A 461373-nucleotide genomic window follows, 5' to 3' on the forward strand; every position below is an offset into this window, starting at 1 on the left:
GATTAGGCGCGGCAAAAGGAGTGGCTCATGAAATTCTGGCGTCCGGGTATTACCGGCAAGCTCTTTGTAGCGATCTTCGCCACCTGTATCGTCCTGCTGATCACCATGCACTGGGCGGTGCGGGTAAGCTTTGAGCGCGGCTTTATTGATTACATCAAGCATGGCAATGAACAGCGTTTACAGGGCTTAAGCGATGCGCTGAGTGAACAGTACGCCCAACACGGCAACTGGCGTTTTCTGCGCAATAACGACCGCTTTATTTTCCAGATCCTGCGCTCGCTGGAGCACGATACCGGTGACGATCGCCCGGGGCCGGGCATGCCGCCGCACGGCTGGCGCACCCAGTTCTGGGTGATCGACCAGGATATGCGCCCCTTGGTTGGCCCGCGCGCGCCGATACCGCCGGACGGCACCCGGCGGGCGATTAAAGTCAATAACGCCACCGTTGGCTGGGTCATCGCCTCCCCGGTGGAGCGCCTGACGCGCAACACCGACATCAACTTTGACCGCCAGCAGCGCCGCACAAGCTGGCTGATTGTAGCCCTCTCCACGCTGCTCGCCGCGCTCGCCACCTTCCCTCTGGCACGCGGTCTGCTCGCCCCGGTAAAACGGCTGGTGGAGGGTACGCACAAGCTCGCCGCCGGGGATTTCACCACCCGCGTCGATACCCGCAGCCAGGACGAACTGGGCAAGCTGGCGCAGGACTTTAACCAGCTTGCCAGCACGCTGGAGAAAAACCAGCAGATGCGCCGCGACTTTATGGCCGATATCTCGCACGAGCTGCGCACCCCGCTGGCGGTGCTGCGCGGCGAGCTCGAGGCCATTCAGGACGGCGTGCGCCAGTTTACGGCCGAATCGGTGGCATCACTGCAGGCGGAGGTGGGTACGCTCACCAAGCTGGTGGACGATCTCCATCAGCTCTCCATGTCTGACGAAGGCGCGCTGGCCTACCAGAAAGCGCCGGTGGACGTGATTAATATTCTGGAAGTGATCAGCGGCGCGTTCCGAGAGCGGTTTGCCAGCCGCAACCTGAAAATCGACCTCTCCCTGCCGGACAGCGCGGTGGTGTTTGGCGACAAAGACCGACTGATGCAGCTGTTCAATAACCTGCTGGAAAATAGCCTACGCTACACCGACAGCGGCGGAGGGCTGCACATCTCCGGCAGGCAGGAAAACGGGCGCTTTGCCCTCACCTTCGCGGATTCCGCCCCCGGCGTGCAGGACGCGCAGCTGGAAAAACTGTTTGAACGTTTCTACCGTACCGAAGGCTCCCGCAACCGCGCCAGCGGCGGCTCCGGCCTGGGGCTGGCGATTTGCGTTAACATCGTCGAGGCGCATAATGGCACGATCCGCGCAGCCCATTCGCCTTTTGGCGGGGTTAGCATTACAGTAGAGTTACCTCTGGAACGGGATTTATCGAGAGAAGTATGACCGAGTTACCGATTGACGAAAACACGCCGCGCATTTTGATCGTTGAAGACGAACCCAAGCTGGGACAGCTGCTAATCGACTACTTACGCGCGGCCAGCTATGCCCCGTCCCTGATAAGCCACGGCGACCAGGTGCTGCCGTACGTGCGCCAGACTCCGCCGGATCTGATCCTGCTGGATTTAATGCTGCCGGGCGTTGACGGACTGACCCTGTGCCGGGAAATTCGCCGCTTCTCCGACGTGCCGATCGTCATGGTCACCGCTAAAATTGAAGAGATTGACCGCCTGCTGGGGCTCGAAATCGGCGCGGACGACTACATCTGCAAGCCCTACAGCCCGCGCGAGGTGGTAGCCCGCGTGAAGACCATTCTGCGCCGCTGCAGGCCGCAGCGCGAGCTTCAGGTGCTGGACGCTGAAAGCCCGCTGATTGTGGATGAAAGCCGCTTCCAGGCAAGCTGGCGCGGCAAGCTGCTGGACCTGACCCCTGCGGAGTTCCGCCTGCTCAAAACCCTCTCCCACGAGCCGGGCAAAGTCTTCTCCCGCGAACAGCTGCTGAACCACCTGTACGACGATTACCGCGTAGTGACCGACCGCACCATCGACAGCCATATCAAAAACCTGCGCCGCAAGCTGGAAGCGCTGGACGCCGAACAGTCGTTTATTCGCGCGGTGTATGGCGTGGGGTATCGCTGGGAAGCGGATGCGTGCAGGATTGCCTAGTCATCCGCGGGTCAATCCTGGCCGGGTAAGGCGAAGCCGCCACCCGGCACAATAACTTTACCTCCCTGCCCCGCAGCGCTACAATGCCCGCCCTTAAAGTGGGGGATCTCCCCTTACCGCTGCACCAGGTGTACGCGGATCTGACCTGTCATCAGAACGAGAACAAACATGTTTAAACCGGAACTCCTTTCCCCGGCGGGAACGCTGCAAAATATGCGTTACGCTTTCGCCTATGGCGCCGACGCCGTGTATGCGGGCCAGCCGCGCTACTCGCTGCGCGTGCGTAACAACGAATTCAACCACGAGAACCTGCAGCTCGGCATCAACGAAGCGCATGCCCTAGGCAAAAAATTCTACGTGGTGGTCAACATCGCGCCGCACAACGCCAAGCTGAAAACGTTCATCCGTGACCTGAAGCCGGTGGTCGATATGGGGCCGGACGCGCTGATCATGTCGGACCCGGGTTTAATCATGCTGGTTCGGGAGAACTTCCCGGAGATGGATATTCACCTCTCCGTGCAGGCAAACGCCGTCAACTGGGCAACGGTGAAGTTCTGGAAGCAGATGGGGCTGACCCGCGTCATCCTGTCCCGCGAACTGTCTCTGGAAGAGATCGAAGAGATCCGCACTCAGGTGCCGGATATGGAAATCGAAATCTTCGTCCACGGCGCGCTGTGCATGGCCTACTCCGGCCGCTGCCTGCTTTCTGGCTACATCAACAAGCGCGACCCGAACCAGGGCACCTGCACCAACGCCTGCCGCTGGGAATATAACGTCCAGGAAGGCAAAGAGGATGACGTCGGCAACATCGTCCACAAGCACGAGCCTATTCCGGTGACCAACGTTGAGCCGACGCTGGGCATCGGCGCGCCAACCGACAGCGTGTTTATGATTGAAGAAGCCAAACGTCCGGGCGAGTATATGACCGCCTTTGAAGACGAGCACGGCACCTACATCATGAACTCGAAAGATCTGCGCGCCATCGCCCACGTCGAGCGTCTGACGCAGATGGGCGTGCACTCCCTGAAGATTGAAGGCCGCACCAAATCCTATTACTACTGCGCGCGTACCGCGCAGGTGTACCGTAAAGCCATCGACGATGCGGCCGCCGGTAAACCGTTCGATACCAGCCTGCTGGAAACCCTGGAGGGTCTTGCGCACCGCGGCTATACCGAAGGCTTCCTGCGCCGTCATACCCATGACGACTACCAGAACTACGAGCACGGCTACTCCGTTTCCGAGCGCCAGCAGTTTGTCGGTGACTTCACCGGCGAGCGTAAAGGCGCGCTGGCGGCCGTCGCGGTGAAAAACAAGTTCACCAAAGGCGACAGCCTGGAGCTGATGACCCCGCAGGGCAACATGAACTTCACGCTGGAGCATCTGGAAAACGGCAAAGGCGAAGCGATTGAGGTCGCGCCGGGCGACGGGCATACCGTCTGGCTGCCGGTTCCGGAAGAGGTGGAGCTGAAGTTCGCGCTGCTGATGCGTAACTTCAACGGTGAAAGCACCCGAAACCCACACGGCAAATAGTCAATCAGGGAAATTTTTTCGCGCTGGGATAATTCTTAGAATCGGATCACATACCGCTTCGTTCAATACGGCTATTATCCCCCCGCTGAAAAACATAACCCATAAATGCTAGCTGTACCAGGAACCACCTCCTTAGCCTGCGTAATCTCCCTTACGCGGGCTTATTTTTTGCCTTCTCTCCCCTCAATCCAGGCAATGAATTCGTCGATTTGCTTCTCTGAGAACACGGCGATCCCATGCTCTGCGAGCAACGATGCCGCAACTCCCCTCCCCGCTTTATGTATGCCGCGAAACGATCCGTCATAAATAAACTCGCTGCCGCACGTTGGGCTGCCATCGGTTAACAATGCAGCGCTACACCCCGACTCCTGAGCAGCGCGTAGCGCAAGCCAGGCTGCAAGCTGATAATGTGCGGTCACATCCTGCCCGGTATTTTCAATAATTCTGGCTTGCCCGCGCATTACGTCTTTCCCATCAGCAGACATAATCTCTGCCGGAGGACGCGGTACAGGCAGCCCGGCAGCCAATTCAGGACAGTGGATAACCAGACGTTGTTCCTGTTGCCAGCGAGCGAGTTGCGCGTTCATTCTCGCTTTTTCACTTGCGTTATAACGAACCCTGAAGCCCATCAGGCACGCGCTTACCAAAATTTTATTCATCATCACTTTCCTGTGATTAGTCCATATCATCGCTGGAGTGTAACGCGCTTTCGGGCATATTTTGTTCCTTTCATCCTGTTCTTACCCGCTTTTTTCCTCTCTGCTATACACTCTTACTAACGCTAAAAAAGGGAGCAGCGCGGATGGCAACCTATCCAGACAGTTTATTGATTCTCAATGGCAAAAGTGCAGGCAACGATCTGTTGCGTCAGGCAATTCGCGGCTTGCGCGACGACGGCGCGCGCATTCACGTCAGGGTGACGTGGGAAAAAGGCGACGCGGCACGCTATATCAATGAAGCCCTCGGGCTTGGCGTTGAGACCATCATTTCCGGCGGCGGCGATGGCACTATCAATGAGATTGCCTCAGCGCTAATAGACCTGCCCCCGGCAAACCGTCCGGTGATGGGCATTTTACCGCTCGGCACCGCCAATGACTTTGCCACCAGCGCCGGGATCCCGGAGGAGTTAGAGAAGGCGCTCCAGCTGGCGATCCTCGGTAAAGCCACCGCCGTGGATATTGCGCAGGTGAATGATAAAACCTGCTTTATCAATATGGCGACCGGCGGGTTTGGCACGCGCATCACCAGCGAAACGCCGGAAAAACTGAAGGCGGCGCTGGGCGGCGTGTCGTATCTGATCCACGGTCTGATGCGCATGGATACCCTCAAGCCTGACCGCTGCGAAATTCGCGGCGAGGATTTTCAGTGGCAGGGTGACGCGCTGGTCATTGGCATTGGCAACGGGCGTCAGGCGGGCGGCGGTCAGCAGCTGTGCCCGGAGGCGCTGATCAATGACGGTCAGCTACAGCTGAGGATTTTCACGGGCGACGGCCTGCTGCCCGCGCTGTTTACCACGCTGACGCAGCCGGAAGAGAGTCCAAATATCATTGACGGGAAATCGGCGTGGTTTGAGGTAAATGCCCCGCACGGGATGACGTTTAACCTCGACGGAGAGCCGTTAAGCGGAACACAGTTCCGCATTGAGGTGTTGCCCGGCGCGCTGCAGTGTCGGTTGCCGCCGGACTGTGTGCTTTTGCGCTAATGGTATTGCCGGGTGGCGGCTACGCCTTACCCGGCCTACACTTCGCCCTCAGGTCAGGCAATCGTGACTTTGCTGTCCAGATAGACGTCCTGCACCGCATTGATCAGCTTCACGCCGTCGGCCATCGATTTCTTAAACGCCTTACGACCCAGGATCAGCCCCATGCCGCCCGCGCGTTTGTTAATAACCGCCGTACGCACCGCGTCTGACAGGTCAGTATCGCCGCCCGCCGCGCCGCCGGAGTTGATCAGCCCCGCGCGGCCCATATAGCAGTTCGCCAGCTGGTAGCGCACCAGGTCGATCGGGTTATCGCTGGTCAGCTTGCTGTAAACGCGGTCATCGGTGTAGCCAAAGTTTACCGCTTTATAGCCGCCGTTATTCTCGGCCATTTTTTGCTTCACGATGTCAGCGCCAATGGTCGCCGCCAGATGGTTCGCCTGGCCGGTCAGGTCGGCCGACACGTGGTAATCTACGCCGTCTTTTTTGAACGCCGAGTTACGCAGGTACGCCCACAGCACGGTCACCATGCCGAGCTCATGAGCGCGCTCAAACGCCGCAGAGATCTCTTCAATCTGACGACGGGACTGTTCAGAGCCAAAGTAAATCGTCGCCCCAACTGCAACCGCCCCCATATTGAACGCCTGCTCGACGCTGGCGTAGAGCGTCTGGTCATATTCGGTAGGGTAACTCAGGGTTTCGTTGTGGTTCAGCTTCACGAGGAACGGAATGCGGTGGGCATAGCGACGCGAAACCGAAGCCAGCACGCCGTAGGTGGAGGCTACACAGTTACAGCCCGCTTCAATCGCCAGTTCAACAATGTTCTTCGGATCGAAGTAGAGCGGATTCGCCGCAAAGGAGGCGCCCGCCGAGTGCTCAACGCCCTGGTCTACCGGCAGAATCGAGAGATATCCGGTGCCGCCGAGCCGCCCGGTGTTATAGAGCGTCTGCATATTTCGCAGCACGGCAGGGGGACGGTTGTTATCGACCATCACGCGGTCAACGTAATCATGACCAGGCAGGTAAAGCTGGTCGGCTGGAATGGTCATACAACGATGCTGTAAAAGGCTGTCGGCGTCTTTGCCAAGCAACTGCGCAATATCAGTCATGTGATACTCCCGTAAGTCCGACGTCGTGTCGGTGTGTGTTTATCCAGTCCCATTATTTATGGGCAGACTAAGCCTGGTACCGACTTAACAGATTTTCCACCCATTGCATTTTTTTTCAGCACAATCTGCTGGCTCGATTCGTGTACAACAAAACTGTTACATTGATCAAACAATCGCCACAAAGGTATTTAAAAGGTATTATTGAATGGTATGTTAAAGGCGTACCCTCTCTGACATGCAGGATTAAAAAATGAAAACGAAAGTCCAACTGTCATTCATGATGTTTGTTGAATGGTTTATCTGGGGCGCGTGGTTTGTGCCGCTGTGGCTGTGGCTGAGCAAAAGCGGTTTTACCGCCGGGGAAATCGGCTGGTCTTACGCCTGTACCGCCATTGCCGCTATCCTCTCCCCGATTCTTGTCGGATCGCTGACGGACCGCTTCTTCGCCGCGCAGAAAGTACTGGCGGTGCTGATGTTTGCCGGCGCGATTCTGATGTACTTCGCCGCACAGCAAACCCAGTTCAGCACCTTCTTCCCGCTGCTGCTGGTTTACTCCCTGACCTATATGCCCACCATCGCGCTGACCAACAGTATTGCCTTCGCGAACGTGGATGACGTCGAGGCCGATTTCCCGCGCATCCGCGTGATGGGCACTATAGGCTGGATCGCCTCCGGGCTGGCGTGCGGCTTCCTGCCGCAGATGCTGGGCTACAGCGATATTTCCGATACCAATATTCCGCTGCTGATGACGGCCGCCAGCTCCGCCCTGCTCGGCGTCTTTGCCCTCTTCCTGCCGAACACACCGCCGAAAAGTACCGGCAAGCTGGACTTCAAAGTGATGCTGGGGCTGGACGCGCTGATCCTGCTGCGCGACAGAAACTTCCTCGTATTCTTCTTCTGCTCGTTCCTGTTCGCCATGCCGCTGGCCTTCTACTACATCTTCGCCAACGGCTATCTCACCGAAGTGGGAATGAAAAACGCCACCGGCTGGATGACGCTCGGCCAGTTTTCTGAAATCTTCTTTATGCTCGCCCTGCCGTTCTTTACCAAACGCTTTGGTATTAAGAAGGTCTTACTGCTGGGTCTGATCACGGCCGCCATCCGCTACGGATTCTTCGTATACGGCGGTGCGGAACAGTACTTCACCTACGCCCTGCTGTTCCTCGGGATTCTGCTGCACGGCGTGAGCTACGACTTCTACTATGTCACCGCGTATATCTACGTGGATAAAAAAGCGCCGGTGCACATGCGGACCGCCGCGCAGGGCCTGATTACGCTGTGCTGCCAGGGCTTTGGTAGCCTGCTGGGTTACCGCCTGGGCGGCGTGATGATGGAAAAAATGTTCGCATACAAAGAGCCGGTGAATGGGCTGACCTTCAACTGGGCCGGAATGTGGACGTTTGGTGCAATCATGATTGCCGTGATTGCCGTGCTGTTTATGCTGTTTTTCCGCGAATCGGACAAAGAGATCGCCGCAATTGCGGTGGTTGATGGCGATACCGCGCTGACACAAGGGGAAGTTAAATGAAACAAGACCGTGTTCTCGGGGCCCTTTACGGGCAGGCGTTAGGGGATGCGATGGGCATGCCGTCGGAGCTGTGGCCGAGAAAGCGCATCAAGGCGCACTTCGGCTGGATCGACCGCTTTTTACCCGGCCCGGCAGAGAATAATGCGGCCTGCTATTTCAAACAGGCAGAGTTTACCGACGATACCTCAATGGCGCTGTGCCTGGCCGATGCGATCGTTGAGTGCGACGGGGAGATTAACGCGGATGTTATCGGCAAGCATATCCTGAACTGGGCGCTCGATTTCGATGCGTTTAATAAGAACGTGCTCGGCCCAACCTCCAAAATCGCGCTTAACGCAATTCGTGACGGCAAGCCGGTGAGCGAACTGGAAAACAACGGCGTGACCAACGGGGCGGCGATGCGCGCCTCCCCGCTGGGCTGCCTGCTTCCGGCCACGCGTCTGGAACACTTTGTTGAGCAGGTGGCGCTGGCCTCCAGCCCGACCCATAAATCCGACCTCGCCATTGCCGGCGCGGTGGTGATTGCGTGGGCGGTTTCCCGTGCCGTCGACGGCGAAAGCTGGCAGAACATCGTCGATGCCCTGCCGGGTATCGCCCGCTATGCGCAGGAGGCGAAAACCACCACCTTCAGCGCGTCGCTGGCGGCGCGTATTGAGCTGGCGCTTAAGACTGTACGGGAAGCCAACGGCATCGACTCCGCCAGCGAGCAGATTTATCAGCTTGTCGGCGCAGGAACCAGCACCATTGAGTCCGTCCCGGCGGCCATTGCGATGGTCGAACTGGCGGAAACCGAACCGAACCGCTGCGCCATTTTATGCGCCAACCTGGGCGGCGATACCGACACCATTGGTGCCATGGCGACAGCCATCTGCGGCGCGCTCCACGGCGTCCAGGCAATTGACCCGGCGCTGAAGGCCGAGCTCGACGCCGTTAACCGGCTCGATTTCGGCCACTATTGCGAGAAACTGCTGCACTACCGGGAGCAAAGGGAGGGCGTATGAATGCATTTGCCCAACGTCTCGACACCCTGCACGCCACGCGCCCGGTGACGGTGCTGGGCGCAGCGGTGATAGACGTCATCGCCGACGCCTACGCCCTGCCCTGGCGCGGGTGCGATATCGAACTTAAGCAGCAGGGCGTGAATATCGGCGGCTGCGCGCTAAACATTGCCATCGCCCTGAAGCGGCTCGGCATTACGGCGCAAAACGCTCTGCCCGTCGGTCACGGCGTCTGGGCGGATATTATCCGCAACGCCATGGCGAAGCAGGATCTGCACAGCGCCGTGGAGGCCGATACGGGCGACAACGGCTGGTGCCTGGCGCTGGTTGAGCCTGACGGCGAACGTACCTTTATGTCCTTTAGCGGCGTGGAGAACCAGTGGCAGCAGCGCTGGCTGGATGCGCTTTACGTTCCGCAAAACAGCCTGATTTATTTGTCCGGCTACCAGCTGGCATCGCCGTGCGGCGAGCTGCTGACACGCTGGCTGGAGGGATTACAGGACGTGACGGCATTGATCGATTTCGGCCCCCGCATCGCGGATATTCCCGACGCGCTGATGGAGCGGATTATGGCCTGCAGGCCAATCGTGTCGCTCAATCGTCAGGAAGCGGAACTTGCAGCTGAAAGATTCGGTGTGGAGTCTGAAAACCTGGGTGAAGTGTGGCAGCAACGCTTCGGCGCCGCGCTAATTGTGCGCCATGATAAAGACGGTGCTATGTGGTATGACGGTGACGCCTCGGGCGTTGTTCCGGCGTTCCCGGCGACGGTTGTGGACACCATTGGTGCTGGCGACAGCCACGCGGGCGGCACGCTGGCAGGGCTGGCAGCGGGATGGTCGCTGGCAGACGCCGTTCTGCTGGGGAATGCCGTGGCGTCCTGGGTGGTCAGCCACCGCGGCGGCGATTGCGCCCCGACTCGTGAGGAATTACTCCTCGCATACAAAGACGTATAGATCGCTGCGACAGTAGCTGATGCTGTACTCAATCGGACGGTGCTGCTGGTCAAGCGCAACCTGCTTGATCACCAGCACCGGTATTTTTTCATCCATCTTTATGTGCGCCTGAAACTCGCTGTCCGGCATGCGGGCGCTCACCCTTGAGCGGGTGCGCTGCGGGAAGATGTTCTGACTGCGGAAGTAGTCGTACAGCGAAATGCCAATTGCATCCGGATCGGGAATTAACCCGACCGGGACCCAGGACTCTTCAATCGACACCGCATCGTCATCCACATAGCGAATGCGCTTAAGTAAAAAAACCTCGCTGTCCGGGGAGATCGATAGGTGGTTAGCCACCTCTTCCGGGCATTTCACCACACGCTTGTTGACCCACAGCGTATTGGGCTTTTGGCCGCGCAGCACCACCTGCTGCGAGAACCCGCGCGCCTCTTTCAGCGAATATTCAAAGATGTTGTTGATTTGCGTGCCATATCCACGGGAACGCGTCACCACGCCCTCTTCCTCCAGCGCCTGCATTGCCTTTCGCACGGTAATGCGCGACACGCCGGTTAACTGGCTCAGATCGCGCTCGCCGGGCAAAATATTCCCGTGCTCCAGCATGCCGCTTCGCACCGCATTTTTTACCGTTTCGGCAAATTTCAGGTACAGCGGCGTGTTGTCCGGCGCGGCGATCCGTTCATTCAGTTGAGCGATTAACCGGGTATGCGCTTGTTCCATCTCTGTTTTCTCAGGCGTGGTGTTTCCTGCCAGTATACTGGGTTACCACCATGCATGAAAATGATGAACCGGCCCAATACCGTGACCGACTTCCAGAGTATCGGCTTTTGCCAGCGCCGCCGAGAGCCAGGCTTTCGCTTCGCTAACCGTATCGGCCCAGCCTTCATGCCGGGGACGCAGCGCCGCCAGCGCGGCGGAGAGCGTGCAGCCCGTGCCGTGGGTGTTTTTGGTCTGCACGCGCGGCGCGGTAAAACGTACTTCGCCATCGCGGGTAAAGAGCCAGTCCGGGCTTTCAGCGTCGTCAAGATGACCGCCCTTCATCAGCACCGCGCCGCAGCCCATCGCCAGCAGCGCGTTTCCCTGCGCTTTCATCTCGCGTTCAGTTTGCGCATGCGATGTGCCTAACAACGCGGCGGCTTCCGGCAGATTGGGCGTGATAAGCGCCACCTGCGGCAGCAGTTTTGTACGCAGCGTCTCCACGGCGGAGGCCGAAAGCAGCGGGTCGCCGCTTTTTGCCAGCATGACGGTATCCAGCACCACGTTTTGCACCTGATAGCGTTTAAGCCGCTCGGCCACCGCTTCCACAATATCCGTCTCGGCCAGCATGCCGATCTTGGTGGTATCGATGCGCACGTCGCTGAACACAGAATCCAGCTGTGCGGCAACAAAATCTGGCTCGATACGGTAGACCGACTGCACGCCGCGCGTGTTTTGCGCCACCAGCGCGGTAATGACCGAGCAGCCGTACGCGCCAAGGGCCGAGAATGTTTTGAGGTCAGCCTGGATACCCGCGCCGCCGCTGGGATCGGTGCCGGCAATGGTCAGGGCGTTAATCCGCTTCATGCCTGCTCCTCCAGCGTATAGAGCGCGTCGAGGAACGCGCTGGCAAAACTGCCCGGGCCACGCGACTGCGCAACCGCGACCGTTCCGGCTCGCTTCATCCATCCGCAGACGGCAGCAATGTTATCCAGCCGGTCACCCGGCAGCGAACAGCTCGCCGCCACAACGGCAGAAAGCGCGCATCCGGTGCCTACCACGCGCGTCATCAGCGGATCGCCGCCGGTAACCGTTCGAGTACGTTGCCCGTCCGTGATGTAATCCACCTCGCCGGTGACGACCACAACGGCATTGGTCTGGCGGGCCAGCGCCTGTGCAGCGGGCACCGCGCTGGCGGCGGTATCGGTCGTATCAACGCCGCGCCCACCCGGGCTCATCCCGGCAAGAGCAAGGATTTCAGAGGCATTGCCGCGAATGGCAGCCGGTTTCAGAGCAAGAATTTGATGGCAAAACCGGGTGCGGAACGTCAGGGCGCCCACGGCAACCGGGTCCAGCGTCCAGGGCTTTCCTGCCGCCACCGCGCTCTCAATCGCCCGCCGCATCGACTGGGCCCGCGGCGAGGTCAGCGTGCCAACGTTGACCAGCAGCGCATCGGCGATCGCAGCAAACTGCTCGGCCTCTTCGGCCTCAATCACCATCGCGGGTGATGCGCCAAGCGCCAGCAGAACGTTGGCCGTAAAGGTCTGTACGACATCATTGGTCATACAATGGGTCAGCGGAGAACGGGTGCGGAAGTGATGTAAAACGTGTAAATCGAGCAGGTCAGGCTGCATGGGTTCGCTCCTGCCTTGCGTGAAGAAGCGATGACCGGGAAGGCATCTGACTTCCCTACGCTGGCATTATCCAGATCAGGTAATACGGGTATTTCTCAGCCTTCACAAGGAAGGGCACCCCGAGTCAAAATACTTTTAAAACAATGATTTATTGAAATCAATGTTCTCAATCAGTGTAACCGTGGCCACAGGTCAGGCGCAAGGGGTTTTGATTTATCACGGCAGCGATCGCGTTATGAATCTCCCTAAACACTTTTTCGCTAGCATCTTCAACATAAATATTTTTTCCTGGTATATCCCGTAACAAAAATGAGCTGATTTCATTTCATTCGAAGCTAGCGAAAGATTCGATAATAAATAATCGGCAAAAACCCATAAATTTACATAAACTGTTATGTGTATTATTAACCAATTTTAATCAAAACACTTAAATACATTTAATGTATTGGTGTTTTATATCTAATTTGGCTCTCATCCATCATGAATCGCTATCTTATTGTATTATAAGATTATTAAGCCGAGCTTTTCTGGAATGACTCGTTTAGCTATTCCTGCTATTTATGATTTAGATCAATAATCAAAATTACACATTCATAGATAGTTACTGCACGTTACGAAATAAGTTATCAAACCAAAATTTTCAACGTTAATTGTGAATTATTTCAGATATAACAAGACGTTGTATCTTCCCGCCAGGATAGCGCCCTTACTTTATTTTTTCTTGTAGTGATGATGAGAGCTTTAAAATGAACTATTTAAATACAACAGCTATCGCTGTTTTTGGTTTTGTGTTTGCTGGTTCAATGAATACTGCAAATGCTGCGGAAGTAAACATAAACCTTGACGATAACGTCAACAATCCAGGTGCTCACATTCAAATTCAGGGTACCGATAAAACCGCCTATAACCTTGATAACATCGAGGGGAGTAACATTAAGCAAGACGGGCAAATCTATAACCTTCAGGGCGATATTGACAGAGCAAATACAGCTATTAATAAAGCACAAGATACAGCTAACACCGCTCAAGATGGCGTAAATGCTAACACTCAAGCTAACGCTATCCTTAATCAGAAAATCGACGATTACAAAGCAGATCAGACAATCACTGATAACAAACAGAATATATTGATTGATAACACTAATAATAAAGCAGATGCGGCTTTACAAGGCGTTATTACTAACGGTCAAGCAATCATTGATACAAACACGAGAGTAGATAAAACTGACATCACCGCGACCAATGCGAACAACAAAGCAGACGCCAACACTCAAGCGCTAGCAAGTAAGGTCGATAAAAGCATTTTCAACGCCGATCAGGATAGACAAGATCAAGCACTTCAGGATGCCTCTGGCAAAGCGACTCAGGCATTTAATACGGGCGCTTATGCGCAATCTTTAGCTGTCGATGCACAAACGGTAGCCGCAGCGAATAAAGCTGCTGTTGCTACCGTTCAGTCACGCCAGCAAACACAGGAAGCGACGATTCAGAATCACAGCGCACAATTAGCGAATCATGAATCACGTATTACTGCGTTAGAGAGTCAAAATAACGCTAAGTTCTCTTCTCTGGAGAATCAGCAGAATGAGGATCGCAAGGAATATCGTGCTGGTATCGCTGGCGCTGCTTCTCTTGCTGGTTTGCATTACGTTGATACAGATAACGCGGTTGCCGTCGGTGCTGCCAACTTCAAAGATGCGCAAGGTTATGCAATCGGCTACCGTCATAAGTTCGCTGAGAATGTAGCTGCTACCCTCTCTACATCAGGTACATCCAACGGTGATGAAATTGTTGCGGCGTCCGCATCTTACGGATGGTGATGTTACAGTATTAAAATAAAATGCCAGTGTTCTAAAAAAAATCGCCCATGAGTTTTAATCAGCTGGCTATAACTCAATACATTGCTGCTCGCAAAGAAAATGACAAAGTACATTTTTATCTCCGCTGTTTTGTATCTCACTTTTATTTTATTAGGGATATGGATCGGCTTGATGTTAGGCACCTATATTTATAATTGCAATTACTGAGGCAATAATGAAAAAGTTAATGATGATAGCGGCTGTATTATCTCTTACTGCGTGTTCCTCACCAGCGCAACGGATGGCGGATTGTCAAAGCAAGGGGGTGAGTAAAGACGCTTGTTATATTGCAGAGCAAAACCGCACATCAGCCATTAACGCTGCTGCAGAAAAACAGGCTTTGGAGAATGCTGCTCAACTTGCACAATCAGCACATAAGCATTTTCCTGAAGGCTGCACTCAGGTTATGGATGCTGCGGGTCGTTGTGACAGCAAGCCTGCCAAAGCAAGCGGCGATGTTAAACAGTTTTCAGGTGAAGCGGATCGCGTTATGAATAAGCCAATATCTGATGCTGCTGAATATCTGCTTTCGAAAGGCTGGAAGCCAAATAAGGGTTTATGGCACAAGGATAGCTATATTATGCAGCTGGTTGTCGAAAAAGAGAGAGTCGTAAACGCACAATTATCAAAAATGTGATCTTAGGACTACGCTCCCTCCTGATAAGATTTACATAGCCCCATTTGTATGGGGCTTTATTTTAGCTCATGACTAAATACAGATTTACTCTAACTGCCACGCCCCGCCATGAATAAGCGATGCTCCTCCCGTCCAGGCAAATAACGCCAGCTCGCGGCAGTCGGCATCAGGATAAATACGGCTGCTGAGGCACGCCTCACCTTCGTTAACAAACACTTCCACCGAAGAGCAGTCAAAGAACAGGCGCAGGCTGAGCGCGTCGTTCAGGTTAAGCGCGACGCTTCGGGTACCGCACAGGCCATACTGTGGATAGTGTCGCTCCAGCACCAGGCGCTGCATCTGGGCATCAACATAGAGGCGTAGGCCGTCGCCGAGACGAATGCCGTATTGCTCCGCGCTGCTATTCGTGCAATCCCATTGCAGAATGACCTCCATCGCATCGCAGTGTTCCACCAGCGTCATCTGCTGGTTATTAAGTGTACTTATCGGCCAGGGGAACCACGCCCCGCGCAGGGCTTCAACTTCTCTGGCCGGTCGCATTTGCAGATGGTTATCCGCACTCAGCGTCAGCTCGCGCGGTAAAGAAAGCATACCCGCCCAGCCATCCTGCTGTTCCGGCAGGGGCGATTCCCACATGTCCAGCCAGCCGATAACAATACGGCGGCCGTCAGGAGTCAGGAAACTTTGCGGCGCATAGAAATCATGCCCGCGATCCATCTCCACAAACTCACCTTCAGGCACAAAGGGCTGATCAGGCTGCCATTCACCTACCAGGTAGCCGCTCTGGAAAAGATTGCGATGATTAAATCCGTCTGCGGTGAGTCCCTGAGGTGAGAACATCAGCACGCGTTTACCGTTGAGGGTAAAAAAGTCCGGGCATTCCCACATATAACCCATCTCTTTTTCAGCCACCGCGAGCACGCCCCTGTCCTGCCACTCGCGCAGATCGGCAGACCGGTACACACGCACCTGGCCCGTATCTCCTTCGCGCGCACCCACGACCATGTACCACCACGTCCCTTCACGCCATACCTTCGGATCGCGGAAGTGATGCAGCCCGGGCGGTGTATTAATGACTGTCCCGTGCCGCACAAACTGGATGCCGTCACGGCTGGTTGCCAGGCACTGAACCTGGTAGAGATTAGCCTCATCGCCAGGATCGCCGTGGAATTTGTGGCCGGTGTAGATCAGCGCCAGCATGTCGCCATCCACCACCGCCGAGCCAGAAAAACAGCCGTCCTTGTCGTCTGGCCCTTCCGGGGCGAGAGCAACCGGGAGGTGTTCCCAGTGAACTAAATCCTTGCTGCGCGCATGGCCCCAGTGCATCGGCCCCCACTGGGTCGAATACGGATGATGCTGGTAAAACGCGTGATACCAGCCGTCAAACCACACCAGGCCATTAGGGTCGTTCATCCAGCCAGCTCGCGCAGCGAGGTGGTAACGGGGATACCAGCGCAGGTTAAGCCCTTCGCGTCTGGACTGAAGTTCCTGTTCTGCTTTCGTAATGGAATACGTCATTTCTCTACTCTTTGATCAGATGGTGGAAGGTTGCGGCATGAGCGGGTCAGAAGAGGACTTACCCGAGCGCAACAGGAAGATGGAGATAAACGTGGTGCTGAAGACCAGTAGCCCCATGATGAGATAGGACTGGGCAAAGCCGTATTTCTCATAGCTGTAACCTGCCAGCGGCGACAGCACCGAGGCAATCACCGAGCTTGTACAGGCAAAGCCCACCAGATAGAGGGTGGAAGAGAGTCGCTTATCAAAATGCAGGCTGTTGTATTTAAAGATGGAGACCAGCAAAACGGGCAGCTCAACCGCGTGCAATAGCTTGGTAATGGAGATCAACACCGGTCCCTCAACCAGACCCGATGCCACCATACGCATCGCCATCACCATTCCGGCGAAAATCAGGCCGTTTTTCGCACCGAGACGATTCACCAGCCACGGGGCGCAAAACATGCCCGCCGCCTCAAGGAAAACCTGGAAGGAGTTGAGATAGCCGTACATGGCGTTTCCTTCCTGCAGCGTCGGGAACTGTGAGGAGAAATAGACCGGGAACTGCTGGTCGTAGACGCCATAAATACAGGTGCCGATAACAAAAAACACCAGCGCCCAGAACCGCGGTAGCGTCAGCAGGCGCAAGGCATCTTCCAGCGTGACCTTACCGCCGGATACCGCCTCCTGCATGGCGTGCGGGGCCGAAGAGACTCTTAGGCGCGCCAGCAAAACAAAAAACACCAGCCCGGCGCAGCTCGCGACAGCAAAGTTCAGCTTCGGGTTAATGTTAAACAGGAGCCCGGCAAAAAAGGTTGCCGCCGCCCAGCCCAGCGATCCCCACATCCTCGCCTTGCCGAACTCAAACTGGCTCTGGCGGGCCACGCGCTCGGTATAGGACTCCAGTACCCCTATTCCGCCGTTAAACGTCAGCCCGATATAAATCCCACCGAAAATACTGCCGAGTAACACGTTAATTTGCAGCAGATAACCAAACATCAGGAAGGCCGGGCCAGAAAGAATGAGCAGGCTGGTCAGAAACCAGAGCAGGTTTTTGCGCAGGCCGAGCTTGTCCTGAATGAAGCCGTAGCAGATTTGCGCGCACAGCGCGGAGACGGACAGCACAGCATAGATGACTCCCGTATCCCCTGCCTTTAACCCCACCTCCTGATGGAGCCAGATAGAGAGCAACGAGCCGGAAGATGACCATGTGACAAAAAAGAAAAACAGTAATGCGCTTAATAAAGGGTAGCTGTGAGAGTGATGCGTTTTCATCATGACATTCTCATATTGGAGTAATGACATTATGGTAACGTTAACATTTATGCTTTCTCATACGGTTTGGCGGAAATTTAAGATGTTAATCACGAAAGTTAACGTTAACATTGATAGAATGAGATCGCGATCAAATATTCATCACTGGATTAAATATGGCCTGGCCTGTGCATCAGCCTTCCTTTTACATCAGCCACTTAGTTGTATACCCTTTCCCGCAGAGCATTAACGGAGTAAGAAAATGGCTTCCCTGAAGGACGTCGCAAAGCTGGCTAACGTATCGCTGATGACGGTCTCCCGCGCGCTGAATAGCCCGGAGCGCCTTAAACCTGAAACGCTGGCGCGCGTTCAGCTGGCTATCGAGCAGACCAGCTACGTTCCTGACCTGTCCGCCAAGAAAATTCGCGGCGCGCATGCCTCGCCTAAAACCATAGGCGTACTGGCGCTCGATACGGTGACGACACCTTTTTCGGTGGAGATCACGCTGTCAATTGAAGAGACGGCCAGAATGCACGGCTGGAACAGCTTCGTGATGAATATGTTTACCGATGACAACCCGGACGCCATTGTCGACCTTCTTCTCTCTCATCGGCCTGACGGAATTATCTACACCACCATGGGGCTACGTCAGGTTCCTCTCCCGGCTAAACTCCTCACCCTTCCCTGCGTGCTGGCCAACTGCGAAAGTGACGGCGAAAAGGTTGCCAGCTATATTCCCGATGATGAACAGGGGCAATATACCGCCGTGCGGGCGTTACTCGCGCAGGGTTATCGACGCCCTCTCTGCCTGCATTTGCCTGCGGGGCATCTGGCCACAACCCGTCGTCGTCAGGGGCTGGAGCGTGCATGCCGTGAAGCGGGGCTCGATCCGGACGGCCTGGCGCACAGCTATATGGCACCCGGCGATGAGCACTATCGCGACATTCCGTCAGTATTGCTGGCTCACATCCTGAATGGCATTCCCCGATTCGACGCGGTTATCTGCGGCAACGATCGTATCGCGTTTATGGTGTATCAGACGCTGCTGGGGCAAGGGCTTCGCATACCGGAAGATGTCGCCGTTATCGGCTATGACAATATGGTGGGCATTGGAGAGTTGTTCCTGCCGCCACTCACGACGGTTCAACTGCCGCACTATGAAATTGGTCGCCTGAGCGCCCTGCATATTATTAACGGTGAAGAGCATCTGGAAACCACGCGCGTAGAAAGCCCATTTTTACTGCGTGATTCCGTTGCGCATGTAACGTAAGCCTGCTTTTTTGCCCATGACGCAAAAACAGGGAGCGTCCCCCCTCTTTTTTGCCGTTCGATGGCACGTTTTGTCACACTCTTTTCTGTGTCTTTACACACCGGGTAAACGGGCCGTAACGCGCTGTTTTTATTTGGCATAAAATGCAATTTTCTTTTTAAAAATGGGGATATTTTCTCCCCACAGCCGCCTGTCACAAAACAGTAAACAAATTAACCATTGAGCCCCGTGGCAAAAGGCTCTATATTGGCGGCGTTTTTTTCAGGCCCCCATCTGTTTTTTAACTTTTTATTCAATCGTGGCTCATAACGAAGCGGCGGTTGTAGGAGTGATATGATGACGGATAAAGTCCGTATTGACACCGTAGATGCCCACAAAAGCAACGAAACCTATCTGGCCCGTCAGGCCGAGTTTGAATCTAACGTCAGGAGTTATCCGCGCAAACTGCCTTTAGCCATCACTAAAGCAGAAGGCGTGTGGATCACCGATGCAGATAATAAAGAATACCTTGACTGTTTAGCAGGCGCGGGGACCCTTGCGCTTGGCCATAACCATCCTGATGTGCTGAAAAGCATCCAAAATGTCATTACCAGCGGCTTGCCGTTACATACCCTGGATCTGACTACGCCTCTGAAAGACGCGTTTTCTGAATACCTGCTCTCTCTGCTGCCTGGTCAGGGCAAAGAGTACTGCCTGCAGTTCACCGGTCCATCCGGTGCTGACGCCGTTGAAGCGGCGCTGAAGCTGGCGAAAAAAGTGACCGGTCGTAGCGGTATCATCAGCTTCTCTGGTGGTTACCACGGCATGACTCACGGCGCACTGTCCGTGACCGGCAACCTGTCTCCGAAAGAAGCGGTTGACGGTATGATGCCAGAAGTCCAGTTCATGCCTTACCCGCACGAATACCGTTGCCCGCTGGGTATCGGTGGTGAAGCGGGCGTGAAAGCGCTGACTTACTACTTCGATAACCTGATCAACGACGTTGAAAGCGGCGTGCGTAAACCTGCTGCGGTGATTCTGGAAGCCGTTCAGGGCGAAGGCGGCGTGAACCCGGCTCCGGCTAAGTGGCTGCAGCGCATCCGTAAAGTGACTCAGGAACACGGCATTCTGCTGATCCTCGACGAAGTTCAGGCTGGCTTTGCCCGTACCGGTAAATTCTTCGCCTTCGAACACGCGGGCATTGAGCCAGACATTATCGTGATGTCTAAAGCCGTAGGTGGCGGTCTGCCGCTGGCCGTGCTCGGTATCAAAAAGCAGTTCGACGCATGGGCGCCAGGTCACCACACCGGTACCTTCCGCGGCAACCAGCTGGCGATGGCAACCGGTCTGACGACGCTGAAAATCCTGAAAGACCAGAACATCGCAGGCAAAGTGGCTGCACAGGGCGAATGGCTGAAAGGCCAGCTGAAAGAGATGGCGAAACGCTATCCTGTTATCGGCCACGTGCGCGGCCTGGGCATGATGATCGGTATTGAGATCGTTAAGCCACACGAAGCCGCTGACCACATGGGCTGCTTCCCGGGCGACGGCGAGCTGTCTGCACTGATTCAGAAGAAGTGCTTCGAAGCCGGTCTGATTCTGGAGCGCGGTGGCCGTAACGGTATCGTTCTGCGTCTGCTGCCGTCTCTGCTGATCAGCGACGAAGAGCTGAAAATCTTCCTGGATAAATTTGAGCAGGCACTGCTTGCTGCGGGCGTTCGCCCGGCGTAACCGGAGTTATTGATTACGATGTCTGATTCAAACCCAATTTTGTTCTCCTCTGCGCAGAGCATTGAAGCTTATCAGCAGGCGATCGAACAAAGCACTCAGGCTGTGATGCAGTGGCTGAAACAGCCTGAGATGTACCAGGGCAAAACGGTCGCAGAACTGCGCGACCGTATTAAGCTGGATTTCAACCCGAAAGGGCTGGGCAACGAAGCGGCGATTGAACGCGCCGTGGAGTTCTTCCTGAAAGACAGCCTGTCCGTTCATCACCCGCAGTGTGTGGCGCACCTGCACTGCCCAAGCCTGGTCGTAAGCCAGGCGGCGGAAGTGCTGATCAACGCCACTAACCAGAGTATGGACTCCTGGGATCAAAGCCCGTCCGCAACCATCATTGAGATCAAACTGATCGAGTGGCTGCGTACCCGCGTGGGTTATCAGGCTGGCGACGCGGGTGTCTTCACCAGCGGCGGTACCCAGAGCAACCTGATGGGCCTGATGCTGGCGCGCGATGCGTTCTTTGCGCGTCAGGGTCATTCCGTTCAGCAGGACGGCCTGGTAGGCGATCTGCGTAAGATCCGCGTACTGTGCTCCGAGAACGCGCACTTCTCCGTGCAGAAAAACATGGCGCTGATGGGCCTGGGCTACCAGTCCGTGGTGCAGGTGAAAACGGACGAATTCTCCCGCATGGATCTGACCGATCTGGCGGCGAAAATTGAGCAGTGCAACGCGAACGGCGAGCAGATTCTGGCGATCGTCGCAACGGCAGGTACAACCGATGCCGGTGCTATTGACCCGCTGCGTGCAATTGCAGAGCTGGCCGCTAAGCAGAACATCTGGGTACACGTTGATGCGGCCTGGGGCGGCGCGCTGCTGATGTCTGAGCAGTATCGTCACTACCTTGACGGCATTGAGCTGGTGGATTCAGTGACCCTGGACTTCCATAAACAGTTCTTCCAGACCATCAGCTGCGGCGCGTTCCTGCTGAAAGAAGCGCGTCACTATGAGCTGATGCGCTATCAGGCGGCTTACCTGAACTCTGAGTTCGACGAAGAAGCAGGCGTGCCTAACCTGGTCTCCAAATCGCTGCAGACCACCCGTCGTTTCGACGCGCTGAAGCTGTGGATGAGCCTGGAAGCGCTGGGTCAGGAGCAATACGCGGCGATCATCGATCACGGCGTGACCCTGGCACAGCAGGTTGCGGCCTACGTGAAAGCTCAGCCTGCGCTGGAACTGGTTATGCAGCCGCAGCTGGCAAGCGTTCTGTTCCGCTTCCGCGGTCAGGTGCAGATGGATGACGCTGGCATCGCCCTGCTGAACCAGAAAATTGGTGACGCGCTGCTGGAATCCGGCCGTGCGAACGTCGGTGTGACCGAGCATAACGGCGTGACCTGCCTGAAGCTGACGCTGCTGAACCCAACCGTGACGCTGGAAGATATCAAAATCCTGCTGTCTCTGGTTGAGCGCACCGCGCAGGAAGTTCTGGCTAAGTAACACAAAACCCCTCTTCCGCCGGAAGAGGGGTTATCTTTACAGCCCTGCCCACCACATTCTGATTTTCAATCCCCAGTAGCTCGTCCAGCCCGTTGTGGTACTAACAACGTTCCCCTTCGACACAACCACCAGCGTTGGCGTGACGCTCACATGCCACTGCTGCGACAAAGCACCGTTTGCATCGTTAATCACCGGCATTTTCAGCTGTTTCTTATCAACCCAGCGCGCAAGCTTTGCATTGTCACCAGAGCGCATGGCGATACTCACCACGTTCCCGCCCTCGTCTGCCAGCTGATTAACCGCAGGCGTCGTGTAGCGGCAAATGCTGCACCAGGTGGCCCAGACATAAATCAGCAGCGGGCGCTCCTGGCTGAGCGCCGCGATATCGTGAATGTTGCCGTCGATGCTCTGCATCGGTGTTGCGCTAAAACTGGCGGGGAGCATCGGTTTTCGATATTGATCCACACCCCACACTACGGCCAGCGTCAGCAGAACGAGTATTATCCCTTCCCGCGCCCAGCGGCGCAGTCGATTGATTTTGCGGTTATCCATTGTGACCTCGTGTTTTAACGAAGGTCATCTTAGCGGGCATTACACCACTATGCTGTAAAGAAGTGTCGCGTCTGTTTGCTGGTAAAGATCTTTTCATCGATGAGGCTTACCAAACGGAAAACGGTTATCAGGTAGGTTCATTTTTGTTACATTTTTTTTCGAACAAGCCATAGTCTGATATTTAAAATAGGCAGGTTGCCGTATTGTTGACAGGCAAAATCAAACTTAAAAACCGTTCAACTGGAGAAAAAATGGCTAAGTGTAAATGGCTGCTTCTGGGTGTCGTGATGTCTCTGGCAAGCGCGGCGAATGCAGCACCACAAGCGGCATCCGGCATCAAGGCCTATGAAGAACAAGAGTTCATCGCTGACTTCACGAAATTCAAAATTGGCGACACGGCGCCGGCGCAGTATCAAACGCCGGAGTACACCATCAAACAGTACCAGCTGCGTAACCTGCCGGCTCCGGATGCCGGAACCCACTGGACCTACATGGGCGAGAACTATGTGCTGATCGGCGATGCGGATGGCAAAATCTACAAAGCCTACAATGGAGATATTTTCTATCACCGCTAATACCATCCTGATTCGCCCCTGGCAGGAAAGCGATCGCCCTTTCCTGCGCACGCTTTTCCTCCACGCCCGGCGTGAAGCCTGGCCATGGCTGGACGGTTCAGACTGGCAGCTTGAAGACTTTGACGCGGTAACGCGTGACGAAATGATTTGGGTTGCCACGCAGAACGGCCATCGCCTGGGTTTTGCTTCCGTCTGGACGAACGATAATTTCCTGCACAACCTGTTTGTAGATCCGCAGTATCAGAGCATGGGCGTCGGGCATGAGTTGCTTGAACACGTGCAGAAAACGTTTACCAGTACGGGTTCACTTAAGTGTCTGGTGAAGAATGCGCGGGCTATTGCGTTTTACCAGCGGCACGGCTGGCACATTGAGGCGACGGGTGATTCTCCGGACGGAGAGTACTATCTGATGCATTATCGGCTAGAGTAAGTCAGGTGGCGCTTCGCTTACCTGACCTACAAAACCGTATTTCGTAGGCCGGGTAAGGCGAAGCCGCCACCCGGCACTAAGCGAAGAGGTATTACACCGCGCGGAACGCGATTTCGCCCGGGATCACTTCGCCCTGCCAGTAAAGCTGCGCCGCAACGCGTCCCGCCAGCTGGCGATACATATCTGCAAATTCGCTGTCCGGACGGCTGACGACCGTCGGTTTTCCGCTGTCCAAATCTTCACGCAGGGTAATGTGCAGCGGCATCTGCCCAAGCAGTTGGGTGTGATACTTCGCGGCCAGTTTTTCTGCGCCACCGGTACCGAAGATAGGTTCGTGGTGACCGCAGTTGCTGCAGATGTGCATGCTCATGTTCTCAACGATACCGAGCACCGGCACTTCCACCTTCTCGAACATTACGATGCCTTTTTTGGCGTCGATCAGCGCGATATCCTGCGGCGTCGTCACCACAACGGCCCCCGTGACCGGAATGTTTTGCGCCAGCGTCAGCTGAATGTCACCGGTGCCCGGCGGCATATCCAGTACCAGATAATCCAGATCCGGCCACATCGTCTCCTGCAGCATCTGCAGCAGCGCTTTGCTGGCCATCGGGCCGCGCCAGACCATGGCGTTATCGTCAGTCACCAGATAACCGATGGAGTTGGTCGCCAGACCGTGAGCCATGATTGGCGCCATGTGGGTGCCGTCCGGCGAGGTTGGACGCTGGTTTTCCGCACCCAGCATGTTCGGAATAGACGGACCGTAGATATCCGCATCCAGAATGCCGACCTTTGCCCCTTCCGCCGCCAGCGCGAGCGCCAGGTTAACGGCGGTAGAGGATTTCCCTACCCCACCCTTACCCGAGCTGACGGCAATGATATTTTTCACGCCGTTCACGCCAGGCTGGTTTTTCACACGCTTCAGCGTGGCAATGCTGTGGCTCAGCTTCCAGTCAATCGCCTTCGCGCCGGTAATGCGCAGCAGCTCAGAGCTGGTCTGCTCTTTCAGTGCGTCAAAGGCGCTGGTCCAGACGAACGGCATCTGCAGCTCAATGTGCAGGGTATCGTCCAGCCAGGCAACGTGGTGTAACGCTTTCAGCGTAGTGAGATTGTGCTTCAGGGTTGGATGCTGAAAGTTAGCCAGCGTCCCGGCGACCATTGCTCGTAAGGCTTCCGGTGATTTGGCCTGGGATTGAGAACTCATCCCGACTCCTTTGTTCTTGTGAATAAGACCTTAGATGAACAAGTTTACCTGAAAGGCCGTGGTTTGTGCTTACTTAATAATGCCCCTTTTGGTAATATCGAAAACCCTTTTCACAGTTAAAAGAAGTAATGCCTACTATGACTCAAGTCGCGAAGAAAATTCTGGTAACGTGCGCACTGCCGTACGCCAACGGCTCAATCCACCTCGGCCACATGCTGGAGCATATCCAGGCTGATGTCTGGGTCCGTTACCAGCGAATGCGCGGCCACGAGGTTAATTTCATCTGTGCGGACGATGCCCACGGCACGCCTATCATGCTGAAAGCGCAGCAGCTGGGGATCTCCCCGGAGCAGATGATTGCCGAAATGAGTCAGGAGCATCAGACTGATTTTGCTGGCTTTGACATCAGCTATGACAACTATCACTCCACGCACAGCGACGAAAACCGCGAGCTGTCGGAGCTGATCTACACCCGTCTGAAAGAGAATGGTTTTATCAAAAACCGCACCATCTCTCAGCTGTACGATCCGGAAAAAGGCATGTTCCTGCCGGACCGTTTCGTCAAAGGCACCTGTCCGAAATGTAAATCCCCGGACCAGTACGGCGATAACTGCGAAGTGTGCGGCGCAACCTACAGCCCGACCGAGCTTATCGAGCCGAAATCCGTGGTTTCTGGCGCCACGCCTGTCATGCGTGACTCCGAACATTTCTTCTTCGACCTGCCGTCCTTCAGCGAAATGCTGCAGGCGTGGACCCGCAGCGGCGCGCTGCAGGAGCAGGTGGCGAACAAAATGCAGGAGTGGTTCGAATCTGGCCTGCAGCAGTGGGATATCTCCCGCGATGCGCCGTACTTCGGCTTTGAAATCCCGAACGCGCCGGGCAAATACTTCTACGTCTGGCTGGACGCGCCAATCGGCTACATGGGCTCCTTCAAGAACCTGTGCGACAAGCGTGGCGACACCGTCAGCTTCGACGAATACTGGAAGAAAGATTCCACGGCCGAGCTGTATCACTTCATCGGTAAAGACATCGTTTACTTCCACAGCCTGTTCTGGCCGGCCATGCTGGAAGGCAGCAACTTCCGCAAGCCTACCAACCTGTTCGTGCACGGTTACGTGACGGTCAACGGCGCGAAGATGTCCAAGTCCCGCGGTACGTTCATCAAAGCCAGCACCTGGCTGAACCACTTCGATGCGGACAGCCTGCGCTACTACTACACCGCGAAGCTCTCTTCCCGCATCGACGATATCGACCTGAACCTGGAAGATTTCGTGCAGCGCGTGAACGCGGACATCGTCAACAAGGTGGTGAACCTGGCCTCCCGTAACGCGGGCTTTATCGCCAAACGCTTTGACGGCGTGATGGCGGCTGAACTGGCTGACCCTGCCCTGTACAAAACCTTTACCGACGCGGCAGCTACCATTGGCGACGCGTGGGAAACTCGTGAGTTCGGTAAAGCCGTGCGCGAAATCATGGCGCTGGCCGACCTGGCAAACCGCTATGTGGACGAGCAGGCACCGTGGGTTGTCGCTAAACAGGAAGGTCGCGATGCCGATCTGCAGGCGATCTGCTCTATGGGCATCAACCTGTTCCGCGTGCTGATGACGTACCTGAAGCCGGTTCTGCCACAGCTGGCGGCCCGTGCCGAAGCATTCCTGAACACCGAACTGACCTGGGATGCCATCCAGCAGCCGCTGCTCGGCCACAAGGTGAACACCTTTAAAGCGCTGTACAACCGCATCGAGATGAAGCAGGTTGAAGCCCTGGTGGAAGCGTCTAAAGAAGAGGTTAAAGCGGCTGCGGCACCGGTCACCGGCCCGCTGGCAGACGATCCGATTCAGGAAACCATTACCTTCGACGATTTCGCTAAAGTCGACCTGCGCGTGGCGCTGATTGAGAACGCGGAGTTCGTGGAAGGCTCTGACAAGCTGCTGCGCCTGACGCTGGATCTGGGCGGCGAGAAGCGTAACGTCTTCTCCGGCATCCGTTCAGCCTACCCGGACCCGCAGGTGCTGATCGGTCGTCAGACCGTGATGGTGGCGAACCTGGCGCCGCGCAAAATGCGCTTCGGCATCTCTGAGGGGATGGTGATGGCTGCAGGCCCTGGCGGGAAAGATATCTTCCTGTTAAGCCCTGACGAAGGCGCGAAGCCTGGCCAGCAGGTGAAATAACAAAAAAGCCGGAGATAATCTCCGGCTTTTTTTATGGTTTAGGATGATGCACCCGGTGGGTCAGCCCGCGCAGGAAATTACGCAGGAACTGGTCGCCGCACTCGCGGTAGTTTTTATGATCCGGCGCGCGCATCATGGCGGTGACTTCCGGCACGGATACGCGGAATTTTTGCTCGGTCATGATCGCCACGATATCGTCCGTTTTCAGCGAGAACGCGATACGCAGCTTTTTCAGCACCGTGTTATTGTTCACGCGACGCTCCAGCGCCAGCTCTGGCGCGGCAGGATCTTTGCCACGCTTATCGTAAATCAGGCCGTTCAGGAAACCGGACAGAATGATATCAGGGCAGCGGACAAAGCCCTCTTCGTCTTCTTTAGTCATCCACGTGTCAAAACTCGCAGACGTGGATTCCATGTCGGACAGCGCAAGAATGCGCACCATGTCGTTATTGTTCGCTTTCAGGGTGTAGCGCAGGCTACGAAGAATATCGTTACTTAGCATAGAGCCTTCGAATGTCGATGATGCAATGGCGCGCAGTGTACCAGCTTTACAGCCCAATCGCCTCTTTCAAACTCTTCAGGTAGCGGCGGCTGACGGGTACCGTTTGCCCGGCACGCAGCACCAGTTCGGCCTGGCCGTTATCTTCCAGGCGGATCTCCTTCAGGTGCGCCATGTTCACCAGATACTGGCGGTGGCAGCGGATCAGCGGCGTGCGGCTCTCGAGCGTGCGCAGGGTCAGCTCGGTAAATCCTTCGTTCCCTTCCGCGCTGGTGACAAACACCCCGCTCAGGCGGCTGCTGACGAACGCCACATCATCCATCTGCAGAAGATAGATCCGGCTGTGCCCGGTGCAGGGGATAAACTTCAGCGGCTGCTGGTTCTCCGGCAGCAGCGTGACGTCCTGTACGGTTCTTTCCTGGCGTAAACGGGTGAGCGTTTTTTCAAGGCGCTTCTCTTCGATCGGCTTGAGCAGATAGTCAAACGCGTGCTCCTCAAAGGCCTTAACGGCATATTCGTCGAACGCCGTCAGAAACACGATGTAGGGACGATGTTCCGGGTCGAGCATGCCGACCATCTCCAGGCCGCTGATGCGGGGCATCTGAATATCAAGGAACAGCACGTCCGGGCGCAGCTTGTGCACCGCGCCGATGGCCTCAATGGCGTTGGCGCACTCACCCACAATCTCAATATCCGGCTGCTCCTGCAGCAGAACGCGCAGGTTTTCCCGTGCCAGCGGCTCATCATCCACAATCAGCACTCTTAACATGCGTTTTCCTCCAGCGGCAGTCGTACGGTAATACGTGTAAATCGGTCGGGCTCGCAGGCGACGGTAATGCCACAGTCATCGCCAAAATGGGCGCGCAGGCGTTTATCCACCAGGCTCATCCCTAAACCGCCGGAGGCGGAAGGCTGGTAAAGCCCGGCATTATCTTCAATATCCAGCACCAGATGGTGGTTAAAACGGCTGGCGGCAATGGTTATCTCCCCTGTACCCAGAAGCTGTGACGTGCCGTGCTTAATGGCGTTTTCGACAATAGGCTGCAGGGTAAAAGCCGGGAGGTGTTGATACGCCAGCTCGTCCGGCACGGAGAGCGTCACCTGCAGGCGCGACTGGAAACGCGCCTGCTCAATCTGCAGATAGGCGTTCACGTGCTCAATCTCGTCGGCGAGGGTCACGATCTCAGACGGCCGCTTCAGGTTCTTGCGGAAAAAGGTCGACAGAAACTGCACCAGCTGCGCGGCCTGATCGCTGTCGCGGCGGATCACCGCTTTGAGCGTGTTGAGGGCATTAAACAGGAAATGCGGGTTGACCTGGGCATGCAGCAGCTTAATTTCAGACTGCGTCAGCAGGGCTTTCTGCCGCTCATACTGTCCGGCGAGGATTTGTGCGGACAGCAGCTGAGCGATCCCCTCCCCCAGCGTGCGGTTGATCGAGCTGAAAAGACGGTTTTTTGCCTCATACAGCTTGATAGTCCCCATCACCCGCTGATTTTCCCCGCGCAGCGGAATCACCAGCGTGGAGCCCAGCTTGCACTGCGGATGCAGCGAACAGCGATAAGGCACTTCGTTACCGTCGGCATACACCACTTCGCCGGTTTCGATGGCGCGCAGCGTATAGGCTGAGGAGATCGGTTTACCCGGCAGATGGTGATCGTCCCCTGTGCCGGTAAAGGCCAGCAGCCGCTCGCGGTCGGTTATGGCCACCGCGCCGATATCCAGCTCCTTGTAGAGCACCTGCGCGACCTTCATGCTGTTTTCTTCGTTAAACCCCTGGCGCAGTATCCCTTCGGTCGAGGCGGCGACCTTCAGCGCCGTGGCGGAAAACGCCGAGGTGTACTTCTCAAACATAGCGCGCTTGTCGAGCAGAATGCGCATAAACAGCGCCGCGCCCACGGTGTTGGTCACCATCATCGGAGCGGCAATGCTGCTTACCAGGTGCAGCGCATCCTCAAACGGACGGGCAATCAGCAGAATGATCGCCATCTGCGCCATTTCGGCCACAAAGGTAATGGCTCCGGCGGTGAGCGGGCTGAAGACTTTATCCGGACGGCCGCGCTTAATCATATAGCTGTGCACCAGGCCGCCGAGCAGCCCTTCCACGATCGTGGAGATCATGCAGCTCAGGGCCGTCATCCCGCCCATGGAATAGCGATGCAGCCCCCCGGTTAAACCGACAAGGCCACCGACGACGGGACCGCCCAGCAGCCCGCCCATCACCGCGCCAATCGCGCGCGTATTGGCAATAGAATCTTCGATATGAAGACCAAACCAGGTCCCCATAATGCAGAATATGGAAAATACGACGTAACAGAGGAACTTGTGCGGCAGACGAACGGTGACCTGCATCAGCGGGATAAACAGGCGCGTTTTACTCATCAGCCAGGCAATGACAAGAAACACGCACATCTGCTGAAGCAACAGCAGCACCAGATTAAACTCGTACATACTCAAAACCGCACACGCTAAAAACGCGTAACATACACTGATGCGGGGTTACTTTCTTTGAAGCATTCCAAAAAAGCACAAAATCGTGTCCGTTATCACACCTTTTTCTGAATATCGTGCATGCTTCGCATTGTTTGTTCAAAAATCAATCAATCCTTCCTGGTTCGCAAAAGTGGGTCTACAGTTAAGCTGGGAACGCGTAAGCCAGGGGGCGAATATGGCGTTTTACACGATAGGTGAAGTGGCACTCCTTTGTGATATCAATCCCGTTACCCTACGGGCGTGGCAGCGACGGTATGGATTGCTCAAACCGCAAAGGACCGACGGCGGGCATCGCCTTTTTAATGAGGCCGATATTGACCGCATCCGCGAGATTAAGAGCTGGATCGACAACGGGGTGCAGGTCGGCAAAGTGAAGTCTCTGCTGAGCCACGACGACCCGGACACGCAGCACCTCTGGCGCGAACAGCAGGAAACCCTGCTGCGGCTCCTGCAGGCGGGCAATCTTCAGCGCCTGCGCGCATGGATAAAAGAGCAGGGCCGCGACTATCCGGCACAGACGCTGATCTCCCATCTTTTCATCCCGCTCCGTCGACGCCTGCAGTGCCAGCAGTCTACCCTGCAGGCGCTGCTCAGCATGCTCGACGGGGTGCTGATCAACTATATTGCCGTCTGCCTTGCCTCAGCGAAGAACAAAGCCGGAAAAGATGCGCTGGTAGTCGGCTGGAACGTGCACGATACCACCCGCCTGTGGCTGGAAGCGTGGATTGCTACCCAGAAGGGCTGGCGCGTGGATGTTCTGGCACACTCGCTGGCTCAGCTTAAGCCTGAGTTTTTCGACGGCCAGACCCTGCTGGTCTGGTGTGGCGAAGTGCCGTCCGCCACGCAGCAGCAGCTTCTGATGGAATGGCGAGAAAATGGTTACCCGGTTTATTCCCTTGGGCCGGATGAGCCATAACGGCATTTAATGGTTCATTAACAGCTGCGCTTCACCGTATAATTGTTCCGTTAACAACAGGAGCACATGATGAAGGCAACCAAACTGGCCATTATTACCCTTTTTGTCCTGATGGCCGTGAGCGGTATCGGCGGCGTGATGCTGGCAGGGTACTCGTTTATTGTTCGCGGCGGTGTCGGCTGAGGTACAGCGCCAGCCGCTCAAAAAGGCGATCGACGACGATTGCCGCCAGCGCGACCAGCACCGCCCCCTGCACAATATAAGCCGTATTAAACCCGCTTAAGCCGATAATGATCGGCGTCCCCAGCGTATTGGCACCGACCGTCGACGCAATAGTCGCCGTCCCGATGTTAATGATGACCGACGTGCGGATCCCGGCAATAATAACCGGCGCCGCAAGCGGCAGTTCAACCTTGCGCAGCCGCTGGCCGCAACTCATCCCCATCCCTTCTGCCACGCTCAGCACTGACGCCGGTACCGCCGCGAGGCCCGCCAGCGTGCCCTGCAGCACCGGCAATACGCCGTATAGAATCAGCGCAATGATCGCCGGCTGCTGACCAAAGCCCATAACCGGAACCGCTATCGCCAGCACCGCCACGGGGGGAAACGTCTGTCCAATGGCCGCAATCGCCTCCACCAGCGGGCGAAACTCCCGACCCGCAGGCCGCGTGACCGCGATGCCCGCCCCCACGCCCAGCACGATCGCGACAGCGCTTGAGAGCGCAACCAGCCAGAGATGCGCCAGGGCGAGATTAATAAAGCTCTCCTGCTGATACACCGGCCGCGGCAGCCCGGGAAAAAGGCTGTTAAACAGCGCCGCGCTGTGGGGCATCAGAAACAGCAAGGCGATAAAGAGCGCTACCAGCCAGAGGAGCGGATCACGCAGAGCCTTCACGCGTCACCTCCCCGGCCAGCAGATCGCGAAAATGTAAGGTTCCGCACGGCGCCCCCCGGTCATCCGAGACGGGCAATACCTCGCACTGTCGCGCGACAAACGCGGAGAGGGCATCCCGCAGGCTCATCTGCGCCTGTAGCGGTTCGCCGCTCACCGGCACCTCTTCCCGTCGCATATAGTCGCTGACCGTCCGCAGGGAGAGCAGCCTGACGCCCAGCTCGCTGCGGCCAAAAAACTCGCGCACAAAGTCGTTCTTCGGCCAGGTTAACAGCTCAAGCGGCGAGCCCTGCTGCACCACTTCGCCATGATCCATCAGCACCAGATGGTCGGCCAGGCGCAGGGCTTCATCAATATCGTGCGTCACGAGAACGATCGTGCGTCCGAGAATGCGGTGAATGCGGGTCATCTCCGCCTGCAGCGCCCCGCGCGTGACCGGGTCCAGCGCGCCGAAGGGTTCATCCATTAGCAGTACCTGCGGGTTGGCCGCCAGCGCGCGCGCCACGCCCACGCGCTGCTGCTGCCCGCCGGAAAGCTGGTGCGGATAGCGATCGCGCAGCGCGGGCTCTAACCCCAGCAGGGACATCAGTTCATCCACCCGGTCAGCGATTTTTGCCCGCGACCATTTTTCCAGCTGCAGCACGGTGGCGATGTTCTGCGCCACCGTCCAGTGCGGAAACAGGCCGATAGACTGAATGGCATAGCCCATCCGACGGCGCAGCTCCAGCACCGGCAGGCTGCGGATCTCTTCTCCGGCAAAGCGAATCAGCCCGCTGTCATGCTCAACCAGACGGTTGATCATCTTCAGCGTGGTGGATTTTCCCGAGCCCGAGGTGCCAATCAGCACGGAGAACGCCCCCTCGGCAAAGTTCAGGTTCAGATGGCTCGCCGCCGGGCGACCGGCAAAGGTTTTACTGACATCATGAAATTCAATCATTGGCTCTTCTCCCGAGCAGCGCGAGCCATAAGGCAAACAATGCGTCGACGACCACCGCCAGCGCAATCGTGGGCACCACGCCCAATAGCACCAGATCCAGAGCGCTGCTCAGCAGCCCCTGGAACACCAGTGCGCCAAAGCCACCCGCGCCAATCAGCGCCGCAATCACCGCCATGCCGACGGTTTGAACCGCCACCACACGCAGGCTGCGCAGCAGCAGGGGCAGCGCCAGCGGGAGCTGAATCTTCCAGAAACACTGCCGCGCGCTCATTCCCATCGCATGGGCGCTTTCCAGCACGTCAGGTGCGACCTGACCTAAGCCCGCCACCACGCCGCGCACCAGCGGAAGCAGCGCATACAGCACCAGCGCGATAAGCGCGGGCGTTAACCCCGTCCCGGCGACACCGAGCGTTCCGAGCACCGGGAATGACTTCACCAGCCCCGCCAGCGGGGCAATCAGCAGGCCAAACAGCGCAACGGATGGAATGGTCTGGATAACGTTGAGCACGGCAAAAACCCCACCCTGGCGTGAAGGATGGCGATAGCACCACATGCCAAGGGGGATCCCAACCAGAAGCGCCGGAACGAGCGTACCGAAGAGGATCGTCAGGTGCTGCGCGAGGGCATCATCAAACACCTCCTGACGGTTGGCGTACTCTTTTAACAGCGAGAGGTTGTTCAGTTCCCCGCTGAACAGCAGGAGTAAAGGAATACACCATATCTGCGCATTGAGCACCCAGCGCCAGACCGCGCTGGCGATGAGTCGACGAATGGCATCGCTGCAGGCCAGCAGACACAGCGCCAGCCACAGCCACAGGCCGCTGCCGATAGTGGTTCTCGCGAGCGGACTTTCCGCCGATGCCATATGCGTCGCCGCCAGTCCTGCGCTCCAGAACAGCACGATGAAGAGTCCTTCAGAGAGGAGCAGCGTCAGCCACTGCGCCGGGCGTCCCTGCCAGAGCGACAGGATCACCCACGCGCCCAGCGCCGCCGCCAGCCACCCCGGCGTAAACGACCAGACCTGCCAGAGCGCTTTGCCCTCCCCCGACATCAGGCGGTTTGGGGCAACGTTGACAAACGGTAACGCTACCGCCGTGATGGCCACGCAGGCCAGCAGCAGCAGGACGCGGTTATGACATTTTATTGGCACAGCCCTTTCCCGTTACTTCACAAGCCCTTGTTGTTTCAGGAAGTCGGCGGCCACTTTTTTGGCATCCAGCCCCTCGACGGCAATGCTGGCATTCAGCTGCTGCAGCGTTTTTTCATCAAGCTTTTCGAAAACCGGTTTGAGCCATTCGGCAATCTCCGGATAGGCTTTCAGCACCGCCTCACGCACGACCGGGGTCGGAGCGTAAATCGGCTGTACGCCTTTAGGATCGGTCAGGGTTTGCAGGCCGAGCGCCGCCACCGGGCCGTCGGTGCCGTAGGCCATTGCCGCGTTAACGCCGGAGGTTTGCTGCGCCGCCGCTTTGATGGTTACCGCCGTATCCCCGCCCGCCAGCGAGAGCAGCTGAGCCTGGTCGAGCTTGAAGTCGTAGGCTTTTTCGAACGCCGGAAGCGCGTCAGGACGCTCGATAAACTCCGCGGACGCAGCCAGCTTAAAGTCGCCCTTCTCTTTCAGGTAGCGGCTGAGATCCGCCAGAGAAGTCAGCTTCCCTTTCTCCGCCACGTCCTTGCGCACGGCGATAGTCCAAGTGTTGTTGGCCGGTGCCGGGGTCAGCCAGACCAGCTTGTTCTGTTCCGCGTCGAGTTTTTTGACTTTCTCATACCCGGCTTTGGCGTTTTTCCATGCCGGATCGTTTTCATCTTTGAAGAAGAATGCGCCGTTGCCGGTGTATTCCGGGTAGATATCCAGCTCGCCGGATGTAATCGCGCCGCGCACGACGGGCGTGGTGCCGAGCTGGACTTTATTGACCGTTTTCACGCCGTGACTTTCCAGCACCTGCAAAATAATATTGCCGAGCAGCGCGCCTTCGGTATCGATCTTTGAGCCCACTTTTACCGGCTCCGCCGCCTGTAACGGCAGGCTCAGCGCCGCCAGTAACACCGCAGATCCCAACATCCCCTTTGCAATCGTCATTCCGCTATCCTCATTTTTTTGCTGCCTTTTTCAGAGGCTTGAGAGAAAAGCGTAGCTTAAAACGGCGGAATTAACCGTCAAAATGCCTTTTTAGCATAAGGTAAGACGCCTCCCCCGCAGGACGGGGGGAGGCAAAGGAGGGAAAGGTTACAGCAGCTCGAACTCGCCTTTATTCACGCGGGCGGAGTCCACGCCGATAAAGACGTTAAATTTGCCTGGTTCCGCATCATATTTCATCTGCTGGTTCCAGAACTTCAGCGCATCCACGTCGATCGGGAAGCTGATGGTTTTGGTTTCCCCTGGCTTGAGGTTGACCTTCTCGAAGCCGCGCAGCTGCTTCACCGGACGGCTCATCGACGCGGTAACATCCTGCACGTACATCTGAATCACCGTAGCCCCTTCGCGCTTGCCGGTGTTGGTTACCTCGACGCTGGCGGTAACGTTGCCGTCACGCTTCAGGGTCGGCGCCGACATTTTCACGTCAGAGACCTTGAAGGTGGTGTAGCTCAGGCCGTAACCAAACGGATACAGCGGGCCGTTAGCTTCGTCGAAGTAACGAGACGTGTACTTGTTCGGCTTGTCGGCATTGTACGGACGACCGGTGTTCAGGTGGCTGTAGTAAACCGGGATCTGCCCGACGGAGCGCGGGAAGGACATCGGCAGCTTGCCCGACGGGTTGTAATCACCAAACAGCACGTCGGCGATGGCGTTACCGCCTTCGGTACCGGCGAACCACGTTTCCAGAATGGCGTCAGCCTGCTGGTCTTCTTTCACCAGCGCCAGCGGGCGACCGTTCATCAGCACCAGCACCAGCGGCTTGCCGGTCGCTTTCAGAGCAGCGATCAGATCGCGCTGGCTCTGTGGAATCGTGATATCGGTACGGCTGGAGGCTTCGTGCGCCATACCCTGCGCTTCCCCCACGACCGCGACCACGACGTCAGACTGCTTCGCGGCGTTCACCGCCTCGTCAATCATCTCCTTCGGCGTGCGCGGATCGACCTTCACCGCTTCCTCGTACTGGTTGAGGAAGGTCACGATATCTTTATCGTTGGTGACGTTCGCCCCTTTGGCGTAAACCACTTTGGCGTTTTCACCGACGGCACTCTTGATACCGGTCAGCACGGTCACGGACTGGTCAGCCACGCCCGCGGCAGACCAGCTGCCCATCACGTCGCGCTTGCTGTCGGCCAGCGGGCCCACCACGGCAATGGTGCCGGATTTTTTCAGCGGCAGCGTGTCGAGGCGGTTCTTCAGCAGCACCAGGCTTTCGCGCGCGACGTCACGCGCCTCTTTGCGGTGCAGGCGGCTTTCAGCGTTGGTATCTGCCGGGTCAGAGTCTTTCGGGCCCAGATGGCTGTACGGATCGTTAAACAGCCCCATGTCGTATTTCACGTTAAGCACGTGGCGCGTGGCATCGTCCAGCTCCGCCATCGTCACCTTCCCGCTCTTCACCAGCCCCGGCAGGTATTTGCTGTAGTACTCGTCGCTCATGCTCATGTTGATGCCGGACTTGAGCGCGACGCGCACCGCGTCTTCCGGATCGGAGGCGGTGCCGTGTTTGATCAGCTCTTTAATCGCGCCGTGGTCGGATACGGTGATGCCCTTAAAGCCCCACTGGTCGCGCAGCACGTCTTTCAGCAGCCAGGAATCGGACGTCGCAGGCGTGCCGTTCAGCGAGTTCAACGCTACCATCACCGCGCCGCTGCCCGCATCAAGCCCTGCCTTGTACGGCGGCATGTAGTCGTTGAACAGGCGCTGCGGGCTCATGTCGACGGTGTTGTACTCTTTCCCACCTTCAACCGCGCCATAGGCCGCAAAGTGTTTGACACTGGTCATCACCGAGTAGCGGTCCGCCGGGCTTTTACCCTGCATCGCTTCCACCATGGTTTTACCCATCGTGGAGGTTAAGTACGTATCTTCACCAAAGCCTTCCGAGCCGCGGCCCCAGCGCGGATCGCGCGAGACGTCCACCATGGGCGCCCAAGTCATGTTCAGGCCGTCGTCCGCCGCTTCATAAGCAGACACGCGCCCGACGGTTTTCACCGCATCGAGGTTAAAGGAAGACGCTAAGCCGAGGCTAATCGGGAAGACGGTACGCTGGCCGTGCACCACGTCATAGGCGAAGAACAGCGGAATCTTCAGGCGGCTGAGATCCATCACCTGATCCTGCATCTTGCGGATATCCTGGCGGGTGACGGTATTAAAGATGGCCCCTACCTGCCCGTCTTTGATCATCTCGCGGATGGCCTCTTTCGGGTTATCCGGGCCGACGCTGATCAGACGCAGCTGGCCGATTTTCTCATCGACCGTCATTTTCTTGAGCAATTCCGTGACAAACGCATCCCGCGCTTCAGGCGTGAGCGGGTGATTGCCAAACAAATCCTCTGCCAGCGCAGGTTGCAGCGCCAGGCTGACGGCGACACCTACAGAACATAGCCATTTCATGTCGTTTTACTCTCTCATCAATAACCGCCGGACGATCTCGGCCATACCGTGCGAAAAGCGCAGTGTGCCACAAACCCTCTGAACGTTGCAGGGTTATTCTCTGATTTTTCTCGTGAATACTCGACCGCTTAACAGTTAATCGCGCTATGCTTTACAGCGAGAAATTTGCCCCACCACAAGGAGTGGAAGATGTCTTCTGTTCGAACTGACGATAACAAAGCATTTATTAACGAACTGTCGCGCCTGGTTGGCTCCTCTCACCTGCTTACCGACCCGGCTAAAACCGCCCGCTACCGCAAGGGCTTCCGCTCCGGTCAGGGCGAGGCGCTGGCGGTGGTTTTCCCCGGCACGCTGCTGGAACTGTGGCGCGTGCTGAGCGCCTGCGTCGCGGCCGACAAGATTATTTTAATGCAGGCGGCCAACACCGGCCTGACCGAAGGCTCCACGCCGAACGGCAACGATTACGATCGTGACATCGTGATTATCAGTACCCTGCGTCTCGACAAGCTCCACCTGCTGGATAAGGGCGAGCAGGTGCTCGCGTTCCCCGGCACCACGCTTTACTCCCTCGAAAAAGCGCTTAAGCCGCTGGGCCGCGAACCGCACTCGGTGATTGGCTCCTCCTGCATTGGCGCCTCGGTGGTCGGCGGGATCTGCAATAACTCCGGCGGCTCGCTGGTGCAGCGCGGCCCGGCGTATACCGAGATGTCGCTGTTTGCCCGTATTGACGAAAACGGCAAGCTGACGCTGGTGAACCATCTGGGAATCGATCTCGGCGTGACGCCAGAACAGATCCTCAGCAAGCTTGACGACGATCGCGTGAAGGACGAAGACGTGCAGCACGACGGTCGTCATGCGCACGATCACGACTACGTGACCCGCGTACGGGATATCGACGCCGATACGCCGGCGCGCTACAACGCCGACCCGGACCGCCTGTTTGAATCCTCCGGGTGCGCCGGGAAGCTTGCCGTTTTTGCTGTGCGTCTGGATACCTTCCCGGCAGAGAAAAAGCAGCAGGTATTTTACATCGGTACCAATCAGCCTGAGGTTCTGACGGAAATCCGCCGTCATATTCTGGGCGAATTCAGCAATCTTCCGGTGGCGGGCGAGTACATGCACCGGGACATTTACGACATCGCCGAACGTTACGGCAAAGATACCTTCCTGATGATCGACAAGCTCGGCACCGACAAAATGCCGTTCTTCTTCACCATGAAGGGCCGCACCGATGCGATGCTGGAGAAAGTGTCGCTGTTTAAACCCCACTTCACCGACCGCTTTATGCAGAAGCTGGGCAACGTTTTCCCGGCGCATTTACCGGAGAGAATGAAAACCTGGCGCGACAAGTATGAACATCACCTGCTGCTGAAAATGGCCGGGGACGGGATTGCCGAAGCGCAGTCCTGGCTGACCGAATACTTCAAAACCGCCGAAGGGGATTTCTTTGCCTGTACGCCTGAAGAGGGCAGCAAAGCCTTCCTGCACCGTTTTGCCGCCGCAGGCGCAGCCATCCGTTACCAGGCGGTGCATTCCGAAGAAGTGGAAGATATTCTGGCGCTGGATATCGCCCTGCGACGTAACGACAGCGACTGGTTCGAGCATCTCCCGCCGGAAATCGACAGCAAGCTGGTGCACAAGCTCTATTACGGCCACTTTATGTGTTATGTCTTCCATCAGGATTACATTGTCAAAAAAGGGGTCGACGCACACGAACTGAAGGAGCAGATGCTCGCCCTTCTGCGTGAACGCGGCGCACAATATCCTGCGGAACATAACGTCGGACATCTTTATGAAGCCCCTGACGCACTTAAGCAGTTTTATCGCGAGAATGACCCTACAAACAGCATGAATCCCGGCATTGGTAAAACAACGCGGAAGAAATACTGGAAAGAGAGCGCAGACGCGGAGCAGCGCATAACGCAAACGTCTGATTAATTCCTACAGCCAAATTTGAGAGATTGTTAAGCGCTCCTTAATCGTAATAGAGTAACTGCTTATCGCCGGAGAAACGTTTCTCCGGCTTTCTATAACGAGGAGCAGGCACATCATGTCGGCTGTTGATGTTTTATCCGAGACCGAACTGGAAGTGCGCGACGCCCTTCCCGATGATGTGCATGCTATTGCCGCCATCTATGCCTGGCATGTGCTTCACGGGCGCGCGTCGTTTGAAGAAGTCCCCCCCACCATCGACGAAATGCGACATCGTATGAAAAGCGTGGCTGAGCACGGTTTACCGTGGCTTATCGCGCTGTATCGCGGCATCGTGGTGGGCTACTGCTACGCCACGCCTTACCGTCCGCGGCACGCCTACCGTTATACCCTGGAAGAGTCGATATACGTTGATGCCAGCATTACCGGGCGCGGTTTTGGCTCGGCACTGATGGATGCGTTGATTGAACGCTGCGAGCAAGGGCCGTGGCGGCAGATGATTGCCGTGGTGGGAGATGGCAATAATAATGCCGGCTCGTTGCGGCTGCATAAAAAGCACGGCTTCGAGATTGTCGGTCAGCTGCGCAGCGTGGGGTATAAGAAAGGCGACTGGCGGGATACGGTGATTATGCAGCGCCCGCTCAACGATGGTGACTGGACGCTGCCGGAATAAACGCAAAACGGTAACCTGGGTTACCGTTTTTAGTGTTTTCTCCCTCTCCGACAGGGAGAGGGTCGGGGTGAGGGCATCTGCGGGCAGAGGGAAATTAATCGTTCTGCGCCGTCGCCATCTGCTCGGCTTTCTGCTTTTTATACGTCAATGCCGCGGCCGGTACAGGCTGCACTTTTCCGGTTTCAATCCAGGTGCGCAGGCGGCTCGCGTCCGCGAAGTGGGTATATTTGCCGAAGGCATCCATCACCACCAGCGCCACCGGCTTACCGTTAAACACGGTGCGCATCACCAGACAGTGTCCTGCCGCGTTGGTAAAGCCGGTTTTCGTTAGCTGAATATTCCAGTTATCCCGGTAAACCAGATGGTTAGTGTTGCGGAACGGCAGCGTATAGGCCGGGTTCGCAAAGGTCGCCATCTCTTCACGGGTGGTGCTGAGCTGACCAATCAGCGGATACTGTTTGCTGGCAATCAGCAGTTTCGTCAGATCGCGCGCCGTGGAGACGTTGTTGATCGACAGCCCCGTCGGTTCAACGTAGTGCGTATTGTTCATCCCCAGCGCTTTGGCTTTCGCGTTCATCGCTTGGATAAAGGCGTCGTAGCCGCCCGGATAGTGGTGCGCCAGGCTCGCCGCCGCGCGGTTTTCAGACGACATCAGCGCCAGCAGCAGCATATTTTTACGGCTGATTTCACTGTTCAGACGCACGCGAGAGTAGATCCCCTTCATCTCCGGCGTGTGGCTGATATCTACTTTTAGCTTTTCGTCCAGCGGCAGATGTGCATCAAGCACCACCATCGCGGTCATTAATTTGGTAATTGAGGCGATCGGGCGCACCAGGTCCGGATGGCTGGCATAGATCACCTTATTGGTGTTGAGATCGACAATCATCGCGCTGCCGGACGCAATTTGCGGTTGAGCAGCGGCGGCGCTCACCGCGGGCGTTTTGGCGACGGCCGGCACGGCAGCGGACGCGCCCAGCAGCAGCGCCAGGCTAAGTAAAGAGACTCGGAATTTCTGCATGGTGAGACTTCTGATAATTATTCACGCACGTCATGACGTACACCGCCTGTATCAACGGATAAACACAGGCTGGCTTCGGCATCATAGCGGTCACCGGGCGTTGTCGCCAGCGGATAATCGTGAACAGATGCTGCATTGCTGGCATTTACGCCAGCAATGCAGTGAACTCAGAAGAGACGGTATCCGTAACCCCAAAGAATAACCGTCAGCGCCAGTAGCGCCTCCAGCACCAGCACCCCAATGGCGAGTGTTGAACTGGAAAAACTCAGGCCTTCTTCTTTATTGATATTCAGGAAGGTTGGAACCCCAAGATACAGCAGATACCCGGTGTAAAAGAGGGCAATGGTACCGATCAGCGCGCACAGCCAGACCAGTGGATAGAGCGCAACAATACCGCTTAAGAACAGCGGGGTCGCGACATATCCGGCAAAGACCATACAGTGCGCCAGCGATGGACGCTGCGGATAGTTACGCGCCATCCAGTGTATGACGCGCCCCATAACCGCCACACCCGCCAGCATCAGGCCATAAAAAACGATGGCCAGATAGAGCCCGGTAAACCAGGAAAGCTGAACTACGGTGCCGTCACCGAAGTTCCAGCCGATTTGTGTTGTTCCGATAAAGGCGCATATTACCGGCACCGCAGCCATCAGCAGCACATGGTGCGTGTAATGATGCGAGACCGTTTCGTTCTCACTTTTAATGACATGCATTTCACGATCGGGATGGGAGAAAAGTCCCCAGACATGGTTCATAGCGCCCCCTTGTTGTCGGCCCGTCAGCGATACCTTAAGTATAATGCAGGCTTTAGATTATTTTATGTACAGTGGGAAATTTCCGTTGATTTCCCCGCTGTTGATTCACGGGGTATATGATTAAACGAGGTACGCTGAGGGAGATAACATTTACGTAATGGATATTAACGCACTCATTGAACAATATGGCTATGCCGCGCTGGTCATCGGCAGCGTAGCAGAAGGTGAAACCATCACGCTGTTAGGGGGCGTCGCCGCACATCAGGGATTACTGAAGTTCCCGCTGGTCGTTGCCGCGGTCGCGCTGGGTGGAATGATTGGCGATCAGCTGCTCTACTTTCTGGGGCTGCGCTTTGGGCCAACGCTGCTTAAACGCTTCGCAAAGCATCAAAAGAAAATCCGCCGCGCTCAGCGGCTGATTCAACGTCATCCCTATCTGTTCGTCATTGGCACGCGCTTTATGTATGGCTTTCGCATTATCGGGCCGATACTGATTGGTGCCAGTCATCTGCCGCCAAAAATTTTTCTGCCGCTCAATATTGTGGGCGCGGTTGCCTGGGCGCTGATCTTTACGACGCTCGGTTACGCAGGGGGCGAAGTGATTGCGCCATGGCTGCATAATCTCGACCAGCACCTGAAGCACTGGGCGTGGTTGATTCTGGTGGTTGTGGCGGTGATTGGGGTTCGACTGTGGCTGAAGCACCGGGAAAAGACGCGGGATGAGGAGTGAGTGCGGTCTCCTCCCCTCACCCCAGCCCTCTCCCTCAAGGGAGAGGGAGAGGGAGAGGGAGAAAGGTTACTACCCCTCCGGCTTAAACTGCGGGTTCGCCAGCATAAAGCCCCCGTCGACGATAAACGATTGCCCTGTGGTATAGCTGGCGTCGCTGTCGCAAAGCCACGCCACCAGGCTGGCAATCTCTTTGGTGTGGCCCGGTCTTGCCAGCGGGATTTCCGGCATTGAGTCTGCCTTCACTTCGCTGTCGTCCATGTCATTCATCGGCGTGGCAATGGCACCCGGCGCGACGGCATTCACCAGAATATTGTGCTTAACCAGTTCCATCGCCATGGATTTGGTTAACCCGCCGAGCGCGTGTTTTGCCGCCGTGTAGGCGCTCGCCTCCGGCAGCGGCGTGTGCTCATGCACCGAGGTAATGTTCACAATTCGCCCCCCTTCCCCCTGCTTCACCATCTGCCGGGCGGCAATTTGTGAACAGAGAAACGCGCCGTCCACGTCGACGGTGAAAATATTCCGCCAGTCGTCAAACGGCATTTCAAGGAACGGCGCTTTGGTCATCGCACCCGCATTATTGACCAGCACGTCCAGCCGGCCAAAACGCGCAATCAGCGTTTCAATAGCCTCTGCGCCTTCCGGCAGTGTGCTTAAGTCAAGATGGATAGCCTCTGCGCGCTGCCCCTGCGCTTCAACTTCGCGGCAGGTTTCCAGCGCCCCTTTTTCATCCGAATGCCAGGTGACGCCAATATCAAACCCGCGCTCTGCAAGCATCAGCGCCGTGGTTTTACCGATCCCGGAATCCGATGCGGTCACAATAGCTACTCTGGTCATACTCACCTCCTGAAAAACTGCAAAGAGGTAAGTATAGATAATGACCTTTTTTAGCCATGATGATAGCCACCGCCCAGCGCCGAGGTCAGCTGCAGCGTGGCGTCGACATACTGCCCCTTTAACAGTAATCCTTCGAGGTGTTCTTTGAGGGCCGGTATTCTGGCTTCACTGACCCGAGAGCCCGCAACGATCCCCGCGCTGAAACGCGCCTGGGCAAGTGCCACAACACGTGCCGCATCTTTTTCAACCTGCTGCTGGTGGCTGTTCTTCGCCGTCAGCGTTTCGACTTCACTGGCCGTACGTGCCACCTGATTGACGGCTTCGACCACCGCTTTGTTGTAGTTCGCCACCGAGAGATTATTCTGCGCCTGAGCGATATCCAGGCTGGCGTTCAGCCTGCCGCTGTCGAAAATCGGCAGCGTCAGCCCGGCGGTCATGCCCATCTGCTGCGCGGAAGAGCGGAACAGATCGCTCAGGTGCAGGGCATCCTGCTGTAAGAATGCCATCAGGTTCACGTCAGGGTAGAAAGCCGCTCGGGCAGCCTCCACTTCGCTCATAGAGGCTTCGATATACCAGTGCGCCTCCTGAAGATCCGGACGACGTGCCAGCAGTTCATAGCCGAGCGTCGACGGTAACGAGGCTTCCACCGTCGGCAAGGCGTGCCGCGTCAGCGTCACGGAAGAGGCGTTCGTCAGCGCGACCAGGCGCGCCTCAACGGCTTTCATCTTCCCGTTGACTTCTGCCAGCTGCGCTTCGGTTTTGTTGGCGTTGATATCCGTTTCAACGCCCTCCACGGAGGAGGTGATGCCGTGTTGATACAGCTCGCGATCGGCCCCGATAATATTGTCCTGCTCATGTTTGATCTGGGCGAGAACCTCCCCCACGGCGGCCTGCGTTTGCCACTCCCAGTAGAGCCGCGCCACCCTGCTGGCCAGCAGCTGACGCGTCTGCTCCAGCTCCGCTTTTTGCGCATTCACTTTGCCAATCCGGGCCTCGACCCGGGCGCGATTTTTTCCCCAAAGATCGAGATCCCAGCCTGCGGTCAGGCCAAAGGTGCCGTTGGTATACCACGGCCCGGTGGTGCCTGCAGCCGGGTCGGTAAAGGCAAACGGTCCCATCAGCCCTTCGGAGGACATTTTCTGACGTTCCGCATCGGCGGAAAAATTAATCTGCGGACCGTCGGCTGCCATTACGGCTTTGGCCTGGGCTTCGGCAAGCGTAATGCGCTGACGGGCAATCTGCATATCCGGCGCATCGCTTAATGCTTTCGCAATAAGGCCGTTAAGTTCGGGATTGTTATACTCTTTCCACCACTCATTTTTCGGCCAGTCGGTATGACGAAGCTGCGCATTCACCGACGCCGCAGCGGTTTGCGTTTTAATGGGAGATACCGTGGCATGTTCAGGCGCACAGGCTGCCAGAATAAAAACGAAGGGAGCACTCAGAGAAAAAATAAGAGAACGTTTCATGACGCCATAAACTCAAAAAATAAAGGCGCACGTTACGCTCAGTGTCGTTCATTTTTTTAGTAACGCGTGGCAATCCGCAAATTGTCATACATCTTAATACACGGAAATTTATTCCTAAAAATAATGATTAAATTTAATACATTCATGCCAACCATAAATACGCTGCTACACTTATTCAGGACATACATGAGCGGGAGAAGGGAATGAAAATATTACTGTGGGTTATTTTGATTATATTTCTGATAGGTCTCTTAGTGGTTACCGGTGTATTCAAGATGATTTTCTGATTCCTTTGCCCGGCGCATCGCCGGGCAACGTCCTCGATATCAGGCTTTCAGCGAAGCACCTTTCGTAGCAATAACCTCTTTATACCAGTAGAAGCTCTTTTTGCGGCTGCGCGCCAGCGTGCCTTTTCCGCTGTCATCGCGATCGACGTAAATAAAGCCGTAGCGCTTAGAGAGTTCAGCTTTAGACGCGCTCACCAGATCGATTGGCCCCCAGCTGGTATATCCCATCACCTCAACGCCGTCATCAATTGCCTCACGCACCTGTACCAGATGGTCGTTAAGGTAGCTGATGCGATAGTCATCCTGCACCACGCCGTCCGCATCCGGTTTATCCTTCGCCCCGAGGCCATTTTCCACGATAAACAACGGCTTCTGATAGCGATCCCAGAGCACGTTTAACAGGGTACGCAGGCCGATGGGGTCAATCTGCCAGCCCCATTCGGAACTTGCCAGATGCGGGTTTGGCACCATGCTCAGGATGTTGCCGCGCGCCTGCTGGTTGAGAGCTTCATCCGCGGTAACGCAGCCCGTCATGTAGTAGCTGAAGGAGATAAAATCGACGGTCGATTTCAGCGCCTCGCGGTCGGCGTCCGTGACCTCAAGCTGAATACCGCTGTCGCGGAAGAAGCGCTGCATATACCTGGGGTAGGCGCCGCGGCACTGCACGTCGCCAAAGAACTGCCAGGTGCGGTTTTCCTGCAGCGTCTTCAGAACATCTTCCGGCTTGCAGGTCAGCGGATACATCAGGCCGCCCAGCAGCATGTTGCCAATTCTGGCATCAGGAACGATCTCGTGGCAGGCCTTCACCGCCAGCGCGCTGGCAACCAGCTGGTGGTGGATTGCCTGATACACTTCACCTTTGCTGCTGGTTTCCGGCAGGCCCACGCCGGTCATCGGCGCGTGCAGAGACATATTGATCTCGTTAAAGGTAAGCCAGATCTTCACCTTCTCTTTGTAGCGCACGAACACGGTACGGGCATAGCGTTCAAAGAAGTCGATAGTCTGGCGGCTGCCCCACCCGCCGTACTGCTTCACCAGCCCCCACGGCATTTCGTAATGCGACAGCGTCACCAGCGGGGTAATGTTGTGCACAGCAAGCTCGTCAAACAGCCGGTCGTAAAACGCCAGCCCCGCCTCGTTAGGCTGCTGCTCATCGCCGTTCGGAAAAATGCGGGTCCAGGCAATGGAGACGCGCAGGCAGCTAAAGCCCATCTCAGCGAACAGTTTGATGTCTTCGGGATAGCGATGATAGAAGTCGATGGCAACATCCTTGATGCCGCTGTCACCCGCCACGCGCTCAACCACCGGGCCAAAGACACCGCGCGGCTGAACGTCTGAGGTGGACAGCCCTTTTCCCTCTTCCAGATACGCGCCCTCTACCTGATTCGCGGCAACCGCGCCGCCCCATAAAAAATCGTCCGGGAAAGTTTTCATCACGTTCTCCTGTTATTGATGGCTTACGCTGAGTAACGGCGCACCGGCACTGACGGACGTTGCCGCCACGGTCACCACGTCGCGATACTCATCGCTGTTACTGATAATAATCGGGGTCGCCAGGTCGAATCCGGCATCGATAATCGCCTGTCGGTCAAACTCCAGCAGCAGATCGCCGGGCTGTACCTTGTCGCCCACCTTCACGTGGGCGGTAAACGGCCTGCCGTCGAGCTTCACGGTGTCGATACCCACGTGGATTAACACTTCAATCCCGCTGTCGCTAAGCAGGCCGATGGCGTGTTTGGTCTGGAAAAGAGAGGCCACCACGCCGGCAAACGGGGCAACCACTTTGTTATCGGAGGGAATAATCGCGGCACCGCTGCCCAGCAGGCCGCTGGCAAAGGTGGTATCCGGCACCTGGTCGAGCGCCAGAACGGTGCCGGTCATCGGTGCCAGCACATCGTTTTCACCCATGGAGACCGCCCCTTCTGTCGCGGTGTTTCCTGGCATACCGGCGACCAGCGTCAGGCCGCAGCTCAGTACCAGCGCCACCACCGTACCGATAATGCCGCCCCACAGCGTGGCGTCCACGCCGCCCGGCGGGATCATCTGGGCAACAGTAAAGATATTGGCGAAGCCGAAAGAGTAAACGTGGGTGTCACTAAAGCCGACAATCGCCCCGCCGATAGCCCCCGTCACGCAGCCGAAAATAAACGGACGGCGCAGCGGCAGGTTTACGCCATACACTGCGGGTTCGGTGATACCGAAAATACCTGCCGTCACGGATGAACCGGCCAGCATTTTCTGACGCGCATCGCGGGTGCGCAGGAAAATGCCCAGCGCCGCCCCCACCTGACCAAACACCGCGGGCAAGAGCATGGGCAGCATGGAGTCATGCCCCAGCACCGCCAGGTTGTTAATCATCAGCGGCACCAGCCCCCAGTGCAGGCCAAAAATAACGCAGACCTGCCATAGCGCGCCCATCGCCGCACCCGCCAGCCACGGCGCCAGAACGTAAATACTCTGATAGCCGTTCGCCAGCAGCTGGCTCAGCCAGGTCGCCAGCGGCCCGATAACGAGGAAAGTCAGCGGCACGGTTACGCCCAGACAGATCAGCGGCGCGAAGAAGTTTTTCATCGAGGAAGGCAGCAGCCTGGTGCTCTGTTTTTCAAGCCAGCAGCTCACCCACGCGGCGAGAATAATCGGGATCACCGACGAGCTATAGTTGAACCAGGTGACAGGGATGCCCAAAAAGGCGTCCGACACCGCGCCCGGCTGCTGGCTGGCGTTAAACGCCGCAATCATTACCGGATGGGTGAGCGCCCCACCGATCACCATGGTAATAAACGGGTTGCCGCCGAACTTTTTCCCGGCGGTATAGCCCAGCACCATCGGGAAGAAGAAGAACAGCGCGTCGCTGGCGGCAAACCAGATTTTATACGTGCCGCTCCCGGTCGTGAGCCAGCCGCATACCACGGCCAGCGCCAGCAGCCCTTTCAGAATACCGGACGCGGCCAGAATGCCGATAAACGGGGTGAAGATCCCGGAGACGATGTCGATCAGGCGGCCCAGCAGGTTCCCCTTTTCACCCTTCTCTTCCACAACAGGGGCGTCATCCGTAAGGCCTGCTTCATTACGGACAGCCTGCCAGACGTCGTGAACGTGGTTGCCAATCACCACCTGAAACTGGCCGCCGCTTTCGACCACCATGATTACGCCCGGATTTTTCTTGAGCCCTTCCGCATCCGCCCGTTGATTCTCTTTCAGTTTGAAGCGAAGCCGGGTCGCGCAGTGCACAAGACTGACGATGTTCTCTTTTCCGCCAACGTGGCCGAGAATATCCTTCGCTAAAGCCTGGTATTCCATCTCGATTTCCTTACATCCGATGCCCGCAGGCACCTGTTGACTGAGTACAAAAATAAAAAAACCCGAGAACGGCCTTCTGACGAAGGCCGCGCTCAGGTTTTGCCTGCGTGATGCAGTAACAATCCTGTTTTGAGGCTTAACGCCCCTCTTTTCTCACCCGCTCGATATGAATGGCGAGGAACATAATTTCTTCTGTTGTCAGCTCACGCTGATAGCTTTTGTTCAGGTGCTGGGCGATTTTCTCGGCGCATTTCCACGCTTTCGCGTAGTTGTCTTTTACTGCAGTATGCAGCGAGACATCGTCATCTTCCACCACGGTGCGGGTGAGCATCCGCTGGGCAAAAAACTTCAGGTGGGTGACAAAACGCTGATAGCTGAGCGACTCTTCGTCATACTCAAGCTGCAGCTGATACTTCACCAGCTGGAGGATCTCCTGCATCACCCGCGTCACGTGCATCACCTCCGGCATTTCGCTGTTCAGCTGCGCGGTGACCAGATGCAGCGCGATAAAACCGGCCTCATCCTCCTCCAGTTCGACGTTCAGGCGTCTGGCGATAATGGCCCGCGCCTCCTGCCCTAACTCGAACTCCTTCGGATACAGCCGTTTGATATCCCACAGCAGCACGTTTTTGATGGCCAGCCCGTTCTTCTGCCGCTCAATAGCAAAGTAGCAGTGATCGGTGAGGGTGATATACAAGCTCTCCTGAAGCTTGCCCAGCCGCTGCGTCGCCAGCCCGATGATGCGATCGCAGGTGGTCATCACCTCCAGCGGAATTTGACTCAGCAGCTCCCCAAGCCGACGCACCAGTTCATCGCTTTGTAATGCAAACACCTTTTCAACCAACGCGGTATCCAGCGCTTCACCGACGCGCTTCTGAAAGGCCAGCCCACGGCCCATCACCACCTGTTCGCGCCCGCGCTCATCCTGAACAACCACCACGTTATTATTGAGTATCTTGGCGATTTTCATCGGAACCCCAGAAACAAAAAAACCTGACCTCCGGCAGATGCCAGAAAATCAGGTTTTGCCTGCATAAGCAGTAACAATCCAGTTCTGGCACTCTATCAGTTTCATTCGTAGCCTCAATGCGTCACGCGTCAGAAACGTGACGCGGATCGAACTTGCTACGGTGATATCAGAAGGTCACCACCGTTTTCAGCTCGGTGACCCAGGCATCCTGGGTGCGGCTGACCCCGCCGGGATGATGCCAGTACTGAATGCCCGGCTGCAGCTCGAGCCATGACGCCGGACGAAAACGGTAGTAAAACTCACCGTTCAGGGAATGGCCCGGCACCGGGTGATACGCCGGATTGTCATAATCGCTTACGCCGCTCAGGCTGTTCAGGTAACGCTGGTTGCGGGCGTACTGGCTGCTCATATCAATCCAGGTTAAGCCAAAGCCAATCCAGTCTTCCGGTCGCGCATCAAACAGCCCGCGGTAGCGCAGCGAGGCGGCGTAAACCTGGTGCATGTAGTTACTGCTCTGATCCGCAAGGCTCATGCTGAACGAGGTACTCAACCCACGATTCGGATCGTCCTGATGCTGCGTTAGCTGCTGGTTCAGTCCGGCGTACATAAACCAGGTCCGGCTGTGCGTATCGAATCCGTCCGGGTCCGTCGCCCCCGCCCCACCCGATTTGCCGCGATAGAGATCGGTTTGCGGCGCGTTGGTAAACACCACGCCCAGGTTGTACGCGCCCGGCAGGCCGTTAATCAGCGGACGCGCTTCGATTTCAACCGGCAGTAAGATCCCTTTGCTGCCCTTCGTCGACCAGCTCCACGCATGGCTGCGGCTGGCGGCCTGCGGATTCTGCTCCATCACGCCGCCTTTTAAGGTCAGCGTCGGCGTGAGTTTATAGGCAAGCGTGGTGCCCCAGGTGTGCACGTTCCAGTTGTTCCAGGTCAGCGAGTTGGCGGACTTTCCGCCGCACTGGGACAGCAGCTGGAAATCACAGGGGATAATTTGATCGAAGGTTTGCACCTTGTTCATCATCCCTATGCGCCAGGTCAGACGCCGGTTGTCAAAGCTGCGGGCAAAGGTCAGCCAGCCCAGACGGGTAATCGACTGCCCGCCCCAGCTCTCCTGGGTCAGATCGTTGAAGTTGACGCGCGGGTCCTGCACGCGTTTGGTGGTGAGATCGTCATTGTGGTTGCGGTTAACGATGTTTCCCTCGATACGCGCGTCCGGGATACCGGTCCAGCGCTCCAGGTCCTGGTTGAAGGTCAGCGCGAACTGGTCAATATAGGCCACGTGGGAGTCGTGGTTATAGCCACCGCCGCCGTTCCAGCCGATCTCATTCAAATAGCCGAGATTGTACGTAAAGCCGTTATCATTGAGAATTTTACGCACACCGAGCATATTGCCGAGAAGCGGCGCCGGTGGAGCCTCAAAACCTAGTACCGTACCGTTCCAGTCTTGCGCCATCGACAGCGGGGATATCGCCAATAAGGCGAGCGCATAGAGTTTATTTTTATATGCCATGATAACAACCTGTGATTGAGTATTGAGTGCGTAACCGGCCGCAGGAAATTTTTCTATTTCCTGTCGATAATTCATTTTTTAAAATCATTAAAAAGCGCTAAGCCAAATGTCTCTCCTGCGTAAACGACAGGCAAAAAAAAACCTAAGCGCTCCACAGCGAAAATGCTGTGAAACGCTTAGGTTTTGCCTGTTAACCAGTAACAATCCTGCGTTGAAAACAGTGGCACCTTAACACCGTCGCGCCACGTTGAAAACCTGAACTGTTTTCTGTTTTAAAAAAGTGTGAGCAATTTAACGCTTATTATTTCGACTGAATTACCCGGGCAATATCAGCCGACGTCTGTAATGTCCGAATCTCCTGAAATAACCCCAGCGCTTCATCGTACTCTTTGCGTAAATAACTCAGCCACTGCTTAATTCGCGCGACGTGATACAAACCGGTATCGCCCTGCTTTTCCAGACGGCTGTATTTTTGCAGCAGCGTGACGACGTCTGCCCACGGCATTCGCGGTTCGTTATATTTCACCACCCGGCTGAGGTTAGGGACGTTCAGGGCGCCGCGACCGATCATTACCGCATCGCAGCCGGTGGCCTGCAGACAGGCCTGCGCGCTCTCGTAGTCCCAGATTTCGCCGTTAGCGATCACCGGAATAGAGAGGCGTTTGCGGATCTCGCCGATCGCATGCCAGTTTATGCGCTCGGCTTTGTAGCCGTCTTCTTTGGTGCGGCCATGCACCACCAGCTCGGTGGCTCCGGCCTGCTGCACCGCATCGGCGATTTCAAACTGCCGCGCGTCGCTGTCCCATCCCAGGCGCACCTTAACCGTCACCGGCAAATGCGCGGGCACGGCCTCGCGCATGGCTTTCGCGCCGCGATAAATCAGCTCAGGATCTTTCAGCAAGGTCGCTCCGCCGCCGCTGCCGTTCACCAGCTTCGACGGACAGCCGCAGTTGAGATCCACCCCGTAAGAGCCCAGCTCAACCGCGCGGGCGGCGTTTTCCGCCAGCCATTCGGGATACTGGCCGAGCAGCTGAATACGCACCAGCGTGCCGGAAGAGGTCCGGCTCTGGTTGTGCAGCTCGGGGCACAGACGGTAGAAGGATTTTACCGGCAACAGCATATCGACTACGCGCAGAAATTCCGTCACGCAGAGATCGTAGTCGTTCACCTCGGTCAGAAGCTCGCGCACGAGGGAGTCGAGCACGCCTTCCATTGGGGCCAGTAAAACACGCATAGCAGTACCTGTGAAAAAAGACGCGCTATAGTAGCCGCTCTCTATATCGCTGGGAAGCGCTTCTGTTCAGGGAGAAAGTCAGCCGGCGTTGCCCCGACAACGGCGCGAAACGCCGCCGCAAATGCCGCCTGCCCTGAAAACCCCAGCATCCAGGCCACCTGCTTAACCGGGTATCCGTTGGCGAGCAGGTCCAGCGAGGCACAAATCCTTGCGCGCTGTCGCCAGGCCCGGAAGCTAAAGCCAGTATCTTTGATAAACGCGCGTGAAAATGTGCGCTCAGACATCGCGGCCCGTTCCGCCAGCCTTTCCAGAGAAAGATCCCAGAGATTGTTGGCAATGATGTCACAGGCAACGCGATGTAAGCGCTCATCCACGGGCATCGGTAATTCGGCCGAGATTTGCTGAGCTTCACTGAGAATATCGAGCAGCAAAACGGCCATGCTGCGCTGAGTGGCTGGCCGGTATTCCGCACTGAACAGCCCGGCAATCAGCTCTTTGAACAACGCTGTCGCCATAATGACGTAAACCTCTTCTTTCCGTTTAAAAGATCCGCATTGCGATATCAGAGCAGGGCTAAACCAGACCGCCCGGAGCTCCGTTGCGGATAACACGCTGTAGGTATGCTCCTGAAAGGGAGGGATCCACAGCGCGCGCTGCGGCGGTATGACCCAACGCTTATTGCCGGTTTCGACCAGCATCACCCCTTTGATGGCAAACAAAAGCTGTCCCTGTGAATGCTGGTGAGGCGGATCCACTTCGCCGCGCGTATAGCTAATAGCCCCTCTGGACCATCCGATGTCATCGTCATGAATTGGCGTTTTATCGATAACGGTTGGCATTTCACATTCCTCCCTTCCACTTATGATGCTGCTTGTACATGTAACCGAAGAGAGACGCAATGCACATTCAATTTATCATTCATGAACATTTCGAAGCGCCGGGCGCCTATGAAATCTGGGGGAAAAGCCGCGGCCATACTCTGAGCTACACCAGAGTTTATCAGGGCGATCCTTTACCCGAGGAGCTGGGGACCACGGACCTGCTTATCATCATGGGAGGCCCGCAGTCCCCCGCTACCACGCCTGAGGAATGTCCCTGGTTCGATGCACAGGCGGAAAAGACACTCATCAGCCGCGCGATAGAGGCAGGTAAAACGGTGATAGGCGTTTGTCTTGGCTCGCAGCTTATCGGCGAAGCGCTGGGGGCAGCGTTTTGCCATAGCCCGGAAAAAGAGATCGGCAAATTTCCCGTCAGGCTCACCGATGCAGGCAAGGCGAACCCGCTGTTTGCGGATTTTGGCCACGAATTGAACGTCGGTCACTGGCATAACGACATGCCAGGGTTGACGCCGCAGGCTAAAGTGCTGGCTTACAGCGAGGGCTGCCCCCGTCAGATCGTGGAATATGGCGAACGGGTTTACGGTTTTCAGTGCCATATGGAGCTGACGCCGGAGGTTGTAGAGTTGCTGATTGAGCATTCGCAGAATGACCTCCGCCGCGCGGGTGAATTCCGTTTTGTCGAAACGGCGGAAAAACTCCGCTCGCATGATTATCGCGAAATGAACCAGGTGCTGTTTTCTTTTCTCGATAAACTGACCGCCTGACGCTGATGCCTTCTCTGGCGCGTTACTTCGCCAGTGCAATTCCTTTCCTCTAAACTATTGCCTGCACCAGTAAGATGATACCGGACGTTCCATTCCGGAATGTCTGGTATGCTCAAAATTCATGATGTGATCCGTGGCACATTTTTAGGTTTAATTGTATGATGAATGCGTTTCAGCAAGGACTATAACCATGAGCAAAACATTGAACATTATCTGGCAATATCTGCGCGCATTCGTCCTGATTTACGCCTGCCTGTATGCCGGGATTTTCATCGCGTCACTGCTGCCCATCACCATTCCCGGCAGCATTATCGGCATGCTGATCCTCTTCGTGTTGCTGGCGCTGCAAATCCTGCCTGCAAAGTGGGTCAATCCCGGCTGCTTCGTCCTCATTCGCTATATGGCGCTGCTTTTCGTGCCTATCGGCGTCGGGGTCATGCAGTATTTTGATTTGCTCAAGGCCCAGTTCGGCCCGATTGTTGTCTCCTGCGCGGTGAGTACGCTGGTGGTTTTCCTGGTCGTGAGCTGGAGTTCGCATCTGGTGCATGGCGAACGTAACGTGATTGGGGAGAAAACAAAAAAATGATGGCCAATATCTGGTGGTCGCTGCCGCTCACCCTCGCAGTATTCTTCGCCGCACGTAAGCTTGCCGCGCGTTTCAAAATGCCGTTGCTGAACCCGCTGCTGGTGGCAATGGTGGTGATTATTCCGTTCCTGCTGCTCACCGGCATCCCTTACGAACGCTACTTTGCCGGCAGCAAAATTTTAAACGACCTGCTGCAGCCCGCCGTTGTGGCGCTGGCCTTTCCTTTATACGAGCAGCTGCACCAGATCCGCGCCCGCTGGAAATCCATCATTACCATCTGCTTTGTCGGCAGCCTGGTGGCGATGATCACCGGTACGTCGGTGGCGCTGTTGATGGGGGCCTCCCCGCAGATTGCCGCCTCTATTCTGCCTAAATCTGTGACCACGCCTATCGCGATGGCGGTTGGCGGTAGCCTCGGCGGTATTCCGGCAATTAGCGCAATGTGCGTTATTTTCGTCGGTATTCTCGGCGCGGTGTTTGGCCACAGCCTGCTGAACGGTATGCGCATTCATACTAAAGCGGCACGAGGTCTGTCGATGGGGACAGCTTCCCACGCCCTGGGCACTGCCCGCTGCGCGGAGCTGGATTATCAGGAAGGGGCGTTTAGCTCGCTGGCGCTGGTGATCTGCGGAATTATCACCTCCCTGCTGGCCCCGTTCATTTTCCCGCTGATTCTGGCGGTGATGGGCTAAAATTTGCGATGCGTCGCGCAAATTTCATTTTGCTTTCATAAGTTGCATACATAATGAGAAGTGGATCACATATAAAGCCCTGGCGGCTCCGTAAACTACCGATCCATTAACCTTTATGAGGCAAACGCCATGCACCCACGTTTTCAAGCTGCTTTCGCCCAGCTTGCAGAGAATTTGCAGTCAGCCCTGGCTCCCGTTCTGGCAGATGCACACTTCCCCGCCCTGCTGACCGCGGAGCAGGTCACGATGCTGAAACAGGCAACGGGACTGGACGAAGACGCGCTGGCTTTCGCACTGCTACCCCTGGCTGCCGCCTGCGCGCGGGCCGATCTCTCCCACTTCAACGTCGGGGCCATTGCGCGCGGCGTCAGCGGTACCTGGTACTTCGGCGGCAACATGGAGTTCCTGGGCGCGACCATGCAGCAAACGGTTCACGCCGAGCAGAGCGCCATCAGCCACGCCTGGCTGCGCGGTGAAAAAGCGCTGAGCGCCATTACCGTTAACTACACTCCGTGCGGCCACTGCCGTCAGTTTATGAACGAGCTGAACAGCGGGCTGCAGCTGCGCATCAATCTGCCGGGCCGCGCGCCGCACACGCTGGGCGATTATCTGCCTGACGCATTTGGTCCGAAAGATCTGGAGATCAAAACGCTGCTGATGGACGATCAGGACCACGGTTACGCCCTGTCCGGCGATGACCTGAGTCAGGCAGCGATTCGCGCGGCGAATAAAAGTCACACGCCATACAGCAAGTCCCCGAGCGGCGTAGCGTTGCAGTGCCGTGATGGCCGAATCTTCACCGGCAGCTATGCGGAAAACGCCGCGTTTAACCCAACGCTGCCGCCGCTTCAGGGCGCGCTTAACCTGCTGAGCCTGAACGGCTATGATTATCCTGACATTCAGCGCGCCATTCTGGCTGAAATTGCCGATGCACCGCTGATCCAGTGGGATGCCACCGCCGCAACGCTAAAAGCGCTGGGCTGTACGACGATTGACCGCGTACTGCTGGCGTAATCCTTCCGGCGGGCAAAAATGCCCGCCCGTTTGCTGAAAAACCCCTCAGTTGAGTCGCTGTTTCTTGCGCTAACCAGGCGGGTAAAGTAGCCTGAGTTAAATTTCTTCCACGAACGAGCCATCTGCATGTTAAAGCGCGTTTTTTACAGCCTGTCTGTCCTGGTCGGCATACTGCTGTTGATCGTGCTGGGTCTTGACCGCTGGATGAGCTGGAAAACCGCCCCTTACATCTTTGATGACCTGCAGGACCTGCCGTATCGTCAGGTTGGCGTGGTGCTTGGCACCGCCAAGTATTACCGCACCGGCGTAATCAATCAGTATTACCGTTACCGCATTCAGGGCGCGCTGAACGCCTACAACAGCGGCAAGGTGAACTACCTGCTGCTGAGCGGCGATAACGCCCTGCAAAGCTACAATGAACCGGTGACGATGCGTAAGGACCTGATTGCGGCGGGCGTGGACCCTGCCGATATCGTGCTCGACTACGCCGGGTTCCGCACCCTGGACTCCATCGTGCGCACGCGCAAAGTCTTCGACACCAACGACTTCATCATCATCACCCAGCGCTTCCACTGCGAGCGCGCGCTGTTTATCGCCCTGCATATGGGCATTCAGGCGCAGTGCTACGCGGTGCCTTCGCCAAAAGATATGCTGAGCGTGCGCGTGCGCGAGTTCGGCGCCCGCTTTGGTGCCCTGGCCGATCTGTATATCTTCAAACGCGAACCGCGCTTTTTAGGCCCTCTGGTGCCGATTCCGGCGATGCACGAAGTGCCGGAAGACGCGCAGGGTTACCCGGCCGTCACGCCTGAGCAGCTGCTGGATATGCAGAAAAAAGAGAAATAGCAGGGCCGCCTTTATACTTTCTTTACGGCCGGCCTGACGCTTTTTATCTCCCCTTTACGTCTGCTCTTTTAAGCTGAGTTCATTGCCGCTACGGCTTCATTGAAGAATGACTATGAACTCGATAATGAATGCGTTTTTCCTCAAAAGTCTCCGCCCCTACTTTAACTTTCCCGGTTTATCACTCCCTGGCGCACTTACTTCTGGTCTCTGGCTGGATGAAAAAATAGACGCCCTGCAGCACAACGTTGCCGTGGAAGTGGCCGATTATCTGGAACGTTACCCGCAAACGAAACATGTTGACGTTTATCTGAACGATATCAACGGCACGATGCGCGGCAAGCGCCTCTCGGTAGAGAGCATGCTGAATCTGGAAAAAGGCTGTTATTTTCCCCTTTCCGTTTACTCGATGGATCAGAAAGGAAAAATTGCCGCGCCGCTTCATGATGAACCCGACCGGCTGTGCGTCCCGGTCGCCGGCTCCCTGCGCCCCTGTCCGCAGGATCCGGAGCACACCGCGCAGATCATGCTGACGATGAAGGACAGCGACGATAACCCCTGCCCGCTTGAGCCGCGCGCGATACTGCAGAACGTCGTGGCCCGCTTCCACCAGCACGGCCTTTTCCCGGTCATTGCCCCGGAAATCGAGTTCTATCTGACGGGACAGAGCGAACGCGATCCGCAAAATCAGGGCTGTTTTCACATGGATACCTCGTCGGCGCATGCGGCGCTGTTTGACGAGCTGGAACAGCTGGCCCACCTGCAGCGCATCCCGCTGTCAGGGGTCGTGGCGGAAGCCGAGTCCGGACAGTACGAATTAAACCTGAAGCACAGCCATCGCGTCGTTGAGGTCTGCGATAACGTGCTGGCGCTTCGTCGCCTGACCCGTTACGTTGCTGAAAAGCACGGTCTGCAGGCCAACTTTATGGCTAAGCCTTTCAGCCAGCTGGCCGGCAGCGGTTTGCACTTCCATTTCAGCCTGAACAATCGTCACGGCGAAAACGTCTTTGCTTCCCCGGTGAACGCGCTTAACAGCATGATACGTTTGTGCGTCGCGGGCCAGCTGGCGCTGATGCCCGCCTCCGTCGCCATTCTTGCGCCAGGCGTCAACGCGTTTCGTCGCCTGCGTAAAAGCCTGACGGAACCCGTCTTTAACTCCTGGGGCTATAACACCCGCTCCGCCGCCCTGCGTATTCCCTGCTCGGATGAGAGTAACCGTCGTATCGAGTACCGGCTGGCCGGGGCCGATGCGAATCCGTATCTGGTGGCGGCCACTATCCTGACCGGCATGCTGTACGGGCTGGAACATATCGACGAGGGGGATCTCCCTGAACCGCAGCACGACCAACCGGAACTGCCGCTGTTCCAGCAGGAGGCGATTGAGGCCTTTGCCCGCTGTCAGTATCTCACCGACAGCCTGGGCGATGCCTTTTCCGAACAGTGGGTCGCCTGCAAGCTCTCTGAACTCGACTGGTTTGAGCGCATTGTGACCAGAGAGGAGTCCCATCTGGCATAGAGCATAAAAAAAGCCCGCTCGGTGAGCGGGCCGGATATGGAGAGAGACGATTACTTCTTACGGGCGTACTTCAGTGAATCCAGCGCAACCGCGAAGATAATGATGGCGCCCTTGATGATGTACTGCCAGTACGGGTTCACGCCGATATAGGTCAACCCGTAGTTGATGACGGTGAAAATGATCACACCGGTCACCACGCCCAGTACCGTACCCACACCGCCGCTGAAGGAGACGCCGCCCACCACGCAGGCTGCGATCGCATCCAGCTCATACATGAAGCCGAGGTTGTTGGTTGCAGAGCCGATACGGCCCGCTTCCAGCATCCCACCGAAGGCGTAGAACACGCCGGAAAGGGCATAGATGATGAGCAGGTTCAGAGCTACGTTAACGCCGGAGACTTTCGCCGCTTCCGGGTTACCGCCGATGGCGAAGATGTTTTTGCCGAAGCGCGTTTTGTTCCACAGGATCCAGACGAAGGCCACCGCAATCAGCGCATAGAAGGTGATGTACGACAGGCGGAAGCTGCCAAGCGCAATAAACCCTTGCGTAAAGGTCGAGAAGCCGCTGTCAAAGCCTGAGATTGGCGAAGCGCCGACGAAGTCGTAGTACAGGGAGTTGATACCGTAAACGATGATCATCGTACCCAGGGTGGTGATAAACGGCGTCACGTTCAGGTAGGCGATGATAATTCCGTTGATCAGACCAATCACCGCACCGATGGCGCAGACAATCAGGATCACCACGAAAATCGGCATGGTGGCCATTTCCGGGAAGACCTTGTTAGCGTTTTCCATCGACTGCAGCAGAGTTGCCGCGATAACCGCCGCCAGACCCACCTGGCGACCGGCAGAAAGGTCCGTCCCCTGGGTCACGATCAGGCCCGCCACGCCCAGCGCAATGATAATACGCACGGAGGACTGGGTCAGAATGTTACTCAGGTTCAGCAGGCTTAAGAACGTAGGGTCCTGGAAAATGATGATTGCCAGCAAGACTAAAAGAACAACGTAAATACCGCCTTCTTTCAGGTAAGTGAGAAAACTTTTTTTATTTAACGCACTCATGAGGAGCCCCTGATCTTAAAGGTGCAAAGACGCAAGACGCAAAATTTCGTTTTGCGTTGTCGTTTTGGTGTCAACAATACCGGCGACGAGACCATTGCTCATAACCAGAATACGGTCCGTGATCCCTAACAATTCCGGCATTTCGGAAGAAATAATAATGATCCCTTTATTCTTTTTCGCCAGCTCGGCAATCAGCTGATAAATTTCAAACTTCGCGCCGACGTCAATACCGCGGGTAGGTTCATCCAGCATCAGAATTTCTGGCTGGGTTAATAACCAACGGCCGATAATCACTTTCTGCTGGTTACCGCCTGACAGCGAACCAATTTGGGTGCGATGGCCTGGCGTTTTCACGCGCATGGAGTCAATCACCCATTGGGTATCGCTCTTCATGCGGGAGTTATCCAGCAGCCCGACTTTGTTTTTGTAATTGCGAATGTTAGAAATTAACGAGTTAAAGTTAATATCCAGATAAGCATAAATACCGGTCGAACGACGCTCTTCCGTCACCAGCGCGAAACCATTATTAATAGCTTCGTTGGCGTTGTGGTTGTTAATTTTCTTACCGTGCAGCGTAATGGTGCCTTGAGCTTTCTCACGGATACCAAACAGGGTTTCGACGATATCGGTACGTTTTGCCCCGACCAGGCCGGCAATCCCCAGGATTTCACCTTTATGCAGGTCGAAGGAGACATCGCGTATAGACGGCTGACGTAACGAGGTCAGGTTGCGCACTTCCAGAATCACTTCACCCGGCTTGTTTTCTTTGTCAGGGAAGCGCTGGTTCAGGGAACGGCCGACCATCATGGCGATGATCTTGTCCATGTCCAGCCCTTCCAGCGGCTGCGTGGCAATCCACTGACCGTCGCGCAGGATGGTGATCTCATCGCACAGCTGGAAGATCTCTTCCATTTTGTGGGAGATGTACACAATGCCGCAGCCGCGATCTTTTAGCTTACGAATAATGGTAAAAAGGTGGTTAACCTCTTTTTCCGTTAATGACGATGTTGGTTCGTCCATGATGACGATTTTCGCATCATAGGAGAACGCTTTGGCGATTTCGATCATCTGCATCTGGGAGACGGATAATGTTCCCACGCGGGCGCGCGGATCGATATCAATATCCAGCTCGTCGAAAATCGCTTTGGTGTCGCGATACATTTTGTCCTGATCGACAAAGACACCTTTGGTTGGATAACGTCCCAACCACATGTTATCCATAACTGAACGCTGCAGCACCAGGTTTAATTCCTGGTGAACCATCGAGATACCGTTTTCCAGTGCTTCTTTCGCTGAATGGAAATCGATCTCTTTCCCCTGAAAAAGAATGCTGCCAGAATCTTTTTGATAGATCCCAAAAAGACATTTTAATAATGTTGATTTACCCGCACCGTTCTCTCCCATTAAGGCATGAATAGAGTGAGGACGAACTTTTAAATTAACATTATCGAGTGCCTTAACGCCGGGAAATGACTTGTTGATACCGCTCATTTCCAACAGGTATTCACCGGATGACTGAGTTGTTGTGCTGACCATAATTATACCTTGTTGGCCTCGCATATCGCGTTATAAAAGGGCGCAACGAATTGCGCCCAGTGGAGACAGTACCGCTAACTTATTTACCGATAAACTCAGCCAGGTTGGACTGGTCTACGCCCACGTAAGGTACGCGAACGATTTTGTTGTCAATTTTCCAGTTGGTGCCATCTGCCGCGCCTTTGCCATCGGCGAGGTTTTTCGCCAGATCGAAGGTGGCTTTCGCCTGGTTGTTGGCATCGTTCAGCACGGTACCGGCCATCGCACCGGATTTAACCAGCGCCAGCGCTTCTGGCAGTGCATCCACGCCGAATACCGGGATTGAGGATTTGTTGTGTGCTTTCAGCGCTTCTACCGCACCCATTGCCATCGCATCGTTGTTGGCGATAACGACTTCGATTTTGTTGGCATTAGGGCCAGACAGCCATGCGTCCATCTTATCTTTCGCCTGAGCGGTATCCCACATCGCGGTATCTAACGCCAGCTGCTGGGTTTTCAGGCCCTTGTCGTTCAGCTCTTTGATAACGTAGGTAGTACGCGCTTCAGCATCCGGGTGGCCTGGCTCGCCTTTCAGCAGCACGAACTGAATCTGACCGTCTTTATTCAGGTCCCAGTTCGGGTTCGCCGCCCAGTGTTTCGCGATCAAATCGCCCTGAATAATACCGGACTCTTTAGAGTCAGTACCGACGTAATACGCTTTGTCGTAGCTATCCAGCGCCTTACGGGAAGGTTCTTTGTTGAAGAAGACGATCGGCACGTTCTGACCGCGCGCTTTTTCAATGACCGTGCCTGCTGCAGCCGGGTCAACCAGGTTGATGGCCAGGGCTTTCACGCCTTTCGCCAGCAGAACGTCGATCTGGTCGTTCTGTTTGGACTGGTCATTCTGGGAGTCGTTCATCAGCAGCTGAACGTCTGGCGCTGCTTTCGCATCTTTCTCAATCGCTTTACGCACAACAGACATGAAGTTGTCGTCGTATTTATAGATGGTCACACCAATACGGGTATCCGCAGCGTGCGCTGCTGCACCAAAAAGCATGCTTGCCATTACAGCAGACAGGGTCAACACCTTCTTATTCATGGTATCTCCGGTTTTTTTATGCAGGGTAGTTCTTGTGAATAACGATCGGCGGGCAGGTGTTAATAAAACGTTACTGACAGCCGAAGTTCACTTATAAAATTTCTCTCTTCCGTGTTCGGTAACGCTCCAGAAATGCGTTTTATTCGTTGTTTGCGGCACATTGGCTATAGTGAAAGTGAATAATCACTGTTACATAGCGTTTCAGCCCCTAAAACGCTGACATCATAGTCAGCGCCTTGTTAAGATACTGTGAATTTACTCACAGATTGAAAACGGTTACATCACCTGATCTAATCAGTTAGTGATCGGAACCACAATTTGCCGGGCCGCGACGGAGTGGCGACGTACTAAAGTCGGCATGAAACAGTGCGTTGCGCCCGGATCCAGCAGCCCTGCCGCTCCCTGTAATGCCAGCTCAGTCGCCAGTTTCGCCATAGAGGCAATGGGGTAGCGCACCGTTGTCAGCTGCGGGTCGGTGTAACGGGCAATCGGGATATCATCAAAACCAATGAGTGATAAATGCTGTGGCACCGCAATGCCGTTATCCTTCAGCGCCGTCAGGGCGCCAGCCGCCATGCTGTCGTTATAGGCAAACACCGCAGACAGCTGCAGATTGCGGCCCAGCAGCTCCACCATTGCCGCCTCACCGCCCTGCATGTCCGGCGTGCCGGTCCCCACCCAGCTCTCGGATGGCGTAATGCCGTGCTCTTTCAGGGCATTTTGCCACCCCTCGCGCCGCAGTTCGTCATCTTCAATTTGATGGCTGGAGGCCAGATAACCGATCCGCTGATGCCCGTTGTTGATGAGCATTTTCGTGGCCATCATGGCGCCGCTGACGTTATCCAGCCCGACGCAGCGGTGGGCATAGCCGGGGACAATGCGGTTGATCAGCACCATGCCCGGGATCTGCTCCATCAATCCGGTTAGCTCTTCATCGCTCAAGGCTTTTGAATGGACAATCAGGGCGTTACAGCGCTGGCGGATCAGCACTTCGATGGCATGGCGCTCTTTTTCCGCCTCATGATAGCTATTACCGATCAGGACATATTTCTGATGCTGCTGTGCCACCATGTCGACCGCTTTCACCAGCGCGCCGAAAAAGGCATCCGAGACATCCATCACCACCACGCCGATGGTGTCGCTGACCTGCGTCGCAAGCGCCTGGGCATTGGCATTTGGCCGGTACCCGAGCTGGGTCACGGCTTTCATTACGGTTTCTCGGGTTTCAGGGCTGACCAGCGCGCTATTGTTGAGCACGCGTGAGACGGTAGCCACAGAAACGCCCGCCTGACGGGCGACGTCACGAATGGTGATCATATTCACCATCCTTCAAAGGATTGCAGCAACTCACAGACACCCCCTGTGTTTAGCAAGGTGGCTATTTTGGCAGCGAGAGAAAGGGGACTACGTGAAGAAGCTCACAGTCATGAAAACGCTTACATCCGTTTTGTTAATGATTGTGATCCAGATCGTTATCTGGATGTGTTTTTCAATGATACCCCTGAAGCACATGCGGTTAACTGACGCCACACCCACTCCAGCGGTCCCTGGCGGAAATAGCGTAGCCAGAGAACAGAAAACGCCAGGTTTACCACCCAGACCGGAATAACAAACGCCAGCAGCGTAAGGCGGTCGAATTTCATAAACAGGCCAAAACGATAGAAAAGCGTGGTACATATGAGCGTTTGCAGGAGGTAATTGCTCAACGCCATTCGGCCCACGCAGGCGATAGCGCTGACAATCCACAGGCGGGAAAGCGTTGGCCAGAAGCCATAGATCAGCGCCGCGTAGCCGATGGTCTGGAACGGCGCGCTCAGTTCACGCGGCACCTGGAGCAGAAACGCGCACCAGCGGTAATCCCAGTGAATATGCCACTGCACAATCACCGCCGGGAGGTTAATCAGCACGCCGAGCAGCACCAGACCGGCGCCGGTACGACGATAGTGACGCAGGCTGAATTCTCCTTTCAGCCAGCCGGTGCGCATCAATGACGCGCCCATCAGCATCATGCCCGCCAGCTGCCAGCCGTATTGCGCGCCCAGCGCAAGGAGGTTGTCCCCCAGCATATCCGCACGGTTGCTTATCGCTTCCGTACCACCTTTCAGCTTCCAGAACTGTTCGTACTGCAGGTTAGCGGCATCCGGGATCCATGAACGGTTTGTCGCCTCGCCGGAGATCATCCCCAGCAATAGCAGGACGCCAAGCCCCATCACATACAGCATCACGCCGGTGTTAAACAGGCTTTTTACGCTGTGCGCATCGCGAATGAGACGCCAGCAGATGAGCCCGACTAACCCATACGCGAGAAGAATATCGCCGTCCCAGAAGAACAGGCCGTGGATAAAGCCGAGGAGAACCAGCAGCGTCAGGCGCGACTGGATCCAGCGCGTACCGCGCTTGAGGAGAAGCTGCAGGCCTGCGCCAAACAGCAGGGCAAAGAGCGTGAGGAATTTGACCTGCGCAAAGAGATCGAGGATCGCCCACGTCCAGGCATCGCTGCGCGTGATGTCGCCATACCACGCAGGATTGAGATAAGCCGCCTTCGGCAAACCGAAGGCGGCGATATTAAGCAGCAGGATACCGAGAATGGCGACGCCGCGAACAAAATCGAGCGTGACGTTTCGCTCCATGGTCCCTGCCCTGTAAGACTTAGTTGTGATGACGTACGGCGCGCAGGAACTCCTGGCGGGTATTCTGGCTTGACTTAAACAGGCCGCCCAGCGAGGTGGTGGTCGTTGCACTGGTCGCATCACGCACGCCGCGCGCCTTCACGCAGTAGTGAACCGCGTCGATAGAGACGGCCACGTTATTGGTGCCCAGCAGCGTTTGCAGCGCGGTCAGGATCTGCTGCGTCAGACGCTCCTGCACCTGCGGACGCTGGGCAAAGAACTGCACGATGCGGTTGATCTTCGACAGGCCAATCACCGTATCTTTGGGGATATACGCCACGGTCGCTTTACCGTCGATGGTCACAAAATGGTGTTCGCAGGTGCTGGTCAGCGTGATATCGCGCACCGTCACCATCTCATCCACTTTCATCTTGTTTTCAATGACGGTGATTTTCGGGAAGTTGGCGTAATCCAGGCCGGAGAAAATTTCGTCGACGTACATTTTCGCGATGCGGTGCGGCGTCTCCATCAGACTGTCGTCACTCAGATCGAGATTCAGCAGCTCCATGATTTCGGTCATATGACCGGCAATCAGACGCTTGCGGGTTTCATTGTCCAAATCCTGTACGGGCGGACGCAGTGGCGTTTCAAGACCGCGCGCAACCAGGGCTTCGTGGACCAGGGCAGCTTCTTTACTGAGTGATGACATTTTGTTCTCCTGCAGGTGTGGCGTCTTTTGCCCTCGTTGTGGCAAAAGTATGCGCTCATTGTGCGTGAGGCGACGCACATAATCCAGTATTCACGACGATAATTATTGCAATTGCTGTTGCCTTTCAGCGTGACGATTCCAGACCAGGGCTCCTCCAACGAACAGCGCCATGCCCGCCAGCCCCAGCGCCGGCTCCAGCCGGTGGGTAAGCCAGGTTGATAACGCCGAGGTGACCGGCCCAATCAACTGACCAATTGCATACCCGGTGGTGAGCAGGCCTGCCATATAGCGCGTGTGGTTTGGTGCCAGCTCGCGGCCGTATAAAAGAGAGAGCTGCACGGCACACAAAAAGCCGCCGCCCACCAGCAGCCCGCCCGTCAGCAGCCCGCCAATCCCCGGCAGCAGCCAGGCCGCCAGCACGCCCGCCCCCTGTAACCACAGTACGATAGCCAGCCTGCGGTTAGCCGTTGAGGTATGGCGTAAAAGAATACTGAGCGCTATCCCCACCACGGCGGCGATACCAAAAATCGGCCAGACGAACTGCGCAAACAGGCTGCCGGGAAAACGCACCGCCGCCATTTGCGACAGGAATGTCGCCGGGAGGATATAGCCAAACCCGGCCAGGCTGTAGCTCCAGACCAGGCGCTTTAAATCCGCCGTCAGCACCAGCGGCTCTGGTGCGGTGCCCGGTCGATGGAGCTGCCCGGATCGCGGCAGGTAGCGCGCCACCAGCGCAATCAGCACCAGCGCCAGCACGCCGTAGATTTGCCATGCCGCCCCGGCCGAAAGGGATTTCGCCTGGATGTAGACGGCGAGCAGCCCGCTCAGGGCAATGCCCGCCCCCGGTCCGGCAAATACGGCAGCGCTCAGGCCCGGTTTACCCAACTGCCCAAGCCGTTCGTTAGTCCAGGCGGCAATCAGTACCATCGACCAGCCGCTCATGCAGCCAATCACAAAACGCAGCAGGCCGTGTACGACGGCGTTATCCGCCGCCGCGGAGAGCAGCGTCAGCGCCACCGCTCCGGTGATGCCAAGCCAGAGGCGCGTTTCCACAAAGCGGTGCGCGCGCATGGCATCCCATGCGCCCACCAGATAGCCCAGATAGTTCATCGCCGCGACCAGACCCGCGCTGGTCAGCGTAAGCTGCCCGGCAGCAATCATCAGCGGCACCTGAGGCGTAAAGGCAAAGCGCCCTATCCCCATCGCCACCACCAGAACGACAAACCCACTGAGCGCAATACGCAGCGCCATGACCGCTCCAATTGTTAAAGAAAAGTAAATTTATGATGCAGCATCTGGCCGTCAGGCGAAAGTGAAAGTTGCTCACAGGTCAATGAAAAGGCTGTATTATGGTTTTTATGAATACGCATTCTCATTAAGGAGCCCTGCATGGAACTGCTCGAAGAGCACCGTTGTTTTGAAGGTCGACAGCAGCGCTGGCGGCATGACTCCACCGTCCTGAACTGTGCGATGACGTTCAGCATTTTCCTGCCGCTGACGGAAAATCCGCCGGTTCTGTTCTGGCTTTCAGGCTTGACCTGCAATGACGAAAACTTCACCACCAAAGCGGGGGCGCAGCGTATTGCTGCCGAGCTGGGTATTGCGCTGGTGATGCCTGACACCAGCCCGCGCGGCGATGATGTGGCCGACGATGCGGGATACGATCTGGGCAAAGGCGCCGGGTTTTATGTCAATGCGACCGAGCAGCCCTGGGCGCGCCATTACCGCATGTATGATTACATTCGCGATGAACTTCCTGCGCTGGTGCAGTCGCAGTTTGCGGTTGGCGAGCGCTGCGCGATCAGCGGCCACTCCATGGGCGGACACGGGGCGCTCATCATGGCGCTGAAAAATCCGGGAAAATACGTCAGCGCGTCGGCATTTGCGCCAATTGTGAACCCAACGCAGGTGCCGTGGGGGCAGAAAGCCTTCACGAACTATCTGGGTGAAGATGAAGCGAAATGGCTGGAATGGGATAGCAGTGCGCTGATGCTGGCCAGTAACTCAGTAAATGCGATTCCGATGCTTATCGATCAGGGCGATGCGGATCAGTTCCTCGCCGGACAGCTGCAGCCTGCGGTGCTGGCAGAAGCGGCACGTCAGAAGGACTGGCCGCTGACGCTGCGCATCCAGCCGGGATACGACCACAGCTATTATTTTATCGCGTCCTTTATTGAGGATCATCTCCGCTTCCATGCGGAGCATTTATTCGGCTAAGTGCAGCCGATTGCCGGGTGGCGGCCTCGCCTTACCCGGCCTACATTCGTGGATTTTGTAGGCCCGGTAAGCGAGGCGCCACCGGGCATCCAGGCTACATCAGAACTTATAATCCACGCCGACAAAGTAGCGACGGCCATCTTCCGTGTAGCTGTAATCGTCACGGCTCAGATCTTTGTCCAGCAGGTTCTGCACGCTCGCGCGTAGCTTAACGGCTTTCGTTACCTGCCACGCGGCGCCGGTATTCCAGATGACATAGCCACCCGGCGTTGGAGCACTGCTGGTCAGCGCGCGTTTCTCACCGGTGTAGTTACCCTGAACATAGAACGACCAGTCCTGCGTTGCCTTCCAGTCAACGGTCCCGTTGGCGGTGTGGAACGGCAGATCGGACAGCGGCTTGTTGCCGCCGTTGCTGATATCACGACCGTCGTTGTAGGTGTAGTTCAGCGTCACCTTCCAGTCTTCAGCAACCGGGAACTTTACCTCTGTTTCCACCCCGCGGATGCGCGCCTTGTTTACGTTGTAATACCGGAAAATCGGTTCACCGTCAGCATTCAGTCCAACATAGTTAGTGTAGCCCTGGGCCTGTTTCGCATTGGCCGTACGGCTGATGCTGATACGGTCATCCACATTATTCTGGAAGGTGGTGACGCTGGCCTGCACGCCCTCTAACCAGCCCTCTTCCCCACTGTAGTACAGACCGAATTCAAAGCTCTCGCTGGTTTCCGGCTTCAGGTCCGGGTTACCAACAATCTCACAGGCACCGCGGCACGAGCCGGTGACCCAGTCCGGGCTCAGCTGCAGCAGAGACGGCGCTTTAAACGCGGTAGCCCAGCCCCCTTTCACCGTTACGGTATCGGTCGCGTTGTAGACCAGATAGGCGCGCGGGCTCCAGTGGTCGCCGTAGGTATCATGGTCGTCCATACGGATGCCGGTGGTCAGCGCCAGAGGTTCAAAAATACGCCACTCGTCCTCCAGGAACAGGGCATACTGGCTTGTCGACGTACTGCTGCTGGAACCGCCCGTCAGGTTGACAGGATCCTTCAGCTTATCGTGACGCCATTCGCCGCCGAAGGTCAGTAGCTGGTTGATTTCGCCCAGCGGCAGCACGTATTTCCCGTCCACCGCGTTGCTCTCGGAGGTGATCGGATTGCTGTTGCCCGGGTTCTTGTTATCTACCTTTTCGCCGTAAACCTTCAGCTCGCTGTTGCCGACGCCCCAGCGGCCGTTGTGGCTGAGCGAGTAGTTCTGCCGCTCAAGGCGGTTTTTGTCGAGGGAATCAGAGTCACGATCCTGACGGTCGAAACCGTAGCCCGCCGTAAAGTCATGATTTTCAGACGGCGTCCAGGCGAACTCCACATTCGCATCGCGGCTGGTAAAGCCTTCAATGCGCGGCGTTTCACCGCTCGCCGTGGTAGAGGACTTCTGTTGACCGTCTTTCTCACGCTTCGCGAGGCTACCGTAGGCTTTCAGCCCCAGCAGACCGTCCACCAGCGGACCGCTGGTATAGAACTGACCGTTATACGTGTCGCCACGGTCGCGATGTTCCTGAATTGTGGAATCGGCGCTCAGAGTGCCCGTCCATTTCTGGCCGATTTTTTTGGTGATAATGTTTACCACGCCGCCCAGCGCATCGGAGCCGTAAAGAGAAGACATCGGTCCGCGCACCACTTCGATTCGTTCGATGGCGTCAACCGGCACCCAGTTGAGGTCGAAATCATTATGGCGGAACACCGCGTTACGGGAATTGACGCGCTTGCCGTCGATCAGGATCAGCGTGTAGCTGCTGTCCAGTCCACGGATACTTACCCCTTTACGGTTGTCCCCTTCGCTCGTGAGCTGAACGCCCGGCACATCCCGTAACACATCTTTCAGGTTCTGAACGGGTTTGCGCTGCAAATCTTCCTGGGTAATCACGCTGATGCTTGCCGGTGCGTCTTTCAGGTTTTGCTCGGTCGCGGAGGCCGTGACAACCATTGTGTCGCCGGATTCCGCGGCGATAACAGGCAGGGCCAGGGACATTGCGGACGCACAAAGTCCTCCCCTGACGAAGGGATTCAACCTAAACATTCCATATCTCCATGAGGTAAATACAACTAAATCAAATCATCATTGCTCACAGCGTCTTCCCTGCCGCCCACATCTGCGGTGGGTCGGTGACACGCTTATTTGTGATAACGATAAAGCAAACGATAATTATTATCAATTAAATTGTTAAGAAATATATCTTTGTTTCAGGATACGGGAATAAAAAAACCCGCTCGAATGAGCGGGTTAAAAGAGAGGAAGTGCGGTTATTGTTTAAATCGTTCCGGGAATTCCATTTCACTGTAGCGAACGAATTTTGTTCCTTTCGTCAGCTTGTAGCCAAACCAGATAACGAGGAACAGCGGAATACCAATGTAGGTCGCCGTGACGGCGCCCCAGTCAATGGTGTCCGCCAGGAACGCTTCATAGTTCTGTCCCAGCGTAATGATCAGGCACAGAATGAAGGCGAAAATGGGACCCAGCGGGAAGAACCCTGAGCGATACGGCAGCGAGTTAATATCGTGACCCTGTTTGACGAAGCCACGGCGGAAACGGTAGTGGCTAATGGCAATCCCCAGCCAGGCAATAAAGCCCGTCATCCCGGAGGTGTTAAGCAGCCACAGGTAAACCGTCTGGTTGCCAAACATAGAGGTCAGGAAGCACAGACCGGCGATCACCGTAGTGGCGTACAGCGCGTTACGCGGTACGCCGCCGCGGGACAGCTTCGCGAAAATACGCGGTGCTTTACCGTCGCATGCCAGCGTGTAGAGCATACGGGTGGACGCGTACATCCCGGAGTTACCGGCTGAAAGCACAGCGGTCAGGATAACGGCGTTCATCACTGCCGCGGCAGAAAGCAGACCGGCGTGCTGGAAGACCAGCGTGAACGGACTGACGCTAATGTCTTTAACGTCATTACGCAGCAGGCTTGGATCGGTGTACGGAATGATTAGGCTGATAATCAGGATAGCGAACACATAGAACAGCAGGATACGCCAGAAGACCTGACGAACCGCGCGCGGAATATTCTTCTCCGGGTTCTCTGACTCACCGGCAGCGATACCAATCAGCTCGGTCCCCTGGAAGGAGAAGCCGACAATCATCGCCACGCCAATCATTGCCGACAGTCCACCGGCAAACGGCGCATCGCCTGTTGTCCAGTTACTCCAGCCCGCAGGTTCTGCGCCTTTGAAAATACCAACGATCATCGCCACACCGACGACGATAAAGATGATGACGGTTGCCACTTTGATCAAAGAGAACCAGTATTCCGCTTCGCCGAAACCGCGCACGGAGATGTAGTTCAGCAGGAAAATAACGGCCAGGAACAGGGCGCTCCAGATCCAGCCCGGCGTATCCGGGAACCACCAGTTCATCACCAGCTGTGCGGCAACGAGGTCAACGGCGATAGTGACCGCCCAGTTGTACCAGTAGTTCCAGCCCAGCGCGAAGCCAAAGCCTTCTTCAACGTATTTTTGACCGTAGGTCGAGAACGAACCGGATACCGGCATGTACGCGGCCAGTTCGCCAAGACTGGTCATCAGGAAGTACACCATCAGGCCAATCAGGATATAAGAGAAAAGTGCCCCACCCGGGCCTGCTGCCGAAATCGTTGCGCCAGAGGCAACGAAAAGACCTGTACCGATGGAGCCGCCAATGGCGATCATCGTCAGGTGACGCGCCTTGAGTTCACGACGTAGCGTGGGCGCTTCTGTGGTTTTAATTTCTGAAACCATATGAAAATGCTGTCCATTTAATAAATGAGGCGCGATTGTAGCAGACGATCCGCGTTCCTTCCGGCAGAAATACTTAGTTATAAGAGAGCTTCATGACTCGGCCAGGATTATAAGTAAAGCATAATTTTTCCCTCTCCCCTTTGGGGTGAGGGAAAGATTACATCTCGCAATAGCGCAGAAAACGCTGCAAAGAACTGGAAAGGTGTTTCTGACGATGATGAATGCACCACAGCGTGCGCACCAGTTTCGGGAGCGGGATGGGGATTTCAACCAGCGATCCGGTCTCCAGCTGTTCGGCAATAACGCGCCGTGAAAGACAGCTGATGCCGAGCCCGTGGCGCACCGCGTGCTTGATGGCCTCTGAGTTCCCCAGCTCCATACCTAACTGGAAATGCGGCAGATGAGAAAGCAGCAGATAATCGACAATTTCACGCGTGCCGGAGCCCTGCTCGCGCAGGATCCACTGCGCCTGCGCCAGGCGCTCCAGCGTCACCTCGCCCTGCAATAACGACGAGGCCGGGGAGGCAAACACCACCAGCTCATCTTCCAGCCAGGGCTCGGCAATAATATCGACGTTATGGCAGGGTCCTTCGATGAGGCCGATATCCACGCGGAAGTCGATCACCGCGTTGATGACGTCCTGGCTGTTCCCTACGCTCATCTCCAGCGGCAGGGTCGGGAAATCCCGGCGGTAGCGGGCAATCACTTCCGGCAGGATGTAGTTCCCGATGGTGCTGCTGGCGTAGACGCGGATCGCACCGTTATCTTCGCGGAACAGCTGCTCGATTTCGATAGCCTGCTCCAGCAGCGCCAGCGCGCGCGGATAAAGAAGACGACCGTGCTCGTTGACCACCAGACGCTTCCCTACCCTGTCAAAAAGCTGAACGCCCAGCTGTCCTTCAAGATCGGTCAACGCCGCGCTGACCGCAGACTGGGAGAGCGCCAGCATTTGTGACGCCTGGGTCGTCGAGCCGCTTTTCAGCACCTCGGCAAATACTTCCAGCTGACGCAGAGTAATGTGCATGCTTGCTTACCACTTATATAGATTGATTATAAGTATATAATCAATTTTATTTTTAAGCCAGGGCGCCGTAACCTTTAGCCAGACAAAGGAGAAGGTTATGTCAGAAATCACCTTACAACATCATCGTACAGTGTGGCACTTCGTGCCGGGTCTAGCGCTCAGCGCCGCAGTAACCGCCGTCGCGCTATGGGGCGGCAGCATCCCGGCCATCGCAGGCGCAGGTTTCAGCGCGCTGACGCTGGCCATTCTGCTGGGCATGGTCGTGGGTAATACCGTTTACCCGCATATCTGGAAATCCTGCGACGGCGGCGTGATCTTTGCCAAGCAGCATCTGCTGCGTCTTGGGATCATTCTTTACGGCTTCCGTCTCACCTTTTCGCAGATTGCGGATGTGGGCGTGAGCGGGATCGCCATCGACGTCCTGACCCTGACCAGCACCTTTTTACTGGCCTGCTTTATCGGCCAGAAAGTGTTTGGCCTGGACAGGCAAACCAGCTGGCTGATCGGTGCCGGGAGCAGTATCTGTGGCGCAGCGGCGGTGCTGGCAACGGAACCCGTCGTTAAAGCCGAAGCCAGCAAGGTGACGGTGGCGGTAGCGACGGTGGTGATCTTCGGTACGCTGGCGATTTTCCTCTACCCGGCCATGTATCCGCTGGTTGCCCACTGGTTTAGCCCGGAAACCTACGGCATCTATATCGGTTCGACCATGCACGAAGTGGCCCAGGTGGTGGCGGCAGGACATGCTATTAACCCTGAAGCCGAAAACGCGGCGGTGATTGCCAAAATGCTGCGCGTGATGATGCTGGCGCCGTTCCTGATTTTCCTTGCTGCACGGGTTAAACAGCTGGCACCGGCGGACAGTAATCAGAAAAGTAAAATCACCATTCCATGGTTTGCGATCCTGTTTATCGTGGTCGCTATCTTTAACTCCTTCCACCTGCTGCCCAAATCGGTAGTGGATATGCTGGTGACGCTGGATACCGTACTGCTGGCGATGGCCATGGCGGCCCTGGGGGTGACCACACACGTCAGCGCGCTGAAAAAAGCCGGTGCGAAACCGCTGCTGATGGCGCTGGTACTCTTCATCTGGCTGATTGTCGGCGGCGGCGCGATTAACCTCGCGGTCCATAGCCTGATGGCATAAACCACTACATCCTTCTCCTGTTAACCCGCTATCATAGGCATTTCGGGTTAACAGGAGTCCCTTTATGAAATATGTTGGAGCGCACGTCAGCGCTGCAGGTGGCCTTGCGAATGCCGCCATTCGTGCCGCCGAAATTGAGGCGACCGCTTTCGCCCTGTTCACCAAAAATCAGCGCCAGTGGCGCGCCGCCCCGCTCACCGCCGAGGTGATTGACGATTTCAAAGCTGCCTGTGAGAAGTACCACTACGGGCCAGGCCAGATCCTTCCCCACGACAGCTATCTCATTAACCTCGGGCACCCGGTTGAAGAGGCGCTGGAAAAATCCCGCGAGGCGTTTCTTGATGAAGTTCAGCGCTGTGAGCAGCTTGGGCTGACGCTGCTGAACTTCCATCCTGGCAGCCATCTTATGCAGATCGATGAAGATGCCTGCCTGGCGCGCATTGCCGAATCCATCAACATCACCTTGGACAAGACCAAAGGCGTCACCGCGGTGATTGAGAATACCGCCGGTCAGGGCAGCAACCTCGGCTTTAAGTTCGAACATCTGGCGGCGATTATCGACGGCGTGGAGGATAAATCCCGCGTTGGCGTGTGCATTGATACCTGCCACGCGTTTGCCGCCGGCTATGACCTGCGCACCACCGAGGCAACGAAAAACACGTTTGATGAGTTCGAGCGCATTGTTGGCTTTAAGTACCTGCGCGGAATGCACCTCAACGATGCGAAAAGCGCCTTTGGCAGCCGCGTTGACCGCCACCACAGCCTGGGCGAAGGCAACATTGGCCACGATGCGTTTCGCTTTATCATGCAGGACGCCCGCTTCGACGGTATTCCGATGGTGCTTGAAACCATTAATCCGGATATCTGGGCAGAAGAGATTGCCTGGCTGAAGGCTCAGCAAACTGCTGAACAGGCGGCATAAAAAAAGCCGGGTGCGTAATGCGACCCGGCTTTTTTATTATTTATCGCTTACGCTGCTTTTGCCACAACTTCCGCTTCCGGACGTTTCAGCACCGCGTAAGAGAGACCCGCCACCAGCGTACCGGCGACGATGGCCAGCAGGTAGCCCAGTACCGGCGTGATGGCGCCAGGGATCAGCAGAACAAACAGACCGCCGTGTGGTGCCATCAGCTTCGCGCCAATCGCCATGGAGATCGCCCCGGTCACTGCACCACCCGCGATACAGCACGGCAGTACACGCATTGGGTCACGGGCCGCGAACGGAATCGCGCCTTCGGTGATGAAGCACAGACCCAGCACCAGCGCAGCTTTACCGCCTTCCTGCTGCGCTTTATCGAACTTACGACGGGCAATAATCGTCGCCAGGCCGAGCGCCAGAGGTGGCACCATACCTGCCGCCATGATCGCTGCCATTGGCGCGTAGGTCTGGGTACTCAGCAGGCCAACACCAAAGGCGTACGCCGCTTTGTTTACCGGACCACCCATGTCGGTACACATCATGCCGCCGAGAATTGCCCCCAGCAGAACCGCGTTCGCGGTACCCATGGTTTGCAGCCAGTGGGTCAGACCCGCCAGGATGCCTGCAACCGGCTTACCAATCAGGTAAATCATCGCCAGACCGACCACCAGGCTGGAAATCAGCGGGATGATCAGAATCGGCTTCAGCGCTTCCATACTCTGCGGCAGCTTGAGCTTCGAGCTGATGAGCTTCGCGACGTAACCGGCCAGGAAGCCCGCGATAATACCGCCGATAAAGCCGGAACCGGTGCTTACGGCCAGCATACCGCCGATAAGACCCGGCGTGAGGCCAGGACGATCGGCGATGGAGAAAGCAATAAAGCCTGCCAGGACGGGTACCATCAGTGCGAAGGCGGAACCGCCACCAATCTGCATTAACGCAGCGGCCAGCGTGCCTTGCTCTTTAAACGCGGTAATACCAAATGCGAACGAGAGCGCGATACACAGACCACCCGCAACCACCATCGGCAGCATGTAAGACACGCCGGTCAGCAGGTGACGATAGGCGCCTGCGGACTCTTTCTTACCTTCCGTCGCGGTCTGGCGCGCGCCGGTTGCCTGATACGGCTTCGCTTCCACCAGCGCTTTATCAAACTCCTGCGCAGTCTTTTTCAGCGCCAGGCCGGTAGACGTGCGGTACATTGGCTTACCGGCAAATTTCGCCAGGTCCACTTCGATATCCGCCGCCACAATCACCAGATCGGCCTCAGCCACTTCTTCAGGGGTGATAGCGTTGCCGGCACCGACGGAGCCGCGCGTTTCAACTTTAACCCACCAGCCGCGTTTTTTCGCTTCGGTTTCAATGGCTTCAGCTGCCATAAAGGTGTGAGCCACGCCCGTCGGACAGGCCGTCACCGCAACAATGCGTTTCGGGCCCGTGACCGCAGCCGGTGCCGTCGCGACGGGCGCGCTGTAAACAGACGCGTGACCTTTCGCTTCGCTCAGGAACAGTTCCGGATGAGCCACCGCGCGATTTATATCGCCCAGCCACACTTTTTTGCCGTTCAGCGCACTGTCAGCCGGGATTTTGTCGCCCAGGACAATGGCCAGTTCGGCATCGCCAGGGTTATCAGTCATCTCGAGATGTGCTTTGTTCGCCGCCGCTCCCAGCAAGGTCTTCGCCATATAGGCGCGAGCCTGTCCGAGACCGGAGTCAATGATCAGCAGCGTTTTCATTATTCCTCTCCTGCTGTTAGTTAAAAGGTTTTAAGTCAACGCGCGCCATCATCGCGGCTAACTGGGTACGATCGGTAATACCGACATTGCTCTGGCTGACGGCCAGGGCAGCAACGGCAGTGGCAAGACGTAAAGTATGTTCACTGGATTCACGCATCAGCAGGCCGTAAATCAGGCCGCCAACCATTGAATCCCCTGCGCCAACGGTACTCACAACTTCCATTGACGGCGGTTTGGCGATCCATTCGCCAGACGCGTTAACCCACAACGCGCCTTCTGCACCAAGCGAGATAACCACGTGAGCGATACCTTGCTCGCGCAGCGCATGGGCAGCGTCAATCACATCTTTTAGTTCTGGCAGCTTACGACCCGCCCAGATTTCCAGCTCGCGGCGATTCGGCTTCACCAGCCACGGCGAGGCTTTGAGACCCGCGACCAGCGCGTCGCGGCTGCTGTCAAAAATAATGCACGGGCACTGGCTGCGAAGGCGCGTCATCCAGTCGGTAAACGCTTCAGGGCTCACGCCGGACGGCAGGCTACCGCTGACGCAGACCATGTCAAACTGACCCAGCCAGGTCAGAGAATCGTTAACAAAACGCTCCCAGTCTGACGGCGTCACTTCGAAGCCAGAGAAGTTCAGATCGGTCACTTCACCGTCTTTCTCAGTCAGCTTAACGTTGATACGGGTACGGCCCTGAACAACCTGAAAACGGTTGGCAATGCCCAGCTCGCTGAACAGCTGCTGGAAACCGTCCTGGTTATCTTTACCGAGGAATCCCCCCACGGTGACGTCGATACCGAGATCCTTGAGCACTTTCGCGACGTTAATCCCTTTGCCCGCAGCATGCAGGCCAGTGGTACGCACGAGGTTGACTTCGCCGCGCTCAATTTCCGGGCAAAATCCTACCAGGTCATAAGCCGGGTTCAGCGTAATAGTCGCAACACGTCTGCTCATTATGCGCCCTCCCCCAGACCCGCCGCGATGGCGTCGCCAATCGCTTTCAGCGCCTGTTCAGCATCAGCACCCTGCGCGGTGAAACGCAGACGGTGACCTTTCTTCACGCCCAGCGCGACAACTTTCATCAGACTACGGCCGTTGGCCGGTTTGCCCGTGCCGTCAAGATTCGCCACGGTGATCTCACTCTCGAATTGTTTAATGGTATTCACCAGCATGGTACCCGGACGGGCATGCAGGCCGTGTTCGTTACGCACCACGAACTCCGCAGTTTGCACGTCATCCGTCAGCACATCATCACTGGTCAGCAGTGCCAGCACGGTGGAGGCATCAGCGTTCAGCAGTTTTTCAGCTTTGTTGTTCAGCAACAGGTCGCCCAGACGCTTCAGCACGGAAACCGGCTGTTCATCAGCCATCGCCACGGTCACCAGCATGGCCGCGCGCTCGCCTTCTACGTCAAACGCGTTGGCCGCGCGGCTCACGGCGATAGCGCTGCGCAGGTTGCCTTCAGCACTGTCGTTCAGCCAGATACCCTGACCCAGATTCAACGGCTTATCGTTAATCACGCGCGTCACAAAGGTGGCATCCGCCGCGCCGGCTTCTTTCAGACGACCGGCGTTCAGCGCCTGCAGCGTCACCAGATCGGAAGCAACCACGTCCAGCGTCAGCGTTTCATTATCCAGTTTCAGCGCTTCGCTCTGTTTTTCGCCCATCAGCAAGGCGCGCAGCTCTTCCGCTGTGGTGGCGGACTTAAGCTGTTCAGCCACCGCGTCATCACTCAGGACATGCGTCAGCTGACGCAGCAGACCTAAGTGTTCATCGCTGCTGGCCGCGATACCGATAGCCACATAGGCCACCTGACCGTCGCCCCAAAGCACGCCCTGCGGGAACTGATAAACCTTAACGCCGGTTTTCAACACCTGATCGCGGGTGTCGGTTGTGCCGTGCGGAATGGCAATGCCATTGCCGAGGAAGGTTGATGTCTGCTGCTCGCGGGCCAGCATGCCGTTGACATAGCCGTCCGCGACGTTACCCGCCTGCTCAAGCGCAGCGGCAACCTGGCGAATAGCCTCTTCTTTATCCCCGGCCTGAGCGCCCGGGTGGATATCCTGAACAGATAACTGGAACATGGTTCTCCACTCCTGCTGAAATTGAATCGTTTCAGCTTTAATGAGAAAAAATGCGCTAGCCTGCTCCGTTTGTTTAAACAAGATAGCGCTGAAACGTTTCAAAAAGTCTTGCGCTTTCTGCAATACCTTGCAAGTAAACTCGTCTTTCTGATGTCAGAATTTAGAGATACAGCACATTTCTTCTTCGTTCAGCTGAATTTTGCTGAAGTTCAGCAAGTCAGTTTCAGCTAAGGTCAGCCGATGTGGTTGTAAGATGAAATGCCATTTTGATTTTTCGTGGCATCATTGACCGCACCCACTGTTTATTTTTTAGCTGACGGCGTACACTCCGCCCCTCTCTGCTACTCGCTAATTATAAAACATGCATAACACCCCTGCGGCTGCCTCGCCGAAGCCCTTTGATTTAACCTCAGCGGCCTTCCTGATTGTTGCCTTCTTCACGGGCATTGCCGGTGCGTTACAGACGCCGACGCTGAGCCTATTTCTGACAAATGAGGTTCATGTTCGTCCGGCGCTGGTTGGCTTCTTTTTTACCGGAAGCGCCATCATCGGCATCCTGGTCAGCCAGTTTCTGGCGGGACGCTCCGACAGAAAAGGCGATCGTAAAAGCCTGATCGTTTTCTGCTGCCTGCTGGGGGTCATGGCCTGCGTTCTGTTTGCCTGGAACCGCAACTATTTCATTCTGCTCTTCGTCGGGGTATTCCTGAGCAGCTTTGGCTCAACGGCTAACCCCCAGCTGTTCGCCCTTGCCCGCGAACACGCGGACCATACCGGACGTGAAGCGGTGATGTTCAGCTCCGTCCTGCGTGCTCAGGTGTCTCTGGCATGGGTGATTGGCCCGCCGCTGGCCTACGCGCTGGCGATGGGTTTTGGCTTTACGGTGATGTACCTGAGTGCCGCCGTCGCGTTTGTGGTATGCGGCGCGCTGGTGTGGTTCTTCCTGCCGTCCATGCGCAAAGAGCCGAAAGTGACAACGGGCGTGCTGGAAGCACCGCGCCGCAACCGCCGCGATGCCCTGCTCCTGTTTGTTGTCTGCACGCTGATGTGGGGCACCAATAGCCTGTATATCATCAATATGCCGCTGTTTATTATTGATGAACTGCACCTGTCGGAAAAGCTGGCGGGAATCATGATGGGCACCGCGGCCGGGCTTGAGATCCCGACCATGCTCATTGCGGGCTATTACGCAAAGCGCTTCGGAAAGCGTTTTTTAATGCGCATTGCCGCCATCGCCGGTCTGCTGTTCTATCTCGGCATGCTGACGGTACATACGCCGGGGCTGTTGCTGGCTTTACAGCTGCTGAACGCCATCTATATTGGCATTCTCGCGGGGATAGGCATGCTCTATTTCCAGGATTTGATGCCTGGCCAGGCAGGCTCTGCCACCACCCTTTATACTAATACCACCCGTGTGGGCTGGATTATTGCCGGCTCAATGGCCGGTGTTGTGGCCGAAATCTGGGACTATCACACGGTGTTCTGGATTGCGCTGGTGATGTGTACGCTGACGATGGGCTGTCTGGCGAAGATTAAAGACGTTTAAGGTGCGGTGAGCGATTCAAGCTCAAGAAGGTACGTCATCGCCTGCTCGCGCGTGCTGCCGCACATTTCGGCCGTGGGCTGAAGCCCGGAGCAGACCTTCGGACGCAGCGGTGAGCCAAAGATCTTGCAAAGATTATTTTCAGAGAGCTGAACGCAGCGAGTATTGGCAGGCTTGCCTAATGAACCATTATTCATAGTTTATGATTAACATTGCTGCAGTTCATATCTGGTTTAATTAATCTATTCTATGCCACGCTAAGTTGATCGTATTATATGTTTCCCAGCCTTTATTCGGCTGTAACTTACTAATTTATCGAAATATATAAAGTCAACCTAATCGAACATCAACACCGTTTGAATCTTAAATTCCAAAACAACATAAACTTCATACAACCATGTACCACATTCTTAGTATTTTCAGCATACACAGGAAAAACAGTTTGATTGGAAGCAACAATTTAAGAACTAAAAAAAAAAAATAACAAAAACAACAAGAATCATCTAATCATTTGACAAACGAATAGAAAGCACAAATAAAATACAAACATTCACACAATGCCGCACGCCACGAAAAAAAATATAAAATTGGAATTGGTTAATTCATTTTTTAAGACTATCAATGAAGGTGGCAAAAACAATCGCCACCTTCTAAGGCATCACTTGTAGATGTCAGCGTTAATAGTCTTATGCTCTTCTTTTCCTTCCTTCGAAGTAATAACGTAGTACTTTCCTCCCTTTTCATCAACCTTTTGCGAAAGATCATCGTCAGACATTGTAAAACCATCTTCAGTCACTGATAACGTTCCAATTTTGGTATATTTACTTGCATTTTCCGCATCAATTTCCTCAGCAGCAAATACAGTAGTATTAAACATTACCATAAAACAGCAGAAATATTTTGCGAGTTTCATTCGATTACTCCAAGTATTGTAGTAGTAGGTAATAATTTCATAGAAGAAAAATCGGTACTTTAAACTTTACGCGTAACGGGTTAGAGCAAACTATTTTTTAATCGACAGAAAATAACACTTGCACAGTATTAGATTCAGTAATATTAAATATTAGTTATTAGTACTATTATGTCAAGACGCACCTAAAAAATTACATTGTATAATCGAAAAATCAGATCGAGATCACACATACTTTGTTTTTTGAATTTCTCTTGAAAAAAATTAGATGTCTGCTACTTTGAATATTTGTATAGGATAAGAATATTGAAAAAGGACGCGATATATCATGCATAATACATGGTACAAATTTCACGTTTTTTCTGAATCTTTATAGGCCGTTAACATGCAAATACACCCAGTAGCGATAAAAGTAAACATCCTAGCCATTTTTTGTGTAATTCTTCCGTTTGGAATAGCTTCTTATGCTGCAGTATCTGATGCAGAAATAAGTAAGCCGATTTTTTCAGAAAACAATGATTCAGTATATTTAAAATTTATAAACAACGACAATTTAAGTGGTGATGAGACTGCGCCGAAGTTGTTTGTCTCATTTCCTGACGGTGCTGAACGAGAGGTAGTAGTTGATACTGGCTCTACAGGTTTAGTGATTTCATCTTCAGCAATACCAAATGCAAATAATTTATCAGCTAGACCAGGTAAAATCACGTACAATAGTTCCGGACGTATTATGATAGGTTCTTGGCTCAATACTACTCTCACAATTGGTGATGGGGAAAAATTCGTATCTACGAATATTATCCCAGTATTGGCTGTTAACGAAATCCAGTGCCTTGCTAAGGCAAGAAATTGTAAACCTGAACTAAACCCTGAGCATGTATCAATGATGGGCATCGGTTTTGATCGAGAAAGTAGCTTGCAGAGCGAAAGCACTCCAAATACAAACCCCCTTTTAAATACAAAATCAGGAAGCAACAATGGATATACACTAACGCGCAATGGCATATATGTTGGAATTAATAAGGATACAGCCAAAGGATTTTCCTTTATTAAATTACAACCTTCAAATGAAAATAAACACGAATGGATCGCACCGCCAGCTTGTATCAAAATAACTGGTTGGCAAGGGTATCAATGTGGTACTGTCCTTATTGATACAGGAGTAAAAAGTATGTTTTTAACAATACCTAACTATAGTGTTAATGGTGGGCAATTACCTAACGGAACAACATTAAATATTAAACTAGCAGAAGGAATAGAATATGAAATTATTACCGGGGGACACAAAACAAACACTTCTCCCAAAGAGATATTTTTAAACACGACAAGGCAACAAATATTCGTTAATACAGGATTCAATTTTTTAAATAGATATGACATTTTGTATGATTATGAAAATGGTTATTTTGGATATAAAGATAATATATCCCTCCCGTAATTTATCATTTATAAAATAACGACACAGAAATAGGAATAGAAATGATAGTTAATTAATTCCGTGTTCAAAACATAAGAAAACAGCTATCATAACTAACGATAAAAAAGAATTCGAGAATAGCAATCGTATTCAATGAGTTATTATCTCTATTTACCAATGTTATATTGTTAATTTACCGTTTAAAAAAAACACATTAAAAGGTACTAAGCAATTGTTTATGTTTCTTTTCAACAAACGCTTTTTAATCATAGTCTAAGAGCTCATTTAAGATAGCTTGAGGATTATTTACAAACCGACGAGTCACAATGTAATGATCTGTATTCTCTAATTTAATAGATTCAATCCCGTTTTCACTAAAATGCAATATTTTCGAATCTGGATATGACATTAGTATAGGAGAATGGGTTGCTATTATAAATTGTGAATTGCTCTGAGCCAAGCGATGGATATGAGCGAGCGCAGCCATTTGTCTGGTAGGTGATAAAGCTGCCTCAGGTTCATCTAAAATATACAGGCCATTCGGTGCAAAGCGGTTCAATAATAATGACATAAAAGATTCCCCGTGCGATTGTTCGTGAAGGGAACGTCCACCATAGGCTCCTTGCACACCTAAACTATCAATCTCTGTTGCAACATTATAAAAACTTTCAGCTCTGAAAAAGAATCCATCTTTTGGTCGCCTTACTCCTCTTACTAGTCGAATTGCATGATGAAGTGAAGAATGACTTTCATTTGAATGAAAGTTAAAATTACGTGACCCTCCTTCTGCATTATATCCTGCGGCTATTGCAATAGCTTCAACCAAAGTTGATTTTCCACTACCATTTTCTCCCATGAGAAAAGTTACCCGCGGATGCAGATCCATACAATGAAAATTTTTCAAAGCTGGAATGTTATAGGGGTATTGTTCCCTTTCATAATCTGTGATTCTATCTTCCTGCAATAACACTGTTCGGAGATATTGTTCTAGAATATGCATTATGTAATACCAAACCTTTAGTTTATAATTAGCGTATAAAAAAAATAAAGCATATCTTAAGTTAGTCAACAACAGCTAATAATTAACATCTAAAAACCAATAAAAATACTAATCAGACCGATATTCTTAGAACTAAGTCGAGATGAATGTCTAACTAAATTGGCTTTGATATTAGATGTACCTCTATGCATTGGAAGTTCTCAATAAAACATTTCAATCTCTTAGCTAATGTACGCACATAATGATTAAAGTAGTACATAAAAAACTATTCATGAGTGTCCGAATACTCTTTAAGTAAATGTGAAATAATAAATGATAATAAAATTAACAAAATCGCTGCAACAAGCATTACATTACCGTGAGAATTTAGAAAGGCAATTTTTGAAGCATGAATCAATTCTTGTCCTTGCCAGTTAGGTAATAGATCTGCAATACTGATCGCCTCACTTAATGATAATGGAGGAGCTTGTTTGATATCAGCAAGAAAATCAACAGACAGATTGGCTGTGAATGAAGCCGACATAATCATTCCGAATAATATGATACCAGTTCCTGCTCCAAGTTCATACGCCATTCCCTCAATTGCTCCAGCTTCCCCCGCTTTCTCTTTTTTTGCGGCATTCATAATTACATATGTAGAGGAGATTAGAGCTGCTTCTATGCAAAACCCCAATATAATCATTGTAAGCCAAACCTCCCATCCATTAGAACTAAAGTCCATAAACGCCATGAAAAAGAAACATAACGAGCTTAATAAAACACCATAAAATCCAATTTTTTTAACTCCTAACCATGTAAGTGTGAAACCAACGAAAGGACCAGATATAGAGCTCGCTATAATAAATGGAAATAGAAATAATCCAGCTTGAAAAGGTGATAACCCAAATGCTAATTGTAATTCCTGAGAAACAAAAAATTCGAATCCAACCAGCGTGGCCATAGCGATAAACGCAAGTATTAGCCCCGCTAATATAGGCTTATGTTTGAAGAGCTCAATATCAATCATTGGATGAACATGCTTTATCTGCCTTTTCCAAAATATCAATAGCAAAACTAGTCCCAAAATAATGAATGAAAAATATTTAATAAACTCTTCAGAAGCCCCTAAGTTTTTAACACCTAACACAATCATTAATATAGAAAACATCAAAAGCAAAGGATCTAGTAAATTAATAATTTTAGAAGTGTTTAATACTTTATATTCTCTAAGACTCACTAACATAAAAAAAACAATGAAGCAAATAGGAATATTGATAAAAAAGACTGAGTTCCACGAATAATTTTCTATTAAAAGCCCACCTACAAATGGACCGAATGCAGCTCCACCAGTGCCTATAGCGGACCATACGCCGAGTGCAACAGCACGCTCTTTTGGCTTAACGAAAGATAGTCTTAATGCCAAGAGGGTTGCTGGAATGATCATTGCAGCCCCAATGGCCAATAAAGTTCTTGCGCAAATTAACATGATGGTATTAGAAGATATATATGCTAAACATGATGCAACACAAAATAATAACACGCCAATCAGAGATATCTTTTTGAAACCAATTTTATCTGCTAGTACCCCCATAGGCAGCAAAAGACATGCCATAACCAACGAATAGATATCTATAATCCATAAAACTTCCTTGGAAGAAGCTTTAAGATCTAAAGCTAATGATGGCGTTGCAACATGTAGAATAGTAGCATCTAAAGATACGGGTAGATACATTAAAATAACTGTAATAAGAATTAAATTCTTATGATTAAAAAAAACGTTCTTCTTTTCTAACATAGCATTATCTTTAAAAAGTTTATGATATACACATTTTATTAAAAACAATTTTCCCTTGAAGCATCATAAACAAAAAGTTAAAAACTACAATTAATTGTTATGCAATAATGCATTCGTTTAGCAAGCGTTTAACATTTAATAGTTTTGAATAATAAATTTAATGATAGCATCATAAAACAAAAATTATAAAATTCATAAGGAGCATTTCTCTAGCAAAAATTTTACTTGTAATTTACATAAACTGAAAAAATTTACACAACCTATAAATAATCTTACAAGCTTACAAATTTACATGAACAATAAACAAAACTTAATTTTAATCTTTAGTGATAACAGCTATTTATCATTGGGTATATACGATGGAATATCGCGTAGCGATGCATTAGTTTATACAAAAGAGGAGTTTATTGACTTTATAGATATTTTATCTATTTCAAAACACTATAAACTAATTGTAATTTATGATAAAAAATATCGTGACTTGATTTCATTAATGTTTAATGAAACCTCTACTTTTCACTTTCAAAGTGAAACCTTGTCTATAGATAACGTTTTAAGAAGTTTATATGTTGAATCATTTATGAGATTTAAAAAACATCACTTCTTAGGATTAAAAGTTCTTTATTACTATTTTTATTTACAGCTTGATTATTATCAAGTTAGTGAAATCTTAAACATTGATTCAAAAAAAATTAGCCGGCATATCATCAGATGTCTTACAACAGTCAATTATAAAGGTAAGAGAAGTTTTTGGTACGATTACTTAAATAATAAGCATTAATATATCTTTAGCAGAGATTAGGATTTAAGTACAAACTCTCTGCTATGCTCGATAATCCATTCCTTAAAAACATTAAGTGCTTCACTATTATGATTAACCCGAGATTTCTGTAAAGTCAGCCAATAACCGCCAAGCGTGGCATAAATTTCAAAAGGTTTTGCTACGGAGCGCTCATTTAATTCTTTTTGAAACATATGATAAGGAACTAATGCTGCATAATCACCTAATTTTACAGCATCTATCATATGTCTGGTAGAATCAAAGATAGGCCCGTTAACAGTCCAAGAGTCGATCCCAGCAGCTTTAAACCAATTATTCCATTCATCCTTTCGATAGGAGCGCAGTAAGCAAACTTTTTTTAAGTCTGATGGAATGCACAGTTTCTTGGATGTTTCCGGGGAACATAATACTGTATGCGGCGCCTGAAAGAGTAAAATATTTTCCGTATTAATCCAGCCGCCTGATCCAAATCTAATAGATGCATCAATACCTTCTGCAGCTAGATTGACAACGTTATTATGCGTTAAAATTCTAATATCAATCCATGGATTTTCATTAAGGAACTCAGTAATCCGAGGAAGAAGCCAACCTATTGCAAAAGTCCCAACGACAGCAATAGTAAGCACTTCTTTAATCTTACCTTCATGGAATTTATCCATGGCAGAACTCATCATCTGCAAAGCTTCTGTAATCGAAGGCAAAAGATGCAGCCCTTCGTCTGTCAACTGTAACCCACGCGGTACTCTTGTAAAAAGAGCCACACCAAGCATCTGTTCAAGTGTTCTTACCTGCTGGCTTACGGCGGCCTGGCTTACATGAAGCTCTAGTCCGGCTTTAGTAAAATTTAGATATCTTGCAGAAGCTTCAAAAGCTCGTAATGCATTTAAAGGTAATCTGGCACGCATAGTAACCCAAAGAAAAAGTTATGGCTGTATAAAAATTATATTGCTTCAAAGAAAAAATAACAACTGTATAATCGCCCTCTGTTGAAAGTTAATACCCGCCATGTCCTAGTTAATATAGAAAATTGTATATAAGGTAAAACCATGTCACTTAATGTAAAACCAAGTAGAATAGCCATCTTGTTTAGCTCTTGTTTAGTTTCAATATCATTTTTCTCACAGGCCAATACAAAGGGCATCGATGAGATTAAAGACCTTGAAACAGATTTCAATGGTAGAATTGGTGTCTACGCTTTAGACACTGGCTCAGGCAAATCATTTTCATACAAAGCAAATGAACGATTCCCATTATGTAGTTCTTTCAAAGGTTTTTTAGCTGCTGCTGTATTAAAAGGCTCTCAAGATAATCAACTAAATCTTAATCAGATCGTGAATTATAATACAAGAAGTTTAGAGTTCCATTCACCCATCACAACTAAATATAAAGATAATGGAATGTCATTAGGTGATATGGCTGCTGCAGCTTTACAATATAGCGACAATGGTGCTACTAATATTATCCTTGAACGATATATCGGTGGTCCTGAGGGTATGACTAAATTCATGCGGTCGATTGGAGATAAAGATTTTAGACTCGATCGTTGGGAGTTAGATCTAAACACAGCTATTCCTGGCGATGAACGTGACACATCTACACCTGCAGCAGTAGCTAAGAGCCTGAAAACCCTTGCACTGGGTAACATACTCAATGAGCGTGAAAAGGAAACCTATCAGACATGGTTAAAGGGTAACACAACCGGTGCAGCGCGTATTCGTGCTAGCGTACCAAGCGATTGGGTAGTTGGCGATAAAACTGGTAGTTGCGGTGCATACGGTACGGCAAATGATTATGCGGTAGTCTGGCCAAAGAACCGAGCTCCTCTTATAATTTCTGTATACACTACAAAAAACGAAAAAGAAGCCAAGCATGAGGATAAAGTAATCGCAGAAGCTTCAAGAATCGCAATTGATAACCTTAAATAAACTTAACTGTAGCCATCACTTCATTGTGATGGCTTAAATTTCATCATGAAAACAATGAAAATCTTCATCTATTTATCATTAGCTATGAGTAGTTTGTCTACATATGCTCAGTGTGATTTCATCACCGAGAATTCGACAGTGATAGATATTAAAAACAACCTAGAATGGCAGGCTTGCACTTTCGGCATGCAATGGAATAAAGAGAATGGATGTACTGGAGAACCAACTCCCCTTACTTTGAGTACAGCTTTTGGAGAAGCAACAAAACAAGGGAATGGGTGGAGACTGCCAAATATCGAGGAATTATCTTTACTATCTTCAAATAGCTGTCTTAAAAATGACCTTTTCAAATCATATTTTGACATACCCCAAGATAATGGTGAAGGAGCATCGCCTTATTGGAGTTCAACGCAAATTCAAAGCATACCTTACTTGTATTATACATTTGACATGATCAATCATTATATTGATGGCCATACTATTGAAATGACTTATCCTGTTCGATTTGTCAGAGATGTAATGGTCGACGATGATTTAATATTATAAAAAAGTCAAATACAAGTTATTGGTTTAAAAAAGGATATGCAGTGTATTTTCGCTACCTAAGTAACTGCATATCCAAATATTATCTACAACCCATTATAAATCGTCCCATTCAGGCAATTGATTTACCACTCTGCGCCATAAATGGTAAATACTCATTGATATACCAAAAAGAATACCTGCCGAGAAAGAATACATTAGAAATATTTTAACCTCGAAGATATCAAGTAATAATAGCAAGGCTAACAAAAGTCCACCCCATACAATCGAAAAATACATCCCAAATATTAATGTATTTAGCCATACGGATGCAAATGGAGGTGGCGGGATTTGATAACCTTTTTTCCATAACCTTTTATATAATGGTGGTGCATAATTTAACTCCCACATGTTCCTTTCCTTCATAAGTGACAATGATTTCTCAAGCTTTTCTTCAAAATGGATTTTATTCATTTGTATACCTTTTTATTACACAGTAATTTTATAAACCAATTATAATTATAGCACTTAATCTCAAAAAATCATTATCGACATTATAACAAAATAGTTTACTAAATAGACCACACAAAGTAAATTTTATCGTGGCACTAAAATCTCATTGTTAAAATACATGTGAGCAACACAATATTCCCTTCAACATGACTTTTAAAGCAGTGTCCTTTTTCTTCATTCAATCTATCTATCACCGCTCAATTACGAAAATCTAAATATGCAAATCCTTCAGATTTTTCTCGTGATTATTTTTTGCAAGAAGAATTATATTTAACTTTAGTTTAACTATGATCTTGTACTATAAAAAATAACAAGAACAGTACATAACCCACTATCACTATATGCTTAAATAAAATGATGAAATTATATGCATTCCTATTTATAAATATGTTATCCATGGTCAGCTTGCCTATTCAAGCCAATAACTTAGACTCTGTTGCTATTCATGCAACTGAAAAGTCCCGATGGGCTATAACAGTAGGAGATAAACATTTATTTATAAAAAGTTTTGAATTGATAGTTACACAGCTCAGTAAGGACTCTATAGATTTATCTGAACACTGCTTTAAAGCTTATACAACGGATCAAAACGAATATGACCTTGATTCAGTTGACGAAGTGTTAAGCACTGGTGTTCTTATTTTTGGAAAATCAATTAGAGGAGTAGTTTCATTTTCATCGGATGAAGAACATATTCATAAAGCATCGCTTGTAAGAATTACAAAAAACTGCTGAGTGTTTACGTACTAATTCTATTAGCTTATTAAGACTATCAATAATTTTACCTTTAACTAATGATGTTATTTTATTCAATATTATCATTTTGTTTAAAAATATAGAGAAGTGATGAAACGATTATATTTATTCTCTTGGGTTAGCCTATATGCTATTTTTTGGACAATTGCTACTACTTGGCTTGATCCAACTGTTCCTTATGACGCGATTGAGGCTCTCAATTGGGCACAAAATGCTCATTGGGGTTCGCCTAAGAATCCATGGTTAGTTGGTATGATATGGAGACCGACTTTATGGCTCACTGAGTTTCCTATGAGCCTATATTGGTATAGTACGCATTTTGCTGCAATTGCTATAGGCATGCTTGGTTGTTGGTATTTAGCAAAATACCTAAGTGGTAACGAAAAATTGGCATGGCTAGCATTATTAACTTTAAACCTATCTGGTATTATAAATTTCGACATAATAAGTTACAATGATAATTATTTACTTATTATGCTGTGGCCATGGATGTTTTTATTTTTTTATTTTTCAATCACTCGGCATCCGGCGTGGTGGTTATTATTCTCGCTTGTAGCTGGATTGGGAATGATGGCTAAATATTCTACATTTGCATTTGTCTTTGCCGTTTTCATCGCCACACTTGTTGTGCCAAAAATTCGTTCTTGCTATCGTTCTACTTTTTTCTACCTCGCGATAGTTCTCTGTGTATGCATTGTGATTCCTAATATTTTATGGCTTTGGGATCATAACTTTGCTGCTGTAGATTGGGTTGACTCACAGATCATGAGACAATTCAATCCTAAAATTATTGTAAAACTAATTAGCATATTTTACCCACTTTTGTTTTTGCTATTAATTCTACATCATTATAAACTCTATTTAAAATGGCCCACAGAAATTTCTATACTCGTCATTATATACGTCGCTTTCTTACCACAATTCTTCATTTGGCTATGGTTCCTTTTTCATCACGGAGGGCGTTTAACAGAGTGGCTACAGCCTTTTTTCATTATAGCACCTCCTATTATTGTCGCTTGCGTAAGAAATTATAATGGACAATCTTTTCGCAAAGCATTTTTAGCTTTATTTGCAACAGCTTTACTTTTTCTAATAGGATATATATCAGTATTAACACTGAACATCAGCAATTCCGGTCATAAAATGCAAGGTGTAATAACTTTTAGCCAAAAAGTTGAAGCAATTTGGCAGAAACATTATAATTCTCCTTTCAAGTATGTTGGAGGCGATTATCTTTCTGAATGGGTCACTTTTTATGCTTCTTCACGACCACAAGTCATAACTCGCTGGGATGAAAATACCCAACCTAATATTTACAACAAAGACATCGAGTTTAGTGACATTCAGAAATTTGGTGCTTTGATTATCGGTCATGCAGAAGGACAATGTGAAAACTCAAGCTTTACTAAAGCAATAACTCAATGGCCACAACTAAAGATCGATCATATTATAGCTTTAGACTTTCAGAAAGATAAGCAAAGCAGTATTTACACGGTTTGTGTTGGACTAGTAAATCCTGTATAGTTTTTTATAAAATACCAGCAGATAAACTGCTGGTATTTATTATCTTTATTGATATAACTATAAACTTACTTCAGATAAGAATAATTAACCCTTGATTCGAGTACAATTTTTGTAACAGAATGCAATTTCTCTCTATATAGTTTATATCACCGACATGAATAATCTATGCTTAATATCATGGATATAAGCCATCATGTTAGTTTATACTTAAAAATTTGCCACCTGATATATCATCGACATTCGCGAGATACACTATCAATTCCTCTTGGACAAACATTAGACTCATCAAGAAGCTCAACAATAAGTGATTGAACACCCTCTGTAGAACAACCAACTGATAGTGTACTTAATATAATTAAGCATACTCGAATGATCATAAAACCTTTACTTGTTAGCAACATGTTTGTTATAAATCATTATCCAAATATACTTTCTATTAATGATATGTCCTTTAAGCGACCTAACATTTCATTAATATGTTAGTACATTTTACACGCGAAGAAATGCAAAGACAATTGCTTAACATCAACAATTAGTATACATTTCTTAATAGGATAATGTATTTACATTTCTATACCTTTTAACATGATTGTCAGTAACGTTGCGGAATTTTCTTTTAAAATTTGTTAATAGATCCTTTTTGTCCCATGCATTTTTGAGATCCCGACCAGATAATTTTTTTTGCAGTATTCCTACGTTATCATATCATTCAACAATTAATGCGGGCGTTCACGGCTATATTCTGACAACAATTTTTTCCGTCATTTCTCGTGCTTCATTCAGTGCTCTGTACAGATAATAATCGGGTTCTCCTGTATGGTATCTCCGGCTAATATGCTCATAAAAGCAATCTACATCGATTTACCCGCCTGGTTAATACTCCAGTTTCAGTATGTTTCATACACATTCGTCACTACCAGCAAAATACACTCCGGACCATTATCCATGCGCAACATAGACGGATAGCCGGACTTTACCGTAATCCTATCGGATCCCTAGACCACTCATGGAGCGGGTAAATAAGGCCAATTCAAATCGGCAACTCCTCCCGGTTACAATCTTGAACTACTTTAAACGTGCGACAACGGACTAAGGAATCATGCATAAAATCGATCGACCATCTTTGGTTTAGTGTTTCCGCAAGGACCAGTGGTGAGGGATTACACACCGATAACAGTGTTTTCCCTGTCGGTGATAATTCAGCTTCATCAGAGTATAAATAGGGCGGATTTTATTGAGATGCCACGGGTATCCCTGTCGTCGCAGAATCAAGTACAGCTAGCAAAAATCGTATTGTGGATATCATTCTACTACCGCCTGCAATGCAGCAATAACGGGTTCGTCACGTAAGATATCCGGACGGTAATCGTAAATCCCCTCAGCTTATTTTCATACAACTACTGGGCTGACGGATACTGAGTCCGGATGTCTTGGCTAGATGAATGACCAGCTCAGGCTTAAAGACTGGTAATCATCTGTTTAAGATGTCAGTTCTCGTCCTTAAGATCCCGTATCTTTAGTATCAGAAACGTCTATATCGCAGTAATGAGGCTTCCAGTTGTAGCAGGTGTCTTCTGAAAGGTCTGCCTTCAGCCCTACACCTTTGGCATTTAGTCCAGCTTAAACCGACTTAATCATGGCGATGATCTGCTATTCAGTAAAACGGACTATACGCATGGCGATCTCCTTTGTTAGCTGATTGATTATGCCGGAGGCTCTCTAAATGTGAATGAAACTATTATGTGAGATGCTTACAGTTACAGGGCAAGTATCATTCTCAAGTTTGATTAGGTAGGTCATTGCATCTGTTCGATTCGTTGAACACATTCCCAGAGACGGTTGTAGACTACTGCAAACTTTGGGACGAAGGTTGGATCCAAAAATCTTACATAAATTATCTTTAGATAACTGAAAACACCTTACATTTGCAGGCTTGCCTAACATATAATTATTCACTGTTTAAAATTCACATTCCTGCTGTTAGCATCAGGTCTATCTGATCAATCAATACCATCCGAAGGGAATCACACTCAATGAAACCCAAGCTGTATTCGTACGTGCGTTTTTCATCTGTGAAACAACGGGAAGGTAACTCCCTGGAGCGTCAGCAAGATACCGCTCTAAAAATTGCGGCCCGTTATAATCTCGAACTTGATACAACGGCTTTCCACGATCTCGGCATGTCTGCGTTCAAAGGAAAAAATGCTCATGAAGGGAAGCTATCGGAGTTCATCAAGCAGATTGGGGCTAAGGTTCCCGTTGGCTCGTGGCTAGTCGTCGAAAATCTTGACCGCATTAGTCGTGATGATGCCTGGAGCGCTTTGGATATATTCAAGAACATACTTAGCAGGGGGATAGTCGTTGTTACTGGCATGGATGAAAAGGTCTATAAGTACGCGGACGTAAAGAATAATCCAACCGATTTAATCATTTCATTGTTGATGTTCACACGCGCCCACGACGAGTCGTTGACAAAAAAGAATCGAGTTGAAGCCCAGGCCCGTTCGTTGATACGACACAACCTGACAAGAGAATCGGGAACACCAGCAAAAGCAATAGAATCCGTCGGTCAGAATGTTTGGTGGGTAGATACAAAATCAGGATATGTTACTCCACATCCTCTATATTTTACCGCAGCTCAGAAGATTATCGAACTTAAACAAAACGGTGAAACTCTTCTTGGAATCCAACGATATCTTAACGAACATTACCCTGCCCCTAAAAAGAGGGTTTATAAAGACCAGACAGGTCAAGCGCTGACACCCAAAACTGAACAATGGGGTAAACATTTGATCAGGACATTTTTGAACCCCACTGTTCACGGACAAAAAACCTTTAAGCTGGATAAACGCGATGAATCAGGTGTCATCATATACGATTCCGAATCAGATGAACCGTTAAAAGAAACATTCATTATCCCTGATTACTACCCTGCTCTTATGTCGGAGGTGGACTACTTGACACTTTCGAAATTAGATCGACACCGCGCCATCACTCGTAATTCATCAAAATATCCAGCAGGTAACCCTGAACCAGAAATCCCGCTACTCTCAGGTATCGGTATTCTTTTTTGCGGAAAATGTGGTTCTTTCATGTTCAAATCTGGTTCAAGTGAAAACAAGTACCGTTATATATGTGGTTCAAAAATCGTTCAGGGTAAACCTTGCGGTAAAAAAGGTTTTACGTCATACCAGCTTGAGCACACTGTTTTGCAACTAATCGCTGATCACGTCTGGAACAACCACCAAGAAGATAAAACGGCTTGGTACGAATCTGAGATTGAAAAGGCATCTGAAGCTGTTAAAAAGCTGCTAAAGCTGGCAACTTTGACAGATGACCTCGAAGAATTGGCAGATCAGATTAATGCCAATAAACAGAAAAAAATAACGCTTGAGCGAGAATATCAACAGTACAAAATCAGCCGCTCAGAAATTCAAACAACTGGCTGGGATCAATTCCGAAATTTCGATGTTCATGACACTAAAAACCCTGATCGTAAGCGAATTAGGTTGAAGATAAAGCAAGCTATCAAACGTATTGATTGCTATGACATTGATGGGCGGTATGGTCATTTTGAAGTAACCTTCGCCGACGAGACAAAACAGAGAATCGTGATTAAGTTCAATCGAAACCGATCACCTGGTGTTTCGTATGTAGAAGCACAGACAGTTAATGATCATGACTTACTAAAAATGCAAGGGCTTGTGTTGCACTCCTTCATTGATGAACTGATTTCACCTGAAAAATTTGCACAGCATATTAAGGACAAGCATGAAGTCAGCATTCTAAACCCGACGTTTATAACCAAGCTGGAGGATGGTGTAAACCAAAGCGAAGGTAATGGATTGGCTATCAAGGTAGCTAGCACTACAAATAAATCGTATGCAACTGTCAACGGTAATAAATACGAGATTAACTCGCTGGAAGACTTAGAAAAACTTTTACAGTAAATCACTCTCCCCTTGCATACCTATCAAGGGGAAGCCTACCAACGCCCCCAATAGCCATGTCTCCGTTTCCGTTACATCAAAGCAATCTCGGAATTATACACACCCCAATCGATCGTTTTTATAGATCAATTTTACGTTATTGATAGATTTTATAGATCAATGTAAGATCATGATTCTTCGAGTAGTGTTTCTCACAAGCAAGACTCACGGGATGGTGATCTGCCCCAGATGGAGTGCAATAGAAAGAAGGTATCCAGAATGACTACCCTTATAAAAACGTTAAAAATCATGGCATCAGGCGTTGTTCTCATTTCAGCTATAACCGCCGCCTCCAGTACCGTCTATTTCTTGCCAGAAGCGAAATCAGCAGGTGTCGCCAGCAACGACAAAAACGCCCTGATGTTTCTCGGAATGGACAGGGATGTAAATCTGAAGGGAATATGCTTCGCGATAACAAAGCAATCATCCTCGATCGTGCCGCTGGTAGATATCACTGCTACAACTGATAACGGCAGATTCACGATGCACGGACTACGCCCAAAGAATAACGACGATACGAAGGAATTAGTCTGTTCACTTGGTTCAGAAGCTGGGGATTTCTTGACTGGCATTGCGAAGTCTACCATCGTCAACGTGAAACTAGATTTCAATGGCGAGATCCGCAATTACAGTTTCAACACTACAGAATTCAGAAAGATACTGACTGCCAATGGTCAAGGTGTGTGGGACAAAGCAGCTAAAGACTACGCTCAGGGAGTTCGCGCACCCATTTTCTATAATAACAACCGCGAAGCCACCAAAAACAATGCAGTAACCTCAAATGTCGATACACACAGTTATAAAGCAAGCGATGAGAAACTAAATTCGGTCTGGAAAAACCTTAGCCCTGAAACACGAAAACGCTTACTCCCTTCTCAAAGAGAATGGATAAAGAAAAAATCCGACTGCAATAACGAACAGAAATGCCTTGTTGACATGACAAACAATCGCATTCATGAACTGGAGTCTGAAAATGAGAAATAATGCACAGACTCTAGTTTTAAAAAATGATTGGGTACCTTCGTCTTCTGGTAATGCGTATATCGGAAAATACACGATCGGGCGATTTCACATGACAGAGTCGTTCATCATTGAGTATATGAAACTGATACATGGAATTGAAATACCTGATTCATGGGTCAGTAGCTGTTTCACTAACATATCAGATATTGATACTCGCAAGGTTATGTATATGGAAGGCTGCGATATTTTAACGATAGATACAATGAATAAAATCCGTAACGCAGTGAAGTCCCCGCCTGAAGATTTGAAAATATACTGCAATGGCACTCATGTAACAAAAATAGAACTCATGGAAGAATGAAACAAAATCACCTTACGAAGGTTGTATTAAAATTTCAGTCATCATTTTTGATATACCTTCTTGCATCCATCTCAAGTAGGCAGTTCAGAATCATTCAAAAAATTCAAAGCAATATAGATATTTTAACTTCCTAATAGTAGGAATGATAATTCAAAGAAGGATAATATAATGAAGAAGCTATTAGTAACTACCATTCTTTCAGTAGCATCATTATCAGCTAGTTCCTGGGCGATGTCACCAGGTCTCATGCTAACTGCAAAAGACCTGTCCAAAGTACCGGATGACTCTCTTTGCCAAAACGGTGGACCAAGCAGAGACCTTCTTCTAACTGTTGCATCAGCAGACGCCCGTCAGCATGATGGTACATATGACCAGTTATTCAAATTAGAACAAAATATTCTTGAAAAAATGGAGCATGTTATTGAGCGACGCTGCAAGAAATATACGAACGGTCGTTGGGAACGTGGCTACAAGCCTTACAATCAATACAAATTGAGGGAAGAAATAAACAAACCAAGCAAGAAACTCCCAATTGGCTATTAATTCCCTCTTGGCCTAATTGCACGCCAGAAGAGTAATATTGCGGATGCTCTTGATCCACCATTCCCGGACAATTTTTGTATTTTAAGTTAACAACGCCCGCTGCCGCCGGAGTTCCCTCGGAGAGTGATATCTCAGCGCGTTGTGCGGGTGGTTTACTGCGTTAAGGCTAATCGGGTATCCCCTTCCTTTCAAAATTGTCGATGTTTTTCTCCATCTTGTAGGTCTCTTTAGGGTATACCTGATAAAGACCATGATACAAAGTCTCAATAGGGTTGAATTTGACTCTATTGACAACAAAAACACGCACTGTATCATATAGGTATCCATTTAACACTCAAAAGAGAATGCATGATGAATGTCCGTATTTACTGCCGTGCATCTACCGAAGGCCAACATGCTGATCGTGCATTAGTTAGCCTGCGCGAATTTGCGCAAAGCAAAAACTGGCAAGTAGCCGGAGAATACATTGAAAATGCCAGTGGTGCGAAGCTGGAGCGTGTGGAACTGATGCATCTCCTTGAGGAAGCACAACCAGGCGATCTGCTTCTCATCGAATCGATTGACCGTCTCAGTCGTCTTCAACATGAAGAATGGGCTGAACTCAAAGCTACGCTGAACAGTAAAGGACTGGTTATTGTTTCGATGGATTTGCCAACAAGCTGGCAGATGGTTGAAATGTCCGGCAACGACCTTACCAGCGGCATTCTTCGGGCAGTCAATGCTATGCTGATCGATATCCTTGCGACAATGGCACGACAAGATTATGAAACCCGCCGTAAACGCCAGGCACAGGGGATCGAGAGAGCAAAACAGGCAGGTTTGTATACGGGAAAAGAGAAAGATATGGAAGCCCGTGAAGTGGTACGTGAAATGTTGGCACAGAACGTTAAACCAGCTCACATAATGAAAGCTGCTGATATCAGTCGTGCAACGTTCTACCGGATCAAAAAGGAATTGGTAATCTAGTTCAAAATAAGTGTATTAGCTCGAAGTGACAGTTACAGTAGACAAAGTACAATCAAATCTGACTGTCCGCTCTGAGCAAATAGCAGACTGTTACCATGTGCAATTGAATATTTTGCCACTAACATTACATCCCTATTGCGAACCCTGGATCTGATATCTTTAAAACAACAATATACTCCACTTTATAAATCGTAACTCAAGAGATTACTTTGCAGCCAGAACACTCAAGACTTTATCATCGTCCTGTAAGCGCATTAGATACCTCGCCCATTAACCATTAGAGTTTGTGCGTAACGCCCGCTTCTGGCCATATAGGAAGTACTAGGAAAGGGTGATTAGTGGCGGAAATTACACTGGTATCAACAGCGGCAGTTTTTTTATGCCCTGCTTCAAGGTAGCGCTGCATGGCGTATCTCAATTTGCGTCTCTCAGGTATTCACCCCAGCGAGCAGCCAGTTTGTCTTTGTTCAGGCGGTAATGCATTGGGGTGATCACACGGCCTTCATATTCCTCAAACTCAATGCCTGGTTTGAAATGAACAGTCATTGTCTCAGGATTAATTCCCATCTTGTTCGCGTCAAACAGGCGGTGCAGAGTAGGTGACAGCAGAATGCCGTTGCTCGCGCTGTAATCCCCTTTGGCCGCGCTTTCAATGTGAGCGGCATCCAGTACACCGCCCAGATGTTTACCGGACACGGCACAACGGTAACCGAAGTTGTAGCAAAGCTCTGCTTTAAACTCAGTCTGGATTGCCGCATCGCGCTGACGCACCAGACGTTCGGAGGAGCCGCCTTTCAGCTCGCGGCCATCGCGCAGCGGGTTGACCGTAGTGATATCCTGCTCTCCCAGCTCGTCCATACCTTTCGGCGTTTCGATGCTGATATCCAGCGTCTGGCGGAGGTTTGGTAAGCGCGCTTCTTTAAATGGATCGTGAGATACCGGTAATGGTGCGGTCAACTCTACGGCGGCCGTTTCGTTAATAATCTCCGGCACGACAACAACTGAATCATTTGCTCCAGGTGCAGTAATTGCAGCAGCCAAGTACTGTGCGAGCAGTTGTTCTGCTGTGTAACCACTTTCATGGTGTTTATGTACGAACATCGCAAACTCGTGACGGCTTGCAACGGGAACCATCTTCATGGCCTTCTCAATACCCGTCAGTTTGCGCCTCATGGTGGCCTCTCTAGGCTTAGGCAGCGGAAGATCGTATCTTTTAATGGTAGCCGCTGGCGTGTCAGCCCCCTCTAACCACTTCTCGTTTCCGCTAAAGCTGATAACTTCAGGCTTAGCTACTGGGTTCTGATGTAATACCGCTCCAAAGGTCAATTTCTTTTGAGGTGCGGATGACCGTGACACGTCGCGTGCAATCGTCCACGCATCCACTTTGCTGCTAGCGGGCTTTTTTTTCAGCAGATGAAGGGTTTTGGCTCTGAGTTTGCCCGGTTTCTGGCGGTTATCCACGGTAGCCGGTGTGGCTAGCGGCGGGACGCGCGATGCTACAATCTTTTCCGCACTGGCTCTGCTTTGCTGTTGATGTTCTTTGGCTCGAAGGCGTTTAACCTCTATAGTACGGCACTGGCCGACCAACGTATCTCGTTCCATATCGTACGTGATTTCAGCGACGTTTTTTCCGCGTGCCAGCTGGATGGTGATATTCTTCCAAATAGAAACGCCCAAGTACTGACTTTTCCCGATCTTGAGGTTGGCCATAACCTCATCGGCTTGCTTATGACGCTGTTCTTCCTGCTTGCGTGCTGCAATCTTCTCAGGTGTTATGTAGTTTTTCGCCTTGCGTTTCTTCGCCATTGTTGCCTCTTGCCCGATAGCCACCGGGGTGATTAGTTAAGGTATGTACTTTCACCTGAACTTATAGAAAACACAGGCCTCATTTTGCAGTTGATATGTTCCCCGTTACTCAACACAAACTGATATCAACAACATCTGCTCCTGGCACGGAGCGGACTGTCAGATTAAGTCCAGCCCTGGGCCACACCTATGTCAGGTCAAACCTGAGCTAATACAAATAAAGTTATCGTTTGACGGTCGCTGAAAGGATCTCATCCTGTGCCAGTAAAGTAATCACATCTCCGGCGATATCCGGCCTTATGCCAGGCGTTTTGGAAGTCGCATACACCGCAACCGATAATGGACTCCAATTGTGCTTCTCAGCAATACGTTTTACCTCCTCGATAACCTTAAAAGTATCGTTTTCCAAAGCCAGTCCTAAACGAGCTGTATCCAGATACACGCGCTGAACTGCGGAGATATACGCGAGCTTTTTAAGTTCTGCGGTAATAATACGCTGCGCTTCCACACCGATAGAGGAGCCCCCCTCAACGACCCCTGTCAATCCCACAAGCTTACCACCATCACTACGAGTAATGTCATCTTTGTCTATGTTGAGCGGAACTAAGGCATTCAACTCCACATCCTGCTGAAGTAACTCCAGCAGTTCGGGCAAAAGCCCAGTTTTGATGACACCTTTTAACGCGGCTGCTCTTTTAGCCAGGCTAACAGGGGACTGCCCCAACCGAGCCGACATTGAAATAAGGCAACTAGCGATTATGAAAATATCGTTTTCCCCGATTAGTGGGGCACACTCAGCACGAAAGGATTGTTCTTCACGAAGGAGAGGATTTGCTTTTTCAGGCCTCCTAATTTTTGATTTTGGCTGCTTCTTGCTATAGCCACGCAAAGCATCCTGTGCGCTTCGGGTTAGAATGCTGATACTTTTAATGAGCCCCTCATTATCCTTGAGGTTGGCAATCATTTGCTGCATATTCTCGAGCCTGCCAAGCATCTCGGGAACAGCTTTGCCCGCAGCGATCTTCTCGCTGATATCATTAAGACTTCTAAGAACACCAGTAACAAGCTGCGAGGATGCAGGAACCGAGGCATTCAGTTGATGGCTTTTTTTGATTTCTTTTTCCATCAACTGGATTACCTGCTTCCAGTCGGTTTGTACACCAGCTTTAAGGGTCCCAAGATTAAGAATAGCAGTTCGAAGACTTTCGCATTTATCTAACGGAATAGGTTCACCATTCTGTTTACCTGTTTTCAGCCAGTTAACTAAGGATACGAAGTCAGCTTTAGCCGTCGCAACAAGTCCATTGATAACACGCTGCCTCGCTTCAAGCGTAAAGTGATTCGTTTTCGGCACTGGCAGACGATCATTTTTGTGCGCTATTGGTCTCTTCATAACGGATATCTCAGCTTGGCTCCATCAACGATAAATCCCATCTGGGTTCCTCACAGCCCCCTATCTTCTTACATATCATGTTTTAAGATAGTGATACCCGCTGCACCTTCAAAATATTGTTATATTTTGATCGCACAGATGGTTGTTCAACTTCCGCTTCTGTCACAGGGCGGAAGTGTCAAAATGGGAGAGGATCTGTGCCAAAGCTGTGTCAGGCCAAATCAAATATTTTATCTTCGATTCTGACCGGACAATGAACATTGAACAAAACGTTCTAAGGGTTGCGAAAATCGTTTCAAACGCTGAAGTTATATCCTGAATGGCGAGCGAAGCGAGTTCCGTCAAGCGAAGCGAAGACGGATAGTTAATGCTGGTTAAAAAACATACGGAAATGTACTGTTTTCTCTATATATAAAATATAAATATTATAAACAGTACATCGTACACAGACACTCACTTCGTTCGTGTCCCTCGCTTCGCGAGGAATTTTGAAGTGATGTATGAATCTATCAGCATAGCAACTATAGTTGAACTATCATGCATCTGACCGAAGCATAAAGTTAACCAGTTACAAATCATGCCTTAAAACGCTCTGAGCGAGGCTGTAAGCGATTTTTATGATATGGCTGATACGATTTGATACCTTGCAAAGAAAAACGCTCTACGGGCTTCCTATGCGATATTTACGAATCCAGTGCTTTACGACTCAACTTTGATGTTGAGTATAAGCGCGTTCCCTTCCCTGTTTGCAACTTCCTGCGTTCTTTTGCTAGGTAAGAAAGCCAGAATATCGGACCTGCGAGTGTTGTAGGATTAGCACGATGTACGACGTAATGATCGGGATAGTACTGCGTAGCTTTGGGCACGTTTACCATCATTGCTCTGTCTGTCCATTACTATAGTAAGCATTGACAATGCTGCTTGGGCGATGAGCAAAGTCTAAGACTATCAGATCGATTCCTATTTAGTATTCTATCTATCTTTCATTCGATAACCCATTGAAAAACATAAAATAACCTATAGCATATCTTGATTGATTTTTTATGGATTTTAGACTTAGTTAATGGTAAATTGTCAATACTTTCAATGTGCTAACTATAGTATAGGGAAATTTATGAGCGATTTTTGGAGTAAATCAATAAAAAAAGTTGGTCTTCCCGGGCTCGTACTTTACGTTTTTTATTTTGTTATTGATAAAATCTTCGACGAAAAAATAACAGATTTTTTAGGAATTAATAGGTTCTTCATTTTAATCCTAATCATTCTTGTTCTCTTGGCTATATTCTTCATTTATTCTACATTAAAAACAGCAAAAACCAATCCTACAGTTGAAAATGATGACACCCGTCCTCTAGATGCTACTAATAATGAGACCAAGGCAGAGCTGCCGTCATCAACACCTCCCCATGTGAAAATCCAGACCGTTGAATATAAAGATAATGCAAGACATGAGGGAGATAACAATTTCTCATGACTATATCTCAAGTTAAATATCAAGACGGCGCATCGCATGACGGCGACAACAATTTTTATACACTGTCGAGTTTAGAATCGACCATTGATCAGGTTAAAAAGTCCTGTTTAGGCCATGACGAATTAATATCCATAATGGAAGATTTAGCAGAGTATCTAGATGATTATCCAGGAAGAGAGATCATTGGACTGGAAGGTAAACTTTTACGCGGTGACAGATCTGACTTAGTGGAAAGAGCAACTAGGCTAAAAAATAAATTTGCTCGGAGAGTTGCTAAAGATCAAATGTCTCTGGTTGAACAAACAGTATACATTCAGATTCTTTCCGCCATTTGTTCGAGCTGGCATCAGTGTATTTATCCAGCAATAATGAGTGGTCAAAGTAAAGTAGAAATCGATAGACTAGTTAATATTGAAATAATTCAACCAGTGCATAAAGCTATTGTTCGTTACGATAGCTTGATTACTACTGAGTTGGTATCAGGAATGCTTTATTTTTTGACTGGCTTATGTCATGTATCGTGGGGGATTAAATGTTAATATATCACCCAATATTCGATACCAGCCATTGCGTCTATAGATCGTTGCTTTTATTAGAAGAGCAAAATGACTGTGAAATTGATATTGAACTATTCAGGCTAATGGACTTTTATGTACTTTTCCCTAGTCTTTTAAAACTCATAAAACCATTTCCGAATGAATTAAGACGTTATAAAAAAGCAATACAAAAGATAAGTGAACCTTACGAGAACATTCAGAATCCTAATCGGATTTTCATTGAACTAAGACGAATTCAATCTATCGCGTTCCATCATCTTTTGTCCAAGAATTTAATTGATATGGAAAGTTATACAAATGGAAAGATAAAAAGGACTAAAACTGTTTTACCTGAAGATTTAAAACATTCTTTGAGCGAAGTTTCTTACAGGAAGAGTGAATGGTTTGCCCTAATATCCAAAGGGTTCCAGCAAATTGAATTTTACGGCTCCAACGGACTAAAAAAAAGAACAGGTCTTATGGAATATAGATATGACGAGGTAGATACAAATGATTAAGCCTCATTTGATTGTTGAAAGATTCGCTGTATCCAGGAACGGCATTTTTGTGTATGACCAAGAATTCCACAAAGGCGTTAATATAATAAGAGGTTGGAATGGGACGGGCAAATCAACGATTGTAGATTTATTGTCTTATGCTTTAGGTTCAGTTATAACTGACTGGACTCAACATCAATCATATTGTGATAAAGTATTTGCTCAAGTTTCACTCAACGGAATTAGGGTCACATTAAAAAGAGATATTGTTGAAAACGGACTGTCAAAGATGTACTTGCATGAAGGTACTATTGACTCATCCATCAAACTCAATGCTCACTGGACAGGTTATCCTTATCGCAGAAGTGATACATTACATAGCTTTTCTCAGCAGCTTTTTGAGCTTTTGAGTCTTCCAAGACATAAAACTGATGATGACCGAAATTTAACTCTCCATCAGATAATGCGATTGATGTACGTTGACCAATTATCAGCAACAACCAAGCTTTTAAAAGAAGAGAAGAACTTTGATAATCCTAACTTAAGAAGAGCTATTGGTGAATACCTTCTTGGCATTGATGACTTAGAAGCTCACAACTTAAGACAAGAACTGTTATCAGAAACAAAACGTTTCGAAAAATTCAATTCAGAAGCAAATTCAATATTTAAGATAATTGGCGGAAATGATGTAAAAGTAAGTGAACATTCATTAAATCAGCGCATTGAAAAATACTCACTTGAACTTGATAAACTTAATGAAGAGATGCAAACGTTGCTTTCTGGTGGAAACACGGATGATAGCAGCGAAGACAAATCCGTTTTAGCAAAATTACAAAATGAAAATCTTGAGTTGATATCTTTCCGATTCAAAATACAGGAAGAAATTATTTCTTTATCAAAAGAAATGAGCGACACGAAACTTTTCTTAATTTCACTAGAATCAAGGAAAGATGCACTATTACATTCTAAGTCCGTTAATAATTCACTTGGTAGTATTGAATTCAAATATTGCCCCTCATGTTTAAATCATATTGAGATAAGCACCGATTTAGAAAGCTGTGGATTATGCAAAAGTAAAAATAGCAAAAACTCGTCTGATGATGCTTATGTCAAACAACTCAACAACCTGAACTTTCAAATAAAAGAAAGCAGTCAAGTTATTGCAAGTCTTGAAAGTGAGATCAGAGACCTTAATGTTAATCTAGAAAAGACAAGCTTAAAAATAAATGAGCTATCTCGTAGCCTTAAGACTTTCTCATTGATTCCATCCGAAAAAGAAAGCTTGATTATTGAAATTGGGAAAAGCATCGGATTTATTGAGGGAGCCATTCTTTCTCTTGAAGAAAACAGAGGTGGCATTTCTAAAATAAATGCTCTCTTACTGGAGAAGCAACAAGCCCAAAAAAGAATTTTGGAAATTAAAGATAAACTTGCTTCATTAGACAAACTTCAAGCAGAAAGACAAGTGGCTGTATACTCCGATATAGAGCAAATAACCAAAAGACTGTTAATATCAGATGGTGGCAACGAGCCTGCATTCGATAACCCTGGCGATGTTATTATTGACTTTGCTCGAGACAGAATGTATTTGGACGGCATGAGTAAATTTTCCGCCAGTTCAATGGTTATTTTCAAAAACAGTATTCGGCTTGCTATCTTCCTCCACTGCGTTGACGATCCAGAGTCACGCCTACCTAATTTCATTATTATGGATAATATTGAAGATAAAGGAATGGTTGATGCACGAAGCCATAATTTCCAACACGTTATAATTAATGAATGCCAAAATTTACATGATGAGTATCAGTTAATATTTACAACATCCATGATATCTCCAGAGTTAAACGACACTTCATATTGTGTTGGCCCTTATTATCCTAAAGGCACTCACACACTTAATCTATAAATACATGTAAACCCGGAAATATTTCTCTCATAAAGCAATTTTCCGGGTTTCATCTATCTTTGTAGCAGATTCTAGAGCGCGTAATTAGTTTGTTACCGAATCTATACCAAGAGAGCTCCATACCCCCTCAAAAAAGCCTTGAATACCACTACGGAGAACTTTTAGGTGAAAACCAATAAAATGTATTCACATCCCATAAAAACGGCTCTTAAAGCGATACAGGAAAGATTTGACTGTCTTTGTTAATTTCCCGCTTTCATTCTGAGCTTGGATGTTGAAAAGATCCTGTGCCCTTCTCCAGATGAAAATTTACCGCTGTTTTTCGCAAGGTACGAAATACGCTCAACAAAATCAGCAAGGGAATCATGATGACCCCTTACGATAGAGTATCGGCCATTCTCAGCTAAATGCACACGGCTGGTATCGTCTGTCAATTCATTCCAAAGCTCACTTATCAACCCAATCATGCCTGTGTTACCAAAGCCAGCGGTTTGAACTTGGAAATGAGGTAATGCTATCCAGCAGTGGTAATGAACCTGCATAGCCCTTTCCTTTTCTCGAACCCAACCGTAAGCAAATTTTTTTATTGGTTGTCCATTCCACGCCTTCTTTTTAAAGCGCCCTCTCAATCGTTCAAAAAGATCACTCACTAATCCATTACTTTCCGAAACAGGCATTCCCTCCGGTACTGACAAATCGAACCGGAAAGCAAAAACCTTGCTGTAGTGCGATTGCATTGCATGGATCTGCTTAATGAACGCATCAATGATTTCTTTTCTGATCGGATGATAACCCTTCTTCATCGAATCATAGTTCAAACGGTATACAAGCCCATCAAGTACATATTCAGAGCTATGGATAAGTGAGTAACGACCATCATCACGATGATTGGTTATTTTTTGAACAGCAGGGAAAGGCAGATCTATGGACATACAACTAACACCACATAGCAGATATTAATAATAACCAGTATGAGGGAGAGACTCTTGGGGAGGACCAAGCCCAACAGCTACTGGCATAAATGCGGTGTTAGTAGATAAATAGAAACTCTGAAAAGTTTCCACAGTAAATTTCTTTCACTATACACCACAAAATTATTTATGGCAACGATTTTATGGTGAGGTTAGTTTTTCAAGATGGATCAAGTAAGCCATAGCCTCTTCGCGATTTTTATGGCACATATCGAGTGAAGGGCGCAGACTGCTACACACCGTGGGGCGGTGGATTGACCCAAAGATGTTGCATAGATTATCTTCCGATAACTGTACACATCTTACATTTGCTGGCTTTCCCTGTGGCATCCCTGGGATTGGAGATGAGATGGAAGGAGCAATACAACAAGCCCCACAATCGCTACGACAGTCCATTTAGCCTTCTGTTCAAAATTTAGCTCAATCGTCAACAATAACAGAAAGACACTTCCACAGACAGGTCACTGTTTAGAGGCAACTAAATCAAAATGGGAAATGCTTACTAACCAATTGAAAAATATAAAAATACGCAGTGCTGTCTTTAAGGCATCTAGCCTCATCATTTTCTGATGTAGAATTTGTTAGGATTTTCGTTGACTCACATTCTCATGCTACCTATTACATGGAGTTACTATGGGCATTTACGTTAGGAAAAGCATTCGCGTTGGACCGATAAGATTCAACCTATCCAAATCTGGAGTCGGCGCATCTATTGGCATAAAAGGGCTGAGATTCGGTACTGGTCCAAGAGGAAATTACATCCATGTTGGTGCTGGCGGAGTCTATTATCGTGCTTCGCTTTCACCAAGCATGATCCCAGAGAACGGTAAAAAGGTCCAACGTGTACCTAATGAATCCCCAATAGAACATGACACTACACATGCACCTCTCGAGGAAATCGAGTCATCCCATATCTCGGAAATCGTTGATTCAAGTTCCCGAGAACTGCTTGAAGAGTTGAACAACAAACATAAGAAGTCACAAATATGGCCCTTGGTCATGTGCCTTTCGATTGCGCTGTTACTTTACGGTTTTTCACAGACATGGCCTGAGTGGTGCCTCGCTATAGGCTTTATCGTAGGGGTAGCAATCTCTGTTTTTGCTTACATGTACGATCAGCTAAGAAAGACTACTGTTCTTTTTTATGACTTTGATGATCAAATGATGGCATGTTACCAGCAACTTCATGATAGTGGAGCCAAGCTCGCAAGCTGCTCAAAAGTATGGCATATAGAAGCTTCTGGAGCCGTTTATGACCCCAAGTATCATGCCGGAGCTGGTAACTTACTACGCAGAAAAGTCACCTCAATCAGCAAATCAAAGCCTCCCTTTGTTAAAACAAATATTGAGACGATTGCTATCAATGTCGGTCGCCAAACATTGCATTTTTTTCCAGATAGAGTACTGGTTTATGACCGTGAAGGTGTAGGCGCTGTTGGTTATAACCAGCTATTCGTTAATGTAGGTGATAGTCGATTCATTGAGAGCGAAGGTGTACCTGGAGATGCCATAGTCGTTGGCAGGACATGGAAGTATGTGAACAAGTCTGGAGGCCCAGACAGAAGATTTAAAGACAATTCAGAACTTCCTATATGTCTTTATGAAAACCTTTCGTTTACAAGTCATTCTGGACTAAATGAGTTATTACAACTGTCTAAAACTGGCTATGGAGAAAGCTTTTCACATTCAATTGAAACACTTAGCAAAAAAGTCATTTCTGCTTAGCTATGTCATTTTTTATACTGAGAATAATTGACTGTTAGGCTTGCCCTCGGGCATTCCAGGAATGGGGCTTGAAATGGACGGTGCAGTACAGCACGCGCCACAATCGGGACGGCAATCCATAAATGCTCTCTTTCGCTGACGATGGCCCGCGTAGTCGGGCATCGCGCGCACAGTAACACCTTTTGCGTATTGATAGCAAAAGCCACGAATTCCACTTGCCTGAAAGGCCGCGCGCGAGTAATTTGGCGCGATATTTTTTACCTCCCGTAAACAGGATTACTGCAATGCCAAGAGCGAACGAAATTAAGAAAGGTATGGTGCTGAATTACAACGGCAAACTGCTGATTGTGAAAGATATCGACATTCAGGCACCAAGCGCCCGTGGTGCAGCAACGCTGTATAAAATGCGTTTCGCCGATGTGCGTACCGGCCTCAAAGTGGAAGAACGCTTCAAAGGTGACGATATTGTCGATACCGTGACCCTGACCCGTCGCTATGTTGATTTCTCCTACATCGACGGCAACGAATACGTGTTCATGGACAAAGAAGATTACACCCCGTACATCTTCACCAAAGATCAGATTGAAGAAGAGCTGCTGTTCATTCCTGAAGGCGGTATGCCTGACATGCAGGTTCTGACCTGGGATGGCGTGCTGCTGGCGCTGGAACTGCCTCAGACCGTCGATCTGGAAATCGTTGAAACGGCACCCGGCATCAAAGGCGCATCCGCCAGTGCCCGCAACAAACCGGCTACCCTGACGACCGGCCTGGTGGTGCAGGTGCCGGAATACCTCTCCGCTGGCGAGAAGATCCGCATCCATATCGAAGAAAAACGCTATATGGGTCGCGCTGACTGATTGCGGCGTTTGTCGGATGGCGGCTTCGCCTTACCCGACCTACAAAACAAAAAAACCGGCTCTCAGGCCGGTTTTTTTGTAGGCCCGGTAAGCGTAGCGCCACCGGGCAACAGAGCTTACAGAAGCTCCGGATACTTCGTCATCTTCAGCGCCAGCTCAACGCCACGCACTTCCGCCATCCCTTTAAGACGGCCAATCGCAGAATAGCCTGGGTTGGTTTTCTTACGCAGATCGTCCAGCATCTGGTGGCCGTGGTCTGGACGGAACGGAATAGGACGCACATCGCCAATCTGCTTGCGACGCGCCTCTTCGGCCAGAACGGCGTCTACCACCGCCACCATATTCACATCGCCGCCCAGGTGAGCCGCCTCGTGGAAGGTTTTTGGGTTCTCTTCACGGCAGGTCGCGCGCAGATGCGTAAAATGAATGCGGTCGCCGAAGGTTTCAATCATCCGCACCAGATCGTTATCTGCCCGCACGCCGTAGGAGCCGGTACACATGGTGAAGCCGTTATAGATGCTGTCGACCGTCTCTTTCAGCCACTGCATATCTTCAATTGTGGAAACAATGCGCGGCAGGCCGAGAATGGGACGCGGTGGATCGTCCGGGTGCACGGCCAGGCGAACCCCGACCTCTTCCGCAACCGGCACGATAGCGCGCAGGAAATACGCCATGTTTTCACGCAGCTGGTGCTTATCAATATTGCCGTATTCCGCCAGGCGGGCGCGGAACTGATCCAGCGTATACCCCTCTTCGGCACCCGGCAGGCCCGCAATAATATTACGGGTCAGCTTTTCGATGTCCGCGTCGCTGGCTGCATTGATCCATTCGAGTGCCTGCTGCTGCTCTTCCACGCTGTAATCCGCTTCAGCGCCAGGCCGTTTCAGGATGTGCAACTCGAACGCTGCAAAGGCAATCTGATCGAAACGCAGCGCTTTTGAGCCGTCCGGCATCTGATATTCGAGGTCGGTTCGCGTCCAGTCGAGGATGGGCATGAAGTTATAGCAAACCGTATCAATACCGCAGGCCGCGAGGTTACGAATGCTCTGCTGATAGTTAGCAATCCAGGTCTGATACTCCCCGGAATGGGTTTTGATATCTTCATGAACAGGAATGCTTTCCACCACAGACCAGGTTAATCCCTTCTCCGCCAGCAGCGCCTGACGCGTCTGTATTTCCTCTACCGGCCAGACCTGACCGTTAGGAATATGATGCAGCGCCGTGACGACACCCGTTGCGCCAGCCTGACGCACATCATCAAGAGAAACCGGATCGTTCGGCCCGTACCAACGCCAGGTTTGTTCCATTGCCTCACCCTCTTAAGTTGTTATACCAATATGCGTTACTGCAATGACGACTACCATACATGTTTGCCGTAAAGGGTCAATACACCGCCACACATTGATTGATCAAACTCACATAACGGGGATATTTACGGCTCACCAATTTTATTTGCTGTCATATAACTTTACACTGGCATTGTTAATTAATGGTTAATCAGGTGTGTATCTCATGAAGACAATTGCCTCTACCGTCCTTCCTGCCGGGGTTCAGCAACCTCGCTACGATCGCCAGTCATTACGCTCCCGCATCGTTCACTTTGGCTTTGGCGCGTTTCACCGTGCGCACCAGGCCTTGTTAACAAATAGGGTGCTGAATGAAAAAGGCGGCGACTGGGGGATTTGTGAGATTAGCCTGTTCAGCGGCGACGCGCTGATGAGCCAGCTGCGCGCGCAGGAGCATCTGTTCACCGTGCTGGAGAAAGGGGCTGAAGGAAATGAGGCGATTATCGTCGGCGCCGTCCATGAGTGCCTGAACGCAAAGCTGGACTCCCTGCCCGCCATTATTGAGAAATTTTGCGAGCCTCAGGTCGCGATTGTATCGCTCACCATCACGGAAAAAGGCTATTGCATCGATCCCGCGACCGGAAAACTCGATCTGAATAACCCCCGGATCGTCCACGACCTTGAAAACCCCTCAGAGCCACATTCTGCCCCAGGGATCCTGGTCGAAGCGCTCCACCGCCGCCGCGAGCGCGGTTTGCCTGCGTTTACCGTGCTCTCCTGCGACAACATCCCGGATAACGGGCACGTGGTCAAAAACGCGGTGCTGGGCATGGCGCAAAAGCGTTCCGCGGCGCTGTCTGAATGGATTGATAGCCACGTGAGCTTCCCGGGAACGATGGTTGACAGAATTGTTCCCGCCGCGACGGAAGCATCGCTTGCGGAAATCACCGACGCGCTCGGCGTTGAAGATCCGTGCGCCATCAGCTGCGAACCGTTTATTCAGTGGGTGGTGGAAGATAATTTTGTCGCAGGCCGTCCCGAGTGGGAAGTGGCGGGTGTCCAGATGGTGCAGGATGTTCTGCCGTGGGAGCAGATGAAATTACGCATGCTCAACGGCAGCCACTCTTTCCTGGCGTATCTGGGGTACCTCGCGGGCTACGCGCATATTAATGAATGCATGGAGGACGCGGCGTTCCGTGAAGCCGCCCGTCGGCTGATGCTGAACGAGCAGGCCCCCACGTTACGGATTAAGGATGTCGATTTCACCGCCTACGCCGATAGCCTAATTGAACGCTTTGCCAACCCGGCCCTCCAGCATCGGACCTGGCAAATCGCGATGGACGGTAGCCAGAAGCTGCCCCAGAGAATGCTTGACGGGACCCGCGTTCATCTTGAGCGAAATACGCCGTGGCCGCTGCTGGCTCTGGGCGTGGCCGGCTGGATACGCTACGTCAGCGGTATCGACGACCGTGGCAATGCGATTGACGTTCGCGATCCCCTCAGCGATAAAATCCGCGCCATCGTCAACGCCAGCAGCGACGCCGACCGCGTTAACGCGCTGCTGGGGCTGAGTGAGGTCTTTGGTCACGATCTCGCACAAAACAGCGTCTTTGTGGAGACTGTCCGCCAGGCATACCAGCGCATTATCCGCAACGGCGCACGTCAGGCTGTTATCGAAACGTTAAATATTTAACGATTACTGCGCTTAACGCGAACGGATGAGGCCTCCGTTCGCCCTTCCCCTTCTCACAGGTCACGTTTTTCGCCAGGATAGAGAGAATAGTGTTATAGCATCACAATTCTGATCTGGAGCGCACGTGACCAAAACCAACCTCATCACCGGTTTTCTCGGCAGCGGTAAAACCACCTCAATTCTCCACCTGCTGGCGAATAAAGATCCGGCCGAGAAGTGGGCCGTGCTGGTCAATGAATTTGGCGAGGTGGGCATTGACGGCGCGTTGCTGTCATCCAGCGGCGCGATGATTAAAGAGATCCCCGGCGGATGCATGTGCTGCGTCAATGGCCTGCCTATGCAGGTCGGCCTCAATACCCTGCTGCGTCAGGGCAAACCTGACCGCCTGCTGATTGAACCTACCGGGCTGGGTCACCCTAAGCAAATCCTCGATTTACTGACCGCCCCGGTTTACGAGCCGTGGATCGATTTGCGCGCCACCCTGTGCCTGCTCGATCCGCGTCAGCTTCTGGATGACAAGGCGGTGGCTAATGAGAACTTCCGCGATCAGCTCGCCTCCGCTGACGTTATTGTCGCGAATAAAGCAGATCGCGCCACGGCTGAAAGCCAGGCTGCGCTGGATGCGTGGTGGCAACATTTTGGCGGCAATCGCACACGGGTGCAGACCACCCAGGGGAATATTGATAGCGCCCTGCTTAACCTGCCTCGTCTGAACCGCACCGAGCTGCCCGCCAGCGCGGAGCATTCGCACAGTCATCCGGTTAAACAGGGTCTGGCAGCCCTGAGTCTGCCGGAACACCAGCGCTGGCGTCGTAATCTGAATAGCGGCCAGGGATATCAGGCCTGCGGATGGATTTTTGATGCTGAAACCGTTTTTGACACCATCGGGATCCTGGAGTGGGCCCGTCTTGCGCCCGTCGATCGCGTGAAAGGGATCATGCGCACCCCGGACGGACTGGTGCGGATCAACCGCCAGGGCGACGATTTCTTTATTGAAACGCAAAACGTGGCGCCGCCTGACAGCCGTATAGAGTTAATTAGTGCGGTTAACGCCGACTGGAATGCCCTCCAGTCCAGTCTGTTGAGGATTCGTTTAAGTTCGGGCGGCTAACGTTGCCCCAGTTTTCACTCTATGCAGAACGTTATGACAACTCGATTTCCCCTGATATTACTGCTTAATGTCGCCGGTCTGGCGCTTTTCTTCTCCTGGTATATCCCGGCAGATCATGGTTTCTGGTTCCCGCTGGATTCTGCCATTTTTCACTTCTTCAATCAGGAGCTGGTGAAGAGCAACGCGTTCCTGTGGCTGGTGGCAATTACCAACAACCGCGCCTTTGACGGCTTCTCGCTGCTGGCGATGGGCTGCCTGATGCTCTCTTTCTGGCTGAAAGAGGACAAAGCCGTGCGTCGGCGTATTCTGATTATCGGTCTGGTGATGCTGCTGTTTGCTGTCGTCATTAACCAGCTGGCCACCGCGATTATTCCGGTTAAGCGTTCCAGCCCAACGCTCTTTTTCACCGATATCTATCGCGTCAGCGAGCTGCTGCATATTCCAACAAAAGATGCGTCGAAGGACAGTTTCCCTGGCGATCACGGCATGATGCTGCTTATTTTTTCCTCAATTATGCTTCGCTATTTCGGCAGAAAAGCGTTTGCCATAGCCCTGATTATTTTTGTGGTTTTTGCCTTCCCGCGCGTAATGATTGGCGCTCACTGGTTCACCGATATTGCCGTCGGTTCGCTCTCCGTTGCGCTGATTGCGCTGCCGTGGTGTTTGATGACCCCACTGAGCGACAGGATAATAGCGCTGTTCGATCGCTATCTTCCCGGCAGAGCGCAACAACAATTAAACAAATAACTAACCTAAATTAACGTGAGCTATCAGGGATCGACATGATCCCCGATAGCCTTTCCGCCACGATCTTTTCCCAGCGTCATATTCTTGTCATCACATTCATGATAAAAATGAAGCAATTGCGCGATAAAGCCTCGGATCTGTCCGCATTTTAAGCAATTACGGATTTTTACTTTCTGTATCACATTTTCTTATAAAAAAAAGGCTTTTTTTTCTCGCAATACCCCAGGCAATCGGTTAATCTCGAACTCGTTTTGCCCCATAGAGATAATTATTTCGCTGGCGAATAATTTTGTGCGCTGTACCACAAATGTGACCAGAAAGAATTGTCTCAATGTGAACAGATAATTAGTCTCGTCACGTTTGGCATTTTTATAACGATATTTGTCGTTAAGGACTTCAAGGGAAAATAAACAAAATGGTCAAATCTCAACCGTTTCTGAGATATATCTTACGGGGAATCCCGGCGATAGCAGTCGCGGTACTGTTGTCTGCATGTAGTACATCGAACACCGCAAAGAATATGCATCCTGAGACGCGTGTTGTGGGAATGGAAGATTCCTCGTCACTGCAAGCCTCTCAGGATGAATTTGAAAATATGGTACGTAATCTGGACGTGAAGTCCCGCATTATGGACCAGTATGCTGACTGGAAAGGCGTGCGTTATCGTCTTGGCGGCAGCACAAAAACAGGTATTGATTGTTCCGGTTTTGTACAGCGTACATTCCGCGAGCAATTTGGGTTAGATCTTCCGCGTTCAACCTATGAACAGCAGGAGATGGGCAAGTCGATTTCACGTACCAAACTGCGCACCGGTGATCTAGTCCTGTTCCGTGCCGGTTCTACAGGTCGCCATGTTGGCATCTACATTGGTAATGACCAGTTCGTACATGCCTCCACCAGCAGCGGTGTCACCATTTCCAGCATGAATGAACCGTACTGGAAGAAGCGCTACAACGAAGCACGCCGCGTACTGACCCGCAGTTAATATGACTATCGTATCGTTGGTTATCCCTTGGCTGGCGATATGATGAAAAAAAGCACTGCTTCGGCAGTGTTTTTTTTTGCCCGTTACACTGAATACATCCAGCGGCATTTCAGGAATTACGACGTCTATGTTCACCCGCTATTTCTCCAGCAATCGCAAGATACTGATCCTCAGCATCATCACAGGCCTGATCGCCGCCCTGCTCCTGGGTTCGTTGCAATTTTTCTGGAGCTACCACAAGCGGGAAGTCAAATTCGACACCCTGATCCACGATGTGAGCATCTATATGGAGAGCTATTTCGATGAGTTAAAAAATTCTATCGATGTGCTCCAGCCGCTCACGTTAAACAATTGCCACGACGTAAATCAGGAACTCACCTCGCGCGCTGCCTTTAGCGTTAACGTTCGCGCATTCCTGCTGGTCAGAGACAAAATGGCGTTCTGCTCTTCTGCTACGGGTCCGATGAATTCCCCGATGGAGGAGCTGATACCTGAGCTGCACATCGACAAACAGATTGATATGGCGTTGCTTCCCGGCACTCCGATGTTGCCCAACAAGCCCGCCATTGCCATCTGGTACCGTAACCCGCTAGTGAAGGACGGCGGCGTATTTACCTCAGTGAATCTCAACCTGACGCCTTACCTGCTCTACACGGCTCGCCAGGACGAATTTGCCGGCATCGCCATCATCATTGGCGATCATGCGCTGTCAACGCGGTCCAGCATGCTGGTCAACGCGCACGATCTTCATGAAACGCCGGCCCGTACCGCAACGCTGAAAGACGTTCCCCTGACCATAAATCTGTATGCGGACGCCTGGACCAGCGATGAAATTCTTTACGCCCTGTTCTTCGGGCTGGTATGCGGCATTTGTGCCGGCTCGCTCAACTACTATATCCTCAGCATTCGCCTCAACCCGGGTAAAGAGATTTTAAGCGCGATTAAGCGCGGCCAGTTTTATGTAGTCTATCAGCCCGTCGTCGATGCTAAATCGCTCCAGATGACCGGGCTGGAAGTACTGATGCGCTGGAAACACCCGACAATGGGGGAAATTCCGCCCGACGCGTTTATCAATTTTGCCGAAGCGCAGAAGCTCATTGTCCCGCTGACGCTGCATCTTTTTGACCTTATCATTCACGATGCTCCCGTGTTACAAACGCTGTTACCTCCGGGCGCAAAGGTGGGCATCAACATCGCGCCGGGGCATCTGCATGCGGAAAGCTTCAAGGACGATATGCGCACCTTCAAAGCGTTACTGCCGCCAGATTACTTCCAGATCGTGCTGGAAATTACCGAGCGCGATATGCTTAACCATCGGGAAGCCAACAGCCTCTTCGAATGGCTGCATAACGAAGGGTTTGAAATCGCCATTGATGATTTTGGTACCGGCCACAGCGCGCTGATTTACCTTGAGCATTTCACCATGGACTACCTCAAGATAGACCGCGGATTTGTTAATGCGATAGGGACTGAGACGGTAACGTCGCCGGTGCTGGATGCCGTTCTGACGCTGGCAAGACGACTGAATATGTCGACCGTCGCCGAAGGGGTAGAGACACCGGAACAGGCCGCCTGGCTGCGCGAACACGGCGTTAATTTCCTGCAGGGATACTGGATTAGCCGCCCGATGCCGCTGGCGCAGTTCCGCGAATGGCGGCCTGATATTTCGGCCGAGGGTGATTAATTTCACATTGCCCGTGACGTCACTTATTATTCAGCTTAACCGAGCCGGTCTGTAAAGAGGGAGCTGCCGCGAGATGCTTATGCGCTTTATGTTGCTGATGTTGGCATTCACGAGCCTGTCCAGCCAGGCGCAAGCCATCAAAGAAAATATCGCCTTCGCGGTGATTGGCGAGCCGAAATACGCGGTCAATTTTACGCACTTCGATTACGTCAACCCTGCCGCGCCGAAGGGCGGAAAGGTCACGCTTTCCGCCACGGGAACCTTCGACAACTTCAACCGCTTCGCCCTGCGCGGCGTGGCGGCCGCGCGGACGGAATCGCTTTACGATACGCTCTTTGTCACCTCTGATGACGAGCCCGGCAGCTACTATCCGCTTATTGCCGAGAACGTGCGTTACGCCGATAACTTCGCCTGGGCGGAGATCTCCCTTAACCCTCGAGCTCGTTTTCATGACGGTACGCCGGTTAAGGCCAGCGACGTTGCGTTCACCTTTCATAAATTTATGACCGAAGGCGTTCCCCAGTTCCGCATCGTGTATAAAGGCGCGTCGGTCAGAGCCATTGCGCCGCTTACCGTGCGCATCGAGCTGAGCGAACCAAATAAAGAGAACATGCTCAGCCTGTTCTCGCTGCCGGTGATGCCGGAATCGTTCTGGAAAAACCACAAGCTGAGCGACCCGCTTTCCACGCCTCCTCTGGCTGGCGGCCCCTACCGCATCACCGACTGGCGCATGGGGCAATATGTCGTCTATTCCCGCGTCAAAGACTACTGGGCAGCCAATCTGCCGGTAAACCGCGGACGCTGGAACTTCGACACCCTTCGCTATGATTACTACCTTGACGATAACGTGGCGTTTGAAGCGTTCAAAGCGGGGGCCTTCGATTTGCGGGTCGAGAGCAGCGCCAAAAACTGGGCGACCCGCTATATCGGCAAAAATTTCGCCAAAGGCTATATCGTCAAAGACGAGCATAAAAATGAGTCTGCGCAAGACACGCGATGGCTGGCGTTTAATATTCAGCGTCCGGTATTTAATGACCGCCGGGTGCGGGAAGCCATCTCCCTGGCCTTTGATTTTGAGTGGATGAACAAAGCGCTGTTTTACGGGGCTTACAGCCGCGCCAACAGCTATTTCCAGAACACGGAATATGCCGCGCGCGATTACCCGAAAGCCGACGAGTTGATTCTGCTGGCCCCCCTTAAAGCAGAGGTACCGCCAGAGGTGTTTACAACGGTGTTTCAGCCGCCTGCTTCAAACGGTGACGGCTACGACCGCGACAATCTGCTCAAAGCCAGCAAGCTGCTGGATGACGCGGGCTGGCATCTGAAGAATCAAAAACGTGTTGATGCCAAAACGGGAAAGCCTCTCAGCTTTGAGCTGCTGCTCTCGTCCGGGGGCAACGACCAGTGGGTGCTGCCGTTTAAGCACAATCTTGAGCGGCTGGGCGTGACCATGAACATTCGCCAGGTGGATAACGCGCAGATCACCAGCCGTATGCGCAGCCGTGATTACGACATGATGCAGCGCCTGTGGCCCGCCCAACCATGGCCCAGCTCGGACCTGCAAATCTCCTGGGCCTCCAGCTACATCGACTCCTCGTACAATGCGCCGGGGGTAAAAAGCCCGGCGATTGACGCGCTGATTGCGAAAATCGTGGCGGCGCAGGGGGATAAAGAAAAGCTCCTGCCGCTCGGGCGCGCCCTCGACAGGGTCTTAACCTGGAACTACTACATGCTGCCGATGTGGTATATGGGCGAAGATCGCCTTGCGCGCTGGGATAAGTTCTCCGTGCCTGCCGTGCGCCCTGTCTACTCCCTGGGCTTTGATACCTGGTGGTATGACGTTAACAAAGCCGCCAGACTTCCCGCTGAGCGGCGATAAGGAATCATCATGGGTGCCTATCTTATCCGTCGTCTTCTGCTGGTCATCCCCACCCTGTGGGCCATCATCACGATTAACTTTTTTATCGTGCAAATTGCTCCCGGCGGCCCGGTCGATCAGGCGATTGCCGCCATTGAATTTGGCAACAGCGGCGGCATGCCCGGCGGCGGCGGTGAAGGCATGGGCGCAAGCCATGCGCGAACCGGCGTAGGGAATATCAGTGAAAGCCATTATCGCGGCGGACGCGGGCTGGATCCGGAAGTGATCGCCGAGATCACCCACCGCTACGGCTTTGACAAACCGATTCACGAGCGCTATTTCAAAATGCTCTGGGATTACATCCGCTTTGATTTTGGCGATAGCCTGTTTCGCAGTGCGTCAGTGTTAACGCTGATCAAGCAAAGCCTGCCGGTTTCGATCACGCTGGGGCTGTGGGGAACGCTGATTATTTATCTGGTCTCTATACCGCTTGGGATCCGCAAAGCGGTGTATAACGGTAGCCGCTTCGATATCTGGAGCAGCACGTTCATTATCATCGGCTATGCCATCCCGGCGTTTCTGTTTGCCGTCCTGCTGATCGTCTTTTTTGCCGGGGGAAGTTATTTTGACCTCTTCCCGCTGCGGGGGCTGGTCTCCGCCGATTTCAGTTCCCTGCCGTGGTATCAGAAAATCACCGACTACCTCTGGCATATCACACTGCCGGTTCTGGCCACGGTCATCGGCGGGTTTGCGGCCCTGACCATGTTGACCAAAAACGCCTTTCTCGATGAAATTCGTAAGCAGTACGTTGTTACTGCCCGCGCCAAGGGCGTGAGCGAGAAGCAGATCATGTGGAAACACGTGTTCCGCAACGCCATGCTGCTGGTAATCGCCGGGTTTCCGGCCACGTTCATCGGCATGTTTTTTACCGGCTCGCTGCTGATAGAGGTCATGTTCTCGCTCAACGGTCTGGGGCTGCTGGGCTATGAGGCTACCGTATCGCGCGATTATCCGGTGATGTTTGGCACACTCTATATTTTCACCCTGATTGGCCTGCTGCTGAATATCATCAGTGATATCAGCTATACGCTGGTCGATCCCCGAATCGATTTTGAGGGCCGCTGATGCCGCGTTTAAGCCCCGTCAATCAGGCCCGCTGGGCCCGTTTTCGCCACAACCGCCGCGGCTACTGGTCGCTGTGGATTTTTGCCGTGCTGTTTGCCTTGAGCATGTGTTCAGAGCTGATCGCCAACGACAAGCCGCTGCTGGTGCATTTTAACGATCGCTGGTACGTGCCGGTCATCGCCAATTACAGCGAAAGCGACTTTGGCGGCCCGTTTGCGACACCGGCGGAATATCAGGATCCGTGGCTTCGCCAGCAGATTGAGCAGCACGGCTGGGCGCTCTGGGCGCCGGTGCGCTTTGGCGCAAACAGTATAAACTTCGCTACCACGACCCCCTTCCCTTCCCCGCCCTCCGCGCAAAACTGGCTGGGAACGGATGCTAACGGCGGCGACGTGCTGGCACGCATCCTGTACGGCACGCGAATATCGCTTCTCTTTGGGCTGATGCTGACGCTCTTCTCCAGCGTGATGGGCGTTGTGGCGGGCGCCGTTCAGGGTTACTACGGCGGGAAAATTGACCTGTGGGGCCAGCGTATCATCGAAGTCTGGTCTGGTATGCCAACGCTGTTTCTGATCATCCTGCTTTCCAGCGTCGTACAGCCCAACTTCTGGTGGCTATTAGGCATCACCGTCCTGTTCGGCTGGATGGCGCTGGTCGGCGTGGTGCGGGCGGAGTTTCTGCGCACCCGCAATTTCGACTATATCCGCGCGGCGCAGGCGCTTGGCGTTAGCGACCGGAGTATCATCTTCCGCCATATGCTGCCCAACGCCGTGGTGGCAACGCTCACCTTCCTGCCGTTTATTCTGTGCAGCTCCATCACCACCCTCACCTCGCTGGATTTTCTCGGTTTCGGGCTACCGCTGGGTTCCCCGTCGCTTGGCGAACTGCTGCTGCAGGGTAAGAACAACCTCCAGGCGCCGTGGTTAGGCATCGCCGCCTTTCTTTCCGTGGCCGTGCTGCTGTCGCTGCTGATTTTTATTGGCGAAGCCGTGCGCGATGCCTTTGATCCGAACAAGGCGGTATAAGATGACCCAGCCTCTTCTGAGTATTGATAACCTGTCGATTGCTTTTTCAAAGCAGGGTGAGACGCACACCGTGGTCAACGATTTATCGCTGCAGATCCAGCCCGGGGAAACGCTGGCCCTGGTGGGTGAGTCGGGTTCAGGCAAGAGCGTTTCGGCGCTCTCCATCCTGCGGCTGCTGCCTTCTCCGCCGGTGAGCTATCCGCAAGGGGACATTCTTTTTCACGGCCGTTCGCTGCTGCATGCCGACGAACATACCCTGCGCGGCATTCGCGGCAACAAAATCGCGATGATCTTCCAGGAGCCGATGGTTTCACTTAACCCTCTGCACAGCCTCGAAAAACAGCTTTATGAAGTGCTCTCCCTGCACCGAGGGATGCGCAAAGAGGCCGCGCGGGGAGAAATTCTGGATTGTCTTGAACGCACAGGCATACGCAATGCGCCCAAACGGCTGAATGATTTTCCGCATCAGCTCTCCGGCGGCGAACGCCAGCGCGTGATGATCGCCATGGCCCTGCTGACGCGCCCCGAACTGTTGATTGCCGACGAGCCCACAACGGCTCTGGACGTGACGGTACAGGCGCAAATACTGACGCTGCTGCGGGATCTGCGTGACGAGCTGAACATGAGCCTGCTGTTTATCACGCACAACCTGAGCATTGTGAGAAAGCTGGCCGACAGCGTCGCGGTGATGCAGAACGGACGCTGTGTTGAACAGAATACGGCGTCCGCGCTGCTGAGCGCACCGCAGCACCCCTATACGCAGCGCCTGCTCGACAGCGAACCCTCCGGCGACCCGGTTCCTCTCGATGCGGACAGCACGCCGCTGCTGCGCGTTGAGGATCTGTCCGTCTCGTTCCCGATCCGCAAAGGTATTCTGCGCCGCATTGTCGATCGCAACCCGGTGCTGAAAAACCTCCGCTTCTCGCTGCGCCCGGGTGAATCCCTGGGTCTGGTGGGCGAATCCGGCTCGGGTAAAAGCACCACCGGTCTGGCGCTGCTGCGCTTAATCGCCTCGCAGGGGGAAATCCTCTTTGACGATATGCCGCTGCACCGCTGGAACCGCCGCCAGATGCTGCCCGTGCGTCCCCGCATGCAGGTGGTGTTTCAGGATCCCAACTCCTCGCTTAACCCACGGCTCAGCGTGTTACAGATTATCGAAGAGGGTCTGCGCGTCCATCAGCCCGGCCTGAGCGCGCAGCAACGCGAGCAGGAGGTCATGCGGGTCATGACCGAAGTGGGTCTAGATCCCGAGACGCGCCACCGCTACCCTGCGGAATTTTCCGGTGGGCAGCGCCAGCGTATCGCCATTGCCCGCGCGCTGATCCTGAAACCGGAGCTGATTATTCTGGATGAACCGACGTCATCGCTGGACAGGACCGTACAGGCGCAGATCCTGGCGCTGCTGAAAGGGTTACAGGAAAAGCACCGGCTGGCCTATATCTTTATCAGCCATGATTTACAGGTGGTGCGGGCGCTATGCCATCAGGTGATTGTGTTGCGTCAGGGAGAGGTGGTCGAGCAGGGTGATTGCCAGCGCGTATTTAGCGCGCCAACGCAGCGCTACACGCGCCAGCTGTTGTCGTCAGACTAGCGCTCAGAATGGATACTGGCCGGAGAAAGGCTCTGCAATAGCAACGCCAAAATTTTTCAGGCGGCAGGTAGCAGCAAACTCGTCCTGGCTTTTCACAAACAGGCACGGCTCACCTTCGCACTCCAGCACGGAGCTGTCCACTTCGATATCCGTCAGGGCCTGACTGAGACGCTCCATCACCCGCCAGGCATTTTCGTCGCTCGGGCTCAGCAGCTTGAGCGCCACCAGGCAATTTTCACAGCCCGCGACGTTTTGCGGAATCGGTTCAACTTTCGAACCAGCAAAACCCGCCGACCAGCGATAGCTCTGGGGCAAGCGATGGACAATAGAAAGTTGTAATGTATTCACGTTCGTTCCCCGGAAGCAAAATTTACTTCACAATTTATTTACATTTATAGTAACACATCATCGCCAGCCTGCACTATTCAGCACTTTTTTATCGGTATTCAGGCTCGCGTCGGCGCTATATGTACCCGTTTCTGCGATCTAACTCAACCTTTTTGAATACAATGATGTGACTTTTTACACAAATAGATTTTACATAAAATAAACAAACACGGAATAAACGAACGGGGGTTTGGTTGATATGCATCAACAAAAAAGGCCCTTCCGGGCCTTCTCTGTGTTTTAGTGGACCGCTTTTCGCGGTCGACTGGCGTAAAGATAGAAGAGTATCGAGCTGGTTGCGCAAAAAGCCATCGCCCACAGCATGGGCCATGCCGTCGTAAAGGTGGCCATCGAAAGCATCGCTCCGACGATAGCGCCGATGCCGAAGCGGAACGTCCCTGCCAGAGATGATGCGGTTCCAGCCATGTGCGGAAACTCATCCAGGATCACCGCCATCGCATTAGACGACACCATCGACACGCAGCCAACAAAGGCCGCCACGCCGACCACCAGCGCCCAGAAGCCCACGCCCAGAAACGCGCTCACCACCAGCCAGATCGCCATCACAAACTGGATCCACAGCCCGGCGCGGAACATGTTCAGCGCCCCCACCCGCCGGACAAAGCGGCTGTTGATGATGGTCATGATGAACAGGAAGACGATGTTAAGCGCAAAGTAATAGCCGAAGTGCTGCGGCGAAACGTGGTTCAGCTCGATATAGACAAACGGCCCGGCGCTCAGGAAGGAGAACATTCCGGCGAAGCTGAACCCGCTCGCCAGCATATAGCTGAGCACGCGCTTGTGGCGAAACAGCGAGGCAAAGTTGCCGATGGTGGTACGGATGTGAAACTTCTGGCGGCGCTCGACGGGAAGCGTTTCATCAATAAAGAAGAAGATCATCGCGGAGGCCAGCAGCGCGGCCAGGGCCAGGATCCAGAAAATCACATGCCAGCTGAACCACACCAGCACCGCACCACCGGCCATTGGGGCCACCAGCGGCGCAATCGTCGTCACCAGCATGACAAACGACATCATGCGGGAGAACTCTTCTTTGGGGTAGATATCGCGCATCAGGGCGTTAATCACCACGCTTGCCGCTGCCGCCGCCAGACCATGGAAGAAACGCATGACAATCAGATGATCGATAGTCTGCGCCAGCGCGCAGGCAACCGCAGCGGCCGCAAACACCAGCGTCCCGCCCAGAATGACCGGCTTGCGTCCAAGGCTGTCGGCCATCGGGCCATAAAACAGCTGGCCGAGGGCAAAGCCGAGAATATAGGTGCTGAGCGTCATCTGCGCGCTGCCCGCCGGAACGCCAAACTGCGCGGAAATGACCGGCAGCGCGGGCAGGTACATATCGATAGACAGCGGCATCAGCATGGCCAGCAGGCCAAGAATGAAGACGATTTTGAACGACGAGTGTGGCCTGGTGGTCACAGAGTTCTCCTGAAATTAGTGCGAAGGCAGACCGACGCTGGCGATCTCTTCTTCCGTTAACGGGCGATATTCGCCAGGCGCCAGGTCGGGATCGAGTTCAATCGCACCAATCCGTTCGCGATGCAGGCCAACAACGTGGTTCCCCACCGCGGCAAACATACGTTTCACCTGATGGTAGCGCCCTTCGCTGATGGTCAGGCGGACCTCCGTCGGGGTGATGACTTCGAGCACCGCCGGTTTGGTCAGATCTTTTTCATTATGCAGCTGAACACCTTTCGCGAAGTGCTCTGCCGTGTCATCCGACACCGGTGACTCCAGCGTCACGAGATAGGTTTTCTCGCAGTGGTGGCGTGGAGAGGTGATGCGGTGCGACCACTGACCGTCGTCGGTCATCAGCACCAGCCCGGTGGTGTCGATATCAAGTCGGCCTGCGGCGTGCAGCTTGTGCGCCACCGGCTCGTCGAGGAAATAGAGCACCGTCGGGTGATCCGGATCGTCCGTTGAGCAGACGTAGCCTTCCGGCTTATTGAGCATGAAGTAGCGCGGACCGTGCTGCTGGGCCAGCGGATTGCCGTCATACTCCACCTGATGGTCAGGTTGCAGTTTGAACGCGCTGTCTCTCACAATGTCGCCATCCACGGTAACGCGGCTGGCGCGAATTTCGCGCCCGGCAATAGCGCGGCTTACGCCGAGTTGCTGAGCGATAAACTTATCAAGTCGCATGAAATCTTTTTAGCCTTAATGGTGCAGGAAGTCGGACAACAGGTCCGAAAAAAGAAGCAGTCTGGAACGGTTCAGTATAATGGTCTGGTTGCGCCACTCAAGGGAAAAAGTTTCGTGGCATACTATGTGCGGAATAACGAAACCGAGACCCCATGACTTTTACACTTCGTCCCTATCAGCAGGAAGCCGTTGACGCCACCCTCGCCTGGTTCCGTAAACATCGCGAGCCGGCGGCGATTGTGCTCCCGACCGGTGCAGGCAAAAGCCTGGTCATTGCCGAACTGGCGCGTCTGGCCCGCGGCCGCGTGCTGGTGCTGGCGCACGTTAAAGAGCTCGTCGCGCAAAACCATGCCAAATATTGTGCACTTGGGCTGGAAGCCGATATTTTCGCTGCCGGGCTGAAGCGTAAAGAGAGCCACGGCAAAGTGGTGTTTGGCAGCGTGCAGTCGGTGGCCCGCAATCTGGACCTGTTTCGCAGCGAATTTTCGCTGCTGATTGTCGACGAATGTCACCGCATCAGCGATGACGACGACAGCCAGTATCAGCAAATCCTGTCCCACCTGAAAGAGGTGAATCCTCACCTGCGCCTGTTGGGCCTGACGGCGACCCCGTTTCGTCTGGGGAAAGGCTGGATCTATCGCTACCATTATCACGGCATGGTGCGCGGCGATGACAAGGCCCTGTTTAGCGACTGCATCTACGAGCTTCCGCTGCGCTACATGATTAAACATGGCTACCTGACGCCACCTGAGCGGCTGGATATGCCGGTGGTGCAGTACGATTTCAGCCGCCTGCAGGCGCAGAGCAACGGGTTATTCAGCGAAGCGGATCTTAACCAGGAGCTGAAAAAGCAAAAGCGCATTACGCCGCATATCATCAGCCAGATAGAGGAGTTCGCCGCGACGCGCAAAGGGGTGATGATCTTTGCCGCCACCGTTGAGCACGCGCGAGAAATCACCGGGTTACTGCCCCCCGGCGACGCGGCGCTCATCACCGGCGAGACGCCCGGCCCCGAGCGCGACCGCCTGATTGAGGCCTTTAAAGCCCAGCAGTTCCGCTATCTGGTTAACGTATCGGTATTGACCACCGGCTTTGACGCCCCGCACGTCGACCTGATCGCTATTTTGCGTCCGACCGAATCGGTCAGTCTGTATCAGCAAATTGTTGGCCGCGGCCTGCGTCTGGCGCCGGGGAAAACCGACTGCCTGATTCTGGATTATGCCGGTAACCCGCACGATCTCTATACGCCTGAGGTCGGCGCGCCAAAAGGGAAAAGCGACAACGTGCCCGTGCAGGTCTTTTGCCCTGCCTGCGGGTTTGCCAACACATTCTGGGGCAAAACCACCGCCGACGGCACGCTGATCGAGCATTTTGGCCGCCGCTGTCAGGGCTGGTTTGAAGATGATGAAGGGCATCGCGAGCAGTGCGATTTCCGCTTCCGGTTTAAAAACTGCCCGCAGTGCAACGCCGAAAACGACATTGCCGCTCGCCGCTGTCGGGAATGCGACACGGTGCTGGTTGACCCGGACGACATGCTCAAAGCAGCATTAAAGCTGAAAGATGCGCTGGTACTGCGCTGTTCCGGCATGGCGTTGCAGCCCGGCGCCGATGAAAAAGGTGAATGGTTGAAAATCACCTATTACGATGAAGACGGGGCGGACGTCAGCGAGCGCTTCCGGCTCCAGACGCCTGCCCAGCGAACGGCCTTCGAACAGCTGTTTATTCGCCCGCACACCCGCACCCCGGGGGTGCCACTGCGCTGGATCACCGTGGCGGATATCGTGCACCAGCAGGTGTTATTACGCCATCCGGATTTTGTGGTCGCCCGCAAGAAAGGCCAGTTCTGGCAGGTGCGCGAGAAACTCTTTGACTACGAAGGTCGCTTCCGTCGTGCCAATGAATTGCGCGGTTAGCGGGACTTTTCATTGATGTGGGGGGCATTTGAGTATAAAATGCCGCCCGCTTCACATCCGTGAGGCAGAACACTCACCTGCTGCTGGGTCGCCTGTAGTAGGGTTTTAAATACAGAGAGAAATCAATGTTTACTATCGAAGCAGAAGTACGTAACGTGCAGGGTAAGGGTGCGAGCCGCCGCCTGCGTACCGCTAACAAGTTCCCGGCTATCGTTTACGGTGGCGAAGCTGCTCCAGTTGCAATCGAACTGGATCACGACAAACTGTGGAACCTGCAGACCAAAGCTGAATTCTACAGCGAAGTTCTGACCATCGTTGTTGGCGGTAAAGAAGAAAAAGTGAAAGTTCAGGCTGTTCAGCGTCACGCGTTCAAGCCAAAACTGACTCACATCGACTTCGTTCGCGCGTAATCGCAAACCTGTCGAAAAAAACCCCGCTTCTGCGGGGTTTTTTGTGCCTGCTATTTACCGCCCGAGGTGCGGCGCTGAAGCTGATCGCGCAGATTCGGCGGCGTGCCCTTAATGGTCAGCGTATCGGTGGCCGGATCCCAGAAGATACGTTCACCCAGCAGCATCGCATCAAAGTTAATGGTTAACCCACCGCCGCTGCCGGCAAACTTGGTTAACTGACGCAGCGTGCTGCGATCCGCCGGGAAGCTCTCTTCAAGCTCATAGCCCTTTTCTGCGGTAAATTCCTGGAAGCTGACTTCGCTGACGCCCGCCAGCTCTTTTGACAGCGACTCCAGCTCAATCTCTTCCCCTGCCTGCAGCTGTTCGTTGCAGTAGCTGTAAACCTGCTGACGCACCGTCTGGCGCTCAGATTTATCGAGCTGCGCTTCTGCTGTGAAATCGTCAACCGCCTGGAGCAGCCCTTTGTTCTGCGCTTTGGCGTTAAGCCCTTCACTGGCACCGAGGAAGTCCATAAAGAAATCCGCCACTTTGCGGCCCACGCGTCCCTTCAGGAAAGTCAGGTAGCGGGTCGACTCCGGGTTGGTTTCCCACTCGGTCAAATCAATACGCGCCACGATATCCGCATGGTTAATGTCCAGATAATGCGTCGAGCTGATATCCAGCTGCTCGTTCACGCGCATGCTGCTTAAGTTATTCAGCACGGTAACCAGCAGATACTCGACCGCCAGATAGCGGTAGTGGCAGAACAAGACAATCCCGCCGTCGGCGAACGGATATTTAGCCAGCTCGTCGCGCAGACGCCCGGTTGCCGCACGGCTAAACGCCAGGAAATCCTCTTCACCCTGGCGCTGCAGGCGCAGGCTATCGGCCAGTTCGCTGTCTTCGCTGAAAAGACCATAGGCTTTATTTTTGGCGCTGTAGACGCGATGCAGCTCTGCCATCATCTCCACCACGGTCGCCGTGGGTTCCAGTAACGAATCGCGCAGCACCACTTCAAGGGTTTGCTCATCACGCTTGATAAGCTGGTGCAAGGCAATCTGGTTGATTTCCAGACTCATGATAAACTCTCCTTTTAGACCGGGCGGTATTCAACCACCACCAGGACATGTGTGCAACAACAGATAAAAAAGGGGAAAAAAAGCTGTTGCTACGGTAATATGTTGCCCTTTCATCAACAAACTGATTTTGATTTATGCCACAACATTCCCGCTACAGTGATGAACACGTTGAACAACTGCTCAGTGAGCTGGTCAACGTACTGGAAAAACATAAAACGCCGACCGATCTCTCCCTGATGGTTTTGGGAAATATGGTCACCAACCTGATTAACACCAGCGTTGCTCCGGCTCAGCGTCAGGCGATCGCAAAATCTTTCGCCCAGGCTTTACAGTCGTCCGTCAGCAACGACCCGGCCCATTAAGGGATACGAACAACAGTTTATGGTGACGAATCGTCAGCGCTACCGTGAAAAAGTCTCCCAGATGGTCAGCTGGGGGCACTGGTTTGCCCTGTTCAACATTCTGTTGGCGACGGTCATTGGCTGTCGTTATCTGTTTGTCGCAGACTGGCCAACAACGCTAACCGGGCGTGTCTACTCCTGGATAAGCGTTGTCGGTCACTTTAGCTTTTTGGTTTTCGCCACCTATCTGCTGATCCTGTTCCCCCTGACGTTTATCGTCATGTCGCAGCGTCTGATGCGGTTCTTATCCGCCATCCTCGCGACGGTGGGGATGACGCTGCTGCTTATCGACAGTGAAGTGTTCACCCGCTTCCACCTGCATCTTAACCCCATCGTCTGGGAACTGGTGATTAACCCCGACCAGAACGAAACGGCCCGTGACTGGCAGCTGATGTTTATCAGCGTCCCGGTGATCCTGTTGATTGAGATGCTGTTTGCGACGTGGAGCTGGCAAAAGCTCCGCAGCCTGACCCGGCGACGCCATTACGCGAAGCCCGTCGCCGCGCTCTTTTTCGTCTCCTTTATCAGTTCGCACATCATGTATATCTGGGCGGATGCGAACTTCTATCGCCCTATTACCATGCAGCGTGCGAACCTGCCGCTCTCGTACCCGATGACGGCCCGTCGTTTCCTCGAGAAACACGGCCTGCTTGACGCTCAGGAGTACCAGCGCCGTCTTATCGAGCAGGGTAATCCGGAAGCCGTCAGCGTGCAGTATCCTCTGAGCGATCTACGCTATCGCGATATGGGGCGCGGGCAAAACGTCCTGCTGATCACCGTTGATGGCCTGAACTATTCCCGTTACGAGAAGCAGATGCCTGTGCTGGCCGATTTCGCGAGTCAAAACGTCTCGTTTACTCAGCATATGAGCTCCGGTAACACAACCGACGCGGGCATCTTTGGCCTCTTCTATGGCATTTCAGCCGGATACATGGACGGCGTACTCTCTACCCGCACGCCTGCGGCGCTGATCACCGGGCTGAATCAGCAGGGCTATCAGTTAGGGTTGTTCTCATCCGATGGCTTTAACAGCCCGCTCTACCGCCAGGCGCTGCTGTCCGATTTCTCACTGCCAGCGGCACAAAATCAGTCCGATGCGCAGACCGCCGGCCAATGGATAAACTGGCTTCAGCGCTACGCGCAGGAAGATAACCGCTGGTTCTCATGGGTTGCCTTTAACGGCACAACGCTTGCTAACAGCAATAAGAGTGATTTCGCGCGCCGCTACGGCCGCGCGGCGGGTGATGTTGATGCGCAGATTGGCCGCGTGCTTGACGCGCTACGTGAGTCCGGCAAGCTGGATAACACCGTGGTGATCGTGACCGCAGGCCATGGCGTCCCGTTAGGTGACGAGACGAAGAGCATGAGCTGGTCACGCCCGAACCTGCAGGTTCCGCTGGTGATCCACTGGCCTGGCACCCCGGCACAGCACATCAATATGCTTACCGAGCATAAAGATGTGATGACTACCCTGATGCAACGCCTGCTGCATGTCAGCACGCCAGCGAACGAGTATTCGCAGGGACAGGATCTCTTCAGCGCTGCGCGCCGCCATAACTGGGTCACGGCTGCCGGGAATGACACGCTGGTGGTGACCACACCGAAGCTGACGCTGGTGCTGAACAGTAACGGGAATTATCAGACGTATAATCTGCAGGGTGAACGGTTGAAAGACCAGAAACCGCAGCTGAGCCTGCTGCTGCAGGTCCTGACGGATGAGAAGCGCTTCATCGCTAACTGATTAATAATAAACCAGTTAGCGACAGATTCCCTTGCATTCAAAACGGAATCGAGTAGTATTCTTTTTATGCGTCGGCACGTAGCGCAGCCTGGTAGCGCACCGTCATGGGGTGTCGGGGGTCGGAGGTTCAAATCCTCTCGTGCCGACCAAAAACATACTGAAAACCAGCCTGATGGCTGGTTTTTTTATTTCGCCTCGTCCGGGGTTTTGCGCAGATACACCAGCGTAGCCAGACAAATCACCGCTCCGGCATAAAACGTATATTCCGCGCCAAACGTTTCCCATATCGCGCCGGCTCCCACGCTGGCGATTAATAATCCCACGCCGCTGACCAGACTAAAAATACCGAAAGCAGTGCCGCGCAGATCGGGCGGTGCGGTTTTAGCGATCATTGCCGCCAGTAATCCCTGGGTCATACCCATATGTACTCCCCAAAACGCGACGCCCAGAAGCATTCCAGCCCAGTGGATGCTCAGCGCCAGCACAATATCTGCCCCAATCAGCATCACCAGGCCCCACTGCAGTAATCGGGTGTGGCTCATCCCGTCCGACAACTTGCCAAACGGATAGGCAGAGAGGAAATAGAGCAGATTCATGGCCACCATCACCAGCGGGATCAGCGCCAGCGGCACCCCCGACTGCTGTGCGCGCAGCACAAGAAATGCTTCACTGAAACGTGCGAGCGTGAAGATGGCTCCCAGGCCAATGACCCACCAGCAGCCTTTCCCGAGACGCCTGAGGTTCTCTTTTTTGATGGGGTTCGTGCGTTTATGTTCGACGGGCGTTTTCGGCTCATGCAGGCCGAAGAAAAGCAGCGCCACGGCGAGCACGCCGGGGATCACCGCGATCCAGAAAATCGTGCGGAAGTCATCGTTCCACAGCAGCATTAATCCTACGGCCAGCAGCGGCCCGAGAAATGCGCCGACGGTGTCCATCGACTGACGCAGCCCAAAGGCCGCGCCGCGAAGTTCCGGCGGCGTAACATCAGCAACCAGCGCATCGCGCGGCGCTCCCCGTATCCCCTTCCCGACCCGGTCGATTAAGCGCGCCCCAAGGATCATGCCGGAAGAAGAGGCGATAGCGAACAACGGTTTACTCAATGCGCCAAGACCGTAGCCCAGAACCGCCAGTCCTTTACGCTTGCCCAGATAGTCACTGATGGCGCCGGAAAACACCTTGATAAACAGCGCCGTAGCTTCAGCCAGACCTTCAATCAAACCAATGAAAATAACGCTGGCGCCCAGCGTCGTCACCATAAACAGCGGCAGCAGGCTGTGGATAATCTCCGAGGAGATATCCATTAACATACTGACGCCGCCCACCACCCAAACTCCTTTCGGGATCCGGCTGAGCGTTGCAAACCGGGATAACATTGCGCATCTCCTGCTTCATGTTGCACTGTCTTGTCCGAAACAGAATATCCTGGAAATGCGAATAAAAATTATTAGACATAAAAAAAGCCACCCCGCAGGATGGCTTCGATATCGCAAATCGGCGTCTAGTGTTTATCACGTCCGCCCAGGAAGAAAATGCCCAGCGGGATGGCCAGCAGAACGGTGAACACCAGGCTGTAGACAAAGATCATCGCCGATTGCAGGACATACATGCTGGTTGTCCAGGCAGAGAGAGGAATGTTGTACTGTTCGATGACGCCAACAATGGTGGCCCGCCCCACGCACGCGGCAGCAATCATAAACACAACCAGCAGCGCCAGGAGGAACTTGCGGCCTTCAGGCGTTTTCAGTTTTGCACGAACCATCTCTCTTCCCTTTTACAGATGAATAACATTATAGAGGGTCTAAAATAACACAAACGCCTGCCGGACTCCACGCCAGTACAAATCCCTACTTAAATGGCAAATATGTGGTTTATTGCGCTATTAATATTGAAAATGTAAGTAAATAACACCAACCATTCATAATTGATATGTTAACCTGTGCAGGATCGTTTTGACATAAAGGAATGACAATGAAAAACGCACCTAAATTTGCCATCGCACTCATCGCCGCCGCATGTGTCAGCACCAGTGCTTTCGCCAGCGAAACACCTAAAGAGCAGCCGCTGGAAAAAGTCGCCCCGTACCCGAAAGCGGATAAAGGGATGAAGCGTCAGGTGATCCAGCTACCGGCACAGCAGGATGAAGCGAATTTCAAAGTGGAGCTGTTGATTGGCAAGACGCTGGAAGTGGATTGCAACCAGCATCGTCTGGGCGGTCAGCTGGAAAGCAAAACGCTGGAAGGCTGGGGTTATGACTACTACGTCTTTGATAAAGTGACCTCTCCGGTCTCCACCATGATGGCCTGCCCGGACGGCAAGAAAGAGAAGAAATTTGTGACAGCGTATCTGGGCGACAATAGCCTGCTGCGCTACAACAGCAAGTTGCCGATCGTGGTTTATACGCCTGAAAACGTGGAAGTGAAGTATCGCGTGTGGAAGGCTGAAGAGAAGATTGAGCAGGCTGTCGTACGTTGAAATTAAGTCGGGTGGCGGCTTCGCCTTACCCGACCTACAAAACAACACCGAACATAGGCCGGGTGGGCGTCAGCGCCACCCGGCTTTTTTACCTTACAGCGCGATATCCGCAACCGGTTTGTTTTCCGGCTGAGGCTTCAGCTCCGCTTTCGGCGCAGCATCCGCAGCCTGCGGTTTGATGTACTGCAGCTGCAGTACGCGGCTGGTGTATTCCAGCTCCTGCTCCGTCGCGTCCACGTTACCGTTCAGCTTCGTGCCGTAGGATGGAATAATGGTTTTCAGCTTCGCCTGCCATTCCGGACTGGCGACTTTATCTTTAAACACTTTTTCCATCAGGTGCAGCATGATTGGCGCAGCGGTAGACGCACCCGGTGACGCGCCCAGCAGCGCGGCGATTGTGCCATCCTTATCGCTCACCACTTCGGTACCCAGACGCAGCACGCCGCCCTCTTTCGGATCGCGCTTGATAATCTGCACGCGCTGACCCGCCTGCCACAGACGCCAGTCTTCTTTCTTAGCCTGAGGATAGTACTCTTTCAGCGCTTCGAAACGATCGTCGTCAGAGAGCATCACCTGGCTAATCAGGTATTTCACCAGATCGAAGTTATCCAGACCCACGTCCATCATCGGCTTGACGTTAGAGGTGGTGGTTGCGCTCAGCAGATCCCACAGGGAGCCGTTTTTCAGGAATTTAGTGGAGAAGGTCGCGAACGGTCCAAACAGCACCACGCGTTTGCCGTCAAGCATACGGGTATCGATGTGTGGAACGGACATTGGCGGCGCGCCCACGGAAGCCTGACCGTACACTTTTGCCAGATGACGATTCACCACTTCCGGGTTATCGGACACCAGGAACTGACCGCCGACCGGGAAGCCCGCGTAGTCGTCAGCTTCCGGAATACCGGACTCCTGCAGCAGCTTCAGCGCCGCACCGCCCGCACCGATGAAGACAAACTTCGCCTTGATGACGTGTTCAGCTTCATTGTTTTTCAGATCGGCAACGGTCACGCTCCAGCTATTATCCGCGTTGCGCTTGAAACCGCGCACTTCGGTGCTGAGCTGCAGATTGAAGTTCTCTTTTTTCTTCAGAGACGTCACCAGCTGACGGGTAATTTCGCCGTAGTTAACGTCAGTACCAATTTCGGTACGGGTCGCCGCCACTTTCTGGTTCGGGTCACGACCTTCCATGACCAGCGGAGCCCACTCTTTAATCTGCGCGTGGTCTTCAGAGTATTTCATCCCGCGGAACAGCGTGCTCTGCTGCAGAGCGGCGTAGCGCGCGCGCAGGAAGTTGACGTTCTGCTCGCCCCACACAAAGCTCATGTGCGGCACGGTGTTGATGAAGGAGTGCGGGTCGTGCAGCACGCCGCTGTTGACCTGATGAGACCAGAACTGGCGAGAAACCTGGAACGCTTCGTTGATTTCTACTGCCTTCTCGATACTAATGGAACCGTCCTTTTTCTGCGGCGTATAGTTCAGTTCCATGAGTGCCGAATGGCCGGTACCGGCGTTATTCCAGCCGTTCGAACTCTCCTGCGCCACGCCATCAAGGCGCTCGACCATGGTCATAGACCAGTCCGGCTGCAGTTCTTGCAGATAGGTTCCCAGCGTGGCGCTCATGATCCCGCCACCGATTAAAAGGACGTCCGTTTCCTGCTCTTTTGGTGCGTCAGCTTTCGCCGCCATGGAGACGGTGTTAAGCCCCACGGCCAGAGAAAAGAGCATGGCAGTCATTTTTTTCATAATTTATGCCTTAGTGTAAAAGTGCTTGATGCGTGGAAATTGCAGGTGAAAAAAGCTGCGGGGGCACGGTAACAACTTTTAAATATTGTTTAAAGGTTACGAAATTATTGTAATTGTGAAATTTAATGATGGATTGTTTGTGAGGAATTAGCGATGCGTCTGGTAAAGCGCGGTTTTACTGGCTAGTATGTTGCGTTTTGTGATCGCGCGCACGGAAGCCTGCCCTAACCAGCGAACTGTTATGTCCTTACCCCATTCTGCTGTATCCCCCGAAGAGCGCGTAGCCAACGTGCTGCGTTCCCCTAAGAAGCTGACGCGCGAAACGCTGGCAGGCGTGATTACCGCCCTGGCTCTGATCCCCGAAGTCATCTCGTTTTCGGTGGTCGCGGGCGTTGACCCGAAGGTCAGCCTGATCGCTTCCGTAGTGCTGTGTCTCGCCCTGTCCGTACTCGGTGGTCGTCCGGCTATGGTCACGGCAGCGGCCGGTTCCGTGGCGCTGGTCATTGGCCCGATGGTGCATCAGCACGGCGTGCAGTACATTCTTCCCGCCGTGCTCATGGCTGGCGTGATTCAGATTCTGTTTGGCGTGCTGGGCATGGCAAGGCTGATGCGCTTTATTCCCCAGTCGGTCATGACCGGGTTTGTTAACGCCCTGGGCATTTTGATCTTCTTAGCTCAGGTGCCGCATTTCTGGAGCCGAAGCCCGCTGATTGTGGGCCTGTTCGTGCTGACGCTGCTGATCGTGCTCTGGGTGCCGCGATATATCAAAAGCATCCCTTCCCCGCTGATTGCGATTTTGCTGTTAACCTTGTTTACCGTTTCAACCGGGCAAAGCCTGCCGACCGTGGGCGATGAAGGCTCAATGAGCGGCAGTTTGCCGGGACTTAGTGAACTTCTGGTCCCCCTCAATTTACAGACGCTGAGCATTATCTGGCCGTGCGCGTTGAGCATCGCCTTTGTCGGCCTGCTGGAGTCCCTGCTCACGGCAAAGCTGGTGGATGAACTGACCGCGACACCGTCAAGTAAACGCCGCGAAAGCATTGGATTAGGCGTCGGCAATATTCTGGCCGGATTTTACGGTGGTATTGCAGGCTGCGCGATGATAGGACAAACCATCGTTAACGTGGAGATGGGGAAAGGCCGAAGCCGCATTTCAACCTTCGCTGCGGGCATCGTGCTGCTGATCCTGGTGACGGCGCTCAGCGAGGTGATGGCCAACATCCCGATGGCGGTGCTGGCGGGCATTATGGCGATCGTCGCCGTCAAAACCTTCAGCTGGCACAGCCTTCAGCCCGCCGCGCTGAAAACGGCCCCGATAGCGGAAACGGTCGTCATGCTGGTCACCGTTGCCGCCACGGTATCAACCAGCAATCTGGCAATTGGCGTACTGGGCGGGATTATCGTCATGGCACTCCTCCCCGCCCGCATTAAGCGTCGGCTTAAAGAAGAAAAATCGTCGCCAGTCCAAGGAAAATAAAGAAACCGCCGGTATCGGTGATGGCGGTGATCATCACGCTCGACCCCACCGCGGGGTCGCGCCCCAGTTTGGTCATGGTCAACGGGATAATGACGCCCATCATCGATGCCACCAGCAAATTCAGCACCATCGCCAGCATCATCACTCCGCCTAACGCCATATCGTCATACAGCCACCAGGTGATGCCGCCCATAATGCCGCCCCACACCAGGCCGTTGATCAGCGCCACGCCCATCTCTCTGAAAATCAGAAAGGCGAAGTTGCCGGGCTGAATATTTTCCAGCGCCAGCGCGCGGACGATCATGGTGATGGTCTGGTTTCCGGTGTTGCCGCCAATCCCGGCCACAATCGGCATCAGCGAGGCCAGCGCCACCAGCTGCGAAATAGTGTGTTCAAAGCCGTCAATCACGCGGGAGGCGATAAACGCGGTACACAGGTTAATGGCCAGCCACGCCCAGCGCGTTTTCACCGCCTTGCCGACGGAGGCATGGACGTCATCTTCCGCGCTGATCCCTCCGAGCGCACGCAGATCGTTATCGGTTTCTTCGTAGACCACGTCAACGATCTCGTCGATGGTCAGACGCCCCATCAGTTTGCCGACGGAATCCACGACGGCAGCACTCACGAGGTCGTCACGTTCGAAGGTTCGCGCCGCTTTCTCCGCATCGTCTTCCGGGGAGAAGACCATCGGCTCGTTTTCCATCACCTCGCTCACCTTCCGCTGGGTGCTGTTGAGCAGGATGGTTTTCAGCTCCAGCTCGCCGAGCAGGGTTTTGTCCCGGGAGGTGACAAACAGTTTATCGGTGTTGTCCGGCATTTTGCCCAGGCGACGCAGATAGCGCTGCACGGTACCGAGCGTCACGTCCGGTCGCACCGTGATAACGCCGAACTCCATGATCGCGCCGACGCTGTTTTTCTCGTAGTGCATCACCTGACGCACGCGCGCCCGCTCCTCCGCAGGCAGTGACGCCAGCAGGCGACCGGTCAGGTTTCGCGGCAGGTGCTGAACGAGGTAAATCTGCTCGTCGATATCCAGCGTTTGCAGAGCGTCAAGAATATCCCGGTCGCTCATCTCGTCAATCAGGTCGTCCCAGACGTTTTCGGAGGCCTCAAGCAGCACCTGTCCGCGCTCGTGATCCTGTACCAGACGCCAGAGGGCGTGACGTTCTTCCGAGGGAAGCGCTTCAAGGGTGTCCGCCAGATCCGGCGGGGGTAAGTGAGCAACCAGCGCACCTACCTCAGCAATATCGTCGGCCAGAGTGCCGACATCATATTGCTCAGCCAGGGTGAGTTTGCCTAATAGCGTAGAAGTGACCGCTTTATCGGTCGTGAGGAGCCAGATGAGTCGCGCGCGCTCCTGGTCACGCTGTCTGGCGCTGTTTTTCTTTAATACCGACATCAATCATAAATCCATTAAATGAGTTGGGGTTAAGCATAGCGCGGGGATATGTAAATAAGAATAAACAACGGGCCGGGATGGAGAAAAAAGCGGCATTACGGCCACGATCTCTCCCCTCTCCCTGTGGGAGAGGGTTTGGGTGAGGGCATCAGGCCGTACGCGCCACCGCGTCACGCGATGCCGCATCGCGCTCTTCACCGGTCAGCTCGCTCAGCCTGCCGTCGCGCATCTCCAGCAGGCGGTCAGCATGAATGAAGTAGTGATCGTCGTGGCTGATGGCGAAAATGGTTTTGCCCATCTCCTGCATCAGCGGCAGCAGCACCTGATAAAATTCGCGGCGGAAATGCGGGTCCTGATCCGCTGCCCACTCGTCGAGCAGGATGATGTCACGCTCTTCCGCCAGCGCCAGCAGCAGCGCCACGCGCTTTTTCTGCCCTTTGGAAAGCTTCAGGTTGAGGATCTTCCCGTCCTGTAACTCCAGCTTGTGCGACATCTGCAGCTGCGCCAGCCATTTTTCCACCAGCGCCGGATTAGCCTGCTGCCCATCCGGCCCCAGCAGCCGATCGAACAGCCAGACGTCGGTGAATACCGCCGAGAAAAGCTTGCGGTAATCTTCGGGTTTCTCCGCGCTCAGCGCCCTGCCGTCAAGCAAAATCTCGCCCGACTGCGGCTGATAAAGCCCGGTGAGCAGCATAGCCAGCGTCGATTTACCGCTGCCGTTGCCGCCAATCAGGAACAACAGCTCGCCGCGGCGGATCGTCAGGTTGATCGGCCCCACGGAGAAGGCGCTGTCCTGATAGCGGAACGTGACGTTACGTAGCTCGAGCGTCTGCCAGTTCGGGAAGGCCTGCGGGCGCGGAAATTCTGCCTGGAACGGCGCGAGATCGAATTTTTTGAGCTTATTAAAGGCCACCTGCGCACTCAGTAAGGTGGGCAACGCGCCGACCGCCGAGAGCAGCGGCGTGCGCAAAAACAGCAGCGTCAGTGAGTATGTTGCCGCTACGTTAGTGTCCGACCAGCCCAGGCTGTTCGCCATCCAGAATACCAGGCCAATGGCACCCAGCATCATAATGTTTGACCAGTTCACCGCGCTCAGGTGGAAGGTATCGGCGCGAATAATGTGATGCCGGTATTCGCGCGCGTCCGGAATATAGAGATTGTTAAAGATATACTCGGCGCGCTCGCGGTTCAGGGTGAGTTCTTTACGCCCTTCCAGTACCGTCTGGTAATCGTTATAGAGCTTATCTTCGGTTTCGCGTAGCACCGCCATATGTTTATAGACGCGCGACACCAGCATAAAACCGCCCCAGATGGTGATGGCGATCCACAGTGCAGTCACCGCCAGCATTTTGGTGGAGAGCCAGGCGAGATAGGCCGCCGAGCCAAAGGTCAGAATGATCCCCTGCACCAGCTCCGGCAGACGAACGAACGCGATGGTAATGGCGCGCACGTCGCTGGTCAGCCCCGCCAGCAGGGAGGCGCTGCCGAGCTGCTCAACGCGCTCTATTTGGGTGTCCAGGATCCGCTTGATAAACTCACTGCGCAAACGAAAAACGAAATGGTGGCCGAGCGCGGTCAGCGCCAGCTGTGAGCCGAGCGTAACCGCCATCAACAGCAGCAAAAGGCCAAGAAACTCCGGCAATACGGAGAGCGAGGTGTCGACCATTTCTATCAACCGCACGTTAATAAATGCGATCAGGCCAATACCCAGCGCGGCGCTGGCAAGGCTTAACGCCATAACGGCGATGAAGGGCCAGCGATACTGACGCCAGACGAGGAGAAGTAGTTGCATGCAGGCAATCCGGACAATAAAAATCAGCCAGCAGTGTAAACTGCCCTGCGCGGACATCAAGAATAATTCTTATTTTAGTTTATTCATCCCCGCCTGACGGAAGGTCAGATTAAAGCGGTACTCACCCGTGAGGGGGTGGACGCCGGGTTTCAACGGCTGAATGCCGTGATAATAAAGCCGCGATTCCCTGCCCCACACCACCACATCGCCATGTTCCAGCATGATGCGTTTGAGCGGATCGTTGCGGCGTAATCCCCCAAACTGGAAGACGGCGGGCAGACCTAACGATACCGAGACGATAGGCGCGCGCAGATCGGGTTCATCCTTATCCTGATGCAGCGAGAGCTTTGCGCCAACGGCATAGCGGTTAATCAGGCAGGCATCGGGCCGAAAATCAGGATACTCGGCTGCCCCGGCGGCCTCACGGCAAAGCGCCTGAAAAACCGCAGGCATCGGAGGCCAGGGCTGGCCGGTCGCAGGATCGTTCGGGGCATACAGATAGCCCCGCTCGTTCGTCGCCCAGCCCAGTTCGCCGCAGTTGGCCATGGCCACCGACATGGTGTAGCCGCCCGGCGTCACCATATGGCGAAACGGTGAAACCGCTGTGACCTCTTCAATTCCGGCAAGCAACGCCTCCGCACGGGAGAGAGCAAAGCGACGCAGGATAACCGCCCCCGGCGCAAGCGGCTCCTGCCAGGGTTCAGCATCCGCAAAAAGATCGAGCATTATCCCTCCTGACGTTTCGCCTCACGTTTCAGTAATAGCGCTTTTCGCGCCGTTCCCCAGCGGTAGCCCGACAGCACGCCGTCGTTGCGAACCACGCGATGACAGGGGATCACAATTGCCAGCGTGTTTGCCGCACAGGCTCCGGCAACGGCGCGTACCGCCCTGGGCTGGCCAATCGCCTGCGCCACCTGCTGGTAACTTGCCGTTTCGCCGCAGGGAATGTTGCGAAGTGCCTGCCAGACGCGCTGCTGGAAAGCGGTTCCACGAATATCCAGCGGCAGCGCAAGCGGTACGTCGCGATTATCAATACTGGCAATGACCTGGTGGATCCGCTGCACAAAGGCGTCATCCAGCGGCGCGTGCGTAGCTTTTGGAAATTGCGTGGCAAGCTCTGCGGTTACTTCAGCATCGGTGTCACCCAGCAGAATCGCGCAGATCCCCCGCTCGCTTTCGGCGACCAGACAGCGTCCCAACGAACAGTCATCGATGGCATACCGCACGGCCACCTCTCCTTTACGGTACTGCTTCGCCGTCATGCCCAATGCATCATTGGCTTTACGATAATAGCTGCTGCTGTCGGGAAATCCCGCCGCCAGCACGGCATCGGTAATTTTGTCTCCCTGCGCAAGCGCGGTGCGCAGGCGCTGACCCCGCGCAGCCTGCTGCCAGGCTTTTGGCGTCATGCCCGTCACCGACTTAAACAGGCGGTGGAAATGGAAAGGACTCATGGCAACCTGCTCCGCCAGTTTCTCAAGGGTTAACGCAGGATCCTGCTCCAGAAGCCGGCAGGCATGTTCCACTTTTGCCAGCTTCTGCGCCTGCGGATCGCGTTTGTCCGGCATGCAGCGCTTGCACGGGCGAAACCCTGCCTGAGCGGCATGATGGGCATCAGGATAAAAACGGACATTTTTACGCAGCGCGTGGCGGGCGCGACATGACGGACGGCAGAAAATACCCGTTGTCTGCACGGCGAAGACAAACTGATCGTCAGCGAGCGGATCGCGGGCCAGTACGGCCTGCCAGCGATCCTCATCGGTAATTAAGGTTGGGTTTTTCATGATCGGCTCCTCGTATAAGCATACATAGAGCGTGCCTGAGCGCCACCGATAAAAAACCCGCAACCTTGCTTTTTAATTTTTGTCGCTGACCAGGAAACTGTTGAACTGCGGCGAGCTCCAGGTTTTAAACCCGTCGCCCTCTTTAACAATCATATAAACCGCCAGCCCTTCCTGACGGACCACCTCTTTAGCTTTTTCCGGGCCGAGAACCATTAACCCGGTATCCCAGGCATCCGCTTCCAGCGCGGTGGGGGCAATGACCGTCACTGAGACCAGATTATGCGTGATGGGGCGCCCGGTCTGCGGATCGATAACATGTGAAATACGCTTCCCGTCAAGCTCGTAATAGTTACGATAGCTTCCGGATGTACTGATGCCATGTCCGTTGATATCCACTATCGCCTGCACGGCATTTTGCCGATCGGTTGGTTTTTGAATCGCTACGCGCCACGGCTTATCGCTGGCGTTCATGCCCCGGCTGACCAACGCGCCGCCAACCGAGACCAGATAACGGGAAATCCCTTCCTGCGCCATCAGTGCAGCAAGATGATCCGCCGCATAGCCTTCCCCGACCGTTGACAGATCGACAAACAGATCGGGGATATCTTTTTGCAGGTACTGCTGCCCGTACTGGTTGATCACCGTCAGATGCTGCAGCCCCGTTCGGGCGCGGGCGTCATCAATGGCCGCCTGTTCAGGCGTCTTCACCGGCTGTTTATTCGGGCCAAATCCCCAGAGGTTCACCAGAGGGCCGACGGTCACATCCATCGCCCCGTTAGTTTTGTAACCCACGCGTATGGATTCAGTCACGATATCGGCCATCGCCTCGCTCACCGGCCACAGAGAGGTACTGGTGGAGAGATTAAAGCGCATCAGCGCCGAGTCATTTTTATAGGTTGAGAGCAGCTGATCGTCGGCGTCCAGCTGCGCCTGAATTTTGCCGCGAAGCTCATCCGTGCGAGTTTTATCGAGGTTCATCACGCTGACGCGCCAGAAGGTTCCCATCGTTTTGCCTTCGAGCACCGTCGCGGCGGGTGCATCGGTTTTCGCCACGGGCGCGGGATCGTCACACGCGGTCAGGAAAAAAAGCATAGCCAGAAAGCTGGCGCGTAAAAAAGTCATGTCCATTCATTATTATCCTCATGCCAGGGCGGCAAGAGTACACCAAAACGGGTGAGTAGTGAGAATCGGGGAAGCACAAAAAAGGGGCCATCAGGCCCCTTACGTCACACGATAAAGCGATTAGAACTGGTAAACCAGGCCCAGCGCTACGATATCGTCAGTACCGATACCCGCCTGACGGGTGAATTCATTTTCATCAACCAGGTTGATTTTGTAATCCACGTAGGTGGACATGTTTTTGTTGAAGTAGTAAGTCGCACCAACGTCAACATATTTCAGCAGATCCTGATCGCCGTAACCTTCGATGTCTTTGCCTTTAGACTGCAGGTAGGCCACGGATGGACGCAGACCGAAGTCGAACTGGTACTGAGCAACCACTTCGAAGTTCTGCGCTTTGTTAGCAAAACCGTAAGCGGTAGTCGGGCTGTCGCCATTAGAGGTACCGAAACGGGTTGCGTTGTAGGTCTGGGAGTACTGCGCTGCCAGATAGATGTTGTTGGCATCGTATTTCAGGCCGCCAGAATAAACTTCTGCGTTATCACCATGACCGTAAACGCTTGCACCGTTCTGATCGGCGGTACGTTTGGAGGAGGACATTGCGCCACCTACGCTGAAGCCTTCGCCCAGGTTATAGGTCACGGAAGCACCGTAGCCGTCGCCGTTCTGTTTCAGCAGGCTGCGTCCACCCACGTTTTCACCGCTTACGCTGCCGTTTTTACCCTGATACTGCAGAGCAAAATTCAGACCATCCACCAGACCAAAGAAGTCCTGGTTACGGTAGGTCGCAACGCCGTTAGCACGGGACTGCAGGAAGTTGTCTGCGCCGTAGGTATCGCCACCAAATTCTGGCAGAACGTCAGTCCAGGAGGTTACGTCGTAGATTACGCCGTAGTTACGACCGTAATCGAAAGACCCCGCGTCACCAAATTTCAGACCCGCAAACGCCACACGCGTCCAGGCATCATTTTCGCTTTCGGAGGTGTTGCCCTGGATCTGGTATTCCCACTGGCCGTAGCCGGTCAGCTGATCGTTAACCTGAGTTTCGCCCTTGAAGCCGAGACGCATGTAGGTCTGGTCGCCGTCGGCACCCTTGTCGTCAGAGAAATAGTGCAGACCATCGACTTTACCGTACAGATCTAATTTGTTGCCATCTTTGTTATAAATTTCGGCCGCATTTGCTGCGCCTGCCACCAGGAGTGCTGGTACCAGGAGGGACAGTACTTTAACTTTCATTTTATTAACCCTCTGTTATATGCCTTATAATTGCCACTGCTTACTGGTTAACCCTCATTAACCAGTCGGCAATTTCATTCTCCGCAAAATTACAGAATAATCCAATGCGAATATGATACGAAAACTTTGAAGATGTTTCATTTATCTATCAACATGTTTCAAAATGTAAATATCAAGGAACTTTTACAAAGCACAAATAGCTTAGAAAATTAGCACTTATAATCAAACGAAAAATACAACGCATATAAATCAATAGGTTACAATAAAATCCGTTACAGCACTGAATGACAAAACAAGATCGCACCTAATCTCTAAAATAACTCTCGCTATCATCATTAACTTTATTTATTACCGTCATTCAATTTTGAATGTCTGTTTATCCCTAATTGAGCCGAATGCTTCGCATTCGGTTTTTTTTACCTTTCTTTACGTAACTTCTCATTTTTTGTGCTACCGATCCGAAATTGTAACGACTATTAACTAATTTCTCACCGGCTATCCTTCTCTGGCACGCAAATGATATAGCGCTTAATTTCTTGTTAATTCGTGCTATTTGCTGGCTTAGCGCACTTATTATTTGTACGCGCACGGCGAGTTTGTACACGTTTATTGCTCCATCCACCGCCGATATTGTCCAGTGAAAAAGTCGCCTCTTCCCGGACAGTGGCGCTGGAAATTCAGTTATTACCCTTTATACTGCCCTATCGCCACAGAGCACGACCACAACGGGTTAAAGATATCAATGAGTCAGACTGAAACCACCGCCCCGAGCAAATTCTCCCTCCTTCCCGAGAGCATCACCCGTTTCTTTCTTCTTTTGATCGTTGTGCTGTTAGTGACCATGGGGGTGATGGTACAAAGCGCGGTTAATGCATGGCTGAAGGATAAGAGCTATCAGGTCGTCGATATCACCCACGCCGTCCATAAGCGCATAGATACCTGGCGCTACGCCACATGGCAGATTTACGACAATATCGCGGCCGCGCCTGCCTCCTCGTCCGGAGATGGACTTCAGGAGACGCGGCTTAAGCAGGATGTCTATTACCTCGAAAAACCGCAGCGTAAAACCGAGGCGCTTATTTTTGGCTCTCACGACAGCGCGACGCTTGAGATGACGCAGCGTATTTCGACCTATCTGGATACCCTCTGGGGTGCCGAAACGGTGCCATGGTCGATGTATTATCTGAATGGTCAGGACAACAGCATGATCCTGATCTCTACGCTGCCGTTAAAAGATCTCTCTTCCGGTTTTAAAGAGACCACCGTGGGCAGCATCGTCGATTCTCGCCGGGCAGAGATGCTGCAACAGGCGAATGCGCTTGATGAACGTGAGAGCTTCTCTTCTCTGCGCCGTCTGGCATGGCAAAACGGTCATTATTTTACTCTGCGCACCACGTTCAACCAGCCAGGACATCTGGCGACGGTGGTCGCCTTCGATTTACCGATAAATGATTTAATCCCACCGGACATGCCGCTCGATAGTTTCCGTCTGGAGCCCGACAGCAGCACTCAGAACATGCGTGCGGCATCTGACAAAGAGGCCGCAGAGAGCGTATCGATCTCCTTTAACGGCTCGAAAATCGAAATTGCCTCATCCCTGAACTCGACCGGTATGCGTCTGGTGTGGCAGGTGCCGTTTGGCACGCTGCTGCTGGATACCCTGCAAAATATCCTGCTGCCTCTGCTGCTGAATATCGGTCTGCTGGCGCTGGCCCTGTTTGGGTACAGCACCTTCCGTTTCCAGTCGGGGCGTCAAAGCGACGCCTCTGCGGTTCCTGCCGGCACCAGCAATGAGCTGCGCGTATTACGCGCGCTGAATGAAGAGATTGTTTCCGTGCTGCCGCTTGGGGTCTTAGTTCACGACCAGGAAGCGAATCGTACGGTGATGAGCAACAAAATTGCCGACCATCTGCTGCCGCATCTTAACCTGCAGAATATCACCACCATGGCGGATCAGCACCAGGGGGTGATTCAGGCCACCATCAACAATGAACTGTACGAGATCCGCCAGTTCCGCAGCCAGGTGGCTCCACGCACGCAAATCTTCATCATCCGCGATCAGGATCGCGAAGTGCTGGTGAATAAAAAGCTCAAGCAGGCGCAAAGGCTGTATGAGAAAAACCAGCAGGGGCGCGCCGCATTTATGCAGAACATTGGCGATGCCTTCAAGCAGCCGTTAAAAACGCTGGCGACCCAGGCGGCGGCGTTAAATACGTCAGAAAGCCACCAGCTTGCCTGTCAGGCCGACTCGCTGGTCAGAATGGTTGATGAGATCCAGCTGGCGAACATGCTGGAGAATGATTTCTGGAAGGGAACGCCAAGCCTCTTCTCTATTCAGGCTCTGATTGATGAAGTGGTTCCGGAAGTCCTGCCCGTGATTAAGCGCAAAGGGCTGCAGCTGCTGATCAATAACAATCTCCCGGCAAATGACGAACGCCACGGCGATCGTGAAGCGTTGCGCCGCATACTGTTGATGATTATTCAGTACGCGGTGACCACCACGCAGATTGGCAAGATCACCCTTGAAGTCAGTACGGAAGAGTCGGCAGAAGACCGCCTGACGTTCCGCATCCTGGACACCGGGGAAGGCGTCACCACGAGTGAAATTGATAATCTGCACTTCCCGTTCCTGAATGACACGCAAAGCGATCGCTACGGCAAGGCAAATGCCCTTACCTTCTGGCTATGCGATCAGCTGGCGCGTAAGCTCGGCGGCCATCTCAATATCAAGGCCCGCGAATCTCTCGGCACCCGCTATTCTCTGCACGTGAAAATGGCCGCCAATCCGCAGGAAGAAGATGAAGAACGTCTGCTGGATGATGTCGTGGTGATGGTCGATGTAACGTCGAACGAGATCCGCAATATTGTCGTTCGCCAGTTAGAAAACTGGGGGGCGGCCTGCATCACGCCGGATGAAAGACTTGCAAGTCAAGAATTTGATCTGTTTTTAACTGATAATCCGTCTAATCTTACTGCCTCCGGCTTGCTTTTAAGCGATGATGAGTCAGGCGTGCGGAAAATCGGCCCTGGCCAGCTGCGCGTCAACTTTAATATAAGCAATGCGATGCAGGAAGCTGTACTACAACTAATAGAAGAGCAGCTGGCGCAGGAAGAGATAGCGGAATCCCCGCTTGGCGGTAATGAAAATGCCGAGCTTCACGCCAGCGGATACTATTCACTCTTTGTTGATACAGTACCAGATGATGTTAAGCGGTTGTATACTGAGTCCGCTGCGAATGATTTTGCAGCGCTGGCACAGACAGCACACCGGCTTAAAGGGGTGTTTGCCATGCTTAATCTGGTTCCCGGCAAGCAGTTATGTGAAACGCTGGAACATCTAATTCGTGAGAAAGATGCCTCTGGCATTGAAAAATACATCAGCGACATTGACGCCTACGTCAAAAGCTTGCTGTAGCAAGGTAGCCTTATACATGAACAATATGAACGTAATTATTGCCGATGACCATCCGATTGTACTGTTCGGTATTCGCAAATCACTTGAACAGATCGAGTGGGTGAATGTAGTCGGTGAATTTGAAGACTCTACAGCACTGATCAATAACCTCCCAAAGCTTGATGCGCACGTGCTCATTACCGACCTCTCCATGCCTGGAGACAAATACGGTGATGGGATCACGCTCATCAAATATATTAAACGCCACTTCCCGGATATCTCGATCATTGTTCTGACCATGAACAACAACCCGGCGATCCTGAGCGCGGTACTGGATCTGGACATCGAAGGGATTGTGCTGAAACAGGGCGCTCCGACCGATCTGCCAAAAGCGCTCGCAGCGCTGCAGAAAGGCAAGAAGTTCACGCCTGAAAGCGTTTCTCGTCTGCTGGAAAAAATCAGCGCGGGTGGATACGGTGACAAACGCCTGTCTCCGAAAGAGAGTGAAGTTCTGCGCCTGTTCGCAGAAGGTTTCCTGGTGACCGAGATTGCCAAGAAGCTGAACCGCAGTATTAAAACCATCAGCAGCCAGAAGAAATCAGCGATGATGAAGCTGGGCGTGGACAACGATATTGCACTGCTGAACTATCTCTCCTCCGTCACGCTGAGCGCAACGGACAAGGATTGATCCCGACGGGTGTGCGGCCTGATGCCCTCACCCCATCTCTCTCCCACTCCCACCGGAAGAGGGTGAAAACATAAAAGGCCCTTGCGGGCCTTTTTTATATTCTGGTTTTTCTCACGCGCTCCGCGTAAATCGACAAGGTCTGCTTAAGCACGTCCAGCGTCACCGGTTTGGACAGACAGCTGTCCATCCCTGACTCCAGACAGCGCTGCTTTTCTTCCGCCAGCGCGTTCGCCGTTACGCCCACCACCGGCAACGTCAGGCCAAGCTGCCGGATGCGCTGCGTCAGACGGTAGCCGTCCATGTTAGGCATGTTGACGTCACTCAGCACGATATCAATATGATTCTTACTCAGCACGTTCAGCGCATCCACGCCGTCATTGGCGGTTTTGCACTGATAGCCCAGCGATCCAAGCTGGTCAGCCAGCAGGCGACGGTTAATTGGATGGTCATCCACCACCAGAATCATCATATCGTCATTCACCGACGCCAGAGACTCCGGTGACGGCAATCCGCCCGCGCCGTCGCTCTCTTCCAGTTCCACTTTGTAGATACGCGCCAGCAGGCTCAACAGCTCGTGCGGGGTTGCGACACTGTGTACCCATTCTCCTGGCGCACGCTCAACCGGGATACCGATGTGGCGACGGCAGAAGAGCACTGACCCTCTCCCCTGCCACGGCAGCTCCAGCATCTCGTCGGCGATCAGCACATCGTCCACGTCCGGCGTTTGACCTTCATAGCGGCACACTCTCACTCCGCTGTGGGTAAGCAGCGCCGTCAGATAGTCATTCAGCGAGGCGTTATGCACCGCCAGCCAGCAGCGCTTGTCGCTCAGCCCGTCTACCGTCGCTTTAGCCGGATATTGCGCCGAATAAAGCGGAATGCGAATGGTGAACTGGCTGCCCATGCCGGGCTCGGTATCCACGGAGATATCGCCGTCCATCATGCTGACGAGCTTCTCACAAATCGCCAGCCCCAGTCCGGTTCCCTGGAAGTTACGCTGCACACCGGTCCCAACTTGGAAGAACGGGTCGAACAGACGAACCACCTCCTTCGCCGGGATGCCGACCCCCGTGTCGCGCACGCGAATGCTCAGGTAATCTCCTGCCCGGCAGACGTGCAACACAATACAGCCGGTATCGGTGAATTTGATGGCGTTGCTGAGCAGGTTAGAGATGACCTGCTGCAGGCGCATCGGATCGCCGTGCAGCGTCAGCGGCACGTCCGGTTCGATAAAGCAGTAGAGCCCCAGCTGTTTACGCACGACCAGCGGCAGATAGTTGGCGCTGATGTGGTTCATCACCTCGCGCGGTGAGAATTCCCGCGGCTCAATTTTCAGCTGCTCAGACTCAATTTTAGAGAAGTCGAGAATATCGCTAATGATTTTCAGCAGCAGGCTGGAGGAGTTGTTCATCGCCGTCACCAGTCTGTCGACTCCTTTCGGCAATTCCTTCGTCTGCAGCAGATCGAGGTTACCGATAATCCCGTACAGCGGCGTACGCAGTTCGTGGCTTACGGTCGCAAGGAACATGGATTTCGACTGACTCGCCTGCTCTGCGGCCTGCGCCATCTCCTGTAACGACTCTTCCATTTTCACGCGCGCGGAAACATCTACCAGCACGCAAATCGCCACGTTTTCATTGCGATAGCGGGAGTGCACGAAGCTGATCTGCAGATTGGTGTGCGTACTGGTCAACACGTCGACGAAGTTAACCTGCTGGCCGCAGATAATTTGCGTCAGCCTCTGCCGGTCTTCATGCGTCAGCATGTTCAGGTAGTTATGCGCCAGTTCATTACTCAGGATATTGGTTCCGTCCTGGGTACGCAGAATACAGATCCCCACCGGCGCCGAGGCGACAATCTTGCGGTTAAACTGCTCGTGTTCCTCGAGCCGCTGGGCGTCGCTTTCTGCGGGAATAAAGATTTTCCGCTCATACATGCGCGCCAGCGTGAACAGCGCGCCCCCCGCCAGCAGGTTCAGCAGAATCGCATTCATGATAAGAATGCGTATCCGCTCAAGCACCATATCCACCGGCAGCGAATAGACGATACTCAGCGACGAAGGCGGCAGGCTCTTCTTCAGGACCAGCTCGCGGAAACCCGAGGTATAGCCAAACCACGACCGCTCCTGCATCCAGTGTGGTTCGACGTTTAGACGGTTATCGGGCCCGGCAAGCGAGATCAGTTGATGACCATTTTCATCCAGAATGGTCACCCCCATTGGCAGGCTGCCCGGGGTGAAGAAGTTCTCCATGCGAATGGTCTGCTCAATCCCCATCAGCGCCTGCAGGCGATTGCCCAGATAGACCGGCGTCAGGGCGTAAAAATACCCCACGCCCGGGCGCGGGCCCTGGCTCACCCAGAAGATGTTATTCCCGCGCTCGTCCTGCGGCGCATTGCGGTATTTCACAATACGTTCATGCAGGCTTTTCAGCGCATCATCACGCTCAACGGGCACATCGCGCAGGCCAAAGTCAGCCATGCAAAGATTCTCGCTGCCAATCAGGAAGACGCGGTTCAGGTCATAGGCGGCGGAGAAATTGTCGCGCCAGTAGCGCATAAACCAGGCAAGGGATTCCAGCGACCCGCGCCAGGTATTGCTCATGGTGGAGCAATCGGAATCCGGGAACAGCGGCTGGAAGTCCGGGACCTCGGTTTTGTCATCACGCCCGCGAAGCGCAAGGATGCCGTTTTCCGCCGTCAGACGATTTTCGGCAATATACTTCAGCTCCTTCATGACGTCAGACGTTCGCTGAATGTAGCGCTGGGCCTGGTCGGAGCTTAAGTTAAACTCCTGGCGGATCTCCGCTTCTTTCTGGTGCAGGGCGTTAACGATGTAAAACACCGAGAACAGGGCCACCAGCAGCCAAAGCAGGAGCGCCAGCGCCCGAAACAGATAGCGAGAGACTTTCAGCGTAGTACGAAAGGAGACGAGGTATTTCAAGGGGGCGAGGCTCCGCCGTCGGGGTCAAAAGAATGTGGTTAAGGTAGCGGTAAACGCGCCAGGTCGCAACGTTGACTTATCTGCTAATGCAAAAGAAAAGGGCCGGAATCCGGCCCTTTTTTGCATCAGGAGACATTACTCGTCAGCGTCATCCGCTACGTCATCGTCGGTGTCGGCTTCCGGCGCGATATCATCATCGCCTTCCGCAACGCTGCCGTCGATGGAGTCGAGCTCTTCGTCATCCACCGGCTCGGCAACGCGCTGCAGACCCACTACGTTTTCATCTTCCGCTGTACGGATGAGGATCACGCCCTGGGTGTTACGACCCACCACGCTGATCTCAGACACGCGGGTACGCACCAGCGTACCGGCATCGGTGATCATCATGATCTGATCCGCATCGTCCACCTGCACCGCGCCGACAACGGAACCGTTGCGCTCGGTCACCTTGATGGAGATAACGCCCTGCGTACCGCGAGACTTGGTTGGGTATTCCCCTTCCGCCGTACGTTTACCGTAACCATTCTGCGTCACGGTCAGGATAGCCCCTTCACCGCGCGGAATAATCAGAGAAACAACGCTGTCTTCGCCAGCCAGCTTGATACCACGAACTCCCGTCGCGGTACGGCCCATTGCACGCACGGCGTCTTCTTTGAAGCGCACCACTTTACCGGCCGCAGAGAACAGCATGACTTCATCAGATCCCGAGGTCAGATCCACGCCAATCAGCTCGTCGCCTTCGTTCAGGTTCACGGCGATAATACCGGCAGAACGCGGACGGCTGAATTCGGTCAGCGCGGTTTTCTTCACGGTACCGCTGGCGGTCGCCATAAAGACGTTCACGCCCTCTTCGTACTCGCGTACCGGCAGAATAGCGGTGATACGTTCGTTCGCTTCCAGCGGCAGCAGGTTAACGATTGGACGACCACGCGCGCCGCGGCTTGCTTCTGGCAGCTGATAGACTTTCATCCAGTACAGACGACCGCGGCTGGAGAAGCAGAGGATCGTGTCGTGGGTGTTCGCCACCAGCAGTCGGTCAATAAAGTCTTCTTCTTTAATACGTGCTGCAGATTTACCTTTACCGCCACGACGCTGTGCTTCGTAGTCCGTTAACGGCTGATACTTCACGTAGCCCTGGTGAGACAGGGTCACAACAACGTCTTCCTGGTTGATCAGGTCTTCGATGTTGATGTCCGCGCTGTTGGCGGTGATTTCGGTGCGGCGCTCGTCGCCGAACTGATCGCGGACCAGCTCCAGCTCTTCGCGGATCACTTCCATCAGGCGCTCTGCGCTGCCCAGAATGTGCAGCAGCTCAGCAATCTGTTCCAGCAGCTCTTTGTATTCGTCGAGCAGTTTTTCATGCTCAAGGCCGGTCAGTTTCTGCAGACGCAGATCCAGAATCGCCTGGGCCTGCTGTTCCGTCAGGTAGTACTGACCGTCACGTACGCCGAATTCAGGTTCCAGCCACTCAGGACGCGCTGCGTCATCGCCCGCACGTTCCAGCATCGCGGCGACGTTGCCCAGATCCCACGGACGGGAAATCAGCGCAGTTTTCGCTTCCGCCGGGGTTGGCGCACGACGGATCAGTTCGATGATCGGGTCGATGTTGGCCAGCGCAACCGCCAGCGCTTCAAGGATGTGCGCACGATCGCGCGCTTTGCGCAGTTCGAAGATGGTACGACGGGTCACCACTTCACGGCGGTGACGGACGAACGCGCTCAGGATCTCTTTCAGGTTCATGATCTTCGGCTGACCATGGTGCAGCGCAACCATGTTGATACCGAAGGAGACCTGAAGCTGAGTCTGGGAGTACAGGTTGTTCAGGACAACCTCACCCACCGCGTCGCGTTTGATCTCAATCACGATGCGCATACCGTCTTTGTCAGACTCGTCACGCAGCGCGCTGATGCCTTCAACACGTTTTTCTTTTACCAGCTCGGCGATTTTTTCAATCAAACGCGCTTTGTTCACCTGATACGGGATCTCGTGAACAATAATGGTTTCACGGCCGGTTTTAGCATCCGCTTCCACTTCGGCGCGGGCACGGATGTAAATCTTGCCGCGGCCGGTACGGTACGCTTCTTCAATGCCGCGACGACCGTTGATGATCGCCGCCGTCGGGAAGTCCGGGCCCGGAATGTGTGTCATCAGCCCTTCAATGCTGATGTCTTCATCGTCGATATAGGCCAGACAGCCGTTGATCACTTCCGTGATGTTGTGCGGCGGAATGTTGGTTGCCATACCGACCGCGATACCGGAAGAACCGTTAACCAACAGGTTCGGGATCTTGGTTGGCATCACATCTGGGATGCGCTCGGTGCCGTCATAGTTATCGACGAAATCAACGGTCTCTTTTTCCAGGTCGGCCATCAGCTCATGAGCGATTTTCGACATACGGATTTCCGTATAACGCATCGCAGCAGCGGAGTCGCCGTCGACTGAACCAAAGTTACCCTGACCATCTACCAGCATGTAGCGCAAGGAGAATGGCTGCGCCATACGAACGATGGTGTCATAAACGGCGGTATCACCATGCGGGTGATATTTACCGATGACGTCACCGACGACGCGGGCAGATTTTTTATAGGCTTTATTCCAGTCATTGCCCAATACGTTCATGGCGTATAGTACGCGACGGTGTACCGGCTTCAGGCCATCGCGGACGTCCGGCAGCGCACGGCCAACAATGACCGACATCGCATAGTCCAGATAGGAGCTCTTCAGCTCTTCCTCGATGTTAACCGGTGTAATTTCTCTCGCAAGGTCGCTCATCTAACCGCTATCCCTCTACTGTATCCCGGATTCAAAGGTCGCAAATTATAACACAGCCGAGGTGATTGAGGTAAACCTATACGCTTTATTCACGGGGATTGCCTGATATACTCCTTTGTCTTGCTAAATAAGGAGTAAAAGCGCCCATGAATGCCGAAAAATCCCCGATGGCTCACAACGTTGACCACGAAGAGATTGCCAAATTTGAAGCGGTGGCGTCCCGCTGGTGGGATCTCGAAGGTGAGTTCAAACCGCTGCATCGCATTAATCCGCTGCGTCTGGGCTATATCGCGGAGCGTTCCGGCGGCCTGTTCGGTAAGAAAGTGCTCGACGTCGGCTGCGGCGGCGGCATCCTCGCGGAAAGCATGGCGCGCGAAGGGGCGAACGTCACGGGCCTGGATATGGGCTTTGAACCTCTGCAGGTTGCCCGTCTTCATGCGCTGGAGTCTGGCATACAGGTAGACTACGTGCAGGAAACCGTGGAAGAACACGCGGCAAAACACGCCCATCAGTACGATGTGGTGACCTGCATGGAGATGCTGGAGCACGTACCTGATCCGCAGTCGGTGGTACATGCCTGTGCAAAACTGGTGAAGCCGGGCGGCCAGGTCTTCTTCTCAACCATCAACCGTAACGGTAAAGCGTGGCTGATGGCCGTCGTTGGCGCGGAGTATGTACTGCGCATGGTGCCGAAAGGGACGCACGACGTGAAGAAATTCATCAAGCCTGCGGAGCTGTTAAGCTGGGTTGACCAGACGTGGCTCAAAGAGCAGCACATCACCGGCCTGCACTACAATCCGCTAACCAATAAATTCAAACTCGCACCGGGCGTTGATGTTAACTATATGTTGCACACAACCGCCAAAAACGACTAACGTCATTCGTTATTCTTATAAAGATTGCGCGACATCATGTTGCGCAATTCTGACCTCCCGTTGAAGAAATCAGCACTCGATCAAATTTTGAATTTTTTTTCTTAATTATTGACATGTCTTCCAGGCCTTACGGTACGAGGACTTAGCCTTTTTTACCCTTTCACAACCTCAATTTAACGCCAAAATCAACCCTTGTGCTGAAAAGATTCGATACTAGAATACTCACCATATAGCGTTTTTCTTATCGCAAACCCCCTACATGTAGTATTTATCCACAGAGTTAGTCACAAGACGGATCTGTGGATAAACGGGGGATATTTTTTATTTCACGGACAGGTAAAACCCACATGAATCAGAGTCTGCTGGTGACAAAGCGCGACGGTACTACCGAGCGTATCAATCTGGACAAAATCCATCGAGTTCTCGACTGGGCAGCAGAAGGACTGAACAACGTATCTATCTCCCAGGTTGAACTGCGCTCCCACATTCAGTTCTACGACGGCATCAAAACGTCTGATATCCACGAAACGATCATTAAAGCAGCGGCAGACCTCATCTCCCGCGAAGCACCGGATTATCAGTACCTGGCTGCACGTCTGGCGATTTTCCACCTGCGTAAAAAAGCCTACGGTCAGTTTGAGCCGCCGAAGCTTTACGATCACGTGGTGAAAATGGTTGAGCTGGGCAAATACGACACGCATCTGCTGGAAGACTATACGGAAGAAGAGTTCGAGCAGATGAACGGGTTTATCGATCACTGGCGCGACATGAACTTCTCCTACGCGGCGGTGAAGCAGCTCGAAGGCAAATACCTGGTTCAGAACCGTGTAACCGGTGAGATCTACGAAAGCGCCCAGTTCCTCTACATTCTGGTGGCTGCCTGTCTGTTCTCTAACTACCCGCGTGATACCCGTCTGGATTACGTGAAGCGTTTCTACGATGCGGTCTCCACGTTCAAGATTTCTCTGCCGACGCCGATCATGTCTGGCGTGCGTACCCCAACCCGTCAGTTCAGCTCCTGCGTACTGATCGAGTGTGGTGACAGCCTGGATTCAATCAACGCCACCTCCAGCGCCATCGTGAAATACGTCTCCCAGCGTGCCGGTATCGGCATCAACGCCGGTCGCATCCGTGCGCTGGGCAGCCCGATTCGCGGCGGTGAAGCGTTCCACACCGGCTGTATCCCGTTCTATAAACACTTCCAGACGGCCGTAAAATCCTGCTCTCAGGGCGGCGTGCGCGGCGGTGCTGCGACCCTGTTCTATCCGATGTGGCACCTGGAAGTGGAAAGTCTGCTGGTTCTGAAAAACAACCGTGGCGTGGAAGGCAACCGCGTGCGTCACATGGACTACGGCGTGCAGATCAACAAGCTGATGTACACCCGTCTGCTGAAAGGCGAAGACATCACCCTATTCAGCCCGTCCGACGTCCCGGGCCTGTATGACGCGTTCTTTGCCGATCAGGACGAGTTCGAGCGTCTGTACACCAAATACGAAAAAGACGACAGCATCCGTAAGCAGCGCGTGAAGGCGGTAGACCTGTTCTCCCTGATGATGCAGGAACGTGCCTCTACCGGCCGTATCTACATCCAGAACGTTGACCACTGCAACACCCACAGCCCGTTCGATCCGGTGGTTGCGCCAGTGCGCCAGTCTAACCTGTGCCTGGAGATCGCCCTGCCGACCAAACCGCTGGAAGACGTGAACGACGAAAACGGCGAAATCGCGCTGTGTACGCTGTCCGCGTTCAACCTGGGCGCGATTAAGAGCCTGGACGAGCTGGAAGAGCTGGCCGTGCTGGCGGTTCGTGCGCTCGACGCCCTTCTGGACTACCAGGATTACCCAATCCCGGCCGCTAAACGCGGTGCGATGGGCCGCCGTACCCTGGGTATCGGCGTGATCAACTTCGCGTACTGGCTGGCGAAAAACGGCAAGCGTTACTCTGACGGCAGCGCCAACAATCTGACGCACCAGACGTTCGAAGCGATTCAGTACTACCTGATGAAAGCGTCCAACGAGCTGGCGAAAGAGCAAGGCGCGTGCCCGTGGTTCAACGAAACCACCTACGCGAAAGGCATTCTGCCAATCGACACCTACAAGAAAGACCTGGATGCGATTGTCAGCGAGCCGCTGCACCTCGACTGGGAAGGCCTGCGCGAGTCCATCAAGACTCACGGCCTGCGTAACTCCACGCTCTCTGCCCTGATGCCGTCTGAGACCTCTTCGCAGATCTCTAACGCCACCAACGGTATTGAGCCACCGCGCGGCCACGTCAGCATTAAAGCGTCGAAAGACGGCGTGCTGCGTCAGGTGGTACCGGATTACGAGACGCTGGGTGACAACTACGAGCTGCTGTGGGAAATGCCAAACAACGACGGCTACCTGCAGCTGGTGGGTATCATGCAGAAGTTTATCGACCAGTCGATCTCTGCCAATACAAACTATGACCCGACGCGCTTCCCGTCAGGCAAGGTCCCGATGCAGCAGCTGCTGAAAGACCTGCTCACCGCCTACAAATTTGGCGTGAAAACCCTGTACTATCACAACACCCGTGATGGTGCGGAAGACGCGCAGGACGACCTGGTACCGTCAATTCAGGACGATGGCTGCGAAAGCGGCGCATGTAAGATCTAATGAAGGGCGGGGATATCCCCGCCTTTATTTCGTAAGACAGGACACACTCATGGCATATACCACCTTTTCACAGACGAAAAACGACCAGCTCAAAGAGCCGATGTTCTTCGGCCAGCCGGTCAACGTGGCACGCTACGATCAGCAAAAATATGACATCTTCGAAAAGCTGATTGAAAAGCAACTCTCCTTCTTCTGGCGTCCGGAAGAAGTGGACGTATCCCGCGACCGTATTGACTACCAGTCGCTGCCGGATCACGAAAAACATATCTTCATCAGCAACCTGAAGTACCAGACGCTGCTGGACTCTATTCAGGGACGTAGCCCTAACGTGGCGCTGCTGCCGCTGATCTCGATTCCTGAGCTGGAGACCTGGGTGGAAACCTGGGCATTCTCCGAGACCATTCACTCCCGCTCTTACACGCACATTATCCGCAACATCGTGAACGATCCGGCGGTTGTGTTTGACGATATCGTCACCAACGAGCAGATCCAGAAGCGCGCGGAAGGCATTGCTCACTACTACGACGAGCTGATCGAGATGACCAGCTACTGGCACCTGCTGGGCGAAGGCACCCACCACGTGGATGGTAAAACCATCACCGTGAACCTGCGCGCGCTGAAAAAGCAGCTGTACCTGTGCCTGATGAGCGTCAACGCGCTGGAAGCGATCCGCTTCTATGTCAGCTTCGCCTGCTCCTTCGCCTTTGCCGAGCGCAAGCTGATGGAAGGCAACGCCAAAATCATCCGTCTGATTGCCCGTGATGAAGCCCTGCACCTGACCGGCACCCAGCACATGCTGAACCTGCTGCGCAGCGGTACGGACGATCCGGAGATGGCGGAAATCGCTGAAGAGTGCAAGCAGGAGTGCTATGACCTGTTCGTGCTGGCCGCTCAGCAGGAGAAAGAGTGGGCAGACTACCTGTTCCGCGACGGCTCCATGATTGGCCTGAACAAAGACATCCTGTGCCAGTACGTTGAGTACATCACCAACATCCGCATGCAGGCTGTTGGTCTCGACCTTCCGTTCCAGACGCGCTCTAACCCGATTCCGTGGATCAACACCTGGCTGGTGTCCGATAACGTGCAGGTTGCGCCGCAGGAAGTGGAAGTCAGCTCTTATCTGGTCGGTCAGATTGATTCTGAAGTCAACACCGACGACCTGAGCAACTTCCAGCTCTGATGTCACGCGTCACGTTAAGTCTTTCCGGCACTGAGGTACTGTGTCGGGAGGAGCACCCTTCTCTGCTGGTGGCGCTTGAGGCGCATCAGGTAGAAGTAGAGTACCAGTGTCGTTCCGGCTACTGCGGCTCCTGCCGTTGCCGTCTGGTCGCCGGCCAGGTGGACTGGCTGACCGAGCCGCTGGCCTTTATCAACGAAGGGGAAATTTTGCCCTGCTGCTGCCGGGCAAAAGGCGATATAGAGATCGAGATGTAAAAAAGGGCCTTACGGCCCTTTTTTCTATTTTAAGAACGTCACCGCTTTATCCGGGAAATCCGTAAACAGTCCGTCCACGCCCGCCTGCTTATACAACACTTCATAAAGCTGATTCACGTCCGTGGCATATGGCGGCAGCTGGTCTGCACGCACGGTATACGGGTGCACCTGCATCCTGCTGGCGTGCGCCTCTTTCACCATCGCAGTCAGCTTCACATGACCAGGCGTTGAACCTTCCGCCACCAGCATGTGGTAATCCGGCCCGATGCCGTCGGCGTACTGCGCAATCTGCTTCATCGCGCCCGGCTTAAACATCCAGTCGTAGCTGTAGTTAACCCACTTCCCGTCCGGCTGCTTCTCCTGGGTTTCATTCCAGTTGGTATAGGCAATCAGCTGCACCAGATTGAGATCCATCCCCATCTTCGGCTCCAGCTCGGTTTTGATGCGCTTCAGCTCGGCGGCATCAAAACACTGCAGGTAAACTTTGTCCTTCTTGCCGGTGTAGCCGTACTGCTTCAGCACCTCGAGCGTCTTCGCGGCAATATCTTTTCCTTCCTGATGGTGGAACCACGGCGCTTTGATTTCCGGATAGATGCCGATGTTTTTACCGGTTGAGTGGTTCAGCCCCTGAACAAACTCAATCTCTTCCTGGAAGGTATGAATGCGAAAGTCAGATTTGCCCATCGGGAAACGTCCCGGATAGACCTGCACCTTCTTGCCGTTTTCAATCTCAAAGCCCTCGGTAAACTTCAGGGAACGGATCTCCGCCAGCGTGAAGTCGATGGCATAGAAGCGGCCATCTTTGCGCGCGCGGTCCGGAAAACGATCCGCCACGTCCGTCACGCGGTCAAGATAGTGGTCATGCAGGACGACCAGCTGGTCGTCCTTCGTCATCACCAGATCCTGCTCCAGGTAATCCGCACCCTGCGCATAGGCCATCGCCTTCGCCGGCAGCGTATGCTCCGGCAGATAGCCGCTGGCGCCGCGGTGGGCAATAACAATTTTATCCGCCGCCAGCGCGGAGCCTGTCATCAGGCCCGCCAGCAGCAGACCGGTTGCAAGTTGGGTTAATTTCATCGCAAAGCTCCTTATTGACGACGCGCCAGGACTTCCGCGTGGTGACGTTTCTCACCGATCATCACAACAATCAGCAGCAGTACCGCCAGCACGCTGCCGCCGATCATCACCATAAAGCCGCCGTCCCAGCCGAAGAAGTCAACGGTGTAGCCCACGATGGCGCTCGCCGCGACCGAACCGCCGAGGTAGCCGAACAGGCCGGTAAAGCCCGCCGCCGTGCCCGCCGCTTTTTTCGGCGCCAGCTCCAGGGCATGCAGACCGATCAGCATCACCGGACCGTAAATCAGGAAGCCGATGACGATCATGCAGGCCATATCTACTGATGGGTTGCCCGGCGGGTTGAGCCAGTACACCACGGTAGCAATGGTCACCAGCGTCATAAAGAAGACGCCCGTCGCGCCGCGGTTACCTTTAAACACTTTGTCCGACATCCAGCCGCAAAGCAGCGTGCCCGGGATCCCGGCATATTCATACAGGAAATAGGCCCAGGAGGATTTATCCAGCGCGAAGTGCTTCACCTCTTTCAGGTAGGTTGGCGACCAGTCGAGGATGCCGTAGCGCAGCAGGTAAACGAACACGTTCGCCACCGCGATGTACCACAGCAGCTTGTTCGGCAGCACGTACTTCATGAAGATCTGTTTAGCGGTCAGCTCTTCTTCGTGCTCCTTGCTGTAATCATCCGGATAGTCGTTTTTGTACTCTTCAATCGGCGGCAGGCCGCAGGACTGCGGCGTGTCGCGCATCAGGGCGAAGGCAATAATCGCCACCAGAATGGCGCCAAAGGCAGGCATATAGAGCGCCGCATGCCAGTCGTTGAACCAGGCCATCCCCAGCAGGAACAGCAGAGGCGGAATACCGCCGCCCACGTTATGCGCGCAGTTCCACACCGACACGATGCCGCCGCGTTCCTTCTGCGACCACCAGTGCACCATGGTACGCCCGCACGGCGGCCACCCCATCCCCTGGAACCAGCCGCAGAGGAACAGCAGCACGAACATGATGGCAATGCTGGAGGTAGCCCACGGCACAAAGCCCATGAACAGCATGACCGCGGCCGCCAGGATCAGACCGGCGGGCAGGAACACGCGCGGATTCGAGCGATCCGACACGGAGCCCATGATGAATTTGGAAAAACCGTAGGCGATGGAGATCCCCGACAGCGCGAACCCCAGATCGCCACGGGAAAAGCCCTGCTCCACCAGATACGGCATGGCGAGCGCGAAGTTTTTACGTACAAGGTAGTACGCCGCGTACCCGAAGAAGATCCCCAGGAAGATTTGCCAACGCAGACGGCGATAGAGCGGATCTATTTCTGCCTCTGGCAGACGCGCCCTGTGCGGCGCAGGTTTGAAGATACTGAGCATAACAGCCTCCGTGGCCTTGAAATGAATGAGCAGGTGGCTCGCACCTGAATTCCAGAGGCGGGGATGTTAAGAAATCACGGTGATTGTTACTGTGAATCAACGCACAGATTGTTACAGAAATATGACAGAATGCGCAAAAAGGCGCATGAAATCACGTTTCACTTTCGAATTCCGCGCGTTTATGTTCGAAATCAAACAAACCACAAAATTAATATGGCTAAATGATAAAAAACGAACATAGAGGGTAAACAATGACCAGTCACGATCCTCGTTATAGTGATGTGATAATCATTGGTGGTGGCGCAACCGGCGCCGGGATCGCGCGCGATTGCGCCCTTCGCGGCTTAAGCGTCACGCTTCTGGAACGCCATGATATCGCCACGGGCGCAACCGGACGTAACCACGGCCTGCTGCACAGCGGCGCCCGGTATGCGGTCACCGACGCTGAATCCGCGCGCGAATGTATTGCTGAAAACCAGATCCTCAAGCGTATCGCCCGCCACTGCATTGAGCCGACTGACGGCCTGTTTATCACTCTTCCCGAAGATGACCTTACCTTCCAGGACACCTTTATTACCGCCTGCTGTGCAGCGGGCATTCAGGCTGAGGCCATGGATCCGGCTCTGGCGCGGCGGCTGGAACCGTCGGTTAACCCGGCGCTTATCGGCGCGGTTAAAGTGCCTGACGGCACCGTTGACCCCTTCCGCCTGACTGCCGCCAACATGCTGGACGCCCGCGAACATGGCGCTCACATCCTGACCGGACACGAAGTGACCGGGCTTATCCGCGAGGGAAACCGCATCTGCGGCGTACGGATTGTTGATACGCAATATAACGAACACAGCGAACTGTATGCCGCCGTGGTGGTCAACGCGGCGGGGATCTGGGGGCAGCGCATCGCGGAATACGCGGACCTGTCGGTGCGCATGTTCCCGGCGAAAGGCTCGCTGCTGATCCTCGACCACCGCATCAATAACCACGTAATTAACCGCTGCCGCAAACCGTCAGATGCCGATATTCTGGTGCCGGGTGACACCATCTCATTAATCGGTACGACCTCAACCCACGTGGACTATAGCGAGATTGACTACAACCGCGTAACCGCCGAAGAAGTCGACATCCTGATGCGCGAAGGGGAAAAACTGGCCCCGGTGATGGCGCAGACGCGTATTCTGCGCGCCTACGCAGGCGTGCGTCCGCTGGTCGCCAGCGATAACGATCCGAGCGGGCGTAACGTCAGCCGGGGCATTGTGCTGCTCGATCACGCCGGGCGTGACGGCCTGGACGGGTTTATCACCATCACCGGCGGCAAGCTGATGACCTACCGCCTGATGGCCGAGTGGGCGACCGATGCCGTCTGCCGCAAGCTGGGCAATACCGAACGGTGCGTGACGGCAGAACAACCCCTGCCCGGCTCGCGTCAGTCCACCGAAAAAACGCTGCAAAAAATCATCTCCCTGCCCGCGCCGCTGCGCGGATCCGCTATTTACCGCCACGGCGACAGAACGCCGCAGTGGCTCGGTGAAGGGCGCCTGAGCCGCAGCCTGGTGTGCGAGTGCGAAGCCGTCACCGCCGGTGAGGTGCAGTACGCGGTGGAAAATCTGACGGTTAACAGCCTGCTCGATCTTCGCCGCCGCACCCGCGTCGGAATGGGTACCTGTCAGGGCGAGCTGTGCGCCTGTCGTGCCGCCGGACTGCTGCAGCGCTTTCATACCACCACCGCTACCCAGTCGCTCGATCAGCTCAGCGCGTTTTTAAACGAGCGCTGGAAAGGCATCCAGCCTGTCGCCTGGGGCGATGCCCTGCGCGAAAGCGAATTTACCCGCTGGGTCTACCAGGGGCTTTGCGGTCTTGAGAAGGAGCAACGCGATGAAATTTGATACCGTAATCGTCGGCGGCGGGCTGGCAGGCCTGCTCTGCGGCATCAGGCTCACCAGGCAGGGGCTGCGCTGCGCCATTATCACACGGGGCCAGAGCGCCCTGCACTTCTCGTCGGGCTCGCTGGATCTGGTGGACGAAACGTACCGCGATAAGCTGCCGCCGGAGCACCCCTATCACCTGATTGGCGCGCACAACGTTGACCGCTTTGCGCTGGAAACCGAAGCGCTGCTGGCGGACTGCGGCGCGCGTCTGAAGGGGAGCGCCCGGCTCAATCACCAGCGCGTCACGCCGCTCGGTACCTTACGCTCTGCCTGGCTCAGCCCGGAGGAGGTGCCCGTTGCCCCCTTCAATGCCGCGCGCGTCCGGGTCGTGGGTATTAGCGGTTTTCTGGATTTTCAGCCCCATCTCGCGGCGGCGTCGCTCTGTCGCCTTGGGGTTAACGCCGAAACGGCAGATATAGAACTACCTGAGCTTGATGTCCTGCGCGATAACCCGAGCGAGTTTCGCGCGGTGAATATCGCCCGATTTCTGGATAACGAGGACAAATGGCCGCTGCTGTATGACGCGCTCAGGCCCCTCAGCGACAGCTGTGACGCCCTGCTGATGCCCGCCTGCTTTGGCTTACGCGACAACCGGCTCTGGCGCTGGCTCTCGGATCGTCTGCCCTGCTCGCTCGGCCTGCTGCCAACGCTGCCTCCGTCCGTACCCGGCATTCGTCTGCATACCCAGCTCCAGCGCCAGTTTGTCGCGCAGGGCGGCGTGTGGATGGCGGGTGATGAGGTGAAAAAAATCACCCTGACCGACGGCGCGGTGAGCGAAATCTGGACGCGCAACCACGACGATATTCCGCTTCGTGCGCGCTATACGGTGCTGGCAAGCGGCAGCTTCTTCAGCAACGGACTGCTGAGCAGCCGGGAGGGTATCCGGGAAGCTATTATGGGACTGGATGTTCGCCAGCATGCCTCCCGCGCGGACTGGTATCAAAGTGATTTCTTCTCGCCGCAGCCCTGGCAGCAGTTCGGCGTGATTGTCGATAACCGGTTACACCCGCAGCTTGCCGGTAGACCTGTCAGTAATCTCTTTGCCATCGGCTCGCTGCTGGGCGGGTACGATCCTATTGCTCAGGGGTGCGGTGGCGGAGTCTGCGCCGTCACGGCGCTGTATGTGGCAGAGCAGATTAGCCAGCGCACGGAGGCTGAACAATGAACGATACCCGTTTTGAAAGCTGCATCAAATGCACGGTGTGTACCACCGTCTGCCCGGTCAGCGGCGTGAACCCACGCTATCCCGGACCAAAGCAGGCCGGACCGGACGGCGAGCGTCTGCGCCTGAAGGACGGCAAGCTGTATGATGAAGCGCTGAAATACTGCATCAACTGCAAACGCTGCGAAGTCGCCTGCCCGTCGGATGTGAAAATCGGCGATATTATCCAGCGCGCCCGGGCGCGCTACAGCGCGCAAAAGCCGTCGCTGCGGGACGCGATCCTGAGCCATACCGATCTGATGGGCAGCGTCTCTACGCCGTTTGCCCCGCTGGTGAATGCCGCGACCTCTCTCAAACCGGTGCGCCAGCTGCTGGATGCCACGCTGAAGATAGACCATCACCGCAGCCTGCCGAAATATTCTCACGGAACCTTCCGCCGCTGGTATAAATTCGTCGCGGCGAAACAGGCGCAGTACGCCGAGCAGGTGGCCTTTTTCCACGGCTGCTACGTGAACTACAACCACCCGCAGCTGGGTAAAGATCTGCTGAAGGTGCTGAATGCCATGGGAACGGGCGTTCAGCTACTGAATAAAGAGAAGTGCTGCGGCGTACCGCTGATCGCCAACGGGTTCACCGATAAAGCGCGCAGGCAGGCTCAGAGCAATGTCACCTCCCTGCGCGAAGCGATTGTCGATAAAGGTATTCCGGTGCTGGCGACCTCTTCCACCTGTACCTTTACCCTGCGCGATGAGTACCCGCATCTGCTGGACGTGGACAACACCGGACTACGCGAGCACATCGAGCTGGCGACACGTTTCCTGTGGCGCAAGCTGGACAGCGGGCAGACGTTGCCGCTGAGGGAATTACCCCTGAAGGTGGTGTATCACACGCCTTGTCATATGGAGAAAATGGGCTGGTCGCTCTATACGCTGGAGCTGCTGCGGTTAATCCCGGGGCTGGAGCTGACGGTGCTGGACTCGCGCTGCTGCGGGATTGCGGGAACCTACGGCTTTAAGCGTGAAAACTACGAAACGTCGCAGGCGATTGGTGCCCCGCTGTTTCGTCAGATTGAGGAGAGCGGCGCGGATATTGTGGTGACGGACTGCGAAACCTGCAAATGGCAGATTGAGATGTCCACCAGCAAGCGCTGCGAACATCCGATTACGCTGCTGGCAAAGGCGCTCGGCTGAACATGGCCGGGGCGAAAGGCCCCGGCACAGGCGTTACTCCACGAACAGCGACTCAACCACGTTAATCCAGCCGTGCTCGCTGGCCACCTCTTTGCCATTCAGCCATCGGCGCAGCATGTTCAGCGCCATCATGGCGCACACCTCCTGACGCACCGCCAGGCTGTGGCGGGTAATGCTCATTTTTACCCGCAGGGCGTGGGTGCCCTCGGGCGTCGCCAGCGCGAAGTTGAGATGTTCTTCATCAAGCCCGCCGACAAACAGCGCCAGACCGGCAAAATGCTTCACCCTTCTCTCGGTCGCCCAGCGGGCGGTCTGCGCCAGGGTCTCCTGCTGGAACGGCACAACTTCGCTGGCCAGCAGCGGCGCGTTGACGCGCGACAGCTGCAGCGCCAGCAGGCCACCGGTGAACTGCTCGCTTAAGGTCACGCTGAGCTGACGCGCCTGCAGATGCTTCGCAATCTGCGCGGGCAACCCTTCCGTACCTTCAAAGATCAGGCTTTCACCAGCCACGCGCTGCACCTCGGGCCACAACGCCAGCATCGCCTCTTTCTGCTCGGCCGGGCCTGTCAGCTTAAGTTCAATGATCGGCATGGAGGAGCGATAGCCCATGGACACGCCAGGCGGCAGCGGAAGGTGATCGAGGCTCTGGGCCAGATCGCTTTCCGAGCGGCCAAAGGTGGTCAGACGCAGGCACAGCGGCGGTTCCGGCAGGGTAAAACGCTGGCGAAGGCGCGGCAGGATCTGCTGCTCGACCATCACTTTAAATTCTGAGGGCACGCCCGGCGTGAAGAACATCAGGCAGCGGTTCAGCTGCATGGCAAATCCACACGCGGTACCCACCGGGTTATCGACCAGCTCGGCGCTGGCGGGAATTTCAGCCTGTTTGCGATTGCTGGGGGCCATGACGCGGCCACATTCGGAGAAAAAGCGCTCCATCTGCGAGAGCCACGCCTCATGCAGCACCAGCCCTTCGCCTTTTGCGGTCGCGGCGGCCAGCGCGCTGAGATCGTCACTGGTAGGGCCGAGCCCACCGTTCACAATCAGCACGTCACAGTGCTCACTGCGTTCACGCAGAATAGCGACCAGTGACTCAAGATTGTCGCCCACCGTATTGCGGCGCGTTAACGGTAATCCTTGCTCAAAGAAAAGATCGGCAAGCCAGGCAGCATTGGTATCAATAATTTGTCCATGCAGCACTTCGTCGCCGGTGGATAACATCTCCACGTTAATCATTATGTTCTCCCGCTTATTTGGTCAAAACACTATAACGCAAACGCGGGGTGGATAAGAGAGAAACTGGCGCGACAGAATGCCGCGCCGGAGTGATTAAAAGCCTGCGCTGACGCCCACGTACGGGCCGTCGGCCAGCGCGTTGTCGCGGTTGCCGTCTTTACCGGCCAGGTTCAGATAGCGATAGCCTGCTTCGATGGTGATTGGACGCATAATGGTCCAGCGCGCGCCGGCGTTAGCCTCTTCATAGCTTTCGATACCGCTTGAGAGGGAGTCCGGCGAATAGTAGTACTCACCAAACAGGCCGAAGCTGTCGCCAATTTTCCACTGCAGGCCGCCGCCCACTGCCGCCGCGTACCCTTCGTCACCGTCATTTGGGTTGGTATAGATACCTTTACCACCGACGGTGGCCAGGAACGGGCCTAGAGGAACGTTGAGACCCAGGCCGAGGCTGGCCGCGTCGCCGTCATCATCGTTATGCGTCCAGCCGCCGGTCATCGCCAGACCCGAAGTCTCGGTACCCATGCCAAAGCCAAGGTGGGTATAATCCTGACCCGCCGATCCGTTAATGCTGATGGCGTTAGCCGCCGCAGATACAACCATCAGGCCTAAGCCCACTAATGCCACTTTTTTCATTGTCGTGATCCCGCACAATTATTATAAAGAAGTCCCAAAACCGCGAGATTTTAACCGGAGTCTCCCGGGGATCAAGCACTCTGCGTGCGGCAGGTCATTAGATTGTAACTATTTGAAACGACTATTATCCCTTCAGCGATGCGTTCACCCACTGCTGCAACGCGCGGCGCGAGACTTTAATACCGCCATTTTTGAGTTCGGTCGGCAACAGCAGCCAGCGGACGGGTTGCTCAAAACGCGCCACCTTATCCCTCACCCAGTCAGGTAAACAGGTGATATCCGTTCCCGGCTCACACTCCACCACCGCCACCGGACGCTGCCCAAACTCGGCGTCGTCCAGCGGAACAATAAACACCTGGTTAACCTGCGGGTGCGTGGCGATAACGCGCTCCAGCGATTCCGGCTGGATCCCTTCTCCGCCGCTAAAAAAGAGGTTGTCCATGCGGCCCAGGATCGTCAGACGGCCGTTATGCCATTCGCCGCTATCGCGTGTGGCGAACCATCCCTGGTCGTTGGTCAGCGGAATCAGTTCGCCATCCCGCCAGTAGCCTGAGGCCATGCTTTGTGCCCTGATCCAGACTTCCCCGTTGACCACCTGAACCTCTCTGCCCGGCAGCGCATAGCCCACGTCCGGCTCGCCGTCCGCCTCTTTCGCGCAGACGGTAGAGGCAAACTCGGTCAGGCCGTAGCCGCAGAAGGTGCGTATATCCTGTTCTCGCGCCTGTTCGGTCAATTCAACAGGGATGGCCGCCCCGCCCAGCAGCACCGCTTTCAGTGCAACATGCTGGTGTGCATTAAGCAGACGCCAGAGCTGGGTTGGCACCAGCGAGGCGTGGGTACAGCCGCACAGCGCCTCCGCCAGCGGCTGTTTCTCGCGCACGGTTAACCGCGCGCCGGCCTGCAGCCAGCGCCATAAAATCCCCTGGCCGGAAACGTGAAACAGCGGCAGCGAAAGCAGCCAGTCGTCGTCTTCACCGTAGGGTATCAGCGACAAAACGCCGCGCGCGCTGGCAAGATGGGCCTCGCAGGTATGGACCGCCGCTTTCGGCAGCCCGGTGGAGCCGGAGGTCAGCGTCATGGACGCCAGCCGCGCCGGTTGCCACGCAGTGCAATACGCATCGGCGGTCTCGCGCATGCTCAGGGCAGGAAGACAGTCGTAGCTGCCATCCAGCACCAGCGCAAAGCGCAGCGTCATCTGCGGGAGCAGCACGCCCAGCAGCGGGCGCGGCAGCTGCGGATTCACGGGAAGAATACGCGCTCCGCACTGGAGCAGCGCCAGCCACGCCAGCAGGGTTTGCGGGTGGTTATAGGCCAGCAGCAGCACGCCGTCGCCCTCCTCCACGCCCTGCTGGTGAAACCCCGCCGCAAGGCTGTCGACGCGCGCGCACAGCTGTTGCCAGGTAAACGTCTCGTCGTTCAGCCTCAGGGCAGGCTTATCGGCAGACAGCGCGCGCCAGTGCCGCCACGGCCAGTCGGTAAAACTCATTGCAGCGGCTCCAGCGCCGTAACGTCGAGGCACGGCAGCGCGCTGTCCGGCCACGGGCGGAGAAGCTGAGCCTGCATCAGGTTCAGCGTGTCGAGACCAGGGACCGTGTCAGGCGTTAACCAGGCGGCAATGCGCGCCAGCTGGGTTAGCCCAAGGCTGGACTCAATCGACGAGCTGATGACCGCCGTCAGCCCTAAGGCGTGCGCCGCCGCGACCTGCTCGCGCACTTTCGCCAGGCTGCCGGTCAGCGTTGGTTTAATCACCACCGCGCTGACGCCGGGTTCGGCGACAAATTCAAAATCGGCCTCGCGCAGGCTTTCATCCCAGGCGATGGCAATCCCCGTTTCGCGGGCAAACGCACGCGAATCCTCCCGCGTCTTGCACGGTTCTTCGAGGAAGGCAATGCGGCTGCGGTACGCCGGATTGACGTACTTCGCAAACTGCTGCGCCTTAAGCGGCGTCCAGGCGCGGTTGGCGTCCAGACGCAGATGAAGATCGGGGATCGCTTCCAGCAGCAGGTTGGCGACCATGCCGTCGCGCACCGCCTCATAGAGCCCAACTTTGATTTTCGCGACCTTCTCGCCCGGCATAGCGGAGAGCAGCGCGAAGAGTTCGTCCGGATCGCCCGTGCAGAGCGGTGCCGCGCGGTAATTCCCCGCTTCCGGCAGGCTGCCGTCCAGCTCCGCGAGCGCGCAGCTGATACCAAAAGCTGCGGAAGGCACTTCCGGCAATGCCGGATCCGCGCCCTCACGCCACGCATCTGCCCAGGTCAGCAATACTGACTGCGCGTCTTCCAGCGACTCGAGGCTAAAGCCCGGCAGCGGTGAAATCTCGCCCCAGCCTTCCCGCTCGTCCTGCTGCAGATGCACGAAGAAGCCGTCACGGGTTTTTAACCGCCGCTCACGCAGCACCACGCCCGCGTCCATCGGTATCTGCCAGCGGTAAACCTGCGCGCGACGCATTACGGATTCCGTTTGTATTTGCTGAAGTCCGGCTGGCGTTTTTCGTTAAACGCGTTGCGCCCTTCCTGACCCTCTTCGGTCATGTAGAACAGCATGGTGGCGTTGCCCGCCAGCTCCTGCAGACCCGCCTGACCGTCACAGTCGGCATTGAGCGCGGCCTTCAGGCAGCGAAGCGCCATCGGGCTGTTTTGCAGCATTTCACGGCACCAGCGCACGGTCTCTTTTTCGAGATCGGCAAGCGGCACCACGGTGTTCACCAGGCCCATATCCAGCGCTTCCTGCGCGTTGTACTGACGGCACAGGAACCAGATTTCGCGGGCCTTTTTCTGACCGACGATGCGCGCCATGTAGGAGGCACCCCAGCCGCCATCGAAGGATCCCACTTTCGGGCCCGTCTGGCCGAAGATGGCGTTCTCGGCCGCAATGGTCAGGTCACACATCATGTGCAGCACGTGACCGCCACCGATGGAGTAGCCCGCCACCATCGCCACCACCGGTTTTGGACAGGTGCGGATCTGACGCTGGAAATCGAGGACGTTCAGGTGGTGTGTACCCGCATCGTCCTGGTATCCGCCGTAGTCACCGCGCACTTTCTGATCGCCGCCGGAGCAGAACGCTTTATCGCCTTCGCCGGTCAGGACAATCACGCCGATGTTATCGTCGTAGCGCGCATCCGCCAGGGCCTGAATCATCTCTTTCACGGTCAGCGGACGGAAGGCATTACGCACCTGCGGACGGTTAATGGTGATTTTAGCAATGCCGTCGGTGGATTTGTGGTAACGAATGTCGGTGTAGCCTTCGGAGCAGTCTTGCCATTCAACCGGTGCATAGAGCATGTTTTCATCAGGGTAGATCATAGAGTGTCCTTTATGCGAAGACGCAGTATCTGAGCCAGACTTGCGGTAACCGCATCGGGATTTTCCCGGTGGGCGTTGTGTCCGGCGTTGGGAATTGCATGGCGAACGGCGTTCAGCTCAGCGGCCAGGGCCGCAAACTTCTCATCACGTTCGCCATAGAGATAATCAAAAGAGAAATCGCGCGCGCTCAGGGCAGCACGCAGGTCGGGCTGCACGGCCAGCGACGTTGCCTCGAGCATCAGCGCCAGCGTCGCGCCGCTGTTCTGGCTGCGCAGGGTAATCAGCGCGTCGCGCTGGGCGTCCGTAAGGGAGGCGAAAACGGGCTGTTGGTACCAGTCAGCGAACACTTTCTCCAGCGGTTCGGTACGAAAACGCGTTGCCCAGCGGCGGTCGGATGCCAGCCGCGCATTTCGCGCATCGGCATCCTGCAGGCCCGGATGCCCTCCCTCCACCACCACGCCCTGCAGCCCCTTCGGCTGCTGGCAGGCATGGAACATCGCAATGCGGCCGCCGAGGGAGTACCCGACAAGCCAGAATTTAAGTATGTTGTAACTAAGCAGGGTTCGGGTGAGCAACGCGCTCATCTCGTCAAACCCCTTCACACCCAGATTCCGGGATCCACCGTGCCCCGGCAGATCCAGATATAGCCTGGGATAATCGCTAAGTCCTTCACCGACCCTCTGCCACTCGCGACAGTCACCCGAAAAACCGTGCAAAAAGACCAGCCAGGGATAGCCTGGTTTTCCGGCCTGCAGCACGCCCGAAAGGATCACAGCTGGCTCACCTGCGCCAGCAGGCTTTGCAGGGCCTGCGCACCGTCAGCATCGTTCACCACAAGCTCAATCAGCGTCGCGCCCGGCTGTTTCCATGCGCTGTTTAACGCCGCGTCCAGCTGTTCCCAGCTTTCCGGGCGATGGTATTTCAGGCTAAACATCGCCGCGGCGTGTTCGAACTGCACGTTCTGCGGCATCAGATAGAAACGCTCGCGCTCGCTCTGGGGCGTAGGCAGCAGGGAGAAAATCTGCCCACCGTTGTTGTTGACCACAATCAGCACAAACGGGGCTGACGCCTGACGCAGCAGCGCCAGCGCGTTGAGATCGTAGAGCGCGGAGAGATCGCCCACGATCGCCAGCGTCGATTTCGCGCTGGCGCGCTGCACGCCCGCCGCCGTGGAGATCAGCCCGTCGATGCCGCTGGCACCACGGTTGCTGTATACCGGGTAGCCCGCGGGCAGCTTCGAAAAAGCGTCAATCAGCCGCACGACCAGGCTGTTGCCGACAAACAGCTGCCCCTGCTCGGGCAGGTACTGGCGAATACGGTGCGCCAGCCCGGCTTCGCTAAACGCTTCACAGTGCGCTTTGGTTAGTTCCCACGCCTGGCGCGAAAGGTCCGGAATGGCCACCGCCCAGGGCTTGCGTTTTTCAGCGGGATGGAGCGCCAGCCAGGCGTCGATAGAGCTGACGAGACGACGACCGCGGTGGTGCGCCGGGTCAAGCCGCCCTTCCAGCGCGTCCACCAGCCAGTACTCGTCCGGTGTGCAGGTCGCCTGCCACTGCAGTAACCGTTTGCCGGTCAAGCTAGATCCAAGCTGGACCACAATCTGCGCCTGCGCCAGTTCGGTGACCGCTTTGGCATTACCCAGCCAGAGATCGGCGCACGGCAGCGGCTGACCGGTCTGGGAAAGCACGTCGCCTATCAGCGGCCAGCCCAGGGTTTGCGCCCATTCGGCAACCAGCTTGCCTTCAGAGGCGCTAATGCGCCCGGCGATAACCACGCCGCGCTTCTGCCGCCAGAAGAACCAGTCGCGCTGTTTCGCGCTCTCAAGGTGCGTCTGCTCGCGCAGCCACGGTTTTTCACTCTCCCACCAGTCGCCGAGGGTCTGCTGCCAGTCAAGACCCGTGTCGTCCAGCTCACCGTACAGCGGCTCGGCAAACGGGCAGTTGATATGCAACGCTCCGCGACGCAACGTCTCCATGGCGTGATCGACGGTGGAGACCAGCCAGCTTGCCGGAATATCCAGGGTGGGACGGGGCAGCGAAATCGTCTGCGAAGGATGCGAAGAAAAGAGTCCCGGCTGGCGAATGGCCTGATTGGCGCCGCAGTCGATAAGCTCAGGGGGACGATCGGCCGTCAGTAAGATCAATTTTTCACCGGTTAACCCGGCTTCAATCAGCGCCGGATAGAGGTTCGCCACGGCGGTACCGGAAGTGACAATCACCGCCACGGGTTCTTTGCTGACTTTCGCCAGACCCAGCGCAAGATGGCCGAGGCCGCGCTCATCAAAGTGGGTGTGGTGAATTAACGCCCGGTTTTCGGCTGCCGCCAGCGTCAGCGGCGTTGAGCGAGAACCCGGTGCAATACACACGTGCCTGACGCCGTGGCGCGTCAGGGCTTCAAGGATCACCGCCGCCCAGCGTCGGTTAAAAGAACTTACTGACATGAGATTGTCCGGTATCAAGAATGCGACACAGTATAAATAATAGAAAAAAATGGAATTTTGATATGAATCGGGATTGCGCGAATCTGTATTAATCCCTTAGGAGCAGAGAGCGCAATCCGGCGGCTTTGTTTTCAATCTCCTGCCACTCCTGCTCCGGGTCAGACCCGCTGACGATACCGGCGCCGGCGTAGAGCCGCAGGGAGTCCTCCTGAACGCGCGCGGAGCGCAGCGCCACGCAGAACTCACTCTGCTCGGGGGATAAATACCCGGCCGAACCGGCGTACCATTCGCGGTTAAAGGGTTCAACCTTCTGAATAAACTCGCGCGCAGGCTGTCGGGGTAATCCGGCAACGGCCGCGGTCGGCTGCAACATGAGCAGACACTGCTCGTCATCAGCCTGTTTAAGCTCGGTCCAGATACAGCGGCGCAAATGCTGCACTTTACGCAGGCGTACCAACTGGGGGGGGAGTACCTCGAGCGTCTGCGTGGAGTGCTGAAGACGCTGGCAAATATCCTCCACGACCAGCATATTTTCACGCTGGTTTTTATCATCGTTCAGCAGCCACTCGCCGAGACGCTGCGCCTGGCTATCATCGCTATGGCTGGCGACGGTGCCCGCCAGCGCTTCCGTACGCAGCAGCGTGCCGCGCCGCCGCCACAGACGCTCGGGGGTCGAGCCGAGAAACGCGTTGCTGGCGTCGAAAATCATGCAGAAATGGTAGCAATGTAAATTCAGGGCCCGGCTGGCTGCCATCAGCGCGACGGGGTTTACGCGCTGTGTAAAACGAATATCGGTTGCCCGGGCGAGAACCACTTTTTCAAATTCACCGCACGCAATGGTCTCTGTCGCCCTGCGGATAAGCGTCAGCCATTCGGCCTGCTGCGGCAGATGGGTTTCGTGCTCTACCTGAACGGACAGCGGGCGGATAGGCCTTGCAGGACGGAGCTGCTGTAAAAAATCCAGCGCAGCGCGGGCATCTTCCTGAAGAGAATAATTGCTCCACAGCTGCAGGCGCAGCGTGGCGTTGCCGGCGGTACGTCGCCAGAGCAGCCGCGGTAAAAAGAGGCTCCCCTGCTCCGGATTAAAAGCGTTCAGGCCGCAGATACGGGTATCTTGTGCCGCGTTTTGCTCGCGCAAAAACTGCGTGGCTAACGCCAGAGAGGAAAATTGTGTAACAGCCCCCAGCGCAGCCAGCTCTTCATCGCCGTTACGCTGTTGCCAGTAAAACTGCGGATAGCACTGCTGAGCCCCAAGCCAGGCGAGAGGGTCGAAGGCGTCGTTTAACGGGAAAGAGACGTCGAAATGACGTAAGCCGGGTGTTGCGGGTAACGCTTGCGAAAGCTGGGTACGCAATTGCTCCAGCGCGAGGAAAATCGAATTCACGCGAACCTCTCCCTGTTAAAACCTCGTATTATACGGGGTACTGACGATAAATAGCAGTACCCACGTATAGGGAGTGGTTAAGCGGTTTAGCGACGGGCCAGCAGCAGCCCCAGTACCAGCCCTACGGCAGCCCCCACGCCAATACCCTGCCATGGTTTTTCATGCACGTAATCATCGGCACGATACACTGCTTTTTTGGCGCGGTAGTAGTAGGTATCAGACGCATGGCTGACGCGGTTTTTCACTTCATGCAGCGCCTGCTCGGCGCGGGCTTTTAGCTCAATATATTTCTGATCGGCAGGGTCGCCCGAGGAACGTAACACCTCTTCCAGCGTTTCGCTCAGTAAAGCTAGGTCGTCGTCGATACGGGTATCCCAGGATTGAAATGACATATTTTTCTCCATGTTAGTACACCAGTCCGCTAACTATAGCCAACGACTCGCTATTACGCCTGCTTCGCTTCTCGCGCCATGCCGACGTGGGGAATGCCATCTTCATCGTACACATCGGTGACCGGCACGAAACCAAAGTGGCCGTAGAAGGACTGCAGGTGTGCCTGCGCGCCCAGGTATAACGCCTTGTCAGGCCACTGTTTCCGGCACGCATCCAGCGTTTTTTCCATCAGCTGATAGCCCAGCTTTTCGCCGCGCGCCTTACCGCTGATGATGACGCGGCCAATGACGACAGGCTCAAAATCGTCTTCGCTTTTCAGAATCCTCGCATACGCCACCAGCTCGTTATTCCGCCAGCCGAGTATATGGCGGTTCTCGCCAACGAGATCATCGCCGTCGATGTCCTGATACGGGCAGGTCTGTTCAACCACAAAAACTTCGCAGCGCAGTTTCAGCAGGGCGTAAAGTGAATGAACGGTGAGGTCACTATGGTGTAAATCTTGCCACTGGATCATGTCAGTCTCCTTCCTGGGGTTCATCACGTTATACTAAACCCCTCCCCGTTCGGCAAAGGGCTGATTGCGTTATGGAACTGATTTTTCTGGGTACGTCCGCTGGCGTGCCAACCCGCTCACGGAACGTGACGGCGATCCTTCTGGATCTTAAACATCCCACCCGCGGCGGGCTGTGGCTATTTGACTGTGGTGAAGGGACGCAGCATCAGCTGTTACACACCGCTTATCACCCCGGCAAGCTGGATAAAATTTTTATCACCCATCTGCATGGTGACCATCTGTTTGGCCTTCCCGGCCTGCTGTGCAGCCGCTCGATGGCCGGTAACGCCAACCCGCTGACGATTTACGGGCCTGCGGGTATTCGTGAATTTGTTGAAACCACGCTGCGCCTTAGCGGGTCATGGACGGATTATCCGCTGGAGGTCGTTGAAATTAGCGAAGGCCTGGTTTTCGATGACGACGATTATAAGGTGAGCGCTCAGCCGCTCAGTCACCCTGTCGAGTGCTATGGCTATCGCATTGACGCGCATGACAAACCCGGCGCGCTGGACGCCGCCGCGCTGATGGCCGATGGCGTCAAACCCGGGCCGCTGTTCCAGCGCCTGAAGCACGGTGAGACCGTCACGCTGGAGGACGGGCGCGTCATCAACGGCCAGGATTATCTCGCCGCACCGCAGCCCGGCAAAAAGCTGGCGATATTTGGCGACACGGCCCCGTGCCCGGCAGCGCTTCAGCTTGCCCAGGGCGTGGATGTGATGGTGCATGAAGCAACGCTTGAAACAGCGATGGAAGAAAAAGCCAATGGCCGGGGCCATAGCTCTACACGTCAGGCGGCGCAGCTTGCCCGTGACGCGGGCGTCGGGAGACTCATCGTCACCCATGTCAGCTCGCGCTACGACGCGCGGGGCTGTGAAAAGCTGCTGGCAGAGTGCCGCGCGCTGTTCCCGGAATGTGAGCTGGCCGAAGATTTCGCTCAGGTCAGCGTTTAGTCCTTCATTTTTCCCTCAGGATGCCGATAACGATTAAAAGGTCAGCATTTCTCTCGAGGGTAGAATGGATAATTTCCAGAAAGATATTGATGACAGGGCGAATCTGACCCTGTCGAACCGTTTTGAACTGTTGCTGTTCCGTCTTGGCACTTCTCTTAACGAAAATAAATCCGAGCTGTTTGGCATTAACGTTTTTAAGCTGCGTGAAATTGTGCCGATGCCGGAGTTCACGAAACCTGCCGGGATGAAGTCACCGCTGATGGGAATGGTGAATATTCGCGATCAGGTGATCCCGGTGATCGACCTGGCCGCCGTGGCGGGCTGTAAGCCCACCACCGGGCTGAATATCCTGCTGATCACCGAATACGCGCGCAGCGTGCAGGCGTTTGCCGTGGAGTCGGTTGAGAACATCATGCGTCTGGACTGGAAGCAGGTGCACGCGGCGGAAACCGCAGTCAGCGGTCGCTACATCACCAGCATCGCCTGCCTGGATGAGAAAACGGATACCAACGATCTGGCGATGGTGCTGGACGTTGAGCAGATCCTGTACGACATCACTCCGGCCAATCACGATCTGCACGCCACGAATCTGAAGACCACCAAATTCCATATTAAGCCGGGCGCTGTCGCCATCGTTGCGGAAGATTCCAAGGTAGCGCGCTCGATGCTGGAGAAAGGTCTGCAGGCGATGGAGATCCCCGCGCAGCTGCATATCACCGGCAAAGATGCGTGGGAGAAAATTGGCGTACTGGCCGCTCAGGCGCAGGCCGAGGGAGTTCCCATCACCGATAAGATCGCGCTTGTGCTGACCGATCTTGAAATGCCGGAGATGGACGGCTTTACGCTGACGCGCAAAATCAAAACCGACCCGGTATTAAAGGACATTCCGGTGGTGATCCACTCTTCCCTTTCCGGTAACGCCAACGAAGACCATATTCGTAAGGTGAAAGCGGACGGGTATGTGGCGAAGTTTGAGCTAAACGAGCTGTCGTCGGTGATTGAGGAAGTGCTGGACCGCTCGATGAAGAAGATTGACGGGCCGCTTATAAGCAGGAAGCAGCTGGCTTAAGTCTGGTGCGGGCTGGTGCCCTCACCCGGTCCCTCTCCCACAGGGAGAGGGCGAAAACCATAAAAAAACCCGCCGAGGCGGGTTTTTTGTTTTACATCAGCGGCATCGCTCGCTGCACGATATCAATCAGCGGCTGCGGATAGATACCGAAGATCAGCACCAGCAGCGCCGAGATAAGCACTACGATACCACCGGCGCTGTACTGCCAGTTGGTTGGGGCATCACGGTTGAGCTGCTGAGGCGCACTCAGGTACAGGCTCACGGCCACGCGCAGGTAGTAGTAGAGACCAATCGCGGAACCGAGCACCACGCCCGCGGTCAGCCACCACAGGTGCGCCTGCACACCGACGGCCAGCACGTAGAATTTACCGATAAAGCCAAGCGTCATCGGGATACCTGCCAGAGAGAGCATCATCACGGTCATCACCGCAGACAGGATCGGACGGTGCCAGAACAGACCACGGTAGGAGAACAGTGAATCGGCATCCGGACCACGGTACGGGCTGGACATCAGGCTCACCACGCCGAAGGCGCCGAGACTGCTGAACAGGTAACCGGCCAGATACACGCCCACGGTTTCCATCGACATCTCGCCGCTCTGCAGCGCAATCAGCGCCACCATCAGGTAGCCCAGATGAGAAATAGACGAGTAGCCCAGCAGACGCTTGATGTTGGTCTGGCTCAGCGCCATCAGGTTACCGAAGATGATGGAGACGAACGCGATAATGCCCAGCACCACGCGAACCGCTTCGCTGTCACCTACCGGCGCGTACAGGAACAGACGCATGACCACACCGAAGATAGCGATTTTGCTCGCCGTCGCCAGGAAGGTCGACACCGGAGCCGGAGCGCCCTGGTATACGTCTGGCGTCCACAGGTGGAACGGCACCAGAGAGAGTTTGAAGCCAAGGCCAACAATCATCATGCCCAGACCCGCCAGCAGCAGCGGCTCATGCAGCATGCCGTCGCCGAGGCTCTTGCCGAGCGCCATGAAGGAGAGATTACCGGACTGTGCGTACAGCAGCGCAATACCAAACAGCAGGAACGAGGATGCAGCAGCAGACAGAATAGTGTACTTGATGCTTGCTTCCAGGGAGCGCTTCTGACGGAAGGCGTAACCAATCAGGCCGAACAGCGGCAGAGATATCAGCTCAATGCCGAGGAACAGCGCGGCCAGGTGGTTCGCATTCGCCAGCAGAATGCCGCCCAGCGCGGCAATCAGAACCAGCAGGTAAAACTCTTCTTTATTGTCGTTGTAGCCTTCGAGCCACGGGTACGCAAAGGTACAGGTTGCCAGGCTTGCCAGCAGCACCAGTCCGGTATACAGCATGGCGTAACCGTCAACGCGCATCAGCGGGGTGACGTCCATCGCCCCACCCTGACCAACAAACCAGAGAGAGACTAACGCGGCGTTCAGGCCGATGACCGACAGCGTGGCATTCAGGAAGTGATTGCGTCGCCACGCAATGGAGAGCATCACAACCACCACCGTCAATCCGACGATCAGCAGCGGTAGCAGCGCGATCAGTTGTTGTGGAGTTATTGTCATGGCGAATTACGGCCTTGTAGTAGAAGCAGAATTAACAAACCACTGCTGGATGTTACCCATCGCGCTGTGCGAGGTATCCAGAATCGGCTGCGGGAAGAAGCCCAGCAGCACCAGCAGTACGACCAGCAGCAGGATGATGAACAGCTCACGCAGCGACATCCCCGGCAGTTCTTGTGCAGCAATTTCGCTCTTCGCTTTACCGAAGTAAGCGCGGTGCAGCATCGCCAGCGAGTATACGGAAGCGAACACCAGACCAAACGTGGAAATCACGGTAATCACCGGTACCACTTTGAAGCTGCCGAACAGAATCATAAATTCGCCGACGAAGTTACCGGTACCCGGCATCCCCAGGGTAGCCACCGCGAAGAACATGGAAAGCGCTGGCAGCCACTTAATTTTGCTCCACAGACCGCCCATCATACGCATGTCGCGGGTATGCAGACGTTCGTACAGCTGACCGCACAGGATGAAGAGGCCGGCTGCAGACAGACCGTGCGCAATCATCTGGATCACCGCGCCCTGGTACGCCAGCTGGCTGCCGGTGTAGATAGCAATCAGCACGAAGCCCATGTGGGAAACGGAGGTGTAGGCAATCAGTCGCTTGATGTCGTACTGGGTGAAAGCCATCCAGGCACCGTAGAAGATACCGATCACACCCAGCCACATGGCAATCGGTGCGAACTCTGCGGAGGCGTTCGGGAACAGCGGCAGAGCGAAACGCAGCAGGCCGTAGGCCGCCGTTTTCAGCAAGATGCCCGCCAGGTCAACGGAACCCGCCGTTGGCGCCTGAGAGTGTGCGTCTGGCAGCCAGCCGTGCAGCGGAACGACCGGCATTTTCACCGCGAACGCGATGAAGAAGCCCAGCATCAGCAGATATTCCACGCCGTGTGACATTGGGGTCTTCAGCAGGTCTTCGTAGTTGAAGGTCCAGGTGCCGGTCGCATTGTGGTGAACAAACACCAGCGCCAGAATGGCAATCAACATCACCAGACCACTCGCCTGGGTATAGATGAAGAACTTGGTTGCCGCCGTGATACGCGTTTTACCGTCGGACGCCTTGTGGCCCCACAGCGCGATCAGGAAGTACATCGGCACCAGCATCATCTCCCAGAAGAAGAAGAACAGGAACATGTCGATGGCAAGGAACACGCCGATTACGCCGCCCAGGATCCACATCAGGTTCAGGTGGAAGAAGCCCTGGTATTTTTCGATTTCTCGCCAGGAGCAAAGTACCGCCAGAACGCCGAGCAGACCGGTCAGGACCACCATCAGCAGTGAGAGACCGTCAATCGCCAGGTGGATCGTAATGCCGAAACGCGGGATCCACGGCAGGATGAACTCAGACTGCCACTGCGGAATGCCCGCAGACTGGGTCAGTGAGTAACCGCCCTGCAACCACAGTTGCAGGCCAAGCGCGAGCGTCAATCCCATGGTGATCAGCGCGATCCAGCGCGGCATCTTCACGCCAAAGCGTTCAGTCTGCCAGCACAGGAAGCCGCCGATGAAGGGAATTAATATTAGCCAGGGTAGTAACATGGCGATTTACATTCCTTTTTAAGGCCCCCAGCAGGGGCCTGATTTTCAACGAATTCGAATAAAATTCACTTAACGATCAACGCAACACCATCAGCAGCGCCAGCACGACAACCGCACCGATGCTCATGGACGCCACATACCAGCGCAGGTAACCGTTCTCGCTGTACAGCAGGCCTTTACCTGCAAAGCGGGAAAGGATCGCCGGGATATTCATCAGGCTGTTCAGCGGGTCGCGCTTCAGCAGCCACGCGATGCCCAGGAACGGCTTAACGAAGATCATGTCGTACAGCCAGTCGAAGCCCCACGCGTTGTACCACCAGGTGCCCAGCAGGCGGCCCGGCGCACTGTTGGCCACGGCAGTGACCAGCGTACGTTTGCCCAGCCACAGCCATGCAGCGATCAGGATGCCCGCGATAGCGACCACACCGGAGGTGATTTCAAGCGTCAGAACGCGACCGTGCTCAAGCTCGGTGGTGTCCGGCAGTACGCCCTGCAGCGGTGGCACAATCATCGCGCCAACGAAGGTGGACAGTACCAGCAGCACAATCAGCGGCAGGTGATGGGTAATCCCCTTCCCTGCGTGAGCGTGAATTTGTTCTTTACCGTGGAATACGATGAAAATCATACGGAAGGTATACAGGGAGGTCATGAACGCGCCGACCAGACCCGCAACCATCAGATTGATATGACCATTCGCCATGGCACCCGCAAGGATTTCGTCCTTACTGAAGAAGCCCGCGGTGATCAGCGGCAGTGCCGCCAGCGCCGCGCCGCCCACCAGGAAGCAGACATAAACCAGCGGAATGGACTTACGCAGTCCGCCCATCTTGAAGATGTTCTGCTCGTGGTGGCAGGCCAGAATCACGGAACCGGATGAGAGGAATAGCAGCGCTTTAAAGAACGCGTGCGTCATCAGGTGGAAAATGGCCGCGTCCCACGCCTGAACGCCCAGCGCCAGGAACATGTAACCAATCTGGCTCATGGTGGAATACGCGAGAACGCGCTTGATATCGGTCTGCACCAGCGCGGCAAAGCCTGCCAGCACCAGCGTGACCGCACCGACGATACCCACCAGATGCAGAATTTCCGGGGTCATCAGGAACAGGCCATGGGTACGCGCAATCAGGTAAACACCGGCGGTAACCATGGTCGCAGCGTGGATCAGCGCGGAGACAGGGGTTGGACCCGCCATCGCGTCGGCCAGCCACGTCTGCAACGGCAGCTGCGCGGATTTACCCACGGCACCACCCAGCAGCATCAGCGTTGCCCACCACAGCATGTTGTTGCCTGCCGCGAAGTGCGCCGGCGCCAGTTCCACCATTTCGCGGAAGTTCAGCGTGCCCAGTTCGTTGTAAAGAATGAACAGCGCGAAAGCGAGGAAGACGTCACCCACGCGGGTCACGACGAACGCTTTCATGGCCGCTGCGCCATTCTTCGGATCGGTATAGTAGAAACCGATCAGCAGGTAAGAACACAGACCTACGCCTTCCCAGCCCAGATACATCAGCAGCAGGTTATCGGCCAGCACCAGAACCACCATGCTGGCGATAAACAGGTTGGTGTAGGCGAAGAAGCGGGAGTAACCCTCTTCACCGCGCATATACCAGGAGGCGAACATGTGGATCAGGAAGCCGACGCCGGTGACCACGGAGAGCATGGTCAGCGAGAGGCCGTCCAGCACCAGGTTGAAGCCGATGTTAAAATCACCGACCGACATCCAGGTCCACAGCGGTACGCTGAAAGGCTGACGCCCGTTGTTAAAGAAGTCGATACCCGCATACGCTGTCACCAGCGCGGCCAGGCCAACAGAGCCCATGCCGACGGTCGCAGACAGATTCTCAGACCAGCGGCCGCGAGAAAACGCCAGCAGTACGAAGCCAATCAGCGGAAAAATAATGGTTAAGGCAAGCATGTTCATCCACGCAACTCACTTACTGAATCGATGTTCAGATTCTGGCGGCGACGATGGAGCTGCAGCAACAGCGCCAGGCCAATACTCGCTTCGGCAGCCGCGAGGCTGATGGCGAGAATGTACATCACCTGACCATCGGTCTGGCCCCAGTAGCTTCCGGCGACCACGAAGGCCAGCGCGGAGGCGTTAATCATGATTTCCAGCCCGATCAGCATAAACAGCAGATTGCGGCGGATAACCAGACCGGTCAGACCCAGAACGAATAAAATCGCAGCGAGGATCAGTCCATGTGTTAAGGGGATCATGCGCGCTCCTCCGTTTTTCTTTTCGCGCGGTCGTCAGTGCGGTTGCTCAGCACCTCGCCAGCACGCTCTTCGCGGCCAACGTGGAAAGCCACAACCAGACCTGCCAGCAGCAGCATTGAGGCCAGTTCAACCGCCAGAACGTATGGGCCAAAGAGCGTGATACCTACCTCTTTCGCGCCAATCGGCGTGCCGTCGATGCCCTGATCGTTAACACCCAGAATGGCGTAAACGATCACCACCAGCATGATGGCCGACAAAATTGCCGGGCCGATCCACACCTGCGGTTTTAACCACTGACGTTCCTGCTCAATTTCAGAGCCGCCCAGGTTCAGCATCATCACCACGAACACGAAGAGCACCATGATGGCCCCGGCGTAGACGATGATTTCCAGCGCACCGGCGAAGTGCGCGCCCAGTGCGAAGAACACCCCGGAAATGGCCAGCAGCGAGATGATTAAGTACAGCAGCGCATGTACCGGATTGGTGTGCGTAATCACTCGCAGCGTAGCCAGGATGGCGATAAGGCCACAGATATAAAAAGCGAATTCCATTGCCCTCTCCTTACGGTAACAGGCTCTTGACGTCGATAGGCTTAGCTTCGTTCTCTGCTTCGCCCTTATCTTTGCCGTCGATTGCCATACCCGCCATCCGGTAGAAGTTATATTCCGGGTATTTGCCCGGACCGGAAATCAGCAGATCCTCTTTCTCGTACACCAGGTCCTGACGCTTGTACTCACCCAGCTCGAAGTCTGGAGTCAGCTGAATCGCCGTGGTTGGGCACGCTTCTTCACACAGACCGCAGAAAATGCAGCGTGAGAAGTTGATGCGGAAGAACTCAGGGTACCAGCGGCCGTCTACCGTCTCGGCTTTCTGCAGAGAGATACAGCCTACCGGACACGCTACCGCACACAGGTTACAGGCAACGCAGCGCTCGGAACCGTCCGGGTCGCGCGTCAGCACGATACGGCCACGGTAGCGCGGCGGCAGATATACCGGCTCTTCCGGGTACATCCGGGTTTCGCGTTTGGCAAACGCGTGCAGGCCGATCATCCAGATACTGCGTACCTGGGTACCGAAGCCTACCAGTAATTCTTTTAAGGTCATGGTCTATTGCCCCTTATGGCTGCTGCCAGAGAATGACAGCGGCCGTTACCAACAAGTTGACGAGCGTCAGCGGCAGGCACACTTTCCAGCCGAAGGACATTACCTGGTCATAACGCGGACGCGGTAACGCTGCGCGAATCAAAATGAACATCATCATGAAGAACGCGGTTTTCAGCGCGAACCAGATGAACGGCGGTAAGAACGGGCCATGCCAGCCACCGAAGAACAGCGTTACCATCAACGCCGAAATGGTGACGATACCGATGTACTCGCCCACGAAGAACAGACCGAATTTCATACCGGAATATTCGATGTGGTAACCGTCGGCCAGTTCCTGTTCGGCTTCTGGCTGGTCAAACGGGTGACGGTGACACACTGCCACGCCCGCGATGGCAAAGGTAATAAACCCAAAGAACTGCGGAATAACGTTCCAGATGTCGGCCTGGTTGTTGACGATGTCGGTCATGTTGAATGAACCGGCCTGCGCCACCACGCCCATCAGGGAAAGCCCCAGGAACACTTCGTAACTCAGGGTCTGCGCGGAAGCACGCATCGCACCCAGAAGCGAGTATTTGTTGTTACTGGACCAGCCTGCGAACAGCACCGCGTAAACCGCGAGGCCTGCCATCATCAGGAAGAACAGAATGCCGATGTTCAGGTCAGCGACCACCCAGGTCGGGCTGACCGGAACGATAGCAAATGCCAGCAGCAGCGAGGTGAAGGCGATCATCGGTGCCAGAGTAAAGATCACGCGGTCAGAGAAGCGCGGGATCCAGTCCTCTTTAAAGAACATCTTGATCATGTCCGCGACCAGCTGGAGTGAACCACCCCAGCCCACGCGGTTCGGTCCGTAACGGTTCTGGAACAGACCGAGCAGACGACGTTCACCAAAGCTCATGAACGCGCCGCAGGTGACCACCACCAGCAGGATTACAATCGCTTTCAGAATGCTCAGCAGGATGTCGATAAGATCCGGCGTTAACCAACTCATGCTTTTGCCTCCTGCAGATTATCAAGACGCGCACCCGCCAGAACCGGCGCGATGCCTGGCATACCCATCGGCAGACCCACCTGCCCTGCTGTCAGACTTTCAGAAATAATCAGCGGCAGGCTGATGGTCTGGCCGTCATAGCTAAAGGCGATGTTTGCACCCGCGTTAACGCCAAGCTTCGCGGCATCAGCCGGGTTAAGCTTGATGTACGGCTGCGGCATACGGGTCTGGAAGACCGGTGAACGCTGGGACAGCTCGTCGCTACCGAACAGGTGGTAGTACGGGGCAATACGCCAGCTACCGTCCTGCGCCTGGAAGCGCGCCGGTACGGTGGTGAAGAAGTCCAGACCGGTTTCGGAGGCTTCAATCAGACGCACGCCCGGATCGCCGTGGCGCAGGGAGCCGCCCACTTCAGCCTGGAACTTGTTCCATGCCTGCGGGGAGTTCCAGCCCGGTGCCCATGCGAACGGGATTTGCGAACGCGGCGCAGACGGCTGGTTGTTCCCTTCCATCGAGAAGGCGAACATGGTGTCTTTATCCTGCGGCTGGCGCGGTTCGTGCACGCTGATGTTGGCACGCATCGCAGTACGGCCACTGTAACGGTGCGGTTCACGTGCCAGTTTCTGGCCGCGAATGCGGAAGCTTGCTTCAGGCGCGGCATCTTTAATGCCTGCCAGCTGAGGCAGTTTTTCGACTACCGCGTCGATAACGTGGTCGAGCTGCGTCCAGTCCACTTCACGGCTCTGCACGGTGCTGTGCAGGGAGTGCAGCCAGCGCCAGCTTTCCAGCATCACGGTGTTGCTGTCGTAGTACGCCGGGTCATAAACCTGGAAGAAACGCTGCGCGCGGCCTTCGTTGTTGATAACGGTACCGTCGCTTTCTGCGAAGCTTGCCGCAGAGAGCACCAGGTGCGCTTTGTCCATAATCGCGGTGCGCTGATGGTCAATCACCATCACCAGCGGCGCTTTGGAGAGCGCAGCGTCAACGCGAGCGGCAGAAGCATGACGATGCAGGTCGTTTTCCAGCACCACCACGGCGTCAGCGGCACCGGATTCCAGTTCGCTTAAGGCTTCTTCCAGCGAGCCGCCGCCAATCATGCCCAGACCAATGCTGTTCACCGCACGGGCAATCATGGTCACGCCGACGTCCGCACCACGGCCTTTCAGAGCTTTGGCCACGTTGGCTGCCGCCTGAATGATCTCCGCGCTACCGGCGTTGGTACCGGAAATAATCAGCGGCTTCTTCGCACCTGCCAGTGCCTGAACAATCACGTCGACCTTGTTTTGCAGGTCGCGATCCAGCTCAACGGCCGGTGAGCTGTTGTCCAGCGCGTGGGCAATCGCAAAGCCGAGGCGCGCCTGATCTTCAACCGGTGCGCAGTAGGTCCACGCCGCGATATCGTCCAGACGGGTGTTGTCGACGTTGGTCACAAACAGTGGATGCTTCGCGCGCTGGCCGATGTTCAGGATCGCCGCAATCTGCCAGTCAGCCACTTTCTGCGCCGCTGCCATTTCACGTGCTTTACCCTTCACCGCCTGGCGAACCGCCAGAGCCGCGCGTGCGCCGGTCTGCGTCAGGTCTTCACCCAGCACCAGGACCGCATCATAGGATTCGATTTCGCGCAGCGCAGGGGTATGGATACCGCCTTCACGCAGCACTTTCAGTACCAGCTGCAGACGTTCCTGCTCGCCCTGGGCGATACCGGTATAGAAGTTTTCCGCCCCAACCAGCTCGCGCAGGGCGAAGTTGCTTTCGATGCTGGCGCGCGGAGAGCCGATACCGATCACTTTCTTCGACTGGCGCAGAATGTCTGCCGCGCCCTGCATCGCCTGTTCAGCGTTCAGGGTAATGAAGTCGTCGCCACGGCGTTGAACCGGCTGACGCGGACGGTCCTTCAGGTTCACATAGCCATAGCCGAAACGACCGCGGTCGCACAGGAAGTAGTGGTTAACGGTACCGTTGTAACGGTTTTCGATACGACGCAGTTCGCCGTAGCGCTCACCCGGGCTGGTGTTGCAGCCGAGGGAACACTGCTGGCAGATGCTTGGCGCAAACTGCATGTCCCATTTACGGTTGTAACGCTCGGAGTGGGTTTTATCCGTGAATACGCCGGTCGGGCAGATTTCTACCAGGTTACCGGAGAATTCGCTTTCAAGCGTACCGTCTTCCGGACGACCGAAGTAGACGTTGTCATGCGCGCCATACACGCCCAGATCCTGACCGTCCGCGTAGTCTTTGTAGTAACGCACGCAGCGGTAGCAGGCGATGCAGCGGTTCATTTCGTGAGAGATGAACGGCCCCAAATCCTGGTTACGGTGGGTACGCTTGGTAAAGCGATAGCGACGGAAGCTGTGACCGGTCATCACGGTCATATCCTGAAGGTGGCAGTTACCGCCCTCTTCACAAACCGGACAGTCGTGCGGGTGGTTGGTCATCAACCACTCCACCACGCTCTCGCGGAACTGTTTGGCTTCTTCGTCGTCAATCGAAATAAAAGTGCCTTCGGTGGCTGGCGTCATACAGGACATCACCAGGCGACCACGCGTGTCTTCCGCGTTTTGATATTGCTTCACCGCACACTGGCGGCAAGCACCGACGCTGCCCAGCGCCGGATGCCAGCAAAAGTACGGAATATCGAGGCCAAGAGACAGACAAGCTTCCAGCAGGTTGTCCGCCCCGTTGACTTCGTATTCTTTGCCGTCTACATGAATCGTAGCCATTAGCATGCTTCCAGTTGGCTCGGTCGAAACCGAGCGTTAATCAAAATTCTTGTCGTTACCAGCGCGCTTTCAGCAGGTTCGGCTGAATACCATTGATCGAATGGGTATTGCTGAACGGCTGCTTGATGCCTGCTTCGAATTCGTCGCGGAAATATTTAATCGCGCTCTGCAGCGGCTCGACGGCACCCGGTGCGTGGGCGCAGAAGGTTTTACCTGGCCCTAAGAATCGACACAGTTGCTCAAGCGTCTCGATATCGCCCGGCTGGCCTTCGCCGCGCTCGATGGCGCGCAGGATCTTCACGCTCCACGGCAGACCATCACGGCACGGTGTACACCAGCCGCAGGACTCACGGGCGAAGAACTCTTCCAGGTTACGGACCAGCGAGACCATGCCGATCTCGTGGTCGACGGCCATCGCCAGCGCCGTACCCAGACGGCTGCCTGCTTTACCAATGCTTTCGAATTCCATCGGCAGGTCAAGGTGGGCTTCGGTCAGGAAGTCCGTCCCTGCCCCGCCCGGCTGCCAGGCTTTAAATTTCAGGCCATCGCGCATGCCGCCGGCGTAGTCTTCAAGAATTTCGCGTGCGGTGGTACCGAACGGCAGCTCCCAGACGCCAGGATTTTTAACGCGACCGGAGAAGCCCATCAGCTTGGTACCGGCATCTTTGCTTGAGGAGATGCCCTGATACCACTCCACGCCGTTGGCGAGGATAGCCGGAACGTTACACAGGGTTTCGACGTTGTTTACGCAGGTCGGTTTACCCCACACGCCGGAGCTTGCCGGGAACGGTGGCTTGGAACGCGGGTTCGCACGGCGACCTTCCAGGGAGTTAATCAGCGCGGTTTCTTCACCACAGATGTAACGCCCGGCACCGGTGTGCACGAACAGTTCGAAGTCAAACCCGGTGCCCAGGATGTTTTTACCCAGCAGGCCCGCTTCGGTGGCTTCGGCAATCGCGCGACGCAGGTTTTCCGCCGCTTCGATGTACTCACCGCGCAGGAAGATGTAGCCACGGTACGCTTTCAGCGCGAACGCGGAAATCAGCATGCCTTCCACCAGCAGGTGCGGCAGCTGCTCCATCAGCAGACGGTCTTTATAGGTACCCGGCTCCATTTCATCGGCGTTACACAGCAGGTAACGGATGTTCATGGATTCATCTTTTGGCATCAGGCTCCACTTCAGACCGGTGGAGAAGCCCGCGCCGCCGCGGCCTTTCAGGCCAGACTCTTTTACCGCGTTGACGATGTCGTCCGGCGCCATGCCGCCAAGGGCTTTACGCGCACCGGCATAGCCGTTTTTGCTCTGATATTCGTCGAGCCATACTGGCTGTTTGTCATCACGCAGACGCCAGGTCAGCGGATGCGTCTCAGCAGTACGAATTACAGTTTTCATTTGTACTGCTCCAGCAGGTCAGGAATCGCTTCCGGCGTCAGATGGCTGTGAGTGTCCTCATCAATCATCATGGTCGGCCCCTTGTCGCAGTTACCCAGGCAGCAGGTTGGCAGCAGAGTAAAGCGTCCATCGAACGTGGTCTGGCCCGGCTTGATATTGAGCTTCTTCTCAATCGCAGCCTGGATGCCCTGATAACCGGTGATGTGGCAGACAACGCTGTCACAGTAGCGGATCACATGGCGGCCAACCGGCTGACGGAAGATCTGGCTGTAGAACGTGGCTACGCCTTCTACGTCACTTGCCGGAATACCCAGCACTTTCGCGATCTCATAGATCGCCCCATCCGGCACCCAACCACGCTGTTTCTGTACGATTTTCAGCGCTTCAATGGACGCCGCACGCGGGTCTTCGTAGTGGTGCATCTCGTGCTCAATGGCGGCACGTTCTGCTTCACTCAGCTCAAAAGCCTCGGTTTGTGGTTGTTGATTCTCGTGCATAATTAGCGGTCCACATCTGACATAACAAAATCGATACTACCAAGATACACAATCAGGTCAGAGACCAGACTGCCGCGGATGGCGGACGGGATCTGCTGCAGGTGCGCAAAGCTCGGCGTACGCACGCGGGTACGGTAGCTCATGGTGCTGCCGTCACTGGTCAGGTAGTAACTGTTAATACCCTTGGTCGCTTCAATCATCTGGAAGGATTCTTGCGCCGGCATGACCGGACCCCAGGAAACCTGCAGGAAGTGGGTGATCAGGGTTTCGATATGTTGCAGCGTGCGCTCTTTCGGCGGCGGCGTCGTCAGCGGGTGATCCGCCTTGAACGGGCCTTCCGGCATGTTGTTGAGGCACTGCTCAAGGATGCGCAGACTCTGGCGCAGTTCTTCCACTTTAAGCATCACGCGGGTGTAGCAGTCGGAAACACCGCCGCCCACCGGGACTTCAAAGTCGAAGTTCTCGTAGCCAGAGTAAGGACGGGCTTTACGCACGTCGAAATCAATACCGGTCGCACGCAGACCTGCACCTGTTGTCCCCCACTCCAGCGCTTCTTTCGCGCCGTAGGCAGCAACGCCCTGGGAACGACCTTTCAGGATGGTGTTACGCAGCGCGGCTTTCTCGTAAGACGCCAGACGTTTTGGCATCCAGTCGAGGAATTCACGCAGCAAACGGTCCCAGCCGCGCGGCAGATCGTGTGCCACACCGCCGATGCGGAACCAGGCCGGGTGCATACGGAAACCGGTAATGGCTTCTACCAGATCGTAGATTTTCTGACGGTCGGTAAAGGCGAAGAACACCGGGGTCATCGCGCCGACGTCCTGAATGAACGTGGAGATGTACAGCAGGTGACTGTTGATACGGAACAGTTCTGACAGCATGACGCGAATCACGTTGACGCGATCCGGCGTAACAATACCGGCCAGTTTCTCAACGGCCAGCACGTATGGCATCTCGTTGACGCAGCCGCCGAGGTACTCGATACGGTCGGTATACGGAATGTAGCTGTGCCAGGACTGACGCTCGCCCATCTTCTCAGCACCACGGTGGTGGTAGCCGATGTCCGGAACGCAGTCGACAATCTCTTCGCCATCAAGCTGAAGAATAATACGGAATGCACCGTGCGCAGACGGGTGGTTTGGACCGAGGTTGAGGAACATGAAGTCCTCGTTGTCGGTACCGCGCTTCATGCCCCAGTCTTCCGGTTTGAAGGTCAGCGCTTCCATTTCCAGATCCTGCTTGGCTTTAGTCAGCTCAAACGGATCGAATTCGGTTGCACGTGCCGGGTAGTCTTTACGCAGCGGGTGGCCGGTCCAGGTCTGCGGCATCATGATGCGCGTCAGGTGCGGATGGCCGTCGAAGGTCATGCCGAACATTTCCCAGGTTTCACGCTCATACCAGTTGGCGTTCGGGAAAAGTTTGGTGATCGTCGGCAAATGCATGTCGTTTTCAGACAATGCCACCTTGAGCATGATATCCGTATTACGGTCTATTGAGATCAGGTGGTAGAAAACGGAAAAGTCCGCAGCAGGGAGACCCTGGCGGTGGGTACGCAGACGTTCATCCATGCCGTGTAAGTCAAACAGCATGACGTACGGTTTTGGCAATTTCTTGAGGAAATCGACAACTTCCAGCAATTGCTCACGCTTCACCCAAACAACGGGTACCCCGGTGCGGGTAGCCTGAACAGTAAAGGCATCCGGCCCAAAACGGTTGCGCAGTTCGCCAATGACTGGGTCATCCAGATGATCCCGGGTCTGCCAGGCGGCTTCTTGCGCGGTTAAGTCGGTCATATTGTTCACCATTGCAAATGGTCCGTGGTGACTGTTGAGCCTGGCTTCGCGCTATTTGAGTAGTGATATGCGAAGGTGTTCTCCAGGCCTACAGGCGCAATTTAAATTTCGTCAGGCGTGCGCAGATTGGTGACGGCAATACGTTCACCACGTTTACGCTCGCGCTCAGACTGCATGTTCGCGCGATACACACCCTGATCGCCAACAACCCACGACAGTGGGCGACGTTCTTTACCGATAGACTCCTGCAGCAGCATCAATGCCTGCATGTAAGCTTCCGGACGTGGCGGGCAACCCGGGATGTACACATCCACTGGGATAAATTTATCTACGCCCTGTACGACGGAATAGATGTCGTACATACCGCCAGAGTTAGCACATGCCCCCATGGAGATAACCCATTTAGGCTCCAGCATCTGGTCATAAAGACGCTGAATAACAGGTGCCATTTTGGTAAAACACGTACCGGCTACCACCATCAGGTCAGCCTGACGTGGGGAAGCACGCAGTACCTCTGCCCCAAAACGCGCAACGTCATGCACCGCAGTGAATGACGTCACCATTTCAACGTAGCAGCAAGAAAGGCCAAAGTTGTAAGGCCAGATGGAGTTCTTACGACCCCAGTTGACCATATCGTGCATGGCATGTTCGAGTTTGCCCATGTACACGCTTTTATTGACTTCTTGCTCCAGGGGGTCGGTTACGATCTCCTGTTTTTGCAGGGGGTAACGGTCATTCTCACCGTTAGGATCTATGCGGGTGAGCGTATAATCCATCTTATTGCCTCGCTGTTACTGCTGACGATTAGAGATACTGTTTTCCGGGTTGATGTGTTCACGACGTGAACGCGCAGGCGTCCAGTCAAGCGCGCCAATACGCACCAGATAAACCAGACCGGCCAGTAGCACTAAAATGAAAATTGCGGCCTCGACAAAGCCTACCCAACCACTTTCGCGGATGGACGTTGACCATGCGAAAAGGTAAAGCGCTTCCACGTCGAAGATGACGAAGAACATGGCTACCAGATAGAACTTGGCAGACAGGCGTAAGCGAGCGGAACCTACTGAATCAATACCTGATTCGAAAGGTGTGTTTTTGTGCCTTGCACGGGCGCGACCGCCCAGGAACCAGCCGCCGACTAACATCAGGCAGCACAGGCCAATGGCTACAATAAGAAAGATTGCGAATGCCCAGTGATGAGCGATGACTTCTGTGGATGTTGACATACTCATTGCTTACTCATCAAAAGTGATACCAACGACACTGCTCTTGCTGGCAGATGGGCATCACATCGATTCATGGGGAGGAACAAATAACCTTACACTAACTGTCAGAAATGAGACGTAGACAGCAAAATGATGGGGTTTTTTACTCCTTTCTATAACCTATTGTCAACTTTAACAAAGGTTTCTTCACATTAAATTACATCGAGCGATTCTCATTAACATTTGGTGCCCTTTAACCCTGGTGGGTGCATGACTTTCCGTCAAATGTATGTTGTTGAATCGTGTCCGTTTCGGAAGTAAAAAAAATAACCCTCCTATTTTGACAGGATTTGCCAACGATTCCTCCCCCCAAATAGGAGTATTTTCTTGATCTGTGACACGCTTTTGTTAATTCAACCAGGAAAACGGCAACATATTTCCTGTTTTTTTAACATGAGAGGGATATGGATGAAGTTAGAACGGAAAACGGACAATATGTAAGCAAAATCATTTAGCTTATTGATAAATAGAGAGTATCCTGAAAATCCATATGCTATAAGCGGATATTATTGCTAAAAAAAAGCCACTGCATGCGAAAATCACACGAGTGGCTTTTTTTTACACTTACATTTTGTTACCAGAATTTTGAGCTGGCGATCACTCAAAATCCCCTTCAACGATCAGGGAGTCATCCCCCCCTTCGGAGGTAACGCACTCGAACTGCCACGGGTTATGGTAGTTTTCCATCGCCTCGAACACCACCTTTGCCAGCTCGTTATGGCTGGACGAATTGTGGCAGAGCAGATATTCCGTATCCGGCAGCGCAGGCAGGCCATCGGATTTTCCCAGAACGCGCAGATCGGGGCTCATCATCTCTACCGGACGCGCCGTTACACCCAGACCGGCCTTCACGGCTGCACGGACCGCTGGTAACGTGGAAGCCACATACGCCAGACGCCACGGAATGTTGGCCTCATTCAGCGCCGTGAGCACCATATCGCGAAACGGGCTCGGGTCATCCAGTAAGACCAGTGGCACCGGTTCCCCTTTTTGCAGCACGTATTCGGCTGCACAATACCAGTGCGTAGGCGATGTACGCAGCGTCAGGCAATCAAACTGCCCGGGACGATGCGTAGTCACCACCAGGTCGACTTTATTCTCATTTAACATCTCAACCATAAAAGCATTACGCTTTACGCTAACGTCCAGTGCAAGCTTCGGATAAACCGAACTAATACGGTTGAGAAGAAACGGCAATATTGTATCCGCTGACTCATCAGATGCGCCTAACGTTAGCACCCCTTGTAGGTTGCTAAACATTAATGACATACATGCTTCATCATTAAAGCGAAGAATTTTCCTGGCATAACCCAGAAGCTGAATACCGTGTTCCGTTAAGAGCTTATTACGCCCATGACGCGCAAAAAGCTCTTTACCAACCAGTTGCTCCAGCCGCTGCATTTGCTGGCTGACGGCGGACTGAGTTCGGCAAACGGCGGCAGCAGCTGCTGCAAAAGTGTTGAGATCGGCGACCGCAACAAACGTTCTCAGCAGATCGAGGTCGAGATTCATTATCGGACGATTTGCATTTATCATATCTATTCACTTTCAGGTTGCTCGTGCGGAGCTGCCCGGGTTGAAGCTGTGTGTAACAGTTAAGCAATTCCCTCTGAAGGTTTTCCCTCGCATCCCGGCCCGGCAGACTGCCTGACAGATAGTTATTGTGCTGCTTTATATCAACAGTCAGAAAGCACGTTTCATGACGTTATTTTTATTCTCTTAAACGTTCAGGATATTTAGATGTTCGCAGGTTTATGTAAATTACATTAAAGGTATAACACCTTTTCTGCCATCTTTATCGCAGCGCTGTCAACGTAGCAGGAGATGTTCGACACATTCCAGCCAGAGATAACTCCAACAATAACAATCAATTAATTCGGAAAATCAGTTACAGATATACAAAAGGCGTGTATCTGCCCCCTGCTTTCCTGTAAGACATCTTAACCCAAATCCACTTTATTTATAAGTCTTATTGCAATATTGAGGATTAAAGAAGAATGTTAAGCTTCTAAACTAATTTTATTAAAATTAACTAAAGTTGCATTTTATAGGTTAATAATAAATAAATTTTAATTTAGATTAAGACCATTCATTAATGGCACTTAACATTAATTTCACATGAGTAACTTTTAGCCACATTATGCTTTTACAGGAACATTCCTCAAGCATTCAGGATTTACGAAAAGTCACTCAGGGTGATTGCTACCGTCGTCCGGCTCACCACTTATTTTATTCAGCACAATATACAGGATTTTGACAAATTAATAGCACATTCGACCCATCCTGGTACCGTAAGTGCAACTTTAAGCCAGTATAAAAGCGAATGTGCAGCGAAAAAGATTTATCAATTTTTTGCTGCCGGCACAAAATCTTCTACTGCACACCCTTCAAAACGAAGCGAGGGGGGAGTACATTATTCCGTGCTGACTTCCACGGCAGGGAGCGGCAATAATAGCGAAAAGGTTAAAGGTTCATGTCCCCTATCGAAAAATCCAGCAAGCTAGATAACGTCTGTTATGACATCCGCGGCCCGGTTCTGAAAGAGGCAAAACGCCTTGAAGAAGAGGGCAACAAGGTTCTGAAACTCAACATTGGTAACCCTGCGCCATTTGGTTTTGAAGCGCCGGATGAAATTCTGGTTGATGTGATCCGCAACCTTCCTACTGCACAAGGCTATTGCGATTCAAAAGGACTTTACTCCGCACGTAAAGCCATCATGCAGCATTACCAGGCACGCGGCATGCGTGATGTTACCGTTGAAGATATTTATATTGGCAACGGCGTCTCCGAACTGATCGTGCAGGCGATGCAGGCGCTGCTGAACAGCGGGGACGAAATGCTGGTTCCCGCACCGGACTATCCGCTGTGGACGGCTGCAGTATCCCTGTCCAGCGGTAAGGCCGTGCACTATCTTTGCGACGAGTCCTCCGACTGGTTCCCGGACCTCGATGATATTCGCGCAAAAATCACGCCCCGCACGCGCGGCATCGTGATCATTAACCCGAACAATCCAACGGGCGCGGTATACTCAAAAGAGCTGCTGATGGAGATAGTCGAGCTCGCCCGCCAGCACAACCTGATCATCTTTGCCGACGAAATTTACGACAAGATCCTGTACGACGCGGCACAGCACCACTCAATCGCAGCGCTGGCCCCGGATCTGCTGACCGTCACCTTTAACGGCCTGTCTAAAACCTACCGCGTGGCCGGTTTCCGTCAGGGCTGGATGGTATTAAACGGTCCGAAAAAGCACGCCAAAGGCTATATTGAAGGGCTGGAGATGCTGGCCTCCATGCGTTTATGTGCCAACGTTCCGGCGCAGCACGCAATCCAGACGGCGCTGGGTGGTTATCAGAGCATTAGCGAGTTCATCGTGCCCGGTGGACGCCTTTACGAACAGCGTAACCGCGCGTGGGAGCTGATCAACGATATCCCGGGCGTCTCCTGCGTGAAGCCGAATGGGGCGCTCTATATGTTCCCGAAAATTGACGCGAAGCGCTTCAATATTCACGATGATCAGAAAATGGTGCTTGATTTCCTGCTGCAGGAAAAAGTGCTGCTGGTCCAGGGCACGGCGTTTAACTGGCCGTGGCCGGATCATGTGCGCATCGTGACGCTGCCGCGCGAAGATGACCTCGAAATGGCCATCAGCCGCTTTGGTCGCTTCCTCTCTGGTTACCATCAGTAATCTTAAAATCAGGCTACTTCGGTAGCCTGATTTGCATCTTCCCTCCCCTCCCCGCACAATGAACGCCTGTCGCAGTGAAGACAAAAGGTATCCTATGAGTCAGAGTCATTTCTTTGCCCACCTCTCCCGCCTGAAACTCATCAACCGCTGGCCGCTGATGCGCAACGTGCGCACAGAGAACGTGTCAGAGCACAGCCTGCAGGTTGCCATGGTCGCTCACGCGCTGGCCGCCATTAAAAACCGCAAATTCAACGGTCAGGTCAATGCAGAGCGCATCGCCCTGCTGGCGATGTACCACGATGCGTCAGAAGTGCTGACCGGCGACCTGCCTACTCCGGTGAAATATTTCAACTCGCAAATTGCGCAGGAATATAAGGCCATCGAGAAGATTGCCCAGCAGAAGCTGATCGACATGGTGCCGGATGAGTTGCGCGACATCTTTGAGCCGCTCATCGATGAGCATCAGTACACGGAAGATGAAAAGTCGCTGGTCAAACAGGCCGACGCGCTCTGCGCCTATCTGAAGTGTCTCGAAGAGTTGTCCGCAGGGAATAACGAATTTTTACTGGCAAAAACGCGCCTGGAAAAAACGCTAGAATCCCGCCGCAGCGAAGAGATGGATTATTTTATGCAGGTGTTCGTACCGAGCTTCCATTTATCGTTGGATGAGATCAGTCAGGATTCGCCGTTGTAATTTTTCGCCGGGTGGCGGCTTCGCCTTACCCGGCCTACGTTTCTGCACTCACGCTTAAAACGGGAACAGGACCGGTATCAATACCACGCACACCACCATCACCAGCACGGTGAACGGCACGCCCAGCTTTACGAAATCGCTGAATCGATAGTTCCCCGGCCCCAGCACCAGCGTGTTTACCGGAGAAGAGACCGGCGTCATAAATGCCGCGGAAGCGGCCATCGCCACCATCATCGCAAACGGGTACGGCGAAACGCCCATGGACTTTGCCATCGCCAGCGCGATAGGCGCCATCAGAACCGCCGTCGCGGTATTCGAGATAAACAGACCGATGGTGGCGCACATGATAAACAGGCAGACCATCATCATGTACGGCCCATACCCGCCGCCGACGTCCATTAAGCCTTTAACGATCAGATCCACGCCACCGGTTTTTTGCAACGCCAGGGCGAAAGGCATCATCCCGACGATGAGAATAATGCTCGGCCAGTGAACGGCTTTATAGGCGCTTTCGGCGTCAATACAGCGGAATTTACCCATCAACAGGCAGGCGATGATTGCCGCGACCGGATTGGGAATTTCATCGGTCAGCATCAGCGCGACCATCAGCACCAGACAAAAAATAGCGTGAGGCGCCTGGCTGTGCGCAGGCGACGCGTCGCTCTCCTCAACAGGCATGTTGAGCACCACAAAATCGCGTCCTTTTTGCCCTAGCTGGCTAATCAGCTTCCAGTTACCGACAACCAGGAAGATATCGCCCAGCAGGATCGGCTCATCCACTACCGCCCCTTCTATCGCTACGCCATCGCGCTTCAGCCCCACGACGTTCAGGCCATAGCGGGTTCGGAACCCCATTTCCCGCACGGTTTTGCCCAACAGCTCCGATTCAGGGATGAGCGATACTTCGGCCATGCCGACATCCAGCGCCTGATCGGAGAAATACTCCCCGCGCAGCACCATCGGCTCCAGCAGCTGTTCGCTGCAGAACTCGCGCAGGTCCACATCGGCGGTGGACATATCAATCAGCAGGACGTCCCGCGCGCGGAATTCCGACACCCCGTTGACGTTGACGATCACCCGACGAAAACGACGCCAGCGCTCTACGCCGATCACGTTCGCGCCATACCGCTCACGCAGCTTCAGGTCATCCAGCCGCTGTCCCACCATCGGCGAGCCGGGGCGAATAGCCAGACGGCGCGCGCGCCCGGTAAGGCGGTACTCTTTAATCAAATCGCGGAAGGTGCGTCGCTTCCATCCTTCTTTATTTTTGTCCTGTCTTTCACCTTTAAGGGCAAAACGGGTCAGCAGCATGTAGACCACGCCCATTACAAGAATAACCAGCCCAAGCGGGGTGACGCTGAAAAAACTGAAGCCCTCAAATCCTTCCCGGATCAGCTCGCTGTTGACGACCAGGTTCGGCGGGGTTGCCACCAACGTCATCATTCCGCTGATCAAACCGGCGAAACTCAGGGGCATCATCAGGCGCGACGGCGAGCTCTGCATCCGCATGGAAACGCTCAGCACCACCGGGATAAAGATGGCGACCACGCCCGTGGAGCTCATAAACGCTCCCAGCCCGGCGACGGTCACCATCAGGTAGATCAACATTTTGGTTTCGCTGCTGCCCGCCACTTTCACTAGCCACGACCCCACAATAGTCGCCACGCCGGTGCGCACCAGCCCATCACCAATAATAAACAGGGCTGCAATCAGGATAACGTTGGGATCGCTAAACCCGGAGAAGGCTTCCGGCAGCGTGAGCGTACCGCTCAGCACAAACGCGACGATGACAAACAGGGCGACGGCGTCCATGCGTACCTTGCCCGTTGCAAAAAGAAGGATGGCGATTAAAAGCAGGCTCAGGACCCAAATCAGTTCACCGTTCACAACATGTCCTTGTCAGTGGGAGATGAGAAATTTTGCCATAAAAAAGCCCCATCAGCGTGGGGCTATATCATGGGTTTACATTTTTAGCGAGACGGTTACAACACCATCAGAGGCTTTCGAAACAGCCAGTGCCGTCAGTGAATCGAGCACCAAATCTGCCTCCTCCAGGCGGGGAGATCCCGCCGGAACGTTAACGGCGATGACGTGGCTTCCTGCGTTCAGCCCGGCCAGTACGCCTGCCGCCGCATCTTCCACCACCACGCACTCTGCCGGGTCGAGGCCCAGCAGTTCAGCGCCCAGTAAAAATGCATCAGGCTCCGGTTTACCCCGCTTCACGCGCTCCGCCGTAATAAACACGTCAGGCGTCGGCAACCCTGCCGCCTTGTGTCGGGCGTGGGCAACCGGTACGGAACCGGAGGTGACGATAGCCCACGGGATCTGCGCCTCGTTCAAATGCTCAAGCAGTTCGCGCGCGCCCGGTAATGCGGTGATGCCGTCAGTATCGGTGGCTTCAATATGCTCCAGGTATTTGAACTCCGCCTGAATTTCGTCCTCAGTGCGTCCGGCCAGGAAGTGCCGTAGCGAGGTGATGGCCTGTTTGCCATGGATAAAATTCAGCACGTCCTGATGGTCGATGCCATGTCTGTCAGCCCAATGGCACCATGAACGCTCAACAACCGGCAGCGAGTCCACCAGCGTACCGTCCAGATCAAACAGAAAACCTCTACACTGCACACGCACCTCCGTCAGGCATTAATGATTTGTTGAATTTCGTTGCTGCTTAAATGGTACTGACGCGGACAGGCATGCCACGCGCTCAGCATGCGCTGATACTTATCCCACATCGGGGTCTGCGCGTTGAAGCCGTGGGTGCCCGCGTCAAAGTGGGTATAACGCCCTTCCGTATTCACCATAAAACGAACATAGCTCAGATAACGCGCTTCCGTTGCGGCATCAAAGCCTAAAAAGGTCACGCGGCGCTCGTCAATCGACTGCCGATCTTTGAGATTCGTCCATGACACGTGCAGAGCGTGATACATCTCCATAATGTCGATCACGATGCGGCAGGTTTCTTCTTTCAGCTCGCCAAACTCGCGGTCCAGTTCACGCATTTGCAAACCAAAGCCGCGTTCGACGATGGTTTGCAGGCGGCTGTAGCGCGCAGCGTTATCGGGATCAAGCATAGTCATCATCTTGTACTGGTTAGACAAAATCAGACGTTGAGCATGGGTCATTTCCATCTTTCGACTCCTGTAGCGCATTGCACTTAAAAAAAAGACACGGTAACTGATTGTTACTGTGCCTTCTTTTCGTCGTCGTTTCGATGATCAATCACAAATCATCGAGGAATGTTTTATCCAGTTGCTTAAAAGCACGCTTTAACGTGTCCGCCAGCGCCTGGTAATCCGGCTTGCCTTCAACCGGGGCGAGCGCCTGCCCGGCCTCTTCAAGCTTACCGCGCACTTCATAAAACCAGTGTAAAATAGAAGGTGGAAGTGGCGTGATGGACCGTTTACCTAACCACCACAGGCCCTGCATCGGCAGGCTTAATGCGAAGAGCGCCGTGGCGACGGCAGGTCCAAGCTGCCCACCCAGCGCAATCTGCCAGCACAGCGTAAAGACAGCGACAGGCGGCATAAAGCGAATCGCATAGCGCGTGGCGCGGATGGTGCGATTCTCAATAAACATCGGCGCAAGGCGCTTTTCCATTGGCCACGTCTTTGCATAATGCTGTCCCCGACGAAACAGACTGAAGAAATTTACGGACGGGTTCTCTGGTGTCGACATGGCTGTACCTCAACTTCACATATAAAAATTAAAATTTTCGTGCAAAACCACAACAAGCTATGACAACGTTCAAAATATTTTGTCATCTCTACCCCGTATCGGGTATCCTGTGCCAGCCTGATAGGGCCATAGACGAGAATCATTAGCTCGTCAAATTATTGCATATTATGCCATTGGCTGAAAATTGTGCAAAATGGCATAAAATCATAGTTATTTCTTCCATCATGCCACAATGTTCGTTTGGCATGATGTTAATCATAAATGTCCGAGTCATCATGCGTTACGCTGTTAGACTCACTGACGTTTTTTTAGCCACGTATCAATAATAGGTACTTCCATGTCGAGTAAGTTAGTACTGGTTCTGAACTGCGGTAGCTCCTCACTGAAATTCGCCATCATCGATGCGCTCAACGGTGACGAATACCTCTCTGGTTTGGCCGAATGTTTCCATCTGCCTGAAGCACGCATCAAGTGGAAGATGGACGGCAGCAAACAAGAAGCGGCTTTAGGTGCAGGCGCCGCTCACAGTGAAGCGCTGAACTTTATCGTTAACACTATTCTGGCACAAAAACCAGAACTGTCTGCTCAGCTGACTGCGATTGGTCACCGTATCGTCCACGGCGGCGAAAAATACACCAGCTCCGTCGTTATCGACGAATCTGTGATCCAGGGCATCAAGGACTCTGCGTCCTTCGCACCGCTGCACAACCCGGCTCACCTGATCGGTATCGCTGAAGCACTGAAATCCTTCCCGAATCTGAAAGACAAAAACGTGGCCGTATTCGATACCGCGTTCCATCAGACCATGCCGGAAGAGTCTTACCTCTATGCCCTGCCATACAGCCTGTACAAAGAACATGGCGTACGTCGTTACGGCGCGCACGGCACCAGCCACTTCTATGTGACTCAGGAAGCCGCAAAAGTGCTGAACAAGCCGGTTGAAGAACTGAACATCATCACCTGCCACCTGGGCAACGGTGGTTCTGTTTCGGCTATCCGCAACGGTAAATGTGTTGATACCTCCATGGGTCTGACCCCGCTGGAAGGTCTGGTGATGGGTACCCGTTCCGGTGACATCGACCCGGCGATCATCTTCCACCTGCACGACACCCTGGGCATGAGCGTTGACCAGATCAACAAAATGCTGACGAAAGAGTCTGGCCTGCTGGGTCTGACCGAAGTCACCAGCGACTGCCGTTACGTTGAAGACAACTACGCAGAGAAAGAAGACGCTAAACGTGCAATGGACGTTTACTGCCACCGTCTGGCGAAGTACATCGGCTCTTACACTGCGCTGATGGAAGGCCGTCTGGACGCGGTTATCTTCACCGGTGGTATCGGTGAGAACGCGGCAATGGTTCGTGAACTGTCCCTGGGCAAACTGGGCGTTCTGGGCTTCGACGTTGATCACGAGCGTAACCTGGCTGCCCGCTTCGGCAAGTCTGGCTTCATCAACAAAGAAGGCACCCGCCCTGCTCTCGTAATCCCAACTAACGAAGAGCTGGTTATTGCGCAAGACGCGCACCGCCTGACTGCCTGATTCCACACCGCCAGCAATGCTGGCGGTGCTGTTTTGTAACCCGCCCAATTGCGGCGGTAACGAAAGAGGATAAACCGTGTCCCGTACTATTATGCTGATCCCTACCGGAACCAGCGTCGGCCTGACCAGCGTCAGCCTTGGCGTTATCCGTGCTATGGAACGCAAAGGCGTTCGTCTGAGCGTCTTTAAGCCAATTGCCCAGCCACGTGCCGGTGGCGATGCGCCAGACCAGACCACCACCATCGTTCGCAAGAACTCCAATCTGCCGGCGGCCGAACCGCTGAAGATGAGCCACGTTGAGTCTCTGCTCTCCAGCAACCAGAAAGACGTGCTGATGGAAGAGATCATCGCCAACTACCATGCTAACGCGCAAGACGCGGAAGTGGTGCTGGTTGAAGGTCTGGTGCCAACCCGCAAACACCAGTTTGCGCAGTCTCTGAACTTCGAAATCGCGAAAACCCTGAACGCAGAGATCGTTTTCGTGATGTCTCAGGGCACTGATACCCCAGAGCAGCTGAACGAGCGTATCGAACTGACGCGCAGCAGCTTCGGCGGCGCGAAAAACACCAACATCACCGGCGTGATCGTCAACAAGCTGAACGCGCCAGTGGATGAGCAGGGCCGTACTCGCCCTGACCTGTCCGAGATCTTCGACGACTCGTCCAAAGCGAAAGTCATCAAAGTTGACCCGGCTAAGCTGCAGGAATCCAGCCCGCTTCCGGTTCTGGGCGCGGTGCCATGGAGCTTCGATCTGATTGCCACCCGTGCAATCGATATGGCGCGCCACCTTAACGCCACCATCGTTAACGAAGGTGACATCAACACTCGCCGCGTGAAGTCAGTAACCTTCTGTGCGCGCAGCATTCCGCACATGCTGGAACACTTCCGCGCAGGTTCCCTGCTGGTGACCTCCGCAGACCGTCCAGACGTGCTGGTTGCAGCGTGCCTGGCCGCGATGAACGGTGTGGAAATCGGTGCGATCCTGCTGACCGGTGCCTACGAGATGGACCCGCGCGTCAGCAAGCTGTGCGAACGCGCGTTCGCCACCGGTCTGCCGGTCTTCATGGTGAACACCAACACCTGGCAGACCTCCCTGAGCCTGCAGAGCTTCAACCTGGAAGTGCCGGTTGATGATCACGAGCGTATCGAGAAAGTTCAGGAATACGTTGCTGGCTACATCAACGCAGACTGGATCGAATCCCTGACCGCGACCTCCGAGCGCAGCCGTCGTCTGTCTCCTCCAGCATTCCGTTACCAGCTGACCGAGCTGGCGCGCAAAGCGGGCAAACGCGTTGTTCTGCCAGAAGGCGATGAACCACGTACCGTTAAAGCAGCGGCTATCTGTGCAGAGCGCGGCATCGCGACCTGTGTGCTGCTGGGTAACCCGGATGAGATTAACCGCGTAGCGGCCTCTCAGGGCGTTGAGCTGGGTGCTGGCATCGAAATCGTTGACCCAGAAGTGGTTCGCGAAAGCTACGTGGCCCGTCTGGTTGAGCTGCGTAAGAGCAAGGGCATGACCGAAGCCGTTGCGCGCGAGCAGCTGGAAGACAACGTAGTGCTGGGCACGCTGATGCTGGAGCAGGACGAAGTTGACGGTCTGGTTTCCGGTGCGGTTCACACCACGGCGAACACCATCCGTCCACCGCTGCAGCTGATCAAAACCGCGCCAGGCAGCTCTCTGGTTTCTTCCGTGTTCTTCATGCTGCTGCCTGAACAGGTTTACGTTTACGGCGACTGCGCGATCAACCCGGATCCAACTGCAGAGCAGCTGGCCGAGATCGCTATCCAGTCCGCGGACTCCGCGACCGCTTTCGGTATCGAGCCGCGCGTGGCGATGCTCTCCTACTCCACCGGCACCTCAGGTGCAGGTAGCGATGTAGAGAAAGTGCGTGAAGCGACCCGTATTGCGCAGGAAAAACGTCCTGATCTGATGATCGACGGCCCGCTGCAGTACGACGCCGCGGTTATGGCTGACGTTGCAAAATCTAAAGCGCCGAACTCGCCGGTTGCAGGCCGCGCTACCGTGTTCATCTTCCCGGATCTGAACACCGGTAACACCACTTACAAAGCGGTACAGCGTTCTGCCGACCTGATCTCCATCGGGCCAATGCTGCAGGGCATGCGTAAACCTGTGAACGACCTGTCTCGTGGCGCACTGGTAGACGATATCGTTTACACCATCGCGCTGACGGCGATCCAGTCTTCGCAGCAGCAGTAATGTTAAAAAGCCCGGTGGCGCTAGCGCTTACCGGGCAAGAAAGGCGACCACTTAACCGGTCGCCTTTTTTATTTACAGCAGCTCGCGCGCCGCCGATACAATGTCATGTGCCGTCAGGCCATACTCTTTCTGCAGAAAATCCTGCGTCCCCACCTGGCCATAACGCTCCTTAACGCCCACCCGCCGCATCGGCACCGGGCAGGTTTCCACCAGCACTTCCGCCACCGCCGACCCGAGGCCGTTGTGAATGCTGTGGTTTTCACAGGTGACGATGCGCCCGGTCTTCTCGGCGTAGTTTTTCACCAGCATCCGGTCGATAGGCTTCAGGGTAAACATGTCGATGACCGCCGCGCTGACGCCCTCCTGCTCAAGCTGGCGCGCGGCTTCCAGCGCTTCCGACACCATGATGCCGTTGGCAATCAGGGTAATATCGGTTCCTTCGCGCAGCACGTTGCCTTTGCCGATTGTGAAGGTTGAGCCAGGCGCATACACGCTCGGTGCCTGCTTACGGATGGTCCGTACCCAGTAAAAGCCGTCGAGATCGATAAGCTGGCGCAGCACGTCCTCGAACATCACCGCGTCGGTCATCTCCAGCACCACCGAATGCGCCAGACCGCGCACGATGCCCATATCCTCAAACGACATATGCGTTCCGCCGTTGTGGCAGGCCGTCACGCCCGCGTCTGAAGCAATCACCTTCACGTTGTTTCGCTGATAGTCCAGAGACATAAACAGCTGGTCAAAACAGCGGCGGCTGGCAAAGGCGGTGAAGGTGTGAACGAACGGCTTGCGTCCGGTAAGCGACAGCCCCGCCGCCGTGCCGATGACGTTGGCCTCCATAATGCCGCAGTTAATCACGTGCTGCGGATAATCGCGCGCTACGCCGTCCATCGCCATCGAGCTCATCAGGTCTGCTTCGAGCGCAATGATGTCGCTTCCGGCCTCAATCTGTTTTGCCACGAAGCCAGCGTAGACCTTACGCATCTCAACGGCGTCTTTCTGTCCTGCCGGTGCAACCTTAATCATGTGAAGCCTCCAGTTGGCGAATCGTTTCGTTGAGGGCCGCTTTGCTCTCCGCGGTCAATCGCAGGTGGTGCGAGTTGCTGAGCTGCTCCAGATACGGCACCCCCTGGCCTTTGATGCTGTCGAGGATGACGACTAACGGACGCGCATCGGCTGCCAGGATCCGCGACGTCACTGCCAGCAGACCCGGAATGTCGTCCCCCTTCACCGTCGCCACGTCAAAGCCAAAGGCGCGGAATTTCCCCTCCAGGTCGAACGCGCTGATGATCTCGTCCAGCTCGCCGTCGAGCTGCTGTTTGTTCCAGTCGACAAATACCGTCAGGTTGTTCAGGCGATGGTGAGCAATAAACTGGAATGCTTCCCAGCACTGCCCCTCGTTCAGCTCGCCGTCGCCGACGATGCAGAAGACCCGATTCGGTCGCCCGGCCAGCCTGTGCGACAGCGCCATACCGCCGGCGATGGAAATCCCCTGTCCCAGCGAACCGGTGGTAGCATCTACGCCGCGCGTTTTCAGGCGGTCCGGGTGGCTCGGCAGGCGCGTGCCGTTCTGGTTCAGCGTGCTCAGCTCTTCCACCGGGAAGTAGCCCTTGATCGCCAGCGTGCTGTAGAGCGCCGGGCCCGCATGGCCTTTCGACAGGACAAAGTAGTCTCGCTCCGGCCAGTCCGGATCCGCCGGGTCGATTTTCATCACCGCGCCGTAGAGCACGGCCAGCGTTTCAACCACCGACATGCTGCCGCCATAGTGTCCAAAGCCCAGCTGCGTCAGCGACTTCAGCGTCTCAAGACGGATCTGACGCGCGAGTTCGGTTATCTCTTTCTCATTCATGATTTGGCTCCGGTGTTTTCCTGCGCGTTACCGCCTGCAGGTTTGTTTTTCGCGAAGATGTTGTACGCCACCAGCAGCGCAAACAGCGCCACGACCAGCCCGGTGATGGCCAGCGGCGACAGGAAGCGCGCCAGGTTGCCGAGCACAATCCCGACCGCGCCGAAGTCGGCGTCCGAGAAGGTGGTGTTGGCAAAACCAATGGCGCCCAGTACCGGCAGCAACAGGACCGGCAGGAAGGTAATCAGCAGGCCGTTGGCAAACGCACCGATCATCGCCCCGCGACGTCCACCGGTGGCGTTACCGAACACGCCCGCCGTTGCGCCGGTGAAGAAGTGCGGCACGACGCCCGGGAGGATCAGCACCCAGCTAAACTGACCGCAGATGAACAACCCCACAATCCCGCCGAGGAAGCTGAACAGGAAGCCAATCAGCACCGCGTTTGGCGCATAGGGGTACACCACCGGGCAGTCCAGCGCAGGACGCGCGTTCGGCACCAGTTTCTCCGAGAAGCCGGTAAAGGCCGGGACGATTTCTGCCAGAATCAGGCGTACGCCCTGCAGGATAATGAACACCCCCGCCGCAAAGGTGATTGCCATGATGATGGCGTAGACGAGGTAGTTCTGGCCGGCGCTGAAGGTAGCCTCGACGTACTCGCGCCCGGCGCTCACCGCCATGATCAGGTAGATAATCATCATGGTCAGGGAAATGGAGATCGAGCTGTCGCGCAGGAAGCTCAGATTCTTCGGCAGGTTCATCTCTTCGGTTGAGCGGGAGCCTTTGCCGACCTTGCTGCCAATCCAGCCCGACAGCACGTAGCCCAGCGTGCCAAAGTGGCCGAAGGCAATCTCATCGTTGCCGGTAATGCGCTTCATGTAGCGCTGCGCAATCGCCGGGAAGAAAGCCATGATCAGGCCGAGGATCAGCGAGCCGGTAAAGACCAGACCCACGCCCTCAAAGCCTGCTACCGTCAGGATCACGCCAATCATGCACGCCATGTAAAACGTGTGGTGCCCGGTCAGGAAGATGTACTTCAGGCGAGTAAAGCGCGCGACGATAATATTTGCCACCATGCCGAAGGCCATAATCAGCGCGGTCGCTGCACCGTATTTTTCCAGCGCAATGGAGACAATCGCTTCATTGTTTGGAATAATGCCCTGAATCGTAAAGGCGTGTTCGAACATACCGCCTAAAGGATTTAATGACCCGACCAGCACGGTGGCACCGCCGCCCAGTACAATAAAGCCCAGAATAGTTTTAATGGTTCCTTTCACCACGTCCGAAAACGCTTTTTTCTGCGCAACCAGACCAATAAGCGCAATTAAACCGACCAGCACCGAAGGGACTTTTAAAATATCAACAACGAAATTCAGCGTTTCAAGGATAAACATATCCACCTCGCCTTATCAGGGTTATTGTCTTTCGAACCAGGCGCGCAGCTGCGCTTCAAGTTCGTTGATGTCGATGATGTTGTTGATCACCACCAGCTGGCTTTCCGGCACGCTGGCGCTGGCCGCAATGTCTTTTGCCATCACGAACAGGTCGGCCGCGCCCGGCGTGGCCGAGGAGAGATCGGAATGTTCAACCTCAGCCTCAATCTCCAGCTTTTTGAGCACCTTTTTTATATTCATTTCGACCATAAAACTGCTGCCCAGGCCAGAACCGCAAATAGCCATGATTTTCATTGTTGTCCCCTTATTTTGAGTAGAGTACGCCCCATCACGCTGACGCATAATGTTGTGAAAAACCGGATTACAGAATTAAATCAGAAGCGGTTAATAATTGTTTTAATTTCCTCCCGCGTATTCGCCTGATGCAGTTTCTCCATATCCTCGTCGCTGGAAAATAATTCCGCGAGTGCGGATATCATTTCAATATGGCTATGTTTGTCCGGTGCCGCGAGCATGATAATCACATCGACAGGGTCAAACTCACCGGCACCAAACGAGACGCTCTGTTTTAGTTTTAATAACGACAACCCCAGTCCTTTGGCGCCTTCCTCCGGCCGCGCATGCGGCATCGCCAGCCCTGGTGCCAGCACATAATAAGGTCCTAACGTGTGGTGCTGCTGGATGATGGCCGTGACGTATTCAGGCTCAATCACCTGCAAATCCAGCAGCGGCTTCGCGCACAGCTCCAGCGCCTGCGGCCAGTTTTCCACGCTATCCTGCAGCGTGATGGTTGTATCATATATCCATTTTTTGAGCACTTTTTACTCCCGCGACACGCTAAAGATGAGCAAACTTTATTCAACACATCGCTGGATGACTGCGATCGGGATCACAAAGATAGCGCTACCAATCGTTAACATGCAGAAATGTGATAGCGCTATCAAATTACATTCACGGCGCTAAATCACAGCAAAAAAAGGGATTTAAGGCGTATACTGCCTGTCACGTGAAGCGAAGGAAATGAAGAACGCGTCTGGTCAGCAGGAAGGTGTATGTCTCTAACCCGAAAACGGCGCAGTACTGGTAAAGTGACACTCGCCGATGTCGCACAGCTTGCCGGTGTGGGCACGATGACCGTGTCCCGTGCGCTTCGCACGCCCGAGCAGGTTTCCGATAAACTACGAGAAAAAATTGAAGCTGCCGTGCAGGAGCTGGGTTATATGCCTAATCTTGCCGCCAGCGCGCTTGCCTCGGCGTCGTCATGGACGATAGCCATGGTGGTGCCCAACCTCTCCGAAGCCGGCTGCTCGGAGATGTTCGCCGGGCTACAGCAGGTGCTGCAGCCTGCCGGGTATCAGATCATGCTGGCAGAATCCCAGCATCGCCTGGAGCAGGAGGAGAAACTGCTGGAGACGCTGCTGGCGTCGAACATTGCCGCCGCTATCCTGCTCAGCGTTGAACATACCGATACCGTTCGCCACTGGCTGAAAAACGCCTCTATTCCGGTGATGGAGATGGGCGCCATGCGCGCCGACCCGATTGATATGAATATCGGGATTGATAACGTAGCGGCCATGTATGAGCTCACGGAAATGGTGATTAAGCGCGGCTACCAAAATATTGGCCTCCTGTGCGCCAACCAGGAGCAGTGGATTTTCCAGCAGCATCTGCAGGGCTGGTACAAGGCCATGCTTCGCCACCATATGTCGCCGAACCGGGTCATTAACGCGGCGATGCCGCCGAGCTTCTCGACCGGCGCGGCGCAGCTGCCTGAATTCCTGCTGGCGTGGCCGGAGCTGGATGCGCTGGTATGCGTCTCTGACGAGCTGGCCTGCGGCGCGCTATACGAGTGCCAGCGCAGGCGAATCAAAGTGCCGGACGATCTGGCAGTGGTAGGGTTTGGCGATAGCGACGTGAGCCGCGTCTGTCAGCCGCCGCTGACGACGATGGCGGTGCCGCATCGTAAGATTGGAGTTGAAGCCGGGAAAGCACTACTGGAGCGACTGATTGGCGGCGACTGGCGCGATCAAAAGCCCATCGCGTCCAGTCTGTGTCTGAGAGAGAGTTGCTGAAGCTTACTCAGCCTCTTCCTCTTTCTCTGATTTGGTCGATTCGTTTTTGGCGTTGCGGGTCATCCACAGCGCCAGCGCTTTTAATGAATCCGGCGTAAACTCGTCGCAACGCGCGGTAATTTCTTCCGGCGTCATCCAGCAGACTTCACTCACCTCTTCTTCCTGCAGGGCAAACGGGCCGTGAGAAACGCAGCTAAACAGCCCGCCCCAGACGCGACAGTTTTCGTCTTCGAAATAGAACTGACCGTGCTCGGCAAACGGCACGCCGGCGATGCCTAATTCTTCTTCCGCTTCACGACGCGCAGAATCCAGCAGGACCTCATCCGCCTGGACGACACCGCCTGCGGTGGCATCCAGCATACCCGGGAGAAAATCTTTGGTGTTCGTGCGGCGCTGGACCAGAATTTTGCCCATACCGTCATGCACAACGATGTACGTTGCGCGGTGACGCAGACGCTCCGCACGCATTTGTTCGCGGCTGGCCTGCGCGATCACTTCATTCTCTTCGCTGACAATGTCAACCCACTCTGTACTTGCCAAATGACTCTGCTCCACCATCGGGAAACCTTCTCTTCTAAGCGCTCTTTCGGCGCGTTTGCAGTTGAGGTGTAACTTACGGATTAATCGCTACCTGCGCAATAACTTGCTGATCATTAAGTGCGATAACGCTCAGGGTATTTCCTTCCAGCATGCCGTAGCTCGCAGGATATCCGCCTTTTGGGATGCTGACCGAGCCCGGATTAAAGTGATAAATCTCACCGCGTTTTTCCGCAACCGGAATATGAGTATGACCGTAAACCAGGACATCGCCAGCCGCGAGAGCCGGGAGATTATCCGGGCTGAAAAGATGTCCGTGGGTCAGGAACAGGCGGTGTTGTTCGAGCAGCACCTGCTGCCACGGCGCGGTAATGGGAAAATGCAGCAGCATCTGGTCCACTTCGCTGTCACAGTTGCCGCGAACGGCGATGATGCGCGAGGCATACGGGTTGAGTTTTTCCGCGACCCGCGCAGGGTCATAGCCTTCCGGCAGCGCGTTGCGCGGGCCGTGATTCAGCACGTCGCCCAAAATAATCAGCCACTGTGCACTGCTTTTCTCAAACAGGGAAAGGACACGCTCGGTTGCGGGCAGCGATCCATGGATATCCGACGCAAACATCAGTTTCATCAGTCACACCTCGGTAAAACAGACTGCCCCCATCATACCTTAAGCGTCTGGGCTTATCAGCCCGCGCGCTTAGCCGAGAGTGCCACATAGCGCTGCACGGAGGCACGCTGCCACTGAAACGCAGCATAATCCACCAGCAGCTGCGGCACCTCATCACCGTTGAGGATCAGGCGGTTTAGCATCAACGCCAGATCGGCGTCGGCAATGCACCACTCGCCAAAAAGATTCGGGTTGCCATGGGCAAGCAGCGAGGTGGCGGTTTCAATCAGTTTCTTCGCGCTTTCTACACCTTCTGCGCTCAGCGCCGGCTTTTTCACCCCGGCAAACACGACGTCCGTCGAGCGTTCGACGCGAATCGGCACCAGATCGCTACGCAGCCACGCCTGGATCTGCCGCGCCCGCGCGCGCTTTTGCAGATCGTGAGGATAGATACGTTCCCACTCCGGGGGGGCGAACCGATCTTCCAGATACTCATCGATCGCCGACGATTCGCTCAGGGCAAAACCGTCAATCTCCAGCACCGGCACGCGTCGGGTCAGGTCGTAACCCTGCCACTGTGGTTTGAGATGTTCACCGCCGTCGAGATCAACGGTCTTCAGCGTAAAGGTGAGCCCTTTTTCGGCCAGCGCAACGTATACGCTCATGACATAGGGAGAAAAAAAGTTCGCATCGGACCACAACGTGATGACGGGCTGGTTCATAACATCCTCATAGGCTGATCGGTTTTTACTCAACATATAATCTCTTTGCCTCGCTGTCACTTGATGAAAACTCACGATTTACAACAACCACCTATACTCATTTGTCATGGCACCACTATTCGCATGGACAGGAGTTGAGAATGATCGACCTTTATTACGCCCCTACCCCAAACGGCCATAAGATCACCCTCTTTCTTGAAGAAGCCGAGCTGGATTACAGGATCATTCGCGTGGATATCAGCAAAGGCGAACAGTTCAGCCCTCTCTTTCTGGCTATCTCGCCGAATAATAAAATCCCGGCCATTATTGATAACCAGCCGGCGGACGGGGGCAGACCATTGAGCCTGTTTGAATCCGGTGAAATTTTGCTCTATCTGGCGGAGAAAACCGGCAAGCTGCTGAGCGGCGAACTGCGCGAGCGTCACCATACCCTGCAATGGCTTTTCTGGCAGGCAAGCGGGCTGGGCCCCATGCTGGGACAAAATCATCATTTTACCGCTTACGCCCCGCAGCCTATTCCTTACGCGATAGAACGCTATCAGGTTGAGACTCAACGGCTCTATGACGTTCTGAACCGTCGGCTGAAGAAAACGCCGTGGCTCGGGGGCGATCATTACAGTATTGCCGATATCGCCTGCTGGCCGTGGGTGAATACGCATGAAAAACACCGCATTGACCTGGCCGCTTACCCGGCGGTGAACAACTGGTTTGAGCGCATCCGGACCCGCCCGGCGACCGAGCGGGCGATGCAAAAAATCCTGCAAATTTAACCCGGTATGAGGCTGGGTGCCTGTGAAGCTCTCATGTATTATGGGCAGGAAATACTGACACGGAGAAGACCTGCAATGTCACAGCCAGACGCTATTATTCGCATAAAAAATTTACGCCTGCGTACCTTCATCGGCATCAAAGAGGAAGAGATCGCCAACCGTCAGGATATTGTCATTAACGTGGTAATTCACTACCCCGCAGACAAAGCGCGGGCCAGCGAAGACATCAACGACGCGCTGAACTACCGCACAATAACCAAAAACATCATCCAGTACGTTGAGAATAACCGCTTCTCTCTGCTGGAAAAATTAACTCAGGATGTGCTCGATATCGCACGCGAACATCACTGGGTCACTTATGCTGAAGTTGAGATCGATAAACTTCACGCCCTGCGCTATGCCGATTCCGTCTCCATGACGTTAAGCTGGCGGCGCCAGGCGTAAACCTGGAGGTTGTATGAAGATTTTGCTGACCGGCGGTACAGGCCTGATTGGTCGTCACCTCATTGCGCGTCTGCAGGCCTTGCATCACGACATTACCGTGGTCACGCGCAGCCCGGAGAAAGCGCGCCAGGTGCTGGGGGCAGGTGTTGATATCTGGAAAAATCTGGCCGAGCAGCAAAATCTGGACGGCTTCGACGCCGTCATTAACCTCGCGGGTGAACCCATCGCCGATAAGCGCTGGACGGAAGAGCAAAAACAGCTGTTGTGCAGCAGCCGGTGGAACATCACCGAAAAGCTGGTCGAGCTGATCCGCAATAGCCACACGCCGCCTTCGGTGCTGATTTCGGGTTCCGCAGTGGGCTACTACGGCGATCTTGGCGAGGTGGTTGTAACCGAGGAAGAGCCGCCCCATAACGAGTTTACCCATAAGCTCTGCGCCCAGTGGGAGCGTATCGCCTGCGCGGCGCAGAGCGAGCGGACCCGCGTCTGCCTGCTGCGGACCGGTGTCGTTCTCGCGCCGAAAGGCGGCATTCTGGCTAAGATGCTTCCCCCTTTCCGGCTCGGACTCGGTGGCCCCATCGGTAATGGTCGTCAGTACCTGGCCTGGATCCATATCGACGATATGGTCAACGGGATTCTCTGGCTGCTGGATAACGATCTGCGCGGGCCGTTCAATATGGTTGCGCCGTATCCGGTGCGTAATGAACAGTTTGCCCACGCGCTGGGGCATGCCCTGCACCGTCCGGCAATTTTGCGCGTGCCTGCGACGGTTATTCGCCTGATGATGGGTGAAGCGTCTGTTCTGGTATTAGGCGGGCAGCGGGCACTGCCTAAACGGCTGGAAGCGGCCGGGTTTGCGTTCCGCTGGTATGAATTAGAAGAGGCGCTGGGGGATGTGGTGCGGTGAATATGGTACAGTGACAGGCCGTGTTCCGAAGATATGGCGTAACAATGGCAACCATCACCACACCCCGGCTTTACCTCACCCCTTTCGAACCCACTGACTGGGCCTTCTTCCGCTCGCTACGAGAAGATCGCAGTATCATGCGCTACATGGCCGCCATCGCGCCGGAAAAAGAGAATCGACGCGTGTTTGCCGCGCGACTCGCTGCTGCTCATGTGTTTGTCATTCGCTCCCGGAATGATGATACGCCGCTGGGCGATATCGGCCTGCAAATCAGCGCAGAGAATCGTGAAGAGGCGGATATCGGCTATACGGTGGTACCTGCCGCGCAAGGGAAAGGTATCGCCAGCGAGGCGCTGCGCGCGGTGTGTGATTATGCGTTCAACCAGACCGGCGTGAAAGCGATTAACGCGTATGTCCTGGCGGACAACGGCGGGTCGGTGCGGGTGCTGGAGAAAGTCGGGTTCGTGCGTACGCAGGTGCTGGAAAAGGCGTATGAGATTGACGGCGTGCGCTATGACGACTGGGTGTACAGGTTGGAGTGCGGTGCGGCCTGATGCCCTCACCTCGCCCCTCTCCCACAGGGAGAGGGGAAAGACAAAATCTACTTCAACGACCCCTTCAGGAACTGTTGCAAACGCGGGCTTTGCGGGTTCGCCAGCACTTCGTCCGGGTGCCCCTGCTCTTCAATTTTCCCCTGATGCAGGAAGATAACGTGGTTCGAGACGTTACGGGCGAAGCCCATCTCGTGCGTCACCACCACCATCGTTTTGCCCTCTTCGGCCAGCTTCTGCATGATGCGCAGCACTTCGCCAACGAGTTCGGGGTCCAGCGCGGAGGTCGGTTCGTCGAACAGCAGCACCTCGGGTTCCATCGCCAGCGCGCGTGCGATGGAGACACGCTGCTGCTGACCGCCGGAGAGATGCACCGGGTATTTCATCTGCTGGCGCTCGTCGATGCCCACTTTCGCCAGGTATTTCACCGCGCGCTCGCGAGCTTCATGCTTGCTCAGGCCCAGCACCTGAACCGGCGCTTCCATCACGTTCTCCAGCACCGTCATGTGGCTCCAGAGGTTGAAGTGCTGAAAAACCATCGTCAGGCGGGTACGCAGCAGGCGTAGCTGATTTTTATCCGCAACCTTCAGCTGTCCGTCTTTGTCACGGACCAGGTTAATATTCTGCCCGCTCACCACAATCGAGCCTTCGCTCGGCTTTTCGAGGAAGTTAATGCAGCGCAGGAAGGTACTTTTCCCCGAGCCGGATGAGCCGATGATACTGATTACGTCGCCAGCATTTGCCTGCAGCGACACCCCTTTCAGCACTTCATGTTCGCCGTAGCGTTTGTGCAAATCAATAACGTTTAATTTGTTCTCAGCCATCATCTTTCTCAGTGCGTCGAAGAAGGTTTTATATGCTGCAACCAGCGTTTTTCAGCCTTACGGAACAGGCTAATCAGAACATAAGAGATAATTAAATAGAGCACCGCCGCAATGCCAAACGCGGTAAACGGCTGATAGGTCGCGGAGTTAATATCGCGCGCGATTTTGAGCAGATCCGGCACCGTCGCGGTAAAAGCGAGCGCGGTGGAGTGCAGCATCAAAATCACTTCATTACTGTACGCCGGTAACGCAATACGCAGGGCCGACGGCAGAATGATGCAGCGGTAGAGTTTCACCGACGAGAAGCCGTAGGCCCGCGCAGCTTCTATCTCACCGTATGGAACCGAACGAATCGCCCCCGCGAAAATCTCGGTGGTGTAGGCGCAGGTGTTGAGCGTCAACGCCAGCACCGTACAGTTCAGACCGCTGCGGAAGAACGCATTCAGCATCTCAGTGCCTTTTACGATCTCAAGCGTATACATCCCCGAATAGAACACCAGCAGCTGCACGTACAGCGGCGTACCGCGAAATACGTAGGTGAACAGCCAGATCGGGAACTGGATGAATTTATTGTTCGACACGCGGCCAATGGCGAGAAACACCGCCAGAATACCGCCCATCACCACGGAGGAGATCAGCAGCCAGAGGGTAATCGCCACGCCGGTAAAGCGGTAGCCATCTGTCCACAGCAGCGATTTCCAGTATTCCTGAATAATCTCAATCACAGGTCAGCCCTCTTCACACCCACGGAGTAGCGACGCTCGAGAAGAAGCAGCACACCATTGGAGACGGTCGTAAAGACCAGATAGATCACGCCGCAGACCACCGCAAAGTAGAACGGCTCCCAGGTGCTCTTGCCCGCCAGCTGAGTCGCTTTCACGACGTCTTCCAGACCGAGCAGCGAGACCAGCGCCGTGGCTTTAAGGATAACCTGCCAGTTGTTGCCGATGCCCGGGAGCGCATAGCGCATCATGGCCGGGAACATAATCCGACGAAACGTTTGTGAAGAGGTAAAACCAAATGCGGTTGCCGCCTCAATGTGGCCTTTCGGCACGGCCATGTAGGCGCCGCGGAAGGTTTCGGTGAAGTAGGCGCCGTAGATAAAACCGAGGGTAATAATACCGGCCACCATCGGGTCGATATCAATTTGTCCCATGCCCATCGCGTCCGTTACGCTGTTCAGCGCAATCTGCAGACCGTAAAAGATAAGCAGCATCAGCACCAGATCGGGAACGCCGCGAATAAGCGTGGTGTAGCCTTCAAAAATCAGCGCCAGCGGTTTGTTAGCCGAAAGCTTCGCCCCTGCGCCTGCCAGACCTATCAGCACCGCCAGCACCACGGAGCTGATAGCCAGCTCAAGGGTGACAAGCGCGCCCTGTAAAATAACGCCAGAAAATCCGTACAGCATACCGCGAGCCCTGTCGTATCGTGAGTGGTGGAACCGTGTCTTTTCCCCTCCCGCAGCGGGAGGGGCCGCACGTTATTTGACGGGGCGATTAGCCGCCGTAAACATTAAAATCAAAGTACTTTTTCGCCAGCTTGTCGTAGGTACCGTCAGCACGCATTTCAGCGAACGCTTTGTTCAGCGCCTCACGCAGCTCGTTGTCTTCTTTGCGCAGGCCCATACCGGTGCCCACACCAAACAACTTCACGTCCTTAATGGACGGGCCGCCAAACTTGTAATCTTTACCCACCGGCGTTTTCAGGAAGCCTTCGCTTGCCGCGACTTCATCCTGGAATGCCGCATCAATTCGGCCTGCCGTCAGGTCAGCGTAGATATTTTCCTGGCCCTGATAGGAGACGATTTCAATCCCCTTCGGCGCCCAGTGTTCGTTGCCGTAGGTTTCCTGCGTGGTGCCCTGCAGCACGCCGACGCGTTTGCCTTTTAGCGACTCCAGCGTTGGCTGAATGTCAGAAGCTTTAGCTACCACCAGACGTGAATCGGCCGCATAGAGTTTGTCGGTGAAGGCAATCTCCTGCTGGCGTTTTTCGGTGATGGAGAGCGAGGACATGATTACGTCGATTTTTTTCGCTTTCAGGGACGGGATCAGCGCATCCAGCGGGTTCTCAACGTAGGTACACTGTGCTTTGATGCGTTTGCACAGCTCGTTGGCCAGATCGATGTCAAAACCGACCAGTTCACCCTTTGAATTCTTCGATTCGAACGGCGCATAGGTTGGATCGGTACCAATTCGGATTTTCTGCGGAATGGCTGCGAATGCCGCGGTGGCGCTGGAAAAGGCCAGTACCAGAGATAGTGACAACACGAGTTTTTTCATATTTATCCTCAACAAACTGTCTTCATACGGGATTTTTACGACGACGGGGTGGTGCTAATGTGCCATTAATCCCCTCTGCCAGGCAAAGACTAATGCCCTTCAGGCGGGAATTTTTGCATTATAAATGCGTAAGTATGCACAAAGCGATCCAATACAGTGCATTTAATGCACTGTATTGGGTCAACCGCTCCCGCAACGCACCTCTCCGGTGCGTTACCGCCAGGTGTTATTCACCGTATACGTTGAAGTCGAAGTATTTCTTCGCCAGTTTGTCGTAAGTACCGTCTTTACGCAGCTCTGCAAAGGCTTTGTCGAAGGCGGCTTTCAGCTCGGTATCATCCTTACGCAGGCCAATACCGGTGCCGTCACCAAAGTACTTTTTGTCTTTTACAGACGGGCCAGCAAACGCGAATTCTTTGCCCGCAGGCTGCTTCAGGAAGCCTTCGCTCGCGGCGACTTCATCCTGGAATGCAGCATCCAGACGGCCTGCCGCCAGGTCAGAGTAAATCAGATCCTGGTTCTGGTAAGCCACCACGTCTACGCCCTTCTCACGCCAGTTAGCATTGGCATAGCCTTCCTGCGTCGAGCCCTGAAGCACGCCGACGTGTTTGCCCTTCAGAGAGTCGATGGTGGGCTTAATCGGGGAGCCTTTCGGCGCAATCAGGCGAGAATCCGCGGCGTAGAGCTTGTCAGAGAAGGCAATCTCCTGCTGACGTTTTTCGGTGATGGAGAGAGAAGAGATAATGGCGTCAATTTTCTTGGCTTTCAGCGACGGGATTAACGCGTCAAAGTCGCTGCCCACCCATGTGCATTTCACCGCAATGCGCTTGCACATTTCATTACCCAGATCGATATCAAACCCTACGAAATCACCTTTCGCATCCTTGGAAGAGAATGGCGCGTAGGTTGCGTCTGTACCGATACGAACCGTCTGTGGAAGCGCTGCGTAGCTACCTGCTGCCGCACTTAACCCCACGAGCAAAGACAGAGCCAGAACCGTCTTCTTCATACATTTACCCTCAAGTACCGTGATTTTATTATGTATTGTGTTGTGTGTTGTGTTGCAGGCTTCATCTTGCAGGTCTTATGCCACATTGCCGTCTGGTCAAAACTTCGACGTTAAATATGTTAATAAAACGTTGCGATATTGCCTTAATGGTGAAAGATAGCAGGTCTGCCGAACGAACCGGAAAGAGAAAAAGGGAAAAAACGAATTAAATGTCGAGGATATGATCGCCGTTGCATAATTGCCCTGAAACAGGGCAACTTGTCTTTTCATGCACCTGTTTTGTGCACAGATTCAGGCTCCCTGCCAGCGGCTGAAGAGATCTTCGGGCAGGTCGATGTCAAACTGATCCAGCACGCGGTTAACGGTCTGATTAATCACGTCATTCAGCGAGGTCGGGCGATGATAGAACGCGGGTACCGGCGGCATGATGACAGCCCCCAGCTCCGCAGCCTGCGTCATTAAGCGCAGATGGCCCAGGTGCAGCGGCGTTTCCCGCACGCACAGCACCAGGGGACGCCGCTCCTTCAGCACCACATCCGCCGCGCGCGTCACCAGGGTGTCCGTATAGCTGTTCACAATGCCGGAGAGCGTTTTAATTGAACAGGGCAGGATAACCATGCCGGCCGTTTTAAACGAGCCTGAGGAGATGCTGGCAGCGATATCACGGGCATCGTGAACGACATCCGCCAGCGCCTGAACATCGCGCAGGGAGAGATCGGTTTCCAGAGAGAGGGTCTGCCGCGCCGCCTGGCTCATCACCAGATGGGTTTCGACGTCCGCCACGCTACGCAGAACCTGTAACAAACGTACGCCGTAAATCGCGCCGCTGGCGCCGCTGAGCCCAACAATGAGTCGTTTCATGATTTTTGCCCTTACTGATTTCAGGGCAGACTGTGCAGGATTTTGCGGGGAGTTGCAAGTGAGAGCATTCGCCCTCACCTGCCGGAGCATCAACCTTCGTTGTGCATCTCTAAGCTTTCGAGATCGTTCTGCAGCTGGACGGCTTTGGCGTCGTCGTTGCGCAGTGAATCAAGATAGTCGAGGTACTGCTGGTCAACGTCTTTGGTCACGTAAATACCGTTAAACACGGAGCATTCAAACTGCTGAATTTCCGGATTCTCGGCACGCACCGCGTCGATGAGATCGTTCAGATCCTGGAAAATCAGGCCGTCGGCACCGATGATCTGGCGAATTTCATCCACTTCACGACCGTGAGCGATCAGCTCGTTGGCGGTTGGCATATCAATACCGTACACGTTCGGGAAGCGAATCTCCGGCGCAGCAGAGGCCAGGTAGACTTTCTTCGCACCCGCTTCGCGCGCCATCTCGATAATCTGCTCAGAGGTGGTGCCGCGAACGATGGAGTCATCCACCAGCAGAACGTTCTTGTCGCGGAACTCCGCGCGGTTAGCGTTCAGCTTGCGGCGCACGGACTTACGGCGCAGATGCTGCCCCGGCATGATAAACGTGCGGCCAACGTAGCGGTTCTTCACGAAGCCCTGACGGTATGGCTTGTCCAGAATGCGGGCGATCTCCAGCGCGATATCGCAGGAAGTTTCCGGGATAGGAATAACCACGTCGATGTCGAGATCGTCCCACTCACGGGCAATCTTCTCGCCCAGCTTGGTGCCCATGTTGACGCGCGCGCTGTAGACGGAAATCTTGTCGATGAAGGAATCCGGACGGGCAAAGTAAACGTATTCAAACAGGCACGGGTTGCTGACCGGGTTATCGGCACACTGGCGGGTAAACAGCTGACCCTTCTCGGTGATGTAGACCGCTTCGCCCGGCGCAACGTCGCGCAGGAATTCGAAGCCCAGGGTATCCAGCGCCACGCTTTCAGAGGCAACCATATATTCAGTACGGCCATCGCCAAGGTCGCGCTTACCGAGCACCAGCGGACGAATGCCGTTTGGATCGCGGAAGGCGACCATACCGTGACCGATGATCATCGCAACGCAGGCGTACGCGCCGCGGATCTGACGGTTTGTCGCGGCAATCGCGGCAAAGATGTTGTCTGCTTCCAGCGGGTAGTGACGGAAGTTATCCAGCTCGCTGGCGAACACGTTGAGCAGGATTTCAGAATCAGAGGTGGTGTTAATGTGGCGACGTTTCTCTTCGAACAGCTTTTTACGCAGCTCATGTGCGTTCGTCAGGTTGCCGTTATGGGCAAGGGTGATGCCATACGGTGAGTTGACGTAGAAAGGCTGTGCCTCGGAGGCGCTGGAACTGCCAGCAGTAGGATAACGAACGTGACCGATCCCCATATTACCTTGCAGACGCTGCATATGGCGGGCTTCAAACACATCGTTTACCAGGCCATTCGCCTTGCGTAAACGGAAGCAGTTGTTTGCATCAATGGTGATGATACCCGCAGCATCCTGCCCACGGTGCTGAAGCACCGTTAACGCGTCATAAATCGACTGGTTTACCGGCATGAAACCGGCGATACCGACAATACCGCACATTCGTCTTTTCCTCGTTAAGCCACATCTCAGGGTTTATGCCCTGGGCAAAAAACTCGACGAGCTTTGCAGATAGTCAAAGAACCATCTTATGATGAAGCTGAACTCTGGAATGAGCTGCGATTTCTGCCAGTCTTCGCTTTTGGAGAACCCGGTGAAGGTATCCAGGAAGAACAGGATCGCGGCCACAATCAGCACGCCTCGCAACGCTCCGAAACAGATCCCGAGCACCCTGTCCGTTCCTGACAGACCGGTTTTCTCGACCAGCTGACCTATCACGTAATTCACGATAGCGCCGACAATCAGCGTTGCGATAAACAGCACCGCGATGGCAATTCCGTTTCGGACCAGTTCATCTTCAAAGCCCGTGAACCAGACAGACAGGTAAGTGTAGTAATGACTGGCGACAAAGAAAGCACAACCCCAAGTCACCAGCGATAACGCTTCACGAACAAAGCCACGGATCAGGCTAACCAGACAGGAAAAACCAATCACCGCTATGATGGCGTAATCAATCCAGACCATATGTGTCCCACGATTAAACGCCCTGTCATCCAGTTCGGGGCGAATTCTAACAGAAAAAGAAAACGTTTGCGTAGGGATTTCCTTCCCGCGCGTAAATAAAAAAGGCGCTGAAAAAATGTTCAACGCCGTGGCTTATCGCCTCTCTCTTAAAGGAGCAGGTCGTACTTAGTTTGCGCTGTAGCCCATCACCACACCGCTCAGGCCGGAGATCTGCTTCAGCTCACCCAGCGACCCTTTCAGTTTGTCTTTAGACGCTTCTGGCCCCACGAGGATACGGGTAATTTTACCCTGCACCGGCGTGGAAGGTGAAGTGTAAACACGGTATCCCGCACTTCTCAGTTTGCTCACGACCTCGTTGACTTTGTCGGCGTTTTTCAGCGCACCGAGCTGCACCACGTAGGCTTTACCCGTTGGGGCAGCAGCTTCCTGCTGCGCCGGTTTTGCTGGCGGTGGGGTTTCTGACGCCGCGGCGAGCTGTTCTGCCGTTTTATCGCGCTGCGGTTTCGGCTGCGGCTTCTCAACCGGCTTCGGTTTTTCAACCGGTTTAGGCTGCTCTACCGGCACCGGATCGATATCGCTGCTGCTCGCTGCCGCCAGGCGAGACGGATCGAGCGACGGTGCTGCGGCATCGCCCGCGCGCACCTCTTCCGCCGCGCCTTCCGGTGGCTGAGCAGGCAGCGCCTGCGTCGCCGCGGGCAGCATATCCGGCTCATCGCGGTCACCCGGTTTAGGCACCAGCGGAATAGCGGCAAACTCATCCTGATAATGCTTTTTCTGCCCGTCGAGCAGCCCGGGAAGAATAATCACCCCGAGCGCGACCAGCACAATGGTTCCTGTTAAACGGTTCTGAAACTTACTCGCCACCGGTTCTCCCCGCGTCCATCACTTCCATGACATGTGCCACCGTGTGGAATGAACCACACACCAGCACGGTATCTTCTGGTTTAGCATCCGCCATCGCGGCATGCCAGGCCTGAGCCACGCTACTGTAGATTGCGCCTTTGCCGAGATGTTCCATCAACTGCTCGGCCGTCGCGCCGCGCGGCCCTTCCAGAGGAGCACAATACCAGCTATCGACCACACTCTCCATGCAGGCCAGCGTCCCGCCGATATCTTTATCATGAAGCATACCGATAACCGCCAGCACGTGCCCGGTTTTTGGTAACGATTTGAGACGTCCCGCGAGATACGCCGCCGCATGCGGGTTATGCGCCACGTCCAGAATCAGGCGCGGTGACTCGCTGACAATCTGGAAACGCCCGGGCAGAATTGCGCTCTGAATGCCGTTGCGGATTGCCTGCTCGCTCACCACCAATCCGCTGGCGCGCAGTGCCGCCAGCGCGGTGGCCGCGTTCGGCTGCGGAACCTGCGGCAACGGCAAGTTATCCAGTGCCCCCTGCGCGTCGCTAAAGCACCAGGCGTTGTCACGCACTTCATACTGCCAGTCAACGCCGCGGCGCAGCAGACGCGCGCCCTTCTCATTTGCTACGTCTGCAATGGTGTGTGGCATATCCGGCTCGCCGACCACGGCGGGTTTATTTGCACGGAAAATACCGGCCTTCTCGCGGCCAATGCTTTCACGATCCGGACCCAGCCAGTCGATATGATCCAGCGCGATGCTGGTAACCACCGCCACATCTGCATTCACGATATTGGTTGCATCAAGACGTCCGCCGAGGCCAACCTCAAGGATCACCACATCCAGCTGCGCCTGTTTAAACAGCCACAGGGCCGACAGGGTGCCGTATTCAAAATAGGTTAATGAGATCTCGCCGCGCGCGGCTTCAATTTCCGCGAACGACGCCGTATGCGCGGATTCCGGCAGTTCGCGATTTTGCACGCGAACCCGCTCGGTGTAGCGGACCAGGTGTGGAGAGCTATAAACGCCTACCCTGTAACCGGCCGACATCAGGACGGACTCCAGCGTGCGGCAGGTCGTGCCTTTACCGTTGGTCCCTGCGACGGTGAACACGAAAGGTGCCGGTTTGAGCACATCGAGACGCGCGGCAACCTGGCTCACCCGTTCAAGCCCCATATCGATGGTTTTACTGTGCAGGTTTTCCAGATAAGAAAGCCACGCGGCCAGGGGCGACGTGGCTTGGGGAATGCTTTTATTTTCCATAATGCCCGGTTGTCATTAACAGATTAGAAAGCAAAAGGGCAGCGCCAACCGGCCCTGCCCTTTTCAGTTATCAGGCCTCGGGTTCCTGATCCGGTACCACCACGCCTTCGCGCGGCTCATCCGGGTTTGGCGCTGGCAGATTCATCAGCTTCGCCAGGATGCTCGCCAGCTTCAGGCGCATTTCCGGACGGCGGACGATCATGTCGATGGCGCCTTTCTCGATGAGGAACTCACTGCGCTGGAAGCCCGGCGGCAGTTTTTCACGAACGGTCTGCTCGATAACGCGAGGACCCGCAAAGCCGATCAGCGCTTTTGGCTCAGCGACGTTCAGGTCGCCCAGCATCGCGAAGCTCGCGGAGACGCCTCCCATGGTTGGGTCGGTCAGCACGGAGATGTACGGCAGACCGCGCTCCTGCATCTTCGCCAGCGCTGCAGAGGTTTTAGCCATCTGCATCAGGGACATCAGCGCTTCCTGCATACGTGCTCCGCCGGAGGCAGAGAAACAGATCAGCGGACAGTTGTCTTCCAGCGCCTGCTCAACGGCACGCACGAAGCGCGCACCAACCACGGAGCCCATTGAGCCGCCCATAAAGGAGAACTCAAACGCAGCGGCAACAACCGGCATCCCATGCAGGGTGCCTTTCATGACGACCAGCGCGTCTTTCTCGCCGGTCTCTTTCTGTGCGGAGGCCAGACGATCTTTATATTTCTTGGAATCGCGGAACTTCAGCACGTCTTTTGGCTCAAGCTCGCTGCCCAGTTCTACCAGAGAACCTTCGTCCAGCAGGCTATGCAGGCGGTTGCGCGCCGACATACGCATATGGTGGTCACACTTCGGACACACCTCAAGGTTGCGTTCCAGCTCTGCGCGATACAGAACCTGACCGCAGCTATCACACTTCGTCCATACCCCTTCAGGAATGCTCGCTTTGCGCGTTGGGGTAATGTTGCTTTTAATTCGTTCAATCCAGCTCATTGATAACCTTTCTGCCTGAACCTGGTCGTATGCCAGTTTTGCTATAAGAGGCGAATAATGCCATTTTTGCCTCCAACAGACCATGAATGTTGCACATTAAAACATAACAGCCCGAAACTTTGGATAAAAAAGTGGTCGAACCGCCAGCGTGCATTTACTTCGCTTGTTTTGCCGCCGCACGTTTGTGACGAATAATTTCGATAACGCCAGGCAGTACGGAAAGCACAATAATCGCTACAATCAGTAACTTAAGGTTTTCCTGAACCACAGGGAGATCGCCAAACAGGTAGCCTGCGTAGGTAAACAGCAGTACCCACAGCAGCGCCCCCACGACGTTATACATGGCAAAATGACGATAGGACATATGTCCCATTCCCGCCACAAACGGTGCAAATGTGCGCACAATAGGCACAAAACGCGCAAGGATAATGGTTTTACCGCCATGGCGTTCATAAAACGCATGGGTTTTATCTAAATAGCTGCGACGGAAAATTTTCGAATCCGGATTGCTGAAAAGCCGCTCACCGAATACGCGACCAATCGTATAGTTGACCGCATCACCGACAATGGCGGCAATTACCATCAGCACAACCATAAGATGCACGTTCAGGTCATTGGTGGGTAACGCCGATAACGCCCCGGCAACGAACAGCAGTGAATCTCCTGGCAGGAATGGGGTAACGACCAGACCGGTTTCACAAAACAGAATGAGGAACAGAATGGCGTAAACCCAGACGCCGTACTGCGCGACCAGCTCCGCCAGGTGAACATCAATATGCAGAATGAAATCAACCAGAAAACGTATTACGTCCATATTGTCTAAGCCCTTATTGCACCTTTGTTTAGTCCGCTAAAAACAGCGGGCCCATTGGCGGTTTCGGCAGGTCAAATCGTTCCGGATAGTCTACTGAGACCAGATACAATCCTTCCGCTTTCGCCGTGGCTGCCGCAAGCGTTCTGTCCTTCGCTGCCAGCAGGTCTGCAATCCAGCTCTCCGGCTGGTGTCCGGCACCTACTTCCATCAGGCTGCCCACAATATTCCGAACCATATGATGTACAAAGGCATTGGCTTTGATATCCACCACCACATACGCGCCAAAACGGCTGACGTTGATGTGCATGACGTTGCGCCACGGCGTACGGGATTGACACTGCACCGCACGAAACGACGTAAAGTCATTTTCACCAATCAGACACTGCGCCGCGCGATGCATACGTTCTGCGTCGAGCGGTTCATAAAAATGCGTCACGCCCTGGCTTAACACAGCCGGACGCAGGCGCTGATTGTAGATGACGTAGCGGTAACGGCGCGCCGTGGCGCTGAAGCGCGCGTGAAAATCATCCGGCACAGCTTTCACCCAGCGCACCGCAATGTCACCAGGTAAATTCGCATTTACGCCCAGCGTCCAGGCGGCATCCTTACGCACGGCGGTGGTTTCAAAGTGAACCACCTGCCCCGTGCCGTGAACGCCGGCATCCGTACGGCCTGCGCACAGGACGTTAATCGGCTCGTTTGCCACCTGAGAGAGCGCTTTCTCCAGCTTCTCCTGAACGCTGCGCACCTCATTTTGACGCTGCCAGCCATAATATTTACTGCCGTCGTATTCAATACCGAGGGCAATTTTATGAACCGGCGTTTGTTCCACGTCTGACATCAGTACAGGTACTCCTGCACCAGTTTTTCAGCGATCTTGACCGCCATCAGCGCGCCGCCGAAGCGAACGTTGTCGGCAACGGACCAGAACTGGACCTGCTCCGGCATACCGTAGTCGTTACGCACGCAGCCAACGGAAAGATGCGCGCTACCGGTAGCATCGCCTACCTGGGTCGGGAACTCGCTCTCTTCAGAGAGGACGATGTCTTCCCCGCGGCCAAACGCATCGCGCGCCTCTTCTGCAGCCAGCGGACGCAGCGCTTCAAAGCCGACCATCTGCGCATGACCGTAGAAGACCGGGGACTGTACGACGCTTGCGGAGATCATCAGGCCATCGTCCTGCAGAATTTTACGCACCTCATCGACGATACGGCGCTCTTCGCGCACGGAGCCCTCGCGATCCGGCAATAGCGGCAGCATGTTGAACGCCAGCTGGCGGCCAAAGAAATCATCTTCATCAATTGGAATGCCGTTCAGCAGCTTCGCGCTCTGCCCGGCCAGCGCGTCAACGGCCTTTTTGCCGTTTGCGGACGCCGACAGCAGGCTGGTGACGGTAATGCGCGACAGGCCGCCGTCGTCGATCAGCGGTTTCAGTGCAGTCAGCAGCTGGCTGGTCAGGCTGTTGGGGACCGCAATAACGTTACGGTTGCGGTAGTCAGCCAGCACAAACGGGTTCACGTCCGGCACCACCAGCGGCACATCCGGCTCCATGGAGAACAGGCCGCTCAGGTCAATCACCAGGCAGCCTGCGTTGGTCGCCTCTTCAACGTACGCCGCAGTGGCTTCAGCACCTGCAGCGAAAAACGCCAGCTGCGCCTGCGTCCAGTCGAACGCCGCCGCATCCTGAACCATGACGGATTTACTGTTAAAACGCAGATGCTCACCCGCGCTATCGGTACGCGCCAGCGCATAGATATCGCCCACCGGGAACTGACGCTCAGCAAGCGTTTCGAGCAGGGCTTCGCCCACGGCACCCGTGGCACCTAAAATGGCAATGTTCCAGCCTTCAGACATGGTGGTTTACTCCAGAAATAAAAAAGCGTCCCTGTCGGAGTATCCGACAGGGAGCATTAAGAAGACATTAATGCGCCGGGTGATGAACGGCGTTAAACCCCAGCTTGTGCAGCAGCGTCGCCGCCGGGGCGTCGTCGCACATCACATACAGGGAAGACCACTCGCGGCGCTCAACGTAGTTCTTGCGCAGCTTATCAAACTCGCCCGGGATCCCCGCCACTTTACGCAGCAGCGCATCATCGCGGCGCACATCATACACCAAATGCACCAGCCTTTTCAGCGTTCCCTGATCGAGCGGGCCGTGGAGAGTAATGCGGCCAAATTCAGGCGCGGGGAGTAAGGTATCCAGCGCCACCTGCTGCGGATGGCCGATAAAGGCGCTATAGGCCTCGAAGACCTGCGTCGTGCCGCGGGCTTTCCCTTCGAGGGTATAACCGGCGATATGCGCGGTGCCCACGTCCACCTTGTTAAGCAGCTCAACGTTGAGGTCCGGCTCCGGCTCCCAGACGTCCAGCACCACGCTGAGATCTTGTCCTTCGTTCAGACACGTCAGCAACGCGGCGTTATCGACTACCGGACCACGACAGGCATTTATCAGAATAGTGCCAGCCTTCAGACGGCGAATGAGCGCCTCATCGGCAAGATGCAGCGACTTATACGGACCCTCTTTAAACAGCGGCGTGTGGAACGTCAGCACGTCACACTGTTCAACCAGCTCGTCCAGCGAGCGGAAATCCCCGTCCTCGCCGTTGTCTTTGCGCGGCGGATCGCACAGCAGAGTGCGGATCCCTAACGCTTCCAGGCGCTTTTGCAGGCGCCCGCCGACGTTACCCACGCCGACAATCCCCACGGTGCGGTCTTTCAGCGCAAAACCGTCGCGCTCGGCCAGCATCAGCAGAGAGGAGAAAACGTATTCCACGACGGCAATGGCGTTGCAGCCCGGTGCGGCGGAAAAACCGATTCCGGCCTGCTTCAGCCATTTATCATCCACATGATCGGTCCCTGCCGTTGCGGTCCCAACGAACTTAATCGCCTTACCGGCGAGCAACGCCTCATTTACTTTGGTCACCGAGCGCACCATCAGGGCGTCGGCATCGTCCAGTTCGTTGACCGGGATCGGGCGACCAGGAACAGCCTTTACGTTACCCAGGCGGCTAAATAGCTCACGGGCGTAAGGCATATTTTCATCAACGAGGATTTTCACGTCTGAGTACCTGTTTGAGAGGAAGAAAACCTGCCAAGTGTGCCATAATCTGGCCGCCAGGCATATACGTCTGCCAGGTTTACGCTGAGTTTTGACTTTAAGGATTTTTGACGATGCAGCCCATTTCAGGTACGCCGCCACGCCCTCCGGGTGAAGGCCCGGTCACGCCAAACGTTGCCGGTGAACAACCGCTATCCACGCAACAGCGCACCGTGCTGGAGCGACTGATCACGCGCCTGATTGCGCTGACTTCGCAGCAGAACGCGGAAGTCTGGGCCGGGGTAAAGCATGATTTAGGCGTGAGAAACGACGCACCGCTGCAGTCGCGCCATTTCCCAGCGGCCGAACAAAATCTGAACCAGCGTATTACGACCGCGCAGCAGAACCACACCACCCGCCAGATTGTTTCTCAGCTGACGGAGCTGCTGGGTCAGGGAAATAACCGCCAGGCGGTAAGTGATTTTATTCGCCAGCAGTATGGTCAGACCGCGCTGGGCCAGCTGACGCCCGACCAGCTCAAAACCGTGCTGACCCTGCTGCAGAATAACGAGCTGTCTATTCCGCAGCCACAGGTGCGCCCGGCGACCGAGCGTCCGCTGCTGCCCGCGGAGCACAATACGCTCAAGCAGATGGTGACGAAGCTGGCAGCGGCCACCGGCGAGCCGACGAAGCTTATCTGGCAATCCATGCTGGAGCTGTCCGGCGTGAAGGCGGGTGAGTTAATCCCGGCCAAACAGTTTACTCATCTGGTGACCTGGCTTCAGGCGCGCCAGACGCTCAGCACCCAGAGCGCCCCTACCCTGCATACCGTCCAGGCCGCGCTGAAACAGCCGCTTGAGCCGCACGAGTTCGAGGTGATTCGGGATTACGCCCAGCAAAACTGGCAGGCCACGCCGCAGACGGTACTGACCACCGCGCAGGTGCAGGATCTGCTCAACCAGATCTTCGTTCGCCGCGCAGAGCGTGAAGGCGGCGTGCCGGAGGTAAGAAACATTCAGCCGATCTACAGCCCGCTGTTTGCGCCGGTCGTGGAAACCTTCAGAACGCTCTCCGCGCGTCCGGGGTTGATGTTTATTGCGCTACTGATTGCACTGGCGATTTTCTGGCTGGTTGTCTGAGGTTTGGCCCGGTGGCGCTGCGCTTACCGGGCCTACAACGGCTCAAGCCCTGCGAAACGCCATCAGCGTCACAATAATCCCAACCACCGCGGAAACCGCACCTGCCAGGAAGACGGACGGATAGCCAAACGAGGTGGCTAACACCCCGGCCAGCGGTCCGGTTACCCCGTATGAGATATCCTGAAACGCCGCATAGCCGCCCAGCGCCGTACCGCGCACCTGCGGGGCTACGCGCTTCACCACTTCAACACCCAGCGCCGGGAAGATCAGTGAACAGCCGCAGCCGGTCAGCGCCGCACCAAGCAACGCAACGGAAGCCACGGGAGCATTCCACAGCAGCAGCAGACCGATGGTCTCAATCACCAGCGACGCCACCGCCACCTTCACGCCGCCAAAGCGATCCGGCATCCAGCCGAAGAAGACGCGCATTAGCACAAACGCGCCGCCAAAAGCGGTGAGTGTAAAACCGGCCATCGCCCAGCCACGGCTCATAAAATAGAGCGAAACGAACGTCCCAATCACCGCAAAACCCACGCCCTGCAGCGCCAGGCCAAGACCCGGCTGCCAGATTTGGCCGACCACGCTCCACAGGGAAGGTCGCTCGCCTTTGTGCGCGGGCACCTTACGCACCGAGCCGTTAAACGCCCACGCCAGCAGAGGTAAAACCATGGTGGTTGCGGCCAATGCCGCAAATCCAAACTGGCTATTGATAAGCAGCCCAAGCGGCGCACCGGCAGCCAGCGCGCCATAGATGGCCATACCGTTCCAGGACATCACCTTACCGGAACGAGCAGGCCCCACCAGCCCCATTCCCCAGGTCAGGGTGCCGGTCAGCAGCTGGCTTTCACCGAAGCCAAGAATTAAACGGCCCAGTACAAGCAGCGCAAATTTATACGCGGCATCGACCGGCAGTAGAGCCGCCAGCAGCCAGGCGCCGCCCGCTAGCCCGCAGGCAAACATGCCCTGCAGCGCCGAGCGCTTGGCACCGTGCTGATCCGCCAGACGTCCGGCGTAACCGCGGGTTAATACCGTGGCTAAAAATTGAATGCCCACGGCAATGCCGACCATGGTGTTGCCATAGCCCAGTTCCTGATGAACGAAAAGTGGGATCACCGGCAGCGGCAGGCCAACGGTCATATAGGTCAGGAATACCGCAAAGGCGATACGGAACAGCGAGACGTTCGCTGAAGGGGTTGTTTCTGTTTGAGTTACTGCAGTCATGCTTTACTCCGAAATGAAGAGTAAGGCGGGAAAATCCCACGCCCCCTCTACCTGATTATCAGGATTAAGGCGCGTTGGTTGACGTTAAACGCTTACGCATTATCGTGAGGATAATGTTGAGGGGTGAAGTTTGCCTGTGAGATCAGCCGCTTGTCAATGCATAAAAAAGGGAGCCTTATGGCTCCCTTTCGGAATCAAACTTAAAACTTATGCTTTCAGCTTACGCATAACCAGCGTGGCGTTGGTACCACCGAAGCCGAAGCTGTTTGACATGACGGTAGTCAGCGTCGCTTCCGTTGGTTTGGTCACGATGTTCAGGCCGGCAGCCTGCTCGTCCATCTCTTCAATGTTGATGCTTGGCGCGATAAAGCCGTTTTCCAGCATCAGCAGAGAGTAGATCGCTTCCTGCACGCCAGCCGCACCCAGAGAGTGACCGGTCATGGCTTTAGTCGCGGAGATCGCCGGGCTGTTGTCGCCGAAGACTTCACGGATCGCACCCAGCTCTTTCACGTCGCCTACCGGAGTAGAGGTACCGTGGGAGTTCAGGTAGTCGATTGGGGTGTCAACGCCGTGCATCGCCATCTTCATGCAGCGCACCGCGCCTTCGCCGGATGGCGCAACCATGTCGGCACCGTCAGACGTCGCACCGTAGCCCACGATCTCAGCGTAGATGTGCGCGCCACGTGCCAGGGCATGCTCCAGCTCTTCAACCACAACCATACCGCCGCCGCCCGCGATGACGAAACCGTCACGGTGCGCATCGTAGGTACGGGAGGCTTTGTCCGGAGTCTCATTATACTTGGTAGACAGTGCGCCCATCGCGTCGAATTCACAGGCCATTTCCCAGCCCAGCTCTTCGCCGCCGCCAGCAAATACGATGTCCTGTTTACCCAGCTGGATCTGCTCAACAGCATTACCGATGCAGTGCGCGGAGGTCGCACACGCGGAGCTGATGGAGTAGTTCACACCGTGGATTTTGAACGGGGTCGCCAGGCATGCGGAAACCGCAGAACCCATGGCTTTAGTAACCACGTACGGACCTACCGCTTTCAGACCACGCGGGCTACGCATTGCGTCAGCACCGAATACCTGCGCTTTAGATGAGCCGCCGGAACCGGCAATCAGACCCACGCGCGGGTTGTTCTGATAAACCTCTTCGCTCAGGCCGGAATCTTTGATCGCTTCCTGCATGGAGAGATAAGCATAAATAGAGGCATCGTTCATGAAACGAACCACTTTGCGGTCAATCAAACCGGTGGTGTCCAGTTTGACGTTACCCCATACGTGGCTGCGCATACCTGAATCTTTAAACTCTTCAGAGAAAGTGATCCCGGAGCGTCCTTCACGCAGAGATGCCAGGACTTCCTGCTGGTTATTACCGATGCTGGAAACAATGCCCAGGCCAGTAATCACTGCACGTTTCATTCAATACCTCTGTAAGTCGCACTATAGTAAGTTTCGAGTCGCACAATAGCGTACACTTGTACGCCGAACAAGTCCGATCAGACATTTTCTGCGGAAATTTGCACCGATGGACTCACATCGTTAAGATCGTGCCACTGCCTGTCAGACGAGTAACTTACGTGAAACAAAACGCTATACAACCCGCCAACCTCGAATTCAACGCTGAGGGTACACCTGTTTCCCGAGATTTTGATGACGTCTATTTTTCTAATGATAACGGACTCGAAGAAACTCGCTATGTTTTCCTCGACGGAAACCAGCTCAGCACCCGCTTCCCGGAGCATCCGCGGAGCCTGTTTGTGGTCGCGGAAAGCGGATTCGGTACCGGGCTCAATTTTCTGACCCTCTGGCAGGCGTTTGACCAGTTTCACGCTGCCCACCCTGAGGCTACGCTACAAAGATTACATTTCATCAGTTTTGAAAAATTCCCGCTCACCGCGCACGATCTGCGGCTCGCTCATCAGCGCTGGCCAGAGCTTGGTGCTTGGGCGGAGCAGCTTCAGGCGCAGTGGCCACCCCACATCGGCGGCTGCCACCGTCTGATTCTGGACGGCGGACGCGTGACGCTGGATTTATGGCTTGGCGACATCAATGACCTGACCGATACGCTCGATGATTCGATGAATCAGACGGTGGACGCCTGGTTCCTTGACGGCTTTGCCCCCGCCAAAAACCCGGACATGTGGAGCCAGCATCTGTTTAGCGCGATGGCGCGGCTGGCGCGCCCGGGCGCAACGCTTGCCACCTTCACCTCGGCAGGCTTTGTCCGCCGCGGACTACAGGAGGCGGGCTTTACCATGCAGAAAACCAAAGGTTTTGGCCGCAAGCGCGACATGCTGGTCGGCAGAATGGAGCAGACTCTGGATATCCCCGCCAGTGCTCCCTGGTTTGCGCGCCGCGCCAGCGCATCACGTGAGGTGGCGATAGTTGGCGGGGGGATCGCCAGCGCTCTGCTGTCTCTCGCGCTTCTCCACCGCGGCTGGCAGGTCACGCTCTACTGTGCTGACGACGCGCCAGCACGCGGCGCGTCCGGCAACCGCCAGGGGGCGCTCTATCCGCTTTTAAGCGCGCACGACCCGGCCCTGTTCCGTTTTTTCCCGGCAGCGTTTACCTTCGCTCGTCGCCTGTACGATGCCCTGCCGGTGGCGTTTGACCATGACTGGTGCGGCGTGACGCAGCTCGGCTGGGATGAAAAGAGCCAGCAAAAAATCACGCAGATGCTGTCGCTGGGTCTGCCTGACGAGATTGCCCGTGCGGTAAGTGCGCAAGAGGTGGCAGAGACCGCTGGCGTGGAAACCGGGTGTGGGGGCATTCAGTATCCGCTCGGCGGCTGGCTGTGCCCGGCTGAACTGACCGCGGCAGCCATTGCCCTGGCGCAGTCGCGCGGGCTGACGGTGCAGTATGCCTACAAGGTTGAATCGCTGAGCCGGACAGAATGCTGGGATCTGCGTTTTGCTAATGGCAAAGAGGCACGCCATGCCAGCGTTGTGCTGGCAAACGGACATCACATCAGCCAGTTTGCCCAGACGGAGTCGTTGCCGGTTTATCCGGTCGGCGGCCAGGTAAGCCATATTCCTTCCGCGCCTGAACTGAGCAAACTGCGTCAGGTGCTGTGCTATGACGGCTATCTGACGCCGCAAAATCCGTCTAACGGCCACCACTGCATCGGGGCCAGCTATCATCGTGGCGAAACGGATATGCGCTACAGCGAAGCGGATCAGGCCCAGAACCGCCAGCGCCTGATTGACTGCTTCCCGGATGCGGCGTGGGCGAAAGAGGTTGACGTCAGCGAGGGTGACGCGCGCTGCGGCGTGCGCTGCGCCACCCGCGATCATCTGCCGATGGCGGGAAATGTGCCGGACTATGATGCGACGCTTGAGGTTTATCAGGACCTTGCTAATAACCGGGATAAAGCGGTGAGCGCTCCGGTTTATCCGGAACTGTATATACTCGGCGGGCTGGGTTCTCGCGGGCTGTGTTCTGCGCCGCTGCTGGCCGAAGTCTTAGCAGCACAAATGAGCGGAGAGCCGATTCCGCTGGACAGAATTACGCTTGCGGGCCTGAATCCGAATCGATTGTGGGTGCGGAAACTGCTGAAGGGGAAGAAGATTAAATAGGGTGCGTTCCGGGGCCCTCACCCCGCCCCTCTCCCACAGGGAGAGGGTGGTGAAACACTTACTTCGCTTTTGCCTGCTGGAACAGGTTGTCCCACATGCCCAGCACCAGAGACTGGTCGCGCGGAGAGAGTTCCCCGGCCTGAATGGCTTTCTCCAGACTGCGGGTCACTTCTTCGTGAACGGCGTCGGCAGAGTGATCGTCCCCCGCTTCAAGCTCGGCTACCGCGAGCGTCAGGTGACCACGCAGATAACCGCTGGCGAACAGCTCATCATCGCTGGCGTGTTCCACCATGTCATCAATTAACGCCAGAATGCGTGATTCAAATTCTGCGATCATCTTCTTTCCTCTGTTAAAGATCTTCCGGCCAAGGGAAGCATTCCGCCGCGATCGCCGGCGTGTGGTAATAATTCTGTAAGGCCTCGATCAGGCGCGCCGGACGTTCCGGGATGCCTTTCTCAAGATATTCCATCACCTGCGCATGCACGCGGCGCTGGAAGACGATACGGTCTGGCTCGAAGTCGCCTTCGAGGTTGTCACAGCTGACGTTGAACGGGAAACCCGCCGCGACGCAGAACAGCCATTCCAGCGCCTGTGGTTTGACTTCCACATCTTCAAACTGCCCCTGCGTCGCGGCGTCACGTCCGTCCGGGCAGTACCAGTAACCAAAGTCTACCAGCTCGCGCCGCGCTTTTCCGGCGATGCACCAGTGCGAAATCTCGTGCAAGCCGCTGGCGTAAAAGCCGTGGGCAAAGACGATGCGGTTATACGGAACCTCGTCATCTGCAGGAAGATAGATCGGTTCGTCGTCGCCTTTAATCAGACGGGTATTAAAATCGTCAGCAAAACAGCCGTCGAAAATCTCAATCAGCTGTTCGTATTTATGCGTACTGTTCATTAGTGTATCCCCAACCAGGTGAGGATCTCCTGTCCATGGCTGTCATAAAGTAGTTTGGCGCTCATCACGGCCGAGACGATGACGATCATCGGGCGAATCAGTTTTTGCCCTTTGCTTAATACCAGGCGCGAGCCCGCGCGCGCGCCCAGGAACTGCCCTGCCATCATCACAAACCCGGTTGCCCAGATAACCTTGCCACCAATGATAAACAGCAGCAGGCCGCCGACGTTCGAGGTGGCGTTGAGCACTTTGGCATGGGCGGTGGATTTGGCGAGGTTAAACCCGGCCAGCGTCACGAACGCCAGCGCGTAAAACGAGCCTGCCCCCGGGCCGAAGAAACCGTCGTAAAAACCGACGCAGCCCCCGGCAATCAGGGCAAACGGCAGGCCGTGAAGACGACGCTGGCGGTCTTCCTCACCGAGCTTTGGCATCAGCAGGAAGTAGAGACCGATGCAGATAACCAGAACCGGCAGGATCTGGCGCAAAATATCCGACTGCACGTGCTGCACCAGCAGCGCGCCCGACGTGGAACCAATAAAGGTCATCAGGATATTGAGCTTCTGATCGGCCAGGCTCACCACCTTGCGGCGGATAAAATAGAGCGACGCCGAGAGCGAGCCGCCGCAGGCCTGAAGCTTGTTGGTGGCAAGCGCCTGCGCCGGGCTCATGCCCGCCGCCAGCAGCGCGGGTACGGTTAATAACCCGCCGCCGCCCGCAAGGGCATCAATAAAACCGGCCAGCATGGCCACGAAGAACAGCACCACCAGCAGCAGCGGTGACACCATAAACAGATCGACGAAATTATCCATTAAAGTACATGCTCATCCAGTAGCGCCTGGCAGGAAGGCGGCAGCGGAGGCGGTGTCTTCTTCTCAGGCTTAGAGGTTCCAGGTTTTGCCGGTTCAAACCAGCTTTGCAGTTCCGCACCGCAGCCATCGCCTGGCGGAGGTAGCGGCTGATCTTCACATTCCAGGCTATTCGCCGGGCAGCGCAGACGAACGTGCATGTGCGCACGATGCTGGAACCACGGCCGCACTTTGCGCAGCCAGTCACGATCGGTTCCGGCATCCAGACAGAGCTGCTGCTTGATGGCCGGGTTAACGAAAATCCGCGTGACGTCGTTATCTTCTGCCGCCAGCTTGATCATGCTGGATACGTCCCGCGTCCACAGGGACGGCACAACGCGCTTGCCGTCGCTCGCCACCAGATCCAGCGCCTGCGGTTTCAGCAGTTGGGCTGCGGTCCAGCGGGCTTTCGGCAGCTGCAGGAAGATATCCACATCCAGTCCGGTCTGGTGACTGGCGTGTCCACCGTTAAAACGACCGCCGGCAGGCATCCCCATATCGCCGATCAGCATCGTGCCCAGCCCCAGGTTATGAACCTGGTTTCCCAGTCGCTGAATGAACAGCACCAGATCCGGGTGGCCGAAGTAACGACGCTGGTCGGTACGCATCACCTGATAGGTCTCCGATTGCAGCGGAAGTTCCTGCGCGCCCACGATACAGCCGTTGGAAAAAGCGCCGATCGACTGCGCGCTCCCCGCCACCGGATGGGTGATTTTTTGCCACGGTGTGGCGGCCAGACTGGCTCCACTGGCCAGCAGCGCCAGCAGAGCAATTGCGGTTTTTTTCATGTTTACCAGCGTGGAATGGTGGTCGTCACATCCGCATTCTGCGCGCGCTGGCGCAGGAAGTGATCCATCAGCACGATCGCCAGCATCGCTTCTGCGATCGGCACCGCGCGGATCCCCACGCACGGATCGTGACGTCCTTTGGTGATCATCTCAACTTCTTCGCCATCGCGGTTAATCGTGTGGCCCGGCACGGTAATGCTGGAGGTTGGCTTCAGCGCGATGTTGGCAACAATCTGCTGCCCGCTGCTGATCCCGCCCAGGATGCCGCCCGCGTGGTTGCTCTGGAAGCCCGCTTTCGTGATTTCGTCGCGGTTCTGGCTGCCGCGCAGGGATACCACGTCAAAACCGTCGCCAATCTCAACGCCCTTCACCGCGTTGATGCTCATCAGCGCGTGGGCGATGTCGGCGTCGAGACGGTCAAATACCGGCTCGCCCCAGCCTGGCGGGACGCCATCGGCCACCACGGTCACTTTCGCCCCGATGGAGTCGCCCTCTTTTTTCAGGCCGCGCATCAGTTCGTCCAGCGCGTCCAGCTTGTCGGCATCGGCACAGAAGAACGGGTTTTGCTCGACCAGATCCCAGTCTTTGATCGCCAGCGGAATGTCGCCCATCTGGGTCAGACAGCCGCGGATAATGATGCCAAATTTCTGCTGCAGGTATTTTTTGGCAATGGCGCCAGCCGCCACGCGCATTGCGGTTTCACGGGCGGAAGAGCGTCCGCCGCCGCGATAGTCGCGGAACCCGTACTTTTGTTCGTAGGTATAGTCGGCGTGGCCCGGACGGAACACGTCTTTGATGGCGCCGTAGTCCTGGGAGCGCTGATCGGTGTTTTCAATCAGCAGACCAATGCTGGTGCCGGTGGTGCGGCCTTCAAAGACGCCGGAGAGAATTTTGACCTGGTCCGGCTCGCGACGCTGCGTGGTGTAGCGAGAGGTGCCCGGACGACGACGGTCGAGGTCGTGCTGTAAATCGGCTTCGGTCAGTTCGATGCCTGGCGGTACGCCATCAACGATACAGCCCAGCGCCAGCCCGTGTGACTCGCCAAAGGTGGTCACGCGGAATAACTGTCCAATAGTGTTTCCTGCCATCACGGCTCCGATGTTGTTGTTTGTGTTTGAGCGTTGTGAAACGGGCCGAAGCCCGCTGGATTAATCTTTATAGATGCTGAAGTGTTCGCGCGCGTCGAGCAGCTGCGCTTTGGTCAGCATAAAGACGCCGTCACCGCCGTTGTCGAACTCAAGCCAGGTGAACGGCACATCCGGGTACTGCTCTATCAGATGTACCATGCTGTTGCCCACTTCACAAATCAGAACGCCGTCGTCGGTCAGATAATCCGGCGCGCAGGCCAGAATGCGGCGGGTCAGCTTCAGGCCGTCAGAGCCAGAAGCCAGACCCAGCTCCGGCTCGTGGCGGTATTCGTTCGGCAGATCGGACATATCTTCCGCATCGACGTACGGCGGGTTGGTGACGATCAGATCGTACTGCAGCGTCGGCAGATCGCGGAACAGATCGGAGCGAATTGGCGTAACGTGATGGATCAGGCCGTGCTCTTCAATATTGTGTTCGGTCACGGCCAGCGCGTCGGTGGAGATATCGACGGCGTCCACTTCCGCTTCAGGGAAGGCGTACGCGCAGGCAATCGCGATGCAGCCGCTGCCGGTACACATATCGAGAATGTGCTGCGGCTGATGGCCGATCAGGCCTTCAAAGTGGTTGTTAATCAGCTCACCAATCGGCGAGCGCGGCACCAGCACGCGTTCATCGACATAGAACTCGTGGCCGCAGAACCAGGCTTTGTTGGTTAGATAGGCGACCGGAATACGCTCGTTCACGCGACGGATCACGCGCTCAACGATGCGGTGTTTTTCGCTGGAGGTCAGGCGCGCGGTGCGCATGTCTTCCGGGATATCCAGCGGCAGGTAGAGTGACGGCAGCACCAGCTGCACGGCTTCATCCCATGGGTTATCGGTACCGTGACCGTACCAGATATTGGCGGCGCTGAAGCGGCTAACCGACCAGCGCAACATGTCCTGTATGGTATGCAGCTCGTTTACTGCTTCATCGACAAATATTTTATCCACTCTTTCCTCCAGGGCATGCTCGCATAATTTTCGGCGGCTAGTTTGCCATGAAGACGGCGATAAATCAGCAATGACGCGTCGCGCTTGAGGTTAAAAAATGCGTTTAGTCGGGTACACTATCGGAAATACGAGATGAGAATGACGAATGAAAAAGAAAACATCGCTCAGCGAGGAGGATCAGGCGCTCTTCCGACAGCTGATGACCGGGACGCGTAAGATCGCGCAGGACACCATCGTTCATCGCCCGCAGCGTAAAAAAATCAGCGAAGTCCCGGTCAAACGCCTGCTGCAGGAGCAGGCCGATAACAGCCACTATTTTTCAGATGAATTTCAGCCGCTGCTTAATACGCAAGGGGCTGTTAAGTATGTACGCGAAGACGTCAGCCATTTTGAGCTGAAAAAATTACGCCGCGGGGATTATTCGCCGGAGCTGTTTCTCGATCTCCACGGCTTAACGCAGATGCAGGCCAAACAGGAGTTGGGGGCATTGATCGCCGCCTGCCGTCGCGAACATGTTTTTTGCGCCTGCGTAATGCATGGCCACGGTAAACATATTCTCAAGCAACAGACGCCCCTGTGGCTGGCGCAGCACCCGCACGTGATGGCTTTTCATCAGGCACCGAAAGAGTACGGCGGAGATGCCGCGTTGCTGGTGTTGATTGAAGTGGAAGAGTGGCAACCGCCAGAGTTGCCCTGACAGAATGGCGGGAAACACATTGCACCCCGCCATATCGCACGTCACGTCAGATCGCTTTTGCCATCTTCAGGTTGCACGGACTCATTTGCCAGTTGAAGACACCTTTGCCCGTTTCGTCGAGAGAAACATTGGCAATAGCGGATGTCGTGAACATAGGCGGGGTCTCGCCAGGGCAAAGCTCAGATACCAGATAGCCAACCAGTGGCAGGTGGGAAATGACCAGCGCGGAAGCGACACCTTCATTGCACAGCGCCTGAAGATAAGCGCTGACAAGGCCTACATCGCCACACGGGGTGAGTTCAGGGAGAACATCCACGCTGGATGGTAGGTTCATACACTCCCCTACCACGTCCAGCGTCTGTTCTGCACGCAGGAACGGACTCACCAGAACGCGTTCGATGTCCACTTTTTGACCGTTAAGCCAGGTCGCCATCAGACGAGATTCGTCGCAGCCACAGACGGTCAAAGGACGTACTGAGTCACTGGCGGCATCGAGTGCCGCGTCGCCGTGACGCATGATAAAAACTTGCATATTGCACCGCTTTTGTTAACCAGAATCACCGGCGTTAACTACCCGCGATAAATGCTGAGAGGTAGAAAACCCGATGGCCGGGCATTGTGCCTGATCCATTCGGTGAATGAAACGCTGTTTTTTACCTCAATGGCGTAAGTATAGTCAATCTCTGTTTACAAAATCGCCAGAACAGGTTCCTTCACTTCAGGATTTACCCTTCTTTGACCTCAGCTTACGAGGACAGTTTCCCTTGCTGGCCAAAATGTCTGGCCCCTTTCCGCCATCTGCAATAATTGGTCACACGGTGTAAACCGTGGACCATACTGCGAAGCCAGACGCTGCAGGATTGCAACCACTTCACCCGCGCCGAGCGTATCCATGTAACGGAACGGGCCGCCAAGGAACGGCGGAAAACCAATGCCAAATACCGCGCCGATGTCGCCATCGCGCGCGCTTTTGATTACCTGTTCACCAAAGCAGCGCGCCGCTTCATTGAGCATCATCATCACGCAGCGCTCAGCGCACTGAACGGCGGAGAGTTTTCCCTGACCAGAAGTCGTAATAAGTCCATAAACCGAAGGGTCGACCTGTTTCCTGCTTTTACGCCCTTTCGCGCCGTAAAGATAGAAACCGCGTTCATTTTTTCTGCCTTTGCGATCGTCCTTCAAAATCGCAGAAACAATGTTTGCAGGTGGGCTGAAACGATCGCCATATGCGGCTTCCAGCACTGGTATAATTTTAGTGCCGGTGTCTATTCCCACCTCATCCAAAAGTTGGATTGGACCTACGGGGAAACCAAACTTTACCAGCGCCTCGTCGACGTGCTCGATCTTCTCCCCCTCCGTCAGCAACCGCATGGCTTCATTAATATAGGGAGCCAGAATGCGGTTGACGTAGAAGCCGGCCTTATCTGCTACTACGATCGGCGTTTTCCCCTGCTTCTTCGCAAGCTTGACTACCGTGGCGATGGTTTGCGGACTGGTCGTCGCGTGTGGAATAACTTCCACCAGCGGCATTTTTTCGACCGGGCTAAAGAAGTGCAGCCCAATCACCTGCTCCGGACGCGCGGCTTTCGCCGCGATATCGCTAATCGGCAATGACGACGTATTGGAGGCAAAAATGGTATGCGGGGCGCAATGCTGCTCAACGTCTGCCACCATCTGCTGCTTAAGCGCCAGATCTTCAAACACGGCTTCAATCACCAGATCGCGGTGCGCAAAACCGCTGTAATCCGTCGTGCCGGAGATCATCGCCAGGGTTTTATCACGCTCGCTTGCCTTGATATGGCGGCGCTTGACCTTTTGATCAAGGTTCTGCCAGCTGTACTGCAGCGCGTGGTTGATACCCTTCGGATTGATGTCTTTGATTCGTACAGGTAATTTGCCTTTGCTGGCGGTAACAAAAGCGATACCGCCGCCCATGAGCCCCCCACCCAGTACGCCAATGGCACGCAACGGTGCAGGCTCAGCCTCGCTGCCAGGATCTTTTTTCACGTCCGTGCTGGCGAAGAAGATGCTGCGCAGCGCCTGTGACTGCGGCGTCATCGCCAGTTCGCCGAAGGCTTTGGCCTCCGCGGCATAGCCGCTGCTGCTTCCCTGCGACAGCCCGGTTTCGATCACGTCCAGGATCCGCTTTGCCGCCGGGTAGTTGCCTTTGGTTTTTTGTTCAGTCTTTTTGCCCACCATGTTGAACAGAAGCGTTCTTCCCAGCGGAGCAGCCAGAACGCGCTCGCGGACCGGCAGAGGTCGTTTTGCCTGACGCCCTTTCAGCGCAAGCTCGACGGCGGCTTCCAGTAAAATAGACTGCGGCACGACGTCATCGACCAGACCGGCTTTCAGCGCCTGACGGGCACGCAGCTGTTTACCGGTTAAGATCATCTCCAGCGCCGTGCTGACGCCCACGAGGCGCGGCAGTCGTTGCGTTCCGCCGGAGCCAGGCAGCAGGCCCAGCTGCACTTCCGGCAGGCCCAGAATGGTTTTTGCATCGTCAGTACAAATCCTGCTGTGACATGCCAGCGCCAGCTCAAGCCCGCCGCCCAGACAGGCGCCGTGGATCGCTGCGATAACCGGGATCGGCAGGCTGTTGATCTCCGACATTACCTGCTGGCCCTGACGCGCCAGCTCTTCGGCTTCCAGTGCGTTTTGCGCCCGGTCGATCATGTTGATATCCGCCCCGGCGATAAAGTTGTCGGGTTTGGCAGAGATAAACACCAGGCCGCGAATGGCTTTGTTTTCGCGGATCTGCTTTAGCATCGCGCGCACCTGAACACCAAATTCGGCCTTCAGGGTATTCATCTTTTCATCAGGCACATCAATAGTGATAACGGCCACGTTATCGAGGCGAACCGTCAGATTAAATGCAGATGGCATATCCATTATTCAGCCTCCAGAACCATTGCTGCGCCAAGGCCACCCGCCGCACAGGCGGTAACGAGGCCAAACCCGCCGCCCCGGCGACGGAGTTCATGTAATGTTTGCGTGATCATTCGCGCACCGGTGGCGGCAAACGGATGACCGTAGGCGATAGAACCACCCAGCACGTTGAACTTACTCTGATCCACTTCGCCTGTGGCATGGGCGCGGCCCAGCACATCGCGCGCGAAACGCTCGCTTGCCAGTAGCTGAACGTTTGCCAGAGTCTGCGCGGCAAACGCTTCATGCATATCAATCAGGGTTAAATTAGCCATCGTCAGCCCCGCGCGCTCCAGCGCCAGCGGCGTCGACCATGCCGGACCTAACAACATGTCTTGCCAGACATCAATGGCGGTGAAGGCATAGCTGCGTAAATAGCCCAGGGGAGTGATGCCCAGCTCTTTCGCGCGGGATTCGGTCATCAGGATCACGGCGGCGGCCCCGTCCGTCAGCGGCGTACTGTTCGCCGCCGTCACCGTGCCGTGCTTGCGGTCAAACGCCGGGCGCAGCTTTGCGTAATCCGCCAGCGTCGAGGTGCCGCGAATATTGTTATCTTCCGCAAGCGGTTCGCGATAGGGCGGAATGTAGGCGGTCATGACCTCGTCGGTCAGCTTGCCTTCCGACCAGGCTTTTGCCGCAAGCTGATGCGAGCGATGCGCCAGCGCATCCTGCTGTTCACGGGTAATGCCGTAGGTTTTCGCCATCTGCTCGGCGGTATCGCCCATGCGCAGGCCAGTGGAGTATTCCGCTACGGCAGGTGGCACGGGCATCAGATCGCGCAGACGTAAACGCGAGAAGAGTTTGAGTTTCTGACCCGTCGTACGGGCTTTGTTGGCATCGACCAGGATACGCGCCAGCTTTTTACTGACCCCAATCGGCAGCACCGAAGAGGAGTCTGCCCCGCCCGCAATCCCGGCGCGGATAGTCCCCGCCATCAGGCTTTCGGCGACGTTCGCCACGGCCTGGAAACTGGTTGCGCAGGCGCGACTGACGCTGTAGGCATCGGTGTGCACATTCATCCCGGTACCAAGGACGATTTCCCGCGCAATGTTGGGGGCTTCAGGCATCTGCACGACCTGACCGAACACCAGCTGTTCGATGACCTCAGGCGGAATTTCGCTGCGAGCCAGCATCTCCCCCACTACCATTTTCCCCAGGTCAACGGCCGGTATGCCATGAAACGCCGTTGCCTGACGCGCAAATGGCGTTCGCAATCCACTGACTATGGCAATGCGATCGCCCTGACGGGTAATTAGCGGTAATGCCTGACTCATAACACTCCCCTGTAAAAAATTTTTCGCAAACATAAAGTGGTCTGACCTGATAATAGTCTTAACCATTTTTTTACATTCAGCCAATCGGGGAAACGAAAAAGTGCGAGCTAAAACACAGAGAAGAAAAAGAAAATGCCCCTGCATGGCAGGGGCATTTGTGCGGTTTGTTGCCGGGTGGCGGCGTTGCCTTACTCGGCCTACACAATCGTAGGCCCATGCAAGCGAAGCGCCGCCGGGCAAAAAGGATTAACGCAGACCCAGCTGGAAAATCAGTGTTTCTGCTTCGCAGGCGAAAACAAAGTCGATGTCCAGCTTCACGCCGCCTTCCACTTCGGTGAAGGTCGACTTGATTTCACACGGATCGGATTCAACATCACGCGCACGCTTGCTCAGCGCGGCCAGGGTCTCTTCCGCTTCGGCACGGTTAGTGAACACACGGCTGTAAGACGCGGTGCAATCGGAGTTGTCCATGATGGTCCCAACATCCATACAGCAGCAAACCGGGGTTTCATCAGCACTGCATTTACTCATAGCTCAATTTCCTCTGTATTCGCGCAGCGCGCGAGATAAACACGATGCTGATATTTTACGCCCCGGCGCGGGCTCTCTCCAGCCGTTAATGGTGCAAAAACGGATAAGTGACCAATATCACACTAAAAAATGATCCAGAACAAAAACCACCCTTTTGGGTGAGTCGCGATGGTCACAATTTTGCCAACCAGATCTCGTTTCGCGAAACATGTTTGAAAATATTAATAAACAAACTTGCAACATTCTGGCTGGTCAGACCTATACTCTGGCCACTGGTCTGATTTGTCTGTCATACCTCAGACCCTACACTTCGCGCTCCTGTTACGGTATGTAACAATTATTGAATAAAAATAACTCAATGAGGTTATGGTCATGAGCCAGAAAACCCTGTTCAACAAGACTGCGCTGGCAGTCGCAGTGGCACTCGTCTCCACTTCCGCCTGGTCAGCGGGCTTTCAGTTAAACGAATTTTCTTCCTCTGGCCTTGGCCGTGCGTATTCCGGGGAAGGCGCTATTGCTGATGATGCGGGTAACGCGAGTCGTAACCCCGCGTTGATCATGATGTTCGATCGTCCGACTTTCTCTGCCGGTGCGGTTTATATCGACCCTGATGTCAACGTTTCTGGTAAGTCGCCTTATACGGGTGCGAGCCTTAAAGCGGACAACATTGCCCCAACAGCATGGATCCCCAACCTGCACTTCGTTGCGCCCATTAACGAACAGTTTGGCTGGGGTGCATCCGTAACGTCTAACTACGGCCTGGCTACCGAGTTCAATAACAACTACCCGGCTGGTGAATACGGCGGTAAAACAGACCTTACTACGCTGAACCTCAACCTGAGCGGTGCGTATCGCCTGAACGATAACTGGAGCTTTGGTCTGGGCTTTGATGCCGTTTACGCCGATGCCAAAATCGAACGTTATTCCGGGGAACAGACTGCGCGCCTGCCTAAAAACAGCAATAAAATTGCCAGTCTTGAAGGTGATGAGTGGGGCTATGGCTGGAACGCCGGTATCCTCTACGAGCTGGACAAAAACAACCGTTGGGGCCTGACCTATCGTTCCGAAGTGAAAATTGACTTCGACGGCGATTACAAGAGCGGCATCCTGACGCCTGTGAACAACCTGGTTCCTGGTGCGGGTACAACCATTCCTTGGGGAACGTCCAACCAGACCGTTCCAGGTTCACTGTCACTGCATTTGCCAGAAATGTGGGAAGTGTCCGGTTACAACCGTGTTGCGCCGCAATGGGCTATCCACTATAGCCTGGCCTATACCAGCTGGAGCCAGTTCCAGGAGCTGAAAGCGACCGGAACCAATGGCCAGACGCTGTTCTATAAGGACGAAAGCTTCCACGACGCCTATCGTATTGCGTTGGGTACCACCTACTACTACGATAAAAACTGGACATTCCGCTCCGGTATCGCATTTGACGACAGCCCGGTTCCGGCAGACAAACGTTCCATTTCCATTCCGGATCAGGACCGTTTCTGGTTAAGCGCGGGCGCGACGTATGCGTTCAACGAGAATGCATCCATCGATGCGGGCGTATCTTATATGCACGGTCAGAAAGTGACGTTCCAGGAAGGCCCTTACGAGTTTACCTCTGAAGGTAAAGCCTGGCTGTTCGGTACGAACTTCAACTACGCGTTCTAATCGCGACAGAATCAAAAAAGGTGAGCATTGCTCACCTTTTTTATTTACTCAGAATCGATATCTTTTAGTTCGTTCTCGATCGCCTTCGCGTTTGGATTCTCTTCCGGCTTCAGCTTACCGCCGTTGGCAATAAAGTCATGATTCTGGAAGTACGCTTCACGTACCATAATGTACGGGTCAGAAGACTGGCGCAGCAGGCCATCAGAGTCGAGCAATTGCGCGCGGGTTTCAATCCCTTCTACCGTCCATTTACCCACCGACAGCGGCCAGGTCAGCCATGACAGAACCGGATACAGCGTATCGACCATATCACCGCCGTCATCACGCACGGTGAAGCTGCCATAGAACGGCAGATGAACGTAAGGGCCGTAACCGACACCATAATGCCCCAGCGTACTACCAAAACGGTGCGGCTGTTCACGCTGAAGTTTCGGGTTCGCCATGCCTGCGACGTCAATAAAGCCGCCCATCCCCAGAATGGAGTTCAGGAAGAAGCGGGTAAAGTGGACCATCCCCTGGTAGGGGTCGCCCTGCAGGAAGTAGTTCACCATTACCGCAGGCTCTTCGAGGTTGCTGGTAAAGTTACTTAACCCGTTACGCGCGGGCTGTGGAACATAATCGCGCCATGCCACTGCCACCGGGCGAACCACATACGGGTCCAGCACGTTGTAGTTTAAGCTATACATGGAGCGGTTAAATCCTTCGAGAGGATCGGAGCGGCCCGTTTGCTCCCCAGAGCTGGCGCAGCCCACAAGCATCGTCGCGCCCAGCGCAAGCGCCGACAGCCGAAGTTTCATAAATATCTCCCTGTTCAGTATGGCTATCGTTGATTGCCATCCGTAACGGAGCCTGATGCTCCGTCTGTAAACGTGCAAGCGATTGTAACAGCACGTTTACCGATGTCTATGAGCACAATTACGGGCAGTAACCAGCGTGACTCTGATCTCAGCATAGCCTGGCTTTTAGAATTCGTTTCGCTGGCAATTTTATAATGCCTTTGAAAGAGATGTATCACCTTTGTTGTCATTGCTGCCAATTTAAGAGCATCCCCACAGGCATCCCGACAAAAGCCGCTACGCTTAACAGAAAGATCAATCTCCGGGAGCATATATGAAAGAAGTGGGCGAAGAAAAAATTGGCGAGAGCAATGAGGAACTTGAAATTGAAAGCGAGGAGAAAGCGCGCGGCGAGAAAATAGAAATTGACGAAGATCGCCTCCCTTCCCGCGCGATGGCCATTCACGAGCATATCCGCCAGGACGGTGAAAAAGAGATGGAGCGCGACGCGATGGCTCTCTTCTGGTCAGCCATCGCTGCAGGGCTCTCAATGGGAGCATCTCTGCTTGCGAAAGGGATATTTCATGTGCAGCTGGAGGGCGTACCCGGCGGTTTTTTACTCGAGAACCTCGGTTATACCTTCGGCTTTATTATCGTCATCATGGCCCGCCAGCAGCTATTTACTGAAAACACGGTGACCGCGGTTCTGCCGGTGATGCAAAACCCCACACTCGGGAATTTCGGTTTATTGATGCGGCTCTGGGGCGTGGTCCTGCTGGGAAATATCATCGGCACGGGCATCGCGGCCTGGGCGTTTGAATATATGCCGATATTTGATGAACCCACACGGGATGCGTTTGTAAAAATCGGCATGGATGTAATGAAAAACACGCCGGTCGAGATGTTCTCGAATGCCATCATCTCCGGCTGGATTATCGCCACGATGGTGTGGATGTTCCCTTCAGCAGGCAGCGCCAAAATTGTCGTGATCATACTGATGACCTGGCTGATTGCGCTGGCGGACACCACGCATATTGTGGTCGGGACCGTTGAAATCCTCTATCTGGTCTTTAACGGTACGCTTCACTGGAGCGATTTCTTCTGGCCGTTTGCCCTTCCGACGCTGGCGGGAAACATCTGCGGCGGAACGTTTATCTTCGCGCTGTTAAGCCACGCCCAAATCCGTAACGACATGTCGAACAAACGCAAAGCTGAGCTTAAGGCACGGGAAAATGATGATAAATCGACAAAAAAATCGACCTGAATGGTGACTCTTTGAGCAGTCAGGCGGCGATGCGCTTAACGCAAAGTGTAAATAAGGCTATACTCGTGCCGCCTCGTCCCCTTAGTTAAATGGATATAACGAGCCCCTCCTAAGGGCTAGTTGCAGGTTCGATTCCTGCAGGGGACACTTTACCCTCCCGCTTATTTCTGCACATCGCTTCTTCACACCCGCATTCATTGAGCAGAAAAATCCTGTTTGATTTGAGCATAACGCGTTGCCAGCTGTCTTAGACGCAACTCCAGCTGGGTCTTTTCGGCTTCAGGCAGCGCGCTTTCAGCACTATGCTCTGACAGGCGTCGGAGTTGTTCTTCAGCCGGTATGGTTTGGTTAAAGGACTGTATAGCTGAAAAAATCACCGATTTAAGCTCACTTACCGTGATATATTTTCCTTTTTGCTCATCCAGACTACTCAGCCTATGGCTCAGTTGCTGAAGCTTCATCATTCCCTGATACCAGCTGTTCATGGAATCGACAGGCAACGCTGCCGAGTTAAATTTTTGCTTCCACTGCACGGTGAGCGACTTCGCTTCCTCCGGCTGCAAAGTCTGGAGTTGCGCTAACAACTGAAGGCTGTAGGAAATATTCCAGTCTGGTGGCAGCTTATCCAGTCGGGCAAGCTGCTGCTGCGTTTCGGTGATAAACGTGGACGGAATGGTGCCTCGCTGCGCTAACGCGTCTTGCTGAACAGGAGTAAGCACTTCAGGTAACGGCGCCAGCGAGGCAATGGCCTGAGTCGTTAAGGGATCCGGTCTCGACAGAAAGCCCCCTCCCCACGCCACGGCGAGGCTGACCACCAGCACAGAACACATCCCGGCGACAAAGGGTTTCCATGGTCTGACAGACCCGTGCGCAGTCGGACGATCCTTTGTATCCGGCTGATTTTCCTGCTGCACAACGTAGACCCATTTCACTTCGCCAATCGGTTCTGCCCTTTCCTGAGGTAACTCGCGACCGGGCATTATGATCGCATCCAAATCTGATGCGTCATTACCGCTTTCCAGCCGTTCAGCACTTGAACGTATCAACGTTCGTAACGTATCGAACTGGCTAAGGTGTTTGAGTTCGAGACGCTGGAACACCGCGCTCTGGCTGGTAAGCAACGCTTCAGCACTATAAAGCTCACGTAGATGGCTGTTGTTCAATGCAAGCATGCGCATGCGCTGCTGCAGGCGCTGGCTCAGGCCACTAAGGATTTCCAGACGAGCGTGTAGCGTCTTCGGCCAGAAAACGTCCCACTGGCGGCTAATCAGGGCCTCCAGAATTGCCAACCCTTCGTTCAGGCCAGCTAATCCAGACAGGTGAGTACGGGCAAGGGTGTACCAGGCCGCAGTCTGCAACTCCACACCGTTTTGTTCAAACAGAGAGAGACAGAGTTTTTCGACATATTGCCAGTTCACATCCGGGCGAGCAGGATGCGTAAGCTTACTGAGTTCATCGCGAAGGGCGGCGTAATCTGGCAGCGTACGCGGGTCGCCGCCGGTTTTTAACGTTATATGTGTGGTCATCCTGAAGGGCCTGCATATCCGTGTAGTTAATTTCGTCAGTTGAGATGTAAGGCTATTTTGCGATTAAAAATGCAGTGACTAATAAAAGGAATGAATGTTATCGCTATGGCAGCAGCGCTAAAATCAGGCTGTAAAAAATGCCTTCATCAAATAGTTGTCCTGAACGGGATGAGATATCAGGGGGCGTAAAGATCCAGCCATTTACGCTCCCCGCACGCATGAACAGGCGTCCCTGAGAAATCACCTTATCCCCGGAACAGAAAGTCACCTCGACACAACCAGCTACGCCCTGTCCATACAGAAAGATCGGCATAAATCTGACCGCTCGGCTGCCATAATGCAGAACGATACCGGAAATCTCAAAAGCCCCGCCCTCCACCAGCAGATCCGGAACGGATACCGTCAGTGGCTCCACATTCAGTCCCGTATCTGTCAGCCACGCGTTCATCTCATCCTGAAGCTCAGCCATTCGCTGGCGAAACTCTGCAATATCAGCCTGACTCCTGCTGATTGCAGGAACAGGTGCAGGTTGTCTTGCCTGCAACTTCTTCAGGAACTGTGATTTTACGGACATGATGTTATCGGACCTTATATACGGAGAGTGGTGTCGAGATACTGCTGTTGCCTGAGATGCCTTAACAGGACCCGCCCTTCGGGCATAAATTCAGTCCCGTAGCGCACCAGGCCAATCCCTTTAAGTTCAGCGTCAATGGCATAGCGCAGTTCACCGGGGACATTCTGTTCCAGCAGGACAACGGTTATTTTTTTCAGGCGTGGTTCATATTTGAGCAGGACAGCAGACAATGTTCCCATAAGCTCATGGGCCGTTCCCGGCATGCCCTGCAGGATTTTGGTCATGTCCGGAAGGCCGTAGTCAGGCAGATGCGCCAGCGTGCCGGCGCGGCAGTTAAGGATACGCTGCATGTTATCAAGTACCGAGAGGATGACCTGATTTTCCTCACTGACCTGGTTGAGGTTGAGGCCGCCTGTAAAATTTCCGGTCAGCATTTCATACAGCGAAGGCGTGTTATGTCCAAAGGGCATCAGTCGTCCTTAAGCGGTTGCAGCGTCAGAGAGTTATCGCCTGCTTCCAGAATTCGCGGTTTATCCGGATCCAGGTCACTGCGTTTAATAACCTGCTTCCAGCCGTTGTTGTCCATATCCGGATGGCGGAACAGCCCTACCACCGCGACAAACTGCGTCTCTTCTTCCATTGGCATATCAAGGTTTGCATCGCCACCCGGTTTCACCACAACATCACGACTGGCCAGCATGTCGTCTTTCAGAATGGTGCTATCATCCTGAAGCAACTGCTGATATACCGTCTTATCGAAGGTTTTGCGGTCTTTGAGCTGGTAAACCCTTACCACCACCGGCTGAGACAGCGAGTTACTTTCACGGGAGTCGGTGTTCAGCGCCTCACGCGCGGTGAAATCCAGATGCAGGATTTTAATTTTTTTATAGAACACAGAATTGAACGCCGATTTGGTTCCGTCGGTGACGCTCTGCGTTACCCCACAGCCAGTTAGAGAGAGTGCTATCAGCGGCATCAGCCAGCGCGTAGTCTTAATTAAACTTGTACGTAACACGTCGGTTTCCTTGTTGTGATTTTGCAGGCTCCAGACCGCTGTAATAACCCAGCTCTGTGGTAAAGGTCTCAGGAATATCATCCGGTAGGCTATCACTGTCAGCGCCCAGCACGCCGTTCAACCCCAGCCAGAAAGGATTTTCTCCAAGCGGTGGAACGGCCAGCAGACGTACGGAAGTGGTCAGGGTAATTCTGGCCTTAAACCGCCAGCCCAGATACACCCGTAGCATTACCAGGAAATCCAGGTACAACTGACCATCCGGTTTCCAGCCCTGCGCTTCCTGTTCGTTGTCCGTCGCGAGAGCAACCAGCAGTTGGCTGCCGGCATCCATCGCTTCGTCACCCAGCGGAGTATTGCCATCAAGCAGAAAATCTTCGTCACCGTAAAAACCCAGCGGCCTGTCTATTACTACAGGCCGGAGACAATACGGACTCACCTGCACCGTCGTCTCGGGGGCCAGCAGGCTCACCAGTGCCTGCATCCCTTCCTGAGTTTTGCCCGGCTGCTGCAAAACCCCCAGCAGAGCCAGAAAGCGCGACACCGGCGTGGCAATATGATTTGCCGTGCCTGGTATCCCCAGACCAACCAGACCCAGTAGCGACTGCGAAATGCTGTCAGTGCCTCCAGGCTCAAACGTGGCCGGGTACGAGTATTTACGCCAGACGCGATAAAACTGCGTCAGGATGCGATGACTGAAAATATCCAGAAAGCCCTGCAGCGCCTCATGCCCTTCCCGGCGCTGGGTGATGTCATCGAGATAGGCGGTCGGCAGCGGTGAATCAACGCCATACATCCCCATAAAAGTTGTACGGATGATCGGTGGCTTGCTGTCATCATCCTCGTCATACTCGACAGCCTTCAATTCACTTACAGGGAACCCCATTCCAGAGTGCGCTGCAAAGCGTACCGGGTCATCCGCCGGATGGCTGGTAGAGCCCATCAGCGGCCGGTCCGGATGGCGCTTCTCCAGTAGCTGGCATAAACGATAAAAGTTGATGCGGTGAAGATCGGCCTCCAGCCGCGGGGTCAGCCGGGAATGCGGCGGTTGTGCTTCTCTTCCCATTCCAGGCGCTCTCCGGTCGGTTGCAGAATAATAATCAGGCGGTTAAACAGATAGATATCGGTGTACAGTGCAAAGAAGCGGCTCAGCATCTCGCTGAACAGACAGATATCGCCGCGCCCGGCAAAGCCGTTGCTCTCAAGCGTCACCTCAATCTGCACCCCGCGCACCAGATATCCCTGCTCAAAGCGTTCCGTTTCACTGTGCTTCACATCGATAATCGCCTCCAGACGACGGCGGTTCATCTCGCTGTCAGTCCACTCATACAGCGCCAGCGTGCCGCGCAGCACGTCGGCATTGTCCATCATCGACAGGAAGCCGCTGCCGAGATGGCTCAGCACACGCCAGTGAAAGCGATCCTGTGCCGGGGGATAACAAGGCAGCGTCGGCGCACACAGGTTACGCACGGCGATACTGGCTGAAGTGGTTTTCATCACTGTATCAAGCACGGTACTTTGCAACGCTCTGCGAGGCAGTTGGCCATTGGTGCCGGTTAGCGTCAGCGACAGGCTTTCATCCTCCGGCACCGTGTGGTTATCAAACGCTTCACCCCCCAGGATAAGCCAGGTGTTATGCAGTCCGGAGGGACCTCGGCGCACGCGGGTGTGGTAGTAATATTCCGGGGCTTCATGGCGCATCATTCCGCCTTTGTGACGGAAGCTGGAGAAAGGCACGTAGGTATGCTGGCTCGATGACATCACAGAATCGACCGCGTATATCTCGGTATGGCCATCCTGCACGCGCATCGGGCGCAGCATGTATTCGGTCTGCAGGGAGTTGAGCGTCAGCGGGTCAGATTCCAGCGGGAACAGGTTGATCACCGGCACACAGTTCAGGCGCAGATGCTTTTCGGTAAAGCTGAAATCATGCTCCCAGCGTTCTGCCAGCACCACGTCGATTTCAAACCAGGGGAGCTCGGCCGGAAAAGCTACGGTCTCCAGCCCACGCAGCCCCGTGAACATGAATTTCTCACGGAAGGTGAAATACTCCAGCAGCAGCTGATAGCCGCTAAAGCTGCTGCTGCCTTTCGGCCAAAGGTCATCATCATCACCGAAGCCCAGCGCGGTGAAATACCCGTCGAGCGGTCTTCTGTCCATGTCGCCCGGCATCCGCAGCCAGAGGCGCGCCGTATTCATGGTAAAGGCTTCATGCATGGCGCAGGCCAGCGGTGCATCAGCGTTGAAGTAGAGCGGGATCTGGCTGAGATCGATACGACTCCAGTCGGCGAGATGGCTGCAGTTAAAGCGCAGCGTGATGACCGAACGGCCATCCGGATCGGTCGCCAGCCGGGCACTTTCAAGCGACAATGGCTGAAGGGTGATCTCTTTGGTGGTGGTGTACCGGCAACGCGTGCCCTTCTCACCGATCGGCCGCGAGTTCACTTCGAAACCTTTGACGATGCGCATCTGCTCTTTCATTTCACGCCAGTCAGGGGTGAACTCCACCACCGACATTGACGGAATGGTACGCAGGTAATGCGGCCACAGCAGGCTGACCAGCCCTTCAGTCAGCTCCGGTAAGTCATCGTCGAGCTTTTCACGAAGACGGCCCATCAGGAAGGCAAAGCCCTCGAAAAGCCGCTCCACGTAAGGGTCGCGCGCCCCCGCCTTATCGAGATTGAGCATTGCCGCCTGCTCGGGATGAGCACGGGCAAACTCTTCACCGGCTTCCAGCAGATAGCGCATTTCAGCGTCGTAGTAACGCAGGGTTAAATCATCCATATTTATTTCTGCTCAATAATTGCCGAATGAATAGTATTATTTAAATAAAATTGTGCTGATGATGTTCCGGAGAACAGGAACATCTTATTAATTATCACGCTGCCCACATACCGATGGTGGTAGTACATACTCAGTAGCCATCCCCGGCATCCATCCATCAGGACGGCCGGTGCATTTCACGTAGCCTTTACTCTCAAGAGTCGAAGTGTACGCAAACGAAAAGATGACAGAACTGACGATAAAAACACCAACCAGACCAATAAATACTCTGCTTGTTTTTTTACATTTAATAACCGCCTGTTCCTCGCCGTACCGCATAGCCAAATACCAATATATACATGGAAATATCAGAATAATTGGAATTATTAGCAAAGCGGAAACTGTTGGTGAAAATACAATGTCACTTCCAAACCCAAATAACTCACTATATGCATCAATTGCGAACCACAAAGAGCCTATTGAGGAAACACACCAAATAATAAGGTTACCAAAAAATCTATGTTTAGGACTCATAAATCAATCACCTGCGATGTTAGGTCGTCAATGTATGACGCAGATAGACGGATCTTTAACATAGCGGGTTGCAGTTCCTGCCATCCAGCCCGAAGGAACACCATTACAACGGAGATATCCCTTGTTGAGCAATTCTTGGGGGTACAAACAGGAAAATAACACTCCTAATACTACGATAGCAATGCAACTCCACTTCAAATAAGAAACATAATTATCCATTGTTTTGAAAGCAAAATCCTTCCCCTTAACAATCATCAGAATAAAATAAATAAGTGGAAAAATCATCACAACAGGCAAGGCAATTAATGCAATGCTTAACCATGAGAAAACAATGCTATCTTCGAAAGAGAAGTATGACTGAAATATACTATTTCCAAGATAAATACTCAGCACGCATAAGCCGAGGATTATTACTATAGCAAGAAAAGGTCGGATTTTTTCTTCAAACATCAGTACAATCTCCGTTGAATACTCGTCAGAGTATCCCGAATATAATTTCGAACCTCCTCAATAATCACATTCTTTCCTCTAATTAACATTTGCTCAGCAAACATTGCCCCAAGATCCAGTAATCCCTGTTCAGCCTCTCTGGCTTTGTTTGCAAATTCTTGTTGTGCTGACTCTATATAGGCTACAACCTTGTCAGTCGCACCAAATTTTTCATCAAGAACATTTAAGGTAATGGCAGCAACACCGCCAACGACGACAACTATTGCTAAGTTTGCAACGATCCATGGAGTTACCAGAACCAGTCCCCCCCCCCAAACGACAGCAGATGCTATACCAATTTTAACTGCATCTGTTGCCAGACTACCAATAAATTCAGCGAAGGAGGTTTCATCATTCATAATGTAATCGATAGTGCGATATGCTGCAGCCACATAAAAAGTTAATCTTGCACCTTCTATGATCGATTTCGCCAGACCATACTTGCCTATGCCTATATCTACAACCTTAGGGTTCTTTGCAGAAAAAACTGGCGCATTTAATATTTTCCTAACCCCTGGGTAGCCACTGATTTTAATCAATTCTGTGCCTTTATGATTCACATATACCGTGGCCTTTATCCCAAAACTACCTAACTGCCCCACCAACATGGATGTTGTGACGACATCCTTTATATTTGTACCATAGTTAACAATTATTTGACCTGGTGTGCTTTCAGTTATCGCAATCCAACCGTATTTCCACGCCCCCCAGGATGACAATATCTCAAACACTTCGGGTAAAGTTAGTAACATGATGTCTTGGTTATTTTTCTTAAACATCATTCTTAACTTTTCATCAGGTAAATCATGTGTGTTTTTTAACACAGGGTAATCAGATACGAATCCCGTTGGCTTTTGCTCACCGGTCAGATAACCAGGCAACTCAGGAGAAGTCTGCGCCGGGGCCGCTGTAAAGCCTGCTGCCGATTCCCCAGCGGAAGCTCCACTGCTCTTCTCGTATGTATCATCCATCATTGATGGAATAAACCTCGCCTTGCAGGGGCAAGTACTATAGCTGTCGAGGGTTCCGGCCATTCGCCGGTCATGAATAGTATCGTTGTCGATGCCGCCGGCTATCTTGAATAGCCCGGCATGCTTCCCGCAGGTCACACTGTCCTGCTCCCGGGCAACGGGTTTATCAAACAGTGTGTGATCCTCTGCGCCCGTGGTGATTTTCCCGCCGCAGGTCGTCTTGTCGCCCTGCACCAGGTAAAAGCCTTCTGCTGCCATATTTTTCCCTTTAGCTGAATTCTGTCCGGGTTATCCGCAAAGCACTGCACTGCTGGCCGGATCGAGCGCAATCAGACCGGACAGAAGCAAATCCATCTCAGGCTGAAGCCGTGATTTATCAGTTTCACTGCGTGTGGCTTTCATTCGCAGCAGTCTGAGGCGACGTGATTTCACTTCAAACAGCAGTGCAGGAGTCCACTGTGTGAGGGTGATTGACTGTGCGGCACTGTCGAGCTCACCCAGCAAATGCAACGCCAGTTCATTCTTACCTTTCTGCTCGGCCACACGGGCCATCAGCAGACGCAGCAGCCATTTGTCTTTTGCGGAGTCGGCGCCCGGGCGAGTCTGCAGCCAGTGAAGTGTGGCATCCAGACCATCAGTATCCGCTTTCTCCAGCGCTTCCGGCTCAAGAGCCAGAATATCGTTATTATCCCCACTGTCGGCACTGACTGGTTCATCCCGCCAGCCGGGCATATCGTCGAGCACGCTCTGATTTATCCAGTTGAGCGTGACCTCCTCGGCAAACGGCGTACCGTCGTTAAAGGCCAGCGTTTCAAGACCGGTAAGGCGGCGCAGCAGTCCTTTCAGGTCGGCGGCGATGATATCGGCCAGCACATCTTGCCCTGACTTCACCAGGGCCTGATGGATATACCACTGCAAATCCAGCCAGAGGTGATTGGCGCCACGCGAGAAGGTGCTGTCCGCCTGCTCCAGTATCTCCAGCCAGCTCTGCTGCAGGTACAATCGTTTGAGCATGGCCCGCTGGTCAGCTCGCGGAGGTTCGATACGCGTTTTCCCTTCGGCATCCGGCGCAGGGATCGCTCTCAGCGTGTCATGACGTAAGCTTTTCATGAGCCGGTGTGCGGCAAGCCAGCCATCGGGCTGCTCGCGCAGATATCCCGTCAGGGTACGGGCCTGGGCCAGCAAATCCTGACCGGAGGTGATGCGGTTCAGAACCGGCGCATCTGACTCGGTCGCATGCGTAAAGGGCTGTGACTGCGCCTTATTCCCTGCGTTCTGCGGTACCACGGCATCCACACCACCGGCCTTCATCAGGCGAGACTCCAGCCCGCTGTAAAGGGCATTCAGCTCTGGCCGCGATGCTTCCGGCTCGGTCTCCAGACGGGTACTGATGAGCAGCAAGGCCCCGGCTGTACGCTGTGCATCCTCGCGGATGACCTCCGGAAACAGTGACAGACTGTCCAGGACACGGCTACCGGCAAGCCATTCCAGTGCAGCCTTGCGGCTTCGGTCCCGCTGCGGGTGAAGCAGCATGCCGTAGCGCTGCAGTAATCCCGCCAGCAGTTCAAGCCCTTCGGCAAAGCCGGCTTCGCCATCCTGGTGAAGCCGCGCCCAGCAGTAATACGTTGCAACCCGGATATCTTTGGCCGTGGTGGTCAGTAACTTTTCAGCAAGCGTGCATATCAGTTCGGTATCAATCCCGGAGAGCTTATTAACCTCTTCGCGGATACGCTGAAAATCATCGTCATATCCCGGGTCTTCCCCTGTCGGACTGGCAACGCTTAACGGAGCAAGCCAGGGCTGCCAGTTATCCGTGCGCGCCTGCGCCTGTTCACGCAGTTGAGCATCGTCAGCCTGACAGGCGGTAACCAAATTCTGCAATGTGCTCATTATTCGACGCCCTCCATGTCATTGTTTTCCGTATTAGCCATCAGCGCCTGAGCGGTGGCCGCGCTGTCGACACTGAATATCTGATCCGGCAGCGTGAAACCGCGCAGATCCAACAGCGCCAGCGGGCCTTTTCCAAGTTGTGAGCGCAGCACCCACTGCAGGGTGCGACCGTCCGGGGCGGTAAAGCTCATCATCCACTGGCTGCGGTCCAGCTGCTGACGCTTGCTCAAGTCCAGCCAGCGGATAAAGCCCCAGGTCCCGCTGTAATCCCCGAACAGACGCGCACCGGCGTTGACCGTGGTCCATGTCAGCATCGTTCCCGGCTTGTACGTGTCTCCCGGCCAGCGGAAGCTTTGCCACTCGGCCATCTGGTTGAAATAGTGCAGCTTTTGTCCATCAATGGTTAGCTGCGTCTCCACCACCTGCGGCACAGGACGCGCCTGCAGCTCAAAGCTGATGCCCTGGCTGCCATCGGTGAACAGGATGTCTGACAGCTGGCTCAGCTGGTTAATGGCCCGCAGGAAGGCCGGGTTAAAGTTCAGCCCCTGGCTGTTGACCTTATCCGGCACCCACTGGCTGCCCTCTTTGTGCAGCACACCGTTGAGCTCTGTCGACAGGAAGCGCTCTATCCGTCCGCTGTCCTTACGCACAAATTCAGCCAGCATCGGTAAAGAGGCATCACTTTTGCTGGCGGCAAACGGGAAACGTCCGTCAAAGGCAGTTTGCCAGTTCGCGACAACCGAGCGGCTCCATTTGTCATTCAGACTGGCTGCCGACGGCTGAAGCACGGTCTCCCAGGCCAGGGTCAGCGGCTGCACAAACATTGTGCTGCCGAATCCGCTCCACTCCTCGCCAAGACTTGCCGAAATCAGGCTACCGTATTGCTGAGTGTCGGTGAGGTCCACGCTTTTGCCCTGGAATACGGTCTGCGCCAGGGTCTGCATCATTGCCTGCGGGTCAGAAGCGCTGGCCACCTGCTGCAGCCGCAGACGCACGCGGGTGATGCGGGTCAGATACGTCTGCAGACTCAGGGAGTTATCCGCCGACATGACGTTGCTGCCCGTGTTTTTACCCAAAAGCTGAAGCAGCGGACCGAAAGTTTCATCCAGTGGTCCCCGGGGACCTGTTGCTGACTGGTCAATTGCGGGTTTGTCTTTTCCACCAACCAGCTCTTTGGCCGATTTGATGAGAGAGTCCGAAAGACCTTCGCTTTGCTGGCCTGTCTGTCCCTGCCAGCCGAGGGTATTCATCAGGGCAATCAGTGGCGACTGGCGGACATCGCTCATCAGTGTTAACTGGTCGGTAACGTCCGCAATATTGTTCGCCGGATTAAGTTGCAGGCTGTTAAGGAAGCTCAGCCAGCTGCCGGCAAAGTCGGTGAAGTAGCGTTGCGTCAAACGCGCTTTCAGAGCTTCCGGCGACAGGTCTGAGGAAACGGCTTTCCGGCTGTCACTCAGCACCCAGTCAATTTCATCGCGGCGCGACGTTGCCGCCTTCTCAATGGCCTGCTGAATGCCCCCTTCCCAGGCCTGGCGGGTAAACATGCCCGGCACCACTTCGTCGGTAGTGAACAGCCGACGCGCATCGGTACCGCTGGTCATGTCCTCCAGGGAGACATCGGCGAAGTTACGACGCACTGACTTGAGCATATTTTCATACAGTGTGCTTTCAGCGTTACGACGCCCGATTTGCTGCAGCAGCAACTGGCGACTCTGGCTGACCAGCTGCGCATCCGGTGTGATTTTCCACTGCGGCTGCTCAGGCAGTTCGGTGATGTAGAAGGCCCACAAATCCGGCGCCAGGCTTTGCCACAGACCGGTAGAAATACCCATTCGTGTCGGCTGCACGGTTTTCAGGGTCTGCGCGTAGAATGCCCCATCAACCTTATCCGGGCGGGCCATCATCAGCCAGGCTTTAAGCTGGTCATAACCCGGCTTCGCCAGCTGTGCACGCTGGTCGCTGTTGGGGGCAGAGTTTGCCAAAGCGTTGAGTTTCTGTGTCAGCGCCTGATTCGCCGGGTCGCGTATCAGGCGGTTGTTTGCGACGCCGTACCAGGGCAGCAACGCATCGAGCAACTGCTGGTTATGGTCCAGACCGAAGCGCTGGTACCAGGGCGCTCCATCCTGAATACGGTGCTGCAGGCGGCCGGCGTCATTACGCAGGGTATGCAGAGCCGTGAGCTGGTAATCCGATACGGAAGGATGCTCCACCAGCGCATGCGCCTGCTCGGCAACAGAGATTATCTGCATGCGGTTGACCGCGAACGACAGCAGTGTACCCGCTCCCCAGATACCGATGATGGTCATCAGCGTCCAGGCCAGCGTCTGTTCCCAGGCCATACCGACCCGGCGGCCACGTACGCGGATGCAGTCATCAACGATACCCTGCCATGTTGCGGGCAGGGCAAGGGCATGGCGTTGTGATTCGGGGATATATTTCTCAGCGTCGGCAGGTGCAGCACTGGCTGTTTCTCCTGCGGTAGCGGCGGGTTTATTCTCCGGCAGGCTGAACATCAGGCCTCGCAGCGGAACGCGCTGCTGAGAGGCGGCCAGCCATGGCACCAGTTGCTGAGCCCAGCGGGCGATGCCGCCGTCTTTAAGGTGCTGGCCCAGGCGCAGCAGGAAGTCGTGGCCATTGTTCTCAGCGACCTGACTCACGCCCTGCGTTCGCAGGGCCGGCAGCATCAGCTCAAGCTGGCGGGTAATATCGTCGGGCTTAGCACGCAGTGGGAAACTGGCCCCGACCGGCTGCTCAGTACGTTTTGCCTGCGACCAGGTGCTGTCGCACAGCTGCCACAGCCAGACCGGGGCGGAATAACGGAGCAGTTCGCTGATTTTTTCCAGTCCGCGTAAATTGTTGTCGCTGATTTGTGGGGTCAGATTAAGCGACTGCGGCATGACGCGGACAATACAGTCCAGTGGACGCCCGCGACGCAGTTTACGCAGCGCGGCGTATTTTTCCTTATCGGGCTCAGCAGTCAGACTGCCGCCGTATATCAGAACGGTACGGTTACCTTCAAGCCACTGGTTTTCCTGCAGGCCAGGTACCAGTAGTTCGATTGCCGCCTCATCGCCAGTGATTAACAGCAGACGGGTTTTACGACGCCAGTAAAGGCCAATACGGGAGCGGAGATGTCCCCGGATCTTGTTACACATGACCACCGCAGGGTGAACAGGCGCTTTATCATTTTCCCGCTTCTTTTTCTCATCATCACCGTTGGTGTTGTCGACAAGCTTATTAAACTCCTGTTTGCCGGCATTGCGTACCGCCGCCAGAAGCACTACGGAAACGATAAGGGCGCAGCCTGAAATACATCCGCCGGCAATAAGCCAGTAAATTTGCTGCTGACTTCCGTCTTCAATCCCGGCTATATCCGGATGCTTCCAGACCATGGAAGTCATAACAGCTAACAGCAAAAAGAAAATCAATGCGACAGCAAGATAGCGGCCTTCCGTAGTCTTCGGTGCTAAAGGTAGCTTCACGGATCCATCTCCTGTCGGGAAGCAATCGGGGTAATGAGCGTGCTCCACAGCACATTCTGTGTGGTATCACCGCAGATAATCATCTGTGGTAACTGAGTTTGTCGGGCGATTACGGTAGCGGCAGCGATAGCCAGCCAGGGGGCCGCGGCACCGGCATGTCCCATAGATGTATCGAGCGAAATGACGGCTTCGTCCTCTACAGACTGCGCAGGGTGCGCATTCTGGCACGCAATAACTTCTGCACGCTGCTCACCTGTCAGCCCGGCAAGCCATAAATTTTTGACGATATTTTCTTTGAGCGGTACGTTATAGGCAGCCATGTTCATCCCCTCCCTCAGCTCACCGGTTGGAGAAGCATCTGGCCGGTGGAGCAACGCGAGAGGTTCGAGTGCCTCCTGGGTCAGGCGGTTGCCAAGAAGCAGAGTAACGGCTGCTTCAGCAGTATTGTTTGAAACAACCGGATCAATCTGGAGGCCAACAATCAATAACATCGCATCGTCTTTAATGCGGTGATCAAGCCAGTGGTTGACTACCCCCGGCCCATTGCTGTCTGTGTACTCAAGCGCACAGGTTATGCCACTCTCCTGCCAGGCTTCCTGCCAGATATTTCTGACAACAGGGAAGGACAGAGATGACGAGACATCGAGGATGACAACAAGCGAAGCGTTCTCAGGAAACTGGTGAGCTGGAAGATCGGCAATAAGCTCAGAGAACAAACGTGAGATAATCAATCCAGGAGTATCTTCTGGTTCTGCCGTAATACGGCTCAGCCTCCTGCTTTTTTCGCCTTTCCAGTCCGACTGCGAAATGATAATGCTGTGATTATTGAGCATATCATCAGCGACAGGACGCTGTTCGTCTTCCTGATGGGCTGTAATAAATGTCGTATTCAACACCTGAAGCGCACGACGAGCCCTACGAGTCTCACTCAGGATCCATTGCTCCCGACGCCGGTCAAAACCATTCGCCTTGCTGTCCTGTAATGACCAGACCAACATGCGAAAACCGAAAGTTACAATCCAAACAACAGCGGGCGTACCAATAGCGACCAACCAGAAGTGGTTGTTATCGATGTATCGCCCGAATATACGCATGAAGATCACGCTGATGACCAACATTGCCACCAGGACAGCAAGCCAACGTGTTTTTTTTGGTGTGACCGGTCGTGGATAACATTCAGGGAGATGCTTTAGGGAATAAAACATATTTTCTCAGCCAAATAACTACAATAAAACGTCGAACACTATATTTAACAAACTTTAAATCAGATGCCCCAGCAAATTTTTTGCAAGAGAGCATCTAAGAATAAAACTTATGAAGTTATAATGTTTTGGTCTTTTTACCAGATTTTGACAACTGATATACTTCTTCAATTAAATATTTATTTTTATCCAAAACCAGGTGATATTCAAAATAATCCATATCAGCGGCCGTATCTCCAAATCTGGACGACACCTCTGTTTTAATTATAACCTCTTGACCATTTTTTGTAGTGCTGAGTATTTTTTCTCCATCGGCAATATGCAACGAGTATTGACCATAGACATCATAACCAATCCTGCTTGTAGATTGAGTGCAATACTTATTAAGTAATTTAATGTACTCATCTTTTGCCTGAAAACCAGTATCTTCACTTAGATTTTGCGTAGCTTCTTCATTCCACTGCTCATAGTCACTTATAAAATTAATAACTGTCTGTTGAGGAGTAAAGTTTGGATTTGAACTCATAGCAAATGCAGAAAAGGTCATCGACACAAATAACACGATTAGCAATTTTAAATATTTCATATTTATTCCTTAATAGCAAAATAATCGGCTTCTTGTTCTGTAGAATCGTTAAGCACATACCACGCATGCTTAAACGCAGGCCACCTGACGTCCTCAAACGCCATTCTCCCTGGATTTATTCTCCTTGTAACCTCTTCTGCATCGTTATGAGTCGCACCTTGATCAGCCCAAAAGTTTATACCTAATTTTCCTGAGGCTACAAGTCGCCCATTGCGACTTATATATTTTTGCTTACTGGACCAGTAATAACCTCCGGCATCAAATGCAAAAAATGCATCCTCTACAATCAGATCATTATGGGGTTCAGTAGTGAAATAATTAGAACCTGAACCTTGCCGATATTCACTGTAATGACCATAATTAGCCCTTCCAGTTAGATGAATAGATCCTCGGCCTTTAAATCTAGCACCATCACCAGTCAATGTATTCCCTAACTTATGACCCTGATCCGTGCCCGGGTCGTAGTGTACAGAAAAGTAGTTCGCAGAGCCTAGCTCGACTAAACTATCGAACCGCCCAGTTTCAGCAGCCATCTGACCGAAGAAGTGTGAAATTCTGATTGGTGTATTAATTCCATATTTATTTAGTATTTTGGGGAGAGCCTCATTTATCGCCGCTGGACGTTTAACATCCCCTGCACTGTTCATGCCCTCTCCTGTTAATCGCTTTGTTAGTTCATCAATGGTTAATGGATGTCGACGATCATAAACAGACACAGGTGATTTTTGATACTTTCTCACCAATTTAATAATATCGTTCAGACTGAGCCAACTGCAAAGTCTCATGTGAGCAATAAAATCTACAGGGTTGAAATGCCACAATCTTCCGCAACCGAGAGCTCCTGAATCAAAACACAGCGCTTCTGCGTGTTGCTTGAATTTGCCATAGTCTTCCTCACTCATTAGCGTACGTTCATTTGATTGCTGCGACCCGGGAACCTGCCATATGGCCGTTTTTTCCGGCGTACACTGCTCCCAGGGCAGACCGGTCATCAACCATTTATATCTGGCATCTATTGTGCTTTTTTCCCACTCGAATGGTAAACAGCAGATAAGTCTGTTGCTTTGAGATTCGTACCTGCCTTCTTCCTGCAACTTTCTTATGACCGCCGAATTACACTGACTGTGTGTATCGTTGTCATCATCAACCAGCAACCATCCCGTCCAGTGGGGGAAATCTGCATCGCTAAACTTTTTGACATCGGGAGCGGCAAGATTTACCACCCCTGTTCCACCTGGATACCTAACCGTCATCCATAACGGCGCATCTGCCGGCACCAGCGTTTCATGCTCGGTATTGATTACACGGCCAAAACGAAGCAGCTCAAATCCGGCACTGGGGCTCTCCTTATAATTCCGCATAGCGATTTTATAAAGATTGTATTCATAATCTTCACCATCGGCGTTAACCAGCGGCTCGCCCAGCAGATCATACTTCCCGTCAGTCTGTGTATTCTTCTGTCGGGTCACCATCGTACAGTTGCCATGCGCCAGGGTCATGCTGACATACAGAGGCGCACTGCTGGTATACAGCTCAGAAAGCCCGGTCAGGGAAGTACTGTTATTTGTGGGTGCTTTGTCGTAAAACGTTGTCCCTGCTGGCAGATAAAAATGGATATCACCGTAAACCGCATCAGTGCGACCATCTTTCGAAATATCCAGTTCCTTCGTTTTTCGTCCCACCAGTTTACTGATGTTGTCATCATCGCAGAAAACCTGGAAGTGAAATTCATTCTCCCCGTCAGTCATTCCGCAAGAGCCAATCGGGTCTTTCCGGTAAATTTTGGCATCAGCTTTTATTTCTGCTTCCAGAAACTTCAGATGCATATACAAAGAGTAAAAAACGACCTTACCGTCATCTCCGGAACCAATTTCTGTCTCATGTTTCAGTAAAACATAGCCATCATCCGTCCCCCTTACAGGGGCATACTTTAGTGGGAACTGGTCTCTTTTTTCTGGCGGGGACGGCTTGCGGAACGACACCACGGTTCCTTCAGCAATTGCCCTCACTTTCTCCGGCGTTGTGCCTGAATCCGTATGTGATATATGAATGCCCCCATGCCAGGACTCTGATGCATTGAGAGGATATCCCCGGCGAGCATTGACAGGCATCATCGCTTCAATCCAGTCTGCGTCAGACTGAGTCGCCTCTTTATCTCTCAGAAACGGAGGACTGATAATCATGTTTGACTCCTTGTCAGGAAAAGCTGAAGTTACTGGAAATCTTCACTGAATTTTATTTAGCACATTCTTCAGCGTATTTCTCATCCACAGACAAATTCTCGAGGTCTTTTGTTTTAATTTTGCCTGCAGCTAGTTTTGAACTAAAATTTTTTGAAAAGCCAAAAAAACCATCAGAATAAAAATATACTTCTTCAGTTTTATCTGGTGTATCACCTTCTGACTGATATAAAGCCTCGGTCACATACCATTTAATATTTTTGTTACCTTTAATAATCTGCATTCTATCGATCCCGAGGCATTGTTCAGAATCTTCGGCATATCCAGATTTATAATTCCTGTTTGGCATGAGATATTGATCATTAACTTTGAGCACTACGTTACACCGACTGTATGGCTCATCTTTACCAGGTAGTCCTTCGCGATTAAAAAAAATGGGTAAGCGTTCCCTTTACCTAACTTCTGGAAAATATAATAAGGCGGGAAACCGGTGTCAGGTGCATCAATTTGATATACTTGTGATAGGCCATAAGGTTCTCCATCCTTGAAGGTATAGCTTTTAACTGCCGATGATAAATCTATATCATTCGCAGACGCACCCAATGAAAAAAAATTAATGGCACTAACAAAACCTAACAGTAAAATTGTATTATCCATAATTAACCGCCATCTCACTTGCCCTGTCAGGTGTAATCAATAATGATTTTTACAGTACTACGACCTTTTTGTACTTCAACTGTTTTTTTAGTATATGTGATTACAGTATCATTAGCTTTTAGGTGTTTTATCATCAACAAACCCAAAACTTTACCAATTTATATTCATTGTCTCGAAAAGTGATTCAACTTCATCTATAAAAAAGATCTTATTCTTCTGAGTGTATTTTATTGGAGTAGAACCATACACTGCAGCATAGTTATCTTGTGAGTAAAAATATATATCCCTGACGATGCTGATTGGTTTGTTGTTTTCATCCTCGAAGATAATATCAGATACAACCACCCCCCCTTTATCCTTTGGAGTGAACTTTATTTTAACAATCGGATTCAATGCTTCAATATACTTATCACTCCCACCCTGTTTCACAATATCATGAATTGTGCTCTTTAATTCATCCTTATCATATCCATACGTTTTAGTTGATTCATCCCATGTCAGATAGCTTGCTCCGCCAGTTGGATTTGCCTCTGATGTAAGGATGAATGTATCTTTTATTCCTTTGTATTGAATTGGAACGGGCTTATCACGACATTCGGAATCAGAAGACGCTTGCATAATAGCAGAATAATTAAAACCTCCAGTGTCAAACGTTATCGTCTTACAATAATCAATATTTTTTGCATAAGTACTTGCAACGACTCCCATTGCAAGAATGGCAGCCATGATTTTAATTTTCATATATGCACCTTCAACCTAAAAATTTAACATTATCATTTGGAGAAACACTATCATTTAAAGCGTAAAATGCGTGTTCAAAACAAGGCCATCGGCTACCATCTAGTCCATTACTCCCGCCATTCACACACTTAGTTACTGCCTTAACTTCTGCATAAGTAGTCCCTTGGTCGGCCCAGTAATGTATGCTCAATGGGCCCCAGTTAACTAATTTCTTATTTTGCACCTTCATTCTTTGCTTCTGAATCCAATAGAATCCACCGGCATCACAGCAATAATAGGATGACGAAATTAAAGTTTCTGCACCTGCTGAACTTATGAACTTCTCGCTACTGCCTTTGTATTCACCATACACCCTATAATTAGTCCTGCCTGTTAGCTGTATAATTCCACGGCCTTTAAATCTAATACTATCTCCAATTTGATCGTTACCAAGCTTTTTCGCAAGTTCGTTTTTATTATAATGTTTTGCATCAAATTCAGGTTCATACTTATCAAAGTATGAGTCTTTCCCTTTTTCTTCACATTCGCTAACCCGACCCGTTTCGCAATATATTTGTGATAAAAAGTGAGCCAATCTAATTGTGCTATTTACACCAAAATTTCTCATTGTCAATGCTAAGCTTTTTCTCATTTCTGATGGCCGAATAAATACCCCTGTTGATTTTTCTTTCTTTTGATTCAGGTGTTCAATTACTGTTTTTTCCGTCAACCGCCCTTCTTCTCTTAAAGAAGATTCATTTTTTACGGTTTTTCTGATCGTTCTAATAAAGTCCTGTTCACTTAGCCAATTACATTTCCGGAAAAGACTGATAAATTCAACAGGGTGAAAGTGCCATAATCGACCAGAACTAAACGCTCCGGCATCAAAACACAGCGCTTCTGCGTGCTGTTTGAACTTGCCATAATCTTCCTCATTCATCAGAACGCGGTCCTTTTTTTCCTGCGTCCCCGGGACAGTCCATATGGCCGTTTTTTCCGGCGTACACTGCTCCCAGGGCAGACCGGTCATCAACCATTTATACCTGGCATCTATTGTGCTTTTTTCCCACTCGAACGGTAAGCAGCAGATAAGCCTGTTGCTTTGAGTTTCGTAACTGCCTTCTTCCTGCAATTTTCCGATAATCGCCGAACTACACTGGCTGTGGGTATCAGTGTCATCATCAACCAACAGCCATCCCGTCCAGTGGGGGAAATCTGCATCGCTAAACTTTTTGACATCGGGAGCGGCAAGATTTACCACTCCTGTTCCACCTGGATACCTAACCGTCATCCATAATGGCGCATCTGCCGGCACCAGCGTTTCATGCTCGGTATTGATTACACGGCCAAAACGAAGCAACTCAAATCCGGCACTGGGGCTTTGCTTATAATTCCGCATAGCGGTTTTATAAAGATTGTATTCATAATCTTCACCATCAGCGTTAATCAGCGGCTCTCCCAACAGATCATACTTCCCGTCGATTTGCGGATTTTTTTGCCGGGTCACCATCGTACAGTTACCTTTTACCAGGGTCATGCTGACATACAGAGGCGCATTACTTGTATAGCGTTCAGAAATACCTGTAGTGGAAGTACTGTTGTTCGTTGGAGCTTTATCGTAAAACGTTGTACCTGCTGGCAGATAAAAATGGATGTCTCCATAGACAACATCAGTGCGACCATCTTTCGAAATATCCAGTTCCTTCGTTTTTCGTCCCACCAGTTTACTGATGTTGGCATCATCGCAGAAAATCTGGAAGTGAAATTCATTCTGGCCATCAGTCATTCCGGAAGAGCCAAGTGGGTCTTTCCGGTAAATTTTGGCGTCAGCTTTTATCTCAGCTTCCAGAAACTTCAGATGCATATATAGAGAGTAAAAAACGACCTTACCGTCCTCTCCGGAACCTATTTCTGTCTCATGTTTCAATAAAACATAGCCATCATCCGTTCCTCTGATGGGGGCATACTTCAATGGGAACTGATCTCTTTTATGTGGCGGGGAGGGCTTGTGGAACGATACCACCATCCCGTCAGCTATTGCCCTCACTTTCTCTGGTCTTGTGCCTGCATCCGTATGCGATATATGGATCCCACCATGCCAGGACTCTGATGCATTCAGAGGATATCCACGGCGTGAATTGACAGGCATCATCGCATCAACCCAGTCTGCGTCAGACTGAGTGGCATCTTTATCTCTCAGAAACGGAGGACTGATAATCATGTGTTGACTCCTTGTCAGGAAAAGCTGAATTTGCTGGAAGGTTCCGTAGTTTCTGGTGCCACATTAGGGAAGTCTTTTGGATCATCGGCCTTATCTTTTCGCCCGTAATGACCGGCTTTGGTCCGGTATTCCCCCTGAGTGGCTGACTCAATACCATTGGCATCAAGCGTGATATAACTTCCGCCTCCGTTAATCGTGACTTTTTTCTTCGCAGTTATATGGATTTCGTCTTCGGTGCTGATGAGATTTAGTTCGCCGCGGGCTATTAGATCCATCAAATCATTCTGCGCCTGTATTTTCACTGGCCCCTGGTTCGCGATGAGCTTGATCCCCAGCTTACGAACAAACACGCTCAGGGCATTACCTACCCCGACGAACAGATTTTTCACCACGCTGACGTCGGCATTTTTACCGGCCGTGGCTATCAGGTTCTGCCCGGCTGATACCTGCAGATGTTGTCCGCTGGTCAGCGCCATTCCATCCGGTGCACTGAGCAGCAGCACTGATTTTTTGAGGTCTGTCAGCTGATGTTCCAGCAGTTTGATTTGCGCCTGGAGATCGGCCGGGTTCGCGGTTGCCTTCTGCGCATCATCGGAGATAGACGTCATCTGCTCCCGGGCATCACCCAGATTGCTGACCGCAGGCTGCATCTCCAGCACCTGACCCTGCGCTTTCATCTGGCCATCAGCGCTGATAAATATCCCTTTCTGCGCCCGGATGGCACCCCAGCTGTCCGTCCTGAGCTCAAACCCCTCCCCGCGCTGCTGTTTCTCACTGTCAACCAGGTGGCCGAGGTTCAGCTGACTCTTCCCGCCGTACTCCGTGCTGACCTTGATATGCTCTTTTCCGCGCTCGTCATCGAGGCGGATTTTGTTGTTCGCCGGGGTGCGCAGGACGTTGCGTTTGTAGTTCCGGATGGTGACGTGGTCGCCGTGCGCCGAGTCGTGCAGCACGCCGGCAATGTACGGCCGGTCCGGGTTACCGTCCTCAAAGCCAATCGCCACTTCGGTGCCCGCCAGCAGCAGCAGGTGCAGACCGTAAGTGTCCCCTGCATACGGACGGGACTGGCGCACCCACAGGCTCTCGAAGCCGGTTTCCCAGTTATCACGGTCAAACAGCATGTTGACGCGGTAGCGACCGTCCTTATCGATATGCCCGTAGGTGTCATTTTCGGTGGTGCTCGTGACGCGTGCCGGCAAGGTGCCAGCCATCACCGGGCGTGAGCCAGGCACCGGGCGGAAACCAAAATCGGTGCTGTCCGGGATGCCGTCAAAATCAACCGCAAAGTCCTTATCGCGGCGGGCATACGTACGCATCGCCGTGATGACCACGCCCTGCGCAAACACATCGGCCACTTCATACCCGCCGGTGACTTTCAGTACCTGACCCGGCGAGAGGGTCGGACAGCTGGTGATGCCCTGCGCCCGGGTCTGACCATTCAGGTAGCGCTCGTGCCGGATGCGGGCATAAAACGCCCCGGACTCGGGTGCCGGATTACGCTCATGCGCGCTGCCCGGCGTCAGGTAGTTATCCGCCCAGTGATAGGCATCACCGTACGTGGTGACATCCCCGCGGGTCGCATCCACCAGGGTGTTCATGTCCTGCGTGGCCTGACGGTAGTTGTAGTCCCGGGTGCTGACCTGCTTCTGCACCACGTTGTGATGGCATTCCATTCCCCAGACTGAATCCACGCCTTTTGAATGCTGGCCCGATGGCGGTACCGACGGCAGCGTCAGACCTTTTTCATACCCCTGCTGGCTGTCGTAAAACTCTACCACGTCAATGTTGAGGCGCGTGTCGGTGGTGAAGCGAAACCAGATACCGACCTCACCCAGCAGGCGGATGATAAAGTGCAGGTCGTCCTCACCGTACTGCATCACCTGTTCACGACGCGGGTATTCTTTTGACAGCGAGAACAGAAAATCCTGGCCGCGCATACCGTGGCGCTCGCGCAGGATTTTTTCCACGATTTGCGGAACCGAGATGTCCTGGTAAATGGCGTTCTGGTGCGAGCGGTCGAGCAGCACCAGACGTGGCCGGAGCGTCAGGGCGTAGCGGGTTTCATCTTTTGACGTGCTGAGGCGTTCAAAACCGGTCACCACGCCCTGAAGGGTGCGCACCGGCTGCTGCACTTTAATGCCGTAACCCTGGTCTACCGGGGCCTGCAGCGTCAGCGAACCGGGCTTCATCAGCATCGCCTCTCTGGCGATAGCGTGGTCGCTGCTGGTGAATTCAATACGGTAGCGGAACGGCGTGCTAAGAGCCTCATCACCTTCGAAAGACAGCACGTCGAGTTCTGTGTCACATCCCTTCACCGACAGCAGGTGGTGGCTATGGCTGTATCTTAATGGAGGATTATTACTCATGCGTCCACTCCCTGTTTCACATCAAATTCCAGCCCGATCCCTTCTTCCTCACTCCAGCTAAAGCGTAATGACTGTGGTTTCAGTTTTGCGGCCATATGGGTCAACATTTGCTGACTGAGCACCGGCAGAATTTGCTGATTGAGCAGGCTGTCGACGTTACGCGCACCGGTATCTGGCAGCAGGCAGGCTGAAGTCAGCGCATCATAAAGACTTTCATCAATGTGCGTGCTCAGGCCGTAGTGTCGATGCAGACGCTTGCTAACCTGTGAGAGTTTCATTTCCACGATGGTACGCATGGCTGCTTCCGAGAGAGGGCGGTAAATCACGGTCTGGAAGCGGGCCAGCAGCGCCGGCTGGAAGTGATCGCGCAGTATCGGACGCAGCAGCTCGTGAAGATCGCCTTCGCTGGCCTCCGGCTGTTCGTCAAGCAGCTGCATCAGGTGGTCGCTGCCGAGATTCGAGGTCATCAGAATGACGGTGTTGCGGAAGTCGATTTCACGCCCTTCTCCGTCGCGCATAAAGCCGCGGTCAAAGACCTGGTAGAACAGGTTCATCACGTCGCGGTGGGCTTTTTCGACTTCATCGAGCAAAACCACGCTGTACGGACGCTTGCGTACCGCTTCGGTGAGAATACCGCCCTGACCGTAACCCACGTAACCCGGAGGGGAGCCCTTCAGCTGGGAAACCGTATGCGGCTCCTGGTATTCGGAGAGGTTAATCGTAATGAGTGACTTCTCACCGCCGTACATGACATCGGCCAGCGCAAGCGCGGTTTCGGTTTTCCCCACCCCGCTCGGTCCCACCAGCAGGAATACACCCTGCGGGCCATTCTCGGAAGTGAGACCCGTTTTTGCCGCACGCAGACGCTGGGCGATGGCCTCAAGCGCCACATCCTGTCCGACCACACGTTTACCCATTCCATTTTCAAGGGTCAGCAGTTCGGTCTGCTCATCTTTCATCAGCGATGACAGCGGCACGCCTGTCCAGTCTGCAATCACGTTTGCTACCGTGCGTACATCCACATCCACGGAGAGCAGCGGGTTGCTGTGCTGCATGCCGTTCAGTTCCTGCTGCAGCGCGTGCGTCTCGCTTTGACGGGAGATGTCCTGGCGGCTTTCCAGCAGTTGTTCGGTGAGTTTCAGTTCCTGCCCGTACTGTGTTTCAAGCTCATCGAGGGCAACGATAAGAGCGTTCTCTTCCTGCTCAATGACGGTCAGGCGTTCACCATGGCTCTGATTGCCGACAGCAATATCTTCCAGCAGCGCCTGCTTCTCCATTTCAAGAGAGGTAATCTGCGAGCGAATGCAGGTCAGCTGTTCCGGCACCGTGTCGAGGCTCATCCGGACGCGGGCTGCGGCGGTGTCGAGCAGGTCAACCGCCTTGTCCGGCAGCTGGCGGTCCGTCAGATAGCGGCGGGAAAGCGTAACAGCAGCGCGCACCGCATCGTCGGTAATGTGCACGTTATGGTGTTCGGCATAGCGGGATTTCAGACCACGGAGCATCAGGCAGGCGATGTCATCGTCAGGCTCATCGACTTTTACCATCTGGAAACGACGCTCCAGGGCCGCGTCGCGCTCGAAGTATTGTTTGTATTCAGACCAGGTGGTGGCCGCAATGGTACGCAGTTCGCCACGCGCCAGCGCCGGTTTCAGCAGGTTCGCTGCATCGGCGCCCCCCGCCTGGTTGCCCGCGCCGATGATGGTATGCGCTTCATCAATAAATAGCAGGACCGGGGACGGGGATTGCTGCACCGCATCAATGACGTTTTTCAGACGCTGTTCGAACTCGCCTTTCACGCCTGCACCGGCCTGCAGGAGGCCCAGATCAAGGGTACGCAGAGTGACCGCTTTCAGTGATTCAGGCACATTACCCTCGGCAATACGCAATGCCAGACCTTCAACCAGTGCAGTTTTCCCCACGCCCGGCTCGCCGACCAGAATCGGGTTGTTTTTGCGGCGACGAGAGAGGATGTCCACCATCTGGCGTATTTCTGTGTCGCGGCCAAACACAGGATCGATCTTCCCTTCCTTCGCTTTGGCGGTGACGTCGAGGGTGAATTTATCCAGCGCGTTCTGCAGCGCAGGGCTCAGCTCCCCCTCTTTCATTTCCACGCCAGCCGGACGCCCGACAAACTCCACCTCACCACCGTGGCTCTGTGCCAGCTCGGCTTCGTGCTGCATTTCCGGACGTTCATCCGATTGCGCATCCAGCAAAGGTCGCAGGCGCTCCAGCTGGCTCTGACCAAGCGTTAACAACGGCCAAAGGCCGTCACAACGTGCCAGTTTCGGTTTTTCCACCAGGGCCATCAGCAGATGGACGCTGCGAATGTGCTCTTCACCATTGAGTGAGGCCAGTAGCCAGGCTTGCTGCATCAGAGTCTGGATGTCATCAGAGAGCTGGGGCCGATGGCGCACGGAGCGAGGTTGTCTGTCGAACCAGCCGAGCAGATCCTGCCAGATGCCATCCATATCCCACTCGTAGCGGCGTGCCAGCACCGTCAGGTCACCTTCCCCCTGCTCCAGCAGCTTAAGCAGCCAGTGCTCCGGCAGGATTTCGGCATGGGCACGGGTCTGACAGAGCGAAGCTGCGCCTTCCATCGCTCGGGCACAGTAAGGGTTCAGACGACGTAACAGGATGGCTGGATTTTCCATGAGATTCTCTCTTTGTCGGTTCCTGGACACGCTACCGCCCCTCGCTGTTCACCAAAGCGCATAAGGTCAGGCAGGCAGATTTTTTCTTTGCTGAGTGCCCGCATCTCAGGCACTCAGCAAAAAACTGCGGACAGGAAAACCTGCCCGCATCAGGATTACGCCGTGGCGCGTTCGTTCCAGGAATCGGAATGAATGATGTTGCCGTCTTTGTAGGTCCAGGTGATTTTTTCGTAACGCAGTTCAACGCGTTCAAGGTGGTTGTGCTTCTCTTTAGAAGGATCCTTGATGTCATACATTTCAGGATTCACTTTCACTACCTTCACGTTTTCCAGTTTGGTGTTGAAGTACTCCACTTCCTGGCCCGCGTCGTTGATTTTGTACCACTTGAATTCAGCGGATTTCAGGGTCTGACCGGTGGTCACCGCCTTGTACAAGTACGGGCTAGAGGAATCGATTTCCTTCGTGAACAGGAACGGCGTGTGGATACGGGTACCGGTCAGCTTGCCGGTGTTGTTGTCGGTCGGGATGTACAGATTATGTTCCTGAGCGACCACTTCAATGCTGCCTTCACGATCCTGAACGTCAACAGACCCTTTGATGTCCGCGCCGCCGTCGTCCTTCAGCCAAAGATAAACAGGAATTGCCATGGAATTACTCTCCATTGTGTAGTGAAGCGCCATCATCCTGCGATGACGCCGGGTGTTTGCCGGGTATCTGACAGGCGTTCGCCTGCGGTACCAGACTAATTTCGACACGGCGGTTAAGCGCACGCCCTTCCGGGGTGTCGTTGGTTGCGACAGGGCGGCTTTCGCCATAGCCCTGCACCGCAAAACAGCTTTCGGGTACGTCGCCGGTATCCCGCATCCAGCCGCGTACCGCTTCGGCGCGTTTCAGAGACAGCGTCTGGTTAAGTTGCGGATTGCCGGTGTTATCGGTATGCCCTGACACGACAATCAGCCAGCCCGGCTTCGCTTTAATGCCAACCAGTGAATTCACCAGCATTTTGGTAGAGCCGGCTTTCAGCACGAACTTGCCGGTATCGAACAGCGACATACTGTCCAGCCTTACTATTTTCGGAACCGGTTTTGGTGCTGGCTGCGGTTTAGGAGGCGGCGGCACATACGAGCGGATCGCGTCCAGAAGGGGCATCCGTAAACGTTCTCCCTGATAAAGCCCCAGACCCAACCGGGCCGGTACACCGTTACGTGCATAGTCGTCCAGCAGCGCCGCATTCTCGCGAAGGACCGCAACGGCGGTAGCCTTCGGGCCATAATCATCGATGGAGAGGCTGTCGTAACGGGCTATATCGAAGCTCACGCGATGCAGTAGCTGGCGATTGTTCCAGCCACTGCTGAGCAGCGCGGCGATGGCCGCCAGGGTGAAAAGACCAAGGGCGCAGCGCCAGATGCGGGTCCGGGGAGTAAGTCCACTTCCTTCCGGTAACAGCGGCAGGATGAAATCCGGGAAGGGTGATATCACCGTACTGTCCGTCCCTACCGGTTGCCAGCCGGCTACCTGCTGCATGGCAGTATGACGTGATAACCACGCCGTCCAGGCAGAGGACGCAAGGCTTCCGGCAAGAATCGGCCCCATTCCCCACAGCAACGCTGCAGGCACAATGGCCGGAACATCAGGATTCTCATCGATGAATACCGCCTGGACATGCTGATGGAACCAGCTCATCAGGCTATTCATCAGCACCTGCTGCTGCATCACAGGCGCACCACCAGTGGTGACCCACGCGGCGATCGAACAAGGCGCATTCGACTCACGCCAGACAGTGCACCCTTCACCCGGAATAGCGGCCTGCCAGAGCATGTCATCCGTCATCGCACTGCCGATCTGACCATTCAGAATCAATGGCACAGAATGTCCCGTTTCTTTACGCAACTGGCTGATTTGCCAGCGCAAAGCCAGCAGACGACTTGTCAGGGCTTCGCTGTCGACGTGTTTCTGCGGGCAGACACTGACCATCACCGACAGCTGACGCCCCCAGTCCGGACGCTGCCACAGAATCTGACGGGCTACATGTTCCAGATCCTGATGGTCCTCAACGCGGATCCAGCATCCCTGCGTGACCATCAGTACCGGTGACTGTTGCGGCCAGGTCAGAGGCATATCGCCACAAACCAGCACCACGGGTTGACGGTAAGTGGTTTCAGGAAGGTCATCCAGATGCAGGGTGACGTCATGCTCCCTACGAAATCTGGCGATATACCAGAACGCGACGATAACCCCGAACATCGCCAGCAAAACGAGCACTGAAGCCAGCCGGGATACAGGCAGAAAAGCCAGACAGACCACGGCACTCAGCAGGGCGGCCCACAGCGCAAGAACGCGCTGTTGTACAGGACTCATTTTGCGACTCCCGGCAACAGGGTCAGCAGCATCTGATCGAGCCAGCGATCCAGTCCCCACCAGAGCGCGACAATAACAATCACGCTCAGGCCTATGCGCGCGGGCCATGACGCCAGCCAGCCACCCGCCCCGCGCCCCGTGCGGCTTTCTGCCAGAACAGGGTGAGTCTGCGGATAGCTGAACGGCGTAACACGTTCATTGAGAGCGCTGAACAGCTTCTGGCGTTCTGGATCGTTCAGCGAGCGAAAGTTTCCCAGAAATCCGAGCATCATTACACGCTGAAAACAGGTCAGTACGGCATTGTCTGATGCAGGTTCACTCAGCACATCGCGCATCCTGTCACACAAAGTGTCACCCGCGTCCATTGTGCCAAGGAAGTGTCCCTGCAGAGGAATGTCATACCACTGCACACAGGCATCATCCTCTACACCGCGCCCTTTGACCGCCTCATCAAGCAATGCACATTGTGCAGTGAGGATATGCTTACAGCTGGCTTCATCGAGTTCACTCGCTTTCAGTTCACGCTGAACGCGTTCCACATCAGCGATACAGCGTTCCCACAAGACCCGACCTTCTCCTTCCTGAAACTGCGGGCCATGGCGAAGGCTGATTACCTGAAGCCAGGTATCCTGCAGCAGTGCGTCAATATCAACAGACACGACCGCGCCGTGTTTACGTTCACTCATGTTCTCAATACCGCAAAGAGTTCAAGTTCAGGCTCGCCGAGCATGCCCGGGACGTAAAACATACATGTCCCACTCTGGAGCATTTCAGTCGCCAGAGGATGGGAGAGATCGAGACTGAAATACTGATTTTCCAGGCGAAGCGGAATGGCAGCCGGCACATGCCGCAGTGGCACCAGGGGCACCCCCACCCGTGATGAATTGACGATACTCCTGACATGGTCAGGGCTGCCGACCTTACACTGACGTGGGAACTGTTCCTGCAGCTGTGCCACCGGCATCGGTGAACGCACTGAGAGGTAATAATCCGCCCCCTCGCGCAGACGCGGGTCATGCAGGCGAGCCTGCCAGAAGTGCAGCCGTGGGTCATAGTCGAGTGCCAGGGCCACCACCCGTGACGGCAGGCTGGCTTCAAGCAGATCGCCAAGCAAGTCAAACAGCGGTGGAAACACTGCATTGAGTTGCTCATGATGCCAGGCCGGAATGGCGCTCACCTGATGCTCCAGGGAGAAGGTCAGCAGGCTCCCCGCCAGGCGAGAAAGTTCCGGATATAGACGCTCCGGTGGGCTTTGCGGGTATCGCTGAAACTGCCCGAGCACGGGCTCGGCGCTGTTCAGCGCATTTAGCAGCCAGAACAGTGATACATCAGCCACGGCGAAGTCTGCCATACGCTCATTGCTTTCACGCCGCATTGCCATCAGACGGCACAGTCGGGCCCGCAGTTGGGTCATCAGCTGTTCCAGCTGAGTTACCAGCCAACGGCTGCCCTGGAGGGTCAACAACGGAGGGAGAAACGTCTCATCCAGTAACCACATCCCCTGTGAGTCCTGCTGCAGGCGGGCGACCGGACAGGTCAGATAATCGCTGTTGTTCTGATGCGCAAAACGCAGCGTCAGTTCCGGCTGCATCACGGCAATCTGACGAGTGTCTTCCCCAAAGGTATTGCGTACATCCCGCCAGCGCTGACGATATCGCACCGGACGCTCGGCCACCTCATCGGGTTTCAGGCAGTTGCCGCCGTTCGCCCGCAGTAGCGGGAGCGCCAGCACCACCGTCACCTCCTGCGATTCGCTTTCAAGCGACAGTACCGGTGGCAGCGAATCAGCATTGTTTGTATCAATCAGCGTACCGTCCTGAAAACGGACATGCAGATGACGGGCCTGCAGACGTCCAAGCCTGAGAGCTTCCGGCTCGAAGGTAGCATTTATAACCCCCCACGGGCAGGAGAGGCCCAGCCGGGCAATACACTCGGCAGACCAGGCCGCATAAGCGACCTGTTGCTGAAAATGCTGGGGAGCGACCATAATGCCCCTACCCCATAACGGTTGTTCCGTTTTCATCGGCTTCCTGCCTGTTATTACGATTTCGCTTTCGGCATCTGGGAAACCAGCGACAGGTTGACGTCCATCCCTTCCACCTGGAAGTGTGGAATCGCATACAATTTCACGCGGAAGAAGCCTGGGTTATCTTCAATATCTTCCACCACCACTTTTGCATCACGCAGTGGATGAGACGCCTGCAGCTCGTCGCCCGGATCGGTCATTTCTGTCACCAGACTGCGGACCCAGGTGTTCAGTTCCAGCTCCAGTAGTCGACGATCCTTGGTGGTACCGATGTTCTCGCGCTGAATTAGCTTCAGGTAGTGGGCGATACGCGACAGCAGGAAGATGTACGGCAGACGCGCATTGATACGGCTGTTGGCCGTTGCATCAGCGGTGTCATACAGCGCCGGTTTCTGAGTGGAGTTTGCTGAGAAGAAGCAGGCGTAGTCGCGGTTTTTGTAGTAGGACAACGGAATAAAGCCCAGATTCGCGAATTCGAATTCACGCGTTTCAGGGATCATCACTTCGCTCGGTATTTTTACCTGATTGCCTGTCCCCAGATCATAAAGATGGATAGGCAGATCCTGAACCGCACCGCCGGCCTGCGGGCCACGGATTTGGACACACCAGCCGTTATTAATAAAGCTACGCACCATGTTGGAAGCGAAGGCAAACGACGCATTCGTCCACAGGTATTTGTCGTGATCCGGACCTTTGACTTCTTCAACATAGTTGAAGCTGCGAACCGGAACGGTATCCGGGCCATACGGTAAACGTCCAAGCACGCGGGGCATCACCAGACCGATGTAGCGAGCGTCGTCCGTATCGCGGAACGATTTCCACTTGATGTACTCTGCGCGGTCAAAATAGTTACCTATATCTTTAATCGCCGCGACGTCTTCCATGGACTCCTTGAGGAAGAATTTCGGGCCTGCTGAGCCGATAAATGGCATATGTGCAGCCGCAGATACTTTAGAGATGTTGCGCAGCAGAGCGACATCCTGCGCTGAAGCATCGAACTCATAAGCGGAAATCAACGCCGCGATCGGCTCGCCGCCTGGGGTATCATATTCATCAATGTAGGTGTGTTTATACAAACCACTCTGGATGACTTCCGGGCTGTCTTCAAAGTCCTGGCGCAGCTCTTCTTTAGACATGCTCAGAAGCTCGATTTTCACGTTCTGGCGAAAATCTGTTTTATCAATCAGCGACTTCACTCCGCGCCACAGGCTCTCAACCGACTGAAACTCTTCATGGTGCATAACGGCGTCCAGCTGGCGGCTTATCTGGTAGTCGAGCTCAGCGATATGGTGATCGATCAGGCTTTTATCCAGTTTTTCGACCTTCGAGCCTGCCTTGGTCAGGCATTCCAGAAAGACCTGCATACCTGCGGTCAGACGCTCGTCTGCGGTCGCATCCGACATCGCCTGCGCATCTTGCCAGATGTCCAGCGCGCTCAGCTCAGAGACAGGGTTCAGATTGATTTTCTCAAACAGTGAGGCGTACACCCCACCCACAGCAGGGCGTTCCAGCACCACGCTTTCCCCGCCAGCAGTATTATTTTGTACAAACATGAGCATTCCTTGATTAATCCGTTAAAACAGCATGATGATTAAGGTTTTTTTGAAGCCAGCGCGGATAACTCATTTCGCAACTCAGCACTAAGCGTCTGGTCAAGAACGATTTTCTCCAGCTCTTTTCGGAAAGTCTGGTTATCCAGCAGGTTGGCCTTCAGATCGCGGAGCAAGTTGCGCATTGCCAGCATCGCCTTCAGCTGTGGAATTTGGGCCGCCACCTGCTCTGGCGTGAAATCTTTCATGCTCTGGAAAGTCAGCTGAATGTTGTCCTCACCGCCATCTTCAGACAGCGTATTTTTAACGGCCAGATTAACTTTTGGGGAATATTCGGAAAGAACGCTATCAAAATTATTTTTGTTGATATTAACTTTTTCACGCTCCGATATTGGTGCAGATTCCTGTCCATTACTGAAATCACCTGTAACAAGCAATTTCAAGGGTAATTCCATTTTCTTGCTTGCTCCGCCAGTATGCAGGTCAAGCTTCAGGTTAATACGTGCCTTAGGCACCTCATTCTGAAAACTGTCAGCCATTTAATCATCCCTCTTTGTTTAGCTATGCCAACTTCACGGTATCGTTCTTGATGCGCAATAATAGAATATTGATCGAAACAAAATCAAATACACAGATCATTTATCCATGACAAGAATTTTCTTAAGAATTTTCCTCTAATACATTATCGCAAATTGCCTAATTAACTCAGAAAAAGAAACTGCTCTTTTCGCACAAATCGAATATTTGTATCGCAGAAGGGATTGCAGCCAGAGAGATGTTAATAAAAACATCTTGTTTTGATTTGCATCACAGCACCACGCCAAAAAACGCTAAAGAACTGCAATATCTTATTGCGGCAAGATTAAAAGGGGAACGTAATCGAGGAAAGAAGGCGACCACTCCATTGACAGCATGAATAATACTTAAGAATTTTCATAAAGAAAATTCTTAAGTATTATATGAAGGGGTAAATAAACGCGTAAATATTAAATTTGGCGAAAATCAACGACGCATTTTTTTCGTTACGCTTTCTTTCTGAACGCTAACGCTACTGCGTTCCGCTGAGGCAGGAAAGGCGCTTTCCATGTGAAAGTCGATAAAATCTGTAAAATCAAGGACCTCTCGGGCTGCCGCTTTTTTAATCAAAAACGAGTAATAGCACATATCGTATAACGGTGCTACATTACGTCGCCCGCCCAAATCAGCAGTGGCCAGGCAACGCCGTAAAGTTCGGTAAAGCCTGCAACCATCACCTTGAAGAACGGTCTTATCGGCACGTCGTATCGCAAACTCTGCGCTACCTTTACAGGCTTCATATAGGTTCTACTATTTTGTCTCAATCCAAATTTCAACGCGCGTTTTTACACCCGCGTTACTGGTTTACATGGTTTGGTCTTGGCGTACTCTGGCTGCTGGTTCAACTTCCATACCCGGTCCTGCGCTTGCTAGGGTCGAAACTGGGCAGCGCTTCCCGCGTTTTCCTGAAACGTCGCGAATCCATCGCGCGTAAAAATATTGAGCTTTGTTTTCCGCAGTACAATGCCGAAGAGCGCGAAAAACTCATTGCTGAAAACTTCAAGTCTATCGGCATGGCGCTGCTTGAAACGGGCATGGCCTGGTTCTGGCCGGATGAGCGTGTCCGCAAGTGGTTTGACGTGGAAGGACTGGATAATCTGAAACGCGCGCAGATGCAAAAACGCGGCGTGATGGTCGTCGGCGTTCACTTTATGTCGCTGGAGTTGGGTGGCCGCGTGATGGGGCTTTGTCAGCCAATGATGGCAACTTACAGACCGCACAATAGCGCTCTGATGGAGTGGGTGCAAACGCGTGGCCGCATGCGTTCCAATAAGGCGATGATCAGTCGTAATAACCTGCGCGGTATGGTCGGCGCTCTCAAGAAAGGAGAGGCCGTCTGGTTTGCACCCGATCAGGATTATGGACGTAAAGGCAGCAGCTTTGCCCCCTTCTTTGCGGTGAAAGACGTTGCGACGACTAACGGTACCTTTGTCATTTCTCGATTATCGGGCGCCTCCATGCTGACCGTGACGATGGTGAGAAAAGCAGATAAATCAGGCTACCGTCTGCACATCTCCCCTGAAATGGCTAACTATCCGGAAAACGAGTGCGAAGCCGCAGCGTTTATCAATAAAGTCATCGAAACCGAAATCATGCGTGCTCCAGAGCAGTATCTGTGGATGCATCGTCGTTTCAAAACACGCCCTCTTGGCGAAGCCTCGCTCTATATTTAAGCTTTTCATGAAGGTTAGTTTCGCTAAGAAACTAACCTTTTCAATCACCTGTCTTCCCGCTGAAAACCCGTCACTCATTGCGTCGCTCAAAGTGAATTTATTGCGTTGTGAAATCAAACTGTCGCCGTTCCACGACACTCGTAAGTAGCGGAAATTATTTAAAAAAATCCCTCTTGTCACCCTTCATTTTTAGGCGTACATTAGCGCCGTCTGGCAACAGGAAAGCACAGAATTCTGAGCTGGAGTCGGCGGCGTAACGGGAAAATTCTCATTTTCGTTTTGACCGGATTTCAGCTCTCTATAATCAGGTGGACTCTGTTTTTATATGCGTACCACAAGATACGCGGAGCGATGAAACGTGAAATATTTCTTTATGGGCATTTCGGTGATTGTTTTAGTCTGGGCCGGAACCTTTGCCCTGATGATTTAGTGAAGAACATGCAGTCAAAAAAACAGGAGCCATCGGCTCCTGTTTTTTTATGTCATGACGATGCGGGATGTTCTGCGACGCTCTTTGAGGTGAGAAGACCATCGGCACGGAACATACTCTTGATGCCCCTCACCGCCTGACGAATACGGTCGCTGTTTTCAATCAGGGCAAATCGCACATGGGTGTCGCCATAATCACCGAATCCAATGCCAGGCGAGACACACACTTTTGCATCCTGGAGCAGTTTTTTGGCAAACTCCAGCGATCCCATCGCCGCGTACGGTTCCGGAATTTTTGCCCAGACGTACATAGACGCCTTCGGCATTTCCACCATCCAGCCCGCTTCATGCAAGCCTTTTACCAGCACGTCACGGCGGCGCTTATACTGGGCGGCAATCTCGTGAACGCACTGCTGGTCGCCCTCCAGGGCAGCGATAGCCGCGACCTGCAGCGGCGTGAAGGTGCCGTAATCGTGGTAACTCTTAATGCGCGCCAGTGCGCTCACCAGCGTTTTGTTACCCACCATAAAGCCAATACGCCAGCCCGCCATGTTGTAGCTTTTCGACAGGGTAAAGAACTCTACCGCCACGTCACGCGCGCCCGGGACCTGCATAATCGACGGGGCTTTCCAGCCGTCATAGACGATGTCAGCATAGGCTAAATCGTGAACCACCAGCACGTCATAACGCTTAGCCAGCGCAACAACTTTCTCGAAGAAATCAAGCTCCACGCACTGCGCCGTTGGGTTCGACGGGAAGCCGAGGATCATCATCTTCGGTTTTGGATAACTTTCGCGAATCGCACGTTCCAGTTCATTAAAGAAATCGACACCTTCCACCAGCGGCACAGAGCGGACCTGGGCGCCGGCAATCACCGCGCCGTAGATATGGATCGGATAGCTTGGATTAGGCACCAGCACCGTATCGCCATGATCCAGCGTAGCCAGCATCAGGTGTGCCAGCCCCTCTTTCGAGCCGATGGTGACAATCGCTTCACTTTCCGGATCGATATCAACCTGATAGCGATCCTGATACCAGCGCGAGATCGCGCGACGTAACCTGGGAATACCGCGAGAGGTTGAGTAGCCGTGCGTATCCGGACGCTGGGCAACCGTGCAGAGCTTCTCAACGATATGCGGTGGCGTTGGGCCGTCAGGGTTACCCATGCTGAAATCAATAATATCTTCGCCGCGCCGACGCGCAGCCATTTTCAGTTCAGCTGTGATATTGAAAACATAAGGGGGGAGACGATCGATACGCGTAAAACGGCGTTCAGGACTGAATTCAGCCATAGATTCCTCAGATTAACGTTAGCGCCCGGACCGTCCGAGCGACGTTGCCACCGATGTGGCATGTTTAGAAAATAACCTGAAAAAAATCATGCTGTCGAGAGGGAAGTGAAAAAAAAGCAATCGCCTGAAAACCGGAACCCTGCTGTGACGAAAAGCGGAAGCCCCTGTTTCAGGGTTGGCTTTCTGATAGCTGTCATTTAACAGGATGATATCAAAACAGTTACCTGACGATACGCAGGCTATAAAAAATCAGGACGTGTCCGTTACCGACAGACAATCCCCTTTAGAAATTGTGGTTTTTCCTCATTTGATAAACCTGACGGATAGCTGGTCAATACGCGCCAGGTTTTTTATCATGGCTCTTTCCCGTTTTCCCAGGTCTACTCGTGCACGAAATATTCACTATGCTGCTGGCGGTTTTTGACCGTGCGGCATTAATGCTGATTTGCCTGTTCTTCCTCATTCGCATTCGCCTGTTTCGCGAGCTGTTGCACAAATCCGCACACTCGCCAAAAGAGCTGCTGGCCGTTACCGCTATCTTTTCCCTGTTCGCCCTGTTCAGCACCTGGTCAGGCGTGCCGGTAGAGGGTTCGCTGGTTAACGTGCGCATTATCGCCGTGATGTCCGGCGGAATTTTGTTTGGCCCGTGGGTGGGCGTCATCACCGGCGTGATTGCCGGAACCCATCGCTATCTGATTGATATCGGCGGCGTGACGGCGGTGCCCTGCTTTATCACCAGCATTATCGCCGGGGTGCTATCCGGCTGGATCAGCCGCAAAATCCCGAAAAAACAGCGCTGGCGCGCCGGGATCGTGGCGGGCATGGTGTGCGAAACGCTGACCATGATCCTGGTCGTTATCTGGGCCCCCACCACCGCGCTGGGGCTGGATATCGTCTCGAAAATCGGTATTCCGATGATTCTGGGCAGCGTGTGCATCGGCTTTATCGTGCTGCTGGTGCAAAGCGTTGAAGGCGAAAAAGAAGCAAGCGCCGCACGTCAGGCCAAGCTGGCGCTGGATATCGCCAACAAAACGCTGCCGCTCTTCCGTCACGTTAACGCGGAATCATTGCGTCAGGTCTGCGAGATCATTCGCCACGACATTCATGCTGACGCTGTCGCCATCACCAATATTGACCACGTGCTGGCCTACGTCGGCGTGGGGGAACACAACTATCGCGACAACGATGACACCATTAGCCCGACCACCAGACAGGCGATTAACTACGGTAAAATCATTATTAAAAACAATGATGAAGCCCACCGAACGCCGGAAATCCACTCCATGCTGGTGATCCCGCTGTGGGAGAAAGGCGTCGTGACGGGTACGCTGAAAATTTATTACTGCCACGCGCATCAGATCACCTCGACGCTGCAGGAGATGGCCATCGGCCTGTCGCAGATTATCTCGACTCAGCTGGAGGTTTCGCGGGCAGAACAGCTGCGTGAGATGGCAAATAAGGCAGAGCTTCGCGCGCTGCAGAGCAAAATCAATCCCCATTTCCTGTTTAACGCGCTGAACGCGATCTCCTCGTCCATTCGTCTTAATCCGGACACCGCGCGCCAGCTGATTTTTAATCTGTCGCGCTACCTGCGCTACAACATCGAGCTGAAAGATGACGAGCAGATCGACATCAAAAAAGAGCTGTATCAGATAAAAGACTACATCGCGATTGAGCAGGCGCGCTTTGGCGACAAGCTCACGGTCATTTACGATATTGATGAAGAGGTCAACTGCGTGATCCCGAGCCTGCTTATCCAGCCGCTGGTCGAAAACGCGATTGTTCACGGCATTCAACCCTGTAAAGGCAAAGGGGTGGTCACCATCAGCATCACCGAAAGCGGAAACCGGGTGCGGATTGCCGTGCGCGATACCGGCCACGGAATTGATCCTAAAGTCATTGAGCGCGTCGAGTCTAACGAGATGCCCGGAAATAAAATCGGCCTGCTGAACGTGCACCACCGGGTCAAGCTGCTTTACGGCGATGGACTGCACATTCAGCGTCTTGAACCGGGCACCGAAATTGCTTTTTACGTCCCGAATGAGCGCTCTCCGGTCCATTCGACAACATCACTGTTGCCCCAGGTGTGTAACCCATGAAAGTTATTATTGTCGAAGATGAAATTCTGGCTCAACAGGAGCTAACCTGGCTTATCAACACCCACAGCCAGATGGACATTGTGGGTACGTTTGATGACGGTCTGGACGTGTTGAAGTTTTTGCAGCATAACCGGGTCGACGCCATTTTTCTGGATATCAATATTCCGTCGCTGGATGGCGTATTGCTGGCGCAAAACATCAATCAGTTTGCCCATAAGCCGTTTATTGTGTTCGTTACCGCCTGGAAAGAGCACGCCGTAGAGGCCTTCGAGCTGGAGGCGTTTGACTATATCCTTAAGCCTTACCAGGAATCGCGGATTGTCAGCATGCTGCAAAAGCTGGAGACCGCATGGCAGCAGCAGACAGCCCCTGCTAACGCCAGCCCAACGGTAAGGGACAACGACACCATCAATCTGGTCAAAGATGAGCGCATCATCGTGACGCCGGTCAATGATATCTACTATGCCGAAGCCCATGAAAAGATGACCTTTGTCTATACGCGGCGGGAATCTTACGTGATGGCGATGAACATCACCGAGTTTTGCAGCAAGCTGCCTGCGTCGCACTTTTTCCGCTGCCACCGCTCGTTCTGCGTGAATTTAAACAAGATCCGCGAGATCGAACCGTGGTTTAACAACACCTATATCTTGCGCCTGAAGGATCTGGATTTTCAGGTGCCGGTGAGCCGCAGCAAGGTGAAAGAGTTCCGCCAGCTTATGCACCTGTAACGAAAAAGCCCTCTCCCGCGGGAGAGGGCCAAGCATCAGAGAATCTGACCGAGAACCTGACGCAGGTGGGCACCCGACCCCAGCAGGCCCGGGTTATCATGCACGATCAGATAAACCGGAATGTCCTGCACGTAGCTTCTGAAGCGCCCTTTATCCTCGAACCCGCCGCGGAAGCCGGAGGCTTTGAAGAACTCCAGGAAGCGCGGCACAATTCCGCCCGCGATATAAACGCCCCCGAAGGTACCCAGCGTCAACGCAAGGTTGCCGCCGAAGCGTCCCATAATCACGCAGAACAGCGACAGGGCACGACGGCAGTCAATGCAGCTGTCCGCCAGCGCGCGTTCGGTAACGTCTTTTGGCTGTAGATTCTCCGGCAGACGACCGTCTGATTTCACAATCGCCCGGTACAGGTTCACCAGTCCCGGACCTGAAAGGACGCGCTCGGCGGAGACGTGGCCGATCTCAGCGCGCAATTCTTCGAGGATAATGCCCTCTTCTTCGCTGTTAGGCGCAAAGTCCACGTGACCACCTTCGCCCGGCAGGCTCACCCAGCGCTGAGCGACATGCACCAGATGTGAAACGCCCAGGCCGGTACCGGCCCCGTAGACCGCAATCGGCTTACCCTCGACCGGTTCAGCGCCGCCAAACTGGATCAGATGCTCCGGCTTCAGCATCGGGATCGCCATGGACACCGCGGTGAAGTCATTGATGATTTCAAGATGCGCAAAGCCGAGGTTTTTTCTCATTTCGGCGATGGAGAATGCCCAGGTATGGTTGGTCATGGCGACCCAGTCGCCGGTTATCGGGCAGGCAATTGCGATGCAGCCATCTTCAACGCTCACCTGATGTTCTTCCAGATAGACGCGGACAACGGCCTCAAGGCTTGGATAATCCAGCCCGGAATAGGTTTTCGCCCGGGAAATTTCACCACTACTTACATCGCATAATGCGAGGCGCGCGTTCGTGCCGCCCACATCACCTACCAACGCATACTTTGTCATTCTTCAACTGCTCCGCTAAAGTCAAAATAAATCTTTGGGACACTGTAAATTCAAGGCGTGATAACAACAACGACCGGAAGGTGAATGCCCGTGGATTATCGATCTTCGTCACAGAATAACTTTACCGTTTCAGCACCTTTTGCACTATTGCCATAAGGCTTAATGTGCAAAGTAACGTAATACCGTTTTGTACAAGGAAATCATCATGCTCCACCCGCGAGCCAGAACCATGCTATTGCTGGCCATTCCGGCGCTCATCATTGGCGTGGTTTCAAGTCTGGTGCTCATTGTCGTGATGAAAGTCGCGTCGGTGCTGCAAACACTATTATGGAACGCGCTTCCTGCAGGACTGGGCGTCCCCGCTGATTCTCCTGCCTGGATCGTTGGAATGCTGACGTTAACCGGTATAGCGGTGGGTCTGGTGATCCGTTTCAGTCCCGGCCATGCCGGCCCCGATCCGGCACAGGAACCGTTGATTGGTGCCCCGGTTGCGCCCTCGGCGTTGCCAGGGCTAATCATTGCGTTGATTCTGGGCCTTGCCGGCGGCGTCAGTCTGGGTCCTGAGCACCCGATTATGGCCGTGAATATTGGCCTGGCGGTTTTTCTCGGTTCACGCATTTTGCCTCGCGTCGGCGCGCTGGACTGGACCATTCTCGCCTCCGCAGGCACCATCGGGGCGCTTTTCGGCACGCCCGTTGCGGCAGCACTGATCTTTTCGCAGACGCTCAGTAGCAATAACGACGTCCCGCTGTGGGATAAGCTGTTTGCGCCGCTGATGGCCGCAGCAGCCGGGGCGTTGACCACCAGCCTGTTTTTCCATCCCCATTTTTCACTCTCCCTGCCCCACTACGGCCAGATGCAAATCGCTGATATTTTCAGCGGCGCCATCGTCGTCGCCATCGCCATTGCGCTGGGCATGGTGGCGGTATGGTGTCTTCCACGTCTGCACCGGCTAATGCACAGACTCAAACACCCGGTGTTGATTCTGGGAGCCGGCGGTTTGATCCTCGGTATCTTAGGGGCAATCGGTGGGCCGGTGACGCTGTTCAAAGGTCTGGACGAGATGCAGCAGCTGGCCTTCAGCCAGGTATTTAGCGTCTCCGACTATCTGCTGTTTGCCGTAATCAAGCTGGCAGCGCTGGTGGTGGCTGCCGCCTGCGGTTTCCGCGGTGGACGCATCTTCCCGGCGGTCTTTGTCGGCGTCGCGCTGGGGCTGATGCTGCACGAGCATGTCGATGCGGTCCCTGCGGCGATTACCGTCTCTTGTTCTATTCTGGGGCTGGTTCTGGTGGTCACGCGCGACGCCTGGCTAAGCCTGTTTATGGCGGCTGTAGTCGTACCGGATTCGACGCTTTTCCCTCTGCTTTGTATCGTGATGTTGCCCGCCTGGCTCCTGCTGGCGGGCAAACCGATGATGATGGCCTGGCGAAACGACAAATAATCAGGCGCTATTGCGCGCTTCCAGCGCTTTGGTAATCGCCCCCAGCAGCGGCGGGATATCCGCTTTCGGCAGCATCACCTCAATCAGCGAGAGCCGCTCGTGGTGCGCCACTTTTTCAAGGACGTCCGCCAGCTGCTCCGCTTCACTGACCCGCCAGCACTGGGCCTGAGGATCAAGGCTCAGTGCCTGCGGGATTTGCGTCCAGTTCCATAGCGCAATGTCGTTATAGCGTTGCTCAGGCCCATGGATCGCTCTTTCCACCGTATACCCTTCGTTGTTAAGGACCAGAATGATGGGGTGTTGTTTATCCCGCAGCATCGAGCCGAGCTCCTGGATGGTGAGCTGCGCCGCGCCATCCCCCGTCAGGACAATCACGCGCCGGTTCGGGCAGGCCGTCTGTGCGCCAAATGCCGCCGCCAGCGTGTAACCGATCGATCCCCACAGCGGCTGGACGATAAAATTCACGTCCGCCGGCAGACGAAGGTCGATCGCGCCGAAGGCCGAGGTGCCCTGATCCGCAAGAATGATGTCTCCCGGACGAATAAACGTCTGCAGCGTTTGCCAGAAATTCGCCTGCGTCAGCGAGCCATCCGGCTGCGGGTAGGCCATCAAGTTTTGAGAGGACGGTACGGGCGTACCGTGCACGTGCTGTTTACACAGCTCCACCAGCGTTTCGATTGCCTGAAGCATGGGGATGCCGGTAAACCAGATATCACCAACGCGTGAAGCATGAGGCTGAACTTCTATCGTTTGTGCCGGGGTGAGCTGATGCGTGAAGCCGGCGGTAAGGGTATCGGTAAATCGCGTCCCGATGCACAGCACGATATCAGCCCCTTCAATCGCCTCTTTTACCGCGCCGGCGCTCGCCGAGCCGCTGTAGGTGCCGTAAAAACCAGCGTGACGTTCGTCAAATATTCCTTTGCCCATCAGCATGGTGGCATGTGCCATCGGCACGTCTTTAACCCATTTCTGTAGCGCATGCTTCAGGCCATGGCGCAGGACAAGGAAATCGGCCAGCAGCGCAGTACGCTTGCTTCTGGCAAGCTTGTTCTCAGCGGCCTCCCGGAACGCTTTCAGGCAGGCGCTATCGGCATGCGCATGGCGGAGCGTGAGAGCGCTTACAGGAGGCGTGGCGGCCTTTTTTGCCACGTCGGCAGGCAACATCAGATAGCCGGGGCGACGCTCCCGGAGCATAGTGGTTAACACCCGGTCGATTTCATAGCAGGCGTTTTGTTCGGTCAGGATCGCCTGTGCAGCAGTAATCGGCTCGCTCATATGATAAAAATGACGAAACTCACCGTCGCCCAGCGTGTGGTGCAGTAGCTCCCCTCTTTGCTGTGACGCCATACCCGGCGCCCCCACAATATGCAGTACCGGAACATGTTCGGCATAGCTGCCCGCAATGCCGTTCATGGCGCTTAACTCTCCTACGCCAAATGTCGTCAGCAGCGCGGCGAAGCCCTTACATCGGGCATATCCGTCCGCGGCATAAGAGGCGTTTAACTCGTTGGCACAGCCCACCCAGCAGATATCGGGGCTGTCTATCACGTGGTCGAGAAACTGCAGGTTATAGTCGCCCGGCACGCCAAACAGATGATCGGCTCCACAATCTGTAAGACGGTCCAGCAGGTAATCGGCGACGCAGTATGGGGTACGCATGAACAGGTATCCTTCTAATGTTGACCTCACCTTGAGTATTAAATAAGCGTGATGGCTGTCCAGAATTGGCGATAAGAAGGACATGGAAAGAATGCTTTACAAAAAAGGCTGCGCTATGCTCCTTTTTTTCACGTAAATGTAAACGCATACACTGATTTTACACTTCAGCGCCAGAGGTTACGAAAATGGGTTATCAGCCGGACAAAAATCGTTACGGGACAATGGAGTATCGCCGCTGTGGGCAAAGCGGGCTCAGGTTGCCCGCCATCTCGCTCGGGCTGTGGCATAACTTCGGTGATACCACCCTTATCGAAAACAGCCGTCAACTTTTACAGCGTGCGTTCGATCTGGGCATTACGCATTTCGACCTTGCCAACAACTATGGCCCGCCACCGGGATCGGCCGAACGTAATTTCGGCCGTATTTTACAGGAGGACTTCCTGCCCTGGCGCGACGAGCTAATCATCTCAACCAAAGCGGGCTATACCATGTGGGAGGGTCCTTACGGCGACTGGGGGTCACGCAAATACCTGCTGGCAAGCCTCGATCAAAGCCTGAAGAGGATGGGGCTGGAGTATGTGGATATCTTCTATCATCACCGTCCTGACCCGCAGACGCCGCTACTGGAAACCATGAAAGCGCTTGACCATGCGGTGCGCCAGGGGAAGGCTCTGTATGTTGGATTATCCAACTACCCCGCTGAACTGGCCCGCAAGGCGATTGATATCCTTGACGATCTCGGTACGCCCTGCCTGATCCACCAGCCGAAATATTCCCTGTTTGAGCGTGCGCCGGAAGAAGAATTGCTGGACGTGCTGCAGGCAAAAGGAGTCGGCTGTATTCCCTTCTCGCCGCTGGCCGGTGGGCAACTGACCAACCGTTATTTGAAAGGCATTCCCGCAGACTCACGCGCGGCAAGCGGCAGTCAGTTCCTTAACCCCGACCAGCTCACCGAAGAGAAGCTGGAGAAGATTAGAAAGCTGAACGCCATGGCGGAAGAGCGCGGCCAGAAGCTGTCCCAGATGGCGCTGGCCTGGGTATTACGTCATGAGAGTGTGACCTCAGTGCTGATTGGGGCGAGTAAAGCGGCTCAAATTGATGACGCCGTGGGGATGCTGGCAAACCGCCATTTCTCTGTGGATGAGTTGGCCCGTATAGACGCGATCCTGAGCAGTTCAATATAAAACCGTTTTTAGCAAAAAGTGCTCTCCCCCAGGAATTCGGAGTTGAGGCGATGATACGAAGCTTTACCAACTCGTAAAATTGCGTTAACAGGCCCACCTAAGGCCCCGATCGTGAAGGAGAAAGAGTATGTTCAGGTCACTGATTCTTGCAGCGGTATTACTGGCTTCGGCGCCGCTGATCGCCACTGCGGGCGAAATCACCCTGTTGCCATCAGTAAAATTACAAATTGGCGATCGTGACGACTACGGCAGATACTGGGACGGCGGCTACTGGCGCGACCGTGACTACTGGCACCGTCATTATGAATGGCGCGGCGATCGCTGGTGGAAACATGATAACGGCAGACACCGCGGCTGGTATAAAGACAACGCGTATGAGCGCGGCTACCGTGAAGGCTGGAACGATCGTGACGACCGTCGCGGCGGCTGGGGTCGCGGGAAAGGTCATGGTCACGGCCATCACCACTAATAAAAAAGGAGCCATGGAGGCTCCTTTTTTTGTTAAAGACCCAGTGCGGTTCCCACCAACAACCACATGTTCAGCGCAACGACCACCACCACGATGGCCCATCCGGTTCGTTTTACCAGCGTTGAGTTAGCCAGCTCGCCCATCAGAGTTTTGTTGCTGGTAAAGATCAGCAGCGGCACCAGCGCCAGCGCGATACCAAAACTCAGCAGAACCTGGCTCATGACCAGAATTCGCGTTGGGTCGAGACCCATCAGAATCACCACAAATGACGGTAGCATGGTGACGGAGCGACGAACCCACAGCGGAATGTGGAAGCGGACAAACCCCTGCATCACAACCTGGCCTGCCAGCGTGCCCACCACCGTAGAAGAGAGGCCGGCAGCTACCAGGCTGAGACCAAATATCGTGGCGGCAGCATGGCTCAGTAACGGCTCCAGCGTGAGATACGCCTGGTCGAGATCGGCAATACCGGTATGACCGTTAAAGTGGAAAGCCGCGGCTGCAGTCGCCATCATCGCCAGGTTTACAAACCCTGCGATGGTCATAGCGATCGCGACGTCCCACTTGGTAGCGGAGTAACGCTCTTTACGCGTCCCACCGTGGAGATGCTGCGTCAGCGAGGAGTGCAAATAAATCACGTGCGGCATGATGGTCGCCCCGAGCACCCCGGCGGCCAGGAACACCGCTTCCGACGTTGGCAGGCTTGGGATCGCCATCCCTTTACCGAGCTGTGCCAGATTCGGCTGTGAGAAAATCAGCTCGACAATGTAGGCCGCCGCCACAAAAAGCAGCAGACCACCAATCACCTTCTCCAGCGGCTTTTGACCCCGACGCTGCAGCATCAGGATGAGGAAAGTGGCAATCCCGGTCAGCACCGCCCCTTGCAACAGCGACACGCCCAGAATCAGCTTAAAGCCGATCGCTGCACCGATAAACTCAGCGAGGTCAGTGGCCATGGCGATGATTTCAGCCTGAACCCAGTAGAGCCAGACGGCGGGACGCGGGTAATGGTCGCGAATTTGCTCCGCCAGGTTTTTACCCGTCGCAATCCCCAGCTTTGCGGAGAGCATCTGAATCAGCATCGCCATCAGGTTAGCCCAGACGACCACCCACAGCAGCTTATAGCCGAAGCTGGCCCCGGCCTGAATATTGGTCGCAAAGTTTCCTGGATCGATATAGCCAATGGCAGCGATGAACGCAGGTCCCATTAATGCGAACCGCAACTTGCGCGCGGCTCTGCCACTGCTACCCTCTACGCGACTGTTTGTCATTTCTGCCTCTGAAATATAGCCTTTGCTATGTTTAATGCTATCAAAATGAGAATGATTATCAAGATCATTTATAAAGTTTGCAGTGATTTCTCTGATAGCTTTGAACGATAGACGGGCGGGTAAGTGGGGCGATCTAACCGAAACTGAAATCGCGCATGCTTTTGTGAAGACTAGCACACAAACTTAACTTTTCACGCATTTACCTAACATAACAAAAATGTATTGTGGATCACTATTTTTGAGACTCGTCACAGGATGTAACTATAGTGTGTCCTCGATCTCGTTTTCTTTTCGGTTGTTACATAGAATGTGCACGAAAATTAAACCTGCCTCATATTTGGAGCAAATATGGACCGCGTCCTTCATTTTGTCCTGGCACTTGTTGTCGTTACTGCACTTGCATTGCTGGTCAGCACAGACCGCAAAAAAATTCGTATCCGTTATGTTGTTCAACTGCTGGTCATTGAAGTTTTACTTGCGTGGTTCTTCCTGAACTCCAACGTAGGCCTCGGCTTCGTGAAAGGCTTCTCCGAAATGTTCGAAAAACTGCTCGGATTCGCCAACGAAGGGACCAACTTTGTCTTCGGTAAAATGAACGACGAAGGTCTGGCGTTCTTCTTCCTGAAGGTTCTCTGCCCTATCGTCTTCATCTCCGCGCTGATCGGTATTCTGCAGCACATCCGCGTTCTGCCGTTCGTGATTCGTGGAATTGGCTTCCTGTTATCCAAAGTGAACGGTATGGGCAAGCTGGAATCCTTCAACGCCGTCAGTTCCCTGATCCTCGGTCAGTCTGAGAACTTCATCGCGTATAAAGATATTCTCGGCAAGATGTCCCGCAACCGCATGTACACCATGGCGGCAACCGCAATGTCTACCGTTTCCATGTCTATCGTGGGCGCGTATATGACCATGCTGGAACCAAAATACGTGGTTGCTGCGCTGGTTCTGAACATGTTCAGCACCTTTATCGTTCTGTCGCTGATCAACCCGTACCGCGTTGACGCAAGCGAAGAGAACATTCAGATGTCAAACCTGCACGAAGGCCAGAGCTTCTTCGAAATGCTGGGTGAGTACATTCTGGCCGGTTTCAAAGTCGCGATTATCGTTGCCGCCATGCTGATCGGCTTCATTGCGCTGATTTCTGCGCTGAACGCCCTGTTCGCTGCGGTGCTGGGTATCTCCTTCCAGGGGATTCTCGGCTACATCTTCTATCCGATTGCATGGGTGATGGGTGTTCCGGCTCACGAAGCGCTGCAGGTGGGCAGTATCATGGCAACCAAGCTGGTTTCTAACGAATTCGTTGCAATGATGGATCTGCAGAAAATTGCCAGTACGCTTTCTCCGCGTGCGGAAGGCATTCTCTCCGTGTTCCTGGTCTCCTTCGCGAACTTCTCGTCCATCGGGATTATCGCGGGTGCGATTAAAGGTCTGAACGAAGAACAGGGTAACGTGGTATCTCGCTTCGGCCTGAAGCTGGTTTACGGCTCTACGCTGGTGAGCGTCCTGTCAGCGTCCATTGCGGCACTGGTCCTGTAACGTTTACCGTGAAACAAAAACCGGGAGCCTGGCTCCCGGTTTTTTTATGTCCGTAATTCTTCCAGCGGTTTGGGTTTGCCTATCAGGTAGCCCTGCAGGTAATCCACACCGAAGCGGAGCAGCATCTCCCGCTGCGCCGGTGTTTCCACATATTCCGCGACGACGCAGAGCGATTTTGTCTTTGCCAGATTACACATCGACTGCACAATCATTGCATCCATGTCGTCTGTACAAATGTCTTTCACAAAGCAGCCGTCAATTTTAATGATGTCCGCCTGCAGGCGTCTGAGGCGCTCATAGTTAGCGTAGCCAGTACCAAAATCATCGATGGCAATACGGAAACCATACTCCCGCAATTGCTGAATATTGTTGAAACTCGTGCCTGAATTTGAGAAAGCCTGCTCTTCGGTAATCTCAATAACGACTGCCTGAGGCGCAACGCCGTACCGTTCAAACAGCGCGCAAATCTCGGTCGCCACCTCTTTTTGCATCAGCGTCAGCGGCATCAGATTGACGGAAAAACGGGCGCCAGCGTGCGTTGCAGGGTTATCTCGCAGCCACACCAGTAATTTTTCCATGACGGATATATCAAACCGATGGCTGAGGTTGAACTGCGCAATCAGCGGAATAAAGCGGTCAGGAGTAATAATCTCCCCCTCACTTTCCATTCGCGTCAGGATTTCATAGTACCCGCTCCCGTCCGCCTTCTGGATCGGCTGCGCATATAAATGGAACTGCCCCGCCTCAAGCGCATGCTTAATCCGGGCCAGCATCAGGACACGCTCTGTCGTTTGCCCTGATGCCACCTCAAGGCTATTCGTCAGCGCGAGAACGTTTTGCGCTCCGCCGGCCTGCTCTGCCAACCAGCTTAGCTGCCCCAGCGTGTGATGCAGTTTCTCGCCGTCTTCGACCATTCCCCATGACGCGCCAAACTCAATATCCAGCCCGGTGTTGTTCCAGAAAATCTTATTGCTGTTGAGCCGATCGACCATATGCTGGAGACGTTCAGCAATTTCCGGCCCGAGCAAGACCAGCACCAACTCGCTTCCGGGCAGCTGGAAGAGCAGCTCATCTTTTTGCAGGAGCGGCTGAAGCGACGTGGCGATCGTTCGTTTGCAGTGGACCCGCATGATAATCCCGTAGTGGCGGCTCAAAAACTCCAGATTATCCATGCGCAAAATGCACACTTTGGCATCCGGATGAATTTCAAGGTAATCCTCCAGCGCACGAATATTAGGCAGACCGGTAAGAGGATCGGTCAGCGCCCTGTCCTGCCAGCCCCGCTTCAGCCACTCGCTGCGCTGGTAAATGCGAGACATGTAAAGCAAACAGATGGCGAAAGAGATCAGCACGGAGAGGATAAAGGAGAGCGAATGTCCCGATTCCACCCCGTTAAGGAAGTTGTAGTTGTATGTCAGCAGCAGGAGCGCTGAGGTGGCCCACAGCAGAGAAATCAACGCATAGGTCAGGCGGCTTATCGCTAAGGTAAAAAGAATAAATATCAGCGGCATCAAATAGCCCGCAATGACCGGTGACTCAAAAGGACCACATAAAATGACAAGAATGAAGCTTAAAAGCGCTAACCAGACAAAAATATATAATGGATTCTTGTGATAAAACATGGGCTTCACGCTTCGCCGCCAGAAGGTGACGGCATAACGAGGATTAATTATCATTCTTAGCGGGTAATAGAACATCATGGTAAAAATCAGCGCCGCGCATATCAGGCTTTGAATATCCACAACGTTATAAATTACCGTGCCTTCGCCGAAATAGGTCGAAATTGTCACCGGAAAATCAAAGAAATAGCCTGCCATATACATCGACAGCTTAATACCTAATGGCACGACAAAACCGAGCCAGAATATACGAAGCCCGATGTGTTTGTTAGGGATACTGTAGCGCCAGCGCTTGCCCAGCATAAGGCGTAGCAGGCCGCACCCCGCGAATAACGCAAAGGTCTGACAGAACAGTAAAACTGGATATTGTAGCGGCGCTAAATTAATATAGAATAAATTAGTGACAGTAAAACCTAACAGAATGGGAAGAATTGCTCTGCGCCCAAATATCAGAATTACCGCCAGCATAACGCTGAGTGGCAACCATGCTAAATAAACGTCGTGACCATTAACAATTGCGCGTGGAGAAAGATAACGGGAGACAGGTACCGCAATCAGGCAAAGTGCCAGGGCAATCATAAATATCTTTACATTATCATACGTTTTTTTATTCATTAATCAGGGACGTTATTTTCCAGGAGAATCATTGACCGGATGGATAATAGGTTTATTAATTGCGCGAATCAAGTTCAAGTCTATTTATAGACCGGTTTATTGATTACGATTGAGGTGAGGTACAGAAATACCTTCTTTTTGATAACAAAATGCGGTAAAGGGCGTTACAAACAGATAAAAAAAACCCCCGTCATTCGACGAGGGTTTACAATTTTGGTGGAGCTAAGCGGGATCGAACCGCTGACCTCTTGCATGCCATGCAAGCGCTCTCCCAGCTGAGCTATAGCCCCACATATGACTTTACTGACCGCACTCTGTTGGGTTCAGAGTTTGGTGGAGCTAAGCGGGATCGAACCGCTGACCTCTTGCATGCCATGCAAGCGCTCTCCCAGCTGAGCTATAGCCCCATCGTAAAGCTGTCATGTTGACGGGCGGCATAATATGAATTCCGCTGCGGAGTGTCAACGGCAAAATCAATTCCAGCTATTCAATCGCCGAAAAATCATGCAAATGAATCACTTTGCGAGCCTGCTCGCAGTCAGGAGTTAAGCCTGTCACGTTTTCACGTTAAAGGGTGCTATAAAATGAGCCGCTAATTATCCCCACAGATATTCAGGAAATTGCATGATCAAGGAACGAATGACGCCAGAAGAGTTAGCCCTCCTCACTGGCTATAGCCGACAGACCATCAATAAATGGGTACGCAAAGAGGGTTGGATTACGTCACCAAAGCCAGGCGTCCAGGGCGGGAAAGCGCGTCTGGTACATGTGAACGAAAAAGTCCGTGAATTTATCCGCAGTGCACGTCGGGCAAGCGAAACGTCCGAACTGCCAGAAGGCGTCAGTCATGATAGTTCACTTCACACCCTGCTCCTGACGCTAGCCAATGAAATGACGCCGGAAGAACAGAAGCAGATGACATCGCTATTACTGCGGGAAGGGATCACCGGATTATTGCAACGTTTAGGGATTCGCGATCGGGACTGACATGAAAAGATTACGGAGCAAAATGACCACGGAAGAGCTGGCGGAGAGTTTGGGCGTCGCCAGGCAAACGGTTAATCGTTGGATACGCCAGCAGGGATGGAAAACCGAAGGGCTCAACGGCGTGAAAGGCGGTCGCGCGCGACTCATTCATGTCGATGCGCGCGTGAAGGAACATATTATGAGCCTTCCGGCAATTCGTACCCCTCACGAGGTTTACCATCTCGCGGAGGCTACATCTTCCTACAATACCTCCTCTTCAAACCTGTATCCGGGCATTATTGAGACGCTGGAGAGTATGACTAAGCCGGAGCAGAAGCGTCTGGATGCGTTATTGAAGCGCGAAGGCATACACGGATTTCTTAAGCGTCTGGGTATTGCAGAAGAAGAAGCATAAACAAACGGCAGGTTCCCCTGCCGTTTGTTTTATCTGAGACGTTATTACTGCTGATTTTCTCGTTCAGCGATAAAGTCCAGCGCCTTGTTAATGCGCGCCACGCTGCGTGATTTGCCGATGGCATGAACCGTTACGTCCAGCGCCGGAGACTGACCCGCACCGGTCACCGCAACGCGCAGTGGCATACCGACTTTACCCATGCCGACTTCCAGCTCGTCTGCCGTCGCCTGAATGGCGTGATGCACATTCTCAGCGGTCCATTCGGTGAGCGCAGCCAGCTTGTCACGCACCACTTCCAGCGGCTGACGCGCAACCGGACGGAGATGTTTCTTCGCGGCATCCGCCTCGAACTCAGCAAACTCTTCATAGAAGTAGCGGCAGCTTTCAGCAATTTCTTTCAGAGTTTTGCAGCGCTCGCCGAGCAGTTTCACCAGATCCGCCAGCTCAGGGCCAGTGCGGGTATCAATATTTGCCTGCTCAATGTGCCACTGCAGGTAAGTCGCTACATATTCTGGCTGCATGGTATTGATGTAGTGATGGTTCAGCCACAGGAGCTTGTCGGTATTAAACGCGCTCGCTGATTTGCTGACAGAGCTCAGAGAGAACAGTTCGATCATCTCTTCGCGGCTGAAGATCTCCTGGTCACCGTGAGCCCAGCCCAGACGCACCAGATAGTTCAGCAGCGCTTCTGGCAGATAACCGTCATCGCGATACTGCATGACGCTAACCGCGCCGTGACGTTTAGACAGTTTTTTCCCGTCGTCGCCGTTGATCATGGAGACGTGCGCATAAACAGGCACAGGGGCGTTCAGCGCCTTCAGGATGTTGATCTGACGTGGCGTGTTGTTGATGTGGTCTTCACCACGGACAACGTGAGTAATTTCCATATCCCAGTCGTCAACCACCACGCAGAAGTTGTAGGTTGGGGAACCATCGGTGCGGCGGATGATCAGATCGTCCAGCTCCTGGTTGCTGAATTCGATCGGGCCACGGATCTGGTCGTCAAAGATCACAGACCCCTCTTGCGGGTTAGCAAAACGCACAACGCAAGGCTCATCAGCAGCATGCTCGCTGTGGTCATGGCGGCAGCGGCCGTCATAACGCGGCTTTTCACCATTCGCCATCTGCTCTTCGCGCAGCGCATCCAGACGCTCTTTGGAGCAATAGCACTTATACGCCGTGCCCGCGACCAGCATTTCATCAATGACGGCGTTATAGCGGTCAAAGCGTTTGGTCTGGAAATAAGGGCCTTCGTCCCATTCCAGATTCAGCCAGTTCATCCCATCCATAATGGCTTCAATTGCTTCCGGCGTGGAGCGCTCAAGATCGGTGTCTTCAATACGCAGCACGAACTCACCTTTGTTGTGGCGTGCGAAAAGCCAGGAATAGAGAGCGGTACGTGCACCACCGACGTGCAGATAGCCTGTCGGGCTCGGCGCGAAGCGAGTTTTGATTTTCATGAAATGGCCTTACGTTATAAAGATGCCGGCAATCGGCAAATCCTGGGGAAAAAACGATGGGCAATATTCTATCACTGTGCGGCGATTCCTCAATGTTGATCCCTTTATCGTGACCGAGTTTGCGATTTTTGTTTAGAAATCATGCGCCACAGCCCGTTTCGCGATCGTTTTGCTTAATTTTACGACGAACGAATAAAAACTTTAGAAAATGCGTTGACTCATTTTCAACTCTCCCTATAATGCGACTCCACACAGCGGGGGTGATTAGCTCAGTTGGTAGAGCATCTCCTTTACACGGAGGGGGTCGGCGGTTCGAGCCCGTCATCACCCACCATCTACTTCGGTAGACCCGCAGTGTAGATAAGAATTGAGATTGGGCGATTAGCTCAGTTGGTAGAGCATCTCCTTTACACGGAGGGGGTCGGCGGTTCGAGCCCGTCATCGCCCACCATTTCGGGTCGTTAGCTCAGTTGGTAGAGCAGTTGACTTTTAATCAATTGGTCGCAGGTTCGAATCCTGCACGACCCACCAATGTAAAAAGGCGCCCTAAAGGCGCCTTTTTGCTATCCGCAGTTTGTCTACTTCCCTGCCTTCAACGTCGCAATCAATACTGATTGTGTATCGATGCAACTCCCTGCCAGATATGGCAGTTTTGCTCAAGCTAATCCCATTGGTGCCGATACTTCTGTTTTATAACGCGAGGAAAAAGTATGACGACCATTCAGGCTTCAACCCAACAGATTCAAACCAGCGGCGCGAGTGGAACTTCGAGCAGTAACGATATCTCTGCGCAAATCACCCGCATTCTCGACAAGATCAAAAAACTGACCCAGCAGTTAAAAGAGCTGTCGAACAGCCCCATCAGCACCGACGAGAAGAAAAAGCAGCAGGAACTTATTCAGACCCAGCTCAAAGTGCTGCAGGCTCAGCTCGCGGCGCTGCAGCGCCAGCAGGCCGAAGAGGCCCAGAAGACGCAGGAACAAAAACTGGGCAAAGTGGAAGGCGTGAATAGCCCGTCAGACAATAATCAGATTGATATCTACATCTGATCTTCTGATGCGTTAAACAGTGGGTCGCGTATGCGGGCTTCGGTTAATCGTTGTGCCTGGATACGCACCACTTCCCAGATAGCCTGCGCCGCCCCCGAGAGTGAACGATTTTTTCGCCGCACCAGCATCAGCTTTCGCTCGACAACGGGCGTTAATCGCCTGACGGCCAGTCTGCTTCCCTGCGGCAGGGGGAGCGCCAGGGCGGGCAATACGCTGATGCCAATGCCGGCTTCCACCATGGGAAACAGCGTCGCCGGGTGACCAATCTCCTGCACGATTGTTGCCTTTACGCCCTGATTCATCAGCGCGGAATCAATCAACGGACGGCTGCCCGAGGCATAATCCTGTAATACCAGATTCGCGCCCTGCAGGGACTGCCAGCTGACCTCCGGCAACGAGGCCAGCGGATCGTCGTCACGGCAGAGCAGCAAAAAAGGCTCAGAAAGTACGCTTTCGCACGCCAGATCGCTTGCCTGACCGGGATCGATAACAATACCAAAATCGACATCCCCCTGGCGGATGCTCTCCAGCACCCACTGTTGCGGCCTGTCATGCAGCACAAAATCAATGTCCGGGTAGCGATGGCTTCCCTCGGCAATACACTGAGGTATAAGGTGTGCGGATATCGTCTGGCTGGCCGCGACCCGCACGGTACCCGAAAGCTGCTGGCCCAGCCTCCCCACGTCTCTGAGCGTGCTGTTGAGCTCATCCAGCAACCGTTCAAGGCGCAGAGCGAGCTGCTGCCCCGCTTCGGTCAGCACCACTTCGCGCGTGGTTCGGTCAAGTAACCGGACGCCAGTCTGATTTTCCAGTTCTTTCACGCTGTGGCTAACCGCCGACTGGCTCAGGCCAATCATCTCTCCTGCCCGGCTAAAGCTACGAGCCTGCGCCACGGTGACAAAAACACGAAGCTGACGTAGTGAATAATTCATCTTTTTAATTCATGAATGGATGCAATAAATCAATTTTATTTCTCAAATGGAAAAAAGCACAATAGCGACATCTGTTTTCAGGAGTCATTATGAAACTATTTCGTATTGTTGATCCGTTTACGCTCACCCTGGTAGTTACCGTTTTACTGGCCTCTTTCTTCCCCGCTCGCGGCGGTTTCGTCCCGTTTTTTGAAGGGCTGACGACGGCCGCCATCGCGCTACTGTTCTTTATGCACGGCGCAAAGCTCTCCCGCGAAGCCATTATCGCGGGCGGTAGCCACTGGCGACTACACCTGTGGGTGATGTGCAGCACGTTCATTCTGTTCCCGATCCTCGGGGTGCTGTTTGCCTGGTGGGCGCCGGTTAACGTCGACCCGGCGCTTTACACCGGTTTCCTGTATCTCTGTATTCTTCCGGCCACGGTGCAGTCCGCCATTGCCTTTACCTCTCTCGCGGGAGGGAACGTGGCGGCCGCGGTCTGCTCGGCATCGGCATCCAGCCTGCTGGGGATTTTCGTCTCCCCGCTGCTGGTAGGCCTGCTGATGAACATGCACGGTGCGGAAGGTAACCTTGAGCAGGTGGGCAAAATCTGTCTGCAGCTGCTGCTGCCGTTTGTCCTGGGCCATCTCTCCCGACCGTGGACCGGCGCGTTTGTGGCGAAGCATAAAAAATGGATTTCAAAAACCGACCAGACCTCGATTCTGCTGGTGGTTTACTCCGCCTTTAGCGAAGCGGTCGTGAACGGGATCTGGCACAAGGTGGGGGCAGGCTCGCTGCTGTTTATCGTGGTGGTCAGCATCGTCCTGCTGGCGATTGTGATTGCGGTAAACGTCTTTGTGGCACGCAAGTGCGGCTTCAACAAAGCGGATGAAATCACGATTGTGTTCTGCGGTTCGAAGAAGAGCCTGGCGAACGGCATCCCGATGGCCAACATTCTGTTCCCGACCTCGGTGATTGGGATGATGGTGCTGCCGCTGATGATTTTCCACCAGATCCAGCTGATGGTCTGCGCGGTGCTGGCGCGTCGCTACAAGCGCCAGACCGAAAAGCTGGCGCAGGAAGAGACCCGCGCCGCCAAGGCTTAAGGACGTTTCAGGGGCTGCACCAGCTGGGTCAGCCCCTCGGTTTTGATCAATAACGTGATAGCCATCAGCTCGCCCAGTCGCCCTGCCGGAAATTCATCCTTACGGGCAAACCACAGCAGATACTCCTCCGGCAAATCAATCAGCCTGCGGCCCTTGTATTTACCAAACGGCATCTCCGTATTGGCGATCTCAACGAGCTGCTCTTTCTCCACGTTACTCTCCTAACAGACGCATCATTTCCGCTTCGTCGATAACCGCAATGCCGAGCTCCTGGGCTTTCGCCAGCTTCGAACCCGCCGCTTCACCGGCGATCACCAGGTCGGTTTTCTTCGACACGCTGCCCGCCACTTTTGCCCCCAGCGCCACCAGACGTGCTTTGGCATCGTCGCGTGAAAGCTGGCTCAGACTGCCGGTCAGCACCACCGTTTTACCGGCGAACGGGCTGTCGATCTCTTCAGCGTTAACCACCACCGGCGCGGGCCATTTAATGCCCTCTTCCAGCAGTTCGCCGATGACGTTACGGTTGCTCTCTTCGGCGAAGAAGTTAAAGACGTGCGTGGCGACGACAATACCTACGTCCGGGACTTTCTGCAGCTCCTCGATGCTCGCCTTTTCCAGCGCCTCCAGCGTACCAAAGTATGCTGCCAGACCTGCTGCGGTTGCTTCACCCACTTCACGAATGCCCAGCGCGTAGAGGAAACGGGCGAAAGTCGTCTCTTTTGCGGCTTCCAGCGCGGTAACCACATTCTGGGCAGACTTTGGTCCCATGCGGTCCAGACCGGTCAGTTTACCAGAGGTCAACCTGAAGAGGTCCGCTGGCGTGTGGACATACTCTTTCTCAACCAGCTGATCGATAATCTTGTCGCCCATGCCGTCAACGTCCATTGCGCGACGGGAAACGAAGTGCTTCAGTGACTCTTTACGCTGCGCGCCACAGATTAAGCCCCCCGTACAGCGGGCCACCGCTTCACCTTCCACACGCTCAACGTCCGAACCACACACCGGGCAATGGGTTGGGAAGACAACCTCGCGCGTATCATCAGGACGTTCTGACTCCACAACGTTAACCACCTGCGGGATCACGTCCCCTGCGCGGCGAATCACCACTTTGTCACCAATGCGCAGGCCCAGGCGTTCGATTTCATCGGCGTTGTGCAGCGTGGCGTTACTCACCAGCACGCCCGCCACCTGCACCGGTTCCAGACGGGCGACCGGTGTAATAGCCCCCGTTCGACCGACCTGGAACTCCACGTCGCGAACGAAGGTCATCTGCTCCTGGGCAGGGAACTTAAACGCCACCGCCCAGCGCGGCGCGCGCGCCACAAAGCCCAGCTGCTCCTGCAGCGTCAGTGAATTCACCTTGATGACGACGCCATCAATATCAAAACCGAGCGTCGGACGGTCCTCTTCCACCTTGTGGTAGAACGCCAGTACCGCTTCCGGCGAGTCGCAGAGCTGGACGCGATTGCTTACCGGCAGGCCCCACGCTTTAAACTGCAGCAGGCGTCCGAGGTGCGTATTCGGCAACTCGCCGCCCTCTAGAATACCCACACCGTAGCAGAAGAAAGTAAGCGGTCGCTTCGCGGTAATACGTGGGTCGAGCTGGCGCAGCGAGCCCGCCGCCGCATTACGCGGGTTAGCAAACACTTTCCCGCCGGTGCGACGAGCCTCTTCGTTAATTTTCTCGAAGCCCGCCTGCGGCAGGAACACTTCGCCGCGCACTTCCAGACGTGCAGGAATGTTGTCACCCTGCAGCCTCAGAGGGATCGCGCGGATGGTACGCACGTTGGTGGTGATGTCTTCGCCCGTCGTGCCGTCGCCACGCGTCGCGGCACGCACCAGCACGCCGTTTTCATAGAGAAGACTGACCGCCAGGCCATCCAGCTTCAGCTCGCAGCACCAGGTGAGAGAGTCGCTGCTTTTCAGGCGATCCTGCACGCGCTTGTTAAACGCGAGGAAGCTCTCTTCATCGAAGACGTTATCCAGCGACAGCATCGGCACTTCATGACGCACCTGGCTGAAAGCGCCCAGCGGCTCAGCGCCGACGCGCTGGGTGGGGGAATCCGGCGTGATGAGTTCAGGATGCTGCGCCTCTAGTTCGCGCAGCTCGCGCATCAGGCGGTCATACTCCGCATCCGGCACTTCCGGCGCGTCCATAACATGATAGAGGTATTCATGATGGCGAAGCGTGGTTCGCAGTTCAGTGAGTTGTTGTTCGATTGAGTCCATATCGCACCATCAATGAGAAAAAACCCCCGACATGCGGGGGTTGAGGAGGAGTTGAAGTCAACGCGGCGATTACGCGTTAGCTTCCTTAACTTCGCGGATGCGGTCCTGATACTCGCGCAATTTCTGCGGGGTCATCATTCGACGCTGATCGTCGAGCACCACGCCACCGACTTCGTCAGCGATGTGCTGAGCGGACTGCAGCATCAGCTTAAAGTTTTGCAGTTCATCACCGTAGGACGGCACCTGCATAAAGATAGTGACGCCCGGGGTCACGAAATCACCGGTCATTTCCGGATCGAAGGTGCCAGGGTTAACCATGTTGGCCAGGCTGAACAGCGCCGGACCGCTACCGTCAGGGCTCAGGTGGCGATGGAAAATATTCATATCGCCAAACTTGAAGCCTGCCTGTTGAATACTGTTAAGCAGCACATCGCCATTGAGATGGCTACCGTGATGCGCGGCCACGTTCATGATGATCACCGCTTCTTTACGCTGCGGTTTTTCAACAACCGGCTCTGGCTCTGCAACGGGCTCAGGCTCAACGTACGGGGCCGGAGCAGGCTGAGGCGCAGGCTGTACGTGAACAGGCTGCTGCGGTTGTTGTACCGGCTGAGCAGGTTGTTGCTGCACGGGCTGCTGAACCGGTTGCTGTACCGGTTGATGTTGAACCGGTTGCTGTACCGGTTGATGTTGAACCGGCTGTGGCGCAGCAGGCTGCTGATAAACAGGCTGTTGCGGCGGCTGGCGCACCGGCTCTTCCACAGGCTGCGGCGCTGGCTGGCGCGGCTGTGCAGAAGCATACGGCGGTTGATACTGGTGCTGCGAAGGACGAGGCGCTTCATGCTCCCCATGGCCTGCGCCGGGCGCAGTATTGACCCGATGAACACGAACTTCACCCACGCCGTCGTCATCGCTGCCGTCGATGTCATCTTCACTGTCATCGTCGTCACGACTGGACTTCATGCGCTTCAGTGGGCGATCGCGAAACATCGAGGAACGCTCTTTACGGCTGGTCCAGAAACCATGTACCAGTAAAGCGATTATGGCGATCGCGCCAACAATGATTAATATCAGACGCAAATCCTGCATCATTATATTCTCTGTTGTTCTAACACCTTGCCACCACGGCAAACATTTACTCACTAAGAGTATTTGCCGTTTACGTCAAGTGCAAGTGTGTGCAGAGCATTCACAGCATAAAGATGAAGGAAATCGTGCTTTTTGCTGGTTTTTCGAACATTTCCGAACTGGTCATTGCTCCGTAAGTGGATAATATAGGCGGGCAATTCCACTGGTTGTGTAAAAAGGAGTACAGCCTGGCTATGGTTTCAACATCTTCTTCCCCCCCGCGCAGCGGCGTCTGGTATTTTTCTCAGGGCTGGAAACTGGTCTCCCTGCCGGGGATTCGACGCTTCGTCATTCTGCCGCTGTTGATCAACATTATTCTTATGGGCGGCGCGTTCTGGTGGCTGTTTACAAAACTGGAGAGCTGGATCCCGTCGCTGATGAGTTACGTGCCGGACTGGCTGCAGTGGCTTAACTACCTGCTCTGGCCGGTGGCGGTGATCTCCGTGCTGCTGGTGTTTGGCTACTTCTTCTCGACAATTGCAAACTGGATAGCCGCACCGTTTAACGGTCTGCTGGCGGAACAGCTGGAAGCGCGGCTTACCGGTGCGACGCCGCCGGACACAGGGATATGGGGGATCATGAAAGACCTCCCTCGCATTATGAAGCGCGAATGGCAGAAGTTTGCCTGGTACCTGCCCCGCGCGCTCGTGCTGCTTATCCTCTATTTTGTGCCAGGCATTGGCCAGACCGTGGCACCGGTGCTGTGGTTCCTGTTCAGCGCCTGGATGCTGGCCATTCAGTACTGCGACTATCCTTTCGATAACCACAAGGTACCGTTTAAAGAGATGCGCACCGCCCTGCGCAGCCAGAAGGTCGCCAATATGCAGTTTGGCGCACTGACCAGCCTGTTCACCATGATTCCCTTCCTGAATCTGTTCATCATGCCCGTCGCCGTTTGCGGCGCGACGGCGATGTGGGTCGACTGCTACCGTGCTAAGCACGCGTTATGGAAATAATGCAAAAATGTGTAAAGCAGGGGTGGCTTATGCCGCCCCTTATTCCATACTGATCCCCATTATTTCCTTGCAGTATATAGATATGCGAATTCCTTACTTCCCCCTACCTGCTCAACAGGTATGCTGGGTCGGTATCCCAATTTCATACAGTTAAGGACAGGCCATGAGTAAGATTTATGAAGACAACTCGCTGACTATCGGTCATACGCCCCTGGTTCGACTGAACCGTATCGGTAATGGACGCATCCTGGCGAAGGTCGAATCACGTAACCCGAGCTTCAGCGTTAAATGCCGTATCGGTGCAAACATGATTTGGGATGCTGAAAAACGTGGCGTACTGAAGCCTGGCGTTGAGCTGGTGGAACCGACCAGCGGCAACACCGGTATTGCTCTGGCCTATGTTGCTGCCGCGCGCGGCTACAAGCTGACGCTGACTATGCCAGAAACGATGAGCATCGAGCGTCGTAAGCTGCTTAAAGCGCTTGGCGCGAACCTGGTGCTGACCGAAGGCGCGAAGGGCATGAAGGGCGCCATTCAGAAAGCCGAAGAGATTGTGGCCAGCGATCCGGCGAAATATCTGCTGCTGCAGCAGTTCAGCAACCCCGCAAACCCGGAAATTCACGAGAAGACCACCGGTCCGGAAATCTGGGAAGATACCGACGGCCAGGTTGACGTCTTTATCTCCGGTGTGGGTACCGGCGGTACGCTGACCGGCGTGTCACGCTATATTAAAGGCACAAAGGGTAAAAAAGACCTGATCACCGTTGCCGTTGAGCCGACTGACTCACCGGTTATCACCCAGGCCCTGGCCGGTGAAGAGCTCAAACCAGGCCCGCATAAAATCCAGGGTATTGGCGCAGGCTTCATTCCGGGCAACCTGGATTTGAAGCTGATCGATAAAGTGGTCACCATCACTAACGAAGAAGCCATCTCTACCGCGCGTCGCCTGATGGATGAAGAAGGCATTCTGGCGGGTATCTCTTCCGGTGCGGCCGTTGCGGCAGCGCTCAAGCTGCAGGAAGACGAAGCCTTTACCAATAAGAATATTGTGGTTATCCTTCCGTCCTCGGGTGAGCGTTACTTGAGCACCGCACTGTTTGCCGATCTGTTTACCGAAAAAGAGCTGCAACAGTAGTGCCAGCATGTTAATAACGCGTAAAAAAGCACCTTTTCAGGTGCTTTTTTGTGGCCTGCTTCAAACTTTTACCCCTCCTGGCATTGCTTCACCCCGTTGGGTCTGGTATTTAAACCAGCAATTATTTTGATGCGTGAAATTAATCGGTGAATGAAATAGCCTTGCTGAATCGATTTTATGATTTGGTTCAAGTCTTGCTTTCGCTGCATAATGTTTAATGACGATCGAAACGTCAGCGCTAACAATACAGGCTAAAGTTCAGTCGCCAGGCTAGACTTTAGTTCCACAACACTAAACCTATAAGTTGGGGAAATACAATGTTCCAGCAAGAAGTTACCATTACCGCTCCGAACGGTCTGCACACCCGCCCTGCTGCTCAGTTTGTTAAAGAAGCAAAAGGCTTTTCTTCTGAAATCACTGTGACTTCCAACGGCAAAAGCGCGAGCGCAAAAAGCCTGTTCAAACTGCAGACTCTGGGCCTGACTCAGGGCACCGTTGTCACCATCTCTGCGGAAGGTGAAGACGAGCAGAAAGCAGTTGAGCATCTGGTAAAACTGATGGCTGAGCTCGAGTAAGTTTCCGGGTTCTTTTAAATATCAGTCACAAGTAAGGTAGGGTTATGATTTCAGGCATTTTAGCATCCCCGGGTATCGCTTTCGGCAAAGCATTGCTGCTGAAAGAAGACGAGATCGTCATCGACCGGAAAAAAATTTCTGCCGACAAGGTTGATCAGGAAGTTGAACGTTTTCTGAGCGGTCGTGCCAAGGCATCTGCGCAACTGGAAGCAATCAAAACTAAAGCTGGCGAAACTTTCGGTGAAGAAAAAGAAGCCATCTTCGAAGGGCACATCATGCTGCTCGAAGATGAGGAGCTGGAGCAGGAAATCATAGCCCTGATTAAAGATAAAGGCATGACGGCCGACGCGGCTGCGCATGAAGTTATCGAAGGTCAGGCAACTGCCCTGGAAGAACTGGATGATGAATACCTGAAAGAGCGTGCGGCTGACGTACGTGACATCGGTAAGCGCCTGCTGCGCAACATCCTGGGTCTGGCCATTATCGACCTGAGCGCAATTCAGGATGAAGTGATCCTGGTTGCCGCGGACCTCACCCCGTCTGAAACCGCACAGCTGAACCTGAAAAAGGTCCTCGGTTTCATCACCGACGCGGGTGGCCGTACCTCCCACACCTCTATCATGGCGCGCTCTCTGGAACTGCCTGCCATCGTGGGTACCGGTAGCGTCACCTCTCAGGTGAAAAACGGCGACTATCTGATTCTGGATGCCGTAAACAATCTGGTTTACGTCAACCCAACTAATGAAGAGATCGATAAACTGCGCGCGGTTCAGGAGCAGGTTGCTACTGAAAAAGCGGAACTCGCTAAGCTGAAAGACCTGCCAGCTATCACCCTTGACGGCCATCAGGTAGAAGTATGCGCAAACATCGGTACCGTTCGCGACGTTGATGGCGCTGAGCGCAACGGTGCGGAAGGCGTAGGTCTCTATCGTACAGAATTCCTGTTCATGGACCGCGACGCGCTGCCAACGGAAGAAGAGCAGTTTGCTGCCTATAAAGCCGTGGCTGAAGCGTGTGGCTCTCAGGCGGTTATCGTCCGTACTATGGACATTGGTGGCGACAAAGAGCTGCCGTACATGAACTTCCCGAAAGAAGAGAACCCGTTCCTGGGCTGGCGTGCGATTCGTATCGCGATGGATCGTAAAGAGATCCTGCGTGACCAGGTTCGCGCGATCCTGCGTGCCTCTGCTTTCGGTAAACTGCGCATCATGTTCCCGATGATCATCTCTGTTGAAGAAGTGCGTGCACTGAAGAAAGAGATCGAAATTTACAAGCAGGAACTGCGCGACGAAGGTAAAGCGTTTGACGAGTCAATCGAGATCGGCGTAATGGTGGAAACACCTGCGGCGGCGACTATTGCTCGTCATTTAGCCAAAGAAGTTGATTTCTTTAGTATCGGCACCAATGATTTAACGCAGTACACCCTGGCAGTTGACCGTGGTAATGATATGATTTCACATCTCTACCAGCCAATGTCACCGTCCGTACTGAACTTGATCAAGCAAGTTATTGATGCTTCTCATGCAGAAGGTAAATGGACTGGCATGTGTGGTGAGCTTGCAGGCGACGAACGTGCTACACTTCTGTTGCTGGGTATGGGTCTGGACGAATTCTCTATGAGCGCCATTTCCATCCCGCGCATTAAGAAGATTATCCGTAACACGAACTTCGAAGATGCGAAGGTGTTAGCAGAGCAGGCTCTTGCTCAACCGACAACGGACGAGTTAATGACGCTGGTTAACAAGTTCATTGAAGAAAAAACAATCTGCTAATCCACGAGATGCGGCCCAATTACTGCTTAGGAGAAGATCATGGGTTTGTTCGATAAACTGAAATCTCTGGTTTCTGATGATAAGAAAGACTCCGGAACTATTGAGATTGTTGCTCCGCTCTCCGGCGAGATCGTCAACATCGAAGACGTGCCGGATGTAGTGTTTGCTGAGAAAATCGTTGGTGATGGCATTGCTATCAAACCAACTGGCAACAAAATGGTTGCTCCAGTTGACGGCACCATCGGTAAAATTTTTGAAACCAACCATGCGTTCTCTATCGAATCTGATAGCGGTATCGAACTGTTCGTTCACTTCGGTATCGACACCGTTGAACTGAAAGGCGAAGGCTTCAAACGTATCGCGGAAGAAGGCCAGCGTGTTAAAGTTGGCGACCCGGTGATTGAATTCGATCTGCCACTGCTGGAAGAAAAAGCCAAGTCTACCCTGACGCCGGTTGTTATCTCCAACATGGACGAAATCAAAGAACTGATCAAACTGTCTGGCAGCGTCACCGTGGGTGAAACCCCGGTTATCCGCATCAAGAAGTAATTCTTGCCGCACAGAAAAATGGCGCCTTCGGGCGCCATTTTTGTTTATGCCGGGAGGATAAGCTCGTCGTAGCCTTTCGACTGGGTATAAAGCATCACGTCAGTCACCCGATCGCCGGCCATGCGAATGGCATCTGCAACGGTTTTCCCCTCTACAATTCCGCTCACCAGCTCTGAACAGAACAGGTCGCCCGTCCCTTTCAGATCGGTTTCTACGCGCGGGTGCGCGCTGACGGTCACGCCCTCATTCGTCACCAGTACCACGTGGATGTTTTGCGGGTCGTCTGCGACCGGCGCGCTGGTGATCGCCACCCATTTCAGGCTGTCTGAAAGCAGTCCCTGTGCCGCCGCGATGGCGCTTTCCGGCGTGCGGCACGGTTTGCCGCTTAACACTTCCAGCTCGTAGACGTTTGGCGTAATCCCCTGCGCCAGCGGCAGCAGGTGCTCCCGATACGCCTGCGGGATATCCGGCTTCACGTACATCCCGCTGTCGATATCTCCGATAACCGGGTCGACCAGCACCAGCAGATCAGGATGCTGAGCTTTGACCGCCTTCAGCCACTGCGCCAGCAGGACGATCTGGCTGGCATTTCCCATATAGCCGGTGGTAACCGCCTTAAGCTCGCGCAGGATCTCGCGCTCTTCCAGCGCCTTCAGGTAGCCGCTGAACCACTCATCGGGGATCACGCCACCATAGAAGGTGTCATAGTGTGGCGTGTTGCTGAACAGTACCGTTGGCACGGCGGTGACGTTCAGCCTGTGGGTTCGAATATTAGGAACCGCAATGCTGTTACCCACGCTGCCGTACACCACCTGCGACTGTACCGCGACAATATCAGTTTGCTGCGCCCGGGTATTATCCCGGAATAGAATCATCTCCATGACGCTTAAATCCCCGCCCCCTGCGAATAACTCTCTTCACCAAAGACGCCGGTAGACAGATAGCGATCGCCTCGATCGCAAATAATCGCCACCACCACAGCACCCGGGTTTGCCTGCGCTACCCGAATCGCGCCCGCTACCGCGCCGCCCGAGCTGACGCCGCAGAAGATACCTTCGCGTACGGCCAGCTCACGCATGGTATTTTCCGCCTCGCGCTGGTGAAGATCCAGCACCTGGTCCACAAGCTGCGCATTAAAGATGCCGGGCATATACTCCGCCGGCCAGCGGCGAATGCCCGGAATGCTGCTCCCCTCTTCCGGCTGCAGGCCCACAATGGTGACGGCTTTGTCCTGCTCGCGCAGAAAACGCGATACGCCGGTAATGGTGCCGGTGGTGCCCATGCTGGAGACAAAATGGGTAATTCGCCCGTCGGTTTGCTGCCAGATTTCCGGGCCGGTGGTGGTGTAGTGCGCGTACGGGTTGTCCGGGTTATTAAACTGATCGAGCAGTTTACCTTCGCCGCGCTCGGCCATTTCTAACGCCAGGTCGCGCGCGCCTTCCATCCCCTGCTCTTTGGTCACCAGAATCAGCTCGGCCCCGTAGGCACGCATCGCGGCGCGGCGCTCCTGGCTCATGTTGTCAGGCATCAGCAGCTTCATGCGGTAGCCTTTCAGCGCCGCAATCATCGCCAGGGCGATACCGGTGTTACCGCTGGTGGCTTCAATCAGTACGTCGCCCGGCTTAATCTCGCCGCGCTTTTCAGCCTGGACAATCATCGACAGCGCGGCACGATCTTTTACCGACCCCGCCGGGTTATTGCCTTCGAGTTTGACCCAGATTTCGCTGCCGTTAGCCGGCCCCATGCGCTGAAGTTTGACCAGAGGGGTGTTGCCGATGGTGTGTTCGAGTGTATTCACGTTTTTTACTCAATAAAAAAGCCGGGTGGCGTTTCGCTTACCCGGCCTACAAGACGCAGTGATAACTGTAGGCCCGGTAAGCGCAGCGCCACCGGGCGATAAACATCCTAATAACCTATCAGGCTGACTCCGCCAGAGCAATATCCTCGCGCGTCTCGATGCGCTCCTTCCCGTGATAAATCCGGGCATGCTGCAGCCCGACAAACAGGCGCTCCCCCCGGTGCGGCGGGACGTCGTCGCGCATGACCACGGTCAGCGGCTCGGTATACCAGCCCAGCGGCTGTACCACCAGTTGGGTGTAGTGACCTTTAGGGCTCGCTTCCAGCACCTGCACCGGCAGCGGTGAATCCAGACTGGTTCGGCGGCTCACGTCCACTTCCCACGGACGCAGGAACAGATCGACCGGGCCCTGGTGCGCGGAGGTATAGCCCAGCGGCCAGCGGTGCGCGCCCACGTGGAACTGACCGCCGCGAATAGTGCCCTGCAGACGGTTCACCTCGCCCATAAACTCCAGCACGAAGCGGGTCGCCGGTTCACGCCAGAGCTGCTCCGGTTCGTCAACCTGCTCAATGTTGCCCTGGCTCATGACCACCACGCGATCCGCAACTTCCATCGCCTCTTCCTGATCGTGGGTCACGAAGACGCTGGTGAATTTCAGCTCTTCATGGAGCTGACGCAGCCAGCGGCGCAGCTCTTTACGCACCTGCGCATCCAGCGCGCCGAAAGGCTCATCCAGCAGCAGAATTTGCGGTTCAACGGCCAGCGCGCGAGCCAGCGCCACGCGCTGTTTCTGCCCGCCGGACAGCTGGGCCGGGAAACGATCCGCCAGGTGAGCCAGCTGCACCATCTCCAGCAGTTTGGTCACCTTCGCCTTAATGGTTGCCGCATCCGGGCGCTCGCGACGCGGCAGCACGGTAAGCCCAAACGCGATGTTGTCAAACACGGTCATGTGGCGGAACAGCGCGTAATGCTGGAACACAAAACCCACTTTACGATCGCGGGCGTGCAGGCGGCTCACGTCGGTGCCGTGGAAGCGGATGTGCCCGCTGGTCTGGTGCTCAAGCCCGGCGATAATACGCAGCAGCGTGGTTTTGCCCGAGCCGGACGGCCCCAGCAGCGCCACCATTTGTCCGGAAGGGATATCCAGCGAGATATCATTCAGCACCTGGGTGCGACCAAAAGACTTCTTAATATTGGCAATCTCAATGCTCATGATTTCCCTCCTGATGCTGACGTTTTTCCTGATTTTCTAAACGCCACTGCACCACACTCTTCAAAAACAGGGTCAAAATGGCCATCAGCGTCAATAACGCTGCGGCAGTAAACGAGCCGATGGTGTTGTAGTCCTGCTGCAGCAGTTCAATCTGCAGCGGCAGCGACAGGGTTTCACCCCGGATAGAGCCGGAAACAACGGAAACGGCACCGAACTCGCCAATCGCGCGGGCGTTGGTCAGCACCACGCCATAAAGCAACGCCCAGCGGATATTCGGCAGCGTCACGCGGCGGAACATTTGCCAGCCCGAAGCCCCCAGCAGCACCGCCGCTTCGTCTTCGTTGCTCCCCTGGCTTAACATCACCGGCACCAGCTCGCGCACCACAAACGGGCAGGTCACGAAGATGGTGACCAGCACCATGCCCGGCCAGGCGAACATGATCTGCAGGTTATGCGCATCCAGCCAGCCGCCCAGTGGGCCGTTGGAGCCGTAAAAGAGCAGGTACACCAGGCCCGCCACCACCGGCGACACGGCAAACGGAATATCCAGCAGGGTCAGCAGCAGCTGACGTCCGGGGAAGTTAAAGCGCGTCACCAGCCACGCCAGCAGGGTCCCGAACACCAGGTTCACCGGGACGGTGATCAGGGCAATCAGCACGGTGAGCCAGATGGCATGGAGCATATCCGGGTTCGCCAGGTTTTCCAGCGCGGGCATCAGACCCTTGCTGAACGCCTGAACGAAAATATAAATCGTCGGCACGACGAGAATGAGGGCGGAAACCAGCACGCCCGCCCCAATCAGAAACCATTTACCCCAGTTGATGCGGGGCGCATCGTATCGCTTCAATTGCGTAACTTCCGCCATCAGTGACCTACCACACGTCGACCAAAGCGACTTTGCAGAGTGTTAATCGAGTACAGCAGCAGCAGCGAGGCGGCGAGGATCACCGAAGCAATCGCGCTCGCCGCCGGATAATCAAACTCCTGCAGGCGGATGAAAATCATCAGCGAGGTCACTTCCGTTTTCCAGGCGATGTTCCCGGCGATAAAAATCACCGCGCCGAACTCACCGAGGCTGCGGGTAAACGACAGCGCGACACCTGCCATCAGCGCTGGAGAGAGCTCCGGCAGCACCACCTTGCGGAAGCTCTGCCAGCGCGTGGCGCCCAGCGTTTCCGCCGCTTCTTCGTATTCCGGACCCAACTCTTCCAGCACCGGCTGCACGGTACGTACCACAAACGGGATGCTGGTGAAGGCCATCGCCACCGCGATACCGAGCCAGGTGTAGGTTACTTTGATATCAAATCTCGCCAGCCACTCGCCGTACAGCCCGTTTACAGAGAAGAGCGACGCGAGGGTTAAGCCTGCCACCGCCGTCGGCAGCGCAAACGGCAGATCCATCAGGGCGTCAAGCAGCGTGCGACCCGGGAAGCGATAGCGGGTCAGGATCCACGCCATCAGCAGGCCAAACACGCCGTTAAAAATGGAGGCGACAAACGCCGACAGCAGCGTCACCTTATAGGCCGCCACCACCTGCGGGTTGGTGACCACGTCCCAGTACTGCGCCCAGCTCATCTGAGCAAGCTGCATCACCAGCGCGCTGAGCGGCAACAGCAGGATCAGGCAGACGAACAGCAGGCTGGTCCCGAGGCTTAAGGTAAAGCCCGGCAGGACGCGTTTTGTCGAGACAGCAAACATTACTTATGCCCCGCCGCCAGCAGTTTGTCTAACTCACCGCCGCTGGCAAAATGCGTTTTCATCACATCAGGCCAGGAGCCAAAATGGTCTTCCACGCGGAACAGCGCGGTCTGCGGGAATTTATCTTTCAGCTTGTTCATCACGTCCGGGTTGTTCACGCGGTAGTAGTAATCGGTAATGATGGTCTGCGCCTGAGGGCTGTACAGGTAGTTGAGATAGGCTTTTGCCGCTTTCTCGGTACCGTTCGCCTGCACGTTTTTATCCACCCATGCGACCGGGAACTCGGCCAGAATGTTGGTTTTCGGGATAACCACCTCAAAGCCCTGCGCTTCATACTGCTTGCGGATGTTGTTCACTTCCGACTCAAAGCTGATCAGAACATCGCCGAGACCTCGCTCCGCGAAGGTCGTTGTCGCCCCGCGGCCGCCGGTATCAAATACTTCGACGTTTTTCAGGAACTGGGTCATGAACTGCTCGGTTTTGGCTTTATCGTTACCGTCAGCCTTGTCCGCCGCGCCCCACGCGGCTAAATAGGTATAACGCGCGTTACCGGAGGTTTTTGGGTTCGGGAAAATCAGCTTCACGTCGGAACGCACCAGGTCGCTCCAGTCGTGGATATTCTTAGGGTTGCCCTTACGCACCAGGAAGCCCATGGTGGAGTAGAACGGCGAGCTGTTGTTCGGCAGTCGGCTCTGCCAGTCCGCCGGGATGAGCTTGCCTTTGTCGTGCAGGATCTGCACGTCAGTCACCTGGTTGTAGGTCACGACGTCCGCTTTCAGGCCCTGCAAAATCGCCAGCGCCTGCTTGGACGAGCCGGCGTGGGACTGCTTGATGGTGAGCTTATCGCTGTTATTGTCTTTCGCCCACTGCTGTTCGAACGGGGGATTAAGGGCGGCAAACAGCTCGCGGGAGACGTCATACGAACTGTTCAACAGTTCAGTCGCCTGCGCCTGTGCCACCAGCAGTAAACCTGCCAGCGCCAGAGTTCCTTTTTTCAGTACAGTAACGGCCATTGCGCACCCTTATAAATGTGATGACTATCTTATAGTCATAATATTTATAACGGGGATGAAAGGAGTAACGGTTTTATATACCGTTTGGTGATTTAGAAGCAGAAAAGGGAATAAGGGTGAGGCCTGATGCCCTCACCCCGGCCCTCTCCAGCAGGGAGAGGGAGAATGCCATTACAGCGCCAGAAGACGCTCAATGGACGGCGCAAAGTAGTAGCCGCCGGTCACCGGTTTGGTGAAGCGCAGCATGGCGTCGCGCTTGCCGTCGGTATCGCCGAACATGCTCAGCAGCTGCTGCTCGATGTTATACAGGCGCGCGCAATAGGCGCAGAAATAAAGGCCGTGCGTTCCGCTTGCCGTACCGTACGGCAGGCTCTGGCGGACAATCTTCAGCCCTTTGCCGTCTTCTTTGAGGTCAACGCGGGTCAGGTGCGAGGTAACGGGACGGTCGTCGCCGTCGATCTCTTCGTTAGCCTCTTTCGTACGGCCAATCATCATCTCCTGGTCGTGCACGCTCATGCGGTTAAGCTGCTTGAGGTTGTGCTCCCAGCGCTGCACGAACACGTAGCTGCCGCCCGCGTCCACGCCATCTTTGATTACCGCGACTTCACGACGCGTCTCTTCCCCTGCCGGGTTTTCGGTTCCGTCGACAAAGCCGCTCAGATCGCGCTCTTCGACCCAGCGGAAACCGTGAACTTCTTCCTGCACCTCGATGCTGTCGCCAAAGGCCGCCACCGCCGCCTGCGCAACCGAGAAGTTCACGTCGTGACGTAAAGAAAGGATGTGGATCAGCACGTCGTACTGGGTCGCCGGAGCCAGGCCTTTGCCGTAAGGGATGAAGTCTTTCAGCTCTTCCGCCCCTTCCCCGCCGCTCAGCTGACGCCAGACGTTATTGCCAAAGGCGACAACGGCGCCGAGGTGTGCTTCCGGGAATTTGGCCTGGAAGGTCGCCAGTTTATCAATAAACGCTTTGCTGGCCGCACGCAGGGCATCCACGTCCCCTTTAACATTGGCTTCAATCCAAATCGCCGCGCGGCAATGTTCTGGCAAAATGCCACTCTGAACCTGAGACATCGCTCCTCCTGAAATAAAGATGCCACGTCAGCGTGGCATTGATGGCGGGTATTATACCCGGATTTCAGCGAGGCGGTTTGCTCAGGCGCAAATTACTGCTTCCAGAGTATTTTGCTCACTTTCCAGCTCTTAAGCGTGTCGTCAGACGGCATCAGTCCTTCCGGGCCGCTCCAGGTGCCGGTGAAGACATAGCTGATGTGCTGGCTGCCTTCAGCCTTACATTCCACCGCAACCTTGTCGTCAGACGGCACGCTGGCGCAGTTGCCAAAGGCCTGCTTATAAAGATCGCTAAACGGGGTCCCCACCTTCACACCGCTCGCCGTCGGAATATCTTCATCCATCACCGCAATTCGGTTGACCGTGCCTTTATCACCGTTAATCACCAGCGCCAGCTTGTCGCCCTTCAGCGCCTCGTAGTAGCGAACAATATTGCCATTCTCCGTTTTCATGCCGCTGCGCAGGCGGTAATCACTGCTGAGCGCATCCTGGATAGCATTCTGATCCAGCGCCGTCGCGGCGGTAATTTTCCCCACGCCCTGCTCGGTTACTTCCGTTGATGAGCCAAACCAGTTCCACGGATACGCAGCGGACCAGTTAATGGAGGAGAGCGTCGAACAGCCGGTCAATGCCAGCGGGAGAGCGCATAAGAGTAAACGCAGCGATTTCATTGAAACGTCCTTACTTGTTAAATCAACGCTTGTTGGAGTGCGACATCGGCAAAAAGTGCCGGATTAATCATCCTGAGGCGCAAAACAGGCGCGAAGACGCGGGTTGGTCATCAGCCACAGCAGCGCCACAATATCAGCAACCACCAGCGCAACGCCGGAGCCCGTCAGCGGTTCACCGTACCACCAGAGAACCGGCTGCCATAAGAGCAGCGCAGTCTGGGCAAGGATTAGCAGCCAGCGAAGCGTGCGCCAAAAACGAGGGATCAGGTGCCGTCGTCCGCTACACAAAAAAGCCACCACCGCCGGTACGCCCGGCAGTAAGCCGAGCCAGAAAGCATCGTGATCGGGATAAAAAAGATTCAGCAGCGTATCGCCCTGCCCGCGCGACGCGGCGGCCATCACAAACAGCACCCAGGTACGGGCCTGGAGCAGCAGAACGCACCAGAATAAAAAGGGCAGCCTGACGCGGCCCTGCGCGTCATAGTCTGCCGGATGAATCTCAGTACTCTTCATCTTCGATCAGACGCTTTCCCAGATTCAGCACGTCAGAATGCTCGTAGCCCAGACGCTCATACATGCCCAGCACCACATCGTTATCTTCCCGCACCATAATCTGGATTTTCGGGCAGCCGCGAGCGATCAGCTTCTTCTCGAGCCGGTTAAGCAGCGCATTGGCAATGCCGCGACCACGGTATTCCGGATGGACGCCCAGATAATAGGCCGAGCCGCGGTGGCCGTCGTAACCGCCCATTACCGTCCCCACAACCTCACCGTTGACTTCCGCGACCAGAAACAGACTGACGTCGTGATTCACCTTACGTTCGATATCCATTTCCGGATCGTTCCACGGACGCAGCAGATCGCAGCGCTCCCAAAGGGTAATCACCTCTTCGAAATCTTCCTGGCGAAAAACGCGTATCTCCATGGTATTAACCGCCTTTTCGGGTTTAAAAACTGTGATTATGGCGCGAAGCTCGCCTTTAGCCAATAACCGGGGAAAATCTCGCCAAAATTTGGCATAATGTCACTTTGTCACGTATTGAAATGAAAAGTAAAACAATTCTCAACATGGACTGTCGTAACGGGAAACACGATACGATATAACACCAGGACCCCATTTTTTAGTATTCAGGCCGCATGAGCACATTCAAACCATTAAAAGCACTCACATCGCGTCGTCAGGTTCTCAAAGCGGGGCTGGCGGCCTTAACGTTAACGGGTATCGCAAAGCAGGCTCAGGCGAAAGACGAGAGCACGCTTAAAACCAGTAACGGACACAGCAAACCGAAAACCAAAAAGCCGGGCGCGAAGCGTCTGGTGATGCTCGACCCTGGGCACGGCGGCATTGATACCGGCGCCATCGGCAAAAACGGGTCGAAAGAAAAACACGTCGTGCTGGCGATTGCAAAAAATGTGCGGGCGATTTTACGCAGTAACGGCATTGACGCCCGTCTGACGCGCTCTGGCGATACCTTTATTCCGCTGTATGACCGCGTAGAGATCGCCCACCAGCACGGTGCGGATCTGTTTATGTCGATTCACGCGGACGGCTTTACCAACCCTTCTGCGGCAGGTGCCTCGGTATTTGCGCTTTCCAACCGCGGCGCCAGTAGCGCCATGGCGAAATACCTCTCCGACCGCGAAAACCGGGCGGATGAGGTCGCCGGGAAAAAAGCCACCGACAAAGACCACCTGCTACAGCAGGTGCTGTTCGACCTCGTGCAGACGGATACGATCAAAAACAGCCTGACGCTTGGCTCGCACATCCTGAAGAAGATTAAGCCGGTGCATCGCCTGCACAGCAAAGGCACCGAGCAGGCGGCGTTCGTGGTCCTGAAATCACCGTCCATCCCGTCCGTGCTGGTGGAAACCTCCTTCATCACGAACCCGGAAGAGGAGCGACTCCTTGGCACCACGGCATTTCGTCATAAGATCGCCAACGCTATCGCCTCCGGCATTATCAGTTATTTCAACTGGTTCGATAACCAAAAAGCGCACTCCAGGAAACGTTGATGAAACCCGATGCACAACTGGTCAAAACTTTCCTGCTGCAGCTGCAGGATGAGATTTGCCAGAAACTGGCCGCCGCAGACGGCGGAGAATTTCAGGAAGATACCTGGCAGCGCGAGGCCGGCGGCGGCGGGCGCAGTCGCGTGCTGCGTAACGGCGGCATCTTCGAACAGGCTGGCGTGAATTTTTCCCACGTTCACGGCGACGCCATGCCCGCGTCTGCGACGGCACATCGTCCTGAGCTGGCGGGCCGCAGCTTCGAAGCGATGGGCGTCTCGCTGGTGGTGCACCCGCACAACCCGTTCGTGCCAACCAGCCACGCCAACGTGCGCTTTTTCATTGCGGAAAAGCAGGGGGCCGATCCGGTCTGGTGGTTTGGCGGCGGTTTCGACATGACGCCCTACTACGGCTTCGAAGAGGATGCCGTACACTGGCACACCACCGCGCGGGATCTTTGCCTGCCGTTTGGCGAAGACATTTACCCGAAATATAAAAAGTGGTGCGACGACTACTTTTACCTGAAGCATCGCGACGAGCAGCGCGGCATCGGCGGACTGTTCTTTGACGATCTCAACACGCCTGATTTTGATACCGCGTTCAGCTTTATGCGCGCGGTGGGTGAAGGCTATACCGAGGCCTATCTGCCCATCGTCGAACGCCGTAAAAACACCGACTACGGCGTGCGCGAACGCGAGTTCCAGCTCTACCGCCGCGGGCGCTACGTGGAGTTCAACCTGGTGTGGGATCGCGGGACGCTGTTCGGCCTGCAGACCGGCGGGCGCACGGAGTCGATTCTGATGTCGATGCCGCCGCTGGTGCGCTGGGAGTACTGCTACGAGCCAAAAGAAGGCAGCCCGGAGGCTGCCTTAAAAGAATTTATTCAGGTTCGCGACTGGGTGTAACCCTTATCCCCTCTCCCTTTGGGAGAGGGTTAGGGTGAGGGTAAAAATTACAGCGGCTGCGTCTGCGCCTCAACCACCGCCAGCGCCACCATGTTCACGATACGACGCACGGAGGCAATCGGCGTTAACACGTGCACCGGCTTCGCCACGCCCATCAGCACCGGTCCTACGGTCACCCCTTCAGAGCTGGAGACGCGCAGCAGGTTATAGCTGATACGCGCCGCTTCCACGTTCGGCATAATCAGGATGTTTGCCGATCCTTTCAGCGGGCTGTCCGGCATACGTTCGTTACGGATGCTCTCCACCAGCGCGGCATCGCCGTGCATTTCCCCGTCAATCATCAGCTCCGGCGCACGCTCGCGCACCAGCGCCAGCGTCTCACGCATTTTGCACGCCGCCGCTGATTTGGACGAACCGAAGTTAGAGTGCGACAGCAGTGCCACCTTCGGCTCGATACCGAAGCGGCGCACGGTCTCGGCGGCCATCACGGTGATCTCCGCCAGCTCGTCCGGGCTCGGATCGTCGTTAACATAGGTGTCAGCGATAAAGGTGTTCCCGCTCGGCAACAGCAGGGCGTTCATCGCCCCGGCGGTATGGACGCCGTCGCGATAGCCGAAGATCTCCTGCACCACGCTAAAGTGCTCGTGATAATCCCCGATGGTACCGCAGATCAGCGCATCCGCCTCGCCGCGATGGACCATGATCGCGCCGATCACCGTCGTGTTGCTGATGACGGCTTTCTGCGCCTGCTCCTGGGTGATCCCCCGACGCTTCATGATCGCGTAGTATTCGCTCCAGTACTCTTTGAAGCGCGGATCGGATTCGTTGTTGACGATCTCGAAGTCGACGCCCGGCTTAATCTGCAGGCCCAGCTTCTGGATACGCATTTCAATCACGCTCGGACGACCAATCAGGATCGGTTTCGCCAGGCCTAATGTGATCAGCTCCTGGGTGGCGTGCAGCACGCGCGCCTCTTCCCCTTCCGCTAGCACCACGCGCTTCGCGTCGGCGCGCGCCTGAGAGAAGATCGGCTTCATGAACAGGTTGGTTTTATAGACAAACTCGGTGAGTTTATCGACGTACGCGTCGAAGTCGTGAATCGGACGCGTCGCCACGCCGGAATCCATTGCCGCTTTGGCAACGGCTGGCGCAATTTTAACAATCAGACGCGGGTCGAACGGTTTTGGAATGATGTAGTCCGGGCCAAAGCTCAGATCCTGATCGCCATAGGCTGAGGCAACCACTTCGCTCTGCTCGGCGTGGGCCAGCTCCGCGATGGCGTGAACGGCTGCAAGCTTCATCTCTTCGTTGATCGCCGTTGCGCCGACGTCCAGCGCGCCGCGGAAGATAAACGGGAAGCAAAGCACGTTGTTGACCTGGTTCGGGTAGTCCGATCGGCCGGTACAGATGATGGCGTCTTCACGCACCGCTTTCGCCAGCGGCGGCAGAATTTCCGGTTCCGGGTTGGCCAGGGCCAGGATCATTGGCGCACGCGCCATCTTCTTCACCATCTCCTGGGTCAGCACCTTCGGACCCGAGCAGCCGAGGAAGATATCCGCGCCGTCAATGACGTCCTCAAGCGTGCGCTTGCCGTCGTCTTCTACCGCATACGCCGCTTTGGTTTCCGCCATGTTCGGCTCGCGGTCTTTATAAATAACGCCCTTGGAGTCGCAGACCACAATGTTGTGTTTCTGCATACCCAGCGCCACCAGCAGGTTCATACAGGCGATGGCCGCGGCGCCGGCGCCGGAGACCACCATGCGCACGTCGGAGAGGTTTTTCTCTACCACGCGCAGGCCGTTGAGAATCGCAGCGGTGCTGATAATGGCCGTACCGTGCTGGTCATCATGGAACACGGGAATGTTCATACGCTCGCGCAGCTTCTGCTCGATATAGAAACATTCCGGCGCTTTGATGTCTTCCAGGTTGATCCCGCCGAAAGTCGGCTCCAGCGCGGCCACTACGTTGATGAACTTGTCAGGATCGAGTTCATCCACCTCGATATCGAACACGTCGATACCGGCGAATTTCTTGAACAGCACCCCCTTGCCTTCCATCACCGGCTTACCGGCCAGCGCGCCGATGTTGCCCAGCCCCAGCACCGCCGTGCCGTTAGAGATCACGGCGACAAGATTGCCGCGCGCGGTGTATTTGTAGGCCGCCAGCGGGTCTTTTTCGATTTCCAGACACGGGGCAGCTACGCCCGGGGAATAGGCCAGTGCCAGATCGCGCTGAGTTGCCAGCGGCTTGGTTGGGGAGACCTGGATTTTGCCCGGGACAGGGAACTCGTGAAAATCGAGGGCACTCTGTTTCAACTGCTCATCCATCTTATTTTTCCTTTCACGTATCGGTCAAAAGGGTGGCGTAAGCGATCCTGATGCACACCCTGGTGTGCCGCCTAGTATCGCCTCAGGCCGCCTCCTAAACTTTGAAGGCAGCCAAACTCTCACCATCACACATTAAAAATTGTTATCAATTTATAACAGCCATGTTACCCGTCTCAAAAGCAATGCCTCCCCCGTCTGCTATGCTTTTTTGTTAAGTCCATCATGATTTTTCCAGAAGTGTGAACTAACGCACTCATCTAACTCTTTTATTTCCAAGGAGTAATCATTTATGAACCAGCTAGACGGCATCAAACAATTCACCACGGTGGTGGCAGACAGCGGCGATATCGAGTCGATTCGCCACTATCAGCCGGAGGATGCGACCACCAACCCTTCGCTACTGCTCAAGGCAGCCGGGCTTACCCATTTTAGTCATCTGATTGATGACGCCATTGCCTACGGTAAAAAGCGCGGGAAGACGCAGGAGCAGCAGGTCGCCGAAGCCAGCGACAAGCTGGCGGTTAATTTTGGTGCGGAAATTCTTAAAAGCATCCCGGGCCGCGTCTCGACCGAAGTCGACGCCCGCCTCTCTTTCGATAAAGAAAAGAGCATTAACAAGGCGCGTCGCCTCGTGGAACTGTACGAGGAACAGGGGATCGATAAATCACGCATTCTGATCAAGCTCGCCTCCACCTGGGAAGGCATCCGCGCGGCAGAGGTACTGGAAAAAGAGGGCATCCACTGCAACCTGACGCTGCTGTTCTCCTTTGCCCAGGCGCGCGCCTGTGCCGAAGCGGGGGTGTTCCTGGTGTCACCGTTTGTCGGGCGCATCTACGACTGGTACCAGGCGAAACAGCCGATGGATCCGTACGTGGTGGATGAGGATCCGGGCGTGAAATCGGTCCGTAATATCTACGACTACTACAAGCAGCACCGCTACGAAACCATCGTGATGGGTGCCAGCTTCCGCCGTACCGAGCAGATCCTCGCCCTGGCAGGCTGCGACCGCCTGACAATTTCACCCAACCTGCTCCAGGAGCTACAGGACAAAGAAGAAACGGTGATCCGCAAGCTGGTGCCGACCTCCACCGTTCTGCCAAAACCGAAAGCCATGACCGAAGCGGAGTTCCGCTGGGAGCACAACCAGGACGCCATGGCCGTGGAAAAACTGGCGGACGGTATCCGCCAGTTCGCCGTCGACCAGCGCAAACTAGAAGATCTTCTCGCCGCCAAACTTTAACCTTGCCACGGAGTGAACTATGTCCCGTAAAGAGCTAGCCAATGCCATCCGCGCCCTCAGCATGGATGCCGTGCAGAAAGCCAATTCCGGCCACCCCGGCGCGCCGATGGGCATGGCTGATATAGCCGAAGTACTGTGGAACGACTTTCTGAAGCACAACCCCAATGACCCCACCTGGTACGATCGCGACCGCTTTATTCTCTCCAACGGTCACGCCTCAATGCTGCTCTACAGCCTGTTGCACCTTTCCGGCTACGATCTGCCGCTTGAGGAGCTGAAAAACTTCCGCCAGCTGCACTCCAAAACCCCGGGGCACCCGGAGATAGGCTATACGCCGGGCGTGGAGACCACCACCGGGCCGCTCGGCCAGGGGCTGGCAAATGCGGTCGGGCTGGCGATTGCCGAACGCACGCTAGCGGCACAGTTCAACCAGCCGGACCACGAGATTGTCGATCACTACACCTACGTGTTTATGGGTGACGGCTGTCTGATGGAGGGGATCTCCCATGAGGTCTGCTCCCTGGCGGGCACCCTGGGGCTCGGCAAGCTGATCGGGTTCTACGATCACAACGGCATCTCCATCGACGGGGAAACCGAAGGCTGGTTTACCGACGACACGGCAAAACGCTTCGAAGCCTACCACTGGCACGTGGTGCATGAGATCGACGGTCACGACCCTGAGGCAGTGAAAAAAGCGATTCAGGAAGCGCAAAGCGTGAAGGATAAACCGTCCCTGATTATCTGCCGCACCACGATCGGCTTCGGCTCGCCGAACAAGGCGGGTAAAGAAGAAGCGCACGGCGCGGCGCTGGGCGAGGAGGAAGTGGCGCTGACCCGGAAGAAGCTGGGCTGGAAACATCCGCCGTTTGAGATCCCGAAAGAGATCTACCGGGCATGGGATGCACGCGAAGAGGGTGAGAAAGCGCAGCACGCATGGAACGATAAATTTGCCGCCTACAAAAAAGCGCATCCTGAACTGGCGGCCGAGTTTTCCCGCCGCATGAGCGGCGGCCTGCCGGAAGACTGGGACGATAAAACCCAGGCGCTGATTGAAAATCTGCAGTCCAACCCGGCGAAAATCGCCACCCGTAAGGCGTCGCAAAATACCCTGAATGCAATCGGCCCTCTTCTGCCCGAACTGCTCGGCGGATCGGCGGATCTGGCGCCGAGTAACCTGACTATCTGGTCGGGTTCGAAATCGCTGAAAGAGGACATCGCCGGGAATTACATCCATTACGGCGTGCGCGAGTTCGGGATGACCGCGATTGCCAACGGCATCGCCCATCACGGCGGCTTCGTGCCCTACACCGCCACCTTCCTGATGTTCGTCGAGTACGCCCGTAACGCGGCGCGCATGGCAGCGCTGATGAAGGCGCGGCAGATTATGGTCTATACCCACGACTCCATCGGTCTGGGAGAAGACGGCCCCACCCACCAGGCGGTTGAACAGCTGGCGAGCCTGCGCCTGACGCCGAACTTCAGCACGTGGCGTCCCTGCGATCAGGTCGAAGCTGCGGTGGGCTGGAAGCTGGCGGTAGAACGCCACAATGGCCCAACGGCACTGATTCTGTCACGACAGAACCTGGCGCAGATCGAGCGTACTCCGGAGCAGGTGAAAAACATCGCCCGCGGCGGCTACATCCTCAAGGACAGCGGCGGCAAGCCGGACGTGATCCTGATTGCCACCGGCTCCGAGGTGGAAATCACGGTGAAAGCGGCGGAGAAACTGACCGCCGAAGGCCACGCGGTGCGCGTGGTGTCCCTGCCTTCTACGGATATTTTCGATGCCCAGGATGAGGCGTACCGCGAATCGGTACTGCCCTCAAACGTCGCAGCGCGCGTGGCGGTGGAAGCCGGTATTGCCGACTACTGGTACAAATATGTGGGTCTGAAAGGGGCGATTGTCGGCATGAGGGGCTACGGTGAGTCCGCCCCTGCCGACAAGCTGTTCCCGTACTTCGGCTTTACCGTTGAGAACGTGGTTGAGAAGGCGTTAAGCGTGCTGTAGCGCGGTCTGCGTGCCCGGTGGCGCTACGCTTACCGGGCAAAACTAGCGCGTGATCCACAGCGTGGGCCAGGCATCTGGCCCGTTCCAGTTATCACAGCTGGGCTCCTCGGCGTAGCGCACCAGGCGGAATCGCTGTCCGTCAAAACGCCAGCGCGTCTGGACTCCGCAATCGCCCAAACCGCGCCCCAGCGCCAGCGTTGTCAGCTCGCGCGTCTTTTCATCGAAGCTGGCATTCATCAACTCCATTTCGCTCCCGTCGCCTGACGGCGTAAACGGCAGACGCAGCCTGACGCTGCGTGCGGTGAACGGTTTTTTACGTGATACCAGCCACGCCAGATCGACCGTGTTATAGGCCCCCGCCTCGCAGCTGACGATCAGCAGCGCTTTCTCATCGGTTAACGCGGTGACGCGCACTTCACGGCGGTTAGGATCCAGCGAGCACTGGCTGCTGTTCATCCGTCCGGTACCATAGTCCAGCAGGTCGTTCAGTTCGGCGTGGGAGAGTGGCGTCGGGGTCGGATTGACGACCGCCACCTTTTTTAAGGCGGGTGCAGGCGGAACGCTTAACGGCGGATCGTCACCTTTCTTGATCCACGCGGTTTCGCTGCCGACGCGCTTTTGCTGCGCATCAATGAACAGTAGTGCGGCCTTAAGCCCTGTCAGTGAAATGACCTGCTTACCGCCGCGCAGGGTCAGGGCCTTCCCTTCCTGGATATTTTTCAGAAAGGCGGTGATGGTGGCCGCATCGTCCGTTTTCAGATGCCATGGCGTGAGCTGCCAGCGCTGTTTGTCCAGCTTCAGAGGAACGCTATCCAGCAGCAGCCGGGGGGCAATATCTGGCTCTTTGATCGAGGGTGTATCAAGACCGCCAAGATCGATACGCAGAGTGGCATCCGTTTTCGCCCCGGCGCTACGGGTGAGCGTCATGACCAGACCACGGTGTTCACCCGTGTTGCGTGCAAGGCAAAAATTCTGGTTATTGCAGGTTACCTGCCAGTCAGAAAAGGCTTGCTGCGCAGGTGCAGCCTGCACCTGCGGCGCGAGAAGCACACAAAACAGGTAAAACAAAAAGACGCTGTAGCGCATGAATGACACAATCCCGGAACGAAAACGCTTAACTGGGCAGTATCTTCGTGTTCCCGGCGGGGTTGCTCAATCGGATTTATCAGATATACCCGAAAAATGCACTACATCCGCTCGGAAGCATCGTTCATCAACCCGGTCGTATGTAAATACTGCAGTAATATCACTGCCTTACCATCCCTGATTTCGCCTGAACGCATCATCTCCAGCGCCCGGGTAAAAGGAAGCTCCAGCACTTCAATATCTTCATCCTCTACGCCACCGCCCCGGTGCGTGCGCTGGGCGTCGCTGTATTCGGCAATGAAGAAATGCACAATTTCCGTTACGCCGCCCGGAGACATAAACAGCTCGAAGACCTTTTTGACCTCACCCACTTCGAAGCCGGTTTCTTCCACGGCCTCTTTGCGGATACAAACTTCCGGCTCATCGTCATCGAGCAGGCCCGCGCAGGTTTCAATCAAACGTCCATCAGGGTTGCAATTAACCCATGTCGCCACCCTGAACTGACGGATTAGCACCACGCTCTGCTTGTCACGGTTATAGAGCAGAATGGTCGCTCCGTTGCCGCGGTCGTAGACCTCGCGTTTGTGGCGGATAACCTCACCGTTGCTACGTGTAAGATCATAGGTGATGTTACGCAGGACAAAGTAGTTTTCAGAAAGAATTTTGTCTTTGATAACGTCAATTTTCAGGGTCATACGGGCTCCACAACACAATGAGTCGTCCTATACTACGCCGTGAATCCCGCTTTGTCGCCCGCCGGTTTAATGATGTTTTGGCGCGTTAACCCCAAGCCAGTCGAGGATCCCTTGCGCGGCATGGCGTCCTTCCGCCATTGCGGTCACCACCAGATCCGCGCCGCGTACCGCATCGCCCCCGGCGAAGATCTGCGGGTTGGTCGTCTGGTAACGGTAGCGGCTCTCGACAGAGGCCACGATCCGCCCCCTGTCATCCGTTTCGACACCCTGCGCCTGCAGCCACGGCATCGCGTGCGGGTTAAAACCAAACGCCATGATGACCGCATCCGCGGCCATCACAAACTCGCTGCCCGCCACCGGAACCGGTCGCCGCCGTCCCTGCGCATCCGGCTCTCCGAGCTCGGTTCGCAGCATTCGGATACCGTTGACCTTTCCGTTCGGATCCAGCGTCAGCTCAACCGGCTGGACGTTAAATTCAAACGCCGCCCCCTCTTCACTGGCGTTCTTCACCTCTTTCTTCGAGCCCGGCATGTTGGCCTCATCCCGACGATAGGCGCAGGTCACCTTCGCCGCCCCGTGGCGTAACGCGGTTCGGACGCAGTCCATCGCGGTATCGCCCCCACCAAGCACCACCACGTTCAGGCCATGGGCGTCGATGAACGGTTCGCTGGCCGTTGCCTCCAGCCCCATAACATGGCGCGTGTTGCCCACCAGGAAAGGCAGCGCGTCGTAGACACCTGGCGCGTCTTCATGTGGGATACCCGCCTTCATCGAGCGATAGGTTCCCACGCCAATAAACAGGGCGTCGTAATCGTGCTTTAACTGCGACATCGACACGTCCTGGCCCACCTCGCAGTTAAGCTCGAAGCGGATCCCCATCGCGGTAAATATCTCTCTGCGCCGCGCGAGCAGCGATTTGTCCAGCTTGAACGCCGGGATGCCAAAGGTCAGCAATCCGCCAATTTCCGGGTGCCGGTCATAGACCGTCACGCTCACGCCGCGGCGCGCCAGCACGTCGGCGCACGCCAGCCCGGCAGGCCCCGCGCCGACGATCGCGACGCGTTTACCTGACGGCGTGACGGCGGACATATCCGGCCGCCAGCCCATCGCCAGCGCCCGATCGGAGATATAGCGCTCGATGTTGCCGATGGTCACGGATCCTGCCTCTTCACGTATTGTGCAGGCACCCTCGCATAATCGATCCTGCGGGCAGACGCGACCGGTAATTTCAGGTAAACAGTTAGTCTGATGAGAAAGCTCGGCCGCGCCGGCGATATCTCCCGCGTTGAGGCGCTCGATCCATTGCGGAATGTGGTTGTGCAGCGGGCAGGTCCACTCGCAAATGCTATGCTCTCCGCACTTCAGGCAGCGCGACGCCTCGCGGGCGGCCTGTTCGGCCCGGAATGGCAGGTAAATTTCGTTAAAATGGCCCACGCGTTCTGCGGTAGCCAGCTTGTCGGGCTCGCCGCGTGGCACCGTCGCCTGCATCTGCTGCAGTTTGGTGCACGGAGCATCTTCTCCGACGACCTCCGCATGCCAGGGCTGCGCCTCCAGGCAGGCCGTGCGCTGTCGGCGCGATTTCGCCAGGTTATACAGCGCGGCAGGCGTTACCAGAGAGAGGACATCCGCCGGGCAATTTTCGATACAGGCCGGGCCGTGTGGACGCGTCAGACAGAGATCGCATTTATTCGCCGAGGCCTTCACACCGCCGTTGTCGAGCGGGGTGACGATAATCTCCATCGTGCCAAACGGGCAGGCCACCACGCAGGCCTTACAGCCGATGCATTTTTGTTGATTCACCTGTACGCTGTCATCGCATTTGCTGATGGCGCCGTTCGGGCAGCTTTGCGCGCAGGGCGCGTTTTCGCAATGATGACAGGTCACGGGGCGGCTCCTCTCGCCAGCTCTCAGGACCGTGATACGCGGATGAAAATGGCGCTCGCTCACGACATGCTGCTCATCGTTGTGCGCCATCACGCAGGCCACTTCGCAGGCGTGACACCCAATGCACTGCTGGCTGTTAGCCATAATAAAACGATTCATAACCACACCTGTTTTTGGTTCAATAACCTTTCTCTTTATAAGAGTATGGTATTTACGCATCACGGTGCGATCGGGCAACGTTCACATGACTGAAGCGCCCAATTATTTCCAGTGAACCTGTGGCAGATCAATTTTATTCAGAGAGCCGTTCTGTGACCGTTAAACGACCCGTTTCCGGAAGCCTTGCCTGGGCTTTCTTTTCGATCATAGCCCTGTCCGTGCTGACCAGCACCGTCGCGCTGCTGACGCTGGCAAGCAGCCAGCGCGATGCCGAAGCCATTAATATCGCCGGTTCGCTGCGCATGCAGAGCTATCGTCTGGGCTACGAAATGCAGCGCAACAGCCCTTCCCTTGCGGCACATCGCGAGAGCTGGCAACAGACGCTCGGCGCGCCTGCCCTGCAGAAGCTGAACCGCTGGTACGTCCCGGACAATGTGAAAGCACGCTATCAGCAGCTGCATGTGGCCTGGCAGGAGATGGATGCGCGCATCGCCCGCGGCGACAGCGCGTGGTATCAACGCAATATTGAAGATTTTGTCGGCCGCATTGATGCCTTTGTGCTCGCCCTGCAGCACTACACTGAACATAAAATTCAGACGGTCACCCTGCTCTCGCTGGCTGGCGCACTCGGGATCCTGCTGCTGACGCTGTTTACTCTGCGACGCATCCGCCGCCAGGTGGTGCTACCGCTGAATAACCTGGTGGCGGCCAGCGAACGCATTGAGCGCGGCGAGTTTGCCACGCCTGCGCCGGATAGCGCCCTGCCGAACGAGCTGGGTCAGCTTTCGCGCGCCTTTAACCACATGTCAGCCGAGCTCGATACGCTCTACCGTTCGCTCGAAGCCTCGGTTGCGGAAAAGACGCGGCACCTGCACGAAGCCCACCAGCAGCTCGACATGTTGTTCAAGTGCTCGCAGGCGCTGAATACCGGCCAGATAGACAGCCACTGCTTCCGGCATATCCTGCAGATTGTCCATGACTATACGCAGATGAATTATCTGGAACTGCGCACCAGCGACGACTGGCGGCTGTGTGAAGGGACGGAGGCACATGGCACTCCTCTGCAAAACCTGCCGGTACTGATGCAGGACACGCTCTACGGCGAGCTGCGCTGGCAAAGCGAAGCGGACAGCGTCCCCCTTCCGCTGATGAGAAGCGTGGCGACTATGCTCGGGCGCGGGCTGTACTTTAACCAGGCGCAAAAGCATTACCAGCAGCTGCTGCTGATGGAAGAGCGCGCCACCATTGCCCGCGAGCTGCACGATTCGCTGGCGCAGGTGCTGTCGTATCTGCGCATTCAGCTTGCGCTGCTCAAACGCGCCGTGCCCGAGGAAAATACCCCGGCGCAGACCATCATCACCGACTTCTCCCGCGAGCTGAACAATGCCTGGCAGCAGCTGCGCGAGTTGCTGACCACCTTCCGCCTGACGCTGAACCACGCGAACTTACCCGCGGCGCTGCAGGAGTCCCTCGACGTGCTGCAGAGCCAGACGCAGGCCAAACTGCATCTGGACTGTCGTCTGTCCTCGCTGGCGCTCGATGCGCAAAAGCAGGTGCATTTGCTGCAGATCGTCCGCGAGGCCGTGTTGAATGCCATTAAGCACGCGCAGTCCAGCGAGATCACCGTAAGCTGCGTGACCTCAGTGGACGGGACGCACAGCGTCAGCATTCGTGACAACGGTATTGGGATTGGCGAGGCCAGCGAGCCGCCGGGACATTACGGCCTGAATATTATGCGCGAACGCGCGCAACGGCTCGGTGGGATGCTGCACTTTTCGCAGCCGCAAAACGGCGGCACGCTGGTCAGCGTGACGTTTCCGGCGCCCACGCCGTTAACGGGTAAATAACGGTAAAGAGGGAAGCGCAGGGAAAAGCGCATGATAATTTACATTATCTCCTTTATTTCTCCACGTTTGACCTGGGCCTTACCGCTAAAGTTATGCGGGCAATAAACAATAATGACGTGCAGCAAAACGAGGTCACACTTTCATGGCGAATTTTTTTATCGATCGCCCCATTTTTGCCTGGGTGCTTGCCATCCTGTTGTGTCTGACGGGCGTCCTGGCGATTACTTCACTTCCCGTTGAGCAATACCCCGACCTGGCACCGCCGAACGTGCGCGTCACAGCAAACTACCCCGGCGCGTCGGCACAGACGCTGGAAAATACCGTCACGCAGGTTATCGAGCAGAACATGACGGGTCTGGATAACCTGATGTACATGTCCTCGCAAAGTAGCGCCACGGGACAGGCGACGGTGACCCTGAGCTTCAAGGCGGGCACCGACCCGGACGAAGCGGTGCAGCAGGTCCAAAACCAGCTGCAGTCGGCCATGCGCAAGCTGCCCCAGGCGGTGCAGAACCAGGGTGTAACCGTGCGTAAAACCGGTGATACCAACATATTGACCATCGCGTTTGTCTCGACAGATGGCTCAATGGATAAACAGGACATCGCGGACTACGTCGCCAGTAATATTCAGGATCCCATCAGCCGGATTAACGGCGTCGGAGATATTGACGCCTACGGCTCACAATACTCCATGCGCATCTGGCTCGATCCCAACAAGCTCAACAGCTATCAGATGACGGCGACCGACGTAACGAATGCCATCAAAGCCCAGAACGCCCAGATTGCGGTGGGGCAACTGGGGGGAACGCCTTCCGTTGATAAGCAAGCCCTGAACGCCACCATCAATTCGCAATCCCTGCTGCAGACGCCGGACCAGTTCCGCAACATCACCCTGCGCGTGAATCAGGACGGGTCGGAAGTGCGTCTGGGCGATGTCGCCACGGTGGAAATGGGGGCCGAAAAATACGACTACCTTAGCCGCTTTAACGGCAATCAGGCTTCCGGTTTGGGGATTAAACTGGCCTCCGGCGCGAACGAAATGGCGACAGCAAAACTGGTGTTAGACCGTCTGGACGAGCTTTCACAGTATTTCCCGCACGGGCTGGAGTACAAAGTCGCCTATGAAACCACCTCCTTCGTTAAAGCCTCCATTGAGGACGTGGTGAAGACCCTGCTGGAAGCCATCGCGCTGGTGTTCCTGGTCATGTACCTGTTCCTGCAAAATTTCCGCGCGACGCTGATCCCCACCATTGCAGTCCCCGTGGTGCTGCTTGGGACCTTTGCGGTGCTTTACGCGTTCGGGTATAGCATTAATACCCTGACGATGTTTGCGATGGTGCTGGCAATCGGCCTGCTGGTGGATGATGCCATCGTCGTGGTTGAAAACGTCGAGCGCATCATGAGCGAAGAAGGGCTCTCTCCGCGCCAGGCGACGCGTAAATCCATGGGTCAAATTCAGGGGGCGCTAGTCGGTATCGCGATGGTACTGTCGGCTGTCTTTATCCCGATGGCCTTCTTTGGCGGCACCACCGGGGCGATTTATCGCCAGTTCTCGATCACCATCGTCTCGGCGATGGTGCTCTCCGTGCTGGTCGCGCTGATCCTCACCCCCGCGCTGTGCGCCACCCTGCTGAAACCGCTGCATAAAGGAGAGCATCACGGGCAGAAAGGGTTCTTCGGCTGGTTTAACCGCATGTTCGACCGCAACGCCGCGCGGTATGAATCTGCCGTTGGGCGTGTACTCCACCGCAGCCTGCGCTGGATGATGGTTTACGTCGTGCTGCTGGGCGGGATGGTGTGGCTGTTCCTGCACCTGCCCACCTCGTTCCTGCCGATGGAAGACCGGGGGATGTTTACCACCTCGGTGCAGCTGCCGAGCGGCGCAACGCAGCAGCAGACGCTGAAAGTGGTCCAGAAAGTGGAGCAGTATTTCTTTACTAAAGAGAAAGATAACGTCGTATCCGTCTTCTCTACCGTCGGTTCCGGGCCGGGCGGGAACGGGCAGAACGTCGCCCGCATGTTCGTCCGCCTGAAGGACTGGGACGAGCGCGATACCAGAACGGGAACATCATTTGCCATCATTGAACGCGCGACCAAAGCCTTCGCGCACATCAAAGAGGCGCGCGTCTTTGCCAGCAGCCCGCCGGCAATCAGCGGCCTTGGCAGTTCCGCCGGGTTTGACATGGAGCTGCAGGATCACGCCGGTGCGGGACACACGGCGCTGATGGCGGCACGCGATAAGCTGTTAGCGCTGGCGGGCAACGATCCCGGCCTGACCCGCGTTCGCCATAACGGTCTGGATGACAGCCCGCAGCTTCAGGTGGATATCGATCAGCGTAAGGCGCAGGCGCTGGGCGTATCGATCAACGATATCAACGATACCCTGCAAACGGCGTGGGGCTCGAGCTATGTGAATGACTTTATGGATCGTGGCCGCGTGAAAAAAGTCTATGTCCAGTCCGCCGCGCCGTTCCGCATGCTGCCGGATGATATTAACCGCTGGTTTGTCAGGAATAACGCTGGCGGCATGGTGCCGTTCTCTGCCTTTGCGACTTCGCACTGGGAGAGCGGATCGCCACGCCTGGAGCGCTATAACGGCTACTCTGCGGTTGAAATCGTCGGGGAAGCCGCGCCGGGCGTCAGCACCGGTACCGCCATGGACACTATGGAAAAACTGGTGCAACAGCTGCCCGCCGGTTTTGGTCTGGAGTGGACGGCCATGTCTTACCAGGAGCGCCTCTCCGGGGCACAGGCTCCCGCACTTTACGCACTCTCTCTGCTGGTGGTCTTCCTCTGCCTCGCCGCCCTGTATGAAAGCTGGTCGGTCCCGTTCTCCGTCATGCTGGTCGTGCCCCTTGGCGTCATTGGTGCCCTGCTCGCGACCTGGATGCGCGGTCTGGAGAACGATGTTTACTTCCAGGTGGGTCTGCTCACCGTGATTGGGCTGTCGGCGAAAAACGCCATTCTGATCGTTGAGTTTGCCAACGAGATGAATGCCAAAGGCCACGAGCTGATGGCGGCCACGCTGCACGCCTGCCGTCAGCGCTTACGCCCGATCCTGATGACGTCACTGGCGTTTGTCTTTGGCGTACTGCCGATGGCAACCAGTACGGGAGCAGGCTCCAGCAGCCAGCATGCCGTCGGGACGGGGGTCATGGGCGGCATGATTTCGGCCACCATCCTGGCCATTTATTTCGTTCCGCTATTCTTTGTGCTGGTGCGTCGTCGCTTCCCGCTAAAGGAACGTGCTGAGTAAGTGATTGAAATAAAAAAAGGCGGCTTTATCGGCCGCCTTTTTACTGTGTGATTAATTCACACTATGGTTATTTTACTTATTTTAGTGCTCTTGCAATTCTTACTGAATGTCATTTACGAAGCATGCCTTCGATAAAATCTTTCCAGTTCCCCAGTTCACGTTCAATCATAACTACCTCTCTTATTATTATGCGCATTCTACAAAAACGGGCCATCATTGTGAAGACTATTTAACCAATTGCTGTGATTGTAACCCACGTCCTGCGGGGATTTATGATAAATATGAACGGTGAGACCTCAATTTTTTGTGACGGCCAGCAATATTTTGAAATAACCCTACGGATGGGTGAGTTTTATTTTATTTGCTGAGTTTATTGGGTTTTTAAAGTTTATGGACATCTATGCTTAAATGGTGAAAGAATATTCAGCGCACAGATGTGAGTTGAATTAATATAAAGTGTAAATCCAGACGATTCCTGAATGTGTTATATTCCACTTAAGGATATATCTTCGAATTTACTGAACATTTAATCATCATAAGGTCAAAAGGATTCACCATGGTTGTGATGTACGGCATTAAAAATTGCGACACCATCAAAAAAGCCCGTCGATGGCTGGAAGCGAACGGCGTGGAGTACCGTTTCCACGATTACCGCGCCGATGGGCTTGATGCAGAATTTCTGCATAGCGCTATCCGCGAACTGGGCTGGGAAGCTCTGCTGAACACCCGCGGTACCACATGGCGTAAACTGGACGAATCTCTGCGCGCCAGCATCACCGATGCCGACAGCGCGGCAAAACTGATGATCGAGATGCCGGCAATTATCAAACGCCCATTGCTCTGCGCGCCAGGGCAGCCTATGCTGCTGGGTTTCAGTGAAACCCTTTATTCCGACTTTTTTCGTTGAGGTGTAGTTTATGTCATGCCCGGTCATTGAGCTGACTCAGCAGCTTATTCGCCGTCCTTCCCTTAGCCCGGACGACGCAGGTTGTCAGGCTCTTATGATTGAACGCCTGCGTGCCATCGGTTTTACCATTGAACGCATGGACTTTGGCGATACCCAGAACTTCTGGGCGTGGCGCGGACAGGGCGAAACGCTGGCCTTCGCCGGGCATACTGACGTTGTTCCCGCCGGTGACGCGGATCGCTGGATTAACCCGCCGTTTGAGCCGACCATTCGGGATGGCATGCTGTTTGGTCGCGGCGCGGCAGACATGAAAGGCTCTCTGGCGGCAATGGTCGTGGCGGCAGAGCGCTTTGTGGCGCAGCATCCCAACCACAAAAACCGTCTCGCGTTTTTGGTAACCTCCGACGAAGAAGCCAGCGCGCACAACGGTACCGTGAAGGTTGTTGAAGCGCTGATGGCACGCAACGAGCGTCTCGACTACTGCCTGGTCGGTGAGCCGTCCAGCACCGAAGTGGTGGGTGACGTCGTGAAAAACGGACGCCGTGGCTCGCTGACCTGTAACCTGACCATTCACGGCGTTCAGGGGCACGTTGCGTATCCGCATCTGGCCGATAACCCGGTCCACCGCGCTGCGCCAATGCTGAGCGAGCTGGTGGCGATTGAGTGGGATAAGGGCAACGAGTTCTTCCCGCCGACCAGCATGCAGATTGCGAACGTCAAGGCCGGGACCGGAAGCAATAACGTGATCCCGGGGGATTACTTCGTCCAGTTCAACTTCCGCTTCAGCACGGAACTGACCGATGAAATGATCAAGGCGCGGGTTGTCGCCCTGCTGGAAAAATATCACCTGCGCTACACCGTGGAGTGGTGGCTTTCCGGCCAGCCGTTCCTGACGCAGCGCGGCAAACTGGTGGATGCGGTGGTGAACGCCATCGAGCACTATAATGAAATTAAGCCACAGCTGCTGACAACGGGTGGCACCTCAGACGGACGCTTTATCGCCCGTATGGGTGCTCAGGTTGTCGAACTGGGGCCAGTGAACGCAACCATTCATAAAATAAATGAGTGTGTCAATGCGGCAGATTTGCAACTGCTGGCCCGTATGTATCAACGTATTATGGAGCAAATCGTCGCCTGACGAACGCTCTGAGAGGAATAGCGAATGGATTGGCTTTCAAAGTACTGGTGGGTTCTGGTGTTGGTTTTTCTGGTCGGCGTACTGCTTAACGTGATTAAAGACCTTAAGCGCGTGGACCATAAAAAATTTCTCGCCAACAAACCGGATCTTCCCCCGCACCGTGATTTCAACGACAAGTGGGACGATGACGACGACTGGCCGAAGAAAGACCAGAAGAAGTAACCGGTCCGTATCCCCTCTCCTGTGGAGAGGGGATAACCTCACATAAACTCAACAATATCATCGTTATCCGGCTTACCGCCGCTGAGCGCTTCATCAAAGTAGTGCTTCGGTACGGTATAGCGTAAACGATCGAGCGCAAACTGCATGCTGCGGTCGTCAATGGCGTGGCCCAGATCGTCAACGATATCCAGCGTCACATCCCCACCTTCCCGAATCAGCGCTTCCTGGGCAGCAACCGCATGCGAGAGTTCAATCACCCGGTCTTCACCGCCGTGGATTAAGTGGATCGTGGTCTGCGTGGTTGCGCTTGTTGGTAACGTCGCAAAACGACCGTTAAACGCGATCACCCGTGAAACCAGACCCGGGTGCGCCTTTACGCTTTCCAGCGACATGATTGACCCCTGCGAGAAGCCAATCAGCGCGGTCGCCTCGGCACCCACGCCGCTCTGCTGCTGCCAGTAGCGGACAACGTCGATAAAGGTCGGCATGATGGCGTCAATGCGCGCCTGACGGTTCTCTTCCGTCACGCCCTGAACCGAGAACCACTGGCGCCCGTTCGGGCCGCATGGCTCTACGCCACCGATGCTGACAATCAGCGCTTCGGGGAAAACGGGCGCAAACCAGCTGCCAATCTGCCCCATATTGACGGCATTATCGCCAACCCCATGAAACAGAAGCAGTAACTGTTTAGCCGGTTTGTCAGGGCTTTGAACAACAAAATGATCGTGTTTCATGGTGGTCTCCTTAATAGATGACCTGGATTCTACGCCTCCCGACGTGAATGACCATGCCACTTTACTGAAGAAGTCATTGAAAAAATTGCCATTGCAAAATGTCTTCCTTCAACTGCTGGCAGCGGGGATAATCAAGGCTTTCAAGCGCTTGCGCGGTTTCACTGCGCAGCTTTGCCAGCAACGCTTTTCGCCCGACGTCTTCCGTTTTTCCTGCCATTTTCCCACGCAGGGCCGGAAGAGGCATGTCCACGGCTAACAACAGCCGCGTCAGCGCGGCAACCGAGGTTGAAAACGCCCGGTGTGCAAAAGCAAACCCCGCCAGCTCCAGCCAGTCGTCACTATTAAGGGTAGCTTCCCATCGGTCTTCCACGGGGATCTTTTCACCGTTCCAGGCAGACAGGACGCGCATATCCCGGCACAAACGCTGATGTTCCTGCGCGCACAGCCGACGCCCTGCCTCGCTAAGCGGCAGCAGCGCCATCGCCGTGTAGCAGCCGCTGCTGGCTTCACGATGGCTGCCCATCCGCACCAGCACAAAGCCGCACTGCTGCCAGAAATGCCAAAGTTCATCGGTGTAACCAAAGCTCACCGACAGATAATCTTCGCCGCAGGCGCTGCGAACAAGCGCCTGGCCAATCCCTTCCCGCTGACGGCGAGGGTGCACGGCAATGCGGGTCACCCGCCGTCCTCTGAGCGTCGCCGCCAGCGGAGAGCCGCCGTGTGCCGCCAGAGACTGCGCCACCAGGTTCCCGCGCGGACGCCGGAACCCCGCCCACACGGCGCGGCTAAGCTCAGGGGATAGCCCGCCCTCCTCTACCAGCCATAGCGCCCCGGCGATAACCGGGTTCGTTTCGGCAACGGCAAACTGCTGCCCGGGCGCGTCCATCATGCGGCGCAAATCGAGCGGCGAGGTGCGGTAATGCGCCGCGCAGAGGAGCTCATACACGCTCGCGGCAAGCGCCGGGCGGCTTTCCCATGCCGTCGGCGCCAGAGACGTTAAATGCACCTCTCCTTCCGGGCGACGGTCAATCAGCGTATCGTCAAACAGCAGCGCGCTGGCGACGATCCGCTCAAGCGGGCAGCCCGCCGCCCAGCGCACAGGTGTAGATAAGCTGTAGCGCTGCAGCCCGGCAAACCGACCGCAGAATTTAAGCAAAAATCCCCGGCCCGTCCCTTCATAGCCCTGCACCGTGGTGGTTAACAGCACGCGGGGGAAACGGGCAACTAACTTTTCCAGCAGAGGTCCGGGGATCGCAGCGGCTTCATCAACAATCAGCCAGTCTGCCTGGCGTGAAGAGGCAAGCAGCGCGTCCGGGGCCATAAAATGAAAACGCTCTCCGGCAAAGCGGGCGATGATATCCGTTGCCCCCTTCGACGGCGCGGTAACCACGGCGCTGCCAGCAATGCGGCTCAGCAACATTCCTGCCAGGGCTGATTTTCCGCGCCCGCGCGCGGCGGTGACGGCCACGATGCCACCCGACATCCCCTGCAGCACATCCAGGATCTCAGCCTGTTCGCGCTGCGGGGCGCCGCTGGCAGGCTGCCAGTCTGGCGCGTCGGGTAAAGACGGAAGGGATAACGCGCGGCCCTGAAGCCAGACAATCGCGTCGGGATCGGCTGCAATCGCCCGTGAGAAATGGTGGACAAAATGCGGCGTGGCTATTGCTTCCGCGCTGTCGCTCCAGCGCAGTGAATCGCTGTCTGGCAACCCGGCCCACGCGTCGAGCGGCGGAACCCGCAGCACCAGAAGGCTTCCGGCGCTCAGCGTTCCGCTCAGGGCGGCAAACGCGGCGACATCAAACCCGGCGCTGGCGTCAAAAACAGCATGCCGGAACTCGCGTCCCAGCAGGCCGCTGATGGCTTTTGAAGGATGTTCGTCAAGCCAAACCCAGTCTCCGGGCAGGGCAGCACGCAGGGCAAGCGCCTGGGTTAACGTCCACTGCGCCTCGCCGCTGAGCACCACCAGCCGACGATGGCCGGTGCGCTCAAGCTCGCGTATCAGCTGTTCAAACGCCTGCATTACATCGCTTTGCCGAAGGTATTACACTGCGCCGGGTCGCCGCTGTCGAAGCCGCGTTTGAACCAGCTGTAGCGCTGCTGTGAGGTACCGTGAGTGAAGCTGTCCGGCACGACGCGCCCCTGGCTCTGCTGCTGAAGACGGTCGTCACCGATAGCCTGAGCGGCGTTTAACGCCTCCTCAAGATCGCCGGATTCCAGAACGCCCTGCTGCTGCATGCTGTGGCCCCAGACGCCCGCGAAGCAGTCCGCCTGCAGCTCCATTTTGACGGACAGTCGGTTAACTTCTGCCTGCGAGGCATTTTGCTGCAGCTGGCGCACCTTAGGCTCAATCCCCAGCAGCTTTTGCACGTGATGGCCGACTTCATGCGCGATCACGTAGCCCTGGGCAAAATCACCGTCAGCGCCAAGCTTGCGTTTCATGTCATCGTAAAAGGAGAGATCGATATAGACGGTGCCGTCCGCCGGGCAGTAGAACGGCCCCATCACGGACTGTCCGGTGCCGCATCCGGTGCGGGTTGCGCCCCGGTACATCACCAGCTTCGGCTGCTGGTAGGTACGCCCCATCTTCTCAAACAGCTGACCCCAGGTGTCTTCCGTTGTGGCGAGGATAACGGAGGTAAATTTGGCCGCTTCATCTTCATTCGGGCTGATGGAGTGCTGAGATTGCTGCTGTTGCAGCGGCGGACCGGTCATCAACCCTGTGAGGTCAACGCCGTAATAACCCGCGACTAAAACCACAATCAGCAGGATGATGCCACCCTTACCGCTGGGTAACCGGAAGCCGGGTCCACCCATTGAAGGACCGCCGCCGCCATCACTGCGTCTGTCTTCTACATTGTCACTTTCACGACGCCCTTGCCAGCGCATAACCACCTCTAACTATTCCATTTATAATAGCTATGATCGTAGGCGGTTAACGGCAAGATTACCATAGGAAACAAAGGTAAGACGCCAAAGGATGCGAACATCCTTTGGCAAGTGAGGGAGTTAGTCGAGCTTAACGCCTAAACGGTGAGCAACCGCTTCGTACGCTTCAATCAGGCCACCCAGGCTCTGGCGAAAACGGTCTTTGTCCATTTTATCCAGCGTTTCTTTATCCCACAGGCGGCTACCGTCTGGTGAGAACTCATCGCCCAGCACCACTTCGCCTTTGAACAGACCAAACTCCAGCTTGAAGTCGACGAGGATCAGGCCCGCGTCATCAAACAGTTTTTTCAGCACGTCGTTGGCTTTGTAGGTCAGCTCTTTCATGCGCGCCAGGTTCTCTTTGTTCACCCAGCCGAAGGTTTCGCAGTAGGAATCATTGACCATCGGATCGTGCATGGCATCGTTTTTCAGGAACAGGTCGAACAGCGGTGGATTCAGTTCGATACCTTCTTCAATGCCGAGACGCTTCACCAGGGAGCCCGCCGCACGGTTACGAATAACGCACTCAACCGGAACCATATCCAGTTTTTTCACCAGACATTCCGTATCGGACAGCAACGCTTCCATCTGGGTCGGGATACCCGCTTCGGCCAGTTTGGTCATAATGAAGTGGTTGAACTTGTTGTTCACCATGCCTTTACGATCGAACTGCTCAATGCGTGCGCCATCCCCTGCTGACGTATCATTGCGGAACTCGAGCACCAACAGATCCGGGTTTTCCGTGCTGTATACGGTCTTCGCTTTGCCACGATACAACTCAGCTTGCTTCTGCATCTTCATTACTCCTGGTGTGATGATTTGTGTTCAAAACTGGGGATATTATGCCACGCACACGTTTGCGTGGCACTAAAATAAAAAGGGCTGGATTCACCAGCCCTCGTATTTATTTGCTGAATGCTGCCTGGAAGACAGCGACCAGCGCATCGTTCTGCGACTGGGTCAGCGTGTGACCTTTTGGATCGATAAACTGCAGACTGCTGCGGTTATCTAGGTCACCTACCTGAATCTTATAGTCACCGGAGGCAAGCTGTGGATCTTTCGCGCCCAGTTCCTGCCACGCGCTGTCGGAGAGCGGCTTATAGGTTGCCGTCATGCTGCCGGTTGAACGCGTGCTGTCGGTCACTTTCATGCCCACTTTTTCCAGCGTTGCTGGCAGACGTTGCCAGGTCTGGTTAAACGGTGCACGCACTACCAGCATTGGCAGGCCGGTATCATCCGCGCCGCTCTGAACATCAAAGGTCACACCGTTACGGCTCTGCGCAGCGTTGGCGGCATCGGTAGCGGTCTTATCCAGACCTGCGGCAATCACGTTCAACATTTCGGTACTGTAACGCTGCAGGGACGCGGCATCCGCAACCGGTTTACCCGCCTGCTCCAGGTTCAACAGCTTAACGTTGACCGCCTGCTGATAACCCTGTGGTTTAACGGAGACTTGATAGCGACCGCGGTACTGCTGGTCTTCATCCAGACGGTTCCATTCGATCCAGTCGGTGGTTAACGTCTGGCTGGCGTCATCGCGTTTATCGATGGTGTAGTTCTTCGACTGAATGACACTGACAACCTGCGGCCAAAGATTGCTACCGCGCGCGCTCTCAACCATCAGAGACGCCGTATCACCGGTGAACTGGGTACGCGCCCCGCTAACCAGCGCCAGAGGCTGTGCTGGCGGACGAATATCAAGCGCTTTACCGACCAGGCCGCTGCCGTTGGTCACGGGAATATTATAATCGCCGTTCTGAATCGGCAGGATCATACCAGCCGGTGCGTGAAGTTCAGCAAGCGGGGTCGCATCCAGATAGGATTCATCACCGCTCACCTGGCGCTTGTAGCGCGAGTCTGAACTACAGGCAGCGAGCAGCATAACAAGCGAAACACTCGCAACCTTCGCCAGGCGCGACTTCTGTACTGAATAAGCCATCAAATCTCCCTAAACTCTACAGCAAACCGGCATGCTTCAGCGCAGCCCTGACGATATCACGACCGTGGTCGGTGATCGGTGTCATTGGCAGACGCAGCGTATCGGTTGCTACAAGACCCAACTCCTTGCATGCCCATTTCACTGGGATCGGATTGGGTTCGACAAATAATTTATTGTGCAGCGGCATCAGACGCTGATTAATGACGCGCGCTTCATCAAAATGACCTGCTGCGGCCAGTTTGCACATTTCAGCCATGTCGCGCGCCGCAACGTTTGCCGTTACGGAGATCACGCCATGGCCACCGAGCTGCATAAAGTCCAGCGCGGTCGCATCATCACCACTCAACAGGATAAAGTCGTCTGAAACCAGCTCTTTGATCTGATGAACGCGACTTAAGTTCCCTGTCGCCTCTTTAATACCGATAATATTTTTTACTTCCGAGAGACGACCAACGGTTTCCGGCAGCATATCGCAACCGGTACGAGACGGCACATTATACAGAATTTGTGGCAAGTCAGTATGTTCAGCGATGGCTTTGAAGTGCTGGAACAAACCTTCCTGAGTAGGACGGTTGTAGTAAGGAGTCACCGTCAGACAGCCAACGATGCCGCTGTCGTTAAAACGTTTGGTCAGGCTGATAGCTTCTGCGGTTGCATTAGCCCCTGTGCCCGCGATGACCGGAATACGTCCGTCAGCCAGTTCCAGGGTCAGCATCACCACATCGCCGTGCTCGTCGTGGCTCAGCGTTGCGGATTCACCGGTAGTCCCTACCGAAACGATCGCCGAGGTTCCGTTGGCGACATGGTAATCAATGAGCTTCTTCATGCTTGACCGGCAGACATTACCTTTTTCATCCATCGGTGTAACAAGCGCGACAATACTTCCCGTGAACATGAGCCATCCTCTGTGCGAACAAGAGCCTCAATGTTACGTTTGGAACTGTAATAAAAGCAAGCGACCTGAGGCTCTCAGGCGGTTGTATGCATGTTTTTTTTATGCTTTCCTTAGGAAGACTTAACCATGCAAAGGAAGAACAGGTTTGACAACCTCATCACAACATTACCTGGTTATCACTGCGCTGGGTGCCGACAGGCCGGGTATCGTGAACACCATCACCCGTCACGTAAGCAGCTGCGGCTGTAATATCGAAGACAGCCGTCTAGCGATGCTTGGCGAAGAGTTCACATTTATTATGTTGCTTTCCGGGACATGGAACGCCATTACGTTGATTGAATCGACCCTGCCGCTGAAAGGGGCCGAACTGGATTTGCTGATTGTCATGAAGCGCACCACCGCGCGTCCGCGTCCGGCACTGCCTTCTACCGTCTGGGTACAGGTTGAAGTGCCTGATTCTCCGCATCTGATTGAGCGTTTCACGGCGCTTTTTGACAGTCATCAGATGAATATTGCCGAACTGGTTTCCCGTACGCAGACAAGCGATGACCATGGTCTTCCGGTGCTGTTTATTCAAATTACCGCGCACAGCCCTGCCTCACAGGATGCGTCAAATATCGAGCAAGCGTTCAAAGCCCTCTGTACAGAATTAAACGCGCAGGGCAGTATAAGCGTCGTCAATTATTCGCAGCACGAACAGGATGGAGTTGAGTAATGAACCCACTGAAAGCCGGTGACATCGCACCGAAATTTAGCTTACCGGATCAAGACGGCGAGCAAGTAAATTTGACCGACTTCCAGGGACAGCGTGTTCTGGTCTATTTCTACCCGAAAGCCATGACCCCCGGCTGCACCGTACAGGCCTGCGGCTTACGCGACAACATGGACGAGTTGAAAAAAGTCGGCGTGGAAGTGCTGGGTATCAGCACCGATAAACCAGAAAAGCTCTCACGATTTGCTGAAAAAGAGCTGTTGAACTTCACGCTGCTTTCCGATGAAGATCATCAGGTATGCGAGCAGTTCGGCGTCTGGGGCGAGAAGACGTTTATGGGTAAAACCTACGACGGCATCCACCGCATCAGCTTCCTGATTGACGCTGACGGTAAAGTTGAACACGTGTTTGACGACTTCAAAACCAGCAACCACCACGACGTGGTGTTGAACTGGCTGAAACAAAGCGCCTGATAAACAGCAAAACGGCAACCCAGGTTGCCGTTTTTCATGTTTTCTCCCTCTCCCTGTGGGAGAGGGTCGGGGTGAGGGCATCAGGCCGCCCCCCTCTACTTCTCTTCCACCGCCGGCACATCCGGCCACGCGTGGACCACGGCTTTAATCAGCGTTGCCAGCGGAATGGCGAAGAACACGCCCCAGAATCCCCACAGCCCGCCGAAAATCACCACGGATAAGATAATCACCAGAGGATGCAGGTTCACCGCTTCGGAGAACAGCACCGGCACCAGCAGGTTACCGTCCAGGCCCTGAATAATCAGGTACACCGCGAAACAGCTCCAGAACTCAGTCCCCAGCCCAAACTGGAACAGCGCGACCCCAACAACCGGAATGGTCACCACAAACGCGCCTATGTACGGGATCAGAACCGACAGCCCCACCAGCACCGCCAGCAGCAGCGAGTAGTTCAGGCCGAAAATCAGGAAGCCAATCCAGGTCGCTACCCCCACGACAATCATCTCCAGCACCTTGCCGCGAATGTAGTTGGTGATCTGCTGGTTCATCTCTTCCCAGACCTGCCCCGCCAGCCCGCGATTGCGCGGCAGAATACGGCGCACGGCGTTGAGCATTTGATCTTTATCTTTCACCAGGAAGAAGACCATCAGCGGCACGAGCACAAGGTAAACCGCCAGCGTCAGCAGTCCGACCAGGGACGCCAGAGAGTATTTCACCACCGAATCACCCATCGTCATGATGCGGGCGCGCATATTTTCGGCCATCGCGTCGATAATTCCGGCATCCATCAGGGCCGGATAACGGCGCGGCAGCGTGGCGGCAAAATCAGACAGCTTGTTCAGCATGCCGGGCATGTCGCGGATCAGGTTAATTCCCTGCTGCCAGGCGACCGGCATCACCACAAAAGCCATTAACAGCAGGATGCCGACAAACAGCACCAGCACGATGCTGGTCGCCCAGCGGCGGGAACAGCCGATATGTTCCAGACGCGCCGTGGGCCACTCCAGCAGGTACGCCAGCACAATCGCCACCAGCAGAGGGGCGAGCAGGCCGCTGAAGAAGAACAGAATACCGAACCCGGCAACCAGAATAACCAACAAAGCAATGGCTTCCGGGTCGCTGAACCGACGCCGGTACCACTGCATTAACATTTCGAGCATACAACCCTTCCCTGAATCGAATGGCGGGAGTGAGACGGTGAATTGTATCTAACTGTCACAAAAAAGACTTTCGCTTTTTGTATCCCGATCGCAATCCGCAAAACCCTGATGAATGGGATTTTCTTCATGCTACAACACGGCTACACTCGCAGGGCAGCAGAGATGAACGATATGCCGGTTCATCGGTCAAATTAGCACATCCAACATACAGGACAGTGGTTATGTTCAGGCAATTGAGAAAAACACTGGTTGCAACACTGATTGCCGCGGTGACGGTCGGTCAGGTGTTGCCCGCTTTTGCTGACTCGTCCGATTCATTGCCGGACATGGGCACCACAGCAGGAAGCACGCTCTCTATTGGGCAAGAGATGCAAATGGGGGATTACTATGTTCGCCAGCTGCGCGGCAGCGCCCCGCTGATCAACGACCCTTTGCTGGTGCAGTACATAAACGGGTTGGGGATGCGTCTGGTAGCGCACGCCGACTCGGTAAAGACCCCCTTCCATTTCTATTTAATCAATAATGACGAAATCAACGCCTTCGCCTTCTTTGGCGGTAACGTGGTGCTGCATTCGGCGTTATTCCGTTACTCTGACAACGAAAGCCAGCTGGCCTCGGTAATGGCGCACGAAATTTCGCACGTCACACAACGTCACCTGGCGCGTGCGATGGAAGACCAGAAACGTAACGCTCCCCTCACCTGGGTGGGTGCACTGGGATCGATTCTGCTGGCGATGGCCAGCCCGCAGGCCGGGATGGCAGCGCTGACCGGTACGCTGGCGGGAACACGTCAGGGGATGATCAGCTTTACCCAACAAAACGAGCAGGAAGCGGACCGCATCGGGATTCAGGTGCTGCAGCGCTCGGGCTTTGACCCGCAGGCCATGCCGAGCTTCCTGGAAAAACTGCTCGATCAGGCGCGTTACTCTTCCCGTCCGCCGGAAATCCTGCTGACGCACCCGCTGCCTGAAAGCCGACTATCGGACGCGCGTAACCGTGCAAACCAGATGCGTCCTGTGGTGGTCCAGTCTTCGCAGGATTTCTACATGGCGAAAGTGAGAACCCTGGGAATGTACAATTCCGGGCGTAACCAGCTCACCAGTGACCTGCTGGATACCCTGGCGAAAGGCAACGTGCGTGAGAAAAACGCCGCGCAGTATGGTCAGGCGCTTCAGGCGATGGAAGCCAGCAAATACGACGAGGCGCGTAAAGCGCTGCAGCCGCTTCTGGCTGCCGACCCGAACAACCCGTGGTATCTCGATCTGTCGACGGATATCGATCTGGGGCAGAAGAAAACCGCCGATGCGATTAACCGTCTGAAAGGGGCGAAAGACGTCCGTACCAACCCGGTGCTGCAGCTTAACCTGGCGAATGCTTACCTGCAGGGCGGCCAGCCGGGTGAAGCGGCGACTATCCTGAACCGCTACACCTTTAATAATAAAGACGATCAAAACGGCTGGGATCTGCTCGCTCAGGCGGAAGCCCAGCTCGGCAACCGCGATCAGGAGCTTGCGGCGCGTGCCGAAGGCTTTGCCCTGGTGGGCCGCCTCGATCAGGCGATTTCCGCGCTCAGCAGCGCCAGCTCGCAGGTCAAGCTTGGTAGCCTACAGCAGGCCCGTTACGACGCGCGTATCGATCAGCTTCGCGGCCTGCAGCAGCGCTTTAAGCCGTACGAGAAGATGTAATAAAGGAGAATTCACGTCATGACAGACGCCGTAAAAATTTATCACAACCCTCGCTGCTCCAAGAGCCGCGATACCCTGAGCCTGCTGAAGTCTAACGGCGTTGAGCCGGAAGTTGTGCTTTACCTTGATACACCACCTGACGCGCAAACCCTCCGCCAGCTGCTGCGCATGCTGGGAATGGGCAGTGCTAGAGAGCTGATGCGTCAGAAAGAAGATCTGTATAAGTCGCTTAACCTGGATGACAGCCGTCTCACCGAGTCTGAGCTGATCCAGGCGATGGTTGAAAATCCAAAGCTGATTGAGCGCCCGATTGTGGTGGCGAACGGCCAGGCGCGCATTGGACGTCCGCCGGAAGACGTGCTCCAGATCCTCTAATCGTTACGCCGCAGCGCTTCAAGAAAGCCCTGCGGCGTACTCTCTCCTAACTTTTTCTGCGCTTTTCCCCGGTTGTAAAATTCGCACAGCTGGATCAACAGCTCGCCTGCCGGCTCACTGTTCAGGCGTGGAATGATTTCACAGAGCGGCTGAGCAACCTGAATGGCACGGTACTGCTGCGGATGCACCGTAACGGTGGTATTACGCTCCTCTGGCTTCACCTCGAAACCAAAAGTCTCAATAGATTGAATATCAGCCGGACAGGCTTCCAGCGCGTCGTGCGCCCAGCGGGCCAGCAGCTGCGGAGAAGTGCCCGCGTACAGCCGGGCGTAGCACCAGCCGCTCACCGGTTCACGCGCCCAAAGTAGATGCTGTTCTCCGCCATCGTCCATATGCAGAGACAGGGGCTGATGATGTAACAGAAGTTTTTGCGGCACGATACCTGCCTTGAGCGCCTTTTTCCCCTGCAACGGAGCCCCTTTTTGTTGCGCAGAGGTCGGTTTGAGGTAGCGGTTCAATGTCGCCCGGGATACGGGGATCCCCAGCACGCCGTTTACAATCTGCAGCAGTTCATCAAGCGGCGCTCCCGAGACGTCACGCAGGACATTCACCAGTGCGATCTGCTCTTGTCTCAACGCTTTGTGTATCACTTTTGGCGTTGTGTGGTTGTCCGAAATCTGCTCGCGGTTGCGCCAGCGCCTGACGGTAGTGACCGAAATGCCCAGCTCAGCGGCAAGCTCTCTGTCGCTTTTATCTGACTGCTGAAGATAGCGACGGATGCGCGGCGTCGTGGTGGCATTAGCATGCAGTTTAATTTCCATCGCAAGTCCTCAGAACTAATCTTATGAGATTTATACTACAGCAGCGATTGCTTTGTGACCGATTTCACCTTTCGCTCGCCACGCTTCACTGATAATTCCCAGACATAACACAACCAACACCCCTCAATCTTGTACGGAGTTCACAATGAACAATGTTCTGGGATTTCTTGAAGCAAAACTGATGCCGCTGGCGGCCAAAACGGCCCAGCAGCGTCATCTCGGGGCCATTCGCGGCGCCTACGTATCCTTCATGCCGTTTATCATCGTCGGCTCCGTTCTGCTGGTGATCTCGTCATTCCCGAATCAAGCCTATCAGCAGTTTATGTCTCAGGCCTTTGGTGAGAGCTGGAGCGCCATTATTGAAATCCCGTTCAACGCGGTGTTCTCCACCATGTCGCTGTTCATCAGCTTCCTGGTTGCCTTCCGCCTGGCGGAACACTACGGTGAGGATCGCATCTCCTGCGGCATCCTGGCGCTGGTCGCCTTTCTCATCCTGACGCCCTTTATCAAAGTGGCGGAAAACGGCGGTATAACCGTCATTCCGGTGGAGTGGATTGGCAGCAAAGGGCTGTTCGTGGCGATGATTGGTTCTCTGCTGTGGACGGAACTGTTCTGCTGGCTCAAGCGCAAAAAACTGGTCATCAAAATGCCGGACGGCGTGCCGCCGGCGGTGCAGGAGTCGTTCGCGGCATTAATCCCGGCCCTGCTGGTGATGATTCTGGTGCTGGGTATCCGTATCGTGTTTGAAAACACCCACTACAACACTATCCACCAGTTTATTTACGAAGTAGTGGCCACGCCGGTTCGCCACTACGGTACCTCTTACTTTGGCGCGCTGATGACGGTCTTCAGCATCACCATTCTCTGGTCAGTGGGCATTAACTCCGGCTCGATGATTAACGGCATCATTCGCCCGCTGTGGATGGAGAACCAGACCGACAACATCGCGGCCATTCAGGCTGGCGCCACGCCGCCGCACATTATCACCGAACAGTTTTTTGACATGATCTGGATGGGCGGCGCGGGGGCCACGCTGTCGCTGGTCATTGCGATGCTGATTTTCGCCCGCAGCAAAAACATGCGGGAAGTGGCGCGCCTCGGCGCCGGGGCGTCAGTGTTTAACATCAACGAACCGATCCTGTTTGGCCTGCCGGTGATCATGAACCCAATCATGCTTATCCCGTTCAATCTGGTGCCGCTGGTGCTGGTTACCGTGCAGTATGCAGCGATGAAGATTGGCGCGGTTGCCGTCACCACCGGGGTGTTTATTCCCTGGACGCTGCCACCCGTTATCAGCGGTTTTATCGTTACCGGGCACCTGAGCGGCAGCGTGATGCAGCTTATCAACCTGCTAATTGGCGCCATGCTGTACCTACCTTTCATGCGTATCGTGGACAAACAGTACCGCGCGGCGGAAATGGTCACCGTTACGCAAACCGACACCACCCTTGCAAAACAGGAGTAAAGCATGTGGGGAATTATCGCGACCTGGAGAATGGCGCTTGAAGGCGTCACCGAGTCTGCATCTGCGCTGGCTGCGGGGAAACCGGTCTCGGCAGCGGTGGTGGATGCCGTCGCCGCCGTCGAAGATTTTCCGTTTTATAAATCCGTCGGCTACGGCGGGCTGCCCACCGAAAATGGCGAAGTGGAGCTGGACGCCGCCTACATGGACGGCGATACGCTGGCGTTTGGTGCCGTGGGCAACCTGGTGGATATCGCCAACCCGGTGCGGGTGGCGCATGCGTTAAGCCGCCAGCGCTACAACAGCCTGCTGGTGGGCCAGGGCGCGCGCGAATGGGCGCTGAGCCAGGGCTTTGCCGACAAAACCATGCTCACTGACCGCGCCTTGCAGCACTACCGCAAACGCTGCCGTGAAACGCTGGATAAGGGCTTAAGCCCTTACGACGGGCATGACACCGTCGGCATTATCGGCCTCGATAAGCAGGGCTCGATGAGCGTCGCCACGTCCACCAGCGGCCTGTTCATGAAAAAGCGCGGTCGACTCGGGGATTCGCCCATTATTGGTTCCGGATTTTACTGCGACAGTGAAACCGGCGCTGCCACCGCCACGGGCGTCGGTGAAGATCTGATGAAAGGCTGCACCAGCTACGAAATCGTCCGCCGCATGGCGCAGGGCATGACGCCCCAGCAGGCTGCCGATTCGGTAGTGTTCGAACTGGAAGACAAGCTGATGTCGCGCTTTGGGCGCGCGGGCGATCTCTCAGTGGTGTGCATGAACAACAAAGGCGAATTTGGTGCCGCCACCAACATCAAAACCTTCTCGTTTGTGGTGGCGACGGCTCGCCAGCCTCTCACCGTTTTTCGTACCGAACGCCTGCGGGAGAAAACGCATTATCACGCGGTAGACGATGAGTGGATGCAGGCCTATGCCGCGCGGATCCGCGCGCCGATTGAGGAGTCATGATGATTACGTATCAGTTTATCAACGCGCTTTCTGACGCGGCTCCGCAGAGCCATTTGATTGCATCCGCCACCTGTACGCATTTGCCCGAAACGGCGCTGGTCGCAGAAATGCGCGAGTCTGCCAGCATCGCTGACACCCGCTTTGGCTGCGCCCCGTTTGCCCGGATCACTCTGCTGCCCGATGCGCTCTGGCAGGATAGCCTGACCGAAGGATTACTGACGGCGCTGCGCCCGCTGCTGGCCTCGCCCGTCAGCCCCGAGCTGATACTGGACGTTACCGATATCGACGATGTGGTGCTGGCGCAGGTGCTGCGTTTTCTCTTTAATCAGGCGCACAGGCTAAGCGATCTGAAGCTGAAGAAAACGGATGAATCGACGGTGCGCCTTACGCACATTACTGCCCTTTGCCTGCCGGAACAGCAGGCAAAACTGGAGGGAATCTTCCGCCAGCAGCAGGCCATCGCCCACGGAATGGTCGCTGCGCGACGGCTGGCGGATATCCCTCCCGACCGCTGCACGCCGCAGTTTGTGGTGGAAGAGGCGCAAAAACTGTGTGCCGCCTTCCCTTTTCTGCGCTGCGAGGTGTTGGATGAAAAGCAAATCGTTGAGCAGAGTCTGGGGCTGCTGCACGCCGTTGGCAAAGGGGCGACCTGTCCGCCGCGCCTGCTGGCGATCCATTATGACGGCATCAACGACGGCCCGGTGCGCTGCTATGTGGGAAAAGGCATAACCTTTGATACAGGCGGCCTGTGGCTGAAGGAAGGCGCGGGCATGTATACCATGAAATACGACATGTGCGGTGCGGCTAACGTGCTGGGCCTGATGCTGACCGCCGCAGAGCTGGCGCTGCCCGTACGCATTATGGGCGTGCTGGCACTGGCGGAAAACGCCATTGGCCCGGACGCCATGCAGCCCGGAACGGTGGCGACGGCCTGCAACGGCACCACGGTTGAAATCAACAATACCGATGCCGAAGGCCGACTGGTGCTGGCAGACGCCATCGCCTGGGCCAGCCAGCGCCATCCGCAGGCGCGCTATATTATTGATATGGCGACCTTAACCGGTGCGGTCGTGAAGGCGCTGGGGTATGAATTGAGCGGATTAATGACGCAGGATGAACCGCTGCGCGCGGCGCTGACGCTGGCGGGCAAGCAGAGCGGCGATGAAGTGTGGTCCCTGCCGCTGGATGCGCGGCTGAAAAAACAGACCGACAGCGCGATCGCCGATCTGTGCAACACGCCGACCAATAATGCAGCAATCAGTGCTTCGGCAGCGTGGCTGCTGCACCACTTCTGCCCGCCAGCCATTCCGTGGGCGCATCTGGACATCAGCGGTACGGCGCTGTGGCGCGAAAACGGACGGAGCGTGGCATCGGGAAGACCGATTCCACTTCTGGTTGAGCATCTAATTGGGGATATTTAGCCGCCACCGGGCGAGAAAATTCAAAGCTTGAGAATATCTTTCACAAACGGAATGGTCAGCTTGCGCTGGGCGGTAATGGAGGCGCGATCGAGCTGATCGAGCGTGTCAAACAGCGTACGCATTTCGCGATCCAGCCGCTTGAGCAGAAAGCGGCCCACGTCTTCCGGCAGCTCAAATCCGCGCTGTTTTGCGCGCAGCTGTAACGCCTGAAGCTTATCTTCATCCGACAGCGGCTGGAGCTTGTAGATTTGCCCCCAGTCCAGACGAGACGCCAGATCCGGCAGCCCCAGATTCAGCTGTCGCGGTGGACGATCGCCGGTGATCAGCAGCCGGGTTTTGCCCGACTCCAGGATGCGGTTGTAGAGGTTGAAGATCGCCATTTCCCACGGCTCGTCCCCCGCCACGCACTCGATATTATCGATGCAGACCAGCGAGAGATGTTCCATTCCCTCCAGCACCTCAGGCACGAACCACGTACGTTTATCCAGCGGCACGTAGCCTACTGCATCACCGCGCGCTGAAAGCTCCGCGCAGGCGGCATGCAGCAGATGGCTGCGCCCCGCGCCTTCGCGTGACCAGATATAGATGTATCCGCTGTGATCCTGGCGCAGCACGTTTTGCAGTGCAGCCAGTAAAGAGGGGTTATCACCCGGCCAGAAACTCGCGAAAGTTTCATCGTCAGGGAGATAAAGTGGCAGAGAGAGCTGTGCCGGTCCGTTCAGAAATACCTCAACCAGAGATCCTACGTAAAATCGGAAAGGAGTTTAACACGGAACCTGCAAGGAGAGAACCGGGCGATCCCTCGCCCGACTTTTCGATCAATGTGACGCTTTTTCGCTTTCGTCCGCGTCCAGTACCACCTCTTCAGGGCGGATCACCGAGATCAGCTTGAAGATCAGGCTCAGGCCAACGCCGACGATGGTCGCGAGCGCCATGCCCTTCAGCTCGGCCGCACCGATGTGCACCTTCGCGCCGCTCACGCCGATAATCAGGATTACTGAGGTCAGGATCAGGTTCTGCGCCTTGCTGTAATCCACTTTGGATTCAATCAGCACGCGAATACCGGAGGCACCAATTACCCCGTACAGCAGCAGAGACACGCCGCCCATCACCGGCACCGGGATGATCTGAATCGCTGCCGCCAGCTTGCCGACGCAGGAGAGCAGAATGGCGATGATCGCCGCGCCGCCGATAACCCAGGTACTGTAGACGCGGGTAATCGCCATCACGCCGATGTTCTCACCGTAGGTGGTGTTTGGCGTTGAGCCAAAGAAACCGGAGATAATGGTGGAGAAACCGTTCGCAAACATGGAACGATGTAGACCCGGGTCACGGATCAAATCGCGCTTAACGATGTTCGCCGTCACCACCAGGTGGCCGACGTGCTCCGCAATCACCACCAGCGCCGCAGGCAGAATGGTGAAAATCGCAAACCATTCGAAGCGAGGGGTGTAGAAGGTTGGCAGCGCGAACCAGTGCGCCTCGGCAATCGGAGTGGTGTCCACCACGCCCATCGCGAAGGAGAGCGCGTAGCCCGCCAGCACGCCGATCAGGATCGGGATTATCGCCATAAACCCGCGGAACAGGACGGAGCCAAACACCGTTACGCCCAGCGTTACCAGCGAGATGATAATGGTTTTGGAATCCGGTGACTGGCCGTCAGCAGGCAGCAGACCGGCCATATTCGCCGCCACACCCGCCAGTTCAAGACCGATGACCGCAACGATGGCGCCCATCGCCGCAGGCGGGAACATCACGTCCAGCCAGCCGGTACCGGCTTTCTTCACAATGAAGGACACCACGCAGAACAGGACGCCACACATGATAAAGCCGCCCAGCGCGACTTCATAACCCAGCGGCAGCAGCAGCAAAACCGGCGAGATAAACGCGAAGCTTGACCCCAGATACGCCGGGATTTTGCCTTTACAGATAAAGAGGTACAACAACGTACCGATGCCGTTGAACAACAGCACGGTTGCCGGGTTAATGTGGAACAGGATTGGCACCAGCACGGTTGCGCCAAACATGGCGAACAGGTGCTGCAAACTAAGCGGGATAGTCTGTAAAAGCGGCGGTCTTTCACTCACCCCGATAGCACGGCGCGTCATAGTGTTTTCCTCTGAGTAGTATTGTTGTTGGTGTTTTATTCAAAAAAAAGCCGACTATCAAAGTCGGCTTATTTATCGTTATTCGATTATTTCGTACCAAAGATCTTATCGCCGGCATCGCCGAGCCCCGGGATGATGTACCCGTGCTCGTTCAGGCCCTGGTCGATAGAGGCGGTATACAGCTCAACGTCCGGGTGCGCTTTTTCCAGCGCCGCGATCCCTTCCGGTGCCGCAACCAGCACCAGCACCTTAATGCTGCTACAGCCCGCGTTTTTCAGCAGGTCGATGGTGGCGATCATCGAACCACCGGTCGCCAGCATCGGATCAACCACCAGCGCCATACGCTCGTCGATGTTAGACACCAGCTTCTGGAAGTAAGGAACCGGCTCAAGAGTTTCTTCGTTACGGTAGATACCCACCACGCTGATACGCGCGCTTGGCACGTGCTCCAGCACGCCTTCCATCATGCCGAGACCGGCACGCAGAATTGGCACCACGGTAATTTTCTTACCTTTGATCTGCTCAACCTGCACCGGGCCGTTCCAGCCTTCGATGGTGACTTTTTCTGTTTCCAGATCGGAGGTCGCTTCGTATGTCAGCAGGCTGCCGACTTCAGATGCCAGTTCGCGAAAACGCTTCGTGCTGATGTCATGCTCACGCATCAGGCCCAACTTGTGTTTAACGAGTGGGTGTTTCACTTCCACAATCTTCATTCTCTTTCTCCTCTGAGGCGGCGTCCGCAAAAAAATCGCGGGATTATACCGCTTTTTTCGGATTAGGCCATACCCATCTTGCTTGACGTATATCAAGCAAAGTGATTTAGAGACAAAAAAAACCGGAGGCGAGACTCCGGCTTGGGTGCGGGTTCTGCCCGGTGGCGCTGCGCTTACGCGGACCTACGTGTAGTGTAGGTCGGGTAAGCGTTAGCGCCACCCGGCAATTACAGGCTATCGCCGTTGCTCGCAATTACCTGCTTATACCAGTCGAACGATTTCTTCTTGCTGCGGTTCAGCGTGCCGTTGCCTTCATTGTCTTTGTCGACAAAGATAAAGCCGTAGCGTTTTTTCATTTCGCCCGTACCGGCAGAAACGAGGTCGATACAGCCCCACGGGGTGTAGCCCATCAGATCCACGCCATCTTCCTCCACCGCTTTTTTCATCTCGCGGATGTGGGCGGACAGGTAGTCAATGCGGTACTGGTCGTTCACCGTGCCGTCGCTCTCCTGCACGTCGATCGCGCCAAAGCCGTTTTCAACGATAAACAGCGGCAGCTGATAGTGATCCCAGAACCAGTTGAGGGAGTAGCGCAGCCCCACCGGGTCAATCTGCCAGCCCCAGTCCGATTTCTGCACGTACGGGTTAGTGACCAGGCTCTTGCTCTCGTCGTAATCCAGCTGCGGGTTATCCGACGTCGCCTTGGTGGCGAAGGACATATAGTAGCTGAAGCCGATGTAGTCCACGCAGCCCTGCGTCAGCGCGGCTTTATCTTCTTCGGTAATATCCAGCGTGAAGCCGCGACGCGCAAAGTAGTTGAGCAGATGCTGCGGGTACCTGCCGCGCACGTGCACGTCGGTGAACCAGTAGCGGCGGTGCATGGCATTCATCGCCATCATCATATCGTCCGGCGCGCAGGTGAGCGGGTAGATAGGACACATGGCAATCATGCAGCCAATCTGCAGCGACGGGTTAATCTCGCGCCCCGCCTTCACCGCCAGGGCGCTGGCCACCAGCTCATAGTGCGCCGCCTGGAACATCACCGGCTCACGGTCTTCACCCGGCGCGTACTTCAGCCCGGAGTTAGTGAACGGCGCAAAGTCTTCGTGGAAGTTGGCCTGGTTGTTGATCTCGTTGAAGGTCATCCAGTACTTCACTTTATGCTGATAGCGCTGGAATACCACTTTTGCAAAACGAACGAAGAAGTCGATCAGCTTACGGTTGCGCCAGCCGCCGTATTCCGTGACCAGATGGAAAGGCATCTCGAAGTGAGACAGGGTGATAACCGGTTCGATGCCGTACTTCAGGCATTCGTCGAACAGGTTGTCATAGAATTTCAGGCCAGCCTCGTTAGGCTCAAGCTCGTCGCCTTTCGGGAAGATCCGCGTCCAGGCAATAGAGGTGCGGAAGCATTTGAACCCCATCTCAGCAAAGAGTTTGATGTCTTCTTTATAGCGGTGGTAGAAATCAATGGCTTCATGGTTAGGGTAATTTTTCCCTTCCAGCACGCCGTTGGTGATTTCACGCGGCACGCCGTGCGCGCCCGCGGTCATGACGTCGGCCACGCTCACGCCTTTTCCGCCCTCTTTCCAGCCGCCTTCCAGCTGATGCGCCGCAACGGCCCCACCCCACAGAAAATCTGCTTTAAATCCTGACATTCGCTTTCCCTCATTCTGCGTTATTATCTGCAAAAACAATTACAGAAACCGGTTTCAGTTCGATGATGTGCAAAGGGAATAACCGTTGCAAGCAGTTCTCAGAAACCGGTTTCATTTTCGTGAACAGAGTCAAGTTTGGCTGCATTCACGGGGTGCACAGAAAAAAAGATCTCCACGTCCAGAATAGGCTCGCAAACGTTTGCCTGGACTGTTAGAATTGCGCCGATTTTTCTTACTAGCTATGCAATCGCGTGGGGATTTAAGCCGTGACCAACAAAACTTCTCTCAGCTACAAAGATGCCGGTGTTGATATTGACGCAGGTAATGCGCTGGTTGACCGAATCAAAGGTGTGGTGAAAAAAACCCGCCGCCCGGAAGTGATGGGTGGTCTGGGTGGATTCGGCGCACTGTGCGCGCTGCCGCAAAAATATCGTGAACCTGTTCTGGTCTCGGGTACTGACGGTGTAGGCACCAAGCTGCGCCTGGCGATGGATTTAAAACGTCACGACACGATCGGTATCGATCTGGTCGCGATGTGCGTGAATGACCTGGTGGTACAGGGCGCAGAGCCGCTGTTCTTCCTCGATTATTACGCGACCGGCAAACTGGACGTAGATACCGCGGCAAGCGTGATTAACGGTATCGCCGAAGGCTGTCTGCAGTCTGGCTGCGCGCTGGTCGGTGGTGAAACCGCAGAAATGCCGGGCATGTATCACGGCGAAGATTATGACGTCGCGGGCTTCTGCGTCGGCGTAGTAGAAAAATCAGAAATTATCGACGGCAGCAAAGTGGCCGATGGCGATGTGCTGATCGCGCTGGCCTCCAGCGGCCCGCACTCTAACGGCTACTCCCTGGTGCGTAAAATCCTCGAAGTGAGCGGATGTGATCCGCTGACCACCGAGCTTGACGGTAAACCGCTGGCTGACCATCTGCTGGCGCCGACCCGCATCTACGTGAAGAACGTGCTCGAGCTTATGGAGAACGTCGACGTTCACGCCATTGCCCACCTGACCGGCGGCGGCTTCTGGGAAAATATCCCGCGCGTTCTGCCGGACAACACCCAGGCGGTGATCGACGAATCCTCATGGCAGTGGCCAGCCGTGTTTAACTGGCTGCAGACCGCGGGCAACGTGAGCTCTCACGAAATGTACCGCACCTTTAACTGCGGCGTGGGCATGGTTATCGCCCTGCCGGCAAGCGAAGCGGATAAAGCAGTGAAGCTGCTGACGGAGAAAGGTGAAAACGCGTGGAAAATCGGTACGATTAAAGCCTCCGATTCCGAACAGCGTGTGGTCATTGAATGAAAAACATCGTGGTGCTCATTTCCGGCAACGGAAGCAATTTGCAGGCCATCATAGACGCCTGCAAGCAGAAGAAAATCAACGGCACCATTCGGGCAGTATTCAGCAACAAGGCCGACGCGTTCGGCCTTGAGCGCGCGCGGGAAGCCAACATTCCCGCGCACGCGCTGGAAGCCAGCCAGTTCGCCGGACGTGAAGCCTTTGACCGCGAGCTGGTGCATGAGATTGATGCCTACGCGCCGGACGTAGTCGTGCTGGCGGGCTATATGCGCATTCTGAGCCCGGCTTTTGTAGAACACTTCGCCGGACGTCTGCTGAATATTCACCCTTCTCTTCTGCCGAAATATCCCGGCCTGCATACCCATCGTCAGGTTCTGGAAAATGGCGATGAGGAGCACGGCACCTCCGTGCATTTCGTTACCGACGAGCTGGACGGCGGTCCGGTTATCCTGCAGGCGAAAGTCCCGGTCTTTGACGGCGATAGCGAAGAAGACGTGACCGAACGCGTGCAGACCCAGGAACACGCCATTTACCCGCTGGTGGTAAGCTGGTTTGTCGACGGACGTCTCGAGATGCGCGACGGCGCTGCCTGGCTGGACGGCGTTAAGTTACCTCCGCAGGGCCATGCGGCGGAAGAGTAGTTTATTATGTCGGGTGGCGCTTCTGCGCTTACCCGACCTGCCTGATGCATTACCCGAATGTCCCCTCCCCAACCCTCTAAATTCCCCAACAAAAAAAATAACTGTCATACTTTTCTGGCACTGTTGGACATATCGTGGAAATGCTCGCCATAATAAGGACGAGACGGATTTACCACGTCCTGTGATTGAACTGGAGTGTGAGCTGTAATGGGTCAGGAAAAGTTATATATCGAGAAAGAGCTAAGCTGGTTAGCATTCAACGAACGTGTACTCCAGGAAGCGGCAGACAAAAGTAACCCGCTGATCGAGCGCATGCGTTTTTTGGGTATTTATTCGAACAACCTGGATGAGTTCTACAAGGTTCGCTTTGCCGAGCTGAAAAGACGCATCATCATCAGCGAAGAACAAGGCTTAAACTCGCACTCGCGGCATCTGCTGGGCAAAATCCAGTCCCGCGTGCTGAAAGCCGATCAGGAATTTGACGGCCTGTATAACGAACTGCTGCTGGAGATGGCGCGCAATCAAATCTTCCTGATTAACGAACGCCAGCTTTCAGTTAACCAACAAAACTGGCTGCGCCACTACTTCAAACACTATCTGCGCCAGCACATTACCCCGATTCTGATCAACCGCGAAACCGATCTGGTGCAGTTTTTGAAAGATGACTACACCTACCTCGCGGTGGAAATTATTCGCGGTGAATCTATCCGTTACGCGCTGCTGGAGATCCCATCCGACAAGGTGCCGCGCTTTGTGAACCTGCCGCCGGAAACCCCGCGCAGACGCAAACCAATGATCCTGCTGGATAACATCCTGCGCTACTGTCTGGACGACATCTTCAAAGGCTTCTTCGATTACGATGCGTTAAACGCCTACTCGATGAAAATGACTCGTGACGCCGAATATGACCTGGTGCATGAGATGGAAGCCAGCCTGATGGAGCTGATGTCATCCAGCCTGAAACAGCGCCTGACGGCTGAACCGGTGCGCTTCGTCTATCAGCGCGATATGCCGGACGCCATGGTGGAGATGCTGCGTGAGAAACTGACCATTTCGCGCTATGACTCCATCGTTCCGGGCGGTCGTTACCACAACTTTAAAGATTTTATTGGCTTCCCGAACGTCGGCAAAGCCAATCTGGTAAACAAGCCGCTGCCGCGCCTGCGCCATCTCTGGTTCGATAAATTCCGCAACGGATTCGACGCCATCCGCGAACGCGATGTCCTGCTCTACTATCCGTACCACACCTTCGAGCACGTGCTGGAACTGCTGCGTCAGGCCTCGTTCGACCCGAGCGTGCTGGCGATCAAAATCAACATCTACCGCGTGGCAAAAGATTCCCGCATCATCGATGCGATGATCCACGCGGCGCACAACGCCAAAAAAGTCACCGTGGTGGTTGAGCTGCAGGCGCGCTTCGACGAAGAGGCGAACATTCACTGGGCGCGTCGTCTGACGGAAGCCGGTGTGCACGTTATTTTCTCCGCGCCGGGGCTGAAAATTCACGCCAAGCTGTTCCTCATCTCTCGTAAAGAGGGCGATGAGGTGGTGCGTTATGCCCACATCGGTACCGGGAACTTTAACGAGAAAACCGCGCGAATTTATACCGACTACTCGCTCTTAACTGCCGATGCCCGCATCACTAACGAAGTGCGCCGGGTCTTTAACTTTATCGAAAACCCGTACCGTCCGGTGAGCTTTGACTATCTGCTGGTCTCGCCGCAGAACTCGCGCCGTCTGCTGTACGATATGATCGATAAAGAGATCGCCAATGCCCAGAAAGGGCTGTCGTCCGGCATCACGCTGAAGCTTAACAACCTGGTCGATAAAGGGCTGGTGGACAGGCTGTATGCGGCGTCCAGCTCCGGCGTACCGGTTAATCTTCTGATCCGCGGCATGTGCTCGCTGATCCCGGAACTGGAAGGCATCAGCGACAATATTCGCGTGATCAGCATTGTTGACCGCTACCTGGAGCACGATCGGGTCTATATTTTCGATAATGCGGGTGATAAGCAGGTCTATCTTTCTTCGGCAGACTGGATGACGCGCAATATTGACTACCGAATTGAAGTCGCGGCACCGCTGCTGGATCCGCGCCTGAAGCAGCAGATCCTCGACATCATCGAGATTCTGTTCAGCGATACCGTGAAAGCACGCTATATCGACAAAGAACTCAGTAACCGCTATGTACCGCGCGGCAACCGCCGTAAAGTGCGGTCGCAACTGGCGATTTACGACTATATCAAATCACTCGAGCAACCCGATTAACCTATGCCGATAAATGATAAGACCCCACGCCCGCAGGAATTCGCCGCGGTCGATCTTGGCTCTAACAGTTTCCACATGGTCATCGCCCGTGAGGTGGATGGCGCGCTGCAGATCATCGGTCGTCTGAAGCAGCGCGTACACCTGGCGGATGGTCTTGATGAACGCAGCATGCTCAGCGAAGAGGCGATGGAGCGCGGGTTAAACTGCCTGTCGCTGTTTGCTGAGCGCCTGCAGGGCTTCTCGCCCTCCAGCGTGTGCATCGTGGGCACCCACACCCTGCGCCAGGCCCTGAATGCCCCTGAGTTTCTCAAGCGGGCCGAAAAGGTGATCCCCTACCCGATTGAGATCATCTCCGGCAACGAGGAAGCGCGTCTGATCTTCATGGGCGTCGAGCACACCCAGCCGGAAAAAGGGCGCAAGCTGGTTATCGACATCGGCGGCGGTTCTACGGAGCTTGTGATCGGCGAAGACTTTGAGCCGCGCCTGGTGGAAAGCCGCCGTATGGGCTGCGTCAGCTTCGCACAGATGTATTTCCCGGGCGGTAGCATCACCCGCGAGAACTTCCAGCGTGCGCGGATGGCGGCCGTCCAGAAGCTGGAAAACCTGGCCTGGCAGTACCGTATCCAGGGCTGGAACGTGGCGCTGGGCGCGTCGGGTACCATCAAAGCGGCGCATGAAGTGCTGCTGGCGATGGGTGAAAAAGACGGGTTTATCACGCCCGAACGCCTGACATTGCTGACCGAAGAAGTGCTGAAGCATAAAAGTTTTGACGCCTTAAGCCTGCCGGGTCTTTCCGACGAGCGTAAGGTGGTTTTCGTACCGGGGCTGGCCATCCTCTGCGGCGTGTTTGATGCCCTCGCCATTAAAGAGCTGCGCCTTTCCGACGGCGCGCTGCGCGAAGGCGTGCTGTATGAGATGGAAGGCCGCTTCCGCCATCAGGATATTCGCAGCCGCACCGCACAAAGCCTGGCTAACCAGTACAACATCGACCGCGAGCAGGCGAAGCGCGTGCTGGACACCACGGTGCAGATGTACGAGCAGTGGGAAGAGCAGAATCCGAAGCTCGCGCACCCGCAGCTTGCCGCGCTGTTAAAATGGGCCGCAATGCTCCACGAGGTGGGGCTCAACATCAACCACAGCGGGATGCATCGCCATTCGGCCTACATTCTGCAAAATAGCGATCTGCCTGGCTTCAACCAGGAGCAGCAAACCATGATGGCGACCCTGGTGCGTTATCACCGCAAAGCCATCAAGCTCGACGACCTGCCGCGCTTCACGCTGTTCAAGAAAAAACAGTTCCTGCCGCTTATACAGCTGCTGCGTCTGGGCGTACTGCTCAATAACCAGCGCCAGGCCACCACCACGCCGCCCACGCTGAAGCTTAAAACCGACGACCATCACTGGACGCTGAGCTTCCCGCACGACTGGTTCAGCCAGAACGCGCTGGTCCTGCTGGACCTGGAAAAAGAGCAGCAGTACTGGGAAGCCGTCACCGGCTGGCTGCTCAAAATCGAAGAAGAGAGCGCCGACGTCGCCGCGTAACGGTTCAGGCGTCCGCGCAGGACGCCTCAGCTTCCAGCAGCGACTCAAGCGGCGCCGGTCTGCCAATCAGATAGCCCTGCACATAATCGATGCCTAGCGCGTGAACCGCGCTACGTATCTCTTCGGTCTCGACGTACTCCGCCACCACCAGCATCTTCTTCATGCGCGCCAGATGGCAGATAGACGCCACAATCTGATAATCCAGGCTGTTGTTGACGATATTGCGGATAAAGCTGCCGTCGATCTTGAGAATATCCGCATCCACGCTTTTCAGCCGCGCATAGCTCGCATAGCCGGTGCCAAAATCATCAATCGCAATACGTACCCCCATTTTCTGCAGCTGCCGGAGGATGTGTAGAGCCTGCTCCGCATTGCAAAAGGTGCTGCACTCCGTCACTTCAAAAATCAGCTGCCACGGCTCAATGGTGTATTTCGCCAGCAGGCGACTGACCTCAAGCGGAAACTGCACCCGACATACGGTTGAGGGGGCCAGATTAATGGCGAAACGCTGGCCGGGCAGCCTTTCGCGATGCGCGGCCAGGAAGCGCAGAGTATACTCCAGCACCCACAAATCCACCCGCGAGGAGAGGCCAAACTCCTGCGCGACGGGCAGGAACCGATCGGGAGAGATCAATAGCCCGTTGGCATCCGGCATCCGGAGCAGGACTTCGTGATAGCAATCGCCACGCAGGCCGCGAACGGGTTGAACCAGCAAGGTGAATTCGTCGTTATCAAGCGCCTTTTGCAGGCGGCTCATCATCGCAACTTTATCCTTCAGGTTACGCTGCAAATGGACGGCCCCACGCTGCTGAAGATTTTCCGGATGGTTGGAGGCGAGCGACAGGTCGGCAACCACGCCCAGTTCACCCAGCACCAGATAAAGATGGTTAACCGGGGACCGGACATAGCAATAGCTCACTCCCACCTGCGGCTGAAGCGGCATGCCGTCCCAGACAAAGCGGAACTGTTTGATATGCTCGTCCAGGGTTTCAATCCGCTGCTGGTGCGATTCCGCATTGAGCCGCACCGCCATGTCATACCCGGTGAGGTGATACACCTGCTCGTTGGGCTGGAGGGTACCGTTTACCCACTGCGCCAACTGCTGTTTGTACAAAATACGCAGCAGCACGCCGTAATTTCGACCCAGAATTTCCAGCTCCGGAATACGCAGCAGGCAGAGCGCCGACCACGGGTTTTTCGCCAGATCGCGCGACAGCGCCCGCAGATTAGGCATATGGACGACCGGATCGAGCAGCGCCAGCCTGCGCGAGCGTTTGTTCACCGCGCGCTGCCGGGTTGCCAGCATCGACATAAAAACCACCACGAACGAGAAGACCAGGTAACTGGAAGAGGTGATCGCCAGCTGAATGTCATACCCCGGGTTCACCGGGATATAGCGGTAAAAATAGTGAATAGATACCAGCAGTATCGGCGTCCAGATAAGCGAAATCAGCTTATAGCCAAAACGCATCGCGCCCCAGAGCATCACCGGCATGAGCAGCGACAGGGTGTAGTTCGTGGTGAAAATGGAGCTGTTTTCATTCATCGGGAGCAGCAGCAGCGTAAGCAGCCCGCCTAGCGCAATCGCCCACATCAGAAACTCAATGACCGTCACCTTTTTATCTATCTGGGAACGGATCTGCGAGAAAAGGCTTTTGAGATAGCGCGGATGGCGAATCAGGCGGATCAGCAGATAGCTCAGCGGCACGCCCGTCAGCCCGCTGACCAGCAGCGTCTGATAGTTGATGAGCGTGCGAATATTAAGAGGGTTTAATCCCGCAAGGCTCTGCCGGCTCTCATACACGCCTAAATACACCGCAAACTGAAACAGCACCAGAAATAGCGTCGCGGGGCAGAAGACCTGCCAGAAGATGCGCTGCGCCATCAGCCGGATGTCGCCGTATGCGGTCATATTCCGTCTGGGCGCAAACACCCGGTAGCCGCCCCAGCTCAGCACTAAAGGGACGACAAAATGGAGCATACCAGCGACCGTTTCGAACATGCCGACCGAGGGGTAATAGCGGATAAACAGCGACAATACGATCCCGGGCAGCGCTTCCAGCCCAAAGAACATCATCAGCGAAAGCAAAAATGAGAGGGGTAAATAATAGAGTGCCGCAATACCGTCTCCCAGCTGCGTGAAGGTATTCGCGATGCTCAGCACGGGAAGTAAAACCACAGGCAAAATAAGCGGCAATGCCCACCAGCGGTTTTCATTTTTTTTCAGGAAAGCGAGAATGTTCATAGATGCCCGGTTAAACCCCTTTCGCTCCAGAGGGAAAATAAAGACAGGCATCCAACCTGACGTACGCGCCGCCCGGCGGCGTGCGGGGCGAACTGTGTGGAGGAAGGATTTTAAATATAAGGGCCGGGAATCCGTTGACTTAAATCAAACTACTTTACGCAAATTACTCTTTGTGGTGTTTTTTTTGAAATAATTTTCTTCATATTATCAATATGGTAAATGCATTAATTAAATTCAATAACATTAATTAATGTATACATTGACGGTTATTTACACACTGCAGAATTGACCCCTTCTTCCCGCTGTGCCTTAATATCCTTATCGCCCAAAAGGGCTTACCCAGGATAAACAGAGTGAGTCAGGTCACGCGTATGCGCAAACGACATCGATTTAACACCCGAATGACCCGCATCATACTGCTCATCAGCTTTCTGTTTTTCTTTGGCCGCTTCGTTTACTCCTCGATTGGCGCCTGGTACCACCATCAGGACAAAACCCAGTCGCAGCAATCCAGCCTCACCGTCGACACCGCTGACCGCTAAACCGCCGAAGGATGCTGCACGAGCCGAATAATGGCCGCTATCCCTTTGCTGAGGATTTTATCCTGTCGCATCACCACCGCCAGCTGCCGCTGCAGCATGGGCGTAAGCGACATCACGCATAGCCCTTCGCGATCGCCATCCTGTTCTACCGCCATTCGAGGCACGATGCTGTAGCCCAGTCCCGCGCGAACCATGCGTTTGATCGCCTCGATGCTGCCAAGCTGCATCACCGGTGCGATCGTTAATCCATTAGCCGCAAACCAGCCATCGATCAGCGTCCGGGTTCCGCTACCTGATTCAAAGGCAATCAGCGGCTGAGCGTGCAGCGCATCCGGGGTAAAGTCTCTGAAAACATCCTTCAGCTCCGGCGAGGCGATAAAAACAAACTCTTCGTCCATCACCGGCATGACGTCCAACGCCTTGCCACTCACCGGCAGCGTGACCAGCCCCATATCGAGACGGTTCTCTTCGATGGCCCTGACGATATCGCGGGTGTTGCCCGTCGTCACCCCCACGTTCAGGAGCGGATAGTCGCGTCGTAGCTGCTCCAGCAGAGGTGGCAGAAAATGAATGCAGGCCGTTGCCCCCGTGCCAAGCGTAATAGTGCCGCTCACATCGTGGCTGAATGCGCTCACCGACCGAATGGCGTCATCCACCACCTGCTGAATACGCTCCCCATGCGCCAGCAATGCCTCTCCGGCTGCCGTCGCCTTTATCCCTCGCCCGGTACGCTCCACCAGCCGCGTTTGCAGAAACTGCTCCAGCTGGCGTATTTGCAGGCTGACGGCGGGCTGGGAGATACCCAGCACATCCGCTGCCGCTGAAAAGCTGCCGCGCTGGATCACCAGACGGAAGGTGGCGAGATAGCCCAGATTAAGCGTCGTCATTCAAAGTTTCTCTTATACCGCGCATAAGGTTGCTGCCCTGCCAGCACAATACCGCGCCCGTTATGCTCAGGACAACTGCATAGCGGAATGAACACTCATGGAAATACCTGCCCTGCCACACCGCCTCGCCCTCACAGCCGGGTGCAATCAGCTCATCAACTGGGGGATCTCGTTTTATATGCCCGGCACCTTTGCGCTGGCCATTTCAGCCGACCGGGGATGGTCATCACCGCAGATTTACCTCGGCCTGACGCTGGCGATGCTGGTGATGGCGGCGGTATCCCCTTTTATAGCCCGCCTGCTGGCATGCTTTGGCGGTCAGACGGTGGTGATGAGCGGAACGCTGCTGATCGCCGCAAGCTGTGCCTGTATGGCGTATACCCGGACGCTTTATGGATGGTACGGCGCCTGGCTGATCACAGGCGTGGGAATGCGCCTGTCGCTGTACGATGCGCTCTTCGCCGCGCTGGTCAACCTCTACGGACAACAGGCGCGAAGAACAATCTCGCGCGTCACGCTGGCGGGCGGGCTGGCCTCTGTCGTCTTCTGGCCGCTGGGCGATGCGCTGCTTCACGTGATGCGCTGGCAGGACGCATTACGCATTTATGCCCTGCTTGGCCTGCTGAGCGCGTTGCTGATCCGCACGCTTCCCCGGCAGCGGCTGACGGTGACGACGAAAATCGCCGCACCGCCGCTGAACAACGAGCGCCGAAACGGCTGGCTTTATGCCGCCTTCATTGCCCTCATCACCTTTGTCTCTAACGGCACCTCCACCCATCTGCCGGAGTTTATTGCCCACTACGGCCTGCCGGTCGCTATCGGCATGCTGTGGGGAATCGGCCAGACAGGCGCGCGCTCGCTGGAGGTGCTGGCGGGGGCTCGCTTAACGCCATTCACATTAACGCTTTTTACCGCTCTCGCCATGCCGCTCTGTTTTCTTGTTGGGTTGAGCAGCGCCCTGTTTGTCTGGTGTGCGGCCGGCTTTGTGCTGGGCTATGGGGCCATCAACGGGCTGGTTACCCTTGTCAAAGCCACCCTGCCGCTGGAGCTGTTTAGCGCGGAAAGCTATGCCCGCCGCACGGGCATGCTGCTTATCCCCGGCCAGCTGATGGCCGCAGCCTCACCGTTTGCCTATGCGTGGCTGAACAAAACGCTGGGGATCGCTGGCGCAATGGGGGTGTCGACGGGGCTGACGCTGGTGATTGCCGGGCTGGCGATAGCCATTGTGCGCCGTCCCGGGAGGCAAACTGTATCGCACTGTATCCCGCGGGCCACGGTGACAAACGGGTACAAAACGCCCCCTCCGGCAAATATCTCCGATACATAAAAATGGTTTTCTTTCCCTGTCGCCATTGAGAACTGATGAGGAGAGAGAGCAATGATTCGTCGCTACGTACTTTTCCCCCTGCTTGTCCTGACATCCGTCGCAGGTGCCCAGGCCACTCCCCTGGACAATCTGAGCGCCGCGGACGTTAACGGCCCCGCCGCCGTTGCCCCGCTGGCGCAGCCGCAGCCGCCCGCAAAGCTGATCGTCGATCCCCCGCTTGCCGGGCCGCTGAGCAAAGGCGCGGTGTTTATACAGTACCGTGCCGAAAACCTGCGCATCGAGCCGGTATTCGGACCTGAAGCGCTCAAGGTCACTCCGCGCATCGGGCACATTCACGTGGTGGTGGATGAAGCGCCGTGGCACTGGGCTGACGCCAGCGGAGAGCCGGTAATTCTGGTGGGGCTGCCCGCAGGGAAACACAAGGTGACGATTATTCTGGCCGACCCGACGCACAAGCCGCTCGACCGCAAAACCATCGAATTCACCGTACCACCCCACGCGGCGGTCCACCACTTTTAAGGAGTCTCAAGATGAAAGCACTGACTGTACTAACGGCAGGCCTGCTGGCGCTTTCCGCCAGCGCCTTTGCACAGGGTAAAACCAGCGTCGTGCTGGTTCACGGCGCGTTTGCCGACGGCAGCAGCTGGAATAAGGTGATTGCCCTGTTGCAGAAGCAGCACGCCGAGGTCATTGCCGTCCAGCTCCCGCTCACGTCGCTCAACGATGACGTTGCCGCCACAAAGCGGGCCATCGCCCGCGCGCAGGGTGACGTAGTGCTGGTGGGCCACTCCTGGGGCGGCACCGTGATTAGCGAGGCGGGAAACGATGCGCGGGTAAAATCGCTGGTGTACGTGGCGGCGTTCGCCCCGGATTCCGGCCAGTCGACGGCGGATCTGGCAGGAAGCTACCCTGCGCCGCCGGGTAGCGCGGGCATTGCCAAAACGGCGGACGGCTATTTATACCTGCCGACGGACGCCGTCAGGAAGGATTTCGCGCCTGACGTGAAGCCAGCCATTCAAGATACGATTGCAGCCACGCAGGGGCCAATTAAGGCTGAGGCGTTTGGTGAAAAAGTCGTCCACGCGGCGTGGCATGACAAACCGAGCTGGTATGTGGTTAGCAAGAATGACCGAATGATCAACCCCGATCTTGAACGGGCGATGGCGAAGACGATCCACGCGAAAACCACCGAGGTGGCGGCAAGCCACGTATCGATGGTGAGCCAGCCGCAGATCGTTGCCCGGACGATTGAGCAGGCGATTGACGCAAAGTAATTTTTTGCGATTTGTAGGCCGGGTAAGCGCAGCGCCACCCGGCAAAAAACAGCTTCAGCGCCCGCCATCCGCGGGATAATCCCGATTAATCCACGCGTGGTCCTCTTCCCAAGTGAAGATCCACTTGCGCACCGGCCCGGCCATCACGTTGAGATAATAGCTGTCATACCCGGCCATCGTCGCCACCGGGTGGTATCCCTTCGGCACCATGACCACGTCACGGTTGTAGACCGCCATGCACTCATCCAGCGCTCTGTCGTCGGTGTAAACCCGCTGCATGCAGAACCCCTGCTCCGGGTTGAGGCGATGGTAGTAGGTCTCCTCCAGATACGTCTCCTGGGGCGGGTTATCCGTGTCGTGCTTGTGGCTCGGGTACGAGCTGGTGCAGCCCTCGTTGGTCCACACCTCCACCACCAGCAGGCTGTCGGCGGGCTTGTCTTCCGGCAGAATGTTGTGCACATAGCGCTGGTTGTGGCCCTTGCCGCGCGCTTCACCGTCGATATCCTGCGGCGCAATCAGCCGCGTCGGATAGGTGCCCTTGCCCGGCGCAGCGCAGACCGCCAGCTCCAGCGTCGTCAGCGCCTTCACCTGCACCGTCTCCTGCGGAGTGACGTACACCGCCCACGGCTTGATGCGCTCGAACGGGCTCATCCGCCCGCCAATATCGGTAAACTGCGCGGAGGGCGTGGTGATGGAGGCGCGCCCGGCGACCAGCACCAGACAGCGCTCTTCGCGGACGGCGCGCAGCGTCAGCGTCTGCCCCTCCTGCAGCTCATACGCCTCAAAGCCGACGTACCCCCACCCTGCGCTTTCCGGCGTGACGGACTGGGTGCGCCCCTCCGCGTTCGGCTGTTGCCAGCGTGATAACAGACGTGACATGTCACCTCCTCAAATCAGTCCGGCGTCGCGCGCCAGACGGCTCAGATTGTTATACCCCAGACGGGCGTAGGTCAGCGGATGGGCAATGGCCGGATCCTGCTCCGCCTCGACCACCAGCCAGCCGTGATAGTCCTGCGCCTTCAGCAGCTGCATAATCGGCGGATAATCCACGCAGCCGTCGCCCGGCACCGTAAACACGCCGCTCAGTACCGCATCAAGGAAGCTGGTTTTACGGTTTTTCACGTCCGCCAGCACGTCGGCACGCACGTCTTTGCAGTGAACGTGGTTGATGCGCGACGCCCAGCGCTGCGCCACCGCCAGCGGATCGGCCCCGGCAAAGGTCAGATGGCCGGTATCGAGCAGTAGCCCCACCGCGTCGCCGGTGTGGGTCATCAGGTTGTCCACGTCGTCGGCGGACTCGATCACCGTGCCCATATGGTGATGATAGGCAATCTGCACGCCCTGCTGCTGGGTGTAGCGGGCAAATTCGGTAAGCTTCTCACCGTACTCCTTCCAGCGCGCCTGCGGGAAGCGCGGGCGCAGATGCACCGGGGTCTGCTGCTCGCCGTGAATGCAGCCGCTCACTTCCGCAAAGACCAGCACCTTCGCCCCCAGCTCGCGCAGCAGCGTCAGGTGGGACTGCACGGCGGCGATCTCCTCCTCCACGCTGTGCTCCAGCAGGCGACCGGAGTACCAGCCGGAGACCAGCTGCAGGTCGTGGCGCTGCAGGATGGGGCCGAGCAGGCGCGCTTCGCGCGGGAACTTATTGCCCAGCTCGAAACCGGCGAAACCGGCCTCTTTACCTTCGCTCAGGCAGGTCTCCAGCGACGTCTCCGCGCCGAGTGAAGGCAGATCGTCGTTCGTCCACGTCAGCGGGTTAATGCCCAGTTGTACACTCATTGTCGTCTCCATTATGCGTGTCCGCGCTCGCGCCACCAGGCGATAAGCTGCAGGTAGTTGTCCCTGATGCGCGCCACCAGCTGCGCATCGTCAATATCGTGTTTCAGCCACGCGCGGGAGGCATCGCCAAACAGCGTGCGCCCTACGGCGAAGCCTTTCACCAGCGTCTGACCCGCTGCGGCTTTAAAGTCAGCGCGCAGCTGTTCCGCCGGGGCGTCCAGGCCGAGGATCACTACCCCGCGGCAGTGCGGATCCCGGCGTTCGATAATCTCGCTCAGCGCCGTCCAGCCGTCGGCGGAGAGCGGCGGCAGCTTCCACCAGTCCGGGTAAATGCCGAGGTTGTAGAAGCGGGAGATAGCGCGCAGGTAGAGCTCGTCGCTGCGCGGCATGGTCGCGGGCAGGATCACCTCCAGCAGCAGCTCGTGCCCGGACCGGCAGCAGGCGTGGTACACCTCGGCAATTTTCTGCTCCTGCTCCAGGCGCAGGCCGTGGGCGTCTTCCGGATGGAAAAAGACCAGGCATTTCACCACGTGCTCCTGCGGCCAGCTGATGAGCTGGGTGCCGATGTTGCCATGCTCCATCTCCAGCGGACGCGAGCCCGGCAGCTCAATGGGGCGGCCAATCCACCACCCTTCGCCGGTAATGGCGTTCAGCGCGTCCTGACCAAAGGTGCCGTCGCACAGCAGACCGGCTTTGCCCTCCAGCCCGGCGCGGCTCGCCGCCTCGCGGCTGGCCTGCAGGATCAGCTGCTTCAGCGCCGGAATGCGCTTAAGCGACGCGCCGCACTGCATCGCCATATCCTCAAGCTGGCTGCGGTGGTCGAAGGCCATCACGCACAGCTCCGGCCACTCGCGGCGTCGGGTGGTCACCCGGTGGAGATGGTTAAGACGCGGGTCGAGATCCGGGCGCGGCACATCTGCAGCGCGCGAAAGATAGTCATCCAGCTCGATTTTGCTCGGCATCGCCGGGGCGCAGCCGTGGCGCGAGACCACCAGCGCGCCGCAGGCGTTGGCGTAGCGGCACGCCTGCTCCCAGCCCTCGTCGTTCAGATAGCCGCGCAGCAGGCCGGACATAAACGCGTCCCCCGCGCCGAGGACGTTCAGCACCTCCACGCGCACGCCGGTCACCGTCAGGCCGTCGTCCAGCCGGGACGGAATGGCGTCGGTGTAGACCGAGCAGCCGAGCGCGCCGCGTTTGCAGACCAGCGCTGCTTCACTGACGGCGCGCACCTGCTCCAGCGCCTGCAGGGTATCCGTGCTGCCGCCCGCAATGTGAAACTCCTCTTCGGTGCCGACAATAACGTCGAAGAGGTGAAGCACCTCCTGCAACTCGCGGGTGACCTTATCGGCGGCGATAAAGCGCGTTTCCCCGTCGCCTAAGGCGGTCAGCCCCCACAGCACCGGACGGTAGTCGATGTCCAGCACCGTGCGCACGCCATGACGGCGGGCATAGCCCAGCGCCGTCAGCACCGCCTCGCGGGTCTGCGGATGAGAAAGGTGGGTCCCGGTGATGGCAAGACAACGTGCGGAGGCAATGTAGCTTTCGTCCACATCGCTGGCGGTAATCGCCATGTCCGCGCAGTTATCGCGATAAAAAATCAGTGGAAAGGTGTCCCGGTCTTTAATGCCGAGTAGCACCAGCGCCGTTAGGCGTTGTTTATCGGTAATCAGATGGCTGGTATCGCAGCCCACCTGGTTGAGCTCTTCGCGCAGGAAGCGGCCCATATGTTCATCGCCGACGCGCGCCAGCATCGACGAGCGTAAACCCTGACGGGCGGTGCCGTACGCCACGTTGCCGGACGACCCGCCGAGATATTTGGCGAAGCTCGACACATCCTCCAGACGGGCACCAATCTGCTGGCTGTAGAGGTCTACCGCCACGCGGCCCATGCATATCACATCAAACTGCTTTTCCACGTTGATACCTCATCAGACAATGTCGTTCACGTTCAGCCAGCGGCCTTCCCGGTGCGAGAGCGCAATCGCGTCCAGCACGCGCGACACCTTCCAGCCCTCTTCGAAGTCCGGCCACATCGGCGCGTCGGCGGCAATCCCGTCCACCAGATCGCGCACCTCCACCGTTTTTTGATCGTTAAAGCCAATCCCGTGTCCTGCGCCCATGCAGAACGCGGCGTAGTCCGGGTGCGCCGGGCCGACGAGCAAGGTGCGGAACCCCTGACGGTTAACCGGATCGTCATGCAGATAGAGCTTCAGCTCCGCCATGCGCTCCTGGGTGAAGCTGATGGCGCCTTTCGTTCCGGTTATCACATATGACAACCCCATTTTGCGGCCGCAGGCGACACGGGAGGTTTCAATCCCCCCCTGCGCCCCGCCCGCGAAGCGCACCATTGCGTGGGCCTGATCCTCGTTTTCGACGGCAATCATGTCCGACGCTCCAGCCTTCGCCGGGCGCTCCGGGACCACGATCTTCAGATCGCCGCAGACCTGCTCGATATCCCCAACCAGGTACTGGGCCATGTTGACGATGTGCGCCGCGAGGTCGCCCAGCGCCCCCAGCCCGGCGGTCTCTTTAAAGCAGTGCCAGTGAATAGGCGACAACGGGTCGGCCATATAGTCTTCGTTGTGGGTGCCGTAGAAGTGGATCACCTCGCCTATCTCGCCGCGGGCGATAATCTCCTTCGCCAGCTGCGCCGTCGGGTTCTTCATGTAGTTGAACCCCACCAGCGTTTTCACCCCGGCCCGCTTCGCGGCGTCAACCATCTCCCGCGCGTCGTGGGCGTTCAGCGCCAGCGGCTTCTCCGAGTAGACGTGCTTGCCGTGGCGGATCGCCTCCAGCGCCATCTCTTTATGCAGATGGTTGGGTGAGCAAATATCCACCACATCAATAGCCGGGTCGGCCACCAGCGCCCGCCAGTCGCCCGTGGAGCGGTTGAAGCCAAACGCCTGCGCGCGCTCTGCCGCCAGCTCCGGCGTGACTTCCGCCACCATCTCGCGCACCAGCCTGCCGCGCAGGTTGAACACCGTTGGGGCCTGGGCATAGGCGATAGCGTGCGCCTTGCCGATATACCCGGTGCCAATTAATCCAATACGAACCTCTTTCATCGTGATCCTCACAGTGCGCCGCGACGGCTCTTGGCGTAGGTATCAAACGCCACCGCCAGAACGATAATTAATCCGGTGATAATCTGCTGGTAGTAGGCCGAGACGTTCATCAGCACCAGGCCGTTAATCAGAATCCCCATGATGATGGAGCCGATAATGGTGCCGCCGATGCGCCCGTAGCCGCCCATCAGCGAGGTACCGCCGATCACCACCGAGGCGATGACGCGCAGCTCAAAGGAGATCCCGGCCACCGCCTCGGCGCTCCCCAGACGCGCGCTCAGGATGAAGCCCGCCAGTCCCGCCAGACAGCCGATCAGCACATAGACGCTGACCAGCACGCGCTTGACGTTCACCCCCGCCAGGCGCGCCGCCTCCGGGTTACCGCCGATGGCGTAGACGAAGCGGCCCCAGCGGGTTTTATGCAGCGCCAGATAGCCGCCGAGGGCGACGATGGCGAAGATCCAGATCGGAATGGAGATGCCGAGCAGCTCCCCGCGCCCCCACCAGCGGTAGCCCTGATCGAAACCGGCAATCGGCGCGCCGTCGTTGATCACCAGCGTCAGGCCGCGCCAGATGGTCATCCCGCCGAGGGTCACGATGAACGGCGGCAGGCGCAGGCGTGTTACGCCCAGACCGTGCAGGAATCCAATCGCCGTGCCCATCGCCAGACAAATCCCCAGACCAATCAGCCAGCTCATGCCGCCCCAGGCGTTCGGGTCGACGGTGGTGAAGTTGTCGCCCTTAATCACGTACGCCGCGGTCATGGCGCAGACCGCCAGAATGGAGCCCACGGAGAGGTCAATCCCGGCAGTCAGGATGACAAAGGTCATCCCCACGGCCATGATCCCGTAGATGGAGACTTCGGTCAGGATGTTGAAAATATTACGTTCAGAGAAAAAATTGCTGTTCTGCGACTGAAAGAAGATCAGCAGCAGGATCATGAAAATCAGCACCCCGAAGCGCTCGAAGAAGGCGATGGGATCGATGCGTCCGGCACGTTTGACCGGGGCCTGCGTTTTAGAAATCATCTGCGTCATGAGAAACTCCGTTATGCCGCGTTCAGGGCGTTATGGTTGATGGCCATCATCGTCATCAGCCGTTCTTCGTTAGCGTCGTCACCGTGGATCTCGCCGGTCACTCGCCCTTCGCTCAGGGTGATGATCCGGTCTGACACCGCCATCACTTCAGGCAGATCGGAGGAGATCACGATCACCGCCACGCCCTTTTTCGCCATGTCAAACAGCACCTGGTGCACTTCTGATTTGGTCCCCACGTCAATGCCGCGCGTCGGCTCATCTACGATCAGCACCCGCGGGTTGAGCGCCATGCAGCGCGCGAGGATCACCTTTTGCTGGTTACCGCCGGAGAGCTTGTGCACCTCCTGCGCGCTGTTGACCATTTTGATCTGCAGCGCCTTGCGGTAGGACTCGATCAGATCGTCCTCTTTGCGGGTGTTCACGAACCAGCGCCACTGCAGCAGCGAGGAGAGGCAGGAGAGCGACAGGTTGTCGCGAATCGACAGCCCCAGCACCGCCCCCTCTTTTTTGCGGTCTTCCGGCACCAGCGCCACGCCCTGATCGAGCGCATAAAGAGGGTCGCGCGGCTGGTACGGCACGCCGTCCAGTTCAAAGCTGCCCGAGGTAAACGCGTCCGCGCCAAACAGGCAGCGGGCCACTTCGGTGCGCCCGGCGCCCACCAGTCCGGCAATGCCTAAGACCTCCCCGGCGTGAACGTGGAAGCTGATGTCATGCAGGGCTATGCCGTGCGGATCCAGCGGCGGCTTTTCGCGGCTCAGCCCCTTCACCACCAGGCGGACGGGTTTGTCTTCATGATGCGTTTCGCTGGCGGGACGACGGTTAAAGGCCACGTCACGACCGACCATCAGGCGGATCAGCTGTTCGACGTTGGTCTCCGCCACCGCGCCGGTGCCGGTGAAGCGGCCGTCCTGGAAAACGGTGAAGCGATCGCAGAGCTGGAAAACTTCGTGCAGACGGTGGGTAACATAAATAATGCTTACGCCGCGGTTTTTAAGCTCCCGCACCACGCGATGCAGGCTTTCCACCTCGCTGTCGCTCAGCGCGGCGGAAGGTTCGTCCATAATGATTAACCGGGCGTTGAGGGTCAGCGCCCGGGCAATCTCCACCATCTGCTGCTGGGCAACGCTCAGACGGGCGACAGGCGTGGTCGGCGCAACGTTCAACTGCAAATAGTCGAGAATGACCTGCGCTTCCTGATTTACCGCCTTTTCGTCGACGATCAGGTTACGTTTACGCGGCTCGCGCCCGAGAAACATGTTTTCCGCGACGGTCATGTTGGGCAGCAGGTTGAATTCCTGATAGATGGTGATAATGCCCTTGTTCTGGCGCTCCACCGGGGAGTCGTCTACTGGCAGCGTTTCGCCGTTGAACCAGATCTCCCCGCGGGTTTGCGGCTGCGCCCCCGCGAGCGCCTTCAGCAGCGTGGATTTACCCGCCCCGTTTTCCCCCAGCAGGGCGTGGATCTCGCCCGCGCCGACGGTCAGCTGGGCGCTGCTTAACGCCCAGACGCCGGAAAAGCTTTTTGCCAGGTCGGTCACTTTCAGTAAGGGTTGCGACATCGGTCTGCTCCTCCTTTAGAGTGAGCCGCCGCGCCAGCGGCGGCTGCGGATAAATCAGTTACCGGCCTCACCGATACGCTCAGCCTGCTGCAGGTTCTCTTTAGTGATCAGCGTCGGCGGGTAGTCGGCCCCGGTGATGGCTTTCTTCTCGCGCACGTTGGCCACCAGCTGGCTCATCGCCGTCTGCACCGCAAAGCCCGGACGCTGGTCCGCCGTCACCGCCAGCCAGCCGTCGCGCACGCGGGCTAGCGCTTCCGGTACCGCGTCAAAGCCTGTGACCAGAATTTCGCCCGGCTTCACGCCCTGGCTCTGCAGCGCTTCGATCGCCCCCAGCGCCATGTCGTCGTTAGCGGAGAGGATCACCTGAGGACGTTTCGGCAGCGAGGGCAGCACGCTTTCCACGATGCGCATCCCTTCAGAACGCATCCAGTTGCCGGTCTGATCGGCGACAATCTTGTACTTATCCCCGCCAGCCTTCAGGCTGTCGCGGATCCCTTTGGTGCGTTCGATGTTGGAGGAGGAGCCCGGCTGGCCGGTCAGCAGAATGATCTCCGCCCCGTCGGGGAATTTGGTTTTAACGAAGTCGCCAATCGCCTGGCCGCCCTTGTAGTTGTTGGCGCCAAAGTGCGGCACCTTCTTCTGGCTGTCGACGGAGCGGTCAAGGGTGACCACCGGCAGCTTCGCATCCTGAATTTCATCCACCGCGCTGGAGACCGCGTTCACATCGTTCGGGGAAACGATAAAGCCCTGCGCCCCGCGGGTGATGGCGTTTTCCAGGTCAGCCACCTGCTTCGGCGAGCTGCCCTGCCCGTCCAGTACCTGAAGCTTCACGCCCATCTCTTTTGCGGCTTTCACCGCCGTGCGCTGCATGTGAACTTCAAACGGCATGGCCAGGTTTGGCGTACTGAAAACGATTTGATCGTTTTCGGCAAGGGCGGCCCCGGACGTCATGGCGATGAGGGCGGCTACGATCAGTTTTTTCATTATTATGTCTCTCTGTGTAGGGTTGTCGTGTTTAGAGGACGATCTCGCGCTGGCTGCGGAGTGACTCCAGCGCTTTATCCGCGAGGTACAGCGCACGTTCACCATCATCGCCGCTGCAGTCAGGCACCGCTTCGCCGCGCAGGACCGCGACAAAGTGTTCCCATTCCGCGGCGTAAGCGGATTTGTAGCGCTGCAGGAAGAAGTGTTCCGGCAGCGCGCTGGTGCAGCCCTGTTTGCCGTAGTGCTGCACCTGGTTTTCCAGAATGTTGCCCGCGCACAGCAGCCCTTCAGAGCCGTGCAGCTCCAGGCGCTGGTCGTAGCCGTAAGATGAGCGGCGGCTGTTGACGATGGTCGCCATCGCGCCGGAAGCGTATTTCAGGACGATAAACGCAGTATCGATGTCCCCCGCCTCGCCAATCGCCGGATCCACCAGGTTACTGCCCTGGGCATACACCGACACCGGCTCTTCGCCCATGATGAAGCGGGCCATGTCAAAGTCGTGAATGGTCATATCGCGGAACATGCCGCCGGAAACGCGCACGTACTCCGCAGGCGGCGGAGACGGGTCGCGGGAGATGATGAGCAACGATTCCGGTTTGCCGATGCACCCGGCCTGCGCGTCGGTTTTCACGCGGCGGAACTGCGGATCAAAGCGGCGGTTAAAGCCGATAAACAGCGGCACGTCATACTCTTTTACCACCTTCAGGCAGTCGCGCACGCGGGCGAGGTCGAGGTGTACCGGCTTTTCACAGAAGATGGCCTTGCCGTGGCGGGCGGCCATTTCAATCAGGTCCGCGTGGGTATCGGTGGCGGAGGCGATCAGCACGGCGTGAACGTTAGGGTCGGTCATCGCTTCATCCAGGCTCTGCTGGCGGGCCTGATACTGCGTGGCGAGGCGGGTGGCAAATTCCTGATTCGGGTCAACCACGGACCAGAGCGTGGTCGCGCCGTGGCTGGCGATGTTAGCTGCATGTACCTGGCCAATTCGGCCAGCGCCCAGTAAAGCAATGTTAAACATAACGGCTCCCGGTGTTGGTGAATGCTGTGAACTAACGACCCTATAAATAAAACATTTATTTCATTTTTATAAATAGTGAAAATTATGTTTTTGAGTGCAGGTTAACACTTTTGAGATGAATGAGATGAATTTTGTTATCAATCTCACAACATGGAAGAAGGTGCTGCTAGCCCCTCACCCCGGCCCTCTCCCCAAAGGGGCGAGGGGGAAAAGAGCGCACCGACCCTAACCCTCTCCACATTGGGGAGAGGGTTAGGGTGAGTGGAAAATGAAATGAAAATTTCGTTACTTCGGGAAAACTCAATACTGACGGGCTTTTTTCACCTGCGCCTGCGTTTGCTCCGCGGCTTCACGCACGGCAGACGATTCTGCCACCTGCGCATCACCGGTTCGCCACCAGGAGGCGTAGTCGTGGGTCATGGTCTTCGGTAGCACCTTGATGTCCAGCAGCGTTGGGCCGGGATGCGCCCGCGATGCCTCGAGCGCCGCCAGCAGGCTTTGCTCATCGTTCACCCGCCACGCGCGGCAGCCGTAGCTCTCCGCATTTTGCGCAAAATCGACCTTCACCAGCGGACCGTCAAGGCGTCCGGTTTCCGGGTTGCGGTGGCGGTTTTCCGTGCCAAAGCTGCCCATGCCGTGCCCCATCTGCAGGTTGTTAATGCAGCCGAAGCCGGCGTTATCAAACAGCAGAACGGTGACCTTAATGCCCTCCTGCACCGCGGTTTGCAGCTCGGAGTGCAGCATCATGTAGGAGCCATCCCCCACCATGGCGTATACCGGCTGCTCGGGTCGGGCAAGCTTCGCGCCGATGGCTGCCGCAATCTCGTAACCCATGCAGGAGTAGCCGTACTCCAGGTGATAGCTGTCCGGCGTTTTGACCTGCCAGAGGCGCTGTAAATCGCCCGGCAGCGAACCGGCCGCGCCCACCACGATGGCGTTATCTTCAACATGCTGGTTGATCAGCCCCAGCACCCGCGTCTGGGTCAGGCGGGTATTGAGCGCCTCGCCGTACTCCGCCAACTGCGCGTCCAGGTGCCCCGCCACTTCGGGCGCGTCGTCAGGACGCCACTGGCGATCCCACAGGCGGCGGCACTCGTCGCGCCAGGCGGATTTCGCCTCAGCGATCGCCTCTCCCCAGCCGCTGCGGTAATCACCGAGCGCGTGGGTCAATGCCTCGAGCCCGGTTTGAGCGTCGGCAATCAGCGCCGTAGCGTCCAGCTTCAGAGCGTCAAACTCGGCCACGTTCAGCAGCAGAAATTCGACGTCCGGATGGGAAAAGAGCGCCTTGGAGCCGGTGGTAAAGTCGGTCAGGCGCGTGCCGATGCCAATCACCAGGTCAGCCTGCGGCGCGAGCTGGTTGGCCGCCATTCCGCCCGTCACCCCTACGCCACCGAGGTTAAGCGGGTGGTCACTTACCAGCGCCCCCTTTCCGGCCTGAGTTTCGGCAAACGGCAGCTGCAGCGTCTCGACAAAATCGCGAAACGCCTCATGCGCGCCGGAATAACGCACCCCGCCGCCGCACACCACCAGAGGGCGACGCTTGCGGGCGATCAGCGCCCGCGCCTGCGCCAGACGCTGCGGATCGGGTGGACGACGCTCGATGTGGTGCACGCGACGCGCAAAGAAGCTTAGCGGGTAATCCCACGCTTCCCCCTGCACGTCCTGCGGCAGGCAAATCGTAACCGCACCGGTATCTGCCGGGTCAGTAAGCGTTCGCATCGCGCTAAGCATTGCGCTCATCAGCTGCTCGGGACGGTTGATGCGGTCCCAGTAGCGGGAGACCGGGCGGAAGCAGTCGTTGGTGCTGATGCTGAGATCGTGATACAGCTCGATCTGCTGCAGTACCGGGTCCGGCTGGCGGCTGGCGTAGATATCGCCCGGGAGCAGCAGCAGCGGGATGCGGTTCGCCGTGGCGGTTGCCGCCGCCGTGACCATATTGGCGGCACCCGGCCCGACGGAGGAGGTGACGGCAAAAATGCGCTGACGGCGGTGCTGTTTGGCGAATCCCGTCGCCATATGGGCGATGCCCTGCTCGTTGCAGCCCTGCATCACCTGCAGATGGCCGGGATCCTGCTCCAGCGCCTGGCCAATGCCCAGCACGTTGCCGTGCCCAAAGATCGTGGCGACGCCCTCCACGAAGGGAGTTTCGTTGCCGTCCACGCTGACGTACTGTTGATTAAGGAACCGGACCAGCGCCTGGGCCATGGTCATACGTTCGGTTTGCATAAAACCTCCTGTCAGCCCAGCGTTGGCATAGAGAACGCAGCGCCTGTCTCCTGCTGCATTTCCGGCCAGCGCGCGGTGATGGTTTTCATTCGGGTGTAGAAGCGCACGCCGTCGCTGCCGTGAACGTTGAGCGCGCCGAAGATGGAACGCTTCCAGCCGCCGAAACTGTGGAATGCCATCGGCACCGGAATCGGCACGTTGACCCCCACCATGCCCGCCTGCACCTCTTCGCAGAAGCGGCGCGCGCAGCCGCCGTCGCGGGTGAAGATCGCCGAACCATTACCATATTCATGGCGGTTAATCAGATCCACCGCGCTGGCGTAATCTGCTACGCGCACCACAGAAAGCACCGGGCCAAAAATCTCTTCTTTATAGATGGTCATCTCAGGAGTGACGTTATCGAACAGCGTCGGCCCGACAAAATAGCCCTGCTCGTGGCCCTTCACGCTGAAGCCGCGGCCGTCCGCGCGAAGCGTCGCCCCCTGCGCTTCCCCGCTGTCGATGTAGCCCAGCACCTTGCTGCGGTGCGCGGAGGAGATGAGCGGTCCCATTTCGTTTTCCGGCGACTGGTCCAGGCCCGGCCCGACGCGCAGCGCGGCAATCTGTTTTTCCAGCCGGGTGCAGAGCTCATCGGCAGTTTTATCCCCCACCGCCAGCACCACCGAGAGTGCCATGCAGCGTTCGCCCGCCGCGCCGTAGGCCGCGCCCATGATGGCGTTGGTCGCCATCTCCATGTCGGCATCCGGCATTAAAATGCAGTGGTTTTTCGCGCCGCCCAGCGCCTGGCAGCGCTTACCGTGGGCGGACGCGGTCTGGTAAATGTATTCCGCAATTGGCGTGGAGCCGACAAAGCTCACCGCCTGCACGCGCGGGTCGGTCAGGAGTACGTCAACGGACTCTTTATCGCCCTGCACCACGTTGAACACGCCGTCCGGCAGGCCGGCCTCTTTAAGCAGCTGCGCCAGCGCCAGCGCCAGGGAAGGATCTTTTTCCGACGGCTTCAGCACGAAGGTGTTGCCGGTCGCCAGCGCAATCGGGAACATCCACATCGGCACCATCGCCGGGAAGTTAAACGGGGTGATCCCGGCGCAGACGCCGAGCGGCTGCATCAGCGAGTGGCTGTCGACGCCGGTACCGACGTTCGCAGAATGTTCACCCTTTTGCAGATGCGGAATACCGCAGGCAAACTCCACCACTTCCAGGCCGCGGGTCAGTTCGCCCACCGCGTCGGAGAAGACCTTACCGTGCTCTTCGCTGATGAGGCGGGCCAGGCGATCCATGTTCTCTTCAAGCAGCGCTTTGAAGCGGAACATCACGCGCGCGCGCTTAAGCGGAGCATGACGCGCCCACGCCGGAAACGCCTGCTGCGCGGCGGCAATGGCCTGCTCCGTTTCCTGTGCCGTACTCATCACCACCTGGCGGATCTGCTCGCCGGTGGCCGGGTTGAAGATCGCCTGAACGCGCTGGCCTGAACCGGTGACACATTCGCCGTGAATAAAATTCGCTACCGTCTCCATCCTTAACCTCTCGCTGTTGATACGTGACTGTTACCTGAACACTCGGTACTGAACACTATATATGAAACAAATATTCCATTTTAAGTTGAAATAAAATAAATGATGATTATTGTGATCAAGGATGGATTTTTATGTTAACAGGCAACAACACTGACGCAGCGTGCGCTATTAAGGGATTTCGGGCGAGGAAATGACTGAAGTTTCTGTTTCATTTTTGCTGCCAGATGGATGGCCGACATTTAAAAGACGCGGTTTTGCGTTTAGAATCATAAGACTGTATTTGGGGGATAAGATGACGACAGCAACCAGCCTGAACGAACTGCAGCAGCAAATCCGCGATCGCTACGATAGCCTGAGCAAGAGGCTGCAGCAGGTCTCCCGCTACGTGCTGGACAACACCAACAGCGTGGCCTTTGATACGGTTGCCGTCATTGCAGAACGCGCCGACGTGCCGCCCTCGACGCTGATCCGCTTTGCCAACGCCTTTGACTTCACCGGCTTCAACGAAATGAAACAGCTGTTTCGCATGAACCTGGTGGAGGAGACCGCCAGCTACAGCGACCGCGCCCGGCTGTTCCGCGAGATGGAGAGCGAGGCCGTGCCGGAAACGCCGCTCGATATCCTGCAGGAGTTTGCCCGCTCGAACGCGCAGGCGCTGCAGCAGCTGGCCGCCCGCGCCGAGCCGGAGATGCTGGAGCGCGCAGTACAGCTGCTGGCCGAGGCCGACACCATCTACATCGCCGGGCTGCGCCGCTCCTTTAGCGTCGCGGCCTACCTCACCTACGCTCTAAGCCATCTGGAGTGCCGCCCTATCCTGCTCGACGGTATGGGCGGCATGCTGCGCGAGCAGATCAGCCGCATTAAGGCGAGCGACATCGTGGTGTCGATCAGCTTCTCGCCGTACGCGGAAGAGACGGTGATGGTCAGCGAAACCGCCGCCAGCGTCGGCGCACGGCAGATCGTGATTACGGACAGCCAGATTAGCCCGCTGGCGACGTTCAGCGATCTCTGCTTTGTGGTGAAGGAGGCTCAGGTGGATGCGTTTCGCTCGCAGTCGGCGACGCTGTGCCTGGTGCAGTCGCTGGTGGTGGCGCTGGCGTATCGGCTGGGAGAGGGGAAGTAAGGCAATAAAAAAACCCCCTGCACAGGCAGAGGGTTTTGGGTTAATTCAGAGGGACATTATTCCCACTCAATCGTAGCCGGTGGTTTACCGCTAATGTCATACACCACGCGGGAAATACCGTTCACTTCGTTGATGATGCGGTTAGACACGCGGCCTAAGAAGTCATACGGCAGATGCGCCCAGTGCGCGGTCATGAAGTCAATGGTTTCCACCGCACGCAGGGAAACAACCCAGTCGTACTTACGGCCATCGCCCATCACGCCGACGGAGCGAACCGGCAGGAACACGGTGAACGCCTGGCTTACCTTGTTGTACAGGTCAGCTTTGTGCAGCTCTTCGATGAAGATAGCGTCCGCGCGACGCAGCAGGTCGCAGTACTCTTTCTTCACTTCACCCAGCACGCGCACGCCCAGACCCGGGCCCGGGAACGGGTGACGGTAGAGCATGTCGTACGGCAGACCCAGTTCCAGACCGATCTTACGCACTTCGTCTTTGAACAGCTCGCGCAGCGGTTCAACCAGGCCCATCTTCATCTCTTTCGGCAGGCCGCCCACGTTGTGGTGAGATTTGATGACGTGTGCTTTACCGGTGGCGGAAGCCGCAGACTCGATCACGTCAGGGTAGATGGTACCCTGCGCCAGCCACTTCACGTCGTCCAGCTTCAGCGCTTCTTCGTCGAACACTTCCACGAACACGCGGCCGATGATCTTACGTTTTGCTTCCGGATCGTTCTCGCCTTTCAGCGCGGCCAGGAAGCGCTGCTCGCCTTCCACGTGAACGATGTTCAGACCGAAGTGGTCACCGAACATGTCCATAACCTGCTGGGCTTCGTTCAGACGCAGCAGACCGTTGTCCACGAAGACGCAGGTCAGGTTTTTGCCGATGGCGCGGTGCAGCAGCATCGCGGTCACGGAGGAGTCCACGCCGCCGGAGAGGCCGAGGATCACTTTGTCATCGCCAACCTGCTGGCGGATACGCTCAACGGCGTCGTCGATGATTTTTGCCGGGGTCCACAGAGCTTCACACTGGCAGATGTCGCGCACGAAGCGCTCCAGCATGCGCATACCCTGACGGGTGTGGGTCACTTCCGGGTGGAACTGCACGCCGTAGAAGCGCTTTTCTTCGTTCGCCATGATGGCAAACGGGCAGCTTTCGGTGCTGGCAACGGTCACGAAGTCAGACGGGATGGCGGTAACTTTGTCGCCGTGGCTCATCCATACGTCCAGCAGCGGTTTGCCGTCTGCGGTCAGGGAGTCTTCGATACCGCGCACCAGCGCGCTGTCGTTAACCACTTCAACCTGCGCATAGCCGAACTCGCGCTCGCTGGAGCCTTCTACGTGGCCGCCCAGCTGCATTGCCATGGTCTGCATACCGTAGCAGACGCCAAATACCGGCACGCCAGCTTCGAACACGTACTGCGGCGCGCGCGGGCTGTTCTCTTCGGTGGTACTTTCCGGGCCGCCGGACAGGATGATGCCGCTTGGATTGAATTCGCGAATCTGTGCTTCCGTGACATCCCACGCCCACAGCTCACAGTAAACGCCCAGTTCACGCACGCGACGCGCCACCAGCTGAGTGTACTGAGAACCAAAGTCCAGGATGAGAATGCGATGTTTATGAATGTTTTCCGTCATTGACGCTAATTCCGAGGCAAGTGAAACAAAAACAGAGCGCCCGGCAGAAGCCGGGCGCGGAAACTTATCAGGAGCCCAGACGGTAGTTCGGGGACTCTTTGGTGATCGTCACGTCGTGAACGTGGCTCTCCTGGATACCCGCACCGCTGATGCGTACGAATTCCGCTTTAGTACGCAGCAGGTCAATGGTACCACAGCCGGTCAGACCCATACAGGAGCGCAGGCCGCCCATCTGCTGGTGAATAATTTCTTTCAGACGGCCTTTATAGGCAACGCGACCTTCGATACCTTCTGGCACCAGTTTGTCTGCGGCGTTATCGGTCTGGAAGTAACGGTCAGAGGAGCCTTTGGACATCGCGCCCAGGGAGCCCATACCGCGGTAAGATTTGTAAGAACGGCCCTGGTAGAGTTCGATTTCACCCGGGGATTCTTCGGTACCGGCCAGCATGGAGCCTACCATTACGGCAGCTGCGCCCGCTGCGATCGCTTTCGCGATGTCGCCAGAGAAGCGGATACCGCCGTCAGCGATAACCGGAATACCGGTGCCTTCCAGCGCTTCAACCGCGTCAGACACCGCGGTGATCTGCGGAACGCCCACGCCGGTCACGATACGGGTAGTACAGATAGAGCCAGGGCCGATACCCACTTTCACCGCGCTGCAGCCGGCGTCAGCCAGCGCGCGAGCACCTGCGCCCGTCGCCACGTTACCGCCGATGATCTGCAGGTCAGGGTATTTGGCACGGGTGTCACGGATACGCTGCAGAACGCCTTCGGAGTGGCCGTGAGAGGAGTCAATCAGCAGGACGTCAACGCCCGCTGCAACCAGCGCGTCAACGCGCTCTTCGTTACCGGCACCTGCGCCTACCGCAGCGCCAACGCGCAGACGGCCATGCTCGTCTTTACAGGCGTTAGGCTTACGTTCTGCTTTCTGGAAATCTTTAACGGTGATCATGCCGCGCAGGTGGAAGTTGCTGTCAACAACCAGCGCTTTTTCAACGCGTTTTTCGTGCATTTTTGCCAGCACCACATCGCGGGTTTCACCTTCGCGAACGGTGACCAGACGCTCTTTTGGCGTCATGTACACGCTAACAGGCTGGTTCAGGTCAGTCACGAAACGCACGTCACGACCGGTAATAATACCGACCAGCTCGTTCTCTTCGGTCACCACCGGGTAACCGGCGAAGCCGTTACGTTCGGTCAGGGCTTTCACTTCGTGCAGCGTGGTGGTTGGCAGAACGGTCTGTGGGTCAGACACGATGCCGGATTCATGCTTCTTCACGCGGCGAACTTCTTCTGCCTGACGTTCGATGGACATGTTTTTGTGGATAAAGCCAATGCCGCCTTCCTGTGCCAGGGCAATAGCCAGGCGCGCTTCAGTCACGGTGTCCATTGCCGCAGAGAGCATAGGAATGTTCAGGCGAATGGTTTTCGTCAACTGCGTGCTGAGATCGGCAGTATTCGGCAGAACGGTGGAGTGAGCGGGAACGAGGAGGACGTCGTCAAACGTCAGTGCTTCTTTAGCGATACGTAGCATGGGCAATATCTCTGACCTGGGTGGTTAAATATTGCCGTGGCATTATACAGAGCGTAACCGATTGCATCTACACTTTTTTATAAAAAAGCTTGCGATTGCCTCTCAGCAGGTTACTATCGACTGAATAACTTGCTGATTTAGAATTTGATCCCGCTCACATGTTATCCTCTCAATCCCCCTCAATTTATACCGTCAGCCGCCTGAATCAGACGGTGCGTTTGCTGCTTGAACAGGAAATGGGGCAGGTCTGGATCAGCGGTGAGATCTCTAACTTCACGCAGCCGTCCTCCGGTCACTGGTACTTTACCTTAAAAGACGACACCGCCCAGGTGCGCTGCGCGATGTTCCGCAATAGCAACCGTCGCGTGACGTTTCGCCCTCAGCACGGCCAGCAGGTTCTGGTTCGCGCCAATATCACCCTGTATGAGCCGCGCGGCGACTATCAGATTATCGTCGAGAGCATGCAGCCTGCGGGCGAAGGCCTGCTGCAGCAGAAGTATGAACAGTTAAAAGCACGGCTTTCTGCCGAGGGGCTGTTCGACAAGCAGTACAAAAAGACGCTGCCCTCCCCCGCCCACTGCGTTGGGGTCATCACCTCGAAAACCGGTGCGGCACTGCACGATATTTTGCACGTCCTGAAGCGTCGCGACCCTTCCCTGCCCGTCATCATCTACCCGACCGCCGTGCAGGGTGAAGATGCGCCGGGCCAGATTGTGCGCGCCATTGAGCTGGCGAACGCGCGTCAGGAGTGCGACGTCTTAATCGTCGGACGCGGCGGCGGCTCGCTGGAAGACTTGTGGAGCTTTAACGACGAGCGCGTGGCGCGGGCAATCTTTGCAAGTCAGATCCCCGTGGTGAGCGCCGTCGGCCACGAAACGGACGTAACGATCGCCGATTTTGTCGCGGATCTCCGCGCGCCTACACCGTCCGCGGCGGCGGAAGTGGTCAGCCGCAACCAGCTTGAGCTGCTGCGTCAGATTCAGAACGGCCAGCAGCGTCTTGAGATGGCGATGGACTACTACCTCGCCAACCGGACCCGGCGCTTTACCCAGCTTCACCACCGTCTACAGCAGCAGCACCCGCAGCTGCGTCTGGCGCGTCAGCAGACCGTTCTGGAACGTCTGCGTCAGCGCATGAACGTTGCGGTGGACGCGCAGCTTAAGCGCGCGATATCGCGCCAGCAGCGCGCGACCCAGCGCCTGAACCAGCAGAACCCGCAGCCGAAAATTTATCGCGCGCAAACGCGAATTCAGCAGCTGGAGTATCGTCTGGCGGAAACTATCCGTGCGCGACTGAGCACCACCCGCGAACGCTTTGGCAATGCGGTGACCCACCTTGAAGCGGTTAGCCCCCTCTCCACGCTGGCGCGCGGCTATAGCGTGACGACGGCGACGGACGGCAAAGTGCTGAAGCAAACCAAACAGGTGAGTACAGGCGATATGCTGACGACGCGCCTGTCAGACGGCTGGGTAGAAAGCGAAGTGAAATCAATTAAACCGGTGAAAAAAACGCGTCAGCGTAAAACCGGATAATTCTTCGCCGGTTACTTACTATACTGCTGCTATTCCCTTTTTTAATAAGGAGAGCAGCATGACCCATCTTAATAGCGTTATTCCGCCGTATATTCTTCGTCGTATTATCGAAAGCGGTTCCGAACCGCAGCAGCGCTGTGCCCGCCAGACCTTAACCCATGTCCAGACGCTGATGGCCCATATGCCGGGCAAACCCGCCGCGCCGCACGTGAATAAAGCCGGACAGCTCGAGCGTGATATTTACGACGCGAAGCAGACTCAGGAACTACCGGGCACGCAGGTGCGTTACGAAGGCCAGCCGTCGAACGGCGATATAGCGGTGGATGAGGCCTACGAGTATTTAGGTATTACCCATGATTTCTTCTGGAAAGAATATCAGCGCGATTCGCTCGATAATAAAGGACTTATTTTGACCGGCACCGTTCACTATGGCCGGGAATATCAGAACGCCTTCTGGAACGGTCAGCAGATGGTATTCGGCGACGGTGACGGAGAAATATTTAACCGCTTTACCATCGCCATAGACGTCGTGGCGCACGAGCTGAGCCACGGCGTAACCGAGACCGAAGCCGGGCTTATCTATTTTGAGCAATCCGGCGCGCTGAACGAGTCGCTGTCGGACGTGTTTGGCTCACTGGTGAAGCAATACCATCTGAAGCAAACCGCCGATAAAGCGGACTGGCTGATTGGTGAGGGATTACTGGCAAAAGGTATCAACGGCAAAGGGCTGCGCTCGATGTCTGAACCGGGCACTGCCTACAACGATCCGCTGCTTGGCAAAGACCCGCAGCCCGCGCACATGAAAGATTTCATTAAAACGCGCGAGGATAACGGCGGCGTGCACTTGAACTCCGGCATCCCCAACCGGGCATTTTATCTGGCGGCAACGGCGATCGGCGGCTACGCCTGGAAAAAAGCGGGTTATGCCTGGTACGATACGGTTTGCGATCGCAATCTGGCGCAGGATGCGGATTTTGAGGCTTTCGCAAAACTGACGATCGCGCACGGAGAGAAACGTTCCGGCGGCGACGTGGGGGCGGCCATTAAACAAGCCTGGGAACAGGTGGGAGTGTTGTAAATGCAGGTTCCGGAATTGACGGATGACGCCGTTGTTGAGCTGGCCCGGGAAGGCGGCGTCGCTTTTATTCCCAAGCTGAGCGGACAGCGCACCATCGCGCTCTCCTCGCTCAATGAGGCCCAGCGCCAGCGCCTGGTGAGCATCCTGGAGCAGGCTTTTCCACGCGGCCAGCCGCCCGGGCAAGCCTCTTCACCCGGCAGCGGCGACCAGCGCTATTTCCGCATCCAGATTATCTGGACCGGGCAAAATCAGGCGCACTACACCGATATCATCGTGCTGGTACCGGAGCAGGAAGCGCCCGAGTCGCTGGTCGAGCTGTGGAAGAAAGGCGAAGGCTGCGTGTGCGATTAACCTTCGGCCCGAACGAACTCCACGCGTTTTTTAGAGATAAGACCGTGGCCGTTCTGGCAGAAATAATCCACCGCCCCGCAGGCTTTTAAGACCTGGAGTGGCTGATGGCACTCCGGGCAGCGGGCTTCAAGCACAATATCTTTATTACAGCTTTCGCAGTGTGCCACCCCGTTCAGGGGCTCAAGCGGTGCCCGGCAATCCGGGCAGGTAATCGTCATATTCTCTCCTGTTGGGTTTTATCGGGGCAAGATAACTGCCCCGCCAGGGTGAATTTTATCAGGCTTAAGCTGCCGGTTTAGTCTGCGCATTTTCCAGCATGCGGCGTACCGGAACAATGAGGACGATCAGTACCGCAGCACAAATCAGCAGCGCGACGGAACAGCGCGCAAAGAGATCCGGCAGCATATCCAGCTGGTCGGCCTTCACGTGGCCGCCAATCAGACCCGCCGCCAGGTTACCCAGCGCGCTGGCACAGAACCACAGCCCCATCATCTGGCCGCGCATTCTCTCCGGCGCCAGCAGCGTCATGGTTGCCAGGCCAATCGGGCTGAGACACAGCTCTCCGAGCGTCAGCATCAGGATGCTGCCCACCAGCCAGAACGGCGATACGCCCGCCCCACTGCTGATCAGCACGTTCTGTGCCGCCAGCATCATCAGGCCAAAGCCCGCTGCGGCACACAGAATACCGATAACAAACTTGGTGATACTGCTCGGACGAATGTTCATGCTCGCCAGCTTTGGCCACGCCCAGCTGAACACCGGTGCCAGCAGGATGATGAACAGGGCGTTGATTGACTGGAACCACACCGCCGGGATTTCGAAATCGCCGATCATGCGGTTAGTGTAGTCGTTGGCAAACAGGTTGAACGAGGTTGGCTTCTGTTCAAACGCGGACCAGAAGAACGCCGCGGAGATCAGCAGAATAAAGCAGACCAGCAGCCTGGCGCGCTCTTTACGGTTCAGGCCTGCAAAAACAAACAGATAAATAAAGTAGAGGGCAACGGATGCCGCAATCACGTAGACCAGCACGCTGGCTACCGCGACCGGGTTAATCACAATCACGCCCTGCGCAATCAGCGTCACGAGCGTTGCCACGCCTGCCGCCAGCGCCAGTAGCCAAACGCCCACGCCGTTACGCTTCACCACCGGGCTGTTCCAGGTAGAGTCGAGGCCAACTTCTCCGTCATAGCGTTTCATGGCCGGAACGGCAAACACGCGGAAGATAATCAGCGCTACCAGCATCCCGATACCGCCAATGCCAAAGCCCCAGTGCCAGCCGTGGGTTTTAATCAGCCAGCCGGAAATCAGCGGCGCGATGAACGAGCCCATGTTGATGCCCATGTAGAACAGCGAGAAACCGCCGTCACGACGCGCGTCGCCTTTTTTATACAGGGTACCGACCATTACCGAGATACAGGTCTTAAACAGCCCGGAGCCGAGCACGATGAACATCAGGCCGATAAAGAACAGGTTGTTCCCCATCACCGCCGAGAGCGCAATCGACAGGTGACCGAGCGCAATCAGGATCGAACCGTACCAGACGGCTCTCTGCTGACCGAGCCAGTTATCCGCCAGCCAGCCGCCCGGCAGCGCGGCCAGGTACATGGTACCGGCAAAGATACCGACAATCGCCGAGGCGTTTTCTCGCGCCAGGCCCATCCCGCCGTCATAGACTGTGGCGGCCATAAACAGGATCAGTAACGGACGAATGCCGTAAAACGAGAAACGCTCCCACATCTCGGTGAAGAACAACGAACCGAGCGGATACGGGTGGCCGAAGAACGTTCGGCTCTCTTTTTGATTAACAGTGGATTGCATAATTCTCCCGAAAGGTATGTCGTCGTGCTTGTAAACACCAGCAGGTACGCCGGCCAGTTACGTATCTGGCCGATTTTTTACATGCGGCGAAAAGTTAGTTAACCATTTGATAACCAGGCGCTAGTTTTGTCTAGTACCGGACCCTGGACTTTAAGATGAAAATTCGACGATTGTCTACTTTCTTAGATTTAAACATGGTTAAAAGTGAATAGTGATTGACTTCACACAGAGAAAACCGGCGGTATGATTGGACAAAAAAAGCCCGCGATAGTCGCGGGCTTTTGTGTGTTCAGCAAAGCTTATTTGCTTTTCTTAATGTGTTTGATCAGGCGCTTACGCTTGCGCATCTGGTTTGGCGTCAGGGTGTTGCGCTTGTTGGCGAACGGGTTTTCCCCTTCCTTAAACTGGATACGGATAGGCGTGCCCATCACGTCCAGCGATTTACGGAAGTAGTTCATCAGGTAACGCTTGTAGGAGTCCGGCAGGTCTTTCACCTGGTTGCCGTGGATCACCACGATTGGCGGGTTATAACCACCGGCGTGGGCGTATTTCAGCTTCACGCGACGACCGCGCACCAGCGGCGGCTGATGGTCTTCCGCAGCCATGTTCATGATACGGGTCAGCATGGCGGTGCTCTGACGACGGGTGGAGCTGTCGTAAGCTTCACGCACGGATTCGAACAGGTTACCCACACCGCTGCCGTGCAGCGCAGAGATAAAGTGCACGCGGGCAAAGTCGATAAAGCCCAGACGGAAGTCGAGGGTCTCTTTCACCTGCTCGCGCACTTCGTTGCTCAGGCCATCCCACTTGTTGACCACTATAACCAGTGAGCGCCCACTATTGAGGATAAAGCCGAGCAGAGAGAGGTCCTGATCGGAGATACCCTCGCGTGCGTCGATGACCAGCAGCACTACGTTAGCATCTTCGATCGCCTGCAGGGTTTTGATAACGGAGAATTTCTCCACCACATCGGTGATTTTCCCGCGCTTACGCACCCCGGCGGTGTCGATGAGGACATACTCACGCTCATCCCGCTGCATAGGAATGTAGATACTGTCACGGGTGGTGCCCGGCATGTCGTAAACGACCACGCGCTCTTCACCCAGAATACGGTTAGTAAGCGTAGACTTACCTACGTTTGGACGACCCACGATGGCCAGCTTGATCGGCAGGTCCTGCGGGTTGAAGTCGTCTTCAGGCTCTTCTTCGCCCTCTTCTCCGTCTTCGAACTGCGCCCAGTATTCAGCTTCTTCGTCTACTTCTTCCGGCGGGTTTACTTCGTCCACCCACGGCAGCAGAACGGTTTCCAGCAGGCTGGTAACGCCACGGCCATGCGATGCCGCGATAGGATAGATTTCACCCAGGCCCAGAGACCAGAAATCCGCGATGGCCTGATCGGCATCGATACCGTCAGTTTTGTTCGCCACCAGGAAGGTCGGCTTTTCGCGTGAACGCAGGTGTTTGGCGATAGCGGAGTCCGCCGGCATCAGGCCAGCGCGCGCGTCCACCATGAACAGCACCACGTCCGCTTCTTCAATCGCCAGCAGCGACTGTTCCGCCATGCGGGTTTCCACGCCGTCTTCCGTGCCGTCAATACCACCGGTATCAATACAGATGAACTCGCGTCCTTCCACCTCTGCACGACCGTACTTACGGTCACGCGTCAGCCCCGGGAAATCCGCAACCAGCGCATCACGGGTGCGTGTTAAACGGTTAAAAAGAGTGGATTTTCCAACGTTAGGGCGCCCGACAAGCGCGACCACAGGTACCATGTTTGAAGCCTCATAAAATTCAAAATAACGTCGCTTTCGCGGCGTTTTTAAAAATGTCAAAACGGCTCCTGAGTGAACAGGAGCCGTTTAGTATACTACAACCGCCGGGTAATTAACGCGTGATCGCGTACAGCGTGCCGTCTTTTGCCTGAATCAGCAGTTTGCCGTCGGCCACAACCGGGTCGGTCAGGAAACCAGAGCTGTCGACTTTTTGCTGCGCAACAAAGCGGCCGTTATCCGGATCGATCCAGTGCATATACCCTTCGCTGTCGCCGACAACCAGGCTACCGTTGTACAGCGCCGGTGCGGTCAGGAGACGGTGCAGCAGGTCGCTTTGCGTCCACAGCGTTACGCCGCCTTCGGTGCTCAGGGCCAGCAGACGGTCGTTCTGGTCAACCATATAAATACGGTTACCCTCAACGATGAAATCGTTCACCGAGCCCAGCTCACGTTTCCACATGATCTGGCCGCTGCGCAGATCCAGCGCGGTCAGGTTGCCGTTATAGGCCAGGGCGTAAACCACACCGTTAACGATAACCGGCGTCGTGTCTACGTCGCTCAGACGGTCAATTTCCGTTGAGCCAGTGGCCTGAGAGATACGCTGCTGCCAGATCATCTGGCCCTGCTGCATCAGCACGGCGCTCACGCGACCGTTATCACCGCCCACAATAGCAGCACCAAATGCGGTAGCCGGCGCGGATTCGCCGCGCAGAGAGAGCGCAGGCATATCCAGGTTAACGGTCCATTTCACCAGACCGTCCGCTTCGTTCAGCGCCTGCAGCTGGCCGTTGCTGGTATGAATCAGCACCAGGCCGTCGCTTACTACCGGACGCGACAGGGATTCACCCGCCACGGTTGTTTGCCAGGCAATGGAGCCGTCGCTGCTGTTCAGGGCATAAACCTGCGCTTTTTCGCTACCCACGTAGACGTGGCCACCGGCAACGGTCAGGCCGCCAGACAGCAGTGCAGGCTTACGGGAGAACCAGCCGTCTTTTTCCGCCAGGTTAACGGACCAGACTTCTTTTCCGTCATCCGCGTTCACCGCTTTCACGGTACCTTTGCGGTCAGCCGCATAGACAACGCTGTCTGCATACGCTGGATGAAGGTTGGAATAGAAATCACCAATCCCATCGCCCACGGAGACATCCCACGCGGTGGATGGGGTAAACTGGTTTTCGACCGTCGGCAGTGGGGACATTTTCACAACGTCTTCTTCGCCACTGAACAGTGAACAACCACTCAACAACGTAACAGAAAGCAGTCCTGGCAGAAGTAATTTACGCAATTGCATCGGGTCCCTCTCAGACGGACAAATTATTTATTTTCATCTGCATCATTTCGCTCAGCGCAGGTGAAGCATTGCTCTCTACGCCAGCTTGCCACGCTTTACGCGCGCCCGCTTTGTCACCTTTGCTCAGCAGTGCTTCACCGCGCAGATCGGCAACGATGGCAGCAAAGCCTTCGCCTTTGATGGTATCGAGCGTTTTCAGCGCATCGTCAGCTTTCTTCTGCTGAACCTGAATACGTGCCAGGCGCAGATTGATCACCGCTTTCAGGTTTTCATCACTGGCGGCAGCAAGGCCCTGAGACAGCTGTGCAGCGGCTTTATCCAGTTCGTTCTTATCAACGTACTGCTGAGCCACTTCCAGCGCAGCCAGTGCACCGTAGGTGTTTTTGTTGTCAGCCGCAAACTTTTCTGCCGCCGTCAGCGTTTGAGGCTGATCGGCACGAATTGCGCTCACGGTATTTTCATAGGACAGAGACGCGTCGCGCGCGGAATCTGCCTGATGATTGTTCCAGTAACGCCAGCCCACCAGCGCACCGATACCTAAAACAACCCCAACAACCAGCGCTTTGCCGTTTTCAACAAAGAAGCGCTTAATCGCGTCGACCTGATCGTGTTCGTTCTCGTAAATTTCCACGCAGTCCTTCTCCTTAGCCCAATAGAGTGCGCAAGTGCGCCGCAACGCCGTCCTGCGTTACCGTTGTCTGCTCACCAGAGCGCAGGTCTTTCACCACCACTTCGCCGTTAGCCACTTCGGACTCGCCCAGCACCAGTGCAATACTTGCGCCCCACTTATCGGCACGAGCAAACTGTTTTTTAAAGTTGCCGCCGCCATGGTTGGTCATCAGCTTAACGCCCGGCAGCGCATCGCGCACGCGTTCGGCAAGCTGCATCGCCGCAGACTGCGTTTCCGCGCCTGAGGCCACCAGGTATATATCGACAACGGAATCTGCTTTAAATTCCGGATTAACTGCCTGAACCAGCAAAACAAGTCGCTCAAGACCCATCGCGAAGCCAACAGCAGGTGCTGCGCGACCGCCAAGTTGCTCTACCAGACCGTCATAACGACCGCCCGCGCACACGGTGCCCTGAGAGCCGAGGCTCGTGGTCACCCACTCAAACACGGTACGGTTGTAGTAGTCCAGACCGCGTACCAGGCGCTGGTTTACGGTATAGGCGATGCCTGCCGCTTCAAGCAGCTTGCACAGGCCCGCGAAGTGTTCGCGAGATTCTTCATCCAGATAGTCACCCAGCGCAGGCGCATCGTTCAGCAGAGCCTGAACATCGGCGTTTTTGGAATCCAGAACGCGCAGCGGGTTGCTGTACATGCGACGTTTGCAGTCTTCGTCCAGCTTCTCTTTATGCTGTTCCAGGAACGCCACCAGCGCATCGCGGTAGTTAGCGCGGGCTTCCAGAGAACCGATAGAGTTCAGCTCAAGGGAAACGTGATCGGCGATACCGAGGGCGCGCCACCAGCGGGCGGTCAGCATAATCAGTTCGGCGTCGATGTCCGGGCCCTGCAGACCAAAGACTTCCACACCCAGCTGATTGAACTGGCGATAACGACCTTTCTGAGGACGTTCGTGGCGGAACATCGGGCCGATATACCACAGGCGCTGCTCCTGATTGTACAGAAGACCATGTTCGATGCCGGCGCGTACGCAGCCCGCCGTACCTTCCGGACGCAGGGTCAGGCTGTCGCCGTTGCGGTCCTCAAAGGTGTACATCTCTTTTTCAACCACGTCGGTGACTTCACCGATCGCGCGTTTGAATAACGGGGTCTGCTCTACAATCGGCAAACGGATTTCGCTGTAACCGTAGCTGCCGAGCACCTGCTTCAGCGTGCCTTCAATGCGCTGCCAGATGGCGGTTTCGCCAGGCAGATAATCGTTCATGCCGCGGATGGCTTGAATGTTTTTTGCCACGTTTATTCTCTTTCTATATACAAAAAAAACCCAAAGAATGGGTTCAATCATACATGGGAAGCGGCACGCTTCCCATCACGTTATTTTTCAACCTGCTGGATGCTGATACGCTGTGTCTCGTCCATCATGGCGGCTTTGGCGCGGATGCGGGCTTCAAGCTGGTCGATCATGTCGCTATTATCCAGACGATCTTTACGAACGCCATCTTCATAGAGACCACTTTTCTTGTTACCGCCGGTCACGCCCAGGGTTGACACCAGCGCTTCACCCGGGCCGTTTACCACACAGCCGATGATGGAGACGTCCATCGGGGTGATAATGTCTTCCAGACGTTGCTCCAGGGCATTCACCGTCCCGATCACATCAAACTCCTGACGTGAACAGGTTGGGCAGGCAATGAAGTTGATCCCACGCGCGCGAATACGCAGCGACTTCAGGATATCGAAACCGACCTTGATCTCTTCGACCGGATCGGCCGCCAGCGAGACGCGCAGGGTGTCACCAATCCCTTCTGAGAGCAGTAGCCCAAGACCGATCGCGGATTTTACCGAGCCGCTGCGCAGACCGCCCGCTTCGGTGATCCCGAGGTGCAGAGGCTGGTCGATCTGCTTTGCCAGCAGGCGATAAGACTCTACCGCCAGGAACACGTCGGACGCTTTTACGCTGACTTTGAACCGATCGAAGTTGAGACGATCGAGATGATCGACGTGACGCATAGCGGATTCGAGCAGCGCCTGTGGCGTAGGCTCGCCGTATTTTTCCTGCAGGTCTTTTTCCAGGGAACCGGCGTTAACGCCAATACGGATAGGGATATTTTTATCGCGGGCGCAGTCCACGACCATGCGGATACGCTCTTCGTTACCGATGTTGCCCGGGTTAATACGCAGGCAATCGACGCCGTATTCGGCCACTTTCAGTGCGATGCGGTAGTCGAAGTGAATATCCGCCACCAGCGGAACGCTGACCTGCTGTTTGATCAGTTTGAACGCCTCAGCGGCATCCATGGTCGGGACGGAGACGCGAACAATGTCCGCGCCTACACGTTCTAATGCTTTGATTTGGTTGACCGTCGCTTCCACATCGGTGGTGCGCGTGTTGGTCATTGACTGAACGGCGATAGGTGCCCCATCGCCGATTGGCACATTCCCAACGTAAATCCGTTTCGATTTTCTACGTTGAATCGGAGCCTGGTTATGCATGAAAAATCTCCCGCGTTGCCCGTCTGTTACTGTGCTGCTGATTGTTCGGCATTAACGGTAAGACGTGCAACCTGGTTAGTTCTGATAAAGCGGCTCAGATCGACAGGTTTTCCTTGATACTGGATCTGTACCGCTGCCGGAGCGCCGATTTTAAGTTTATAAGGAGCCTGGCCGATTAGATTTAACGTGCCATCTTTACGCTGCAGGCCGCTGAAAAGTTTTTTACCAGTCGCGTCAGTAACTTCCAGCCAGCAATCGGCGCTGAAGTTCATTACCAGTGCGTTAGGATCGGCTGCTGTCGCCGTACCCGCCGGGCTGGTTGGCAGAGACGCTGCGGTATTGTCTGCAGGCTGAGTAGCAGCAGGCGCGTTCGCCGCCGTATCAACATTTGCCTGAGAAGGGGCAACAACCGCGTTTTGATCCTGAGCCTGCGGCGCAGTGGTGTCAGCCGTTGCTGCAGGAGCCTGTGCCGCACCGGTTGCAGACGCGTCTGGCGCTGCGGTCAGTGGTTCGCTGGAGGACGCCGCACCGTCGGTATTCAGCGGCACGCTCTGGGCGTTATCATTTCCGGCCTGGTTGAGTTCAGCAGACGATTGATCGGCCATGGTGGTGATCTCTTCCTGCTGCGCCTTGTGGTTTTGCCACCACCATGCACCGGTCAGACCGATCACCACAAACAGCACAAGCCAGGTAAAGCTCATCAGCCAGCCATCACGTTTTTTACGACGTTTCCCCAGAGAGAAGGTCTGCATCGGCGCAACTTTTGCTGCACGGACCGGCGCCTGCTTCTCCATCATTGGCAGTAATTCGTTTTCGGGGATATGCACCAGTTTTGCGTAAGAGCGGATATAACCGCGCAAGAACGTTGAAGCCAGATCGGCAGGTGCCTTATCTTCTTCAATATCGCGAACCGTGGAAACCTTCAGGCACAAGCGTTCCGCAACGGCTTGCTGGCTGAGTCCGAGTTGTTCACGGGCGTTGCGAAGACGAACGCCAGTGGAGAGTGCTTCATGTTGGTCGTGAGTGGCTTCAGTATTCATTCGCTACAACTACTGGTACGTGAAAAATAAGGGTTCAGGTGCCGGTGAGTCACAATGCTACCCGCACCGCGAAACTTCTGGTCAGTTAACCTTGAACAGAGAGTATAAGACTGTCAGCCCGGAGATGACAGTACAGCCCTGCCCGTACGGCTAAACTGTTGTTACGTCGTTACATACTGCCCGAAAGTCGGATGAAACGCACCGTAATTATTGATCAGTCATCACGAATCTGACTGATTATTCATAAGACTATGCCTCACGGCGCAGATAATGCGCCGTGAGTGCATAATAATCAAACAGCTTTAACCGCGATCGTCTCGCCCTGCATGCGTTTACGCAGGGTACGTTTGGTACGGTCAATGACATCACCCGCCAGCTGTCCGCATGCGGCATCAATATCATCACCACGCGTTTTACGCACGATGGTGGTGAAACCATACTCCATCAGCACCTTGGAGAAACGGTCGATACGGCTGTTCGAGCTACGGCCATACGGCGCGCCCGGGAACGGGTTCCATGGGATCAGGTTGATTTTGCATGGCGTATCTTTCAGCAGTTCAGCCAGCTGATGCGCATGTTCAGTACCGTCGTTGACGTGGTCAAGCATCACGTACTCGATAGTGACGCGGCCCTGGTTGGCGTTGGATTTCTCCAGGTAGCGACGCACCGCAGCGAGGAAGGTTTTGATATTGTACTTTTTGTTGATCGGCACAATTTCGTCACGAATTTCATCGTTTGGCGCGTGCAGGGAGATCGCCAGCGCGACGTCAATCATGTCGCCGAGCTTGTCCAGCGCAGGCACAACGCCAGAAGTAGACAGCGTGACGCGACGCTTGGACAGACCAAAACCGAAGTCATCCAGCATGATTTCCATCGCCGGAACGACGTTGGTCAGGTTCAGCAGCGGCTCACCCATCCCCATCATCACCACGTTGGTGATAGGGCGCGTGCCGGTTACTTTTGCCGCGCCCACGATTTTCGCGGCACGCCAGACCTGGCCGATAATTTCTGAAACGCGCAGGTTACGGTTAAAGCCTTGCTGCGCGGTTGAGCAGAATTTGCACTCCAGCGCGCAGCCAACCTGGGAGGAGACGCACAGCGTCGCGCGGTCTTCTTCCGGGATGTAGACGGTTTCAACGCGCTGATCGCCGACCGCAATCGCCCATTTGATGGTGCCATCCGCGGAGCGCTGCTCTTCCACCACTTCCGGGGCGCGAATTTCAGCCACTTCTTTGAGCTTGTTGCGCAGGACCTTGTTGATGTCAGTCATGTCATCAAAATTGTCGCTGCAGTAATGGTACATCCACTTCATGACCTGATCGGCACGAAACGGCTTTTCGCCCATCTCTTTGAAGAACTCGCGCATCTGCTGACGGTTCAGATCCAGCAGGTTGATTTTTCCATTTTTATTGGGAACCGCAGGAATGGCGACTTCGGAGGTATTCACTAATTCAGACATAATATTTACCGGCCTCGTTGTTACACGTTATGGCCCATGGAGGGTTGAATAGAAACGCCCCGGAAAGCGGTCTGCTCGTCCGGGGCGTTGCATTGTACAAAGTCTGGCGCAGGGATGCCACGTCTGGACGCGGCATTTACGAAAATAATGTGTAAACGAAACCGTTAAATTAACGGGTACGTGGACACACTTCGCCTTCAGCGAAGAAGAATGCGATTTCGCGGGCAGCAGATTCAACAGAGTCAGAACCGTGGGTGCCGTTCTCGGTGAAGCTGTCAGCGTAGTCAGCGCGCAGAGTACCTGCCAGCGCGTTGTCCGGGTTGGTTGCGCCCAGCAGGTCGCGGTGACGCTGTACGGCGTTTTCGCCTTCCAGTACGGATACCACGATTGGACCGGAGGTCATGAACTCCACCAGGCCGTCAAAGAATGGGCGACCTTCGTGCTCAGCGTAGAAGCCGCGAGCCTGCTCAACGGTCAGGTGCAGCATTTTGGTACCAACAATTTTGAACCCTGCAGATTCAAAGCGAGCGAAGATGCTGCCAATAACGTTTTTTGCCACCGCGTTTGGTTTGATGATGGAAAAAGTACGTTCAATAGCCATGATAACCTCTGTCAATGTTCTGTTGTTTTGCATACCTGAGTATGGTGTGGCGCGGATTATAAAGAGCTATAGCGCTATTGCCTATGGATTCAGGTAACATTTTTTTAAAATAAGACGAGTTTTAGCAACAGCTCACATCTGAAAGCTGTTTTCAGATTACTGCAGCGTAAAATTCACCGTCGCGACCTGCCCAGTCTCATCCATAACGAGTAACTGATAATCGCCAGATTTATCAAGCTGTAATGTGTAAACTCTTCCCTTCACATTCAGCGGTTCACCGTTCAAAAACCACCAGCGCTCACCGCTATTGCCGGTCGCCTGAAGCGGCAGCGAAACGCGGGATTCCCCCGGCAGACGTTTGATGACGGCCCCTTCACGCACGCCTGTCAGGATGAGTGGCGCAGGTGCGTCCTGCGACAGCGGAGGACAGGTAGTTGATGAAGGAGGGACCCGTACCGCGCGACGCTCGGTCGCCGGCAGCCACGGCTCCAGCGGCAGCGGCCAGACATCCAGGACTTTTTCAGTAGCATCCGGGCAATCTGCCGCCACGCGTTTACCTGATTTATCCAGCCAGACCGGGAAACGGATCCCGCGTATGCCTTCCTGTTCGGGCAAGAGCAGCGTGGGCGGTTCACTCCCATCCAGCAGCCAGGTCGACAGGCGACGTCGACAGTTTTCACTGCCTTCAGGCAGCGACTGGCCGCCCGGCCAGCAGATCGCGCCCCTCCCGACGCTTGCCGGACGCGGATCGCGCGGCAGGCGGGCTTCGTCTACCGTTGAGCGCGACTGAAGCAGGTTATTGACCTGGTTTAATAGCGGCACCGCACTGGCAAACCCAAACTGTCCCGCCACGGGCGTGCCGTCCGGTCGCCCGGTCCAGATGCCTATCACGTAACGGGCATTCAGACCGATGGCCCAGGCATCACGGTAGCCGTAGCTGGTGCCGGTTTTCCACGCCAGCGGCGCAACCTGCGGTAGCGCATTATCCGGCAGCGGCTGCGCTTCATTGGCCAGAATCCGGCGAATAATCCACGCCGAGCCCGGTGATAACAGCGGACGTTCAGTCAGCGGATCGCCCGGCTGCAGGCGCAGCCTTCCCGCTCTACCGTGTCGGGCAAAGGCGCTGTAGGCAGCGGCGATATCTGCCAGCCGCGCGCCTGCCCCGCCGAGGATCAGAGACAGATTTGGCTGCGCCCCCGCGGGCAGGATCAGCGGCAAGCCTGCATTGCTCAGCATCCCGGCAAATCGTTTTGGTCCGTAGGCTTCCAGCACCTGAACGGCAGGCAGGTTGAGGGAGCGCACCAGCGCTTCACTCATGCTGACCGGTCCGTGGAAACCGCTGTCAAAATTTCCCGGGCGATAATCACCGGTTTTTCTTGGAACGTCCTGAAGCAGCGAGGCGGGATGGATCAGTCCTTCATCCAGCGCCATGCCGTAGATAAAGGGCTTTAACACCGATCCCGGCGATCGGATCGCATTGACCATATCCACGTGGCTGAAACGCGTGTCATCGTTGATATCCACCGACCCCACCCAGCCGCGCACTTTCATATCGGTATGATCGACCACGATCATCGCCAGCGAGCTGCGTGCCGGCAGGCGGGATTTCCAGTTCATTGCCAGCTCTTCCAGCTGCCGCTGCAGTCCGGCATCCAGCGTGGTGACAATTTTCGTGTCGCGACTTTTGCCGAGCATCATCCGTGCAAAGAGCGGCGCCAGCTGCGGCATCTGCCGGGGTGCCAGCCATACTGATTCTTCACGGGATTCTTTGACCTGCTTTGCGGACCAGACGCCCTGCGTCGCCATGCGGTCGAGCACTTTGTTGCGCGCCGCTTCGGCCCGTTCAGGCCAGCGGTCCGGGCGTAAACGACTCGGTGCCTGCGGCAGCACCGCCAGCAGCGCCGCGTCGGAATAGCTGAGCTGCGACGGCGGCTTGCCCAGATACGTCCAGCTTGCAGCCCCCACGCCCTGCAGCGTACCGCCAAACGGGGCGCGGTTGAGATAGAGCGTGAGGATCTCACGCTTGGAAAGATGCCACTCCAGCTGCATGGCACGCCAGAGCTGGCGAATTTTGCCGCCAACGGTGCGCGGATGCGGGTCCAGCAGTCGCGCGACCTGCATGGTGAGCGTGCTGCCGCCAGAAACCACTCTTCCGGAAGTGAGATCCTGCCAGGCAGCGCGCAGAACAGAGAGCGGGTTTACGCCGGGGTGATCCCAGAACCAGCGATCTTCATACTGGATCAGCGCCTCAAGATAACGGGGAGATACCTCTTCGATCGTCACCGGATAGCGCCAGATCCCATCGCTATCGGCAAAACGCCAGAGCGGCGTGCCCTTCTCATCCACCACCACCCGGGCAGGGTTAACCTCTTTCAGAGGCAACGGCCACAGGCGGTCGGCGGCGACAATTAGCCCCCATAAAACGAGAAGCGCTCCCGCCAGCCAGAGCCAGCGGGAGCGTGTCAAACGTGCCATTCGCATATTACGGAACAACAATCAGCGGGCCACTGGCCGCCCCCGTTGCCCGCCACTGCGGCACATACATGGACTCGACCATCGGAACCGGCACCTGGTAGGTTCCCGGCGTCACGGCGCGCGCCAGATAGACCAGCGTGACCGGCTGACCTTCATTTACCGGCACGGCGGCCACAAAGCGGTCGTCGCGGAATTCCATATGCTGAATGTCCGCATGCTGCATCTGGCTGAGCAGGTTCTGTACTTCGCTACCGCTGTCCTGCAGGCTGGCGCTGCTGCTCGCCAGGTTCTGGTTTTCCAGCTCCAGACCCGCAGGGAGGAGATCCACCACCAGCGCATCCGGCACGTTCTGGCTGGCTTTAACTTCCAGCCACACCAGCACCAGCTCACCGCTCTTCAGGGAAGAGAGTGATTTAGTACTGCCGTCGGTTGCCAGGACATGACGTTCAACCTGCAGCACGTTCGCGCTCGGCTGAGGGGCGTATTCCGGATAGCCGGTGCTGTCCAGACGCACCCACAGCGGAGTCGTGCCGGTATTGGTCACCTGCAGCGCGCCAAGCTGGTCGCCGCTCACGTTTTGTACCAGTGACTTATCGCCGCCTGATGCGGTCTCAGACAGAGAGGTTTTCGCCTGCCATGTACCGGACAAGGTTTGCAGCGAACGTCCGGCCAGGAACAGCGCGTTGCTCTCCTGCGTTGACAGCCAGCGTTGGCTGAAGGCCTGTTCAGACAGAGCATTCAGCAGCGTATTCTGCGCATCCGGCAGCAGCTTGTACTCCTCCAGCAGGGAGAGCATCAGCGCGTTATCGCGAAGCTGGCTGCCGTAATCGGCCATCCAAGTTTTACTGTCGTTACGCGGTGTTTTGAGCGCCAGATCCAGCGCCTGCTGGCTGCGCGGCGCATCGCCCATCAGCTTGAGCGCCATGCCAAGCTGCATCAGCGGTAGCCCGGACGCCGCCTGAGCGTGACGTTCCCAGATTTCACGCAGAGCTCCCAGCGGTGCTTTTTGCTGACGTGCCAGCACCAGAGCGGCATAGGCCTGCACGGCAAATTTACTGGCCTGAGTATCATCGCTGTAGCGAATGGACATCATGCCCGGATCCTGCAGGTAGCGCAGCAGGCGGCTATTGGCGTTATTCACCGCATCGGCAGGTACGCTGTAACCCTGCTCGCCCGCGCGCACCAGGAAGTCGGTCACGTAGGCCGTCAGCCAGTACTCTTCCGGACCGTTTTTATCCCACAGCGCGAACCCGCCGTCTTCACGCTGCATCTGCAGCAGACGGGAAATACCGATATCAATGGCGGCACGGCGTTTATCGTCCGTATCACCTTTGATGCCAAGCGCCGTAAGCTGCGCCGCGTTAGTGTAGAGCGACGGGAACAGGCCGCTTGCGGTCTGCTCCAGGCAGCCATACGGATAGGCCTGCAGCTCACGAATGTAGCGCGCCAGGTTGAGCGGTGGTTTTCCGCTCAACAGCAGTTGCCCCTGCAGGGTGGCAGGAGAGAAACCGTTACTGTGCTGCGCCGGTGCGGTCCAGGATTCGCCAGGGTTCAGCATGGCACCGGTATTGACCGTCTGCGCCGGGAACGCCGGACGCACGCCGATTTTCCAGCTCTTCTGCTGTGGCGCAAAGGTCTCGCCCGGAAGCTGCAGGCCGGTAACCTGTGCTGTCACCTCACCGTCACCATAGCCTTCCAGCGCACGCACCGGAATAAAGAGGGTGGTTCGTGCCCCCGGAGGCAGTTGCACCGGCTGCGGCTGCCCGCCTTCCAGCGATAGTTTGCCTGTTGCGGTAAGGACAACGTCCAGCGTTTGCGGCTGGTCGGTCAGGTTGGTTAGATCCAGCGTCAGCCGCGAGGTGTCTCCGCTTGCCAGGAAGCGTGGGGTATTCAGCTCGGTAATAACCGGCGCGGCTACAATAATCTTGCTTTCACTGCTGCCGAAATCGTCCTCCGTCCAGGCCTGCGCCATCAGACGCAGCTCACCGTTGAAGTCTCCAATCGGCAGCGTAATCGTGCCTTCCCCGTTGGCATCCAGCGTGACCGGCTGTGCCTGCTGGGCAATGATGGTGACGTGGTTCACCGGCGGTTTGCCGCCGCGCTTCAGTTCATCCCCATCGCCACCGAAGCGCAGCGCGGCCAGGCGGCCCTGCCCTTCAATGACCTGGCCATAAATGTCGTAGATATCCGCGCCGTAGCGCTTCTGACCAAAGAAAGCCTGCCAGGGATCAGGCGTCACGTAATCGGTAATGTTCAGCACGCCGCTGTCCACCGCCGATACCAGGACGTTCACCTTCTGCGGCACGGCCCCCTCTTTCACGCTGGCTTTCACCTTCACCGAGAGCGTCTGGTTTGGACGCATTTTCTGTGGGTTATCGAGCGCAATATTCAGGCGACGGTTTTCGTCGCCCATCGGCAGATGCAGCAGGCCGACCGCGCGTTTCGGCGTAGCGGATTTTGATTTATCCCCAGGACGCACCACCAGCGTACTCAGATAAAGATCGTGACGTTTCCAGGCTTTGTCGACCGGGATAGCGAGATCAAGCCCGTTTGCCGGTACGTCGATCTCCTTCCACCACAGCGGCCCTTCGCTGGATTCGATCATCGCATAGCCCTTGCCTGCGGCCGGCGCTGCAATGTGCAGGTTGATGGTATCGCCTGGCTGATAGGCTGGCTTATCCAGCTTCAGCGTCACGCGATCAGGGCGTGCAGCTCCGGTGCCGTCGCTGTTATCCTGCCAGCTGTACCCCGCCCAGAAGCGCACGCTGCTGACCATCTCATCAGGCGCTTTCACCTCCAGACGATAAGAGCCCCACTCCACCGGGAAGGTGACTTTACCCGTCTCATCGGCCTTGAGAGTTAGCTCCTGCTCGCCCTCGACCAGGTCTTTCTGATCGAACTGAGACTGCCAGCCTTCGCTCTCAGACCAGTTCCAGAAGTAGTCCCGACGCTCGCGAATCAGACGAACCTGTAACCCGGAAACCGCTTTTTTCGCTCCGCTGGCATCGGCATACACGATGTCGAAGCTGGCGTTGCCGTTCTCGTCAACAATCGGTTGGTTGACGGTGGTATCGGTGCGGTAGTCATAAACGGCTTTACTGGCGAACTGAGGACGAATCCCCGGCAACTCAGCCGCCGGCCAGATAGCCTGCTCAGCACGACGCGTTACCGGACGGCCGCCGGACTCCAGCAGGCTGGCCTGCAATATCAGCTGCAGCGGAGAATGCACCTCTTTCCACTGGCTTTCGGTAGAAACCTGCCCACGCCCCTGCTCATCGAGCGTAAGCTGCACTTCATCCAGGCTGCGGCTCAGGTTCTCTTCGGCGATATCGCCAAACTGGAAGCCCGGCAGCGCAGACACCGCGTCACGCAGCGGACGCAGGAAAAGCTGGCCCTGCAGAGAATTACCGTTGGCCGGTGCGCCATACAGGTAATAGCCCACCACGTTAAAGTCGACGTTATCCTGCGGTGATAGAGGCGTTTTTTGTCCGCTCAGGTTGAGCGCCATGCGCTCTGGCATGAAGTCTTCGACATGGAAGTCCCACAGACGCTGCAGGTTATCGCCCGTGTTGGCGCGTATATGCCACATGCCGGTCTGCGCTCCGCTGTCCAGCGTATAGTTAAAGCGATAGAGCCCGTTCTCTGGCTTGACGACAATGGTACGCGCGACCTGTCCATCCGGACGCAGCACGTCAAGCTTCACGGGCTGATCCGGAAGTGGCTTACCGTCACTGTCGCGCAGCAGGCCGTTGAGGATCACCGTTTCACCCGGGCGGTAGAGATCGCGCGGGCCAAACATAAAGAACTGCTTGCTGTAGCCGGGGCTACCGGCAATATCGAACTCCGCCAGATCGAGCGCCGGCAGCTTGAGGTCAAGCAGCGTGGTCTGGCCGTCTTTGCTGGCCAGGATCAGCGCGGCCTCTTTGTCGGTTTCAAGCTTCGCATGGCCGTCGGCATCGCTGTTTGCTTCGGCAAGGGTCTGCCCTTTGTCATTCAGCAGGGTAACGGTAACCCCGGACTGCGCCGCCCCGTTTTCCAGGCTCTGGGTGAAGATGTCCAGGCGGTTATGATAACGGTGAGCGGACAGTCCAATATCGCTTAAGGTAAAGAGCGTCGCGGCGTTGCTGTAGTTGTAGTGCCCGGCCTGGTTCATGACCGCGATATAAACGCCAGACTGCTGGAGCGGTTTAATATCCTTCAGAGGCAATAGCAATTTTTCGCGCGTGTTGCGCGCCGGATTAAGATCGAATCGACCGGTGTAAACCAGTTCCGCCATCTTCAGCAGGTTGTCGGATTCCCAGTTGGTCAGCGAGTTACGGTACTCCCACTGGCTAACAAGGGAGGCCAACGATTCAGGCTTCACGCGGTAAAAGTTGACATCGACATTGTTGACGTTGAGCGCCATAACCGGCAGCCCTTCCACCACTTTACCCGGCAGCAGCGAGCCGCGGCTGGTAAAACCGACGGTGGGTTCAACGTCCCGGGTGGTCAGGGCTTTCTCATAATCAGTACCAAACGTCGCTTTGTTCAGCGCCTGCAGGCCAGGTTCAACGGTGACGACCAGGTTGCGGTTAGGCTCCAGATGGCGCAGGCGAAGCTCTTTCAGGTTAGGCGCAAGTTCCCACGCCCCGTCAACCTTGCCGCTTTTCTTATCCACGACATGCACTGTTTTCGCGAAATCCTGTTCAGGATTCAGCGGAACAGAAAAGGTCAGCACCAGCGTGGCAGCACCGTCTAGCTGGACTTCAGAGGCATCCAGCAAGGTCAGCGCTTTTCCCTGACTCTGGGCGGCCAGTTTAGCTAGCGTTTCAGCATTGGGCTTTTCAGCGGTTTTTGGTGTGGATGCAGTGGATGCCGCGGGAGCCGCAGCCTGAGATTTATCGTCGCTGTTATCACAGCCGACAAGCGTAAACGTGGTAAGCAGCGCAAGAGAGAGCGCGGCTAAGCGAAACGGTTTCATCCTTTGTCCCTGGCCCAGGAGGCCTGTTGGTCGTCGTCCGGATAAGTATTATCCGCAAGTTTCATTAATTCAAAAAGTCCAATTTTAGAGTCTGGAAAGCGCCTCGCAGAATGGCATCACGCCGCTACGCCGTGATGGAACCGCGATCACAAGACATAACGTCACATGTTACCTTCCAAGTCATTTGTTTTTAAAACAATAAGATAGCTGGATAAACGTGCCTGAAGACTGCTAGTTTTATGACCATGACGCACCCCGAGTGCGCGGTTCAATAAGAGAGAAAGCCATGAAACGAGCCGTGAACGCCCTACAAAATTTCGGAAAATCATTGTACGGACCGGTACTTATCTTACCGATCGTCGGTCTGTTTATCGCCTTTGGTAACGTGCTAGGTAACGGTAATCTCGCGGAGTACCTGCCGTTTCTTGGACATCCTCTGATTCAGCATACTGGTCAGCTTATCGCGAAATCTGCCGTGTCGGTGCTGGTTAACCTGGCGCTGGTGTTTGCCGTCGGTATTCCGATTGGTCTGGCGACGCGTGATAAAGGCTATGCCGCACTGATTGGCCTGGTCACCTTTATCGTGTTCATCAACGCCATGAACGTCACGCTGCAGCTGCAGGGCGCGCTGGCGCCAGTTGCCCAGATGAAAGCGGCCGGACAGACCATGGTGCTGGGCGTGCAGGTGCTAGAGATGGGGGTCTTTGCCGGGATCCTGACCGGAGCGCTCTCCGGATATCTGTACAATAAATACTCCGGCGTACAGTTTAACGGCGCGATGGCGATTTACTCCGGCCACTATTTTGTCGCCATTGTAATGCTTCCGGTCTCCATGCTGCTCGGCGTGGTGATGAGTGAACTGTGGCCCTTTGCCCAGCACGGCATCAGCGCCCTGGCGCTTGCCATCAAAGGCTCCGGGCCGTTTGGCGTGGCCATCTACGGCTTCCTGGAACGCATTCTGGTTCCCACTGGCCTGCACCATCTGGTTTATACGCCGTTTCTCTATACCGAGCTGGGCGGTACGCAGGAGGTGTGCGGCGCAACCTATCAGGGCGCGCGCAATATCTACTTCGCCGAGATGGCCTGCCCGGACGTGAAGCAGCTCAGCAGCACGGTGGTGTGGGACGCGCGCGGCATCAGCAAAATGTTCGGCCTGCCTGCCGCCGCGCTGGCGATGTATATGACCGCAAAGCCGGAGCGTAAAGTCATTGCGAAAGCCATTCTTATCCCCGCGGCGCTGACCTCGCTGCTGGTCGGCGTGACCGAGCCGATTGAGTTTTCATTCCTCTTCGTCGCCCCGCTGCTGTTCGTGGTGCACGCGGTGCTGACCGGCATCGGCATGATGCTGTTCTCGCTGCTGGGCGTTCACGCCATCGGCGCCAACGGGATTATCGACTTCATCCTTTACAACCTGCCGCTCGGCACGGAGAAGTCCAACTGGCCGATGTACATCGTGGTGGGGATGATCGTGTTTGCCCTCTACTTCGTGGTGTTCCGCTTCCTGATCCTGCACTTCAACATGAAAACGCCGGGCCGTGAGGATGACGACAAGGAAACGCGCCTTTACAGCAAGCAGGAATACCAGGCGAAGGGGAATAACGACGGGCTCGGCGAATCCATCGTGGTAGGTCTCGGAGGCCGGGAAAATATTCAGGTCGTGGATAACTGCTACACCCGCTTACGCGTCACGGTGAAGGACGTCGCCATTATCGACGAGCCGCGGCTGAAGGCGACCGGCGCGAAAGGGATTATCAAACAAGGTAACAACGTTCAGGTGGTCTACGGGCTGCACGTCAAAAAAATGCGAGAAGCCGTTGAGACGTTTCTCTGAAAGGAGCTAAAGATGTTTACACCCCCATTCATTCTGTCGATTGCCGGCGGCGGCAGCACCTACACGCCGGGTATTGTGAAAAGCCTGATGGTGCGCCTGCAGGATTTCCCTCTGGCCGAAATCCGCCTTTATGACATCGACGAGGCGCGTCAAAACACCATTGCGCCCGTCGTCGAGAAAGTGATTCGCGACCACAGTCAGAGCATCAAATTTACCGTCACCAGCGATCCGGAAGTGGCCTTCAGCGGCGCGCATTTCGTCTTCGCCCAGATGCGCGTCGGCCAGTATAAAATGCGCGAGCAGGATGAGAAGATCCCGCTGCGTCACGGCGTGGTGGGCCAGGAAACGTGCGGACCCGGCGGACTTGCCTACGGCCTGCGCACGATCCTGCCGATGGTGGAGCTTATCGATCTGGTCGATCGCTACGCGCACGAGAAAGCCTGGATCGTGAACTATTCCAACCCGGCGGCGATCGTCGCGGAAGGCGTGCGCCGCCTGCGCCCGAACGCGAGGGTGCTGAATATCTGCGATATGCCGGTGGCCGCGATGCGCAATATGGGGGCAATTCTGGGTGTCGATCGCCACAAGCTGGAGGTCGACTACTTCGGCCTGAACCACTTCGGCTGGTTTACCCGCGTGCTGGTGGACGGCGAAGACAAGCTGCCCGAGCTGCGTAAGCATATCGCAAAGTTTGGCCTGCTGACGGAAGACGCGGCTAAAACCGATCCGCAGCATTCCGATCCTTCATGGGTGAAGACCTGGCGCAATATCAAGCCGATCATGGACAACTTCCCGGAGTATCTGCCGAACCCGTATCTGCAGTACTACCTGATGCCGAACCAGATTGTGGAGCATCAGAACCCGGACTATACCCGCGCCAATGAAGTGATGGACGGGCGTGAGAAAAAGCTGTTCGCCGCTGCCGAAGAATATAAGCGAACCGGGATCCTACCGGATGCCTTCCACGTGGGCGTCCACGGCGAGTTTATTGTTGATGTCGCCTGCTCGCTGGCCTTTAACCTGCGCAGCCGACATCTGGTAATGGTGGAAAACCGCGGGGCGATCGCCAACCTGCCGTACGATGCCGTGGTGGAAGTGCCCGCTTATATCACCGCCGAAGGCCCGGAACCGATTCGCTTCGGTCAGGTGCCGCTGTTCCATCAGACCCTGCTGCAACAGCAGCTCGCCTCGGAACAGCTTCTGGTGGAGGCGACCATCGAGGGCAGCTATGAGAAAGCCCTGCAGGCGTTCACCCTCAACCGCACCGTGCCGACCATGGAACATGCGAAAGCGATTCTTGACGAGATGATCGAGGCCAACCGCGACTACTGGCCTGCGCTGCAAAAAGCCTGGCAGGACGGCGAACCGGTGAAAAAATAGGGGCTTGCTCGCGAGTTGAACGTGGTTTGCTTGTCGGTGTCAGAAAAAACACCGACAATCCTTTTTTACGGAAAAGAATGGAGGCAACCCATGTCCACCTCATATTTTGTCGCTGCCGACTGGCTGATTGAGCACGGCGACGATCCGGAAGTTCAGATTATCGACGCGCGTATGGCCCCTCCGGGACAAGAGCATCGTGACGTGCCCGGAGAATACCGTGCCGGGCATCTGCCTGGCGCGGTATTTTTTGATATCGAAGCCCTTTCCGATCGCAACTCTCCCCTGCCGCACATGCTGCCGCGCCCGGAAGCGTTTTCCGTGGCGATGCGCGAGCTGGGCATCAGCAAAGATAAGCACCTCGTTGTGTATGATGAAGGTAACCTCTTCTCCGCACCGCGCGCGTGGTGGATGCTGAAAAACTTCGGCGTAGAAAAAGTCTCGATTCTGGCGGGCGGGCTGGCGGGCTGGAAGCGCGACGAGCTGCCCCTTCAGCAGGGTGACGTAACGCTGCCGGAAGGCGAATTCGACGCGACCTTTGACGCCCATGTGGTGAAACGCCTGACCGACGTACTGGTCGTGAGCCATGAAAAAACGGCGCAAATCGTCGATGCCCGCCCTGCTCCGCGCTTCAATGCCCAAGCGGATGAACCACGTCCGGGGCTGAAGCGCGGACATATTCCGGGCGCGCTGAACGTGCCGTGGGGCAATCTGGTGTTTGAGGGCGAGCTGAAAACCACCGACGAGCTGCGCGCTATTTTTGACCAGTCAGGGGTTGATTTACATCGTCCGATTATTGCCAGCTGCGGTTCCGGCGTGACGGCCTGCGTAGTGATTCTGGCGCTCGCCACGCTCGGCGTAAGCGACGTCACGCTCTACGACGGCGCCTGGAGCGAATGGGGTGCGCGAGACGATCTGCCTGTCGAACCCGCGAAATAATGGATAACCGCCTGGCCACGCTGTTAACGCGCGGGGCGTCGCTGACCCGCGCGGAGTATCGCGTCCTCGCCCACCTCACGGAGCATCCGCTGCTGGTGGGCAACATCACGGTTCGCGAGCTGGCGCAGGCGACGTTCGTTTCTACCGCCACTATTATGCGGCTGTGCCAGAAGCTGGGGTTCAGCGGCTTTAGCGAGTTTATCTGGCACTGCAAGCAGCTGCTCTCCGACACGCCGCATATTGCCGCTCAGGCGCAGTCGCGTCCTGAACTCCCGGTGCTGTTTAATCAGTTTATAGCCAACTATCAGCATACCTTTCAGTGGGTTACCCAGGAGAAACGCCAGCAGTTTGCTAACCTGCTGCGCCAGAAAGAGAGTTTCTTTCTCTACGGGGCCGGGTTTTCTTATCTGTTTGCGGAGTACCTGACCAAGAAGCTGCAGGTACTGGGCAAAACGGCGTTTATCTCCGGGCCGGGCGACAGCCGGAATATTTTTCTCAGCAATGCCGCCCGCTATCAGGTGTTTATTGCCGTCTCGCGCAGCGGCGAAACGGAACAGGTGCTGGATAAAGCGAGGATAGCCAAAAACGTCGGTATGACGATCGTCGCGTTTACCCGCGCCTCAGCCAATACGCTGGCGGGAATGGCGGACGTGCATTTTGCTCTCTATGACGAAGCGGTGCACTTCGCCGCCGAAGCCGCGGGGGTGACGTCGTTTGAGTCGAATCTGGTGCTGCTGATGGATTTACTGCTGCTGGAAGCAACGGGGTGATATTCACCCCGCCGTAATCAGATGATGCGGTTAGTTTTAAGATCGCGCAGGAAGCCGCCCCAGCGACGCTCGTAGAACGGGGTGATGTGCTCGGTAATAAAGTGGCTGATGCCCTTCTCACCGTTTTTCACCTGACAGATATCAATCGGCTCGTCGCCCGGTAGCGTGTCGGTTGCCACGCTGCCCGCCGCCTGAATGATTTCGTCGATATCGCCATCGGCTTCAATACCGATCAACAGCACCGGCTGTTCGTCCGCACGCTCTTTAATGGAGCAGAGAAACGCGCGCCGGACGGGCTTGAGCGTTTTGAACAGCGTCGTCAGGGAATCAATCATCTGCGCGGGTGGCTCGGCCACCTCAGAGAGCAGCAGCGTTTCGCCCCCTTCCAGCACTTCCTGCGTGCTGAGCGGGTTGCCCTCTTCGCCAATCAGGTGGCTGATTTCACGCGGCGTAAACTCTTTCCCGGTCGGCAGCTTCGCATTGAGGAACAGCGTCTGGCCGAGCGTCATTTCAAACAGAGTACGCACCGGCATCACCACGAACGCCTGTTCGTCTTCTACCGCTTTCTGAAGCGCTTCCAGCGAGGTGAAGAACGGGATCACCGACGTGCCGTCGTCTTTCTCCCAGTGCAGCAGATCCAGCGCGCTGTCTTCTACGACCTGCTCACCTTCCGCGGCGGTGCCAGGAACCCAGACGGTGGATTCCAGCAGGGTGCGGAAAAATGCCGGACGGTGGGCGGGCTCGGTCGCCGCCTGCTCCAGCAGGGTTTCTAATTCGTTTTTGGTTTCGGACATAACAATTCCAGATGTCGAATTTCCCCCTCACCCCTGCCCTCTCCCATGGGGAGAGGGTTAGGGTGAGGGCAAAGAGCATTACTCAGCCGTCAGCAGGTTCGCCACGGTACGCACGCCCAGACCGGTCGCGCCCGCGGACCACTGCTCCACCGCCGCTTTACGGTACGTCGCGGAGCAGTCGATGTGCAGCCAGCCTTCGTGGTAGTTCTCAACGAAGTGGGACAGGAAGCCTGCCGCCGTGCTTGCACCCGCCGGGTACGCTGCGCTCGCGGTGTTGTTCAGCTCGGCAAAGTTGGACGGCAGCTGGCTGCGGTGGAACTCGGCCAGCGGCAGACGCCAGAACGGCTCGTTTTCCGCAGCGGCGCTTGCCAGCAGGCGAGCGGCCAGCTCGTCGTCGAAGCTGAACAGCGCGTGGTAATCGTTGCCCAGGGCGGTTTTCGCCGCGCCGGTCAGGGTCGCCATGTCGATGATCAGCTCAGGCTTCTGGGCAGACGCGTCGATCAGGCCATCGGCCAGCACCAGACGGCCTTCGGCGTCGGTGTTCATCACCTCAACGTTTTTACCGTTGCGGTAGCGAATGATGTCGCCCAGCTTGAAGGCGTTACCGCTCACCATGTTGTCCGCGCAGCACAGATACAGCTTCACGCGCTTTTTCAGACCGCGGGTAATCGCAAACGCCAGCGCGCCGGTGATGGTTGCCGCACCGCCCATGTCGGACTTCATGGAGTCCATGAACGCGCTCTGCTTCAGGCTGTAGCCGCCGGTGTCGAAGGTGATGCCTTTACCTACCAGGCAGGCAAAGACCGGCGCTGCTTTATCGCCGGTTGGGTTGTAGTCCAGCGCCAGCAGGACCGGAGGACGCTCGGAGCCGCGGCCCACGGTGTGGATACCCATGTAGTTCTGCTCGCGCAGGTCTTCACCCTTGGTGATGCGGTAGGACATTTTGTCGCCCGCCACGCCGCACAGCAGGTCAACCGCGCGCTGCGCCAGCTGCTCAGGGCCTAACTCTTCCGCCGGAGCGTTAATGGTGTCGCGTACCCAGTCGATGATTTGCAGGCGGCTTTCCAGCTCTTTCTGACCGGCTTCGTCGAGGTTCGCCCACTCAATTTTGCGGCTGCCTTTCGGCCCTTTGTAACCCGCCCAGAATGCCCAGCTGCGGTCGGTGTCCCACCCTTCGCCTTCCAGCGAGACATGCTTAATGCCCAGACCGTCAATTTTACGCGCGGCGCGCTGGATCAGGCCCAAATCATCGTTGCCCGTCAGGTGCAGGGTAATACCGTCGTTGTTGATGCTGTAGCTGGCTTTCTCGCCCCAGCGCGCGTCGGCGGGCTGCGTAGAGAGCGTAATCTTCATCGCTTCGGTCATTTTATTTTTCCTTATTAGCAACTAGCAAACGGGCCGCCTGAAGGCAGCCCGTTTTGTTATTTATTCTGCTTCATCTAACCAGACTAACAGAATCGCCTCCAGAATTTTTTCATTGGATGCGTTTGGATCGTCGTCGAAATCCTCTAAATCGCAGATCCACTGATGCATATCGGTGAATCGTACGGTCTTCGGATCGAGATCCGGGTTCGCGTCGTAGAGCGCTTCGCCGATTTCACGGCTGTCTGTCCACTTCAGTCCCATATTAATGCTCGCGTGCGTGGTTGATGGTGTAGCGTGGGAATTCCACGACCAGATCTTCATCGGTCACCGCGGCCTGGCAGCTTAAGCGGCTGTCTGGCTCCAGACCCCATGCTTTATCCAGCATGTCGTCTTCATCTTCGGTGCTCTCGGCGAGAGAGTCGAAACCTTCACGCACGATGCAGTGGCAGGTGGTGCAGGCACAGGATTTTTCACAGGCGTGTTCCACTTCGATACCTGCACGCAGGGCTACATCGAGAATGGTTTCACCGGTCTTCGCTTCCAGAACAGCGCCATCCGGACAGAGGTCCGCATGAGGCAAAATAACAATCTTTGGCATATTAAACCTCGTCCACGGACTGGCCTTTCAGCGCGACGCGGACAGATTTGTCCATGCGGCGAGCAGCGAAGTCCTGGGTTTGTTTATCAACGTTTTTAATGGCTTTTTCTATTGCGTCAGCGTCATTACCTTCGGCCACGGCGCTTAAGCGCGCGGCAGCGTCGTCAATCACCTGGCGCTCAGCGGCGCTTAACAGCGCGGCGTCGGCAGCGAGCGCGCCGTTCAGGCTCTCCAGCACGCGTGCGGCTTCCACTTTTTGTTCCGCCAGCATACGCGCCTTCACATCCTGCTCGGCGTAGCTCATTGAGTCCTGAATCATGGAGGCGATTTCGCCATCGGTCAGGCCGTAGGATGGCTTGACCTGAATGGACGATTCCACGCCGGTGGATTTTTCCATCGCCGTGACGCTCAGCAGGCCGTCCGCATCCACCTGGAAGGTAACGCGAATATGCGCCCCGCCCGCAGGCAGCGCCGGGATACCGCGCAGCGCAAAGCGCGCCAGAGAGCGGCAGTCCTGCACCAGCTCGCGTTCGCCCTGCATTACGTGGATGGACATCGCGGTCTGGCCGTCTTTGAAGGTGGTAAACTCCTGCGCGCGCGCCACCGGGATGGTGGTGTTACGCGGGATCACTTTCTCCACCAGGCCGCCCATGGTTTCTAAGCCCAGCGACAGCGGGATGACGTCCAGCAGCAGCATTTCGCTGTCCGGCTTGTTGCCGACCAGAATATCGGCCTGGATCGCTGCGCCCACGGCAACCACTTTGTCCGGGTCGATGGAGGTCAGCGGCGTGCGGCCAAAGAATTCGCCCACGCGCTCGCGCACCAGCGGCACGCGGGTCGAACCGCCCACCATGACCACTTCCAGCACCTCGTTCGCCTCAACGCCCGCATCTTTCAGTGCGCGACGGCAGGCCAGCAGGGTGCGTTTAACTAAAGGCGCAATAAGTTCGTTGAACTGGTCGCGGGTGATCTCTCCCTGCCAGCCCGCAACGTTCACACTTACGGACTGCGCATCGCTCAGGGCGATTTTGGCGTCAATGGCCGCATCAAGCAGTTCACGCTGTACGCGCGCATCGCTGCGATCGCTGATGCCCGCCTGCTCGCGGATGTAGTCCGCCAGCAGGTGGTCGAAGTCATCGCCGCCCAGCGCGGAATCCCCGCCGGTCGCCAGCACTTCAAATACCCCGCGGCTCAGGCGCAGGATGGAGATATCAAAGGTCCCGCCGCCAAGATCGTAAACCGCGATCACCCCTTCCTGACCGGAATCGAGGCCGTAGGCAATCGCCGCCGCCGTCGGTTCGTTCAGCAGACGCAGCACGTGCAGGCCCGCCAGACGCGCGGCGTCTTTGGTGCCCTGACGCTGTGCATCGTCAAAGTAGGCTGGAACGGTGATCACCACGCCGTCCAGATCGCCACCGAGCGTTGCCGTAGCGCGCGCCGCCAGCGCTTTGAGGATGTCAGCAGAAACACGAATCGGGTTCAGCAGACCGGCCGCGGTCGCGATCATCGGCAGGCCGTTTTCACTGGCCTGCAGCTGATACGGCAGATGCGGGTAGCGGGTCTGAATATCGGCCAGCGAGCGTCCCATCATGCGCTTGACGGAGCTGATGGTGTTGGCCGGATCGCGCGCGGCGTTAGCGCGGGCGTCATAGCCTACCGCGTGACCCTGCTGCTGGTAGTGGACCACGGAAGGCAGCAGATGGCGGCCCTGCTCGTCAGCCAGCGTTTCCGCCTGGCCGCTGCGCACGGTCGCCACGAGGGAATTGGTGGTGCCCAGATCGATACCCACCGCCAGACGACGCTGGTGCGGTGCGGCACTTAAGCCAGGCTCACTAATTTGTAATAAGGCCATAATTGCTTCCGAAATTAAAAATCGAGCAGCTTTTCTTCGAGTTGTTCAGCACTGCTTCGCAGTTTATCGAGAAAACGGAGTTTGCGCACAGTGTCTGCCGCCACGTCCCAGGTCTCGTTGTTCAGTTGCTCCACCATCTGCTGATGGCGGGTATCGAACATGCCCTTCACGCGCGTGATAAAGCTTTCCAGACGCGCTTCGTCTTTGGCCTGTTCAATCTCATCGAGCTCTTCGCGAAGCTCCAGCTGCTCCATCAGAAACGCCGTGTCGCGCACGGTGTGCTGTTCGCTCGCCAGATCAAAACCGTGGAGCGAGAGCAGATATTCAGCGCGCGCCAGCGGGTGGCGCAGCGTCTGCCAGGCCTGGTTGATGGTGGCAGAGTGGGAAACCGCAGCCAGCTGCTCTGCCTGAGTACCGCTCGCGAATTTGTCCGGATGGTACTGACGCTGCAGATCCTGAAAACGGATCGTCAGCGCCTGGAGATCGATCGGGTATTGAGCGGGTAGTCCGAAGAGAGTGAAGTAATCCATAACAATCTCAGGGGTAGCCTGTTAGAACAAACCCCACGCGCAGCGGGTAACGCCACGGTGGGGTTTCGGATGACGCGCGGTTAAACGTGGAAGCTTTCGCCGCAACCACACTCGTCTTTGACGTTCGGGTTCGTGAATTTAAACCCTTCGTTCAGGCCTTCTTTAACGAAGTCCAGCTGAGTGCCGTTGAGGAATTGCAGGCTTTTGCCATCGACCACCACCTTCACGCCCTTGTCTTCAAACACGGTGTCGTCAGACGCCGGTTCGTCAACAAACTCCAGTACGTAAGCCATACCAGAACAGCCGGAGGTACGTACGCCCAGTCGCAGGCCAAAGCCTTTACCACGGTTCGCCAGAAAAGAGCTTACTCGCGCGGCAGCGCTGTCGCTAAGGGTAATCGACATACTCAAACCTCAATTATTTTGCTTCACGTTTGCTTTTGTAATCCGCAATGGCGGCTTTGATCGCGTCTTCTGCCAGAATTGAACAGTGAATTTTCACCGGTGGCAGTTCGAGTTCTTCAGCAATATCCGTGTTCTTAATTGCCTGCGCTTCGTCCAGAGACTTGCCCTTAACCCATTCGGTAACCAGGGAGCTGGACGCAATTGCAGAACCGCAGCCGTAGGTCTTGAAGCGCGCGTCTTCAATGATACCTTCATTGTTGACTTTAATCTGCAACTTCATCACGTCACCACACGCTGGCGCACCGACCATGCCGCTTCCAACAGATTCGTCGCTGTTGTCAAAAGAGCCAACGTTGCGTGGGTTTTCGTAATGATCGATGACTTTTTCGCTGTATGCCATGATTGAATTCTCCTTATGTACCGATTAGTGATGTGACCATTCAATGCTGTTCAGATCCACGCCCTGCTTGAACATTTCCCACAGTGGAGAAAGGTCGCGCAGACGGCCAATGGAGTTGCGAACCAGCTTGATGGTGTAGTCAATCTCTTCTTCGGTAGTGAAACGACCTAAAGAGAAACGGATAGAACTGTGTGCCAGCTCGTCAGTCATACCCAGCGCACGCAGCACGTAGGATGGCTCAAGGCTTGCAGACGTACAGGCAGAACCGGAAGAAACCGCCAGGTCTTTCAGCGCCATGATCAGCGATTCGCCTTCAACATAGTTGAAGCTGACGTTGAGGATGTTCGGAGCACCCTGCTCGAGATCGCCGTTCAGATACACTTCTTCCATATCTTTCACGCCGTCCCACAGACGGTTACGCAGCGTGCGCAGGCGTGCCATCTCGGTTTCCATCTCTTCTTTTGCAATGCGGTAGGCTTCGCCCATGCCCACGATCTGGTGAACAGGCAGCGTACCGGAACGCATGCCGCGCTCGTGACCGCCGCCGTGCATCTGTGCTTCGATACGGATACGTGGTTTACGACGAACGTACAGCGCGCCGATCCCTTTCGGGCCATAGATTTTGTGGCCGGAGAAGGACATCAGGTCCACTTTCAGCTGGCTCAGGTCGATAGGCAGTTTGCCCACGCTCTGAGTCGCGTCCACATGATAGATGATACCGCGCGCGCGGCACATTTCGCCGATGGTCGCGATGTCCTGAACGACGCCGATTTCGTTGTTAACGTGCATGATGGAGACCAGAATGGTGTCATCACGCATGGCCGCTTCGAGCTCTTTCAGATCGATAATGCCGTTGCTCTGTGGCGCCAGATAGGTGACTTCGTACCCTTCACGCTCCAGTTGACGGCAGGTGTCCAGCACGGCTTTGTGTTCGGTTTTGCTGGTGATGATGTGCTTGCCTTTTTTCTGATAAAAGTTGGCTGCACCTTTGATCGCCAGGTTGTCGGATTCGGTCGCGCCGGAGGTGAAAACAATTTCACGCGGGTCGGCACCGACCAGGTCAGCAATCTGATTACGGGCGATATCAACCGCCTCTTCAGCATGCCAGCCAAAACGGTGTGAACGGGAAGCTGGGTTACCAAAGTTTCCGTCCAGGGTCAGACACTGCATCATTTTCTCGGCAACACGCGGGTCCACCGGCGTGGTTGCGGAGTAGTCGAGATAAATCGGTAATTTCATTGCTCTATAAACTCCGTACATCGCTTCAATGCAAGGAATCAGGCAACCGGCTGGATGTACGACCGAGTACACGGGGCGAGTCTTCGCCCCGGCCTGATTCTGAAATACTTATCGTTTTATTACGCGCGAAGTTTGACGTCGATAGCGTCCTGCGCGCGGGTGCTGCGTTGGGAATCATGGCCGTGCTGACGGCCCGATACGTCCAGAACTTCCTGGTTATTCACCAGCTCACCGAGGGTGATGTTGTTGAGGAAGCCGGTCAAACGGTCGCTCAGATCGCGCCACAGCGCGTGGGTCAGGCATTTGTCGCCGCCCTGACAGCCGCCTTTACCCTGGCAACGGGTCGCGTCAACGGATTCGTCAACTGCGCTGATCACTTCGCCAACTGCAATACTGCCCGCGTCTTTACCCAGCAGATAACCGCCGCCTGGGCCACGAACGCTGGAAACCAGTCCATTTTTACGCAGTCTGGAGAACAGCTGTTCCAGGTAAGAGAGGGAGATCCCTTGTCGTTCAGAAATATCAGCCAACGGAACCGGGCCCGCTTCGGAGTTGAGCGCAACGTCCAGCATCGCGGTCACGGCATAACGCCCTTTAGATGTCAGTCTCATGTCTTACTTAACCTCAAACTCGCCCCTGCCCGGGGTTTTTTATTGTAAAATGGGGGTATTGCATAGCAGGGCCAAGTCTGACATTCCTGACTAAAATGGTCAACTATTTACTTGACTGTTTTAGTCAGGTATTTAACCTTCTGTGCCTTCATAACCCAGGTGCGGGCTGATGCCCTCACCCCGGCCCTCTCCCACAGGGAGAGGGGGAAATCGACACTACTCTTTATTCTTCTGCTCAATCGACGCCAGAATCCCGCGCAGGATGTTCAGCTCCTGGCTTTCCGGACGCGCGCGGGTAAACAGACGGCGCAGCTTGTTCATCACCTGCCCCGGGTGGCCTTCGCGAATAAAGCCGGTTGAGAGCAGCGTCTGCTCCAGATGACCGTAGAAGCGCTCAAGGTCATCCACCAGCGGGTAAGCCGTCTCTTCTTTTGGCTCGACCTCTTTCTCCTGCGTCGCCAGCCACGCCATTCGTACTTCGTAAGCGATAACCTGCACCGCCATCGCCAGGTTTAGCGAGCTGTACTCCGGGTTTGCCGCAATCGCGACGTGATAATGACACTTCTGCAGCTCGTCGTTAGTCAGGCCTACGCGCTCGCGGCCAAACACCAGCGCAACCGGTGCCAGTGCTGCTTCCGAGACACTTTTCAGGCCGCATTCACGCGGATCGAGCATTGGCCACGGCAGCGTGCGTGAACGCGCGCTGGTACCGACAACGAGGCTGCAGCCGGCCAGCGCTTCGTCAAGGGTATCGACGATCTGGGCATTGCCGATTACGTCGCTGGCACCGGCCGCCAGAGCAATCGCCTGAGAGTCAGGCTTCACCAGCGGGTTAACCAGCCACAGGTTCGTTAAGCCCATGGTTTTCATAGCGCGGGCAACGGAGCCCATGTTGCCGGTATGCGATGTTTCAACCAGCACAATTCGAATGTTTTGCAGCATAATTTTTAATGTCTGAATTCAGTGTCTGAAGAATATTCGGGCATATTATCATAAACGGGAGACATAATCCGATCCCGCTGCTATACTCTGCGCCGATTTTCCTGTTCTTTAACATCCAGTGAGAGAGACCGATGCATCCGATGCTGACCATCGCCGTGCGCGCAGCGCGCAAGGCGGGTAATGTAATTGCCAAACACTACGAAACGCCAGACTCCGTAGAAACCAGCCAGAAAGGCAGCAATGATTTCGTGACTAACGTCGATAAAGCCGCAGAAGCGATTATTATCGAAACGATCCGCAAATCTTACCCGCAGCACACCATCATCACCGAAGAAAGCGGTGAACATGAAGGTACCGAGCAGGATGTTCAATGGGTTATCGATCCACTGGATGGCACCACCAACTTCGTTAAACGCCTGCCACACTTCTCTGTGTCTATCGCAGTACGCATTAAAGGCCGTACTGAAGTCGCCGTTGTGTACGATCCAATGCGTAACGAACTGTTCACCGCGACCCGCGGTCAGGGCGCACAGCTGAACGGCTACCGTCTGCGCTGCAGCAACGCACGCGATCTTGACGGCACCATTCTGGCGACCGGTTTCCCATTCAAGGCGAAACAGCACGCGACCACCTACATGAATATCCTGGGCAAACTGTTCACCGAATGCGCGGACTTCCGTCGCACCGGTTCTGCTGCGCTGGATCTGGCCTACGTGGCAACCGGCCGCGTTGACGGTTACTTCGAACTCTCACTGAAGCCATGGGATTTTGCAGCGGGCGAGCTGATCGCACGTGAAGCAGGCGCCATTGTTTGTGACTTCACCGGCGGCCATAACTATATGTCTACCGGAAACATCGTTGCGGGTAACCCACGCGTTGTTAAAGCCATGCTGGCAAACATGCGTGATGAACTGAGCGATGCGCTGAAGCGTTAATCCCGGTAATTCCCTCTCCCTGTGGGAGAGGGGATCCCAACTAAAACGGCCGTAATCCCCTTCCCACCGGCACCGCACTCATCCACATTGTTACCGCCGCCACCAGCAGAATGACCCCGCCCGCCAGCGCAAGCGTGGTCCACCCTACCTGTCGCCACAGTACCGGCGTTTTATTGCCGCTGAGTTTGACAGCCAGCTGACGGAAGCTGTGTACCAGCAGCGCTAAAGACGAAATAGTGAGAGAGGTTCCTGCTGCCATCGCCAGCGCGGACAGCATGCCCCAGCCGAACACGCCAATCACCTTACTGAACAGCAGCACCATGATGGCACCCGAGCACGGGCGCATGCCCATCGAGAGAACAATCATCAGCCGCGCACGCCAGTCGTCGCCGTTCTGCAACTGTTCCTGCGTGGGCAAATGCTGATGCCCGCAGCCGCAGTGTTCATCATGAACGTGGTGCGGCGTAAAGGATTTGAACGTTGGCTTTCGCAGCAGCGCGCGCAGCTTTTTCAGCGCCCGCCAGCACAGGATCAGCCCCAGCACGCCCACCAGCGCGTAGCTGCCCTTCTCAAGCCAGAAGCTGCTCATGTGCAGCTGGCGCGCGGGAAGCTGTAACAGCGAAAGGACGACCACGACCAGCGCAATCGCCACGCCGCCCTGAAGCAGCGAGGAGGCCAGCGTCAGGCCGATACTTGATTTCAGCTTTGACGGATGGGTGGCGAGCCAGGTCGTAATGACGATTTTGCCGTGCCCCGGCCCCAGCGCGTGCAGCACGCCATAGATAAAGCTGAACGCCAGCAGGGAACCGCCCGCCTTTGTCGGATTCTCCGCCACCGCCTTCAGCAGACCGCTCATCTGCTGGTTGACCTCACGCTGCCAGATAATGCTTTTCATCATGACCTGCGGCCAGGCCTGCCAAAGCCACATCGCGCCGCAAACGGCGAACAGCAAAAAGATCGCCAGCGGCCAGAGGTGAAGCCAGCGGCGCTGTTTTCGAACCGGAGAGGAGATCACTGACATTGTAACGTCACCTCCTGCGCGAACTGTTTACCCAATTCCATGTCCTCTGGCGGGGCATCTTCCTTGTCGAGAGAGACCGCAAAGTTCAGCGTCTCTTCGCTGGGCTTCGGGGTATGAACGCCGATTTTGCAGCTTTTTTGCAGCGCGTCCGGCAGCCGCACGTCGCTGTCTTTGCCATAGCGCATGTCGACATAGTAGGTAGGGTCAAAGGTGGAAAAGCGGTACGTTTGCCCCGCCAGCGGCTGAGGGTGCGCCAGCGGGAGCACGAACGTCAGCACCGCCCGGTGCCCGTCGCGCGTCATCCCGTATTCCGTGGGTCGGTTCAGAAATTTGACCTTTTGCCCGTTATGCCAGAACTCGGTGAAATAGTGCTGGCCGAGCACGTTAGCCATCACTTCTGCCGCCAGCTTTTTCCATATTTCGTCACCGGGCTTCGCGTTTCCCGCATCATAGAGCAGATCGGCCGAGGTGATTTCATCCATCGTCCAGCGCATTTTCAGGCCGCTGAGCTGCGTGCCGTCGGTGACCAGCTCGGTCTGGAGGTCAATAAAACTGTGAGGGTGTGCGCTGGCGGTGAAGCTGATAACCGCCAAAAATAACGCCATCGCACTTTGTTTAACTGTTTGCATCAATTCCTCACGTCAAAAATTCTGTGATGTTCCCCAGCAATCCTGAATGAAAGGCCTGCCGGCGCGCTTTTCAGCGTTCATCCTTTAGCTATTCTTATCAAACATTCACACTGGATACCCGACAGATGATGACGACGCTTGAAATTCCATCTGTGCTTTCCAGTTCGCAGCGCCGCTGCCAGGTGCTTTTGATGCTTTACCTGCCCGATGCTGCCGTCACCGCACAGAGCATAATTGCTGCCAACGGCGTGGACGACGCGATGGCACGGCAAGATATAGCCGAGACGCGCGATGAAATCCAGCGCTATCACCGGCTGGATATCGTCACGCACCACGACGGCAGCTACCGGATTGAAGGTACAGCCCTGAATCAGCGTTTATGCCTGCTGCACTGGCTGCGACGGGCGCTGCGGCTTTGCCCGCAGTTTGTCTCGCACCAGTTTACCCCCGCATTAAAAACCGCGCTTAAACAACACGGCATCGCGCGTCCGCTTTACGACGATGCGAACCTGCGGGCGCTGATCGGCTTCTGCTCTCGCAAGCTGCAGCGCCAGTTTGAATGCCGCGACGTCCAGTTTTTACAGCTCTATCTGCAATACTGCCTTATTCAGCACCAGCTCGGGAATACGCCGCAGTTTTCTCACGTTCAGCGCAGCTGGACCCAGTCAAGAGGGGAGTATTTTACAGCGCAGGAGATCGTGCGCCACTGGAGACGGCGCGTCCCGCAGGGTGCCCACGGGGATGAACAGCTGTTTCTGGCGCTGCTGTTTATGATGCTCCGCACGCCCGACCCGGTGCTCGATAAACACCAGCAGGATCAGCGTTTGCGCCGGGCCATCGTACGCATGGTCGCCCGCTTTCGCTCGCAGACCGGGATGAACTTCAGCGATGAGCAAGGGCTCACCGATCAGCTGTATATCCACCTTGCTCAGGCGCTGGACCGCTCGCTGTTTGAGATCGGCATCGACAATAGCCTGCCGGAGGAGATCCACCGTCTCTATCCCCGGCTGTTACGCACCACGAAGGAAGCGCTGTTTGAGCTGGAAGCGGAGTTTGGGCTGCGTTTTTCCGATGAAGAGATGAGCCTCGTGGCGGTGATTTTCGGCGCCTGGCTGATGCAGGAGACCGATCTGCACGAAAAACAGGTGATCCTGCTGACGGGAGAGGATAAAGCCAGTGAGGACCTGATTGAACAGCAGCTTCGCGAGCTGACGCTGTTGCCGCTCAACATTCGCTATCTGACGCTACAGGCTTTTCAGAAAGAGGGGGCACCGCGCGAAGCCGCGCTGGTTATCACCCCCTACCCTACGGCCCTGCCGCTGTTCTCGCCGCCGTTGATTCATGCCGTTGAGACATTGAACGCGCAGCAGCAAGAACATATTCGCGCCATGCTGGAATCGTAGTTACGCGCGTGCGGCCACTTTCGGTCGAACAAACATTGCCGGTAGCGCCACCAGCGCCATTACCCAGAACACGCCATTACCCAGGTGCTGGTAAAGGAACCCCGCAAAGACCGTCATGATCGCGATACTGCCCCCCATGGCTACCGCCGAATAGACGGCCTGCAGACGAATAACGTCTCCGCCCTCGCGCGCTGCGATATAGCGCATGGCCGCCAGATGGCACACGGTAAAGGTGCCGCAGTGAAGGATTTGCGCCACAATCAGCCACGGCAGATCGGTCGTCCAGCCCATAATCCCCCAGCGCGCCACGCCGCACACGGCGGAAAGCAGCAGCAGGTCACGTGCGCCAAAGCGTCGAAACAGCTTCTTGCTCAGGGCGAAAATAATGACTTCGGCCACCACGCCCAGCGACCAAAGATAGCCCACTGCAGAAGCAGAATATCCCGCTCCCTGCCAGTAGATGGCGCTGAAGCCATAGTACGCCGCATGTGCCCCCTGAAGCAGACAGACACACGCCAGAAAACGCCAGCTCTGTGCAACCAGGCTCTGCCACGCGGGCCAGCCCGCGCTCTCCTGATGGCGACTTTCCCCTTGCGGCATCACTGACGGTCGCAGCAGCATGCCCAGCAGCATCGAGGCAATACCGATACTCAGCAGGGCAAGAATGGCGCGGTAATCGTAAAGGCTGACCAGTTTCCCCACCAGCGCAGAGCCAATCACAAAGGCGATAGAGCCCCACAGGCGCACGCGTCCATAGTCCATGGTGATCTGCTTTTGCCAGGTGTTCGCCAGGGCATCCGTCAGCGGTACCAGCGGCGAGAAGAACAGGTTAAAGCCGACCATCACCACCATCAGCCAGGCAAACTGGTGGCTGACCCAGAAGCAGGCAACAAAGACCAGGGTCAGCAGAGCAAGAATGCGCACGGCCTTGATCAGTAAGGAGGGATCGCTGACGCGCGGGGCAATCAGCAGGCTACCGAGGAAACGCGCCACCAGCCCTGCCCCGAGCAGGACGCCGATGGTCTCGGGCGTCAGGCCGATACCCTTAAGCCAGACGCTCCAGAAAGGCAGAAAAATGCCGTAGCTAAAGAAATAGGTGAAATAACTGAGCGCCAGCCAGCGCGTGGAATGCAAGACCATGAATCCCTCCCGAAATCGAGGCCATAGTCTGGCGAGAATATAAAAATTAAGCAAGTAGATAGCCTGCTATAAATTAACGAAAATTTAACATCCTGTGTAATCGTCTGGCTTATGGCAGGGAATGAAAATATGTATTACGTTTAAATTACTCCACTTGCAGAGGTTTTTCTGCCATGAACTCACTACGTTATCTCGATTTCGGCCAGTCACGTCACCTGCTGCTGCTCATTGGCCGCATCGCACTTGTCGTGCTGTTTATTATCTTTGGTTATCCAAAACTGACGGGGTTTAGCGGCACCGTACAATACATGACCTCGCTGGGAACGCCGATGCCCATGCTGGCGGCCATTATTGCGGTAGTGATGGAAGTGCCTGCCGCCATTCTGATCGTACTCGGCTTTTTCACCCGTCCTCTCGCGGTACTGTTTGTGTTCTATACCCTGGGCACGGCGATTATCGGTCACCATTACTGGGATATGACCGGTGATGCGGTCGTGCCGAATATGATTAACTTCTATAAGAACGTCAGTATTGCTGGCTCCTTTATTTTGCTGGCCATTGTTGGGCCGGGGGCTATTTCCCTGGACCGGCGTTAAGCCATAAAAAAAGGCCGCAAGCGCGGCCTTTTTTATTTCTGCAGGGCAGAGGAATTATGCGTAGACCGGGAAGCGTGCGCAGATATCCAGAACTTTACCTTTGACGCGCTCGATAACCGCTTCGTCATTGATGTTGTCCAGAACGTCACACATCCAGCCAGCCAGCTCTTTCACTTCCGCTTCTTTAAAGCCGCGGCGAGTTACGGCCGGAGAACCGATACGAATACCGGAGGTCACGAACGGGCTCTTAGGATCGTTTGGCACGCTGTTTTTGTTCACGGTGATGTTGGCGCGGCCCAGGGCAGCGTCAGCTTCTTTACCGGTCAGGTTTTTATCAACCAGATCCAACAGGAACAGGTGGTTTTCAGTACCGCCGGATACCACTTTGTAGCCACGGTTCAGGAAGACTTCCACCATCGCTTTGGCGTTCTTAGCAACCTGCTGCTGGTAAACCTTGAACTCTGGCTCCATCGCTTCTTTCAGCGCTACCGCTTTTGCCGCGATAACGTGCATCAGCGGGCCACCCTGCGCGCTTGGGAATACAGCGGAGTTCAGTTTTTTGTACAGCTCTTCGTCACCGCCTTTCGCCAGGATCAGGCCACCGCGTGGACCCGCCAGGGTTTTGTGGGTGGTGGTGGTCACAACGTGAGCGTGTGGAACCGGGTTCGGGTAAACGCCTGCGGCGATCAGACCCGCAACGTGCGCCATGTCAACGAACAGGTAAGCACCGATGCTGTCTGCGATTTCGCGCATTTTTGCCCAGTCAACGATACCGGAGTAAGCAGAGAAGCCACCGATGATCATCTTCGGCTTGTGCTCTTTAGCCTGCTTCGCCATGTCTTCGTAGTCAATTTTACCGGACTCATCAATACCGTAAGGGATGATGTTGTACAGTTTGCCGGAGAAGTTAACCGGGGAGCCGTGAGTCAGGTGGCCGCCCTGCGCCAGGTTCATACCCAGAACGGTATCGCCCGGCTGCAGCAGCGCGGTGTAGACCGCGAAGTTAGCCTGAGAGCCAGAGTGCGGCTGCACGTTTGCGTAGTCAGCGCCAAAAAGTTCTTTCGCACGGTCGATAGCCAGCTGCTCAACGATATCAACATACTCGCAACCGCCGTAATAGCGTTTGCCCGGGTAACCTTCAGCGTATTTATTGGTCAGCTGAGAACCCTGCGCCTGCATAACGCGCGGGCTGGTGTAGTTTTCGGAGGCGATCAGTTCGATGTGCTCTTCCTGACGTACTTTTTCCTGCTCCATAGCCTGCCACAGTTCGGCATCATAATCGGCAATGTTCATTTCACGCTTTAACATCCGCATCTCCTGACTCAGCTAACAAGTAAATTTTGGCCTGAAAAGGCAGTCCTGTTGGACGACGGGCAACAGTATAACTGATTAGTTCTGTGATAACAGGTCTTGACAAACGATTTTACGCAAACGTTTCCCTACCCGCCACGCAAGGGTTTGAGGAATAAAGATCTCGCCCTTTCCAGCGGATTTCTTTTCAGGTTTGTGATGCATATTTTTCATCTTGCAAAGAACCATTTACAACGCAGGGGTATTTTTTATAAGATGCATTTAAAATACATCATTAAAGTCACATCGGAAGGAAGCAGCTATGCTCGACGCTCAAACCATCGCTACCGTAAAGGCCACCATCCCCCTGCTGGTGGAAACCGGCCCTAAACTCACCGCCCATTTCTACGATCGCATGTTCACGCACAACCCGGAGCTCAAAGAAATTTTCAACATGAGCAACCAGCGTAACGGCGATCAGCGTGAAGCGCTGTTCAACGCCATCGCGGCCTACGCCAGCAATATTGAAAACCTGCCAGCATTGCTGCCTGCGGTGGAAAAAATCGCGCAGAAACATACCAGCTTCCAGATCCAACCTGAACAGTACAACATTGTGGGCGGACACCTTCTGGCAACCCTGGACGAGATGTTCAGCCCCGGTCAGGAGGTGCTGGACGCCTGGGGTAAAGCCTACGGGGTACTGGCAAACGTGTTTATCAACCGTGAAGCGCAGATCTACAGCGAAAACGCCAGCAAGAACGGCGGCTGGAAAGGCACGCGCGCGTTCCGCATCGTTGAGAAAACGCCGCGCAGCGCTTTAATCACCAGCTTCGAGTTTGAGCCGGTGGACGGTCAACCGGTGGCCGATTACCAGCCAGGGCAGTATCTGGGCGTGTGGCTGAAGCCTGAAGGATTCCCGCATCAGGAGATCCGCCAGTATTCCCTTACCCGCAAGCCAAACGGCAAAGGCTACCGCATTGCGGTGAAGCGTGAGGACGGCGGTCAGGTTTCCAGCTGGCTGCACAACGAAGCTAACGTGGGCGACGTGGTGCATCTGGCCGCGCCGGCGGGCGATTTCTTTATGGCCGTTGACACCAATACGCCGGTCACGCTGATCTCTGCGGGCGTCGGCCAAACGCCGATGCTGGCGATGCTCGATACGCTGGCAAGATCACACCACGGGGCGCAGGTTAACTGGTTCCATGCGGCCGAAAACGGCGACGTGCACGCTTTTGCGGATGAGGTGAAAACGCTCGGAGCCTCCCTGCCGCGTTTCACCGCGCACACCTGGTATCGCCTGCCGACGGAAGCTGACCGCGCAGCTGCCCGCTTTGACAGCGAAGGTCTGATGAATCTTAGCCAGCACGAAGGCCTATTCAGCGCACCGGACATGCAGTTCTACGTCTGTGGACCGGTGGCGTTTATGCAGTATGCCGCGAAGCAGCTGGTTGAGCTGGGCGTGAACAAGGACAACATTCATTACGAATGCTTCGGCCCGCATAAGGTGCTGTAATGCAAAAAGCCCCTCAAACGAGGGGCTTTTTTCGTCGGATGGCGGCTGCGCCTTACCCGGCCTGGAAAATATTTAAATCGCCGCGTCGTCTTCTTCGCCGGTACGGATACGGATCACGCGCGCCACGTCGAAGACGAAGATTTTACCATCGCCAATCTTGCCGGTCTGCGCCGTGCGGATAATGGTGTCCACACAGGTATCGACGATATCGTCGCTGACCACGATTTCAATTTTCACTTTCGGCAGAAAGTCGACCATGTACTCTGCGCCACGGTAAAGCTCGGTGTGGCCCTTCTGACGACCAAAACCTTTCACTTCCGTCACGGTCATCCCGGTGATGCCGACTTCCGCCAGCGCTTCACGCACATCATCCAGTTTGAAAGGTTTAATAATCGCATCAATCTTTTTCATGGTGGGTCCTTAAACTCTTGCCTGTAAGCTGCCTCGTAATCGATTGCTCACAGTATCATATTCAAGCGAATTTTGCGGTACTACTCTTTAAAATCGTTCGCTTCAAGCTCATGACGTGACAGCAGCTTGTAGAATTCGGTGCGGTTGCGTCCGGCCATGCGCGCCGCGTGGGTCACGTTGCCTTTAGTGATCTGCAATAGCTTGCGCAGATAGTTCAGTTCGAACTGATTGCGCGCTTCTGCAAACGTCGGCAGAGCCGTGTTTTCCCCTTCCAGCGCCTGCTCCACCAGCGCGTCGCTGATCACCGGTGACGAGGTCAGCGCCACGCACTGCTCAATCACGTTCACCAGCTGACGCACGTTACCCGGCCAGCTTGCGGCCATCAGCCGCTTCATCGCATCGGTGGAAAACGCGCGCACGAACGGTTTATGGCGGTCGGCCGCCTGGCGCAAAAGATGGTTCGCCAGCAGCGGAATGTCTTCCGCACGTTCCGCAAGCGCAGGGATCTTCAGGTTAACCACGTTCAGACGGTAGTAGAGATCTTCGCGAAACTCGTTGCGGGCCATCACTTTTGGCAGATCGCGGTGGGTCGCCGAAATAATTCGCACGTTAATATCGATATCGCGGTTGCTGCCCAGCGGGCGCACTTTGCGCTCCTGCAGCACGCGCAGCAGCTTGACCTGCAGCGGCGCGGGCATGTCACCAATCTCGTCCAGGAACAGCGTGCCGCCTTCCGCGGCCTGGAATAGCCCTTCCCGGCTGCTTACCGCCCCGGTGAATGCGCCGCGGGCGTGACCAAACAGTTCGGATTCAAGCAGCTGCTCCGGGAGCGCGCCACAGTTAATCGCAATAAAAGCGTTCTTGCTGCGCGGGCTGGCGTTATGAATCGCCTGCGCCAGGATCTCTTTCCCGGTTCCGCTCTGGCCGTTGATGAGCACGCTGACGTCAGACTGCGCCACCATCCTCGCCTGCTCTAGCAGGCGCAGCATCACGGGGCTGCGGGTGACGATAGACTCCCGCCACGCTTCATCCCCCGCCGGGGCGGCATGTTCCAGCGCGCTGTCGATAGCCTTATACAGCGCGTCTTTGTCCACCGGCTTGGTCAGAAAGCTGAATACCCCCTGCTGCGTCGCGGCAACCGCATCCGGGATCGACCCGTGCGCGGTCAGGATAATCACGGGCATACCCGGCTGCTGCTTCTGGATCTCCGCGAACAGCTGCAGGCCGTCCATTTCATCCATCCGCAGGTCGCTTATCACCAGATCGATTTTCTCGCGGCTGAGAATTTTCAGCCCCTCCAGCCCGCTTTCCGCAGTCACGACGCTGTAGCCCTCACTCATCAGACGCATCCCCAGCAGCTTTAATAGCCCGGGATCGTCATCCACCAGTAAGAGATGGGCTGGTTTACGGCTCGTCATGCTTCACGTCCTCTTGTTTCGGCGTATCGCTGTCCGGCGCAGCGGATGAACTCCCCGGCTGATATTTACGCGACGAGAGCTGTCTTTCGATATCGGTCAGGTTCTCCAGCTTACGCGTCGTGGTATCCAGCTGGGTACGTAAATGTTGCTGCTGCTGACGCAGCGTATCAAGCTCGCTGTCGGTTGACTGTTGCAGCTTGCTGTAGCGGGAGCGCTCTTCAGAAAGCTGAAGCTGTAGCGTCTGGCCATCGCGCCAGAGCTGGTATACCGGGCGTACCTGTACGGGTAGATTGACCACAAATGTGTCCAGTCGGGTTACATTGACGCGGCGTTCGATGGGGGTGATTTTGGCATCAGCCAGCAAAATGCCGCGCTTGAAAGCGTCCTGCCAGGTGTCGTCGTCCAGCATCGCCGCCTTCGAGCGGGCGTCTACCGGCGCCAGACGCTGGGCGCAATCTATTCCACGCAGCCAGAAAAGCGGGTTGCTTTCGACGTCATGCCCTGACAGGTTCCAGATGTCTTCGCAGCGGGTCGAGAGGAAATCGGCCAGCTGGTTATCGGGCCATTTATCTTCTTGTTTATCGCTAATGGCACTTTGCGGCACATGGGAAACACACCCAGCCAGAAATAAACAGGGCAGGCTCAGGCGAAGCGTGCTGCGGGAAAACACCGCGCGTACGGCGCGGGAAAAGACGTGTGACATACTCACCAGATATAGATTCATTTTATTGATTTTTCCGGCTCAGGGGCAGTTCAATACGGAAGCAAACATCCGAACGTTCGTCCGTGGCAATGTTTAGCTCACCCTGCATGCGTCGTATGCAGTCCCGGGCAATGCTCAAGCCCAGACCGCTTCCTTTCACCGCACCTTTCCGCTGATGACTCCCCTGGAAAAAGGGCTCGAAGATCATGGTTTTTTCGTCATCGGGGATCGGGGTGCCGGTGTTAGCGACGTCGATAAACACCCGGGAACCCTTCGTATAGCTTCGGATATAAATGTTACCGGATTCAGTACCATAGTGCACCGCATTGGAATAAAGATTATCCAGCACGCTCATTAGCAGCATGGGTTCAGCCAGACAGGTCGGCGCATTCAGCTCTACACCGGTATGCATCATTTTAGCTCTTGCTGGCAAGCTATGGGCGGATAACACCATATCCACCAGCGGTTCAATTTCGACGTTTTCCAGTACGACCGCCCCGTCAGCCAGCTTGCGGTTGTAATCCAGCAGTTGCTCAATCAGCTTCTGTAGATTCCGGCTGCTGTTATCCAGGATCTCGACAATTTCTTTCTGTTCGGGCGTAAGTGGCCCTGCCACTTCATCCGCCAGCAGCTCCGTTCCTTCGCGCATGCTGGCCAGGGGCGTTTTAAGCTCATGGGAGATATGGCGCAGGAACTGATGGCGCTGTGATTCGAGCCATGCCAGGCGCTCGGACAGCCAGATAATGCGCTGGCCTACGGATCGCAGCTCGCGGGGACCTTTAAAGGCGACCGTATCCCCGAGCGATTTCCCCTCCCCTAGGCGGTTGATCATCCGCTGGATACCCTTCACCGGGCCGATGATCATGCGGGTAAAGAGCAGAACCAGCCCGAGGCTCACCAGGAACAGCACCAGCGCCTGCCAGCCGAAGAACTGGCCGCGCTCGGCAATCTCCTGCTGAAGCTGCTGACCGCGGGAGAAAATCACCGTACGCGTTGACTGCACCATCTCGGTGTTGGCACTGGCAAAAGCTTCGAGGCGTGCGGCGGCGGCCGCATCCGGGCCGCTGTTACTGCATTGCAGTTGCGCGAGATCGTTCAGATCCTGACGTAACGCCTGATACAGCCTGTCGTCAGGCAAAACCCCCGCATGAGCGTCCAGCATTTCGCTGTAGCGTTTGCGTTGACTCTGATAAACCTTTTCCAGCGTTCGATCGTCAAGCACGCAATACTGACGATAGCTACGCTCCATCTCCAGGGCTGCGTTGGTCATCGCTTCACTGCGTCTGGCGTCGATGAGCGTCGTGCGGTTGGTCAATGCCGCCTGCGCGCTCAGCGCGTTCAGACTTTGCCACGCCTGCCAGGCAAGGATCAGCAGCGGCAGCAGAATCAGCAGGAAGGCCATCATGACGAGCTGCCGCAAGGAGCGGGGGAAAACGGGCCAGCGTTTCAACGCATTACTCTCTTTATGGGGGTTTACGCAGAGCGTAACTGAGTCTGCCCTTCAGATACAACAAAGCCGGGTAAAAACCCGGCTTTGTCATGGAATGAGGCGGTGCCTAACTCGACGTTTCGCCCTGGCCTGATAAAGCATCGCTATGATCAGTAGTTGGACGGCAGGCACCTTTTTGTGCGTCATTCGAAGTTTATGTAGCGCTTCCCGAAGGGGCTGACATAAGAAGGTGAATGAGCCACTGGTTAATATTATGCAACACCCGTGCCAGAATGCAAAACAAAATATTAACATATTGAAATATAACGTTTTTACTCGTTAAGCTTGTTAATTATCGGTTGAATGATTTTCATGCTAAGTGTCGCTATTAAGCAACATCTTAACGGAAACCTTTCCTGCCATATATAAATCAATAACTTAAATGTCTCTTTTTGGAGACACTTAAGTTGCCGGTCTGTCGCATAATTGCGACACAAATAAAAAAGCCCGGTTGAGCTTTCGCTTACCGGGCCTGGAAGGATGTGGGACTAAAACTTAACCCAATTGCTTACGCGCATTGCGGAAGATACGCATCCATGGGCTGTCCTCGCCCCAGTTTTCCGGGTGCCAGGAGTTGCTCACGGTGCGGAACACGCGTTCCGGGTGCGGCATCATGATGGTCGCGCGACCGCTTTCGCTGGTTACCGCCGTAATACCGTTGGCGGAGCCGTTCGGGTTAGCCGGGTAGGTTTCTGTGACTTTGCCGAAGTTATCGACAAAGCGCAGTGCCACCAGGCCTTTGCTCTCCAGCTGAGCCAGATGCGCAGCATCACGCACTTCTACCTGACCTTCGCCATGGGAAACGGCGATTGGCATCTGTGAACCGACCATTCCCTGCAGCAGCAGAGACGGGCTCTGGGTCACTTCCACCAGGCTAAAGCGCGCTTCGAAGCGGTCAGACTGGTTACGAACAAAGCGCGGCCAGGCTTCACTGCCCGGGATCAGTTCGCGCAGGTTAGACATCATCTGGCAGCCGTTACACACGCCCAGCGCCAGGGTCTGCGGACGGTGGAAGAAGGTTTCGAACTCGTCGCGCACGCGGCTGTTAAACAGGATGGACTTCGCCCAGCCTTCGCCTGCGCCCAGCACGTCGCCGTAGGAGAAGCCGCCGCACGCCACCAGCGCCTGGAAATCTTCCAGACCGGTACGTCCGGCCAGCAGATCGCTCATGTGGACGTCGATAGCGTCAAAGCCCGCGCGGTGGAAGGCCGCAGCCATCTCAACGTGGGAGTTAACGCCCTGCTCGCGCAGCACCGCCACTTTTGGACGCGCGCCGGTCGCAATGTACGGCGCAGCGATGTCTTCGTTAATATCGAAGGAGAGCTTCACATTCAGGCCAGGATCCTGGTCATTGGCCTTCGCGTTGTGCTCCTGATCGGCACATTCCGGGTTATCACGCAGGCGCTGCATCTGCCAGGTGGTTTCCGCCCACCACATGCGCAGCGTGGTGCGGCTTTCGCTGAACACGGCATGGCCGTCTGCTTCAATGACGAAGCGGTCGCCCTGAACGGCTTTACCCAGATAGTGCACGCAGTCTGCCAGTCCGTGCTTCGCCAGAATCGCTTCAACCGCATCGCGATCCGCCGCACGCACCTGAATCACGGCACCCAGCTCTTCGTTGAACAGCGCAGCCAGACGGTCTTCGCCAAGCGTAGCGATGTTGGCTTCCACGCCACAGTGGCCGGTGAAGGCCATCTCTGCCAGGGTCACCAGCAGGCCGCCGTCGGAACGGTCATGGTAGGCCAGCAGCTTACGCTGCGCCACCAGCGCCTGAATCGCGTCGTAGAAGCCTTTTAGCTGCGCCACGTCGCGCACGTCGGCTGGCTTATCGCCAAGCTGACGGTAAACCTGCGCCAGCGCGGTGGCGCCCAGCGCGTTGTGGCCTTTACCCAGGTCAATCAGCAGCAGGGCGTTGTCTTCGGTCGCAAGCTGCGGCGTAACGGTGTGACGCACGTCTTCCACGCGGGCAAACGCGGTGATCACCAGCGACAGTGGAGAGGTCATCTCGCGCTGCTCGTTACCCTCCTGCCAGCGGGTTTTCATCGACATGGAGTCTTTACCCACCGGAATGGTCAGGCCGAGGGCTGGACACAGCTCCTCACCCACCGCCTTCACGGCTTCATACAGGCCAGCATCTTCGCCAGGGTGGCCGGCTGCGGCCATCCAGTTTGCGGAGAGCTTGATACGTTTAATGTCGCCAATCTGCGTCGCGGCGATGTTGGTCAGCGCTTCACCGACCGCCAGACGGGCAGATGCGGCGAAGTCCAGCAGCGCCACCGGGGTGCGTTCGCCCAGCGCCATCGCTTCGCCGTAGTAGCTGTCGAGGCTCGCGGTGGTCACGGCGCAGTTCGCCACCGGGATCTGCCAAGGGCCGACCATCTGGTCGCGGGATACCATACCGGTCACGGTACGGTCGCCGATGGTCACCAGGAAGGTTTTCTCTGCCACAGCAGGCAGGTGCAGCACGCGGTTAACCGCTTCTGCCACGGTGATGCCCTGGCGATCCAGCGCTTTTCCCGCAGCCTTGCGGGTCTGCACGTCGCGGGTCATCTTCGGCGTTTTACCGAGCAGGACGTCGAGCGGCAGATCGATCGGCTGGTTGTCGAAATGTGTATCGCTCAAGGAGAGATGCTGCTCTTCGGTCGCTTCACCGATGACGGCATACGGCGCGCGCTCGCGGCGGCACAGCTCGTCAAACAGCGGCAGCTGGTCCGCCGCAACGGCCAGCACGTAGCGCTCCTGGGATTCGTTACACCAAATTTCCAGCGGGCTCATGCCCGGTTCATCGCTCAGGATGTCGCGCAGGTTGAAGCGACCGCCGCGGCCGCCGTCGCTCACCAGCTCCGGCATGGCGTTGGACAAGCCGCCCGCGCCCACGTCGTGGATGAAGAGGATTGGGTTGGCATCACCCAGCTGCCAGCAGCGGTCGATCACTTCCTGGCAGCGGCGCTCCATCTCAGGGTTGTCACGCTGCACGGACGCGAAGTCGAGATCCGCATCAGACTGGCCGGAGGCCATCGAAGAGGCCGCACCGCCGCCCAGACCGATGTTCATCGCCGGGCCGCCGAGTACGATCAGCTTCGCGCCGACGACGATCTCGCCTTTCTGCACGTGATCGGCACGGATGTTGCCAATCCCGCCTGCCAGCATGATCGGTTTGTGGTAGCCGCGCAGCTCTTCGCCGTTGTGGCTGTCCACTTTCTCTTCATAGGTACGGAAGTAACCGTTCAGCGCCGGACGGCCAAACTCGTTGTTAAACGCCGCGCCGCCCAGCGGACCTTCGGTCATGATATCCAGGGCGGTTACAATGCGCTCTGGCTTGCCGAAATCTTCTTCCCACGGCTGTTCAAAGCCCGGGATACGCAGGTTGGAGACGGAGAAACCGACCAGACCCGCTTTTGGTTTTGCACCACGACCAGTCGCCCCTTCGTCACGGATTTCACCGCCGGAGCCGGTAGCCGCACCCGGCCACGGGGAGATTGCCGTCGGGTGGTTGTGGGTTTCAACCTTCATCAGGATATGCGCGGGCTCCTGATGGAAGTCATAGCGCCCTGCTTCGCGATCGGCGAAGAAGCGGCCCACCTCGGAGCCTTCCATCACCGCGGCATTGTCTTTATAGGCAGACAGCACGTGGTCAGGGGTTTGCTCCATGGTGTTTTTGATCATTTTGAACAGCGACTTCGGCTGCTGTTCGCCGTCAATAATCCAGTCGGCGTTGAAAATCTTATGGCGGCAGTGCTCAGAGTTAGCCTGCGCGAACATGTAAAGTTCGATGTCGTTCGGGTTACGGTTGAGCTTAACGAACGCATCCTGCAGGTAGTCGATTTCGTCTTCTGCCAGCGCCAGGCCGAGACGCAGGTTGGCGTCGATCAGTGCCTGACGGCCCTGCCCCAGCAGGTCCACGCTCTGTACTGGCGCAGGCTGATGGTGGGAGAAAAGCTTCTGTGCGTCATCGAGAGAGGCAAATACGCTCTCCATCATGCGGTCGTGCAGCTCAGCCGCAACCGCCTGCCACTGCGCGTCGCTCAGGGTTGAGGCTTCCACGTAGTACGCCACGCCGCGCTCCAGGCGGTTAATCTGGCTCAGGCCACAGTTGTGGGCGATGTCGGTGGCTTTGGAAGACCAGGGGGAGATGGTGCCCGGACGCGGCGTCGCAAGGATCAGTTTGCCGGTTGGCGTATGGCTGCTGAGGCTTGGGCCATACTTGAGCAGGCGTTCCAGCTGTACGCGCTCCTCTGCATTCAGGGGGGCATTCAGGTCAGCAAAATGGACATACTCAGCGTAAATATTGCTTACCGGAAGGTCGGCCGCCTGAAAACGTGCCAGCAGTTTAGTGATACGGAAGGCAGACAGTGCAGGCGAACCACGCAGAATTTCCATCATAAGTCTCTCGTCTTCGAAGCGCCGGGGCGCTTACAGTGTGCGCAAGGGGGGAAAACGGGCGTCATTATAGAGAATCCTGAGCGCCGACGAAACCGTTTGCGTCGAAATAAAATTTGCCCAGAGGTTTAACAATAGATGTGACCTGTCTCTCTAATTGGTTGCCAAGTGGCGCAAGTTTACGCAAAATGCCGCTCATTCAATGGCAAACCTTATTATTAACATGGCTACAGCAAACTGAGGCAACCGGCGTCGCAGAGAATTAACTAATTGAAAAAATTAAAGATTAATTATCTGCTCATCGGCATTGTAACGTTGCTGTTGGCAGTGGCCCTCTGGCCTTCTATCCCCTGGTTCGGCAAAGCCGAAAACCGTATCGCCGCCATTCAGGAGCGGGGGGAATTGCGCGTCAGTACCCTCAACTCCCCGCTCATTTACAGCGACATCAACGGCAAAATCATTGGTCTGGATTATGAGCTGGCACAACAGTTCGCCGATTATCTTGGCGTGAAGCTTAAAATCACCGTCCGCCAGAATATAAATCAGCTTTTTGACGACCTCGATAACGACGATGCCGACATGCTTGCCGCCGGGCTGGTGTATAACAGCGAGCGCAGCAAGAACTACCAGCCGGGCCCGACCTACTATTCCGTTTCGCAGCAGCTAGTTTACCGCGTCGGGAGCCTGCGCCCGCGCTCGCTGGCTTCGATTAACGATCGGCAGCTGACGATTGCGCCCGGCCACGTGGTGATTGACGACCTGCGTGAGCTCAAGGAGAAAAAATATCCCGACCTGAGCTGGACGGTGGATCCGAAACTCGGCACGACGGAGCTGCTTGAGCAGGTAAAAGACCAGAAAGTGCCCTACACCATTGCCGATTCGGTCGCAATCAGCCTGTTCCAGCGCGTGCACCCTGAAATCGCCGTGGCGCTGGACGTTACCGACGAGCAGCCCGTGACCTGGTTTAGCCAGCTTGATGACGATCAGACCTTCTCTGCCGCGATGCTTGATTTTTTCAACACCATCAATGAAGACGGTACCCTGGCGCGTCTGGAGGAGAAGTACCTCGGGCACGGCGATGACTTTGACTACGTTGACACCCGCAGCTTCCTGCGCGCGGTAGACAGCGTCCTGCCGGACCTGCAGCCGCTGTTCGAAAAATACGCCCAGGAAATTGACTGGAAACTGCTGGCGGCTATTTCGTATCAGGAATCCCACTGGGATACCCAGGCCACGTCCCCGACTGGCGTGCGTGGTTTGATGATGTTAACCAAAAATACCGCGCTGAGCCTGGGCGTGAATGACCGTACCGATGCCGAACAAAGCATCAGCGGCGGCGCGCGTTATCTGCAGGATATGATGGCCAAAGTACCGGAAACGGTGCCGGAAGAGGAGCGGATCTGGTTCGCGCTGGCGGCCTACAATATGGGCTATGCGCATATGCTGGATGCGCGAGCATTAACGGCCAAAACGAAAGGCAACCCGGACAGCTGGTCAGACGTAAAGCAGCGCCTGCCGCTGCTGAGCCAGAAGCCATGGTATAACAAACTGACATACGGCTACGCGCGCGGGCATGAAGCCTACGCCTACGTGGAAAATATCCGTAAATATCAGATTAGCCTGGTCGGGTATCTGCTGGAGAAAGAGAAAGAGGCGACAGAGGCCAAACGGCTGGCTCAAAGCTACCCTGTCGTGGCGCCGGACGAACTTAATCGCCCAACAGCTTCAATTCTGCCTTTTGCTGCTTTTTCTGCTGACGGCGCATTCGAAAGAAATCACTTAATAGCCCCGAACACTCTGGTGCGAGCACCCCGCCGATAGTCTTCACCTGGTGGTTCATTCCGGGGTGCCCCAACACGTCCATCAGTGAGCCGGCCGCGCCGGTTTTTTCATCCCGCGCCCCGAAAACCAGAGTCCCGATCCGGCTGTGCACCATCGCCCCGGAACACATCACGCACGGCTCCAGCGTCACATACAGCGTGGTATCAAGCAGGCGATAGTTTTGCAGCACCAGACCGCCCTGACGAAGCGCCATAATTTCGGCGTGCGCGGTAGGATCGTGGCGGCCAATGGGACGGTTCCACCCTTCACCAATCACCAGGTTATTGTGGACCAGCACGGCGCCTACGGGCACTTCGCCCTCGTCCCAGGCACGCTGAGCGAGCGTTAGCGCGTGGCGCATCCAGTATTCATGATTGTATTCAGGGTTGGACAACGGTTGATACTCCAGTCGAAAAGCGGCGGCATTATACACACCCCTTATGGATAAGACTATTCGAGTTGCTGGAGTTCACCTGACGGCGTGACGCGCCAGCGATGCTGGCAAAAATAGAGCAGCGGGTTGTCCTGTTTGCTGTCGCTGTAGCCGCTGTACAGGCGCAGCGGCGTACCGATGCGTTTCTCCAGCTGGACCACTTTTTCATGCCCCAGACAGCGCAGGGTTAGCACCCAGCCGCCGTAACCGCGGGCAATTTGCGTGGCGATAAGATTCACGCGCGGAAGCCAGGGGGTATCAAAGTAGACATGCTCCACAAGCGTCTGCGGGGAACCTGTAATCAGCCAGATGTCGGCATCGTTCGCGTCGAGGTAGCTGGTCAGGCGCGCCTGTACAACAGGAAAGGCCGCAACGTGACCGCGAAACCAGTGCGCAAAATCCTTTTCGAGCTGTTTGAGCCGCGCTTCGCTGTGCCCAAAGGTACATCCCCACAGCAGCAGACTCATCGGCCATCGCGCCGCACGGCCTTTCACCAGCAGCGCGATACCGATAACCGGTAAGAGCGGTAGCACGAGCAGCGCATTCAGAGGCTGACGCCGCAGCAGGTAACGCATAAACGTACCAAACATATCCTGCTGATGCAGCGTTCCATCCAGATCGAAAAAGACAACGCGACGCGCGTGATTTGCCAAACCTTACTCCTCTGGGTCGTTGAATCCTAATAGCCAGGTAAAAAGGAACCCGGCGATCACCGCTACTAAATAGCCTAACAGATAGAGCATCACTTTTCCGGTCACGATGGTTAATGCCAGCGGTAAACCGGAAAGCCCAAAGGTGATCACGGTGGCGACTTTCCAGTAGCTGATCAGCGCCCCGCCTACCGCGCCCCCCAGACAGGCCGCGAGGAACGGTTTACCCAGCGGCAGCGTAACGCCGAAAATCAGCGGCTCGCCGATGCCGAGCAGGCCGACCGGGAGCGCGCCTTTAATCATTTTCTTCAGACGCGCGTTGCGGGTTTTCATCAGGACGGCAATCGCCGCGCCGACCTGCCCCACGCCCGCCATCGACAGGATAGGCAGCAGCGCGTTATAGCCGTGCGCCTGCACCAGCTCGACGTGGATCGGCACCAGCCCCTGGTGCAGGCCGGTCAGTACCAGCGGCAGGAAGGTACCCGACAGCACCGCGCCAACCAGCAGCCCGCCGCGGTCAATCGCCAGAGACGCACCGTGAGCGATGGCTTCAGAGATCCACCCGCCTAACGGCTGGAGGGCCACAATCGCTACGCTACCGGTAATCAGGGTGGTCAGCAGCGGGTTGAGGATAAGCTCAATCGAGCCGGGCAAAATCGCTCGCAGCCTTTTCTCGATCCAGCACATCAGGATGACCACCAGCAGCACCGCAATCACCCCGCCGCGGCCAGGCTGAAGCGCCTCACCAAACAGCGTGATCTGCGCCAGCTGCGGGCTGGACAAGATGCCCGCCATCACGCCGCCCATCGCCAGCGATCCGCCAAACACCTTCGCGGTATTCACCCCAACCAGAATGTTCATGATGGCGAAAACAGCGCTGCCGAAGATCCCGAGAATCCCCAGCAGGTTCGGATACTGCGTGGCGAAATCCCCCACGATATCCGGTCGCTTGAGGATATTGATGATCCCGGTGATCAGGCCCGAGGCAATAAACGCCGGGATCAGCGGAATAAAGACGTTGGCCAGCTGTCGCAGCGCATCGCTCATCGGGGCTTTGTATTTGGCTTTCGCCTGCGCTTTAGTGCGCTCAGTATCGTCAATCGACACGCTCGCGCTAACGCCCATCAGCGCGCGCATGGCGTCAACAACCTGCGCCGCTTTCCCCGGCCCGACGATCAGCTGATGCTGCTGGCCCTGTTTCACGTAGCCGCTGACCCCAGACAATTGCTTCAGACGCGACACGTCAAGCTGGTCGTCGTCATGCACCTCGACGCGCACGCGCGTCATGCAGTTTTCGAGACGCTGAATATTTTTTTCCCCGCCGATCCCCTGCAGGATATCGCTGGCGAGCGCTGCTGTTTTGTCCATAGACGCCTCTGTTAGTTTTCTAATGCCGCCCGTAAGAAACCGTTATGCGCATCGAGTTTGGCTCTTGCGGTCGCCGCATCCAGCCCGCTTAAGATCATCAGAATGGCAGGTTTAACATCATGATCGGTTTGTTTGAGTACCGCTTCGGCCTCTTCACGGCCTGCGCCCGTCGCCTCCATCACCATGCGGCAGGCTCTGTCCACCAGCTTGACGTTGGTGGCCTGCATATCCACCATCAGGTTCTGATACACCTTACCGAACTTAACCATCGCGCCGGTGGAGATCATATTGAGCACCAGCTTTTGCGCGGTCCCGGACTTGAGGCGCGTGGAGCCGGTGAGCGCTTCCGGCCCGACCACCGGAGAGATAGCGATAGCGGCCACCTGCGCAATCGGGGAGCCCGGATTACAGGAGATGGCCACCGTCGTGCAGCCGGTCTGGTTGGCGTATTCCAGGCCGCCAATGACGTACGGCGTGCGCCCGGATGCCGCCAGACCGACCACCAGATCCTTCTCCGTCAGATTCAGCGCCTTCAGGTCATCCTCGCCCAGCTGTTTGTTATCTTCCGCCCCTTCAACGGCTTTCAGCAGCGCACCGGGTCCACCGGCAATTAACCCAACGACCAGACCATGCGGCACCCCAAAGGTGGGCGGACATTCTGACGCGTCCAGAACTCCAAGACGCCCGCTGGTCCCCGCGCCCATGTAAATAATGCGTCCACCGGCCTTGAGGGCTTCCGCCGCCGCATCGACCGCTTTCGCCACATCGGGTAATGTCCCTTTCACTGCCTGCGCGACCAGCGTATCCTGTTGATTAAAGCGGTTAACCAGCTCCAGGGTGGAGAGCGCATCCAGATCCATGGTTTGCGGGTTACGCGTTTCAGAAACAAGTGAGCCAAGATTCATTTTTGTACCTCAAGAATTTTTAATTCATAATAATCACACTATAATGGAATATAAAATTCATTCAGGCGAGCAAAATTCGTATTTGCGCAGATAATCACATTTTCGCCAGGAGACCGTATGAACTGTTTAATTCGCATTCGCCAGCGCTACGCAGGCTTTGCCCAAAGCGACAAGAAGCTGGCGGATTTTCTGCTTTCTCAACCCGATCGCGCGCGCCACCTCAGCTCGCAGCAGCTGGCGAGTGAAGCCGGCGTGAGCCAGTCCAGCGTGGTGAAATTTGCCCAGAAGATTGGCTTTAAGGGCTTCCCCGCCCTCAAGCTGGCGATCAGTGAAGCGCTGGTCAGTAACCCTAACCCGCAGTCCATGCCGGTGCATAATCAGATCCGCGGCGATGACCCGATGCGGCTGGTTGGAGAAAAGCTGATCAAAGAGAACGTGGCCGCCATGCATGCGACGCTCGATGTGAATACGGAAGAGAAGCTGCTGGAGAGCGTGGCGATGCTGCGTAGCGCGCGGCGGATCGTTCTGACCGGCATCGGCGCGTCCGGACTTGTGGCGCGTAACTTTGGCTGGAAGCTGACGAAAATTGGCCTTAACGCCATCGTCGAACAGGATATGCACGCCCTGCTGGCGACCGTACAGGCGATGGATCCTGACGATCTGCTGCTGGCCATCTCTTACTCCGGCGAGCGTCGTGAAATCAACATGGCAACTGATGAAGCGCTGCGCGTCGGCGGTAAAATTCTGGCAATCACCGGTTTTACGCCGAATGCTCTGCAGCAGCGGGCCACGCGCTGTTTATATACCATTGCCGAGGAGCAGGCCACGCGCAGCGCGGCTATCTCGTCCACCAGCGCACAAATGATGCTGACGGACCTGCTGTTTATGGCGCTGGTGCAGCAGGATCTGGAGCGAGCGCCAGAGCGCATTCGCCACAGCGAAGAACTGGTAAAGAAACTGGTTTGACGCGTATAATGCCCGCCCAGTTTGTGTTGTTTCTGAGAATTTCCTGATGGCGCTGTTAATTACCAAAAAATGCATTAATTGCGATATGTGCGAGCCCGAATGCCCGAACCAGGCCATTTCGATGGGCGACAGCATTTATGAGATTAACAGCGACCGCTGCACCGAATGCATCGGCCACTATGAAACGCCGACCTGCCAGAAGGTGTGCCCGATCCCGAATACCATTCTGAAGGATCCGGCGCACGTCGAGAGCGAAGAGCAGCTGTGGGATAAGTTTGTCCTGATGCACCACGCGGACAAACTTTAACTTTCGATGATCACCGTTGCGCTGGCATAGTGGCGTTCATCCGCGATCGTCACGTGCATGTGATTCACGCCCAGCTTCTCTGCAAGCTTTTGCGCCTCGCCCCATAAACGCAGGCTTGGCTTACCCAGCTCATCGTTAAACACTTCAAACTGGTTGAACGCCAGACCGTTACGAATGCCGGTCCCGAAGGCTTTGGCCGCCGCCTCTTTTACCGCAAAGCGCTTTGCCAGAAAACGCACCGGCTGCTGATGCGCTTCCCAGATGGCCCATTCGTTATCGCTCAGCACGCGCCTTGCGAGGCGATCGCCGCTGCGGGCGATCACCGCTTCAATGCGGGCTATTTCAACGATATCGGTACCCAAGCCCAGAATGGCCATTACTGACGCGCTTCCTGCATCAGGCGTTTCATTTCTGAAACCGCCTCTTTCAGGCCGCTCATCACCGCGCGGCCAATGATCGCGTGACCGATGTTCAGCTCGTGCATTTCCGGAATGGCGGCAATGGCCTTCACGTTATGGTAGGTCAGGCCGTGACCGGCATTGACCTTCAGGCCCAAGCTTGAGGCGTACGTGGCCGCTTTAGCAATACGCTCCAGCTCTTTCGCCTGCTCGGCATCGTTTTTGGCATCAGCATAGCAGCCCGTGTGGATTTCGATATACGGCGCGCCCACGTCGGCTGCCGCTTTAATCTGGGCGAAATCAGCGTCAATAAACAGAGAAACCAGGATACCGGCATCCGCCAGGCGCTTGCAGGCATCGCGCATTTTGTCGAGCTGGCCGGCCACATCCAGACCGCCTTCGGTGGTCACTTCCTGGCGTTTTTCCGGCACCAGGCAGCAGAAGTGCGGCTGAGTCTCACAGGCAATGGTCAGCATCTCTTCGGTGACCGCCATCTCCAGATTCATACGGGTGTCCAGCGTCTGGCGCAGAATGCACACGTCGCGGTCAGTGATGTGGCGGCGGTCTTCGCGCAGATGAACGGTAATGCCGTCGGCGCCAGCCTGTTCAGCGATAAATGCCGCCTGAACCGGATCGGGATACGCCGTGCCGCGCGCATTACGCAGCGTGGCGATATGATCGATGTTGACGCCTAACAGTAATTCAGCCATGACAATCCTCGGTTTTCTTTTCGATTCTGTGGTCTAACGTTTCGGCACAAACTGCCTGAATAATTCGCGGCTCTTTAAGGGCTTGCCGCCAAGATACGGCTTGAGGGCAATCCGGGTAAAGCGTTTTGCTGCGCGCAGGGTATCCTGATCGGGAAATTCGCGCTCATACAGCGCCCGGAGCTGGCGCCCGGTAAAGGTGCTGTTGTCGATCACGACGCTGGCAATAAAGCCTTTTTCTTCGCGGTAGCGGTAGGTCATGGAGTCTTCCACTTCGTCACCGCTGCCCGCACAGTGCAGAAAATCGACCCCGTACCCAAGATGACCCAGCAGCGCCAGCTCAAAACGCCGCAGCGCAGGCTCGGGCGTGCCGGTTGCGCCAGCCAGCGCCTGGATACAGTGCAGATAATCAAAGAAAAGTTCAGAGAAGCGAGTCTCATGTTCAAGAACGCGAGAGATGAGTTCATTGACATACAGACCGCTGTAGAGCGTGATGCCGGAGAGAGGAAGCGCCAGGGAGACGGCTTCGGCGCTGCGCAGGGTTTTAACTTCCCCTCGCCCACCAAAGCGAACCAGCAGCGGCGTGAAAGGCTGTAGGGCGCCTTTCAGGTTAGAACGTTTGGAACGTGCGCCTTTGGCAACAAGGCGCACGCGGCCCGACTCTTCCGTGAAGACGTCCAGCATCAGGCTGGTTTCGCTCCAGGGACGACTATGCAGAACGAAGGCGCGCTGCCATCCTTCCATCATACTCGTCGTCTTGAGTTACTGGTCTTCGCCGTAACCGAGGCTGCGCAGAGCACGCTCATCATCGGCCCAGCCAGATTTCACTTTCACCCACAGTTCGAGGTGAACCGGCGCTTCGAACATCTCCATCATGTCCTTACGGGCTTCAATGCCGATGGTTTTGATCTTGGCGCCTTTATTGCCGATCACCATCTTCTTCTGCCCTTCACGCTCAACGAGGATCAGGCCGTTAATGTCGTAGCCACCACGCTCGTTGCTCTGGAAACGCTCGATCTCCACCGTCACAGAATACGGCAGTTCAGCGCCCAGGAAACGCATCAGCTTTTCACGAATGATTTCAGACGCCATAAAGCGCTGAGAGCGATCGGTGATGTACTCTTCCGGGAAGTGATGAATCGCTTCCGGCAGATGCTTACGCACGATGCCCGCGATGGTGTCCACGTTCAGACCCGTCTCCGCAGACAGCGGAACGATGTCGAGGAAGTTCATCTGGCTACCCAGCCACTGCAGATGCGGCAGCAGATCGGCTTTTTCCTGCACGTTGTCCACTTTGTTGACCGCGAGGATGACCGGCGTTTTGCCGTCACGCAGCTTGTTCAGCACCATCTCGTCGTCCGGCGTCCAGCGGGTGCCTTCCACAACGAAGATCACCAGCTCCACGTCGCCAATTGAGCTGCTCGCCGCCTTGTTCATCAGACGGTTGATGGCACGCTTCTCTTCCATGTGCAGGCCCGGGGTATCGACGTAGATCGCCTGATACGCGCCTTCAGTATGGATACCGACGATGCGGTGACGCGTGGTCTGCGCCTTACGCGAGGTGATAGAAATCTTCTGCCCAAGCAGATTATTCAGCAGAGTGGATTTGCCAACGTTCGGACGTCCGACGATGGCAATAAATCCGCAATAGGTCTTTTCTTCGCTCATTCCAGCTCCAGCATTTTTAACGCCTGTTCGGCGGCAGCCTGTTCAGCCTTACGACGGCTTGAACCTGTGCCCACCACCGGTTCACTCAGGCCACTGACCTGGCAATGGATGGTAAATTCCTGATCGTGCGCTTCGCCACGAACCTGCACCACCAGATAAGACGGCAGCGGCAGATGACGACCCTGCAAATATTCCTGCAGACGCGTTTTCGGATCTTTTTGTTTATCGCCCGGGCTGATTTCGTCCAGACGGGTCTGATACCAGTTAAGGATCAGCTTTTCTACGGTCTGGATATCGCTGTCCAGGAACACACCACCAATTAATGCTTCGACCGTATCGGCAAGAATAGATTCACGACGGAAGCCGCCGCTTTTCAGTTCACCCGGCCCAAGACGCAGACATTCGCCCAGTTCAAATTCGCGCGCGATTTCCGCAAGGGTATTACCCCGAACCAGCGTGGCGCGCATGCGGCTCATATCCCCTTCATCCACACGCGGGAAACGATGATAAAGCGCATTCGCAATCACGAAACTTAAAATAGAGTCGCCTAAAAACTCGAGACGCTCATTATGTTTGCTGCTGGCACTGCGGTGGGTTAATGCCTGTTGCAACAACTCCTGATGATGAAAAGTGTAGCCCAGCTTCCGTTGAAGCCGATTAATTACGATGGGGTTCATGCGATACCAATAAATGAATGCGTCAAAAATGCAGCACACGAAACCGACCTGAGAAAACCAACGCGGTTTCGTGTGCCGTGGCACCCTTGCAGGGCCAACCTTAAACTTCGGGGGAATATTCTATACACAACGACAGGGGATGTCGTTAGTTCGAAGAGATTTATCGTGGAAATAATTCACGTAGCCGCTAATTAAAGCGGCTACGCGTTCATTTATTGAGAATTAATGGATTCCGCCGATACGATTCAGGCGTACACCGGTCGGCCACTCGCCTTCCTGTTTCTCAAAACTCATCCAGATGGCGGTAGCTTTACCGACCAGATTCGCTTCCGGCACAAAGCCCCAGTAACGGCTGTCCGCAGAGTTATCGCGGTTGTCACCCATCATGAAGTAATGTCCTGGCGGTACAATCCAGCTCGCCAGCTGCTGGCCCGGCTGACGATAGTACATACCCAGCTGATCCTGCGCGATTGGCACGGTGAGGATACGGTGCGTCACATCGCCCAGCGTCTCTTTGCGCTCAACCAGACGGATGCCGTCCTCTTTGGTTTCACCTTTCGGTACCTGGAAGAATCCGCTGGTCGCTTCGCCGCCGTTACGACGGGCGAAGGTCTGCACAAAATCACTTGGCTCAACGTTTGAGTAGGTGATTGGCAGCGCGTTTTCGCATGCGGTACCGGAGCTGCAGCCCGGCTGAACGGTGACTTCTTTCGCAACCGGATCGTAAGTCACTTTATCACCCGGAAGACCTACCGCGCGCTTGATGTAGTCGAGGCGCGGATCTTCCGGATATTTGAACACCACGATGTCGCCGCGTTTCGGATGACCCGTTTCGATCAGCGTTTTCTGGTAGATCGGATCTTTAATGCCGTAGGCAAACTTCTCTACCAGAATAAAATCACCGATCAGCAGCGTTGGCATCATTGAACCTGATGGGATCTGGAACGGCTCGTAAATAAACGAACGTACGACCAGCACAATCGCCAGCACCGGAAATACCGAGGCGCCCGTTTCCAGCCAGCCCGGTTTCGGGCCGACTTTCTTCAGGGTTTTCGCGTCAATCTCATCGCCAGTGGCTGCCTGTGCGGCAGCCTGACGTTCGCGACGTTTTGGGGCGAAGATAAACTTATCCAGACACCACAGCAGACCTGTCACCAGGGTAGCAATGACCAGGATCAGGGCAAACATGTTCGCCATGCCAACTCCTTAGGGTTATTTGCCGTCTTTACCAACATGAAGGATGGCAAGGAATGCTTCCTGCGGCAGCTCGACGTTACCGACCTGCTTCATACGCTTCTTACCTTCTTTCTGCTTCTGCAGCAGCTTTTTCTTACGGCTGACGTCACCGCCATAGCACTTCGCCAGAACGTTTTTACGCAGCTGTTTCACGGTGGAACGCGCGATAATATGGTTGCCAATGGCCGCCTGAATCGCGATATCGAACTGCTGACGCGGGATCAGATCTTTCATCTTCTCAACCAGCTCGCGGCCACGGTATGGCGCATTGTCGTTGTGGGTGATCAGCGCCAGCGCATCCACACGCTCGCCGTTGATCAGCACGTCCACACGCACCATGTTGGAGGCCTGGAAGCGTTTGAAGTTGTAATCCAGTGACGCATAGCCACGGGAGGTCGACTTCAGACGGTCGAAGAAGTCGAGTACCACTTCCGCCATCGGGATTTCGTAGGTCAGCGCCACCTGGTTACCGTGGTAAACCATGTTGGTCTGCACACCGCGCTTCTCAATACACAGCGTAATGACGTTGCCCAGGAACTCCTGCGGCAGCAGCATGTGACATTCGGCAATCGGCTCACGCAGCTCGTGAATATTGTTCAACGGCGGCAGCTTGGATGGGCTGTCGACGTAGATCACTTCTTTCGAGGTGGTTTCAACTTCATACACTACCGTCGGCGCGGTGGTGATCAGGTCCAGATCGTATTCACGCTCCAGACGCTCCTGAATGATCTCCATGTGCAGCAGACCAAGGAAGCCGCAGCGGAAGCCGAAGCCCAGCGCCGTTGAGCTTTCTGGCTCATAGAACAGGGAGGCATCGTTCAGGCTCAGCTTGCCAAGGGCATCACGGAAGTTTTCATAATCGTCAGAGCTAACCGGGAACAGGCCCGCGTAAACCTGCGGTTTCACCTTTTTAAAGCCTGGAAGCGCTTTTTCTGCCGGATTACGCGCACCGGTCAGGGTATCGCCCACCGGCGCGCCGAGGATGTCTTTAATGGCACACACCAGCCAGCCTACCTCGCCGCATGTCAGCTCGGTACGGTCAACCTGTTTTGGCGTGAAGATACCCAGACGGTCGGCGTTGTAGACCTGTCCGGTACTCATTACCTTGATTTTGTCGCCTTTGCGCATGGTGCCGTTTTTAATACGCACCAGGGAGACAACGCCCAGATAGTTATCGAACCAGGAGTCGATAATCAGCGCCTGCAGCGGGGCATCCGGATCGCCTTCCGGGGCCGGAATATCACGCACCAGACGTTCCAGCACGTCGGTGACGCCGACACCGGTTTTCGCGGAGCAGCGCACGGCATCGGTCGCGTCAATACCGACAATATCTTCAATCTCTTCCGCTACGCGCTCAGGATCGGCGGCTGGCAGGTCGATCTTGTTCAGAACCGGCACAACTTCGAGATCCATTTCCATCGCGGTGTAGCAGTTTGCCAGGGTCTGGGCTTCAACGCCCTGCCCGGCATCCACCACCAGCAGCGCGCCTTCACAGGCCGCGAGCGAGCGTGAAACTTCATAGGAGAAGTCAACGTGGCCTGGGGTGTCGATAAAGTTTAGTTGATAGGTTTCACCATCAGCCGCTTTGTAATCAAGCGTAACGCTCTGCGCTTTAATGGTGATACCGCGTTCGCGTTCCAGGTCCATGGAGTCCAGAACCTGGGCTTCCATTTCACGATCAGACAGGCCACCGCAAATCTGGATAATACGGTCAGACAGCGTCGACTTACCGTGGTCAATGTGAGCAATGATCGAAAAGTTACGTATGTTCTTCATATAGTTAAATAATTATGCCTTACGAATTCCTGGAGGCCGCTGTTCTTAGCCTGACGTTTTTCAGTGCGAAAACGCAGCATTCTACACTACATCCTCGCTACCTGGAAATGCACTTAGAGACTGGTATAGCGTGAAGAAAGGACGTTTTCTGTTTTAGGGTGTAAAAAAGATAAAGCCCGATGGATCACCGGGCCTCAGAAGAGAGCGTTTCAACACGAAGCTTGTCTGGCGCCAGCCCAACGCTGAGAATGACAGGCTGCCACTCCTCGCGCGCGGCGAGTGTTGGGGAGAGACCTTTGGCAAGCCAGAATCCCCCTACGCCACCCAATGCGGCACCGCACATAGCGGCCACATCGGTACCAAACAGCATCTGAAACAGACCACCCATGATAAACAGGCCGACCAGCGGAGAGAGATACACCAGCATAGCGGAGCTGAGCAGGCTGCCTTCCGCGATGCCCAGTTCCACCTTCTGCCCGGCCATCAGCGGCTGTTCGCTTGGCACTGAAATCGTGTGCGATGTTTGTGGCCCGAGCTTGTTCAGCACGCGGCTGCCACAGCCAGCGCGGGATGCGCAGCTATTACATGAGGCTTTAACATCGCAGCTCACCAGCGCAATGCCGTTTTGCCACGAGACTACCGTCGCCCACTCTTTGATCATTGTGCGGCCCTGAATTTAATGCTGTCGGAGATGCGCTTCGCCGTTTGCGGAGGGAGTTCTCCCACAATGGTGATCTCTGCATTATCGCGTACCGTTGTACTCACCGTACGGCGCCCGGTACGCAGCATTTGTTCAGCGCTGTTTGCCGTTGCGCGATTGATATTCACCGAGAAGCTAAACAAACCATCTGAATAGAGGCGCGATTCCACCGGCGTTTCAATCGTTGGCAGCTGACGACGGCTGCTGGACACTTCGCTAAACCCTTGTGGGATCCAGGCAGGTACCCAGTTGAAATTAACGGAATCCCCGGCAGGAACAGAAAGTAGCGGCGGCAGGCTGGCCTTAGCCAGATTCTGCATGCTGTTGCCAACCTGATTGTTCACGCTGAAGGAGATAACGCGGAACTGTTCCAGCGTTTCACCGTCACGGTCAAGCAGGTCTACACGCATCGGGAGTTTAGTTTCAGCGTCGATCCAGACAATATAGCTGTAACGCGTTCCATCCCGGGCGACAACGCGGATCACCTCGCAAAGTCTGTCCGCAATACGCGTACGCCCTACCGAAATAAAATCGTAGTAAGGGGCAAGCCGTTTGAAGTCGGTGTAAATGAGTGACGGCAGGGAATCAACGATATAGTCGCCATTCAGCGTGAAAGGCTCCAGGCCGGGCTCGAAATAGCTGATTTCGTTACCACGCTGGACAACTTCCCGACGCGGACCATCCATCTGTAAAAGCTGGGCGAGCGGCTGGTTATCAAGACGGGCATGGCGATAGCGTAACGACTCGACGCCCTGCTTGTTGATGCTGATAAATGCCAACTCGTAATTGAGTGACTGGCTGGCCAGATTCATTTGCTGCAACAACGCCCCGGATGATACATCAGCCGAGGCGTTGGCAGAGAAGAACAGGCTACCCGCCATCAGAGACATGGCGAACCAAAGTTGCTTCATTACTGCGATTGCGTTCCTAAAGTTTGGTTTCCGGGCACCTGCACAGCAGCTTGCTGTGTCTGCGCCTGCTCAAACTGAAGCTGTTCAGAGTGCAGACGACGCTGCAACTCGTAATCCTGCAACATCGCATTAATGCGACGGCGCTGCTCCTGAACCTGCTGTTGCTGGCCGCCGCTGGCGGAAGCATCAGCCGGTACGCCCAGGCTTACCGGGCTGGCTTTGCCCATCATCGGCAGTGTGTTAAACACTGGCGCTTCTGGCTGCTGATTAGTTTCAGACTGAGTATTATAGTGCTGGACGCCAACAATAACTGCAAGCGATACGCATGCAGCCACACCCATTTGGGTAAGCTGGCTGGCCCACGGGCGCACCTTTTGCCAGAATGGCATTTTCTGCCACTGGTGAGGTGCGGGTTGAGCTTCAGGAATCAGCGGAGTGGTCTGATGAACAGGCTCATTCTCAATCGCCGCCATTACGCGGGCTGAGATATCGAAATGGAGAACCTCGCCGGTGTCACCGCGAAGGGTGTCACGGATGAGATGGTAACTCTCCCAGGTCTCTTGCATTTCGGGAGAATGAGACAGCTCGTTGAGCAGCTCACTATCTACCGTTTCACCATCCATTAAAGCGGAAAGTTTTTCTTTCTGCATGCCTAATACCTTTTCCAGTATCCCGCTATCGTCAACGCCTGATAAGCGGTTGAACTTTATTATCAATAGCTTCTCGCGCACGGAAAATTCGTGAACGTACCGTGCCGACCGGACAATCCATGATAGCGGCTATCTCTTCATAGCTCAGACCATCAAGCTCCCGTAACGTAATTGCCATGCGTAAATCTTCCGGGAGCGACTCGATCGTGCGAAAAACGATTTGTCTCAGTTCTTCTGACAACATTAAGTTCTCAGGGTTCGAAATTTCTTTCAATGCGCCGCCACTTTCGAAGTTTTCGGCGTCGATTGCGTCCACATCACTAGAAGGCGGACGACGGCCCTGAGCGACCAGATAATTCTTAGCCGTATTGACCGCAATACGGTACAGCCAGGTATAAAAAGCACTATCTCCCCGGAAAGAATCCAGCGCGCGATAGGCCTTAATAAAAGACTCTTGCACCACATCAGGCACATCGCCTGACGGTACATAACGGGAAACCAGGCTCGCCACCTTATGCTGGTAGCGCACCACCAGTAGGTTAAAGGCTTTCTGATCTCCCTTCTGGACCCGTTCAACCAGGACCTGGTCCGTTAACTGCTCGCTCATCCGAGGTAATGTCTCCCCAAACCTAAATTCCACGCGTTATCGAAACGCCACTCTAAAAATACCGCACTTTGAGCAAGCACAAGTTAGAGTGTCTGATCTTCAATAAGTTCCGTAACGCCTTTGTTTTTGTTCATCGCGCCGCAGACTGTTCATTTTCTCTCATTATAAGTCTGTTCACGATACGCACCAGTTTCTGACAAGAAACATCTTTTTCCCGCCAGAAGAGTAACGCAACACAGGCTTTATTTCACCACAAAATCTGACGCTAACGATCTGCTTCGCAAAATAATTTCACTCATTTACCCTCCGTTTACCTCAACTTAAGCGTTTAGCCATTGCAACAGTCGCTAAAAAAATACGTGCGATATATCGCATTCGAGTGCTATTCTGACTCAACACTGTTTAGTAAATTAAACAACAATCATGAACACAACACCTGAACTCCATTGTGATGTACTGATCATCGGCAGCGGCGCTGCCGGTCTCTCTCTGGCGCTGCGCCTGGCTGAGCATCAAAACGTTATCGTTCTGAGTAAAGGGCCGATAAGCGAGGGTTCCACGTTTTATGCCCAGGGTGGCATTGCCGCGGTGTTTGATGAGACAGACAGCATTGCATCCCACGTTGAAGATACGCTGATTGCCGGGGCCGGGATCGTGGATGCACACGCCGCAGAGTTTGTCGCCAGCAATGCCCGTCATTGCGTGCAGTGGCTCATCGACCAGGGCGTCTTATTCGATACGCAGGTTCAACCCAATGGTGAAGAGAGCTACCACCTGACGCGCGAAGGCGGCCATAGCCACCGCCGCATCCTGCACGCAGCAGATGCCACCGGAAAAGAAGTGGAAACCACGCTGGTTGGTAAAGCGCTGAACCATCCTAATATTCGGGTTCTTGAGCGGAGTAATGCCGTTGACCTGATTATCTCTGACAAGATTGGCCTGCCCGGCACGCGTCGCGTGGTGGGCGCCTGGGTCTGGAACCGTAATAAAGAGAAGGTGGAAACCTGTCAGGCAAAGGCTGTAGTACTGGCTACGGGCGGGGCCTCCAAAGTGTATCAGTACACCACGAACCCGGACATTGCCTCCGGAGACGGTATCGCTATGGCCTGGCGCGCCGGCTGCCGGGTGGCGAATCTTGAGTTCAATCAGTTTCACCCAACCGCCCTGTTCCACCCTCAGGCGCGCAACTTCCTGTTGACGGAAGCCCTGCGCGGCGAAGGCGCCTATCTGAAACGCCCTGACGGCACCCGCTTTATGCCGGACTTTGACGCCCGTGGCGAACTGGCTCCCCGCGATATCGTTGCTCGCGCCATCGATCATGAAATGAAGCGTCTTGGCGTGGACTGCATGTATCTTGATATCAGCCATAAGCCAGCAGCGTTTATTCGCCAGCATTTTCCGATGATTTATGAAAAGCTGCTCAATCTTGGCATTGATTTAACGCGCGATCCGGTGCCGATTGTGCCAGCCGCCCACTATACCTGCGGTGGCGTAATGGTTGACGATCATGGGCGTACCGATGTGGACGGACTTTATGCTATCGGTGAGGTCAGCTATACCGGGCTTCACGGCGCGAACCGTATGGCTTCTAACTCGCTGCTTGAATGTCTGGTGTACGGCTGGTCTGCCGCAGAAGACATCACGAAGCGCATGCCCTACGCCCGTGAGACTGAGCACCTGCCAGCCTGGGATGAAAGCCGCGTGGATAACCCGGACGAGCTGGTCGTGATCCAGCATAACTGGCATGAGCTGCGGCTGTTTATGTGGGACTACGTCGGAATTGTGCGCACCACGAAACGTCTTGAACGCGCATTGCGCCGCATCACCATGCTGCAGCAGGAAATTGATGAGTATTATGCCAATTTCCGCGTATCGAATAATCTGCTGGAGCTGCGCAATCTGGTGCAGGTTGCCGAGCTGATTGTTCGCTGCGCGATGATGCGTAAAGAGAGCCGCGGGCTGCACTACACCCTGGACTACCCGAATCAGCTTGCTGAGTCCGGCCCGTCGATACTCGCCCCGCAGGTTTACATAAACAGATAAAACGCCTGGGTCAGGGCAGTGTAATCTTCGGAATAACGCTGGTCTGGCCCACGGATCACCATTCGATCGTTAAAGCATTCCCCCTCTTTCGGCGAGAGCGCCAGCAGCACGCGGTGTGGCAGTCGGCCTTCCGTATCCGAAATATCGGTACGCAGGCGTAACGTCCAGCCAATCTCCTGCGCGATACCAATGAACGTGTTGCCGGTACTCTCAGGCAGGACCACGCAGAAAAAACCTTCTTCGGAGATAAGCTCGGCCGCACTGGTGAGCAGGGCCTTGTGATCGAGGGAACCGGTATAACGCGCCTGCTCACGCTCGGGGGTACCGCACTCAACGCCGGGCTCGTAGTAAGGAGGGTTGCTGACAATCAGATCGTAACGCGCGGTTTGTTCAGGCGCCCAGGCGAGCACATCTGCGCATTCCACTTTCATGCGGGCAGCCCAGGGGGATTCGGCTACATTTTCATTCGCCTGCTCTGCCGCCCCCGCATCAAGCTCGACGGCATCGATGGTGACATGCTCTTCCGTGCGCTGCGCCAGCATTAACGCCACCAGCCCGCTGCCGGTACCGATATCAAGAATACGCTTAACACCTGCGACAGGCGCCCATGCACCCAGTAAAATACCGTCCGTACCGACCTTCATGGCACAGCGATCGTGAGCGACAAAAAATTGTTTAAACGTAAAACCATCGCGGCGCAGCTGCGCTTTGAGTTGAGACATGTCGGAGCAACCTTCTAAGTGAAACTGGAGTAGCATAGGGGAAAGCGAAGTGGCCGAAAAGCGATATCCATACAAACAGATGAAGATTACAGCCGTAACGTCTATAATCAGCGCCCCACACAGAGGTAGAACATGACTGTAACGACTTTTTCCGAACTTGAACTCGATGAAAGCCTGCTCAATGCACTTGAGAGCAAAGGCTTTACACGCCCGACCGCCATTCAGGCAGCGGCCATTCCGCCTGCGCTTGAGGGCCGCGATGTGCTCGGTTCTGCGCCAACCGGCACGGGGAAGACAGCAGCCTATTTGCTGCCTGTGTTGCAGCATCTGCTCGATTTTCCACGTAAAAAATCTGGCCCGCCGCGTATTTTAATCCTGACGCCGACGCGCGAACTGGCCATGCAGGTGGCCGATCACGCGCGTGAACTCGCGGCAAATACCCATCTGGATATCGCGACCATCACCGGCGGCGTTGCGTATATGAACCACGCAGAAGTGTTCAGCGAAAACCAGGACATCGTCGTTGCGACGACGGGCCGCCTGCTGCAGTACATTAAAGAAGAGAACTTCGACTGCCGCGCGGTTGAAACGCTGATCCTCGACGAAGCCGACCGCATGCTGGACATGGGCTTCGCACAGGATATCGAGCATATTGCGGGTGAAACGCGCTGGCGTAACCAGACGATGCTGTTCTCTGCCACCCTCGAAGGTGAAGCGATTAAAGACTTCGCAGAGCGTCTGCTGGAAGATCCGGTAGAAGTGTCGGCGACGCCGTCCACCCGTGAGCGTAAGAAGATCCACCAGTGGTACTACCGCGCGGACAACCTTGAGCACAAGGTTGAATTGCTGAAACACCTGCTGAAGCAGGAAGATGCGCTGCGCACAATCGTGTTTGTGCGTAAGCGCGAGCGCGTGCACGAGCTGGCAGAAATGCTGCGTAACGCCGGGATCAATAACTGCTATCTTGAAGGCGAGATGGCGCAGATCAAGCGTACCGAAGGCATTAAGCGCCTGACCGATGGCCGCGTTAACGTGCTGGTTGCCACAGACGTGGCCGCTCGCGGGATCGACATTCCGGACGTCAGCCACGTGATCAACTTCGATATGCCGCGCAGCGGCGATACCTATCTGCACCGTATTGGCCGTACCGGTCGCGCGGGCCGCAAAGGTATTGCTATCTCACTGGTTGAAGCGCATGACTACCTGCTGCTGCAGAAAATTGGCCGCTATGTTGACGAGCCGCTGAAAGCGCGCGTTATTGACGGCCTGCGCCCAACCACGCGTGCGCCGAGTGAAAAAATGACGGGTAAACCGTCCAAGAAAGCGCTCGCGAAACGTGCTGAGAGAAAAGAGAAAGAAAAAGAGAAACCGCGCGTGAAGCAGCGCCACCGCGACACCAAGAATATTGGTAAGCGACGTAAGCCAAGCTCTGCCGCACCAGAGACGAAAACTGAAGAGTAAAAAAAAGCCGGGAAAATCCCCGGCTTTTTTATTCCCCCCCTGCAGAAGCCGTTACAGGCTTTCAGTAAAGGTACGGGCGATGACGTCGCGCTGCTGTTCTGGAGTCAGTGAGTTAAAGCGTACCGCATAACCAGACACGCGAATGGTCAGTTGTGGATATTTTTCTGGGTGCTCAACCGCGTCCATCAGCGTTTCGCGACGCAGTACGTTTACGTTCAGGTGCTGGCCACCTTCCACGCGCACTTCCGGTTTCACTTCCATTGGAATTTCACGGTACTCGATTTCGCCCAGTTTGTTCACCGGCACGATTTCATCTTCAGCAAAACCCGCTTTCGCAACGACACAGCGCGCTTCGTTTTTCTCGCTGTCCAGCAGCCAGAAAGAGTTGAGCAGATCGTCATTTGCAGCTTTAGTAATCTGGATACCTGTAATCATGTGTTGCCTCCCTTAGGCTACATTAACTGATGTCGGCCTCTCGCGGCCAATTGGTAAAACCATTGTTTCTTGTGTGTATATATATCATTCACACCCCGGTGATTTATTGATTTAAATCAACAAAAACACCAACCACATAAAGAGTGTGGTTTGAATTTATTGTTTTAGATCAATTTCACGACCTTACCAATTCAATTTTACCTGCACATTTTCAACATAAATTTAGCCACTTAGCGCACATTTCAGCGTGTAATTTTGCTCACCGGGTTTAAACAGGTAAGCTAGTGACAGATTGAGATTCGCAGGAGAGCGAGATGACAACACCTTTAACCTGGCATGACGTGCTGGCAGAAGAAAAGCAGCAGCCTTATTTTATCAATACGCTCAGCACCGTTGCCGCTGAGCGTCAGTCAGGACAGACGATTTACCCGCCGCAGAAAGACGTGTTCAACGCCTTTCGCTACACCGAACTGAGCGATGTGAAAGTGGTCATTCTGGGCCAGGATCCTTATCACGGCCCGGGCCAGGCGCATGGGCTGGCATTTTCCGTACGTCCGGGCGTGGCGATCCCCCCTTCTCTGCTCAACATGTATAAAGAGCTTGAAGGAACCGTGCCCGGGTTTACCCGGCCAAACCACGGCTACCTGGAAAGCTGGGCGCGTCAGGGAGTGCTGTTACTGAATACGGTACTCACCGTACGGGCTGGCCAGGCGCACTCGCACGCCAGCCTGGGCTGGGAGACGTTCACCGATAAAGTCATCAGCCTGATCAACGAGCATCGTGAAGGGGTCGTGTTTTTACTCTGGGGATCGCATGCGCAGAAGAAAGGGGAGATTATTGACCGTCAGCGCCATCACGTGTTGAAAGCGCCGCACCCGTCACCGCTGTCTGCACATCGCGGTTTCTTTGGCAGTAATCATTTTGTTCTGGCGAACGAATGGCTGGAAAAACGTGGCGAAACGCCCATTGACTGGATGCCAGTGCTACCGGCTGAGAGCGAGTAGTAATTGAATGTGCCGGGTATGCCCCGGCACATGAAGAGGCTTATGCCTTATTCTGACGCCACCACTCGGCCAGCAGTACGCCGGTAGCAACGGATACGTTCAGACTTTCTACATTGCCTGTCCCATCAATAGAGACGCTCAGATCCGCACTGGAGAGCGCCGCGTCAGACAGACCATCACGTTCCTGACCTAATACCAGCACCATTTTACGCGGCAGCGTTGCTTTAAACAGCGGCGTACCGGCATGGCTCGAGGTGGTCACGATGGAATAGCCCGCTTTACGGAACTGCTCAAGAGCATCCAGCACGCTGTCGCCGGTGATCGGCTGCACGTGCTCGGCTCCGCCTTCCGCAGTACGGATCGCGGCACCGGATTCCAGCAGTGCAGCATCCTGCAACAGCACGCCTTTCACGCCAAAGTGCGCGCAACTGCGCATCATTGCGCCCAGGTTATGCGGGTTGCCCACATCTTCCAGCGCCAGCACGCAGTCATCGGCATCCGCCTGGCTGACCCACTGCTGCACGGTCGTGCCGTTACGTTTTTTGATCAGGAAGCAAACGCCGCCGTGGTGTTCAGTACCGGAGGCTTTGGTCAGCTCAGCATCATCAACCACGTGGTAAGCTTTACGGTTCGCGGCCATCCAGCGCAGGGCTTCTTTGAAGCGCGGGGTTACGCTCTGGATAAACCAGGCGCGGACGATACACTCAGGACGGCTCTGGAATAGCGCCTGGCAGGCGTTCTCACCATACACGCGGGTCTCTTCCGCACGCTGGCGGCGCAGCACTTCCGGGTCGATAAAGCTTTTACCGCT

The 461373-nt window shown here is 55.1% G+C and carries 405 protein-coding genes, 7 tRNA genes, 4 pseudogenes and 1 riboswitch (2 of these 417 running past the window's edge); of the genes and pseudogenes, 151 read left to right on the plus strand and 265 right to left on the minus strand.

The window, feature by feature from the left end; genetic code table 11:
* The 4 genes from AB3N39_RS13700 to yegQ all read left to right on the plus strand — a co-directional run.
* Positions 1-31 carry the 3' end of an MFS transporter gene (locus AB3N39_RS13700; protein WP_136195406.1) on the plus strand. The gene continues 1385 nt to the left of window position 1, outside the view, so only the last 31 of its 1416 coding nucleotides appear in the window; its start codon lies off the left edge, out of view; the stop codon is at positions 29-31.
* Positions 28-1431, plus strand: coding sequence for a two-component system sensor histidine kinase BaeS (gene baeS, locus AB3N39_RS13705; RefSeq protein ID WP_252093243.1), 1404 nt, complete (start codon positions 28-30; stop codon positions 1429-1431). Before AB3N39_RS13700 ends, baeS begins: the two co-directional genes overlap by 4 nt.
* The gene (gene baeR / locus AB3N39_RS13710; RefSeq protein ID WP_127731642.1) at positions 1428-2150 is read left to right on the plus strand and encodes a two-component system response regulator BaeR; all 723 of its coding nucleotides are present in this window, start codon (positions 1428-1430) and stop codon (positions 2148-2150) included. Before baeS ends, baeR begins: the two co-directional genes overlap by 4 nt.
* Before the next feature lie 168 nt (positions 2151-2318).
* Positions 2319-3680: a tRNA 5-hydroxyuridine modification protein YegQ gene (yegQ, locus tag AB3N39_RS13715; protein WP_133294786.1), complete on the plus strand. Its 1362-nt coding sequence runs from the start codon at positions 2319-2321 to the stop codon at positions 3678-3680.
* A gap of 161 nt (positions 3681-3841) precedes the next feature.
* Here yegQ and AB3N39_RS13720 read toward each other — a convergent pair whose 3' ends face one another.
* Complete coding sequence (locus AB3N39_RS13720) at positions 3842-4342, minus strand: DUF523 domain-containing protein (protein WP_288460844.1); 501 nt, start codon at positions 4340-4342, stop codon at positions 3842-3844.
* 140 nt (positions 4343-4482) lie between these two features.
* On the opposite strand from AB3N39_RS13720, the gene yegS reads away from it, so the two are divergent.
* A complete protein-coding gene (yegS, locus tag AB3N39_RS13725) occupies positions 4483-5382 on the plus strand; it encodes a lipid kinase YegS (protein ID WP_136195408.1) in 900 nt (299 codons plus the stop codon).
* A gap of 53 nt (positions 5383-5435) precedes the next feature.
* Here the strand turns inward: yegS and fbaB are convergent, their stop codons facing one another.
* On the minus strand, positions 5436-6488 hold the full coding sequence (fbaB, locus tag AB3N39_RS13730; protein ID WP_008500869.1) for a class I fructose-bisphosphate aldolase: 1053 nt from the start codon (positions 6486-6488) through the stop codon (positions 5436-5438).
* A 250-nt stretch (positions 6489-6738) separates the two neighbouring features.
* Between fbaB and AB3N39_RS13735 the strand changes: the two genes are divergently transcribed.
* Genes AB3N39_RS13735 through AB3N39_RS13745 form a run of 3 tightly spaced genes read left to right on the plus strand, consistent with a single transcriptional unit; the run spans position 6739 to position 9967 of the window.
* A complete protein-coding gene (locus tag AB3N39_RS13735) occupies positions 6739-8016 on the plus strand; it encodes a nucleoside permease (protein ID WP_047174535.1) in 1278 nt (425 codons plus the stop codon).
* On the plus strand, positions 8013-9017 hold the full coding sequence (locus AB3N39_RS13740) for an ADP-ribosylglycohydrolase family protein (protein ID WP_325813667.1): 1005 nt from the start codon (positions 8013-8015) through the stop codon (positions 9015-9017). The genes AB3N39_RS13735 and AB3N39_RS13740 overlap by 4 nt, the downstream gene beginning before the upstream one ends.
* Entirely contained in the window at positions 9014-9967 is a 954-nt protein-coding gene (locus AB3N39_RS13745; protein ID WP_133294789.1) for a PfkB family carbohydrate kinase, read from the plus strand. Before AB3N39_RS13740 ends, AB3N39_RS13745 begins: the two co-directional genes overlap by 4 nt.
* On the opposite strand, the gene AB3N39_RS13750 is transcribed toward AB3N39_RS13745, so the two are convergent.
* From AB3N39_RS13750 to thiM, 3 genes are read right to left on the minus strand one after another with little or no spacing between them, the layout of a single operon-like run.
* Positions 9941-10687, minus strand: coding sequence for a GntR family transcriptional regulator (locus tag AB3N39_RS13750; RefSeq protein ID WP_111965802.1), 747 nt, complete (start codon positions 10685-10687; stop codon positions 9941-9943). The two genes, AB3N39_RS13745 and AB3N39_RS13750, sit on opposite strands and share 27 nt — an antisense overlap.
* 42 nt (positions 10688-10729) lie before the next feature.
* Entirely contained in the window at positions 10730-11530 is an 801-nt protein-coding gene (gene thiD, locus AB3N39_RS13755) for a bifunctional hydroxymethylpyrimidine kinase/phosphomethylpyrimidine kinase (RefSeq protein WP_115875817.1), read from the minus strand.
* Complete coding sequence (gene thiM / locus AB3N39_RS13760) at positions 11527-12297, minus strand: hydroxyethylthiazole kinase (RefSeq protein WP_143345310.1); 771 nt, start codon at positions 12295-12297, stop codon at positions 11527-11529. The genes thiD and thiM overlap by 4 nt, the downstream gene beginning before the upstream one ends.
* Positions 12298-12332: 35 nt before the next feature.
* Positions 12333-12429: riboswitch (TPP riboswitch) on the minus strand.
* A gap of 614 nt (positions 12430-13043) precedes the next feature.
* Between thiM and AB3N39_RS13765 the strand changes: the two genes are divergently transcribed.
* Together AB3N39_RS13765 and AB3N39_RS13770 are read left to right on the plus strand one after the other, a co-directional pair.
* Positions 13044-14117 carry a YadA C-terminal domain-containing protein gene (locus AB3N39_RS13765; RefSeq protein ID WP_063408455.1) on the plus strand — a complete coding sequence of 358 codons (1074 nt, stop codon included), beginning with the start codon at positions 13044-13046 and terminating at the stop codon, positions 14115-14117.
* Positions 14118-14331: 214 nt separating this feature from the next.
* Entirely contained in the window at positions 14332-14793 is a 462-nt protein-coding gene (locus AB3N39_RS13770; protein WP_367896812.1) for a hypothetical protein, read from the plus strand.
* 84 nt (positions 14794-14877) lie between these two features.
* Here the strand turns inward: AB3N39_RS13770 and AB3N39_RS13775 are convergent, their stop codons facing one another.
* The gene (locus AB3N39_RS13775; protein WP_367896813.1) at positions 14878-16311 is read right to left on the minus strand and encodes a glycoside hydrolase family 32 protein; all 1434 of its coding nucleotides are present in this window, start codon (positions 16309-16311) and stop codon (positions 14878-14880) included.
* Between the two features lie 15 nt (positions 16312-16326).
* The gene (locus tag AB3N39_RS13780; protein ID WP_045355480.1) at positions 16327-17568 is read right to left on the minus strand and encodes an MFS transporter; all 1242 of its coding nucleotides are present in this window, start codon (positions 17566-17568) and stop codon (positions 16327-16329) included.
* A gap of 238 nt (positions 17569-17806) precedes the next feature.
* Here AB3N39_RS13780 and AB3N39_RS13785 point away from each other — a divergent pair, with 238 nt between their 5' ends.
* The 3 genes from AB3N39_RS13785 to AB3N39_RS13795 all read left to right on the plus strand — a co-directional run bounded on the left by AB3N39_RS13785 (position 17807) and on the right by AB3N39_RS13795 (position 22009).
* On the plus strand, positions 17807-18814 hold the full coding sequence (locus AB3N39_RS13785) for a LacI family DNA-binding transcriptional regulator (RefSeq protein WP_136195417.1): 1008 nt from the start codon (positions 17807-17809) through the stop codon (positions 18812-18814).
* A gap of 333 nt (positions 18815-19147) precedes the next feature.
* Complete coding sequence (locus tag AB3N39_RS13790; protein ID WP_133294795.1) at positions 19148-20524, plus strand: diaminobutyrate--2-oxoglutarate transaminase; 1377 nt, start codon at positions 19148-19150, stop codon at positions 20522-20524.
* 18 nt (positions 20525-20542) lie between these two features.
* Positions 20543-22009, plus strand: a complete 1467-nt coding sequence (locus AB3N39_RS13795; protein WP_126330746.1) for an aspartate aminotransferase family protein — start codon at positions 20543-20545, stop codon at positions 22007-22009.
* A gap of 36 nt (positions 22010-22045) precedes the next feature.
* Here the strand turns inward: AB3N39_RS13795 and AB3N39_RS13800 are convergent, their stop codons facing one another.
* Positions 22046-22561 (minus strand): protein disulfide oxidoreductase, encoded by a 516-nt coding sequence (locus tag AB3N39_RS13800; RefSeq protein ID WP_133294797.1) that lies wholly within the window; start codon positions 22559-22561, stop codon positions 22046-22048.
* Between the two features lie 251 nt (positions 22562-22812).
* On the opposite strand from AB3N39_RS13800, the gene AB3N39_RS13805 reads away from it, so the two are divergent.
* Together AB3N39_RS13805 and AB3N39_RS13810 are read left to right on the plus strand one after the other, a co-directional pair.
* Positions 22813-23136, plus strand: coding sequence for an RcnB family protein (locus AB3N39_RS13805; protein WP_048992494.1), 324 nt, complete (start codon positions 22813-22815; stop codon positions 23134-23136).
* Positions 23087-23566, plus strand: a complete 480-nt coding sequence (locus AB3N39_RS13810) for a GNAT family N-acetyltransferase (RefSeq protein ID WP_367896814.1) — start codon at positions 23087-23089, stop codon at positions 23564-23566. Before AB3N39_RS13805 ends, AB3N39_RS13810 begins: the two co-directional genes overlap by 50 nt.
* 91 nt (positions 23567-23657) lie before the next feature.
* Here AB3N39_RS13810 and apbC read toward each other — a convergent pair whose 3' ends face one another.
* Complete coding sequence (gene apbC / locus AB3N39_RS13815; RefSeq protein ID WP_127731658.1) at positions 23658-24767, minus strand: iron-sulfur cluster carrier protein ApbC; 1110 nt, start codon at positions 24765-24767, stop codon at positions 23658-23660.
* A 137-nt stretch (positions 24768-24904) separates the two neighbouring features.
* On the opposite strand from apbC, the gene metG reads away from it, so the two are divergent.
* Complete coding sequence (gene metG / locus AB3N39_RS13820; protein WP_047652495.1) at positions 24905-26938, plus strand: methionine--tRNA ligase; 2034 nt, start codon at positions 24905-24907, stop codon at positions 26936-26938.
* 31 nt (positions 26939-26969) lie between these two features.
* On the opposite strand, the gene AB3N39_RS13825 is transcribed toward metG, so the two are convergent.
* The 3 genes from AB3N39_RS13825 to AB3N39_RS13835 are packed head-to-tail and all read right to left on the minus strand — an operon-like array spanning position 26970 to position 29885.
* Positions 26970-27440: a DUF1456 family protein gene (locus AB3N39_RS13825; RefSeq protein WP_115875826.1), complete on the minus strand. Its 471-nt coding sequence runs from the start codon at positions 27438-27440 to the stop codon at positions 26970-26972.
* A gap of 46 nt (positions 27441-27486) precedes the next feature.
* Complete coding sequence (btsR, locus tag AB3N39_RS13830) at positions 27487-28206, minus strand: two-component system response regulator BtsR (RefSeq protein ID WP_024908144.1); 720 nt, start codon at positions 28204-28206, stop codon at positions 27487-27489.
* Positions 28200-29885, minus strand: coding sequence for a sensor histidine kinase (locus AB3N39_RS13835; protein WP_032642882.1), 1686 nt, complete (start codon positions 29883-29885; stop codon positions 28200-28202). Before AB3N39_RS13835 ends, btsR begins: the two co-directional genes overlap by 7 nt.
* Positions 29886-30102: 217 nt before the next feature.
* Here AB3N39_RS13835 and mlrA point away from each other — a divergent pair, with 217 nt between their 5' ends.
* Together mlrA and AB3N39_RS13845 are read left to right on the plus strand one after the other, a co-directional pair.
* Positions 30103-30843: an HTH-type transcriptional regulator MlrA gene (gene mlrA / locus AB3N39_RS13840; protein WP_115875827.1), complete on the plus strand. Its 741-nt coding sequence runs from the start codon at positions 30103-30105 to the stop codon at positions 30841-30843.
* Between the two features lie 69 nt (positions 30844-30912).
* Positions 30913-31026, plus strand: coding sequence for a protein YohO (locus AB3N39_RS13845; RefSeq protein WP_008500895.1), 114 nt, complete (start codon positions 30913-30915; stop codon positions 31024-31026).
* Here the strand turns inward: AB3N39_RS13845 and AB3N39_RS13850 are convergent.
* The 5 genes from AB3N39_RS13850 to bglX form a co-directional block, all read right to left on the minus strand.
* On the minus strand, positions 31001-31738 hold the full coding sequence (locus tag AB3N39_RS13850) for an ABC transporter permease (protein WP_325848584.1): 738 nt from the start codon (positions 31736-31738) through the stop codon (positions 31001-31003). The two genes, AB3N39_RS13845 and AB3N39_RS13850, sit on opposite strands and share 26 nt — an antisense overlap.
* Positions 31722-32672, minus strand: coding sequence for an ABC transporter ATP-binding protein (locus AB3N39_RS13855; RefSeq protein ID WP_136195421.1), 951 nt, complete (start codon positions 32670-32672; stop codon positions 31722-31724). Before AB3N39_RS13855 ends, AB3N39_RS13850 begins: the two co-directional genes overlap by 17 nt.
* A complete protein-coding gene (locus tag AB3N39_RS13860; protein ID WP_133294801.1) occupies positions 32665-33822 on the minus strand; it encodes an ABC transporter permease in 1158 nt (385 codons plus the stop codon). The genes AB3N39_RS13855 and AB3N39_RS13860 overlap by 8 nt, the downstream gene beginning before the upstream one ends.
* A 12-nt stretch (positions 33823-33834) precedes the next feature.
* Complete coding sequence (locus AB3N39_RS13865; protein ID WP_115875831.1) at positions 33835-34752, minus strand: ABC transporter substrate-binding protein; 918 nt, start codon at positions 34750-34752, stop codon at positions 33835-33837.
* Positions 34753-34899: 147 nt separating this feature from the next.
* Positions 34900-37197 (minus strand): beta-glucosidase BglX, encoded by a 2298-nt coding sequence (gene bglX / locus AB3N39_RS13870; protein ID WP_021241491.1) that lies wholly within the window; start codon positions 37195-37197, stop codon positions 34900-34902.
* 189 nt (positions 37198-37386) lie between these two features.
* Between bglX and dld the strand changes: the two genes are divergently transcribed.
* Both dld and AB3N39_RS13880 read left to right on the plus strand, forming a co-directional pair.
* Positions 37387-39135, plus strand: a complete 1749-nt coding sequence (gene dld, locus AB3N39_RS13875) for a D-lactate dehydrogenase (RefSeq protein WP_115875832.1) — start codon at positions 37387-37389, stop codon at positions 39133-39135.
* A gap of 112 nt (positions 39136-39247) precedes the next feature.
* Positions 39248-39802, plus strand: a complete 555-nt coding sequence (locus AB3N39_RS13880; RefSeq protein WP_115875833.1) for a GNAT family N-acetyltransferase — start codon at positions 39248-39250, stop codon at positions 39800-39802.
* A 94-nt stretch (positions 39803-39896) separates the two neighbouring features.
* On the opposite strand, the gene pbpG is transcribed toward AB3N39_RS13880, so the two are convergent.
* Together pbpG and AB3N39_RS13890 are read right to left on the minus strand one after the other, a co-directional pair.
* A complete protein-coding gene (pbpG, locus tag AB3N39_RS13885; RefSeq protein ID WP_367896815.1) occupies positions 39897-40820 on the minus strand; it encodes a D-alanyl-D-alanine endopeptidase in 924 nt (307 codons plus the stop codon).
* Between the two features lie 167 nt (positions 40821-40987).
* Positions 40988-41575 carry a Yip1 family protein gene (locus AB3N39_RS13890; protein WP_023312454.1) on the minus strand — a complete coding sequence of 196 codons (588 nt, stop codon included), beginning with the start codon at positions 41573-41575 and terminating at the stop codon, positions 40988-40990.
* A gap of 157 nt (positions 41576-41732) precedes the next feature.
* Between AB3N39_RS13890 and AB3N39_RS13895 the strand changes: the two genes are divergently transcribed.
* The gene (locus tag AB3N39_RS13895) at positions 41733-42305 is read left to right on the plus strand and encodes a DedA family protein (protein ID WP_133294805.1); all 573 of its coding nucleotides are present in this window, start codon (positions 41733-41735) and stop codon (positions 42303-42305) included.
* Between the two features lie 69 nt (positions 42306-42374).
* Here AB3N39_RS13895 and AB3N39_RS13900 read toward each other — a convergent pair whose 3' ends face one another.
* The 8 genes and pseudogenes from AB3N39_RS13900 to AB3N39_RS13935 all read right to left on the minus strand — a co-directional run bounded on the left by AB3N39_RS13900 (position 42375) and on the right by AB3N39_RS13935 (position 52751).
* The gene (locus AB3N39_RS13900; protein WP_248174705.1) at positions 42375-43139 is read right to left on the minus strand and encodes an SDR family oxidoreductase; all 765 of its coding nucleotides are present in this window, start codon (positions 43137-43139) and stop codon (positions 42375-42377) included.
* Between the two features lie 50 nt (positions 43140-43189).
* Positions 43190-44608 carry a multidrug resistance outer membrane protein MdtQ gene (mdtQ, locus tag AB3N39_RS13905; RefSeq protein ID WP_252093250.1) on the minus strand — a complete coding sequence of 473 codons (1419 nt, stop codon included), beginning with the start codon at positions 44606-44608 and terminating at the stop codon, positions 43190-43192.
* A 326-nt stretch (positions 44609-44934) separates the two neighbouring features.
* The gene (locus tag AB3N39_RS13910; RefSeq protein WP_367896816.1) at positions 44935-46329 is read right to left on the minus strand and encodes a glycoside hydrolase family 1 protein; all 1395 of its coding nucleotides are present in this window, start codon (positions 46327-46329) and stop codon (positions 44935-44937) included.
* A gap of 12 nt (positions 46330-46341) precedes the next feature.
* Positions 46342-48307 (minus strand): annotated as a pseudogene (bglF, locus tag AB3N39_RS13915) (PTS beta-glucoside transporter subunit IIABC).
* A gap of 24 nt (positions 48308-48331) precedes the next feature.
* Positions 48332-49165: a BglG family transcription antiterminator LicT gene (gene licT, locus AB3N39_RS13920; RefSeq protein WP_115875840.1), complete on the minus strand. Its 834-nt coding sequence runs from the start codon at positions 49163-49165 to the stop codon at positions 48332-48334.
* Positions 49166-49331: 166 nt separating this feature from the next.
* A complete protein-coding gene (locus AB3N39_RS13925; RefSeq protein WP_252093315.1) occupies positions 49332-50621 on the minus strand; it encodes a carbohydrate porin in 1290 nt (429 codons plus the stop codon).
* A 358-nt stretch (positions 50622-50979) separates the two neighbouring features.
* Positions 50980-51912 (minus strand): tRNA dihydrouridine(16) synthase DusC, encoded by a 933-nt coding sequence (gene dusC / locus AB3N39_RS13930; protein ID WP_133294811.1) that lies wholly within the window; start codon positions 51910-51912, stop codon positions 50980-50982.
* Between the two features lie 41 nt (positions 51913-51953).
* A complete protein-coding gene (locus tag AB3N39_RS13935) occupies positions 51954-52751 on the minus strand; it encodes a helix-turn-helix domain-containing protein (protein WP_133294812.1) in 798 nt (265 codons plus the stop codon).
* A 59-nt stretch (positions 52752-52810) separates the two neighbouring features.
* Here AB3N39_RS13935 and AB3N39_RS13940 point away from each other — a divergent pair, with 59 nt between their 5' ends.
* The 6 genes from AB3N39_RS13940 to AB3N39_RS13965 all read left to right on the plus strand — a co-directional run bounded on the left by AB3N39_RS13940 (position 52811) and on the right by AB3N39_RS13965 (position 58163).
* Positions 52811-53515, plus strand: a complete 705-nt coding sequence (locus AB3N39_RS13940) for a type 1 glutamine amidotransferase (RefSeq protein ID WP_133294813.1) — start codon at positions 52811-52813, stop codon at positions 53513-53515.
* A gap of 190 nt (positions 53516-53705) precedes the next feature.
* A complete protein-coding gene (locus AB3N39_RS13945) occupies positions 53706-54101 on the plus strand; it encodes a CidA/LrgA family protein (protein ID WP_111965323.1) in 396 nt (131 codons plus the stop codon).
* Positions 54098-54793 (plus strand): CidB/LrgB family autolysis modulator, encoded by a 696-nt coding sequence (locus tag AB3N39_RS13950; RefSeq protein WP_111965322.1) that lies wholly within the window; start codon positions 54098-54100, stop codon positions 54791-54793. Before AB3N39_RS13945 ends, AB3N39_RS13950 begins: the two co-directional genes overlap by 4 nt.
* A 129-nt stretch (positions 54794-54922) precedes the next feature.
* Positions 54923-55807: a cytidine deaminase gene (gene cdd, locus AB3N39_RS13955; RefSeq protein WP_133294814.1), complete on the plus strand. Its 885-nt coding sequence runs from the start codon at positions 54923-54925 to the stop codon at positions 55805-55807.
* Positions 55808-55933: 126 nt separating this feature from the next.
* The gene (gene sanA / locus AB3N39_RS13960) at positions 55934-56650 is read left to right on the plus strand and encodes an outer membrane permeability protein SanA (protein ID WP_008500918.1); all 717 of its coding nucleotides are present in this window, start codon (positions 55934-55936) and stop codon (positions 56648-56650) included.
* A gap of 124 nt (positions 56651-56774) precedes the next feature.
* Positions 56775-58163 (plus strand): glutamine synthetase family protein, encoded by a 1389-nt coding sequence (locus AB3N39_RS13965; protein WP_367897311.1) that lies wholly within the window; start codon positions 56775-56777, stop codon positions 58161-58163.
* 50 nt (positions 58164-58213) lie between these two features.
* Here the strand turns inward: AB3N39_RS13965 and mglC are convergent, their stop codons facing one another.
* The 7 genes from mglC to AB3N39_RS14000 form a co-directional block, all read right to left on the minus strand.
* Positions 58214-59224 carry a galactose/methyl galactoside ABC transporter permease MglC gene (gene mglC, locus AB3N39_RS13970; RefSeq protein ID WP_008500921.1) on the minus strand — a complete coding sequence of 337 codons (1011 nt, stop codon included), beginning with the start codon at positions 59222-59224 and terminating at the stop codon, positions 58214-58216.
* A gap of 15 nt (positions 59225-59239) precedes the next feature.
* Complete coding sequence (gene mglA, locus AB3N39_RS13975; RefSeq protein WP_047174129.1) at positions 59240-60760, minus strand: galactose/methyl galactoside ABC transporter ATP-binding protein MglA; 1521 nt, start codon at positions 60758-60760, stop codon at positions 59240-59242.
* Between the two features lie 79 nt (positions 60761-60839).
* Positions 60840-61838 carry a galactose/glucose ABC transporter substrate-binding protein MglB gene (gene mglB, locus AB3N39_RS13980; RefSeq protein WP_008500923.1) on the minus strand — a complete coding sequence of 333 codons (999 nt, stop codon included), beginning with the start codon at positions 61836-61838 and terminating at the stop codon, positions 60840-60842.
* A 294-nt stretch (positions 61839-62132) separates the two neighbouring features.
* Positions 62133-63155, minus strand: a complete 1023-nt coding sequence (gene galS, locus AB3N39_RS13985; RefSeq protein WP_115875849.1) for an HTH-type transcriptional regulator GalS — start codon at positions 63153-63155, stop codon at positions 62133-62135.
* A 155-nt stretch (positions 63156-63310) separates the two neighbouring features.
* Positions 63311-64468, minus strand: a complete 1158-nt coding sequence (gene yeiB, locus AB3N39_RS13990; RefSeq protein ID WP_133294815.1) for a DUF418 domain-containing protein YeiB — start codon at positions 64466-64468, stop codon at positions 63311-63313.
* Between the two features lie 19 nt (positions 64469-64487).
* Positions 64488-65156 carry a GTP cyclohydrolase I FolE gene (gene folE / locus AB3N39_RS13995; protein ID WP_023312471.1) on the minus strand — a complete coding sequence of 223 codons (669 nt, stop codon included), beginning with the start codon at positions 65154-65156 and terminating at the stop codon, positions 64488-64490.
* Positions 65157-65258: 102 nt separating this feature from the next.
* Entirely contained in the window at positions 65259-66407 is a 1149-nt protein-coding gene (locus AB3N39_RS14000; RefSeq protein WP_136195431.1) for a YbfB/YjiJ family MFS transporter, read from the minus strand.
* Positions 66408-66545: 138 nt separating this feature from the next.
* Here AB3N39_RS14000 and fghA point away from each other — a divergent pair, with 138 nt between their 5' ends.
* Positions 66546-67373, plus strand: a complete 828-nt coding sequence (gene fghA / locus AB3N39_RS14005) for an S-formylglutathione hydrolase (protein ID WP_143345326.1) — start codon at positions 66546-66548, stop codon at positions 67371-67373.
* 99 nt (positions 67374-67472) lie between these two features.
* On the opposite strand, the gene cirA is transcribed toward fghA, so the two are convergent.
* The 3 genes from cirA to yieE all read right to left on the minus strand — a co-directional run bounded on the left by cirA (position 67473) and on the right by yieE (position 72161).
* Positions 67473-69443 carry a catecholate siderophore receptor CirA gene (gene cirA / locus AB3N39_RS14010; RefSeq protein WP_367896817.1) on the minus strand — a complete coding sequence of 657 codons (1971 nt, stop codon included), beginning with the start codon at positions 69441-69443 and terminating at the stop codon, positions 67473-67475.
* Positions 69444-69667: 224 nt separating this feature from the next.
* Entirely contained in the window at positions 69668-71137 is a 1470-nt protein-coding gene (locus tag AB3N39_RS14015; RefSeq protein WP_024908170.1) for an amino acid permease, read from the minus strand.
* Positions 71138-71294: 157 nt separating this feature from the next.
* Complete coding sequence (yieE, locus tag AB3N39_RS14020; protein ID WP_047346566.1) at positions 71295-72161, minus strand: DNA-binding transcriptional regulator YeiE; 867 nt, start codon at positions 72159-72161, stop codon at positions 71295-71297.
* A 97-nt stretch (positions 72162-72258) separates the two neighbouring features.
* On the opposite strand from yieE, the gene AB3N39_RS14025 reads away from it, so the two are divergent.
* Together AB3N39_RS14025 and nfo are read left to right on the plus strand one after the other, a co-directional pair.
* Entirely contained in the window at positions 72259-73305 is a 1047-nt protein-coding gene (locus tag AB3N39_RS14025; RefSeq protein ID WP_143345329.1) for a YeiH family protein, read from the plus strand.
* A 64-nt stretch (positions 73306-73369) separates the two neighbouring features.
* Positions 73370-74227 carry a deoxyribonuclease IV gene (gene nfo / locus AB3N39_RS14030; protein ID WP_104950504.1) on the plus strand — a complete coding sequence of 286 codons (858 nt, stop codon included), beginning with the start codon at positions 73370-73372 and terminating at the stop codon, positions 74225-74227.
* Between the two features lie 47 nt (positions 74228-74274).
* On the opposite strand, the gene fruA is transcribed toward nfo, so the two are convergent.
* From fruA to fruB, 3 genes are read right to left on the minus strand one after another with little or no spacing between them, the layout of a single operon-like run.
* A complete protein-coding gene (gene fruA / locus AB3N39_RS14035; RefSeq protein ID WP_136195436.1) occupies positions 74275-75960 on the minus strand; it encodes a PTS fructose transporter subunit IIBC in 1686 nt (561 codons plus the stop codon).
* 16 nt (positions 75961-75976) lie between these two features.
* Positions 75977-76915 (minus strand): 1-phosphofructokinase, encoded by a 939-nt coding sequence (gene fruK, locus AB3N39_RS14040; RefSeq protein WP_008500936.1) that lies wholly within the window; start codon positions 76913-76915, stop codon positions 75977-75979.
* Positions 76915-78045, minus strand: a complete 1131-nt coding sequence (gene fruB / locus AB3N39_RS14045) for a fused PTS fructose transporter subunit IIA/HPr protein (protein ID WP_136195437.1) — start codon at positions 78043-78045, stop codon at positions 76915-76917. Before fruB ends, fruK begins: the two co-directional genes overlap by 1 nt.
* Before the next feature lie 361 nt (positions 78046-78406).
* On the opposite strand from fruB, the gene setB reads away from it, so the two are divergent.
* On the plus strand, positions 78407-79588 hold the full coding sequence (setB, locus tag AB3N39_RS14050; protein ID WP_367896818.1) for a sugar efflux transporter SetB: 1182 nt from the start codon (positions 78407-78409) through the stop codon (positions 79586-79588).
* On the opposite strand, the gene AB3N39_RS14055 is transcribed toward setB, so the two are convergent.
* Both AB3N39_RS14055 and AB3N39_RS14060 read right to left on the minus strand, forming a co-directional pair.
* The gene (locus AB3N39_RS14055) at positions 79585-79782 is read right to left on the minus strand and encodes a Fe-S-cluster oxidoreductase (protein WP_302235081.1); all 198 of its coding nucleotides are present in this window, start codon (positions 79780-79782) and stop codon (positions 79585-79587) included. The genes setB and AB3N39_RS14055 overlap by 4 nt on opposite strands.
* A gap of 461 nt (positions 79783-80243) precedes the next feature.
* On the minus strand, positions 80244-80498 hold the full coding sequence (locus AB3N39_RS14060) for a DUF1471 domain-containing protein (protein WP_048224133.1): 255 nt from the start codon (positions 80496-80498) through the stop codon (positions 80244-80246).
* A 382-nt stretch (positions 80499-80880) separates the two neighbouring features.
* On the opposite strand from AB3N39_RS14060, the gene AB3N39_RS14065 reads away from it, so the two are divergent.
* A complete protein-coding gene (locus AB3N39_RS14065) occupies positions 80881-81933 on the plus strand; it encodes a hypothetical protein (RefSeq protein WP_367896819.1) in 1053 nt (350 codons plus the stop codon).
* 241 nt (positions 81934-82174) lie between these two features.
* Here AB3N39_RS14065 and AB3N39_RS14070 read toward each other — a convergent pair whose 3' ends face one another.
* Together AB3N39_RS14070 and AB3N39_RS14075 are read right to left on the minus strand one after the other, a co-directional pair.
* Entirely contained in the window at positions 82175-82912 is a 738-nt protein-coding gene (locus tag AB3N39_RS14070) for an AAA family ATPase (protein WP_072061317.1), read from the minus strand.
* Positions 82913-83177: 265 nt separating this feature from the next.
* On the minus strand, positions 83178-84686 hold the full coding sequence (locus AB3N39_RS14075) for an MFS transporter (protein WP_367896820.1): 1509 nt from the start codon (positions 84684-84686) through the stop codon (positions 83178-83180).
* 292 nt (positions 84687-84978) lie between these two features.
* Between AB3N39_RS14075 and AB3N39_RS14080 the strand changes: the two genes are divergently transcribed.
* A complete protein-coding gene (locus tag AB3N39_RS14080; RefSeq protein WP_127353396.1) occupies positions 84979-85467 on the plus strand; it encodes a hypothetical protein in 489 nt (162 codons plus the stop codon).
* Between the two features lie 17 nt (positions 85468-85484).
* On the opposite strand, the gene imiR is transcribed toward AB3N39_RS14080, so the two are convergent.
* On the minus strand, positions 85485-86372 hold the full coding sequence (imiR, locus tag AB3N39_RS14085) for a LysR family transcriptional regulator ImiR/NmcR (RefSeq protein WP_048224141.1): 888 nt from the start codon (positions 86370-86372) through the stop codon (positions 85485-85487).
* A gap of 141 nt (positions 86373-86513) precedes the next feature.
* On the opposite strand from imiR, the gene AB3N39_RS14090 reads away from it, so the two are divergent.
* On the plus strand, positions 86514-87392 hold the full coding sequence (locus AB3N39_RS14090; protein WP_053073497.1) for a carbapenem-hydrolyzing class A beta-lactamase IMI-1: 879 nt from the start codon (positions 86514-86516) through the stop codon (positions 87390-87392).
* A gap of 45 nt (positions 87393-87437) precedes the next feature.
* The gene (locus AB3N39_RS14095; protein WP_080347309.1) at positions 87438-87938 is read left to right on the plus strand and encodes a DUF1566 domain-containing protein; all 501 of its coding nucleotides are present in this window, start codon (positions 87438-87440) and stop codon (positions 87936-87938) included.
* Positions 87939-88031: 93 nt separating this feature from the next.
* Here AB3N39_RS14095 and AB3N39_RS14100 read toward each other — a convergent pair whose 3' ends face one another.
* Entirely contained in the window at positions 88032-88388 is a 357-nt protein-coding gene (locus AB3N39_RS14100; RefSeq protein WP_053073499.1) for a DUF6404 family protein, read from the minus strand.
* A 393-nt stretch (positions 88389-88781) separates the two neighbouring features.
* Here AB3N39_RS14100 and AB3N39_RS14105 point away from each other — a divergent pair, with 393 nt between their 5' ends.
* Both AB3N39_RS14105 and AB3N39_RS14110 read left to right on the plus strand, forming a co-directional pair.
* Entirely contained in the window at positions 88782-89162 is a 381-nt protein-coding gene (locus AB3N39_RS14105) for a DUF4354 family protein (protein ID WP_080347310.1), read from the plus strand.
* A 111-nt stretch (positions 89163-89273) separates the two neighbouring features.
* Positions 89274-90707, plus strand: a complete 1434-nt coding sequence (locus AB3N39_RS14110) for a glycosyltransferase family 39 protein (protein ID WP_095441359.1) — start codon at positions 89274-89276, stop codon at positions 90705-90707.
* A 692-nt stretch (positions 90708-91399) separates the two neighbouring features.
* On the opposite strand, the pseudogene AB3N39_RS14115 reads toward AB3N39_RS14110, so the two are convergent.
* Positions 91400-92345: pseudogene (locus AB3N39_RS14115) on the minus strand (IS3 family transposase).
* Between the two features lie 81 nt (positions 92346-92426).
* A pseudogene (locus AB3N39_RS14120) lies at positions 92427-92645 on the minus strand (hypothetical protein); the annotation flags it as partial.
* A 95-nt stretch (positions 92646-92740) separates the two neighbouring features.
* Here AB3N39_RS14120 and AB3N39_RS14125 point away from each other — a divergent pair.
* The 4 genes from AB3N39_RS14125 to AB3N39_RS14140 all read left to right on the plus strand — a co-directional run bounded on the left by AB3N39_RS14125 (position 92741) and on the right by AB3N39_RS14140 (position 97529).
* A complete protein-coding gene (locus AB3N39_RS14125) occupies positions 92741-94657 on the plus strand; it encodes a recombinase family protein (RefSeq protein WP_090419475.1) in 1917 nt (638 codons plus the stop codon).
* A gap of 258 nt (positions 94658-94915) precedes the next feature.
* Complete coding sequence (locus AB3N39_RS14130; RefSeq protein WP_176472203.1) at positions 94916-95680, plus strand: lysozyme inhibitor LprI family protein; 765 nt, start codon at positions 94916-94918, stop codon at positions 95678-95680.
* A 508-nt stretch (positions 95681-96188) separates the two neighbouring features.
* On the plus strand, positions 96189-96563 hold the full coding sequence (locus AB3N39_RS14135; RefSeq protein WP_048224154.1) for a hypothetical protein: 375 nt from the start codon (positions 96189-96191) through the stop codon (positions 96561-96563).
* Between the two features lie 351 nt (positions 96564-96914).
* Positions 96915-97529: a recombinase family protein gene (locus tag AB3N39_RS14140; RefSeq protein WP_003846897.1), complete on the plus strand. Its 615-nt coding sequence runs from the start codon at positions 96915-96917 to the stop codon at positions 97527-97529.
* 414 nt (positions 97530-97943) lie between these two features.
* Here the strand turns inward: AB3N39_RS14140 and AB3N39_RS14145 are convergent, their stop codons facing one another.
* Positions 97944-99335 carry an HNH endonuclease signature motif containing protein gene (locus AB3N39_RS14145; RefSeq protein WP_320716953.1) on the minus strand — a complete coding sequence of 464 codons (1392 nt, stop codon included), beginning with the start codon at positions 99333-99335 and terminating at the stop codon, positions 97944-97946.
* Between the two features lie 223 nt (positions 99336-99558).
* Entirely contained in the window at positions 99559-100728 is a 1170-nt protein-coding gene (locus AB3N39_RS14150) for a hypothetical protein (RefSeq protein ID WP_090419466.1), read from the minus strand.
* Between the two features lie 1114 nt (positions 100729-101842).
* Here AB3N39_RS14150 and AB3N39_RS14155 point away from each other — a divergent pair.
* From AB3N39_RS14155 to AB3N39_RS14170, 4 genes are read left to right on the plus strand one after another with little or no spacing between them, the layout of a single operon-like run.
* A complete protein-coding gene (locus tag AB3N39_RS14155; RefSeq protein ID WP_095441356.1) occupies positions 101843-102202 on the plus strand; it encodes a hypothetical protein in 360 nt (119 codons plus the stop codon).
* Positions 102199-102741, plus strand: a complete 543-nt coding sequence (locus AB3N39_RS14160) for an ABC-three component system protein (RefSeq protein WP_072061320.1) — start codon at positions 102199-102201, stop codon at positions 102739-102741. The genes AB3N39_RS14155 and AB3N39_RS14160 overlap by 4 nt, the downstream gene beginning before the upstream one ends.
* On the plus strand, positions 102735-103256 hold the full coding sequence (locus tag AB3N39_RS14165) for an ABC-three component system middle component 5 (protein ID WP_048224162.1): 522 nt from the start codon (positions 102735-102737) through the stop codon (positions 103254-103256). The genes AB3N39_RS14160 and AB3N39_RS14165 overlap by 7 nt, the downstream gene beginning before the upstream one ends.
* Entirely contained in the window at positions 103249-105141 is a 1893-nt protein-coding gene (locus AB3N39_RS14170; protein WP_095441355.1) for an ATP-binding protein, read from the plus strand. Before AB3N39_RS14165 ends, AB3N39_RS14170 begins: the two co-directional genes overlap by 8 nt.
* Before the next feature lie 242 nt (positions 105142-105383).
* On the opposite strand, the gene AB3N39_RS14175 is transcribed toward AB3N39_RS14170, so the two are convergent.
* Positions 105384-106073, minus strand: coding sequence for an inovirus-type Gp2 protein (locus AB3N39_RS14175; RefSeq protein ID WP_048224167.1), 690 nt, complete (start codon positions 106071-106073; stop codon positions 105384-105386).
* 180 nt (positions 106074-106253) lie between these two features.
* Complete coding sequence (locus AB3N39_RS14180; protein WP_071841176.1) at positions 106254-106508, minus strand: YkgJ family cysteine cluster protein; 255 nt, start codon at positions 106506-106508, stop codon at positions 106254-106256.
* Positions 106509-106745: 237 nt separating this feature from the next.
* Here AB3N39_RS14180 and AB3N39_RS14185 point away from each other — a divergent pair, with 237 nt between their 5' ends.
* A complete protein-coding gene (locus AB3N39_RS14185) occupies positions 106746-107837 on the plus strand; it encodes a DUF4236 domain-containing protein (protein ID WP_367896821.1) in 1092 nt (363 codons plus the stop codon).
* 36 nt (positions 107838-107873) lie between these two features.
* Here AB3N39_RS14185 and AB3N39_RS14190 read toward each other — a convergent pair.
* Positions 107874-107957 (minus strand): annotated as a pseudogene (locus AB3N39_RS14190) (YkgJ family cysteine cluster protein); the annotation flags it as partial.
* Positions 107958-108121: 164 nt separating this feature from the next.
* On the opposite strand from AB3N39_RS14190, the gene yeiP reads away from it, so the two are divergent.
* Positions 108122-108694 carry an elongation factor P-like protein YeiP gene (yeiP, locus tag AB3N39_RS14195; RefSeq protein ID WP_008500940.1) on the plus strand — a complete coding sequence of 191 codons (573 nt, stop codon included), beginning with the start codon at positions 108122-108124 and terminating at the stop codon, positions 108692-108694.
* Positions 108695-108810: 116 nt separating this feature from the next.
* On the opposite strand, the gene uxuA is transcribed toward yeiP, so the two are convergent.
* Positions 108811-110001: a mannonate dehydratase gene (gene uxuA / locus AB3N39_RS14200; RefSeq protein ID WP_367896822.1), complete on the minus strand. Its 1191-nt coding sequence runs from the start codon at positions 109999-110001 to the stop codon at positions 108811-108813.
* Positions 110002-110206: 205 nt separating this feature from the next.
* Here uxuA and AB3N39_RS14205 point away from each other — a divergent pair, with 205 nt between their 5' ends.
* The 9 genes from AB3N39_RS14205 (at position 110207) to yejF (ending at position 121799) form a co-directional block, all read left to right on the plus strand.
* Positions 110207-111673, plus strand: coding sequence for a mannitol dehydrogenase family protein (locus AB3N39_RS14205; protein ID WP_252093256.1), 1467 nt, complete (start codon positions 110207-110209; stop codon positions 111671-111673).
* Positions 111674-111797: 124 nt separating this feature from the next.
* The gene (locus tag AB3N39_RS14210; RefSeq protein ID WP_143345333.1) at positions 111798-112784 is read left to right on the plus strand and encodes a GTP-binding protein; all 987 of its coding nucleotides are present in this window, start codon (positions 111798-111800) and stop codon (positions 112782-112784) included.
* 33 nt (positions 112785-112817) lie between these two features.
* The gene (locus tag AB3N39_RS14215; RefSeq protein ID WP_367896823.1) at positions 112818-113531 is read left to right on the plus strand and encodes a phosphatase PAP2 family protein; all 714 of its coding nucleotides are present in this window, start codon (positions 112818-112820) and stop codon (positions 113529-113531) included.
* A gap of 415 nt (positions 113532-113946) precedes the next feature.
* The gene (gene mepS / locus AB3N39_RS14220) at positions 113947-114516 is read left to right on the plus strand and encodes a bifunctional murein DD-endopeptidase/murein LD-carboxypeptidase (protein WP_008500946.1); all 570 of its coding nucleotides are present in this window, start codon (positions 113947-113949) and stop codon (positions 114514-114516) included.
* Between the two features lie 127 nt (positions 114517-114643).
* A complete protein-coding gene (locus AB3N39_RS14225) occupies positions 114644-116200 on the plus strand; it encodes a cyclic di-GMP phosphodiesterase (protein WP_111965304.1) in 1557 nt (518 codons plus the stop codon).
* 73 nt (positions 116201-116273) lie between these two features.
* Positions 116274-118079: an extracellular solute-binding protein gene (locus tag AB3N39_RS14230; protein ID WP_136195441.1), complete on the plus strand. Its 1806-nt coding sequence runs from the start codon at positions 116274-116276 to the stop codon at positions 118077-118079.
* 9 nt (positions 118080-118088) lie between these two features.
* Positions 118089-119183, plus strand: a complete 1095-nt coding sequence (locus AB3N39_RS14235; RefSeq protein WP_029740961.1) for a microcin C ABC transporter permease YejB — start codon at positions 118089-118091, stop codon at positions 119181-119183.
* Entirely contained in the window at positions 119183-120208 is a 1026-nt protein-coding gene (locus AB3N39_RS14240) for an ABC transporter permease (protein ID WP_136195442.1), read from the plus strand. The genes AB3N39_RS14235 and AB3N39_RS14240 overlap by 1 nt, the downstream gene beginning before the upstream one ends.
* A 1-nt stretch (position 120209) precedes the next feature.
* Positions 120210-121799, plus strand: coding sequence for a microcin C ABC transporter ATP-binding protein YejF (gene yejF, locus AB3N39_RS14245; RefSeq protein ID WP_367896824.1), 1590 nt, complete (start codon positions 120210-120212; stop codon positions 121797-121799).
* Between the two features lie 3 nt (positions 121800-121802).
* On the opposite strand, the gene AB3N39_RS14250 is transcribed toward yejF, so the two are convergent.
* The 3 genes from AB3N39_RS14250 to rsuA all read right to left on the minus strand — a co-directional run bounded on the left by AB3N39_RS14250 (position 121803) and on the right by rsuA (position 124346).
* Positions 121803-122147 carry a YejG family protein gene (locus tag AB3N39_RS14250; protein ID WP_008500952.1) on the minus strand — a complete coding sequence of 115 codons (345 nt, stop codon included), beginning with the start codon at positions 122145-122147 and terminating at the stop codon, positions 121803-121805.
* A gap of 279 nt (positions 122148-122426) precedes the next feature.
* Positions 122427-123623, minus strand: coding sequence for a Bcr/CflA family multidrug efflux MFS transporter (locus tag AB3N39_RS14255; protein ID WP_367896825.1), 1197 nt, complete (start codon positions 123621-123623; stop codon positions 122427-122429).
* 15 nt (positions 123624-123638) lie between these two features.
* Positions 123639-124346, minus strand: coding sequence for a 16S rRNA pseudouridine(516) synthase RsuA (rsuA, locus tag AB3N39_RS14260; protein WP_133294833.1), 708 nt, complete (start codon positions 124344-124346; stop codon positions 123639-123641).
* A 152-nt stretch (positions 124347-124498) separates the two neighbouring features.
* Between rsuA and AB3N39_RS14265 the strand changes: the two genes are divergently transcribed.
* Positions 124499-126259 (plus strand): DEAD/DEAH box helicase, encoded by a 1761-nt coding sequence (locus tag AB3N39_RS14265; RefSeq protein WP_136195444.1) that lies wholly within the window; start codon positions 124499-124501, stop codon positions 126257-126259.
* A gap of 125 nt (positions 126260-126384) precedes the next feature.
* Entirely contained in the window at positions 126385-126669 is a 285-nt protein-coding gene (gene rplY, locus AB3N39_RS14270) for a 50S ribosomal protein L25 (RefSeq protein ID WP_008500956.1), read from the plus strand.
* A gap of 50 nt (positions 126670-126719) precedes the next feature.
* Here rplY and yejK read toward each other — a convergent pair whose 3' ends face one another.
* Positions 126720-127727, minus strand: a complete 1008-nt coding sequence (gene yejK, locus AB3N39_RS14275) for a nucleoid-associated protein YejK (RefSeq protein WP_109845346.1) — start codon at positions 127725-127727, stop codon at positions 126720-126722.
* Between the two features lie 134 nt (positions 127728-127861).
* Here yejK and AB3N39_RS14280 point away from each other — a divergent pair, with 134 nt between their 5' ends.
* From AB3N39_RS14280 to AB3N39_RS14290, 3 genes are all read left to right on the plus strand, one after another.
* Positions 127862-128089: a YejL family protein gene (locus tag AB3N39_RS14280; protein ID WP_008500958.1), complete on the plus strand. Its 228-nt coding sequence runs from the start codon at positions 127862-127864 to the stop codon at positions 128087-128089.
* 19 nt (positions 128090-128108) lie between these two features.
* A complete protein-coding gene (gene yejM, locus AB3N39_RS14285) occupies positions 128109-129869 on the plus strand; it encodes an LPS biosynthesis-modulating metalloenzyme YejM (RefSeq protein ID WP_367896826.1) in 1761 nt (586 codons plus the stop codon).
* Positions 129870-129941: 72 nt separating this feature from the next.
* A tRNA-Pro gene (locus tag AB3N39_RS14290) sits at positions 129942-130018 on the plus strand.
* A 36-nt stretch (positions 130019-130054) separates the two neighbouring features.
* Here AB3N39_RS14290 and AB3N39_RS14295 read toward each other — a convergent pair.
* Complete coding sequence (locus AB3N39_RS14295) at positions 130055-131242, minus strand: MFS transporter (RefSeq protein WP_367896827.1); 1188 nt, start codon at positions 131240-131242, stop codon at positions 130055-130057.
* A 125-nt stretch (positions 131243-131367) separates the two neighbouring features.
* A complete protein-coding gene (locus AB3N39_RS14300) occupies positions 131368-131628 on the minus strand; it encodes a DUF2534 family protein (protein WP_010433451.1) in 261 nt (86 codons plus the stop codon).
* Between the two features lie 209 nt (positions 131629-131837).
* Between AB3N39_RS14300 and eco the strand changes: the two genes are divergently transcribed.
* Complete coding sequence (gene eco, locus AB3N39_RS14305; RefSeq protein WP_045351839.1) at positions 131838-132341, plus strand: serine protease inhibitor ecotin; 504 nt, start codon at positions 131838-131840, stop codon at positions 132339-132341.
* A gap of 93 nt (positions 132342-132434) precedes the next feature.
* On the opposite strand, the gene mqo is transcribed toward eco, so the two are convergent.
* Positions 132435-134084 (minus strand): malate dehydrogenase (quinone), encoded by a 1650-nt coding sequence (gene mqo / locus AB3N39_RS14310; RefSeq protein ID WP_047652540.1) that lies wholly within the window; start codon positions 134082-134084, stop codon positions 132435-132437.
* Between the two features lie 187 nt (positions 134085-134271).
* Here mqo and AB3N39_RS14315 point away from each other — a divergent pair, with 187 nt between their 5' ends.
* Positions 134272-135561 carry a SulP family inorganic anion transporter gene (locus AB3N39_RS14315; protein WP_133294835.1) on the plus strand — a complete coding sequence of 430 codons (1290 nt, stop codon included), beginning with the start codon at positions 134272-134274 and terminating at the stop codon, positions 135559-135561.
* Here the strand turns inward: AB3N39_RS14315 and mgtE are convergent.
* The 6 genes from mgtE to AB3N39_RS14345 all read right to left on the minus strand — a co-directional run bounded on the left by mgtE (position 135524) and on the right by AB3N39_RS14345 (position 142891).
* Positions 135524-136960 carry a magnesium transporter gene (mgtE, locus tag AB3N39_RS14320; protein ID WP_069303099.1) on the minus strand — a complete coding sequence of 479 codons (1437 nt, stop codon included), beginning with the start codon at positions 136958-136960 and terminating at the stop codon, positions 135524-135526. The two genes, AB3N39_RS14315 and mgtE, sit on opposite strands and share 38 nt — an antisense overlap.
* Positions 136961-137108: 148 nt before the next feature.
* A complete protein-coding gene (locus AB3N39_RS14325; RefSeq protein ID WP_248174735.1) occupies positions 137109-138752 on the minus strand; it encodes a multidrug ABC transporter permease/ATP-binding protein in 1644 nt (547 codons plus the stop codon).
* A gap of 69 nt (positions 138753-138821) precedes the next feature.
* Positions 138822-139478 carry a DNA oxidative demethylase AlkB gene (gene alkB, locus AB3N39_RS14330; RefSeq protein ID WP_252093258.1) on the minus strand — a complete coding sequence of 219 codons (657 nt, stop codon included), beginning with the start codon at positions 139476-139478 and terminating at the stop codon, positions 138822-138824.
* Positions 139478-140536, minus strand: coding sequence for a bifunctional DNA-binding transcriptional regulator/O6-methylguanine-DNA methyltransferase Ada (gene ada, locus AB3N39_RS14335; RefSeq protein ID WP_133294838.1), 1059 nt, complete (start codon positions 140534-140536; stop codon positions 139478-139480). The genes alkB and ada overlap by 1 nt, the downstream gene beginning before the upstream one ends.
* Positions 140537-140608: 72 nt before the next feature.
* Complete coding sequence (apbE, locus tag AB3N39_RS14340) at positions 140609-141664, minus strand: FAD:protein FMN transferase ApbE (protein WP_133294839.1); 1056 nt, start codon at positions 141662-141664, stop codon at positions 140609-140611.
* A gap of 114 nt (positions 141665-141778) precedes the next feature.
* Positions 141779-142891, minus strand: coding sequence for a porin OmpC (locus AB3N39_RS14345; protein ID WP_033146057.1), 1113 nt, complete (start codon positions 142889-142891; stop codon positions 141779-141781).
* 742 nt (positions 142892-143633) lie between these two features.
* On the opposite strand from AB3N39_RS14345, the gene rcsD reads away from it, so the two are divergent.
* Complete coding sequence (gene rcsD / locus AB3N39_RS14350; RefSeq protein WP_367896828.1) at positions 143634-146306, plus strand: phosphotransferase RcsD; 2673 nt, start codon at positions 143634-143636, stop codon at positions 146304-146306.
* 16 nt (positions 146307-146322) lie between these two features.
* Positions 146323-146973: a response regulator transcription factor RcsB gene (rcsB, locus tag AB3N39_RS14355; protein ID WP_003859405.1), complete on the plus strand. Its 651-nt coding sequence runs from the start codon at positions 146323-146325 to the stop codon at positions 146971-146973.
* Between the two features lie 94 nt (positions 146974-147067).
* Here the strand turns inward: rcsB and rcsC are convergent, their stop codons facing one another.
* Entirely contained in the window at positions 147068-149914 is a 2847-nt protein-coding gene (gene rcsC / locus AB3N39_RS14360) for a two-component system sensor histidine kinase RcsC (protein ID WP_127731758.1), read from the minus strand.
* A gap of 135 nt (positions 149915-150049) precedes the next feature.
* Positions 150050-152686, minus strand: a complete 2637-nt coding sequence (gene gyrA, locus AB3N39_RS14365; protein WP_111965289.1) for a DNA topoisomerase (ATP-hydrolyzing) subunit A — start codon at positions 152684-152686, stop codon at positions 150050-150052.
* Between the two features lie 146 nt (positions 152687-152832).
* On the opposite strand from gyrA, the gene ubiG reads away from it, so the two are divergent.
* The 4 genes from ubiG to yfaE all read left to right on the plus strand — a co-directional run bounded on the left by ubiG (position 152833) and on the right by yfaE (position 157628).
* Positions 152833-153561, plus strand: a complete 729-nt coding sequence (gene ubiG / locus AB3N39_RS14370) for a bifunctional 2-polyprenyl-6-hydroxyphenol methylase/3-demethylubiquinol 3-O-methyltransferase UbiG (RefSeq protein ID WP_133294841.1) — start codon at positions 152833-152835, stop codon at positions 153559-153561.
* A 347-nt stretch (positions 153562-153908) separates the two neighbouring features.
* Entirely contained in the window at positions 153909-156194 is a 2286-nt protein-coding gene (gene nrdA, locus AB3N39_RS14375; protein WP_045908710.1) for a class 1a ribonucleoside-diphosphate reductase subunit alpha, read from the plus strand.
* Between the two features lie 49 nt (positions 156195-156243).
* Positions 156244-157374, plus strand: a complete 1131-nt coding sequence (gene nrdB, locus AB3N39_RS14380) for a class Ia ribonucleoside-diphosphate reductase subunit beta (RefSeq protein WP_111965288.1) — start codon at positions 156244-156246, stop codon at positions 157372-157374.
* On the plus strand, positions 157374-157628 hold the full coding sequence (gene yfaE, locus AB3N39_RS14385) for a class I ribonucleotide reductase maintenance protein YfaE (RefSeq protein ID WP_008500234.1): 255 nt from the start codon (positions 157374-157376) through the stop codon (positions 157626-157628). Before nrdB ends, yfaE begins: the two co-directional genes overlap by 1 nt.
* 24 nt (positions 157629-157652) lie before the next feature.
* Here yfaE and glpQ read toward each other — a convergent pair whose 3' ends face one another.
* Together glpQ and glpT are read right to left on the minus strand one after the other, a co-directional pair.
* A complete protein-coding gene (gene glpQ / locus AB3N39_RS14390) occupies positions 157653-158705 on the minus strand; it encodes a glycerophosphodiester phosphodiesterase (protein WP_325848593.1) in 1053 nt (350 codons plus the stop codon).
* A gap of 11 nt (positions 158706-158716) precedes the next feature.
* On the minus strand, positions 158717-160069 hold the full coding sequence (gene glpT, locus AB3N39_RS14395; RefSeq protein WP_045354273.1) for a glycerol-3-phosphate transporter: 1353 nt from the start codon (positions 160067-160069) through the stop codon (positions 158717-158719).
* 251 nt (positions 160070-160320) lie between these two features.
* Between glpT and glpA the strand changes: the two genes are divergently transcribed.
* Genes glpA through glpC form a run of 3 tightly spaced genes read left to right on the plus strand, consistent with a single transcriptional unit; the run spans position 160321 to position 164343 of the window.
* Positions 160321-161949: an anaerobic glycerol-3-phosphate dehydrogenase subunit A gene (gene glpA, locus AB3N39_RS14400; protein ID WP_136195485.1), complete on the plus strand. Its 1629-nt coding sequence runs from the start codon at positions 160321-160323 to the stop codon at positions 161947-161949.
* A complete protein-coding gene (gene glpB / locus AB3N39_RS14405) occupies positions 161939-163156 on the plus strand; it encodes a glycerol-3-phosphate dehydrogenase subunit GlpB (protein WP_367896829.1) in 1218 nt (405 codons plus the stop codon). Before glpA ends, glpB begins: the two co-directional genes overlap by 11 nt.
* Entirely contained in the window at positions 163153-164343 is a 1191-nt protein-coding gene (glpC, locus tag AB3N39_RS14410; protein WP_133294845.1) for an anaerobic glycerol-3-phosphate dehydrogenase subunit GlpC, read from the plus strand. Before glpB ends, glpC begins: the two co-directional genes overlap by 4 nt.
* Positions 164344-164376: 33 nt before the next feature.
* Here the strand turns inward: glpC and AB3N39_RS14415 are convergent, their stop codons facing one another.
* The 10 genes from AB3N39_RS14415 to AB3N39_RS14460 form a co-directional block, all read right to left on the minus strand.
* Positions 164377-165576, minus strand: a complete 1200-nt coding sequence (locus tag AB3N39_RS14415; RefSeq protein ID WP_367896830.1) for a nicotinamide mononucleotide deamidase-related protein YfaY — start codon at positions 165574-165576, stop codon at positions 164377-164379.
* A gap of 93 nt (positions 165577-165669) precedes the next feature.
* Positions 165670-166209: a YfaZ family outer membrane protein gene (locus AB3N39_RS14420; RefSeq protein ID WP_111965282.1), complete on the minus strand. Its 540-nt coding sequence runs from the start codon at positions 166207-166209 to the stop codon at positions 165670-165672.
* Between the two features lie 124 nt (positions 166210-166333).
* Positions 166334-167695 carry an o-succinylbenzoate--CoA ligase gene (gene menE, locus AB3N39_RS14425; RefSeq protein ID WP_143345344.1) on the minus strand — a complete coding sequence of 454 codons (1362 nt, stop codon included), beginning with the start codon at positions 167693-167695 and terminating at the stop codon, positions 166334-166336.
* Entirely contained in the window at positions 167692-168657 is a 966-nt protein-coding gene (gene menC / locus AB3N39_RS14430) for an o-succinylbenzoate synthase (RefSeq protein ID WP_248174750.1), read from the minus strand. Before menC ends, menE begins: the two co-directional genes overlap by 4 nt.
* Positions 168657-169514 carry a 1,4-dihydroxy-2-naphthoyl-CoA synthase gene (gene menB / locus AB3N39_RS14435; RefSeq protein ID WP_045402731.1) on the minus strand — a complete coding sequence of 286 codons (858 nt, stop codon included), beginning with the start codon at positions 169512-169514 and terminating at the stop codon, positions 168657-168659. The genes menC and menB overlap by 1 nt, the downstream gene beginning before the upstream one ends.
* Positions 169511-170287 carry a 2-succinyl-6-hydroxy-2,4-cyclohexadiene-1-carboxylate synthase gene (menH, locus tag AB3N39_RS14440; protein ID WP_143345346.1) on the minus strand — a complete coding sequence of 259 codons (777 nt, stop codon included), beginning with the start codon at positions 170285-170287 and terminating at the stop codon, positions 169511-169513. Before menH ends, menB begins: the two co-directional genes overlap by 4 nt.
* Positions 170284-171954, minus strand: coding sequence for a 2-succinyl-5-enolpyruvyl-6-hydroxy-3-cyclohexene-1-carboxylic-acid synthase (gene menD, locus AB3N39_RS14445; protein WP_143345347.1), 1671 nt, complete (start codon positions 171952-171954; stop codon positions 170284-170286). The genes menH and menD overlap by 4 nt, the downstream gene beginning before the upstream one ends.
* An 88-nt stretch (positions 171955-172042) precedes the next feature.
* Positions 172043-173338, minus strand: coding sequence for an isochorismate synthase MenF (gene menF, locus AB3N39_RS14450; RefSeq protein ID WP_143345348.1), 1296 nt, complete (start codon positions 173336-173338; stop codon positions 172043-172045).
* Positions 173339-173424: 86 nt separating this feature from the next.
* A complete protein-coding gene (elaB, locus tag AB3N39_RS14455; RefSeq protein WP_008500219.1) occupies positions 173425-173730 on the minus strand; it encodes a stress response protein ElaB in 306 nt (101 codons plus the stop codon).
* 53 nt (positions 173731-173783) lie between these two features.
* Positions 173784-174245, minus strand: coding sequence for a GNAT family N-acetyltransferase (locus AB3N39_RS14460; protein ID WP_143345349.1), 462 nt, complete (start codon positions 174243-174245; stop codon positions 173784-173786).
* 71 nt (positions 174246-174316) lie between these two features.
* On the opposite strand from AB3N39_RS14460, the gene rbn reads away from it, so the two are divergent.
* Both rbn and AB3N39_RS14470 read left to right on the plus strand, forming a co-directional pair.
* Positions 174317-175234, plus strand: coding sequence for a ribonuclease BN (rbn, locus tag AB3N39_RS14465; RefSeq protein WP_133294853.1), 918 nt, complete (start codon positions 174317-174319; stop codon positions 175232-175234).
* A gap of 64 nt (positions 175235-175298) precedes the next feature.
* Complete coding sequence (locus AB3N39_RS14470) at positions 175299-176303, plus strand: chemotaxis protein (protein ID WP_023312530.1); 1005 nt, start codon at positions 175299-175301, stop codon at positions 176301-176303.
* Between the two features lie 91 nt (positions 176304-176394).
* On the opposite strand, the gene nuoN is transcribed toward AB3N39_RS14470, so the two are convergent.
* The 14 genes from nuoN to lrhA all read right to left on the minus strand — a co-directional run bounded on the left by nuoN (position 176395) and on the right by lrhA (position 192904).
* Positions 176395-177852 (minus strand): NADH-quinone oxidoreductase subunit NuoN, encoded by a 1458-nt coding sequence (nuoN, locus tag AB3N39_RS14475; protein WP_367896831.1) that lies wholly within the window; start codon positions 177850-177852, stop codon positions 176395-176397.
* A gap of 6 nt (positions 177853-177858) precedes the next feature.
* Positions 177859-179388 carry an NADH-quinone oxidoreductase subunit M gene (nuoM, locus tag AB3N39_RS14480; protein WP_023312532.1) on the minus strand — a complete coding sequence of 510 codons (1530 nt, stop codon included), beginning with the start codon at positions 179386-179388 and terminating at the stop codon, positions 177859-177861.
* A gap of 76 nt (positions 179389-179464) precedes the next feature.
* Complete coding sequence (gene nuoL, locus AB3N39_RS14485) at positions 179465-181306, minus strand: NADH-quinone oxidoreductase subunit L (protein WP_023325763.1); 1842 nt, start codon at positions 181304-181306, stop codon at positions 179465-179467.
* Positions 181303-181605 carry an NADH-quinone oxidoreductase subunit NuoK gene (nuoK, locus tag AB3N39_RS14490; protein ID WP_003861496.1) on the minus strand — a complete coding sequence of 101 codons (303 nt, stop codon included), beginning with the start codon at positions 181603-181605 and terminating at the stop codon, positions 181303-181305. The genes nuoL and nuoK overlap by 4 nt, the downstream gene beginning before the upstream one ends.
* A complete protein-coding gene (gene nuoJ / locus AB3N39_RS14495; protein WP_008500212.1) occupies positions 181602-182156 on the minus strand; it encodes an NADH-quinone oxidoreductase subunit J in 555 nt (184 codons plus the stop codon). The genes nuoK and nuoJ overlap by 4 nt, the downstream gene beginning before the upstream one ends.
* Before the next feature lie 10 nt (positions 182157-182166).
* Positions 182167-182709 carry an NADH-quinone oxidoreductase subunit NuoI gene (gene nuoI, locus AB3N39_RS14500; RefSeq protein ID WP_003861491.1) on the minus strand — a complete coding sequence of 181 codons (543 nt, stop codon included), beginning with the start codon at positions 182707-182709 and terminating at the stop codon, positions 182167-182169.
* A 13-nt stretch (positions 182710-182722) separates the two neighbouring features.
* Positions 182723-183700, minus strand: coding sequence for an NADH-quinone oxidoreductase subunit NuoH (gene nuoH, locus AB3N39_RS14505; protein WP_008500211.1), 978 nt, complete (start codon positions 183698-183700; stop codon positions 182723-182725).
* On the minus strand, positions 183697-186420 hold the full coding sequence (nuoG, locus tag AB3N39_RS14510; RefSeq protein ID WP_133294854.1) for an NADH-quinone oxidoreductase subunit NuoG: 2724 nt from the start codon (positions 186418-186420) through the stop codon (positions 183697-183699). The genes nuoH and nuoG overlap by 4 nt, the downstream gene beginning before the upstream one ends.
* Positions 186421-186475: 55 nt before the next feature.
* Entirely contained in the window at positions 186476-187813 is a 1338-nt protein-coding gene (gene nuoF / locus AB3N39_RS14515; protein ID WP_003861487.1) for an NADH-quinone oxidoreductase subunit NuoF, read from the minus strand.
* Positions 187810-188310: an NADH-quinone oxidoreductase subunit NuoE gene (gene nuoE, locus AB3N39_RS14520; protein WP_006176513.1), complete on the minus strand. Its 501-nt coding sequence runs from the start codon at positions 188308-188310 to the stop codon at positions 187810-187812. Before nuoE ends, nuoF begins: the two co-directional genes overlap by 4 nt.
* A gap of 2 nt (positions 188311-188312) precedes the next feature.
* Positions 188313-190115: an NADH-quinone oxidoreductase subunit C/D gene (gene nuoC, locus AB3N39_RS14525; protein WP_023312537.1), complete on the minus strand. Its 1803-nt coding sequence runs from the start codon at positions 190113-190115 to the stop codon at positions 188313-188315.
* 89 nt (positions 190116-190204) lie between these two features.
* Positions 190205-190879 carry an NADH-quinone oxidoreductase subunit NuoB gene (gene nuoB / locus AB3N39_RS14530; protein ID WP_003861482.1) on the minus strand — a complete coding sequence of 225 codons (675 nt, stop codon included), beginning with the start codon at positions 190877-190879 and terminating at the stop codon, positions 190205-190207.
* Between the two features lie 15 nt (positions 190880-190894).
* Positions 190895-191335, minus strand: a complete 441-nt coding sequence (gene nuoA / locus AB3N39_RS14535) for an NADH-quinone oxidoreductase subunit NuoA (RefSeq protein WP_014171000.1) — start codon at positions 191333-191335, stop codon at positions 190895-190897.
* 630 nt (positions 191336-191965) lie between these two features.
* A complete protein-coding gene (gene lrhA / locus AB3N39_RS14540; RefSeq protein ID WP_133294855.1) occupies positions 191966-192904 on the minus strand; it encodes a transcriptional regulator LrhA in 939 nt (312 codons plus the stop codon).
* A 937-nt stretch (positions 192905-193841) separates the two neighbouring features.
* On the opposite strand from lrhA, the gene alaA reads away from it, so the two are divergent.
* Together alaA and yfbR are read left to right on the plus strand one after the other, a co-directional pair.
* Positions 193842-195056 (plus strand): alanine transaminase AlaA, encoded by a 1215-nt coding sequence (gene alaA / locus AB3N39_RS14545; protein ID WP_008500204.1) that lies wholly within the window; start codon positions 193842-193844, stop codon positions 195054-195056.
* A 94-nt stretch (positions 195057-195150) separates the two neighbouring features.
* Positions 195151-195750 (plus strand): 5'-deoxynucleotidase, encoded by a 600-nt coding sequence (gene yfbR, locus AB3N39_RS14550; protein WP_010433329.1) that lies wholly within the window; start codon positions 195151-195153, stop codon positions 195748-195750.
* 54 nt (positions 195751-195804) lie between these two features.
* Here the strand turns inward: yfbR and AB3N39_RS14555 are convergent, their stop codons facing one another.
* The 4 genes from AB3N39_RS14555 to yfbV form a co-directional block, all read right to left on the minus strand.
* The gene (locus AB3N39_RS14555) at positions 195805-197637 is read right to left on the minus strand and encodes an SLC13 family permease (protein ID WP_133294856.1); all 1833 of its coding nucleotides are present in this window, start codon (positions 197635-197637) and stop codon (positions 195805-195807) included.
* 75 nt (positions 197638-197712) lie between these two features.
* Entirely contained in the window at positions 197713-198372 is a 660-nt protein-coding gene (locus AB3N39_RS14560) for a sugar phosphatase (protein WP_115875897.1), read from the minus strand.
* Positions 198373-198383: 11 nt separating this feature from the next.
* Complete coding sequence (locus tag AB3N39_RS14565) at positions 198384-198878, minus strand: YfbU family protein (protein WP_023617380.1); 495 nt, start codon at positions 198876-198878, stop codon at positions 198384-198386.
* Between the two features lie 91 nt (positions 198879-198969).
* On the minus strand, positions 198970-199425 hold the full coding sequence (yfbV, locus tag AB3N39_RS14570) for a terminus macrodomain insulation protein YfbV (protein WP_023312543.1): 456 nt from the start codon (positions 199423-199425) through the stop codon (positions 198970-198972).
* Positions 199426-199762: 337 nt separating this feature from the next.
* On the opposite strand from yfbV, the gene ackA reads away from it, so the two are divergent.
* Entirely contained in the window at positions 199763-200965 is a 1203-nt protein-coding gene (gene ackA / locus AB3N39_RS14575; RefSeq protein ID WP_023312544.1) for an acetate kinase, read from the plus strand.
* Positions 200966-201041: 76 nt separating this feature from the next.
* Positions 201042-203183 (plus strand): phosphate acetyltransferase, encoded by a 2142-nt coding sequence (pta, locus tag AB3N39_RS14580; protein WP_045327913.1) that lies wholly within the window; start codon positions 201042-201044, stop codon positions 203181-203183.
* A gap of 72 nt (positions 203184-203255) precedes the next feature.
* Here the strand turns inward: pta and AB3N39_RS14585 are convergent, their stop codons facing one another.
* From AB3N39_RS14585 to AB3N39_RS14605, 5 genes are all read right to left on the minus strand, one after another.
* Positions 203256-204209 (minus strand): transketolase family protein, encoded by a 954-nt coding sequence (locus AB3N39_RS14585; protein ID WP_133294857.1) that lies wholly within the window; start codon positions 204207-204209, stop codon positions 203256-203258.
* On the minus strand, positions 204202-205032 hold the full coding sequence (locus AB3N39_RS14590; protein WP_047174243.1) for a transketolase: 831 nt from the start codon (positions 205030-205032) through the stop codon (positions 204202-204204). Before AB3N39_RS14590 ends, AB3N39_RS14585 begins: the two co-directional genes overlap by 8 nt.
* Positions 205029-206420 (minus strand): PTS ascorbate transporter subunit IIC, encoded by a 1392-nt coding sequence (locus AB3N39_RS14595; RefSeq protein ID WP_115875900.1) that lies wholly within the window; start codon positions 206418-206420, stop codon positions 205029-205031. The genes AB3N39_RS14590 and AB3N39_RS14595 overlap by 4 nt, the downstream gene beginning before the upstream one ends.
* A gap of 21 nt (positions 206421-206441) precedes the next feature.
* The gene (locus AB3N39_RS14600) at positions 206442-206714 is read right to left on the minus strand and encodes a PTS sugar transporter subunit IIB (protein ID WP_003861447.1); all 273 of its coding nucleotides are present in this window, start codon (positions 206712-206714) and stop codon (positions 206442-206444) included.
* 80 nt (positions 206715-206794) lie between these two features.
* On the minus strand, positions 206795-207238 hold the full coding sequence (locus AB3N39_RS14605; RefSeq protein WP_367896832.1) for a PTS sugar transporter subunit IIA: 444 nt from the start codon (positions 207236-207238) through the stop codon (positions 206795-206797).
* Between the two features lie 234 nt (positions 207239-207472).
* Here AB3N39_RS14605 and AB3N39_RS14610 point away from each other — a divergent pair, with 234 nt between their 5' ends.
* Positions 207473-208492, plus strand: coding sequence for a LacI family DNA-binding transcriptional regulator (locus tag AB3N39_RS14610; RefSeq protein ID WP_133294858.1), 1020 nt, complete (start codon positions 207473-207475; stop codon positions 208490-208492).
* Between the two features lie 3 nt (positions 208493-208495).
* Here the strand turns inward: AB3N39_RS14610 and yfcD are convergent, their stop codons facing one another.
* From yfcD to yfcF, 3 genes are read right to left on the minus strand one after another with little or no spacing between them, the layout of a single operon-like run.
* Positions 208496-209050: an NUDIX hydrolase YfcD gene (gene yfcD, locus AB3N39_RS14615; protein ID WP_127731796.1), complete on the minus strand. Its 555-nt coding sequence runs from the start codon at positions 209048-209050 to the stop codon at positions 208496-208498.
* Between the two features lie 55 nt (positions 209051-209105).
* The gene (gene yfcE / locus AB3N39_RS14620; RefSeq protein ID WP_143345350.1) at positions 209106-209657 is read right to left on the minus strand and encodes a phosphodiesterase; all 552 of its coding nucleotides are present in this window, start codon (positions 209655-209657) and stop codon (positions 209106-209108) included.
* Between the two features lie 56 nt (positions 209658-209713).
* Entirely contained in the window at positions 209714-210358 is a 645-nt protein-coding gene (gene yfcF, locus AB3N39_RS14625; protein WP_127731800.1) for a glutathione transferase, read from the minus strand.
* Between the two features lie 140 nt (positions 210359-210498).
* On the opposite strand from yfcF, the gene yfcG reads away from it, so the two are divergent.
* From yfcG to AB3N39_RS14645, 4 genes are all read left to right on the plus strand, one after another.
* Positions 210499-211128: a GSH-dependent disulfide bond oxidoreductase gene (gene yfcG / locus AB3N39_RS14630; protein WP_367896833.1), complete on the plus strand. Its 630-nt coding sequence runs from the start codon at positions 210499-210501 to the stop codon at positions 211126-211128.
* A gap of 75 nt (positions 211129-211203) precedes the next feature.
* Entirely contained in the window at positions 211204-211572 is a 369-nt protein-coding gene (folX, locus tag AB3N39_RS14635; RefSeq protein WP_023312555.1) for a dihydroneopterin triphosphate 2'-epimerase, read from the plus strand.
* 13 nt (positions 211573-211585) lie between these two features.
* Positions 211586-212479: a TIGR01777 family oxidoreductase gene (locus AB3N39_RS14640; RefSeq protein WP_127731804.1), complete on the plus strand. Its 894-nt coding sequence runs from the start codon at positions 211586-211588 to the stop codon at positions 212477-212479.
* A 44-nt stretch (positions 212480-212523) separates the two neighbouring features.
* Positions 212524-213033 carry a GNAT family N-acetyltransferase gene (locus AB3N39_RS14645; RefSeq protein WP_133294862.1) on the plus strand — a complete coding sequence of 170 codons (510 nt, stop codon included), beginning with the start codon at positions 212524-212526 and terminating at the stop codon, positions 213031-213033.
* Between the two features lie 47 nt (positions 213034-213080).
* Here AB3N39_RS14645 and hisP read toward each other — a convergent pair whose 3' ends face one another.
* The 15 genes from hisP to pdxB form a co-directional block, all read right to left on the minus strand.
* Positions 213081-213854 carry a histidine ABC transporter ATP-binding protein HisP gene (gene hisP, locus AB3N39_RS14650; protein ID WP_014832781.1) on the minus strand — a complete coding sequence of 258 codons (774 nt, stop codon included), beginning with the start codon at positions 213852-213854 and terminating at the stop codon, positions 213081-213083.
* Between the two features lie 8 nt (positions 213855-213862).
* Positions 213863-214579 (minus strand): ABC transporter permease, encoded by a 717-nt coding sequence (locus AB3N39_RS14655; protein WP_008502590.1) that lies wholly within the window; start codon positions 214577-214579, stop codon positions 213863-213865.
* A complete protein-coding gene (locus tag AB3N39_RS14660; protein ID WP_014832782.1) occupies positions 214576-215262 on the minus strand; it encodes a histidine ABC transporter permease HisQ in 687 nt (228 codons plus the stop codon). Before AB3N39_RS14660 ends, AB3N39_RS14655 begins: the two co-directional genes overlap by 4 nt.
* 88 nt (positions 215263-215350) lie before the next feature.
* On the minus strand, positions 215351-216133 hold the full coding sequence (hisJ, locus tag AB3N39_RS14665; RefSeq protein WP_023336423.1) for a histidine ABC transporter substrate-binding protein HisJ: 783 nt from the start codon (positions 216131-216133) through the stop codon (positions 215351-215353).
* Between the two features lie 226 nt (positions 216134-216359).
* Positions 216360-217142, minus strand: a complete 783-nt coding sequence (gene argT, locus AB3N39_RS14670; protein ID WP_023616063.1) for a lysine/arginine/ornithine ABC transporter substrate-binding protein ArgT — start codon at positions 217140-217142, stop codon at positions 216360-216362.
* A 291-nt stretch (positions 217143-217433) separates the two neighbouring features.
* Positions 217434-218003: a UbiX family flavin prenyltransferase gene (locus tag AB3N39_RS14675; protein ID WP_136195498.1), complete on the minus strand. Its 570-nt coding sequence runs from the start codon at positions 218001-218003 to the stop codon at positions 217434-217436.
* An 89-nt stretch (positions 218004-218092) separates the two neighbouring features.
* Positions 218093-219610 carry an amidophosphoribosyltransferase gene (purF, locus tag AB3N39_RS14680; RefSeq protein WP_021241570.1) on the minus strand — a complete coding sequence of 506 codons (1518 nt, stop codon included), beginning with the start codon at positions 219608-219610 and terminating at the stop codon, positions 218093-218095.
* Between the two features lie 33 nt (positions 219611-219643).
* Positions 219644-220132 (minus strand): colicin V production protein, encoded by a 489-nt coding sequence (gene cvpA / locus AB3N39_RS14685; RefSeq protein ID WP_000262116.1) that lies wholly within the window; start codon positions 220130-220132, stop codon positions 219644-219646.
* 165 nt (positions 220133-220297) lie between these two features.
* Positions 220298-220996 carry a cell division protein DedD gene (gene dedD, locus AB3N39_RS14690; RefSeq protein WP_045402682.1) on the minus strand — a complete coding sequence of 233 codons (699 nt, stop codon included), beginning with the start codon at positions 220994-220996 and terminating at the stop codon, positions 220298-220300.
* Positions 220986-222254 (minus strand): bifunctional tetrahydrofolate synthase/dihydrofolate synthase, encoded by a 1269-nt coding sequence (gene folC, locus AB3N39_RS14695; RefSeq protein WP_136195499.1) that lies wholly within the window; start codon positions 222252-222254, stop codon positions 220986-220988. The genes dedD and folC overlap by 11 nt, the downstream gene beginning before the upstream one ends.
* Before the next feature lie 70 nt (positions 222255-222324).
* On the minus strand, positions 222325-223230 hold the full coding sequence (accD, locus tag AB3N39_RS14700; RefSeq protein WP_111965256.1) for an acetyl-CoA carboxylase, carboxyltransferase subunit beta: 906 nt from the start codon (positions 223228-223230) through the stop codon (positions 222325-222327).
* 154 nt (positions 223231-223384) lie between these two features.
* Complete coding sequence (locus tag AB3N39_RS14705; protein ID WP_133294864.1) at positions 223385-224044, minus strand: DedA family protein; 660 nt, start codon at positions 224042-224044, stop codon at positions 223385-223387.
* A 28-nt stretch (positions 224045-224072) separates the two neighbouring features.
* Complete coding sequence (gene truA / locus AB3N39_RS14710; protein ID WP_111965254.1) at positions 224073-224885, minus strand: tRNA pseudouridine(38-40) synthase TruA; 813 nt, start codon at positions 224883-224885, stop codon at positions 224073-224075.
* Positions 224885-225898 carry an aspartate-semialdehyde dehydrogenase gene (locus tag AB3N39_RS14715; RefSeq protein ID WP_032646629.1) on the minus strand — a complete coding sequence of 338 codons (1014 nt, stop codon included), beginning with the start codon at positions 225896-225898 and terminating at the stop codon, positions 224885-224887. Before AB3N39_RS14715 ends, truA begins: the two co-directional genes overlap by 1 nt.
* Positions 225899-225965: 67 nt before the next feature.
* Positions 225966-227102: a 4-phosphoerythronate dehydrogenase PdxB gene (gene pdxB / locus AB3N39_RS14720; protein WP_136195500.1), complete on the minus strand. Its 1137-nt coding sequence runs from the start codon at positions 227100-227102 to the stop codon at positions 225966-225968.
* Positions 227103-227215: 113 nt separating this feature from the next.
* Between pdxB and flk the strand changes: the two genes are divergently transcribed.
* Positions 227216-228220 carry a flagella biosynthesis regulator Flk gene (flk, locus tag AB3N39_RS14725; RefSeq protein WP_045402671.1) on the plus strand — a complete coding sequence of 335 codons (1005 nt, stop codon included), beginning with the start codon at positions 227216-227218 and terminating at the stop codon, positions 228218-228220.
* A 42-nt stretch (positions 228221-228262) separates the two neighbouring features.
* Here flk and AB3N39_RS14730 read toward each other — a convergent pair whose 3' ends face one another.
* Both AB3N39_RS14730 and fabB read right to left on the minus strand, forming a co-directional pair.
* Positions 228263-229441: an MFS transporter gene (locus AB3N39_RS14730; protein WP_136195502.1), complete on the minus strand. Its 1179-nt coding sequence runs from the start codon at positions 229439-229441 to the stop codon at positions 228263-228265.
* Between the two features lie 207 nt (positions 229442-229648).
* Complete coding sequence (gene fabB, locus AB3N39_RS14735) at positions 229649-230866, minus strand: beta-ketoacyl-ACP synthase I (protein WP_014832795.1); 1218 nt, start codon at positions 230864-230866, stop codon at positions 229649-229651.
* Between the two features lie 158 nt (positions 230867-231024).
* Between fabB and mnmC the strand changes: the two genes are divergently transcribed.
* On the plus strand, positions 231025-233022 hold the full coding sequence (gene mnmC / locus AB3N39_RS14740) for a bifunctional tRNA (5-methylaminomethyl-2-thiouridine)(34)-methyltransferase MnmD/FAD-dependent 5-carboxymethylaminomethyl-2-thiouridine(34) oxidoreductase MnmC (protein WP_367896834.1): 1998 nt from the start codon (positions 231025-231027) through the stop codon (positions 233020-233022).
* 58 nt (positions 233023-233080) lie between these two features.
* Here the strand turns inward: mnmC and AB3N39_RS14745 are convergent, their stop codons facing one another.
* Genes AB3N39_RS14745 through prmB form a run of 6 tightly spaced genes read right to left on the minus strand, consistent with a single transcriptional unit; the run spans position 233081 to position 237632 of the window.
* Positions 233081-233359, minus strand: a complete 279-nt coding sequence (locus tag AB3N39_RS14745) for a YfcL family protein (protein WP_048029667.1) — start codon at positions 233357-233359, stop codon at positions 233081-233083.
* A 13-nt stretch (positions 233360-233372) separates the two neighbouring features.
* Positions 233373-233918, minus strand: a complete 546-nt coding sequence (locus AB3N39_RS14750; RefSeq protein WP_111965248.1) for an elongation factor P hydroxylase — start codon at positions 233916-233918, stop codon at positions 233373-233375.
* Complete coding sequence (locus AB3N39_RS14755; RefSeq protein ID WP_136195504.1) at positions 233918-234727, minus strand: sulfite exporter TauE/SafE family protein; 810 nt, start codon at positions 234725-234727, stop codon at positions 233918-233920. The genes AB3N39_RS14750 and AB3N39_RS14755 overlap by 1 nt, the downstream gene beginning before the upstream one ends.
* Positions 234727-235551, minus strand: coding sequence for a penicillin-insensitive murein endopeptidase (gene mepA / locus AB3N39_RS14760; protein WP_133294868.1), 825 nt, complete (start codon positions 235549-235551; stop codon positions 234727-234729). The genes AB3N39_RS14755 and mepA overlap by 1 nt, the downstream gene beginning before the upstream one ends.
* A gap of 2 nt (positions 235552-235553) precedes the next feature.
* A complete protein-coding gene (gene aroC, locus AB3N39_RS14765) occupies positions 235554-236639 on the minus strand; it encodes a chorismate synthase (RefSeq protein ID WP_143345355.1) in 1086 nt (361 codons plus the stop codon).
* A gap of 60 nt (positions 236640-236699) precedes the next feature.
* A complete protein-coding gene (gene prmB, locus AB3N39_RS14770; RefSeq protein WP_008502612.1) occupies positions 236700-237632 on the minus strand; it encodes a 50S ribosomal protein L3 N(5)-glutamine methyltransferase in 933 nt (310 codons plus the stop codon).
* A gap of 145 nt (positions 237633-237777) precedes the next feature.
* Here prmB and smrB point away from each other — a divergent pair, with 145 nt between their 5' ends.
* Positions 237778-238329 (plus strand): endonuclease SmrB, encoded by a 552-nt coding sequence (gene smrB, locus AB3N39_RS14775; protein WP_008502613.1) that lies wholly within the window; start codon positions 237778-237780, stop codon positions 238327-238329.
* A 46-nt stretch (positions 238330-238375) separates the two neighbouring features.
* Here smrB and sixA read toward each other — a convergent pair whose 3' ends face one another.
* From sixA to AB3N39_RS14795, 4 genes are all read right to left on the minus strand, one after another.
* A complete protein-coding gene (sixA, locus tag AB3N39_RS14780; protein WP_045330962.1) occupies positions 238376-238861 on the minus strand; it encodes a phosphohistidine phosphatase SixA in 486 nt (161 codons plus the stop codon).
* A 209-nt stretch (positions 238862-239070) separates the two neighbouring features.
* Positions 239071-241218 (minus strand): fatty acid oxidation complex subunit alpha FadJ, encoded by a 2148-nt coding sequence (gene fadJ, locus AB3N39_RS14785; protein WP_143345356.1) that lies wholly within the window; start codon positions 241216-241218, stop codon positions 239071-239073.
* Complete coding sequence (fadI, locus tag AB3N39_RS14790) at positions 241218-242528, minus strand: acetyl-CoA C-acyltransferase FadI (protein ID WP_133294870.1); 1311 nt, start codon at positions 242526-242528, stop codon at positions 241218-241220. Before fadI ends, fadJ begins: the two co-directional genes overlap by 1 nt.
* A gap of 246 nt (positions 242529-242774) precedes the next feature.
* Positions 242775-243059 (minus strand): YfcZ/YiiS family protein, encoded by a 285-nt coding sequence (locus AB3N39_RS14795; RefSeq protein ID WP_023294142.1) that lies wholly within the window; start codon positions 243057-243059, stop codon positions 242775-242777.
* A 372-nt stretch (positions 243060-243431) separates the two neighbouring features.
* Here AB3N39_RS14795 and fadL point away from each other — a divergent pair, with 372 nt between their 5' ends.
* Positions 243432-244715 (plus strand): long-chain fatty acid transporter FadL, encoded by a 1284-nt coding sequence (fadL, locus tag AB3N39_RS14800; RefSeq protein WP_115875916.1) that lies wholly within the window; start codon positions 243432-243434, stop codon positions 244713-244715.
* Between the two features lie 44 nt (positions 244716-244759).
* On the opposite strand, the gene mlaA is transcribed toward fadL, so the two are convergent.
* Positions 244760-245512: a phospholipid-binding lipoprotein MlaA gene (gene mlaA, locus AB3N39_RS14805; protein ID WP_115875917.1), complete on the minus strand. Its 753-nt coding sequence runs from the start codon at positions 245510-245512 to the stop codon at positions 244760-244762.
* Between the two features lie 313 nt (positions 245513-245825).
* Here mlaA and AB3N39_RS14810 point away from each other — a divergent pair, with 313 nt between their 5' ends.
* Both AB3N39_RS14810 and AB3N39_RS14815 read left to right on the plus strand, forming a co-directional pair.
* Entirely contained in the window at positions 245826-246755 is a 930-nt protein-coding gene (locus AB3N39_RS14810) for a formate/nitrite transporter family protein (protein WP_133294871.1), read from the plus strand.
* A 75-nt stretch (positions 246756-246830) separates the two neighbouring features.
* Positions 246831-246902, plus strand: a tRNA-Arg gene (locus AB3N39_RS14815).
* 47 nt (positions 246903-246949) lie between these two features.
* On the opposite strand, the gene AB3N39_RS14820 is transcribed toward AB3N39_RS14815, so the two are convergent.
* The 26 genes from AB3N39_RS14820 to AB3N39_RS14945 all read right to left on the minus strand — a co-directional run bounded on the left by AB3N39_RS14820 (position 246950) and on the right by AB3N39_RS14945 (position 279829).
* The gene (locus AB3N39_RS14820; RefSeq protein ID WP_143345363.1) at positions 246950-248281 is read right to left on the minus strand and encodes a VasL domain-containing protein; all 1332 of its coding nucleotides are present in this window, start codon (positions 248279-248281) and stop codon (positions 246950-246952) included.
* 103 nt (positions 248282-248384) lie between these two features.
* Positions 248385-248855 carry a hypothetical protein gene (locus tag AB3N39_RS14825; RefSeq protein WP_143345364.1) on the minus strand — a complete coding sequence of 157 codons (471 nt, stop codon included), beginning with the start codon at positions 248853-248855 and terminating at the stop codon, positions 248385-248387.
* A 14-nt stretch (positions 248856-248869) separates the two neighbouring features.
* Positions 248870-249325: a type VI secretion system baseplate subunit TssE gene (tssE, locus tag AB3N39_RS14830; protein ID WP_143345365.1), complete on the minus strand. Its 456-nt coding sequence runs from the start codon at positions 249323-249325 to the stop codon at positions 248870-248872.
* A complete protein-coding gene (tssJ, locus tag AB3N39_RS14835; protein WP_271368450.1) occupies positions 249325-249870 on the minus strand; it encodes a type VI secretion system lipoprotein TssJ in 546 nt (181 codons plus the stop codon). The genes tssE and tssJ overlap by 1 nt, the downstream gene beginning before the upstream one ends.
* The gene (tssG, locus tag AB3N39_RS14840) at positions 249848-250933 is read right to left on the minus strand and encodes a type VI secretion system baseplate subunit TssG (RefSeq protein ID WP_367896835.1); all 1086 of its coding nucleotides are present in this window, start codon (positions 250931-250933) and stop codon (positions 249848-249850) included. The genes tssJ and tssG overlap by 23 nt, the downstream gene beginning before the upstream one ends.
* A complete protein-coding gene (gene tssF / locus AB3N39_RS14845) occupies positions 250897-252651 on the minus strand; it encodes a type VI secretion system baseplate subunit TssF (RefSeq protein WP_325813731.1) in 1755 nt (584 codons plus the stop codon). Before tssF ends, tssG begins: the two co-directional genes overlap by 37 nt.
* A gap of 540 nt (positions 252652-253191) precedes the next feature.
* Positions 253192-253614, minus strand: coding sequence for a DUF1240 domain-containing protein (locus AB3N39_RS14850; RefSeq protein ID WP_136195513.1), 423 nt, complete (start codon positions 253612-253614; stop codon positions 253192-253194).
* The gene (locus AB3N39_RS14855) at positions 253614-254882 is read right to left on the minus strand and encodes a PAAR domain-containing protein (protein ID WP_367896836.1); all 1269 of its coding nucleotides are present in this window, start codon (positions 254880-254882) and stop codon (positions 253614-253616) included. The genes AB3N39_RS14850 and AB3N39_RS14855 overlap by 1 nt, the downstream gene beginning before the upstream one ends.
* Before the next feature lie 30 nt (positions 254883-254912).
* Entirely contained in the window at positions 254913-256514 is a 1602-nt protein-coding gene (gene tssA, locus AB3N39_RS14860) for a type VI secretion system protein TssA (RefSeq protein WP_367896837.1), read from the minus strand.
* The gene (locus AB3N39_RS14865) at positions 256514-259996 is read right to left on the minus strand and encodes an ImcF-related family protein (RefSeq protein ID WP_367896838.1); all 3483 of its coding nucleotides are present in this window, start codon (positions 259994-259996) and stop codon (positions 256514-256516) included. The genes tssA and AB3N39_RS14865 overlap by 1 nt, the downstream gene beginning before the upstream one ends.
* On the minus strand, positions 259993-261201 hold the full coding sequence (locus AB3N39_RS14870; RefSeq protein ID WP_136195517.1) for a hypothetical protein: 1209 nt from the start codon (positions 261199-261201) through the stop codon (positions 259993-259995). Before AB3N39_RS14870 ends, AB3N39_RS14865 begins: the two co-directional genes overlap by 4 nt.
* Before the next feature lie 115 nt (positions 261202-261316).
* Positions 261317-261784: a hypothetical protein gene (locus AB3N39_RS14875; RefSeq protein ID WP_136195518.1), complete on the minus strand. Its 468-nt coding sequence runs from the start codon at positions 261782-261784 to the stop codon at positions 261317-261319.
* Positions 261785-261786: 2 nt separating this feature from the next.
* Positions 261787-263967: a hydroxyethylthiazole kinase gene (locus AB3N39_RS14880; protein ID WP_325813736.1), complete on the minus strand. Its 2181-nt coding sequence runs from the start codon at positions 263965-263967 to the stop codon at positions 261787-261789.
* 52 nt (positions 263968-264019) lie between these two features.
* A complete protein-coding gene (locus AB3N39_RS14885; protein ID WP_367896839.1) occupies positions 264020-264247 on the minus strand; it encodes a hypothetical protein in 228 nt (75 codons plus the stop codon).
* A gap of 92 nt (positions 264248-264339) precedes the next feature.
* Positions 264340-264621: a hypothetical protein gene (locus AB3N39_RS14890; RefSeq protein WP_143345373.1), complete on the minus strand. Its 282-nt coding sequence runs from the start codon at positions 264619-264621 to the stop codon at positions 264340-264342.
* A 150-nt stretch (positions 264622-264771) separates the two neighbouring features.
* A complete protein-coding gene (locus tag AB3N39_RS14895) occupies positions 264772-265362 on the minus strand; it encodes a hypothetical protein (RefSeq protein ID WP_136195520.1) in 591 nt (196 codons plus the stop codon).
* 10 nt (positions 265363-265372) lie between these two features.
* On the minus strand, positions 265373-267562 hold the full coding sequence (locus AB3N39_RS14900; RefSeq protein WP_367896840.1) for a hydroxyethylthiazole kinase: 2190 nt from the start codon (positions 267560-267562) through the stop codon (positions 265373-265375).
* 14 nt (positions 267563-267576) lie between these two features.
* Positions 267577-269928 (minus strand): type VI secretion system Vgr family protein, encoded by a 2352-nt coding sequence (locus AB3N39_RS14905; RefSeq protein ID WP_136195521.1) that lies wholly within the window; start codon positions 269926-269928, stop codon positions 267577-267579.
* Positions 269925-272579, minus strand: coding sequence for a type VI secretion system ATPase TssH (gene tssH / locus AB3N39_RS14910; RefSeq protein ID WP_136195522.1), 2655 nt, complete (start codon positions 272577-272579; stop codon positions 269925-269927). The genes AB3N39_RS14905 and tssH overlap by 4 nt, the downstream gene beginning before the upstream one ends.
* 155 nt (positions 272580-272734) lie before the next feature.
* Complete coding sequence (hcp, locus tag AB3N39_RS14915; protein WP_023325816.1) at positions 272735-273226, minus strand: type VI secretion system effector Hcp; 492 nt, start codon at positions 273224-273226, stop codon at positions 272735-272737.
* A 4-nt stretch (positions 273227-273230) separates the two neighbouring features.
* The gene (locus tag AB3N39_RS14920; RefSeq protein WP_136195523.1) at positions 273231-274937 is read right to left on the minus strand and encodes an OmpA family protein; all 1707 of its coding nucleotides are present in this window, start codon (positions 274935-274937) and stop codon (positions 273231-273233) included.
* Complete coding sequence (gene tssL, locus AB3N39_RS14925; RefSeq protein ID WP_136195524.1) at positions 274934-275623, minus strand: type VI secretion system protein TssL, short form; 690 nt, start codon at positions 275621-275623, stop codon at positions 274934-274936. The genes AB3N39_RS14920 and tssL overlap by 4 nt, the downstream gene beginning before the upstream one ends.
* Entirely contained in the window at positions 275620-276960 is a 1341-nt protein-coding gene (gene tssK / locus AB3N39_RS14930; protein ID WP_136195525.1) for a type VI secretion system baseplate subunit TssK, read from the minus strand. Before tssK ends, tssL begins: the two co-directional genes overlap by 4 nt.
* A gap of 17 nt (positions 276961-276977) precedes the next feature.
* Positions 276978-278522: a type VI secretion system contractile sheath large subunit gene (gene tssC / locus AB3N39_RS14935; RefSeq protein WP_367896841.1), complete on the minus strand. Its 1545-nt coding sequence runs from the start codon at positions 278520-278522 to the stop codon at positions 276978-276980.
* A 32-nt stretch (positions 278523-278554) separates the two neighbouring features.
* Positions 278555-279052 carry a type VI secretion system contractile sheath small subunit gene (gene tssB, locus AB3N39_RS14940; protein ID WP_111965220.1) on the minus strand — a complete coding sequence of 166 codons (498 nt, stop codon included), beginning with the start codon at positions 279050-279052 and terminating at the stop codon, positions 278555-278557.
* A gap of 639 nt (positions 279053-279691) precedes the next feature.
* Entirely contained in the window at positions 279692-279829 is a 138-nt protein-coding gene (locus AB3N39_RS14945) for a hypothetical protein (RefSeq protein ID WP_168708026.1), read from the minus strand.
* 12 nt (positions 279830-279841) lie between these two features.
* Here AB3N39_RS14945 and lpxP point away from each other — a divergent pair, with 12 nt between their 5' ends.
* The gene (lpxP, locus tag AB3N39_RS14950; RefSeq protein ID WP_024907634.1) at positions 279842-280762 is read left to right on the plus strand and encodes a kdo(2)-lipid IV(A) palmitoleoyltransferase; all 921 of its coding nucleotides are present in this window, start codon (positions 279842-279844) and stop codon (positions 280760-280762) included.
* Between the two features lie 358 nt (positions 280763-281120).
* The gene (gene ypdK / locus AB3N39_RS14955; RefSeq protein ID WP_099458937.1) at positions 281121-281192 is read left to right on the plus strand and encodes a membrane protein YpdK; all 72 of its coding nucleotides are present in this window, start codon (positions 281121-281123) and stop codon (positions 281190-281192) included.
* Between the two features lie 52 nt (positions 281193-281244).
* On the opposite strand, the gene alaC is transcribed toward ypdK, so the two are convergent.
* Entirely contained in the window at positions 281245-282483 is a 1239-nt protein-coding gene (gene alaC, locus AB3N39_RS14960; protein ID WP_023308710.1) for an alanine transaminase, read from the minus strand.
* A 386-nt stretch (positions 282484-282869) separates the two neighbouring features.
* On the opposite strand from alaC, the gene AB3N39_RS14965 reads away from it, so the two are divergent.
* On the plus strand, positions 282870-284582 hold the full coding sequence (locus AB3N39_RS14965; RefSeq protein WP_367896842.1) for a LytS/YhcK type 5TM receptor domain-containing protein: 1713 nt from the start codon (positions 282870-282872) through the stop codon (positions 284580-284582).
* A complete protein-coding gene (locus AB3N39_RS14970) occupies positions 284579-285310 on the plus strand; it encodes a LytTR family DNA-binding domain-containing protein (protein WP_136195526.1) in 732 nt (243 codons plus the stop codon). The genes AB3N39_RS14965 and AB3N39_RS14970 overlap by 4 nt, the downstream gene beginning before the upstream one ends.
* Before the next feature lie 35 nt (positions 285311-285345).
* Here the strand turns inward: AB3N39_RS14970 and glk are convergent, their stop codons facing one another.
* Complete coding sequence (gene glk / locus AB3N39_RS14975) at positions 285346-286311, minus strand: glucokinase (protein ID WP_115875942.1); 966 nt, start codon at positions 286309-286311, stop codon at positions 285346-285348.
* A 205-nt stretch (positions 286312-286516) separates the two neighbouring features.
* Here glk and AB3N39_RS14980 point away from each other — a divergent pair, with 205 nt between their 5' ends.
* On the plus strand, positions 286517-287752 hold the full coding sequence (locus tag AB3N39_RS14980; RefSeq protein ID WP_127731869.1) for an ion channel protein: 1236 nt from the start codon (positions 286517-286519) through the stop codon (positions 287750-287752).
* Here AB3N39_RS14980 and ipdC read toward each other — a convergent pair whose 3' ends face one another.
* Positions 287753-289411 carry an indolepyruvate decarboxylase gene (gene ipdC, locus AB3N39_RS14985; protein WP_111965215.1) on the minus strand — a complete coding sequence of 553 codons (1659 nt, stop codon included), beginning with the start codon at positions 289409-289411 and terminating at the stop codon, positions 287753-287755.
* 185 nt (positions 289412-289596) lie between these two features.
* Between ipdC and mgrA the strand changes: the two genes are divergently transcribed.
* Together mgrA and AB3N39_RS14995 are read left to right on the plus strand one after the other, a co-directional pair.
* The gene (gene mgrA, locus AB3N39_RS14990; protein WP_367896843.1) at positions 289597-290595 is read left to right on the plus strand and encodes an L-glyceraldehyde 3-phosphate reductase; all 999 of its coding nucleotides are present in this window, start codon (positions 289597-289599) and stop codon (positions 290593-290595) included.
* A gap of 127 nt (positions 290596-290722) precedes the next feature.
* Positions 290723-291064, plus strand: a complete 342-nt coding sequence (locus AB3N39_RS14995; RefSeq protein WP_111965213.1) for a DUF2502 domain-containing protein — start codon at positions 290723-290725, stop codon at positions 291062-291064.
* Positions 291065-291096: 32 nt separating this feature from the next.
* Here AB3N39_RS14995 and AB3N39_RS15000 read toward each other — a convergent pair whose 3' ends face one another.
* Positions 291097-292335: an Nramp family divalent metal transporter gene (locus AB3N39_RS15000; protein WP_367896844.1), complete on the minus strand. Its 1239-nt coding sequence runs from the start codon at positions 292333-292335 to the stop codon at positions 291097-291099.
* A 348-nt stretch (positions 292336-292683) separates the two neighbouring features.
* On the opposite strand from AB3N39_RS15000, the gene nupC reads away from it, so the two are divergent.
* Entirely contained in the window at positions 292684-293871 is a 1188-nt protein-coding gene (gene nupC, locus AB3N39_RS15005; protein ID WP_059386333.1) for a nucleoside permease NupC, read from the plus strand.
* 44 nt (positions 293872-293915) lie between these two features.
* Here the strand turns inward: nupC and AB3N39_RS15010 are convergent, their stop codons facing one another.
* The 3 genes from AB3N39_RS15010 to AB3N39_RS15020 all read right to left on the minus strand — a co-directional run bounded on the left by AB3N39_RS15010 (position 293916) and on the right by AB3N39_RS15020 (position 296512).
* Positions 293916-296105 (minus strand): EAL domain-containing protein, encoded by a 2190-nt coding sequence (locus AB3N39_RS15010; protein WP_367896845.1) that lies wholly within the window; start codon positions 296103-296105, stop codon positions 293916-293918.
* Positions 296106-296319: 214 nt separating this feature from the next.
* Positions 296320-296395 (minus strand) — tRNA-Ala (locus AB3N39_RS15015).
* 41 nt (positions 296396-296436) lie between these two features.
* Positions 296437-296512 (minus strand) — tRNA-Ala (locus tag AB3N39_RS15020).
* A 217-nt stretch (positions 296513-296729) separates the two neighbouring features.
* Here AB3N39_RS15020 and AB3N39_RS15025 point away from each other — a divergent pair.
* Positions 296730-297092: a YfeC-like transcriptional regulator gene (locus tag AB3N39_RS15025; protein ID WP_115875947.1), complete on the plus strand. Its 363-nt coding sequence runs from the start codon at positions 296730-296732 to the stop codon at positions 297090-297092.
* A gap of 1 nt (position 297093) precedes the next feature.
* Positions 297094-297486 carry a YfeC-like transcriptional regulator gene (locus tag AB3N39_RS15030; protein WP_136195529.1) on the plus strand — a complete coding sequence of 131 codons (393 nt, stop codon included), beginning with the start codon at positions 297094-297096 and terminating at the stop codon, positions 297484-297486.
* Between the two features lie 44 nt (positions 297487-297530).
* Here the strand turns inward: AB3N39_RS15030 and gltX are convergent, their stop codons facing one another.
* Positions 297531-298946, minus strand: coding sequence for a glutamate--tRNA ligase (gene gltX / locus AB3N39_RS15035; RefSeq protein WP_136195530.1), 1416 nt, complete (start codon positions 298944-298946; stop codon positions 297531-297533).
* Positions 298947-299204: 258 nt separating this feature from the next.
* Here gltX and AB3N39_RS15040 point away from each other — a divergent pair.
* From AB3N39_RS15040 to AB3N39_RS15055, 4 genes are all read left to right on the plus strand, one after another.
* Positions 299205-299280: transfer RNA gene (locus AB3N39_RS15040), tRNA-Val, on the plus strand.
* Positions 299281-299321: 41 nt separating this feature from the next.
* Positions 299322-299397 (plus strand) — tRNA-Val (locus AB3N39_RS15045).
* Positions 299398-299401: 4 nt separating this feature from the next.
* A tRNA-Lys gene (locus AB3N39_RS15050) sits at positions 299402-299477 on the plus strand.
* 179 nt (positions 299478-299656) lie between these two features.
* Complete coding sequence (locus AB3N39_RS15055; protein ID WP_136195531.1) at positions 299657-299995, plus strand: FlxA-like family protein; 339 nt, start codon at positions 299657-299659, stop codon at positions 299993-299995.
* Here the strand turns inward: AB3N39_RS15055 and AB3N39_RS15060 are convergent.
* On the minus strand, positions 299986-300927 hold the full coding sequence (locus AB3N39_RS15060; protein WP_111965207.1) for a LysR family transcriptional regulator: 942 nt from the start codon (positions 300925-300927) through the stop codon (positions 299986-299988). The genes AB3N39_RS15055 and AB3N39_RS15060 overlap by 10 nt on opposite strands.
* Before the next feature lie 89 nt (positions 300928-301016).
* On the opposite strand from AB3N39_RS15060, the gene AB3N39_RS15065 reads away from it, so the two are divergent.
* Entirely contained in the window at positions 301017-302012 is a 996-nt protein-coding gene (locus tag AB3N39_RS15065; protein ID WP_111965206.1) for a bile acid:sodium symporter family protein, read from the plus strand.
* Here AB3N39_RS15065 and AB3N39_RS15070 read toward each other — a convergent pair.
* The 3 genes from AB3N39_RS15070 to zipA all read right to left on the minus strand — a co-directional run bounded on the left by AB3N39_RS15070 (position 302009) and on the right by zipA (position 305333).
* Positions 302009-302224 (minus strand): DUF3820 family protein, encoded by a 216-nt coding sequence (locus AB3N39_RS15070; RefSeq protein ID WP_003861328.1) that lies wholly within the window; start codon positions 302222-302224, stop codon positions 302009-302011. The two genes, AB3N39_RS15065 and AB3N39_RS15070, sit on opposite strands and share 4 nt — an antisense overlap.
* A 1-nt stretch (position 302225) precedes the next feature.
* Positions 302226-304241, minus strand: a complete 2016-nt coding sequence (gene ligA, locus AB3N39_RS15075) for an NAD-dependent DNA ligase LigA (protein WP_143345378.1) — start codon at positions 304239-304241, stop codon at positions 302226-302228.
* A 69-nt stretch (positions 304242-304310) separates the two neighbouring features.
* The gene (zipA, locus tag AB3N39_RS15080; protein ID WP_143345379.1) at positions 304311-305333 is read right to left on the minus strand and encodes a cell division protein ZipA; all 1023 of its coding nucleotides are present in this window, start codon (positions 305331-305333) and stop codon (positions 304311-304313) included.
* 230 nt (positions 305334-305563) lie between these two features.
* Between zipA and cysZ the strand changes: the two genes are divergently transcribed.
* The 5 genes from cysZ (at position 305564) to crr (ending at position 310356) form a co-directional block, all read left to right on the plus strand.
* On the plus strand, positions 305564-306325 hold the full coding sequence (gene cysZ / locus AB3N39_RS15085) for a sulfate transporter CysZ (protein ID WP_111965203.1): 762 nt from the start codon (positions 305564-305566) through the stop codon (positions 306323-306325).
* 163 nt (positions 306326-306488) lie between these two features.
* The gene (gene cysK, locus AB3N39_RS15090; protein WP_014884739.1) at positions 306489-307460 is read left to right on the plus strand and encodes a cysteine synthase A; all 972 of its coding nucleotides are present in this window, start codon (positions 306489-306491) and stop codon (positions 307458-307460) included.
* A gap of 317 nt (positions 307461-307777) precedes the next feature.
* Positions 307778-308035, plus strand: coding sequence for a phosphocarrier protein Hpr (ptsH, locus tag AB3N39_RS15095; protein ID WP_045909449.1), 258 nt, complete (start codon positions 307778-307780; stop codon positions 308033-308035).
* 44 nt (positions 308036-308079) lie between these two features.
* A complete protein-coding gene (gene ptsI, locus AB3N39_RS15100) occupies positions 308080-309807 on the plus strand; it encodes a phosphoenolpyruvate-protein phosphotransferase PtsI (protein WP_023332954.1) in 1728 nt (575 codons plus the stop codon).
* A 39-nt stretch (positions 309808-309846) separates the two neighbouring features.
* A complete protein-coding gene (gene crr, locus AB3N39_RS15105) occupies positions 309847-310356 on the plus strand; it encodes a PTS glucose transporter subunit IIA (protein ID WP_003861316.1) in 510 nt (169 codons plus the stop codon).
* A 44-nt stretch (positions 310357-310400) separates the two neighbouring features.
* Here the strand turns inward: crr and pdxK are convergent, their stop codons facing one another.
* The 10 genes from pdxK to AB3N39_RS15155 form a co-directional block, all read right to left on the minus strand.
* Positions 310401-311237 (minus strand): pyridoxine/pyridoxal/pyridoxamine kinase, encoded by an 837-nt coding sequence (pdxK, locus tag AB3N39_RS15110; protein WP_133294881.1) that lies wholly within the window; start codon positions 311235-311237, stop codon positions 310401-310403.
* Between the two features lie 5 nt (positions 311238-311242).
* Positions 311243-312154, minus strand: coding sequence for a cysteine synthase CysM (cysM, locus tag AB3N39_RS15115; protein ID WP_115875955.1), 912 nt, complete (start codon positions 312152-312154; stop codon positions 311243-311245).
* A gap of 118 nt (positions 312155-312272) precedes the next feature.
* Positions 312273-313367, minus strand: coding sequence for a sulfate/thiosulfate ABC transporter ATP-binding protein CysA (gene cysA, locus AB3N39_RS15120; RefSeq protein ID WP_008501607.1), 1095 nt, complete (start codon positions 313365-313367; stop codon positions 312273-312275).
* On the minus strand, positions 313357-314232 hold the full coding sequence (gene cysW, locus AB3N39_RS15125; RefSeq protein ID WP_045325891.1) for a sulfate/thiosulfate ABC transporter permease CysW: 876 nt from the start codon (positions 314230-314232) through the stop codon (positions 313357-313359). Before cysW ends, cysA begins: the two co-directional genes overlap by 11 nt.
* Complete coding sequence (cysT, locus tag AB3N39_RS15130; RefSeq protein ID WP_115875956.1) at positions 314232-315065, minus strand: sulfate/thiosulfate ABC transporter permease CysT; 834 nt, start codon at positions 315063-315065, stop codon at positions 314232-314234. Before cysT ends, cysW begins: the two co-directional genes overlap by 1 nt.
* Positions 315065-316078 (minus strand): sulfate ABC transporter substrate-binding protein, encoded by a 1014-nt coding sequence (locus AB3N39_RS15135; RefSeq protein WP_133294882.1) that lies wholly within the window; start codon positions 316076-316078, stop codon positions 315065-315067. Before AB3N39_RS15135 ends, cysT begins: the two co-directional genes overlap by 1 nt.
* 171 nt (positions 316079-316249) lie before the next feature.
* Positions 316250-317149, minus strand: coding sequence for a Dyp-type peroxidase (locus AB3N39_RS15140; RefSeq protein WP_133294883.1), 900 nt, complete (start codon positions 317147-317149; stop codon positions 316250-316252).
* 92 nt (positions 317150-317241) lie between these two features.
* Positions 317242-317817 carry an RpoE-regulated lipoprotein gene (locus AB3N39_RS15145; RefSeq protein WP_111965198.1) on the minus strand — a complete coding sequence of 192 codons (576 nt, stop codon included), beginning with the start codon at positions 317815-317817 and terminating at the stop codon, positions 317242-317244.
* A gap of 63 nt (positions 317818-317880) precedes the next feature.
* Positions 317881-318330, minus strand: coding sequence for a DUF2919 domain-containing protein (locus AB3N39_RS15150; RefSeq protein ID WP_115875958.1), 450 nt, complete (start codon positions 318328-318330; stop codon positions 317881-317883).
* Positions 318317-318742 carry a GNAT family acetyltransferase gene (locus AB3N39_RS15155; RefSeq protein ID WP_014884750.1) on the minus strand — a complete coding sequence of 142 codons (426 nt, stop codon included), beginning with the start codon at positions 318740-318742 and terminating at the stop codon, positions 318317-318319. Before AB3N39_RS15155 ends, AB3N39_RS15150 begins: the two co-directional genes overlap by 14 nt.
* Before the next feature lie 212 nt (positions 318743-318954).
* Between AB3N39_RS15155 and amiA the strand changes: the two genes are divergently transcribed.
* Positions 318955-319830 (plus strand): N-acetylmuramoyl-L-alanine amidase AmiA, encoded by an 876-nt coding sequence (gene amiA, locus AB3N39_RS15160; protein ID WP_367896846.1) that lies wholly within the window; start codon positions 318955-318957, stop codon positions 319828-319830.
* A complete protein-coding gene (hemF, locus tag AB3N39_RS15165) occupies positions 319830-320729 on the plus strand; it encodes an oxygen-dependent coproporphyrinogen oxidase (protein WP_143345381.1) in 900 nt (299 codons plus the stop codon). Before amiA ends, hemF begins: the two co-directional genes overlap by 1 nt.
* A gap of 47 nt (positions 320730-320776) precedes the next feature.
* Here hemF and maeB read toward each other — a convergent pair whose 3' ends face one another.
* Positions 320777-323056 carry an NADP-dependent oxaloacetate-decarboxylating malate dehydrogenase gene (maeB, locus tag AB3N39_RS15170; protein WP_115875960.1) on the minus strand — a complete coding sequence of 760 codons (2280 nt, stop codon included), beginning with the start codon at positions 323054-323056 and terminating at the stop codon, positions 320777-320779.
* A 289-nt stretch (positions 323057-323345) separates the two neighbouring features.
* Between maeB and tal the strand changes: the two genes are divergently transcribed.
* Entirely contained in the window at positions 323346-324296 is a 951-nt protein-coding gene (gene tal, locus AB3N39_RS15175) for a transaldolase (RefSeq protein WP_115875961.1), read from the plus strand.
* Between the two features lie 19 nt (positions 324297-324315).
* A complete protein-coding gene (gene tkt, locus AB3N39_RS15180; protein WP_133294886.1) occupies positions 324316-326304 on the plus strand; it encodes a transketolase in 1989 nt (662 codons plus the stop codon).
* A gap of 42 nt (positions 326305-326346) precedes the next feature.
* Here the strand turns inward: tkt and AB3N39_RS15185 are convergent, their stop codons facing one another.
* From AB3N39_RS15185 to aegA, 3 genes are all read right to left on the minus strand, one after another.
* On the minus strand, positions 326347-327390 hold the full coding sequence (locus AB3N39_RS15185) for a DUF1176 domain-containing protein (RefSeq protein WP_133294887.1): 1044 nt from the start codon (positions 327388-327390) through the stop codon (positions 326347-326349).
* A 101-nt stretch (positions 327391-327491) separates the two neighbouring features.
* Positions 327492-328085, minus strand: a complete 594-nt coding sequence (gene nudK / locus AB3N39_RS15190; RefSeq protein WP_367896847.1) for a GDP-mannose pyrophosphatase NudK — start codon at positions 328083-328085, stop codon at positions 327492-327494.
* Between the two features lie 66 nt (positions 328086-328151).
* Positions 328152-330128 carry a formate-dependent uric acid utilization protein AegA gene (gene aegA, locus AB3N39_RS15195; RefSeq protein WP_133294889.1) on the minus strand — a complete coding sequence of 659 codons (1977 nt, stop codon included), beginning with the start codon at positions 330126-330128 and terminating at the stop codon, positions 328152-328154.
* A 152-nt stretch (positions 330129-330280) separates the two neighbouring features.
* Here aegA and narQ point away from each other — a divergent pair, with 152 nt between their 5' ends.
* Together narQ and acrD are read left to right on the plus strand one after the other, a co-directional pair.
* The gene (gene narQ / locus AB3N39_RS15200) at positions 330281-331975 is read left to right on the plus strand and encodes a nitrate/nitrite two-component system sensor histidine kinase NarQ (RefSeq protein ID WP_133294890.1); all 1695 of its coding nucleotides are present in this window, start codon (positions 330281-330283) and stop codon (positions 331973-331975) included.
* Between the two features lie 142 nt (positions 331976-332117).
* Positions 332118-335231 (plus strand): multidrug efflux RND transporter permease AcrD, encoded by a 3114-nt coding sequence (acrD, locus tag AB3N39_RS15205; protein WP_127731904.1) that lies wholly within the window; start codon positions 332118-332120, stop codon positions 335229-335231.
* 109 nt (positions 335232-335340) lie between these two features.
* Here the strand turns inward: acrD and ypfM are convergent, their stop codons facing one another.
* A complete protein-coding gene (ypfM, locus tag AB3N39_RS15210; protein ID WP_015572204.1) occupies positions 335341-335400 on the minus strand; it encodes a protein YpfM in 60 nt (19 codons plus the stop codon).
* 387 nt (positions 335401-335787) lie between these two features.
* On the opposite strand from ypfM, the gene AB3N39_RS15215 reads away from it, so the two are divergent.
* The 3 genes from AB3N39_RS15215 to AB3N39_RS15225 are packed head-to-tail and all read left to right on the plus strand — an operon-like array spanning position 335788 to position 337498.
* On the plus strand, positions 335788-336138 hold the full coding sequence (locus AB3N39_RS15215; protein ID WP_143345383.1) for an ArsC family reductase: 351 nt from the start codon (positions 335788-335790) through the stop codon (positions 336136-336138).
* Positions 336139-336148: 10 nt separating this feature from the next.
* Positions 336149-337276: a succinyl-diaminopimelate desuccinylase gene (gene dapE / locus AB3N39_RS15220; protein WP_367896848.1), complete on the plus strand. Its 1128-nt coding sequence runs from the start codon at positions 336149-336151 to the stop codon at positions 337274-337276.
* 24 nt (positions 337277-337300) lie between these two features.
* Entirely contained in the window at positions 337301-337498 is a 198-nt protein-coding gene (locus AB3N39_RS15225; RefSeq protein ID WP_008501627.1) for a YpfN family protein, read from the plus strand.
* Positions 337499-337536: 38 nt separating this feature from the next.
* Here AB3N39_RS15225 and ypfH read toward each other — a convergent pair whose 3' ends face one another.
* From ypfH to dapA, 6 genes are all read right to left on the minus strand, one after another.
* Positions 337537-338232, minus strand: coding sequence for an esterase (gene ypfH / locus AB3N39_RS15230; protein WP_136195541.1), 696 nt, complete (start codon positions 338230-338232; stop codon positions 337537-337539).
* Positions 338233-338305: 73 nt separating this feature from the next.
* Positions 338306-340252 carry a tRNA(Met) cytidine acetyltransferase TmcA gene (locus tag AB3N39_RS15235; RefSeq protein ID WP_367896849.1) on the minus strand — a complete coding sequence of 649 codons (1947 nt, stop codon included), beginning with the start codon at positions 340250-340252 and terminating at the stop codon, positions 338306-338308.
* Positions 340252-341118, minus strand: coding sequence for a neutral zinc metallopeptidase (locus AB3N39_RS15240; protein WP_367896850.1), 867 nt, complete (start codon positions 341116-341118; stop codon positions 340252-340254). The genes AB3N39_RS15235 and AB3N39_RS15240 overlap by 1 nt, the downstream gene beginning before the upstream one ends.
* A 120-nt stretch (positions 341119-341238) precedes the next feature.
* Complete coding sequence (gene purC / locus AB3N39_RS15245; RefSeq protein WP_008501631.1) at positions 341239-341952, minus strand: phosphoribosylaminoimidazolesuccinocarboxamide synthase; 714 nt, start codon at positions 341950-341952, stop codon at positions 341239-341241.
* A gap of 109 nt (positions 341953-342061) precedes the next feature.
* Positions 342062-343096 carry an outer membrane protein assembly factor BamC gene (gene bamC, locus AB3N39_RS15250; protein WP_111965182.1) on the minus strand — a complete coding sequence of 345 codons (1035 nt, stop codon included), beginning with the start codon at positions 343094-343096 and terminating at the stop codon, positions 342062-342064.
* Between the two features lie 16 nt (positions 343097-343112).
* Positions 343113-343991 (minus strand): 4-hydroxy-tetrahydrodipicolinate synthase, encoded by an 879-nt coding sequence (gene dapA / locus AB3N39_RS15255; RefSeq protein ID WP_008501633.1) that lies wholly within the window; start codon positions 343989-343991, stop codon positions 343113-343115.
* A 145-nt stretch (positions 343992-344136) separates the two neighbouring features.
* Here dapA and AB3N39_RS15260 point away from each other — a divergent pair, with 145 nt between their 5' ends.
* Together AB3N39_RS15260 and bcp are read left to right on the plus strand one after the other, a co-directional pair.
* Positions 344137-344706, plus strand: a complete 570-nt coding sequence (locus AB3N39_RS15260; protein ID WP_023308758.1) for a glycine cleavage system transcriptional repressor — start codon at positions 344137-344139, stop codon at positions 344704-344706.
* Entirely contained in the window at positions 344706-345176 is a 471-nt protein-coding gene (gene bcp / locus AB3N39_RS15265; RefSeq protein WP_014171119.1) for a thioredoxin-dependent thiol peroxidase, read from the plus strand. Before AB3N39_RS15260 ends, bcp begins: the two co-directional genes overlap by 1 nt.
* Before the next feature lie 95 nt (positions 345177-345271).
* On the opposite strand, the gene AB3N39_RS15270 is transcribed toward bcp, so the two are convergent.
* Positions 345272-346336 (minus strand): AI-2E family transporter, encoded by a 1065-nt coding sequence (locus AB3N39_RS15270; protein ID WP_033146172.1) that lies wholly within the window; start codon positions 346334-346336, stop codon positions 345272-345274.
* Positions 346337-346557: 221 nt separating this feature from the next.
* On the opposite strand from AB3N39_RS15270, the gene bepA reads away from it, so the two are divergent.
* Both bepA and arsC read left to right on the plus strand, forming a co-directional pair.
* A complete protein-coding gene (bepA, locus tag AB3N39_RS15275) occupies positions 346558-348021 on the plus strand; it encodes a beta-barrel assembly-enhancing protease (RefSeq protein WP_111965181.1) in 1464 nt (487 codons plus the stop codon).
* Between the two features lie 18 nt (positions 348022-348039).
* Positions 348040-348396: an arsenate reductase (glutaredoxin) gene (gene arsC / locus AB3N39_RS15280; protein ID WP_136195544.1), complete on the plus strand. Its 357-nt coding sequence runs from the start codon at positions 348040-348042 to the stop codon at positions 348394-348396.
* On the opposite strand, the gene AB3N39_RS15285 is transcribed toward arsC, so the two are convergent.
* Positions 348393-349217: an XRE family transcriptional regulator gene (locus tag AB3N39_RS15285; protein ID WP_367896851.1), complete on the minus strand. Its 825-nt coding sequence runs from the start codon at positions 349215-349217 to the stop codon at positions 348393-348395. The two genes, arsC and AB3N39_RS15285, sit on opposite strands and share 4 nt — an antisense overlap.
* Before the next feature lie 145 nt (positions 349218-349362).
* Here AB3N39_RS15285 and celB point away from each other — a divergent pair, with 145 nt between their 5' ends.
* From celB to AB3N39_RS15300, 3 genes are read left to right on the plus strand one after another with little or no spacing between them, the layout of a single operon-like run.
* The gene (celB, locus tag AB3N39_RS15290; protein WP_115875973.1) at positions 349363-350682 is read left to right on the plus strand and encodes a PTS cellobiose transporter subunit IIC; all 1320 of its coding nucleotides are present in this window, start codon (positions 349363-349365) and stop codon (positions 350680-350682) included.
* Positions 350683-350685: 3 nt separating this feature from the next.
* Positions 350686-351642: a N(4)-(beta-N-acetylglucosaminyl)-L-asparaginase gene (locus AB3N39_RS15295; RefSeq protein ID WP_248174853.1), complete on the plus strand. Its 957-nt coding sequence runs from the start codon at positions 350686-350688 to the stop codon at positions 351640-351642.
* Complete coding sequence (locus tag AB3N39_RS15300) at positions 351642-353063, plus strand: M17 family metallopeptidase (RefSeq protein ID WP_367897312.1); 1422 nt, start codon at positions 351642-351644, stop codon at positions 353061-353063. Before AB3N39_RS15295 ends, AB3N39_RS15300 begins: the two co-directional genes overlap by 1 nt.
* Positions 353064-353083: 20 nt before the next feature.
* On the opposite strand, the gene AB3N39_RS15305 is transcribed toward AB3N39_RS15300, so the two are convergent.
* From AB3N39_RS15305 to AB3N39_RS15320, 4 genes are all read right to left on the minus strand, one after another.
* On the minus strand, positions 353084-353785 hold the full coding sequence (locus tag AB3N39_RS15305; protein ID WP_211438414.1) for a DnaA inactivator Hda: 702 nt from the start codon (positions 353783-353785) through the stop codon (positions 353084-353086).
* A 96-nt stretch (positions 353786-353881) separates the two neighbouring features.
* A complete protein-coding gene (gene uraA / locus AB3N39_RS15310; protein ID WP_045399708.1) occupies positions 353882-355171 on the minus strand; it encodes a uracil permease in 1290 nt (429 codons plus the stop codon).
* Between the two features lie 86 nt (positions 355172-355257).
* Positions 355258-355884 carry a uracil phosphoribosyltransferase gene (gene upp, locus AB3N39_RS15315; RefSeq protein ID WP_111965178.1) on the minus strand — a complete coding sequence of 209 codons (627 nt, stop codon included), beginning with the start codon at positions 355882-355884 and terminating at the stop codon, positions 355258-355260.
* A 227-nt stretch (positions 355885-356111) separates the two neighbouring features.
* On the minus strand, positions 356112-357542 hold the full coding sequence (locus AB3N39_RS15320; protein ID WP_111965177.1) for a 6-phospho-beta-glucosidase: 1431 nt from the start codon (positions 357540-357542) through the stop codon (positions 356112-356114).
* Between the two features lie 266 nt (positions 357543-357808).
* Here AB3N39_RS15320 and purM point away from each other — a divergent pair, with 266 nt between their 5' ends.
* From purM to ppx, 4 genes are all read left to right on the plus strand, one after another.
* Positions 357809-358846, plus strand: a complete 1038-nt coding sequence (gene purM / locus AB3N39_RS15325) for a phosphoribosylformylglycinamidine cyclo-ligase (RefSeq protein ID WP_367896852.1) — start codon at positions 357809-357811, stop codon at positions 358844-358846.
* Positions 358843-359484: a phosphoribosylglycinamide formyltransferase gene (purN, locus tag AB3N39_RS15330; RefSeq protein WP_032646794.1), complete on the plus strand. Its 642-nt coding sequence runs from the start codon at positions 358843-358845 to the stop codon at positions 359482-359484. The genes purM and purN overlap by 4 nt, the downstream gene beginning before the upstream one ends.
* Before the next feature lie 207 nt (positions 359485-359691).
* Positions 359692-361752, plus strand: coding sequence for a polyphosphate kinase 1 (ppk1, locus tag AB3N39_RS15335; protein WP_111965176.1), 2061 nt, complete (start codon positions 359692-359694; stop codon positions 361750-361752).
* 3 nt (positions 361753-361755) lie between these two features.
* On the plus strand, positions 361756-363294 hold the full coding sequence (gene ppx, locus AB3N39_RS15340; protein ID WP_045399702.1) for an exopolyphosphatase: 1539 nt from the start codon (positions 361756-361758) through the stop codon (positions 363292-363294).
* A 4-nt stretch (positions 363295-363298) separates the two neighbouring features.
* On the opposite strand, the gene AB3N39_RS15345 is transcribed toward ppx, so the two are convergent.
* On the minus strand, positions 363299-365539 hold the full coding sequence (locus AB3N39_RS15345; protein WP_325813809.1) for an EAL domain-containing protein: 2241 nt from the start codon (positions 365537-365539) through the stop codon (positions 363299-363301).
* A 371-nt stretch (positions 365540-365910) separates the two neighbouring features.
* Here AB3N39_RS15345 and AB3N39_RS15350 point away from each other — a divergent pair, with 371 nt between their 5' ends.
* Complete coding sequence (locus AB3N39_RS15350) at positions 365911-366081, plus strand: YfgG family protein (protein ID WP_008501648.1); 171 nt, start codon at positions 365911-365913, stop codon at positions 366079-366081.
* Here the strand turns inward: AB3N39_RS15350 and AB3N39_RS15355 are convergent.
* Positions 366078-366968 carry a LysR family transcriptional regulator gene (locus AB3N39_RS15355; protein ID WP_115875979.1) on the minus strand — a complete coding sequence of 297 codons (891 nt, stop codon included), beginning with the start codon at positions 366966-366968 and terminating at the stop codon, positions 366078-366080. The two genes, AB3N39_RS15350 and AB3N39_RS15355, sit on opposite strands and share 4 nt — an antisense overlap.
* A gap of 97 nt (positions 366969-367065) precedes the next feature.
* Here AB3N39_RS15355 and AB3N39_RS15360 point away from each other — a divergent pair, with 97 nt between their 5' ends.
* The 3 genes from AB3N39_RS15360 to AB3N39_RS15370 are packed head-to-tail and all read left to right on the plus strand — an operon-like array spanning position 367066 to position 369569.
* On the plus strand, positions 367066-368295 hold the full coding sequence (locus AB3N39_RS15360; RefSeq protein ID WP_367896853.1) for an MFS transporter: 1230 nt from the start codon (positions 367066-367068) through the stop codon (positions 368293-368295).
* A 51-nt stretch (positions 368296-368346) separates the two neighbouring features.
* Positions 368347-368814 carry a DUF6130 family protein gene (locus tag AB3N39_RS15365; protein WP_367896854.1) on the plus strand — a complete coding sequence of 156 codons (468 nt, stop codon included), beginning with the start codon at positions 368347-368349 and terminating at the stop codon, positions 368812-368814.
* Positions 368815-368825: 11 nt separating this feature from the next.
* Positions 368826-369569: an alpha/beta fold hydrolase gene (locus tag AB3N39_RS15370; protein WP_367896855.1), complete on the plus strand. Its 744-nt coding sequence runs from the start codon at positions 368826-368828 to the stop codon at positions 369567-369569.
* Between the two features lie 54 nt (positions 369570-369623).
* Here the strand turns inward: AB3N39_RS15370 and iolB are convergent, their stop codons facing one another.
* The 10 genes from iolB to AB3N39_RS15420 form a co-directional block, all read right to left on the minus strand.
* Complete coding sequence (gene iolB, locus AB3N39_RS15375) at positions 369624-370448, minus strand: 5-deoxy-glucuronate isomerase (RefSeq protein WP_367896856.1); 825 nt, start codon at positions 370446-370448, stop codon at positions 369624-369626.
* A gap of 9 nt (positions 370449-370457) precedes the next feature.
* The gene (gene iolE, locus AB3N39_RS15380; protein ID WP_348943049.1) at positions 370458-371348 is read right to left on the minus strand and encodes a myo-inosose-2 dehydratase; all 891 of its coding nucleotides are present in this window, start codon (positions 371346-371348) and stop codon (positions 370458-370460) included.
* 11 nt (positions 371349-371359) lie between these two features.
* Complete coding sequence (iolC, locus tag AB3N39_RS15385; protein ID WP_133294904.1) at positions 371360-373264, minus strand: 5-dehydro-2-deoxygluconokinase; 1905 nt, start codon at positions 373262-373264, stop codon at positions 371360-371362.
* 12 nt (positions 373265-373276) lie between these two features.
* The gene (locus AB3N39_RS15390; RefSeq protein WP_367896857.1) at positions 373277-374410 is read right to left on the minus strand and encodes a Gfo/Idh/MocA family protein; all 1134 of its coding nucleotides are present in this window, start codon (positions 374408-374410) and stop codon (positions 373277-373279) included.
* An 8-nt stretch (positions 374411-374418) separates the two neighbouring features.
* Positions 374419-375447, minus strand: a complete 1029-nt coding sequence (locus AB3N39_RS15395) for an ABC transporter permease (RefSeq protein ID WP_008502116.1) — start codon at positions 375445-375447, stop codon at positions 374419-374421.
* A gap of 11 nt (positions 375448-375458) precedes the next feature.
* Positions 375459-377006, minus strand: a complete 1548-nt coding sequence (locus tag AB3N39_RS15400; RefSeq protein WP_367896858.1) for a sugar ABC transporter ATP-binding protein — start codon at positions 377004-377006, stop codon at positions 375459-375461.
* Between the two features lie 54 nt (positions 377007-377060).
* A complete protein-coding gene (locus AB3N39_RS15405) occupies positions 377061-377990 on the minus strand; it encodes a sugar ABC transporter substrate-binding protein (RefSeq protein ID WP_367896859.1) in 930 nt (309 codons plus the stop codon).
* Positions 377991-378021: 31 nt separating this feature from the next.
* Complete coding sequence (iolG, locus tag AB3N39_RS15410) at positions 378022-379008, minus strand: inositol 2-dehydrogenase (RefSeq protein WP_127731936.1); 987 nt, start codon at positions 379006-379008, stop codon at positions 378022-378024.
* Positions 379009-379308: 300 nt separating this feature from the next.
* Positions 379309-381234 carry a 3D-(3,5/4)-trihydroxycyclohexane-1,2-dione acylhydrolase (decyclizing) gene (iolD, locus tag AB3N39_RS15415; protein WP_367896860.1) on the minus strand — a complete coding sequence of 642 codons (1926 nt, stop codon included), beginning with the start codon at positions 381232-381234 and terminating at the stop codon, positions 379309-379311.
* Between the two features lie 11 nt (positions 381235-381245).
* Positions 381246-382751, minus strand: coding sequence for a CoA-acylating methylmalonate-semialdehyde dehydrogenase (locus AB3N39_RS15420; RefSeq protein ID WP_325813827.1), 1506 nt, complete (start codon positions 382749-382751; stop codon positions 381246-381248).
* A gap of 292 nt (positions 382752-383043) precedes the next feature.
* On the opposite strand from AB3N39_RS15420, the gene AB3N39_RS15425 reads away from it, so the two are divergent.
* Positions 383044-383874: a MurR/RpiR family transcriptional regulator gene (locus AB3N39_RS15425; RefSeq protein ID WP_367896861.1), complete on the plus strand. Its 831-nt coding sequence runs from the start codon at positions 383044-383046 to the stop codon at positions 383872-383874.
* Between the two features lie 56 nt (positions 383875-383930).
* On the opposite strand, the gene guaA is transcribed toward AB3N39_RS15425, so the two are convergent.
* Together guaA and guaB are read right to left on the minus strand one after the other, a co-directional pair.
* A complete protein-coding gene (gene guaA / locus AB3N39_RS15430) occupies positions 383931-385508 on the minus strand; it encodes a glutamine-hydrolyzing GMP synthase (RefSeq protein WP_325813830.1) in 1578 nt (525 codons plus the stop codon).
* A 67-nt stretch (positions 385509-385575) separates the two neighbouring features.
* On the minus strand, positions 385576-387042 hold the full coding sequence (gene guaB, locus AB3N39_RS15435) for an IMP dehydrogenase (RefSeq protein WP_008502128.1): 1467 nt from the start codon (positions 387040-387042) through the stop codon (positions 385576-385578).
* Positions 387043-387200: 158 nt separating this feature from the next.
* Between guaB and xseA the strand changes: the two genes are divergently transcribed.
* The 3 genes from xseA to AB3N39_RS15450 are packed head-to-tail and all read left to right on the plus strand — an operon-like array spanning position 387201 to position 390003.
* The gene (xseA, locus tag AB3N39_RS15440) at positions 387201-388574 is read left to right on the plus strand and encodes an exodeoxyribonuclease VII large subunit (protein WP_367896862.1); all 1374 of its coding nucleotides are present in this window, start codon (positions 387201-387203) and stop codon (positions 388572-388574) included.
* 58 nt (positions 388575-388632) lie between these two features.
* A complete protein-coding gene (locus AB3N39_RS15445; protein WP_111965157.1) occupies positions 388633-389652 on the plus strand; it encodes a M4 family metallopeptidase in 1020 nt (339 codons plus the stop codon).
* The gene (locus AB3N39_RS15450) at positions 389653-390003 is read left to right on the plus strand and encodes a protealysin inhibitor emfourin (RefSeq protein ID WP_025757698.1); all 351 of its coding nucleotides are present in this window, start codon (positions 389653-389655) and stop codon (positions 390001-390003) included.
* Here AB3N39_RS15450 and AB3N39_RS15455 read toward each other — a convergent pair.
* From AB3N39_RS15455 to AB3N39_RS15510, 12 genes are all read right to left on the minus strand, one after another.
* Positions 390000-390221: a zinc ribbon domain-containing protein gene (locus AB3N39_RS15455; protein WP_248174874.1), complete on the minus strand. Its 222-nt coding sequence runs from the start codon at positions 390219-390221 to the stop codon at positions 390000-390002. The two genes, AB3N39_RS15450 and AB3N39_RS15455, sit on opposite strands and share 4 nt — an antisense overlap.
* 64 nt (positions 390222-390285) lie before the next feature.
* Positions 390286-391821: a peptide MFS transporter gene (locus tag AB3N39_RS15460; protein WP_367896863.1), complete on the minus strand. Its 1536-nt coding sequence runs from the start codon at positions 391819-391821 to the stop codon at positions 390286-390288.
* A 299-nt stretch (positions 391822-392120) separates the two neighbouring features.
* Complete coding sequence (der, locus tag AB3N39_RS15465; protein WP_133294914.1) at positions 392121-393593, minus strand: ribosome biogenesis GTPase Der; 1473 nt, start codon at positions 393591-393593, stop codon at positions 392121-392123.
* A gap of 112 nt (positions 393594-393705) precedes the next feature.
* Positions 393706-394884: an outer membrane protein assembly factor BamB gene (bamB, locus tag AB3N39_RS15470; RefSeq protein WP_248174876.1), complete on the minus strand. Its 1179-nt coding sequence runs from the start codon at positions 394882-394884 to the stop codon at positions 393706-393708.
* Between the two features lie 10 nt (positions 394885-394894).
* Positions 394895-395515, minus strand: a complete 621-nt coding sequence (locus AB3N39_RS15475; RefSeq protein WP_248174877.1) for a YfgM family protein — start codon at positions 395513-395515, stop codon at positions 394895-394897.
* Positions 395516-395528: 13 nt separating this feature from the next.
* On the minus strand, positions 395529-396803 hold the full coding sequence (gene hisS / locus AB3N39_RS15480) for a histidine--tRNA ligase (protein WP_032622984.1): 1275 nt from the start codon (positions 396801-396803) through the stop codon (positions 395529-395531).
* Between the two features lie 80 nt (positions 396804-396883).
* Positions 396884-398002 carry a flavodoxin-dependent (E)-4-hydroxy-3-methylbut-2-enyl-diphosphate synthase gene (gene ispG, locus AB3N39_RS15485; RefSeq protein WP_133294915.1) on the minus strand — a complete coding sequence of 373 codons (1119 nt, stop codon included), beginning with the start codon at positions 398000-398002 and terminating at the stop codon, positions 396884-396886.
* 26 nt (positions 398003-398028) lie between these two features.
* Entirely contained in the window at positions 398029-399042 is a 1014-nt protein-coding gene (rodZ, locus tag AB3N39_RS15490; RefSeq protein WP_133294916.1) for a cytoskeleton protein RodZ, read from the minus strand.
* Positions 399043-399334: 292 nt separating this feature from the next.
* Complete coding sequence (locus AB3N39_RS15495) at positions 399335-400501, minus strand: bifunctional tRNA (adenosine(37)-C2)-methyltransferase TrmG/ribosomal RNA large subunit methyltransferase RlmN (protein ID WP_367896864.1); 1167 nt, start codon at positions 400499-400501, stop codon at positions 399335-399337.
* 169 nt (positions 400502-400670) lie between these two features.
* Positions 400671-401102 (minus strand): nucleoside-diphosphate kinase, encoded by a 432-nt coding sequence (ndk, locus tag AB3N39_RS15500; protein WP_003860625.1) that lies wholly within the window; start codon positions 401100-401102, stop codon positions 400671-400673.
* A 156-nt stretch (positions 401103-401258) separates the two neighbouring features.
* A complete protein-coding gene (pbpC, locus tag AB3N39_RS15505; RefSeq protein ID WP_367896865.1) occupies positions 401259-403583 on the minus strand; it encodes a peptidoglycan glycosyltransferase PbpC in 2325 nt (774 codons plus the stop codon).
* 1 nt (position 403584) lies between these two features.
* On the minus strand, positions 403585-408537 hold the full coding sequence (locus tag AB3N39_RS15510) for an alpha-2-macroglobulin (protein WP_367896866.1): 4953 nt from the start codon (positions 408535-408537) through the stop codon (positions 403585-403587).
* A gap of 286 nt (positions 408538-408823) precedes the next feature.
* Here AB3N39_RS15510 and AB3N39_RS15515 point away from each other — a divergent pair, with 286 nt between their 5' ends.
* The 4 genes from AB3N39_RS15515 (at position 408824) to AB3N39_RS15530 (ending at position 413454) form a co-directional block, all read left to right on the plus strand.
* On the plus strand, positions 408824-410368 hold the full coding sequence (locus AB3N39_RS15515; RefSeq protein WP_367896867.1) for a PTS transporter subunit EIIC: 1545 nt from the start codon (positions 408824-408826) through the stop codon (positions 410366-410368).
* A 12-nt stretch (positions 410369-410380) separates the two neighbouring features.
* Entirely contained in the window at positions 410381-411748 is a 1368-nt protein-coding gene (locus tag AB3N39_RS15520) for a 6-phospho-alpha-glucosidase (RefSeq protein ID WP_133294920.1), read from the plus strand.
* A gap of 90 nt (positions 411749-411838) precedes the next feature.
* Positions 411839-412684, plus strand: a complete 846-nt coding sequence (gene sseA / locus AB3N39_RS15525) for a 3-mercaptopyruvate sulfurtransferase (RefSeq protein WP_133294921.1) — start codon at positions 411839-411841, stop codon at positions 412682-412684.
* On the plus strand, positions 412684-413454 hold the full coding sequence (locus AB3N39_RS15530; protein ID WP_133294922.1) for a MurR/RpiR family transcriptional regulator: 771 nt from the start codon (positions 412684-412686) through the stop codon (positions 413452-413454). The genes sseA and AB3N39_RS15530 overlap by 1 nt, the downstream gene beginning before the upstream one ends.
* A gap of 17 nt (positions 413455-413471) precedes the next feature.
* Here the strand turns inward: AB3N39_RS15530 and sseB are convergent, their stop codons facing one another.
* From sseB to trmJ, 11 genes are all read right to left on the minus strand, one after another.
* Entirely contained in the window at positions 413472-414248 is a 777-nt protein-coding gene (gene sseB, locus AB3N39_RS15535; RefSeq protein ID WP_133294923.1) for an enhanced serine sensitivity protein SseB, read from the minus strand.
* A gap of 78 nt (positions 414249-414326) precedes the next feature.
* Positions 414327-415613, minus strand: coding sequence for an aminopeptidase PepB (gene pepB, locus AB3N39_RS15540; protein ID WP_133294924.1), 1287 nt, complete (start codon positions 415611-415613; stop codon positions 414327-414329).
* A gap of 60 nt (positions 415614-415673) precedes the next feature.
* A complete protein-coding gene (iscX, locus tag AB3N39_RS15545; RefSeq protein WP_003860650.1) occupies positions 415674-415874 on the minus strand; it encodes a Fe-S cluster assembly protein IscX in 201 nt (66 codons plus the stop codon).
* 1 nt (position 415875) lies between these two features.
* The gene (gene fdx, locus AB3N39_RS15550; RefSeq protein WP_003860652.1) at positions 415876-416211 is read right to left on the minus strand and encodes an ISC system 2Fe-2S type ferredoxin; all 336 of its coding nucleotides are present in this window, start codon (positions 416209-416211) and stop codon (positions 415876-415878) included.
* Between the two features lies 1 nt (position 416212).
* On the minus strand, positions 416213-418063 hold the full coding sequence (gene hscA / locus AB3N39_RS15555; RefSeq protein WP_367896868.1) for a Fe-S protein assembly chaperone HscA: 1851 nt from the start codon (positions 418061-418063) through the stop codon (positions 416213-416215).
* A 14-nt stretch (positions 418064-418077) separates the two neighbouring features.
* The gene (gene hscB / locus AB3N39_RS15560) at positions 418078-418593 is read right to left on the minus strand and encodes a co-chaperone HscB (protein ID WP_024908642.1); all 516 of its coding nucleotides are present in this window, start codon (positions 418591-418593) and stop codon (positions 418078-418080) included.
* A gap of 80 nt (positions 418594-418673) precedes the next feature.
* Positions 418674-418997, minus strand: coding sequence for an iron-sulfur cluster assembly protein IscA (gene iscA / locus AB3N39_RS15565; RefSeq protein WP_003860659.1), 324 nt, complete (start codon positions 418995-418997; stop codon positions 418674-418676).
* A 13-nt stretch (positions 418998-419010) separates the two neighbouring features.
* Entirely contained in the window at positions 419011-419397 is a 387-nt protein-coding gene (gene iscU, locus AB3N39_RS15570) for a Fe-S cluster assembly scaffold IscU (RefSeq protein WP_003860661.1), read from the minus strand.
* Positions 419398-419421: 24 nt separating this feature from the next.
* Positions 419422-420636 (minus strand): cysteine desulfurase, encoded by a 1215-nt coding sequence (gene iscS / locus AB3N39_RS15575; protein WP_008502157.1) that lies wholly within the window; start codon positions 420634-420636, stop codon positions 419422-419424.
* Between the two features lie 119 nt (positions 420637-420755).
* Positions 420756-421247, minus strand: coding sequence for a Fe-S cluster assembly transcriptional regulator IscR (gene iscR / locus AB3N39_RS15580; protein ID WP_045399615.1), 492 nt, complete (start codon positions 421245-421247; stop codon positions 420756-420758).
* Positions 421248-421463: 216 nt separating this feature from the next.
* Complete coding sequence (gene trmJ / locus AB3N39_RS15585) at positions 421464-422189, minus strand: tRNA (cytosine(32)/uridine(32)-2'-O)-methyltransferase TrmJ (RefSeq protein ID WP_136195565.1); 726 nt, start codon at positions 422187-422189, stop codon at positions 421464-421466.
* A 131-nt stretch (positions 422190-422320) separates the two neighbouring features.
* Between trmJ and suhB the strand changes: the two genes are divergently transcribed.
* Positions 422321-423124 (plus strand): inositol-1-monophosphatase, encoded by an 804-nt coding sequence (suhB, locus tag AB3N39_RS15590; protein ID WP_325849385.1) that lies wholly within the window; start codon positions 422321-422323, stop codon positions 423122-423124.
* A gap of 40 nt (positions 423125-423164) precedes the next feature.
* Here the strand turns inward: suhB and AB3N39_RS15595 are convergent, their stop codons facing one another.
* Both AB3N39_RS15595 and AB3N39_RS15600 read right to left on the minus strand, forming a co-directional pair.
* Entirely contained in the window at positions 423165-424145 is a 981-nt protein-coding gene (locus AB3N39_RS15595) for a nickel/cobalt transporter (RefSeq protein ID WP_136195566.1), read from the minus strand.
* Positions 424136-424774: a DUF1007 family protein gene (locus AB3N39_RS15600; RefSeq protein ID WP_274240627.1), complete on the minus strand. Its 639-nt coding sequence runs from the start codon at positions 424772-424774 to the stop codon at positions 424136-424138. The genes AB3N39_RS15595 and AB3N39_RS15600 overlap by 10 nt, the downstream gene beginning before the upstream one ends.
* A 125-nt stretch (positions 424775-424899) precedes the next feature.
* On the opposite strand from AB3N39_RS15600, the gene csiE reads away from it, so the two are divergent.
* On the plus strand, positions 424900-426177 hold the full coding sequence (csiE, locus tag AB3N39_RS15605; RefSeq protein ID WP_133294930.1) for a stationary phase inducible protein CsiE: 1278 nt from the start codon (positions 424900-424902) through the stop codon (positions 426175-426177).
* On the opposite strand, the gene AB3N39_RS15610 is transcribed toward csiE, so the two are convergent.
* Positions 426178-427317 (minus strand): 3-phenylpropionate MFS transporter, encoded by a 1140-nt coding sequence (locus AB3N39_RS15610; protein WP_133294931.1) that lies wholly within the window; start codon positions 427315-427317, stop codon positions 426178-426180. It abuts the gene before it with no gap.
* A 173-nt stretch (positions 427318-427490) separates the two neighbouring features.
* Here AB3N39_RS15610 and AB3N39_RS15615 point away from each other — a divergent pair, with 173 nt between their 5' ends.
* A complete protein-coding gene (locus tag AB3N39_RS15615) occupies positions 427491-427913 on the plus strand; it encodes a DoxX family protein (RefSeq protein WP_133294932.1) in 423 nt (140 codons plus the stop codon).
* A gap of 54 nt (positions 427914-427967) precedes the next feature.
* Here AB3N39_RS15615 and glyA read toward each other — a convergent pair whose 3' ends face one another.
* The gene (gene glyA, locus AB3N39_RS15620) at positions 427968-429221 is read right to left on the minus strand and encodes a serine hydroxymethyltransferase (protein WP_008502165.1); all 1254 of its coding nucleotides are present in this window, start codon (positions 429219-429221) and stop codon (positions 427968-427970) included.
* 304 nt (positions 429222-429525) lie between these two features.
* Here glyA and hmpA point away from each other — a divergent pair, with 304 nt between their 5' ends.
* A complete protein-coding gene (hmpA, locus tag AB3N39_RS15625; protein ID WP_133294934.1) occupies positions 429526-430716 on the plus strand; it encodes an NO-inducible flavohemoprotein in 1191 nt (396 codons plus the stop codon).
* A 72-nt stretch (positions 430717-430788) separates the two neighbouring features.
* Here hmpA and glnB read toward each other — a convergent pair whose 3' ends face one another.
* From glnB to purL, 5 genes are all read right to left on the minus strand, one after another.
* Positions 430789-431127 (minus strand): nitrogen regulatory protein P-II, encoded by a 339-nt coding sequence (glnB, locus tag AB3N39_RS15630; protein WP_003860685.1) that lies wholly within the window; start codon positions 431125-431127, stop codon positions 430789-430791.
* 80 nt (positions 431128-431207) lie between these two features.
* On the minus strand, positions 431208-432545 hold the full coding sequence (gene glrR / locus AB3N39_RS15635; RefSeq protein ID WP_136195569.1) for a two-component system response regulator GlrR: 1338 nt from the start codon (positions 432543-432545) through the stop codon (positions 431208-431210).
* Entirely contained in the window at positions 432532-433269 is a 738-nt protein-coding gene (gene qseG / locus AB3N39_RS15640; protein WP_136195570.1) for a two-component system QseEF-associated lipoprotein QseG, read from the minus strand. Before qseG ends, glrR begins: the two co-directional genes overlap by 14 nt.
* Position 433270: 1 nt before the next feature.
* The gene (qseE, locus tag AB3N39_RS15645; protein ID WP_136195571.1) at positions 433271-434698 is read right to left on the minus strand and encodes a two component system sensor histidine kinase QseE/GlrK; all 1428 of its coding nucleotides are present in this window, start codon (positions 434696-434698) and stop codon (positions 433271-433273) included.
* Between the two features lie 534 nt (positions 434699-435232).
* Positions 435233-439120, minus strand: a complete 3888-nt coding sequence (purL, locus tag AB3N39_RS15650; protein ID WP_115876016.1) for a phosphoribosylformylglycinamidine synthase — start codon at positions 439118-439120, stop codon at positions 435233-435235.
* Between the two features lie 267 nt (positions 439121-439387).
* Here purL and mltF point away from each other — a divergent pair, with 267 nt between their 5' ends.
* Complete coding sequence (gene mltF, locus AB3N39_RS15655) at positions 439388-440938, plus strand: membrane-bound lytic murein transglycosylase MltF (RefSeq protein WP_111965132.1); 1551 nt, start codon at positions 439388-439390, stop codon at positions 440936-440938.
* On the opposite strand, the gene tadA is transcribed toward mltF, so the two are convergent.
* The 4 genes from tadA to murQ are packed head-to-tail and all read right to left on the minus strand — an operon-like array spanning position 440826 to position 444294.
* On the minus strand, positions 440826-441332 hold the full coding sequence (gene tadA, locus AB3N39_RS15660; protein ID WP_216858911.1) for a tRNA adenosine(34) deaminase TadA: 507 nt from the start codon (positions 441330-441332) through the stop codon (positions 440826-440828). The two genes, mltF and tadA, sit on opposite strands and share 113 nt — an antisense overlap.
* A 56-nt stretch (positions 441333-441388) precedes the next feature.
* A complete protein-coding gene (yfhb, locus tag AB3N39_RS15665; protein ID WP_133294939.1) occupies positions 441389-442024 on the minus strand; it encodes a phosphatidylglycerophosphatase C in 636 nt (211 codons plus the stop codon).
* Positions 442025-442027: 3 nt separating this feature from the next.
* The gene (locus AB3N39_RS15670; protein ID WP_133294940.1) at positions 442028-443389 is read right to left on the minus strand and encodes a PTS transporter subunit EIIC; all 1362 of its coding nucleotides are present in this window, start codon (positions 443387-443389) and stop codon (positions 442028-442030) included.
* A gap of 11 nt (positions 443390-443400) precedes the next feature.
* Complete coding sequence (gene murQ / locus AB3N39_RS15675; RefSeq protein WP_367896869.1) at positions 443401-444294, minus strand: N-acetylmuramic acid 6-phosphate etherase; 894 nt, start codon at positions 444292-444294, stop codon at positions 443401-443403.
* 117 nt (positions 444295-444411) lie between these two features.
* On the opposite strand from murQ, the gene AB3N39_RS15680 reads away from it, so the two are divergent.
* Both AB3N39_RS15680 and AB3N39_RS15685 read left to right on the plus strand, forming a co-directional pair.
* Positions 444412-445260, plus strand: a complete 849-nt coding sequence (locus AB3N39_RS15680; protein ID WP_111965128.1) for a MurR/RpiR family transcriptional regulator — start codon at positions 444412-444414, stop codon at positions 445258-445260.
* Between the two features lie 46 nt (positions 445261-445306).
* Positions 445307-445567: a YfhL family 4Fe-4S dicluster ferredoxin gene (locus AB3N39_RS15685; RefSeq protein ID WP_008502177.1), complete on the plus strand. Its 261-nt coding sequence runs from the start codon at positions 445307-445309 to the stop codon at positions 445565-445567.
* Here AB3N39_RS15685 and acpS read toward each other — a convergent pair.
* The 12 genes from acpS to rseD all read right to left on the minus strand — a co-directional run bounded on the left by acpS (position 445564) and on the right by rseD (position 454977).
* Entirely contained in the window at positions 445564-445944 is a 381-nt protein-coding gene (gene acpS, locus AB3N39_RS15690) for a holo-ACP synthase (RefSeq protein ID WP_023294331.1), read from the minus strand. The genes AB3N39_RS15685 and acpS overlap by 4 nt on opposite strands.
* The gene (gene pdxJ, locus AB3N39_RS15695) at positions 445944-446675 is read right to left on the minus strand and encodes a pyridoxine 5'-phosphate synthase (protein ID WP_133294943.1); all 732 of its coding nucleotides are present in this window, start codon (positions 446673-446675) and stop codon (positions 445944-445946) included. Before pdxJ ends, acpS begins: the two co-directional genes overlap by 1 nt.
* Positions 446676-446708: 33 nt before the next feature.
* On the minus strand, positions 446709-447416 hold the full coding sequence (gene recO / locus AB3N39_RS15700; protein WP_133295452.1) for a DNA repair protein RecO: 708 nt from the start codon (positions 447414-447416) through the stop codon (positions 446709-446711).
* 18 nt (positions 447417-447434) lie between these two features.
* Positions 447435-448340: a GTPase Era gene (gene era, locus AB3N39_RS15705; RefSeq protein WP_087449597.1), complete on the minus strand. Its 906-nt coding sequence runs from the start codon at positions 448338-448340 to the stop codon at positions 447435-447437.
* On the minus strand, positions 448337-449017 hold the full coding sequence (gene rnc / locus AB3N39_RS15710) for a ribonuclease III (protein ID WP_003860711.1): 681 nt from the start codon (positions 449015-449017) through the stop codon (positions 448337-448339). The genes era and rnc overlap by 4 nt, the downstream gene beginning before the upstream one ends.
* Before the next feature lie 222 nt (positions 449018-449239).
* The gene (lepB, locus tag AB3N39_RS15715; RefSeq protein ID WP_048978831.1) at positions 449240-450214 is read right to left on the minus strand and encodes a signal peptidase I; all 975 of its coding nucleotides are present in this window, start codon (positions 450212-450214) and stop codon (positions 449240-449242) included.
* Positions 450215-450229: 15 nt separating this feature from the next.
* Positions 450230-452029 (minus strand): translation elongation factor 4, encoded by a 1800-nt coding sequence (gene lepA / locus AB3N39_RS15720; RefSeq protein WP_008502183.1) that lies wholly within the window; start codon positions 452027-452029, stop codon positions 450230-450232.
* Between the two features lie 184 nt (positions 452030-452213).
* Positions 452214-452690: a SoxR-reducing system protein RseC gene (gene rseC / locus AB3N39_RS15725; RefSeq protein WP_367896870.1), complete on the minus strand. Its 477-nt coding sequence runs from the start codon at positions 452688-452690 to the stop codon at positions 452214-452216.
* Complete coding sequence (gene rseB / locus AB3N39_RS15730; RefSeq protein ID WP_023308851.1) at positions 452687-453640, minus strand: sigma-E factor regulatory protein RseB; 954 nt, start codon at positions 453638-453640, stop codon at positions 452687-452689. Before rseB ends, rseC begins: the two co-directional genes overlap by 4 nt.
* Complete coding sequence (gene rseA, locus AB3N39_RS15735) at positions 453640-454290, minus strand: anti-sigma-E factor RseA (RefSeq protein WP_008502186.1); 651 nt, start codon at positions 454288-454290, stop codon at positions 453640-453642. The genes rseB and rseA overlap by 1 nt, the downstream gene beginning before the upstream one ends.
* A gap of 31 nt (positions 454291-454321) precedes the next feature.
* Positions 454322-454897, minus strand: coding sequence for an RNA polymerase sigma factor RpoE (gene rpoE / locus AB3N39_RS15740; RefSeq protein WP_006176728.1), 576 nt, complete (start codon positions 454895-454897; stop codon positions 454322-454324).
* Entirely contained in the window at positions 454894-454977 is an 84-nt protein-coding gene (gene rseD / locus AB3N39_RS15745) for a rpoE leader peptide RseD (RefSeq protein WP_223605340.1), read from the minus strand. Before rseD ends, rpoE begins: the two co-directional genes overlap by 4 nt.
* Positions 454978-455320: 343 nt before the next feature.
* Here rseD and nadB point away from each other — a divergent pair, with 343 nt between their 5' ends.
* Positions 455321-456940 carry an L-aspartate oxidase gene (gene nadB / locus AB3N39_RS15750; protein WP_143345407.1) on the plus strand — a complete coding sequence of 540 codons (1620 nt, stop codon included), beginning with the start codon at positions 455321-455323 and terminating at the stop codon, positions 456938-456940.
* Here the strand turns inward: nadB and AB3N39_RS15755 are convergent.
* The gene (locus AB3N39_RS15755) at positions 456925-457662 is read right to left on the minus strand and encodes a tRNA1(Val) (adenine(37)-N6)-methyltransferase (RefSeq protein WP_115876025.1); all 738 of its coding nucleotides are present in this window, start codon (positions 457660-457662) and stop codon (positions 456925-456927) included. The genes nadB and AB3N39_RS15755 overlap by 16 nt on opposite strands.
* A gap of 132 nt (positions 457663-457794) precedes the next feature.
* On the opposite strand from AB3N39_RS15755, the gene srmB reads away from it, so the two are divergent.
* Entirely contained in the window at positions 457795-459123 is a 1329-nt protein-coding gene (gene srmB / locus AB3N39_RS15760; protein ID WP_023344704.1) for an ATP-dependent RNA helicase SrmB, read from the plus strand.
* Positions 459124-459174: 51 nt separating this feature from the next.
* Here srmB and grcA read toward each other — a convergent pair whose 3' ends face one another.
* Positions 459175-459558 carry an autonomous glycyl radical cofactor GrcA gene (grcA, locus tag AB3N39_RS15765; protein ID WP_047652709.1) on the minus strand — a complete coding sequence of 128 codons (384 nt, stop codon included), beginning with the start codon at positions 459556-459558 and terminating at the stop codon, positions 459175-459177.
* Between the two features lie 314 nt (positions 459559-459872).
* Here grcA and ung point away from each other — a divergent pair, with 314 nt between their 5' ends.
* Positions 459873-460562 carry a uracil-DNA glycosylase gene (gene ung / locus AB3N39_RS15770; protein WP_133294945.1) on the plus strand — a complete coding sequence of 230 codons (690 nt, stop codon included), beginning with the start codon at positions 459873-459875 and terminating at the stop codon, positions 460560-460562.
* 40 nt (positions 460563-460602) lie between these two features.
* On the opposite strand, the gene AB3N39_RS15775 is transcribed toward ung, so the two are convergent.
* Positions 460603-461373 carry the 3' portion of a tRNA/rRNA methyltransferase gene (locus AB3N39_RS15775; protein ID WP_133294946.1) on the minus strand. Its footprint extends 363 nt past the window's final position, so the window shows 771 of its 1134 coding nt (coding positions 364-1134); its start codon lies off the right edge, out of view; its stop codon occupies positions 460603-460605.

Origin of the sequence: Enterobacter vonholyi, assembly GCF_040834095.1 — a bacterium.
In the GTDB taxonomy this organism is placed as follows: domain Bacteria; phylum Pseudomonadota; class Gammaproteobacteria; order Enterobacterales; family Enterobacteriaceae; genus Enterobacter; species Enterobacter vonholyi.

Bases quoted from the DNA above. Each gene is read 5' to 3' on its own strand.
- nuoC (WP_023312537.1), bottom strand. From the start codon at position 190,115: ATGGTGAACAATATGACCGACTTAACCGCGCAAGAAGCCGCCTGGCAG.
- glpQ (WP_325848593.1), bottom strand. From the start codon at position 158,705: ATGAAATTAACCCAACTTGCAACCGGTCTGCTGCTGGCGGGCCTGATG.
- AB3N39_RS14705 (WP_133294864.1), bottom strand. From the start codon at position 224,044: ATGGACGTAATACGTTTTCTGGTTGATTTCATTCTGCATATTGATGTT.
- nuoI (WP_003861491.1), bottom strand. From the start codon at position 182,709: ATGACCTTAAAAGAATTACTGGTAGGCTTCGGTACCCAGGTACGCAGT.
- AB3N39_RS13805 (WP_048992494.1), top strand. From the start codon at position 22,813: ATGGCTAAGTGTAAATGGCTGCTTCTGGGTGTCGTGATGTCTCTGGCA.
- AB3N39_RS14415 (WP_367896830.1), bottom strand. From the start codon at position 165,576: ATGATTAACGTGGAGATGTTATCCACCGGCGACGAAGTGCTGCATGGA.
- yeiB (WP_133294815.1), bottom strand. From the start codon at position 64,468: ATGGAGCGAAACGTCACGCTCGATTTTGTTCGCGGCGTCGCCATTCTC.
- AB3N39_RS15025 (WP_115875947.1), top strand. From the start codon at position 296,730: ATGATCAAGGAACGAATGACGCCAGAAGAGTTAGCCCTCCTCACTGGC.
- mepA (WP_133294868.1), bottom strand. From the start codon at position 235,551: ATGAAAAAAACCGCAATTGCTCTGCTGGCGCTGCTGGCCAGTGGAGCC.
- AB3N39_RS13835 (WP_032642882.1), bottom strand. From the start codon at position 29,885: ATGTACGAGTTTAATCTGGTGCTGCTGTTGCTTCAGCAGATGTGCGTG.
- AB3N39_RS14585 (WP_133294857.1), bottom strand. From the start codon at position 204,209: ATGATTAAGGTTGCACCGGCAGGACAGAAAGACGCCGTTGAGATGCGT.
- AB3N39_RS15425 (WP_367896861.1), top strand. From the start codon at position 383,044: ATGACGACAGCAACCAGCCTGAACGAACTGCAGCAGCAAATCCGCGAT.
- AB3N39_RS14750 (WP_111965248.1), bottom strand. From the start codon at position 233,918: ATGAACAGTACGCATAAATACGAACAGCTGATTGAGATTTTCGACGGC.
- sixA (WP_045330962.1), bottom strand. From the start codon at position 238,861: ATGCAAGTTTTTATCATGCGTCACGGCGACGCGGCACTCGATGCCGCC.
- hemF (WP_143345381.1), top strand. From the start codon at position 319,830: ATGAAACCCGATGCACAACTGGTCAAAACTTTCCTGCTGCAGCTGCAG.
- fruA (WP_136195436.1), bottom strand. From the start codon at position 75,960: ATGAAAACGCTGCTGATCATTGACTCCGGTCTCGGACAGGCTCGCGCC.
- AB3N39_RS13825 (WP_115875826.1), bottom strand. From the start codon at position 27,440: ATGCTAAGTAACGATATTCTTCGTAGCCTGCGCTACACCCTGAAAGCG.
- rplY (WP_008500956.1), top strand. From the start codon at position 126,385: ATGTTTACTATCGAAGCAGAAGTACGTAACGTGCAGGGTAAGGGTGCG.
- AB3N39_RS13880 (WP_115875833.1), top strand. From the start codon at position 39,248: ATGTCGGCTGTTGATGTTTTATCCGAGACCGAACTGGAAGTGCGCGAC.
- hcp (WP_023325816.1), bottom strand. From the start codon at position 273,226: ATGGCAATTCCTGTTTATCTTTGGCTGAAGGACGACGGCGGCGCGGAC.
- AB3N39_RS15360 (WP_367896853.1), top strand. From the start codon at position 367,066: ATGGAAATACCTGCCCTGCCACACCGCCTCGCCCTCACAGCCGGGTGC.
- AB3N39_RS13795 (WP_126330746.1), top strand. From the start codon at position 20,543: ATGTCTGATTCAAACCCAATTTTGTTCTCCTCTGCGCAGAGCATTGAA.
- AB3N39_RS14025 (WP_143345329.1), top strand. From the start codon at position 72,259: ATGTCAGAAATCACCTTACAACATCATCGTACAGTGTGGCACTTCGTG.
- yejF (WP_367896824.1), top strand. From the start codon at position 120,210: ATGACCCAGCCTCTTCTGAGTATTGATAACCTGTCGATTGCTTTTTCA.
- AB3N39_RS14315 (WP_133294835.1), top strand. From the start codon at position 134,272: ATGTTGCGTTTTGTGATCGCGCGCACGGAAGCCTGCCCTAACCAGCGA.
- AB3N39_RS15445 (WP_111965157.1), top strand. From the start codon at position 388,633: ATGACCCATCTTAATAGCGTTATTCCGCCGTATATTCTTCGTCGTATT.
- purL (WP_115876016.1), bottom strand. From the start codon at position 439,120: ATGATGGAAATTCTGCGTGGTTCGCCTGCACTGTCTGCCTTCCGTATC.
- AB3N39_RS14345 (WP_033146057.1), bottom strand. From the start codon at position 142,891: ATGAAAGTTAAAGTACTGTCCCTCCTGGTACCAGCACTCCTGGTGGCA.
- AB3N39_RS15390 (WP_367896857.1), bottom strand. From the start codon at position 374,410: ATGAAAGAGGTTCGTATTGGATTAATTGGCACCGGGTATATCGGCAAG.
- AB3N39_RS15370 (WP_367896855.1), top strand. From the start codon at position 368,826: ATGAAAGCACTGACTGTACTAACGGCAGGCCTGCTGGCGCTTTCCGCC.
- AB3N39_RS14235 (WP_029740961.1), top strand. From the start codon at position 118,089: ATGGGTGCCTATCTTATCCGTCGTCTTCTGCTGGTCATCCCCACCCTG.
- rseC (WP_367896870.1), bottom strand. From the start codon at position 452,690: ATGATCAAAGAGTGGGCGACGGTAGTCTCGTGGCAAAACGGCATTGCG.
- AB3N39_RS15295 (WP_248174853.1), top strand. From the start codon at position 350,686: ATGTGGGGAATTATCGCGACCTGGAGAATGGCGCTTGAAGGCGTCACC.
- nadB (WP_143345407.1), top strand. From the start codon at position 455,321: ATGAACACAACACCTGAACTCCATTGTGATGTACTGATCATCGGCAGC.
- AB3N39_RS14905 (WP_136195521.1), bottom strand. From the start codon at position 269,928: ATGAGTAATAATCCTCCATTAAGATACAGCCATAGCCACCACCTGCTG.
- AB3N39_RS14075 (WP_367896820.1), bottom strand. From the start codon at position 84,686: ATGTTAGAAAAGAAGAACGTTTTTTTTAATCATAAGAATTTAATTCTT.
- dapA (WP_008501633.1), bottom strand. From the start codon at position 343,991: ATGTTCACGGGAAGTATTGTCGCGCTTGTTACACCGATGGATGAAAAA.
- AB3N39_RS14055 (WP_302235081.1), bottom strand. From the start codon at position 79,782: ATGAATAATGGTTCATTAGGCAAGCCTGCCAATACTCGCTGCGTTCAG.
- AB3N39_RS14230 (WP_136195441.1), top strand. From the start codon at position 116,274: ATGCTTATGCGCTTTATGTTGCTGATGTTGGCATTCACGAGCCTGTCC.
- AB3N39_RS14855 (WP_367896836.1), bottom strand. From the start codon at position 254,882: ATGGCAGCAGAAGGCTTTTACCTGGTGCAGGGCGACAAGACGACCTGC.
- pdxK (WP_133294881.1), bottom strand. From the start codon at position 311,237: ATGGAGATGATTCTATTCCGGGATAATACCCGGGCGCAGCAAACTGAT.
- AB3N39_RS15060 (WP_111965207.1), bottom strand. From the start codon at position 300,927: ATGAATTATTCACTACGTCAGCTTCGTGTTTTTGTCACCGTGGCGCAG.
- AB3N39_RS14730 (WP_136195502.1), bottom strand. From the start codon at position 229,441: ATGACTGCAGTAACTCAAACAGAAACAACCCCTTCAGCGAACGTCTCG.
- sseB (WP_133294923.1), bottom strand. From the start codon at position 414,248: ATGTCCGAAACCAAAAACGAATTAGAAACCCTGCTGGAGCAGGCGGCG.
- AB3N39_RS14205 (WP_252093256.1), top strand. From the start codon at position 110,207: ATGAAGACAATTGCCTCTACCGTCCTTCCTGCCGGGGTTCAGCAACCT.
- AB3N39_RS15355 (WP_115875979.1), bottom strand. From the start codon at position 366,968: ATGACGACGCTTAATCTGGGCTATCTCGCCACCTTCCGTCTGGTGATC.
- AB3N39_RS15610 (WP_133294931.1), bottom strand. From the start codon at position 427,317: ATGGTCTTGCATTCCACGCGCTGGCTGGCGCTCAGTTATTTCACCTAT.
- trmJ (WP_136195565.1), bottom strand. From the start codon at position 422,189: ATGCTGCAAAACATTCGAATTGTGCTGGTTGAAACATCGCATACCGGC.
- tssE (WP_143345365.1), bottom strand. From the start codon at position 249,325: ATGCCCTTTGGACATAACACGCCTTCGCTGTATGAAATGCTGACCGGA.
- yfaE (WP_008500234.1), top strand. From the start codon at position 157,374: ATGTCACGCGTCACGTTAAGTCTTTCCGGCACTGAGGTACTGTGTCGG.
- dld (WP_115875832.1), top strand. From the start codon at position 37,387: ATGTCTTCTGTTCGAACTGACGATAACAAAGCATTTATTAACGAACTG.
- AB3N39_RS13770 (WP_367896812.1), top strand. From the start codon at position 14,332: ATGAAAAAGTTAATGATGATAGCGGCTGTATTATCTCTTACTGCGTGT.
- AB3N39_RS14150 (WP_090419466.1), bottom strand. From the start codon at position 100,728: ATGAAGAGACCAATAGCGCACAAAAATGATCGTCTGCCAGTGCCGAAA.
- mlrA (WP_115875827.1), top strand. From the start codon at position 30,103: ATGGCGTTTTACACGATAGGTGAAGTGGCACTCCTTTGTGATATCAAT.
- ispG (WP_133294915.1), bottom strand. From the start codon at position 398,002: ATGCATAACCAGGCTCCGATTCAACGTAGAAAATCGAAACGGATTTAC.
- acrD (WP_127731904.1), top strand. From the start codon at position 332,118: ATGGCGAATTTTTTTATCGATCGCCCCATTTTTGCCTGGGTGCTTGCC.
- folX (WP_023312555.1), top strand. From the start codon at position 211,204: ATGTCACAGCCAGACGCTATTATTCGCATAAAAAATTTACGCCTGCGT.
- AB3N39_RS14875 (WP_136195518.1), bottom strand. From the start codon at position 261,784: ATGAAATATTTAAAATTGCTAATCGTGTTATTTGTGTCGATGACCTTT.
- btsR (WP_024908144.1), bottom strand. From the start codon at position 28,206: ATGTTAAGAGTGCTGATTGTGGATGATGAGCCGCTGGCACGGGAAAAC.
- AB3N39_RS14565 (WP_023617380.1), bottom strand. From the start codon at position 198,878: ATGGAAATGACCCATGCTCAACGTCTGATTTTGTCTAACCAGTACAAG.
- rseA (WP_008502186.1), bottom strand. From the start codon at position 454,290: ATGCAGAAAGAAAAACTTTCCGCTTTAATGGATGGTGAAACGGTAGAT.
- AB3N39_RS13950 (WP_111965322.1), top strand. From the start codon at position 54,098: ATGATGGCCAATATCTGGTGGTCGCTGCCGCTCACCCTCGCAGTATTC.
- yieE (WP_047346566.1), bottom strand. From the start codon at position 72,161: ATGCACATTACTCTGCGTCAGCTGGAAGTATTTGCCGAGGTGCTGAAA.
- nuoN (WP_367896831.1), bottom strand. From the start codon at position 177,852: ATGACAATAACTCCACAACAACTGATCGCGCTGCTACCGCTGCTGATC.
- AB3N39_RS15515 (WP_367896867.1), top strand. From the start codon at position 408,824: ATGAAACGAGCCGTGAACGCCCTACAAAATTTCGGAAAATCATTGTAC.
- AB3N39_RS13910 (WP_367896816.1), bottom strand. From the start codon at position 46,329: ATGAAAACTTTCCCGGACGATTTTTTATGGGGCGGCGCGGTTGCCGCG.
- AB3N39_RS13720 (WP_288460844.1), bottom strand. From the start codon at position 4,342: ATGATGAATAAAATTTTGGTAAGCGCGTGCCTGATGGGCTTCAGGGTT.
- AB3N39_RS14900 (WP_367896840.1), bottom strand. From the start codon at position 267,562: ATGATTATCAGTCCTCCGTTTCTGAGAGATAAAGATGCCACTCAGTCT.
- tssG (WP_367896835.1), bottom strand. From the start codon at position 250,933: ATGGGAAGAGAAGCACAACCGCCGCATTCCCGGCTGACCCCGCGGCTG.
- baeR (WP_127731642.1), top strand. From the start codon at position 1,428: ATGACCGAGTTACCGATTGACGAAAACACGCCGCGCATTTTGATCGTT.
- AB3N39_RS14970 (WP_136195526.1), top strand. From the start codon at position 284,579: ATGAAAGTTATTATTGTCGAAGATGAAATTCTGGCTCAACAGGAGCTA.
- menC (WP_248174750.1), bottom strand. From the start codon at position 168,657: ATGCGTCGCGCGCAGGTTTACCGCTGGCAGATACCGATGGACGCGGGC.
- yegS (WP_136195408.1), top strand. From the start codon at position 4,483: ATGGCAACCTATCCAGACAGTTTATTGATTCTCAATGGCAAAAGTGCA.
- AB3N39_RS14110 (WP_095441359.1), top strand. From the start codon at position 89,274: ATGAAACGATTATATTTATTCTCTTGGGTTAGCCTATATGCTATTTTT.
- yfcF (WP_127731800.1), bottom strand. From the start codon at position 210,358: ATGAACCAGCCCGTCATCACGTTGTGGTCCGATGCGAACTTTTTTTCT.
- hmpA (WP_133294934.1), top strand. From the start codon at position 429,526: ATGCTCGACGCTCAAACCATCGCTACCGTAAAGGCCACCATCCCCCTG.
- nudK (WP_367896847.1), bottom strand. From the start codon at position 328,085: ATGACCCTGAAAATTGACGTTATCAAAGACAAAATTCTTTCTGAAAAC.
- AB3N39_RS14660 (WP_014832782.1), bottom strand. From the start codon at position 215,262: ATGCTGTACGGATTTTCTGGCGTTATTTTACAGGGCGCGCTTGTCACC.
- hisP (WP_014832781.1), bottom strand. From the start codon at position 213,854: ATGGCTGAGAACAAATTAAACGTTATTGATTTGCACAAACGCTACGGC.
- AB3N39_RS14920 (WP_136195523.1), bottom strand. From the start codon at position 274,937: ATGAGTCCTGTACAACAGCGCGTTCTTGCGCTGTGGGCCGCCCTGCTG.
- ipdC (WP_111965215.1), bottom strand. From the start codon at position 289,411: ATGCGTACCCCATACTGCGTCGCCGATTACCTGCTGGACCGTCTTACA.
- ndk (WP_003860625.1), bottom strand. From the start codon at position 401,102: ATGGCTATTGAACGTACTTTTTCCATCATCAAACCAAACGCGGTGGCA.
- AB3N39_RS14080 (WP_127353396.1), top strand. From the start codon at position 84,979: ATGAACAATAAACAAAACTTAATTTTAATCTTTAGTGATAACAGCTAT.
- maeB (WP_115875960.1), bottom strand. From the start codon at position 323,056: ATGGATGAGCAGTTGAAACAGAGTGCCCTCGATTTTCACGAGTTCCCT.
- AB3N39_RS14130 (WP_176472203.1), top strand. From the start codon at position 94,916: ATGACTACCCTTATAAAAACGTTAAAAATCATGGCATCAGGCGTTGTT.
- nuoJ (WP_008500212.1), bottom strand. From the start codon at position 182,156: ATGGAATTCGCTTTTTATATCTGTGGCCTTATCGCCATCCTGGCTACG.
- guaA (WP_325813830.1), bottom strand. From the start codon at position 385,508: ATGACGGAAAACATTCATAAACATCGCATTCTCATCCTGGACTTTGGT.
- cysK (WP_014884739.1), top strand. From the start codon at position 306,489: ATGAGTAAGATTTATGAAGACAACTCGCTGACTATCGGTCATACGCCC.
- mglC (WP_008500921.1), bottom strand. From the start codon at position 59,224: ATGAGTGCGTTAAATAAAAAAAGTTTTCTCACTTACCTGAAAGAAGGC.
- mglA (WP_047174129.1), bottom strand. From the start codon at position 60,760: ATGGTCAGCACAACAACTCAGTCATCCGGTGAATACCTGTTGGAAATG.
- AB3N39_RS15285 (WP_367896851.1), bottom strand. From the start codon at position 349,217: ATGGAAATTAAACTGCATGCTAATGCCACCACGACGCCGCGCATCCGT.
- rseB (WP_023308851.1), bottom strand. From the start codon at position 453,640: ATGAAGCAACTTTGGTTCGCCATGTCTCTGATGGCGGGTAGCCTGTTC.
- iscU (WP_003860661.1), bottom strand. From the start codon at position 419,397: ATGGCATACAGCGAAAAAGTCATCGATCATTACGAAAACCCACGCAAC.
- AB3N39_RS13775 (WP_367896813.1), bottom strand. From the start codon at position 16,311: ATGACGTATTCCATTACGAAAGCAGAACAGGAACTTCAGTCCAGACGC.
- AB3N39_RS15065 (WP_111965206.1), top strand. From the start codon at position 301,017: ATGAAACTATTTCGTATTGTTGATCCGTTTACGCTCACCCTGGTAGTT.
- yejK (WP_109845346.1), bottom strand. From the start codon at position 127,727: ATGAGTCTGGAAATCAACCAGATTGCCTTGCACCAGCTTATCAAGCGT.
- cysW (WP_045325891.1), bottom strand. From the start codon at position 314,232: ATGGCGGAAGTTACGCAATTGAAGCGATACGATGCGCCCCGCATCAAC.
- AB3N39_RS15395 (WP_008502116.1), bottom strand. From the start codon at position 375,447: ATGACGCAGATGATTTCTAAAACGCAGGCCCCGGTCAAACGTGCCGGA.
- AB3N39_RS14065 (WP_367896819.1), top strand. From the start codon at position 80,881: ATGCAAATACACCCAGTAGCGATAAAAGTAAACATCCTAGCCATTTTT.
- AB3N39_RS15270 (WP_033146172.1), bottom strand. From the start codon at position 346,336: ATGCTCGAAATGTTAATGCAGTGGTACCGGCGTCGGTTCAGCGACCCG.
- AB3N39_RS15450 (WP_025757698.1), top strand. From the start codon at position 389,653: ATGCAGGTTCCGGAATTGACGGATGACGCCGTTGTTGAGCTGGCCCGG.
- nuoG (WP_133294854.1), bottom strand. From the start codon at position 186,420: ATGGCTACGATTCATGTAGACGGCAAAGAATACGAAGTCAACGGGGCG.
- tkt (WP_133294886.1), top strand. From the start codon at position 324,316: ATGTCCCGTAAAGAGCTAGCCAATGCCATCCGCGCCCTCAGCATGGAT.
- AB3N39_RS14590 (WP_047174243.1), bottom strand. From the start codon at position 205,032: ATGAATGAGAAAGAGATAACCGAACTCGCGCGTCAGATCCGTCTTGAG.
- AB3N39_RS13865 (WP_115875831.1), bottom strand. From the start codon at position 34,752: ATGACGATTGCAAAGGGGATGTTGGGATCTGCGGTGTTACTGGCGGCG.
- pbpG (WP_367896815.1), bottom strand. From the start codon at position 40,820: ATGCAGAAATTCCGAGTCTCTTTACTTAGCCTGGCGCTGCTGCTGGGC.
- rcsD (WP_367896828.1), top strand. From the start codon at position 143,634: ATGAGTCAGACTGAAACCACCGCCCCGAGCAAATTCTCCCTCCTTCCC.
- AB3N39_RS15300 (WP_367897312.1), top strand. From the start codon at position 351,642: ATGATTACGTATCAGTTTATCAACGCGCTTTCTGACGCGGCTCCGCAG.
- AB3N39_RS14420 (WP_111965282.1), bottom strand. From the start codon at position 166,209: ATGAAAAAAGTGGCATTAGTGGGCTTAGGCCTGATGGTTGTATCTGCG.
- nrdA (WP_045908710.1), top strand. From the start codon at position 153,909: ATGAATCAGAGTCTGCTGGTGACAAAGCGCGACGGTACTACCGAGCGT.
- AB3N39_RS15225 (WP_008501627.1), top strand. From the start codon at position 337,301: ATGGATTGGCTTTCAAAGTACTGGTGGGTTCTGGTGTTGGTTTTTCTG.
- flk (WP_045402671.1), top strand. From the start codon at position 227,216: ATGCAGCCCATTTCAGGTACGCCGCCACGCCCTCCGGGTGAAGGCCCG.
- nupC (WP_059386333.1), top strand. From the start codon at position 292,684: ATGGACCGCGTCCTTCATTTTGTCCTGGCACTTGTTGTCGTTACTGCA.
- AB3N39_RS13965 (WP_367897311.1), top strand. From the start codon at position 56,775: ATGAATGCGTTTTTCCTCAAAAGTCTCCGCCCCTACTTTAACTTTCCC.
- thiM (WP_143345310.1), bottom strand. From the start codon at position 12,297: ATGCAGCCTGACCTGCTCGATTTACACGTTTTACATCACTTCCGCACC.
- hscB (WP_024908642.1), bottom strand. From the start codon at position 418,593: ATGGATTACTTCACTCTCTTCGGACTACCCGCTCAATACCCGATCGAT.
- AB3N39_RS14595 (WP_115875900.1), bottom strand. From the start codon at position 206,420: ATGTTTATCCTTGAAACGCTGAATTTCGTTGTTGATATTTTAAAAGTC.
- xseA (WP_367896862.1), top strand. From the start codon at position 387,201: ATGTTATCCTCTCAATCCCCCTCAATTTATACCGTCAGCCGCCTGAAT.
- AB3N39_RS15150 (WP_115875958.1), bottom strand. From the start codon at position 318,330: ATGAAGAGTACTGAGATTCATCCGGCAGACTATGACGCGCAGGGCCGC.
- pbpC (WP_367896865.1), bottom strand. From the start codon at position 403,583: ATGCGAATGGCACGTTTGACACGCTCCCGCTGGCTCTGGCTGGCGGGA.
- lepB (WP_048978831.1), bottom strand. From the start codon at position 450,214: ATGGCGAACATGTTTGCCCTGATCCTGGTCATTGCTACCCTGGTGACA.
- AB3N39_RS14175 (WP_048224167.1), bottom strand. From the start codon at position 106,073: ATGTCCATAGATCTGCCTTTCCCTGCTGTTCAAAAAATAACCAATCAT.
- pepB (WP_133294924.1), bottom strand. From the start codon at position 415,613: ATGACCGAAGCGATGAAGATTACGCTCTCTACGCAGCCCGCCGACGCG.
- apbE (WP_133294839.1), bottom strand. From the start codon at position 141,664: ATGGACATGACTTTTTTACGCGCCAGCTTTCTGGCTATGCTTTTTTTC.
- menB (WP_045402731.1), bottom strand. From the start codon at position 169,514: ATGATCTACCCTGATGAAAACATGCTCTATGCACCGGTTGAATGGCAA.
- AB3N39_RS14995 (WP_111965213.1), top strand. From the start codon at position 290,723: ATGTTCAGGTCACTGATTCTTGCAGCGGTATTACTGGCTTCGGCGCCG.
- AB3N39_RS14715 (WP_032646629.1), bottom strand. From the start codon at position 225,898: ATGTCTGAAGGCTGGAACATTGCCATTTTAGGTGCCACGGGTGCCGTG.
- AB3N39_RS14795 (WP_023294142.1), bottom strand. From the start codon at position 243,059: ATGAGTAAATGCAGTGCTGATGAAACCCCGGTTTGCTGCTGTATGGAT.
- AB3N39_RS14240 (WP_136195442.1), top strand. From the start codon at position 119,183: ATGCCGCGTTTAAGCCCCGTCAATCAGGCCCGCTGGGCCCGTTTTCGC.
- AB3N39_RS15685 (WP_008502177.1), top strand. From the start codon at position 445,307: ATGGCGCTGTTAATTACCAAAAAATGCATTAATTGCGATATGTGCGAG.
- AB3N39_RS13890 (WP_023312454.1), bottom strand. From the start codon at position 41,575: ATGAACCATGTCTGGGGACTTTTCTCCCATCCCGATCGTGAAATGCAT.
- purN (WP_032646794.1), top strand. From the start codon at position 358,843: ATGAAAAACATCGTGGTGCTCATTTCCGGCAACGGAAGCAATTTGCAG.
- mqo (WP_047652540.1), bottom strand. From the start codon at position 134,084: ATGAAAAAAATGACTGCCATGCTCTTTTCTCTGGCCGTGGGGCTTAAC.
- AB3N39_RS15520 (WP_133294920.1), top strand. From the start codon at position 410,381: ATGTTTACACCCCCATTCATTCTGTCGATTGCCGGCGGCGGCAGCACC.
- rsuA (WP_133294833.1), bottom strand. From the start codon at position 124,346: ATGCGACTTGATAAGTTTATCGCTCAGCAACTCGGCGTAAGCCGCGCT.
- AB3N39_RS14125 (WP_090419475.1), top strand. From the start codon at position 92,741: ATGAAACCCAAGCTGTATTCGTACGTGCGTTTTTCATCTGTGAAACAA.
- baeS (WP_252093243.1), top strand. From the start codon at position 28: ATGAAATTCTGGCGTCCGGGTATTACCGGCAAGCTCTTTGTAGCGATC.
- AB3N39_RS14885 (WP_367896839.1), bottom strand. From the start codon at position 264,247: ATGCAGATTATTAAAGGTAACAAAAATATTAAATGGTATGTGACCGAG.
- dapE (WP_367896848.1), top strand. From the start codon at position 336,149: ATGTCATGCCCGGTCATTGAGCTGACTCAGCAGCTTATTCGCCGTCCT.
- AB3N39_RS13790 (WP_133294795.1), top strand. From the start codon at position 19,148: ATGATGACGGATAAAGTCCGTATTGACACCGTAGATGCCCACAAAAGC.
- AB3N39_RS15680 (WP_111965128.1), top strand. From the start codon at position 444,412: ATGAACTGTTTAATTCGCATTCGCCAGCGCTACGCAGGCTTTGCCCAA.
- apbC (WP_127731658.1), bottom strand. From the start codon at position 24,767: ATGAGTTCTCAATCCCAGGCCAAATCACCGGAAGCCTTACGAGCAATG.
- pdxJ (WP_133294943.1), bottom strand. From the start codon at position 446,675: ATGGCTGAATTACTGTTAGGCGTCAACATCGATCATATCGCCACGCTG.
- fruK (WP_008500936.1), bottom strand. From the start codon at position 76,915: ATGAGCAGACGTGTTGCGACTATTACGCTGAACCCGGCTTATGACCTG.
- nuoF (WP_003861487.1), bottom strand. From the start codon at position 187,813: ATGAAAACTGTAATTCGTACTGCTGAGACGCATCCGCTGACCTGGCGT.
- AB3N39_RS14145 (WP_320716953.1), bottom strand. From the start codon at position 99,335: ATGGCGAAGAAACGCAAGGCGAAAAACTACATAACACCTGAGAAGATT.
- aegA (WP_133294889.1), bottom strand. From the start codon at position 330,128: ATGAATCGTTTTATTATGGCTAACAGCCAGCAGTGCATTGGGTGTCAC.
- AB3N39_RS15145 (WP_111965198.1), bottom strand. From the start codon at position 317,817: ATGAAATCGCTGCGTTTACTCTTATGCGCTCTCCCGCTGGCATTGACC.
- menE (WP_143345344.1), bottom strand. From the start codon at position 167,695: ATGAGTTTTACCGACTGGCCGTGGCGGCACTGGCGCGCGCTGTCTGCC.
- yeiP (WP_008500940.1), top strand. From the start codon at position 108,122: ATGCCAAGAGCGAACGAAATTAAGAAAGGTATGGTGCTGAATTACAAC.
- ung (WP_133294945.1), top strand. From the start codon at position 459,873: ATGACAACACCTTTAACCTGGCATGACGTGCTGGCAGAAGAAAAGCAG.
- cvpA (WP_000262116.1), bottom strand. From the start codon at position 220,132: ATGGTCTGGATTGATTACGCCATCATAGCGGTGATTGGTTTTTCCTGT.
- AB3N39_RS14460 (WP_143345349.1), bottom strand. From the start codon at position 174,245: ATGATCCAGTGGCAAGATTTACACCATAGTGACCTCACCGTTCATTCA.
- AB3N39_RS15320 (WP_111965177.1), bottom strand. From the start codon at position 357,542: ATGTCAGGATTTAAAGCAGATTTTCTGTGGGGTGGGGCCGTTGCGGCG.
- AB3N39_RS15155 (WP_014884750.1), bottom strand. From the start codon at position 318,742: ATGGAGATACGCGTTTTTCGCCAGGAAGATTTCGAAGAGGTGATTACC.
- glyA (WP_008502165.1), bottom strand. From the start codon at position 429,221: ATGTTAAAGCGTGAAATGAACATTGCCGATTATGATGCCGAACTGTGG.
- AB3N39_RS15600 (WP_274240627.1), bottom strand. From the start codon at position 424,774: ATGCAAACAGTTAAACAAAGTGCGATGGCGTTATTTTTGGCGGTTATC.
- rcsB (WP_003859405.1), top strand. From the start codon at position 146,323: ATGAACAATATGAACGTAATTATTGCCGATGACCATCCGATTGTACTG.
- menD (WP_143345347.1), bottom strand. From the start codon at position 171,954: ATGTCAGTAAGTTCTTTTAACCGACGCTGGGCGGCGGTGATCCTTGAA.
- ubiG (WP_133294841.1), top strand. From the start codon at position 152,833: ATGAATGCCGAAAAATCCCCGATGGCTCACAACGTTGACCACGAAGAG.
- purC (WP_008501631.1), bottom strand. From the start codon at position 341,952: ATGCAGAAGCAAGCTGAGTTGTATCGTGGCAAAGCGAAGACCGTATAC.
- alkB (WP_252093258.1), bottom strand. From the start codon at position 139,478: ATGCTCGATCTTTTTGCGGATGCTGAACCCTGGCAGGAGCCGCTTGCG.
- AB3N39_RS14470 (WP_023312530.1), top strand. From the start codon at position 175,299: ATGGATAATTTCCAGAAAGATATTGATGACAGGGCGAATCTGACCCTG.
- AB3N39_RS14895 (WP_136195520.1), bottom strand. From the start codon at position 265,362: ATGAAAATTAAAATCATGGCTGCCATTCTTGCAATGGGAGTCGTTGCA.
- alaC (WP_023308710.1), bottom strand. From the start codon at position 282,483: ATGGCTGAATTCAGTCCTGAACGCCGTTTTACGCGTATCGATCGTCTC.
- nrdB (WP_111965288.1), top strand. From the start codon at position 156,244: ATGGCATATACCACCTTTTCACAGACGAAAAACGACCAGCTCAAAGAG.
- AB3N39_RS14140 (WP_003846897.1), top strand. From the start codon at position 96,915: ATGAATGTCCGTATTTACTGCCGTGCATCTACCGAAGGCCAACATGCT.
- AB3N39_RS14000 (WP_136195431.1), bottom strand. From the start codon at position 66,407: ATGGCGCTGCGTATTGCGCTCAGTGGGTTTGTCGTTCTGGTGGTGGCG.
- AB3N39_RS13925 (WP_252093315.1), bottom strand. From the start codon at position 50,621: ATGGCGCAAGACTGGAACGGTACGGTACTAGGTTTTGAGGCTCCACCG.
- yfcE (WP_143345350.1), bottom strand. From the start codon at position 209,657: ATGAAACTGATGTTTGCGTCGGATATCCATGGATCGCTGCCCGCAACC.
- AB3N39_RS13945 (WP_111965323.1), top strand. From the start codon at position 53,706: ATGAGCAAAACATTGAACATTATCTGGCAATATCTGCGCGCATTCGTC.
- nuoE (WP_006176513.1), bottom strand. From the start codon at position 188,310: ATGCACGAGAATCAACAACCACAAACCGAGGCTTTTGAGCTGAGTGAA.
- nuoL (WP_023325763.1), bottom strand. From the start codon at position 181,306: ATGAACATGCTTGCCTTAACCATTATTTTTCCGCTGATTGGCTTCGTA.
- upp (WP_111965178.1), bottom strand. From the start codon at position 355,884: ATGAAGATTGTGGAAGTGAAACACCCACTCGTTAAACACAAGTTGGGC.
- nfo (WP_104950504.1), top strand. From the start codon at position 73,370: ATGAAATATGTTGGAGCGCACGTCAGCGCTGCAGGTGGCCTTGCGAAT.
- cysA (WP_008501607.1), bottom strand. From the start codon at position 313,367: ATGAGCATTGAGATTGCCAATATTAAGAAGTCTTTTGGTCGCACCCAG.
- lepA (WP_008502183.1), bottom strand. From the start codon at position 452,029: ATGAAGAACATACGTAACTTTTCGATCATTGCTCACATTGACCACGGT.
- AB3N39_RS13750 (WP_111965802.1), bottom strand. From the start codon at position 10,687: ATGGAACAAGCGCATACCCGGTTAATCGCTCAACTGAATGAACGGATC.
- AB3N39_RS15345 (WP_325813809.1), bottom strand. From the start codon at position 365,539: ATGAACATTCTCGCTTTCCTGAAAAAAAATGAAAACCGCTGGTGGGCA.
- AB3N39_RS15595 (WP_136195566.1), bottom strand. From the start codon at position 424,145: ATGTCAGTGATCTCCTCTCCGGTTCGAAAACAGCGCCGCTGGCTTCAC.
- AB3N39_RS15455 (WP_248174874.1), bottom strand. From the start codon at position 390,221: ATGACGATTACCTGCCCGGATTGCCGGGCACCGCTTGAGCCCCTGAAC.
- ppx (WP_045399702.1), top strand. From the start codon at position 361,756: ATGCCGATAAATGATAAGACCCCACGCCCGCAGGAATTCGCCGCGGTC.
- AB3N39_RS15215 (WP_143345383.1), top strand. From the start codon at position 335,788: ATGGTTGTGATGTACGGCATTAAAAATTGCGACACCATCAAAAAAGCC.
- setB (WP_367896818.1), top strand. From the start codon at position 78,407: ATGCATAACACCCCTGCGGCTGCCTCGCCGAAGCCCTTTGATTTAACC.
- murQ (WP_367896869.1), bottom strand. From the start codon at position 444,294: ATGAATCTTGGCTCACTTGTTTCTGAAACGCGTAACCCGCAAACCATG.
- tssF (WP_325813731.1), bottom strand. From the start codon at position 252,651: ATGGATGATTTAACCCTGCGTTACTACGACGCTGAAATGCGCTATCTG.
- fghA (WP_143345326.1), top strand. From the start codon at position 66,546: ATGGAACTGCTCGAAGAGCACCGTTGTTTTGAAGGTCGACAGCAGCGC.
- iscX (WP_003860650.1), bottom strand. From the start codon at position 415,874: ATGGGACTGAAGTGGACAGACAGCCGTGAAATCGGCGAAGCGCTCTAC.
- AB3N39_RS15530 (WP_133294922.1), top strand. From the start codon at position 412,684: ATGGATAACCGCCTGGCCACGCTGTTAACGCGCGGGGCGTCGCTGACC.
- iscR (WP_045399615.1), bottom strand. From the start codon at position 421,247: ATGAGACTGACATCTAAAGGGCGTTATGCCGTGACCGCGATGCTGGAC.
- aroC (WP_143345355.1), bottom strand. From the start codon at position 236,639: ATGGCAGGAAACACTATTGGACAGTTATTCCGCGTGACCACCTTTGGC.
- bamB (WP_248174876.1), bottom strand. From the start codon at position 394,884: ATGCAATTGCGTAAATTACTTCTGCCAGGACTGCTTTCTGTTACGTTG.
- AB3N39_RS14755 (WP_136195504.1), bottom strand. From the start codon at position 234,727: ATGGATAATTTCGTCGATCTGTTTATGGTGTCACCGCTGCTGCTGGTG.
- yfbR (WP_010433329.1), top strand. From the start codon at position 195,151: ATGAGTCAGAGTCATTTCTTTGCCCACCTCTCCCGCCTGAAACTCATC.
- truA (WP_111965254.1), bottom strand. From the start codon at position 224,885: ATGTCAGACGTGGAACAAACGCCGGTTCATAAAATTGCCCTCGGTATT.
- tssL (WP_136195524.1), bottom strand. From the start codon at position 275,623: ATGAGTGAACGTAAACACGGCGCGGTCGTGTCTGTTGATATTGACGCA.
- yejM (WP_367896826.1), top strand. From the start codon at position 128,109: ATGGTGACGAATCGTCAGCGCTACCGTGAAAAAGTCTCCCAGATGGTC.
- AB3N39_RS14215 (WP_367896823.1), top strand. From the start codon at position 112,818: ATGACAACTCGATTTCCCCTGATATTACTGCTTAATGTCGCCGGTCTG.
- iolE (WP_348943049.1), bottom strand. From the start codon at position 371,348: ATGAGTGTACAACTGGGCATTAACCCGCTGACGTGGACGAACGACGAT.
- celB (WP_115875973.1), top strand. From the start codon at position 349,363: ATGAACAATGTTCTGGGATTTCTTGAAGCAAAACTGATGCCGCTGGCG.
- AB3N39_RS13895 (WP_133294805.1), top strand. From the start codon at position 41,733: ATGGATATTAACGCACTCATTGAACAATATGGCTATGCCGCGCTGGTC.
- uraA (WP_045399708.1), bottom strand. From the start codon at position 355,171: ATGACGCGCCGTGCTATCGGGGTGAGTGAAAGACCGCCGCTTTTACAG.
- tssK (WP_136195525.1), bottom strand. From the start codon at position 276,960: ATGAAAACGGAACAACCGTTATGGGGTAGGGGCATTATGGTCGCTCCC.
- AB3N39_RS14015 (WP_024908170.1), bottom strand. From the start codon at position 71,137: ATGGTTTCAGAAATTAAAACCACAGAAGCGCCCACGCTACGTCGTGAA.
- AB3N39_RS13940 (WP_133294813.1), top strand. From the start codon at position 52,811: ATGCACATTCAATTTATCATTCATGAACATTTCGAAGCGCCGGGCGCC.
- AB3N39_RS14105 (WP_080347310.1), top strand. From the start codon at position 88,782: ATGATGAAATTATATGCATTCCTATTTATAAATATGTTATCCATGGTC.
- era (WP_087449597.1), bottom strand. From the start codon at position 448,340: ATGAGCGAAGAAAAGACCTATTGCGGATTTATTGCCATCGTCGGACGT.
- fdx (WP_003860652.1), bottom strand. From the start codon at position 416,211: ATGCCAAAGATTGTTATTTTGCCTCATGCGGACCTCTGTCCGGATGGC.
- AB3N39_RS13735 (WP_047174535.1), top strand. From the start codon at position 6,739: ATGAAAACGAAAGTCCAACTGTCATTCATGATGTTTGTTGAATGGTTT.
- ptsH (WP_045909449.1), top strand. From the start codon at position 307,778: ATGTTCCAGCAAGAAGTTACCATTACCGCTCCGAACGGTCTGCACACC.
- yfcG (WP_367896833.1), top strand. From the start codon at position 210,499: ATGATCGACCTTTATTACGCCCCTACCCCAAACGGCCATAAGATCACC.
- AB3N39_RS15400 (WP_367896858.1), bottom strand. From the start codon at position 377,006: ATGTCGCAACCCTTACTGAAAGTGACCGACCTGGCAAAAAGCTTTTCC.
- cdd (WP_133294814.1), top strand. From the start codon at position 54,923: ATGCACCCACGTTTTCAAGCTGCTTTCGCCCAGCTTGCAGAGAATTTG.
- nuoH (WP_008500211.1), bottom strand. From the start codon at position 183,700: ATGAGTTGGTTAACGCCGGATCTTATCGACATCCTGCTGAGCATTCTG.
- rpoE (WP_006176728.1), bottom strand. From the start codon at position 454,897: ATGAGCGAGCAGTTAACGGACCAGGTCCTGGTTGAACGGGTCCAGAAG.
- fabB (WP_014832795.1), bottom strand. From the start codon at position 230,866: ATGAAACGTGCAGTGATTACTGGCCTGGGCATTGTTTCCAGCATCGGT.
- AB3N39_RS13740 (WP_325813667.1), top strand. From the start codon at position 8,013: ATGAAACAAGACCGTGTTCTCGGGGCCCTTTACGGGCAGGCGTTAGGG.
- bcp (WP_014171119.1), top strand. From the start codon at position 344,706: ATGAACCCACTGAAAGCCGGTGACATCGCACCGAAATTTAGCTTACCG.
- AB3N39_RS15510 (WP_367896866.1), bottom strand. From the start codon at position 408,537: ATGAAACCGTTTCGCTTAGCCGCGCTCTCTCTTGCGCTGCTTACCACG.
- AB3N39_RS14160 (WP_072061320.1), top strand. From the start codon at position 102,199: ATGACTATATCTCAAGTTAAATATCAAGACGGCGCATCGCATGACGGC.
- fbaB (WP_008500869.1), bottom strand. From the start codon at position 6,488: ATGACTGATATTGCGCAGTTGCTTGGCAAAGACGCCGACAGCCTTTTA.
- AB3N39_RS13845 (WP_008500895.1), top strand. From the start codon at position 30,913: ATGAAGGCAACCAAACTGGCCATTATTACCCTTTTTGTCCTGATGGCC.
- AB3N39_RS14820 (WP_143345363.1), bottom strand. From the start codon at position 248,281: ATGACCACACATATAACGTTAAAAACCGGCGGCGACCCGCGTACGCTG.
- srmB (WP_023344704.1), top strand. From the start codon at position 457,795: ATGACTGTAACGACTTTTTCCGAACTTGAACTCGATGAAAGCCTGCTC.
- glrR (WP_136195569.1), bottom strand. From the start codon at position 432,545: ATGACGAGCCGTAAACCAGCCCATCTCTTACTGGTGGATGACGATCCC.
- AB3N39_RS15030 (WP_136195529.1), top strand. From the start codon at position 297,094: ATGAAAAGATTACGGAGCAAAATGACCACGGAAGAGCTGGCGGAGAGT.
- mgtE (WP_069303099.1), bottom strand. From the start codon at position 136,960: ATGTCGGTATTAAAGAAAAACAGCGCCAGACAGCGTGACCAGGAGCGC.
- AB3N39_RS14610 (WP_133294858.1), top strand. From the start codon at position 207,473: ATGTCTCTAACCCGAAAACGGCGCAGTACTGGTAAAGTGACACTCGCC.
- glk (WP_115875942.1), bottom strand. From the start codon at position 286,311: ATGACAAAGTATGCGTTGGTAGGTGATGTGGGCGGCACGAACGCGCGC.
- AB3N39_RS14640 (WP_127731804.1), top strand. From the start codon at position 211,586: ATGAAGATTTTGCTGACCGGCGGTACAGGCCTGATTGGTCGTCACCTC.
- AB3N39_RS14185 (WP_367896821.1), top strand. From the start codon at position 106,746: ATGGGCATTTACGTTAGGAAAAGCATTCGCGTTGGACCGATAAGATTC.
- fadL (WP_115875916.1), top strand. From the start codon at position 243,432: ATGAGCCAGAAAACCCTGTTCAACAAGACTGCGCTGGCAGTCGCAGTG.
- ackA (WP_023312544.1), top strand. From the start codon at position 199,763: ATGTCGAGTAAGTTAGTACTGGTTCTGAACTGCGGTAGCTCCTCACTG.
- AB3N39_RS14890 (WP_143345373.1), bottom strand. From the start codon at position 264,621: ATGGATAATACAATTTTACTGTTAGGTTTTGTTAGTGCCATTAATTTT.
- bepA (WP_111965181.1), top strand. From the start codon at position 346,558: ATGTTCAGGCAATTGAGAAAAACACTGGTTGCAACACTGATTGCCGCG.
- yfcD (WP_127731796.1), bottom strand. From the start codon at position 209,050: ATGGTGGAGCAGAGTCATTTGGCAAGTACAGAGTGGGTTGACATTGTC.
- AB3N39_RS15235 (WP_367896849.1), bottom strand. From the start codon at position 340,252: ATGCAGGCGTTTGAACAGCTGATACGCGAGCTTGAGCGCACCGGCCAT.
- ypfH (WP_136195541.1), bottom strand. From the start codon at position 338,232: ATGAAACACGATCATTTTGTTGTTCAAAGCCCTGACAAACCGGCTAAA.
- bglX (WP_021241491.1), bottom strand. From the start codon at position 37,197: ATGAAATGGCTATGTTCTGTAGGTGTCGCCGTCAGCCTGGCGCTGCAA.
- tssA (WP_367896837.1), bottom strand. From the start codon at position 256,514: ATGAGCACATTGCAGAATTTGGTTACCGCCTGTCAGGCTGACGATGCT.
- glpA (WP_136195485.1), top strand. From the start codon at position 160,321: ATGACCAGTCACGATCCTCGTTATAGTGATGTGATAATCATTGGTGGT.
- arsC (WP_136195544.1), top strand. From the start codon at position 348,040: ATGACAGACGCCGTAAAAATTTATCACAACCCTCGCTGCTCCAAGAGC.
- AB3N39_RS14645 (WP_133294862.1), top strand. From the start codon at position 212,524: ATGGCAACCATCACCACACCCCGGCTTTACCTCACCCCTTTCGAACCC.
- AB3N39_RS14135 (WP_048224154.1), top strand. From the start codon at position 96,189: ATGAAGAAGCTATTAGTAACTACCATTCTTTCAGTAGCATCATTATCA.
- tal (WP_115875961.1), top strand. From the start codon at position 323,346: ATGAACCAGCTAGACGGCATCAAACAATTCACCACGGTGGTGGCAGAC.
- yfbV (WP_023312543.1), bottom strand. From the start codon at position 199,425: ATGTCGACACCAGAGAACCCGTCCGTAAATTTCTTCAGTCTGTTTCGT.
- imiR (WP_048224141.1), bottom strand. From the start codon at position 86,372: ATGCGTGCCAGATTACCTTTAAATGCATTACGAGCTTTTGAAGCTTCT.
- guaB (WP_008502128.1), bottom strand. From the start codon at position 387,042: ATGCTACGTATCGCTAAAGAAGCACTGACGTTTGACGACGTCCTCCTC.
- recO (WP_133295452.1), bottom strand. From the start codon at position 447,416: ATGGAAGGATGGCAGCGCGCCTTCGTTCTGCATAGTCGTCCCTGGAGC.
- amiA (WP_367896846.1), top strand. From the start codon at position 318,955: ATGAGCACATTCAAACCATTAAAAGCACTCACATCGCGTCGTCAGGTT.
- fruB (WP_136195437.1), bottom strand. From the start codon at position 78,045: ATGTTCCAGTTATCTGTTCAGGATATCCACCCGGGCGCTCAGGCCGGG.
- AB3N39_RS14810 (WP_133294871.1), top strand. From the start codon at position 245,826: ATGAAAGAAGTGGGCGAAGAAAAAATTGGCGAGAGCAATGAGGAACTT.
- galS (WP_115875849.1), bottom strand. From the start codon at position 63,155: ATGATCACCATTCGTGACGTCGCCCGTCAGGCGGGCGTTTCTGTGGCT.
- iolB (WP_367896856.1), bottom strand. From the start codon at position 370,448: ATGTCACGTCTGTTATCACGCTGGCAACAGCCGAACGCGGAGGGGCGC.
- ada (WP_133294838.1), bottom strand. From the start codon at position 140,536: ATGAAAAACCCAACCTTAATTACCGATGAGGATCGCTGGCAGGCCGTA.
- elaB (WP_008500219.1), bottom strand. From the start codon at position 173,730: ATGTCATTTCAATCCTGGGATACCCGTATCGACGACGACCTAGCTTTA.
- AB3N39_RS15405 (WP_367896859.1), bottom strand. From the start codon at position 377,990: ATGAAAAAACTGATCGTAGCCGCCCTCATCGCCATGACGTCCGGGGCC.
- glnB (WP_003860685.1), bottom strand. From the start codon at position 431,127: ATGAAAAAGATTGATGCGATTATTAAACCTTTCAAACTGGATGATGTG.
- ligA (WP_143345378.1), bottom strand. From the start codon at position 304,241: ATGGACTCAATCGAACAACAACTCACTGAACTGCGAACCACGCTTCGC.
- ptsI (WP_023332954.1), top strand. From the start codon at position 308,080: ATGATTTCAGGCATTTTAGCATCCCCGGGTATCGCTTTCGGCAAAGCA.
- iolG (WP_127731936.1), bottom strand. From the start codon at position 379,008: ATGTTTAACATTGCTTTACTGGGCGCTGGCCGAATTGGCCAGGTACAT.
- AB3N39_RS14170 (WP_095441355.1), top strand. From the start codon at position 103,249: ATGATTAAGCCTCATTTGATTGTTGAAAGATTCGCTGTATCCAGGAAC.
- rnc (WP_003860711.1), bottom strand. From the start codon at position 449,017: ATGAACCCCATCGTAATTAATCGGCTTCAACGGAAGCTGGGCTACACT.
- folC (WP_136195499.1), bottom strand. From the start codon at position 222,254: ATGGAAAATAAAAGCATTCCCCAAGCCACGTCGCCCCTGGCCGCGTGG.
- uxuA (WP_367896822.1), bottom strand. From the start codon at position 110,001: ATGGAACAAACCTGGCGTTGGTACGGGCCGAACGATCCGGTTTCTCTT.
- mepS (WP_008500946.1), top strand. From the start codon at position 113,947: ATGGTCAAATCTCAACCGTTTCTGAGATATATCTTACGGGGAATCCCG.
- cirA (WP_367896817.1), bottom strand. From the start codon at position 69,443: ATGTTTAGGTTGAATCCCTTCGTCAGGGGAGGACTTTGTGCGTCCGCA.
- sanA (WP_008500918.1), top strand. From the start codon at position 55,934: ATGTTAAAGCGCGTTTTTTACAGCCTGTCTGTCCTGGTCGGCATACTG.
- AB3N39_RS14825 (WP_143345364.1), bottom strand. From the start codon at position 248,855: ATGTCCGTAAAATCACAGTTCCTGAAGAAGTTGCAGGCAAGACAACCT.
- mlaA (WP_115875917.1), bottom strand. From the start codon at position 245,512: ATGAAACTTCGGCTGTCGGCGCTTGCGCTGGGCGCGACGATGCTTGTG.
- purF (WP_021241570.1), bottom strand. From the start codon at position 219,610: ATGTGCGGTATTGTCGGTATCGCCGGTTTCATGCCGGTAAACCAGTCG.
- AB3N39_RS13745 (WP_133294789.1), top strand. From the start codon at position 9,014: ATGAATGCATTTGCCCAACGTCTCGACACCCTGCACGCCACGCGCCCG.
- AB3N39_RS14265 (WP_136195444.1), top strand. From the start codon at position 124,499: ATGACTTTTACACTTCGTCCCTATCAGCAGGAAGCCGTTGACGCCACC.
- AB3N39_RS13900 (WP_248174705.1), bottom strand. From the start codon at position 43,139: ATGACCAGAGTAGCTATTGTGACCGCATCGGATTCCGGGATCGGTAAA.
- nuoB (WP_003861482.1), bottom strand. From the start codon at position 190,879: ATGGATTATACGCTCACCCGCATAGATCCTAACGGTGAGAATGACCGT.
- fadJ (WP_143345356.1), bottom strand. From the start codon at position 241,218: ATGGATATGCCATCTGCATTTAATCTGACGGTTCGCCTCGATAACGTG.
- AB3N39_RS13765 (WP_063408455.1), top strand. From the start codon at position 13,044: ATGAACTATTTAAATACAACAGCTATCGCTGTTTTTGGTTTTGTGTTT.
- licT (WP_115875840.1), bottom strand. From the start codon at position 49,165: ATGAAAATCGCCAAGATACTCAATAATAACGTGGTGGTTGTTCAGGAT.
- AB3N39_RS15615 (WP_133294932.1), top strand. From the start codon at position 427,491: ATGAACTCACTACGTTATCTCGATTTCGGCCAGTCACGTCACCTGCTG.
- rbn (WP_133294853.1), top strand. From the start codon at position 174,317: ATGGAACTGATTTTTCTGGGTACGTCCGCTGGCGTGCCAACCCGCTCA.
- AB3N39_RS14100 (WP_053073499.1), bottom strand. From the start codon at position 88,388: ATGAATAAAATCCATTTTGAAGAAAAGCTTGAGAAATCATTGTCACTT.
- AB3N39_RS14155 (WP_095441356.1), top strand. From the start codon at position 101,843: ATGAGCGATTTTTGGAGTAAATCAATAAAAAAAGTTGGTCTTCCCGGG.
- AB3N39_RS15000 (WP_367896844.1), bottom strand. From the start codon at position 292,335: ATGACAAACAGTCGCGTAGAGGGTAGCAGTGGCAGAGCCGCGCGCAAG.
- AB3N39_RS15140 (WP_133294883.1), bottom strand. From the start codon at position 317,149: ATGTCTCAGGTTCAGAGTGGCATTTTGCCAGAACATTGCCGCGCGGCG.
- AB3N39_RS13780 (WP_045355480.1), bottom strand. From the start codon at position 17,568: ATGATGAAAACGCATCACTCTCACAGCTACCCTTTATTAAGCGCATTA.
- sseA (WP_133294921.1), top strand. From the start codon at position 411,839: ATGTCCACCTCATATTTTGTCGCTGCCGACTGGCTGATTGAGCACGGC.
- AB3N39_RS14880 (WP_325813736.1), bottom strand. From the start codon at position 263,967: ATGATTATCAGTCCTCCGTTTCTGAGAGATAAAGAGGCGACTCAGTCT.
- tssB (WP_111965220.1), bottom strand. From the start codon at position 279,052: ATGGCTGACAGTTTTCAGAATGAGGTGCCTAAGGCACGTATTAACCTG.
- glpC (WP_133294845.1), top strand. From the start codon at position 163,153: ATGAACGATACCCGTTTTGAAAGCTGCATCAAATGCACGGTGTGTACC.
- AB3N39_RS14070 (WP_072061317.1), bottom strand. From the start codon at position 82,912: ATGCATATTCTAGAACAATATCTCCGAACAGTGTTATTGCAGGAAGAT.
- smrB (WP_008502613.1), top strand. From the start codon at position 237,778: ATGAAAAAGAAAACATCGCTCAGCGAGGAGGATCAGGCGCTCTTCCGA.
- lrhA (WP_133294855.1), bottom strand. From the start codon at position 192,904: ATGATAAATGCAAATCGTCCGATAATGAATCTCGACCTCGATCTGCTG.
- eco (WP_045351839.1), top strand. From the start codon at position 131,838: ATGAAAAACGCACCTAAATTTGCCATCGCACTCATCGCCGCCGCATGT.
- AB3N39_RS14600 (WP_003861447.1), bottom strand. From the start codon at position 206,714: ATGAAAATCATGGCTATTTGCGGTTCTGGCCTGGGCAGCAGTTTTATG.
- AB3N39_RS14850 (WP_136195513.1), bottom strand. From the start codon at position 253,614: ATGTTTGAAGAAAAAATCCGACCTTTTCTTGCTATAGTAATAATCCTC.
- AB3N39_RS15365 (WP_367896854.1), top strand. From the start codon at position 368,347: ATGATTCGTCGCTACGTACTTTTCCCCCTGCTTGTCCTGACATCCGTC.
- AB3N39_RS13810 (WP_367896814.1), top strand. From the start codon at position 23,087: ATGGCAAAATCTACAAAGCCTACAATGGAGATATTTTCTATCACCGCT.
- AB3N39_RS15755 (WP_115876025.1), bottom strand. From the start codon at position 457,662: ATGTCTCAACTCAAAGCGCAGCTGCGCCGCGATGGTTTTACGTTTAAA.
- AB3N39_RS14095 (WP_080347309.1), top strand. From the start codon at position 87,438: ATGAAAACAATGAAAATCTTCATCTATTTATCATTAGCTATGAGTAGT.
- gltX (WP_136195530.1), bottom strand. From the start codon at position 298,946: ATGAAAATCAAAACTCGCTTCGCGCCGAGCCCGACAGGCTATCTGCAC.
- crr (WP_003861316.1), top strand. From the start codon at position 309,847: ATGGGTTTGTTCGATAAACTGAAATCTCTGGTTTCTGATGATAAGAAA.
- iscS (WP_008502157.1), bottom strand. From the start codon at position 420,636: ATGAAATTACCGATTTATCTCGACTACTCCGCAACCACGCCGGTGGAC.
- iscA (WP_003860659.1), bottom strand. From the start codon at position 418,997: ATGTCGATTACCCTTAGCGACAGCGCTGCCGCGCGAGTAAGCTCTTTT.
- AB3N39_RS15670 (WP_133294940.1), bottom strand. From the start codon at position 443,389: ATGGACAAAACAGCAGCGCTCGCCAGCGATATCCTGCAGGGGATCGGC.
- tssH (WP_136195522.1), bottom strand. From the start codon at position 272,579: ATGGAAAATCCAGCCATCCTGTTACGTCGTCTGAACCCTTACTGTGCC.
- AB3N39_RS14280 (WP_008500958.1), top strand. From the start codon at position 127,862: ATGCCACAACATTCCCGCTACAGTGATGAACACGTTGAACAACTGCTC.
- AB3N39_RS14090 (WP_053073497.1), top strand. From the start codon at position 86,514: ATGTCACTTAATGTAAAACCAAGTAGAATAGCCATCTTGTTTAGCTCT.
- AB3N39_RS14165 (WP_048224162.1), top strand. From the start codon at position 102,735: ATGTTAATATATCACCCAATATTCGATACCAGCCATTGCGTCTATAGA.
- AB3N39_RS14870 (WP_136195517.1), bottom strand. From the start codon at position 261,201: ATGTTTTATTCCCTAAAGCATCTCCCTGAATGTTATCCACGACCGGTC.
- accD (WP_111965256.1), bottom strand. From the start codon at position 223,230: ATGAGCTGGATTGAACGAATTAAAAGCAACATTACCCCAACGCGCAAA.
- hisJ (WP_023336423.1), bottom strand. From the start codon at position 216,133: ATGAAAAAACTCGTGTTGTCACTATCTCTGGTACTGGCCTTTTCCAGC.
- AB3N39_RS14180 (WP_071841176.1), bottom strand. From the start codon at position 106,508: ATGGACTGTCGTAGCGATTGTGGGGCTTGTTGTATTGCTCCTTCCATC.
- AB3N39_RS14980 (WP_127731869.1), top strand. From the start codon at position 286,517: ATGCTCCACCCGCGAGCCAGAACCATGCTATTGCTGGCCATTCCGGCG.
- rodZ (WP_133294916.1), bottom strand. From the start codon at position 399,042: ATGAATACTGAAGCCACTCACGACCAACATGAAGCACTCTCCACTGGC.
- gyrA (WP_111965289.1), bottom strand. From the start codon at position 152,686: ATGAGCGACCTTGCGAGAGAAATTACACCGGTTAACATCGAGGAAGAG.
- cysT (WP_115875956.1), bottom strand. From the start codon at position 315,065: ATGTTTGCTGTCTCGACAAAACGCGTCCTGCCGGGCTTTACCTTAAGC.
- AB3N39_RS15420 (WP_325813827.1), bottom strand. From the start codon at position 382,751: ATGGAGACGGTAGCGAATTTTATTCACGGCGAATGTGTCACCGGTTCA.
- AB3N39_RS14300 (WP_010433451.1), bottom strand. From the start codon at position 131,628: ATGGTTCGTGCAAAACTGAAAACGCCTGAAGGCCGCAAGTTCCTCCTG.
- nuoM (WP_023312532.1), bottom strand. From the start codon at position 179,388: ATGTTACTACCCTGGCTAATATTAATTCCCTTCATCGGCGGCTTCCTG.
- AB3N39_RS15010 (WP_367896845.1), bottom strand. From the start codon at position 296,105: ATGAATAAAAAAACGTATGATAATGTAAAGATATTTATGATTGCCCTG.
- metG (WP_047652495.1), top strand. From the start codon at position 24,905: ATGACTCAAGTCGCGAAGAAAATTCTGGTAACGTGCGCACTGCCGTAC.
- mgrA (WP_367896843.1), top strand. From the start codon at position 289,597: ATGGGTTATCAGCCGGACAAAAATCGTTACGGGACAATGGAGTATCGC.
- AB3N39_RS15350 (WP_008501648.1), top strand. From the start codon at position 365,911: ATGCGCAAACGACATCGATTTAACACCCGAATGACCCGCATCATACTG.
- AB3N39_RS14295 (WP_367896827.1), bottom strand. From the start codon at position 131,242: ATGTTATCCCGGTTTGCAACGCTCAGCCGGATCCCGAAAGGAGTTTGG.
- suhB (WP_325849385.1), top strand. From the start codon at position 422,321: ATGCATCCGATGCTGACCATCGCCGTGCGCGCAGCGCGCAAGGCGGGT.
- AB3N39_RS13785 (WP_136195417.1), top strand. From the start codon at position 17,807: ATGGCTTCCCTGAAGGACGTCGCAAAGCTGGCTAACGTATCGCTGATG.
- dusC (WP_133294811.1), bottom strand. From the start codon at position 51,912: ATGCGTGTTTTACTGGCCCCAATGGAAGGCGTGCTCGACTCCCTCGTG.
- grcA (WP_047652709.1), bottom strand. From the start codon at position 459,558: ATGATTACAGGTATCCAGATTACTAAAGCTGCAAATGACGATCTGCTC.
- folE (WP_023312471.1), bottom strand. From the start codon at position 65,156: ATGTCATCACTCAGTAAAGAAGCTGCCCTGGTCCACGAAGCCCTGGTT.
- mdtQ (WP_252093250.1), bottom strand. From the start codon at position 44,608: ATGAAACGTTCTCTTATTTTTTCTCTGAGTGCTCCCTTCGTTTTTATT.
- AB3N39_RS13855 (WP_136195421.1), bottom strand. From the start codon at position 32,672: ATGATTGAATTTCATGATGTCAGTAAAACCTTTGCCGGTCGCCCGGCG.
- AB3N39_RS14225 (WP_111965304.1), top strand. From the start codon at position 114,644: ATGTTCACCCGCTATTTCTCCAGCAATCGCAAGATACTGATCCTCAGC.
- zipA (WP_143345379.1), bottom strand. From the start codon at position 305,333: ATGATGCAGGATTTGCGTCTGATATTAATCATTGTTGGCGCGATCGCC.
- ppk1 (WP_111965176.1), top strand. From the start codon at position 359,692: ATGGGTCAGGAAAAGTTATATATCGAGAAAGAGCTAAGCTGGTTAGCA.
- AB3N39_RS15055 (WP_136195531.1), top strand. From the start codon at position 299,657: ATGACGACCATTCAGGCTTCAACCCAACAGATTCAAACCAGCGGCGCG.
- glpB (WP_367896829.1), top strand. From the start codon at position 161,939: ATGAAATTTGATACCGTAATCGTCGGCGGCGGGCTGGCAGGCCTGCTC.
- AB3N39_RS14745 (WP_048029667.1), bottom strand. From the start codon at position 233,359: ATGATCGCAGAATTTGAATCACGCATTCTGGCGTTAATTGATGACATG.
- csiE (WP_133294930.1), top strand. From the start codon at position 424,900: ATGATGACGACGCTTGAAATTCCATCTGTGCTTTCCAGTTCGCAGCGC.
- acpS (WP_023294331.1), bottom strand. From the start codon at position 445,944: ATGGCCATTCTGGGCTTGGGTACCGATATCGTTGAAATAGCCCGCATT.
- fadI (WP_133294870.1), bottom strand. From the start codon at position 242,528: ATGAGTCAGGCATTACCGCTAATTACCCGTCAGGGCGATCGCATTGCC.
- AB3N39_RS15135 (WP_133294882.1), bottom strand. From the start codon at position 316,078: ATGGCCGTTACTGTACTGAAAAAAGGAACTCTGGCGCTGGCAGGTTTA.
- AB3N39_RS13935 (WP_133294812.1), bottom strand. From the start codon at position 52,751: ATGCCAACCGTTATCGATAAAACGCCAATTCATGACGATGACATCGGA.
- iolD (WP_367896860.1), bottom strand. From the start codon at position 381,234: ATGCAAACCGAACGTATGACCATGGCCCAGGCGCTGGTCCGGTTCCTT.
- AB3N39_RS15495 (WP_367896864.1), bottom strand. From the start codon at position 400,501: ATGTCTGAATTAGTGAATACCTCCGAAGTCGCCATTCCTGCGGTTCCC.
- AB3N39_RS15460 (WP_367896863.1), bottom strand. From the start codon at position 391,821: ATGCAATCCACTGTTAATCAAAAAGAGAGCCGAACGTTCTTCGGCCAC.
- AB3N39_RS13800 (WP_133294797.1), bottom strand. From the start codon at position 22,561: ATGGATAACCGCAAAATCAATCGACTGCGCCGCTGGGCGCGGGAAGGG.
- nuoK (WP_003861496.1), bottom strand. From the start codon at position 181,605: ATGATCCCCTTAACACATGGACTGATCCTCGCTGCGATTTTATTCGTT.
- glpT (WP_045354273.1), bottom strand. From the start codon at position 160,069: ATGCTCAGTATCTTCAAACCTGCGCCGCACAGGGCGCGTCTGCCAGAG.
- mglB (WP_008500923.1), bottom strand. From the start codon at position 61,838: ATGAATAAGAAGGTGTTGACCCTGTCTGCTGTAATGGCAAGCATGCTT.
- AB3N39_RS14675 (WP_136195498.1), bottom strand. From the start codon at position 218,003: ATGAAACGACTCATTGTTGGGCTCAGCGGCGCCAGCGGCGCGATTTAC.
- tssC (WP_367896841.1), bottom strand. From the start codon at position 278,522: ATGCTCATGTTTGTACAAAATAATACTGCTGGCGGGGAAAGCGTGGTG.
- AB3N39_RS15185 (WP_133294887.1), bottom strand. From the start codon at position 327,390: ATGCGCTACAGCGTCTTTTTGTTTTACCTGTTTTGTGTGCTTCTCGCG.
- argT (WP_023616063.1), bottom strand. From the start codon at position 217,142: ATGAAGAAGACGGTTCTGGCTCTGTCTTTGCTCGTGGGGTTAAGTGCG.
- hscA (WP_367896868.1), bottom strand. From the start codon at position 418,063: ATGGCCTTATTACAAATTAGTGAGCCTGGCTTAAGTGCCGCACCGCAC.
- alaA (WP_008500204.1), top strand. From the start codon at position 193,842: ATGTCCCCTATCGAAAAATCCAGCAAGCTAGATAACGTCTGTTATGAC.
- AB3N39_RS14945 (WP_168708026.1), bottom strand. From the start codon at position 279,829: ATGAAGCCTGTAAAGGTAGCGCAGAGTTTGCGATACGACGTGCCGATA.
- AB3N39_RS15240 (WP_367896850.1), bottom strand. From the start codon at position 341,118: ATGCGCTGGCAAGGGCGTCGTGAAAGTGACAATGTAGAAGACAGACGC.
- cysZ (WP_111965203.1), top strand. From the start codon at position 305,564: ATGGTTTCAACATCTTCTTCCCCCCCGCGCAGCGGCGTCTGGTATTTT.
- bamC (WP_111965182.1), bottom strand. From the start codon at position 343,096: ATGGCTTATTCAGTACAGAAGTCGCGCCTGGCGAAGGTTGCGAGTGTT.
- AB3N39_RS14060 (WP_048224133.1), bottom strand. From the start codon at position 80,498: ATGAAACTCGCAAAATATTTCTGCTGTTTTATGGTAATGTTTAATACT.
- nuoA (WP_014171000.1), bottom strand. From the start codon at position 191,335: ATGAGTATGTCAACATCCACAGAAGTCATCGCTCATCACTGGGCATTC.
- der (WP_133294914.1), bottom strand. From the start codon at position 393,593: ATGGTACCTGTGGTCGCGCTTGTCGGGCGCCCTAACGTTGGAAAATCC.
- yegQ (WP_133294786.1), top strand. From the start codon at position 2,319: ATGTTTAAACCGGAACTCCTTTCCCCGGCGGGAACGCTGCAAAATATG.
- qseG (WP_136195570.1), bottom strand. From the start codon at position 433,269: ATGAATCTATATCTGGTGAGTATGTCACACGTCTTTTCCCGCGCCGTA.
- thiD (WP_115875817.1), bottom strand. From the start codon at position 11,530: ATGAAGCGGATTAACGCCCTGACCATTGCCGGCACCGATCCCAGCGGC.
- AB3N39_RS14325 (WP_248174735.1), bottom strand. From the start codon at position 138,752: ATGCAACTACTTCTCCTCGTCTGGCGTCAGTATCGCTGGCCCTTCATC.